The 461,373-nt window shown below is 73.9% G+C and carries 356 protein-coding genes, 1 tRNA gene, 16 pseudogenes and 1 riboswitch (2 of these 374 cut by a window edge); of the genes and pseudogenes, 149 read left to right on the top strand and 224 right to left on the bottom strand.

The window, feature by feature from the left end; translation table 11 throughout:
- The 10 genes from DMB38_RS35275 to ribD all read right to left on the bottom strand — a co-directional run.
- Positions 1-1,024, bottom strand: the 5' portion of a protein-coding gene (locus DMB38_RS35275) for a hemolysin family protein (RefSeq protein WP_125938602.1). The gene continues 92 nt to the left of window position 1, outside the view; 1,024 of the gene's 1,116 nt are visible here — the first part of the coding sequence; it begins with the start codon at positions 1,022-1,024; its stop codon lies beyond the left edge, outside the window.
- Positions 1,021-2,391 (bottom strand): hemolysin family protein, encoded by a 1,371-nt coding sequence (locus DMB38_RS35270; RefSeq protein WP_125938601.1) that lies wholly within the window; start codon positions 2,389-2,391, stop codon positions 1,021-1,023. The genes DMB38_RS35275 and DMB38_RS35270 overlap by 4 nt, the downstream gene beginning before the upstream one ends.
- A gap of 169 nt (positions 2,392-2,560) precedes the next feature.
- Entirely contained in the window at positions 2,561-3,001 is a 441-nt protein-coding gene (locus tag DMB38_RS35265; RefSeq protein WP_125938600.1) for a PH domain-containing protein, read from the bottom strand.
- Complete coding sequence (hisG, locus tag DMB38_RS35260) at positions 2,998-3,846, bottom strand: ATP phosphoribosyltransferase (RefSeq protein ID WP_125938599.1); 849 nt, start codon at positions 3,844-3,846, stop codon at positions 2,998-3,000. The genes DMB38_RS35265 and hisG overlap by 4 nt, the downstream gene beginning before the upstream one ends.
- Before the next feature lie 51 nt (positions 3,847-3,897).
- A complete protein-coding gene (locus DMB38_RS35255; protein ID WP_101420011.1) occupies positions 3,898-4,170 on the bottom strand; it encodes a phosphoribosyl-ATP diphosphatase in 273 nt (90 codons plus the stop codon).
- 34 nt (positions 4,171-4,204) lie between these two features.
- The gene (gene ribH / locus DMB38_RS35250) at positions 4,205-4,690 is read right to left on the bottom strand and encodes a 6,7-dimethyl-8-ribityllumazine synthase (protein WP_047019529.1); all 486 of its coding nucleotides are present in this window, start codon (positions 4,688-4,690) and stop codon (positions 4,205-4,207) included.
- Between the two features lie 89 nt (positions 4,691-4,779).
- Positions 4,780-6,165 carry a 3,4-dihydroxy-2-butanone-4-phosphate synthase gene (gene ribB, locus DMB38_RS35245; RefSeq protein WP_125938598.1) on the bottom strand — a complete coding sequence of 462 codons (1,386 nt, stop codon included), beginning with the start codon at positions 6,163-6,165 and terminating at the stop codon, positions 4,780-4,782.
- Positions 6,162-6,827, bottom strand: coding sequence for a nicotinamide mononucleotide transporter family protein (locus DMB38_RS35240; RefSeq protein WP_125938597.1), 666 nt, complete (start codon positions 6,825-6,827; stop codon positions 6,162-6,164). Before DMB38_RS35240 ends, ribB begins: the two co-directional genes overlap by 4 nt.
- Positions 6,824-7,441 carry a riboflavin synthase gene (locus DMB38_RS35235; RefSeq protein ID WP_125938596.1) on the bottom strand — a complete coding sequence of 206 codons (618 nt, stop codon included), beginning with the start codon at positions 7,439-7,441 and terminating at the stop codon, positions 6,824-6,826. Before DMB38_RS35235 ends, DMB38_RS35240 begins: the two co-directional genes overlap by 4 nt.
- A 2-nt stretch (positions 7,442-7,443) precedes the next feature.
- Positions 7,444-8,586, bottom strand: coding sequence for a bifunctional diaminohydroxyphosphoribosylaminopyrimidine deaminase/5-amino-6-(5-phosphoribosylamino)uracil reductase RibD (gene ribD / locus DMB38_RS35230; RefSeq protein WP_125939478.1), 1,143 nt, complete (start codon positions 8,584-8,586; stop codon positions 7,444-7,446).
- Positions 8,587-8,759: 173 nt separating this feature from the next.
- Positions 8,760-8,890: riboswitch (FMN riboswitch) on the bottom strand.
- 192 nt (positions 8,891-9,082) lie between these two features.
- Here ribD and DMB38_RS35225 point away from each other — a divergent pair.
- Entirely contained in the window at positions 9,083-9,787 is a 705-nt protein-coding gene (locus DMB38_RS35225) for a DUF5995 family protein (RefSeq protein ID WP_125938595.1), read from the top strand.
- 25 nt (positions 9,788-9,812) lie between these two features.
- On the opposite strand, the gene DMB38_RS35220 is transcribed toward DMB38_RS35225, so the two are convergent.
- From DMB38_RS35220 to DMB38_RS35205, 4 genes are all read right to left on the bottom strand, one after another.
- Entirely contained in the window at positions 9,813-11,531 is a 1,719-nt protein-coding gene (locus tag DMB38_RS35220; protein ID WP_125938594.1) for an NAD(P)/FAD-dependent oxidoreductase, read from the bottom strand.
- 114 nt (positions 11,532-11,645) lie between these two features.
- Positions 11,646-12,434 (bottom strand): carbon-nitrogen hydrolase family protein, encoded by a 789-nt coding sequence (locus tag DMB38_RS35215; RefSeq protein ID WP_125938593.1) that lies wholly within the window; start codon positions 12,432-12,434, stop codon positions 11,646-11,648.
- Positions 12,435-12,587: 153 nt separating this feature from the next.
- A complete protein-coding gene (locus DMB38_RS35210; RefSeq protein ID WP_047019522.1) occupies positions 12,588-13,043 on the bottom strand; it encodes an Lrp/AsnC family transcriptional regulator in 456 nt (151 codons plus the stop codon).
- A gap of 71 nt (positions 13,044-13,114) precedes the next feature.
- A complete protein-coding gene (locus DMB38_RS35205; RefSeq protein WP_125938592.1) occupies positions 13,115-14,554 on the bottom strand; it encodes a GuaB1 family IMP dehydrogenase-related protein in 1,440 nt (479 codons plus the stop codon).
- Between the two features lie 143 nt (positions 14,555-14,697).
- Between DMB38_RS35205 and DMB38_RS35200 the strand changes: the two genes are divergently transcribed.
- Positions 14,698-15,027: a DUF6479 family protein gene (locus DMB38_RS35200; RefSeq protein ID WP_240662643.1), complete on the top strand. Its 330-nt coding sequence runs from the start codon at positions 14,698-14,700 to the stop codon at positions 15,025-15,027.
- 498 nt (positions 15,028-15,525) lie between these two features.
- A complete protein-coding gene (locus DMB38_RS35195; RefSeq protein WP_240662642.1) occupies positions 15,526-15,903 on the top strand; it encodes a hypothetical protein in 378 nt (125 codons plus the stop codon).
- A 20-nt stretch (positions 15,904-15,923) separates the two neighbouring features.
- On the opposite strand, the gene DMB38_RS35190 is transcribed toward DMB38_RS35195, so the two are convergent.
- Positions 15,924-16,628 carry a DUF2993 domain-containing protein gene (locus DMB38_RS35190; protein WP_125938590.1) on the bottom strand — a complete coding sequence of 235 codons (705 nt, stop codon included), beginning with the start codon at positions 16,626-16,628 and terminating at the stop codon, positions 15,924-15,926.
- A 193-nt stretch (positions 16,629-16,821) separates the two neighbouring features.
- On the opposite strand from DMB38_RS35190, the gene DMB38_RS35185 reads away from it, so the two are divergent.
- Positions 16,822-19,047, top strand: coding sequence for an NADP-dependent isocitrate dehydrogenase (locus DMB38_RS35185; RefSeq protein ID WP_125938589.1), 2,226 nt, complete (start codon positions 16,822-16,824; stop codon positions 19,045-19,047).
- Between the two features lie 86 nt (positions 19,048-19,133).
- Here the strand turns inward: DMB38_RS35185 and DMB38_RS35180 are convergent, their stop codons facing one another.
- The 11 genes from DMB38_RS35180 to DMB38_RS35130 form a co-directional block, all read right to left on the bottom strand.
- The gene (locus tag DMB38_RS35180; protein WP_240662641.1) at positions 19,134-20,162 is read right to left on the bottom strand and encodes an aldolase/citrate lyase family protein; all 1,029 of its coding nucleotides are present in this window, start codon (positions 20,160-20,162) and stop codon (positions 19,134-19,136) included.
- The gene (locus tag DMB38_RS35175) at positions 20,159-21,412 is read right to left on the bottom strand and encodes a CoA transferase (protein ID WP_125938588.1); all 1,254 of its coding nucleotides are present in this window, start codon (positions 21,410-21,412) and stop codon (positions 20,159-20,161) included. Before DMB38_RS35175 ends, DMB38_RS35180 begins: the two co-directional genes overlap by 4 nt.
- An 88-nt stretch (positions 21,413-21,500) precedes the next feature.
- Positions 21,501-22,415, bottom strand: a complete 915-nt coding sequence (locus DMB38_RS35170; RefSeq protein WP_125938587.1) for a ribokinase — start codon at positions 22,413-22,415, stop codon at positions 21,501-21,503.
- Positions 22,412-23,917: an ADP-ribosylglycohydrolase family protein gene (locus tag DMB38_RS35165; RefSeq protein WP_240662640.1), complete on the bottom strand. Its 1,506-nt coding sequence runs from the start codon at positions 23,915-23,917 to the stop codon at positions 22,412-22,414. Before DMB38_RS35165 ends, DMB38_RS35170 begins: the two co-directional genes overlap by 4 nt.
- Complete coding sequence (locus DMB38_RS35160; protein ID WP_125938586.1) at positions 23,914-25,101, bottom strand: ADP-ribosylglycohydrolase family protein; 1,188 nt, start codon at positions 25,099-25,101, stop codon at positions 23,914-23,916. Before DMB38_RS35160 ends, DMB38_RS35165 begins: the two co-directional genes overlap by 4 nt.
- Positions 25,098-26,495: an ADP-ribosylglycohydrolase family protein gene (locus DMB38_RS35155; RefSeq protein ID WP_125938585.1), complete on the bottom strand. Its 1,398-nt coding sequence runs from the start codon at positions 26,493-26,495 to the stop codon at positions 25,098-25,100. Before DMB38_RS35155 ends, DMB38_RS35160 begins: the two co-directional genes overlap by 4 nt.
- A complete protein-coding gene (locus tag DMB38_RS35150; RefSeq protein WP_125938584.1) occupies positions 26,492-27,586 on the bottom strand; it encodes an ADP-ribosylglycohydrolase family protein in 1,095 nt (364 codons plus the stop codon). Before DMB38_RS35150 ends, DMB38_RS35155 begins: the two co-directional genes overlap by 4 nt.
- A gap of 94 nt (positions 27,587-27,680) precedes the next feature.
- Positions 27,681-29,024, bottom strand: a complete 1,344-nt coding sequence (locus DMB38_RS35145) for a sugar ABC transporter substrate-binding protein (RefSeq protein ID WP_125938583.1) — start codon at positions 29,022-29,024, stop codon at positions 27,681-27,683.
- Positions 29,021-29,875 (bottom strand): carbohydrate ABC transporter permease, encoded by an 855-nt coding sequence (locus DMB38_RS35140; protein ID WP_125938582.1) that lies wholly within the window; start codon positions 29,873-29,875, stop codon positions 29,021-29,023. Before DMB38_RS35140 ends, DMB38_RS35145 begins: the two co-directional genes overlap by 4 nt.
- A complete protein-coding gene (locus tag DMB38_RS35135; protein WP_125938581.1) occupies positions 29,875-30,831 on the bottom strand; it encodes a sugar ABC transporter permease in 957 nt (318 codons plus the stop codon). Before DMB38_RS35135 ends, DMB38_RS35140 begins: the two co-directional genes overlap by 1 nt.
- Complete coding sequence (locus tag DMB38_RS35130) at positions 30,828-31,892, bottom strand: LacI family DNA-binding transcriptional regulator (RefSeq protein ID WP_047019507.1); 1,065 nt, start codon at positions 31,890-31,892, stop codon at positions 30,828-30,830. The genes DMB38_RS35135 and DMB38_RS35130 overlap by 4 nt, the downstream gene beginning before the upstream one ends.
- A gap of 361 nt (positions 31,893-32,253) precedes the next feature.
- Between DMB38_RS35130 and DMB38_RS35125 the strand changes: the two genes are divergently transcribed.
- The 5 genes from DMB38_RS35125 (at position 32,254) to DMB38_RS35105 (ending at position 39,240) form a co-directional block, all read left to right on the top strand.
- Positions 32,254-33,819: an aminotransferase class V-fold PLP-dependent enzyme gene (locus DMB38_RS35125; protein ID WP_125938580.1), complete on the top strand. Its 1,566-nt coding sequence runs from the start codon at positions 32,254-32,256 to the stop codon at positions 33,817-33,819.
- Between the two features lie 91 nt (positions 33,820-33,910).
- Positions 33,911-34,411, top strand: coding sequence for a RidA family protein (locus tag DMB38_RS35120; RefSeq protein ID WP_125938579.1), 501 nt, complete (start codon positions 33,911-33,913; stop codon positions 34,409-34,411).
- A 57-nt stretch (positions 34,412-34,468) separates the two neighbouring features.
- Complete coding sequence (locus tag DMB38_RS35115) at positions 34,469-35,806, top strand: amidohydrolase/deacetylase family metallohydrolase (protein WP_125938578.1); 1,338 nt, start codon at positions 34,469-34,471, stop codon at positions 35,804-35,806.
- A gap of 237 nt (positions 35,807-36,043) precedes the next feature.
- Positions 36,044-37,567 (top strand): alkaline phosphatase D family protein, encoded by a 1,524-nt coding sequence (locus tag DMB38_RS35110; RefSeq protein WP_125938577.1) that lies wholly within the window; start codon positions 36,044-36,046, stop codon positions 37,565-37,567.
- A 2-nt stretch (positions 37,568-37,569) separates the two neighbouring features.
- Positions 37,570-39,240, top strand: coding sequence for a discoidin domain-containing protein (locus tag DMB38_RS35105; protein WP_125938576.1), 1,671 nt, complete (start codon positions 37,570-37,572; stop codon positions 39,238-39,240).
- A 9-nt stretch (positions 39,241-39,249) separates the two neighbouring features.
- Here DMB38_RS35105 and DMB38_RS35100 read toward each other — a convergent pair whose 3' ends face one another.
- The 3 genes from DMB38_RS35100 to DMB38_RS35090 all read right to left on the bottom strand — a co-directional run bounded on the left by DMB38_RS35100 (position 39,250) and on the right by DMB38_RS35090 (position 43,532).
- Positions 39,250-40,605, bottom strand: a complete 1,356-nt coding sequence (locus DMB38_RS35100; RefSeq protein ID WP_125939475.1) for a PQQ-binding-like beta-propeller repeat protein — start codon at positions 40,603-40,605, stop codon at positions 39,250-39,252.
- A 469-nt stretch (positions 40,606-41,074) separates the two neighbouring features.
- A complete protein-coding gene (locus tag DMB38_RS35095) occupies positions 41,075-42,421 on the bottom strand; it encodes an alpha-lytic protease prodomain-containing protein (RefSeq protein WP_125938575.1) in 1,347 nt (448 codons plus the stop codon).
- 136 nt (positions 42,422-42,557) lie between these two features.
- Positions 42,558-43,532 carry a LysR family transcriptional regulator gene (locus DMB38_RS35090; RefSeq protein ID WP_125938574.1) on the bottom strand — a complete coding sequence of 325 codons (975 nt, stop codon included), beginning with the start codon at positions 43,530-43,532 and terminating at the stop codon, positions 42,558-42,560.
- A gap of 96 nt (positions 43,533-43,628) precedes the next feature.
- Here DMB38_RS35090 and DMB38_RS35085 point away from each other — a divergent pair.
- From DMB38_RS35085 to DMB38_RS35070, 4 genes and pseudogenes are all read left to right on the top strand, one after another.
- Positions 43,629-44,539 (top strand): annotated as a pseudogene (locus DMB38_RS35085) (AraC family transcriptional regulator).
- Between the two features lie 92 nt (positions 44,540-44,631).
- Positions 44,632-45,474, top strand: a complete 843-nt coding sequence (locus tag DMB38_RS35080; RefSeq protein ID WP_125938573.1) for a carbohydrate-binding protein — start codon at positions 44,632-44,634, stop codon at positions 45,472-45,474.
- Positions 45,475-45,700: 226 nt separating this feature from the next.
- Positions 45,701-47,764, top strand: coding sequence for a discoidin domain-containing protein (locus DMB38_RS35075; RefSeq protein WP_125938572.1), 2,064 nt, complete (start codon positions 45,701-45,703; stop codon positions 47,762-47,764).
- A gap of 22 nt (positions 47,765-47,786) precedes the next feature.
- Complete coding sequence (locus tag DMB38_RS35070) at positions 47,787-48,326, top strand: NUDIX hydrolase family protein (protein WP_240662639.1); 540 nt, start codon at positions 47,787-47,789, stop codon at positions 48,324-48,326.
- Positions 48,327-48,359: 33 nt separating this feature from the next.
- Here DMB38_RS35070 and DMB38_RS35065 read toward each other — a convergent pair whose 3' ends face one another.
- Positions 48,360-51,080 (bottom strand): LuxR family transcriptional regulator, encoded by a 2,721-nt coding sequence (locus DMB38_RS35065; protein ID WP_125938571.1) that lies wholly within the window; start codon positions 51,078-51,080, stop codon positions 48,360-48,362.
- A 183-nt stretch (positions 51,081-51,263) separates the two neighbouring features.
- Between DMB38_RS35065 and DMB38_RS35060 the strand changes: the two genes are divergently transcribed.
- Positions 51,264-52,733: an MFS transporter gene (locus DMB38_RS35060; RefSeq protein WP_125938570.1), complete on the top strand. Its 1,470-nt coding sequence runs from the start codon at positions 51,264-51,266 to the stop codon at positions 52,731-52,733.
- A 36-nt stretch (positions 52,734-52,769) separates the two neighbouring features.
- Here DMB38_RS35060 and DMB38_RS35055 read toward each other — a convergent pair whose 3' ends face one another.
- The 3 genes from DMB38_RS35055 to DMB38_RS35045 all read right to left on the bottom strand — a co-directional run bounded on the left by DMB38_RS35055 (position 52,770) and on the right by DMB38_RS35045 (position 57,757).
- The gene (locus DMB38_RS35055; RefSeq protein WP_125938569.1) at positions 52,770-55,700 is read right to left on the bottom strand and encodes a hypothetical protein; all 2,931 of its coding nucleotides are present in this window, start codon (positions 55,698-55,700) and stop codon (positions 52,770-52,772) included.
- A gap of 99 nt (positions 55,701-55,799) precedes the next feature.
- Positions 55,800-56,834: a glutathione S-transferase C-terminal domain-containing protein gene (locus tag DMB38_RS35050; RefSeq protein ID WP_125938568.1), complete on the bottom strand. Its 1,035-nt coding sequence runs from the start codon at positions 56,832-56,834 to the stop codon at positions 55,800-55,802.
- Positions 56,835-56,944: 110 nt separating this feature from the next.
- Positions 56,945-57,757 carry a GNAT family N-acetyltransferase gene (locus DMB38_RS35045; protein ID WP_125938567.1) on the bottom strand — a complete coding sequence of 271 codons (813 nt, stop codon included), beginning with the start codon at positions 57,755-57,757 and terminating at the stop codon, positions 56,945-56,947.
- Positions 57,758-57,835: 78 nt separating this feature from the next.
- On the opposite strand from DMB38_RS35045, the gene DMB38_RS35040 reads away from it, so the two are divergent.
- On the top strand, positions 57,836-58,909 hold the full coding sequence (locus DMB38_RS35040) for a DUF4037 domain-containing protein (protein ID WP_125938566.1): 1,074 nt from the start codon (positions 57,836-57,838) through the stop codon (positions 58,907-58,909).
- Here the strand turns inward: DMB38_RS35040 and DMB38_RS35035 are convergent.
- Entirely contained in the window at positions 58,876-59,172 is a 297-nt protein-coding gene (locus DMB38_RS35035; protein WP_125938565.1) for a hypothetical protein, read from the bottom strand. The genes DMB38_RS35040 and DMB38_RS35035 overlap by 34 nt on opposite strands.
- Positions 59,173-59,175: 3 nt before the next feature.
- Entirely contained in the window at positions 59,176-59,652 is a 477-nt protein-coding gene (locus tag DMB38_RS35030) for a DUF2269 family protein (RefSeq protein WP_125938564.1), read from the bottom strand.
- A 74-nt stretch (positions 59,653-59,726) separates the two neighbouring features.
- Here DMB38_RS35030 and DMB38_RS35025 point away from each other — a divergent pair, with 74 nt between their 5' ends.
- Positions 59,727-60,068 (top strand): helix-turn-helix transcriptional regulator, encoded by a 342-nt coding sequence (locus tag DMB38_RS35025; RefSeq protein ID WP_027742643.1) that lies wholly within the window; start codon positions 59,727-59,729, stop codon positions 60,066-60,068.
- Positions 60,065-60,775 (top strand): permease prefix domain 1-containing protein, encoded by a 711-nt coding sequence (locus DMB38_RS35020; RefSeq protein ID WP_125938563.1) that lies wholly within the window; start codon positions 60,065-60,067, stop codon positions 60,773-60,775. Before DMB38_RS35025 ends, DMB38_RS35020 begins: the two co-directional genes overlap by 4 nt.
- A gap of 152 nt (positions 60,776-60,927) precedes the next feature.
- Here the strand turns inward: DMB38_RS35020 and DMB38_RS35015 are convergent, their stop codons facing one another.
- From DMB38_RS35015 to DMB38_RS35005, 3 genes are all read right to left on the bottom strand, one after another.
- Entirely contained in the window at positions 60,928-63,243 is a 2,316-nt protein-coding gene (locus DMB38_RS35015; RefSeq protein ID WP_125938562.1) for a glycosyl hydrolase family 18 protein, read from the bottom strand.
- 283 nt (positions 63,244-63,526) lie between these two features.
- Positions 63,527-64,129, bottom strand: a complete 603-nt coding sequence (locus tag DMB38_RS35010; protein ID WP_125938561.1) for a response regulator transcription factor — start codon at positions 64,127-64,129, stop codon at positions 63,527-63,529.
- On the bottom strand, positions 64,126-65,346 hold the full coding sequence (locus DMB38_RS35005) for a histidine kinase (protein ID WP_125938560.1): 1,221 nt from the start codon (positions 65,344-65,346) through the stop codon (positions 64,126-64,128). Before DMB38_RS35005 ends, DMB38_RS35010 begins: the two co-directional genes overlap by 4 nt.
- Before the next feature lie 191 nt (positions 65,347-65,537).
- Between DMB38_RS35005 and DMB38_RS35000 the strand changes: the two genes are divergently transcribed.
- From DMB38_RS35000 to DMB38_RS34990, 3 genes are all read left to right on the top strand, one after another.
- Positions 65,538-65,969: a hypothetical protein gene (locus tag DMB38_RS35000; protein ID WP_125938559.1), complete on the top strand. Its 432-nt coding sequence runs from the start codon at positions 65,538-65,540 to the stop codon at positions 65,967-65,969.
- Positions 65,970-66,004: 35 nt separating this feature from the next.
- A complete protein-coding gene (locus DMB38_RS34995) occupies positions 66,005-66,622 on the top strand; it encodes a hypothetical protein (protein WP_125938558.1) in 618 nt (205 codons plus the stop codon).
- 356 nt (positions 66,623-66,978) lie between these two features.
- Complete coding sequence (locus tag DMB38_RS34990; RefSeq protein WP_125938557.1) at positions 66,979-68,013, top strand: P1 family peptidase; 1,035 nt, start codon at positions 66,979-66,981, stop codon at positions 68,011-68,013.
- Positions 68,014-68,037: 24 nt separating this feature from the next.
- On the opposite strand, the gene DMB38_RS34985 is transcribed toward DMB38_RS34990, so the two are convergent.
- Positions 68,038-69,315 (bottom strand): MFS transporter, encoded by a 1,278-nt coding sequence (locus tag DMB38_RS34985; RefSeq protein ID WP_240662638.1) that lies wholly within the window; start codon positions 69,313-69,315, stop codon positions 68,038-68,040.
- A 203-nt stretch (positions 69,316-69,518) separates the two neighbouring features.
- A complete protein-coding gene (locus DMB38_RS34980) occupies positions 69,519-70,301 on the bottom strand; it encodes a TSUP family transporter (protein WP_125938556.1) in 783 nt (260 codons plus the stop codon).
- 289 nt (positions 70,302-70,590) lie between these two features.
- Here DMB38_RS34980 and DMB38_RS34975 point away from each other — a divergent pair, with 289 nt between their 5' ends.
- The 4 genes from DMB38_RS34975 to DMB38_RS34960 are packed head-to-tail and all read left to right on the top strand — an operon-like array spanning position 70,591 to position 76,599.
- Positions 70,591-71,772, top strand: coding sequence for an ATP-grasp domain-containing protein (locus DMB38_RS34975; RefSeq protein ID WP_125938555.1), 1,182 nt, complete (start codon positions 70,591-70,593; stop codon positions 71,770-71,772).
- Positions 71,769-73,637: an IucA/IucC family siderophore biosynthesis protein gene (locus DMB38_RS34970; protein WP_125938554.1), complete on the top strand. Its 1,869-nt coding sequence runs from the start codon at positions 71,769-71,771 to the stop codon at positions 73,635-73,637. The genes DMB38_RS34975 and DMB38_RS34970 overlap by 4 nt, the downstream gene beginning before the upstream one ends.
- On the top strand, positions 73,637-75,382 hold the full coding sequence (locus DMB38_RS34965; protein ID WP_125938553.1) for an IucA/IucC family protein: 1,746 nt from the start codon (positions 73,637-73,639) through the stop codon (positions 75,380-75,382). The genes DMB38_RS34970 and DMB38_RS34965 overlap by 1 nt, the downstream gene beginning before the upstream one ends.
- Positions 75,379-76,599: a type III PLP-dependent enzyme gene (locus tag DMB38_RS34960; RefSeq protein WP_125938552.1), complete on the top strand. Its 1,221-nt coding sequence runs from the start codon at positions 75,379-75,381 to the stop codon at positions 76,597-76,599. Before DMB38_RS34965 ends, DMB38_RS34960 begins: the two co-directional genes overlap by 4 nt.
- A gap of 14 nt (positions 76,600-76,613) precedes the next feature.
- On the opposite strand, the gene DMB38_RS34955 is transcribed toward DMB38_RS34960, so the two are convergent.
- On the bottom strand, positions 76,614-77,597 hold the full coding sequence (locus DMB38_RS34955; protein WP_125938551.1) for a winged helix-turn-helix domain-containing protein: 984 nt from the start codon (positions 77,595-77,597) through the stop codon (positions 76,614-76,616).
- Positions 77,598-77,775: 178 nt separating this feature from the next.
- Here DMB38_RS34955 and DMB38_RS34950 point away from each other — a divergent pair, with 178 nt between their 5' ends.
- Together DMB38_RS34950 and DMB38_RS34945 are read left to right on the top strand one after the other, a co-directional pair.
- Positions 77,776-78,768 (top strand): esterase family protein, encoded by a 993-nt coding sequence (locus DMB38_RS34950; RefSeq protein ID WP_047019475.1) that lies wholly within the window; start codon positions 77,776-77,778, stop codon positions 78,766-78,768.
- An 84-nt stretch (positions 78,769-78,852) separates the two neighbouring features.
- The gene (locus tag DMB38_RS34945) at positions 78,853-79,602 is read left to right on the top strand and encodes a C39 family peptidase (protein ID WP_125938550.1); all 750 of its coding nucleotides are present in this window, start codon (positions 78,853-78,855) and stop codon (positions 79,600-79,602) included.
- Positions 79,603-79,656: 54 nt separating this feature from the next.
- On the opposite strand, the gene DMB38_RS34940 is transcribed toward DMB38_RS34945, so the two are convergent.
- Complete coding sequence (locus DMB38_RS34940; protein ID WP_125938549.1) at positions 79,657-81,120, bottom strand: glycoside hydrolase family 47 protein; 1,464 nt, start codon at positions 81,118-81,120, stop codon at positions 79,657-79,659.
- Between the two features lie 253 nt (positions 81,121-81,373).
- Here DMB38_RS34940 and DMB38_RS34935 point away from each other — a divergent pair, with 253 nt between their 5' ends.
- Complete coding sequence (locus DMB38_RS34935; RefSeq protein WP_125938548.1) at positions 81,374-82,660, top strand: low temperature requirement protein A; 1,287 nt, start codon at positions 81,374-81,376, stop codon at positions 82,658-82,660.
- Here DMB38_RS34935 and DMB38_RS34930 read toward each other — a convergent pair.
- Positions 82,635-82,853: a hypothetical protein gene (locus DMB38_RS34930; RefSeq protein ID WP_047019472.1), complete on the bottom strand. Its 219-nt coding sequence runs from the start codon at positions 82,851-82,853 to the stop codon at positions 82,635-82,637. The genes DMB38_RS34935 and DMB38_RS34930 overlap by 26 nt on opposite strands.
- Positions 82,854-82,985: 132 nt before the next feature.
- On the bottom strand, positions 82,986-84,293 hold the full coding sequence (gene murA, locus DMB38_RS34925; RefSeq protein WP_047019471.1) for a UDP-N-acetylglucosamine 1-carboxyvinyltransferase: 1,308 nt from the start codon (positions 84,291-84,293) through the stop codon (positions 82,986-82,988).
- A 186-nt stretch (positions 84,294-84,479) separates the two neighbouring features.
- On the opposite strand from murA, the gene DMB38_RS34920 reads away from it, so the two are divergent.
- From DMB38_RS34920 to DMB38_RS34910, 3 genes are all read left to right on the top strand, one after another.
- Positions 84,480-86,777, top strand: coding sequence for a LuxR C-terminal-related transcriptional regulator (locus tag DMB38_RS34920; RefSeq protein ID WP_125938547.1), 2,298 nt, complete (start codon positions 84,480-84,482; stop codon positions 86,775-86,777).
- A gap of 44 nt (positions 86,778-86,821) precedes the next feature.
- The gene (locus DMB38_RS34915) at positions 86,822-87,223 is read left to right on the top strand and encodes a GNAT family N-acetyltransferase (RefSeq protein ID WP_125938546.1); all 402 of its coding nucleotides are present in this window, start codon (positions 86,822-86,824) and stop codon (positions 87,221-87,223) included.
- A gap of 190 nt (positions 87,224-87,413) precedes the next feature.
- The gene (locus DMB38_RS34910; protein ID WP_125938545.1) at positions 87,414-88,193 is read left to right on the top strand and encodes an NPP1 family protein; all 780 of its coding nucleotides are present in this window, start codon (positions 87,414-87,416) and stop codon (positions 88,191-88,193) included.
- Between the two features lie 22 nt (positions 88,194-88,215).
- On the opposite strand, the gene DMB38_RS34905 is transcribed toward DMB38_RS34910, so the two are convergent.
- The 3 genes from DMB38_RS34905 to DMB38_RS34895 form a co-directional block, all read right to left on the bottom strand.
- On the bottom strand, positions 88,216-89,004 hold the full coding sequence (locus DMB38_RS34905) for a hypothetical protein (protein ID WP_125938544.1): 789 nt from the start codon (positions 89,002-89,004) through the stop codon (positions 88,216-88,218).
- Between the two features lie 91 nt (positions 89,005-89,095).
- Complete coding sequence (locus DMB38_RS37615; protein WP_164716171.1) at positions 89,096-90,463, bottom strand: serine/threonine-protein kinase; 1,368 nt, start codon at positions 90,461-90,463, stop codon at positions 89,096-89,098.
- A complete protein-coding gene (locus DMB38_RS34895) occupies positions 90,450-92,630 on the bottom strand; it encodes a serine/threonine-protein kinase (protein ID WP_125938542.1) in 2,181 nt (726 codons plus the stop codon). Before DMB38_RS34895 ends, DMB38_RS37615 begins: the two co-directional genes overlap by 14 nt.
- A gap of 188 nt (positions 92,631-92,818) precedes the next feature.
- Between DMB38_RS34895 and DMB38_RS34890 the strand changes: the two genes are divergently transcribed.
- Both DMB38_RS34890 and DMB38_RS34885 read left to right on the top strand, forming a co-directional pair.
- Positions 92,819-93,307: a glutathione peroxidase gene (locus DMB38_RS34890; protein ID WP_125938541.1), complete on the top strand. Its 489-nt coding sequence runs from the start codon at positions 92,819-92,821 to the stop codon at positions 93,305-93,307.
- A 98-nt stretch (positions 93,308-93,405) separates the two neighbouring features.
- The gene (locus tag DMB38_RS34885; protein ID WP_125938540.1) at positions 93,406-94,866 is read left to right on the top strand and encodes a hypothetical protein; all 1,461 of its coding nucleotides are present in this window, start codon (positions 93,406-93,408) and stop codon (positions 94,864-94,866) included.
- Positions 94,867-94,878: 12 nt separating this feature from the next.
- On the opposite strand, the gene DMB38_RS34880 is transcribed toward DMB38_RS34885, so the two are convergent.
- Both DMB38_RS34880 and DMB38_RS34875 read right to left on the bottom strand, forming a co-directional pair.
- A complete protein-coding gene (locus DMB38_RS34880; RefSeq protein ID WP_125938539.1) occupies positions 94,879-96,096 on the bottom strand; it encodes an MFS transporter in 1,218 nt (405 codons plus the stop codon).
- Positions 96,093-97,352 carry an ATP-grasp domain-containing protein gene (locus DMB38_RS34875; RefSeq protein ID WP_125938538.1) on the bottom strand — a complete coding sequence of 420 codons (1,260 nt, stop codon included), beginning with the start codon at positions 97,350-97,352 and terminating at the stop codon, positions 96,093-96,095. The genes DMB38_RS34880 and DMB38_RS34875 overlap by 4 nt, the downstream gene beginning before the upstream one ends.
- A gap of 99 nt (positions 97,353-97,451) precedes the next feature.
- Here DMB38_RS34875 and DMB38_RS34870 point away from each other — a divergent pair, with 99 nt between their 5' ends.
- Positions 97,452-98,396 carry a WYL domain-containing protein gene (locus DMB38_RS34870; protein ID WP_125938537.1) on the top strand — a complete coding sequence of 315 codons (945 nt, stop codon included), beginning with the start codon at positions 97,452-97,454 and terminating at the stop codon, positions 98,394-98,396.
- Between the two features lie 6 nt (positions 98,397-98,402).
- On the opposite strand, the gene DMB38_RS34865 is transcribed toward DMB38_RS34870, so the two are convergent.
- On the bottom strand, positions 98,403-98,615 hold the full coding sequence (locus DMB38_RS34865; protein ID WP_125938536.1) for a hypothetical protein: 213 nt from the start codon (positions 98,613-98,615) through the stop codon (positions 98,403-98,405).
- A 122-nt stretch (positions 98,616-98,737) separates the two neighbouring features.
- Here DMB38_RS34865 and DMB38_RS34860 point away from each other — a divergent pair, with 122 nt between their 5' ends.
- Complete coding sequence (locus DMB38_RS34860) at positions 98,738-101,485, top strand: NACHT domain-containing protein (RefSeq protein ID WP_125938535.1); 2,748 nt, start codon at positions 98,738-98,740, stop codon at positions 101,483-101,485.
- On the opposite strand, the gene DMB38_RS34855 is transcribed toward DMB38_RS34860, so the two are convergent.
- The 5 genes from DMB38_RS34855 to DMB38_RS34835 all read right to left on the bottom strand — a co-directional run bounded on the left by DMB38_RS34855 (position 101,478) and on the right by DMB38_RS34835 (position 105,357).
- Positions 101,478-102,521, bottom strand: a complete 1,044-nt coding sequence (locus tag DMB38_RS34855; RefSeq protein WP_125938534.1) for a serine hydrolase domain-containing protein — start codon at positions 102,519-102,521, stop codon at positions 101,478-101,480. The genes DMB38_RS34860 and DMB38_RS34855 overlap by 8 nt on opposite strands.
- 14 nt (positions 102,522-102,535) lie before the next feature.
- Positions 102,536-103,456 carry a hypothetical protein gene (locus tag DMB38_RS34850; RefSeq protein ID WP_125938533.1) on the bottom strand — a complete coding sequence of 307 codons (921 nt, stop codon included), beginning with the start codon at positions 103,454-103,456 and terminating at the stop codon, positions 102,536-102,538.
- Positions 103,453-104,214 (bottom strand): hypothetical protein, encoded by a 762-nt coding sequence (locus DMB38_RS34845; RefSeq protein ID WP_240662637.1) that lies wholly within the window; start codon positions 104,212-104,214, stop codon positions 103,453-103,455. Before DMB38_RS34845 ends, DMB38_RS34850 begins: the two co-directional genes overlap by 4 nt.
- A 62-nt stretch (positions 104,215-104,276) precedes the next feature.
- A complete protein-coding gene (locus DMB38_RS34840) occupies positions 104,277-104,471 on the bottom strand; it encodes a hypothetical protein (protein WP_125938532.1) in 195 nt (64 codons plus the stop codon).
- 232 nt (positions 104,472-104,703) lie between these two features.
- Positions 104,704-105,357, bottom strand: coding sequence for a class I SAM-dependent methyltransferase (locus DMB38_RS34835; protein ID WP_125938531.1), 654 nt, complete (start codon positions 105,355-105,357; stop codon positions 104,704-104,706).
- Between the two features lie 414 nt (positions 105,358-105,771).
- On the opposite strand from DMB38_RS34835, the gene DMB38_RS34830 reads away from it, so the two are divergent.
- On the top strand, positions 105,772-106,371 hold the full coding sequence (locus DMB38_RS34830; RefSeq protein WP_125938530.1) for a VOC family protein: 600 nt from the start codon (positions 105,772-105,774) through the stop codon (positions 106,369-106,371).
- A 115-nt stretch (positions 106,372-106,486) separates the two neighbouring features.
- Here the strand turns inward: DMB38_RS34830 and DMB38_RS34825 are convergent, their stop codons facing one another.
- The 6 genes from DMB38_RS34825 to DMB38_RS34800 all read right to left on the bottom strand — a co-directional run bounded on the left by DMB38_RS34825 (position 106,487) and on the right by DMB38_RS34800 (position 114,272).
- A complete protein-coding gene (locus tag DMB38_RS34825) occupies positions 106,487-107,575 on the bottom strand; it encodes an acyl-CoA dehydrogenase family protein (protein ID WP_125938529.1) in 1,089 nt (362 codons plus the stop codon).
- Positions 107,575-108,510, bottom strand: coding sequence for a VOC family protein (locus DMB38_RS34820; protein WP_125938528.1), 936 nt, complete (start codon positions 108,508-108,510; stop codon positions 107,575-107,577). The genes DMB38_RS34825 and DMB38_RS34820 overlap by 1 nt, the downstream gene beginning before the upstream one ends.
- Before the next feature lie 41 nt (positions 108,511-108,551).
- A complete protein-coding gene (locus DMB38_RS34815) occupies positions 108,552-109,295 on the bottom strand; it encodes an enoyl-CoA hydratase/isomerase family protein (protein ID WP_125938527.1) in 744 nt (247 codons plus the stop codon).
- A 22-nt stretch (positions 109,296-109,317) separates the two neighbouring features.
- Positions 109,318-110,571, bottom strand: coding sequence for an acyl-CoA dehydrogenase family protein (locus DMB38_RS34810; protein WP_125938526.1), 1,254 nt, complete (start codon positions 110,569-110,571; stop codon positions 109,318-109,320).
- Positions 110,568-112,157 carry an AMP-binding protein gene (locus tag DMB38_RS34805; RefSeq protein ID WP_125938525.1) on the bottom strand — a complete coding sequence of 530 codons (1,590 nt, stop codon included), beginning with the start codon at positions 112,155-112,157 and terminating at the stop codon, positions 110,568-110,570. The genes DMB38_RS34810 and DMB38_RS34805 overlap by 4 nt, the downstream gene beginning before the upstream one ends.
- Positions 112,158-112,439: 282 nt before the next feature.
- Positions 112,440-114,272 carry a serine/threonine-protein kinase gene (locus DMB38_RS34800; RefSeq protein ID WP_125939472.1) on the bottom strand — a complete coding sequence of 611 codons (1,833 nt, stop codon included), beginning with the start codon at positions 114,270-114,272 and terminating at the stop codon, positions 112,440-112,442.
- Positions 114,273-114,505: 233 nt separating this feature from the next.
- Here DMB38_RS34800 and DMB38_RS34795 point away from each other — a divergent pair, with 233 nt between their 5' ends.
- Positions 114,506-114,943, top strand: coding sequence for a hypothetical protein (locus DMB38_RS34795; RefSeq protein WP_125938524.1), 438 nt, complete (start codon positions 114,506-114,508; stop codon positions 114,941-114,943).
- 127 nt (positions 114,944-115,070) lie between these two features.
- Here the strand turns inward: DMB38_RS34795 and DMB38_RS34790 are convergent, their stop codons facing one another.
- From DMB38_RS34790 to DMB38_RS34780, 3 genes are all read right to left on the bottom strand, one after another.
- Complete coding sequence (locus DMB38_RS34790; protein ID WP_125938523.1) at positions 115,071-116,096, bottom strand: helix-turn-helix domain-containing protein; 1,026 nt, start codon at positions 116,094-116,096, stop codon at positions 115,071-115,073.
- Between the two features lie 373 nt (positions 116,097-116,469).
- On the bottom strand, positions 116,470-118,362 hold the full coding sequence (locus DMB38_RS34785; protein WP_125938522.1) for a PhoX family phosphatase: 1,893 nt from the start codon (positions 118,360-118,362) through the stop codon (positions 116,470-116,472).
- Positions 118,362-120,452 (bottom strand): peptidoglycan-binding protein, encoded by a 2,091-nt coding sequence (locus tag DMB38_RS34780; protein WP_240662636.1) that lies wholly within the window; start codon positions 120,450-120,452, stop codon positions 118,362-118,364. Before DMB38_RS34780 ends, DMB38_RS34785 begins: the two co-directional genes overlap by 1 nt.
- 351 nt (positions 120,453-120,803) lie before the next feature.
- On the opposite strand from DMB38_RS34780, the gene DMB38_RS34775 reads away from it, so the two are divergent.
- Both DMB38_RS34775 and DMB38_RS34770 read left to right on the top strand, forming a co-directional pair.
- Positions 120,804-121,703 carry a ThuA domain-containing protein gene (locus DMB38_RS34775; protein ID WP_240662635.1) on the top strand — a complete coding sequence of 300 codons (900 nt, stop codon included), beginning with the start codon at positions 120,804-120,806 and terminating at the stop codon, positions 121,701-121,703.
- 389 nt (positions 121,704-122,092) lie between these two features.
- Positions 122,093-123,295 carry a PP2C family protein-serine/threonine phosphatase gene (locus DMB38_RS34770; RefSeq protein ID WP_125938521.1) on the top strand — a complete coding sequence of 401 codons (1,203 nt, stop codon included), beginning with the start codon at positions 122,093-122,095 and terminating at the stop codon, positions 123,293-123,295.
- A 57-nt stretch (positions 123,296-123,352) separates the two neighbouring features.
- On the opposite strand, the gene DMB38_RS34765 is transcribed toward DMB38_RS34770, so the two are convergent.
- Together DMB38_RS34765 and DMB38_RS34760 are read right to left on the bottom strand one after the other, a co-directional pair.
- A complete protein-coding gene (locus tag DMB38_RS34765; protein ID WP_125938520.1) occupies positions 123,353-123,685 on the bottom strand; it encodes a hypothetical protein in 333 nt (110 codons plus the stop codon).
- Positions 123,648-124,049 (bottom strand): ANTAR domain-containing protein, encoded by a 402-nt coding sequence (locus tag DMB38_RS34760; RefSeq protein WP_240662634.1) that lies wholly within the window; start codon positions 124,047-124,049, stop codon positions 123,648-123,650. Before DMB38_RS34760 ends, DMB38_RS34765 begins: the two co-directional genes overlap by 38 nt.
- A 143-nt stretch (positions 124,050-124,192) precedes the next feature.
- Between DMB38_RS34760 and DMB38_RS34755 the strand changes: the two genes are divergently transcribed.
- From DMB38_RS34755 to DMB38_RS34740, 4 genes are all read left to right on the top strand, one after another.
- A complete protein-coding gene (locus DMB38_RS34755; RefSeq protein WP_125938518.1) occupies positions 124,193-124,567 on the top strand; it encodes a helix-turn-helix domain-containing protein in 375 nt (124 codons plus the stop codon).
- A 189-nt stretch (positions 124,568-124,756) separates the two neighbouring features.
- Positions 124,757-125,416 carry a DNA polymerase ligase N-terminal domain-containing protein gene (locus DMB38_RS34750; protein WP_125938517.1) on the top strand — a complete coding sequence of 220 codons (660 nt, stop codon included), beginning with the start codon at positions 124,757-124,759 and terminating at the stop codon, positions 125,414-125,416.
- 362 nt (positions 125,417-125,778) lie between these two features.
- On the top strand, positions 125,779-126,582 hold the full coding sequence (locus tag DMB38_RS34745; RefSeq protein ID WP_125938516.1) for a SigB/SigF/SigG family RNA polymerase sigma factor: 804 nt from the start codon (positions 125,779-125,781) through the stop codon (positions 126,580-126,582).
- Positions 126,583-126,701: 119 nt separating this feature from the next.
- Complete coding sequence (locus tag DMB38_RS34740; RefSeq protein WP_125938515.1) at positions 126,702-127,259, top strand: hemerythrin domain-containing protein; 558 nt, start codon at positions 126,702-126,704, stop codon at positions 127,257-127,259.
- A gap of 48 nt (positions 127,260-127,307) precedes the next feature.
- Here DMB38_RS34740 and DMB38_RS34735 read toward each other — a convergent pair whose 3' ends face one another.
- A complete protein-coding gene (locus tag DMB38_RS34735; protein ID WP_125938514.1) occupies positions 127,308-128,279 on the bottom strand; it encodes an LLM class F420-dependent oxidoreductase in 972 nt (323 codons plus the stop codon).
- Positions 128,280-128,393: 114 nt separating this feature from the next.
- On the opposite strand from DMB38_RS34735, the gene DMB38_RS34730 reads away from it, so the two are divergent.
- The 4 genes from DMB38_RS34730 (at position 128,394) to DMB38_RS34715 (ending at position 132,743) form a co-directional block, all read left to right on the top strand.
- Positions 128,394-128,717 carry a hypothetical protein gene (locus DMB38_RS34730; protein WP_047019441.1) on the top strand — a complete coding sequence of 108 codons (324 nt, stop codon included), beginning with the start codon at positions 128,394-128,396 and terminating at the stop codon, positions 128,715-128,717.
- 92 nt (positions 128,718-128,809) lie between these two features.
- Positions 128,810-130,612 (top strand): thiamine pyrophosphate-requiring protein, encoded by a 1,803-nt coding sequence (locus DMB38_RS34725; RefSeq protein ID WP_125938513.1) that lies wholly within the window; start codon positions 128,810-128,812, stop codon positions 130,610-130,612.
- A 116-nt stretch (positions 130,613-130,728) separates the two neighbouring features.
- Positions 130,729-132,213, top strand: a complete 1,485-nt coding sequence (locus tag DMB38_RS34720) for an ornithine decarboxylase (RefSeq protein WP_125938512.1) — start codon at positions 130,729-130,731, stop codon at positions 132,211-132,213.
- A gap of 104 nt (positions 132,214-132,317) precedes the next feature.
- Positions 132,318-132,743, top strand: coding sequence for a CBS domain-containing protein (locus tag DMB38_RS34715; protein ID WP_125938511.1), 426 nt, complete (start codon positions 132,318-132,320; stop codon positions 132,741-132,743).
- Positions 132,744-132,794: 51 nt separating this feature from the next.
- Here DMB38_RS34715 and DMB38_RS34710 read toward each other — a convergent pair whose 3' ends face one another.
- The 13 genes and pseudogenes from DMB38_RS34710 to DMB38_RS34650 all read right to left on the bottom strand — a co-directional run bounded on the left by DMB38_RS34710 (position 132,795) and on the right by DMB38_RS34650 (position 139,385).
- Positions 132,795-133,172, bottom strand: coding sequence for a hypothetical protein (locus DMB38_RS34710; protein ID WP_125938510.1), 378 nt, complete (start codon positions 133,170-133,172; stop codon positions 132,795-132,797).
- Between the two features lie 134 nt (positions 133,173-133,306).
- The gene (locus DMB38_RS34705; protein WP_125938509.1) at positions 133,307-133,615 is read right to left on the bottom strand and encodes a gas vesicle protein K; all 309 of its coding nucleotides are present in this window, start codon (positions 133,613-133,615) and stop codon (positions 133,307-133,309) included.
- Positions 133,612-133,851, bottom strand: a complete 240-nt coding sequence (locus DMB38_RS34700; RefSeq protein WP_047019436.1) for a gas vesicle protein — start codon at positions 133,849-133,851, stop codon at positions 133,612-133,614. The genes DMB38_RS34705 and DMB38_RS34700 overlap by 4 nt, the downstream gene beginning before the upstream one ends.
- A 3-nt stretch (positions 133,852-133,854) precedes the next feature.
- On the bottom strand, positions 133,855-134,691 hold the full coding sequence (locus DMB38_RS34695) for a GvpL/GvpF family gas vesicle protein (protein ID WP_164716170.1): 837 nt from the start codon (positions 134,689-134,691) through the stop codon (positions 133,855-133,857).
- Positions 134,691-135,038 (bottom strand): gas vesicle protein, encoded by a 348-nt coding sequence (locus DMB38_RS34690; protein WP_240662805.1) that lies wholly within the window; start codon positions 135,036-135,038, stop codon positions 134,691-134,693. The genes DMB38_RS34695 and DMB38_RS34690 overlap by 1 nt, the downstream gene beginning before the upstream one ends.
- Positions 135,039-135,070: 32 nt before the next feature.
- Complete coding sequence (locus DMB38_RS34685) at positions 135,071-136,045, bottom strand: SRPBCC family protein (protein WP_125938507.1); 975 nt, start codon at positions 136,043-136,045, stop codon at positions 135,071-135,073.
- Complete coding sequence (locus DMB38_RS34680; protein ID WP_240662633.1) at positions 136,042-136,593, bottom strand: hypothetical protein; 552 nt, start codon at positions 136,591-136,593, stop codon at positions 136,042-136,044. The genes DMB38_RS34685 and DMB38_RS34680 overlap by 4 nt, the downstream gene beginning before the upstream one ends.
- The gene (locus DMB38_RS34675) at positions 136,590-136,913 is read right to left on the bottom strand and encodes a gas vesicle protein GvpG (protein ID WP_164716169.1); all 324 of its coding nucleotides are present in this window, start codon (positions 136,911-136,913) and stop codon (positions 136,590-136,592) included. The genes DMB38_RS34680 and DMB38_RS34675 overlap by 4 nt, the downstream gene beginning before the upstream one ends.
- A 1-nt stretch (position 136,914) precedes the next feature.
- Positions 136,915-137,688 (bottom strand): GvpL/GvpF family gas vesicle protein, encoded by a 774-nt coding sequence (locus DMB38_RS34670; protein ID WP_125938506.1) that lies wholly within the window; start codon positions 137,686-137,688, stop codon positions 136,915-136,917.
- A 3-nt stretch (positions 137,689-137,691) separates the two neighbouring features.
- Positions 137,692-138,219, bottom strand: coding sequence for a gas vesicle protein GvpJ (gvpJ, locus tag DMB38_RS34665; protein ID WP_125938505.1), 528 nt, complete (start codon positions 138,217-138,219; stop codon positions 137,692-137,694).
- 39 nt (positions 138,220-138,258) lie between these two features.
- Entirely contained in the window at positions 138,259-138,597 is a 339-nt protein-coding gene (gene gvpO / locus DMB38_RS34660) for a gas vesicle protein GvpO (RefSeq protein ID WP_125938504.1), read from the bottom strand.
- Between the two features lie 140 nt (positions 138,598-138,737).
- Positions 138,738-139,000, bottom strand: a pseudogene (locus DMB38_RS36350) (VOC family protein); the annotation flags it as partial.
- Positions 139,001-139,112: 112 nt separating this feature from the next.
- The gene (locus tag DMB38_RS34650; RefSeq protein WP_240662804.1) at positions 139,113-139,385 is read right to left on the bottom strand and encodes a DUF5132 domain-containing protein; all 273 of its coding nucleotides are present in this window, start codon (positions 139,383-139,385) and stop codon (positions 139,113-139,115) included.
- 168 nt (positions 139,386-139,553) lie between these two features.
- Between DMB38_RS34650 and DMB38_RS34645 the strand changes: the two genes are divergently transcribed.
- Positions 139,554-139,739: a hypothetical protein gene (locus tag DMB38_RS34645; RefSeq protein ID WP_125938503.1), complete on the top strand. Its 186-nt coding sequence runs from the start codon at positions 139,554-139,556 to the stop codon at positions 139,737-139,739.
- A 7-nt stretch (positions 139,740-139,746) separates the two neighbouring features.
- Here DMB38_RS34645 and DMB38_RS34640 read toward each other — a convergent pair whose 3' ends face one another.
- From DMB38_RS34640 to DMB38_RS34625, 4 genes are all read right to left on the bottom strand, one after another.
- Positions 139,747-141,156, bottom strand: a complete 1,410-nt coding sequence (locus tag DMB38_RS34640) for an acyl-CoA dehydrogenase (protein ID WP_125938502.1) — start codon at positions 141,154-141,156, stop codon at positions 139,747-139,749.
- Positions 141,153-141,377 carry an MbtH family protein gene (locus DMB38_RS34635; RefSeq protein WP_125938501.1) on the bottom strand — a complete coding sequence of 75 codons (225 nt, stop codon included), beginning with the start codon at positions 141,375-141,377 and terminating at the stop codon, positions 141,153-141,155. The genes DMB38_RS34640 and DMB38_RS34635 overlap by 4 nt, the downstream gene beginning before the upstream one ends.
- Positions 141,378-141,474: 97 nt before the next feature.
- On the bottom strand, positions 141,475-143,877 hold the full coding sequence (locus tag DMB38_RS34630; RefSeq protein WP_125938500.1) for an ABC transporter ATP-binding protein/permease: 2,403 nt from the start codon (positions 143,875-143,877) through the stop codon (positions 141,475-141,477).
- Between the two features lie 77 nt (positions 143,878-143,954).
- On the bottom strand, positions 143,955-151,604 hold the full coding sequence (locus DMB38_RS34625; protein ID WP_125938499.1) for a non-ribosomal peptide synthetase: 7,650 nt from the start codon (positions 151,602-151,604) through the stop codon (positions 143,955-143,957).
- A 420-nt stretch (positions 151,605-152,024) separates the two neighbouring features.
- Between DMB38_RS34625 and uppS the strand changes: the two genes are divergently transcribed.
- From uppS to DMB38_RS34605, 4 genes are all read left to right on the top strand, one after another.
- A complete protein-coding gene (gene uppS / locus DMB38_RS34620; RefSeq protein WP_125939467.1) occupies positions 152,025-152,744 on the top strand; it encodes a polyprenyl diphosphate synthase in 720 nt (239 codons plus the stop codon).
- Positions 152,741-154,204, top strand: coding sequence for an oxygenase MpaB family protein (locus DMB38_RS34615; RefSeq protein ID WP_125938498.1), 1,464 nt, complete (start codon positions 152,741-152,743; stop codon positions 154,202-154,204). The genes uppS and DMB38_RS34615 overlap by 4 nt, the downstream gene beginning before the upstream one ends.
- Positions 154,205-154,294: 90 nt before the next feature.
- Positions 154,295-154,816, top strand: a complete 522-nt coding sequence (locus tag DMB38_RS34610; RefSeq protein WP_125938497.1) for a MarR family transcriptional regulator — start codon at positions 154,295-154,297, stop codon at positions 154,814-154,816.
- Positions 154,813-155,196 (top strand): hypothetical protein, encoded by a 384-nt coding sequence (locus DMB38_RS34605; RefSeq protein ID WP_125938496.1) that lies wholly within the window; start codon positions 154,813-154,815, stop codon positions 155,194-155,196. The genes DMB38_RS34610 and DMB38_RS34605 overlap by 4 nt, the downstream gene beginning before the upstream one ends.
- Positions 155,197-155,316: 120 nt before the next feature.
- Here the strand turns inward: DMB38_RS34605 and DMB38_RS34600 are convergent, their stop codons facing one another.
- From DMB38_RS34600 to DMB38_RS34575, 6 genes are all read right to left on the bottom strand, one after another.
- Positions 155,317-157,428: a xanthine dehydrogenase family protein molybdopterin-binding subunit gene (locus DMB38_RS34600; RefSeq protein ID WP_125938495.1), complete on the bottom strand. Its 2,112-nt coding sequence runs from the start codon at positions 157,426-157,428 to the stop codon at positions 155,317-155,319.
- Complete coding sequence (locus DMB38_RS34595) at positions 157,425-158,420, bottom strand: xanthine dehydrogenase family protein subunit M (protein WP_125938494.1); 996 nt, start codon at positions 158,418-158,420, stop codon at positions 157,425-157,427. Before DMB38_RS34595 ends, DMB38_RS34600 begins: the two co-directional genes overlap by 4 nt.
- Positions 158,417-158,965 carry a 2Fe-2S iron-sulfur cluster-binding protein gene (locus DMB38_RS34590; protein WP_125938493.1) on the bottom strand — a complete coding sequence of 183 codons (549 nt, stop codon included), beginning with the start codon at positions 158,963-158,965 and terminating at the stop codon, positions 158,417-158,419. Before DMB38_RS34590 ends, DMB38_RS34595 begins: the two co-directional genes overlap by 4 nt.
- A gap of 291 nt (positions 158,966-159,256) precedes the next feature.
- On the bottom strand, positions 159,257-160,573 hold the full coding sequence (locus DMB38_RS34585; RefSeq protein WP_240662632.1) for an NAD(P)/FAD-dependent oxidoreductase: 1,317 nt from the start codon (positions 160,571-160,573) through the stop codon (positions 159,257-159,259).
- Positions 160,574-160,698: 125 nt separating this feature from the next.
- On the bottom strand, positions 160,699-161,643 hold the full coding sequence (locus DMB38_RS34580) for an ROK family protein (protein ID WP_125938492.1): 945 nt from the start codon (positions 161,641-161,643) through the stop codon (positions 160,699-160,701).
- A gap of 85 nt (positions 161,644-161,728) precedes the next feature.
- On the bottom strand, positions 161,729-162,472 hold the full coding sequence (locus DMB38_RS34575) for a GntR family transcriptional regulator (protein WP_125938491.1): 744 nt from the start codon (positions 162,470-162,472) through the stop codon (positions 161,729-161,731).
- A gap of 180 nt (positions 162,473-162,652) precedes the next feature.
- Here DMB38_RS34575 and DMB38_RS34570 point away from each other — a divergent pair, with 180 nt between their 5' ends.
- The 6 genes from DMB38_RS34570 (at position 162,653) to DMB38_RS34545 (ending at position 168,941) form a co-directional block, all read left to right on the top strand.
- Complete coding sequence (locus tag DMB38_RS34570; protein ID WP_125938490.1) at positions 162,653-163,819, top strand: Gfo/Idh/MocA family oxidoreductase; 1,167 nt, start codon at positions 162,653-162,655, stop codon at positions 163,817-163,819.
- Positions 163,816-164,772, top strand: a complete 957-nt coding sequence (locus tag DMB38_RS34565) for a TIM barrel protein (protein WP_125938489.1) — start codon at positions 163,816-163,818, stop codon at positions 164,770-164,772. Before DMB38_RS34570 ends, DMB38_RS34565 begins: the two co-directional genes overlap by 4 nt.
- A 127-nt stretch (positions 164,773-164,899) precedes the next feature.
- Positions 164,900-166,291 carry an extracellular solute-binding protein gene (locus DMB38_RS34560; RefSeq protein ID WP_125938488.1) on the top strand — a complete coding sequence of 464 codons (1,392 nt, stop codon included), beginning with the start codon at positions 164,900-164,902 and terminating at the stop codon, positions 166,289-166,291.
- A complete protein-coding gene (locus DMB38_RS34555) occupies positions 166,288-167,268 on the top strand; it encodes a sugar ABC transporter permease (RefSeq protein WP_125938487.1) in 981 nt (326 codons plus the stop codon). The genes DMB38_RS34560 and DMB38_RS34555 overlap by 4 nt, the downstream gene beginning before the upstream one ends.
- Positions 167,269-167,272: 4 nt before the next feature.
- Entirely contained in the window at positions 167,273-168,103 is an 831-nt protein-coding gene (locus DMB38_RS34550; protein WP_125938486.1) for a carbohydrate ABC transporter permease, read from the top strand.
- 4 nt (positions 168,104-168,107) lie between these two features.
- On the top strand, positions 168,108-168,941 hold the full coding sequence (locus tag DMB38_RS34545) for a 6-phosphogluconolactonase (protein WP_125938485.1): 834 nt from the start codon (positions 168,108-168,110) through the stop codon (positions 168,939-168,941).
- Positions 168,942-169,061: 120 nt separating this feature from the next.
- Here the strand turns inward: DMB38_RS34545 and DMB38_RS34540 are convergent, their stop codons facing one another.
- A complete protein-coding gene (locus tag DMB38_RS34540) occupies positions 169,062-170,255 on the bottom strand; it encodes a M14 family zinc carboxypeptidase (RefSeq protein WP_125938484.1) in 1,194 nt (397 codons plus the stop codon).
- Positions 170,256-170,639: 384 nt separating this feature from the next.
- Between DMB38_RS34540 and DMB38_RS34535 the strand changes: the two genes are divergently transcribed.
- Positions 170,640-171,455, top strand: coding sequence for an endonuclease (locus tag DMB38_RS34535; protein WP_125938483.1), 816 nt, complete (start codon positions 170,640-170,642; stop codon positions 171,453-171,455).
- A 133-nt stretch (positions 171,456-171,588) separates the two neighbouring features.
- Here DMB38_RS34535 and DMB38_RS34530 read toward each other — a convergent pair whose 3' ends face one another.
- Together DMB38_RS34530 and DMB38_RS34525 are read right to left on the bottom strand one after the other, a co-directional pair.
- The gene (locus tag DMB38_RS34530) at positions 171,589-172,770 is read right to left on the bottom strand and encodes a hypothetical protein (RefSeq protein ID WP_125938482.1); all 1,182 of its coding nucleotides are present in this window, start codon (positions 172,768-172,770) and stop codon (positions 171,589-171,591) included.
- The gene (locus tag DMB38_RS34525) at positions 172,767-173,312 is read right to left on the bottom strand and encodes a SigE family RNA polymerase sigma factor (protein ID WP_125938481.1); all 546 of its coding nucleotides are present in this window, start codon (positions 173,310-173,312) and stop codon (positions 172,767-172,769) included. Before DMB38_RS34525 ends, DMB38_RS34530 begins: the two co-directional genes overlap by 4 nt.
- Before the next feature lie 216 nt (positions 173,313-173,528).
- Here DMB38_RS34525 and DMB38_RS37740 point away from each other — a divergent pair, with 216 nt between their 5' ends.
- The 3 genes from DMB38_RS37740 to DMB38_RS34510 all read left to right on the top strand — a co-directional run bounded on the left by DMB38_RS37740 (position 173,529) and on the right by DMB38_RS34510 (position 175,952).
- Positions 173,529-174,179: an antibiotic biosynthesis monooxygenase gene (locus tag DMB38_RS37740; RefSeq protein WP_125938480.1), complete on the top strand. Its 651-nt coding sequence runs from the start codon at positions 173,529-173,531 to the stop codon at positions 174,177-174,179.
- Positions 174,180-174,181: 2 nt separating this feature from the next.
- Positions 174,182-174,511 carry a TcmI family type II polyketide cyclase gene (locus DMB38_RS34515; RefSeq protein ID WP_125938479.1) on the top strand — a complete coding sequence of 110 codons (330 nt, stop codon included), beginning with the start codon at positions 174,182-174,184 and terminating at the stop codon, positions 174,509-174,511.
- A gap of 157 nt (positions 174,512-174,668) precedes the next feature.
- Complete coding sequence (locus DMB38_RS34510; protein ID WP_125938478.1) at positions 174,669-175,952, top strand: beta-ketoacyl-[acyl-carrier-protein] synthase family protein; 1,284 nt, start codon at positions 174,669-174,671, stop codon at positions 175,950-175,952.
- A 100-nt stretch (positions 175,953-176,052) separates the two neighbouring features.
- On the opposite strand, the pseudogene DMB38_RS34505 reads toward DMB38_RS34510, so the two are convergent.
- Positions 176,053-176,289: pseudogene (locus DMB38_RS34505) on the bottom strand (transposase); the annotation flags it as partial.
- Between the two features lie 96 nt (positions 176,290-176,385).
- On the opposite strand from DMB38_RS34505, the pseudogene DMB38_RS34500 reads away from it, so the two are divergent.
- The 4 genes and pseudogenes from DMB38_RS34500 to DMB38_RS37385 form a co-directional block, all read left to right on the top strand.
- A pseudogene (locus DMB38_RS34500) lies at positions 176,386-176,520 on the top strand (type II toxin-antitoxin system PemK/MazF family toxin); the annotation flags it as partial.
- A gap of 137 nt (positions 176,521-176,657) precedes the next feature.
- The gene (locus DMB38_RS34495; protein WP_125938477.1) at positions 176,658-177,113 is read left to right on the top strand and encodes a VOC family protein; all 456 of its coding nucleotides are present in this window, start codon (positions 176,658-176,660) and stop codon (positions 177,111-177,113) included.
- An 86-nt stretch (positions 177,114-177,199) separates the two neighbouring features.
- Positions 177,200-177,292, top strand: a pseudogene (locus tag DMB38_RS37390) (IS5/IS1182 family transposase); the annotation flags it as partial.
- 38 nt (positions 177,293-177,330) lie between these two features.
- Positions 177,331-177,564: pseudogene (locus DMB38_RS37385) on the top strand (glycosyltransferase); the annotation flags it as partial.
- Between the two features lie 418 nt (positions 177,565-177,982).
- Here DMB38_RS37385 and DMB38_RS34485 read toward each other — a convergent pair.
- Positions 177,983-179,326 (bottom strand): SGNH/GDSL hydrolase family protein, encoded by a 1,344-nt coding sequence (locus DMB38_RS34485; RefSeq protein WP_125938476.1) that lies wholly within the window; start codon positions 179,324-179,326, stop codon positions 177,983-177,985.
- Between the two features lie 640 nt (positions 179,327-179,966).
- Between DMB38_RS34485 and DMB38_RS34480 the strand changes: the two genes are divergently transcribed.
- Together DMB38_RS34480 and DMB38_RS34475 are read left to right on the top strand one after the other, a co-directional pair.
- The gene (locus DMB38_RS34480; RefSeq protein ID WP_125938475.1) at positions 179,967-180,236 is read left to right on the top strand and encodes a hypothetical protein; all 270 of its coding nucleotides are present in this window, start codon (positions 179,967-179,969) and stop codon (positions 180,234-180,236) included.
- A gap of 706 nt (positions 180,237-180,942) precedes the next feature.
- The gene (locus tag DMB38_RS34475; RefSeq protein ID WP_125938474.1) at positions 180,943-181,674 is read left to right on the top strand and encodes a hypothetical protein; all 732 of its coding nucleotides are present in this window, start codon (positions 180,943-180,945) and stop codon (positions 181,672-181,674) included.
- A gap of 61 nt (positions 181,675-181,735) precedes the next feature.
- Here the strand turns inward: DMB38_RS34475 and DMB38_RS34470 are convergent.
- A pseudogene (locus DMB38_RS34470) lies at positions 181,736-181,949 on the bottom strand (short-chain dehydrogenase); the annotation flags it as partial.
- 418 nt (positions 181,950-182,367) lie between these two features.
- Between DMB38_RS34470 and DMB38_RS34460 the strand changes: the two are divergent.
- A pseudogene (locus tag DMB38_RS34460) lies at positions 182,368-182,566 on the top strand (transposase); the annotation flags it as partial.
- A gap of 313 nt (positions 182,567-182,879) precedes the next feature.
- Positions 182,880-183,659: an aminotransferase class IV gene (locus DMB38_RS34455; RefSeq protein ID WP_125938473.1), complete on the top strand. Its 780-nt coding sequence runs from the start codon at positions 182,880-182,882 to the stop codon at positions 183,657-183,659.
- Positions 183,660-183,704: 45 nt separating this feature from the next.
- Here the strand turns inward: DMB38_RS34455 and DMB38_RS34450 are convergent, their stop codons facing one another.
- The 3 genes from DMB38_RS34450 to pabB all read right to left on the bottom strand — a co-directional run bounded on the left by DMB38_RS34450 (position 183,705) and on the right by pabB (position 188,218).
- The gene (locus DMB38_RS34450) at positions 183,705-184,673 is read right to left on the bottom strand and encodes a UbiA family prenyltransferase (RefSeq protein ID WP_125938472.1); all 969 of its coding nucleotides are present in this window, start codon (positions 184,671-184,673) and stop codon (positions 183,705-183,707) included.
- Positions 184,658-185,884, bottom strand: a complete 1,227-nt coding sequence (locus tag DMB38_RS34445) for a 4-hydroxybenzoate 3-monooxygenase (RefSeq protein ID WP_125938471.1) — start codon at positions 185,882-185,884, stop codon at positions 184,658-184,660. The genes DMB38_RS34450 and DMB38_RS34445 overlap by 16 nt, the downstream gene beginning before the upstream one ends.
- A gap of 204 nt (positions 185,885-186,088) precedes the next feature.
- A complete protein-coding gene (pabB, locus tag DMB38_RS34440) occupies positions 186,089-188,218 on the bottom strand; it encodes an aminodeoxychorismate synthase component I (protein ID WP_125938470.1) in 2,130 nt (709 codons plus the stop codon).
- A gap of 260 nt (positions 188,219-188,478) precedes the next feature.
- On the opposite strand from pabB, the gene DMB38_RS36335 reads away from it, so the two are divergent.
- The 5 genes from DMB38_RS36335 to DMB38_RS34415 all read left to right on the top strand — a co-directional run bounded on the left by DMB38_RS36335 (position 188,479) and on the right by DMB38_RS34415 (position 196,038).
- On the top strand, positions 188,479-188,814 hold the full coding sequence (locus DMB38_RS36335; protein ID WP_164716166.1) for a hypothetical protein: 336 nt from the start codon (positions 188,479-188,481) through the stop codon (positions 188,812-188,814).
- Between the two features lie 827 nt (positions 188,815-189,641).
- Positions 189,642-191,207: a class I adenylate-forming enzyme family protein gene (locus DMB38_RS34430; protein ID WP_125938469.1), complete on the top strand. Its 1,566-nt coding sequence runs from the start codon at positions 189,642-189,644 to the stop codon at positions 191,205-191,207.
- 91 nt (positions 191,208-191,298) lie between these two features.
- Positions 191,299-191,997: an ABC transporter ATP-binding protein gene (locus DMB38_RS34425; protein ID WP_164716165.1), complete on the top strand. Its 699-nt coding sequence runs from the start codon at positions 191,299-191,301 to the stop codon at positions 191,995-191,997.
- Positions 191,997-194,513 (top strand): FtsX-like permease family protein, encoded by a 2,517-nt coding sequence (locus DMB38_RS34420; protein WP_125938467.1) that lies wholly within the window; start codon positions 191,997-191,999, stop codon positions 194,511-194,513. The genes DMB38_RS34425 and DMB38_RS34420 overlap by 1 nt, the downstream gene beginning before the upstream one ends.
- Positions 194,514-194,967: 454 nt before the next feature.
- Positions 194,968-196,038, top strand: coding sequence for a PP2C family protein-serine/threonine phosphatase (locus DMB38_RS34415; RefSeq protein ID WP_164716164.1), 1,071 nt, complete (start codon positions 194,968-194,970; stop codon positions 196,036-196,038).
- A gap of 704 nt (positions 196,039-196,742) precedes the next feature.
- Here the strand turns inward: DMB38_RS34415 and DMB38_RS34405 are convergent.
- On the bottom strand, positions 196,743-197,273 hold the full coding sequence (locus tag DMB38_RS34405; RefSeq protein ID WP_206337787.1) for a MarR family transcriptional regulator: 531 nt from the start codon (positions 197,271-197,273) through the stop codon (positions 196,743-196,745).
- Between the two features lie 39 nt (positions 197,274-197,312).
- Between DMB38_RS34405 and DMB38_RS34400 the strand changes: the two genes are divergently transcribed.
- The 3 genes from DMB38_RS34400 to DMB38_RS34390 all read left to right on the top strand — a co-directional run bounded on the left by DMB38_RS34400 (position 197,313) and on the right by DMB38_RS34390 (position 200,679).
- Complete coding sequence (locus tag DMB38_RS34400) at positions 197,313-198,239, top strand: EamA family transporter (protein WP_240662630.1); 927 nt, start codon at positions 197,313-197,315, stop codon at positions 198,237-198,239.
- 399 nt (positions 198,240-198,638) lie between these two features.
- Positions 198,639-200,108 (top strand): MFS transporter, encoded by a 1,470-nt coding sequence (locus tag DMB38_RS34395; protein WP_125938464.1) that lies wholly within the window; start codon positions 198,639-198,641, stop codon positions 200,106-200,108.
- Positions 200,109-200,112: 4 nt separating this feature from the next.
- Positions 200,113-200,679 carry a TetR family transcriptional regulator gene (locus DMB38_RS34390; RefSeq protein WP_125938463.1) on the top strand — a complete coding sequence of 189 codons (567 nt, stop codon included), beginning with the start codon at positions 200,113-200,115 and terminating at the stop codon, positions 200,677-200,679.
- A gap of 287 nt (positions 200,680-200,966) precedes the next feature.
- Here the strand turns inward: DMB38_RS34390 and DMB38_RS34385 are convergent.
- The 3 genes and pseudogenes from DMB38_RS34385 to DMB38_RS37380 form a co-directional block, all read right to left on the bottom strand.
- A pseudogene (locus tag DMB38_RS34385) lies at positions 200,967-201,130 on the bottom strand (IS5/IS1182 family transposase); the annotation flags it as partial.
- Between the two features lie 59 nt (positions 201,131-201,189).
- On the bottom strand, positions 201,190-201,912 hold the full coding sequence (locus tag DMB38_RS34380; protein WP_125938462.1) for an N-acetylmuramoyl-L-alanine amidase: 723 nt from the start codon (positions 201,910-201,912) through the stop codon (positions 201,190-201,192).
- Positions 201,913-202,784: 872 nt separating this feature from the next.
- Positions 202,785-202,907: pseudogene (locus DMB38_RS37380) on the bottom strand (IS5/IS1182 family transposase); the annotation flags it as partial.
- Positions 202,908-203,216: 309 nt separating this feature from the next.
- Between DMB38_RS37380 and DMB38_RS34370 the strand changes: the two are divergent.
- A complete protein-coding gene (locus tag DMB38_RS34370; protein WP_125938460.1) occupies positions 203,217-204,209 on the top strand; it encodes a DUF3710 domain-containing protein in 993 nt (330 codons plus the stop codon).
- A 363-nt stretch (positions 204,210-204,572) separates the two neighbouring features.
- Here the strand turns inward: DMB38_RS34370 and DMB38_RS34360 are convergent.
- The 5 genes and pseudogenes from DMB38_RS34360 to DMB38_RS34345 all read right to left on the bottom strand — a co-directional run bounded on the left by DMB38_RS34360 (position 204,573) and on the right by DMB38_RS34345 (position 207,375).
- Positions 204,573-204,646: transfer RNA gene (locus tag DMB38_RS34360), tRNA-Pro, on the bottom strand.
- 105 nt (positions 204,647-204,751) lie between these two features.
- Positions 204,752-204,901, bottom strand: a pseudogene (locus DMB38_RS37375) (CPBP family glutamic-type intramembrane protease); the annotation flags it as partial.
- Positions 204,874-205,533, bottom strand: coding sequence for a CPBP family intramembrane metalloprotease (locus tag DMB38_RS34355; protein WP_240662629.1), 660 nt, complete (start codon positions 205,531-205,533; stop codon positions 204,874-204,876). The pseudogene DMB38_RS37375 and the gene DMB38_RS34355, both read right to left, overlap by 28 nt.
- 103 nt (positions 205,534-205,636) lie before the next feature.
- A complete protein-coding gene (locus DMB38_RS34350; RefSeq protein WP_125938459.1) occupies positions 205,637-206,746 on the bottom strand; it encodes an oxidoreductase in 1,110 nt (369 codons plus the stop codon).
- 122 nt (positions 206,747-206,868) lie between these two features.
- Positions 206,869-207,375 carry a MarR family winged helix-turn-helix transcriptional regulator gene (locus tag DMB38_RS34345; protein ID WP_125938458.1) on the bottom strand — a complete coding sequence of 169 codons (507 nt, stop codon included), beginning with the start codon at positions 207,373-207,375 and terminating at the stop codon, positions 206,869-206,871.
- A gap of 97 nt (positions 207,376-207,472) precedes the next feature.
- On the opposite strand from DMB38_RS34345, the gene DMB38_RS36330 reads away from it, so the two are divergent.
- The 3 genes from DMB38_RS36330 to DMB38_RS34335 all read left to right on the top strand — a co-directional run bounded on the left by DMB38_RS36330 (position 207,473) and on the right by DMB38_RS34335 (position 210,616).
- Positions 207,473-208,333, top strand: coding sequence for an LLM class flavin-dependent oxidoreductase (locus tag DMB38_RS36330; RefSeq protein ID WP_164716163.1), 861 nt, complete (start codon positions 207,473-207,475; stop codon positions 208,331-208,333).
- Between the two features lie 103 nt (positions 208,334-208,436).
- Entirely contained in the window at positions 208,437-208,979 is a 543-nt protein-coding gene (locus tag DMB38_RS36325; RefSeq protein WP_206337786.1) for a hemerythrin domain-containing protein, read from the top strand.
- A 101-nt stretch (positions 208,980-209,080) separates the two neighbouring features.
- Complete coding sequence (locus tag DMB38_RS34335) at positions 209,081-210,616, top strand: ATP-dependent DNA ligase (protein ID WP_125938457.1); 1,536 nt, start codon at positions 209,081-209,083, stop codon at positions 210,614-210,616.
- Positions 210,617-210,827: 211 nt separating this feature from the next.
- On the opposite strand, the gene DMB38_RS34330 is transcribed toward DMB38_RS34335, so the two are convergent.
- Positions 210,828-211,919, bottom strand: coding sequence for a hypothetical protein (locus tag DMB38_RS34330; RefSeq protein WP_125938456.1), 1,092 nt, complete (start codon positions 211,917-211,919; stop codon positions 210,828-210,830).
- 299 nt (positions 211,920-212,218) lie between these two features.
- Here DMB38_RS34330 and DMB38_RS34325 point away from each other — a divergent pair, with 299 nt between their 5' ends.
- Positions 212,219-214,024 carry a serine/threonine-protein kinase gene (locus DMB38_RS34325; RefSeq protein ID WP_125938455.1) on the top strand — a complete coding sequence of 602 codons (1,806 nt, stop codon included), beginning with the start codon at positions 212,219-212,221 and terminating at the stop codon, positions 214,022-214,024.
- A gap of 12 nt (positions 214,025-214,036) precedes the next feature.
- Positions 214,037-215,083: an acyltransferase domain-containing protein gene (locus DMB38_RS34320; protein ID WP_125938454.1), complete on the top strand. Its 1,047-nt coding sequence runs from the start codon at positions 214,037-214,039 to the stop codon at positions 215,081-215,083.
- A gap of 13 nt (positions 215,084-215,096) precedes the next feature.
- On the opposite strand, the gene DMB38_RS34315 is transcribed toward DMB38_RS34320, so the two are convergent.
- The 5 genes from DMB38_RS34315 to DMB38_RS34295 form a co-directional block, all read right to left on the bottom strand.
- Positions 215,097-215,858, bottom strand: a complete 762-nt coding sequence (locus DMB38_RS34315; RefSeq protein WP_125938453.1) for a crotonase/enoyl-CoA hydratase family protein — start codon at positions 215,856-215,858, stop codon at positions 215,097-215,099.
- 75 nt (positions 215,859-215,933) lie between these two features.
- Positions 215,934-216,998: an NUDIX hydrolase gene (locus DMB38_RS34310; RefSeq protein ID WP_125938452.1), complete on the bottom strand. Its 1,065-nt coding sequence runs from the start codon at positions 216,996-216,998 to the stop codon at positions 215,934-215,936.
- 43 nt (positions 216,999-217,041) lie between these two features.
- The gene (locus DMB38_RS34305) at positions 217,042-218,244 is read right to left on the bottom strand and encodes an alginate lyase family protein (protein WP_125938451.1); all 1,203 of its coding nucleotides are present in this window, start codon (positions 218,242-218,244) and stop codon (positions 217,042-217,044) included.
- 110 nt (positions 218,245-218,354) lie between these two features.
- Positions 218,355-218,978: a PAS domain-containing protein gene (locus DMB38_RS34300; protein ID WP_125938450.1), complete on the bottom strand. Its 624-nt coding sequence runs from the start codon at positions 218,976-218,978 to the stop codon at positions 218,355-218,357.
- The gene (locus tag DMB38_RS34295; protein ID WP_164716161.1) at positions 218,975-220,105 is read right to left on the bottom strand and encodes a pyridoxal-phosphate dependent enzyme; all 1,131 of its coding nucleotides are present in this window, start codon (positions 220,103-220,105) and stop codon (positions 218,975-218,977) included. The genes DMB38_RS34300 and DMB38_RS34295 overlap by 4 nt, the downstream gene beginning before the upstream one ends.
- 136 nt (positions 220,106-220,241) lie before the next feature.
- Here DMB38_RS34295 and ggt point away from each other — a divergent pair, with 136 nt between their 5' ends.
- Positions 220,242-222,050 (top strand): gamma-glutamyltransferase, encoded by a 1,809-nt coding sequence (ggt, locus tag DMB38_RS34290; protein ID WP_125938449.1) that lies wholly within the window; start codon positions 220,242-220,244, stop codon positions 222,048-222,050.
- 174 nt (positions 222,051-222,224) lie between these two features.
- Positions 222,225-223,451: an alginate lyase family protein gene (locus DMB38_RS34285; protein WP_125939463.1), complete on the top strand. Its 1,227-nt coding sequence runs from the start codon at positions 222,225-222,227 to the stop codon at positions 223,449-223,451.
- A 167-nt stretch (positions 223,452-223,618) separates the two neighbouring features.
- Here the strand turns inward: DMB38_RS34285 and DMB38_RS34280 are convergent, their stop codons facing one another.
- Entirely contained in the window at positions 223,619-224,083 is a 465-nt protein-coding gene (locus DMB38_RS34280; protein ID WP_047019364.1) for a DNA starvation/stationary phase protection protein, read from the bottom strand.
- A gap of 282 nt (positions 224,084-224,365) precedes the next feature.
- Here DMB38_RS34280 and DMB38_RS34275 point away from each other — a divergent pair, with 282 nt between their 5' ends.
- From DMB38_RS34275 to DMB38_RS34235, 9 genes are all read left to right on the top strand, one after another.
- Complete coding sequence (locus DMB38_RS34275; RefSeq protein WP_125939462.1) at positions 224,366-225,433, top strand: M23 family metallopeptidase; 1,068 nt, start codon at positions 224,366-224,368, stop codon at positions 225,431-225,433.
- A 102-nt stretch (positions 225,434-225,535) separates the two neighbouring features.
- Positions 225,536-226,543, top strand: a complete 1,008-nt coding sequence (locus DMB38_RS34270; RefSeq protein ID WP_240662628.1) for a LacI family DNA-binding transcriptional regulator — start codon at positions 225,536-225,538, stop codon at positions 226,541-226,543.
- A 59-nt stretch (positions 226,544-226,602) separates the two neighbouring features.
- Positions 226,603-227,904, top strand: coding sequence for a sugar ABC transporter substrate-binding protein (locus DMB38_RS34265; protein WP_240662627.1), 1,302 nt, complete (start codon positions 226,603-226,605; stop codon positions 227,902-227,904).
- A gap of 6 nt (positions 227,905-227,910) precedes the next feature.
- Entirely contained in the window at positions 227,911-228,849 is a 939-nt protein-coding gene (locus DMB38_RS34260; protein ID WP_125938448.1) for a sugar ABC transporter permease, read from the top strand.
- Entirely contained in the window at positions 228,849-229,667 is an 819-nt protein-coding gene (locus DMB38_RS34255; RefSeq protein WP_047019362.1) for a carbohydrate ABC transporter permease, read from the top strand. The genes DMB38_RS34260 and DMB38_RS34255 overlap by 1 nt, the downstream gene beginning before the upstream one ends.
- A 31-nt stretch (positions 229,668-229,698) precedes the next feature.
- On the top strand, positions 229,699-231,096 hold the full coding sequence (locus DMB38_RS34250) for a sulfatase-like hydrolase/transferase (protein WP_125938447.1): 1,398 nt from the start codon (positions 229,699-229,701) through the stop codon (positions 231,094-231,096).
- A gap of 206 nt (positions 231,097-231,302) precedes the next feature.
- Positions 231,303-231,923 carry a class I SAM-dependent methyltransferase gene (locus tag DMB38_RS34245; protein WP_125938446.1) on the top strand — a complete coding sequence of 207 codons (621 nt, stop codon included), beginning with the start codon at positions 231,303-231,305 and terminating at the stop codon, positions 231,921-231,923.
- 79 nt (positions 231,924-232,002) lie between these two features.
- The gene (locus tag DMB38_RS34240) at positions 232,003-232,716 is read left to right on the top strand and encodes a transketolase (RefSeq protein ID WP_125938445.1); all 714 of its coding nucleotides are present in this window, start codon (positions 232,003-232,005) and stop codon (positions 232,714-232,716) included.
- Positions 232,717-232,767: 51 nt separating this feature from the next.
- Entirely contained in the window at positions 232,768-233,691 is a 924-nt protein-coding gene (locus DMB38_RS34235; RefSeq protein ID WP_125938444.1) for a transketolase, read from the top strand.
- Positions 233,692-233,710: 19 nt separating this feature from the next.
- Here DMB38_RS34235 and DMB38_RS34230 read toward each other — a convergent pair whose 3' ends face one another.
- From DMB38_RS34230 to DMB38_RS34215, 4 genes are all read right to left on the bottom strand, one after another.
- Positions 233,711-234,067, bottom strand: a complete 357-nt coding sequence (locus DMB38_RS34230; RefSeq protein WP_027745099.1) for an MmcQ/YjbR family DNA-binding protein — start codon at positions 234,065-234,067, stop codon at positions 233,711-233,713.
- Positions 234,068-234,084: 17 nt separating this feature from the next.
- The gene (locus DMB38_RS34225; protein ID WP_125938443.1) at positions 234,085-235,014 is read right to left on the bottom strand and encodes an alpha/beta hydrolase; all 930 of its coding nucleotides are present in this window, start codon (positions 235,012-235,014) and stop codon (positions 234,085-234,087) included.
- 85 nt (positions 235,015-235,099) lie between these two features.
- Positions 235,100-235,948 carry a GNAT family N-acetyltransferase gene (locus DMB38_RS34220; RefSeq protein ID WP_125938442.1) on the bottom strand — a complete coding sequence of 283 codons (849 nt, stop codon included), beginning with the start codon at positions 235,946-235,948 and terminating at the stop codon, positions 235,100-235,102.
- 104 nt (positions 235,949-236,052) lie between these two features.
- The gene (locus DMB38_RS34215; protein ID WP_125938441.1) at positions 236,053-237,657 is read right to left on the bottom strand and encodes an alkaline phosphatase D family protein; all 1,605 of its coding nucleotides are present in this window, start codon (positions 237,655-237,657) and stop codon (positions 236,053-236,055) included.
- A gap of 302 nt (positions 237,658-237,959) precedes the next feature.
- On the opposite strand from DMB38_RS34215, the gene DMB38_RS34210 reads away from it, so the two are divergent.
- Positions 237,960-238,976 carry a hypothetical protein gene (locus tag DMB38_RS34210; protein WP_125938440.1) on the top strand — a complete coding sequence of 339 codons (1,017 nt, stop codon included), beginning with the start codon at positions 237,960-237,962 and terminating at the stop codon, positions 238,974-238,976.
- A gap of 7 nt (positions 238,977-238,983) precedes the next feature.
- Here DMB38_RS34210 and DMB38_RS34205 read toward each other — a convergent pair whose 3' ends face one another.
- The 7 genes from DMB38_RS34205 to DMB38_RS34175 form a co-directional block, all read right to left on the bottom strand.
- Complete coding sequence (locus tag DMB38_RS34205; RefSeq protein WP_240662803.1) at positions 238,984-240,432, bottom strand: cytochrome P450; 1,449 nt, start codon at positions 240,430-240,432, stop codon at positions 238,984-238,986.
- A gap of 116 nt (positions 240,433-240,548) precedes the next feature.
- Entirely contained in the window at positions 240,549-241,169 is a 621-nt protein-coding gene (locus DMB38_RS34200) for an ATP/GTP-binding protein (RefSeq protein WP_125938439.1), read from the bottom strand.
- Positions 241,150-241,503 (bottom strand): DUF742 domain-containing protein, encoded by a 354-nt coding sequence (locus DMB38_RS34195; protein ID WP_047019353.1) that lies wholly within the window; start codon positions 241,501-241,503, stop codon positions 241,150-241,152. Before DMB38_RS34195 ends, DMB38_RS34200 begins: the two co-directional genes overlap by 20 nt.
- On the bottom strand, positions 241,500-241,886 hold the full coding sequence (locus tag DMB38_RS34190) for a roadblock/LC7 domain-containing protein (protein ID WP_047020624.1): 387 nt from the start codon (positions 241,884-241,886) through the stop codon (positions 241,500-241,502). Before DMB38_RS34190 ends, DMB38_RS34195 begins: the two co-directional genes overlap by 4 nt.
- A 19-nt stretch (positions 241,887-241,905) precedes the next feature.
- Entirely contained in the window at positions 241,906-243,594 is a 1,689-nt protein-coding gene (locus DMB38_RS34185; protein WP_125938438.1) for an ATP-binding protein, read from the bottom strand.
- Positions 243,595-243,760: 166 nt separating this feature from the next.
- A complete protein-coding gene (locus DMB38_RS34180) occupies positions 243,761-244,405 on the bottom strand; it encodes a phosphoribosyltransferase family protein (protein ID WP_125938437.1) in 645 nt (214 codons plus the stop codon).
- Positions 244,406-244,508: 103 nt separating this feature from the next.
- Complete coding sequence (locus DMB38_RS34175; RefSeq protein WP_125938436.1) at positions 244,509-246,626, bottom strand: alpha-galactosidase; 2,118 nt, start codon at positions 246,624-246,626, stop codon at positions 244,509-244,511.
- 115 nt (positions 246,627-246,741) lie between these two features.
- On the opposite strand from DMB38_RS34175, the gene DMB38_RS34170 reads away from it, so the two are divergent.
- Positions 246,742-247,533 carry a tyrosine-protein phosphatase gene (locus DMB38_RS34170; RefSeq protein ID WP_125938435.1) on the top strand — a complete coding sequence of 264 codons (792 nt, stop codon included), beginning with the start codon at positions 246,742-246,744 and terminating at the stop codon, positions 247,531-247,533.
- Positions 247,534-247,590: 57 nt separating this feature from the next.
- Here DMB38_RS34170 and DMB38_RS34165 read toward each other — a convergent pair whose 3' ends face one another.
- From DMB38_RS34165 to DMB38_RS34115, 11 genes are all read right to left on the bottom strand, one after another.
- Positions 247,591-248,796 (bottom strand): serpin family protein, encoded by a 1,206-nt coding sequence (locus DMB38_RS34165; protein WP_125938434.1) that lies wholly within the window; start codon positions 248,794-248,796, stop codon positions 247,591-247,593.
- Between the two features lie 30 nt (positions 248,797-248,826).
- Positions 248,827-250,206 (bottom strand): aspartate aminotransferase family protein, encoded by a 1,380-nt coding sequence (locus DMB38_RS34160; RefSeq protein ID WP_125938433.1) that lies wholly within the window; start codon positions 250,204-250,206, stop codon positions 248,827-248,829.
- Positions 250,203-252,116, bottom strand: a complete 1,914-nt coding sequence (dxs, locus tag DMB38_RS34155; RefSeq protein WP_125938432.1) for a 1-deoxy-D-xylulose-5-phosphate synthase — start codon at positions 252,114-252,116, stop codon at positions 250,203-250,205. Before dxs ends, DMB38_RS34160 begins: the two co-directional genes overlap by 4 nt.
- Position 252,117: 1 nt before the next feature.
- A complete protein-coding gene (hpnH, locus tag DMB38_RS34150; RefSeq protein WP_125938431.1) occupies positions 252,118-253,170 on the bottom strand; it encodes an adenosyl-hopene transferase HpnH in 1,053 nt (350 codons plus the stop codon).
- The gene (locus tag DMB38_RS34145; RefSeq protein WP_125938430.1) at positions 253,170-253,832 is read right to left on the bottom strand and encodes a 1-hydroxy-2-methyl-2-butenyl 4-diphosphate reductase; all 663 of its coding nucleotides are present in this window, start codon (positions 253,830-253,832) and stop codon (positions 253,170-253,172) included. The genes hpnH and DMB38_RS34145 overlap by 1 nt, the downstream gene beginning before the upstream one ends.
- Complete coding sequence (gene shc / locus DMB38_RS34140; protein ID WP_125938429.1) at positions 253,832-255,865, bottom strand: squalene--hopene cyclase; 2,034 nt, start codon at positions 255,863-255,865, stop codon at positions 253,832-253,834. The genes DMB38_RS34145 and shc overlap by 1 nt, the downstream gene beginning before the upstream one ends.
- 49 nt (positions 255,866-255,914) lie before the next feature.
- Positions 255,915-257,009, bottom strand: coding sequence for a polyprenyl synthetase family protein (locus DMB38_RS34135; protein WP_125938428.1), 1,095 nt, complete (start codon positions 257,007-257,009; stop codon positions 255,915-255,917).
- Between the two features lie 23 nt (positions 257,010-257,032).
- Positions 257,033-258,478, bottom strand: coding sequence for a hydroxysqualene dehydroxylase HpnE (gene hpnE, locus DMB38_RS34130; protein WP_125938427.1), 1,446 nt, complete (start codon positions 258,476-258,478; stop codon positions 257,033-257,035).
- Positions 258,479-258,694: 216 nt separating this feature from the next.
- The gene (gene hpnD, locus DMB38_RS34125; protein ID WP_125938426.1) at positions 258,695-259,630 is read right to left on the bottom strand and encodes a presqualene diphosphate synthase HpnD; all 936 of its coding nucleotides are present in this window, start codon (positions 259,628-259,630) and stop codon (positions 258,695-258,697) included.
- A gap of 7 nt (positions 259,631-259,637) precedes the next feature.
- Complete coding sequence (gene hpnC / locus DMB38_RS34120; protein ID WP_125938425.1) at positions 259,638-260,534, bottom strand: squalene synthase HpnC; 897 nt, start codon at positions 260,532-260,534, stop codon at positions 259,638-259,640.
- Positions 260,535-260,855: 321 nt separating this feature from the next.
- The gene (locus DMB38_RS34115; protein WP_125938424.1) at positions 260,856-261,515 is read right to left on the bottom strand and encodes a TetR/AcrR family transcriptional regulator; all 660 of its coding nucleotides are present in this window, start codon (positions 261,513-261,515) and stop codon (positions 260,856-260,858) included.
- Positions 261,516-261,599: 84 nt separating this feature from the next.
- Here DMB38_RS34115 and DMB38_RS34110 point away from each other — a divergent pair, with 84 nt between their 5' ends.
- Positions 261,600-263,816, top strand: a complete 2,217-nt coding sequence (locus DMB38_RS34110) for an MMPL family transporter (protein WP_125938423.1) — start codon at positions 261,600-261,602, stop codon at positions 263,814-263,816.
- 67 nt (positions 263,817-263,883) lie between these two features.
- On the opposite strand, the gene DMB38_RS34105 is transcribed toward DMB38_RS34110, so the two are convergent.
- From DMB38_RS34105 to DMB38_RS34075, 7 genes are read right to left on the bottom strand one after another with little or no spacing between them, the layout of a single operon-like run.
- Positions 263,884-264,696, bottom strand: coding sequence for an ABC transporter ATP-binding protein (locus tag DMB38_RS34105; protein ID WP_125938422.1), 813 nt, complete (start codon positions 264,694-264,696; stop codon positions 263,884-263,886).
- Positions 264,683-265,594, bottom strand: a complete 912-nt coding sequence (locus DMB38_RS34100) for an ABC transporter permease (RefSeq protein ID WP_125939459.1) — start codon at positions 265,592-265,594, stop codon at positions 264,683-264,685. Before DMB38_RS34100 ends, DMB38_RS34105 begins: the two co-directional genes overlap by 14 nt.
- 58 nt (positions 265,595-265,652) lie before the next feature.
- The gene (locus DMB38_RS34095) at positions 265,653-266,576 is read right to left on the bottom strand and encodes a glycosyltransferase (protein ID WP_125938421.1); all 924 of its coding nucleotides are present in this window, start codon (positions 266,574-266,576) and stop codon (positions 265,653-265,655) included.
- A 5-nt stretch (positions 266,577-266,581) separates the two neighbouring features.
- Positions 266,582-267,361 carry a CDP-alcohol phosphatidyltransferase family protein gene (locus DMB38_RS34090; protein WP_047019335.1) on the bottom strand — a complete coding sequence of 260 codons (780 nt, stop codon included), beginning with the start codon at positions 267,359-267,361 and terminating at the stop codon, positions 266,582-266,584.
- On the bottom strand, positions 267,339-268,403 hold the full coding sequence (locus DMB38_RS34085; protein ID WP_047019334.1) for an iron-containing alcohol dehydrogenase family protein: 1,065 nt from the start codon (positions 268,401-268,403) through the stop codon (positions 267,339-267,341). Before DMB38_RS34085 ends, DMB38_RS34090 begins: the two co-directional genes overlap by 23 nt.
- Complete coding sequence (locus tag DMB38_RS34080; protein WP_047019333.1) at positions 268,391-269,125, bottom strand: phosphocholine cytidylyltransferase family protein; 735 nt, start codon at positions 269,123-269,125, stop codon at positions 268,391-268,393. The genes DMB38_RS34085 and DMB38_RS34080 overlap by 13 nt, the downstream gene beginning before the upstream one ends.
- The gene (locus DMB38_RS34075; protein WP_164716233.1) at positions 269,122-270,927 is read right to left on the bottom strand and encodes a DUF5941 domain-containing protein; all 1,806 of its coding nucleotides are present in this window, start codon (positions 270,925-270,927) and stop codon (positions 269,122-269,124) included. Before DMB38_RS34075 ends, DMB38_RS34080 begins: the two co-directional genes overlap by 4 nt.
- 188 nt (positions 270,928-271,115) lie before the next feature.
- On the opposite strand from DMB38_RS34075, the gene galE reads away from it, so the two are divergent.
- The 3 genes from galE to idi all read left to right on the top strand — a co-directional run bounded on the left by galE (position 271,116) and on the right by idi (position 273,859).
- A complete protein-coding gene (gene galE / locus DMB38_RS34070) occupies positions 271,116-272,102 on the top strand; it encodes a UDP-glucose 4-epimerase GalE (protein WP_125938419.1) in 987 nt (328 codons plus the stop codon).
- 158 nt (positions 272,103-272,260) lie between these two features.
- Positions 272,261-273,190, top strand: coding sequence for a cation diffusion facilitator family transporter (locus DMB38_RS34065; RefSeq protein ID WP_125938418.1), 930 nt, complete (start codon positions 272,261-272,263; stop codon positions 273,188-273,190).
- A 108-nt stretch (positions 273,191-273,298) separates the two neighbouring features.
- Positions 273,299-273,859 (top strand): isopentenyl-diphosphate Delta-isomerase, encoded by a 561-nt coding sequence (gene idi, locus DMB38_RS34060; protein WP_125938417.1) that lies wholly within the window; start codon positions 273,299-273,301, stop codon positions 273,857-273,859.
- On the opposite strand, the gene DMB38_RS34055 is transcribed toward idi, so the two are convergent.
- The gene (locus DMB38_RS34055; RefSeq protein ID WP_125938416.1) at positions 273,792-274,322 is read right to left on the bottom strand and encodes an ATP-binding protein; all 531 of its coding nucleotides are present in this window, start codon (positions 274,320-274,322) and stop codon (positions 273,792-273,794) included. The two genes, idi and DMB38_RS34055, sit on opposite strands and share 68 nt — an antisense overlap.
- Before the next feature lie 404 nt (positions 274,323-274,726).
- Here DMB38_RS34055 and DMB38_RS34050 point away from each other — a divergent pair, with 404 nt between their 5' ends.
- The 5 genes from DMB38_RS34050 to DMB38_RS34035 all read left to right on the top strand — a co-directional run bounded on the left by DMB38_RS34050 (position 274,727) and on the right by DMB38_RS34035 (position 281,003).
- A complete protein-coding gene (locus tag DMB38_RS34050; protein ID WP_125938415.1) occupies positions 274,727-276,352 on the top strand; it encodes an ABC-F family ATP-binding cassette domain-containing protein in 1,626 nt (541 codons plus the stop codon).
- 68 nt (positions 276,353-276,420) lie between these two features.
- Positions 276,421-277,212 carry an enoyl-CoA hydratase/isomerase family protein gene (locus tag DMB38_RS34045; protein ID WP_125938414.1) on the top strand — a complete coding sequence of 264 codons (792 nt, stop codon included), beginning with the start codon at positions 276,421-276,423 and terminating at the stop codon, positions 277,210-277,212.
- 77 nt (positions 277,213-277,289) lie between these two features.
- Positions 277,290-278,153, top strand: coding sequence for a hypothetical protein (locus DMB38_RS34040; protein WP_125938413.1), 864 nt, complete (start codon positions 277,290-277,292; stop codon positions 278,151-278,153).
- Positions 278,154-278,249: 96 nt separating this feature from the next.
- A complete protein-coding gene (locus DMB38_RS36320) occupies positions 278,250-278,387 on the top strand; it encodes an LPFR motif small protein (RefSeq protein ID WP_164716160.1) in 138 nt (45 codons plus the stop codon).
- 144 nt (positions 278,388-278,531) lie between these two features.
- Positions 278,532-281,003 carry a Tex family protein gene (locus DMB38_RS34035; RefSeq protein ID WP_125938412.1) on the top strand — a complete coding sequence of 824 codons (2,472 nt, stop codon included), beginning with the start codon at positions 278,532-278,534 and terminating at the stop codon, positions 281,001-281,003.
- A 100-nt stretch (positions 281,004-281,103) separates the two neighbouring features.
- Here DMB38_RS34035 and DMB38_RS34030 read toward each other — a convergent pair whose 3' ends face one another.
- Together DMB38_RS34030 and DMB38_RS34025 are read right to left on the bottom strand one after the other, a co-directional pair.
- Complete coding sequence (locus DMB38_RS34030) at positions 281,104-281,805, bottom strand: sulfite exporter TauE/SafE family protein (protein ID WP_125939458.1); 702 nt, start codon at positions 281,803-281,805, stop codon at positions 281,104-281,106.
- Positions 281,806-281,822: 17 nt separating this feature from the next.
- Entirely contained in the window at positions 281,823-282,377 is a 555-nt protein-coding gene (locus DMB38_RS34025) for a TrmH family RNA methyltransferase (protein ID WP_125938411.1), read from the bottom strand.
- Positions 282,378-282,505: 128 nt separating this feature from the next.
- On the opposite strand from DMB38_RS34025, the gene DMB38_RS34020 reads away from it, so the two are divergent.
- Positions 282,506-283,459, top strand: a complete 954-nt coding sequence (locus DMB38_RS34020) for an FAD-dependent oxidoreductase (RefSeq protein WP_125938410.1) — start codon at positions 282,506-282,508, stop codon at positions 283,457-283,459.
- A 176-nt stretch (positions 283,460-283,635) separates the two neighbouring features.
- Here DMB38_RS34020 and DMB38_RS34015 read toward each other — a convergent pair whose 3' ends face one another.
- Entirely contained in the window at positions 283,636-284,964 is a 1,329-nt protein-coding gene (locus tag DMB38_RS34015) for a M14 family metallocarboxypeptidase (RefSeq protein WP_125938409.1), read from the bottom strand.
- A 160-nt stretch (positions 284,965-285,124) separates the two neighbouring features.
- Between DMB38_RS34015 and DMB38_RS34010 the strand changes: the two genes are divergently transcribed.
- Together DMB38_RS34010 and DMB38_RS34005 are read left to right on the top strand one after the other, a co-directional pair.
- The gene (locus DMB38_RS34010; RefSeq protein ID WP_125938408.1) at positions 285,125-285,937 is read left to right on the top strand and encodes a MerR family transcriptional regulator; all 813 of its coding nucleotides are present in this window, start codon (positions 285,125-285,127) and stop codon (positions 285,935-285,937) included.
- A 196-nt stretch (positions 285,938-286,133) separates the two neighbouring features.
- Positions 286,134-287,171 (top strand): N-acetylmuramoyl-L-alanine amidase, encoded by a 1,038-nt coding sequence (locus tag DMB38_RS34005; protein ID WP_125938407.1) that lies wholly within the window; start codon positions 286,134-286,136, stop codon positions 287,169-287,171.
- A 67-nt stretch (positions 287,172-287,238) separates the two neighbouring features.
- Here the strand turns inward: DMB38_RS34005 and DMB38_RS34000 are convergent, their stop codons facing one another.
- Genes DMB38_RS34000 through DMB38_RS33985 form a run of 4 tightly spaced genes read right to left on the bottom strand, consistent with a single transcriptional unit; the run spans position 287,239 to position 293,000 of the window.
- On the bottom strand, positions 287,239-289,416 hold the full coding sequence (locus DMB38_RS34000; RefSeq protein ID WP_125938406.1) for a 3-hydroxyacyl-CoA dehydrogenase NAD-binding domain-containing protein: 2,178 nt from the start codon (positions 289,414-289,416) through the stop codon (positions 287,239-287,241).
- 40 nt (positions 289,417-289,456) lie between these two features.
- A complete protein-coding gene (locus DMB38_RS33995; RefSeq protein ID WP_047019316.1) occupies positions 289,457-290,692 on the bottom strand; it encodes an acetyl-CoA C-acetyltransferase in 1,236 nt (411 codons plus the stop codon).
- 14 nt (positions 290,693-290,706) lie between these two features.
- Positions 290,707-291,849 carry an acyl-CoA dehydrogenase family protein gene (locus tag DMB38_RS33990; RefSeq protein WP_125938405.1) on the bottom strand — a complete coding sequence of 381 codons (1,143 nt, stop codon included), beginning with the start codon at positions 291,847-291,849 and terminating at the stop codon, positions 290,707-290,709.
- Complete coding sequence (locus tag DMB38_RS33985) at positions 291,846-293,000, bottom strand: CaiB/BaiF CoA-transferase family protein (RefSeq protein WP_125938404.1); 1,155 nt, start codon at positions 292,998-293,000, stop codon at positions 291,846-291,848. The genes DMB38_RS33990 and DMB38_RS33985 overlap by 4 nt, the downstream gene beginning before the upstream one ends.
- A gap of 177 nt (positions 293,001-293,177) precedes the next feature.
- On the opposite strand from DMB38_RS33985, the gene DMB38_RS33980 reads away from it, so the two are divergent.
- A complete protein-coding gene (locus tag DMB38_RS33980; RefSeq protein ID WP_125938403.1) occupies positions 293,178-294,362 on the top strand; it encodes a saccharopine dehydrogenase NADP-binding domain-containing protein in 1,185 nt (394 codons plus the stop codon).
- A 75-nt stretch (positions 294,363-294,437) separates the two neighbouring features.
- Here the strand turns inward: DMB38_RS33980 and DMB38_RS37610 are convergent, their stop codons facing one another.
- The 3 genes and pseudogenes from DMB38_RS37610 to DMB38_RS33965 all read right to left on the bottom strand — a co-directional run bounded on the left by DMB38_RS37610 (position 294,438) and on the right by DMB38_RS33965 (position 299,347).
- On the bottom strand, positions 294,438-297,818 hold the full coding sequence (locus DMB38_RS37610) for a hypothetical protein (RefSeq protein ID WP_125938402.1): 3,381 nt from the start codon (positions 297,816-297,818) through the stop codon (positions 294,438-294,440).
- A gap of 81 nt (positions 297,819-297,899) precedes the next feature.
- Positions 297,900-298,049, bottom strand: a pseudogene (locus DMB38_RS33970) (disulfide bond formation protein DsbA); the annotation flags it as partial.
- Positions 298,050-298,057: 8 nt separating this feature from the next.
- Positions 298,058-299,347, bottom strand: coding sequence for a DUF4185 domain-containing protein (locus tag DMB38_RS33965; RefSeq protein ID WP_125938401.1), 1,290 nt, complete (start codon positions 299,345-299,347; stop codon positions 298,058-298,060).
- 102 nt (positions 299,348-299,449) lie between these two features.
- Between DMB38_RS33965 and DMB38_RS33960 the strand changes: the two are divergent.
- The 3 genes and pseudogenes from DMB38_RS33960 to DMB38_RS33950 all read left to right on the top strand — a co-directional run bounded on the left by DMB38_RS33960 (position 299,450) and on the right by DMB38_RS33950 (position 301,556).
- Positions 299,450-299,912: pseudogene (locus DMB38_RS33960) on the top strand (hypothetical protein).
- A gap of 107 nt (positions 299,913-300,019) precedes the next feature.
- Positions 300,020-300,478, top strand: a complete 459-nt coding sequence (locus DMB38_RS33955) for a hypothetical protein (RefSeq protein WP_125938400.1) — start codon at positions 300,020-300,022, stop codon at positions 300,476-300,478.
- A gap of 65 nt (positions 300,479-300,543) precedes the next feature.
- A pseudogene (locus DMB38_RS33950) lies at positions 300,544-301,556 on the top strand (DUF3048 domain-containing protein).
- Between the two features lie 33 nt (positions 301,557-301,589).
- Here the strand turns inward: DMB38_RS33950 and DMB38_RS33945 are convergent.
- A complete protein-coding gene (locus DMB38_RS33945) occupies positions 301,590-302,579 on the bottom strand; it encodes a zinc-binding alcohol dehydrogenase family protein (protein WP_206337864.1) in 990 nt (329 codons plus the stop codon).
- A 241-nt stretch (positions 302,580-302,820) separates the two neighbouring features.
- On the opposite strand from DMB38_RS33945, the gene DMB38_RS33940 reads away from it, so the two are divergent.
- On the top strand, positions 302,821-303,366 hold the full coding sequence (locus DMB38_RS33940; protein ID WP_125938398.1) for a type 1 glutamine amidotransferase domain-containing protein: 546 nt from the start codon (positions 302,821-302,823) through the stop codon (positions 303,364-303,366).
- Between the two features lie 20 nt (positions 303,367-303,386).
- On the opposite strand, the gene DMB38_RS33935 is transcribed toward DMB38_RS33940, so the two are convergent.
- Positions 303,387-303,872, bottom strand: coding sequence for a hypothetical protein (locus DMB38_RS33935; RefSeq protein WP_125938397.1), 486 nt, complete (start codon positions 303,870-303,872; stop codon positions 303,387-303,389).
- Between the two features lie 95 nt (positions 303,873-303,967).
- Positions 303,968-305,053: an ATP-dependent DNA ligase gene (locus DMB38_RS33930; protein ID WP_125938396.1), complete on the bottom strand. Its 1,086-nt coding sequence runs from the start codon at positions 305,051-305,053 to the stop codon at positions 303,968-303,970.
- A gap of 49 nt (positions 305,054-305,102) precedes the next feature.
- Here DMB38_RS33930 and ligD point away from each other — a divergent pair, with 49 nt between their 5' ends.
- Positions 305,103-306,113 (top strand): non-homologous end-joining DNA ligase, encoded by a 1,011-nt coding sequence (gene ligD / locus DMB38_RS33925; RefSeq protein WP_125938395.1) that lies wholly within the window; start codon positions 305,103-305,105, stop codon positions 306,111-306,113.
- A gap of 95 nt (positions 306,114-306,208) precedes the next feature.
- Positions 306,209-307,114 carry a Gfo/Idh/MocA family oxidoreductase gene (locus tag DMB38_RS33920; protein ID WP_125938394.1) on the top strand — a complete coding sequence of 302 codons (906 nt, stop codon included), beginning with the start codon at positions 306,209-306,211 and terminating at the stop codon, positions 307,112-307,114.
- Between the two features lie 87 nt (positions 307,115-307,201).
- Here DMB38_RS33920 and DMB38_RS33915 read toward each other — a convergent pair whose 3' ends face one another.
- Positions 307,202-308,059: a phytanoyl-CoA dioxygenase family protein gene (locus DMB38_RS33915; protein WP_125938393.1), complete on the bottom strand. Its 858-nt coding sequence runs from the start codon at positions 308,057-308,059 to the stop codon at positions 307,202-307,204.
- A gap of 240 nt (positions 308,060-308,299) precedes the next feature.
- On the opposite strand from DMB38_RS33915, the gene DMB38_RS33910 reads away from it, so the two are divergent.
- Positions 308,300-309,334 (top strand): hypothetical protein, encoded by a 1,035-nt coding sequence (locus DMB38_RS33910; RefSeq protein WP_125938392.1) that lies wholly within the window; start codon positions 308,300-308,302, stop codon positions 309,332-309,334.
- Between the two features lie 34 nt (positions 309,335-309,368).
- Here DMB38_RS33910 and DMB38_RS33905 read toward each other — a convergent pair whose 3' ends face one another.
- The 24 genes and pseudogenes from DMB38_RS33905 to DMB38_RS33790 form a co-directional block, all read right to left on the bottom strand.
- A complete protein-coding gene (locus DMB38_RS33905) occupies positions 309,369-310,538 on the bottom strand; it encodes an ATP-binding protein (protein WP_125938391.1) in 1,170 nt (389 codons plus the stop codon).
- On the bottom strand, positions 310,519-311,172 hold the full coding sequence (locus DMB38_RS33900) for a response regulator transcription factor (RefSeq protein WP_125938390.1): 654 nt from the start codon (positions 311,170-311,172) through the stop codon (positions 310,519-310,521). The genes DMB38_RS33905 and DMB38_RS33900 overlap by 20 nt, the downstream gene beginning before the upstream one ends.
- 177 nt (positions 311,173-311,349) lie before the next feature.
- Positions 311,350-312,606, bottom strand: a complete 1,257-nt coding sequence (locus DMB38_RS33895) for an ABC transporter permease (protein ID WP_125938389.1) — start codon at positions 312,604-312,606, stop codon at positions 311,350-311,352.
- Positions 312,603-313,331 (bottom strand): ABC transporter ATP-binding protein, encoded by a 729-nt coding sequence (locus DMB38_RS33890; protein WP_125938388.1) that lies wholly within the window; start codon positions 313,329-313,331, stop codon positions 312,603-312,605. Before DMB38_RS33890 ends, DMB38_RS33895 begins: the two co-directional genes overlap by 4 nt.
- The gene (locus tag DMB38_RS33885; RefSeq protein ID WP_125938387.1) at positions 313,328-314,710 is read right to left on the bottom strand and encodes a peptidoglycan-binding domain-containing protein; all 1,383 of its coding nucleotides are present in this window, start codon (positions 314,708-314,710) and stop codon (positions 313,328-313,330) included. Before DMB38_RS33885 ends, DMB38_RS33890 begins: the two co-directional genes overlap by 4 nt.
- A complete protein-coding gene (locus DMB38_RS33880) occupies positions 314,707-315,249 on the bottom strand; it encodes a hypothetical protein (RefSeq protein WP_047019294.1) in 543 nt (180 codons plus the stop codon). Before DMB38_RS33880 ends, DMB38_RS33885 begins: the two co-directional genes overlap by 4 nt.
- A gap of 154 nt (positions 315,250-315,403) precedes the next feature.
- Positions 315,404-315,685, bottom strand: coding sequence for a ferredoxin (locus DMB38_RS33875; RefSeq protein ID WP_240662624.1), 282 nt, complete (start codon positions 315,683-315,685; stop codon positions 315,404-315,406).
- 24 nt (positions 315,686-315,709) lie between these two features.
- Positions 315,710-316,924 (bottom strand): cytochrome P450, encoded by a 1,215-nt coding sequence (locus DMB38_RS33870; protein ID WP_125938386.1) that lies wholly within the window; start codon positions 316,922-316,924, stop codon positions 315,710-315,712.
- 8 nt (positions 316,925-316,932) lie between these two features.
- Entirely contained in the window at positions 316,933-318,096 is a 1,164-nt protein-coding gene (locus tag DMB38_RS33865; RefSeq protein ID WP_125938385.1) for a cytochrome P450, read from the bottom strand.
- Positions 318,097-318,226: 130 nt separating this feature from the next.
- The gene (locus DMB38_RS33860; RefSeq protein ID WP_240662623.1) at positions 318,227-324,772 is read right to left on the bottom strand and encodes a non-ribosomal peptide synthetase; all 6,546 of its coding nucleotides are present in this window, start codon (positions 324,770-324,772) and stop codon (positions 318,227-318,229) included.
- A 13-nt stretch (positions 324,773-324,785) separates the two neighbouring features.
- Positions 324,786-338,594, bottom strand: coding sequence for a non-ribosomal peptide synthetase (locus DMB38_RS33855; protein WP_125938384.1), 13,809 nt, complete (start codon positions 338,592-338,594; stop codon positions 324,786-324,788).
- Between the two features lie 87 nt (positions 338,595-338,681).
- On the bottom strand, positions 338,682-343,265 hold the full coding sequence (locus tag DMB38_RS33850; RefSeq protein ID WP_240662622.1) for a non-ribosomal peptide synthetase: 4,584 nt from the start codon (positions 343,263-343,265) through the stop codon (positions 338,682-338,684).
- Positions 343,262-347,896, bottom strand: coding sequence for a non-ribosomal peptide synthetase (locus DMB38_RS33845; RefSeq protein WP_125938383.1), 4,635 nt, complete (start codon positions 347,894-347,896; stop codon positions 343,262-343,264). Before DMB38_RS33845 ends, DMB38_RS33850 begins: the two co-directional genes overlap by 4 nt.
- Positions 347,893-357,615 carry a non-ribosomal peptide synthetase gene (locus DMB38_RS33840; protein ID WP_240662621.1) on the bottom strand — a complete coding sequence of 3,241 codons (9,723 nt, stop codon included), beginning with the start codon at positions 357,613-357,615 and terminating at the stop codon, positions 347,893-347,895. The genes DMB38_RS33845 and DMB38_RS33840 overlap by 4 nt, the downstream gene beginning before the upstream one ends.
- Positions 357,616-358,111: 496 nt before the next feature.
- Positions 358,112-360,244 (bottom strand): ABC transporter ATP-binding protein, encoded by a 2,133-nt coding sequence (locus tag DMB38_RS33835; RefSeq protein ID WP_125939454.1) that lies wholly within the window; start codon positions 360,242-360,244, stop codon positions 358,112-358,114.
- A 43-nt stretch (positions 360,245-360,287) separates the two neighbouring features.
- Positions 360,288-360,518, bottom strand: a complete 231-nt coding sequence (locus DMB38_RS33830) for an MbtH family protein (protein WP_047019284.1) — start codon at positions 360,516-360,518, stop codon at positions 360,288-360,290.
- A gap of 149 nt (positions 360,519-360,667) precedes the next feature.
- Positions 360,668-361,969: an ATP-binding protein gene (locus DMB38_RS37605; protein WP_125938382.1), complete on the bottom strand. Its 1,302-nt coding sequence runs from the start codon at positions 361,967-361,969 to the stop codon at positions 360,668-360,670.
- Positions 361,970-361,978: 9 nt separating this feature from the next.
- A pseudogene (locus DMB38_RS33820) lies at positions 361,979-362,631 on the bottom strand (response regulator transcription factor).
- A gap of 245 nt (positions 362,632-362,876) precedes the next feature.
- A complete protein-coding gene (locus tag DMB38_RS33815) occupies positions 362,877-363,680 on the bottom strand; it encodes an alpha/beta hydrolase (RefSeq protein ID WP_125938381.1) in 804 nt (267 codons plus the stop codon).
- A gap of 109 nt (positions 363,681-363,789) precedes the next feature.
- A complete protein-coding gene (gene dpgC, locus DMB38_RS33810; RefSeq protein ID WP_125938380.1) occupies positions 363,790-365,094 on the bottom strand; it encodes a (3,5-dihydroxyphenyl)acetyl-CoA 1,2-dioxygenase DpgC in 1,305 nt (434 codons plus the stop codon).
- A complete protein-coding gene (gene dpgB, locus DMB38_RS33805; protein ID WP_125938379.1) occupies positions 365,091-365,753 on the bottom strand; it encodes an enoyl-CoA-hydratase DpgB in 663 nt (220 codons plus the stop codon). Before dpgB ends, dpgC begins: the two co-directional genes overlap by 4 nt.
- A gap of 14 nt (positions 365,754-365,767) precedes the next feature.
- Positions 365,768-366,898, bottom strand: coding sequence for a 3,5-dihydroxyphenylacetyl-CoA synthase DpgA (gene dpgA, locus DMB38_RS33800; RefSeq protein ID WP_125939453.1), 1,131 nt, complete (start codon positions 366,896-366,898; stop codon positions 365,768-365,770).
- A 129-nt stretch (positions 366,899-367,027) separates the two neighbouring features.
- The gene (locus tag DMB38_RS33795; RefSeq protein WP_125938378.1) at positions 367,028-368,422 is read right to left on the bottom strand and encodes a PLP-dependent aminotransferase family protein; all 1,395 of its coding nucleotides are present in this window, start codon (positions 368,420-368,422) and stop codon (positions 367,028-367,030) included.
- Positions 368,423-368,604: 182 nt separating this feature from the next.
- Complete coding sequence (locus DMB38_RS33790; RefSeq protein ID WP_206337784.1) at positions 368,605-369,726, bottom strand: prephenate dehydrogenase; 1,122 nt, start codon at positions 369,724-369,726, stop codon at positions 368,605-368,607.
- 218 nt (positions 369,727-369,944) lie between these two features.
- On the opposite strand from DMB38_RS33790, the gene hppD reads away from it, so the two are divergent.
- A complete protein-coding gene (gene hppD, locus DMB38_RS33785) occupies positions 369,945-371,051 on the top strand; it encodes a 4-hydroxyphenylpyruvate dioxygenase (protein WP_125938377.1) in 1,107 nt (368 codons plus the stop codon).
- A complete protein-coding gene (locus tag DMB38_RS33780; RefSeq protein WP_125938376.1) occupies positions 371,032-372,165 on the top strand; it encodes an alpha-hydroxy acid oxidase in 1,134 nt (377 codons plus the stop codon). The genes hppD and DMB38_RS33780 overlap by 20 nt, the downstream gene beginning before the upstream one ends.
- A 268-nt stretch (positions 372,166-372,433) precedes the next feature.
- Here DMB38_RS33780 and DMB38_RS33775 read toward each other — a convergent pair whose 3' ends face one another.
- Both DMB38_RS33775 and DMB38_RS33770 read right to left on the bottom strand, forming a co-directional pair.
- A complete protein-coding gene (locus DMB38_RS33775; protein ID WP_078898749.1) occupies positions 372,434-373,414 on the bottom strand; it encodes a ParB N-terminal domain-containing protein in 981 nt (326 codons plus the stop codon).
- 651 nt (positions 373,415-374,065) lie between these two features.
- Entirely contained in the window at positions 374,066-374,623 is a 558-nt protein-coding gene (locus tag DMB38_RS33770; RefSeq protein ID WP_125938375.1) for an LmbU family transcriptional regulator, read from the bottom strand.
- 460 nt (positions 374,624-375,083) lie between these two features.
- On the opposite strand from DMB38_RS33770, the gene DMB38_RS37600 reads away from it, so the two are divergent.
- Positions 375,084-375,425 (top strand): hypothetical protein, encoded by a 342-nt coding sequence (locus DMB38_RS37600; RefSeq protein WP_125938374.1) that lies wholly within the window; start codon positions 375,084-375,086, stop codon positions 375,423-375,425.
- Positions 375,426-375,449: 24 nt separating this feature from the next.
- On the opposite strand, the gene DMB38_RS33760 is transcribed toward DMB38_RS37600, so the two are convergent.
- Positions 375,450-376,457: a sigma factor-like helix-turn-helix DNA-binding protein gene (locus tag DMB38_RS33760; protein ID WP_125938373.1), complete on the bottom strand. Its 1,008-nt coding sequence runs from the start codon at positions 376,455-376,457 to the stop codon at positions 375,450-375,452.
- A 132-nt stretch (positions 376,458-376,589) separates the two neighbouring features.
- Here DMB38_RS33760 and DMB38_RS33755 point away from each other — a divergent pair, with 132 nt between their 5' ends.
- From DMB38_RS33755 to DMB38_RS33715, 9 genes are all read left to right on the top strand, one after another.
- Positions 376,590-377,813, top strand: coding sequence for an FAD-dependent oxidoreductase (locus tag DMB38_RS33755; RefSeq protein WP_125938372.1), 1,224 nt, complete (start codon positions 376,590-376,592; stop codon positions 377,811-377,813).
- Positions 377,814-377,951: 138 nt separating this feature from the next.
- Positions 377,952-379,718: an ABC transporter ATP-binding protein gene (locus DMB38_RS33750; RefSeq protein ID WP_125938371.1), complete on the top strand. Its 1,767-nt coding sequence runs from the start codon at positions 377,952-377,954 to the stop codon at positions 379,716-379,718.
- A gap of 29 nt (positions 379,719-379,747) precedes the next feature.
- Complete coding sequence (locus DMB38_RS33745) at positions 379,748-380,977, top strand: DUF4032 domain-containing protein (protein WP_240662620.1); 1,230 nt, start codon at positions 379,748-379,750, stop codon at positions 380,975-380,977.
- A gap of 154 nt (positions 380,978-381,131) precedes the next feature.
- Complete coding sequence (locus DMB38_RS33740; RefSeq protein WP_125939451.1) at positions 381,132-382,373, top strand: histidine kinase; 1,242 nt, start codon at positions 381,132-381,134, stop codon at positions 382,371-382,373.
- A 47-nt stretch (positions 382,374-382,420) separates the two neighbouring features.
- Positions 382,421-383,206, top strand: coding sequence for a LytTR family DNA-binding domain-containing protein (locus DMB38_RS33735; protein WP_125938369.1), 786 nt, complete (start codon positions 382,421-382,423; stop codon positions 383,204-383,206).
- Between the two features lies 1 nt (position 383,207).
- Positions 383,208-383,825 carry a hypothetical protein gene (locus DMB38_RS33730; protein ID WP_125938368.1) on the top strand — a complete coding sequence of 206 codons (618 nt, stop codon included), beginning with the start codon at positions 383,208-383,210 and terminating at the stop codon, positions 383,823-383,825.
- 13 nt (positions 383,826-383,838) lie between these two features.
- Entirely contained in the window at positions 383,839-385,632 is a 1,794-nt protein-coding gene (locus tag DMB38_RS33725) for a cation acetate symporter (protein ID WP_125938367.1), read from the top strand.
- A 284-nt stretch (positions 385,633-385,916) separates the two neighbouring features.
- Positions 385,917-386,291 (top strand): DUF485 domain-containing protein, encoded by a 375-nt coding sequence (locus DMB38_RS33720; protein ID WP_125938366.1) that lies wholly within the window; start codon positions 385,917-385,919, stop codon positions 386,289-386,291.
- The gene (locus DMB38_RS33715) at positions 386,288-387,928 is read left to right on the top strand and encodes a cation acetate symporter (RefSeq protein ID WP_125938365.1); all 1,641 of its coding nucleotides are present in this window, start codon (positions 386,288-386,290) and stop codon (positions 387,926-387,928) included. The genes DMB38_RS33720 and DMB38_RS33715 overlap by 4 nt, the downstream gene beginning before the upstream one ends.
- 243 nt (positions 387,929-388,171) lie before the next feature.
- Here DMB38_RS33715 and DMB38_RS33710 read toward each other — a convergent pair whose 3' ends face one another.
- Positions 388,172-389,083 carry a LysR family transcriptional regulator gene (locus DMB38_RS33710; RefSeq protein ID WP_125938364.1) on the bottom strand — a complete coding sequence of 304 codons (912 nt, stop codon included), beginning with the start codon at positions 389,081-389,083 and terminating at the stop codon, positions 388,172-388,174.
- 162 nt (positions 389,084-389,245) lie between these two features.
- Positions 389,246-389,395 (bottom strand): hypothetical protein, encoded by a 150-nt coding sequence (locus tag DMB38_RS37735; protein ID WP_173534904.1) that lies wholly within the window; start codon positions 389,393-389,395, stop codon positions 389,246-389,248.
- An 86-nt stretch (positions 389,396-389,481) separates the two neighbouring features.
- Between DMB38_RS37735 and DMB38_RS33700 the strand changes: the two genes are divergently transcribed.
- Complete coding sequence (locus tag DMB38_RS33700) at positions 389,482-390,351, top strand: class I SAM-dependent methyltransferase (protein WP_125938362.1); 870 nt, start codon at positions 389,482-389,484, stop codon at positions 390,349-390,351.
- A gap of 91 nt (positions 390,352-390,442) precedes the next feature.
- The gene (locus DMB38_RS33695; protein ID WP_125938361.1) at positions 390,443-391,963 is read left to right on the top strand and encodes a sulfatase-like hydrolase/transferase; all 1,521 of its coding nucleotides are present in this window, start codon (positions 390,443-390,445) and stop codon (positions 391,961-391,963) included.
- 31 nt (positions 391,964-391,994) lie between these two features.
- Here the strand turns inward: DMB38_RS33695 and DMB38_RS33690 are convergent, their stop codons facing one another.
- Both DMB38_RS33690 and DMB38_RS33685 read right to left on the bottom strand, forming a co-directional pair.
- Positions 391,995-394,232: an excinuclease ABC subunit UvrA gene (locus DMB38_RS33690; protein WP_125939450.1), complete on the bottom strand. Its 2,238-nt coding sequence runs from the start codon at positions 394,230-394,232 to the stop codon at positions 391,995-391,997.
- Between the two features lie 98 nt (positions 394,233-394,330).
- The gene (locus DMB38_RS33685; RefSeq protein ID WP_125938360.1) at positions 394,331-394,765 is read right to left on the bottom strand and encodes an STAS domain-containing protein; all 435 of its coding nucleotides are present in this window, start codon (positions 394,763-394,765) and stop codon (positions 394,331-394,333) included.
- 326 nt (positions 394,766-395,091) lie between these two features.
- Here DMB38_RS33685 and DMB38_RS33680 point away from each other — a divergent pair, with 326 nt between their 5' ends.
- The 3 genes from DMB38_RS33680 to DMB38_RS33670 all read left to right on the top strand — a co-directional run bounded on the left by DMB38_RS33680 (position 395,092) and on the right by DMB38_RS33670 (position 400,623).
- Positions 395,092-397,176, top strand: a complete 2,085-nt coding sequence (locus tag DMB38_RS33680; RefSeq protein ID WP_125938359.1) for a family 20 glycosylhydrolase — start codon at positions 395,092-395,094, stop codon at positions 397,174-397,176.
- Between the two features lie 150 nt (positions 397,177-397,326).
- On the top strand, positions 397,327-398,445 hold the full coding sequence (locus DMB38_RS33675) for a hypothetical protein (RefSeq protein ID WP_125938358.1): 1,119 nt from the start codon (positions 397,327-397,329) through the stop codon (positions 398,443-398,445).
- A 153-nt stretch (positions 398,446-398,598) separates the two neighbouring features.
- A complete protein-coding gene (locus tag DMB38_RS33670) occupies positions 398,599-400,623 on the top strand; it encodes a TetM/TetW/TetO/TetS family tetracycline resistance ribosomal protection protein (protein WP_125938357.1) in 2,025 nt (674 codons plus the stop codon).
- A gap of 72 nt (positions 400,624-400,695) precedes the next feature.
- Here DMB38_RS33670 and DMB38_RS33665 read toward each other — a convergent pair whose 3' ends face one another.
- From DMB38_RS33665 to DMB38_RS33655, 3 genes are read right to left on the bottom strand one after another with little or no spacing between them, the layout of a single operon-like run.
- Complete coding sequence (locus DMB38_RS33665; protein ID WP_125938356.1) at positions 400,696-402,948, bottom strand: alpha-N-acetylglucosaminidase; 2,253 nt, start codon at positions 402,946-402,948, stop codon at positions 400,696-400,698.
- Positions 402,949-402,981: 33 nt separating this feature from the next.
- Positions 402,982-404,199, bottom strand: a complete 1,218-nt coding sequence (locus tag DMB38_RS33660; RefSeq protein WP_078898559.1) for a Gfo/Idh/MocA family oxidoreductase — start codon at positions 404,197-404,199, stop codon at positions 402,982-402,984.
- Entirely contained in the window at positions 404,196-404,999 is an 804-nt protein-coding gene (locus tag DMB38_RS33655; protein ID WP_125938355.1) for a DeoR/GlpR family DNA-binding transcription regulator, read from the bottom strand. Before DMB38_RS33655 ends, DMB38_RS33660 begins: the two co-directional genes overlap by 4 nt.
- Positions 405,000-405,096: 97 nt before the next feature.
- Between DMB38_RS33655 and DMB38_RS33650 the strand changes: the two genes are divergently transcribed.
- Positions 405,097-405,984 carry a sugar isomerase gene (locus DMB38_RS33650; protein WP_125939449.1) on the top strand — a complete coding sequence of 296 codons (888 nt, stop codon included), beginning with the start codon at positions 405,097-405,099 and terminating at the stop codon, positions 405,982-405,984.
- Between the two features lie 21 nt (positions 405,985-406,005).
- Here DMB38_RS33650 and DMB38_RS33645 read toward each other — a convergent pair whose 3' ends face one another.
- Positions 406,006-407,667, bottom strand: a complete 1,662-nt coding sequence (locus DMB38_RS33645; protein WP_206337782.1) for an acetolactate synthase large subunit — start codon at positions 407,665-407,667, stop codon at positions 406,006-406,008.
- Positions 407,668-407,865: 198 nt separating this feature from the next.
- Here DMB38_RS33645 and DMB38_RS33640 point away from each other — a divergent pair, with 198 nt between their 5' ends.
- Positions 407,866-410,115, top strand: a complete 2,250-nt coding sequence (locus DMB38_RS33640) for an ATP-binding domain-containing protein (RefSeq protein ID WP_125939447.1) — start codon at positions 407,866-407,868, stop codon at positions 410,113-410,115.
- 87 nt (positions 410,116-410,202) lie between these two features.
- Here DMB38_RS33640 and DMB38_RS33635 read toward each other — a convergent pair whose 3' ends face one another.
- Genes DMB38_RS33635 through DMB38_RS33620 form a run of 4 tightly spaced genes read right to left on the bottom strand, consistent with a single transcriptional unit; the run spans position 410,203 to position 415,709 of the window.
- Positions 410,203-412,641, bottom strand: coding sequence for a glycoside hydrolase family 3 N-terminal domain-containing protein (locus DMB38_RS33635; RefSeq protein WP_125938354.1), 2,439 nt, complete (start codon positions 412,639-412,641; stop codon positions 410,203-410,205).
- Complete coding sequence (locus DMB38_RS33630; protein WP_125938353.1) at positions 412,638-413,456, bottom strand: carbohydrate ABC transporter permease; 819 nt, start codon at positions 413,454-413,456, stop codon at positions 412,638-412,640. Before DMB38_RS33630 ends, DMB38_RS33635 begins: the two co-directional genes overlap by 4 nt.
- Positions 413,456-414,403: a sugar ABC transporter permease gene (locus DMB38_RS33625; RefSeq protein WP_125938352.1), complete on the bottom strand. Its 948-nt coding sequence runs from the start codon at positions 414,401-414,403 to the stop codon at positions 413,456-413,458. Before DMB38_RS33625 ends, DMB38_RS33630 begins: the two co-directional genes overlap by 1 nt.
- 4 nt (positions 414,404-414,407) lie before the next feature.
- Positions 414,408-415,709, bottom strand: a complete 1,302-nt coding sequence (locus DMB38_RS33620; protein ID WP_125938351.1) for an extracellular solute-binding protein — start codon at positions 415,707-415,709, stop codon at positions 414,408-414,410.
- A gap of 141 nt (positions 415,710-415,850) precedes the next feature.
- Between DMB38_RS33620 and DMB38_RS33615 the strand changes: the two genes are divergently transcribed.
- From DMB38_RS33615 to DMB38_RS33575, 9 genes are all read left to right on the top strand, one after another.
- A complete protein-coding gene (locus DMB38_RS33615; RefSeq protein WP_125938350.1) occupies positions 415,851-416,885 on the top strand; it encodes a LacI family DNA-binding transcriptional regulator in 1,035 nt (344 codons plus the stop codon).
- Positions 416,886-417,070: 185 nt separating this feature from the next.
- Positions 417,071-418,036 carry a pectate lyase gene (locus tag DMB38_RS33610; RefSeq protein ID WP_125938349.1) on the top strand — a complete coding sequence of 322 codons (966 nt, stop codon included), beginning with the start codon at positions 417,071-417,073 and terminating at the stop codon, positions 418,034-418,036.
- A gap of 292 nt (positions 418,037-418,328) precedes the next feature.
- A complete protein-coding gene (locus DMB38_RS33605) occupies positions 418,329-419,462 on the top strand; it encodes a PQQ-dependent sugar dehydrogenase (protein WP_125938348.1) in 1,134 nt (377 codons plus the stop codon).
- Between the two features lie 97 nt (positions 419,463-419,559).
- On the top strand, positions 419,560-420,489 hold the full coding sequence (locus DMB38_RS33600) for an SDR family oxidoreductase (RefSeq protein ID WP_240662619.1): 930 nt from the start codon (positions 419,560-419,562) through the stop codon (positions 420,487-420,489).
- Positions 420,486-421,025 carry a carboxymuconolactone decarboxylase family protein gene (locus tag DMB38_RS33595; RefSeq protein ID WP_125938347.1) on the top strand — a complete coding sequence of 180 codons (540 nt, stop codon included), beginning with the start codon at positions 420,486-420,488 and terminating at the stop codon, positions 421,023-421,025. The genes DMB38_RS33600 and DMB38_RS33595 overlap by 4 nt, the downstream gene beginning before the upstream one ends.
- A gap of 313 nt (positions 421,026-421,338) precedes the next feature.
- Complete coding sequence (locus DMB38_RS33590; RefSeq protein WP_125938346.1) at positions 421,339-422,745, top strand: sulfatase-like hydrolase/transferase; 1,407 nt, start codon at positions 421,339-421,341, stop codon at positions 422,743-422,745.
- A gap of 39 nt (positions 422,746-422,784) precedes the next feature.
- A complete protein-coding gene (locus tag DMB38_RS33585; RefSeq protein WP_125938345.1) occupies positions 422,785-423,318 on the top strand; it encodes a winged helix-turn-helix domain-containing protein in 534 nt (177 codons plus the stop codon).
- 57 nt (positions 423,319-423,375) lie between these two features.
- On the top strand, positions 423,376-424,299 hold the full coding sequence (locus tag DMB38_RS33580) for an LLM class flavin-dependent oxidoreductase (RefSeq protein WP_125938344.1): 924 nt from the start codon (positions 423,376-423,378) through the stop codon (positions 424,297-424,299).
- Between the two features lie 506 nt (positions 424,300-424,805).
- On the top strand, positions 424,806-427,499 hold the full coding sequence (locus DMB38_RS33575; RefSeq protein WP_125939445.1) for an FAD/NAD(P)-binding protein: 2,694 nt from the start codon (positions 424,806-424,808) through the stop codon (positions 427,497-427,499).
- 63 nt (positions 427,500-427,562) lie between these two features.
- Here the strand turns inward: DMB38_RS33575 and DMB38_RS33570 are convergent, their stop codons facing one another.
- From DMB38_RS33570 to DMB38_RS33510, 13 genes are all read right to left on the bottom strand, one after another.
- Positions 427,563-428,375 (bottom strand): hypothetical protein, encoded by an 813-nt coding sequence (locus tag DMB38_RS33570; RefSeq protein WP_240662618.1) that lies wholly within the window; start codon positions 428,373-428,375, stop codon positions 427,563-427,565.
- 195 nt (positions 428,376-428,570) lie between these two features.
- Positions 428,571-431,609: a family 16 glycoside hydrolase gene (locus DMB38_RS33565; RefSeq protein WP_125938343.1), complete on the bottom strand. Its 3,039-nt coding sequence runs from the start codon at positions 431,607-431,609 to the stop codon at positions 428,571-428,573.
- A gap of 103 nt (positions 431,610-431,712) precedes the next feature.
- Positions 431,713-432,642, bottom strand: a complete 930-nt coding sequence (locus tag DMB38_RS33560; protein ID WP_125938342.1) for a dihydrodipicolinate synthase family protein — start codon at positions 432,640-432,642, stop codon at positions 431,713-431,715.
- 48 nt (positions 432,643-432,690) lie between these two features.
- Positions 432,691-433,284, bottom strand: a complete 594-nt coding sequence (locus DMB38_RS33555; protein ID WP_125938341.1) for a 3'-5' exonuclease — start codon at positions 433,282-433,284, stop codon at positions 432,691-432,693.
- A 56-nt stretch (positions 433,285-433,340) separates the two neighbouring features.
- On the bottom strand, positions 433,341-434,594 hold the full coding sequence (locus DMB38_RS33550) for an ROK family transcriptional regulator (RefSeq protein WP_240662617.1): 1,254 nt from the start codon (positions 434,592-434,594) through the stop codon (positions 433,341-433,343).
- Between the two features lie 138 nt (positions 434,595-434,732).
- Positions 434,733-435,449 (bottom strand): SRPBCC family protein, encoded by a 717-nt coding sequence (locus DMB38_RS33545; protein WP_125938340.1) that lies wholly within the window; start codon positions 435,447-435,449, stop codon positions 434,733-434,735.
- A gap of 28 nt (positions 435,450-435,477) precedes the next feature.
- Complete coding sequence (locus tag DMB38_RS33540) at positions 435,478-436,749, bottom strand: VWA domain-containing protein (RefSeq protein WP_125938339.1); 1,272 nt, start codon at positions 436,747-436,749, stop codon at positions 435,478-435,480.
- A 5-nt stretch (positions 436,750-436,754) separates the two neighbouring features.
- Positions 436,755-437,765 carry a MoxR family ATPase gene (locus DMB38_RS33535; RefSeq protein WP_125938338.1) on the bottom strand — a complete coding sequence of 337 codons (1,011 nt, stop codon included), beginning with the start codon at positions 437,763-437,765 and terminating at the stop codon, positions 436,755-436,757.
- 45 nt (positions 437,766-437,810) lie between these two features.
- Complete coding sequence (locus DMB38_RS33530) at positions 437,811-438,677, bottom strand: xanthine dehydrogenase family protein subunit M (RefSeq protein ID WP_125938337.1); 867 nt, start codon at positions 438,675-438,677, stop codon at positions 437,811-437,813.
- Entirely contained in the window at positions 438,674-441,052 is a 2,379-nt protein-coding gene (locus tag DMB38_RS33525) for a xanthine dehydrogenase family protein molybdopterin-binding subunit (protein ID WP_125938336.1), read from the bottom strand. The genes DMB38_RS33530 and DMB38_RS33525 overlap by 4 nt, the downstream gene beginning before the upstream one ends.
- Positions 441,049-441,561: a (2Fe-2S)-binding protein gene (locus tag DMB38_RS33520; protein WP_125938335.1), complete on the bottom strand. Its 513-nt coding sequence runs from the start codon at positions 441,559-441,561 to the stop codon at positions 441,049-441,051. Before DMB38_RS33520 ends, DMB38_RS33525 begins: the two co-directional genes overlap by 4 nt.
- A 75-nt stretch (positions 441,562-441,636) precedes the next feature.
- Positions 441,637-442,854 carry a cysteine desulfurase-like protein gene (locus DMB38_RS33515; protein ID WP_125938334.1) on the bottom strand — a complete coding sequence of 406 codons (1,218 nt, stop codon included), beginning with the start codon at positions 442,852-442,854 and terminating at the stop codon, positions 441,637-441,639.
- A 77-nt stretch (positions 442,855-442,931) separates the two neighbouring features.
- Positions 442,932-444,215, bottom strand: a complete 1,284-nt coding sequence (locus DMB38_RS33510) for a sulfite oxidase (RefSeq protein WP_125938333.1) — start codon at positions 444,213-444,215, stop codon at positions 442,932-442,934.
- A gap of 477 nt (positions 444,216-444,692) precedes the next feature.
- On the opposite strand from DMB38_RS33510, the gene DMB38_RS33505 reads away from it, so the two are divergent.
- The 3 genes and pseudogenes from DMB38_RS33505 to DMB38_RS33495 form a co-directional block, all read left to right on the top strand.
- Positions 444,693-445,115 (top strand): hypothetical protein, encoded by a 423-nt coding sequence (locus tag DMB38_RS33505; protein ID WP_125938332.1) that lies wholly within the window; start codon positions 444,693-444,695, stop codon positions 445,113-445,115.
- Between the two features lie 31 nt (positions 445,116-445,146).
- A complete protein-coding gene (locus DMB38_RS33500) occupies positions 445,147-445,911 on the top strand; it encodes a DUF4239 domain-containing protein (protein WP_125938331.1) in 765 nt (254 codons plus the stop codon).
- A 2-nt stretch (positions 445,912-445,913) separates the two neighbouring features.
- Positions 445,914-446,219: pseudogene (locus DMB38_RS33495) on the top strand (aldo/keto reductase); the annotation flags it as partial.
- Between the two features lie 3 nt (positions 446,220-446,222).
- On the opposite strand, the gene DMB38_RS33490 reads toward DMB38_RS33495, so the two are convergent.
- A complete protein-coding gene (locus DMB38_RS33490; RefSeq protein WP_125938330.1) occupies positions 446,223-447,173 on the bottom strand; it encodes a beta-ketoacyl-ACP synthase III in 951 nt (316 codons plus the stop codon).
- Between the two features lie 151 nt (positions 447,174-447,324).
- Positions 447,325-448,176 carry a glycerophosphodiester phosphodiesterase family protein gene (locus DMB38_RS33485; RefSeq protein WP_125938329.1) on the bottom strand — a complete coding sequence of 284 codons (852 nt, stop codon included), beginning with the start codon at positions 448,174-448,176 and terminating at the stop codon, positions 447,325-447,327.
- A 190-nt stretch (positions 448,177-448,366) separates the two neighbouring features.
- Between DMB38_RS33485 and DMB38_RS33480 the strand changes: the two genes are divergently transcribed.
- A complete protein-coding gene (locus tag DMB38_RS33480; protein ID WP_240662616.1) occupies positions 448,367-449,548 on the top strand; it encodes an endonuclease/exonuclease/phosphatase family protein in 1,182 nt (393 codons plus the stop codon).
- A gap of 21 nt (positions 449,549-449,569) precedes the next feature.
- On the opposite strand, the gene DMB38_RS33475 is transcribed toward DMB38_RS33480, so the two are convergent.
- The 8 genes from DMB38_RS33475 to DMB38_RS33440 form a co-directional block, all read right to left on the bottom strand.
- Entirely contained in the window at positions 449,570-451,099 is a 1,530-nt protein-coding gene (locus DMB38_RS33475) for an FGGY family carbohydrate kinase (protein WP_240662615.1), read from the bottom strand.
- Positions 451,100-451,121: 22 nt separating this feature from the next.
- Positions 451,122-451,724 carry an ATP/GTP-binding protein gene (locus DMB38_RS33470; protein ID WP_125938328.1) on the bottom strand — a complete coding sequence of 201 codons (603 nt, stop codon included), beginning with the start codon at positions 451,722-451,724 and terminating at the stop codon, positions 451,122-451,124.
- Positions 451,711-452,067, bottom strand: a complete 357-nt coding sequence (locus DMB38_RS33465; RefSeq protein ID WP_047019231.1) for a DUF742 domain-containing protein — start codon at positions 452,065-452,067, stop codon at positions 451,711-451,713. The genes DMB38_RS33470 and DMB38_RS33465 overlap by 14 nt, the downstream gene beginning before the upstream one ends.
- Positions 452,067-452,507, bottom strand: a complete 441-nt coding sequence (locus tag DMB38_RS33460) for a roadblock/LC7 domain-containing protein (protein WP_125938327.1) — start codon at positions 452,505-452,507, stop codon at positions 452,067-452,069. Before DMB38_RS33460 ends, DMB38_RS33465 begins: the two co-directional genes overlap by 1 nt.
- On the bottom strand, positions 452,504-455,101 hold the full coding sequence (locus DMB38_RS33455) for a nitrate- and nitrite sensing domain-containing protein (RefSeq protein ID WP_240662614.1): 2,598 nt from the start codon (positions 455,099-455,101) through the stop codon (positions 452,504-452,506). The genes DMB38_RS33460 and DMB38_RS33455 overlap by 4 nt, the downstream gene beginning before the upstream one ends.
- 83 nt (positions 455,102-455,184) lie before the next feature.
- Entirely contained in the window at positions 455,185-456,708 is a 1,524-nt protein-coding gene (locus DMB38_RS33450) for an amino acid permease (RefSeq protein WP_125938326.1), read from the bottom strand.
- Between the two features lie 58 nt (positions 456,709-456,766).
- Entirely contained in the window at positions 456,767-457,768 is a 1,002-nt protein-coding gene (locus DMB38_RS33445; RefSeq protein ID WP_125938325.1) for a hypothetical protein, read from the bottom strand.
- Between the two features lie 356 nt (positions 457,769-458,124).
- Positions 458,125-458,640 (bottom strand): GNAT family N-acetyltransferase, encoded by a 516-nt coding sequence (locus DMB38_RS33440; protein WP_125938324.1) that lies wholly within the window; start codon positions 458,638-458,640, stop codon positions 458,125-458,127.
- Between the two features lie 101 nt (positions 458,641-458,741).
- Here DMB38_RS33440 and DMB38_RS33435 point away from each other — a divergent pair, with 101 nt between their 5' ends.
- Positions 458,742-459,353 (top strand): YdeI/OmpD-associated family protein, encoded by a 612-nt coding sequence (locus DMB38_RS33435; RefSeq protein WP_125938323.1) that lies wholly within the window; start codon positions 458,742-458,744, stop codon positions 459,351-459,353.
- A gap of 81 nt (positions 459,354-459,434) precedes the next feature.
- Here the strand turns inward: DMB38_RS33435 and DMB38_RS33430 are convergent, their stop codons facing one another.
- The 3 genes from DMB38_RS33430 to DMB38_RS33420 form a co-directional block, all read right to left on the bottom strand.
- A complete protein-coding gene (locus DMB38_RS33430; RefSeq protein ID WP_125938322.1) occupies positions 459,435-460,244 on the bottom strand; it encodes an SAM-dependent methyltransferase in 810 nt (269 codons plus the stop codon).
- A gap of 200 nt (positions 460,245-460,444) precedes the next feature.
- On the bottom strand, positions 460,445-460,693 hold the full coding sequence (locus DMB38_RS33425; protein ID WP_125938321.1) for a DUF397 domain-containing protein: 249 nt from the start codon (positions 460,691-460,693) through the stop codon (positions 460,445-460,447).
- Positions 460,694-460,695: 2 nt separating this feature from the next.
- Positions 460,696-461,373 carry the 3' portion of a helix-turn-helix transcriptional regulator gene (locus tag DMB38_RS33420; RefSeq protein ID WP_125939441.1) on the bottom strand. The gene runs 144 nt beyond the window's last position, so only the last 678 of its 822 coding nucleotides appear in the window; its start codon lies beyond the right edge, outside the window; the stop codon is at positions 460,696-460,698.

Raw genomic sequence — 461,373 nt, 5'->3', positions numbered from 1 at the left:
CGACCAGCAGCTCCAGCACGTCCTCCAGCGTCACCAGCCCCAGCACCCGCCCCGGCGCCGCCGGGTCGGCCACCGCCGCCAGGTGGGAGGCGCCGCGCCGCATCGCGGCCAGCGCGTCGTCCAGCGGCAGCTCCGGGCGCAGCACGGTCATCGGCCGGAACAGGTGTGCGGGCACGGCCCGTTCGCGCTCGTCCAGGTCGAGGACGTCCTTCACGTGCAGATAGCCGAGATAGGTGGGTCCTGCCGCGCCGCTGCCGCCGGCGTCGCACACCGGGAAGCGCGAGAAGCCGGTGCGCACCGTCAGCTCCTCGACCTGCCGCGGGGTGGCGGAGGCGGTGACCGCGACGATCGAGCCGGGGTCGAGCAGCACGTCGGTCACCGGCCGCGAGCCGAGGCCGAGCGCGTCGTTGAGCCGCCGCTGCTCGCCGTCGCCGAGCAGCCCGGCGTCGCGGGAGTCGGCGACCAGGTCGGTCAGTTGCTCGGTGGTGTAGACGCTGGTGAGCGCCGAGCGCGGCTCCACCCGCACCAGCCGCAGCATGTGCCGGGCCAGGGCCCCGAGCAGCGCCGTGACGGGGCGGCAGAGCCGGGCGAACGCGACCAGCCCGGGCGCGAGCCAGAGCGCCGCCGCGGCGGGCGCGGCCAGCGCGAGGTTCTTGGGCACCATCTCGCCGATCACGAGGTGGAGGCAGACGACGACGGCCAGCGAGACGGCGTAGCCGAGCGGGTGGATGAGCCCGTGCGGCACGTGGGCGGCGTGGAAGGCGGGTTCCAGCAGCGAGGCGATGGCGGGTTCGGCGAGCGCGCCGAGGGTGAGCGAGCAGACGGTGATGCCGAACTGCGCGGCGGCCATCATCTGCGGCAGGTGCTCCAGACCGTGGAGCACCCGGCGGGCGCGGGCGGAGCCGGCGGCGGCGTGCGGCTCGATCTGGCTGCGGCGTACGGAGACGAGGGCGAACTCGGCGCCGACGAAGAACCCGTTGGCCAGCACCAGCAGCGCGGCGAAGGCCAGGTGCAGCGCGCTCACGCGGCCCTCCCCTCCGCCCCGCCCCGGCCCGCCGAGGCGGGCACCGGGGGCGCGCCGTCGGCGGTACGCACCAGCCGCACCAGCGCCGCCCGGTGGTGATCGACGTGCCGTACGGCGAGCCGCCAGCCCGGCAGCGCCGCCGTGTCCCCGGCCGCCGGAATCCGGCCCAGCAGCGCGGCGACGAGCCCCGCCACCGTCTCGTACGGGCCCTCCGGCGCCGTCAGCCCGATCCGGCGCAGCGCGTCGAGCCGGCAGCCGCCGTCGGCGTCCCATGCGGGGCGGCCGTCGGCGGCGGGCGCGGCCCGCAGGTCGGGGACGCCGTCGACCTCCCGGTCGTGCTCGTCGCGGACCTCCCCGACCAGCTCCTCGACGATGTCCTCCAGCGTCACGACGCCCGCCGTGCCGCCGTACTCGTCGACGACGACGGCTATCGGCTGCCCGCCGCGCAGCTTCTCCAGCAGCGGCTGCGCCGGCAGCGTCCCCGGCACCAGCAGCGGCGGCACCGCGATCCGCGCGACGGGGGTGCGCGCCCGGCGGGCGGCGGGCACGGCGAGCGCGTCCTTGAGGTGGACCATGCCGGTGACCTCGTCCAGCCGGCCGGCGTAGACGGGGAAGCGGGACAGTCCGGTGGCGCGGGTGAGGTTGAGGACGTCCGCGGCGGTGGCGGAGGACTGCAGCGCGACCACCCGTACCCGCGGGGTCATCACGTGCTGCGCGGTCAGCTCGCCGAGCGAGAGGGTGCGTACGAACAGGTCGGCGGCGTCCGGCTCGATCATCCCGGCCTGCGCGGAACTGCGCGCCAGGGACCCCAGCTCGGTGGGCGTACGGGCCGACGCCAGCTCCTCGGCCGGCTCGACGCCCAGGAACCGCACCAACCGGTTGGCGGCGGTGTTGAGCAGCGCGATGAGCGGGCGGAAGAAGCGCGAGAACGCGGTCTGCGGCCCGGCGACGAACCGGGCGACGGCCAGCGGCCGGGACACCGCCCAGTTCTTCGGCACCAGCTCGCCGAGGACCATCTGCGCCGCCGAGGCGAGCAGCACCCCGGCGGCCAGCGCGGTGCCGGGCACCGCGCCCGCGGGCAGCCCCGCGGCGGTGAGCGGGCCGCGCAGCAGCCGGCCGAGGGCGGGCTCGGCGAGCATGCCGACGACCAGCGAGGTGAGGGTGATGCCGAGCTGGGTGCCGGAGAGCTGGAACGACAACTGCCGCAGCGCAGCCACGACGCGGGCGGCGCGCCGGTCGCCCGCCGCGGCGGCCCGCTCCGCCTGCGGGCGCTCCACCGCGACCAGCCCGAACTCGGCCGCCACGAAGAAGCCGTTGGCCAGGATCAGCAGGAACGCGAGGCCCAGCAGGGCCAGTGAGGTGATCACCGCGCCGCCTCCGTGCGGGAGGCGGCGCCGGTACTACAGGAGGATCCGTCCATCGCCCTGGGGGGCTCACTCCTCGGGTCGCCGGGTGACCCGGTGCGCGCGGCTCCGGGAGGGCCCCTCGGGGGCCCTGGGCACCAGAGTAAACACGACTCGGGGGTACGGGGCAGAGTCAGGCGCCGGACGCGGCCGTGCCGCGCTCCGCGGCCATCCCGGCGAGCGCCCGCGCGTCCCGCTCGGCCTGCTGCCTGGCGATGCCCGGCTGGATGCCCATCACCGGCAGGCTCGTGCCGTCGGCGAGGTCCAGGGAGACCCAGGGGTCGCCGGGACCCAGGTTGACGCGGAGGATCTCGGCCCAGGCCAGATGCCGGCGGTGGGTGAGGTTGGTGACGGTGACGCCGTCGTCGTCCGCGACCACCTTGGGCCGGCCGAGCAGCAGCAGGCCGCCGAGGAAGAGCAGCCCGACGACGATGAAGCTGATCCGCTCCCCCACGTTCAGGCTCAGCGCCAGCCCGATCGCGGTGAGCGTGGCGAAGATGACCAGCCCGGCGCCGACGAGCACCACCCGGGTGCGGTGAGGCCGGAACGTGACCGGCAGCTCGGCGGCGCTCACAGGCGGCAGGCGTGGATCGTGGTGGTGAGGATGGCCCGCGCCCCCAGGTCGTACAGCTCGTCCATGATCCGCTGGGCGTCCGCGGTGGGCACCATCGAGCGGACGGCGACCCATCCCTCGTGGTGCAGCGGCGAGACGGTGGGCGACTCCAGCCCGGGGGTGAGGGCCACCGCCTTCTCCAGGTGCTCGGCGCGGATGTCGTAGTCCATCATCACGTACCGGCGGGCGACGAGGACGCCCTGCATCCGGCGGAGGAACTGCCGCACCTTCGGCTCCTCCAGGGGCGAGCCGGTGCCGCGGATGACGATCGCCTCGGAGGTGAGGATCGGCTCGCCGATGATCTCCAGACCGGCCTGCCGCAGCGTGGTGCCGGTCTCGACGACGTCGGCGATGATCTCGGCGACGCCGAGCTTGATCGCGGTCTCCACGGCGCCGTCGAGGTGGACGACGTCGGCGTCCACGCCGTTGTCCGCGAGGTGCTTGGCGACCAGCCCGGAGAAGGACGTGGCGACCGTCTTGCCGCCGAAGTCGGCGACGCCCGCGGCGGTGCCGGGGCGGGTGGCGTAGCGGAAGGTGGAGGCGCCGAAGCCGAGCTGCATGATCTCCTCGGCGCTTGCGCCGGAGTCGAGGAGCAGGTCGCGGCCGGTGATGCCGATGTCCAGGCGGCCGGAGCCGACGTAGACGGCGATGTCGCGGGGGCGCAGGAAGAAGAACTCGACGTCGTTGTCTGCGTCGGTGAGCACCAGTTCGTGGCGGTCCGTGCGCTGACGGTAGCCGGCCTCATGGAGCATCGCCGACGCAGGCTCGGCGAGGGAACCCTTGTTGGGGACGGCGATGCGCAGCATGGTCGTGGCTCTTCCTGTTCTGCCGGGTCGGCTGACGGGTGCGTACGGGCGTCAGAGGTGGGCGTAGACGTCGTCCAGGGAGATCCCCCGGGCGACCATCATCACCTGCAGGTGGTAGAGGAGTTGGGAGATCTCCTCCGCGGTGCGCTCCTCGCCCTCGTGCTCGGCGGCCATCCAGACCTCCGCCGCCTCTTCGACGACCTTCTTGCCGATGGCGTGCACGCCCTGCTCGACGAGCTGGGCGGTGCGGGAGGTGGCGGGGTCGCCGGTGGCGGCCTTCTGGCGGAGCTCGGCGAAGAGCTCCTCGAATGTCTTGCTGGCCATGGTGGGCCCAAGTCTACGGGGTCCGCGGGGGCACTCAGCGCCAGGGTTCCGCGACGTTCCGCAGCGCCGTGGCGGTGGCCACGGCGGCGGTGGCCGCCTCGTGGCCCTTGTCCTCCACCGAGTCCGCGAGCCCGGCGCGGGCGAGCGCCTGCTCCTCGGTGTCGCAGGTGAGCACGCCGAAGCCGACGGGCACGCCGGTCTCCACGCCGACGCTGGTCAGACCCTGGGTGACGCCCTGGCACACGTAGTCGAAGTGGGGGGTGCCGCCGCGGATGACGACACCGAGGGCGACGACGGCGTCGTAGCCGCGGCCGGCCATCGCCTTGGCGACCACGGGCAGCTCGAAGCTGCCGGGCACGCGCAGCAGGGTGGGCTCGGCGATGCCCAGCTCGCCGAGGGCGCGCAGGGCGCCGTCGACGAGCCCGTCCATCACCTGCTCGTGCCAGAGCGCCGCGACGACGGCGACCCGCAGGTCCTCGCAGTTCTTCACGGTCAGTTCGGGTGCGCCCTTGCCGCTCACGGCTCTCCTCGTTCGCTGTGCTCTACGGATGTGCGGGGTGTTGGGGTACGGGTGTGTCGGGGTGTTGGGGAAACGGTGTCGCTAGGGCGTCACTGGTTGCTGCACACCGCGACGGGCGCGCCGTCCAGCCACGGCAGGTGGTGGCCCATGCGGTCGCGCTTGGTGCGCAGGTAGCGCAGATTGTGCTCGCCGGCCTCGACGGGGGTGGGCTCGCGGCCGGTGACGGCCAGGCCGTGGCGGAGCAGGGCGTCGACCTTCTCCGGGTTGTTGGTCATGAGACGCACGGAGGTGACGCCGAGGTCGGCGAGCATCCGGGCGCCGGCGGCGTAGTCGCGGGCGTCGGCGGGCAGGCCCAGCTCCAGGTTGGCGTCGAGGGTGTCGCGGCCGCGCTCCTGGAGCTCGTACGCGCGCAGCTTGGACAGCAGGCCGATGCCGCGGCCCTCGTGGCCGCGCAGGTAGATCACGACGCCGCGGCCCTCGGCGGCCACGCGGCGCAGCGAGGCGTGGAGCTGCGGGCCGCAGTCGCAGCGCTGGGAGCCGAAGACGTCGCCGGTCAGGCACTCGGAGTGGAGGCGTACGAGCACCCCCTGGCCGAGGTCGTCGTCCCCGCCGACGTCGCCCATGACCAGGGCGATGTGCTCGACGCCGTCGGCCGCCGAGCGGTACCCGTACGCGGTGAAGTCGCCGTACGCGGTGGGCAGCCGGGTCTCGGCCTCGCGGCGTACGGCGGGGGCGTCCGCGGGAGCGTCCGCAGGCACGGCAGCGGGCCCGGCGGCGGCCGGTGCCGCGGGGGGCTCCGGGTCGGCCGGGGCGCGCTCGGTGGTCCTGCGGTACTCGATGAGGTCGGCGATGGAGATGATCGCGAAGCCGTGCCTGCGGGCGAACGGCACGAGCTGCGGCAGCCGCAGCATCTCGCCGTCCTCGCCGGCGATCTCCACGATCGCGGCGGCCGGGCGCAGCCCGGCGAGCCGGGCCAGGTCCACGCTCGCCTCGGTGTGCCCGTCGCGGACGAGCACGCCGCCCTCGCGGGCACGCAGCGGGAAGATGTGCCCGGGACGGACGAAGTCCGCGGCGACGGCGGCGGGGTCGGCGAGCAGCCGGATCGTGGCCGCCCGGTCCGAGGCGGAGATGCCGGTGGTGACGCCGTGGGCGGCGGAGGCGTCCACGGTGACGGTGAAGGCGGTGCGCAGGGACTCGGTGTTGCGCTGGACCATCTGCGGGATGCCGAGCCGGTCCAGCTCCGCGCCGGTCATCGGCATGCAGATCATGCCGCTGCACTCGCGCATCATGAACGCCACGGTGGCGGGCGTGATCAGCTCGGCGGCGACGACGAGGTCGCCCTCGTTCTCGCGGTCCTCGTCGTCCACGACGACCACGGGCCGGCCGGCGGCGATCTCCTCTATCGCGCGCTCGACCGGGTCGAGGCGGAGATCCTCCGCCTCCCCGGCGGGCGGCCAGGTCGTAAGAGCGGTCATGCGGCGGCTCCTTCCAGTGCCTCCGGCCGCCCGGCGGCGGGCGGGGCGGTGCGGCGGCTCGCGGTCCACCAGGCGCGCAGGCCGAGGAGGACGACGACGCCGTAGACGACGTACACGAGGGCGGAGAACTTCAGGTCGCTGGAGTACGCGAGGGGGACGCCGACCGCGTCGACGGCGAGCCAGGCGAACCAGAACTCGACCCAGCCGCGGGCCATGGCGACCATGGCGGCGACGGAGCCGGTGAACAGGTAGGCATCCGGCCAGGGGTTCCAGGACAGCGACGGGACGGCGAGGAAGAGCAGGGCCACGGCGGTGGTGCCGGCCGCGGTGGCGGCGACGAGCCAGGCGCGCTCGGTCCAGGTGGCGAAGCGCACCCGTATCGCCCCGCTCTCGCGCCGGCCGCGCGTCCACTGCGCCCAGCCCCACACCGAGACGCCGACGACGAGCAGTTGCTTGCCGACGCCGCCGGTGAGACCGGCGGAGGCGTACGCGACGACGAGCACCGCGCCGGAGAGCAACTGGGCCGGCCACACCGCCACCGAGCGGCGCCAGCCGAGGGCGAGGGCTGTCAGCCCCAGCACGTTGCCGGTCATGTCGGCCCACTTGATGTCCTCGCCGAACACCGAGAAGGCGACGCCGTTGAGGGAGTCCAGGGCGCTCACTCCCGGGCTCCGTCCGCGCGGGCCGCGTGCGGGGCGACGAGCCGCTCGACGTACTTGGCGACGATGTCGACCTCCAGGTTGACCCTGTCCCCCGGCTTCTTGAAGCCGAGGGTGGTGAGCGCGAGCGTCGTGGGGATGAGGCTGATCGTGAAGAAGTCGGGGCCCGCCTCCACGACGGTGAGGCTGACGCCGTCGACGGTGACGGAGCCCTTCTCCACGACGTAGCGGGAGAGGCCGGCCGGCAGCGAGACGGTGACGACCTCCCAGTTGTCGGAGGTCTTGCGCGCCGTGATCTCGCCGGTGCCGTCCACGTGGCCCTGCACCAGGTGCCCGCCGAGGCGCCCGCCGACGGCGGTGGGGCGCTCCAGATTGACCCGGTCGCCGGGGCCGAGGCCGCCGAGGCTGGAGCGGTCCAGCGTCTCGGCCATCACGTCGGCGGTGAACTCGGCGCCCTCGTGGTCGACGACGGTCAGGCACACGCCGTTGACGGCGATGGAGTCGCCGTGCCGGGCGCCCTCGGTGACGACGGGGCCGCGGAGCCGGAAGCGGGCGGCGTCGGGCAGTTCCTCGACGGCGACGACCTCGCCGAGCTCTTCAACGATTCCGGTGAACAACGTCAGCTCTCCTTGGTGGCGGGCGGCTCGGGCGCGGGCCCCGGCACGGCGGTCAGCCGCAGGTCGGGGCCGAGGTGATCGACGGCGGTCACATCGAGGCGCAACGCCTCGCCGATCGTCCCGATTCCGGCGTCGGCGAGCGCGGCGGGCCCGGCGCCCAGCAGGACGGGGGCGAGGTAGCAGACGACCCGGTCCACGACGCCGGCGGCGAGGAACGCCCCGGCCAGGGCCGGGCCGCCCTCCAGCAGGACGGAGCGCACGTCCCGCCCGTACAGCGCGGCGAGCAGCGCGGCGACGTCGAGGCCGCGGCCGCCTGCGGCGCGGGGCAGCCGCACCACGTCGGCGCGGCGGCCGGCGCGGGCCGCGGCGGCGTCGAGGACGGCGTCGAGGTGGCCGACGGCGGAGTCCGCGGCGTCCGCGGCCACGGCGACGAGGGTGGGGGCGGCGCCGTCGAGGATCCGGGCACCGGGGGTGAGCGCGGTGCCCCCGGTGTCGGCGACGACGCGCAGCGGCTGGGTGACGCCGGCCTCGGCGCGCGGTCCGCGGACGGCGAGCTGCGGGTCGTCGGCGCGCAGGGTGCCGGAGCCGACGACGACGGCGTCGGCCTCGGCGCGCAGCCGGTGCACGTCGGCGCGGGCGGCCGGTGAGGTGATCCAGCGGCTGGTGCCGTCGGCGGCGGCGCTGCGGCCGTCGAGGGTGGCGGCGTACTTCCAGAGCACGTAGGGGCGGCCGCGGAGCACGGAGGTCAGCCACGGCTCGTTCCCGGCGGCGGCCTCGTCGGCGAGCAGGCCGCCCTCGACCTCGATGCCCGCGGCGGCGAGCGCGGCGGCCCCGCCGCCGGCCGCGGGGGTGGGGTCGGCGACGGCGTAGACGACGCGGACGACGCCGGCGTCGGCGAGGGCGCGGACGCAGGGGCCCGTGCGGCCGGTGTGGCTGCAGGGTTCGAGGGTGACGACGGCGGTGCCGCCGCGGGCCCGCTCCCCCGCGTCGGCCAGCGCGGCGACCTCGGCGTGCGGACCGCCTGCGCGGGCGTGGTGGCCCTCGCCCGCCGGGTGCCCGGCGGCGTCGAGGATCACGCAGCCGACGACGGGGTTGGGGCTGGTGTCGCCGAGCGCCCGGGAGGCGAGCGCGATGGCGCGGCGCATCGCCTGCGCTTCGGCTGGGGTGGCCACCGGGTCCTCCTGCCTCGTCGGGCACGGACTCCGGGGCCTGTCTTCACGACAGTCACGGAACGCGATCACCGGAGCGCCGGCCGGGAGACGGGTGGACCGCCCGGAAAGGGACGGGCCGCCGCCGGCGGCGCACCTGTGGCATCCCGCCGCGCACTGCCTCCCATCCGGACTTTCACCGTCGGTCCAGGAATTTCACCTGGTCAACCGGCCGCTGGCAGCGGCCGGGTCGCGGACTTTAACCGCCGGTTCGGATTTTCACCGACCCCGGAGTGCGCGTACGTCACTGGTACGCCTCCAGTCTGCCACGCCCCGGCGGCGGTCAATCCGCCGGATCCTGTGGGCTGGATCACCTCCGCGCGGGCCGGGCCGGTCCCGGCGGGACGGCGGGCACCACTCGTACGAGGGGTGCTCCGGGCCCCGCCCGGCCGGGTGATGGCCGCGCGGTCCCCCGGCTGCCAGGGTGGCCGCCATGACGTCTGCGCAGGACACGGCGGCCCCGGGCACCCTCGACGCCGCCGCGGAACGGATGCGCGCGCTGGCGTGCGAGCTGCCCCGGCGCGACGGGGTCGCGGTCTTCACCTCGGTCTATCTCGCGGTGACCGACGAGGTACGGCTGCACCTGGCGGCCGGCCGCTTCGCCGACCGGACCGCGGCCGCGAGGCTCGCCGCGGACTTCGCCGGCCGGTTCCTGGCCGCGGTGGACGACGCCGCGGCCGGCCGCCGCCCGCCGGCCTGCTGGCGGCCGCTCTTCGAGGCCCGCCGCCATCGCGGGGTGCACACCCTGCAGTTCGCGCTCGCCGGCATCAACGCCCATATCGGCTACGACCTCCCGCTCGCCGTCGTCGCCACCTGCCGGGCGCTGGGGCGCGAACCCGAGGACGTCGAGGGCGACTACGAGCGGGTGGGCGAGCTGCTCGTACGGCTGGAGGAGCGGATCCGCGAGCAGCTCATGCCGGGGCCCGACCTGCTGGACGTGGCGGATCCGCTCACCCACCTCGCGGGCGCCTGGAGCCTGGAGCGCGCGCGGGACGCCGCGTGGGCGGCGGCCCGGGTGCTGTGGCGGCTGCGCGGACTGCCGGAGGTGGGCGAGGAGTTCACCGAGCGGCTGGATCAGTCGGTGGGGCTGGTCTCGCGCTGCCTGCTGGTCCCGCTGGGCGGCCGGCCGGACGGCTGAACCGGGCGCCCGGCCGCCGCCGTCGTCAGTCCTCCGGCAGCTCCACCGGGGCGATGGCGTCGAAGACGTCGCCGGGCCCGGGGTTGGCCGGGTCGGTGGCGCCGCCGAAGTGCCGCATCACGCCCCACACCGCGTTCAGCGCGGTCTGCACCGCGCCCTCGGCCCAGCCCGCCGTCCAGGAGATGTCGTCGCCGGCCAGGAACAGCCCGCGCTTGCCCGCGGGCAGCGCCTCCTGCATGAAGTGGGTGAACAGCCGCCGCTGGTAGCGGTAGTGGCCGGGCAGGTTGGCCTTGAACGCGCCCATGAAGTACGGCTCGTCCTCCCAGGAGACCGTCACGGGCGGCCCGATGACGTGCTTCCTGATGTCGACGCCCGGGTAGATCTCGCCGAGCGACTTCAGCATGACCTCCATCCGCTCCCCGGCCGTCAGCGGCAGCCACTTCAGGCTGTCGTCGCACCAGGTGTACGAGAGGCAGATCGCCGCCGGGCGGTCCGGGCCCTCGTCGAGGAGGTAGGTGCCGCGGGTCATGCGGTCGGTGAGCGTCATGGACATCACGTCGCGCCCGGTCGGCCGCCCGTCGCCGTCGACGGCCGGGTCCAGCCAGAACGGCCGGTCCACGGGCACGAAGAGCTTGGACGAGGCCATGTAGTGGGTGCGTTCGACGGCGGTCCAGTGGTCGATGGGCAGCAGCTCGTCGGCGCAGTCGATCTTCGACAGCAGCATCCACGACTGGGCGGTGAAGACCGCGGCCCGGTAGGTGCGTACGTCACCCGCGGAGTCGGTGACGGTGATGCGCTCGCCGGCGGCGCGGGCGAGCCGGGTGACCGCCGGGCGGGGGGTGCCGCCGGCGTGCAGGGCGGCCAGCGAGGTCCCCTGCGGCCAGTGCACGAGCTTGCCGGGCGCGCGGTCCCAGAGCCGCAGGGGCAACTGCCGGCTGCCGCCGACGATGCCGTGGTGGTCGTCGTCGGCCTCGGTGTAGACGACGCGCAGGATCTCCAGGATGGAGTTGGGGAAGTCGGTGTCCCAGCCGCCGGTGCCGAAGCCGACCTGGCCGAAGATCTCCCGGTGCCGGAAGGAGCGGAAGGCCGCCGAGTCGCAGAGGAAGCCGTAGAACGTCTGGTTGTCGAGCCGTTCGACCAGCCCCGCCCACAGCTCGCGGATCCGCGGCACGTCGCGCTCGCGGATGGCGCGGTTCATGGCGCTGAAGTCCGCGCCCTCCTCCAGGCAGTCGGCCCAGGCGGCGGCGACGTCGCGGTAGACCTGCGGCAGGTCGTCGATGGTGCGGGCGTAGTGCGACTCGCCCTTGAGGTCGACGACGGTCGAAGGGGTGCCGGGGGCCAGCGGGTTGGGGAACGGGCGGGTCGCGAGGCCCGCGAGGTCGATGTAGTGCCGCAGCGCCGTGGACGACGGCGGGAAGCGCATCGCGCCCATCTCGGCGGTGAGCGCGGGGTCGCAGCCGGGGAACGTCTCGGTGCGCAGCCGGCCGCCGATCCGGTCGGCCTCGTAGACCACCGGCTTCAGGCCCATCTTCATCAGCTCGTACGCGGTGACGAGGCCGGAGAGCCCGCCGCCGATCACGGCGACCTCGGTGCCGTGCTCCGTCGCCGGTATCTGGCCCAGCCCGGCGGGGTGGGCGAGGTAGTCGTCGTAGGCGAAGGGGAAGTCGGGGCCGAACATCGTGATCGGCCGCCGGCCGGTCTCCTCCCCCGCGGGGTGGACGGCGGTGGGCACGGTGGACGTCATCGGGCGGTGCTCCTCGGGCGTGCGGGCAGGGGCGGCGGGCGGCCGCCGCCGGGGCGTGCGCGGGTACGGGTCCGGTGGCTACGGGCTACGGGTGCGGGACTTCGGCGCGGGGCGTCAGGCGTACAACTCGGGCCTGAGGTCCGCGAGATAGGTGTTGTCGCGGCGCGCGGCGCCGATCCGGGCCGGGTCGGCGTCGGCGAGCAGCAGGTCCTCGCCGTCGTGCCCGGCGCGGGCGCGCACCGTGCCGTCGGGTGCGGCCAGGCAGCTCAGCCCGGCGAAGTGGTGCTCGCCCTCGGCGCCGACCCGGTTGACGTACGCGACGTAGAGCTGGCTTTCGTAGGCACGCACCGGGACGAGGGCGCGGGGCACGAACTCGTACGGGCGCATCAGCGCGGTGGGCACGAGCAGCAGCTCCGTGCCGGCCAGGGCGTGCGCCCGCACCGGCTCGGGGAACTCCACGTCGTAGCAGATCAGGATGCCGACGCGGATGCCGTCGACGTCGGCCTGGACCACGGGGGTGTCGCCGGGGGTGAAGAACTTGCGCTCGAAGTCGCCGAAGAGGTGGGTCTTGCGGTAGTTGGCCAGCGGATAGCCGTACGGGGAGACGAGCTGGACGGCGTTGTACACGTCGGAGCCGTCCCGCTCCGGGTAGCCGTAGGCGATGGACAGGCCGTGGTCGGCGGCGATGCCCGCGACGGCGCGGGCGCCGGGGCCGTCGGCCGGCTCGGCGCGGCCCGCGGGATCGGTGGCGTAGCCGCTGAGGAACAGCTCGGAGGCGACGAGCAGCCGCGCGCCCCCGGCGGCGGCGGTCCGGGCGGCGGCCTCCAGCGCGGCGAGGGCCTCCCGTCTGCTCGGGGGCACCCCGGCCGGCCCCTGGAGTAGGGCGGTGCGCAGCGGCGCCATGGGCAACCTCGCAGGCGGGTGGTGGGTGCGTTTCCCCCGACGGTACGTCCTGCGCGCGGCCCGGAACAAGGCCGGTCGATTGCGTCCGACCAGGCGATTCGTTGCGTCTTGGCAGTCCTTCGCGGTGATCCGTTGCGTACCGGGCCGTGCGGCTCAGAGCGGCGGGTCGGGGGCGTAGCGGCGGACGAGCGGGGAGAGGACGAGGACCGATCTGGTGCGCTCGACGAACGGCTCGCCCGCGATCCGTTCCAGCACCTCCTCGAAGTGGCGCATGTCGGTGGCGAAGATCTGCACGATGGCGTCGGCGTCGCCGGTGACGGTGGAGGCGGCGGCCACCTCGGCGTAGCGCGACAGTGCGCGGCGGATGTCGCCGGGGCCGGTGTTGGAGCGGCAGTACAGCTCGACGTAGCCCTCGGTGGCCCAGCCGAGCGCGGTGGGGTCGACCCGTACGGTGAAGCCGGTGATGGCGCCCGCGGCGCGCAGCCTGTCCACGCGCCGCTTGACCGCGGGCGCGGACAGGCCGACCTCGGCGCCGATGTCGGCGTAGGTGCGGCGGGCGTCCTCGGCGAGGGCGCGCACGATCCGCTCGTCCAGCTCGTCGAGTCGCATGTCCGCAGTACACCACGGCCGGCCGGGCGGCTTCCGGCGCGGCCTGCCCGGTGCGCCTGCCCGTACCGCGGCTACTGCCAGCTCGCGTGGAGCGGCTTGCCCTCGGCGTACCCCGCGGCGCTCTGCACGCCGACCACGGCGCGCTCGTGGAACTCCTCCAGCGTCGCCGCCCCGGCGTAGGTGCACGCGCTGCGCACGCCCGCGACGACGGCGTCGATGACGTCCTCGACACCGGGCCGCGCCGGGTCGAGGAACATCCGCGAGGTGGAGATGCCCTCCTCGAAGAGCCCCTTGCGGGCGCGGTCGTACGCGGACTCCTCGACCGTGCGGCCGCGGACGGCGCGCGCCGAGGCCATGCCGAAGCTCTCCTTGTACAGCCGCCCGTCCGCGGTCTGCTGGAGGTCGCCCGGGGACTCGTAGGTGCCGGCGAACCAGGAGCCGATCATGACGTTGGAGGCGCCGGCGGCCAGCGCCATCGCGACGTCGCGGGGATGCCGCACGCCGCCGTCGGCCCACACGTGCTTGCCGAGCCGGCGCGCCTCGGCGGCGCACTCCAGCACGGCGGAGAACTGCGGGCGGCCCACGCCGGTCATCATGCGGGTGGTGCACATCGCACCGGGTCCGACGCCGACCTTGACGATGTCGGCGCCCGCCTCCACGAGGTCGCGTACGCCCTCGGCGGCGACGATGTTGCCCGCCACCACCGGCACCTCGGGACCGAGGGCGCGGACGGCGCGCAGCGCGAGGATCATCTGCTCCTGGTGGCCGTGCGCGGTGTCCACCACGAGGGTGTCGATGCCCGCGTCGAGGAGCTGCTTGGCGTGGCCCGCGACGTCGCCGTTGATGCCCACGGCGGCGGCGATGCGCAGCCGGCCGCGGGCGTCGGTGGCGGGGGTGTAGAGGGTGGCCCGCAGGGCGCCCTTGCGGGTGAGGAGACCGACGAGCCGCCCGTCGGGGCCGACGGCGGGGGCGAGCCTGCGGTGGGCGGCGTCCAGCCGGTTGAACGCCTCGCGCGGGTCGATGTCCGCGTCCAGGGTCAGCAGGTCGCGGGACATGACCTCGGAGAGCTGGGTGAAGCGGTCCACGCCGTTCAGGTCGGCCTCGGTGACGACGCCCACGGGGCGGCCGTCCTCGACGACGACGGCGGCGCCGTGCGCCCGCTTGGGCAGCAGCGCCAGCGCGTCGGCGACGGTGGAGTGGGGGCCGAGCACGATGGGCGTGTCCAGCACCAGGTCGCGCTCCTTGACCCAGGAGACGACCTCGGTGACCACGTCGATGGGAATGTCCTGCGGGATGACGACCAGCCCGCCGCGGCGGGCCACGGTCTCCGCCATCCGGCGGCCGGCGATGGCCGTCATGTTGGCGACGACGAGCGGGATGGTGGTGCCGGTGCCGTCGGCGGACGACAGGTCCACGGCCTGGCGGGAGCCCACGCCGGAGCGGCGGGGGACCATGAACACGTCGTCGTAGGTCAGGTCGTACGGGGCGGGAGAGTCATTCAGGAAACGCACGTACTTGAGTGTCCCACGTGGCGGCGGTATCGCCCCCGGACGGATCGCCCGGGCCGGTGGCGGGGGCCGGTGCGCGCACACGAACGTGGCGGTGCGGTCCGAAGACGCAGGTGCGGAAGAGCCGTCGGCGGGTACCCGGACCCATGCGTACCGACCCGCACACACGCGCTTCCGGCACCGCCGCCGAATCCGCGGTCGCCGCCGGCCTGCTCCCCTTCCTCCTCGGCCTCGTCGTGGTCGCCGTGCTCATCGGCGCGGTGTGGCTCGGCATCCGGATACGGTCCCGCGAACCCGCCCCGCCGCGGCCCGAGGAGCAGCCGCGGCCGCCGGCGTCCGGCCCGGTCGGCCGGGTCACGGAGGAGCGCGAACCCGCGGAGCTGCCCCGGGACGGGCGCCGGCTGACCGCGCACCGGCTCCGGGGCCACGGCAACGCCGGCACCCGGCCCGCCGGGCACCGGCGGCACCGCCGCTGAGGCCGGGGCACTCCGCCCGCCGGCACCGCGCGGGTCCCGGACGACGGCAATCGGGCGGATCTTCCCGCGCCGGGGCGTGAAGCGGGGCACGGCGGGGCACCCGCCCCCTTGACCGCTACGGACACACGAGCACGCCCCGTCACGGGAGGACGACATGTCGACGCAGCCGACCCGGGTGCCGGCAGCGACCACCGGGACCCGCCGGGCCCCGGCGGCGGACCGGGAGCCCGACCCCGTACCGCCGCCGATGCCGCCGCCGACGCCCCCCGCACCGCCCGGCCCCGGCCCGGATCCGCGCCCCGGGCCGGGGCCGGGCCCAGGTCCAGGCCCGGGGCCGGGGCCGGGACCGGGGCCCGTACCGCAGCCGCCGCAGCCGCCCGAGCCGGACCCGATCCCCCGGCCGCCCGGTCCCGACCCGGTGCCGGAGCCGGATCCGCAGCCGGGCCCCGTGGGCTGAGAGCAGAGGGGCGGCAGGTCACGGTGAAGGAGGCGATCCAGGTGGCCGTTTCGGCCGACGAGCTCGATCGTGAAGCCCTCGTCCGCTACATCGAGGACGGCTTCGTCTGTGCGCAGGCGTGCGCGGAGTGCGCGACGGCGTGCCTGCAGCCCGCCGGCGCGGCCGAGCCGGGCGCGGTGCAGCGGCTGGACCTGCGGTGCGCGGACGTGTGCGAGCAGACCGCCCGGATACTCTCGCAGCACGGCCGGCACGACGCCCCTGGGCTGCGGGCCCAGGTCGAGCTGTGTGCGGCGACGTGCGCGGCGTGTGCCGAGGACTACGAGCGGCTGGCCGCGGAGGCGCCGGGGGCGGCCGAGCGGGCGGCGGCGTGCCGCCGCTGCGAGCAGGCGTGCCACGACTTCCTGGTGAACCTCGCCTGAGCTCCGGGCGGTGCCCGCGGTCAGCCCGCGACCCGGATCCCCTCGCCCTCCACGTCGACCACGATGCCGTCGCCGGTCGCGGTGACCATGTCGAGCCGCACGCCGTCCGGCAGCCCGCCGACCCGCCGGTCGAGGTCCACGGCACCGCGGATCGCGTCCTCGGCACCCGGGGCCCCGGAGGCCGGGACCTCGTCCGCCTCCAGCCGGATGGTGTCGCCGCCCTCGGTGGTGACGGTGGAGAGCACCTCGGCCGGCTCCGGCGCGTTCAGCGCCTCCGCGCTCGCGGTGACCTTCACCTTGCCCTCGCCGCCGTAGGCGAAGCTGACGCCCTTCTGCCCGGCCACGACCGACAGCGCCTCGTACGCGATGACGGCGGAGCCCTCGGCGGTCTCCGCGGTCGCGCCGCCGTAGTCGCCGTCCAGCTCGACGCCGCTCAGGTCCACGCTGAACTCGGAGATCATCAGCCGCTCGCCGGTGCCGGCGGCGGCCGGGTCCGCGCGGATGCCGGTCATGGTGACGTCGACGTCGTCGAGGTGCTTGCCGTAGATCTGGGTGAGGAACGGGAAGCCGTTGATGGAGACCTCGGTGCTGCCCTCCAGGCCCTGCCTGGCCTGGATCTTCTCCGCGACCTTCCCTTCCGCGACGTAGACGGTCAGCCGGTCGGCGGCGATGAAGAGCACTCCCAGCACGAGACACACCACGAGCACGATTCGCAGTCCACGCATGAGACGGGTCCCCCCCGGGAGTGTCGGTTCCGGGAGCCTATCCGGTCGCCCGCGGGCGCCTGCCGCGCCCCCGGCCTGGTGTGACGCATCTCCACCCGCCCCGCGGCGCAGGCCGCTGTCCGGTGCCCGGCACGCAGGGGATATCTTGATATCAAGCAATCCGGCAGAGCAGCGACGCGGACTGGAGCACCCGGTGACCGAATCAGCATCGACGATCATCTACACCCACACCGACGAGGCCCCGGCGCTGGCCACGTACTCGTTCCTGCCGGTGGTCCAGGCGTACGCCGCGACCGCCGGGGTCGAGGTGGAGACCCGCGACATCTCCCTGTCCGGGCGGATCCTCGCCCACTTCCCCGAGCGGCTGCCGGCCGAGCGGCAGGTGCCCGACGCGCTCGCCGAGCTGGGCGCGCTGGCGCAGACGCCGCAGGCGAACATCATCAAGCTGCCGAACATCTCGGCGTCCATCCCGCAGCTCAAGGCCGCCATCGCCGAGCTGCGCGCGCACGGCTACGACCTGCCGGACTACCCGGACGAGCCCAAGACCGACGAGGAGCGCGACATCCGCGCCCGCTACGACAAGGTCAAGGGCAGCGCCGTCAACCCCGTGCTGCGCGAGGGCAACTCCGACCGCCGCGCCCCCGCCTCGGTGAAGAACTACGCCCGCAACCACCCGCACCGCATGGGCGCGTGGACCCCGGAGTCGAAGACGAACGTCGCGCACATGATCGCCGACGACTTCCGCTCCACCGAGAAGTCCGCGGTCGTCGAGCGCAACGGCAGCCTGCGCATCGAGCTGGCCCGCACCGACGGCACCACCGAGGTGCTGCGCGAGGCGGTGCCGGTCCTCGCCGGCGAGGTGGTCGACGCCTCCGTGATGCACGTCGAGGCGCTGCGCGCGTTCCTCGGCGAGCAGGTCGCCCGCGCGAAGACCGACGACGTGCTCTTCTCGCTGCACCTGAAGGCCACGATGATGAAGGTCTCCGACCCGATCGTCTTCGGCCACGCGGTGCGGGCCTTCTTCCCCCGGACGTTCGCCCGCTACGGCGCGACGCTGGCCGCCGCGGGCCTCACCCCGAACGACGGGCTCGGCGGCATCCTCGCCGGCCTCGACGCGCTGCCCGAGGGCGCCGAGATCAAGGCGTCGTTCGACGACGAGCTGGCCGAGGGCCCGGCGCTGGCGATGGTCGACTCCGACCGCGGCATCACCAACCTGCACGTCCCCAGCGACGTCATCGTGGACGCCTCGATGCCCGCGATGATCCGCACCTCCGGCCACATGTGGGGCCCCGACGGCGCCGAGGCCGACACCCTCGCCGTCATCCCGGACAGCAGCTACGCGGGCATCTACCAGGTCGTCATCGACGACTGCCGCGCCCACGGCGCCTTCGACCCGTCGACGATGGGCTCGGTGCCCAACGTCGGCCTGATGGCGCAGAAGGCGGAGGAGTACGGCAGCCACGACAAGACCTTCGAGGCCGCCGCGCCCGGCACCGTACGCGTCGTGGACGCGGCCGGCGCCGTCCTGCTGGAGCAGCCGGTCGCCGAGGGCGACATCTTCCGCATGTGCCAGACCAAGGACGCGCCGATCCGCGACTGGGTGAAGCTCGCCGTCACCCGCGCCCGCGCCACCGGCGACCCGGCCGTCTTCTGGCTGGACCAGGACCGGGCGCACGACGCCCGGCTGATCGCCAAGGTGCGCCAGTACCTGCCGGAGCACGACACCGAGGGCCTGGACATCCGCATCCTCGCCCCGGCCGACGCGATGGCGCTGTCGCTGGAGCGGATCCGCCGCGGCGAGAACACCATCTCCGTTACCGGCAACGTGCTGCGCGACTACCTCACCGATCTCTTCCCCATCCTGGAGCTGGGCACCAGCGCCAAGATGCTCTCCGTCGTCCCGCTGATGAACGGCGGCGGCCTCTTCGAGACCGGCGCCGGCGGCTCGGCGCCCAAGCACGTACAGCAGCTCGTCAGGGAGGACTACCTGCGCTGGGACAGCCTCGGCGAGTTCCTGGCGCTGGCCGTCTCCTTCGAGCACCTGGCGCAGACGACGGACAACGCCCGCGCCCAGGTCCTCGCCGACACCCTGGACCGGGCGACGGCGACGTTCCTCAACGAGAACAAGTCGCCCACCCGCCGCGTCGGCGGCATCGACAACCGCGGCAGCCACTTCTACCTGGCGCTGTACTGGGCGCAGGAGCTGGCGGGCCAGACCGCCGACGCGAAGCTCGCGGAGGCGTTCGCGCCGCTGGCGGCGACGCTGGCGGAGCGGGAGGAGAAGATCGTCGAGGAACTGCTGGCGGTGCAGGGCAAGCCGGCCGACATCGGCGGCTACTACCAGCCGGACCCGGAGAAGGCCGCGGCGGTCATGCGCCCGTCGCGGACGTTCAACGAGGCGCTGTCGGCGCTGAGCTGAGCGCTCGCGCGCGCCTGCGCCCGGGGGCGCCGGGCCCGTACCGACGCCACCGCCCCGGCCGGAACCCCGGCCGGGGCGGTGGCGTGTCAGGCGGGGCGGCGGCGGGCCAGCCGGAGGGTACGGCGGGCCTCGGCGACCACCGCGGCGTCGACGAAGCGGCCGTCCGGCAGCGCCAGGGCGCCGGCGTCCGCGCTCGCGGCCGCCACGATCTCCTCGGCCCGTTCGACCTCCCGCGCAGTAGGCAGGAACGCGCGCTCGATCACGGGCAGTTGGCGGGGGTGTATCGCCGTACGGCCCAGAAAGCCCAGGGCCCGTCCCGCGGCGCAGGAGCGGGCGAGTCCTTCGAGGTCGGCGACGTCCGGGTAGACCGACTGGGCCGGCGGGGCGAGCCCCGCGGCGCGGGCGGCGACGACGGCGCGGCTGCGCGGCCAGGCCAGCCCGGCGTCGTCGGCGACGCCCAGCTCCGCCCGCAGGTCGGCCTCGCCGAGGGCGATGCCGCGCACGGCGGGGTGCGCGGCGGCGATCTCGTAGGCGCGCTCGATGCCGAGGGCGGATTCGAGGAGCGGGTAGAGGGGCGGGACGCCGCCGGTGGCGGGGTGGCCGAGGGGCGGCGCGGGGGCGGGATACGGGCCCGCACCCCCGGTCGCGTCGTCCGGCACGGCGGCGGCTGTGCCGTCCCCGGGCGCCGGTACGGGCGCGGGGGCACCGGCCCGGGCCGCCAGGGCGGCCGTTGCCACGCGCAGGACCTCCTCCCGGCCGCCGGTCTTCGGCAGCCGGAGTCCTGCCAGACCCGGGAGCGGGGCCAGCGTGCGCAGTTCGCCGTCCGCCAGCGGGCCGGCGAGCGCGTTGACGCGGACGTGCACCGGCACCGGCCCCGGGCGCGCTTCGCCCAGCAGCTCCGCGGTGGCCGCCAGCGCGTACGCCTTGCGCTCGGGCGCCACCGCGTCCTCCAGGTCGACCAGCACCACGTCCGCCCCGCTGCGCAGCGCCTTGGCCACCACCGCGGGCCGGTCCCCCGGCACGTACAGCCAGGTGAGATACGTGTCCCCGGGGTCCCCCGGCCCGCCGGCGCCCGCCGGATCCGCGGCGACCGCGGACGGGCGCGGCGCGCTCACACGACCCCCTCGTCGCGCAGCCCGGCTATCTCCGCGCCGGTGAGCCCCAGACCGGCCAGGACAGCGTCGGTGTCCGCGCCGTGCGGCCGGCCGGCCCAGCGGATCGCGCCCGGGGTCTCGGAGAGCCGGAAGAGCACGTTCTGCATCTTCACCGTGCCCAGTTCCTCGTCCTCGACCTCGGTGATCGAACCCAGCGCCCGGTACTGCTCGTCGGCCATTACGTCGCGTATGTCGTACACCGGCGCCACCGCCGCCTGCGCCTTCTCGAAGGCCGCGACGACCGTCGCCGCGTCGTGCCGCGCGATCCACCCGCCGACCGCCTCGTCCAGCTCCCCGGCGTGCGCCGCCCGCCCCGCGCCGGTGCCGAACCACGGCTCGTCGATCAGCTCGGGCCGCCCGACGAGCCGCATCACCCGCTCCGCGATCGACTGCGCGGAGGTGGAGACGGCGAGCCAGCGGCCGTCGGCGGTGCGGTAGGTGTTGCGCGGCGCGTTGTTGGTGGAGCGGTTGCCGGTACGCGGCTGGACGTAGCCGAGCTGGTCGTACCAGAGGGGCTGCGGGCCGAGCACCGTCAGCATCGGCTCGATGATGGCCATGTCGACCACCTGCCCGCGCCCGGTGCGCTCCCGCCCGGCGAGCGCGGTCATCACGGCGTACGCGGTGGAGAGCGCGGCGACGGAGTCCGCGAGGCCGAACGGCGGCAGCGTCGGCGGCCCGTCCGGCTCGCCGGTGACCGCGGCGAAGCCGCTCATCGCCTCGGCGAGGGTGCCGAACCCGGGGCGGCGGGCGTACGGGCCGAACTGGCCGAAGCCGGTGACCCGGGCGAGCACCAGCCGGGGGTTGGCCGCCGACAGCTCCGCCCAGCCGAGGCCCCACTTCTCCAGCGTGCCGGGGCGGAAGTTCTCGACGATCACGTCGGATCCGGCGGCCAGCCGCAGCAGCACGTCGCGTCCGCCGGGCGTGGACAGATCGAGGGTGAGGTTCTTCTTGTTGCGGCCGAGCAGCTTCCACCACAGGCCGACGCCGTCCTTGGCGGGGCCGTGGCCGCGGGAGGGGTCGGGTTTGGCGGGGTGCTCGACCTTGACGACCTCGGCGCCGAAGTCGCCGAGCATGGTCGCGGCCAGCGGCCCGGCGAAGAGCGTCGCGAGGTCCAGGACGCGCAGCCCGGCGAGCGGGGCCTGCGGCGCCGGGGAGGCGGGGGCGTCGGTGGCGGCGGCGTCGGAAGCGGCGGAGGCGGGGGTGTCGGTCATGGTGTCGCGCCTTCCTCGGTGGTGCGTTGCGGTGCCCTGCGCGGGCCGTACGCCCGTGGCCCCGCGGGGTGGTGCGGCGGTACGCGGGTCACGGGCCCTCGGCCGCCAGCCGGTCGATCTCCGCGCGCTCCGGCATGGACGACGACGCGCCCGGCCGCTGGACGGCGAGCGCGGCGGCGGCCGCCGCCCACGCCAGCGCCGCCGGCATCGGCCGGCCCTCGGCGTACGCCACGCACAGCGCGCCGACGAAGGTGTCGCCCGCGGCCGTGGTGTCGACGGCCCGGACCGCGAGCGCGGGCACCACGACGGGCTCCCGGCCGCGCGCCGCGTACAGGCTGCCCGCGCCGCCGAGGGTGACGACGACCTCCGGCACCTGCTCCAGCAGCGCCGCGGCGGCCTGGTGCGGGTCGGATCTGCCGGTGAGCGCGGCGGCCTCGTGCTCGTTGGGGACGAGCAGGTCGGTGGCGGCGAGCAGCCGGCCGGGCAGCGGCCGGGCGGGCGCGGGGGTGAGCACGGTGCGGACGCCGTGCCCGCGGGCCGCCTCGGCGGCGGCCACGACGCCGTCCATCGGCAGCTCCAGTTGGAGCAGGAGCGTGCCGGCGGCGGCGATGCGCTCGTCGTCGCCGGGGGCGAGTCCGGTGACGGTGCCGTTGGCGCCGGGGACGACGACGATGGAGTTGCCGCCGTCGTCGTCGACGACGATGTGCGCGGTGCCACTGGCGCCCGGGGCGGTGCGCAGCCCCGCGGTGTCCACGCCCGCGCCGTCGAGGGCGGCGCGCAGTTCGCCGCCGAAGGCGTCGGCGCCGACCGCCCCGATCATCGTCACCGTCCCGCCCGCGCGGGCGGCGGCGACGGCCTGGTTGGCGCCCTTGCCGCCGGGCACGGTGCGGAACTCCCGTCCGGAGACGGTCTCGCCGCGCAGCGGGGCGGTGGCGGCGTAGGCCACGAGGTCCATGTTGACGCTGCCGAAGACGGCGAGCGTCGCTGGGTTGGTGGTCGTCATGGGGAGGGCCTCCGGGGTTCGTGCGGTGGTACGGGCCCGGTGCCGGCGGCCGCGGGGGCGCCGTCCGGAGCGGGTGGGGGGAGGGCGTGGGCGGCGGTGCGGGCGGCGAGTTCGTCGAAGCCGATGCCGTCCATGCCGCCGACGGTGGTCGCCAGCCGGTTGCGCAGCGGCGCCGTCCACCGCTCCGGCAGCGCCGCCGGCGAACCGGCGAGCAGCCCGGCGACGGACCCGGCGGTGGCGCCGTTGGAGTCGGTGTCCCAGCCACCGGAGACGACGCGGCAGACGGCGCCGGTGAAGTCGCCGCCGGAGTGGGTGAGCGCGGCGGCGAGCAGCGCCGCGTTGGGGACGACGTGCACCCAGTGCCGTCCCTCGTGCGCGGCGTGCAGGTCGTCGACGACGGCCTCGAAGCCCTCCGGGGTCCCGGTGGGCTCGCTGCGGGCCAGCTCGATGCCGTGCCGTACGGCGCGGGCCAGCCGGGAGCGCGGCGGCACGACGGCGAGGCCGGTGCGCAGCACCTCGTCCACGTCGGTGCCGCCGCCCGCCGCGGCGGCGAGGGCGGCGGCGACGAACATGGCGCCGTAGACGCCGTTCGCGGTGTGCGTGAGCACGGCGTCGCGGTGCGCGGCGGCGGCGGCGCCCGCCGGGTCGCCGGGGTGGGTCCAGCCGTGCACGTCGGCGCGGATCTGGGCGCCGATCCACTCCCGGAACGGGTTGCGGTACGCGCCGGTGTGCGGGGGCTCCACCCCGTCGAGCAGGTTGCGGTACGCGACCCGCTCGGCGGTGAACGTACGGCCCGCGGGCAGCTCGTCGAGCCAGAGCTGCCCGACGTCCGCGGTGGTGAAGGCGTGGCCGTGGCGGTCGAGGAGGAGCAGGGCGAGCAGCGGGTAGTTGAGGTCGTCGTCCTCGGGTGCGCCGTCGAGGTTCTCGGCCAGGGAGGTCGCGGCGCTGCGGCGGTTCCAGGGGTGCGCCGCGGCGACGGCGGGGTCGAGCCCTTCGGCCGTGAACCAGGTGTGCACGGGCCAGTTGCCGGTGGAGCGGGCGATGGCCCGGATGCCCTCCAGGGTCACCTTCTCCACGGGCTTGCCCAGGACGCACCCGGCGGCGCGGCCGAGCCACGCGGCGTGCAGCCGGGTGCACAGCCGGTCCCCGTACGCGCCGTCCGTGTCCGGCCCGGGCGCGGGTACGCGTGCGGGCCAGCGCGGGCAGGCGGCCCTGATCTCGTCCAGGTCGGTCGGCTCGACCGCCGCCAGCGGTGTCTCCAGCGCGGCGAGTTCGTCCAGCAGCTCCAGCGCGAGGGCCCGCAGCCGCGGCTTCGGCGGGCCCGGCGAGGCGCCCGCGCGCTCCGGCGCCTGCTGGCCGCCGGCGCCGAGCCAGCGGCGGAGCAGCGGCCCGGCGGCGCGGCCGTCCTCGGCCGCCTGCCGCAGCTCGTGGCCGACGAGGTCTTCGGGCTGCACCCAGGTGAGCCGGAGCGGCGCCCCGTGCACGTCCGCCGGGGCCGTCACGACGCCTCCGCCAGCGCGCCGAACACGGCCTCGTGGGCACGGCGGCGCGCCACGTCCCGTACGAACACCTCGCGGGCGACCTCCGTGAGCGTGGCGGCGGGGGCGAGCAGGTCCAGCCGGCTGGCCCGCGCGACCTCCTCCGCCCACTCCCCCGGCACCGCCGCGGCGCCGCCGAGCGCGCCGGCGATGGCGCCGCCCATGGTGGCGATCGAGTCGCAGTCGCGGCCGTAGTTGACCGCGCCGAGGACCGTGTGCCGGTAATCGCCGCGGCCCACGAGCAGCATGCCCAGCGCCACCGGCAGCTCCTCTATCGCGTGCAGCCGCGAGGGCCGCCGGGCGCCGAGCGAGGGGTTGCGGTACTCGGGGCCGACGGTGTCGTACGGCTCGACCGCGGCGCGGAGCGGCGCCAGCGCCTCTTCGAAGTCCGTGCGGCCGGTGGCCGCTTCGCAGACCGCCTCGATGGCGGCGCGGGTGCCGTCCTTGGCCAGCGCGAGCGCCGCCTCGACCACGGAGTCGGGCGTGGCGCCCGGCGCGAAGGCCGCCGCGACGCAGGCGGCGAAGACCCCGGCGGCCTCGCGCCCGTACGACGACTGGTGCGCGCCGGCGACGTCCAGCGCCTCGGCGTAGGCCGCCGCGGGGTTGCCGGCGTTGACGGCGCCGACGGGCGCCATGTACATCGCGGCACCGCAGTTGACGATGTTGCCGACGCCCGCCTCGCGCGGGTCGACGTGGCCGTAGTGCAGCCGCGCGACGATCCACTTCTCGGCGAGGAAGATCCGCTGCAGCGGCAGCGCCTCGGCCTCCAGCTCGGGGATCCAGCGCGGCGTGCCCATGAGGTCGGGCACGAGGTGGTCGGCGACGGCGTAGGCGTCGAGGTGGTCGCGGACCTTGTCATAGACCCGGATGAGAGCGTGGGTCATGAGGGTGTCGTCGGTGACGTGCCCATCGCCCTTGTGGTACGGGGCGATGGGCCGGGCGGTGCGCCACGCGTCGCGGTGGAACGGCTCGACGATGCCGCGCACCCGGCCGCCGTAGCGCTCGGCGATGGCCTCGGGGGTCCAGCCCTCGACGGGCCCGCCGAGGGCGTCGCCGACGGCGGCGCCCACGAGGCAGCCCGCGGTGCGGTCGGCGAGGCCCAGGGCTGCGGGGTCGCCGGGCGTGGCGGAAGCGGTCGTGGGGGTCATGAGGCGAGGGGTCCTTCCGCGGGAGTGCTGAACTGCTTGTCGGCCAGTTGCCGGGCGACGTCGACGAGGTCGGCGCCGGCGAGCTGGGGCAGGGCGCAGCCGGAGAGGATCCGGCAGGCGTCCCGCCAGGTGGCGGGGAGTCCGGCGGCGCCGCCGAGCGCCCCGGTGAGCGCGCCGGCCAGGGCCGGCGCGGAGTCGGCGACGCGCGAGAGGCACGCGGCGGCGGGTACGGCCTCGGAGATGGCGCCGGCCGCGGCGGTGGCGACGGCCAGCGCGACGGGCACGGTCTCGGCGGCGGCGATGCCGTAGCTGTAGACGTGGTCGACGATCTCGTGCTCCAGGACGGGCACGAGGGCGAAGGCGTTGCCGGGCAGCCCGGGGCGGGTGGCGACGGCGGTGCGGCCGAGCTGCACCGCGCGTTCGGCGTTGCGCAGGATCTCGGTGCCCCGCGGGAGCTGGGCGAGGGCGGCGTCCACGCAGGCGTCGACGGGCCGGCCGCCGAGCGCCGCCGCGATCGCGGCGGCGGTGGCGCGGGCGCCGTGCACGCCGTCGCCGTCCTGGGTGTAGCGGGCGTCGAACTCGGCGAGGTCGGCGGCCCGTTCCGGGTCGCCGGGGTGGACGGCGGCGAGCACGGCGGCCCGTACGCAGGCGGCGTCGTCGAAGTAGTGCGGGTTGTCGTGGCCGGTGGCGGGCGGGCGCAGGCCGGCGGCGAGGTTGCCGAGCCCGGCCCGTACGGAGATACGGGCGCGCAGCGGGATCTCCGCCGACTCGATCTCGTCCGCGCGTTCGGCGGCGACCGCGACCTCGTCGGCCAGCGCGCTCCAGGCGAGGGTGAGCGCGGAGCGGACGCGCCGGTCCGAGGTGAGGTCGGTGTGCAGCCCGCTGCCGGCGGAGAGCACGGCGTACGCGGTGAACGCGGCCCACTCCGCGTCGTCCGACGGGCCCAGCCGCAGCGGCTCGGGCGGCTGGTTGAGCGCGATGGGCACCGGCAGGGTGGTCGTCGCGTTCTGCTCGGCGAAGGTGTCCAGCTCGCGGGTGAGCCGGCGGGTCCACTCGGGCATCCGGGCCGCGCGGTGCCGGCCGGCGGGCCAGCCCGCGGCGTCGCCGGCGGCGATGCCCAGCAGCAGCCCCTCCACGCGCCGCAGGTCGCCGCCCGCCTCGGCGAAGCCGGCGGCGGGGCGTCCCGCGGCGGGCGCACCCGGTTCCGCGGCGGGCCGATCCGCGCGCCGCGCGGCGACGGCGGGACGCTCCGCGCCCTCGGCGGGGCTCGCGGGGGCACCCGCGGCCGCGGCCGTACGCGCCGCGCCCCCGGCGGCGCCGTCCGGCGCGCCCGACGCGTCGCGCGCCGACCCGGACTCCGGGGTGCGGCGGGGCCTGGGCAGCGGTGCGCTCATGAGGCGACCTCCTCGTCCGCGGGGGCGAGCCGGTCCGCGATGTCGAGCACGTGGTGTCCTGCCATGGACGGCAGGCACGTGCCTCGTACCGGCTTGATGGCCGCGGCCCAGGCGCCGGGAATGGCGGACTCGCCGCGCAGCGCGCCCGCCAGCGCGCCGGCGACGGCGGCGGTGGTGTCGGCGTCGCGGCCCATGTTGACGGCGGTGAGGACGGAGCCGGCGAAGTCGCCGCGGGCGGCGGTGAAGGCGCCGAGCGCGAGCCCGACGGCCTCCGGCGCCAGGTCCGACCAGGGGTAGCCGCCGATGACGACGGAGGAGCGGACGGCGCGTTCGACGCTCAGCGGCGTGGCGCCGGGGTCGTGGCGCGCGCGGCGGCCCGCGGAGACCGCGCGCTGAAGGGAGCGCGAGGTCCAGGAGTCCTCGGGGATGACGGAGAGGGCGGCCTGCACGACGACGTCCGGGGAATCGCCGGCCATGGCGGCGGCCACCCCGGCGGCGACGGCCTGGCCGCCGTAGATGCCCTCGCCCTCGTGGCTGACGGTGCCGTCGATGGCGACGAGCCGCGCCGCCTCCACCGGGCGGCCCGCGGCGAAGACGCCGAACGGCGCGGCGCGCATGGCGAGTCCGTCGCTCCAGGCGTGCCGGTGCTGTGCGGTGATCGGGGCGGCCAGCCCGCGGCGCAGGTTCTCCAGCGTGCCGCGCTCGCTGAACCCGGCGCCGCGGAACGGGCCTTCGTCGAGGTCGGCGATGCGCTCGTGCCAGGCGGACTCCACGTGCGCGAGGCTGAGGCGCGCGCCGTGCTCGGCGAGGAGCAGCCCGGAGAAGATGGCGTACTCGGTGTCGTCCGTGCCCGCCGGGGCGGCGGCCACGAAGTCCTCGATGCGGCCCCAGCGCTCGCGGATCTGCGAGGGCTTCATGTTCTCGACGGGCGCGCCGAGGGCGTCGCCGACCGCGAGGCCGAGCATGGCGCCGCGGGCCCGGTCGCGGGCGGTCGGGGCGGCCTGCCCGGCGCCGCGGGCGACGGGACGCAGGCGGACGGGAACGGAGGGGGCGGGACGGACGGGCGGTTCGGGGCCGGCTGCTGCGCTCATCGTGCGATGCTCATGGTGCTGTTCGTGCTCTTTCCTCGTGCGCCTGCTCGGGTGCTTCTCATGCCTGCTCGTACGTTCCGGCCGGCCGCCCGCGTCATCTCTGGTACCGGTCGAGGACCAGGTTGCCGTCCTCGACCAGCGACTCGCGCAGCTCGTCCAGGTCGGTGTCGCCGTTGAAGTACCGCTGGAAGGCCGGGGTGGCGATCTTGTCCGACCACTCGCGGTACCCGCGGACGCCGAGCACCGGGGCGGGCCGCAGCGAGCGGGCCACCTCCACGCCCGTACGCCACCCGTACTTCTCGGTGTTCAGGGCGGGATCCTTGAGCGCCTCGGCTCCGGTGGGCAGCATCCAGTCGCCCGCGGCGAGCTCCGCCATGTGCTCCGGCCGGGTCATGAAGGCGATGAAGTCGGCCGCCGCCTGCCGGTGGCCGCTGTCCTCGGCCACCGACAGCGTCTGCGGGCTGACGCCCTGGGCGAGCCCGCCCGCGGGTCCGTCGCCCGCGGGCATCGGCAGCACCGACCACGCGAAGTCGTCGGGCGCCTGCTGGGTGACGAGCTGGCGGTACGAGAAGTTCAGCGGCACCATCGCGTACCGCCCGGCGAAGAAGCCGGGCAGGGTGTCGGAGCCGGACATGCCCAGGCTGCTGCGGGGGGCGGTGCGGTCCTCGCTCACCTGGCGGTCGATGGTCTCGGCGACGGCGGAGTCCTCGGGCCCGTAGGCGACGCGGTTCTTCGGGCCGTCGTCGGTCTGCTCCCGGGAGAAGAGCCCGCCGCCGGTGGACAGGGAGAGGTTCACCGACTGGCTGACGGGTTCCTTCATGCCCCACGCGACGCCGTACTGATCGGTCTTGCCGTCGCCGTCGGTGTCGGCGGTCAGCTCCTTGGCCGCGTCCTCGAACTCCTGCCAGCTCCACGGGTCGGCCGCGGTCGGCACCCGCACTCCCGACTCCTCCAGCAGCGCGGTGTTGGCGAACATCATCCGCGGCTCCTGGAGGAAGGGGACGCCGTAGATGCCGCCGTTCATCGTGGTGGTCCGCCACGACTGCTCCGGGATGTCGGCGCGCAGCGACCCGGGCAGCAGGTCGGTGAGGTCGGCGAGATAGCCGCCGTAGGCGAAGTCGGTGAGGTCGTCGGCGGCATTGTGGATGATGTCCGGCGCCTCGCCGCCCTCGAAGGAGGTGAGCAACTGGTCGTGCACGGTGTCCCAGATGCCCTGCACGTAGCGGACCTGAACATCGGGGTGCTCCTCGTTCCACTCGGCGACGAGCCGCTTGTTGACCGCGACGGACTCCTCCTGCCAGGCGAGGCTGAGGTAGTCGAGGGTGACCGTGCCGTCGTCGGAGCCGCCGTCGCCGCTGCAGCCCGCGAGCAGCGCCAGGCTCAGGGCGGCGGCGCCGGCCGCGGTGGCGGTGTGCCGGATGCGCGCGGCGGGCCTCATCCCTTCACCGCCCCGGCGAGCATCCCGTTCACCAGCCGGCGCTGGAGGAGCGCGAAGAACAGCAGGCTGGGGATGGTGGCGAGGGTCGCGGCCGCGGCGAGCGGACCGAGGTCCACGACGCCCTCGGCCCCCAGGAACTGGGTGAGGATGACCGACATCGTCTGATTCTCCGGGGACTTGAGCAGCACGAGGGCGAAGAAGAACTCGTTCCATGCGGTGACGAAGGAGAACATCAGCGTCGCCACCAGACCGGGGGTGAGCAGCGGGAGCACGACGCTGACGATGGTGCGCAGCCGGCCCGCGCCGTCCACGGCGGCGGCCTCCTCCAGGGAGACGGGCACCGCCTTGACGTAGCCCTGGAGCATCCAGAGCGAGAAGGGCAGGTTCCACACGACGTAGACGAGGATCAGCCCCGGCAGCGAGTCGATCATCCGCGCTTCCTTGAGGAGCATGAAGAGCGGGATGATGATGAGCACGAACGGGAACATCTGGCTGACCAGGATCCAGCCGGTGGCGGCCGTGGTGACCTTCGAGCGGTGCCGGACCATCGCGTACGCGGCGGGCACGGCGATGGCCACCGCGATGAGGGCGGCGCTGCCGGCGACGAGGAGGCTGTTGGCGGCGGACCGCAGCAGCGGCTGGGCGTCGAAGGCGGCGCGGAAGTTCTCCAGAGTGGGTTCCCGGGGGATCCAGGTGGGGTCGATCTTCCCCAGCTCCTGCGGCGACTTGAAGGCCGTGGAGATGAGCCACACCAGCGGGAAGGCGAGGAAGACCAGGTAGGCCAGGAGGGCGAGGTACTGCCCGGTGCGGCCGGCGGCGCGCTTGGTGCGCAGACCCGTGAGGCTGCTCATCAGCTTGCCTCCTCCTTCAGTCGCTTGCGGAGGAACAGGGTGAGGAACACCGCGATGACCGCGATCATCGCCAGCCCCATGGCGGCGGCGTAGCCGTACTGGCCGTAGGCGAAGGCCTCTTCGTACGCGAAGAGCATCGGCAGCCGGGTCTCGCCGCCCGGGCCGCCCTGGGTGAGCACGAAGACCAGGCTGAAGGAGTTGAAGTTCCAGATGAAGTTGAGCGCGGTGATGGCGATGACCACCGGCTTGATCGCGGGCCAGGTGACGGCCGTGAAGCGGCGCCAGGCGCCGGCGCCGTCGAGGGCCGCGGCCTCCTTCAGCTCGTACGGCACGTTCTGCAGCCCGGCGAGGAGGACGACGGTGGTCTGCGGCATGCCGGCCCAGACGCCGACGGCGATGACGGCGGGCAGGGCCAGGGAGAGGCTGGTGAGCCAGTCGACGTTCTCGTCGATGAGGTGGAGCCGGCTCAGCGTCTCGTTGAGGATGCCGGCGTCCTGGTGGTAGACCAGCCGCCACATGATGCCGACGACGACCTCGGGCATCGCCCAGGGGACGAGCGCCAGGGTGCGGGCGAACCAGCGGAAGCGAAGGTTCTGGTTGAGCAGCAGGGCCAGGCCGAGCGCGAGCACGAGCTGCAGGGTGGTGACACAGACCGCCCAGATGAGCCCGATGCGGAACGAGTCCCAGAAGAGGGTGTCGTGCCGCAGGTCGGCGAGGTTGGTGAGGCCGATGAACTCGGTGGGCTCGGTGCGGCCGGCCTGCGCGTCGGTGAACGCGAGCGAGGCGCCGTAGAGAAGGGGGCCGACGCTCAGCACCAGGATGGGTATGAGCGCGGGCAGCAGCAGGAACCAGGTGCCGCCGTCGAGGCCGAGGGCGGCCTTGCGGGCGCGTGGCGTGCGCGGTGGCGGGGTGCCGCGGCCCGCGGCCTTCGGTGGAGGTGGTGCGGCAACGCTCATGCGGACTTCGCGCCTTCCTGCTCGTCGGAGCCCGCGGGCGAGGCGCCCGGGGAGGTGGAGCCGCGCACGACGAGCCGCGGCGCGGCGGTCGTGCGGCGTGCGGGGACGGGCTCGCCGTCCTGCGGACCGAGCCGTTCGAGAAGCATCCGGGCGGCGCGCCGGCCGCGTTCGCCGGCGCCGAGGTCGACGCTGGTCAGCGGCGGCCAGGCGGCGACGGCCAGCTCGCTGTCGTCCATGCCGGCGACGGCGGTGTCCTCGGGTATGCGCCGGCCGCGGGCGTGCAGCGCCCGGGCGGCGCCGATGGCGAGCTGGTCGTTGGCGCAGAACACGGCGTCCAGGCCGGGGCGGGCGTCGAGCAGCCGGGCGGTGGCGCGGGCGCCGGCGCCGACGCCGAACTCGGTGGCCGCGACCAGACCGGGGTCGTAGGGGATGCCGCAGGCGGCGAGCGCGGCGCGGTAGCCGCGGCCGCGGTTGCCGCCGGGGACGGTGTCGACGGGGCCGTTGACGAAGGCGATCCGGCGGCGGCCGGTCTCGACCAGGTGGCGTACGGCCAGTTCGGCGCCGGTGACGGAGTCGGCCTGGACGGCGTCGACGGGCACGCCGTCGGGCAGCGAACCGATGACGACGACCGGGCCGGGGGCGGCGGTCAGCGCCTCGACGTGCTCGGGGGTGATGCGGATGGGCACGAGGACGAGGCCGTCGCTGGTGCGGTCGGCGAGGCTGCGTACGACGCCCAGTTCCTCGGCGACGTCGGCGTCGGTGGAGTGCAGCAGCAGGCGGTAGCCGGCGGCCTTCGCGACGGCCTGGATCTCGCGGACCATGGCGACGTAGACGGGGTTGCCGATGTCCGGGACGGCGAAGGTCAACTGGCGGGTGTGACCGTCCTTCAGCGAGCGGGCCACGGCGTTGGGCACGTAGCCCAGCTCGGCGGCGGCGCGGCGGACCCGGTCCTCGGTCTCGGGGCGGGCGCCCAGCCCGTTGAGGACGCGGGAGACGGAGGCGATGGACACCCCGGCGCGTTCGGCGATCGACACGATCGTGGGTGGCCCCCCGGAGGACATCGCACTCGCCCCTTCGCGTCGTATACGCGGCCGGCCTCAACCAGGCGCTTCTGTAAAGGTTTACAGTCACTGGAAACGTTTACGTATGTTGCTCTCGCGTAACCCGGCCGTCAATGGCCGGACACATGTGATCTGCGTCTCGCCGGGCCGGAACACGGCAGGCGGCGTGCGGTGCGCCCCGCGGGCGGTGATGGCGGAGAAGCGCGAGCCGCGGGCTGACTGGGCAGGATCCGGGTTCCGAATAGCGGCATCGGAAAGAGGGCCTTAACGCCGCCTCACGATCTTTCTAACGTCTACGGCACCACAACTTACGAGGTGACAGGGGGCCGGAATGCCTGCTGAGGCACTTTCTCGTCGCACCATGCTCGGAAGAGGCGCGGCGGCCGGGGGAGCACTCGCGCTTGGTCCGCTGCTTGCGGGTGAGGCGTTCGCGGCCACGTCCGGGGCGCCGTCCGCGGCGAACCCGGGCCAGGGCCGTCCCAAGGACATCTACGGCCGCATCGGGGTCCGTCCGCTGATCAACGCGCGGGGAACGTACACCGTGCTCAGCGGCTCGCTGATGCTGCCCGAGGTACGCGACGCGATCGATGCGGCGGCGCGGCAGTACGTACAGCTCGACGAGCTGGCCGACGCCGTCGGCCGCCGCCTCGGCGAGCTCACCAAGACGGAGTTCGGGCTGGTCAGCGCCGGCTGTTCGGCGGGGCTCACGCACGCGGCGGCGGCGTGTACCGCCGGCGGCAACCCGGACCTGCACGTCAACATCCCGGACCTGACCGGGTTCCAGAAGACCGAGGCGATCATTCCGCGGCACTCGCGGAACGTGTACGAGGCCGCGATCAGCGCGGTGGGCCTCAAGGTCGTCCAGGTCGAGACGGAAGAAGAGCTGAAGGCCGCCATCGGCCCGCAGACCGCGCTGGTCTACATCATGGCCGGGCCGCGGGTGGACGACAGCGAGCTGGACACCGAGACGATCGCGTCGGTGACCAAGCCCGCCGGGGTCCCGCTGCTGGTCGACGCGGCCGCGGAGATCCTCACCATCCCCAACGTGCACATCGAGCGCGGCGCCGACCTCGTCGGCTACAGCGGCGGCAAGTGCATGCGGGGCCCGCAGTCGGCCGGTCTGATCCTGGGCCGCGAGGACCTTGTACGGGCCGCGTGGGTGCACAGCGCCCCGCACCACGGCTACGCGCGCGGCTTCAAGGTCGGCAAGGAAGAGGCCATGGGCATGCTCGCGGCCGTCGAGATGTGGGTCCAGCGCGACCACGACGCCGAGTACGCCGAGTGGACGAGCTGGCTCAAGCAGATCTCCCGCCGGGTGTCGTCGGAGAGCGGCGTGACCACCGAGATCACCCAGCCCGTGGGGCTGTCGAACCGGACGCCTTCGCTGCGCATCCTGTGGAGCGCCAAGCGCAAGGAGGTCACCGGCACCACCATCATGAACGCGATGTGGAACGGCGAGCCGCGCATCGCGCTCAACGCCGCGAGCGGCTCCGACCCGGACCAGACCGGCGTCTCCATCACCCCGTACATGATGGAGCCCCAGGACTGGCGGACCATCTCCGACGAACTCGTCCGGCTGCTCCGCGACCCGCCGCCCGCGCCGGAGTCGCCCAAGCCGCCGACCGTGGACGTGGCCGGCACCTGGTCGGTGGAGATCACGTACGCCGCGGGCACGTCGAGCGCGCACAAGCTCGAACTCACCCAGGACGGCGCGAAGGTCAGCGGCCGGCACGCCGGCGAGTTCGTCACCCGCCCGGCCTCCGGCAGCGTCAGCGCCGACAAGGTCACGGTGCGCAGCAACTACGGCGAGGAGCACGGCGACTCGCTGAGCTACACCTTCACCGGCACCGTCGACGGCGACACGATCAGCGGCGAACTCGACATGGGCGAGTACCTGAAGGGCTCCTGGACCGCGACCCGGTCCTGACGGCCGGCGCGCGCCGGCCGGCCAGCCGCGGCCGGCGCGCCGCCCCGTAGCCCCACGTGTCATGCACCGAACATTCACAAGGAGTAAACGCATGTCCTCCAACCGCAGGGACTTCATCCGCAAGGCGGCCCCGGTGGCCGCGGTGGCCGCCGTGCCGGTGGTCGCGGGCGGCCAGGCGATGGCCGACGACAAGGACCAGAGCAGCGCCAAGGGCCACGGCAGGCCGCCGCGCAAGGAGGTCCACTACCCCGGTGGCGGCGAGCCGCCGGAGAACCCGCTGTTCAGCCCGATCGTGACCTACGGCAACATGGTCTTCATCTCGGGTATCGGCGCGCACTTCGAGGGCGACATCCGCTCCCACACCGACCACGTGCTCAACGAGATCGAGCGCTACCTGGAGTCGGTCGGCTCCTCCATGGAGAAGGTCCTCAAGGTCAACGTCTACCTCAACACCCTGGACGACTACGCCGGGATGAACGAGGTCTTCCTCGGCCGCTGGGGCAAGGAGCCGGGCGTCCGCACCACCATCGCCGCCGCCGCGGGCATCCCCGGCGACTCCCTGGTCGAGATCGACTGCATCGCCGTCATCTGACGATCCGTAGCGCACGCGCCACCACCACCTGACAGAGAGATGGGGAATCGAGCCGGCATGCACGTGAGATCGCGAGTTTCCTGGACGGTACTTCCCGCGGCGCTCACCCTCGTACTGGGTGCCTCCACCGTCGGCGCCACGGCGCCCGCGGACGCCCAGGCCGAGGGGAACGACGACAAGGGCGCCGCGTACGACCTCGTCATCAGGCGGGGCCACGTCATCGACCCGAAGAACGACATCGACGGCGTGCGTGACGTCGCCGTCAAGGACGGCAAGATCGCCAAGGTGGCGCGGAGCATCGACGCCTCCGGCGCGGAGAAGACGGTCGACGCCCGCGGCAACTACGTCACCCCCGGCCTGATCGACATGCACGCGCACATGTTCCCGGGCCCGAAGCAGGACTACGCCAACGGCTGGAACGGCGTGGCCCCCGACGGCTTCACCCTCCGGGCCGGCGTCACCACGGCCGTGGACACCGGCTCGGCGGGCGCGAGCAACTTCGACCAGTTCAAGACGGAGGTCATCGACAAGTCGAAGACCCGGGTGCTGTCCTTCCTGAACATCGTGGGCAAGGGCATGGCGGGCCACCCGTACGAGCAGGACCTGGCGGACATGAAGCCCGGGCCCGCGGCCGAGGTGGCCAAGGCGAACCCGGAGACCATCGTCGGCATCAAGACGGCGCACTACAACGGTCCCGAGTGGGACCCGGTGGAGAACTCCGTCGCGGCGGGCGAGGAAGCCGGCATCCCGGTCATGGTCGACTTCGGCGCGAACACGCCGGAGCGCCCGCTGTCGCAACTGCTCAACGAGAAGCTGCGGCCCGGCGACGTCTACTCGCACATGTTCTCCGGGCTCCGCGGCGAGCTGGGCAAGGACGGCAAGCTCAACCCGGCCATGCAGCAGGGCCGCGACCGCGGCGTCGTCTTCGAGGTCGGCCACGGCGGCGGCAGCTTCTCCTGGGACGTGGCGGTGCCCGGGATGAAGGAGGGCTTCACGCCCGACGTCATCTCCACCGACCTGCACATCTCCAGCATGAACAGCGGCATGAAGGACATGTCCAACGTCATGTCGAAGTTCCTGACGCTCGGCATGCCGCTGGAGGACGTCGTCGAGGCGTCCACCTGGACCCCGGCCCAGACCATCCAGCGGCCCGACCTCGGCAACCTGTCGGTCGGGGCGCCCGCGGACATCGCGGTCTTCGCGCTGGAGAAGGGCACGTTCGGCTACGTCGACAGCTTCGGCTGGCGGATCGACGGCAAGGAGAAGCTGGTCGCCGAGACCACCTTCCGCGCCGGCCAGGCCGTCTGGGACCTCAACGGCAAGGCGGCGAACGAGTGGTACCCGGGGGCGAACCCCCCGAAGGCCAGCGCGGCCGAGGACCACGAGCACCAGTAAGGAACCATCCCTCCCCGCCCCGGAGCGCGTCCCGGCCGGCCCAAGCCGGGACGCCCTCCGGGGCTCCGCGCTGCCGGGACGGCGGCCACCGCGGGTTCAACGCCCGTTCGCCGGGCGGGTCTTGACCTTGATCCGGGGCGCGCCAACACTGCACGGATGTCTTCCACCTCTCCCCTGCACCCCCGTCACGGGCGCCCGGGCAGACCCGTGCGGCCCACCCGCCCCAGCAGACGCCGGGTGCTCCGGCTCACCGGCGCGCTCGCCGGGATGGCCGCGGCCGCCCAGTTCACCCCGGCGCCCGCCGCGGCCGCGCCCCGGTACCACGACAACCCCTTCACCCTCGGCGTCGCCTCCGGCGAACCGCTGCCGCACGGCGTCGTGCTGTGGACCCGGCTGGCGCCGGTACCGCTGGCCGAGGACGGCCTCGGCGGGATGCCGCCGCAGGACGTGGCGGTGCGCTGGGAGGTCGCGGAGGACCCCGGCATGCGCCGGGTGGTACGCCGCGGTACGGCCGCCGCCAGGCGGGACTTCGCCCACTCCGTCCACGTCGAGGTGACGGGGCTGCGGCCCGGCCGCGAGTACTGGTACCGGTTCCGTACGGGCGGCGAGCTGAGCCCGGTGGGCCGGACGAAGACCGCGCCCGCGGCCGGCTCGCTCACCCCGATGACGCTGGCCTTCGCCACCTGCCAGAGCTGGTCGGACGGCTTCTACACCGCGTACCGCCACCTCGCCTCGCAGGACGTCGACCTGGTCGCGCACCTCGGCGACTACATCTACGAGTACCCGGTGGGCCGCACCAGCGGCCCCCGCGGCACCGACCTGTCCGCCGCGCACAACGCCGAGACCCTGACGCTCGACCAGTACCGGCTGCGCTACGCGCTCTACCGCACCGACCCCGACCTCCAGGCCGCGCACGCCGCCGCCCCGTGGATCGTCACCGTCGACGACCACGACGTGGAGGACAACTGGTCCGACGAGACGTCCTTCAGCGGCGCCTCCCCCGAGGACCTGCTGCGCCGCCGCGCCGCCGCCTTCCGCGCGTACTACGAGCACCTCCCGCTGCGCGCCTCCTCGCTGCCGCAGGGCCCGGACATGCGGCTGCACCGCACCCTCGACTACGGCGGGCTGGCCCGCTTCCACGTCCTGGACGCCCGGCAGTTCCGCGACCCCATCGACATCACCCGCCGCGACGACCCGGCCCGCTCCATGCTCGGTGCCGCGCAGGAGCGCTGGCTGCTCGACGGCCTCGCGGACTCCGGCGCCGTCTGGAACGTCCTCACCCAGCAGGTGCTGATGATGCAGCTCGACCGGCTCACCGACCCCGGGCTCCAGCAGCTCAACGGCGACGCCTGGGACGGCTACACGGCAAACCGCAACCGCCTCCTCGACGGCATCGCCGAGCGGCGCGTGGCCAACCCGGTCGTCCTCACCGGCGACATGCACGTCAACATGGCCGGCACCGTCAAGCGGGACTTCACCGACCCCTCCTCCCCCGCCGTGGCACCCGAGTTCGTCACCACCTCGATCACCTCAGGCGGCAACGGGGCCGACAGCGGCCCGCAGGCCGAGGAGTGGCTGGCGGCCAACCCGCACCTGGCCTTCTACAACGGCCAGCGCGGCTACGTCCGCTGCACCGTCTCCCCCGGCGAGTGGCGCGCCGAATACCTCGTCGTGGACAAGGTCTCCGTGCCGGACGGCACGGTGAGCACCCGCCGTTCGTTCGTCGTGGAAGCCGGCCGGCCCGAGCTGCAGGAGGCGTGAGCATGCACCCGATACGCAGCAGGGCCGGCGCCGCCGTCGCCGCGCTGGTCGCGTTCGCCGCCCTGTCGCCGCTCACCGCACCCGCCGCCCCGGCGGGCGCCGCGGTACGGGAGCCGGCGGCGGCCGGGGAACTGCTGGTCGTCCAGGCCAACCTCCAGGAGGCGATACGTCCCGCCGACGCGGCCGAGACGGCCGACCTCGACACCTTCGTCGACCGCCTCACCGCCGCCGCCCCCGCCCCGCCGGACGCGCTGCTGCTCACCGAGGTGCTGGGCCCCGGCGCCCGGCACGTCGCCGCGCGGCTCAGTGACGCCACCGGAGAGCGCTACCAGGTCGCCGTCGCCCCCGGCGACAGCCCGTACCTCCCGGACGGCGCCGTGCGGGAGTCGGCGATCGTCGTCAACGCCGGCACGGTACGGACCGTCGGCACCCCCGGTTTCCACCGGGTGCAGAGCGAGGACCAGGCGTACGCCGTCGTGGAGACCCGCGCCCGCCCGGTCCTGCGGGCGCCGCTGGTCAGTGCGCACGTCGCCGGCAGCCCGGCGCCGGCCGCCGAGGCACTCGCCGGCTTCCTCGCCGAGCGCCACCCGGCGCGGGCCGGCACGCCCCAGGTCGACGTGCTCGGCGGGGACTTCCGCGCCGGCCGCTGCGCGGAGCCGGTGGCGTACCTGGCGATCGGCTGCGCGCCCGCCCCGTTCTGGGACGCCCTGACCGCGCAGCGGGCGTACCGCGACACGGCGTACGAACGCGGGGCCGAGCCCTGGTCGGCGTACCGCACCTACCTCTTCGCCCGCGGCGACGTGCGCGACGGCTACGTCGACGCCGCCTACCGGCGGGAGCTGCCCGACGCACGGGCGTGCAAGGAGGCGTTCGACCGCGGCGAGGGCGCGAGCGCGCCGCCGGAGTGCCGCGGCACGTACTACGCCGACCAGCCCTTCTCCTTCGCGCGGCTCGCCGCCCCGCCGCCGACCGCGACCGCCGTGGTCCCCGGCCGGGCCGAGATGTCGCGCTGCGAGCTGGGCGAGCGCGTCGGCGACGCGGTGGCCCGGGTCGCCAACTACACGGCGGAGCCCGTCACCCGCGAGGTCACGGCGGCGGCCGACGCGCCGCTGGCCGCCTCCCCCGCCGCCGCGACGCTCCAGATGCCCGCGGGGCAGGCGCGGGCCGCGCGGATCTCCCTCACCGCCGCCGCGGACACCCCGCCGGGCGAGTACCCGGTGCGCGTCCGGGTCGGGGACGAGGCGTTCACGGTGCCGGTCACCGTCACCCCGGAGTGCACGGAGCCGCGGGTGTACGCCACGAGCTGGCACTCCGGCTCGGAACCCGAGCGCGCGGTGGACGGCGACCCGAACACCTTCTGGCACTCGGAGTACGTCCCCGTCACGCCGCTGCCGCAGTCGCTGACGCTGAACCTGGGCGCCGTCCGGCAGGTGGACCGGCTGACCTACCAGCCGCGGGTCGACGGCAACCTCAACGGCACGATCCTGCAGTACAAGGTGTACGTCTCCGCCGACGGCCGGGAGTTCACCGAGGTCGCGGCCGGCACCTGGGACCGGGACGCGCGGCTGAAGACGGCCTCCTTCGCGGCGGCCGACGCCCGGTACGTACGCCTGGAGGCGCACACGGCCAGCGGCGGAAGCTACGCCTCCGCCGCCGAGGTCACCGCCGGGTGAGAAGGAGGGTCAGGCGGTGCCGCGGAACGCGCGCAGCACCGCCTGGCCCTTGGCGTTGTCCGCGACCACGTAGACCGTGCTGCCGTCCCAGGCGTACGTGGCCGTGGACGGCGAGCCCATCGACTGGCCCTTGACCGCCAGCGCGCCGATGACCTTTGGCTTGCCGCTGCGCACGTCGTACTCCGTGAGCTCCAGGTGGAAGCCCTCCTCGGGCTTCGCGCTGGCGATGAGCCGGCCGTCGGTGGCGTCGTAGCCGATCATCTGGAGCCATGCCTTCTTCGGCGTCTTCCACAGCAGTTCGCCGGACTTCAGGTCCACGGCGGCGAAGTGGACGTTGTCCCCGTACTCGGCGACGAGCACCCCGTCCTCGGTGACGAAGGTGGTGTGCTCCTCGAACTGCAGCTCGGCGAGGTCGCCGGTGAGCGGCACCGGCTTCCCCTGCTTGCCGTCGTCGGTGAAGGACTGCACGAACCTGTTCTCGTCGTCGTCCTGGAGGAGCACGGTGAGCGGGTTCTCGCCCAGGACGCGCTGGACGTCGAGGTCCACGCCGGGGAACCGCCAGGGATCCTCCCCGCCGCGGGTGTCGAGGACGGTGAGCTGGTGGCGCGGGGAGACGTCGGTGCACTCGCTGCTGCCGACGGCGTGCTCGTCGCCGAGGACGAGGGAGGAGTCGCACTCCCGGCCGCGGGAGGTGAAGTCCAGACCGGGACCGCCGCCCTTGGCGTTCCAGTTGTTGACGTAGGTGCCGATGTTGGTGCTGATCGTGGAGTCGTTGACGGTGAGCACGGGGTTGGTCGTGCCGTACTCGTCGGCGAGGTTCTCCGACCACAGCAGGGTGCCGGTGTCGACCTCGACGGCCGCGAGGTACGCGCAGTCGTCGCCGCCGGCGTCGAAGGCGACGGCGCCGATGCCGCCGGGGCTGATGCCGCGGGACATGGCGCACAGCTCACCCGCGCGCTTCGGCGGCTTCACCCGCCACTTCTCCTTGCCGGAGCGTACGTCGTACGCCCGCATGCCGCCGTCCTCGTCGCCGTAGACGACGTGGTCGCCCGCCGGCCACATGCCCGGCAGGCTGCTGGAGTCGCCGCCGGCGACGTGGCTGCCCTCCAGCGGTGCGGACCACAGTTGTTCCAGCGCGTTCGCGGGCAGTTCGTCCTGCGCGCTGCTTCCGCCGCCGCCGCCGTCGTCGTCGGAGAGGAAGACGACCGCGGCGCCGCCGCCGAGCACCGCGAGGACGAGGAGCACCGACAGCACGATGCCGACGGCCTTCTTGCCACCGCCGGAGCCGGGCGGGGGCGGCGCGGGGTATGCGTACGGGGGCGGGGCGGCCGGCCCGGGCTGCGCCGGCATGCCGGGAGCGGCCATGGGCTGGGCGTGCTGCGGCGGTCCGTACGGTCCGCCGGCCGGCTGCTGCGGTACGGGAGGCGGTCCCGCCGGCGGGGGACCCGCGGGGGGCGGTCCGGGCGGCGGTGCCGGCGTGCCGGGCGGCACACCGGGGCCGTTCGGCGGCGGTGGCCCGAAGCCGCCCGCTTGCCCGTTCTGCCCGTACTCGTCAGCCACCCTGCATCCCCCCGGCCGTGTTCCGCCGGCGTCCTCCGCCGATCGGCGCCCCATCGTAGGGGCCCGCCCGGCGGCGTACACGCCGGGACCCCAGAAAGCCCGGCTCGGCTCAACCGCCGTGCCGGGCATGGGAGTTCATACCGGCGGGGGGCCGGTGCGCGGCACGGCCGGAGGGCACACCCCCAGGGTCCCTCCGGCCGCCTGCCGCCGCGGCGTCTTCATCCCCTTCTCTGCCGGTCCGCGCGGTGCCGCGGTGGTGCCGTCCTGCCCTCTGTCAGACGGCCTGCCACAGCGCCGGCACGTTCGGCGGCTCCCATCCCGGCATGGCCTGATGGCCCTGGAGGCACCGGTAGGTGGTGGTGCCGTACGTGACGGTGTCACCGGCCTGGTAGACGGTGCCCGCCGCCCAGGTGCCGCCGGGCGGGTCGGTGGGCGGGTCGGTCGGCCCGCCGTCCTCGGTGGTCAGGGTGAGCCCGTAGACCTGGAGCGCGGCGTTGACGGGCTGGAAGTACGTGGTGCCGCCGCTGCTGCAGTTGCCGGAGCCCCCGGAGGTCATGCCCTGGGCCTGGGTGCCGGAGATGAACGAGCCGCCGGAGTCGCCGGGTTCGGCACACACGTTGGTCCGCGTCACCGGGCTGACGGTGCCCTGCGGGTAGGTGACGCTGGAGTTGCGCTGCTGGATCGTGCCGCAGTGCCAGCCGGTGGTGGAGCCGGAGCGGCACACGGAGGCGCGTTCGACGGCCTCGGTGGAGCCCTGGACCTGCTTGGTGCCGGTGCCGTAGCCGTTCACCGTCGGGGTCGGGGCCCACTGGCTGTTGGCGCCGACCCAGGCGTAGTCGCGGCCCGGGAAGGTCGAGCCCTGGAAGCTGCCCTGGGCCTGCCGGTTGACGCCGGTGGTGGTGGCGCCCGCGGTGCCGCAGTGGCCGGCGGTGACGAAGCCGCTCTGGGCGCCGCGGTTGACGGAGAAGCCGACGGAACAGCGGCTGCCGCTGCCGATGTAGTAGGCGTCGCCGCCGACGATGTCCGCGTAGGTACGGGGCTTCTCGTCGGACCGCCGGACCTTCAGCAGGCTCGCGTCGACGCCGGCCGCGGCGGCGAAGCGCTCGGCCGCGGCGGGCCTGGAGGTGTGCAGGACGACGCGGTTGGCGGTGGTGTCCACGTACCAGACGGGCACGTGAGCGGGCGAGGAGCGCTCGGCGGCCCGGTCGAGGCCGGCCTTGGCCGCGTCGAGTTCGGCGAGGCTGTGGTCGACGACCTTCGCCCGGGCACCCTCGTCGGCGATCTTCCGCGCTTCGGTGGCGTCGGTCGTCGCCACCACGACCTCGGCGGAGGTCTTGCCCGACACCCACGCTCCCCCGTAGCTGCGGCCCAGCGACAGCCGCAGCGTGCCGGCGACGGCGCCGGCCTCGCTCTCGTTGGCCAGCCGTCTCTCGGCCTGATCGGCGGTGAGGCCGAGATCCCGCTGCATCGCCTTGAGCAGGCCCGGGGAGTACTGCCCCGAGGCCGAGTCGGGCGTGCCAGGCGAGTCGGACCCGAAGGCCGCTCCCTGGAGCCCGGCGAGGACGAGCGCGCCGATGGCGACGGTGGCGCCGGCCGCGCCCATGACCCGTTTGTGGAGCATGGAGGTCTCCTTGGTTTCGTGATTACCGCGAAACCGTAGCCATGGGCACGTCAGGTCGGCAGATATCAGTCCGCCCCCGCCATCGCGTTATGGAACCCGCGCGCGGGGGCGCGGGAGGCGCGGTACCGGCCCCCCGTCAGACGGCGACCGGGGCGGGCGCCGTGCCGAAGTCCGGGTGCGCCTCCAGCCATTCGCGGTAGCTGCGGCTGCGCCGCGCGGCCTCGGCGTGCGCGGCGCGGGCGTAGCCGGTGACGGCCGCGGCGGTGCCGGCGGCGGGCGACTGGGGATGCCAGCCGATGAGGTGCCGCCAGCTCAGCGGGTGCCCCACCAGCGGCCGGGTGGCCAGCCCCGGGGTCGGCGGGAACGTCGCCCGGCACAGCCCCACCGCCCGCCCCACCTGGGCCAGATGGACGCAGGAGGCGCTGTCGGTCTCGTACACGGAGGCGGGGGTGAACCCGGCGCGGATGCAGGCCGCGGCGAAGCAGTCGCCGAAGCAGCCGTCGCCGGGCACGTCGGTCCAGTTCTCCCCGGCCAGGTCGCGCAGTTCGATCTGGCGGCGCCCGGCGAGCGGGTGCTCCGCGGTGAGCATGACGAAGACGGGATCGGTGCCGACGTTCTGCCACACCAGCCGGTCGGTGAGCGGCGGGCGGCTGTCGCCGCAGACGCCGATCAGCGCGAAGTCCAGCCGCCCTTCGGCGACCATGCCCGCCAGCTCCCGCACCGACCAGCGGGTGTACGTCGTCACCGGGGTCGCCGGGTGCGCGGTGGCGACCCGGTCGATGAGGCCGCCGAGCAGCGGGCCGTGGGTGCCGCCGAGCCGGAACCGCGGCATGCCGCCCCACGCGCGCGCGAACCGCACCGCGTCCTGCTGCAGTTCGAGCACGCCGGGCAGCAGCACCCGGGCGCGGTCGAGGACGAGCTCGCCGAGCGCCGTGGGGCGCACGCCGTGCCTGCCCCGGTCGAAGAGCGGGCCGCCGAGTGCGCGCTCGATGCGCTTCAGCTGTGCGCTCAGCGCGGGCTGGGCGAGCCCGAGCGCGGTGGCGGCCCGGGTGAGGCTGCCCTCCTCGGCGATGGCCCGAATGGTCTTCAGGTGCCGCAACTCCAGGTCCATGCGGTCAGCTTGCGGTCCTGCGGCGGCCCCGGCAACCTTTTGGTCCGGACCAATGTCGAGGAGGGTGAACACGAGGTGTCCGCAGACCCCGTCCCCATGCACCGGCTGGAGGTCCCCGCCCCGGAGGTCCTCCCCTTCGCCCTCGGGTCGTTCGACTCGATCGGCCCGCTGTCCCGCGCCGGCTTCCCGCACCGGCACACGTTCCACGAGATCGTCTACGTCCGCGCCGGCCGCGGGCACCACGTGGTCGACCAGCGCAGATGGCCGATCACCCCGCCCCACCTGGGCATCGTCACCCCGGGGCAGGTGCACCACTGGGAGGAGGCGGCCGGCCTCGACGGCTGGGTGATGATCTTCACGGAGGACTTCCTGCTGCCCACCCCGGGGACCGGGACCGGCTGCGCGAGCTCTCCCGGGTCTCGTGGCTGAGCCCGGACCCGCGCTCTGCCGGGATCCTCGCGGCGCTCTTCGCCGAGATGGCCCGGGAGTACGCCGGCCGGGCGCCCGGCTTCATCAGCGTGCTCCAGTCGTATCTGCACGTGCTGCTCATCCGGGCGGACCGGCTGTCCCGGACGGCCCGTACCGCACCGGAGGGCGGCGGCGACGCCGGGCCCGCGGCGGGCCGGGCGGCGGAGATCGCCCGGCGGTTCGACCGGCTGCTCACCGAACCGGGCGCCGCGGTGGCCGAGCTGTCCGTACGCGGCTGCGCGGCGAGCGTGGGCGTCTCCGTGGGGTACCTCAATGAGGCGGTCAAGCGGGTCACCGGGCTCACCCCGGGCCATCTGATCAGGCAGGCGCAGGCCCGCGAGGCCAAACGGCTGCTCGCCGCGACCGATCTGACCGTACGTCAGGTGGCCCGGCTGGCCGGGTTCTCCGACCCCGCGTACTTCAGCCGGTTCTTCCGCAGGGAGACCGGCAGCAGCCCCGGCGACTACCGCCGCGGCACCCGTGCGGATCACCACGATCGCCGGATTCTGTCCATCGACTGCCCCGGCGGGGCCGAATAGCGTCACTGGCGCCCCGCCGGATGCGGCGCCACCGCGCCGGTCCGGACGCGGGGTTCACGACCCCACTCCCCCGACCGAGGAGCCGTGATGCCGTGACAGACCAGGACAAGTCCGCACCGGACGAGGGCGCACAGCCGCAGGAGAAGTCCGGGATCCGCCGCAAGGACCTGCTCAAGGCCGCGCTCGTCGCCGCGCCGCTGCCGCTGCTGGTCGGCGGCGCCGCCGCCCCCGTCCTCGCCCGCGACCAGGCGGAGGCCGGCGGCGAGCTGACCCCGACGCCGGAGGCGTGCGACCCCGGTGACCCGCCGACCATGCAGCAGACCGAGGGCCCGTACTTCAAGCCCAACTCCCCGCAGCGCACCTCGCTGGTGGACCCGGGCACCCCGGGCACCCGGCTGACCGTGAGCGGGTACGTCTTCGGGCTCACCTGCCAGCCGATCCCCCACGCGCTGCTGGACTTCTGGCAGGCGGACGTGAACGGTGCGTACGACAACACCGGATACCGCTTCCGCGGCCACCAGTACAGCGACGCGCAGGGCCGCTTCAGCCTGCAGACGATCGTGCCGGGCCTGTATCCGGGCCGTACCCGCCACATCCACGTCAAGGTGCAGGCGCCCAACCAGCCGATCCTGACGACGCAGCTCTACTTCCCGAACGAGCCGCGGAACAACACCGACACGATCTTCCACCCGTCGCTGCTCATGACGGTGCGGGACGTGGGCGGGGGCCGGGAGGGCACGTTCGACTTCGTGCTCAACGTCCGGCAGAACCCGGACCCGCCGGACCCGCCCGGCGGCACCTGGGCGGCCGGCACCTCGTACCGGTCCGGTGACACCGTCACGTACGGCGGCGTGACCTACCGCTGCCTCCAGGCGCATACGGCCTCCCCCGGCTGGGAGCCGCCGAACGTGCCCGCCCTCTGGCAGCCCGCCTGAGAGCCGCGGCCCGTCCGCGATCCGGCCGGGCCGCACCCAGACCCGCGCCGCCGCGGCGCCCGGGGCCCACCTCCCCGGCCCGCGGCGGCGCGGCTCCACGCGTTTCCGGCCGGTGCGGGAAAGCGCTCCCCCGCGTCTTGACGGGGTGTCAATCCGCCGCGATCCTCTGGTTACTCAGTCGTAGAAAAGATCCTCACCTTTTCGCGCCACCGGAGGCGGGACCCCCATGACCCGACAGCCGTACCTGCGCAAGGCCGGCCTGATCACCCTCGTCACGGTCCTCTTCGCCGCCCTGACGGCGCTCGGCACCGGGCCGGGCACCGCCGCCGCGGCGAACGACTGGTGGGACCCCGTCGCCCGGCCCGCCCCGGACTCCGGGGTGAACGTCACCGGCGAGCCGTTCCGCGGCGCCGACGCCCAAGGCGACGTGCGCGGCTTCGTCGACGCGCACAACCACGTGATGTCCAACGAGGGCTTCGGCGGCCGGATCATCTGCGGCAAGCCGTTCGACCGGCGGGGCGTCACCGAGGCCCTGAAGGACTGCCCCGAGCACTACCCGGACGGCGCACTCGCCCTCTTCGAGAACGTCACCGGCGGCGCCGACGGCCACCACGACCCGGTCGGCTGGCCGACGTTCGAGCACTGGCCGGCCCACGACTCGCTCAGCCACCAGCAGAACTACTACGCCTGGCTGGAGCGCGCCTGGCGCGGCGGACAGCGGGTCATGGTGCAGGACCTGGTCACCAACGGCCTGCTCTGCTCGGTCTATCCGGCCAAGGACCGCGGCTGCGACGAGATGGACTCGATCAGGCTGCAGGCCGAGAAGACCTACGAGATGCAGGACTACGTCGACGCCATGTACGGCGGCGCGGGCCGCGGCTGGTTCCGTATCGTCACCGACGCCGAGCAGGCCCGCGCGGTGGTCGAACAGGGCAAGCTCGCGGTCGTGCTGGGCGTGGAGACCTCCGAGCCGTTCGGCTGCAAGCAGGTGCTGGGCGTCGCGCAGTGCGACAAGGGCGACATCGACCGCGGCCTGGACGAGCTGTACGGCATGGGCGTGCGCAGCATGTTCCTCTGCCACAAGTTCGACAACGCGCTGTGCGGCGTGCGCTTCGACTCCGGCACGATCGGCGCGGCGGTCAACATCGGGCAGTTCCTCTCCACCGGCACGTTCTGGACCACGGAGAAGTGCACCGGCCGGCAGCAGGACAACCCCATCGGCCTGGCGGACCCGCCCGCGGAGGCGGCGAAGCTGCTGCCCGCCGGGGTGTCGGTCCCGTCGTACGACCAGGAGGCCCGGTGCAACACCCGCGGGCTGAGCGAGCTCGGCGAGTACGCGGTGCGCGGGATGATGGAACGCAACATGATGCTGGAGCTGGACCACATGAGCGTCAAGGCGGCCGGCCGGGCGCTGGACATCCTGGAGTCGGAGTCGTATCCGGGCGTGCTGTCCAGCCACAGCTGGATGGACCTGGACTGGACCGAGCGGCTCTACCGCCTCGGCGGCTTCTCCGCCCAGTACATGAACGCGGCCGAGGACTTCGTCGAGCAGGGCCGGCGCGGCGCGGAGCTGCGCGACAAGTACGGCGCCGGATACGGCTACGGCACCGACATGAACGGCGTCGGCGGCTGGCCCGCGCCCCGCGGCGCGGACGCCCCGGACAAGGTCGCGTACCCCTTCAGGAGCGCCGACGGCGGCTCGGTCCTGGACCGGCAGGTCACCGGCGAGCGCACCTGGGACTTCAACACCGACGGCGGCGCGCACGCGGGCCTCGTACCCGACTGGATCGAGCAGATGCGGCTGCACGGCGGCGGCGACGTGGTCGAGGACCTGATGGCGGGCGCCGAGTCGTACCTGACGACCTGGGGCGCCACCCAGAGCCACGAGCGGCCGGCCAACCTCGCCGCGGGCGCCGCCGCGACGGCCAGCTCCACCGAGTTCAGCCTGCTGACGAGCTACGCGCCGGGACGCGCCGTCGACGGCGACCGCGGCACCCGCTGGGCCAGCCACTGGAACGACGACCAGTGGCTGCGGCTCGACCTCGGCGAGAGCCGCCGGATCGGCCGGGTCACGCTCGACTGGGAGCGGGCCTACGCCAGGGCGTACCGCATCGAGGTCTCCGCGGACGGGAACGCCTGGCGCACGGTGTGGGCCACGGAGAGCGGCGACGGCGGACTCGACACCGCGGTCTTCGACCCCACCGACGCCCGCTATGTCCGAGTCGTCGGCGTGCAGCGGGGCACCGGGCACGGCTATTCGCTCTACGAGGTCGGCGTCCACGCCCGCTGAGGGTTCGGCGTAAGATCGGCCAATGGCTGACTTGACCGAAACCACACCCGGCTGGCTGGCTCCCGAGGAGCTGGAGTCGGCGCGCGCACGGATGCCGGTCCTCTACGTCGACGCGGTGCCCGTCCGCGTCGACGACAGGGGCGAGGTCACCCACGTCGGCCTGCTGCTGCGGATAGGCCCGGACGGCGCGGTGAGCCGGGCCCTGGTCTCCGGCCGGGTGCTGCACCACGAGCGGGTCAGGGACGCGCTGCTGCGGCATCTGGAGAAGGACCTCGGCCCGGTGGCGCTGCCGCGGGTGCCGTCGTCGCCGCAGCCGTTCACGATCGCCGAGTACTTCCCGACGCAGGGCATCACGCCGTACCACGACCCGCGCCAGCACGCGGTGTCGCTGGCGTACATCGTGCCGGTGGCGGGCGACTGCCGGCCGCGCCAGGACGCGCTGGACTTCGTCTGGTTCACGCCCCAGGAGGCGGCCTCTCCCGTCGTCCAGCAGGAGATGCCCGGCGGCCAGGGCCACCTGCTCAAGCAGGCGCTCGCCCACGTCGGATACGTCTCTTCCTGAGCGCCGCTCCTCCTGGGCCCCGGGGCCGCCGCCTCAGCCGTCCCCCGGCCCGGCCAGCTCCACCCGGGCCAGCTCGGCCCGGGACGCCACGCCCAGCTTGGGGTACGCCTTGTACAGGTGGTGCTCGACGGTGCGCGGGCTCAGGAAGAGCCGCGCGCCGATCTGCCGGCTGCTCAGCCCCTGCGCCGCCAGCCGGGCCACCTGCAGCTCCTGCGGGGTGAGCCGGTCGGCGGGCCGGGCGCGGGCGGCGGGCGGGCCGGCGCTCACCGCGGTGCCGGTGGCGCGCAGTTCGGCGCGGGCGCGGGCGGCCCACGGGGCGGCGTCCAACCGCTCGAAGCACTCCAGCGCGGCGCGCAGCGGCTCCCGGGCCTCGCTGCGGCGCCGCTCGCGGCGCAGCCACTCGCCGTAGAGCAGTTCCGTACGGGCTCGTTCGAAGGGCCGCCCGCCCCGCTCGTGCAGCCGCAGGGCCCGCAGGTACGCCTCCTCGCCGCCGCCCAGCAGGGCGGCGCAGCGGGCCGCGACCGCCAGCGCCCACGGCCGGCCGCCGGCGTCCGCCCAGCGCCGGAACCGGTCGAGCGGTGCGTGCGCCCGCTCCGGGCGGCCCAGCCGTACGGCGGCCTCGACCAGGTCGCCGGTGGCGGCCAGGAGCACCGTCGCGTGCCGGCCGGGGCCGCGCCAGGCGGTCTCCAGCCGGTCGAGGGCGGCGGCGTGGCGGCCGCGGCTCAGGTCGAGCATGCTCAGCGCGCAGTCGGCGGCCACCCGGCCGGTGTCGGACGCCCGGCCGGCCAGTTCGGTGCAGCGCGCCTCGTCGCCCTCGGCCGCGGCCAGCCAGGCGCGTACGACGTCCAGTTCTTCGGTCCTGCGGTGGAGCCCGGTGTCCCGGGCGATCGCGGCGGCCTCGGCGACCGACGCCGCGGCGGCGCGGTGCCGCCCGGCGGTCCGCTCGGCCATGGCCTGCGCCTGGAGCACCTTGGGCAGCCGGCCGATCAGCCCCTCGGCGCGGCAGCGTTCGACCTCGTCGGCGGCCAGGTCGAGGGCGGCCTCGTCGTCGCCGAGGATGATGCTGCCGTAGAGAGCCTGCATGCGCTCGTCGCCGCCGACCCGCCGGACGCCCTCCGCGGTGCCGGCCGGGGTGTCCGCCGGAGTGCCGTACGCGGACTCCCGCGAGGCCCGGCGCACCCGCGCGACGTACCCCGCGAGCAGCGGCAGCCCGCGCGCGTAGTCCTCGTGGAGGAGGTACGCCGTGGCCTCCGCCGCCTCGTCGGGGCGGCCCAGCTCGCGCAGCCGGCGCGCGGCGACGCCGACCGGCTCCGGACTGCCGGCGAACCACCCGAAGCCGGCGGCCGTGCGCAGCATCGCCGCCGCGTCGTCCGGCGCCGCGTGGGACGCGCCCCGTACCAGCAGGCCCGCGGCCCGCCCCGGCGCGCCCAGCTCGAACTCCACCACCGAGCGCACCTGCGCCAGCTCCGCCCGCAGCGCGCCGACCCCGGCCCGCGGCTCCGCCTCCTCCGCCAGCTCCGCGGCCCACTCCAGCCGGCCTGCCGACGCCGCGGCGCTCACCGCGGCGACGAGCCACGCCGCCTGGTCGCCGCGGTCCGGGGCGAGCTGCGCCGCGCGCCGGAACCGGCCGGCCGCGGCGGCGTACGCGGTACGGCGCCGGGCGCGCTCGGCCGCCGCCGCGATCTCGGCGGCGGCACCCGCGTCCGGGGCCGTGGTGGCGGCCGCGAGGTGGTGGGCGCGGCAGTCGGGGTCGTCGGCGGCCTCAGCCAGCGCGCGGTGGGCGGCGCTCCGGGCCGCCAGCGGCGCGCCCCGGTAGGCGGCGGTGGCGATCAGCGGGTGCCGGAAGGCGACCGCGGTGCCGGTGGTGTGCAGCAGCCGGGAGCCTTCGAGTTCGTCGAGTCCGGTGCCGAGCGCGGCCGCGGCGCGCAGCAGCAGCGGCAGGTCGCCACGGGCCTCGGCGGCGGCGAGCACGGCCATCAGCCGGGCCCGCTCGGGCAGGCCGTCGAGCTGTGCCCGGAACCCGGCGAGCACCCGGTCGGCGACCGGCAGCGGCTCCCGCTCCCCGGGGGCGGCGCCCGGCCAGGACCCGGCGGCGGCGGCGAACTCCAGCAGCGCCAGCGGGTTCCCCGCCGATTCGGCGACGATCCGGTCGCGCAGTTCCGCCGTGAACCCGCGGTCCGCGAGCAGGTCCGCGGCGTCCCGGGCGCCGAGCCGCGGCAGCGGCAGCTCCGTCAGGCCGTGGCCGTCGAGCCCTTCGTCCCGTACGGCGAACACCATCGCGACGCCCTCGGCGGCCAGCCGCCGCGCGGCGAACAGCAGCGCCTCCGCGGACGACCTGTCGACCCACTGGGCGTCGTCGACGAGGCAGAGCAGCGGGCCGCGCTCGGCGAGACCGGCCAGCAGCGTGAGCACGGCGAGCCCGGTGAGGAACCGGTCGGGGCCGCGGTCCTGGCCGGCGTCCAGCACCGCGCGCAGCGCCGCCCGCTGCGGCTCCGGCAGCGCGCCGATGCGGTCCCGCACCGGCCACAGCAACTGCACCAGCCCCGCGAAGCCCAGCTCCGCCTCCCGCTCGGCGCCGGTCACGCGGAGCACCGGCAGCCCGAGCCCGGCGGCCTCCCCGGCGGTCCAGTCGAGCAGCGCGGACTTGCCGATCCCGGCCTCGCCGCGGAGCACGAGCGCGCCGCTGCGGCCACCCCCGGCGTCCGCGAGCAGCTCCTTCAGCGCCGCCTGCGCGGCGGATCTCCCCAGCAGCACGCCCTGTCCTCCCCGGTCCTCAGCAGCACAACGCGCGACTCCCACGGGCACATTCCGAAGACTTGCTGATGCGGATACGTAGACCCCCCGGCCTAGCGTCACGGGCACCGCGCCGGCGACCGCGCAGCCCGCCGCGCGGCAAGCCGCCGGCTGCGCAGCACCGCACCACCACGGAGCACACCGATGCCGTACCCACCCTCCCCCGCCCGCCTCCGGCGGCCGGGCCTGAGCCTGGCGCTGCTCGCGCTCGGGCACCTCGTCATCAGCCTGGACCTGACCATCGTCTTCGTGGCGCTGCCGCACATCGCCGCCGACGTCGGCTTCACCGCGCACACCCAGCAGTGGGTCGTCAGCGTCTACGCGGTCCTCTACGGCGGCTTCCTGCTGCTCGGCGGGCGGCTCTCCGACCTCCTCGGGCGGCGCCGGATGTTCGTCGCGGGCATGGGGGTGTACGGCGCGGCGTCCGTGCTGGGCGGCCTGGCCACCGCGCCGGAGGTGCTGCTCGCGGCCCGCGGGCTGCAGGGGCTCGGCGGCGCGGTGCTGTTCCCCGCGGTGCTGGCGCTGGTCAACACGGCGTTCGCCCAGGGCAGGGAGCGTACCCGGGCGCTGACCGTCTGGGCGATGGCCGGCGCGGGCGGTCTCACGGCCGGGTCGCTCGCCGGCGGGGTGCTGACCCAGGCGTTCGGCTGGGAGGCCGTCTTCTTCGTCAACGTCCCGATCACGGTGCTGGGCGCGGCGGCGGCGTTCGCCCTGCTGCCGGCCGACGGCCCCGCCGGCCGGGGCGGCATCGACGTGCCGGGTGCGCTCACCGGCACCGCGGGAGCGACCCTGCTGATCTTCGCGGTCGCGCACGGCTCCGAGGCGGGCTGGACGGCGGCCGAGGTGCTCGCCGCGGCGGCGCTCGCGCCGCTGCTGCTCGGCGCGTTCCTGCGCATCCAGGCGCGCGGGCGCAACCCGCTCATGCCGCTGCGGGTGTTCCGCAACCGGGCGCTGAGCGCGGCGACCGTCGTGATCCTGCTCTTCGGCTTCACCACGCAGGCCGTGCCGTACTTCCTGACGATCCACTTCCAGAGCGTGCTGGGCTTCAGCGCGCTGGAGACCGGGCTCGCCTTCCTCGGCCCCACGCTGGCCATCACGGCGGGCAACTTCCTCAGCGAGAAGCTGGTCCACCGCTTCGGCAACCGCGCCTCGCTCACGGGCGGCATCCTGCTCAACGCCGCGGGCGCGGCGCTGCTGGCGCCCGGCTTCCGGGCGGACGGGTCGTTCCTCACCGTGCTCGCCGGGATCGTGGTCGTCGGCCTGGGCATGGGCGTCACCTACGAGTGCATGTGGATCGCGGCGGGCACCGGGGTGGCGGAGGAGGAGCAGGGCCTGGCGTCCGGGGTGGCGTCCACGGCGCTGCAGATCGGCACGGCCACGGGGATCGCCGTGCTCGTCGCGGTCGCGAACCGGGGTGTCGGCGGGCGGGCCGGGCAGGCGCTGCGGGAGGCGACGGCCGCCGGGATGCGGGACGCGACGTTCGTGCTGGCGCTCGCCCTGCTGCCGGCCGTCCTGGCGGCGCTCGCCCTGCCGCGCGGGAAATCCCGCGTGGTCGCGGCGGGCACGCCGGAGTCCCGGGAGGAGGCGGCCCGCGGGGCGGGGCAGGTGCCGTGAGCGGGCGGCCGCGGTGCTACGGGCCCGGCGGCGGGGTCAGCGGTGGGCGCGGGCCCAGAGGGCGGGCCAGCCGGCGGCGGCGAGCCAGGAGGCGGGGGCCCGCAGGCCGCCGGCCGCGACGCCGTCCCAGAACGCGGCGGTGTCCGCGCCCAGTTCGCGGGCCGCGGGGAAGGCGCGCTGCCAGGGGCCTTCCGGGTCGTCGAGGGTGGTCGCCGGGAAGCCCGGCACGGTGACGGCGCGCGGCTCCGCGACGGCGGCCAGGGGTATCGCGGGCACGCGGCAGGTGACGGCGACGGCAGCCGCGCACAGGAGCGGGGCCGGCGGGCGCCGGGAGACCGCGCGGGCGAGGGCGGCGTCGTCCTCGTACAGCAACTGCCCGAGCGCCTCCCGGACCCGCAGGCCCATGAGCCCGATCGCGTACGCGGGCGCCACCGCGGGGCGCCGGACCAGGGCGCGCAGCGCCTTGGGCAACGGCCCGGCGCCGTCGAGGAGGTCGAGCTGCTCGAAGCGGTCGCGCAGCGCCGGGTCCAGCTCCGCCACGGCGGCGGCCAGCGGGCGCACGCCGGTGGCGGCCCACAGGTCCGCCGGGCGCACCGTCCCGTCGTCCAGGGCGCGGCGGCAGGCGTGGGCGAGTGACGCTGGGCCGAGGCGGCGCAGCCGGGTCAGGGCGGCCGCGGCTCCGGCGGGGGCGCCCGCCGCGGTGCCGGTACGGGTGCCGCGTACGGCACCGGCGGGGGCGGCGGGCACGGTGGCGGCCAGCGCGGCGTAGACCGCGGCCGTCTCGTCCGTGACCTGCTCCGCCCACGCCGCCTCCGCGAGCCGGGCCAGCTCAGGACCGGCGCGCGCCACCAGCCGCGGCGCCGCCCACCCGCGGCGCGCGGGCGCGGCCGGCGTCTCGTCGCCGGGCGCGGGTGCCTGCTCCGGCGGCTCGGTGCCGGGCAGGGTGGCGACCCAGCTCCGGAAGCGGTCCTCCAGCGCCTGATCGGCGGCGTCGTTGAAGCGGCCGGCGAGTTCGCCGACGAGCCAGCCGCGTTCCGCGGGGCGGGCCGGGCGCAGCTCGGCGTTGACGAGGATGCGGCCCTTGTCGTCGTGGAGCGCGGCCAGCGCGCTGCGGCCCTTCAGCGCGGCGTCGACGTAGTACGGGGTGGCGATGCAGTTGCCCATGTAGTCCGCCCACTCGGCGAGGGTGCGGGCGCTGCGGGCGAGCCGGAAGCGGGCGCGGGTACCGGGCACGAGGGTGGCGTCGACCGCGGCCAGCGGCGGCGGCACGGGGAACTCGCCGCTCAGCGCCTCCGCCACGTCTACGTCGGCGCGCAGGCTGCCGACCAGCCCCGCCCAGGTCTTCACGCCCTTGCCCGGCATGCCGCCGAGGGCGACGAGCTGCGCGGCGCCGGAGACCGCGAGGCCCACCGAGTCCAGCCGGGGCACCAGCGGTTCCGCGGCCGGCGGCGGATCGTGGTCCAGACCGAGCGGCCCGCCGTACGGGGTGACGGCCGCGGCCTCGTGGCCGTGCAACTGCGCGAGCGCGTCGGCGAGTTCCGCGTACCACAGCAGGTCGCCCAGTACCTCGGCGTCCCGGGGCGCCGCCGGCTCGCCCCGCGCGCGCCGGGAGGCCAGCCGGGCGGCGAGGGTGTCGCGGGTGCCGAAGCGGCCGAGCACCCACGGCGGGCTCTCGGCCCACTCCTCGGGCGGGCGGACGGGGCTGTAGCCGGTCGCGCGCCGCCAGCCGCTCAGGTCCACCGCCGCCCAGTCGTGCAGCACCTTCTCGGGCACCGGCAGCTCACCGCGGAGCAGCCGGTCGACCTCCTCGACGGCGACCAGCGCGTAGTCGCGGGCGCGCGCCAGGCGCGGCCGCACCTGTGTCTCGTACGGCACCTTCGCCGGGCCGTGCTTGAGCACCTGCCGGTGCAGCTCGCGGGCGTGGCTCGCGGGCCGGGCGGGCAGGCCGGTCAGCCCCGGGACGCGGCGGGCGGCGCGGGCCGCGGCGTCGTCGCCGGTGGCCGCGACGGCGGCGGCCAACTGCGCCTCCATGTGCGCGAGTCCGACGGCCGGGCCGTGGTCGGTGACGGCGACGGCGGTGCGCAGCAGCACGGTGGCGGCCTGGGCGTCCTGCACGATCCGGTGCAGCAGGGCGTGCCAGTAGGCGTCACCGGGCGTCCACCAGGCCGCGGCGAGCAGCGGTGTCCCGCCGGCCGTCCCGTCGTGCGGCGCCCACCGCAACACCAGTTCTTCCTCGAACTTCGCCCTCCGGGTGCGCAGTTCCGCCACCCGGCCCCGGCGGCCCTGGGTGGCGAGCAGCCGCTCGCGGCGGGCCTGCCGGGCGCGGCCGTCGAGCACCCGGTCCCACAGGTCGGTCAGCACCGCCGGGCGGCGAGGGCCGGGCAGCGGCCCGAGCACGCGGCCCAGATGCTCCGCGAGTACGGAGGGGGCGCCGCCGTCGACGGGGTCGACGCCCGCGGGTGCGTCGAGGGCGAGGATCTCCTCGACCTGTTCGGGGCCCAGCACGTCGCTGGCGGCGGCCGCGAGCCGGACGGCGCCCCAGCGCTCCTCCGCCGCGGCCCGCGCGGCGGCGGCGCCGACACGCTTGGTCGCGGCGGGGCCGAAGAGCGCCACCGTGGTCGCGGCCCGGTCGCCGAGCCGCCCGGCGTCCGCGGGGCCGAGCGCGCGCAGCGCGGCCAGGACGGCGTCGCGCTTGTCGCCGCGGGCGCCCGCGAGCCGCGCGGAGCGGAAGCCGCCGCCGAGGTCGACGCCCGCGCCGGCCGCGACCGCGCCGCCGGCCGCGACCAGCCGCTCCAGCGCGGCGACGGCGGCCGCGGCGGGCTCCTCCCCCGCCTCCGGCGGGCCGAGCGCGACGGGTGCGCCCGCGGGGGCGTCGGTCTGCCCGGCCAGCCGTACGGGCAGGCCGGAGCGGGCGGCCCAGGCCGCCTGTCCCGTAGTCACCACGCCGTCCGCCAGCCGGAATCTCATCCGACACAGGATGGCGGAGGCGGGCCCGCGCCGCCAACGTCATTTCCCCGGCGTGCGGATGGCGCGCATGCGCGGGCGGGGCCTGGGCGGCCGCCGGGGTCAGGGGCGGCCGGCGGCGGGGACGCGCTCCGCCTCGGGCGGCGGGGCCGGCGGGGTGCCGTCGCCGAAGGGGTACCCGCCCAACTGCTCGCGGTGGTGCGGGGTCAGCCAGCCGGAGAGGTCGGGCCCGGCGGGGACGACGCCGGTGGGGTTGATGCCCGTGTGGACCTCGTAGTAGTGGCGCTTGATGTGGTCGAAGTCGACCGTGTCGCCGAAGCCCGGTGTCTGGTAGAGGTCGCGGGCGTACGCCCACAGCACCTTGTCCTCCGCGAGTTTGTTGCGGTTGCACTTGAAGTGGCCCTGGTAGACGGGGTCGAAGCGGACCAGGGTGGTGAACAGCCGGATGTCGGCTTCCGTGATGGTGTCGCCGACAAGGTAGCGGCGGCCGGAGAGCCGCGCGGACAGCTCGTCCAGTTGCCGGAACACGTCGTGGTACGCGACCTCGTACTCGTCCTGGGTGGTGGCGAAGCCGGCCCGGTAGACGCCGTTGTTGACGTTCCGGTAGACGCCGTCCATCACCTCGTCGATCTCGTCGCGCAGCGCCTCGGGGTAGAGGTCGGGCGCGCCCTCCCGGTGCAGGGCGGTCCACTCGGTGGCGAAGTCCAGGGTGATCTGCTGGAAGTCGTTGGTGACGAGCTTGCCGCTGGGCACGTCGACGATCGCGGGGACGCTCACGCCGCCCGGGTAGCCGGTCTCGCGCGCGTCGTACGCCTCGCTGAGGAAGCGGATGCCCAGCACCGGGTCGCGGTCGCCGGGATCGAGGGTGAAGCGCCAGCTCCGGTCGTCCTGGATCGGGTCGGTGACGCCGATGGAGATCGCGGGCTCCAGGCCGAGCAGCCGCCGGGAGATGAGCGTGCGGTTGGCCCAGGGGCAGGCGCGGTTGACGACGAGCCGGTAGCGCCCGGCCTCGACGGGCCAGCCGTCCTCGCCGGCCGCGGTGATCCGGTCGGCGAAGTGGCTGCGGGAGCGCTTGAAGCGCTTCCTGCCGTACTCCGTGTTCCCCTGACCCGCCACGTCGCTCGGGCTGCTGCTCATCGCCGGCTCCTTCGTCGACCTGCCTGACACCACCGGCCCCATTGTCCAGTGCGGCCCCGCCCGCTGTCAGGCGATGCGGTGCCCGCCGGGCGCGTCGCCACACGGCCGGATCAGGGCTTTGCTCCGGCGGTGCGGTAGTGGTACATGCACAGCTCGCGGAACCCGGCGCGTGCGTAGAGCCGCAGGGCCGCCGCGTTGTCGCGCTCCACCTGGAGGTACAGGCCCGTCGCGCCGTGCGCCCCGGCCCACTCCGCCAGCGCGCCGAGCACCCGCCCGCCGGCGCCCCTCCCCCGCGCGGCGGGCAGGGTGGCCATGGCGAAGACGCCGGCCCAGCCGGAGTCGGCGACCGCGCGGCCCACGGCCACCGTCTCGTCGGCGTCCAAGACGCGGGCGTACGCGGACGGTCCCGCGACCCGGTCGAGCAGCCCCCACGCCGCGGCCCCCGCGCCCCCGCCGCGGACGGCGTGCCAGACGCCGAACCACGCGTCGCCCGGGCGGTCTTCGATACGCACCCGGAGCGGGCCCCCGGCCGGCTGCCCCGGAATCTCGGCGACCGCGGCGGCCTGGAGGGACACCGGGTGCGAGCGGTCGTAGCCGCGGCCGGCGAGCAGGGCGTCGAGCCCGGCGGGGCAGGCGTCCGGGGTGATCTGGAACCGCGCCGTGCCCCCGTGCCGGGCGTAGAACTCCTCGGCGCGCGCCACCCGGCGCGCCAGCTCCGCCGTCGCGGCGGACGTGCCGGGACCGCCGGGACCGTGCGGCAGCACCGAGGCCACCCACCACGAGCTGCCCGAGTCGTGCCGCAGCCACCAGCCGTCCGCGTGCTCGACCACTTCCGCGGGCAGCGCCCGCGCCGCCCGCTCCTGCAGCCCGCGCACGGTCTCGGCCAGGGCGAGGCCCGCGCCCGGGGACTCCGAAGGGATCATCCGGGCACTCTAGGACCGCCGGAGCGGCCGAAGAAACACGGTGGCAGCGGGCCGCCTCGGTCTGCCAGGGTGACGGCGATGAACGCCGCATTCCGCCCCGGTCTCGCGCTGGCCGGGGACTTCCACGCCGAGGCCGTCGCCCCTCTCCTGGACCGGGTGCTCGCCGGGACCCCGTACGCGGCCGCGCTGCTGGGCTGGGGCTCGGAGGTGCAGGGCTTCGACACACCGCGCTCGACGGACCACGCCTGGGGCCCGCGGCTGCAGGTGTTCCTCGCCCCGGCCGCCCACCGGGCGCATGCCGCGGAGCTGACCGCGCTGCTCGACCGGGAGCTGCCCGAGCGCTTCGGCGGCTACCCGGTGCGCTTCGCGTTCCCCGGCGGCACGGCGCCGCGGCACTGGGTCGACGTGCTCGACACCGGGGCGCACTTCGCGGAGCAGCTCGGCGAGGTGCCGGACGGCGGGCTGTCGGTGGGCGGTTGGCTGGCGGCGCCGTGGCAGGTGCTGCGGGAGCTGACGGGCGGCGCGGTGTTCCACGACGGCACCGGGATGCTCACCGCGTACCGGGAGCACCTCCGCTGGTACCCGGACCCGGTGTGGCGCTACGTGCTGGCGTGCCAGTGGCAGCGGCTGCACCAGGAGGAGCCGTTCGTCGGGCGCTGCGGAGAGGTCGGGGACGACCTCGGGTCCGCGGTGACCGCCGCCCGGCAGGCGCGCGAGCTGATGCGGCTGTGCCTGCTGATGCACCGGGTCTACCCGCCGTACGGCAAGTGGCTCGGCTCCGCCTTCGCCGCGCTCCCGGAGGCGGCAGAGCTGGCGCCGCTGCTCTCCGGTGCGCTGGCGGCGCGCGGCTGGCGGGAGCGCGAGCGGCAGTTGTCGCCCGCGTACGAGCGGGTGGCGCGGCTCCACAACGAGCTGGGGCTGACGGAGCCGCTGGCGCCGGAGGTACGCCCGTTCCACGAGCGGCCGTTCCTCGTCCTGGGCGCCGAGCGCTTCTGCGCCGCGCTGCTGGCGACGGTCCGCGATCCGGAACTGGCGGCGCTGCCGCCGGTGGGGTCCGTGGACCAGTACGCCGACAGCACCGACCTCACGGCGCACGGTTTCGCCGGCCGCCGTCGCCGCTACCTCGCCCGGCCCGGCGGACCCGTCGGCTGACGGGCGGGGCCGGCGGTCGTCCCGCGCAGCCGGCGCAGCACCAGCAGGCCGCCGATGCCCGGGACGACCGCCCGCGGCCGGGTGCCCGGCGCGGTGTGCGCCGGGGCCGTCGCCCAGGTGAGGGCGATGACCACGAGGTAGGCGGTGCCGTGCACCGGGCCGCCGAGGGCGGTGACGGCGCCGGTGTGCACGGTGGCCAGGTTGAGCAGCAGGGCCGCGAGCGTGACCAGTTCGACGGCGGCGGCGATCCGCAGCGCGCGCACGGCTCAGGCCCCCGTGGTGGAGCCGGGGCGGACGATCATCAGCACGACGACGACCGCCCACAGCAGGTTGAAGACCCCGGTGAGCATGGCCAGCCGGCCCGCGGCGGGCCGCAGCCCGTCGCCCTCCACGGCGGGGGCGTCGCCGCTCACCCGGGTGAGCATGCGCTGCTGTCCCGGCAGGATCGCGAGCGCGAGCAGGGCCGCGGCGCCGGCCGTCAGCACGATCGAGGCGAGCAGCCAGGCATCGGTCAGCACCCCGAGCTGCGCCCCCGTGGCCACGCCGAAGGCGGGGACGGCCAGGCCGACGACGGCGTAGGCGCGGCAGACGCGGTGCAGGAACGCGGGTGTCCGGTCGCGGTGCGCGGGGTCGGCGGCGGCCGACTCGCGGGCGATCCGGGGGAACACCGACGCCGCCACGGCGATCGGCCCGATGGCCAGGATCGCCGCGAGCACATGTACGGACAGCAGGACCTTCGTCACCGCACCCTCCCGGTGGTTTATATGTTGGCTACCAATACATAGCACACCAACAACAGGAGGTAGGGTGGGTGCCCATGAGAGGCGATCCGGTACGCGGACACTTGGACGGACTACTGCTCGCCGCGCTCGAAGGCGGCCCGCTGCACGGCTACGCGATCATCACCGCGGTGCAGCAGCGCAGCGCGGGCGCGCTGGAGCTGCGTACGGGCACGGTCTATCCGGCGCTGAACCGGCTGGAGCGCACGGGACTGCTGCGCAGCACCTGGGAGTCGGTGGGCGAGCGGCGGCGCCGCTGCTACGAGCTGACCGACGCGGGCCGCCGCGCGCTGGCCGACGAGCGCACCGCCTGGCGGGAGTTCACCAGCGCGATCGGCTCGGTCCTGGACCCGGGCCGCGCGCCGAGGCCGGCGACGTGACGGCCGCGGAACCCGGTGGCGCGGGCACCGGTGGCGCCGCTTCGGGCGCCCCCGGACGCGGCGCCGTCGAGGACCACCTCGCCGCCCTGGACGCCGCGCTGCACGGGCCCGCCCGCGTCAAGTCCCGGATGCTGGCGGAGGTACGCGACGGGCTCACCGACGCCGCCGACGCGCACGCCGAGGCGGGCGCGCCCTCCCAGGCCGCCGCGGCGGCCCGTGCGGTGCGCGACTTCGGCACCGTGGCGGAGGTCGGCCCCGCCTTCCAGCGCGAACTGACCGTCGCGCAGGCCCGGCAGACCGCCCGGATCGTCGCGCTCGTCGTCCCGTTCCTGATGGCCTGCTGGTATCTGGTCGGGGCCACGTCGGCGGACGCCGGCGGGCGGCTGCCCGCGGCCGTGCACGTGCTCACGGCCAACGTCGGCGGCCTCGCGGCGCTGGCCGCGCTGCTCGCCGCCGGCGCACTGGCCGCCACCGGCGCCGTCGCCCGCCGGGCGGCCACCCCGCGGCGGCTGCCCCTCGTGGTGGCCTGGACCGGCACCACCGCGGCGGTGGCGCTGGCGGTGAGCGCGCTCACCCTCACCGCCGGGGCCGTGGTGGCGCGGGACTGGCCGGCGGGCGCGCTGGCCGGCGCGGTCACCCTCGTCGCGCACACCCGGCTCGCGGCCTCCGCCCGCGCCTGCCGGCACTGCGCGCTGCTCGCGCGCTGACCGTACGCGTCCGCGTTCGCCCGCCGCCCGGGGCGCGCCCGCGCCCGCGGCGCCCGGACGGCGCGCCGCGGGCGGGACGGCGGGTCCGGCCGCGGGGCTGCGGCCGGACCCGGTCCGTACGGCGGTGGCGTACCGTACGGGCCCTCCCCGCTCTACGGGAGTCCGCGGTCCAGCGCGTTGAAGAGAGTGCCGTTCGGCAGGTCTCCGGACATCTCCCAGACCATCCCGCCGAGTAGCCCCTTCTGTCTGATGTATGCGGTCTTCTGGTCGATCGCCCAGGTGTCGTCGAAGGACCACCACTGGCCGTTCGGCCCGGTGTACCCGTACGTGGCCACGGACTGGGTGTCGTGGTGCACGGTCATGTTGGGCACCATGGCGACCAGGTTGTCGTAGCCGCGGTTGCCGGCCTCCTCCTGGAACTGGCCGGGCGCGGCACCGTTGGCGCTCTGCCACTCGCCGTTGGCGCCGCCGTCGGCCACCTGCTGCCAGCCGCGCCCGTAGAACGGGAAGCCGATGGTCAGCTTCCGCGGCTTGACACCCGCGTTGAGGTAGTGCTGCACGGCGCCGTCGATGCTGAAGTCGTTCGGGTACGGCGACTGCGCGTCCGGGTACAGGTTGGCCTGGTGGCCGGTGCGGTGGGGCTCCCACGAGTTGTCGCTGCCGGAGCCGTGGAAGTCGTAGCCCTGGACGTTGGCGAAGTCCATGTACCTGAAGATCTCCTTCAGGTCCCAGCCGGCGTCGATCTTCTTGGGGTCGGCGGGGGTGAAGGCGGTCAGCAGCTTGTGGTCGCCGCCCAGCGCGTCGAGCTGCCGCCGGAACTCGGCGATCAGCGCGGTGTTGTTGGCCTTGTCGTCGGGCGACCAGTGGTTGCCCGGGTGGCCGTCGGGTGAGCCGGGCCACTCCCAGTCCAGGTCGATGCCGTCGAAGATGCCGGCGGCCACGCCGGGGCCGCCGGCGCCGTTGTACGCGGGCAGGTCGCCCTTGATGTACATGTCGATGCAGGACTTGACGAACTTCTCCCGGGAGGCGGGCGTCTTGGCGACGTCGGAGAAGTACTTGGAGTAGGTCCAGCCGCCCAGCGAGATGAGGATCTTCAGGTGCGGGTGCTTGGCTTTGAGCTTCTTGAGCTGGTTGAAGTTGCCGCGCAGCTTGCCCCAGCCGTCGTCGGCGACGCCGTCGACCGACTGGCCGGCGGGGAAGGCCCGGCCGTAGTCGGCCTCGGCGTCGCCGGCGCCGTCGCCCTGGTTGGGGTCCTGCGGGTTCGGGGTGGTGCCCTTGGTGACGCCGTTGAGGCAGGTGAGGTTCTTCGGGTCGATGTTGGCGAAGGCGTAGTTGATGACGTCCATCTTGGCGGCTGCGCCGGAGGTGTCGAGGTCCTTCACGAAGTACTGGCGGCCGTAGATGCCCCACTGCACGAAGTAGCCGACCTTGGCGTAGCCGCCCTGGCCGACGGCCTCGTCGGTGGTGACCGTGAGGGTGTTGCCGGCGGGCGAGGCGTTGTCGGCGGCGTCCCGGGCCTTCACCGTGAAGGCGTACTGCGTCGCGGGCGTCAGCCCGGTCAGCGTGGTCGTCAGGGTGTCCGCGGGCACGCTGGCGACCAGCGCGGAGCCGCGGTAGACGTCGTAGGCGGCGACGCGCTTGTCGTCGGTCGCCGCGTCCCACCTGAGGCCCACGGTGCTGGACGTCACGGACGTGGACCGCAGGTTGGGCGGCGCCGTGGGCGGCACGGTGTCGGTCGCCGGGTCCACGGTCGTCGCGGTCACGGGGGCGCTGGGCGGGCCCTCGTTGCCGCGGGAGTCCTTGGCCCGGACGGTGAACTGGTAGGAGGTGGCGGGGGTGAGGTCGCGGACGGTGGCCTGGGTGGTGGCGCTGGCCGCCACGACGGCGCCGCCGCGCAGGACCTCGTACGAGGTCACCGGGAAGTCGCCCTGCGCCGCCGCGTTCCACTTCAGCGTCACGGTACGGGCGGTGGTGTCGGCGACGGCGACGCCGCCCGGTGCCTGCGGGGGCACGGCCGGGCTGCCGTCGCACTTGTCGCCGTTGATCAGGCAGCCGGTGGGCGCGGTCATCGGGCCGCTGCCGGTGAAGGTGTAGCTGTACGGCTCGGTATTGCGGCCGGCCGGGACGCGGGCGTTGTAGTACGCGGGCGTGACGGTGACGTGGCGGCCGTCGACCTTCGCGGTGCCGTGGGTGTGGTTGCTGATCGACACCCCGGCCGGGAGGTCGAACTCCAGCGACCAGTTCTCCACCGCGGCGGTGCCGGCGTTGGCCACCACGAACTTGCCCGTCCACGACGAGCCGCTGCCGGAGCTGCTGAACGTCGCGGTCAGCCCGGCCTGGGCGCTGGCCGGCGGGGCGAGCGTGGTGAGCCCGGTGAGCGCCAGCGCCAGCACGGCGAGGACGGCGAGCAGGCGCCGGGACACGGGGAACGATCTGAGGCGTAAGGGTGCGGCTCTCTGCACGGACACGGCTCTCCTTGTGGGGAAGACGGCGTCCACCCGCGCGGCGGGGAGTTCGCGTGCTCGGGCGGTCGGACGCGAATCGTGCGGTATAGACCTCTAAGACAGCCCCGGGTCGCGGACATGTCAATGCGGGCGACGGGTGCGCGGGACCGTACCAATCCGGACGGCCGGAGGACTCCGCCACGCTCCGATGCACCGGAAAGGACTGGACCAATCCCCTTAAATTTTACCGTCCCTTGACCCGCCCGGGGCTCGATCCACCCCCGGACAGGCGCCGTCGGCGCACCGCTCAGATCCAGCCCTGCTGCCAGGCCCGGTGCGCGGCGGCGTGCCGCGAGTTCGCGCCGAGCTTGGCCATCGCGGCGGAGAGGTAGTTGCGTACGGTCCCGGGCGCGAGGTGCACCTCGGCGGCGATCTCCGCGACCGAGGCGCCGGTACGGGCCGCGCGCAGCACCTCCAGCTCCCGGTCGCTGAGCGGGCAGTCGTCCTCGGTGAGCGCGGCGGCGGCGATGTCCGGATCGACGTAGCGGCGGCCCGCGGCGACGTCCCGGACGATCTCCGCGAGCCGCGACGCGGGGGTCGTCTTGGGCACGAAGCCGCGGACCCCCGCCGCCAGCGCGCGGCGCAGCACGGCGGGCCGGGCGTGCCGGGTGACGATGACGACCTGGGTGGGCAGTTCCGCGCGGATCTCCTCGGCGGCGGCGAGCCCGTCGGTGGGCGGCATCTCCAGGTCGAGCACGGCGATGTCGGGGCGGTGCTCGCGGGCGCGCAGCACCGCGTCGGTGGCGGTGGCCGCCTCGGCGACCACGTCGAGGTCGTCCTCCAGCGTAAGCAGCGCGGCCAGCGCGCTTCTGAGCAGGTCCTCGTCGTCGGCGAGGAGCAGCCGGATCACCGGGCGGCGCCGTTCGCCAGGCCCGGCAGCGAGGCGACGACCTCGAAGCGGTCGCCGTCGCGGGCCCAGGTCAGCTCGCCGCCGGCGGCGCGCAGCCGCTCGGCGAGCCCGGGCAGTCCGGACCCGCCGGCCGGCCGGGCGGCGGCGGCCGGTTCCGGCGCGCCGGCGCCGTCGTTGCTGAACCGCAGCCGCGCGAGACCGCCGGCCAGCCGGTAGTCGACCTCGGCGCGCCGGGCGCTGCTGTGCCGGAGCACGTTGGTGGTGGCCTCCCGTACGACCAGGCCCAGCAGGTGGCGCGCGGGCGCGGCGCGGCCGGCGGCGACCGCCGCGGGGTCGAGCGTCATCCGGGCGTCGATGTCGGCGGCGGCGAGCACCCGGGTCGCGTTGGCGATCTCGTCGTCGAGCGTCGTGCTGCGGTAGCCGTGCACCACGGCCCGGGTGTCGCGCAGCGCGTCGGCGGCCAATTGCCGTACGTCGCGCATCTCGGCGACGGCGCGCGCCGGGTCGCGCTCGGCGAGCCGGGCGGCCAGCTCGCTCTTGAGCGCGATGACCTGGAGGTGGTGGCCCTGGACGTCGTGCAGGTCGGCGGCGAACCGCAGCCGCTCGTCCTTCACCGCGACCTCCGCCTCCAGCCGCCGCGCCCGGTCCAGCCGCCCCGCGACGTCCCAGGCCCACAGCGGCCCGAGCAGCATCCACACGCTGAACGCGACCAGCCCGGCGGGGAAGAGCGCGGCGTACAGGAACTCGCCGTCCCCGGTGGCGAGGGCGACGCTGCCCCCCGGCAGCGTCGCCGACCCGACGGCGCCGCCGACGAACGCCAGCCGGCGGCGGCCGGTCAGATACGTGGCGCCGATCGCCACCGCGATCGCCGGGGCGAGGCCCCACAGCCCGTAGTTCTGCCGCAGCAGCGGCAGGACGGCGAGCACCGCGGTGGCGGCGAGGTCGGCGAGGAGCCAGCCGCGCGGCGGGCGTACGGGACCCGCGCCGTCCGGGTCCGAAGGTGCCAGCCGCGCGCTGAGCAGCACCGCGCCGGCCACCGCCGCGACGGCGAGCGCCGCCACGGCCGGGACGCGGGCCCACGCCGGTACGTCGCCGTCCAGCAGCCAGCCGCCGTACAGGGGCAGCAGGCACAGCACCGCGGTGCCGGGCACCGCCCACCACGTGTACCTGCGGAAGCCGGTCAGCCCGGTCCCGCCTTCGCTCACCCCGTCGCGCACGCCGACATTGTGGCAGCAGCCGCACGCCCGCGGCCCGTGCCGTACGGCCCGTAGCCGCATGACAGATGTCACGCGCGCACGTGACGGCGGCACGCCCGGACGTGCGGCTTCGGCACTACTGGCGCTCCCGCCGCGGCGCCAGTCTGGAACGGCGCCGGGATACCCCGGCCCCGTACCCGAAGGAGAGCGCAGTGCAGGCACCCGTCGAGACCGCGGCCCGGCCCGCGGCGCAGCAGGGCCACGGCTGGTGGCACTTCGCGCGCCACTACGTGGAGATGGTGGTGGCGATGGCCGCCGGGATGCTCGTCTTCGGCGCGCTGGTGCGCGGCGGTCTGGAGCTCGCCGGCCTGGGGCTGTCCGCGGAGCGCCACCCCGAACTGGCGAGCCTGGAGATGGCGTTCAGCATGTCGGCGGGCATGGCGCTGTGGATGCGCCACCGCGGCCACGGCGCGCGGAGCACGGCCGGGATGTGCGGCGCGATGTTCCTGCCCGCGGCGGTGCTCTTCCCGCTGCTGTGGCTGGGCGCGGTCTCCCCGGACTCGCTGACGGTGCTGGAGCACCTGGCGATGCTGCCGCTGATGCTGCTGGTCATGTTCCGCCACCGCGCCGAGTACGGCGCCTGACCCGCCCGATCCCCCGTGCGTACCGAGGAGTTCCCATGTCCGTGACGACGTACCCGAAGACCCCCGCGGGCGGGAGCGCCCCCGCCGGGAACGGCCCCGCACGGGCGCTGCTGCGCCGCTGGCCGACGGCGCTGGCGCTCGCGCTGACCGTGCCCGGCCTCTTCTCCGGCGGCGACGGCGACCCGGACGGCGCGGTCGACGCCTTCGGCGAGGCGCTGCCCCTGCTGCCGCTCCTCTACCTGATCGTCGCCCAGGCGGGCCGGCCGCGCTGGACCTGGCCGGTCCTCGGCGCGGGCGTCGCGGTGATGGTCGTGCTGCGGACGACGGGGCTCGTGGCGCCGTCGACCGTGCTGGTGGCGGTCGCGGCGGGCCTGCTGCTGTGGGGCGCCGTCCGCGGCACGCCGCACGGCGGGGCGGTCTTCGGGCTGCAGAGCGCGGGCGCGGTGCTCTTCTGCGGGCTCGCGGTGGCGGGGCTCGCGGTCGACCCGGACCTGGGGCGGTACCTGGTGGCGGCGGGCTGGTTCTTCCACGGCGTGTGGGACTTCGTCCACCTGCGGATGCGTGGGCTCGACGGGATCGTGTCCCGGACGTTCGCCGAGTGGTGCGGGGTGGTGGACGTGGTGATCGCCGCCGAACTGCTCTTCGCCCACTGACGGTACGGGCCCGGTGGCGCGGCGCCCCCGCCGCCGGGTCTGCCTCTCCGCCTGCGGTCACGGGAGGGTCCCCGGACCCGCGTGTGAGCCTGGGGCGCCGGCGACGGACCCGCGGTGGTCCGTCGCGGCCTTCGGTGATCCGGCGGCGCCCGCGGAGGGGAGTACGGCGTGGCAGGGTGGCGGGAGCGGGTGTTGTCGAGGCCGGGTGCCCCTGCGCGGCAGCGCGGCGGGATCCAGTCGCCGGCGATGACGCCGGACGGGCGCCACGTGATCACCGGAGGCGGCGATGGCCCGCCGCGCATCCGGCGGCCGGCGCCGCCGCCGGCGCCGGCGAAGGGGGCGTAGCCTGCGTCTTCATGGACGAACTCGCCGCGCCCGCCGGGCGCCGCGCCCGGGACCTGGGGCTGGTGGCGGGCCGGTTCCCGGCCGGTCCGTACGGAGCGATCACCGATGTGCCGGGCGTGCGCGTGGGGCACGTGACGCTGCGCGAACCCCCGCTGCTGCACAGCGGCGTCACGGCGATCGTGCCCGGCGACGTGCATCCGGCCGCGCCGCTGCCCGCCGGGGTGTTCACCGGGAACGGGTACGGCAAGCTGATCGGCAGCACGCAGCTCGCCGAACTGGGCGCGCTGGAGACGCCGGTGCTGCTCACCTCGACGCTGTCGGCGTTCCGGGCGGCCGACGCGCTCGTCGGCTGGATGCTGGAGCGGCCCGCGTGCGCGGACGTGACCAGCCTCAACCCGGTCGTCGGCGAGTGCAACGACGGCGTGCTGTCGGACATCCGCGCCCGGCCGGTACGGGAGGAGCACGTCCGCGCCGCGCTCGACGCGGCGGCCGGCGGCCCGGTCGCCGAGGGGTGCACGGGCGCGGGCACGGGAGTGGCGGCGCTGGGCTTCAAGGCCGGCGTGGGCACGGCGTCGCGGCTGGTGGAGGCCCGGGGGCACAGCGCGTGCGTCGGCGTCCTCGTCCAGGCGAACTTCGGCGGCACGCTGCGCGTCCTGGGCCGCACCGTCACCCCCGCGGACCTCGGCGTCCCCGGCCCCGGGGCCGCGCCCGAGGCCGGCTCGTGCATGGTCGTCGCGGCCACCGACGCGCCGCTGGACGCCCGGCAGTTGACCCGGGTGGCGCGGCGGGCGGTCTTCGCGCTGGCGAGGACGGGCGCGGCGTACGGGCACGGGAGCGGCGACTACGCGATCGCCTTCGGCGTGCGGCCCGGCGGCCCGCCGCCGGCGGACGCCGCTCTCGACCCGCTCTTCGAGGCGGTCATGGACGCCGTCGAGGAGGCGGTGCTCAACTCGCTGCTGGCCGCCACCACGACGACGGGCCCGGCGGGCCGCACCCGGTACGCCCTGCCCGCCGGCCGGCTGCTCCGGCTGCTCGGCCCGCGCTGAACGCTTCTCCCGGGCGCCGGAGTCTCAGCGGTCGCGGTCCGCGCACGCGGCGTCGTCCACCGGTTCCTTCTCGCGCCGCGGGGCGGCCCCGGGGGCGTTCTTGACGTCCGCCACCGCGGGGCGGCGCTCGCCGACCGCGGGGGCGAGGAAGATCGCCGTGGCGACCAGCGCGAGGACGGCGATCATCGCGGAGCGCAGCCCGTAGTGGTCGCCCAGGAAGCCGAGTCCCGGCGGGCCGACCAGGAAGGCCGCGTACGCGATCATCGCCACCATGCTCACCCGGGCCGTCGGGTTCGGGCCGGAGTCGCCGGCGGCCGAGATGGCGACCGGGAAGCCGAGTGAGGCGCCGAGCCCCCAGAAGAGCACGGCGGCGCCGGCGGCCACCGGATGGTCGACGAAGATCACCACGACGAGCCCGAGGGCCGCCGAGATCGCGCTGGTCCGGATCACGAGATAGCGCCCGAAGCGGTCGATGAAGAAGCCGCCGCAGAAGCGGCCGACGGTCATGGCGGTGGCGAAGCCCACGTACACCAGCGAACCCAGCGCGGCGTCGAGGTCGTGGCCGTCGACCATCAGCAGCGGCAGCCAGTCGGTGGCCGCGCCCTCGGCGAGCGCCATGGCCAGCACGACCGCGCCGATCAGCAGCAGCCGGGTGTCCTGCCACAGCGGGCGGCCGCCGGCCGCGCCCTCGCTCGCCTCGGCGGCGTCCGCCTCCGCGGCGGCGGTCGGCTTGCCGACGCCGCCGGGTATGTCGCCGAAGGAGGCGAGGAAGACGGCGAGCGCGACGCCGGACATGATGATCAGATGCCACTGCACGGGGAAGCCGGCGGCCGTGGCCAGCATGCCGAGGCTCGCGCCGAGCACGGTGCCGAGGCTGAAGAACCCGTGCAGCGCCGTCATCACGGACCTGCCGAGCAGCCGCTCGACCTCCGCCCCCTCCACGTTCAGCGCGACCTCGCCGGAGCCGCCGCCGAGGCCGAACACGAAGAGCCCGGTGGTCACGAGGGCCGCCGACGAGGCGAGCGCCCCCGTCCCCACTCCCGCGACCCCGAGCGCGATCAGCACCGTGCCGCCGCCGATCACCGGCCGGGTGCCCATCCGGGCCACCAGCGCCCCCGAGCTGGCGATGCCGATGGTGGAGCCCACGGACAGACCGAAGAGGATCAGGCCCATCTCCGCGGTGGACGCCCCCAGCTCGTCGCGGACGTCCGGGGTGCGCGTCACCCAGGACGAGAGCGACAGCCCCGGTATGAGGAACATCAGGGACAGCGACAGGCGCCGGCGGCGCGAGACGGTGGCCATCGGGGGCTCTCTTTCGAAACGGTGACTCGTCAGCGCCGGGGCGACGGCCGTGCGGGCATAGCAGGGGAACCGTGTCGCGGCACGGCTCCTCCCGCAGTGTCGTTCCGACCCCGCCGCGGGCTCAAACCCATTTCGGTACGTGGACTCGTTTCACGGGTTTCGGCGGCTCCCCCGTGCGGCAGGGGGCCGGGATCGCTGAGTGGTCAGCCCAGTACCTGCACCACGTAGAGCACGCCGACGCCGGTCGCCATTGCGGCGAGGAGGAGGCGCAGGGCGGTTTCGGGCAGGTGGGGTTGGAGGCGTGCGCCGAGGTATCCACCGAGGAGTCCGCCGGCCCCGCAGGACAGGCCCAGCAGCCAGTCGGGGGCGGCGTCGGCCGTGGTGGTGAGGGCGAGCAGTGCGTAGGTGGTCGCGCCGACGATGGAGGTCACGAAGGTGGCGGCCAGAGCCGCGGGCGCGACCGTGGCGACCGGTGTTCCGCGGCCGACGAGAATCGGGCCGAGCAGGGAGCCGCCTCCGATTCCGTAGATGCCGCCGACCACGCCGACGACCAGTGCCAGCGTTCTCGTGGCGGGTGGCGAGAGCGGACGCGGGTCACGGGCCCGCGCCGGACGTACGGTCCGCAGCCACAACCACAGCCCGAGCGGCAGGAGAAGCGCCGCGACGAGCAGGCGAAAGACGCGCGGGCCGGGGACGGCGAAGACACGGATCACGGCACCGAGGACGACACCGGGCAGGGTGCCGGCGATGAGCAGGCGGGTCAGCGGCCCGCCGCGACGGCCGGCCCGCCGGTAGCGGAAGAGGGCGCCGGGACCGGCGACGACGTTGTAGAGCAGGTTCGTCGGTGTCACCGCCGGGCTGGGCACGCCCAGCACGCTGACCTGGACGGGCAGCAGAATGACCCCGCCGGAGACACCCACCGGCGCCGTGACCACGGAGATCGACAGCCCGGCGGCGAACCCGAGGAGTCCCGTCGACCAGTCCACGACACCCCCTTCGTCAGGCGGCCTGCACCCGGTGCCCGGTGAAGGCTCCGGTTCAGGTGCCTCCCGTTCTCGCGGACATCGGCCTCACCCCTGATCCAACCGTCTCCCGGGGAGGTCGACAACCGCTGTCCGGACCCGGGGACGACGCCGGTCGCGCGGCTCCGGGGCGGCGCGGACCCCCGGCGGGTTTTCCGGCCCCGTGCACCGGCGGGTGATCGACGGAGTAAGGTAAGCCTTACCTCTGCCGCCGGTGGCGGGTGCTTCCAGAAAGGTGTCAGGTCAGGATTCCGTGCGGTTATATCTGCTGGCGCGCAACCCCACCGACTCGGTCACGGACGGCTTCCTCCCCGCCGCACGCCGCCTCGGCCTCGACGTCACCGTGCTCACCGACCAGCCCGCCGCCCACCGGCTGCGCGCCCCGGAGCCGGAGACCCTCGGCTGCGACGTACGCGACTTCCGCGCCGTGATCGGCCGCATCTCCGCCCACCACCGGCCGGACGCGGTCTTCACCAACAGCGACCACCTGCAGACGCAGGCCGCGCTCGCGGCGGGCTACTTCGGGCTGCCCGCCAAGGACTGGCGGGCCGCCCACGCCACCAAGGACAAGGCCGAGATGCGCCGCCGGCTCGCCGCCGCGGGCGCGGAGCCGGTATGGGCTGCGGAGCTGCCGGCCGGCGCGGACCCGGCGGCGCTGGACGTGCCGTACCCGTGCGTGGTCAAGCCGCGCGAGGGCGTCGCCAGCGAGGACGTGGTGCTGGCGTCCGACGCGGCGGAGCTGGTGCGGCGGTGCGCGGAGATCCGGGCGCGGCGGCCGGGCGAGGCGCTGGTGGTGGAGGAGTTCCTGGCCGGCGAGCTGTACACGCTGGAGACGCTGGGCGACGGCCGCGTACGCCACCTCCTCGGCGGCTTCCACACCGAGCTGTCGCCGCCGCCGCACTTCGTCGAGGAGCACATGTCCTACGTGCCCGCGCACCCCGGCCCGGTCACGGCCCAGGTGCTCGGGCAGCTCGACGCGCTGGGCGTCGGGTTCGGCGCCTGCCACACCGAGTTCGTGGTGAGCGGGGGCCGGGCCCGGCTCGTGGAGGTCAACTACCGCGCCATCGGCGACCAGTGCGATCTGCTGCTCGCCCGGCTGCTCGGCATCCCGCTCTTCGCGCACATCCTCCGTACGCACCTGGGCGAGCCGCTGCCCGCGGACCTCGGGGCGCGGACCGACGGGCGGGCCCGGCTGTCCTACCCGTGCGCCCGTACCGCCGGGACGCTGACGGCCGCGCCGGGCCCCGCGGACCTGGTGGTGGACGGGGTGGAGCTGACGTACCGGCCGCTGCGCGCGGTGGGCGAGCGGCACGAACTGCACCGCACCAACCGCGACTTCCTCGGCGTGGCCCGCGGCATCGGCACCGACCAGCGACGGGTGGACCGGGCGGTGGCGGACTTCCTGGCCGCGCAGCGCTGGGAGATCACGCCGTGACCGGGGCCGCGCCGGACTCCGGGGCCGGCGTGGACGCCGAGGAGGCGGAGCTGACGCTGCGGGTGCTGAGCGCGCTGCTCCGCGAGGACGCCGCCGGGCTGCGCACCCGTACGACGGCGCACGACCGGGCAGACGGGCGCTGGCTGCGGCTCGCGGATCCCGCGGGGCCCGGCGCGCTGCTGCTGCCCGTGGCGCCGGACGGCTTCCAGGGCGCGTACGGCGCCCGCCTGCCGCTGCTGCTCCGCGAGTGCGGCGCCGCGACCACCGAGATCACCGGGCTCGACGCCGTCCTCGCCGCCCTGGCGGGCCGCGCGGAGCCCGAAGACCGCGGCGGCTTCGCCGACTTCGCCGCGGAGTGCCGGCAGGCGCTGGCCGCGGCGCGGCTGCACGCCGCCACGCGGGACGGGACAGCGGCGGCGCTCACCGCGCGGTACGGGGCGGAACCGGCGCGCTGGACCGGGCACGCCGGCACCCTCGCGTACGACACGCTCGCCGCCCGCCTCGACCACCCCGTCTACCCCGCCTCACGAGCGCGCGCCGGCCTCACCGAGGCGGAACTGCGCGCCTACGCCCCCGAGTTCCACCCCCGCTTCGCCCTGCGCTGGCTCGCCCTGCCGTACGACGCGCTCACCCTGCGCGGCGCCCTCGACCCGGCCGCCGCGCCGGACCCGCCCGCCGCCTGGCCGGCCCCCTCCGCCCTCGGCCTGCCGGCCGCGCTCGACCGCACCCATCTCGCCCTGCCCGTCCACCCGCTGACCCTGGGCGGCCCGCTGGACGGGGCGCTGCGCGCCACCGGTCTGGCCGCACGGGCGGCGCTCGCCCCCGTTCCGTACCTGGACGTGGTGCCGACCCTCTCCATGCGCACCGTCGCCTCGGCCGCCGACCCCCGGCTGCACCTCAAGCTGCCGCTGGCCACCGCCACCCTCGGACGGCGCAACCGGCGCACCGTCAAGCCCGCCACCCTCGCCGACGGGGCGACCGTCCAGCGGCTGCTGGAGGCCGTCGTCCGGCGCGAGCCGCGCTTCCGCGAGACCGTGCTGCACGCCGACGAGACCGCCTACGCCCACGCGGGACACGATCTCCTCGCCGCGCTCCGCCGCCGCCAGCCCGCCGGGCTCGACGGCGCCCTCGTCGTCCCGCTGGCCACCCTGCTGGCCCCCGCCCCCGGCGGCGGGCTCGTCGCCGACCACCTCGCGGACCGCTGGTACGGCGGCGACCCCCTCGCCCTCCTCGACGGCCTCCTCACCCCGCTCTTCGACTTCCAGACCACGCTCTTCGGCTACGGCATCGCGCTGGAGTCGCACCAGCAGAACGTCTCGCTCGTCCTCGACCAGCCCGGCCGCACCGCCGGCGGACGCCCGCGCGTACGGCTCCTCTTCAAGGACGACGACGGCCCGCGCATCCACCACGCCCGGCTGCGCGCCGCCCTCGGGCCCGACGCTCCGGGCCCCGGCGACTTCGCCGACCCCCGCACGCTCTGCGACGGCGACGCTCCCGTGGCCGACGTCTTCGCCACGATCACCGTCCATCTATGCGCCGGTGCCTACGCGTTCGGCCTCGCCCGGCACGGCCGCGCCCCGCTCGCGGCACTGCTCGCCCTCGTACGCGACCGCCTCGCCGGGGCCGTGGCCCGGCTCGGCACCGGACCCGGCGAGCCGGGCGCCGTGCTGCGCGCGCACGTGCTGACCGCCGGGCACCTGCCGGTGAAGGCGATGGTCACCGCCGGGACGCTTCTGTCCAAGGAGCGCTCGGGCGCGGCCGACATCAACAAGCACTACACCACAGGACCGAACTACCTCCGCGCCGCCGCCCCCGGGCCGCGGCCCGGCACCGTCCCGTACCCGTCCACCGGCTGGAACCGTTGATGCCCCTTACCGCCTCACCCGCCACATTGCCCGCGTCGGCCTCCCCCGCCGGCCTGCCGACCGCCGACGAGGCCGTGGCGCACACCCTGCTCAACTGCCTGCTGCGCGAGGTCTGCGGACCGGGGCGGCAGGCCACCGTCGACGGCGGCCGGCTGCTGCTGCGGCTGCCCCGCCGGGGCGTGCTGCTGCGGGTGGCGGTGCGCCGCACCTCGCTGCTGGGCGCGCACCGCTTCCGCGGTCCGGCATCCGAGTGGCGCGACGGCGAGTGGGCGGAGGCCGGCTGGCGGCGGCTGGCGGAGCTGGTACAGGACGAGCTGTCGGCGCGTACGGGCGTGCGCAACGACGAGTTCCCGGAGCAGGTCGCCGCCAGCCACCGCGGCACGGCCGACGCGCTGGCGGCCGTACGCGAACGGCGGGCGCCCGCGGCCGGCGCCGGGCCGCTCGCCGCGTATCTGGACTCCGAGCAGTCGCTTCCGCTCGGCCACCGCTTCCACCCCACGCCCAAGGCCCGCGACGGCGGCACCGCCGCCTGGTCCGCGTACGCCCCCGAGGCGGGCGCCGCCTTCCCGCTGCGCCACCTCGCGGTACGGGCCCACCTGACCGCCGAGGAGACCGCGCGGCCGGGTGCCGCCGCCCCGCTCGACCGGCTCCGCCCGGTCCCCGACGGCTACCGGCTGCTGCCCGTCCACCCCTGGCAGCACGAACTCCTGGCCGGCCACCCGGCGCTGCGCGCCGCCCTCGACCGCGGCGACGTGCTGGACCTCGGCACCGGCGGCCCCCCGTGCACGCCGACCGCCTCCGTGCGCACGCTCCACACCGGCGACGGCTTCCTGAAGTTCAGCCTCAACGTGCGCATCACCAACTGCGTGCGCAAGAACTCCCGTTACGAGCTGTCCGGCGCGGTCGCCCTGACCCGGCTGCTGCACCCCGTGCTCGACGCCCTCGCCGCCCGCCACCCCGCCGCCGCCCTGCTCCGCGAGCCGGCCTACCGCGGCCTGGCGCTGCCGGGACCCGGCGGCGCGCCGGACCCGGCGCTGCTCGAAGGCTTCGGGGTGATCGTGCGCGACGGGCTGTCGGGCGTGCTGCGCCCCGGCGTCACCCCGCTGCTCGCCGCAGCCGTCGCCGACGAGTACCCGACGGGCAACGCGCACCTCTCCCGGCTGCCGCCCACCGCCGCCCCGCAGACCGCCCTCGACTGGTGGTCCGCGTACCTGGAACTGCTCGTCCCGCCCGTCCTCGCCGCCTACTTCGACCACGGCGTGGTGCTGGAGCCGCATCTGCAGAACGTGCTGCTGTGCGTCGACGGCGAGGGGATGCCGGCGCAGGTGGTCTTCCGCGACCTGGAGGGCACCAAGCTGCTGCCCGGCCGGCACGCCGGCGCGCTCGCCGCGCTGCCCGCGGAGGTGGCGGGGCCGATGACGTACGACGCGAGCCGCGGCTGGCACCGGGTGGTGTACTGCCTGCTGGTCAACCACGTCGCCGACATGCTCGCCGCGCTCGCCGACCTGCACCCGCGGGCCGAGGCCGCGCTGTGGGCGCGGGTCCGCGCCGTGCTGCTGGACTGCGCCCGCGACCTCGGCGACCCGCCCCGGCTGCGCGCCCTGCTCGGCGGTGCGCCGCTGCCCGCCAAGGCCAACCTGCTGACCCGCTGGGGCCGCCGCGCGGACCGCGAGGCGGGCTACGTCCACCTGCCGAACCCGCTCGCCGCCCCCTCCCCCGACTCGCCCCGCCGGAGCCCCCGTTGACCGCCCCGACCCCCGCCGTGCTGGCCCGCCTCGGCGCCCTGGCGCCCGGGGAGCTGCCCGCGTACGTCTACGACCTGGCGGCCCTGCGCACCCACGCGGCCGCCGTACGCGCCGCCCTCCCGGCGCCCGTCGAGCTGTACTACGCCGCCAAGGCCAACCCGGAACCGGCGGTCCTGGCCGCCCTGGCGCCGTACGTCGACGGCTACGAGGTCTCCTCCGGCGGCGAACTCGCCCACGTCGCCGCCGCCGTGCCCGGCCGCCGCCTCGCCTTCGGCGCGCCCGGCAAGACGCCCGGCGAGCTGGCCGCGGCCCGTGCGGCGGGGGTGCACCGCGTGCACGTCGAGAGCCTGCACGAGCTGCGTGTGCTGGGCGCGCTCACCGCGGACGCCGCGCCGGACGCGGGCACGGACGTCCTGCTGCGCGTCAACCTGCCCGTCGCCGACGGCTCGCTGGCGGGCAGCGCGCTGGCCATGGGCGGCCGGCCCTCCCCCTTCGGCCTGGATCCCGCCGACGCCGAGGAGGCGGCGCGGCTGCTCGCCGGGGGCGCGTACCCGGGGCTGCGGCTGCGCGGCGTGCACGCGCACCTGGCCAGCGGGCTGGACGCGCCGCGGCTGCTCGGCGTGGCGCGCTCGGTGGTGGCCGGGGCGCTGCGGCTCGCCGGGCGGGCCGGGCTCGGCGCGCAGGGGCTGGAGGTGAACGTGGGCGGCGGCATGGCCGTCGACTACGCCGATCCCGGCGGCCGGTTCGACTGGCGCGCGTACGGCGACGGCCTCGCGGAGCTGGCCGCGGCGCACCCCGGGCTGACGCTGCGTATCGAGCCGGGGCGGGCGCTCACCGCGTACTGCGGCTGGTACGCGACCGAGGTGCTGGACGTCAAGCGCAGCCACGGCGAGGAGTTCGCCGTGGTCCGCGGCGGCACCCACCATCTGCGCACCCCCGCGGCGAAGGGCCACGACCAGCCCTGCACCGTCCACCCCTCGCCCCGCCCGTGGCCGCACCCCTGGCCGCGGCCGGCGGCGCGCGGGGCGGAGGTCACGGTCGCCGGGCAGTTGTGCACGCCGAAGGACGTGCTGGCGCGGGGCGTCCCGGCGGCGGGGCTGCGCGCCGGGGACCTGGTGGTGTTCTCGCTGGCGGGCGCGTACGCCTGGAACATTTCGCACCACGGCTTCCTCATGCACCCGCACCCCGGCTTCCACTTCCTCGACGGACCCGGGTAACCCGGCTGAAGGAGTCAGCGGCCGAGGAGGTGCCGGCCGCGGCCCGTCAGCCGGTGCACGACGTGCGCGCCCGCGCGCTCGCTGCGCACCAGCCCGGCGCCGCGCAGCACCGTCAGATGGCCGCTGACGGTCGACGCCGGCATGCCGAGGCGGGCGGCGACCGACCCGGTGGTGGCGGTGGCGGCCAGCGCGTCGAGCACCCGGGCGCGGGCCGTGCCGAGCAGCGCGGCGAGCGCGGGCGGCGGCCGCCCGGGTACCGGTCCCGCCGGGTGGCGGCGTACCGGATAGACCACCACCGGCGGCAGGCTGGGGTCGGCGATCGCGATCGGCGCGGTGTGGCAGAAGAAGGAGGGGATGAGCCGGACGCCCCGGCCGCGCAGCCGCAGGTCGTAGTCGACCGGGTACGGCGCGGTCAGCACCCCGCCGCGCCACCGGAACGGCCGCAGCGTGCCCAGCACCGCGGGCATCCCGCCGTCGAGCGCGGCCATCCGCCACTCGCGGTCCGCGGCGATGGTGGCCTCCACCTCGCTCCACTCCGGCACGATGAGCCGCGCGTGGAACCGCCGTACGGCGTCCGCGACCCGGCCGAGCTGCGCCCGGTCCCCCGCCGCGAGCCGCCGGGTCCACGCGGGCAGCGGCCGGTGCCTGGCGGCTTCGCGCAGCTCGCGGGCGAGCCGCCGGCCGGGCGTGGCGAGCAGCGTCTCCAGCGCCGCGGACAGGCCCTCCTCGGACTCGACCGGGGTGAGGAAGTCGGGGAAGTACGGGGCGTCGGCGGGTGCCAGGTCGCGCAGCAGCCGGCAGGCGGCGCGCAGTTCGCCGCCGTGCAGCCGCGCCGCCGCGCGCCGCCGCCACGGCCGCAGCCGGGCGGGCAGCCGGGCCGGGGGCGTGCTGAGCACGTGCAGCCCGAGGATCGCCTCCCACATGGGGTCGGCGGTCCCGGTCAACTGCACGTGCCGGAAGTCCCGGTCGCCGAAGTGGATGCGGAGCGTGCCGGCCATACCGTCACGCTAGGGCCCCGGACGCCCGGCGCGCCGTGGGCTTTTCGACCGAGCCGGAAATGCCCCGCCCGCCACGACCCGGGCCGCCGCCTACGATCCCTGGCCTGACACGGGAGCGCACGGGCCGGGACCGGCGGACCCCGGCCCGGCGCCACGAACCGACACGGCCCAGGAGGTCATGGTGAGCGAAACCCGTCCCACCCGCCGGCGCGTGCTCAGGGCCGCGGGCGGCCTCACGGCGGCGGTGGCCGCCGGCGGCGCCGGCGTCCTCGGCGCGGCGGCGCCCGCCGGCGCCGCGAACGACGGCTTCGGCCTGCGGATCACCGACCGCAACGAGTCCGACCCGCGCATGTGGTACTACCGCTTCGCGACCGACGCGATCGGCTGGGACCCGGGCGTCAACGTCCTGCTCCCCGACGGCTACCACGACAGCGGGCTCCGCTACCCGGTGCTCTACCTGCTGCACGGCGGCGGCACCGACGCGGACTTCATCCAGTTCGACCGGCTCGGCATCCGGGCACTCACCGCCGGCAGGCGCGTCATCGTCGTGATGCCGGACGGCGGCCACGCCGGCTGGTACTCCAACCCCGTCTCGTCCAACGCCGGGCCGCGGAACTGGGAGACGTTCCACATCGCCCAGTTGCTGCCGTGGATCGACGCCAACTTCCGTACGTACGCGGAGTACGACGGGCGCGCGGTCGGCGGGTTCTCGATGGGCGGCTTCGGCGCCCTGAAGTACGCGGCCAAGTACTACGGGCACTTCGCCTCGGTCAGCTCCCACTCGGGTCCCGCGAGCCTGCGCCGGGACGCCGGGCTCGTGGTGCACTGGGCGAACGTGTCGTCGGCCGCCGTGGAACTCGCGGGCGGCACGGTCTACGGCGCGCCGCTGTGGAACGAGGCGCGGGTGAGCGCCGACAATCCGATGGAGCGCCTCGGCAGCTATCGCAACAAGCGGGTGTTCCTGGTCGCGGGCACCAGCCCCGACCCGGTGAACTGGTTCGACACCGCCAACGAGACGCAGGTCCTGGCCGGCCAGCGGGAGTTCCGCGGCGCCCTCGCCGGCGCCGGCATCCCGCACGAGTGGCGCGAGGAGCCCGGCGGGCACGTCTTCCGCCCGGAGATCTTCCGCCAGGACCTCGACGGCATCATCGCCCGGCTGCGCAAGGCGTAGCGGCCGGATCCGGTACGGGCACGTCCGCGCCCGTACGCCCCCATGCCCCCGACACCCCCACGACCCCCCACTCCAGGAGACCCGATGCGTCAGCACCGCACTCCGCACGCTCCGCGCTCCCGCCTCGTCCCGACCGCCATCGCCACCGCGCTCGCGGCCACCGCCGCCTGCGCCGTCCTCGCCGCCCCGGCCACCGCCGCACCGGGCCCCGGCCCCACCGTGGCGTCCGTGCTGGAGCACGGCACCGCCTCCGGCACCGCCGTCGTCAGCGGGCAGAACCGCCCCGGCACCCGGCTGCACGTCGACGGCGAAAGGACCGCGGCCGCCCGTACGCTGGACGTCGACTACCAGGTCCAGGAGACCGGTTACTGGTGCGGCCCGGCCGCCACCCGCATCGCGCTGTCGGCGCGCATGGCCCCGCCCAGCCAGGGCGCGCTGGCGGCCCAGCTCGGCACTACCGAGGCCGGGACCGACCATATCGGCCAGGTCACCGGCGTGCTCAACGCCAACCTCGGCACCGGCTGGTACGAGACCAAGGAGATGCCGAACGACCCGCCCACGCAGGCCCAGCGCGACCTGCTGTGGCGGGACGTCGTGCTCGACGTCGACAACGGCTACCCCGTCGTCGCGAACATCGTCGCCCCGCCCGGCAACCAGCCGCCCGGCTACCCGCCGGACCAGACGATTTACCACTACTTCACGGTGATCGGCTACGACGACGCCCAGCGCACCGTCCTCATCGCCGACCCGGCGTCCTTCGGCGGCAACCAGATCTACTGGCTCTCCTTCGACCAGCTCGCCACGCTCATCCCGCCGAAGGGCTACGCCGCCTGACGCCCCGCCGGGTGCGCCGGGGCCCGTCCGCGGGAGGGCGGGCCCCGGCGGCTCTCAGAGGCGGCGGGGCAGGCCGCGAAGGATCTTGCCCTCGGTCGACAGCACGTAGTCGCTGCCGTCGAAGCGGCGGGTGCGCGCGAACATCAGGTACAGGTACTTGAAGTTCTCCGCGAAGGCGTAGGCGGGAAAGAGGTCGCCCTGGCGCATCGGGGAGGTCGTCACGTCCTCCAGGATCGTGTACCCGCCGGGGACCCGGGCGTGGGCCTTCATGCCCTCGAAGTACTGCCACGCGGTGCGGCGGTAGAAGTCGTCCTTCGTCAGCCAGTACAGGTCGAAGGCGCCGTTGACGTACTCGGGCCGGAACTGGTTGCCGCGCGAGGTCGGGGTCATGGTGCCGTAGTCGATCTCCTCGGGCAGTACGGGCCAGCGCTGCAGGACCGACTCCCACGAGCGGTGGTAGCGCTCGCCCAGGCGCCGGTCGCCGCCCTTGGCGACCAGGCCGCCCCAGAACGACGCCAGCTCGGACTGGCGGCGCCCGGTGGTCTCGCCGGTGGCGAAGTCGACCTGGCGGTACCAGACATGGCCGTCCCACTCCTCCACCAGGTGCTCGGTCATGGCGCCGTTGAGCAGCCGCCACCAGCGCAGGCAGTCCCGGTCCCCGAAGAGCTCCCAGGCGCCCCAGAGATACTCGTAGAAGGAGTCGACGGGCGGGTTGGGGCCCTGGTCGGTCGGGTCGGTCCAGCGGCCGGTCTCGACGTCGAGCCGGGTGCCGAGGAGGTCGAGCGAGGAGCGCCGGTCCAGCACCGCGCGGTAGGCGCGCTTGGCCGCCTCGTAGTACTTGCCGTCGCCCGTGAGCTTCGAGAGCATCCCGAACTCCAGGATGTTCGTGCCGATCTCGGCGAGCGGCGGGGTGGTGCCGTGCACCTCACCGGTGCGCAGGTTGGCGCGGGTGTACGGCATGCCGGTGGGCGACTTGGTGAACGCCGGCAGCAGCCGGTCGGTGAAGTCGACGCAGAGGTCGAGCAGCGACCGCCGGCCGGTGACGAGATGGCCGGCGAGCAGCCCGCCGACGACGCGGATGATGGCCTCGAAGACGTGGAAGTCGGCGTCGATGTCGAAGTCGAGGTTCTGCTCCAGCCAGTCGGCGGCCTCCGTCAGGTCGTCGTCCAGCTCCATCACGTACAGGGTGTCCAGCGCCTCGATCACGGAGAGGCCCACGGGGTGGCCCGCGGCGAAGAACTCGTTCCAGGTGCCGGAGACGGGCCGTACCTCGTCGTGGCCCCAGGCGGCGGCGCGGTAGCCGTTCCAGGCGTGCAGGAACTCGGCGCGGATCTCGCCCGCGGCCTGCGGCCCCGCGGGTACGCGCACGGCGGCCGCGGGGTGCGCGGCGGATCCCGGCAGGGCCCACGCGGGCGCGGCCTGCGCCAGGGCGCCGGCGCCTGCGGCGGACGCCGCGGCGGCGGCTGCCAGCAGCCGGCGGCGGGAGAGAGGGGTGCGGTGGTGTGCGGCGGTGCCCATCGATGCTGCCCCTTCGCGGTGTGGACGCGCCCCCCGACGCGCCTGACATCGTTGTCACGTGCGGTCGTGAATCGAGGCTAGCGGGGCTCGGGGCGGTGTCAATGGTGCCCGCGGAGTGTCGCGTTGCCCGCGGGACGGGTTCGCCGCGGGCGCCGGGTGCGCCGCGCGGTCCGTACGGCAGCGGGCGTACGCGCCCACGGCAGCCCGCGCGAGTCCCCGCGGCGGGCCCCTTCCCATGGGGCATCATCGCGCCATGACCGACTCCGCAGCCGCCGCGGGCGGCGGGCGGGTGGCGCACGGCCGGGTGCCGATGACGGGCCGCGACCCCGGGGAGCGCGACCGGGCCGTCACCCCGCTGGAGCTGCTCTTCGACCTGACGTTCGTGGTCGCCGTCGGCACCGCCGCGTCGTTCCTCGCCGAGATGGCCGCCGGCGACCACGCCTGGCGGGCGGTGGTCGCGTTCACCCTGGCGATGTTCGCCATCAGCATCGCGTGGATCAGCTTCAGTTGGTTCGCGTCCGCGTTCGGCACCGACGACTGGCTCTTCCGGTCGCTGACGATGCTCCAGATGATCGGCGTCGTCATCTTCGCCCTCGGTCTCCCGGCGATGTTCCACTCCGTCGACAAGGGCCACCACCTGGAGATCCGCGCGATCGTCATCGGCTACGTCGTGATGCGGATCGCCATGGTCGCGCAGTGGTGGCGGGCCGCGCGGGAGTCGCCCGAGTACCACGACGTGTGCATGGCCAACATCCGCTGGACCGTGATCGCCCAGGCCGGCTGGCTCGTGGTGGGGTTCACCAGGCTGTCGTTCGCGCTGGTGATCGTCGCCTACGCGGTGTTCACCGCGCTGGAGCTGCTGCTGCCGGTGTTCACCCAGGGCGGCGCGGGCGGAACCCCCTGGCACCCGCACCACGTCGCCGAGCGCTACAGCCTCTTCGCCATCATCACCCTAGGCGAGGGCGTCGTCGGCACCGTCGCCTCCTCCGGCGGCCTCCTCGGCGGCCCGGACGGCACCGAGTGGACCGCGAACGCCGTGGCCGTCGTCGTCGCCGGCGTCGGGCTCACCTTCGGCATGTGGTGGGTGTACTTCACCACGCCCTTCGGCGACATCCTGGTGCACCGGCGCGCCCGCGGGTACCTCTTCGGGTACGGGCACATCCCCGTCTTCGCCGGCATCGCGGGCGCCGGCGCAGGGCTGCACGTGGCCGGGCTGTACCTGGAGCACCACGCCGCGATCGGCAAGACGGCCGTGGTGCTCTCCCTCGCGCTGCCCGTCGGCCTCTTCCTGCTCGTCGTCTACGCGCTGCACACCCTGCTGCTGTCCGCCAGGGACCGCTTCCACGCGCTGCTGATCTCGCTCACGCTCGCCGTGCTGGGCGCGGCCGTGCTGCTCTCCCTCGCCGGGACGCCGGTCGCGGTGTGCCTGCTCGTCGTGATACTCGCCCCGTTCGTCACCGTCGTCGGCTACGAGACGGTCGGCCACCGGCACCAGCAGCGGATGCTGGCGGCGCTCAGAGCCCGCCGTTCCCCGTCGTGAGGAGGAACTTGCCCACCGCCACCAGCAGCCCGAAGAACACCGCGACGCCGATCAGCACCACGGATAGGCCGCGCGCCGCACGCTGCGAGCGCCCCGACAGCCGCCGCGGCGAGTCGGCGGCCTGCCGGAAGCCCGCGGCCACCACCCCGGCCCCGCCCAGCAGCACGGCGGCCGCCACCCACCACCACTCCACGTCAGTCCCCTCCCGGATCCCGTCCCCGAACACGCTCCCGCCCCGGCCCCGCGAGCCGCGGGTTTCCGTACGCCGGGAGCGGGCATCCCCCGGTGCGCCGCCTCCCGCGGCCGCCCCTGCTCCTCGCCGCCGCTACACCTCGACGCTGCGCAGTTCCAGGCCGAGCGCGCGGAACTGCTCGACGGGCCGGTGGTAGCCGCGCTCGATGTGGTGCACCCCGCGCAGCGTCGAGCCGCCCGTGGCGACCGCCGCGGCCAGCACGGCGGAGAACCCGGCGCGGATGTCGGGCATCGTGACGTCACCGCCGCGCAGGCCGCTGACGCCGCGCACGACGGCGGAGTGCAGCGCGCCCGTGTCGTGGTAGCGGCAGGCGGGGCCGCCCAGGCAGGTGTCGTACACCTCGATCTCGGCGCCCATGCCCTGCAGCGCGGAGACGTACGCCAGCCGGTTCTCGTACACCGTCTCGTGCAGCACCGACATCCCCTCGGCCTGCGTGAAGAGCACCATCAGCGGCGTCTGCCAGTCGGTGGCGAAGCCCGGGTGGGTGTCGGTCTGCACGGCCGCGGCGCGCAGCGTCCGCGGGGCCGAGGCCGTGATCCACTCGTCGGTGATCTCGAACCGGGCGCCCATCCGCGCCAGCGTGGTGATCGGCGTCACCAGCCGGTCCTGCGGGCAGCCGTGCACCCGCACCTCTCCCCCGGTGACGAGCCCGGCGACCAGGTAGGAGAACGCCTCGATCCGGTCGCCGCCGAGCCGGGTGGTGGCGCCGCCGAGCGCGTCGACGCCCTCGACGACGATGCGGCGGTCCGGGTAGAGGGAGATCCGCGCGCCCATGCGCTGCAGGAAGAGCGCCAGCTCGACGATCTCCGGCTCGGTCGCGGCATTGCGGATGACGGTGCGGCCCTCGGCCCGTACGGCGGTCAGCAGCACCGTCTCGGTGGCGCCGACGCTGGGGTACGGCAGGTCGATGCGGGTGCCCCGCAGCCGGGCGGCGCGGGCGTGGATACCGTCCTCGGCCAGTTCCACCTCGGCGCCGAAGCGGCGCAGCGCGTCGAGGTGGAAGTCGACCGGGCGGCGGCCGATGGGATCGCCGCCGACCATCGGCACGAACGCCTCGCCGGTCAGGTGCAGCAGCGGCCCGAGCAGCAGGATCGGGATCCGGTTGAGGCCGGTGAACGCCTTGTCGACGCTCGGGTCCGCCACCGGCGCCGGCACGACGGTGACCTCGCCGTCGGTGCGCTCGACCTTCATGCCCACGTGCTCCAGCATCCGGGCGGTGATGCCGACCTCGCCGACGTCGGGCGCGTTGCGTATGGTGCTCGGCCCGGAGCCGAGCATCGCGGCCACCATGTGCTTGCTCACCGCGTTCTTCGCCCCGCGCACGGTGACGTCACCGCGGAGTGGTCCGGACGGCTCGATCTGCCACAGCTTCCCATTCACCCGTGCAGCCTAGACCCCGCGCTCCCCGCCCCCCTCCCCCGGCCCCGCACCGGCTCCTTACCAGCTTCCGGCAGCACCTTCATCCCGAACGGGTGAGGGCGGCCGTACGGCCTGCACGCTCTGCAGTGATCTGCGTACGCTGTGGTGGGATCGCGACCGACGTGGACGGACTGCCCCGGGGGTGCCATGGGATTCGGCTTCGGCCAGCGGCGCGGCGGCGAACTCCCGGTGGAGCTCACCGGCTTCGTCGGCAGGACGGAGGAGATCGCCCTGATCCGTGCCGAGTTGGCGCGGTCGCGGCTCGTCACGCTGGCCGGCCCCGGCGGGGTCGGCAAGAGCCGGACGGCGATGCGCGCCGCCGCCGGGCTCACCGCCCGCTTCCCCGACGGCGTGTGGCTGGCGGAGCTGTCGGGGCTGCGCGATCCCGAGCTGCTGCTCACCTCGCTCGCCGCGGTGCTGGAGCTGCCGGAGCAGCCGGGCATGGGCACGCTGGACGCGATGGTGGCGCATCTGCGCGAGCGGCGGCTGCTGATCGTCCTCGACACCTGCGAGCACCTGCTGGACGCCTGCGCGATGCTCTCCGACGTGCTGCTGCGCGAGGCCCCCGGCGTCAGCGTGCTGGCCACCAGCCGGCAGCCGCTCGACGTGCCGGGCGAGCGCTGCCTGACGATAGCGCCGCTGGGCCCCGCCGACTCGCTGGAGCTGTTCGTGCAGCGCGCGGCGTCCGTGGTGCCGGGCTTCGCGGTCACCGACGCCAACCGCGAGCAGTTGCTCGCGCTCGTCGGCCGGCTCGACGGCATGCCGCTGGCGCTGGAGCTGGCCGCGGTGCGGCTGCGGGCGGTGCCGCTCGCGGAGCTGGCCGGCCGGCTCGACCGCCGCTTCGAGGTGCTGACCGGCGGCCGGCGCACCGCCCACAACCGGCACCAGACGCTCCGTACCGCCATCGGCTGGTCCCACGAGCTGTGCACCCCGCACGAGCGGCTGCTGTGGGCCCGGCTGTCGGTCTTCGCCGGCTCCTTCGACGTCTCGGCCGCCGAGCGGGTGTGCGCGGGCGGCAAGCTGGCGCGCGAGGACGTGCTGCCGGCGCTGATCGGGCTCGTCGACAAGTCCGTGGTGCAGCGCACCGGTGAGGACGGCGACCGCTACCGGCTGCTGGACTCCATCCGCGAGTACGGCGCCGACTGGCTGGCCCGCGCCGGTGACGTCGAGGCGGTGCGCGAGCGGCACCTGGCATCCATGCGGGAGCTGGGGCAGCGCTTCTGGGACGAGCTGCTGACCCCCGCGCAGCTCGGGCTGCACGCGGCCGTACGGGACCGGATCGCGGACATCCGGCTGGCCATGGCCTACGCGTACGACACCCCCGAGCGGGCCCGCGACGGCCTGTGGCTGGCGGCGCAGCTCGCGCCGTACTGGCGCGCCGCGGGCACCCTGTCCGAGGGCCGGCACTGGATCGACAAGGGGCTCGACCTGGCCCCCGCGGTCTGCGAGGAGCGGGCCTGGGGCCTGCTGATGACCGGGATCTTCGGGATCTGGACGGCCGACCTGCCGACGGCGGCGGAGCGCTTCCCGCTGGCGCGGGACGCCGCGCGGCAGGCGGGGACGGAGCGCGTCGGCCGGTTCGCCGACGCGTATCTGGGGGCGCTGACGGCCCTGGAGGGAGAGGTCGACGAGGGCCTGGCGGCGCTGGCCGCGGCGCGGCGGCGGATCGTGGCGGCCCAGGACGGCCTGGGGATGGGGGTCGTGCACTACGAGGAGGCGCTGCTGCGTGCCGTGCTGGGCGACACCGGCGAGGCGCTGCGGCTCTGCGAGGCGGGCCTCGGGTATCTGGAGGGCACCGGCGACCGCCAGTTGTTCGCCTCCACGCTGGTGGTCCAGGGCGCCATCCAGTGGCTCGCCGGGGAGCGCGAGACGAGTCTGGAGCCGCTGCACCGGGGGCTGGAGGCGGCAGGCGAGATCGGCGAGGCGCTGATCGTGGCGCTGGCGTGCCTGGCGCTGTCCTGGCACGCCGCCCGCGAGGAGCGGTACGTCAGGGCCGCCTGGCTGCTGGGCTACGCGGAGAACACCCGGCGGCTCAGCGGCGACCCGGTGAGCATGCTGCCGTCGCTGCTGGAGGAGCAGAAGTCGGTGGAGAAGGCGGCGGCGGAGGCGCTGGGCGCCGAGGAGTTCGGCAGGTGGCGCGGGCACGGGGCGCGGATGCCGGGGGCGGCGGTCCTCGCGGCGGTGCGGGCGGACGCGGACGAGCCGCCCGGCGGCGGCGCGGCCCCCGCGGCGACGGCGCTTCCGGAGGCGGACGGCAGGAGCGCGGCGCCCGCCCTCACGCGGCGGGAGCGCGAGGTGGCCGCGCTGGTCGCGCAGGGACTGTCCAACCGGGAGGTCGCGGAGGAACTGGTGATCTCCAAGCGGACCGCGGACGCGCACGTGGAGCACATCTTCGCCAAGCTGGGGATCACCTCGCGCCGCGAGATCCCCGCCGTCCTGGAGTAGTTGCCGCTCCCCCGGCTTCGCCCCCGCGCCCGTACGCTCGGCCCATGACGATCACGTACGAGTGGCGCGGCGAGTTCGGCAACGCCGACGTCAACGTCCTGCACGCCGAGGGCTTCCACCACCGGGTCCTGGACATCGACTGGCGCGCGCAACTGGAGCGGCACAGCCTCGGCTGGGTGTGCGCCCGCGACGGCGGCGCGCTCGTCGGCTTCGTCAACGTCGCCTGGGACGGCGGCGTGCACGCCTTCGTCCTGGACACCGTCGTGCCCGCGGCGCGGCGGCGCGAGGGCATCGGCGTCGCCCTGGTCGCGGCGGCGGTGGCCGGTGCCCGCGCGGCCGGGTGCGAGTGGCTGCACGTCGACTTCGACGACGAGTTGCGCCCGTTCTACGTCGACGGGTGCGGCTTCGAGCCGACGCCGGCGGGCCTCATCCCGCTGACCGGCTGACCCGGCCGACCGGCCGGCCGGCCCGCGCGCACCGCGGCGACGGCGCGGCGCCACCGCGCGGCCACCGGCTCTTCGCCCGATCGCCGCGTCACATGTCGCCCATGGGCGGCTTTGCGCCGTTGCCCGGCCGGTGACCGGGGTCGGAGGATGACGGTCGTCGGGGCTCCACGAAGCCGCCTGGGGAGGCCGCATGAGGTCGAGCAGCCGGATCCGCCGCGTATCCGCCGTCCTGGGCGGCGCGTTCGCGCTCGTCGTCGCCTTACCGCACGCCGCCTCCGCGGCGTCCGCCGCCCCGCCGCAGGCGCTGCCGGCCAACGCGGACGGCCTGGAGCAGACCTTCCAGCCCGCGTACGACTACGACACCGACGGCTGCTATCCCACCCCGGCCATCGGCCCCGACGGCACGGTCAACCCGGGGCTGGAGCCGGGCGGCGCGCTCGACGGCGGCTGCCGCGACGCCGCGGACCTGGACAACACCAACGGCTACTCGCGCGCGAAGTGCAACAACGGCTGGTGCGCCGTGGTCTACGGCCTGTACTTCGAGAAGGACCAGGCCCTGCCGGGCACCGGTCTCTTCGGGCACCGGCACGACTGGGAGCACGTGGTGGTGTGGATCCGGGACGACCAGGCGCAGTACGTCTCGACCTCCGCGCACGGCGACTTCGACACCTACCCGCGCGACCAGATCCGGTGGGACGGCACCCACCCGAAGGTTGTCTACCACAAGGACGGCGTCGGCACCCACGCCTTCCGCCCCGCCACCGGCAACGACGAGCCGCCGGAGAACCACCACGGCGGCTGGCAGTTCCCCGACCTGGTGGGCTGGAACGGCTATCCCGCGGGGCTGCGCGAGAAGCTCTCCACGACGGACTTCGGCAGCGCCAACTTCGGCCTCAAGGACTCCTCCTTCGTCTCCCACCTGGAGAAGGCCCTGCCCGCGGGCATCCCCTTCGACCCCGGAGCCCCCTGACCCGCCCGCCGGACGCGCGGGTTCACGACCCCAGCAGCGACAGGTCCTCCTTCTTGATCGTCGCGGTCTCCAGCAGGTCGGTGATGAGGTTGTGGTTGAGCGCGTTGCCCACCGGCGGCGGCACCTCCTTCGCCAGCAGCCCCTGCACCCCCTTGCGGCTGAGCTTCCGCCGCACGCCCGAGACGATGTGCGCGGTCGTCTTCTCCGTCCAGTTGCGGTGCGGTTCGCGCCGCTTCAGCTCGTCCGCGACCTGGGCCCAGGTCAGCGGCTGCGGCTGCGGGTCGCCCTGCAGATAGCGCTGGGCGAGGCAGACGATCACGAGCCGCTCGTCGTCCTCGAGTTCGCGCTCGTCGCTCAGGGTCGACTCCTCCTGCACGGTCGTTCCCCCGGCCCCACCGCCGGGCCTGGCCGCGGAGATCCGTACCTCCAGCAGGTGGTCCTGGCGGGGCGAGACGACGAACAGCGGGGTGTAGCCGGCGGGCAGGAACGCCTGGTCACCGCGGTGCACCAGCCGGGAGTCGGGCAAACGGATGGGCCGCTTCCCGGTGTTGGTGAGGACCCAGCGCGCGTACTGGCGGGTCAGGATCCCCTGCCGGCGGCTGACGTGCTGGTCCCCGCCGCCGACGCAGACGTGCACCTCAGGCTCGTTGCGCCCGAACACCACCGTGAAGTCCGCGTCGGGCGCCACGCTCATCCCGCCGTTCGCACCGAGCACGAAGAGCGTCTCCGGCTGCGGCGGCACGTCGGCGGGCGGCAGCCCGCGGCTGAGGCTGCCGACTTCCTTCGGCAGCAGAATGATCTTGCTCGCCATGACGGGTACCCCCTTCTCCGGGTGACTGCGCCTCACGGTAACCATGCCCGCCCCGGAGGGGTCCCGAGCCCGGGAGACTAGTGCACGGGCTCTAGGCGTTCGAGTCGGCGGGCGGGGCGCTCCAGGCGGTTTCGCCGCCGGCCTGGAGGCTGTACGGGCCGGGGCCGCGCATGGCGGCGGGGAGGCCGGGGTCCGGCGAGCGCTGGGACATCCTCCTCACGCCGTCGACGTGGATCTCGTAGGCGACCTCGCCGTAGTGGGACAGGTCGATGCTCCAGGCGGCCTTGCCCTTCTCCCGGGGGACCTCGACGGTCTTCCGCCAGGGCAGCTTGACGTCCTTGAGCGTGACGGGCTCGCGGTTGACGGCGTACGTCATCTCCTCGACGGGCCCGTCGCCGGTGAGGGCGATCTCGACCGGCACCGGCTCGGGCGGCGGCGGCGCGGGTTCGGGTTTCCGTGCGGGCGGGGCGGAGTTCTCCGCCGCCGGGCGGGCGTTGTCCCGCGCCCCCGGCTCCGGGTCGTCCTCGCGGAGGCTGAGCAGGGCGACGGCCCCGGCACCGGCAGCGAGGGCCGCTGCGCCGCCGAGGAGCAGGCGGCGGCGCGGGGAACCGGTCGGTGCCAGCGGCGGGTTGGCGGCCTCGCCGGCGTGCGCGTCGATCGCCGCGAGGACCGGCGCGGGCAGCCAGGCGGCGCCGGGCGGCGGGGCGCCGGGGTCCGCGGCCGCGGCGAGGCGGTCACCGAGCGCGGCGGGCGTGGGGCGTTCCGCCGGGTCCAGGCGGCGGCAGTCGGCGATCAGTTCGCGCAGGGCGGCGTCGTCCCCGGGGCCGGGCGGGCCGGCGGTGTCGGTGTCGCCGCGGGCGTAGGCGTAGGCGAGGGTGGAGCCGAGCGAGTACACGTCGGTGGCCGGTCCGGCCACGGCCCCCGCGACCTGCTCGGGCGACATGAAGCCGGGGGTGCCGGCGAGCTCCGCGGGCTGCGCCGCGGCGGCGATGCCGAAGTCGACGAGCTTGGGCCCGTCGGCGGTGAGCAGCACGTTGGCGGGCTTGACGTCGCGGTGGACGACTCCGGCGCGGTGCACCGCGGCCAGCGCCTCCGCGAGCCCGGCGGCCAGCCGGCGTACCGAGTGGGCGGGCAGCGGCCCGAACCGCTCCACCGCCTCGTGCAGCGATACGGACGGCACGAACTCCGTCGCCATCCACGGCAACCGGCCGCCGGGGTCGGCGGCGACGACCGGCGGGCTGTGCACGCCGCCCGCGGCGGTGGTGGCCGCGACCTCCCGGACGAAGTGGTCCCGCGCCTCGGGACGTCCGGCCCGTTCGGCGTGCACGACCTTCACGGCGACCAGCCGCCCGCCGCGGGAGCGGCCGAGATAGACGACGGCGGTGGCGCCGGTGCCCAGCCGCGCCAGGATGCGGTGCCCTCCCAGGGAGCGGGGGTCGTCGGGCTCAAGGGGCTCCACTCGTGCCTCCGTTCGGCCGGCGTGCGGTGGGGGGTCTGAGTGCCTGTACGTACCCGTCGGGGAGACCGGCGAAGACCAGCCCGGCCGGGCCGGCGGCCACGGCGTGGACGTACTCGGCGCCGCCGTACGTCCACAGGACGTCTCCGCCGGCCGGGTCCAGAGCGTACAGCCGCGGACGGCCGCCCGTGGTGGCGTCTTCCGCAACGGTCCCCCAGACGTGCACGGCACCGCCGGCGAGGCCGGCGAACTCCACCCCCGGCAGCGACCAGCCGGACTCTCCGGAGTCCGCGTGGCACGCGTGGAAGCGGCGGTCCTCGGTGAGGTAGAGCATGCCGTCGCCGGCGGCGTGGACGGTGCTGGGGTACACGAGTTCCTTCTCCCAGACGACGGCTCCGTCCGCCGCTGCGAGGGCGACGAGGCGGAGGTAGGCGTCGCAGACGAAGACGAGGCCGTCCGCGGCGAGCACGGCGGTGGAGTTCTCGGCCGGGTGGCTCCAGCGCTTCCCGCCGCCGGCGGCGTCGAGCGCGTGGACCTCCTCGCCGTCGTCGGCGACCACGAACCCGGAGCCGGTGGCGAAGGAGAAGGCGGTGGTCCCGCCGGACCAGCGCTCGTCGCCGCTGCGGCTGTCCAGCGCGACGATGCCCCCGGTGGCGACGTAGGTGAGGCCGTCGGCGGCGGCCACGGCGTGGAAGATGCCGAACTCCGCGGCGTACGTCCAGCGTTCGCCGCCCGAGGCGGGGTCGAGGGCCAGGACGCGCTGGGTCCCGGCCCCCTGCGGACCGACGAGGTAGGCGGCGCCGTCGCCGGTGGTGAACTCGCCGTCGCCGCCGGAGCCCCAGCGGCGGTGCCACGCCTCGTCGCCGGTACGGGGATCGAGGGCCTGCACGCCGCCCTTCTCGCCGCCGTGGGCGAACACCACGCCGCCGGCGGCGTGGAGCCCGGTGAGGCTCTCACCGCGGTAGCGGGCCCGTACCCGCCAGACCTCCGCCGCCTCGGCGGGCGGCGCGGCCCGGGCACCGGAGTCCGTGCGCGGGCGGCGGCGGCCTCCCGCAGGCGGGGAGTCGTCGAACGCGTCCAGCAGCGGGCGGGCGAGGGCCCCCGCTCCGGCGACGCCCGCGGCGGTCAGCGCGACGAGCAGCGCGCGGCGGCGGGGCCGCGGCGCGCCGCGGGCTTCGCCCTCCTCCCCCGACTCCCCCGCTTCCCCCGTGCCGGTCGCGGCCGTCTCGGCGAACGGGTCCGCGGTCGCCTCCCCGGGCCGTACCGACCCGGCCTCGCCTCCTCCCGGCCACGGCGCGCGGGCGCTGCGGGCGTCGATCTCCTCGGCGAGCGCGGCGGGCAGCCAGCGCGTGCCGTGCACGCTCTCCGCGGGCTCCCCCAGCAGGTCGAGCAGCGCCGCCGCGGCCGGTCTGCGGCGCGGCTCCGCGCGCAGGCAGGCCGCGACGACGCTCCGCAGCCTGCGGTCCTGAACGCCCGCGAGGTCGGCCTGCCCGCGCTGGATGCGCTGCAGCGTGTCGATCCGGTTGCCCGCGTCGAACGGCGCCCTGCCCGCCGTCGCGTACGCGAGCACCGAGCCGAGGGCGAACACGTCGGCGGGCGGCCCGGCCCGGCCGCCGGCGGCCTGCTCCGGCGACATGTACCCGGGCGTGCCGATCAGCGCGCCGTCCTGTGTGAGGGTCGCGGAGTCCTCGGGGCGGGCGATGCCGAAGTCGATGACGCGCGGGCCGGCGGGCGTGAGCATGATGTTGCCGGGCTTGAAGTCGCGGTGCACGAGCCCGGCGCCGTGGATCCCGGCCAGCGCCTCCGCGAGCGCCGCGGCGAGCAGCCGCACCACGGCGGCGGGCAGCGCGCCGAAGGTCCCGACGGCCTCGTCCAGCGAGAGCCCCGGCAGGTAGGCGGTCGCCAGCCACGGCGGGTCCGCGTCCGGGTCGGCGTCGACGAGCGGCGCGGTGTAGGCGCCCGTGACCCTGCGGGCGGCGGCGACCTCGCGGCGGAAGCGGGCGCGGTAGCGGCCGTCGACGACCAGCCGGGGGCGTACGACCTTCACCGCGACGAGCGTCCCGGCGGGCGAGCGGCCGAGATAGACGACGCCCATCCCGCCGGCGCCGAGCCGCTTCAGCACGCGGTACCCGCCGATCTCCCGCGGGTCCCCGTGCTCCAGCTCCGCCAACGCGCCCCTCCCTTCCGCGCCATAACCGCCGTGACCAGTGCCGTACGCCGTGTGCGTGCCGTGCCGACCAGCCGAAGCGTAGGCCCACCGGGTCCCCTTCCGTTCATCCGCAGATGGCAGACTTGCGGCGGGTGCGGGTGAGTCCGTACCCGAGGCGATGACCGCACGCGGAGAGGACCTGCTTGCCCATGAGCGTCTACGACGTCGAGCTGCGCACCCTGGCCGGCGAACCCGCCTCGCTGGGGCGATTCCGGGGCACCGCGGTGCTCGCCGTCAACGTGGCGTCGAAGTGCGGTCTCACGCCCCAGTACGCGGGCCTGGAGAAGCTGCACGCGCAGTACGCGGCCCGCGGGTTCGCGGTCGCCGGGTTCCCGTGCAACCAGTTCGGCGGTCAGGAGCCGGGCACGGCCGAGGAGATCGCGACGTTCTGCTCGGCGACGTACGGCGTGACCTTCCCGATGTTCGAGAAGATCGAGGTGAACGGCCCGGACCGGCACCCCCTCTACCGGGAGCTGGTGCAGACGCCGGACGCGGACGGCACGGCGGGCGACATCCAGTGGAACTTCGAGAAGTTCCTGCTCGACCCGGAGGGCAGGCCGGTCGCCCGGTTCCGCCCGCAGACCACGCCGGACGACGCCGCGCTGATCGCGGCCGTCGAGGCCGTCCTGCCGCGCTGACGGAGCCTCCCGTACGCGGGCGGCGGATGCCAACGAACGTGCAACGATCGCCCGTTCGGCGGGCCGGCCGCCGTTCGCGCGCTGCGACAGTGGCGCACATGATCCGTCGCGCCACGCTCCCCGCGCTCGTCCTGTGCCCCCTGCTCGTCCTCACCGCCTGCGGTGAGGACGGCGCGGGCGGCGGGCCGTCCCCCACGGCGGACGGCGCGCCGGAGCCCGGCGTGCCCGCGCCCCCGGCCGCGAGCCGGGCCCCGGTGCCCGGCGACGGCTCGCAGGACCCCGACGACCTCAACGGCGACGGGCACCGCGACCTCCTCGTACCGGTCTTCCTCGGCGACGACCGGCAGACCGCAGAGGAGCGCGTCGCCGTCGTCTACGGCTCGGCGGACGGCCTGGACCCGGCGACCCGTACGGTCTACGGACGCCGCGACCTCGGCCTGCCCGCCCTGCCCGCCGGCTTCCCCAGGCCGGACGGCCTCCGCGCGGCCGACGTGACCACCGCCGACCTGGACGACGACGGCTTCCCCGACTTCGTGACGACGCCCTCCACCGAGACCGCCGAGCGGCAGGACCCGAGGGGGAATCCGCAGGCGCCGTACGTGAGCTTCGGTGGCCCGGAACAGCCCGCCGCGAAGCCCGAGGCGGTCCCGCTGCGGCTGCCGGGCGTGGCCGGCGTGGAGCCGGGCTCGCTGGTGCGCGGGGACTTCGACGCCGACGGCCACCACGATCTGGCGGTGCCGGAGCGGGCCACCCCGGGCGCCGCGAGACTGGTGGTGATGTACGGGCCGTTCAGCCGGGCGGGCGAGCCCGCACGCATCGACACGAGCCTGCCGTACGAGGAGGGCACCCTCTCCGCCGACGAGATCGACGCCACCGGCGAGCCGCGCGCGACCGCGCTGCTGCGCCAGGGGCTCGGCGACGGCGGGCAGGACCCGAACACGCTCTACCCGGCGCGCCCCGGCACCGGGCTCACCGGCGAGGTCCGCGAGCTGACCGCCGGCAGCGGCCACGCCTTCGGGGACTTCGACGGCGACGGAGAGCGCGACGTCGCCGTGGGCGACGACGGCGGCCGCAACAACGAGCCCGGCTACGAGACGGAGGCGCCGGAGGTCGACGGCAAGGCCACCCTCTACCCCGGCAGCGGCGACGAGCCCGCCGTCCTCGACCTGCCCGAGCCGCCGGCCGGCGAGGACTCGTACTACGGCCCCGGCGGCTTCGCCGCCGCCGACCCGGACGGCGACGGCCGCGACGCGCTGCTCGTCGCGACGTACGACGGCGCGGTGCTCCTCGACGGCGACGCGCGCACGCCCGTGCTGCGCGAGGGTCCGGCCCGGACCGCGGACGGCGAGCGGACGAAGGCGGAGGACCGCAACGCCCGGCCGGTGGGCGCCGCGGACTTCGACGGGGACGGCCGGGACGAGCTGATCCTCAACTGGGCGCCCGACCCCCTCTTCGCGCTGTACGGGGAGAAGCCCGCGTACTGGTGGATCACCGAGGGCGCGACGGACCACGACGCGGTGACGTTCGCCACGACGGAGTTCGCACCCCGCCGCTCCTGAAACCTGGGGGCGTCAGCCGGCCGGAGCGCGGCGGGGCGGCAGGCAGAGGTACGCGGACAGCACCCCGGCGGCGGCGACCAGGCTCCACAGCGTCCAGGGCCCGACGGCGTACGCGGCGCCGCCGAGGAGCGGCCCGGCACCGGTGCCCACGGTGTACGCGGCGCCGTGCAGGCCCTGGTAGCGGCCGGTCAGGTGCGGCGGGGTCAGGCTGCCGAGGTAGGCGTACGAGACCGAGCTGGTGATCATCTCCCCGCACGTCCACACCACGACCGTCGCCGCCAGCAGGGTCATGTCCGTCATCAGCCCGGTGAGCGCGAGCCCGGCGCCGACGAGGAGGTTCCCGGCGGCGAGGACGTGCTCCGGCCGGTAGCGGGCGACCGCGCCCGTCGCGGGCAGTTCCAGGGCGAGCACCAGCAGGCCGTTGAGCCCGATGAGGAGGCCGAAGTCGCGGGCGTCGAGCCCCGCGTCGGTGACGTGCAGGGGCAGGCCGACGGTGGACTGGATGTAGACGAACTCGGCGACCGCGGTCATCAGCAGGAAGCGCAGCAGGAGGCGGTCGGCGAGCGCCCGGCGGTATCCGGCGGCCCGTTCGGCCTGCTCTTCTTCCGCCGCCCGCGGGCGGGGCGCGTCGCGCAGCAGCACCGCCACGAGCACGCCGAAGAGCAGGGAGGCGGCGGCGTTGGCGAGGAAGAGCTGCGTGTACGAGACGCCGGCCAGCACGCCGCCGGCGACCCCGCCGAGCGCGGCGCCGGTGTTCATCGCGGCCCGGAACACGCCGAAGGCGGCGAGGCGCTGCCGGTCGGTCGTCACCGAGTCGAGCAGCGCCGCGGCGGCGGCCGGACGGTAGACGTGCGACGTGACGCCGATGAGACCGACGACGGCGACGATGGCGGACAGCGGCCCGAGGTACGGTACGGCGGCCGTCAGCCCCGCGGTGGTGACGCCGGAGAGCGCGATGGTCCAGCGGCGGCCGAGGGTGTCGGCCAGGTAGCCGCCGAGGGTGTTGCCGAGCACGTTGCCGAGGCCGGAGACGCCGAGCACGAGGCCCGCGGCGCCGGCGGAGTGACCGCGCCCGGTGAGGTAGAGCACGATGAACACGGGCAGGAAGTTGCCGACCCGGTTGACCAGGATGCCGAGGCTCACGATCCACACCCGTCCTGGCAGACCGCGCAGGGCGTCGCGGAACCGCTGCTCGGCGGCGTCCGGAAGGCCCGGCCGGGCGGCGGTCACGGGGCGGGCTCGGTGCGTATCCGGACCGCGGCGGCCAGGCGGCGGGCGTGGGCGGCGGCCTCGGCGGCGGTGGCGCCGCGGGCGAGGACGTGGCCGGCCTTGTCCTCGTTCCAGGTGAGCGGGGACACCACGGCTCCGGGCCGCACGCCGAGCCGGAGTTCGACGCAGGCGGGGTCGGCACGTACCTCGTCGGCGCCCGTCACCGCCACGACGCGGCCGGGTTCCGGCGTGAGGAACCGTACGGCCGCACCGCCCCGCGGCTCGGGCGCCGCGGTCAGCGGCGGCAGGACGCCGAGCCCGGCGGCCAGGGCGTGGCTCTCCATGTCGACGCCGTAGGCGATCTCGGTCAGCTCGTTGATGCGGTCCCCGCCGACGCGGTTGTGGGACTCGACGATCCGCGGGCCGCGGGAGGTGAGCTTGACCTCGGTGTGCCCGGGGCCGTTGCGCAGCCCGACGGCGTCGAGGAAGTCCGCGACCAGCCGCGTGACGTCGCGCAGCGTGCCGGGCGCGACCGCGCTGGGCTGCGCGTGGCCGATCTCCACGAAGCCGGCGCCGCCCGTCTCCTTGTCGGTCACCGCGACCACCACGTGCCGGCCGTCGAAGCTCAGGGTCTCCACGCTGATCTCCGGTCCGTCCAGGTACTCCTCCATGAGGAACTCCTCGAAGGAGCCGGCGTCGGAGAGGTCCCGCGCGGTCCACGCGCCGTCGAGCGCCCGGAAGCGGTCGGCGACGGTGTCCGCCGCGGCCCGGTCCCGTACGTGGAACACGCCCAGGCTGCCGGACTCGCGGACCGGCTTGACGATGACCGGCAGCCCGTGGGCCGCGGTGAACTCCCGGACGTCCGCCGCCGACCGGCCGACCGCCGCGGCCACCGGGCTGACGCCGTGCTCGGCCAGGCGCCGGCGCATCCGCCCCTTGTCGAGCAGCAGTTCCACGGTCTCGACAGACTCGCCGCCCAGCCCGAGCGCCTCGTTGATCCGGGCCGCGGGCAGCAGCCCCAGCTCGAAGAGCGACACCGCCGCCCGTACCGGATACGCCGCGTGCAGCGCCCGCACGAGCGGCAGGAGCCGGCCGGTGTCGGCGTAGTCGAGCAGCAGCGCCTGGTCGACGTACGGCCAGTGGCCGCTGCCGTACGCGTCGGGGTACTGGACGTGCACGACGTCCAGGCCGAGCGCCCGGGCCTTGCGCACCTGCGCGAGCCTGCCGCCGACGACGAGCACGCGCGGGCGTGCGGCGGCGGACCGGGAGATGTCCATGATCGTTTCCCTGCTTCCTGGGGTGGGACGCCCGACACGCTACGACCGGTTCCGGACAATCCACTTCCGGAATATCCCACGGCCGCCTAACCTGCCCGGATGCCGACCGACCTCAGCCCCACCGCGCGGGCCCTGCGCACGATGGAGCTCCTCCGGGCCCGCCCCGGCGTGACCGCGGACGAACTCGCCGCCGAGCTGGGCGTCACCGAGCGGGCGGCGCGCCGGTACGTCGGGATCCTCCGGGAGGCGGGCGTCCCGGTGGAGTCGGCCCGCGGCCCGTACGGCGGCTACCGGCTGGGGCGCGGCGCGCGGCTGCCGCCGGTGGTCTTCACCGAGGCCCAGGCCCTGGCGCTGGTCATGGCGGCGCTGGACGACGCGGACGAGCTGGTGGGCAAGGCACTGGACAAGGTGATCCGGGTGCTGCCGGAGAGCGTCGGCCGGCAGGCGGCGACGCTGCGGGACCACGCCGCTGCCGCCCCCGACCCGAACTCGGCCCGCCCCGACCCGGCGACGACCGGCGCGCTGGTCGCGGCGTGCGCGGAGCGGACGAGCGTGCGGGTGACGTACCGCAGCGAGTCGGGGCGGGAGTCGGAGGGGCTGGTCGACCCGTGGGCGGTGGTCGTACGCCACGGGCGCTGGTACCTGCTGTGCCGCTCCCACCGCGCGGACGCCATCCGCACGTATCGCGTCGACCGCATCGGCGAGGTCCGCCGGACGACCCGCGCGTTCGCCCCGCCCGACGGCCTCGATGCGGTCGCGGTACTGGAGGAGAACCTCGGCGCGGGCTGGGAGTACCCGACCCGGGTGGCGTTCGACGCCCCGGCGGCGGAGGTCGCGCGCTGGGTACGGCCGCCGATGGGCCGCCTGAAGGCGGCCGGCGACGGCTGCGTGCTGGTCGGCAGCACGAGCGCGCCGACGATGTACGCGCGGGACTGGCTGGCCCGGATGCCGTTCGCGTTCCGCGTCGAGGGCGGCCCGGAGCTGCGCGCGGCGGTCGCGGCGCTGGCGGCGCGGCTGACGGCGGCGGTGGAACCGGAGGCGTAGCGGGAGTCACGTCAGCGCGCCGGCGACGAGGGCGAGCAGCGCGGTCGCCACGGTGAGGGTCGCGCCGAAGGCGGCACCGGCGCGCAGCAGGGCGGCGGGAGCGGAGGCGCCGTCCCAGCGGGCGAGCACCCCGGTGGCGACGCCGGCCAGGAGGGCGAGCAGGCCGGCGACGAGCAGGGCGAGCGCGAGGATCGTGAGCGTGGTCGGCGATGCGGGCATGTGTCTGTCCCCTTCCGGCGAGACCGTGCGGCCGGGAACGAAAATGGCCGGAGCGGCGTACGCGGGCGTGCGGAGCGTACGAAGATGAACACCGGTGTACGGGCCGCGGGGAGGGACCGGGAGTGCGGGCGGACGGCGGGGACGAGCGGGAGGTGCAGGCGGAACTGGCAAGGCGCTTACGGCTGTTGCGAGCCGAGCGGCGGCTGACGATGGGCGGTCTGGAGCGGCGTGCGGGGCTGGGGCACACGACGGTCAGCCGCGCGCTGAACGGCTCGGCGCTGCCGAGCGAGACCACGCTGGTGGAGCTGGCACGGGCGCTCGGCGCGGACGCGGGCGAACTGCTGGAGCTCCGCGCCGGAGCGCTGCCGCCCAGGGCGAGGGCGGCTCCCCCGGGCGGCGCGGCGGCGTTCTTCGAGGAGCGCTACCGCCGCTACGTCGCCGGACGCCACGGCACGCTCTCGGTGATCGGCCTGGACCTGTCGCGCCCCGACCGGGCCCGCTGGCCCCTGGACGCCGCCTACCTCAGCCTCGAACTCGCCACCCCCCTGCACGCCGCCTTCACCGACGGCGGCGCCATGGCCGCGGGCCCCGGCCACCGCACCGAGGTCCGGGTGGAGCGCGCCGAGCAGGCGCTGGCGGGGCTGCGGCGGGTACTGGTCCGGGGCCTGGCCGGCTGCGGCAAGACGGCGCTGCTGCAGTGGCTGGCGGTGTCGACCGCGGGCGGCGCGCTGCCGGCGGGTCTCGGCCAGCTCAGCGAGGGCGTGCCGTTCTGGCTGCCGCTGCGCACGCTCGTACGCCGCGGCGAACTTCCGGCTCCGGAGGAGTACTTGGCCGCGGTCCGCTGCCCGCTGGCGGCGGCGCAGCCGCCCGGCTGGGCGGACGGACTGCTGACGGCGGGGCGCGCGGTGCTGCTGATCGACGGCCTGGACGAGGTCCCGCAGGCGCAGCGGCAGGGGGCCCGCCAGTGGCTGTACGAGCTGCTGGCCGCGTACCCCCGCGCGACGTACGTGGTCACCACCCGGCCGTCCGCGGTGCCGGAAGGCTGGCTGGCCGACAGCGACTTCACCGACCTGACGATCCGGCCGATGAGCAACCGGGACGTGGCGGTCTTCATCGACCGCTGGCACCACGCGGTCACCGCCACCGCGGGCAGCGACGCGGAACGCGCCGACATCGCCGGCCTGCGCGAGAACCTCAAGGACACCGTACGCGCCCAGCGGGACCTGGCCCGTCTGGTGACCACCCCGCTGCTGTGCGCGCTGGTGTGCGCCCTGCACCGCGACCGCCGCGGGCACCTGCCGCACGGCCGGATGGAGCTGTACCAGGCCGCGCTGTCGATGCTGCTGCACCGCCGCGACGACGAACGCGACATCACGGCGCCGGAGGAGGTGGTGCTGAGCGAGCAGCAGAGCATCCAGTTGCTCCAGCGGCTCGCGTACTGGCTGATCCGCAACGGCCAGACGGAACTCGACCGCGACCTGGCCACCGAGCTGATCGCCGACGCCCTCCCCACGATGCCCGCCGTCGCGGAACAGGCGGACGCCGGGAAGGTCCTGGCCCACCTGCTGGCCCGCTGCGGCCTGCTGCGCACCCCGGCCGCGGACACCGTCGACTTCGTCCACCGCACGTTCCAGGACTACCTGGGCGCGAAGGCGGCGATCGAGGCCCGCGACATCCCCCTCCTGGTCCGCCACGCGCACGACGACCAGTGGGAAGACGTCCTCCGCATGGCCACGGCCCACGCCCGCCCGGACGAACGCGCCCGCCTCCTCAAGCGCCTGGTCACCCGCGGCGACCGGACACCGACGTACCGCACGCGCCTGCACCTGCTGGCGACGGCCTGCCTGGAGAACGCGACGGAACTGGCCCCGGAGATACGCGAGGAGGTCGAGAGCCGCACCCGGGCACTGCTGCCGCCACGGGATACGGAGGAGGCGGAGATCCTGGCCGCCGCGGGCCCGATGGTGCTGGACCTGCTGGATGGCCCCGAGGGTCTGGAGGACGACGAGGCCGAGGCCGTGGTGAACACGGCAGCACGTATCGGCGGTGACGCCGCGCTGGCGGTCTTGAAGCGGTTCCGCACCTGCACCCGCGGAGGAGTGTCCGGTGCACTGCAGAACGCCTGGGATCATTTCGATGTCGAGGACTACGCACGCGACGTCCTCGCCCACGTTCCTGAACTCTCCAACGTCTACGTGCAGTCACCCGAGAAGCTCGCCGCCCTGAGCGCACTGCGCACATGCGAGAATCTCACCGACCTCACCCCGCTGGCGGACAGCCAAGTCACCGATCTGGATCTCTCCGCCTGCCATCCCGATGTCTTCGCCGGACTACCCTCCCTGCACCGGCTGACGGCTCTCAGGCTTGACGCGCAGGTGCCTTACCCGGACCTGGGCGCACTTCCCGTCGAGGCCGACCTCTCTTCCCTCCTCCTCGGTCCGACAGCGGCCCCTCACCTCCGGCTGGACGGCATCGAGCGCTGGCCGCGCCTCTCCCACCTCAACCTCTGCTGCCCCGTCGAGGGCGTCGCCCGGGTGGCCGAGCTGCCTCTGCTCGAGAGCCTTGGGCTCCAACTCGACGCCGACCTGAGGATGCTGGCGCTCCTGCCGCCGTCTCCACAGGTCCGCCAGCTCCACGTCTACTCGCAGCCCGGCGACATCGATCTGTCCCGGGTGCCCGTGGCACTTCCCGGACTCACGACCCTCATCGTCTCGTGCCAGCGCAATCACCGGGAAGTCGATCTCACGCCCATGCGGAACATGGCCGACCTGACCAAGATCGTGATCCAGAAGGCCACCACCGTCCGGGGCGTCGAGCACTTCCCCGAAGGCACCGTCACCCGCTATCCCCGCCCCCGCGGCCTCACTTAGCCTCACCCAGCGCCAGCGCCCGCAGCAGCAGGTACGACGACTGGACAAACCTACTTCTCAGCGTGACCCCCGAGTTGGTCAAGGCCACCACGCACACCTCCCGTTCCGGGCTCAGGCCCGTGAACGCCGTGCAGCCGCGGGTCGCGCCGCTGTGGAAGTACAGCGTCGCCCCCGACAGGGTGCGGACGCTCCACGCCAGGCCCGACTTCTCCTCGTCTCCCGCCGGCAGTTCACGGATCCGTACCGCCTCCGCCAGCGGAATCCGCAGCGGCTGGGGCGTGTCCGAGTCCTCCGGGTGGAGGTGTGCCCGGAGGAAGCGGATCAGGTCGTGGGCGCTGGAGCGCACCGCCCCCGCGCCGGGGAGGGCGGGGATGACCCAGGGCGGGCGGCGGCGGCCGTGCCAGTAGCCGACGGCGTACGCGGGGTCCGGGGCGGCCGGGGCCGCGGTGCCGGTGTCGGTGAGGTCCAGCGGGTCGAGGACGCGCTCGCGGAGCATCGATCCGTAGTCCGTCCCCGCCCCGTCGGCCAGCAGCCTGCCGAGCAGGCCGACGCCGAGGTTGGAGTAGCGCATGAGGGTCCCGGGCGGGTGATGCACGACGGCGCGGCCGAGCGCGGGCAGCAGCATCTCGGGGGTGAACGACCGGTACGGGTTGGCGAACCAGGACGGCAGCCCGTTGAGCAGCAGCCCGGGCGGGAGCCGGGGCAGGCCGGAGGTGTGGGTCGCCAGGTGCTCGTAGGTGATGGCCCGGCCGTGGCCGCGCGGGAGGGCGGCGTACGGGAGCCGTTCCGCGATCCGGCCCGTGAGGCTGACCTCGCCGCGCGCCGCGGTGTCGGCGAGCAGCAGCCCGGTGAAGGTCTTGGTCACCGAGCCGACTTCGAAGCGCGTGCGGTCGGTGACCGAGGCGGTGCCCTTGCGGTCGACGCCGCCGCGGCACAGCGCGCGGTACGTGCCGCCCGCGAAGACCGCGACGACGACCGCCGCCCGCGGTTCGGCGGCGGCGGCCACCGCTTTGAGGGGCTGGTCGCGGAGGTTCACGTCGCCGCCGCCGGCTAGGCGCCCAGGCGCGAGAGCACGAGAGATCCGGCGACCGCGGCGACCGCGGCGGTGTGGTAGTGGTCCTCGAACCTCCGGTCCTCGTCGTCCGTGCCGGTCCTGCCGTCGCGCGGGAGCAGCCCGTCGTCGTGCTGCACGGCGGCCAGCCGCCGCCAGGCGGCCGGTTCGAAGGACGGCTCGGGCATGCAGGCGTCGACGATGAGGAGTTCGGCGACGAGGTCCCACTCCTCGATCTCCAGCCACACGTCCGTCCACACCGGCAGCCAGGTCGCCAGATAGTCGCGCAGGCGGGGCGGCAGGGCCTGCGGTTGCGCGCCCCAGTCGGTGAGATGGAAGACGGTGTGGGTCACGTGGTACGCCGTCATCCAGTCCATGGTCCACGGCTCGGGTGTCGCCCCGAGCCAGGTGGCCGCGGTGCGCGCGGGCCAGTCGGTGCGGTCGGCGACCCCGATGATCCGGGTCGCGTTGGCCACCGCCATGCGGCGGTTGGGCACGTGCTCGTACTCGCGGAAGGACGTGAGGGAGGTCAGGTGGGCGAGCAGTTCCTGGAGCGGCTCGTGCCGGTAGCCGGCGCGGTGGAAGTGGACGTACGTCTCCAGCGGGTCGGTCATGGCGGGGAACCGCAACTGCCGCTCGTAGAGCAGGTCGCCGCCGCGGAGCTGGTCCCAGGCGAAGTCGAGCAGTTCCGCGGCCGCGTCGCGCCCGTCGGCGGGGAGTGCGTCGTCCCGTACGACCAGGGATCCGGCCAGTGCCAGCTCGGCCAGGGGCTTGTAGACGCTGTCGGGCTCGGCCAGTTCGGCCGTCGCGCCGTCGGCGAACGTGCCCCGTGCACGGTTGCGGTGCAGCCAGCCCAGGGCACCGGTGCCCAGGCGCAGCGCCGCGGTACGTACCGGATCCACCGGTACGGGGGCGGTCATCGCGGGCCCCCTTCGGCCGCGGCCAGGAGTCTTCCGGCGATAGCGAGGTCGAGCGCCGTACGGGCGTTGGGGGCGCCCCACAGGCGCAGGTGTTCCAGCGCCGTCGGGACGTCGAGGGCCGGCGAGGCGCCGCGGCTGCGGGCCAGGGCGAGCCAGCGTACGAGCCGGGCCGCGGTGGGGTGGTCGCGGCGCATCAGGGAGCGGACGGCGCCCTGGCTGAGCGCCCGGACGTGCAGACAGGCCCGCTGCTGGTAGGGCCCGTCCACCTCCGGAAGCGCCAGCGGGGCGAGCCGCGCCATGCGCTGCGACCGCTCCTGCCACGTCAGCTCGGTGTCCTCGGCGTCCTCGACGACTCCGGCGATCTCCACCACCTCGGCGATCGCGGCGCGCTCGGTGTCCTCCTCCGCGTACGGAACCGCCGCCCGGGTCCCGGCCGCGCCGCGGGCGAGCAGCGCGGCCGTGGTGCGGTCGCGCCAGCGCGCCTCGGTGCTGTCCCCGGGGCGGGGCGGGAAGACCCGCAGGGCGGAGCCCAGGATCTCCCGGTCGGGCTGCGGCAGCGGCTGGCGGCAGAAGAGTGCCGGCGCGAACAGGTCGGGTCCCAGGACGCGCACGGCGGCAAGCGCGGTGGTGTCTGCCGGCCGGTCCGCGTCGGACACGGCCGGCAGCGGAACCTGGGTGCCCCGGAGGGCACCCAGGACGCGCCCAGCCAACTGCTCCACCGCTTGGGCGTACTCGGCCCCCAGTGCGGCATTCGACATCGGGCGCTCACCTTCTGCTGTCGGTCACGGACGTGGTCGTTCGAGTTCGGGTCCGCGGACCGTTACGAGGGGCGCGACTCCTTCGGGGCCCTCGGGGACAGGAGCGCGAGGAGCAGCAGGACGCCGGTGCCCTGCGGGGTGTACACGGGCGCGTCGCTGAACGGGGCCTCCGGCTCGTCGACCAGCGCCGTGAGCGCGGCCCGCTCGGCCACGCCGGCCCGGACGGGGGAGAGAGCCGGGGTCGTCTGTACGGACATCTTGCCTCCAAGAGTCGTCCCCTCGCGGATTGCGACGGGAGGGAGTGACTGCGCCGCGCCAGTGACGAGCGCGACGGGTGCGGCCGGTGGTCACCCATCCGGCTCACTGCACCAACGTCGATGTCCCCTCCCCGCCCGCCACTTAGATCCCAGGAGGATGGAGACCACACGATGGGTGCTCTCGGAAGCACTGAGGTTTAGCAGGCCGAACGGGCCGCCTCCGGCGGCCCGTTCACACCCTGCCTATCAGGACGTAACGCTCGTCGGCGACCGGCCCGCCCCACAACTGCTCGTCGGCGCCGAGGTCTTCGACCCGGACGTCGGCCACCAGCGGCCGCACCGCCCCGGCCAGCGCTTCCGCCCCGACGCCGCCGCTCCAGGGCAGCGCTCCCGTACCCGGCCCGTACGGCTCGGCGGCCGGCTCCGCGCCGCCCCAGCGCCCCTCGACCAGCACGAGCACCCCGCCGGGGCGGAGCCGCGCCACCCACTCCCGCAGCGCGGCCCCGGGCTCCGGCAGGGTCCACACCAGATGCCGGGAGAGCACGGCGTCGAACCTCTCGTCCCCGGTCGGCGGAACCGAGGCGTCCGCCACGAGGAGCCGGGCCCGCAGCCCCGCCGCCGCCACCTTGGCCCGCGCCTGGCCGACCATCCGCGGCGCCAGGTCCACACCGGTGACCCGGTGCCCGGCGGCGGCCAGCAGACAGGTCAGCGAGCCGGTCCCGCAGCCGACGTCGAGCACGTCGGCCGCCGGGCGCGGCATCCACGCGTCCAGCCGGGCCGCCCAGGCGGCCCGCGTGGACTCGTCCCGCAGCCCGTGATCGGCCTCGTCGTCGAAAGTGCCTGCCTGACCGTCCCAGTAGGCGCCGATGGCGCCGGAGTGCGTCATACCCGGATCGTCGCACCCGCCACTGACATCGCCGCCGGGCTGCGCGCACCGGCGCACGACAGGCTCACCCAACGGCGCACCCGCACCCCGGACCGGCCCCGCCCCCCGTCTCCCGGTCGCCCGCGGGCGGGGGCCCCAGGGGGTGGCGCGCCCTCCTCCGCCGTTCCCCCAAGATCGCCGAAGGACGGGGCGTGCTCGCCGGACACTCCTTCCGCGGCTCCGTCACAGGCCAAGCCGCCACCGGAAAACCCCAGGTCAGGGCAGTGATGTGCGGGCGGCGTGCGCCGCGGACAGCGACGGGAGCGGGACGTCGCGTCGCAGCGGGCTCCGCGGCCTGGAAGAACATCCCCTTCTGGGCCGTTATAGCCACTCAGGACCACGGTGTCCGAGGCCGTCGGGAAGGAAGCGCAGATCATGGACATGAGACTCGAAGTCGTCGTCATACCCGTCGCCGACGTCGACCGGGCCAAGGACTTCTACCTCGCGCTGGGGTGGCGCCTCGACGCCGACGTCACCACGGACGGGCACTTCCGGGTCGTGCAGGTGACCCCGCCGGGTTCGTCCGCTTCCGTCGTCTTCGGCACCTCCGTGACGTCCCTGGCGCCGGGCTCGGCGCAGGGCCTGCACCTGGTCGTCGACGACATCGACGCCGCGTACGTGGAGCTCACGCGTCTCGGTGCGGCGCCGAGCGAGGTCTTCCACCACACCGCCACCGACGCCGGGGCCCCCGGGCCGGATCCGGGGCGCCGCGGCTACGGCTCGTTCCTCTCGTTCAGCGACCCGGACGGCAACGGCTGGGTCGTCATGGAGATCACCACGGGCCTCCCCGGACGCGAGGGCTCCGCGGCCGGCGACGCGGATAAGGAGCGGAGATCCGAGCGCTACGGGCACCTCCCCCCGCGTATCGCGCTGGACGACACGATCGCCACCCAGCCGGCCACGCCGAGGCACGACCCCGACAGCGGGCGCGACCGTGACCGCGACTTCCTCCTGCACTACGCCGCCGGAGACTGACCCCGACCCGCCGGGCCGCCGCGGCCGCGCCATCGCGCACCGGCGCTGCGTCCCTCAGGGCGAAAGCCGCACACCCCGTCGCCCGCACCGGGCGGGCGACGGGCGCCGGTACGGCTCAGGCGGGCCAGCCCAGGTGGTCCGCCACCCGGTCCCAGTGGTGGTCGGCATCGCCGAAGGCCAGCGCCCACGCCGCCATCTGGCCGGAGAAGAAGTGCAGGTCGTGCTCGTGCGTGAAGCCGATCGCGCCGTGCACCTGGTGGCCCGTGTCGCAGACCCGCCGGCACGCCTCGCTCACCCACGCCTTGGCCATCGACACCTCCGCCGCGGCATCCAGCCCCTCCGAGAGCCGCCAGATCGCCTCGTACGCCATGAAGCGCGAACTCAGCACGTCGATGGCCATGTTCGCGCAGTGGTGCTGGACCGCCTGGAAGGAGCCGATGGGCCGGCCGAACTGCTCCCGCTCCGCGGCGTAGGCGACCGTCAGGTCGAGGACCCGCTGGGCCGCGCCGACCATCGCGGCGCAGGTGGCGGCGGCGCCGTACGCGTCGATCGCCTCGGCGACCTCGCGGCCGGCGGGCAGGGCACGGTCCCGGGGCACCCTCACCCCGTCGAAGCGGACCCGGCACGGCCGGTCGGCGCCGACGGCGTCGAGCGGCTCGCGGACGACGCCGGGCGCCGAGGCGTCCACCAGCAGCGCGGGCCCGTCGCCGGGCACGACGAGCAGGTCCTCCGCGGCGTACGCGTACGGCACGAACTGCGCCGTGCCGTCGAGCACGAAGCCGTCGTCCGACCCGACCGCGGTGATCTCGCCGCCCGTGCCGTCCCAGCGGCCCGGCACGGCGCTCATGATCCGGCCGCGGGCGATCTCCCCGAGCCACCGCGCCTGCTGCGCCTCCGTGCCGAACCGGGCGAGGGGCAGCCCGCAGCACGCCGCCGTGGCCAGGAACGGGCTCGGCACCAGGGCGTGCCCCATCTCCTCCACGACCAGGCACAGCTCCAGGAACCCGGTGCCGACTCCGCCGTGGGCCTCCGGCAGCGCCAGCCCCGTCCAGCCGAGCCCGACCATCTCCTTCCACAGCGCGGCGGAGTAGCCGGCGGGCTCGCCGGCCACCGCCCGCGCCCCGGCGCTCGCGCTCCGCGACTCCAGCAGCCCGCGGGCGGTGTCCTTGATCAGCTCCTGGTCCTCGGTGAGCGTCAGGTCCATCAGTCCACCGGCGGGATCTTGTCGGACCGCACCCACACGCCGGGCCGCTCCTCCCAGAAGAGCTGCACGAGCACGCCGCCGGTGTGCTTCGGGTGGATGAACGTGTCGCGCCAGGCGGCGCCGTCGGTGCTGCCCTCGTTCTCGCCGAACGTCGGCACGCCGTGGTGCGCGCAGGCCGCCGCCGCCCGGTCCCAGTCGGCGACCTCGAACGTCACGTGGTGCGCGGCGGCGCCGTTGCGGTCCCAGAACCGCTCGATGAACGAGTCCTCGCCGCGCGGCATGATGACCTCCCAGCAGATCGTCGATCCGGGGATGTTCAGCACGAGGTCCGCCATGTCCGGGTGCTCGTCCTCGGGCGTCCGCCAGACCTGTACGAAGCCGGCGAGCCGCTCGTACCAGCGGGCCAGCTCGTCGCGGTCGGGGAACGCCTGGCACACGTGGTCGAGGGCGACGATGCCGAGGGAGGGCGCGTCCGCGGGCTCGGCGGTCACCGGTACGGCGGGACCGTCGCCGCACAGGGTGCGGCCGCCGGGGCCGCGCAGCCGGAAGAGCACGCCGGGGCCGCGCTCGGGCGGCGACAGCGACGCCTCCAGCCAGCCGCCGTCCCCGCCTGCCACCGGCTTGACTCCGAGCGCCTCCAGCTCGGCGCGTACCGCGGCGAGGTCGGGGACCTCCGCGGCGACGTGGTGGAGTCCCGGGCGGCCGCCCTGGCCGTCGAGGAACTCCTGGACCGCGGACCGCTCGCCGGCCGGCGCCAGCACCTCCCAGGTGTGCCCCGGGTTCCCGGGCAGCTCCAGCCGTACGCCGCGGCAGCCCTCTTCGGAGTTCTCCCAGCTCCGCGTGGAGCGGAACCCGAACAGGCCCTCCAGGAGCGCCACCTGCGGCTCCAGCTCCGGTGCGACCTGGCCGATGTGGTCGATCCGGTAAATCCGCACAGATCCTCCTCGCTCGTTTCCACTCCCGGGCCCGGCACCGCTCAGCTCGGGTGCGGTTCGATCCAGTCGTACTCGTTGGTGACCAGTTCCTTCACGAGCCGCAGGTTGTACCGGTTCATCGCCGCGATCCGCTCGGCCAGTTCACCGACCCGCTTGTCGAACTCGTCCGCCGGATACACGTCGTTGACCAGGCCGATCCGCTGCGCCCGCGCGGCGTCGAGCCGGACGCCGGTGAAGAGCAGTTCCTTGGCCATGGCCTTGCCGACCCGGCGCGGGAGCCGCTTGACGCCGCCCCAGCCGGGCGCGGACCCGCCGAACTCCGGCTGGTCGGGGTCGCCGTCCTCGGTCATCTTCGGCCGGTACGGCGGGCGGGCGGAGAGCGTGATCTCGACCAGGCCCATCTTCGCGTCGTCGGAGGCGACGATGAAGTCGGCGGCCAGCGCCAGCTCCAGCCCGCCGCCGACGGCGTAGCCGTGCACGGCCGCGACGACCGGCACGGACAGCCGCTCCATCATCGCGAACGTCTTCTCGCCGAGCCGCCCCTGCTCCACCCGCTCCTGCTTGGTGAGCTGCTCGGACCAGCCGAGGTCCATGCCCGCGCAGAACGCCCGCTCGCCGGCCCCCCGCAGCACCACCACGCAGACGTCCTCGTCATCGTCCACCTCGGTGAAGAACCGGCGGAGTTCGCGCATCGTCGTCGGGGTGAGCGCGTTGAGCTTCTCGGGCCGGTTCAGGGTCAGCCAGGCGACCCGCTCCTCGATCTTCAGGTCGAGGGTCTCGTACATGGAGAGGACTCCTCCTTGGTCGTTATCGGCTGCGAGGCAGGTTCAGGCCCCGGGTGGCGATGACGTCGCGCTGGATCTCCGACGCGCCGCCGAGGAAGGTGGACGCGACGGAGTCGCGCGACATGTGGGTGAAGACGCCGCCGAGCGGGGCGTCGCGGCGCTGCCAGAGCTGGGCGGACCGGCCGAAGGCCGCGGCGCCGGTACGGGCCAGGCGCTGGTGCAGCTCCGCGCCGAAGAGCTGGTTGACCGACGCCTCGTAGCCGGGCACCCCGCCGGCCGCCTGCTTGGACACGGTGTAGCGGGCGAGGTTGTACTGCACCCGGATCTCGGTGTGGCGGCGGGCGATCTCCCGGCGCAGCGCGGCCCCGGCGTCGGCCCTGAGGAACGCGCGGCCCTCGTCGGAGCCGACGTAGCCGACGAGCTCCGACAGCGCCTGCTCGTACTTGATAGTGGCGCCGATGCCGGCCCGTTCGAAGCTCAGCGCGGTCATCGCGACGTACCAGCCGCGGTTCTCCTCGCCGACCCGGTCGGCCGCCGGCACCCGGACGTCCTCGAAGAAGATCTCGCAGAACGGCGTCGCCCCGCGGATGTCGGTGATCGGGCGGATGGTCACCCCGGGAGCGGCCGCGTCGATCAGCAGGAACGTGATGCCGCGGTGCGGCTTCGCCGCCTCCGGATCGGTGCGTACGAGCACGAACAGCCAGTCCGCGTACTGCCCGAGCGAAGTCCACACCTTCTGCCCGTTCACCGTGTACGTGCCGGTGGCCTCGTCGCCCTCGCGGACCGCGCGGGTGCGCAGCGAGGCGAGGTCGGAGCCGGAGCCCGGCTCCGAGAAGCCCTGCGCCCAGGTCACCTCGCCGCGGGCGATCGGCGGCAGGTGCGCGGCGCGCTGCGCGGCGGTGCCGTGCTCCAGGAGCGTCGGTCCGAGCAGGAAGGCGCCGATCCCGTTCACGGTGGGGACGCGGGCGCGCATCATCTCCTCCTGGAGGACGAACTCCTCCAGCGCCGGCAGGCCCGCCCCGCCGTACTCGGCCGGCCAGTGCGGCGCTATCCAGCCGCGCTCGGCGAGGGCCGCCGCCCACGCGCGGGCCCCGTCGCGCCGCGCCGGGTCGTCGGAGAGCCGGTCGACCGGCCAGTTGTAGCCCCAGACGTCCTCGGGTTCGAGGCTCTGCTCGGCCTCGGGGTCCGGCACGTAGTCCGGCGGGAAGCGGTCGCGTACGAAGGCGCGCACCTCTTCCCGGAAGGCCGCCTGCTCCGGGGTGTCCGCCCAGTTCACGGCGTTTCCTCCCGGTCCCAGGTGCCGGGGGTGAGGCCGTGGTCGCCCTCGGCCCGCAGCCGGTACTTGGCGACCTTGTCGGTGGGCGTACGCGGCAGCGCGTCGATGAACTCGATGTAGCGCGGGACCATCGAGCGCGGCAGCCGCTCCGCGCAGAACGCCACCAGTTCCGCGGGCTCCAGCGCCGCTCCCGGCTGCAGCACGACCGCCAGCTTGACGTCCTCGTCGCCCAGCTCGGAGGGCACGCCGATGGCGGCCGACTCCAGGATCGACGGGTGCAGGTTGACCTCGCACTCCAGGTCGAAGGCCGAGATGTTCTCGCCGCGGCGCCGGATGGCGTCCTTCATCCGGTCGAGGAAGTAGAAGTAGCCGTCGGCGTCGCGCCACACGCGGTCCCCGGTGTGGAACCACATGTTGCGGAAGCAGTCGGCGGTGGCCTCGGGGGCGCCGTAGTACCCGGTGGTGATGACGAACGGCTGCCTGGGCCGCACGACCAGCTCGCCGGGCTCGTCCGCCCCGACCTCGCGGTCCCACTCGTCGACCACCGCCACCTCGAACCGCTCCTCGTGGGCCTGCCCGCACGAGCCGAGCCGCCACTCGCCGTACGGGCTGGCGGTGGCGATCCCGACCTCCGTGCTGGTGTACGTCTCCACCGAGCGGACGCCGAAACGTTCCCACAGCGGCTCGTCGAGGCTCGACTTGCCCATGTAGAAGGTCTGAAGCGGGTGTTCCTTGTCGCGCTCGGTGCGCGGCTGGTTGAGCAGGATCGGGATCATCGAGAAGACACTCATGGCGACCTGTGCGTCGAACATGCGCACGTCGTCCCAGAAGCGCGAGGCGCTGAAGCGCTCGACGATGGCGATGGCCCCGCCGGCGAGGAGCGCCGACATCACGCCGTCCCAGAGCCCGGCGGCGTGGAACAGGGGCAGCGGGCAGTACGTCGTCTTGCCCCAGCGGTCGAGGAAGTCGAGCGAGTCCAGCGCGCAGGTCAGCGCCAGGGCGTGCGGGACCATGGCGCCCTTGGAGGGACCCGTGGTGCCCGAGGTGTACATGATCGCCTGGAGGTCGCCGAAGCCGACGTCGACGCGCGGTGCCTCCACGCCGTTGGTCAGCAGGCTGGACAGCGTCGCGGCGGGCTTGCCGAGCGCGCCGAGCCGGACGTCGGACGCGCCTTCCGTCCGTACGATGAGGCGGCCCAGGTCGGGCAGGTGCCGGGCCACCTCCGGGAGTCTGTCGGCGTACGGCGCGTCGATGATCAGCGCCGAGGCGTCGGAGGAGTGCAGGACGTGCCGGAGCAGTTCGCCGCGGTAGCCGACGTTGATCGGCACGGCGACGGCGCCCAGCCGGGCCAGCGCGAAGATCACGTGGATGAAGTCGGCGCAGTTGGGGAGCATCACGCCGACGTGGTCGCCCCGGTCGATGCCCGCGGTGGCCAGTCCCTGGGCCACGCGGTCGGCCATCGAGTCGACCTCGCCGTAAGTGACCTCGCCCTCGCGGAATTTGAGGAAGGTCTCTGTCCGATGGGTTTCGGCCCGCTCTCGGAGTACGTCACCGAGGACGAGGCTCGCCAGCGCTTCGTTCCGCATTCGAACCTCTTGCTTCGCTTTTGGGCGGCACTGATTCGCTTGCGACGGTGGAACCGATATTGACTATCAAGGTCGTTGGTATCGGACCACGAAAGAATGCGCCTCGCAAGGGTGCTTGACGCCGCCCCGCGGGCGCCCGGACCGGCCCGGCAGCCAACTCGGCCTGTATCGCGGCGTGTTGGGGCAAGGCGTGGATGCGTCGGCTCTTTGCGGCAGACAGCGGCGCCCGGCGCGGAGTACGCGCCGGGCGCCGCTGTCTACGGACTCCGTGCCGGAAGGTGCCTAGTCCTCCGTGGTGGGTTCCTCCGCGTTGCGCCAGATCGTCAGGTCGAAGGTGACGTACGACGCGTCACCCGACTCCCGCTTGCCGCGGTACGTCGCCACCGCGATATGGCCCGCGTCGCTGAGCACGCAGAACTGCGAGCCGTCGCCGACCTGGTCGAGGGTGATCTTCTCCGTGAAGCGGGTCTCCGCGCGGCAGGTCTCCAGGGAGCCCTTCTCCGAGTTGTTCAGCAGGATGAACTTCCCGTTGTCGGTGCCGATCCAGGAGTCCGAGAAGAGGGTGTCGACGTAGTAGTACAAGTCCTTGCCGCTGTAGGCCACGTCGCCTTCCTCCGGCCGCGGAGGGTTGTCGGCGAGGTTGAGGGCGTAGTTCTGCGTCACGTCGACGCCCTCGTACGTGACCGGCTCCGGGTCGACCGGCTTCTTCTCCGCGTCCGAGGCCGCCCCCTCACCCGAACCGTGCGAGCCGCCGCCGGTGCTGCTGCTCGCGGGCGGCTTGCTCTCGTTCTCCTTGCCGGAGTCGTCCGGCAGGAACGAGCCGATGATCCCGAGGACCACGAGCACCCCCACCACCGAGGCGGCGACGATCAGCCCGGTCCGCTTCTTCTTGGGCGGCGGCGGGGCCGCGTAGGGCGGACGGGCACCCGGCGGCGGGGTGCGGTAGCCGGGAGGGGGCGTGCGGTAGCCGGGCGGGGGCTGCATCGGGTGCCCGGGCGGCGGCGGCGCTCCGGGGACACCCGGTGCGCTCTGCGTCGGCGCGGCGGCGGTCGGGGAGAACGCGGCCTGCGGGTGCGGGGTCATCTGGCCCGGCGCCGGTGCCGGATGCTGCGGTGCGAACTCGGTCGGCGGGTGCTGCGGCGCGGCCTGTGTGGGGGTCGGCGCGGCGGTCGGCTGGGGCGGCGGGGTCTTCGCCGGTTCCGGCAGCCGCAGCCGCTCGGTGATCGAGCCGACGACCGCCTGGGGCAGCCAGTCCTCGCCCTGCCGCAGCGGTTCCGGCGAGATCTCGTGGCACTGCTCGATGATCTCCGTCAGGCTGGGCCTGTCGTCGGGGTCGCGGGTCAGACAGCGCGTCACCAGGGGCAGCAACTCCGCGGGCACCCGGCTGAGATCGGGGTCCTCATGCACGATCCGGTAGAGCACCGCGTGCGAGGGCCCTTCGCCGTACGCGGGTGAGCCGATCGCCGCGTAGGCCGCGATCTGGCCGAGGGCGAAGATGTCCGTCGCCTTGCTGACCGTCCCCGCCGCCGCCTGCTCCGGCGCCATGAACGACGGGGTGCCCACGCTCACTCCGGTGCCGGTCAGCGCGGTGGTCTCGGCGGCGCGCGCGATGCCGAAGTCGATCACGCGCGGACCGTCCGAGGCAAGCAGCACGTTGGCGGGCTTGAGGTCGCGGTGGACGATGCCCGCGCCGTGGATGACGTGCAGCGCCTCGGCGACGCCGACGGACAGCAGCAGCACGCTGCGCAGCGGCAGCGCGCCGTGCTGCGCCACGGCGTGCGCGAGGGAGGGGCCCGGTACGTACGCCGTGGCCAGCCAGGGCTGGGCGCCCTCGGTGTCGGAGTCGATGACCGGCGCGGTGTACAAGCCCTGTACCCGCTGGGCGGACTGGACCTCCCGCTGGAAGCGCCGCCGGAACTCGGGGTCCTCACTGAACTCGGGGCGGATCACCTTGATCGCGATGGGCCGGCCGCCGGGTGTGTAGGAGAGGTACACCTTGCCCATCCCGCCCGTGCCGAGCACGGCGGCGAGCCGGTAACCGCCGACGACGGCCGGGTCGCTCTGCTCGAGCGGCCGGAAAAGGTTCGCCGAAGGTCCACTGGTCATGGTGATCATCCCCTGTTCACGGCAGTCGAACTCCTGCCGATACCCCGAAGTCACGGGGAGCGTACCGACTTTCCTTCGGCGTCCTCACCACGTAGGGCAACAACCCTGCAACAACAGGTTTTTTCCCGACCCGCGAAGTCCCCCAAGGAGGACATCGCGGCGCTCCCGCTCCCGGCCCGGCCCCCGCCGGCATGAGTACGCGTACTCATGCCCGTATCCCGCGCGCGGCGGACCATGGCTCCATGAGACAGCTCTCCGCCGTCGCGGCCGTGGGTCTCGTGCTGGCCTGCCCGGTCTGGGTGTGGTGGGTCATCGGTCCGCTGGACGCGGACTTCGACGACCTGGACTACTACATCCGGCCGCCGGAGCTGCCCCCGGGTCTGGAGCCCGCGCTCGGCATCACCGGGATCGCCGTCGCGGTCGTCTGCGGGCTGGTACTCGTGGTCGCCACCTGCCTGGAGTGGTTCGACTGGCGGTGGTGGCAGGTGATCGGGCCGCTGGTCCTCGCCGGGATGGGCACCGGGTACGGCTGGCGGATCCTCACCGCCGGCGGCATCGGCGCCAACATCGGCGCCGGGTTCGTGATGTTCTTCGGGGTGCCGGCGCTGGTCGCGACGCTCGTCTGGGCGCTGGTGCGGAGCGTTCTGCTCGTACGGCAGACGCACCGGCACCGGAGCTGACCCGGCGACGGCCGCGGCGAGTCCGGTCCAGTGTCACGGCCGGGTTCTGTGGATGCCCGGGCCGGCGTCATGCCCGGCACGGCCGACGCGATGCCGCGGGCACGGCCCCGGCGCCGGGGCCGCCGGTTCAGACGGCTGTGCCCGTGACGTCGTCCTCGGCCCGGCGCATGGCGGCGCGCAGCACGGATGCGCCCGTGGGTGTGAGGGTGTGCAGCACGGCCGGGCCGTGCCGCACGGTGGTGATGAGGCCGGCGTCGCGCAGCGCGGTGGCGTGCCTGCTGGCGGCGGAGGCCGAAACGCCGGCAGCGCGGGCGATCTCGCCGGTCGTGGCACCCGCGGACGCGGCGCGCAGGGCGACCGCCCGGGCGCGCCCGAGCAGGTTGATGAGGGACTGCTCCGGGGCACCGTCGGTCACGGAGCGGGCCTCGGGCTCGTGGAGCAGGGAGTACCAGACCACGGGCGGCAGTCCCGGGTCGGCGAAGGCGACCGGCTCGCCCCAGTTGAAGTACGAAGGGACGAGGGTGAGTCCGCGGCCGTTCAGATACAGGTCCCGGTCCTCGGCCTGCCTGGGGTAGGCGACCTCCAGGACGGGCGGGCACCAGCGCAGCATGGGTCTGAGTCCCGCGAGCATGCCCTCCACTCCGCCGTCGAGGAGCCCGCGGCAGCGTGCCGCCCGCTCGGCCTCGATCCGCGCCTGCACCTGCTCCGCGTGGGGGGCGACGACGCCGTCGAAGTACGCGCGCAGGATGCCCGCGAACTCCTTGCGCTCCTCCCGTCCGGCCAGTCGCCCGGCCCACGCGGGTGCTCCGACGGTGCGGTCGAGGATCGTCATCTCCTCGACGACCCGTTGCGCAGGCGTGGCCAGGATCGACTCCAGTCCGGCGTCCAGGCCGTTCACCGCATCCGCCGGAGTGAGGAAGTCCGGGAAGTACGCGGCCCTGGGGTACAGGGGCAGCAGGACACTCCGCAGCACCCGCTCCAGCCCCGCCTCCCGCAGCCGTTGCCGTGCCGAGCGGTACCAGCCGGCGTAGGCCCACCGGCCCCCGCGGGACTGCAGCCGGTGCAGACTCGCGGCGATCTCGAACATGGGGTCCGGCGCGGGGGCGAGCCGGGTCCTCGCCAGGTCCACATCGGTGAAGTGAATGCGGAGCACGTCGTTCCCCCAGCCTGAGTTCGGTTCCTGCCCGAGCGCGCGCCTCGTCCGCCCGGCGCGGGATCGGGCCGGACGAGCGTAGGAAGCTGTGATCAGGAAACGATAAACGGCCGTTCAACGAGCGTGAACCGCATGCTTGCCGGCGCCTGCGCGTGGCAGACGCCGGATCCGGGCACGGGCCGGGGTGCACCGGCGGAGGGAGGTGACGGCGTGTCGGGCGCGGCGGGGCCGCCGGTCACGTACGCCGCCAGGGGCGGTTACCGGTCGAAGGCGTGCGGACAGCGCCAGGTGTCGGGACCGATGATGCCGTCGGCCGAGGCCCCGAGCGCGAGGAGCAGGACGGCGGCGGCTGACAGCGCGGCCGGCTCGGCCTTCATGACGATTCCCTTCGACGCGGGTCGCGGACCGGGTGGACGGCGACGGTGGCGGAGCGGGGGCGGTCTCCCGGCCTGCCGGACGGCCAGGTGCTCACCGCACCCGGGTCGGCGCTGTCCGGGGCGCCCCACCGGGCGGTGCGCTCGCCGGGGTGCTGGATGTTCACGAAGAGCGTTCGTCCGTCGGGGGTGGCGGTGACTCCGGTGACCTCGGCGCCGCGCGGAGCGGTCAGGAAGCGGCGGACCTTCCCGGTCGTGGGATCGGCGGCCAGCAGGGCGTTGTTCCCCGCCGCCCGGTAGACCGCCGCGGTGCCGTTGAGGTCGTGGCCGGAGATGCCGGTGGAGATCCAGAGGGTTCCGTCCGCGCCGAACCAGAGCCCCTTGGGGGCGGCGAACGCGCCGTCGGAGGAGAGGTCCGGGTCACCGGCGACGAGGAACTCCTCCCAGCGGAAGGAGGGCGGCGTACCGTCGTCCGCCGCCTCGCGCCACCGGATGACGCGCCCGTAGCGATCGGCGCCGCGCACGCAGACCCCTGCCGCCGCGCCTTGTTCCGGCCCGCCCGAACACGGTGCGCCACCCGCGCTGTTGGCGAGGGCCAGATACACCTCGCCGTCGCGCGGGCTCACCGCGACTCCCTCGGGGCGGGCGAGGGGGGTGGCGCCGAGGGCGTCGGCCGCCATCCTGGCCCGTACGAGGACGTCGGCCTGGTCCCGCCAGCCGTTGTCGCGCGTCAGCGGGCCGTGCCCGTGCCGGAGCGGCAGCCAGCCTCCTGCGCCGTCCGGGGAGATCCGCGCCGCGTAGAGGGTGCCGTGGTCGAGCGGGCTCCTGCCCTGGTCCCGCATCCGGCGCCAGCCGTCCGCGCTGACGTACTTGTAGAGGTACTCGCCGTCCTCGGAGTCGGTGCTGTAGACGACGAGGCGGCCGGCGGCCTCGGTCACGGTGGCGGAGCCGTGCATGAAGCGTCCGAGCGCGGTCCGCTTGACCGGGACGGCGGAGGGATCACGCGGGTCGAGTTCCACGATCCAGCCGAACCCGTCGGGTCCCGCCTCGTGAGCGCCGAGATCGAACCGCGGGTCGGCGCGGTGCCAGGGGTGGCCGAAACCGTCGGCGGACAGGCCGTACCTGACGTGCTTCTCGCCGCGCCGCCAGCCGGGGTCGTCGGTGCCGAAGACGGCGTTGAAGTTCTCCTCCGCCGCCAGGTAAGTGCCCCAGGGGGTGGTGCCCTGGCCGCTGCAGGCCAGCACGCCCCGTGACCCGCCGCCGGCCCGCACGGGACCGGAGAACCGGACGGGCGAGTCGGCCGTGATCCTCCGGTTGTACGCCGAATCCACGGCCCTCCACACGCCGCCGGACTCGCGTACCGCCACCACGGTGAGGCCCTGCGCGGCGGCCGCCTTGGCGGCCCCGCCGCCGAGCAGTTCGGCGTCGGTCGCTTCGTGGCCGATCACGAGCAGGCCGTGGCGGTCCCCCGCGGCGCCGTCGCCCAGGGGGAAGTACCGGACGCCGTGATGATGGCTGCCGACCTGCCGCGCCTGCTCGGCCGCCGTACCGCTCCCGTCCGCCCGCCACCGCGGCCCGGCCGCGCGTACGGGCTGTCCCCAGGGGGCGAGCACGTCGGCCGTATAACCGGCGGGGACCGCGGTGGCGTCCGCCTCGCCGGCCGCCACCGCGGTGAAGGACGACAGTCCCCGGGGCGCCGCGGCCGACCGCCCGGCCGGGGGCGACGGCCGGGCCGCGGCCCCCGGGGTTCCCAGGCTCAGGAAACCGGCGGTGGCCAGGACTCCGCCGGCGACGACTCTCCTCCGGGAGAGCCCTGCCGCCCCTTCGCCCGTGGTGACCGCCGTTCCGGCGGCGCCCGCCGCTCGCGTCGGGCCTGTCTTGTCGTCCCGCATCAGAACCTCCCCTGGTTGAGCGCGGTCTGCAGGGCCTTGGTGGTGCCCGGGCCCCAGTCGCCGTCCACGGTCAGCTCCGCGCCGGTCATTCTGTTGAGGTGGCCCTGCAGGGCCTTCACCGTGGCCGCACCGACATCGCCGTCCACGATCAGGTCCGCACCGGCCCACGTGTTGAGGTGCTGCTGAAGGGCGCGCCGGGATTCCGGTCCCCAGATTCCGTCGGCGGCGGTGCCGGTCGCGTACTGCAGCGCGGTGATGGTGGCCGGGCCGAAGGAGCCGTCCACGGTCAGTCCCGCGCTGCCCTCGTAGCGGACGTAGGCGGCTTCGGTGGCGGGTCCCCAGAGACCGTCGGCGTCGGTGCCGACCCTGGCCTGCAGCCACTTCACCCCGGCTTCGGTCCTGGGCCCGAAGAGGCCGTCGACCTCCAGCTCCGGTGTGTACCCCAGGCTGTTGACGGCGTGCTGCTGCGACCTGACCGGCCGGATGGTGGTCAGCCCGCCGTCCGCGTTGCCGTGTCCCCCGGTGTACGCCACGTAGGCGGCTTCGGTGGCGGCGCCCCACAGGCCGTCGGCGTCGGTGCCGACCCTGGCCTGCAGCCACTTCACCCCGGCTTCGGTCCTGGGCCCGAAGACGCCGTCGACCTCCAGCTCCGGTGTGTATCCGAGTCCGTTGACCGCACGCTGCTGCGCGGCGGCGGTACGGATGGTGGTCAGGCCGCCGTCGGATCCGCCGCCACCGTTGTACGCCACGTAGGCCGCCTCGGTCAGCGGTCCCCAGAGTCCGTCCGCGGCGACGCCGACCTTGGCCTGGAGCCACTTGACCCCGGAGTTGGTGAGCGGGCCGAAGATGCCGTCGACGTCCAACTGCGGCGTGTACCCGAGCCCGTTGACGGCACGCTGCTGCGCGGCGATGGAACGGACGCTGGTCAGGCCGCCGGCCGAGCCGTCGCCCGGGGGCGTATCGCCGTTGTACACGGGGGAACCACCGACGATGGGATAGGTCGTGCCCGGCATGCCGTTCCGCACCCAGGTCCGCAGATCGTTGCCGGGGCAGGCCGTGGAGCCGATCGCACTGTGGTACGTCCTGGCGAGTGACCTGCCCACGTACTTGTTCGCGGCGTAGTAGAGGCTGCGGATGGAATTCTTGGCGGTCTGGGTCGCGTCGCCGTCCCGCCCGATGAAGCACACGCCGAAATGACTGGTGTTGTAGCCCGTCGCATGCGCACCGACCGTCATCCAGCCGCGGCCCTCGAATATCCGTCCCGACCGGTCCACCAGGAAGTTGTAACCGATGTCCCACCACCCGTTGCCGTCCATGTGGTAGTTCTGGATCGCCCGGGGAGTCTGCGAGGTCGGACCGGCCGAGTAGTGCACGGCAAATCCGGTGCGCTGCGACAGCGTCGCGAAGTCCTCGTCACGGGGCGGGCGGGCGCCCCACTGGCTGCGCGAGATGATCTGCAGCCCGTTGGGCTCCTTCCCGGCCACGGGTACGCCGGGATCCATCGAAGAGCCCGACTCCGCGTACGGGGTGAGTTTTCCCGGGCACTCCGTGTCGTAGCCCAGCGAGTGCGGCAGCAGCAGGTCCCCGGCGAGCAGGGTCGGTGAGACATCGTCCCGCAGATGCCAGATGAGGTCCTTGATGGCATTCCGCATGTCCTGGGTCGGGGTGTCTTCCGAACGCAGGAGGCCGCAGATCGAATAGAACCCGGTATTGCGCCCCACACCGTTCACATAGCCGGCGGCGTTTCCCTCCGCTCGCCGGAAGCCACGGCCCTCGTAGATCTCCCCGTGCGGGCACACCAGGAAGTTGTAGTGAATGTCACCGACATCGAGATGACCGGACGCCCACGCCTTCGCTATTTCCCTCTGGCAGTCGCGCTCCGCGTCGGGCTTGAACGTCCCCTCCCCGCGGTGGTGGATGAAGACGCCTCCCGTCCAGGGCTCCCATGCCCTGTCATTCGGCGGGGGATTCTCGGCGCGCGCCACCATCATGTCGACGGGAAGGCCGAGCGCCGCCGCGAGCGCCTTGATGCGTGGGTCTTCGACGACATACGGCGCCCAGTGGGTTCTCGGGCGAATGTAGACGGACATGCTGGCTTTCCTTCCAGAAGACGCGGCGGGGCCCGCACCGGAGCGACCGCGGCCCGCCAGTGGGGCGACCGATAGTTCATGACTGCTCGGGCGGCCTTGCCCCTGCGCCTGGGAATCGACCCTCCTGCGTCCGGGTGCGTTTCGGGTCGTTCGGGACCTCTCGGGTGATTGCGTTGCCGGAGAGCCTCGCACACCGGCGCCGGCCCGGACAGGCACGTGCAGCACAGCTCAAAAGCCCAGGTCGGGGGCGCCTCGCGGCGGCGCGGCGAGATATCCGCCGGCATGGTCGTCTTGACATGTCCCCGAAATGAGGCCGTAGTTGATGACGACACCAGAGGTGAGGGGAGTGCCATGCGTTACGCACGACAAGGCGTGCACCGTGCGTTGTTGGCGGTGGCGGCGATCGGGCTCGTCGCGACATCGGCCGTACCTGCCGAGGCCAAGTCCGAGTCGAAGGTCCTGATCTACACCGGGACGACCGGGTACCGCCACGCCGGCTCGATCGACGGCGGCATCGGCCCGATCCAGAAAGCGCTGGATCAGGCCGGGATCTCATCGGTACGAGAGGACTGCGACGGCCTCGGCGGGGCCGTCGGCAACTGCGACCACCCGGACGCGAACCCCCGCGTCTTCACCCCGGAGAACCTGGCCCAGTACGACGCGATCTTCCTCTTCAACTCCTCGTCGCAGTGGCTCGGCGGAGGCCGTCCGGGCCCGCTGTGGGACGAGGAGCAGCGCGCGGCGATCCGGGGGTTCGTCAACGCCGGCGGCGGAATCGCCGCCAACCACAACGCGGTCGACATGGGCGCCGGCGTCACCACCTGGGACTGGTGGGACGGCGCGGCCGACAGCGCGGTCGGCACGCTCATGACCGGCCACGCCGCCAGCGATCTGAACAACGTCGCCACGGTGCGCGTCGAGGACCGGCGCCACCCGTCGACGCGCAACCTCCCGAAGGAGTTCGGCTTCGGAGACGAGCACTACAACTTCGCCCGCAGCGTACGCGGCGACGCGCACGTGCTGGCAACGCTCGACGAGGAGACGTACGAGCCGGGCCCCAACGCGATGGGCGAGGACCACCCGATCTCCTGGTGCAAGCAGTACGACGGCGGCCGCATCTGGGTCACGGGCATGGGCCACTTCGCCGAGTCCTACACGGAGAACGGCGGGAACAACAACCTCGTCAAGCACCTCACCGGAGGCATCGGCTGGGCCGCCGGCATAGGCGGCGGAAGCAAGTGCACGCCGTGACCGCCTGATCGGAACGAGCCGCACCCGACAGCGGACCCACTCCCCACGGGCGTCCCCCACGGCCAGGCCGGTCGTCACGATCCCCCGACGACCGGCCGGCGACGCTCACGCCGGGGGTCGCCGTCGACGCGCACATCGCCGAACCCCGTTCACGACCGGGCAGGGCGTCAGGCCGCCGAACGGGGCAACACTCGGCAAAACCTGAAAACCGCCTTTCAGGGACATGTGGTCCGTACTCTGGCGGTTGGTAACAGTCGCTCGGTCCCTTGTTTTCGCCTGTCCCGACACCGGGGAGCGGTCTCTCGTGCAGTCGGCGAGACCGCAGGCGGGCGAACGCGGGGTGTCCCTGTTCTCCGGGGTTTCTTCTGATTTCCCAGCCCACCGCGCGGATGCAGCGCGCGCTTCTGCGTGCCGGTCATCTGGCCACCTTCGAACAGATGCCCCTCCTGGTCGCCCAGCACGCGAAGACCGCGGGACTGTACCAGGCGAGGATCTTCGTGGCCGACCTCCAGGGGGAAGTGCTGCGGGAGGTGACCGGGCGCGGTTCCGACGCCGGGCGGGGCGGCCAGGAGTTCCGGATCCTCACCACCGTGCCCGGGACCGCCTATACCGAGACCCGGCTGATCACGGTCCGGGCCGAGGAGCACGGCCGGTTCCGGCAGTGGATCCCCCTGCTGAACGGCGCCGAACGCCTGGGGGTGCTGAGCGTCGACACCGACCACAGCAACGACGCGGACCTGGAGGCGATCCAGGACCTGACCTCCCTGGTGTCCCTGCTGCTGGCGAGCAAGCGAACCAACAGCGACGCCTACGCCCGGCTTATCCGGACCACGAGCATGACGGTTTCCGCCGAGATGCAGTGGCCCCTCATGCCGCCCCGGAGCTTCTCCAACGACCGGGTCACACTCGCCGCGGCCATGGAACCCGCCTACACCGCCGCCGGAGACGCCTTCGACTACGGCATCGCCGGCGAGACCACCTACCTGGCGATCCTGGACGCCATGGGCCACGACACCGCCGCCGGGCTCACCGCGAACCTGGCCATGGCCACCTTCCGCAACCAACGCCGTCAGGGCGTCAGCCTGCCCGATACGTGCGCGGCCATCGAGGACGTGCTCATCGCCCACTACACCCACACCCGCTACGCGACCGGAATCCTGGCCGAACTCGACATGGTCACCGGGGTACTGACCTGGGTCAACTGCGGTCACCACTCCCCGGTTCTGGTCCGGGGCGGACGCTGGACGTCGGAATTGTCGTGTCCGCCGTCACACCCCCTGGGCACCGACCTCGGCCTCCCGGTCCACGCGTGCGAGGTGCAACTGGAGCCGGGAGACCGGGTCTTGCTGTACACCGACGGCATCACCGAGGCACGCGACGCCGACGGCCGGGAGTTCGGGCGCGAACGCTTCGTCGATTTCGTCATCCGCCACCAGAGCGACGCCCTGCCCGTACCCGAGACGCTGCGCCGCCTCATCCACGCCGTCCTCGACTACCACGACGGGAAGCTCGACGACGACGCGACCGTCCTGCTCTGCCAGTGGCACGGCAACATCGACCGGCTGCCCGCCGCCACCTACCCACCGACCTGACGGGCCGCGGCAGCCGTTCCCGCGGCCACGAGTTCCCTGCGGCCGCCCCACGGGCTCTCAGTCGCCTGCCGGCTCCGTTCGTACGGGCTCTCTCACGTGGACGTCGTCGCTGTCGTGGTCGACGTGGACGGCATGGCCTGCCTCGGTGAGGGTCGCCAGCAGTGCGTAACGCAGGGCCGCCCGGATGCCGTCCTGCTCGTTGTGGCCACGTCCGGCGGGATCGAGCGCGGCGCCAGGCTCCCACCGCACCACCACGGCGTCGACGCTGCGCCGCACGTGCAGGCCCGCCGCCCCTTCTCCGCCGCCGGCGGTGACGTCGAAGCCGGCGGCGGTGAGAAGGCGGCAGACCTCGTCAAGAAGCAGATGCGGTGCGTCTGCTGCCTTCACCATCTCGCCGCCTCCACACCCGCTCGATCGCCTGACGCATCGGAACCCGCAGGTCATCGCACATCGGTGTGCCCCCGGTGGAGGAAACCACCCACGAGGCCACGTCGCGCAGAGGGACGTTCGCGTGCTGAGAGGTCTGGCGGAGCACCTGCCAGGCGTCGTCGGCATCGCCATCGAGGACGGCCATCAGAACCCCGCGGGCCTGATCGACCACCGGCCTGGTCCGGATGGCCTGTTTGAGCTGGGCGTTCTCCTCGCTCAACTCGGCCAGCCGGTGCCGGACCCACGACGGCAGCGCGCCGAGGGCCGCGCCGGACTCTCCCGCCGGCTGCGGTGACGGCTGAGCGGTGGTGTCGTTGTCGGCCACAGGCCGTGTGTGGGGCATCCCGGGGTCCCTATGCGGAGAGGGCATGACGGTCTCCTGCTCGCCTCACTCGATGACGCACGACGATTCACGACATGGATTTCGCGTCTTACGGTACGCGAACGAAGCATCGTACGATACCGGCAATGGCTACCGCACCCGAATCCCACACCGGCTGGACCTTCCTCACCAACCACGCCCGCATCCTGGCCGTGATCGCCGACAACCCCTCGGTGCGGATCCGTGACATAGCGGCACATTGCCGGCTCACCGAGCGCGCCTGCCAGCGGATCATCGCCGACCTGGAGCAGGCCGGCTATCTCTCCCGCACCCGGCACGGCCGCACCAACACCTACCGCATCCAAGAGGACGTTCCTCTGCGCCACCCGGCCGAGTCCGGCCTGACCGTGGCCACCCTCCTCACCCTCCTGGCACGGCATGAAGCGCCCGGAATCCGGCCGGACCTCGCGCCCCCGGCCCTCCCCCACCCACCACCGGACGATCCCGGTGGGCAGCCGTAGCCGAGGACGATCGGGACCTCTTCGCCGGCACGTTCGCCGACGCGCTCGTGCCGCACCCGGTCGGAGGAGTAACACGCCCGCACCACCAGGGCCCCGGCGGATGATGAAGGCCCGGACCCCCACGTGCCGCGAAGGAGCGGCGGGAGCACCGGCCGAGGCGGAACGAGCGAGGCGACGCGAGGGGCTGTCGTGGGCAAGAGGGACGAGCTGCGGACCTACCGCGAGAAGCGGCACTTCGACAGGACGAGCGAGCCGGGCGGCGAGCCCGCCGCGCGCGGCGAAGCCGCGCCGGGTGAATCGGACGGGCCGGCGTTCGTGGTGCAGATCCACGACGCGAGCACCGTGCACTTCGACTTCCGCCTGGAGGTCGGCGGCGTCCTGAAGTCCTGGGCGGTCCCCAAGGGGCCATCCACCGACCCCCATGACAAGAGGCTCGCCATCCCCACCGAGGACCACCCCCTGGACTACCTGGAGTTCGAAGGCGTGATCCCCGAGGGGGAGTACGGCGGCGGCACCGTCATCGTCTGGGACACCGGCACCTATCGCCCGCTCAGCCACGGCAGGCGCGGGCAGCCGGTGCCGTTCGGGCAGGCCATCGACGACGGCCACGCCGTCTTCGAGCTGCACGGCAGGAAGCTGCACGGCCGGTACGCGCTCACCCGGTTCCGCGGCGGCGCCCCGGGCGGCGGCTCCGGTGAGAAGCCGATGTGGCTGCTCGTACGGACCGGATCCGGGCGCGGCACCGGCGGCACGCCGGACCCGCGGCGTGCCCGCTCCGCCCGCAGCGGCCTTACGCTGCGCCAGGTCGCCGAGTCGCCCGACGCACCCCGGTGGCAGCCGGACGGCTGACGGCGGCCGGCGCGGGTGAGCGCCGTCGCGGCCGGGGCGGGGCACCCCCGAGGGCGGGCGGGGGCACGGGCCCTGTGTGCGGCACAGCCTTCACAAAGGACCGCTCAGATCCGGTCATCCGGCCGGCGGCGTGGCCGTAGGCCGGGCGATTCGCGTTTACGGCGCCCGGCCTCGGGCAGGTGGAATCACGTGCTTCGGACCAGAGGCACGCCGCGGGAGCGGACGGCTTGTCAGCCGTCGGTGCTCCGGCCGCGTACGGTCCGGACTGTCGTTCGCGGCCCGCCCACCGGTACTCCGGTATCAGGCCGCAGCCTTCCTCCCGCGAGAACCGAACGTTCGCAACTCGCCCGAGGGAGGCCCCCGTGGCGCATGTCCGGGCAAGGAGCGGGAAACACCCGCACGACGACGCACCCGACACCTCCGCACAGTTCCGCCGGCTCTCCGGCATGCCGGAAGGGCCCGAGAAGAAGGCACTGCGGCAGGAGGTCGTACGCGCGTGGATGCCGATGGCGGCGCGGCTCGCCCGCCGCTTCAGAAACCGCGGCGAGGCGCTGGAGGACCTGGAACAGGTCGCGCACCTCGGCCTGGTGAAGGCCGTCGGGCGCTACGACCCCGAGCGCGGCCACGCCTTCGAGAGCTTCGCCGTGCCGACGATCGTCGGCGAGCTGAAGCGCCACTTCCGCGACCACATGTGGGGCGTCCACGTGCCCCGCCGGGTCCAGGACCTGCGCAACCGCGTCCGCAGCGCGAGCATGGCGCTGGCCACCAGCGCCGACGACCGCTTCCCGCCGACCGCGGACATCGCCGAGGAGGCCGGCCTCACCGAGGAGGAGGTACGCACGGGACTGGCGGCCCTGGAGAGCTACGCCACCCTCTCCCTGGACGCCAACCTGACCGACACCGAGGACGGCTACTCGCTCGCCGACACCGTCGGCAACGCTGAACCCGGCTTCGACCGGGCCGTGGACCGCGAGGCCGTGCGACCGCACCTGAGCCGACTGCCGGAACGCGAACGCGAGATCCTCTACCTGCGCTTCTTCCGCGACATGACCCAACGGAGCATCGCCGACCACCTGGGCATCTCGCAGATGCACGTCTCCCGCCTGATCAGCCGTACCTGCGAGCGGGTGTACGAGCGCGTGGAAATGGACCGGACCGCCGCGTAGATCATGCTGCCCGTCACCCCCGCCGGCCGCATCGGCTCCGGGAATCGGGGTACCCGCCGCGTCCCGTACCCGCGAACGTCCCCGCGGGAGTTCGCGGATCACAGTGGAAGGAGACCATGATGGGACACGGCGGAGACGTCATCGACGAGCTGACCACCGACCATCGCGAGGTGGCGGACTACTTCGGGCAGTTCCACCGGGCCCCGCCCGGCAGCCATGACCGCAAGCGGCTGCTGGACCGGTTGACCGTCGAGTTGGTGCGGCACTCGGTCGCGGAGGAACAGCACCTCTACCCCGCGGTGCGCGAGCATCTGCCGAACGGCGGGAAGATCGCCGACAAGGAACTCGCCGATCACGCCCAGGTCGAGCAGATGCTCAAGGAACTGGAGGGCATGGAGCCCCGCGACCCGGCCTTCGACCCCACGGTCCGCGCGCTCCAGCGCGAAGTGATCGCCCACATCCACGACGAGGAGAGCACGCTCTTCGTGCGGATGCGCCGGGACTGCGGCGAGGACACGCTGTGGGACCTGGGCGAGAAGGTCCGTACGGCGAAGAAGACCTCCCCCACCCGCCCGCACCCCGGGACTCCGTCGACCCCTCCCGCCAACAGGCTCGTCGACCCCGGCATCGGGATGGTCGACCGGGCCCGCGACCTCCTCACCGGCCGGGGCCGGTAGCCGGCCCGGGGAGGCCCGCCGTGGCCCGCCGGGCGCGGCCGCGGGCGTTCAGCCGAACTCCGCGCGGAGCGCCGGCAGGAGCGTCTTCGACGCCCAGCGCAGGAAGGCCGGTTGGGTCTCGCCGCCGATCTGGACGAGCGCCACCTCCGTGAAGCCGGCGTCCGCGTAGGACCGGACGGCCTCGACGAACGCGGCCGGATCGGCGCCGCACGGGATGGAACCTGCGACGTCGCCGGGCGTGACGAACCGGGTGGCGCCGGCGAAGGAGTCGGGGTGCGGGAGTTCCGCGTTGACCTTCCAGCCGCTGCCGAACCAGCGGAACTGGTCGTGCGCGCGCCCGACCGCCGCCTCGCGGTCCGGGTCGTAGCTGACGGGCAACTGCCCCACCCGCGCTTTGCCCGCACCGCCGTGCCGGTCGAAGGACTCCAGCAGCCCGGCCTCGGGCTCCGTGGCGATGACCAGGTCGGCGAGCCGTCCGGCCAGCGCGCAGGACTGCTCGCCCGAGACCGCGATGCCGATCGGCGGGGGCCGGTCCGGCAGGTCCCACAGCCGCGCCGAGTCGACGGAGAAGTGCTTGCCGTGCCGGGTGACGTGACCGCCGCCGAAGAGGTCCCGGATGATGCCAACGGCCTCCTCCAGCATCTCGTGCCGGACGTCGACTCCGGGCCAGCCGCGGCCGACGACATGCTCGTTGAGGTTCTCACCCGCTCCCAGCCCGAGCCGGAAGCGGCCCTGGGCGAGCAGTTGCAGCGTCGCGGCCTTCTGCGCCACGACCGCGGGGTGGTAGCGCATGAGCGGACAGGTCACGTACGTCATGAGGGGAATGCGCGACGTCGCGTAGGCGGCGGCACCGAGGACGCTCCAGGCGTACGGGCTGTGCCCTTGCGAGCGCAGCCACGGGAAGTAGTGGTCGGAGGTGACCGAGAAGTCGAAGCCCGCTTCCTCGGCCGCGACGACGTGTTCGACCAGTTCCGTCGGCCCCGCCTGCTCGGTCATCATCGTGTATCCGATTTGCACCATAAGGGCAAGTCTCCCTGGTCACGGCGAGCAGGGCACCTCTTGTCCGTTTGATGTCGTCTCGGGGGTGGCACACGATGGTGTGATCCGACCGAACGAAGCCGACAGGAGGCACACATGCCGAGCGGATCCAGCCAGAAACGGGAGCGTCAGTACGAGCACATCAAGGAGGGTGCGCAACGGCGCGGCACCGGCACCCGGCGGGCGAAGGAGATCGCCGCCCGCACGGTGAACAAGGAACGCGCCCGCACCGGCGAGGCCCGCACCGCCAGCCGTACCTCCACCAGGGACATCTCCTCCGGCCGCAGGGGCGGTCTCCGCTCCCACTCGGGCCCCGGCGGGCCGACGTACGACCAGCTCTACGCGGAGGCCCGGCGCCGCAACATCCGCGGTCGCTCGTCCATGAACAAGGCCCAGCTCAAGCGCAAGCTCGGGCGCTGAGAGCCGCGGCCGGGACCCGGTCGCCACCCGTACGGCCGAGTGCGGGCGTCCGGGTCCCCGCACCCGCAACCGCGTCATCGAAAGGCCACAGCATGCCGACCAAAGTCTCGGACTACGTCCTCGAACGGCTGCGCGCGTGGAAGGTCGAGCACGTCTTCGCCTATCCCGGCGACGGCATCAACGGACTCCTCGCCGCCTGGGGCCGGGCGGAGAACATTCCCCGGTTCGTCCAGGCCAGGCACGAGGAGATGTCCGCCTTCCAGGCCGTCGGCTACGCCAAGTTCTCCGGCCGGGTCGGCGTGTGCGCCGCCACGTCCGGGCCCGGCGCCATCCACCTCCTCAACGGCCTGTACGACGCCAAGCTCGACCACGTCCCCGTGGTCGCGATCGTCGGGCAGACCAACCGCAGCGCCATGGGCGGCTCCTACCAGCAGGAGGTCGACCTCCTCAGCCTCTACAAGGACGTCGCCTCCGACTTCTGCGAGATGGTCACCGTCCCGGAGCAGCTGCCCAACGTCCTCGACCGCGCCATGCGCACCGCCATCGCCCGCCGGACGGTGACCGCCCTCATCATCCCGGCGGACGTGCAGGACCTCGACTACTCCGCGCCCGAGCACGCGTTCAAGATGGTGCCCTCCAGCCTCGACATGTCGAACTACGCCCCCGTCCCGGCGGAGCCCGACATCGAACGCGCCGCGGAGTTGCTGAACGCGGGCGAGAAGGTCGCCATCCTCGTCGGCCAGGGCGCGCGCGGCGCCCGGCGGGAAGTCATGGAGGTCGCCGACCGGCTGGGCGCCGGTGTGGCCAAGGCGCTTCTCGGCAAGGACGTGCTCGACGACGAACTCCCCTACGTCACCGGCGCGGTCGGCCTGCTGGGCACCCGGCCCTCGTACGAGCTGATGCGGGACTGCGACACGCTGCTGGTCATCGGCTCCAGCTTCCCCTACTCCCAGTTCCTCCCCGAGTACGGCCAGGCGCGCGCCGTGCAGATCGACGTCGACGCGCACATGGTCGGTCTGCGCTACCCGTTCGAGGTCAACCTCGTCGGCGACGCCCGCGCGACGCTGCGGCGGCTCCTGCCGCAACTGCGGCAGGCCGGGGACGGCGGCTGGCGCAAGGGGATCGAGCAGAAGAACGCGCGCTGGTGGCAGGTCATGGAGCGGCGCGCCGCGGTCGAAGCCGACCCGGTCAACCCCGAGTACGTGGTGCACTGCCTCAACGGCCTGCTGCCGGAGAACGTCGTCCTCACCGCCGACTCCGGCTCCGCCGCCAACTGGTACGCCCGCCACCTGCGGCTGCGCGACGGCATGCGCGGATCGCTCTCCGGCACGCTGGCCACCATGGGCCCCGGCGTCCCCTACGCGATCGGGGCGAAGTTCGCCCACGGCGAGCGGCCCGCGATCGCCCTGGTCGGCGACGGAGCGATGCAGATGAACGGCCTCGCGGAGCTGATCACGATCCAGAAGTACTGGCAGGACTGGGAAGACCCCCGGCTCATCGTGGCGGTCTTCAACAACCACGACCTCAACCAGGTCACCTGGGAGATGCGGGCCATGAACGGCGCACCCCAGTTCCTGCCCTCGCAGTCCCTGCCCGAGGTGGCGTACGCGGACTTCGCGCGCTCCCTCGGCCTGGGCGGCATCCGCGTGGACAAGCCGGACCAGGTGCAGCACGCCTGGGAGACGGCCCTGGCCGCGGACGAGCCCTGCGTCCTCGACTTCCACACCGACCCGGCCGTACCCCCCATTCCCCCGCACGCGACCCTCGACCAGATCGAGGCCGCCGCGGCCTCCGTCCTCAAGGGCGACAGCGACCGCGCCGCCATGCTCCGCCAGGGCGTCAAGGCCAAAGCCCAGGAGATGCTGCCGGGCAGCGACCGCCGCGAGGAACGGTGACGCCCGCCCGGACCGTGCGGAGACCGGCGACAGCCGTCGGCACCGTACGGGCCGAAGCGCCGGGACAGGCGGCAGCCGGCGGCGGTCACCGCCGTACCACGGGATAGGGCGGCGGCATGGATCACTCGCGCGCCCCGGTGCTGGAGGCACTCGGCCATTACCGGCGGGACGGCCTGCTCCCCTTCACCCCGCCCGGGCACAAGCAGGCCCGGGGCGCGGATCCCGAGGTGCGCGAGGTGCTGGGGGACGCCGTGTTCGCCTCCGACGTGCTGGCGATCAGCGGTCTGGACGACCGGCGGGCCTCGGGCGGCGTGCTGCGGGACGCCGAGTTGCTGATGGCGGACGCCGTACGGGCCGAGCACACCTTCTTCTCCACCTGCGGCAGCTCCCTGTCGGTCAAGGCGGCGATGCTGGCGGTGGCGGGACCGTACGAGAAGCTCCTGGTGGGCCGGGACGCGCACAAGTCCGTGGTCTCCGGGCTCATCCTGTCGGGACTGCGCCCGGTGTGGGTCGAGCCGTCCTTCGACGACGAGCGGCACCTGGCGCATCCGCCGTCCCCGGCGGCGTACGAGCGCGCCTTCGCCGAGCACCCCGACGCCCGCGGCGCGCTGGTGACCAGCCCGACGCCGTACGGCTCGTGCGCGGACCTGGCGGCGCTGGCCGACATCTGCCACCGGCGCGGATGTCCGCTGCTGGTGGACGAGGCGTGGGGCGCCCATCTCCCGTTCTCCGACCGGCTGCCGACCTGGGCGATGGACGCCGGCGCGGACGTGTGCGTGACGAGCATCCACAAGATGGGCAGCGGTCTGGAGCAGGGCTCCGTGTTCCACCTGCAGGGCGACCGCATCGATCCCGCGGTGCTCCGATCCCGCGCCGACCTGCTGGGCACCACCAGCCCGTCGGTCCTCATCTACGCCGGCCTGGACGGCTGGCGCCGGCAGATGGCCCTGCACGGCCCCCGGCTGCTCGACCGCGCGCTGGACCTGGCCGCACAGGTACGGGCGCGGATCGAGGAGATCCCCGGACTCCACGTGGACGGCCACGCCGAGTACGCCGGCACCGGGCTCGCCGCCGCCTTCGACCCGCTGCCCGTCGTCATCGACCTGGCCGGGCTGGACCTCTCGGGCTACGCCGCGGCCGACTGGCTGCTCCGGCACCACCGGCTCACCACCCATCTGGCCGACCATCGCCGCATCAGCACCCAGCTCACCCACGCCGACGACGAGTCGACCGCCGGCGCGCTGCTGGAGGCGCTACGGGACCTCGCCGCGCACGCCGCGGAGCTCCCCCGGCCGGCGCCCGTCGCCGTGCCGTCCGCGGCCGAACTGCGCCTGGAGCAGACCTGCCTGCCGCGCGACGCCTACTTCGGCGCCGTGGCGGACGTACCGCTCGGCGAGGCCGCGGGCCGGGTGGCGGCCGAGATGCTCACGCCCTACCCGCCGGGGATCCCCGTCGCCCTGCCCGGGGAGCGGCTGAACGGGCCGGTGCTGGACTACCTGGCCACCGGGATCCGCGCGGGCATGTACGTCCCGGACGCCGCGGACCCCCGGCTGCGCACGGTCCGGGTGCTCGCCGGCGAGGGGTCCGCACCGGGCGCCTGACACCGGGCCGGAAGCGGGGGTGTCTGAACGTCCGGCTGACGGGTACCGGGGAAGTCCGGCGCGACGGCACCGGGCCGTCGTACCCCCAGGCGAAGGAGACAGCCATGGCCGATCAGCAGGTCCACGAGATCATGACCGCGGCCCCGGTAGCGGTGGGCACGCTGACCGCGGTGCCGGAAGTGGCGCGCAGGATGCGCGACGACGACATCGGCGCCGTCCTGGTCACCGACGACAACGAGCTGCGCGGGCTGGTCACCGACCGCGACCTCGTGCTCCGCGTCCTGGCCGCGGGACGGGACCCCGGCAGCACCACCGTCGCCGACGCCTGCAGCCAGGAGGTGGTCAGCGTCGGGCCGCGCGAACGGGTGGACCACGCCGTGGAGTTGATGCGCAAGCACGCGCTGCGCCGGCTCCCCGTCGTCGACGAGGGCGGCGGCGTCCTCGGGGTCGTCTCCCTCGGCGACGTGGCGGTGGAACGGGACCCGGCGTCCGCCCTGAGCGACATCAGCATGGCGATGCCCAACAACTGACCCGCCCCCGCACCGGGCGCCACCGCCTCCGCGCCGCCGGGACCGGACCCGTCACCGCCGGGTCCGGTCCCGTTCCGGCGCCTCGTCCGGGACGCCGAGTTCGTCTTCGAGTTGCCGGATGCGCGCGTGTACGTGCCGGGCGTCCAGGCGGCGCTCGTACCGGCTGCGCCTGGGATGTGCGGTGACGGCGGTGACCACGATCCGCCCGGCGGCGTACACCGGGACCGTCAGCGGCCAGAGCAGCCCGGCGGCCACCGCGGCGGCCGTCACCCCGGGACGGTCGTGGGTATCGAAGTACCCGACCGGGTCCGTGCGCTCGCGGCCGTCGAGAAAGATGATCTGCCGCCGCAGGAGCCCGTAGAACAACCGGGCGGCAAGCGGTATGCCGGCCACGTAGCCGACCGTCCCCAGGACGGGGAACCACGACATCACGACGACGCTCCAGAGAACTCGACCGGCCGCGCGAACCCGCGGCCGCCTGAGCCGGGTACCGCGAAACCACCGCGGGCATGCGTCACAGCCGGGGCAGCCGGCCCTGCGGCGCCCGGCCGGGGCGGAACGGCTCAGCGCGCGAGCAGGGTGCCGAGCGGCCCGAGGTCCAGGTTCAGGTCGTCGCGGGACAGCCCGTGCTCCGCGCAAAGTTCGTCCATGCGCTGGTCGAGCAGCATCAGCGTGGTGCCGATCCGCTCCACCTGCTCGTCGGTGAGGTCGTCCTGGTCGCAGCGGCGAAGCGCCTGCCGCTCCATGAGCTGGCGGAGCAGCTCGACGACGGTCAGAACGAGGGAGACCAGGTCGCGGCCGACCCGGTCGGGGTCGAGGTCCAGCCGGCCGGCCGCCGGATCGCGGGCCGTCCGGTGCGAGGTCAGCGTCACAGCGGACCACCGTCTCCCCACGGGGCGGCCACGCGCTCGTTGATGGACGACAGCAGTGCGTGCAGGGAAACGCGCACGAGCGGCACCTCCGCGATCGCCAGTACGAGGTCGCCGCTCACCACGACGCCCGTGTTGAGCACGCGGTCGAGCAGGTCCACCAGCGGCACCCCGATGGGGGCGCCGCGGTCCGGTTCCTCCCAGGCGACGACCTCGCCCACGTGTTCACCCACCGGCACCGGTCACACACCCGCTTCCGCGAACGAGTACGGCACCCACGGGCCGGTCAGTTCGATCTCGACGTCCCGGCACTCCGGGCTCTGCCGCAGGCGGCGTACCGCGTCGGCGACCTCGGCGGCGCGCGCCTCGTCGACCAGGTAGGCGCCGTTCAGGAGATGCGCGCCGCGCCCCGGGGTGAGGCCGGTGTCATGCGGGCGCAGCCGCCGTCCGGCGACGGCGAGATCGGCGAAGACCCGGTCCACCTCCTCGACGGCCTGGAAACCGGCCTCCTGCCGCCGTTCCCGCTCATGCCGCGCGCCGCGCAGCCGGTCCAGATACGCGTGCCCCGGGCGGGCTGCCGCGCGCCGGTCGTCCCTGCGTTCCGGCGTGTGTGCGGCAGGCGCGGTGCGGCTCTCGGCCAACCGCGCGTAGACCTTCACGCCCCACTCCGCCCGGCCGGCGATCCGCCGCAGGGCCGCGGTGAAGCGGTCCCGGTCGGCGCCGAGCACGGCCGCGGCCCGCGCGTCGCCGTGATAGATCGTCGCCAGCGGGAGGGGCAGGACCGGTGCCGCGGTGGCCGCGGCGGCGACGACGGCGTGGTGGGCACGGGCGCAGCGTTCCAGCTCCGTGCGGTCCGTCAGCCGCTCGCGCAGGGCGTCCTCGCCGAACTCCGCGGCCGGTACGTCCTGCACCACGGCGGCGAGATCGCCGAAGCGGAGCAGCCGCACTTGGGCGCCCGGCGCCTGCCCCGGCAGCCCGGCCAGGGCGGACTCGTCACCGCCGCGGCAGACCGCGTAGACGTACGTGGCCGTGGTTGCGGGCGCGTCCGGCGGCGCCGCCCCGCGTACCGTCCCGGTCATCAGTGGCGCCCCTTCCGTACGGACTCCCAGCCGTCCGCCCCGGCACGCTCGGGACGGTGGCCCTCCACGCTCGCCTCAAGCTCCGCGACGCGCTCGCGCAGCCGCGCGTTCTCCTCGTCGACGGCGTCGCGGTGCGCACGGGTGGAGAGCGCCGGATCGGTCTCCCACCAGTCGATGCCCGCCTTCTTGGCCGTCTCGACGGAGGCGACGAACAGGCGGAGGCGGATGGTCAGCAGCTCGATGTCGAGCAGGTCGATCTTGATGTCTCCGGCGATGACGATGCCCTTGTCGAGGACCCGTTCGAGGATGTCGGCGAGGTTGGCCGGTCCCGAGGGGGTGGAGGGCAGGTGGGTGAGGGGCCGGTCGAGGACGTGATCCGTCACCTTCTCCGGCCCCCTCGCCGCCGCCCGTCGTCCTCTTCTTCCTCGTCCTCTTCTTCCTCGTCCTCCTCCTCGCCGCCTTCGTCTTCCTCGTCCTCCTCGTCCTCCTCGTCCTCGTACTGCTCGTCCTCCTCGCCTTCCTCTTCCTCCATGGCCTCCTCGTGGCTGCGCACGACCTCGCCGTCGCGGATCTCACCGCGCCAGCCCTCCGCGTCCTCCGTCTGGAGCGTGACGTAGCGCTGGAAGTGCTTGAGGTCGAGCCGGAGCCGGCGGCCCTGGGCGCGCCAGATGTTGCCGGTCTTCTCGAAGAACCCGGACGGGTAGTACTCGACGACCACCGTCACGCGCGTCAGCTCGTCGTCCAGGACGTGGAAGCTCACGGCGCCGCTCGTCGTCCCCTTCGACCCTTCGGACGACCAGACAATCCGCTGGTCCGGGACCTGCTCCGAGACGGTCGCGTCGTAGCTGCGGCTGGAGGGCCAGACGCGTACCTTCCAGGTGGTCTTCGTCTCGTCCTCGGGGTCCCGGGTGACGTTGCTGACGCCGTTCATGAAGCCGCCGAACTCCTCGAACTGCGTGAAGTGGTCGTAGACCACACGCAGCGGACGGCCGATGTCGACGTGCTCGATGATGTTGATGGCTTTGAGGTCGCCCGGCTTGCTCCCGCCGCCGTCCGCGCCGACGGCCTCCTTCGCGGTGCCCACGACCTTGTCCTTGGCGTCCTTCGCCTTCTCGGCCGCCAGCGCCTTCACGGGGTTCTCACCCTTGACGGCGCGGGCGGCGGTCTCGGCGAGGGCGCCGCCGCCGTCGTGCGCGAGTTTGCCCTCGGCGATGTCGGTGAGCTTGTCGGTGGCCTTGCTCACCGCGTGCTTGCCGACCGCGCCCAGGTACTCCAGGAGTTCGTCGCGCAAGCGCGCCAGCGGCGCGGCGTCCGCGGTCTCGTCGGTGTCCGTACTTCCGCGCTGCGGTGTCATGGCCGCTGCCTCCTAGAGGGCCGATCGGCCGTCGTCCGCGCGCTCTTCGCCGTGCCGCGGCTGCCGCGCTCGGCACCCGCGGCCGCCTTCTGCCGCGGCCCGGAGGTGGTGGGCCGGGCGGTGCGCGTCGTCTTCCTACGGGCCGGGGGCCTCCGCGTCGACGCGGCGGTGCGCCGGTCGCGGCTCTCGTCGTCCTCATCCCGCCCGGCACCTGCGTCACGGGCCTCGCGCTCCTCCCTCAGGCCGCCGAGGCGGTCCGTGCGCTCCCGCAGGGAGTCGGAGAGGGACGCGACCCGGCGGTCGACGAGCGAGCCGAGCGCCGCCCGCGCGGCCGTCACCATCTGGTCCGTGCCCTGGCCGGACGCCGCCGCGAGCTGCGGCGAGTCCGCGATCCGCCGCGCGCCCGCGCCCAGCAGGTCCTGCGGGGCGAGCCGCCTGCCCGCGACGAGGGCGGCGACGGTGAGGGCGAGCTTGGCCTTCCTCGTCCTGCCGAGGAGATAGCCCCCGGCGACTCCGGCAAGCATGGTCGTCTTGTAACTGTCCGTCATGACCCACTTCCTGGGCTCAGAGGGTGGTCGGGGTGGTGGGGGCCGCCGGCGTGGCCGGGGCCACCGGGGTCGGACGGCACCGCCGCGAGGGCGGTGCCGGGCTGCTCCAGCAGGTCGAGGATGCGCTCCTCCTCGCGCTCGAACTCCTCCTCGCCGATTTCCCCCGCCTCGTACGCCCGGTTCAGTTCGCCGAGCTGGACCCGCAGCGTGCCCGGGTCGTAGAGCTCCTGCTCCGCGGCGTCGAGCAGCCGGCCGGCGACCCACTCGACGCCTCGCACCGGCACCAGCGGCAGCAGCATCAGCCCGCTGAGCAGACCCATGTCAGCTCCTCACCGCTACGGGCCGCGGGGCGGTACCGGCGGCGGCACGGCCGCCCTCCCGGGGAACGAAGCTGTAGCAGGGCAGCGGGCCCGTCAGCCGCAGCTCCACCAGGTCCCGCAGCTCGGCCGCCCTGCGGTCGACCAGCTCTCTGCAGCGTTCCGCGTGCGCATGCGGCATGAGATAGGAGGTGTTGAGCACGCACCCGGGCACCTCGGCGCCGTGGACGCACTCGTCGGCGAGCACCGCCAGTTCCTGCGCGACGCCGTCGGCGGCTCGGGCGGCCCGCCGGGCGAGGCCCTCGGCGATCGCCGAGCCGAGCCGGACGTTGCCCTCGTAGGTCGGCCGCCGGCGGACGTCCGCCGCCAGCCGCCGTACGGCCGGGTCGTCCCGTACGAGTGCTTCCACGCCGTCCTGTGCGGGCATGGCCTTGAGGTTCATCTCGGTGCGGCGGTCGAGCCGTCGCAGGGTGTCGAGGTGCGTCGCGGCCGCGGCGTCGAGGGCGCTCCGTACCGTCTCCTCGTCGTCGGCGACCATCCCGAACCGCATCGGCAGGACGGGGGCCACCGCGCAGAGGGCCAGCAGCAGGTCCTGGTGGCCGGTGAGATCGCGCCTGCGTGCGCGCAGATCGGGCGGGACGTCGCTGACGACCGCGGCCAGCTCGCCCGCGGGCAGCAGCCTGACCGGGGCCGGCGGCCTGCCCACGCCCCGGAGGCCGAGCGGCAGTGCCAGGTCGGCGTGGACGACCGCGTACACGTAGAGCGGAGAGGGGGCCACCGCTCACGCCGCCCTGGAGTGCCGGCCCGAACGGCCGGAGGTCTTCGAGGCGGTCTTCTTGGCGGTCTTCTTGGCGGTTTTGGAGCGGGTTCCCGCAGCGCGTTTGCGGGGCGGTGCCTTCTCCGTCTCCTCCTCGTCCCGCTCGTCGTACTCGTCCTCCCGGTCGTCGTCCTCGTCGATCCCGATCGCCTCCTTCACATGAGTGCCGAGGGACTTCGCGGCTCTCTTGGCCCCGGTGGTGGCGATGGTGCTGCGGGACATGCCGGCGAAGAGGTCGGGGACCGTCCTGGCGGAGGCGTCCTCGTTGAGGTCGAGGCGGTTGCAGATCTCGGCGAAGCGGAGGTAGGTGTCGACGCTGGCGACCACGATGCGGGCGTCGATCTTGAGGATCTCGATACCGACGAGCGACACCCGGACGAAGATGTCGATGACCATGCCGCGGTCGAGGATGAGTTCAAGGACGTCGTAGAGGGTTCCGGCGCGCGGGACACAGACTGCGGCCTCGTTGTACGTGGTGGTGGTCGTCGACATAGGGCTCTTCCTCTTCCAGGGGGAACGGCGTCGCCGCCGTCAGTCGTCCCGCGCGCCGCGCCGGTAGCGCCTGATCCGCTCGTACTCGACGAGGCGCCCCCCGCTGTCGAGTTCCACCGCGTAGGTCGCCAGCAGGCTGGTCGTGTCCGGGATCCGCGGCACCTCGAGCACGTCCACGTGCACCCGCCAGCCCTCCTCGGCCCGGCGCACGGCGGACACGCCTTCGGTCTCGTGGGTGATGAGGCGGGCCAGGCTGCGGCACGCACGGCGGGCGGCCTCCTCGGGCCCGTCGACCGCGTGGTCGGCCTTGCTCCGGGAGGCGCGCTTCGTGGTGGACTTCGTGGCGGGCCGGGCCCGCCCTTCGCGTTGCTCGGACACAGGGCCAGTCTGTGGCGGGTCCGACGTCCCCGCACGTGGCGGTGGTCCATACGGGGAGCGGGGCGGGCAACCGGCTGCGCGGTGGGTGCCCGCGTGCCCCGCGCGTACTCCCGGGCGGCACGTGCCCGGGGGTGCCGGCGTCAGATGCGGCAGAGGCAGAAGGGGTGTCCGGCCGGGCCGGCGTACACGCGGAAGTTCCGCTCGCCGCCGTCGTCGTCAAGGTCCAGCGGCCGCGCCCCGAGGGCGCGCGGCCGCGCTGCTTCCATGTCCGAGACGGTGAGATCGAGGTGGAGCTGCTGTGCGTTGTCGTGCGGGGGGGCCAGGACCGCGGCCGGAGCCCGGGCGCACGCCGGCAGCCGATCCGGGTGCCGGCGGGCGTGCGGAGGTCGTACCAGATGTCGTTCACCCTGCGGGCCGTCGACGGTCTGGCGTACGGGCCCGCGCGACCCAGCGGGCAACGCGGCTCGGAGCCATCCGGCTCCGGCATCGCGAGGCCGCCGGGCCCGCCGCCCGGGTCAGTCGGTCGCCACCGCCTTGCCCGCGCGCGGCTTCTTGGCGCCCTGGCGCGGCACGTCCGCATCGCCCCGGACGTCCGCGGCGAAGGCTTCGGCGCTCGCCTCGGCGGCGATGTCGCTGATGTCCTCGTTGATCTCGTGCGCCGCCCGTTTCACATCGACCGCGAGTTTCACGGAGGTCTTGATCGTGCCGCGGACGACCGGCCTGATCGCTTTCTTGATAAGAGGCGCGGAAACCGCCCCGACCAAAAACACTGGAAGCACTGGGAGCATCGTCGGCACCCGCCCCTTCACATTTATTTTCACGTTCCCGGACTGCCAATTCAGAGACTAGCGGACGAAGCGGACTTCCCACCACCCTGACCTGCGAATCTTCACTCTTTCGAGTGCCGCGGGATTGAGTCGATCTTCCCTGCCGTGACGTGACCTATCGTTTCCCATGTGAATGAACGAGAAAACCGGGACGACGACCTTCTCTATTCTGCGGAACTGCGGCATGCGGACGGCGAATACCTGCTCACCATCAATGACCACAGGTGCGGTGAAATCGAGGTCTTTCCGGTGTCACGCAAGGCCGTGAAGAGGATCCCCTTCTATCTCTCCGCGCTGCGCGGCAAGCTCCCCTGACCTCCGCTCAGATCCGCCGCTGCCGCACCACCCGCACACCCGCCCGGGGACCTTCGAGCAGCGCGTGCGCCAGCACGCTGTAGAGGACGTCGTTCGGGCCGTCGGCGATACGGAGCCCGCGGATGTCGCGGAGGCGCTTCTCCATCGGGGTGTGGCACGTGTACCCGTCGCTGCCGTGGAGTTGGAGACCGAGATCGACCGCGCGGTACGAGGCGTCCGTGGCCAGGGCCTTCGCCGCGGAGCACGCCGCCACGTCGGCCCCGTCCGCGTCCCGGTCGAGGCCCTCCAGCAGCGAGAAGCACCAGGCGGTGGCCGCCTGCACCTCCGCCGCCGCGGTACCGAGCCGGGACGCCACCGAGGGGATGCTCGCCAAGGACGTCCTGCCGACGCTGTGCCGGCGGGTGCGCGCCATGGCCTCGTCGATCGCGGCGCCCGCCGCGCCCAGGCAGACCAGCGCCATCATCAGCCGCCAGCCGGCGAAGTGCGCGTCGAAGATCCGGCGGCCGTCGCCCGGGGCGCCGAGCAGCAGGTCGCGCCCGACCCGTACGCCGTCGAAGTGCAGATGGCCCAGGCTCCAGCCGCGCAGGCCCAGCGGGGCGGCGGTCTGGGTGCGCACGCCGGGGGCGTCCATCGGCAGCCAGAGGGCCGACAGCGGCACCTCCCGCAGGGCCGCGCGGTCACCGGCGTCGGCGCCCTCGGCACTCAGGGCGGCGGCCTGCTCGGGCGCGACCACCTTGCAGAAGACCACGAAGCCGACGGCCTCCTCCACCCGGCTCACCAGCCCCTTGGTGCCCGACACCAGCAGGTGGTCGCCGTGGTCCACCGCCACGGTGCGCAGGCCGCGCAGATCGGAGCCGGAGTGCGGCTCGCTGGAGGCGACGCCCGCCAACTCGCCGCGCTCGACCACCCGGTCGCGTACCGCGTGGGCGACGGCGGGCGGGCCGTAGCGCAGGGCCATCGCGCCGTGGCCGGAGCTGAAGACCTCGCGCGCGTCGCAGTCGCGCCGTCCGGCCAAGTACATCGCGAGCCCCTGCGCCACCCGTTCGAGCCCCGGGGGCACGGCCGCGCCCCGGCCCCCGCCCGGCGCGTGGCCGGCGCCGTCGGCCGCGTCCCCGCCGCCGCCCCGCGCCGCCACGTCGAAGCCCGTGAGCCCGGCCCGGGCCGCGTGCCCGCGCAGTTCGAGCCAGGGCGGCCGGGGCGCCTCCTCCGTGACGGGCTCGGGCAGATGCCGGTCGAGGAAGTCCGTGACGCGGGCGGCGAAGTCCGCGAGCGCGGGGTGGCGGGCGAGGACGGCGCGGAGTTCCGGCGAGGGCACGTACGGGCCGCCGGGGGGCGGGAGTTCGCGGGCGGGGCGGGCCGGTGCGCCACCCGGCGGTGCCGAGCCGGCCGGCGCGGAGGCGGCCCGTGGCGGTGTCATCGGCCACCGTCCCCGGGCTCGGCGAGGCTGCGCGGCCGCATGTCGGTCCACGTCCTCTCGACGTACTCCAGGCACGCCTGCCGGGTGTCCTCGGAGAGGGCGACGCGCCAGCCCCGCGGTACCTCGGCGAAGGCCGGCCAGAGCGAATGCTCGCCCTCGTCGTTGACGAGCACCAGGAAACGGGCTTCGTCGTCCTCGAACGGATTGGTCGCGTGCGTCATTCCACGCTCCTGGTTCTCAACGGACGTTCATTGTCTCGGTTCAGCGGCATTTCTTGAGGCTCCGCGTGTCGTTACCACCCGAAGGAATGACCACCTGCTACATGAGCGCCGGCCTGCCCGACTGGAGCTTCCACAGCGAGCTGTAGACGCCGCCGAGCGCGACCAGTTCGTCGTGCGTCCCGCGCTCCGCGACCGTGCCCCCGGAGCCCATGACGTAGATGCGGTCCGCGCACTGGACGGTGGAGAGCCGGTGGGCGATGACGAGCATCGTGCGGTCGGCGCCGAAGACCTGGAGGGCCCGCTGGATGGTGGCCTCGGTCTCGTTGTCCACGGCGGACGTGGCCTCGTCGAGGATGACGACCGGCGGGTCGCGCAGGACGGTACGGGCCAGCGCGATCCGCTGGCGCTGGCCGCCGGAGAGCGCCGCGCCCCGCTCGCCGACGCGGGTGTCGTAGCCGTCGGGGAGGCCGTCGATGAACGCGTGCGCTCCCGCCGTGCGGGCGGCGGCGACGAGTTGGGCCTCGGTCGCCTCGAAGGTGCCGTAGCGGATGTTCTCCGCGATGGTCGCGTCGAAGAGGAACGGCTCCTGTGTGACGTACCCGATCGCCCGGCGCAGGTCGGGCAGGGCAAGGGTGCGCACGTCGGTGCCGTCGAGCAGGACCTTTCCCCGCTCGGGGTGGCGGAAGCGCATGAGGAGCTTGGCGATGGTGGTCTTGCCCGCGCCGGTGGTGCCGACGAGAGCGGTGGTCCGGCCCGGCGGGATGATCAGCGAGGTGTCGCGCAGCACGGGTGCGCGGCCGGGATAGGCGAAGGTCACCTTCCGCAGCTCGATGCGCCCCCGCAGACTGCGCAGGGGCAGTTCCCGGCCCGCGGCGGCCGGGTCGCCGGTCCCGGCGGGTCCCTGCGGTTCCACGGGCAGCTCGTGCAGCCGCTCGATCCGCTCCAGGGCGGCGAGTGTGCGCTGGTAGTGGTCGGAGGCGCTGCCGACGCGGGACGGCTTCAGCATGGCGATGCCCGGGAGTTCGATCAGCGGGCCGAACGCCGCCGTCGCCAGCTCGCCCCGCAGCACGGCCCGTCCGCCGAGCAGCACCGTGCCCACCAGCGCGGAGCCGCCGGCCAGCCGCAGGATCTGCGGCGGCAGCGCGGCGCTGCGTCCGGCGGACCTGTTGGCCTCGCTGCACCGGCCGTTCAGCTCGCCGATACGGGCGATCTCGTGCGCCTCCGTCGTGGCGGACTTGATGGTGGTGTGGGCGTGCAGGTTCTCGGTCACCCTGCTGTTGAGCTGCGCCCGGCGTTCGCCGCAGGCGGCGGTGTCGGCCACCGCGCGTTCGTGGAAGCGGAACGAGAGCCAGGCCACGAGCGGGATCGGCGCGAAGGCGATCCACGCGAGCTGCGGCGCGAGCAGCAGGAACATCGGGACGAGGAGCGCCAGTCCGGCGCCCATCTGCACCACGTCGTGCATGTTCGTGCCGACGAAGGTGCCGAGCTGGCCGATGTCCTCGGACAGCACGGCGTTCACGCGGCTGACGCGCTCGTTCTCCAGGTCGGCCGGCGCCACGCTCTGGACGTGGGCGTAGGTGCGGGTGCGCCAGTCGTCCTCGACGTCCTGGGCCACCCCGCGCCAGGCGACGCCGGCGGCGTACCCGGTGCCCGCCATGACGGCGCAGGCGAGCGCCCCGGCGGCGGCGAGGGTGCCCAGTTGGGCGGAGATGCCGGCGATGCCGTACCGGGTGAGGGTGGCGCTGCCGCCGCGCGCGACGAGCAGCACGATCGAGGGGGTGAGCGCGAAGAGCGCCATCTCCGCCAGCGTGGAGAGGCCGGAAAGCAGCGCCGCCACGCCGAACTTGCGCCGGTGCCGCCCGACGATGCGCCGCACCGCGTGCCGCCGTGGTCCCGGCCCGTCCGGCCCCTCCCGGGCCCGGTCGGTTCTGCGCCAGGCGCGCCGGACGACGACGGCCGTGGCGACGGCGGCGGCGCCGAGGGTGAGCAGGGGGCGTCTGAGGAACCGCAGCAGCAGCGGCCCGCCGGTGACGGCCGCCGCTGCCGCGCAGCCGAGGCCCAGGATCCGGGGCAGCCTGCGGGCGGTGCCTGCCGCACCGCGCGGGGGGCGGGCCTCGGGGAGGTACGCGGGCGGGGCGGCGGGGCCGTCGCCCAGGGCGTTCGCCGCGGGCGTGTGCAGGGCGGTGAGCACGCGGTCGACCGCGACGTACAGCAACCGGGCGGCGTCGCGCGGGGCGAGGGTGTGGTCGTGCCGCAGCAGCACCCGGCCGGTGACCGGGTTGACGCGTACGTCCTCGATGCCGGGAGCCTGCCGCAGCGACGCCTCCGCGACCCGGGCAAGCCCCGGTCTGCCGCGGAAGAGGTCGACTTCCCAGCGCTGCCGGCCGGGCAGGATCGAGCGCGGCCGGGGCACGGCGCGGCCGCCGTGCCCGCTGCGGGCGCGCGGTGCCGCCACGGCCACGCCGTTGGCGCGGGGGCCTGCGGCCAGGGTCGAGGTCATCGGAAGCAACCACCGGTTCTCTCATACGGTGCGCCGCGGCGGCGGCGCGGACGGTCGGTCTCGTACGCGGGCGTGCGTCAGCGCTTCATGAAGGTCCAGTACGCGTCGACCGCGGCCTCGTCGACGTCGGGGATCCCGACCCCGTACCGCCGCAGCAACCCGACCGTCCGGCCGTTGTCGAACACCGGTTGCGCTCTCGTGCCGGCCGTCCCGGCCAGGTCCTCCAGGTATTCGCGGTACGGGGCGATCGGCAGCTCCCGGCCGCGTGCGTCCGCGGCGCGCAGGCGCCCCAGCCAGGAGGCGAGCGGGACCGCCGCGGAGCGCGTCCCGTGCAACCGGCCGTGCCCCGCCATGAAGGCGCCGGGCCCGGTACGGCGCGGGTGGTGCAGGTGGTGGACGGATCCCGGGCCGCCGTCGTCGCGCAGCACCAGCGTGACGACGGCGCGGGCGAGGACGTCGACGGGGAGCAGGGCCTCGTCGAGCGCGGGATCCACCGGGTGGCAGCCGAGTTCCGCGCAGCTCACCAGGAGCCGGGAGAACATGTCGTCGCGGTTGACGGCGCCGGTCGCGGAGTGCGCCCAGATGCGGCCCAGCCGGTGGATGCCGCCGCTCGCGCCGCGCGCGAACGCCCGCTCCACCAGCCGGTCGGCGACCCACTTGCTCGCGGAGTAGCCCTTGCCGTACGGGTGCTGCTCGCCGCCGGTCGGTGACTCCTCGGTGACGGGCGGGGCGCCGGCGCCGTACGCCCGGAACACCCCGAGGGTCGACAGGTGGTGGAACGCCTTCGGCCGCCCCTCCGCCGCCAGGCCCAGCAGGGTCCGGGTGCCCTCGACGTTGGCCGGTTTCAGCAGGGCGTACGGCGAGACGTGGTGGACGCGCGCGCCCGCGTGCACGATCGTGTCGACGCCGTCGCGCAGCCGGGCCCAGCGCTCGGGGCCCGCGCCGAGGTCGACGGCGCCGAGGTCGCCGGGGACGGCGACGGTCCGCGGGTCGCCCGCCGCGGCGCCGAGGCCGTACGTCCGCAGCGCCGCGGCCAGCCGCTCGTGCGCCTCGGCGGCGGTGGCCGCCCGGACGAGGCAGTGCACCCGGGCCGTCGTGGCCCGCAGCAACTCCGCGAGCAGGAAGGCCCCGACGAAGCCCGTGGCGCCGGTGAGCAGCACCTCGCGGGGACCGCCGGCCGGCGGCAGGGCGGCGGAGAACCGCAGCGCAGGGCTGAGCTTCGCCTCGGAGTCCGGCACCCAGGAGGGCGCGGCCCGGGGTCCTTCCGCGCCGAGCTGCCGGGCGAGTCCGGCCGGGGTGGGGGCCTCCAGGAGCGCGGAGAGGCCGAAGGGGACGGCGAGCCGTTCGCCGATGCGGGCGGCGAGCCGGGTGGCGAGCAGCGAGTGGCCGCCGAGCGCGAAGAAGTCGTCGTCGACGCCGACGGCGGGCAGGTCCAGCGCTTCGGCGAAGAGCTCGCAGAGGGCCTTCTCGTACGGGGTGCGCGGCGCGCGGCCGGCGCCGGGGGACGCGGCGGCGGCCGGGGCCGGCAGGGCACGGCGGTCGAGTTTGCCGCTGGGCGTCAGCGGCAGCGCGGGCAGCGCCACGATCGCCGCCGGTACGGCGTGGGCGGGCAGCCGGGTGCGGAGGAAGGCGCGCAGCGCCGCCGTTTCCGGCTCACCGGCGGTGGGCACCGCGTAGCCGACGAGCCGGGTGTCGCCGCGCTGGTCGGCGCGGGCGACCACCGCGGCGCGGGCGACCGCGGGATGGGCGGCGAGGGCGGCTTCGACCTCGCCGGGTTCGACGCGGTGGCCGCGGATCTTGACCTGGTCGTCGGCGCGTCCCGCGAAGTCGAGCCGGCCGTCGCGGCGGGGGCGGGCGAGGTCCCCGGTGCGGTACATCCGCGCGCCCGGCGGGCCGTACGGGTCGGCCACGAACCGCAGGGCCGTCTCGCCGGGGCGGCGCAGATAGCCGCGCGCCAGGCCGGTCCCGGCGACGTACAGCTCGCCGGTCACGCCGGGCGGCACCGGGCGCAGCGCCGCGTCCAGGACGTACGCGCGGGCGCCGGGGACGGGCCGGCCGAGCACGGGCGTGCGGGTGGCGTCGAGCCGCGCCTGCACGCAGTCGACGGTGCACTCGGTGGGCCCGTACATGTTGTGGGCGGTCAGCCCGGGGACCGCGCGCAGCTCCCGCCACAGTCCTTCCGGCAGCGCCTCGCCGCCGAGGACGGCGAGGGCGGGCCGCGGGCGCCCGTCCGCGAACAGGCCGCGGTCGCAGAGGACCTGCATGTGCGAGGGCGTGACGTCGACGCTGTCGATGCGCCGTTCGCCGAGCCATGCCACGAACCGGTCCGCGTCCGTCCACGTACGGTCGTCCGGCACGTGCAGCTCGTGGCCCGCGGTGAGGGCCGCGAGCTGCCCCCAGGAGGCGTCGAAGGACACCGAGGCGGTGAGCGCGATCCGCAGCGGCCGGCCGCCTGCGCGCCGGGCCACCGGGCCGAAGACCTGCTTCCCGTACCGCTCCGCGACGGCGGCGACGCTCGCGTGCCGCGCGACGACGCCCTTGGGCGCGCCGGTCGAGCCGGAGGTGTAGATGACGTACGCCGGGTGGCCGGGCCGCGGTCCCGGCGCGGGTGCCGTGCCGGGCAGGTCCGCCGGTTCGGCGGCCTGCGCCGGGTCGTCGAGCAGCAGCCGCGGGATGCCGGCGCCGAGGGTGCCGGAGGCGGCGGTGGCGGTGTCCGTGAGCAGCAGCACGGGGCGGGCGTCGGCGACCATGGCGGCGAGGCGCGAGGCCGGGTAGCCGGGGTCGAGGGGCAGGTAGGCGGCGCCGGCCTTGAGGACCGCGAGCAGGGCCACGACGAGGTCGGCGGAGCGGGGCAGGGCGACGGCCACGATGTCCTCGGGGCCGGCGCCGCGAGCGGCGAGGGCGTGCGCGAGCCGGTTGGCGCGGGCGTCGAGTGCCGCGTACGTCAGCTCCGTACCGGCCGCCGCGACGGCGACCGCGCCGGGGGTGGCGCGTACCCGCGCGGCGAACAGCTCGGTGAGCGTGCGCGCGGGCGCCGCCTCGCGGTCGCCGTCCACGTCCGTGCCGGCGTCGGCGTCCGCGTGGGCGACGCCGTCCGCGTCTGCGTCTGCGTCGGTGCCGGCGTCTCCGTCCGCGCTGCCGACGAGGAGCCGGCGCTCGGCGCCGGTCAGCACGTCGATGCGGCTGATCGGCAGCCCGGGTTCGGCCACGGCAGCGCGCAGCAGGCGCACCCAGCGGTCGGCGAAGTCCTGCACCGTGGTGTGGTCGAAGAGGTCGGTGGCGTAGTCGAGGGTGCCGGTCAGGCCGAGGCGTTCGCCCGCCGCGGAGCGCCGCTCGCCGATGCCGATGTCCAGGTCGAACTTGGCCGTCCGCGTGGGCACCCGGATCCGGGAGGTGCGCAGCCCGGGAAGCCTGAACTCCGCGGTCTCGTCGGCGTCGACGGAGAGCGCGATCTGGAACAGCGGGTGGCGGCCCGGGGACCGGGGCGGGTTGAGCGCTTCGACGAGCCGCTCGAAGGGCACGTCCTGGTGGGCGTACGCGGCCAGCGCGGTGTCCCGTACCCGCTCCACCAGCTCCGCGAAGGCGGGGTCGCCGGAGGTGTCGGTGCGCAGCACCAGCGTGTTGACGAAGAAGCCCACCAGGTCGTCCAGCGCCTCGTCGGTACGGCCGGCGATGACGCTGCCGACCGGCAGGTCGGTGCCCGCGCCGAGCCTCGTGAGCAGCGCCGCGAGGCTCGCGTGCAGCACCATGAACAGGCTGGCGCCCGAGCGGCTGCCCACCTCCGCGAGCGCCGCGTGCAGTTCCGCGTCGATGCGCAGCAGGACCCGGCCGCCCGCGTACGAGGCGACGGCGGGCCGGGGCCGGTCGCGGGGCAGCGCGATCTCGTCGGGCAGGCCGGCGAGCGCCGCCGTCCAGTGGGCGAGCTGGCGGTGCAGCAGGCCGTCGGGGTCTCCGGGGGCGCCCAGGAGGCGGCGCTGCCAGAGGGTGTAGTCGGTGTAACGGACCGGCAGCGGCGCCCAGTCGGGCTCCTCTCCGCGCAGGCGGGCGGCGTACGCGGTCGCCAGGTCGCGGGTGAGCGGGGCCATGGACCAGCCGTCGGCGGCGATGTGATGGATGACCAGGCACAGGACGGCGTCGGCGGGGCCGAGCACGAACAGCTCGGCGCGCAGCGGCGGTTCGACGGCCAGGTCGAAGGCGTAGCGCACGGCCTCCGCCAACTTCCGCCGCAGCTCCGCCGCGCCGGCCACCTCGGTGACGGGAAGCGCGGGCCGGGCCGCGGCGGCGCCGAGGATCCGCTGCCGCGGCCCGGTGCCGTCGCCGCCGGTGTCGGGGAAGACGGTGCGCAGGCTCTCGTGCCGGGCCACGACGTCGCCCAGGGCCCGCTCCAGCGCGTCCCGGTCGAGTTCGCCGGTGAACCGCTGCGCGAGGGGGATGTTGTACGTGGCGGCCGGGCCCTCGGCGCGGTGCAGGAACCACAGTCGCTGCTGCGCGTACGACAGCGGTGCCGCCTCGGCCGCGGGCCCCGTCGCCGCGGTGAGCGCCGGCCGGGCCGGGCCCGCGCCGTCGAGCCGGGCAGCCAGCCGGGCGGGGGTCGGCGCTTCGAAGAGCGCGCTGAGCGCGAGGTCGGCGCCGAGGGCGGTGCGGATCCTGGCGACCAGGCGGATGGCCTGGAGCGAGTGGCCGCCGACGGCGAAGAAGTCGGTGTCGGCGCCGACCCGCGGCACGCCGAGCACGTCGGCGAAGAGCTCGCACAGCAGCCGCTCGCGCGGGGTGCGCGGCGGCGCGCCCGCGGCCTCGTCCGGGTCCGGCTCGGGGGCGGGCAGGGCGTCGCGGTCGATCTTCCCGTTGGCGTTCAGCGGCAGGTCGCCGAGCATGACGAACTCCGCGGGCACCATGAAGCCGGGCAGCCGGGCGCACAGCCGCGCGCGCAGCAGGGGCGCGCTGAGGCCGTCCTCGGCGGCCACGACGTACGCGACGAGCCGCAGGTCGCCGCCCGGCGGGTCGCGGCGGGCGAGGACCGCGGCCCGGGCGACGCCGGGGCAGGCGAGCAGCGCCGCCTCGACCTCCTCCTGCTCGATGCGGAAGCCGCGGATCTTGACCTGGCGGTCGGCGCGGCCGACGTAGTCCACCTGGCCGTCCGCGCGCCAGCGCACCACGTCCCCGGTCCGGTACATCCGGGTGCCGGGCGGGCCGTACGGGTCGGCCACGAACCGCAGGGCGGTCAGCCCCGGCCGGCGCAGATAGCCGCGGGCCAGGGAGACCCCCGCGATGTACAACTCGCCGGATGCGCCCACGGGTACGGGGCGCAGCGCGCCGTCGAGGACGTAGAGGCGGGTGCCGGAGTGCGGCCTGCCGATGGGCGGGGCGGTGCCGTCGGGGGTGAGCGGGAGGCTGGTGGTCACCATCGCGGTGGTCTCGGTCGGCCCGTAGACGTTCATCAGCCGCCGGCCGGGGGCCCAGCGCGCGACCAGTCCCGGCGGCACCGGCTCGCCGCCGACCGCGAGCGTCGTGACTGGGCTGTCCTGCTCCGCGACCGCGGCGAGCGCGGAAGGCGGCACGAAGGCGTGGGTGATGCCGAAGCCGGGTTCCGTGAGGACGGACAGCGGGTCGTCCCCGGGGGCGAGGACGAGGGTGGCGCCGGTGAGGAGGGCGACGCACATCTCCCAGGTGCAGGCGTCGAAGCTGGGCGAGGCCAACTGCGGGAAGCGGCTGCCGGGGGTGATCCGCAGCCGCTCGGTGTGGAACGCGACGAGGGACGCGACGCCCGTGTGCGGCACCATGACGCCCTTGGGGCGGCCGGTGGAGCCGGAGGTGTAGATCACGTACGCCGGGCGCCGGGGGTCGACGGCGATGCCCGGGTCGGTGGCGGGCTGCCCGGCGGCCAGCTCGGCGAGGGTGCGCGGGTCGTCCAGGACCAGCGCGGGGCGGGCGTCGGTGAGCATGAACTTCCGCCGCGCGGGCGGGTATCCGGGGTCGACCGGCAGATAGGCGGCGCCGGCCTTCAGCACGGCGAGTTCGGCGACGACGAGGTCCACCGAACGCGGCAGCACGAGCGCGACGACGTCCTCCGCCCCGATCCCCCGGGCCGCCAGGGCGTGCGCGAGCCGGTTGGCGCGGGCGTTCAGCTCCGCGTACGACACGGCGGTGCCGGCGGACTCCAGGGCGGGCGCCCCGGGCGTCCGGCGCACCTGCGCCTCGAAGAGCGCCGCGACCGGAGCGGGCGGTGCGGCGGCCGCGGTGGCGTCGCCGAGCGCGAGCAACTGCCGCCGCTCGGCGCCGGGCAGCGCGTCGAGCCGCCCGACGGGGAGGTCCGGATCGGCGTCGGCCAGATGTGCGACCGAGTCCAGCAGCCGCCGCTGGGTGTCCGCCAGTTCCGCCGTGCCGTACGCGCCGGGCGGGGCATGCAGCCGCATGTGCGGGCCGGTGCCGTCCCGGCGGTCCCACACCATGATCATGAGGTCGGCGGCCAGCGGGAACGACAGGTTGTGGGCGGTGCAGCGGTGGCCGGCGAAGGAGATGTCGTAGTCGAAGCCGATGAGGTTGACCATCGGCGTGTACGCCGTGCCGGGGCCGCGGGAGAGGCCGAGGTCGCGGTGCAGGTCCTCGGCGCGGTAGCGCTGGTGCTCGACCGCTTCCCGCATGCGGTCGTCGACCTGGGCGAGGAGGTCCCGCAGCGGCATCCCGGGCCGCACGGTCAGGCGTACGGGCACGCTGTTGGCCAGCATCCCCGGGGTGGTGCGGGAGGCCGGTCCCGTCCGGCCCGCGACGGTGAGGCCGACGACGACGTCGCGGGCGCCGGTGCGGCGGTGCTCGTACAGCGCGACGGCGGCGAACACCAGGCGGAAGCGGGAGATCCCGGCGCGCCGCGCGGCGGCGCGCAGCGCCTCGGGGCGCAGCAGCGGCAGCAGCGGGGTGCGCGGCACGGCCGGCTGCGCGGGGTCCGCGGCGACGGGCCGCTCCGCCCCGGGTCCCCCGGACGCCGGGCGCTGCTGCGGCAGCCGCGCGGCGGCGTCGTGCACGGCGCTCGCGTCGGCGGTGGCGGCGCGGGTCCAGCCGGCCAACTGCCGCTTCCAGTACGCCCGGTCCGCGGTCCGGTCCGCCGAGTCCTGGTACTTCCGGTCGGCTTGGACCAGCGCCGCCAGCGGGCCGAAGGGCGAGGGCCCGGCCTCCCGGCCCTGTACGAGGGCCGTGTAGACCTCGGCGACCCGGCGGGCCACCAGCGCGTAGCCGAAGGCGTCGACCGCAGCGTGGTGGTACGTGTGATACCACCAGAACCGGTCGGGACCGAGCTTGAGGAGCGCGAAGCTGAAGAGCGGCCCCGCGGCCAGGTCCATGGGCCGGGCCACGTCGGCGTCGACCCACGCCCGCCCGGCCGCCTCGGGATCGGGTGCGCCGCTGAGGTCGGCGAAGGCGAGCCGCCACGGCGGTTCGCGCTCCAGCACCTGTACGGGACCGTCCGCGCCCGGCACCAGCCGTACGCGCAACGCATCGGCCTCGCCGACGACATGGCGCAGCGCCGCCTCGAACAGGTCCCGCTCCACGGGCCCGTCGATCGCCAGGTACTCGCCGAGCCGCAGGGCGGACCGGTGGTGCGGGGAGTGCTGCTCGGCGAGCCACACTTCCCGCTGCCCCGCCGTCACCGGCAGGGTGTCCGGTGCATCGGCCGGCCGGTCGCGGAGCGGCGCGCCGGCGCCGCCGTGCGCTGCGGAGACCTGGCTACGGGACAACGGCGTACCTCCTGCTGGTGCGGCAAACTCTGCTGGAGAACGGTGGCTTGGGGCGCTTCGGCCCGCGGAGGAAGATGTGGATCATCGTGCCAGCGGGTGCTGGATATTCCGGCACTCGGCCCCACATAGCACTCGAAGGAATGATCTGCGGTCCGATAGACCGATATCTGTCCCTCTCCGGATGACAGGCGCGCGTCGCCCCCGATGAAGGGACGGCGGCGCGAGTTCGCCGCTCCGGAACCCGGGGAAATTCGAACGTACGAGTCGAGGGTGACGGCCACTCGTTCGGCGGTGAAGGGCCCGTTCGCGCTGCCAGACTTCAGGAGGGAACGCGCCGGTGGGGCGTGGGCGAGGCGGGAGCGGCACAGGGTGGGCGTGACCGAACGCGGTGCGGGCGGCCGTGCCGCTCCGGACGGGGCGGTGCGTGCGGGACCGCGGCACGTGGCGTGCGTGATGGACGGCAACGGCCGGTGGGCGCAGCAGCGTTCACTTCCCCGTACGGCGGGTCACCGGGCCGCGGAGGCCGCGGTCATCGACGTCATCGAGGCGGCCAGGACCGCGGGCGTGGAGTGGCTCAGCCTGTACGCCTTCTCCACCGAGAACTGGATCCGCCCCGGCACCGAGGTCGAGTTCCTGATGCGGCTGGTGCGCAGGGTCGTACGCAAGCATGCGCCGCTGCTGCTCGCGCGCGGCATCCGCTGCCGTTTCCTCGGGGTCGCCGACCCGCGTATCCCCCGTGCACTGGCCCGGGACTTCTACGACCTGGCGGAGCTCACCGCCGGCAACCGGGGGATGACGCTCACCGTCGCCTTCGACCACGGCGGGCGCCGGGACATCGTCGAGGCCGCCAGGTCGCTGATCCGCAGCGGGACGCCCGCCGACGAGGTGACCGAGCGGCTCTTCGCGGACCACCTGCCCTTCCCCGACACCCCCGACGTGGATCTGGTCATCCGCACCTCGGGTGAGCAGCGCATCTCCAACTTCATGCTCTGGCAGGTCGCCTACGCCGAGTGGGTCTTCCCCGAGGTGCTCTGGCCGGACTTCCGGGCTCCCGACTTCCTCGCCCACCTGCACGCCTACCGGCGCCGCGACCGCCGCTTCGGCGGCGTACCCGCCCGGACGAACGGAGACCCCTCATGACCACCGAAACCGCGGGAACGGCCGGCGGGGCGCCCCTGTTCGGCCCGGAATCGAAGTTCAGCGGCTTCTTCGACGACCCGCGCTGGGCCCTGGCCATCATCCGCGCCACGGTGCTGGAGGCGGCTCACCCGCAGATCGGCGCCGCCCTCGTCGACAACTCGGTCTTCGTCGCCCACCCCTGGCGCCGGCTGCGCAACACCTTCCTCAGCATGCGGCGCATGTTCGGCGCCGACCCCGCGGTACGCGAACGGGAGGCCGCCCGGCTCAACCGGCTGCACGCCCGCATGAGCGGCTCCGACTCCCGCGGCCGCGCCTACGACGCGATGGACCGCGCGACCCGCGCCTGGGTGGTCGCCACCCTCTTCGAGAGCGCCGTCACCATGTGCCGGCTGAGCGGCCAGCCGCTCGGCCAGGACACGATGGAGCGGATGTACGCCGAGTACCGCGCGTTCCTCGCCGCGCTCGACGGCGACGCCGCGGAACTCCCCGAGGAGCTGAACGACTTCTGGCCGTACTTCGACCGGGTCGTCGAGAACGAGCTGGAGAACACCGAGGCGGCCCGCGTCATCCTCTACCGGCTCTTCGACCACCTGCCCGCGCCCGCGCTGCTCGACGGCGCGCCGGCACTGTGGGCGGCCGGCCGCGCCGTCGCCGGTCCGCTCATCGGCGCGATCACCGTGGCCTCGCTCCCCGAGCCCTACCGGCGCCGGGCGGGCCTGCCCGAGATGCCGGGCGCCCCCGCCCTCATGCAGGGCGCCTACCTCGCCGCGGGGCTCGCCCGCTTCCTGCCCGAGGGCTGGATCAACGCGGAGAGCATCATCGAAACCCTCTCGCTCCCGCCCGGCGGCGACGACCCCCGCGCCCGTACCGCAACCGCCCTGCGCGCCCGGATGAAGCGGGCTTCGGCCCTGCTCCGGCTCCTCACCCCCCTGGGCGGCGACACCGGCCCCGGCCCGGCGCCTTCGGCGGCGACGGCAGAGAACCGGCGCTCGGCGGAGGAGTTCTTCCTCCGGGTGCTGGACCAGACCGGCGACGGCCACGTCGACTGGCCCGACCTCGCCGCCATGGCACGCGAACTCTCCACCCGCCTCGACCTGGACGAACCCGAGGAGGCCCGGCTCTACGACGCCTTCGCCGCCTGGTGGCGCGAGCTCCAGGCCGCCCTCGACACGGACGGCGACGGGCGCGTCAGCGCCGAGGAGTACGCCATCGCCGTCCCCTCCCTCGCCGGACCCGCGCTCATCCGGGTCGCCGAGGTCCTCTTCGACGCCACCGACAAGGACGGCAGCGGGAGCATCGACGCGGAGGAATACCGAACCCTCTTCCGCACCGCCTTTCACCGCGACCTCACCACCGCCGACGACACCTACGGCCGCAGCGCCTTCGTGGGCGACTTCCTCTCCTTCATGGCGGGCCGCCGCACCGGCACCCCGTACGACCCCCTCCTCGCCGACGCCTGACGAGCAAAGGGAAGCCCGCGGCGCGGACGGGGCGAGCGTGCGCGGACAGATACTAAACTTGCTTACAGTAAACATGTATATAATCTCTCCATGCCTGCACCGACCGACCGGCCATCGCCCTCGACGGGCTTCCTGGTCTGGCACCTGAATCTCCGCTGGCGGACGGCGATCGACCGGGCCCTCGCACCGCTGGGACTCACGTCGTCGCAGTACGGCGTCCTGGCCTCGCTCGCCGCGTTCTCGGCCGGCGGAGCCCGTCCGCGGCAGCGGGAACTGGCCGACTTCATCGGGCTGGAGCCGATGCACGTCTCCAAGCTGACGCGGGCGCTGGAGCGGGCGGGGCTGGTGGAACGCACCGGCCATCCAGGCGACACCCGGGCGGTGCAGCTCACCGTGACCGAACGCGGCGCCGAGGTGGTCACCGCCGCCCGGGCAGAGGTCCTCAGGCTCGAGGAAGAGCGGTTGGCTCCCCTGGGTGGGCGCCACAGCGAGCAGAGCGCGGCTCTCACCGACATGCTGCTGACGCTGCTGCGCCACGCCGAGACCCTCACCGGCGAACCGGAACAGCCCATCTCGCACACACAGGCAGCACAGGACGAGGAGATCTCATGAGCCTGCGAGACAGACACACCGCCGGCCGCAACCTGACGGTCGCCGCCCTTCTGGTCGCCGCCGCCGGCTTCGCGGTCCAGATGGCGGCCGGGGTGACGGACACCCCGACGATCCCGCCCGGCCTCGTCGCCATCCTGGCGGCAGCGGCGCTGGTCGCGTTCCTGCCCGGCCGCGGCGCGCCGGTCGCCGCCCCGGTCGCGGGGGTCTTCAACCTGGTCGCCCTCGTCGTGGTCAGCGCGGCGGACAGGCTCTACGAGCCGAGCCCGGCAAGCGCCTTCGTCGGCGCCTGGTTCATGGTCGTGGCGCTGATCGTCGCCACCGTCGCCGGCTCGGTCGCCACCGTGCGGAACTACCGGCCGCGGCCGGCGGCGGGCCGCTGAACGCCCCTCCGGGTGCTCCTCCCCCGCGCTGCCGCAGCTCCGCGCCGCCCCGCGCACCCTGGTGTCCCGCAGCGACTGCCACGGCGCGTCGATGAACGCGATCCCGATGCCCGGGAGACGTCATGCGCGCAGTGCGTCCAGGCCCGCCAGCAGTTTGTCCGGGGTCGCCGGCAGGTCCCGTACGCGCACGCCCGTCGCGTTGTACACCGCGTTGATCACGGCCGCGGGCGAGCCCACGATCCCGATCTCGCCGATGCCGCGTGTGCCCATCGGGTTGCTGTGCGGGTCCTCCTCGTCCAGCCAGACCGCGTCCATGTCGCGGACGTCCGCGTGCGAGGCGATGTGGTAGTCGGCGAGGTCGTTGTTCACCACGTGCCCGGTGCGCGGGTCCAGCACGGTGTGCTCGTGCAGCGCCATCGACAGGCCCATGGTCATCCCGCCGAGGAACTGGGAGCGGGCGGTGCGCGGGTTGACGATGCGGCCCGCGGAGAAGACCCCGAGCATCCGCGGCACGCGGATCTCGCCGGTATCGGCGTCGACCCGTACCTCGGCGAAGTGCGCGCCGAAGGAGTGCAGCGCGTATTTCTTCTGGTCCGGGTTCTCCGGCGTGCCGGCGCGGGCCTCGGCGCCCGGCGCCGGGTCGTCGCCGTGCCGCTCGCGGAAGGTGCGGACGGCCGCGACCACCGTCGAGCCCCAGGACGCGAGGCCGGAGGAGCCGCCCGCCACCGTCGCCGGGGGCAGTGCGGTGTCGCCGATCTGCAGCATCACGTCGTCCGGCGTCGCGTCCAGCGCGTCGGCGGCGATCTGGGTGAGGGTCGTCCAGGTCCCGGTGCCGATGTCGGCCGCGCCGATCCGCACCGTCCAGCGGCCCTGGCCCTCGTGGCGGACCAGCGCCTCCGAGCCCGGGCTCGCGTAGTACGGGTACGTGGAGGACGCCACGCCGAGGCCCACCAGTTCACGTCCCTCGCGCCGGGCGCCGGGAGCGGCGGCGCGCCGGTCCCAGCCGAAGCGGCGGGCGCCCTCGCGCAGGCACTCCACCAGCTTCCGCCCGGACCACGGACGTCCGGTCTCCGGGTCCTCCGGCGGGTCGTTGCGTACCCGCAGCTCGACCGGGTCCAGGCCGCAGGCGGCGGCCAGTTCGTCCATCGCGCACTCCAGCGCGAAGAAGCCCGGGCACTCGCCCGGCGCCCGCATCCAGGAAGGCACGGGTACGTCCAGCGCCGCCAGCCGGTGCGACGTGCGGCGGTGGGCCGCAGAGTACATCATCCGGGTGCCGACGGCGGTCTGCTCGGCGAACTCCTTGATACGGGCCGTGTGTTCGACCACGTCGTGGCCGATCGCGGTGATTCGGCCGTCCGTCTCGCAGCCCAGCCGCAGGTGCTGGATCGTGGGGGTGCGGTGCCCGGCGAGCGTGAACATCTGCTGGCGGGTGAGCGCCAGCTTCACCGGCCGGCCCGGCACCGCCCTGGCGCACAGCGCGGCGAGCACGTCGTGCGCGTGCGGCATGCCCTTCGAGCCGAACCCGCCGCCGACGTGCGGAGAGATCACCCGCACCTGGTCGGCCTCCAGCCCGAAGAGCGGGGCGAGGGCGGTGCGTACGGTGTGCACGCCCTGCGTGGAGGCGTAGAGCAGCAGCCGCACCGCGGAGTCCGGCTGCCACACGGCGACCGTGGTGTGCGGCTCCATCGGGTTGTTGTGCTCCATCGGCGTCGTGTAGGTGACGTCGACGGCGACCGGGGCCCGGTCCATCGCCGCGTCGACGTCGCCGTCCTCGGTGTCGGTGGCGAAGAAGGGGTTGACGGTCTCCGGGGCGTACAGGTCGTCGCGGTCGGTGCGCAGCTCGACGTCGGGTCGCTCGTCCTCGTAGGCGATCCGCACCAGGGACGCCGCGTGCCGGGCGGTCTCCGGGTCCTCGGCGACCACCGCACCCACGAGCTGGCCGCGGAAGGCGATCATGCCGGACTGCAGCACCGCCAGTTCCTCGTCGCCGGTGTCCTCCAGCCGGGGCACCTCGCGGGGGGTGAGCACGGCCGCGACGCCGGGACAGGCCGCGGCCGCCTCGGTGTCCACGCCGGTGATCCGGCCGCGGGCGACGGTGGCCTGCACGGGGTGGACGTACAGCGGCTCTTCGAGGGGATGCTCGAACGCGTAGCGGGCGGTCCCGGTCACCTTGGCCGGGCCCTCCAGGCGCCGCAGCGGGGTGCCGACGGCGCGGGGGCGGAGTGTGGTCATCGCCTTGCCTCCGTGAGGTCGCGCAGGACCGCGACCATGGTGTTGCGCGCCAGCGGCACCTTGTACGCGTTGCCGTCCCGTACCTCGGCGGCGGCCAGCTCGGCGTCGGCGGCCAGGCGGAAGGACTCCTCCGCCGCGGGAGCGCCGCGCAGCACGTCCTCCGCCCGCGCGGCGCGCCACGGCTTGTGGGCGACGCCGCCGAGCGCGATCCGCACGTCCCGTACGACACCGTCGTCGTCCACGTCCAGCGCGGCGGCGACCGACACCAGCGCGAACGCGTAGCTGGCGCGCTCCCGGACCTTGCGGTACGCCGACCGCCGGGTCATGTCGCTCGCCGGCGGCAGCTCGACGGCGGTGATCAGCTCGCCGTGCGCCAGCACCGTGTCCCGCTCCGGGGCGTCTCCCGGCAGCCGGTGCAGGTCGGCGAGCGGCAGCGTACGGGCGCCGTCCGGGCCGAGCACATGCACCGTCGCGTCCAGGGCGACGAGGCCCACCGCCATGTCGGAGGGGTGCACGGCGATGCAGAGTTCGGAGGCCCCGAGCACCGCGTGGTGCCGGTCCCAGCCGCCGATCGCGGCGCAGCCGGAGCCGGGTTCGCGTTTGTTGCACGGTGTGGTGACGTCCTGGAAGTAGCGGCAGCGGGTGCGCTGCAGCAGGTTCCCGCCGGTGGTGGCAGCGTTGCGCAGTTGCCCGGAGGCGCCTGAGAGGAGCGCCCGGGCCAGCGCCGGGTACCGCTGCCGTACCAGGGGGTGGGCGGCCAGGTCGCTGTTGCGCACCGTCGCGCCGATGCGCAGCCCGCCGCCGGGAGTCTCCTCCACCTCCGTGAGGGGCAGCCGCGACACGTCGACGAGCATGTCCGGCGTGGCGACGCCCAGCTTCATGTGGTCGACCAGGTTGGTGCCGCCGCCGAGGAACACGGCGTCGGGGCGGGCGGCGACGGTGGCCACCGCCTCCCGGGCGTCGGCGGCCCGGCGGTACTCGAAGGGGATCACGACGCCCCCCGCGATGCCGTCGCGGTCTGGCGCACCGCGGCGACGATGTTGACGTACGCCCCGCACCGGCACAGATTGCCGCTCATCCGCTCACGGATCTCCTCGTCGTCGAGCGGTACGGACGAGTCCGGCGCGCCGTGCGGGGTCAGGTCCCGGGTGACGTGGCTGGGGTGGCCGGCCTCCGCCTCGTCGAGCATGCCGACGGCGGAGCAGACCTGGCCCGGTGTGCAGTAGCCGCACTGGAAGCCGTCCTGCTCGATGAACGCCCGCTGCACCGGGTGCAGTCCGCCGTCGCCACGCACCTCGCCGAGACCCTGCGCGGTGACCACCCGGTCACCGTCGTGCGCGACGGCGAGGGCGAGGCAGGCGAGTTGTCTACGGCCCTCCAGCAGCACCGTGCAGGCGCCGCACTGGCCGTGGTCGCAGCCCTTCTTCGGTGAGGTCACCCCCAGACGCTCACGCAGCGCGTCGAGCAGCGTGGTGCGCGAGTCGACCGTCACGGACCTCTCGGTGCCGTCCACCCGAAGGGTGATCCGGTGTTCCATATGCCGCCTCCCGGGGCGCGCTCCGGTGTCGGTCCCAGCGCTGGGGTACCACGCTGCGCCGGGCGAAACCCGTGACCGCACCATGCGTACCGACGCGTACAACTGGACATTACCGATAAAAAGCCCGGATCCGGGATCTACGGACCGGGGCGCGTGTCGCCGCGCCCGACGGCTCCGGCGCCGGGCCCCCCGCGACGACGGCGGAGGGCCGCCGCAGGCGGCCATGAGCGCGACGGCCGCCGTCCGGCCGCTACCGCGGAGGTGGGCGGCACGAGGTCCGGCCCGGCGTGTTCACTCCCGGCCGTCGGGGATGCGTGGCGTCTCCGGGGAGGCGGTGTCCAGGGGGACCGACCAGGGGCCCACGAGCCCGAGTTGCACCGCCTGCCGTGGCAGGAGGGCGTCCATGGTCCAGTCGACCGCGACCCGGGCGCGCCCGGAGGGCATGGCCAGCAGGTGGTAGCCGCGGGTGAGGGCGGCCGCGAGCGGGCCCGCGACCTGGACGCCGAACGGGTCGGCGGCCGCGCTGACGCCACCTAGGTCGACGGCGAAGCCGCGCGGACGGTGCCGGTAGGGCTGCTGCCGCCCGCCGGTGAGGGAGGCGGCGACGTTGCGGCCGGCGAGCCGGCCCTGGGGCACCGCGTGCTGCGCGGTCATCGTCGTGTACTCGCCGGGCCTGTTCGGGTCCGGCACGGCGGCGGCGTCGCCGCAGGCGTACACCTCGGGGTGCCCGGGGACGTTCAGGAACTCGTCGACGACCAGCCGGCCCTTCTCCAGCGGCAGGCCCACGGACTCCACCAGCGGGTCCGGCCGCACGCCCACGCACCAGATCAGCGAGCGGGTGCCGACGAACTCGCCGTCGTCCAGCAGCACACCGTCGCTCGTCGCCTCCTTCACCGACCTGCCGGTGCGCACGTCGACGCCGCGCCGGCGCAGCACGTCGGTGGCGGAGCGGGACATCCGCTCGTCCATCTCCGGCATGATGCGCGGGGCGATGTCGAGCAGCATCCAGCGCGGGCGCGGGCCGTCGCGCCGGGCGTCGTAGCGGCGGTCCAGCGCCCTGGTGAACAGCGCGCCGTGCGCCGCCACCTCGGTGCCCGTGTAGCCGGCGCCGACGACGACGAAGGTGCGGCGCGCCGCACGCTCCTCCTCGTCCCCGGTGCTTGCGGCCAGCTCGATCTGCCGGGTGACGTGATCGCGCAGGTACAGCGCCTCGGGGATGCCGCGGAAGCCGTGCGCGTGCTCGGCGACGCCCGGGACGGGCAGCAGCTTGCTGACGCTGCCGACGGTGACCACCAGCCGGTCGAACGGGGTCTCTCCGCGGTCGCCCTCGGGACCGGTCCACAGCACCCGTCCACCGTCGAGGTCGACGGTGTCCACCTCGCCGAGCACCAGCCGCACGCGCGGCCGGAGCCGGGCCAGCGGGACGCAGATGTGACGCGCTTCGAGCACGCCGGTGGCGACGTACGGCAGCATGGGAACGTACAGGAAGTAGTCGTTCGGGTTGATGAGCACGATCTCGGCGCCGTCCGGCGCCCGCCGGGCCAGCGTGCGAGCAGCCTGGTAGCCGGCGAAACCGGCGCCCACGACCACGATCCGTTCGCGCGGCACGCGATCCGTCACCTCCGCGGGAAGACGACCACTCCTGCACCCGGGTCTCCCTGCAGCATGCGATCAAACGTCCGGGGGCGCCACCCGGGCCCGTACCCAGGTACCGCCACGGTCGCGCGGGCGGCTCAGCGGCCCGGTCTCCCCGGCCTCACGACGGGGAGCGACACCAGGCAGGCGGCGCCGATGAGCGCGGCGTCCGGGCCCAGTGCCGCGGTGAGCAGGGGCGGAGGGCCGGGGCGGGCGGCGGTCCTGCGGTGGTACGCGTGGTCCAGCGCGGTGCGCAGCCGCCCCGGTGCGCTGCCGAGGCCGCCGCCGAGGACGACCGCGGGCGGGTCGAGGAGCCGGACCGCCATGGCGAGTACGGTGCCGAGCGCGGCGCCGGCGCCGTCGAGGACGCGGCCGGCCGCGGTGTCGCCGGCGGTCGCGAGGCGCGCCACCTCCCGGGCCCCGGGGGTGGCCGGGCCGCCGAGCGCGGTGTACCGGTCTCCGATGCCGCGCCCGGAGCAGTAGGACTCCAGGGTGCCCTGCCAGCCGGGGTCGACCGAGGCGGGGACCTCGAACTCGCCGAGTGCGATGGCCTCGCCGCGGTGTCCGGGCACCGGGACGCCGTCGAGCACCAGGGTGGAGGACAGGCCGGTGCCGAGGGAGACGTACAGGAACCCGTCGTAGTCGCGGCCGGCGCCGTACCGGGCCTCGCCGAGTGCGCCGCAGCGCACGTCGGAACCGGTGGCGCAGGGCAGCCCCGGCGCCTCGGCGGCGAGGACGTCGCGGGGCTGGCGGTCCCAGGCCAGGACCTCATGGCTCGTCAGCAGGCCGTCGGGGGCTACGTATTCGGGGAAGCCGGCGCCGATCGCGGTGACGTCGAGGTCCAGCTCCGCGGCTCGCTTCAGCAGGGCACGCAGCCCTGCCGCGGTGCCGGACAGGCCCGGGTCGCGCAGCCGGACCCCGGGGGCGACGGCGGTCGGCGTCTGGTGCCGGTGCAGAAGTCTTCCGTCCGCGGCCACCAGGCCGGCGGCGATCTTCGTGCCGCCGACGTCCAGTGCGGCGGTGACGCCGGTGGTGGTGCTCATGCTTGTCGCCTTCCCGCCCCGGAGGGCGTGCGCGTCCCGGCTGCCCGCCGGGCTTGGGTGCCGTGCTCCGGCGGCCTGCGGAGCGTCAGTCCGGTGAGCGGTGCAGCGTTGCCTCGAAGCGGTAGGCGTCTCCCCGGTAGACCGAGCGGCACAGCAGGACGGGCGTGTCCTCCTGGTCGGAGGTGATCTCCTCGCCGACCAGGACGGGGGAGCCCACCGGGATGCCGAGCAGCCGGGCCGCCTCGGCGTCCGCGGCGTCGGCGTGCGCCGAGTAGGCACTGCGCAGCACGCGGACGCCCGCGACCTCCTCCAGCGTCGCGAAGAGGGAGCGGTCGGTGAGATCGACGCTCTCCAGCCCCGCCGCCCTGGCCCGTACCAGCACGGTGGTCTCGAAGCACACCGGCACCGTGTCGAGGCCGCGCACGCGCGCTATCTCCAGCACCTCGGCGGCGGGCGCTATGCGCAGCCGCCGCGACTCCTCGTACGCCGCCGGGCGCACCCGCCGGTGCAGGACGCGGCCGGTGGGGACCAGCCCGCGCTCGCGGGCGTTGTCGGTGAAGCTCTTCAGGATGCTCGGCGGCTCGCTGACCACGCTCGTCGTGACGTACCACCCGCGCTGCGCGGAGGCGTGCACCCGGCCCTCGGACTCCAGCATGGCAAGCGCCTGGCGCAGGCTGCTGCGGCTGACGCCGAGCTGTCCGGCCAGAGCGCGTTCGCCGGGCAGCCGGCTGCCCGGCGCCCAGACCCTTTTGTCGAGGAGGATCCCCAGCTCGCGGAGGGCGAGTTGGACGGCGGGGCCGGCGCTTGCGGGCTCGTCGAGTTCGGTCACAGGCAGGAAAATACCAGAGCAACCAATCGCCAGACCAGATCGCAATATGGTCTGATCACTGGACTATCTGGTCTGAGGTGGTGCATCATCCGGGGCATGGCGGATCCGGGCCCGATACGGGTCAGGACTCCGCCGCCACCGATCCGCCACGCCTCGCGTCCCAGCACAAGGAAGTCCTCGATGCCGGTACCCGCACCGGTCCGCCTCGCCGTCGTCGGCGCGGGGACCATCTCCCAGTCGGTGCACCTGCCCGCCGTCCGCCGGCTCGGCGCGCACGTCGAGCTTGTCGTCGTCTGCGACCTGTCGCCCTCGCGGGCGGCCGAGGTCGCCGCCCGGGCCGGCACGGGGGTGCGCGCCACCCACGACTACGCGCAGGTGCTGGCCGACCCCGACGTCGACGCGGTGCTGCTCGCCACCCCCGGCACCCACGCACGGGACGCCCGCGCCGCTCTGGAGGCCGGCAAGCACGTCCTGGCCGAGAAGCCGCTCTGCCTGACCGCGGCGGAAGCGGCGGTCCTGGGCGAACTCGCCGCGTCCCGCGGCCTGGTGCTCCAGGTCGGCTACATGAAGATGTACGACCCGCTGACCGAGGTCGCCGCCGCGGAGCTCGCCCGCCTGGACACCCCGCGCACCGTCCGCGTCACCGTGCTGCACCCGGCCGACGAGCCGCAGGTCGATCACCTCCGGCTCGCGCCGGCCGCGCGCGACGCCGACCCCGCCGCACTCCGGGAGGCGCAGACCTACGAGGCCGTGCGCACCGCCGAGGCGCTCGGCGACGTCCCCGAGGAACTGGGCCGCTACTACCGCGACGTGCTCAACGGCTCGGTGATCCACGAGCTGTCCGTGCTGCGCGCGCTCGGGCTCACCCTCCCCGACCGCTTCGACCACGCCGAGCTGTGGCCCCGGCCGATATCCGGCGGCGAACCACCGTGCCTGCTCGCCACCGCCCCGCTGGGCCAGGATGCCCGGCTGGTGGTGAACTGGAACTGGCTGCCCGACCACCCGGAGTACGGCGAGGAGATCGCCGTACTCGCCCGCGACGGGCGCCTCGCCCTGCACCTGGCCCCTCCCTACCTGGTCGACGTCCGCTCCTCGCTGCGCGTGGAGCGCGCCGAGGACGGTGTACGCCAGGACGCCGTCCTGCGGCACGGGTACGACACCGGATTCGTCCGGCAACTGGAGGAGTTCGCCGCCTCGGTACGCACCGGGGCCCCCGTCCGCTCGGACGCCGCCGGCGCCGCCGCCGACGTGCGCTGCCTCCAGGCGCTGCTCGCCGCGATCGCCGCCGCCGAGGGCGTGCGCGTCGGCGGCGAGGCCGCGGCCGCCGGGAAGGGGCGGGCCGCATGACGCGCCACGACCTCCCCGCGGGCGTACGCCTCGGCAACGCGCCCGTCAGCTACGGCGTCTACGGCGAGGGCGCCGGCGGCGCCGGCGCCTCCCCCGAGGCGCTGCTGACCTCCATGGCCGAGGCCGGCTACGAGGGCACCGAACTGGGTCCGCCCGGGTTCTTCGGGACTCCGCGGCAGACCGCGGCGGCCCTCGCCGGCCACGGGCTGGCCGCCGTGGGCGCGTACATCCCCGTGCACTACGCCCTCGGCGACGACGTCGTCGCGTACGACATGGAGCGCATGGAGCGCACCTGCCGCGAGCTGGCGGCCTGCGCCGAGCAGTCGGGTGAGCAGCCGCTGGCGATCCTCGCCGACGAGGGCAGCCAGGTGCTGCTGGAGAACCCCGCCCGCGCCTGGGACGACCGTAGGCTCGCCCTGGACGAGGCGGGCTGGGACCGGCTGGCGCGGCTCTCCGAGCGCGCGGTCGCGCTGGCCCGCTCGTACGGGCTGCGCCCCTCCTTCCACCCGCACATCTCCACCTACATCGAATCCCCCTGGGAGGTCGACCGGCTGCTGGAGCTCACCGAGGTCGGGCTCACCCTGGACACCGGGCACGTCCGGCTCGCCGGCGGGGACCCCGTCGGCTGCCTGCGGCGCTGGCGCGAGCGGGTCGACCACGTGCACATCAAGGACGTGCGCGTGGCGGTGCTGCAGCGGGCCAAGGACGAGGGCCGCAAGGACTTCGACGAGTGGTGGGCCGACGTGTGCGTGCCCTTCGGCTCCGGTGACGTGGACGTCGACGCCTTCCTCACCGAACTGCTGGCCGGCGGCTACCGCGACTGGCTGCTCGTCGAGCAGGACCGGGCCCCGACCTCCGCGGCGGACTACCCGCAGGTGGCCGCGGAGCAGGCAGCCAACAGGGCCTGGCTGGCGCGGCGGGCCGCGGCAGCCCCCGCCGGGCCGCCCGGCTGAGCCGTCCACTCCCCCTCGGTGCCTGACTCCGGCCCCGATCCCCGTCCCGGCACACGACCGACAACCCCCGGTGGTTCCGCCACTTCCACAGCCCGCGACGCCGCGGGCCCGTCACGTCGGAGCACTCATGAGAAAACCGCGTATCACCGCAGCGGCAGGCATCGCCCTGACGGCGCTGCTGGCGGGCGCCTGCGGCGTCCCGGGGGCGGGCGGCGGGGCCGCCTCCTCCGGGTTCGAAGGCCCGCGGATCACCGAGCGCGTCACCCCCGAGGACGTCGCGAAGATGGGCGACACCACCCTGCGCGTCCTCGCCGACGCCGGCGAGGAGCAGACGCTGAAGGCACTGGTGCCGCGCTACGAGAAGGCGTACCCGAACGTGGAGGTCGAGGTCGTCACCAAGGGCTTCGACGACCTGCTCAAGACCGTCCCCAACTCCCTCTCCGGCTCCGACGCGCCGGACCTCGCCCAGGGCAACCAGGGCTACGGCACCGACGGCCCGCTGGTCAGGGCCGGCCTGCTCCGCCCGCTCGACGACGTGATGCGCACCTACGGCTGGGAGAACACCTACACCGACGGCGCGCTCAAGCAGTACCGCTGGACTCCGGACGGCGCGCTCTTCGGCTCCGGCAGCCTCTACGGCATCAGCCCGGTGACCGAGTACGTCGGCGTCTTCTACAACGGCGAGATCCTCGACCGCCTCGGCATCGAGCCGCCCGGGACGTACGAGGAGTTCACCGCCGCCCTGGACGAGGTGAAGGCCGCCGGCCAGCAGCCCCTCATGCTCGGCAACGCCGAGAAGTACCCGGCCAGCCAGGTCATCGGCCTGGTCCAGGGCCAGAACGTGTCCAGCAGGGATGTCCGGTCGTGGGTCAGCGGCGTGCCCGGGGCGACGGTGGCGGACAAGGGCACGCAGGACGCCGCCCGTACGGTCCAGGAGTGGGCCGAGGACGGCTACTTCGGCCGCGGCTACGACGGGATCTCCTCCGACGACGCGGTCGCGAAGTTCGCCGCCGGCAAGGGCGCCTTCCTCGTGGCCGGCTCCTGGAACGCGCCCGCGCTCCAGGAGACGATGAAGGACGAGGTCGGCTTCACCCTCCCGACCCGCCCCGACGGCACCCGCGCCACCGTCGGCTCGCTGGGCATGGGCTGGCACATCTCCGCCAAGACGAAGAAGCTCCCCGCCGCCGTCGCCTTCCTCGACATGCTGATGAGCGAGGACTTCGCCCAGACCATCGCCGACGTCGGCCGTACCCCGGTCACCGGCTCCGCGGAGGCCACCAGCCCGGTGGCCGACGCGGTCAACGACACCGGACTGAAGCTGCTCGCCGACGACGGCCAGAACTTCTATCTCGACTGGGCGTCGACGACGATGTACGACACCGTCGGCGCCACCACCCAGGACCTGCTGTCCGGCCGTACCAGCCCCGCGGGGTTCACCGAGGCGCTCCAGAAGGACTGGCAGGACTTCGCCGCGGAGCAGCGTGAGGCGGCCGAGGCCGGCGCCGAGGACGCCTCATGAGCACGCTCAGCACGCCGCGTTCCGGCACCGCCGGCACCGGCACGGGGGCAGGAGAGGCGGGGGCCGCCCCGGCGCGGCGGACCGGCGCGTCCGGGCGGGTGCGCGCCTGGGCCTCCCGCCAGTACTGGCCCTCCTTCCTCTACCTGCTGCCCGCCGCCGTCTGCTACGGCCTGTTCGTCCTGCGCCCCCTCGGCCAGACGGCCTGGATCTCGCTCTTCGAGTGGGACGGCCTCACCGTCGGCCGCTGGACCGGCCTGGACAACTACGGCGATCTGCTCGGCGACAGCCGCATCCTCGCCGCCCTCGGCCACTCGCTGGTCTTCGTCGTCTTCTACGCGGTCCTGCCCGTCGCCATCGGTCTGGCGCTGGCCGGGCTGATGTCGCGGATGCGGGTGCGCGGGCTGTCGTTCTTCCGCGCCGTGCTGTTCGTGCCGCAGATCCTGGCCACCGTCGTGGTCGCGGTCTCCTGGCGCTGGGTGTACGACATCGACGGCCCGCTGAACGCCGCGCTGCGCGCCGTCGGCCTCGGCTCGCTCACCCGCGCCTGGCTCGGCGACTACGCCACCGCGCTGCCCGCCGTCGGCCTGGTCGGCACCTGGGTGATGTTCGGCCTGTGCATGGTGCTGTTCCTGGCCGGCGTGCAGAAGATCCCCACCGAGCTGTACGAGTCCGCGCGGCTCGACGGCTGCGGGCCCGTCCGGGAGTTCTTCACCGTCACGCTCCCCGCGCTGCGCGGGGAGATCGCCATCGCGCTGGTCCTCACCGTCACGTACGCGCTGCGCAACTTCGACCTGGTGTGGAACACCACCGCCGGCGGCCCCGGCGCGTCCACGTCGGTGCCCAGCGTCTTCATCTACCAGGGCGCGTTCCTCACCCGCGAGGTGGGCACCGCCTCCGCCCTGTCCGTCTGTCTGACGGTGCTCGTACTCGCGGTCACCGCCGTGATCATGCGCCTGGTGCGCGGGAAGGAGGGCTGACACCATGCGCGTCAGCAGACGCCAGAGCGCCATCGGCCACGCCATCCTCATCGGCGCCGCCTGCGTCGCCCTGTATCCGTTCCTCTCCGTGCTGCTGCTCGCCCTCGGCGAACCAGGCTCCCGTACCAGCGGATTCTCGCTGCCCACCAGCATCAGCTTCGCCAACTTCACCGAAGCCTGGGACCGCGGCCTCGACGCGCAGCCGCTGCTGTCGTCGCTGCTGGTCGCCACCGCGGTGGTGATCGGCACCCTGGTGATGGCGGTACTCGCGGGCTACGCCTTCGCGGTCTTCCCCTTCCCGCTCAAGGGCGTGTTCCTGGTACTGCTGCTGGCCGGCCTGGTCATGCCGTACGAGGCCACCGTCATCCCGCTGTACTACCAGCTCAAGGACTGGGGCCTGGTCAACACCTACGCCGGCCTGATCCTGCCGCAGATCGGCCTCTCGCTGCCGTTCGCGATCTTCTGGATGCGCACCTTCTTCGTCTCCACCCCCGCCGCGCTGCGCGAGGCGGCCTCCGTGGACGGTGCTTCGCGGCTGCGGACCCTGCGCTCGGTCCTGCTGCCGATGGCCCTGCCCGCCATCGGCACCCTGGCCACCCTGCTGTTCCTCTTCGCCTGGAACGAGTTCCTGCTGGCACTGGTGCTCGTACCCGACGACGCGAGCGTGCAGACGGCGCCGCTGGCGCTGTCGTTCTTCTCGGGCAACCGACGCAACAGCGACCCGGGGGTCACCGCCGCCGCGGCCGTCCTGGTCGCCCTGCCCGTACTCATCGCCTACCTCGCCCTGCAGCGCCGCATGATCAGCGGCATGCTCGCGGGCGCCGTCAAGGAGTGACTTCGTGCCTGCCCCCCTCGCCCCCCGCGTCTTCGCCACCCCCGACGGCCTCGGCGCGGCACTCGCCGCCGAGATCGCCGACGGCATCGCCGCCGCCGGGCAGGCCGGCCGCCGGTACGTGCTGGGGTGCCCGGGCGGCCGTAGCCCCCGCCCGGTGTACCGGGCGCTGGCCCGGCTGACCGCGGCCCGCGACCTCGACCTGCGCCACGTCGTGATCGCGATGATGGACGAGTACGTGCTGCCCGCGCCGGGCGGCGGCTTCCGGGACATCGACCACGCCGCGCACTTCAGTTGCCACCGCTTCGCCGCCGAGGAGATCGCCGGGCCGCTCAACGCGGCGGCCGGCCCGGGCCGTTCGATGCCCGCCGACGCGGTGTGGTTCCCGTCCCCGCAGGAGCCGGCCGCGTACGACGCGAGGCTGGCGGAGGCCGGCGGGGTGGACCTGTTCCTGCTGGCCTCGGGCGCGTCCGACGGGCACGTCGCGTTCAACCCGCCGGGCACGGCGGCGGACGCGGGCAGCCGGATCACGGTGCTCGCCGAGACCACCCGCGCCGACAACATGGGCACCTTCCCGGGCTTCTCCGACCTGGCGGAGGTGCCACGGCACGGCGTGACCGTGGGCGTACGCACCATCGTCGCGCACAGCCGCCGCGCGGTGATGGCCGTACACGGCCCGCACAAGCGGGAGGCGGTACGCCGGCTGGCCGCGAGCACCGAGTACGACCCGCAGTGGCCGGCGACCCTCGTCGTCGACTGCCGGAACCCGGCGCTGTACGTCGACGCCGCCGCCTTCGGCGCGGGGGCCACGCCGTACGCGAGGAGCGGGGTGAGCGACTGAGCAGAACGCGGTGCGGCATCTCCCGGCGGGGCGATGGTTCCCCTGGCTCCGGACCGAAGTGCCGGTGCGGAGCCAGGGGGGAACGGGGCCACCGGGAGATGCCGCGGGCCGTTCGCTCCGTCAGCCGCGGGGGCCGTCGGAAGGCAGCGTGACGCGGTTCGGGATGGCGTCGTAGACGCCCGTGTCGAGGGAGTTCACCGACCCGTCCGCGACGGCGTCGACCAGGCCGCCGAGCCCGGTCTCGACGATCTTGGCGAGCATGCCGTTGCGCTTCATGCCGTCGTACTGGGTCTGCGAGGACGTCTCGAAGAGAACCACCGCGGAGCCGCGGAGCTGGTACGAACCGAGCGCGGTGCCCGGCAGGTTGGTGGACTGGGGGTAGAGGGTCAGCTTGCCGTAGGAAGACTGGCCCCGCTCCTGGAGCGCCTCGTAGACGGCGACGTTGGCCCGCTTGGAGGCGTCCAGGTCGAACTTGGGCCAGTTGCCGAACTCGCCCGGGTTGTCGATGAACTTGGCCGAGATGGACAGCGGCGACATGCTCTCCATGTCCTCGGTGGCGTAGCAGGACCACTGGTTGTGCAGGTCGACGAAGTAATCGACCGTGCCGAACTCCTGCTCCAGCGAACGGTAGACGTCGCGGGAGGTCTGCGCCTCGGGGGTGATGTACCAGCCGGTGTCGGCGCTGTTGCCCGGGAAGTCCCCGGCGGAGGGAACGTAGTCCAGGTTCGGGTTGAAGTCACGGTTGACGTCGAAGCCGCCGACCCGGGAGTTGTAGTTCCACGCCGGGGACGCACCCGCGAGCTGCGGGAAGTCGGCGACGACCTCGTCCCAGGTCATGTCGTTCTGCCGCCGGTCGAGCTCGCCTCCGTCGACGTTCAGCCGGGGGACGACCACCACGGTGACCTCCTCGCGCAGCTTCTTGGCCTCTGGGCTGTTGGAGCCCCACTGCTTGAGCAGTTCCAGGGCCGCCTCGGTGCCGTGCATCTCGTTGCCGTGGATCTGCGTCTGCACGTACACGACCTTGTCGCCCTCGCCGACACGCGCGGTGTGGATGGCGCGGCCCTTGTTGGAGTACCCGGCCACCTCCACGTCGACGATGCCGCCGGTGCTGGTCTCCAGTTGCTGGAGAGCGGCGGTCAGTTGCCGGTAGTTGACGAAGCCGTTGTTGCCGGAACCGGATGCCTCGGTGCCGCAGTGGGACACCGGCGGGATCGCGCCGGCGGCGGGACTGTCGGCGGCGCTGGCGGCGACGGTCGAGAGGCCGGCGATCAGGGCGGTGCTCGCCAGGGTGGCGACCCAATTTCGTGCAGACATTCACTGCTCCTCAGGCGTCATGAAGGCACTACTGAGGGGGGCGTGCGTCACTCTAGACGCTCAAGAGACATCTGTGAACGGGACGACACTCCTGTCGCATACGTACCTGGCCTGGTGGCGGCCGTCCTGCGTGCTGTGGGCCGCGGTCGCCGTCGAGGGGTGCGCAAGGTGGCTGCCGAGCTCCGCCGAACGCGAAAGCACCGCCCGCGCCGGACACCGCGGCAGCACGGGAAATCAGGTCTACGCGCGGCCACCTGCGGGTACGTACTTGAAGCCAACTGCGCGTGCTGTCACGCTCGTTGGGGGTCCGGCACCCGGCCGGCCCACGCGCCACCCCCCACATCCGGCACCGGCAGGTGCCGACTCCCGGAGAGAGGTTCTTCCGTGGACACGTCCCGAATACCGCGCACCGCGCTGATCTCCGCCGTGGCTCTGGCCGCGGCGGCCACCGGTACGCTGCCCTCCGTCGCGGCGACGCCCGCCGGACCCGCAACGTCCTCCGTCGTCGCGTACGACGACACGTACTACAAGGACGCGCTCGGCAAGGAGGGCGACGAGCTCAAGAGTGCCCTGCACACGATCATCAGCGACCAGACCAAGATCTCATACAGCCAGGTCTGGGAAGCACTCATGAAGACCGACGAGGACCCGCAAAACCCGGACAACGTCATCCTCCTCTACAGCGGTGTCTCGCAGAGCAAGGACTCCAACGGCGGCAACGCCGACGACTGGAACCGCGAGCACGTCTGGGCCAAGAGCCACGGCGACTTCGGTACCTCGACCGGCCCGGGCACCGATGTGCACCACCTGCGCCCCACAGACGTGACGGTCAACAGCACCCGCGGCAACAAGGACTTCGACTACGGCGGCAGCCCGGTCGACCAGGCTCCGGGGAGCTTCACCGACGACGACTCCTTCGAGCCCCGCGACGACGTCAAGGGCGACGTCGCCCGCATGATCCTCTACATGGCCGTGCGCTACGAAGGCAACGACGGCTTCGCCGACTTGGAGCCCAACGACCAGGTCAACAACGGCTCGTCGCCCGCCATCGGCAAGCTCTCGGTCCTCAAGGAGTGGAACGACCAGGACCCGCCGAGCGATTTCGAGAAGAACCGCAACCAGGTGATCTTCGACCAGATCCAGCACAACCGGAATCCGTTCATCGACCACCCGGAGTGGGTCGACTCGATCTGGCCGTAACGATTCCCCAAGGCGTGACCGTGCGGTAGCGAAGTGGCCGGATGACGCCGAACGGCTCATCGAGCAGCAGGCCTCTCGCTCTTCTCGCACCCGAATGGCGCCCGTCCGCACAGCGCGGGCGGGCGCCGCCGGGTCAGCGTTGGGTGATCAGCGGTTCCCAGTCCTGGGGGGTGTTCTCGTAACGGGAGCCCGTGAGCGGGATCTTGTCACGCCCCGCGGGGTCGGTCAGGACCAGCCGCTCGCCCATGCCCTGCACGCAGTTCGGATCCGGCGAGCATTCCCAGCGCACCAGGCGCCCGCTGTCGGCCCACGCGAGGGTCATGCTCCCGCTCGACCCGGGGACCGTCCGGCCGGTCCGTGTCTCCTTCACCGTGGCCCTCCATCCGTCGCCCACCGTGTAGTAGCGGCCGTCCGGGGACAGGCCGGCGCGCGCCTGGTCCAGGCCCTCGTACGGGGGCGCTTTCTTCTTCGCCCGGCCTTCCAGGTCGTACCAGGTCACGATGGCATCGCCGCCCGGCGCTCCCAGCACCCGCAGCGATGTGCCGTCCCGGCTCCACCGCACGTCCATACGGCCGATCCCGACGGACCTGCCGTCCATGCCGACGCCCATCGGACGGTATTCCTTCCGCCCCGAGTCGACGTCGACCAGGTAATAGCCGGTCCTCGCATGGGACGACGTATACCGGTCCAGGTCATCGGTCTCGATATCCGGGTATCCGTGGTACGCGGTCACCACCAGCCGCTTCCCGTCCGGCGACCAGTGCACCCCACCTGCCTCGTGCTCGACCGGGATCCACTTCGTCACCTTTCCGGTGTCCAGATCGAGGATCCCGACCCGGGACGCAGGCAGTGTCTTCTCCAGCACCGCCGCCTGTCGCATCCCGGGGGCGACGTCCAGCCAGCCCCAGCGCGTCTTCTCGTACTCCTGCGTCCCGGGGTCGTACAGATACCAGGTGTACGTCGTCCGCTCGACACCGTCCCGTTCCTCGGTGCTCCGGTCCGCCTGGTATGCGGACACCGCGACGTTCCCGGCGGCGACCAGACGGCGCGGCGGGGATTCGCGTGGGTGTGCGGACACGTCGTCGTTGATCATTCGCCCCGGCTCCGGGCGGCCCGGCCGGTCGGTCTCCGCGAGCACAGGCACCGCCACGCCGCCCGCCAGCAGCGCGAAGGCGGCGGCCGTCACCGTCACCGCGGTCGCCCGGCGCCGGCGGCGCCGTAGCAAGGCCCTGTCCGCCAGGTCCGGGCCGGGCGGGGGCGTTGTCTCCTCGGCCCATTCGTGCAGGGTGTCCCGCAACAGCCGGTCAGCCTTCATTTCCGCACCTCCGAGGGTGAGTTGCCGAGTTCGGGGCTGCGGGAGGCGGCGCCGGGGTCCAGTTCCGGCACCAGCTTGCGAAGTTTGGCCAGGGCCCGGTGCGTCGTGCTGCGGACCGTGCCCACCGAGCAGCCGAGCAGCTCGGCCACCTCCCTTTCGGGGGCGTCCTCGAAGTAGCGCAGCACCAGCATGGCGCGCTGGTGCGGCGTGAGCCGGGCCAGCGCCCGGCGTATCTGGATCCGTAGCTCGGCGGCCTCGGCAGGGTCCTCGCGCACGGCTTCGGGAAGTTCGGCCACCGTGGTCTCGCGGCGCGTGCGTAAGAGCCGCCACAGGCTCACCTGCTGCCGGTAGAGCACCTGCCGCAGATACGCCTCGGGACTCTCCAACCTGCCCCAGCGCGCCGCCGCCTTCGCCAGCGCGGTCTGCAGCAGGTCCTCGGCGGCGTGGACGTCGCCGCCGGTCAAGAGGGTCGCCGTGCGCATCAGCGCGGGCGAGCGCGCCGCGACGAACTCGCGGAAGCGGCGCTCTTCCTCATCATTCATGGTTCCCCGTGTTCGGTTGTCCTCGGCTCGTGGTCGCCTGTCACCCTCTTGGACGCGTACGGGACCGCCCCGCTATGCCGGGCCCGTCGAGAAAACTCGAACAGCTCCGCCGCCGCCCGTCCGCCGCAGGTAGTCGGCCTTCTTTCTGACTGCTGGCGGCGCCCTTCGGGTCACGGGCACCGGGGGCGCCGAAAACCCGCATACCGGGCGTATCCGATGAGGATGCCGATGCCCGGGACCCGTGGACCAACCGGTGCGGGCCAGGGGGGTGGCACGCGAGGCAGCCTCCCTGGCGCCGATCAGACTGATCACAAAATTACACCCACTTGGGTGGCCCGGTGGGTGTCCTCGTTTTCGACCGGACTCTGTGGAGAAATCACAAGCGAGGCGGACTATCTGTTCATCGCCGATACCGCTGGGCAGGGTTCAGCTTCTCACGTTGCTCGCGCCGGTTCCGCTCTGCCCGGCGTGTTCTTTCCCGGGCTCCGTCCCGGAATTGCTCCCCGCCGATACGAAGGCCGGTGCCCGATGGCGTCCATCTCCGCAGCCAGTCCTCTCTTCACTCTCGTCAACGTCTTCCCCGTGCATCGCCATGAGCAGAAGCAGCTCTGCGATCGCATGGCTCAGGTGACGGAGGAGCTGATCCGCCACCTGCCCGGGTTCGTCTCGGCCAGCTTCCACCTGAGCCACGATGGCGAGCACGTCGTCAACTACGCCCAGTGGCAGTCGGAAGCGGATTTCCGGTCCATGCACGACGACCCGCGGCTGGCGGAGTACTTCGCGTACTGCCGGTCGGTATCCCGGCCTGTCCAACTCTCCTGCGACGTCGTCCACTCGTACGACGCGGGCCGACCCGACGGAGGGTGACCATGGCGTATCGCGCTCTCATGGTGCTGAGGATGAACCCGGCGGACGCCCCGCACGTGGCGGCCGCCTTCGCCGAGCACGACGAGACCGTGCTGCCGCGCGAAATCGGCGTGCGACGGCGCGTGCTCTTCCGGTTCCACGATCTCTACATGCACTTGATCGAGGCCGACGACGACATCATGGACCGCCTCTACCGGGCCCGGAGCAGTGCGCTGTTCCAGCAGGTCAACGAACGCGTCGGCCGGTTTCTCACACCGTACGACGCCGCCTGGAAGGAGCTGAAGGACTCCCGGGCCGACATCTTCTACACCTGGGAAGCCGACACCCCCTGACCGGTCGTGAGGATCTCGACACCGCGGAAAGTGAAAGGACCAGTCATGGCTGAGACAAAGGGCGCCAGCACCGCCGTACCCCGGACCGAGCTCAGGTATGTGGACACGGAGCCTGTTCCGCACCCCGGGCACGCGGCTTTACGCGTAGGTGGCTGATATGGACGGGCACGCGGAGAAACGCGCGGTGATCACCGGCATCGGCGTACGGGCCCCGGGCGGGGTGGGAACCGACGCGTTCTGGAAACTGCTGGTCGCCGGGCGCACCGCGACGCGCACGATGACGCTGATCGACCCCTCGCCGTTCCGGTCCCGCGTCGCCGCGGAGGTCGACTTCGACCCGGCGGCGGAGGGTCTGTCGCCCGCGGAAGCGGAGACCTACGACAGGGCGACACAGCTCGCGCTGGCCGCCACCCGGGAAGCGGTGCGCGACAGCGGACTGGACACCCCCGCAACGGACCCCGGCCGGATCGGCGTCAGCATCGGCACCGCCGTCGGCTGCACCACCAGCCTCGACCGGGAGTACGAGCGGGCCAGCCACGGCGGTTCCCGCTGGCTGGTCGACCACACGGTTGCTGTGGAGCAGCTCTTCGACTATTTCATTCCGTCGTCCATCGGGCGTGACGTGGCCTGGGAGACGGGGGCGGAGGGCCCGGTGACCGTGATCTCCACGGGCTGCACCTCGGGCCTGGACGCCGTGGGCTACGGAGCCGACCTCATCCGCACCGGCCGGGCGGACGTCGTCGTCTGCGGCGCCACCGACGCCCCCATCTCCCCCATCACCGTGGCCTGCTTCGACGCGATCAAGGCGACCTCCGCGAACAACGACGACCCCGAACACGCCTCCCGCCCCTTCGACCGCCAACGCGACGGCTTCGTCCTCGGCGAGGGAGCCGCCGTCTTCGTCATGGAGGAACTCACCGCCGCCCACCACCGCGGAGCCCACCTGTACGCCGAAGTCCGCGGCTTCGCCACCCGCTCCAACGCCTACCACATGACGGGCCTGACCCGCGACGGCCGCGAGATGGCCGAAGCCATCCGCGCCGCCATGCGCCAGGCCCGCCGCACCGGCGACGACCTCGGCTACATCAACGCCCACGGCTCCGGCACCCGGCAAAACGACCGCCACGAAACCGCCGCATTCAAACGCAGCCTCGGCACCCGCGCCTACGAAGTGCCCGTCAGCTCCATCAAATCGATGATCGGCCACTCCCTCGGCGCCATCGGCTCCCTGGAACTGGCCGCCTGCGCCCTGGCCATCGAATACGGCGTGATCCCGCCCACCGCGAACTACGCCAACCCCGACCCCGAATGCGACCTGGACTACGTCCCCAACGTCGCACGCGAACAGCGCGTGGACACCGTCCTCAGCGTCGGCAGCGGCTTCGGCGGCTTCCAGAGCGCAGCCGTCCTCACCCGCCCACCCACGAAGACGGCGTCATGAGCGGGATCCGGTCGTCCGGGGCGGGGTAGCGGGCGTGTTCGTCAGCGCGAACGACAGCGGGGAAGGCGTGAGCAAGCGTGGCCGGGGTGACCCAGCGAGACCACGAGGTGAAGCGGCGGACCTGGTGTTCGTTCCTCCCGGCGGTGCCGGTGTACTGGCGCTGGACACCGACGGTGCGCGTTCCCTTCTTCACGTCCCCGGTCTCGTCGGCCACCAGCACCGCATCCCTTACCCGGCGCCGGGGCTCAACCCGCGCGAACCGGCCCGCTATCCGGCCCATCAGTACCTCGAACGCCTCCTGCCGGCGGGCAGGTTCTACGCTGTGACCTGCGGCCAGCGCATGATCTTCAGTCTTCACACACTGATGATCACCGGTGGCCGCACCCGTCTTCACCGCGCCTCGGTCACGACGTGTGAAGCCGGGGCCGGCGAAGAGGTCGTCCCTCCAGCGGGCGTCGACATCGGCGGCCTCGGCGTTGAAGTGGCCATAGGCCCCTTGGAAAGAGTGCCCTTCGAAGGCGTGGTCCGGTTCGCGCTCCCGCGTCCAGCCTTTACTCCTTGCACATGGCCTCTGCTGCCCAGCTCGATCTCGTCGATGACCGACGGCGGCCCCCTCTCCACCTCCCATTCCGGCAACAAGATCACGATCTACGCCTGGAGCATTAACTGCTGGGCCTCTGGGGTGACGTACTCGATCATGGATGAATGACTGCCTTTTACCATGTGTGCTTCGTGGTCCCGGACATCGAGCGGGCGATGCAGGACCTTCAGCGTGCGGCCAGGGTCAAGTGGAGTGACCCTCTGTCCGACCGCCTCGGTGAGTGGGACTACCGCATCGTCTTCACCGCAGGCGGGCCGCCCTTCATCGAGCTCATCGAAGGGCCGTCAGACAGTCCCTGGGACGCGTCCAAGGGAGCCAGGTTCGATCACATCGGCTTCTGGACCAGCGATGTGCGGCACGGTTCCCAGCGTCTGGAAGAAGAGGGCATGCCCGTGGACTTCTCCGGCTGTCCCTATGGCCGACCGTTCGCCTATCACCAGATGGACAGCATCGGTGCCCGGATCGAACTCGTTGATGTCGGCAGACAGGCCGGCTTTCTCAATGGCTGGCATCCGGACGGGAAGCCGATGCCCGCCATCGACGAGACGTCCAGAAGCTGAGCGCTCGTCACACGATGCGGCCTCGAACGGTGCCCCGACTCGGCCCCGACGCCGAGGTCCCCGCCGCCCATGTCCAGCAGCACTGCGATGCTGTCGGTGCGGTCGACTGGTCGGTGGTGTGCGTGGACTCCCCCACGGTGCGAGCTCACCAGCACGCAGCCGGGACACGAAAAGGGGGCGGGACTGGCCGGGTGAGGCGATCGACCGGTCCCGCGGCGGGCTGACCACGATCCTCGCCCGCACCGAGCTGGTCCGCGCACGCGGCGCCCATGGGCGGCCTGGTGCAGGGCGAGGATTACTGCGCGCTGGCGTTGACGTGCCTTGCCGACGGCATCTTGCTGCCCGTCCGTACGGCTACCGCAAGCACGCCGGCCAGACGACCGCGCAGAATTCGTATCCCCAGCTAGAGACGACCGCGCGGCAGTTCGCACACCGGTTCGGTGCCAGCTTGAGCATGGCCGTCAACAGCCGAAGGACAGTGCCCGCCGCTCCGCCATCGACCGCGACGCGGACAAGGCACTCGACCTCGCCAGCGACCGCTACGGCCGAATCATCCACCCCGACGCGGCTGCCGCCCTCGCCCGTCGCGACCGAGCTGTCGCCGCGGCGTACGCCGAGGATCTGGTCCCGTACGCAGATGTTCTCTGCCGCGGCCCGCCGTGGTCCCGACGAGTTACCACCGGCACGGCACCTTGCCGACTGGCGAAGGCTACCGGTAGTCCTCGACACGTCCGCGGCGACGATCCGCCACGCCCTGGCTCACCCGCCGAACCCGAGGTCACGAACTTATTCAACCTGACGTCACGTCAGTCGAACAGGCCCGGAAAGGCCCCTCTGACCAGCAGCGATAGCAATCTGTGACTGCAGTGCTAGCCGCCGACCGGTTCACCGTTGACGTCGAGGCAGACCCGCTTCACTCCCAGCGACCCCCAGCCCTGCCCGGCCTTGCGCGCCCGCGCGCAGGTGTAGACGCGCAGGTCTTCGGTGTCGACGAGCTGGGAGACCTCCACCTGGACGCGCTGCCGGTCGGCTTCGCCCTCGCCGCAGTTGGGCTCGCAGTCCGTGCTGGCGGTCCGGCCGCGGGCGCGGGCGGTGGGCTTGCCCCAGTCCTGCCACTGGAGGTCCTGAAGGGTGAGGTTGGAGCCGACGTACATGGTGCGCGGCTGGGCGTACGGGCCGAGGCCCATGCCGGCGCCTTCGTCGCTGCCGGTGAGGATGCCGGTGTGCACGCAGACCCGCTCGTGGGACGCCTCACGGCAGATCTCGTTGGGCCCGCCGGCGCCCCCGCCGGGCGGCGGCGAGGGAGTGGCCGTGGGAGCGGTGCCGAACTCCGACCAGTCGAACCTCGTCGTCACCGCGTCCACCAGCAGGTCAGCCTCGTAGGCGTGGCCGAAGCGGTTCGGGTGCATGGCCACCTCGAACCGGATCTCGCCCTTGGGCTCATACTGCCAGATGTTCTGATCAGTATCGTAGAACCAGTATGCGGGTATCGCCGCCAAGCTGTTGAGCCACGGATCCTTCCCGCAGAGGTTGTGCCCTTTGTCGAACCCGCGGGCGACATCGATGAACTCGACGCCGGGGGTGGTGGTCTTCTCGACCGCCTTGCGGATGGTGTCGTTCAAGTAGTCCGAGACACGGCGGAACCTCTCAGCGTCGGCTGCGAAGACGCCGTTGCAGACCCCGAAGAAGCCTCTGCGGCCTGTCCACTTGTCGGGGTCTTCGAAGAGCTGCGGGTATCCCAGCACGGCGAGGTGGCCGCCGCTCGCGAGCGCCTCACGGCCGATCTGGTCGTAGATGCCGGGCAGGCGCCTGCCGAGCCTGTCGACCCTCTCCTTCAGCTCGCCCTCGGAGACCTGACAGCCGGGACGCTTCCAGCTCAAGCGGTGCATGATGCACTCTTCGATGACGGGGCTGAAGCCGAGGTCGTTGCCGCCGATGGTGATGGCGATCAGGCCGTACGGCATCCGGCCCGCGCGCACGGTGGCGAGTTGCGCAGGCAGGTCCTCGGGGTCCGGCTCCTCCGGATCGTCGAACCGGTAGCTCCGCGCACCGGTACAGGCGTGGACATCGATCGCCCCGCGCTGCACGAGGTACCCGTCGAGCTCCGGCGAGTCGGCGGCAACAGGCCCATAGGCGTGGGCGGACCGCGCGCAGGGACCCTTGAGGTCGAATAAGCCCTCGCCCGACGAGAATGAGTCTCCCAGCACCAGCATCCGTCGAGCGAAGCGGTCCAAGACGCCCTACGGCGGGGCGAGCTGGAACTGACCGAGTCCTGGTATCCCTCCGACGGTCGGCCGATCACCCGCGCCCGCCTCACCGAGAGCCACCACCTGCCGGTGGTCGCGCTACGGGGCGAGCCGGATCTTACGCAAGCCTGGCAGGTCGCCGGCCGCTACGCAGACAAGTACGCGGCCGTGCAGGAGCTGCCTGCTCCGGTCCCGGCCGGAGTCCTCCACCCCGACGTCTACCGGTCCAACCGCCCGGTGCCGGCCCCCGAGGTGCCGCTGCAACGGCTCATCCGAGACGTCATCGAGGCCCAGGACGCGCAAGGCGCGGCCAACTCCGTGCTCGGCGCCACCAGCAGCGGCTACGACGCAGGACCCATGGTGTGCCTGCAGGAACTCCTGGAGACCGCACGCCGGTTCGCCGCGGCGCTGGAAACGGTGCAGGGCCAGCAGATCGCCGCCCGCCTCGCCGCAACCGTCGCGGTACTCCCGCCGCCCGCACCCCCAAGCCACACACCGGCCCGCGGCCGGCCGTGCAGACCACCACCCCGGCCGCACCGTCACACTCCTGGCGGTCCTTCCACTGACCAGCTCGTACGGAGGGCCAACCGCCGCCACGGCGGTCGTCGTGGCCGTTACGGACGACCGGATCGTGGGCGTACGGGGCCGGGCCGGGGACCGGATCAACCACGGCCGGCTCGGCCCCAAGGGGCTGTACGGCTGGCAGGCGAACCACGCCCGTGACCGGCTGATCGACCCCCTCGTCCGCGGCGGCGACGGCGCGGTGGAGCAGCTCCTTCACAGAACACACGCCGCCCACGGGCATGTGGGCGGCGTCTCCGTGATCGTGCGTGGTCGCGGGGGTGCCAGGCCATACACGGCTATGAAGTACCCGTGAAATCCCCCGCCCGGGCGACGCGTTTGGCGCTAGCCGCGTGACGAACCGTCAGCCACGCACCGCCGGGATCGCGCGTACGCCGCCAGCCGTGCACAACGCAGGGACCGTCACGGCCGCTGTCACGGTCGCGGCCCGGGCGAAGGCTGGGAGTCCGCGGGCGCGAGCTTCCGCGGTGGGCCGGGGCAAGGATCAGGCGCGTGCATCGAAGGGCCCTCGCGTTAACCGCGGCCACCACAATGAGCACTGTGCATCGTGAAGTTGCAGGCCATGGGCCTGGTGTGCGTCGTGTTCGGTGTCCTCACGCTGGTGGCGGGCGGCAGTCTGGGGCGTAGATCGTCCGGCAGGTGCGGGTTTGCGGTTTCTCGTCCGCTGTCTCGCCACCCGCGCCATCGGCGAGGCGCTGGGCCCGGCGCCCCCCTTGGGGTGCCGGGCCTGACGGCGCTTCGCATCCGGGTCCCGAGCGAGCCCGGTCTCCTCTCCCTACGGCGCGTTCTGCGGGGCGCCGGGCAGCTGCGCCCCCTCGGGCCCTTCACCGACTGTGGCCTTCAACGGGAAGTGAAACCAACGGATTTGACGGCCCGACGGTGAACGGGGGACACCACGGGTCCGTAGTGATAGGTGGTCAATGCCGATCAGCGCCTGTGGCGATGTCGACATGCACGTCGACCATCGCCACCGGCGAGTCGTACCGAAATGTAGGAGTCGCATGAAGCTAAGGACGCGCATCACGCGCGGATTGGGCGCAGTGCTGCTGCTGGGTGGCGCACTGCTCAGCGCAGTCCCTAGCGCCGCCGCTGCCGAGGCCACACCGGCGGCTGCGGCCGAGGCGGAGCTCATCCCGCCGACACTGGAGGAGGCCTTCTACTCCGACCCCTGGGTCAAGCTGCACTGGGAACCGTCGGCAACGGCGGCTGACACCGAGTTCATCAACATCCTGGCGGACGGCAAGCAGGTCCAGCGGCTGGACGCGAAGTCGGACGCGGGGGCCGCCGGCAGGTTGCCCGTCTATGGCGGCTCCGTCAACGTGGACACGACGGGTGCCGATCCCACGGCGACGTACACCATCGTGGCCGAGGACGCGGCGGGCAACAAGTCGGCGCCGAGCAACGGCCTTGTGCCGATCGACCAGAGTGTTCCGCTTCCCGCACCCACGGTGACCAGTGCCGTCATCAAGGGCGACGACCTCACGGTGACCTGGACGCCGACGGTCTCCGAGGCGGATTTCGTCAACTACGGCATCGTCGTGAACGGGCGTGACACGTTCGCCATCGTCGGGGACACGACGTCCGTCACAGGGTCGCGCACCTTCGTGGTCTTTGAGAACGCCGATGAGCGCACGGTCGTGGTCAACGAAGGCGACCTCATCACTGTCGGTGCTTTGGACAGTAACGGGTTGAGGTCTCCGAGGAGCGAGCCCGTCCAGGTCACCCTGGGTTAGTGCGCTTCGCCGTCGGGCCTGTGGACGGAGCACACCGGCGTCCACAGGCCCGCCTGGCGGCCTACCACGGCCCGTACCTGCGGCCCGTGCGGGACGAGAGGGTGCCCACCAGGGGTGCGGGGCGTCAACTTCGTGAGCCCCATCAGGGCCTTGTACCGCGCGTCGGGGATCGACAGGGTCCTGCCGCGCGACAGGCCGGCCGGCGCCGCGGCGACCAGTTTGCCGGCGTCGAGCCACATCCAGTTGGGGATGCTGTCGGTCCGCATGCCGGCCCGCGGCCTGTGGGCGGACGGTGAACTTCCCGTCGGGCCGCTTGAGCAGCCAGCCGCGCTCGGCCAGCTTGGTCAACTTCCCGCACAGCGGCTCTAGCTTGCCCCGCACCTGGGTGTCCGGGCCCAGCACCTCGCCGATGGCACGGGTGGCGACCGGGCCGCCGGACTGCCGCACCGCAGCCAGGATGCGCTGGTATTCCGCTGGCAACGCGGACTCGGCCACCCCGGGCGACCGGTCCGGAACCAGCCGCACCGCCCGGCCCGCCACCCGCACCTGCCGGACGATCTACGCCCCAGACTGCCGCCCGCCACCAGTGTGAGGACACCGAACACGACGCACACCAGGCCCATGACCTGCAACTTCACCATGCACAGTGGTCAATGAGGTGGATCCGTCCTGGTCGCCGCGTCCAAGGCGGCTGTGGGGACACCGCCATGGGTCGTGTCGGACGAGCTGCGGGATCGTGTTGAGCCGTTGCTGCCGCAGCGTGAGCGCAGGTTCAAGTATCCGGGCCGCAGGCCGTTCCCAGACCGGGGGGTGCTCGTGCGGGATCCCGTACGTGTTGAACACCGGGATCCAGTGGATGTACCTGCCGAAGGACCTCGGTTTCGGCTCGGGCATGAACAAGGCAGGCGTGTGGCAGAAGAGTCAACCCGCCGGGCTCCCACAGCGTTACGGTGACGGTGCATCCGCCGCGATCGTCCGCAAGCGGGTGTGCAGGGGAAAGATCACCCGTTGCGGGACACCCGGCCGTGGGGATTCGACATCGAGGAGTTCGTGGCGATGGCCGAGCGACGGCAGAGCTAGTCAGGCAGCAGCGCCGGCCAGGCGCAAGCGCTGGTCAGGTCGGTTCGCACGCCCGGGGGTCCTTCCGGTCGACGCCCACGCCGACCGTCCGGAAGGCGACCCCGGCCAGCAGATTGGTCACTTCCATGGAAACGAGTAGGGCCTCGGAAACCGAGGCACGCCAGCTCACGACGCTGGCGATGACCAACTACGGTCACTTCACCACCATGCGCGTGGAGAGCGGACGGGTGCGCGGGCTCTCCCTCCACCTGGAGCGCCTGCGGCGTGATTGCCGCGCCGTCTTCGGCACGGGGCTGGACGCGGACCGTGTACGGGCCGCCGTCCGGGACGCCCTCGTCGACGCCCCGGACCCGGTCACCGTGCGGGTGACTGTGCTCGACCCCGGGCTGCGGCTGGAGCGACCGGGAGCCGAGGCACACCCGCAGTTCCTGGTGACATGCCGGCCGGCTGCCGTGGAGCCGCCGCCCCTGCGCGTGTGTACCAGGCCGCACTGCCGGGAGGTGCCGACGGTCAAACACACCGGCCTGTTCGGCGCCCTGCACGAGCGGCGGCTCTCTCAGTGCGCCGGATTCGACGACGCCCTGTTCCTCGACGGCCGGTCCGCCGTGTCGGAGGGCCCGACGTGGAACGTCGGCTTCTTCGACGGCGCCGGCCTCGTGTGGCCGACCGCGGACGTCCTCCCCGGCGTCACCATGGCCCTACTCCGGCGGCACCACACCGGCGCGCAGCGCGCGGAGCTGATCGACACCGCACGCCTCGGCCGGATGGAGGCGGCCTTCGCCACCAACGCCGCGGTCGGCGTCCGCCCCATCGCCTCGATCGACGGGGTCACGTACGACCCGGAACACCCCGTCCTGCACACGCTGCGCAAGGAGTACGAGTCCATCAGCCCTGAGCCCCTGTGACGCCGCCCCGAAGGAGGACCTTTCCCCGGGGACGACGAGCGGCCGCTAGAGGACGACGAGCAGCGTGGGGACGAGCAGTCCGACGAAGCCGAGGTCGAAGGCGTACAGCCCGAGCCTGCGTGCGGTCAGCCACTCCTCCCTCAGCGGGCCTTCGCGCAGTTGCCTCCCATGGAGCCCGAGCGCCGGCAACAGCGTCAGCAGGGTCCACCACGGCCAGCGCTCCGTCGCGGCGAGGAGGCAGGTGCTCCCCGCTGAGAGGACGAAGAAGGCGACCATCGCCGACTTGTAGACCTTTTTCGGGGCGGTGGCCGCCAAAGTCCGGCGGTTGACGGACCGGTCCCCCTCCACGTCGTTGACGTTGGAGTAGCTGCTCACCATGACGAGCCACAGCCCGAGCAGGGCCGCCACCAGCACGGCGTCGGCGGACCACGCGTGCTGCGCGGCGGTGAAGGGCGCGAGGAGCCCGGACATCGTGCCCAGGAAGAGGGCCGCCTCTCCCCCGCCCGGGTAATAGCTCAGCCGCACCCCACCGGAGTACTGGATGCAGCAGAGCATGACCCCGTACAGGACGTACGACTCCACCGGCGCCTGCCAGTCGAGCGCCCAGAACGCGCCCAGCCCCGCCAGGATCGCGACCGTGGCCGCCGCGCTGACGAAGCCCACGGCCTCGCGCTCCGTCACCCGCCCGCTCAGCAGCGGTTTCATGGAGAAGTTGCGCTTCGTCTCGCCGCTGTGGTAGTTCCTGGCGTCGCTGCCGTTGCGGAAGCCCACCAGGTCGTCGAGCGAGCACGTGCAGGTGACGACACCCATGGTGCCGACCAGGAACAGCAGCATCGCCAGCGTGGTTCCGGGACGGTCGCGGGCCTCGGGCGTCAGCAGCAGCCACGCCATGCCCCATCCGTAGTAGTGCTGGTAGACGAAGAGCTTCGACAGCCGGAAGAGGCCGCGCAGCAGCTCCCCCGTGGAGCGTGGCGGTGCGTCGGTGGTGCGCTGCGGGGCTATGCCTGGTTCCACGACCACGCCCCTCCCTCGCGTCCCGAGGTCTGTCGTGACAGGCCCACATACCGCTCCGCGAGCTGCCGTGCCGCCGTGTGGGAGTTGACGACCGCGTCCAGCCGTGCCTGTTGCAGTCGCGCCGCGTACGGGTCGTCGTCCGGCGGCCGGTGCAGCAGGTCCGCCATCCAGTCGGAGAACTCCTCGGCCTCCCAGATGGCCGGCAGGCGCGTGGCGGAGTAGCCGTCCAGCGCGGCGCGGTCGCCGGTGGCGTACCAGGAGCGGAAAGCCTCGTTCAGCACGTGGACGTCCTCGACCGCGAGGTTCAGTCCCTTGGCGGCCGTGGGCGGGACGATGTGCGCGGCGTCCCCGGCGAGGAACAGCGGCCCGTGCTGCATCGGCTCGGCGACGTAACTGCGCAGCTCCACCAGGGACCGTTCCAGCACCCGTCCCTCGGTGAGGGACGTCTCGCCGTCGACGGCGAGGCGGGCCTGCAGTTCCTTCCAGATCCGCTCGTCGGGCCAGTCGTTCAGGGACTCCCCGGGGCCCACCTGGAGGTAGAGCCGGCTGATCTCGGGCGTGCGCATGCTGGCTAACGCGAAGCCCCGCTCGTGCACGGCGTAGACCAGTTCGCCGGATGTGGGTGGCGTGGCGGCGAGGATGCCCAGCCAGGCGCTGGGGTAGCGGCGCTCGTGCGCCGTCAGCAGCGCGGGCGGAAGGCACTGGCGCGAGACCCCGTGGAACCCGTCACAACCGGCGACGAAGTCGCAGGTGATCTCGGTCGACCGGCCGTCCATCGAGCACCGCACCGTGGACGGGCCCTCGTCCTCGGCGAGGTCCAGGGCGACGTCCCCGACGCTGAAGCGGAGCTGACCGTCCGCCTCCTCCCGGGCCCTGATCATGTCTTTGACCAGTTCCTGCTGGCCGTAGACGTAGGTGCTGTGGCCGGTCAGTGCGGCGGTGTCGAGCCGGTGCCGGTGGCCGGCGACGCGCAGTTCGAACCCGCCGTGCCGCATCCCCTCCCGGTCGAGCCGGTCTGCCAGCCCGCACTGCCTCAGCAGGTCGACCGTGGTGTGCTCCAGCAGCCCGGCGCGTACTCGCCTCTCCACGTACTCCCTGGTCCGGCGCTCCAGAACGACGGACTCCACGCCCTGACGGTGCAGCAGGTGCGACAGCAGCAGTCCGGCGGGACCCGCGCCGACGATGGCCACCTGTGTCTTGAGCTGTTTCACGGCCTACTCCCTGATCCTCTTTCGCCGGCGTTCGCGGCCGGTGGGCGCGTTCGCTGTGGCATCAGCGGGCGTCCTTCCTTTCCTGTCCTGGGAGGTTTCTGGCCCCGGGGAGCGGGATCCGGCCGGGCGGCTCCACCAGCCCGGTGTCTCTGCCCCCCGTGCGTGTCCCCCGGTGCCCTCTTCCCGGTGTCGCGGTCCCGGTGCTCAGCGCCCCGTCCTGATGAGGTCCACCGGCAGCCGCCCGGGGAACTCCGCCCGCAGCAGCCGCAGCAGCGGCGTCGCCTTCACCGCGATCTCCTCGAACTCCTCGTCCGGCTCGGACAGCGCGACGATCGCACCGCCCACCCCGTACTTCACCCGGGACGGGGTGACGACCAGGGTGCGGATGACGATGCTCAGGTCGCATGCGCCAGACAGTGAGAAGTAGCCGATGGCTCCGGAGTACACACCGCGCGGACCGGCCTCCAGCGAGTCGATGATCTTCATCGTGCGGATCTTCGGTGCCCCGGTCATGGACCCGCCCGGGAAGGCCGCACGCACGCACTCCACCGCCGAAACCGACGGCCTGAGCTGGGAGGTGACCGTGCTGACCAACTGGTGCGTGGTCGGGTGGGTCTCCACGTCGTAGATCCTGGGCACGCGGACGGACCCGACCTCGGCGGTGCGGCCCAGGTCGTTGCGCACCAGGTCGACGATCATCAGGTTCTCGGAGCGGTCCTTCTCGCTGGCCGCCAGGTCCTTGCGCAGCAGAATGTCCTCGCTCTCCGAGTCGCCGCGCGGCCGGGTGCCCTTGATCGGCTTGGACTCGGCCGTGCCGTCCGCCGAGATGCGCAGGAAGCGCTCAGGGGACGTGCTCAACACCGATATCTCCCCGAAGCGCAGCAGCGAGGCGAACGGCGCCGGCGTCAGGCGCCGCAGGAACTGGTAGCTCTGCCACGGCGGCACCGCGACGTCGGCCTGAAGCAGGTTGGTGAGGCAGACCTCGTACGTCTCGCCCGCCGCGATCTGCTCCTGGCAGTGCGCGATGAGCTCGAGGTACCGGTCCCGGTCGTGACGCAGCCGCAGCGTCGCTTCCTTCGCAGGCGGCGGAACGTAGTGCGGCTCCTGCCCGGCTATCTCCCCCAGCCGCTCCGCGGTGTCGGCGAGCCACGCCCGGCCCGGGCCCTCGTCGCCGTCCTCGGCGAGCGCGAGGAGGTGGGTGGTGGACGTCCCGTGGTCGAACACCAGAGCCCGGTCCGCGAAGATCATCGCGGCGTCCGGCTCGTCCGACCGATAGCTGGCGGCACCGCCGCACTCCGCTTTCAGCTCGTAGCCGAGATAGCCGACCCAGCCGAGCGCGAAGTCGCAGGGCAGCTCGGGGAGTTCCACGCTGAGGGAGCGCAGGTCCTCCTCCAGCCAGGTGAATAACTCACCCCGCACGGTCTCGACGCCGGTGGACTGCTCCACCGTGACGCTCCCGTCCCAGGTGTCCGCCCGGGCGACCCGGGCCAGCGGACCCGAGGCGTCACCCATGATCGAGAAGCGGCCGTGTTCGCTGGCCGCCGCGCTGCTGTCCAGCCAGAACGCGTGCTCGTGCGCCCCGAAGAGACGGTCGAAGGCGACCTCGTCGGACCAGCGGGTGGGCAGAGCGGTCGTCAACACGCGCAGACGCCGCGGACTCCGAGAGCGGGGAGCCACGGACCGGGAGGGCGCCCTGGACGTCCCGCCGGCCGCCGGCGTCGGCGCAGCCACGACGGCCGTGCCCCTACCCGCACCGCCGAACTCCTCGGCCAGATCCCGGAAGTTGCGCAGCAGTCGGTGGCCGTGGGCGGTCGAGATCGACTCGGGGTGGAACTGCACCCCCCACAGCGGGCGGTCCCGGTGCTCGATCCCCATCAGCACGCCGTCGTCGGTCCACGCCGTGGGCCGCAGCTCCCAGGGCAGGTCGGTCACTGCGAGGGAGTGGTAGCGCACCACGTCGAACGGCTCGGGAAGCCCGGCGAACAGCCGATTGCCCTCGTGGAACACCGGCGAGACCCGACCGTGCCGGGGTTCGGGCGCCCGCGTTACCCGGGCGCCGAACGCATGGGCGATGCCCTGGTGGCCGAGGCACACGCCCAGGATCGGCAGCGAGCCATTATCGATGATCTCCTGGCATATGCCGAAGTCCTCCGGGCGCTCCGGCCTCCCCGGGCCAGGGGAGATGAGGACGCTGTCGAACTCCGCCAGCATCCCGGGGTCCCAACCCGCGTCGTCGTTACGGAGCACCACAGGCTCCCGGCCGTTTACTTCGGCCAGATAGTGAAACAGGTTGTAGGTGAATGAGTCGTAGTTGTCTACTAATAACGTGCGCATTGCAACCTCGAAATCCTTCTGGGTCGGCCGCCTGAAAGCCGGATTTTCTCCGTTCCATCTGTGAACGGTTATGCGAGCACGTACCGGGGTCTGTTCACCCTGCCGTGGAAGACGAACGGTGGAGGCGTGAAAAGGTGTGAGAGCGGCACCCTTTCGTCACCATTCGACGAGGGTGAGCCCCACCGACATGCCGCCGCCCAAACCTGCGACGAGGACGAGTTCGCCCCAGTGTGCCCGCTCCGGCGGCGGTGTCGAGGAGGATGACGGGCATCGAGACGGTTCCGGTGTTGCCGTACTCGGTGAGGGTGAGGTGCAGGGAGGGCGTCGGGCAGGCCGAATCCCGCCATCACCTCGTTGAGCATGACGCCGTTCGCCTGGTGAGGAACCACGTGGCTGACGCCGACGGGCACGACATCGGACTCGTGGAGGAACCGCTCGACGAGTTGCGGCCGGTTCCCCTGGACGAAGCGGCGCACTTCGCCGCCGCCCGGGATGGAGTGGTACAGGCCGCGCTCGTGTGTCCGACGGATCACGGGGAGGCGGCTGCAGCCCGCCGGGACGGAGTTGAGGTCGGCGAGCTTCCCGGAGGTGTGTGACGCGAGGTGGCGAAGACGATGGCCGAGAGGTCACCGGAGGTGAGGTCGGCCGAGTCGAGGGCGTGACGGGCCGCCGCGGTGGCCAGGTCCGGAGTCGCTTCCTCTGGAGCGGCCCGGCGACGCCCGTGGACGGCGGCCCTACGGGCGATCCAGGCATCGCCGACGCCCTCGGGGGCGCCCACCTCGTCGTTGGTGACGACTTGGCCGGGAAGGCAGGGGAGCCGGTGCCGCGTATCGCGACGTCGGGCATGCGACTGTCCCAATCTCTAGAGCGGACGTGGGCGAGGGACCTCGTGGCCGGGGGCGCCGGCGTGAGCGCCGGAGGGCGGACGCTACCCGCGGAACCCGCGCCCGGGCCAGACGGCGGGCACACCGATTCGAGGCTGAACAGGCCATACCCCGACCGCGGCAGTTATTTGCCATAGGAGACGTGCCCTCGGCGTGACACCCGAGCGCCGCCCAATGGCAAGCCCGTCAGCCGCGATCGAGGACATCCGGAGTCATCTGTCCGACGTGTTCTGGTTTTTGACGGCATGACGCACAGTGAAAGGCGGAACGAACCAACGGAACCTGACCACAATCCCACTTGCATACGGGAGTGCGGTCTGCAACCATGTTGCGCTGCATGAGTCAATTGATCATAAATCCGGGCTTGCCGGGTGCTGATGAGCAAGAGGTGTTCTTCACGCGTTCCGACATGCGAACTCCTTTCAGTTGAACCGGTCGACAGCATGAATTCCTGGATCCCATCGAATCCCACCTCCCGCCCCCCTCTGCATTGGGCTTCCCAGACTCTCCTCAGGGCTATCGGAAGAAAGTAGTACGCCATGCGTTTACCGCAGTCAGCCGACCTGCTCTACAGTCAGCTCGTCGCTCTGTCCGGCAAGGCGAAGCGCACCTGGGCAGCGGACCACACCTCGGCGGCGGTGGCCGTCCGGGACGGCGAGGTCGACGTCGGCGAACTCGCCGAGGCGACACAGCGCTTCGCCCGCGGGGTGCAGGCCGCGGGCATCGCGGCGGAGGACTGGTGCGTCGTGCGCCTGGAGAAGCCGCTCGACGTCCTGGTCGCGGTCTGCGGCCTGACCGCCGTCGGCGCCGTGCCCGTGCTCCTCAGTCCGGGGCTGGAGGCCGATGCCGCCCACACGGCGTTGAAGACCGTGCCGCACTCCATGCACCTGCTGGTCGCCCGGGCACGCGCGGAGGAGTTCCCCGACGCCCTGGCCGTGGATGCCGCCCGGCTGGTCTGGGAGGACGTCTGGGAGCAGGACGGCGAGGCCGACGCGGCCACGGACACGGACGCCCTCCCGCAGCATGGCGTGGAGCGCTCCCCCGACAGCCCGTACCTGGTGACGCACACCTCGGGCACCACGGGTGTGCCGAAGCTCGCCGTCCACACGCGTGCCAGCTTCTACCAGCAGTCGGTCATCCAGACGCGCATGCTGCGCCTGCTGCGGCTGCGCGGCTACGCGGCGTTCGCGACCTCGCCCGTCCACATCCGCACCCTCTCCGCCCTCCTCACCGGGATCACAGCGGGGGTGTCCCTGCTGATATTGGGCTCGGAGCAGCCCGACAGCGTGCGTGAGCAACTTGAGCGCTGGCGGCCCGAGTACCTGGAGACCCACCCCAACACGTTCGTCACCTGGGAGGACCTGGCCGACGCGGGCGCGATGTCCTCGGTGCGGGTCTTCCTCGCGACGTTCGACGCCACGCACCCGCGCACGGTCGACCGCCTGCTCGCGGGCTCCCGCCGCCGGTTGGCGGTGTTCATGGAGGTGTACGCCCAGTCCGAGGTCGGCCCCATAGCCTTCCACGTGCGCACCCGCCGCCGGCGGCGCGGCGGCGTGGAGACTGAGCTGGCCGGCCACCGCGTAGGCCACGCCATCCCCGGGTACGCCGCCATCCGCGTCGTCGACGAGAACGGGACCGCGGTGCCGCGCGGTCAGGCCGGCAGGATCCAGGTGCGCGCGAAGGGCCGGTTCGCCGGATACCTCAACTTCCCCGAGAAGTTCACGCAGAACCTGTTCGAGGAGCGCTGGTGGGACACCGGTGACTGGGGTTCCCTGGGGCGCGGCGGCACGCTGCGGCTGCTGGACCGTCAGGTGGAGCGCCTGGAGGGCGCGCCCAGCGGGATCGCCCTGGAGGACGTGCTGCTCTCCCGGATCCCGGACCTCGCCGAGGTGGTGGTGCTGGAGACGGAGGAAGGACTGCTGCCCGTCATCGCCGGCCGGCCCGGTGCCGAGCCCGTCGGACCCGAGGAATGGTCCGCCGCGACCGGGGACATGCCCGCGCTGGCCGCGCCCCTCAGCGTCGCCTGGGAGGAGATTCCCAGAACGGCCACCGGCAAGGTGCGGCGCGAGGTGCTGCGAGGACGCCTGGCCGACATGGAGAGGTGACCACGGTGAGTCGCCACGGATCGCTCACAGTAGGATTTCCACGCCAACACACCGTAGCCATACACGAGAATCCACAGGGACGGTCCGTCGAGTGACAGCGAACGACATAGTTTTGCGCGGCGAGCTGCTGCGCAAGGAATTCCTCAGCGGTGACACCACCGTGGCGGCACTCAAGGACTGCACCATAGAGGTCCTGGCGAGCGAGTTCGTTGCCATCGTCGGCAAGAGTGGTAGCGGTAAGTCCACGTTGGCGAACGTACTCTCCGGCCTCGACCGGCCCACCTCGGGCACGGTCACCCTGCTCGGCAGGGACATCTCCTCGCTGAGCGAGGCCGAGATGGCCTCGTTACGAGCACGCAAGATCGGGTTCGTGCTCCAGAAGGACAACCTCATCCCCTCACTCACCCTTGCGGAGAACGTGGCCGCCCCCCTCGTCATGAGCGGTGTGAAGCTCTCGCAGGCTCTCAGGAGCGCCCGCGACATGCTGGGCGAGGTCGGCCTCGACCACCGCGCCGCGCAGTGGCCGAGCCAGGTCTCCGGTGGCGAGGCGCAGCGCGCCGCGATCGCCCGTGCCTGCGTCGTGGAGCCCGCGGTCGTGTTCGCCGACGAGCCGACGGGCGCGCTCGACGAGGAGAACGGCAGTCGGGTCCAGGAGTTGCTGCACAAGCTCGTGAGCACGCTCGGCGCCGCCGGGTTGATCATCACTCACGACATGGACCTCGCGACCGGCGCCGATGTCGTCGTCACCATGGCCGACGGTGCGATCGTCAACACGAAGCGGAAGGCGTAATGGCCGGCCTCGACTCCGCGCGCCTCGTCGCGCGTGCCCTCGGGAGGAGTTGGCGGCAACGGCCGGCCCGGATGGCCTCGGCGATAGCCGCCGGCATCGGCGGCGTGCTGCTGACCACCGCGATGCTGCTGGTCTCCGTCTCCGTGCTCGATGCCATCAAGGGCGCGTCCATCAGCGGGATCCGGCCCGACGTCGTCGCCGTCGAGGCCCGTGCCCCCGGCGGCATGGACAGCAGCCTGATGGACCGCGTGGAGCAGCAGACGGGCGCGGAGGGCTCCCGCTCGGTGGTCCTCAGCACCACCGCGCAGACGTCCGCCGGCTCCGACAACGAGCCGGTCGTCCTCTTCGGTGTCGACGAGTCCCTCGCCGGCTTCGTCGACGACCAGCTCGCCGAGGAGGTCGGGGGCACCCCGCTCGGCGCCGACGAGGTCTTCCTCTCCGAGACGTGGGCCGGCGACCACGGCGTCCGCGAGGGCGACACGGTCCGCATCAGCTCGCCGCAGGGCGTCCAGACGTGGCGGGTGGCGGGCCTGCTCAGCGGGGACGTCGCCAACCGCGGCTCGGTCGTCATCGCCCCCCTGCCCACCGTCGCAGCCGCGTTCGACCGCGGTGACACGGCCGACGTGCTGCTCCTCGACCCCGGGAACGGCGACCGGGACGCGGTCGCCGCCGAGGCCGAGGCGGCGGTCGACGGCGCCGCTGACGTCAAGCACCCCGAGGACCTGCTTTCCGGCTACAGCAAGACCTTCCAGACATCGGTCACCATCCTTGCGCTGTTCGCGGTGATCGCCGTGCTGACCGCCGCCGTGGTGCTCTTCCTCACCTGGCGGCTCGCCCTCGACGACGCCCGCTCCACGCTCGCCCGGATGCGCCTGTTCGGCGTCCGCACCCGTGACCTCATGCTGGGCTCGGCCGCCGTCATGGTGCCGCTGCTGCTCGGCACGTACGTCGTCGGTGCGGCCCTCGGCGTCTGGGTGGGCACACTGCTCAGCTCGTTCACCGAGCAGATCACCAACCTGACGGGGCAGGCCGTGACCCCGGGCGTGCCCTGGCAGGTGCCGGTAGCGGGGGCGTTCGCCGCCGCCGTGGTGATGTTCGCCGTCGCCTGGCTGTCGGGTGTACGCCGTTTCACGGCGATCACCGCGATCGAGGCGGTCACCGGTCGCGACCGGATCGCGCTGATACCGGGCGGCACACGCCGGCCGCTCGTGGCCGGCCTGGTCACGATCGCCATCGGGGTGCTGCTGGTCGCGTTCGGCGGCGAGATGGTCAGGTCCGCCAGCCTGCTGTTCCTGCTCGGCGGTGCGGCCTTGCTCTGTGTCGTGCTGCCCGTGGTCGTGGGCGCGTTGCTGCGGCGGGGCGAGCCGGGGCCTATGCGTCTCGGTGCCGGCAGGCAGCTCCAACTGAGCTGGCGGCGGAACGCGGTGCTCAGCATCACGTTCACCATCGCCGTGGTGACCTCCATCGCCATGGCAGGGGCGTCCAGCAGCATCAAGGACGACGTGGGCGCGTCGGTGGACCGCTGGACCCAGAGCGAGCTGGTGGTCCAGGCCGCCGGGGTCGGGGAGAACCTCCAGAACGAGAAGTTCCCGCTGTCCCTCGGCCAAGAGCTGGGCGCCGTGGACGGCGTCGACGGCGTGACCCCGTTCACGTACGCCTACGTCACCCTGGACGGCAAGAAGACGCAGGTCTGGAACTGGCCCTCCGACCACGAGCTGTCCACGGACCTGGAGGTGGCCGAGGGCGAGGAGGACTTCCTCACCGCTCTCGGACCCGACGAGATCGCCATCTCCTCCAACTTCGCCCGCACCCAGGACATGGAGGTCGGCGACACCCTCGACATGCCGCTGCCCAGTGGCCAACGAGCCTTGCGGGTGAGGACGATCGTCGAGGACTCCGCCTCCGACGGCGGCATGCTGATCGCGAGCACCGCGCTCTACCGGGAACTCGCCGCCACGGACGGGGTGTACGAGTACTTCGTCGGCGTGCGCGAGGGCGCGGACGTCTCCGAGGTCGCGGCAACCCTGGAGAACACGGTCGCCGAGCGCTACCCGCGTGCCAAGGTGCGCACCCAGGAGGATGTGCGGGCCGCCTTCGGCGGCATCACCGCCCGCCTGGTGAGTGCCTTCGAGGCGTTCGCCTGGGTGATGTTCCTCCTCGCGGTCATGGTCGGCGGCGCCACGCTGGCGTCCGGGCTGGTCGAGCGGCAGCGTGGCCTTGCACTGACCCGGCTCGTGGGCGCGACGCGCAAGAGCGTCAGCCGCCAGCTCACCGCCGAGACGCTGCTGATCGCGGTGAGTTCATGGATCGTGGCGCTGCCGGTCGGCCTCCTCGCCATCCCGGCGATGCTCGACGCGCAGGCGGGGCAGAGCGGACTGTTGCCGCCGGTGACCGTGCCCCTGCTGCTCACCGTGGCCAGCCTGCCGCTGGTGGCGCTGTGCATGCTGCTGGCGCTGTGGGTCGCCGGTCCCCGCCGGGCGAACCCGCCGCTGCGGGAGCTACTCGCTCAGGAGTGACCTCCTCGCGCCTTGGTGACCCCGCCGGGGGGCCCGTTGTGGTGACGGCGCCGGGGCGATCGCAGGATCGCCCCGGCGGCCTCCGCCCACTTCGCGGGGCCGCTCCCGGCGCGGGGCGCCGCCGCGTTCGACGTCCTGCCGCCCCTTGGTGCGCGGCATCCTCTGCACGGGGTGGTGGGGACCCCGCCGGCAGTTCGGAAAGCCCCCGGTGTACCACCCCGTGGCCCACGCGTGGCCCCGGGACAAGCGCACGACCCTCGGGCTGACCACCGGCGTAGCGTGCTGGCCGGTGGGTGGTCAGGAGAAATCACTCGGGTGAAGATCGTCGCTTTCGTGCCCCGGTGCTTCCCTGGCAACTGTGTGCCTCGATCAGATGGGAGCCGTGTCCATCCCGCTGCCGGCTCATTCCCGCTTCCGAGACCTCCCTGGCGCGTGGTCGGCTCCGCGCTGGTACGTGCGCCTCTTCCCGGCCGTCCTCCTGTGCATCGCGGTCCTCCTCAACCTCGTGACCCCTGTCCACCTGACCTTCATCGGTCTGTTCGTTGCCGCGCCGCTGATCGCCGCGGCGATCGACACCCCGCGGATCACCCTCGCCACCGCGGTGGCCACCATCGCGATCACCACGCCCTTCCTCACCGTGGTCAACGAACCTCCCAACCTCTCGGTGACGGAACGATGGGTGCTGGTGAGCACCGTCGTGGTGGTCTCGGGGCTCGCGCTGGCCGTCAACGCCGTCGTGACCGCAGCGCAGAGGCGCATGGCGTCGGCGCTGGGTATCGCGGAGATCGTGCAGCGAGCCGTGGTACCGCCACCGCCGTCGCGCACCGGCCCGCTGCGAATCGCCGCACGCTACCGCTCGGCGCAGCGGGGCACACTGGTCGGCGGTGACCTGTACGCGACGCAGGAGACGTCCTTCGGCACCCGGTTGATCGTCGGTGACGTCTCCGGCAAGGGCTTGGGCGCCGCCGCGACGGTAGCCGTGGTGCTGGGCGCCTTCCGCGAGTGGTCCACCCACGAACCAGACCTGGCCCGCCTGGCCTGGCGACTGGAAGAGGCGCTGCTGCGCGAGAACCGCCGAATGCACCTCCTCGACCCCGAGGAGGGATTCGTCACCGCCGTCCTCGCCGAGATCCCTCACAGCGCACCGGACCGACTGCACGCCGTCTGCTGCGGCCACCCGCCACCGCTGCTGCTGCCGCCCGGCCGGCCACCGCGCTACCTGCCCGTGCCGGAAAGCGCCCCGCCGCTCGGACTGGGGAGGGAACCGGAAGTGCTGAAGGGCGACGTACAACGCACGGACTTCCTGCCCGGCACCTTCCTGCTGCTGTACACCGACGGCGTCACCGAGGCCCGCAACGCACTCGGAGAGTTCTACGACCCGGCCACCGCACTCGAAGGCCGTGCCTTCCACGACCCCGACGACCTGGCCGACGCACTGACAGCGGACATCATCGCCCACACCGGCGGCGCGCTGCGCGACGACGCCGCCATCCTCGCCGTCCACCACACCCCCAACCCGCCGTAACGCCTGCCCACCCCATTCCAACTCGTCGCCGGCGCCCGCCGCGCCCTCGCCGCCGTCCACACCCGCTGGCAGCACCCCGTCTCCCGCACGGCCGCCGCGCCGTCGTCCAGCAGCCGGGCCAGCGTGGCGGGCTGTTCGGTCATCTCGGCGGTCATCAGTCTCCCAGGGTGCCGGCCCTGGGGAACTCGCCGGTCGCGAAGATCGCCCGGTAGTTGTCCAGTGTCCAGTGGCGGGGGATCAGGTGGTCTGTCCCGCTCGTGGTCCCCATGGTGACTGCCAATACCGCCGACTTCTCTTGTAGAGGCTTTGTCGGTAGGCGACAACGCTGGTGCATCGCAGTCGGTAACGAGCTACTTGAACTCACGACGCAGATTCGCATCCGGCCCAGCTCGGCCTAAGGGCTGGGGACTGCTGCATGATCGGGTGACAGCAGGGTTTATGCAGCCAGAGCTGCGGGCGGGCTCATGATGCTCTCGTACTCGACCGAGAAGGCAACCCGAGAGGCAACCTCGATCAGCGCCACTGCCGAGCGACTGCGCGCCGCCACAAGAAATCCGGCCTCAACCGAGGTCCACGTCGATCCGGCCGATGTCGGTGACCGTGACCTCCAGCCCCGCCGCACGACGGCCGTGATCCTGGAAGTGGACGTGGCCAGCCCGGCGCCGGGGAGGGTGCGCAGCTCCGCCTCGGCTGCCCCGCGGTGGTCAAGTCCCGTCCACCTGCTCCAGGCGGGCTAGCCACGTGGTCAGGAGGGTCCGCAGCTGGGCTGCCTCCTCGGGGGAGAGTGCGTCGAGGAGGCCGCGCTCGTTGCGCATGTGGTCCGTGAAGGCCCGGTCGATCAGCTTGCGACCGGCCGATGTGAGGGCAACCACGCGGCCGCGGCCATCGCTCGCCGAGCGGCGCCGGGTCACCAGCCCGTTGCGTTCCAGACGGTCGATCCGCTTGGTCATCGCGCCCGTTGTCACCATGGTGTGCGCAGCCAGTTCGCCGGGCGCCCGCTCGTACGGGTCGCCCGCCCGCCGCAAGGCCGCCAGCACGTCGAACTCGCCCTCGCTCAGCCCGTACTGGTCGTAGACGAGGCACAGTCGCCGGGTCAGCAGGGCACCCAGCCGGTGCAGCCGGCCGATCACCGCCTGCGGGGTGACGTCCAGGTCCGGGCGCTCCCGAGCCCACTCGGCCTGGATCCGGGCGACATGGTCCAGGGGTGCCGCGCTGTTCTCCTCCACAAGGGCCATACTAGCGCACTAGCTTCCAGGGAAGGTATATTTACTTCCATGGAAGCTACCTTGCGCTGGTCGGTCATCACCGCGATCGCACCGGTGGCGTGGGGCACGACGTACTACGTCACCGGGGAGTTCTTGCCGCCCGAACGACCGCTGTACGGCGCGGCGATACGGGCCCTGCCGGCCGGGCTGCTGCTGCTCGCCGTGCGCCGGGCGCTGCCGCGCGGCTCCTGGTGGTGGCGGTCCCTGGTGCTCGGTGTGCTGAACATGGGCGGGTTCTTCGCCCTCGTCTACGTGGCGGCGCAGCGCCTGCCGACCAGCGTGGCCTCGACCGTCATGGCCACCGCCCCGCTGGTGATGACGGTGCTGGCCTGGCCCCTGGTCCGCGAGCCGCCGCGGGCACGCCATCTGGCAGCGGCGGTGGCGGGCGCGGCCGGCGTGTGCGTCATGCTGCTGACCGCGAGCGCGTCGATCGATCCCGTCGGCGTCCTCGCGTCGGCGAGCGCCATGGCCATGTCCTCGTGCGGCTACCTCCTCGCCAAACGCTGGAGCGACGGCACCGACACCCTGGCCACGACGGCATGGCAGCTCGTGGCCGGCGGCCTGATCCTGCTCCCGGCGGCCGCGGCCGTCGAGGGCCGGCCACCGGCGCTCGATGCTCCGGCACTGCTCGGTTTCGGCTACGTCGCCCTCGTCGCCACAGCGCTGGCCTTCGTCGCCTGGTTCGCCGGCCTGCGCCGGCTGCCGGCGGCGACCGTTGGCCTGGTCGGCCTCCTCAACCCGGTCACCGGCGTGCTGCTGGGCACCGCCGTCGCGGGCGAGACGCTGACCGGACGCCAACTAGCAGGACTGGCACTGACCTTGGCGAGTGTGGCCCTCGCCCGTCCCGCCACACGCCGGGCCGAGCGAGAGCGGACAGCCGACGCACCGCGGGCCACCTCTGCATGCCCTCCAGGATCAAGGACGGCAGGCGGTTGATGTGGTCGATGACCAGCCGCACCACCGGCCGGCACTTCGAGATCGCCTCATGGACAGGCCCGCGTGTCGGGACGGTCTGCTCCTCGAACACTCGAGGACCGCAGAGCACATCTGACCATGGACCTACCCCGGCAATCGGTGCGCTGACCGTCGGTACCGGTCCTCGCAGCCGCCGCTCCCCCGCGGGAGACGCACACCGGCGGCCCCAACGCCTCCGTTGAGTACGGCTCCCGGCTCCGCGTGGACCTCGGCCGGCAGGTCGGCGGCCTCGTAGGTGCGGGAGCACGACTTGGGGTTACCGGCGAACTGGATGCTTTTGTTCCGCATAGGTGAATTCCCATTCACCTGATACGGTGAATGGAAATTCACCACATCGTGTCGAGTCGCCGGAGCGCGTACATGACGGAACCCGCCCCGATACCCGGCCTGCGGGGTCGGTTCGCCATCCCGTCACTGGCCTTCGGCGGGATCCTGATGGCGGTCATGCAGACCGTCGTCGTACCGCTCCTGCCGGACCTGCCGAGGCTTACTGGCGCCTCGGCAGGAACGGTGTCCTGGACGGTGACCGCGACACTGCTCGCCGGCGCCGTACTCACTCCGGTGCTCGGCCGGGCCGGCGACATGTACGGCAAGAAGCGGGTGCTCATCTCGGCGCTGACGCTGATGACGGCCGGATCGGTGATGTGCGCGCTCTCCTCCGATATCACCGTGATCATCACGGCCCGTGCGCTACAGGGTGCGGCGGCCGCCGTGGTACCCCTGTCGATCAGCATCCTGCGCGACGAACTGCCGCCGGAGCGCCGCGGATCGGCCGTCGCGATGATGAGCTCCACCGTCGGGATCGGTGCCGCCCTCGGCCTGCCGCTGGCTGCCCTGGTGATCCAGTACGCCGACTGGCATGTGATGTTCTGGCTGACCAGCGCCCTGGGCGCGCTGGGGGTCGCGGCCGTCGCCTGGGCGGTACGTGAGTCGCCGGTCCGCGAGCCGGGCCGCTTCGACGTCGTCGGCACCCTGGGGCTCGCCGCCGGTCTGGTGTGCCTGCTGCTGGGCGTGTCCCAGGGCGGGCAGTGGGGCTGGACAAGCGGCCGCATCCTCGTCCTCTTCCCCGCCGCCGTGGTGGTCCTGGCGCTGTGGTCGTGGCATCAACTGCGCGCGAAGGCGCCACTGGTGGATCTGCGACTCGCAGCACGGCCGCGGGTCGGCCTGCCGCATGTGACCGCCCTGCTCACCGGCTTCGCGTTCTACGCCAACACCCTGGTGACGGCCCAGTTGGTGCAGGCGCCGGAGGCCACCGGCTACGGGCTCGAACTGTCCATCGTCGCCACCGGCCTGTGCCTGCTGCCCGGCGGTATCACCATGCTCCTGTTCTCGCCTGTCTCCGCCCGGATCTCCGAGGCCCGCGGGCCACGCGTCACCCTGGCGCTGGGCGCCGCCGTCATCGCCTGCGGCTATGCGGTGCGCATCGCCGACAGCCGCGATCTGTGGATGATCATCGCGGGTGCGACGGTGGTCTCGACCGGCACCACCCTGGCCTACTCGGCGCTTCCCACCCTGATCCTGCGCGCCGTCCCGGCGGAGCAGACGGCTTCCGCCAATGGCGTCAACGTTCTGATGCGCACGATCGGCCAGGCCACGTCCAGCGCCGCCGTCGCAGCCATCCTGGTACACCACACCAGTGAAGTCGGCGGTACCCAAGTCGCCACGCTGCACGGTTACCTGCTGACGTTCACCATGGCCGGCGTAATCGCCCTCGTGGCATGCGCCGCAGCCCTGGTCATCCCGCGCGACGCGGCGGCGGCCAAACCGCCGCGCCAGGCACGCCGCAGGGTCCCCGCCGTCGCCCCGGAGAGGACCGAGAAGGGAGCGTAAGAGCATGAGCACCCCCGCACCCGCCCCCCGGCGGGACGCCGAGACGAGCAAGCTCGCCATACTCCGCGCGGCCCGGTACCTGCTGGCCCGGCGCCCGCACGCCGACATCACCCTGAAGGACGTTGCCGAACGCGCCGGGGTGAGCCCACCGCTGATCGTGAAGTACTTCGGCAATAAGAACGCTCTGTTCGCCGGAGTCATGTCCTTCGAAACCGACGCCAGTGCTCTGCTGGATGCCCCCCTCGGCGAGCTGGGTGCCCACATGGTCCGGCACATCCTCGAAGGCCAGCGCGAACGGGGTGTCGACCCGCTCCTGCGGATCGCTTTCGCTCCGCTGCACGGCCAGGACGGCGATGTCCTGCGGGTGAACTTCCGTACCCAGGTGGTGGATCATCTCGCCCTCCGCCTGACCGGCCCCGACGCCGGGTTGCGTGCCGAGCTGGCCGTGGCCCAGCTGGTGGGCCTGGGCGTGATGTACGGGATCGCGCGCGGCCCCGAGCTGCGCGCGGGGGCGATCGAGGACGTGGTACGGCGCTTCGCCCCGACGGTGCAAATGCTGCTGACACCATGACGCCCTCAGGCGGGCAGCGTTCCAGCCGGACCCGCACAGCCTTGCCTCGCGCCCGTCGCCGGTCCTCCCCGGATCGCACGCGAGACCGGGTCTCTCCGCCAGCAGCGGGCGCGTCCGGTCCTCGTCGGCCGCGTTGTCGAGCATGGCGAGTACACGCCGATGAGCCGGCAGATCCCGGTACCTCGTGGCCGATCGCGTCTGGTCGAGTCCAGCGAGCCCGGGCGCCGGCCGACAAGACCGCCGGAGATCCCGCACCGAGCTCGTCGAGGACGACCCGGTGGAGCCCGGCCCGACGTCGCCACGAAGATGATCGCGGCCAGCGTCTCTCGGTCTCCGGACCGGCGCCGACCACCGCCTTGCGGACGGACGCTTGACCCTCCGTCGGCGGAACCACCCGCCGGAACAGCACCCACAACTCGTGCGGCACAAGCCGCTCAGCCAGATCCGCCATGTACCGCTCAACGATCAACAGCACCAAAGGGAAAGGGTGTCTTAGTTCGTCGCGACTGGTCAGCGTTGGCGCTCGACTGATGTCGGCTCGGTATCCGGCCGGAAGGTGGGGTGTGCAACCTGGAAGTGGTCGTACGCCACCTGTACCGCGGCCAGGACCTCGTCGTAGATCTGGTCCATGAACGGGCCGGCGCAGAGGGTCGTACGCCAGTGGTGGTGGTAGAAGAGGTTACTCCTGCTGGGGCGTTCACCGATCACCTTGGCGAAGAGCCAGCCGGCAAGACGCGCGGCGTTCTTCCAGGTGGCCTCGCCGACCGTCCAGTTGGGCGCGAGCGTTGCGTTCGCCATTTCGATGCTGATCGAGCTCTGGTTGCCGGCCGTGTTGCCGAGGGCCCAGGCGTACTCGGTCACCTTGACGTACTGAGCGACGGCGCCGACGGCGTCCACGTCGAAATGAGCCGAAGCCGGACGTACCTTCCAGACGTCGAGTACACCCTGGTGCGAAAGCCGGCCAGCGTTGTGGTGCAGCGTGACCGACGTCTTCCGGTACGACTTATGGGTGACGTGGCCCGTCGCGCTGAGTTCGTCGATGAAGTCTGCGACTGGACGGTCGTAGGGGATGGTGGCGGTCGCTTGAGAGCCGGCCTCCGCGTCGTCCGCGGCGAAGCCGATGAAGTCGCTCTCCGGAAGGTCGTCAAGGTTGTCGGTGCTGGGTCCATCGCAGGTGTCGCGCCTCTCGATGGCCGCCTTCACGTCCTCACCGTAGACGTTCTTCTGGGGCATGACGCCGTCCTTTCAGGTGCGCAACTTCGCGTGACCGATGGTCCGGGGCCGGACTGGGAAGAGATGCGGCACGATGGCCGAGCTTGTTCAGGCACAGCCCATCAGGAGTGCTCCGGGGATGGCCGCCTGGTGCTTGATCCGGGACAGCGTCGTGCCTCGGTGACCCGCGACGACTGCCGGCGCTCCGCGTTGTTGAGCGAGTAATGAGTGTCGATCCGGTCAGTGACAGTCTCACCGGCGGGCATATCGACGCTTGACGACCCGTCGTCGTTGGTGTGGGCGTGGTCGATGAACGTGAACGCAAGTCTGATTGCGAAACGACTTCTGAGAGGCCGTTCAGCGCGTCTGATTCCAGGTTCGCCCCGTATGCAAAACCTGTCAATTCGATCGGGACGTGAGTCCGCGCTGCGCAGCGCCTCGGCCGCACACCACCCACTTCAGCGGTTCCGATAGCGACCGCCCTGGCCATCCGGACGAGGCGCTGGCCCCCTGTGACTGGAGCCTGCCCCAATAGCGGGGCCGCTGCCTCGTGGTCGCCGTAGGAGATCTCGGGGCCGCGGCGCTGGCGCGTGCCGCTCGGTGTTGTGGGCACCGTGTGCTCCCAGTCACCGCTGGCGTTGCCCACGAGCAGCATCCGTCCCATCTGGGCCGGCACGCTCCGAAGCCGTTGCCTTCTGCTGGCCGTGCTGGAGGCCAGCAGCGGCGGCCAGGGGCTGCGGACGACGAAGCCACGGGTGTTGCCGCTGCGTTTGACCGATCTCCAGGGTGAGGCGGAGTCTGTTCCTGGCCCAGTCAACGAGGCGGCCTGCGTAGCCGCCATCGGCCCACACGAGCCGGACATTGTGGTGACGGGCCAGCAGGCGGGGCCGCTGCCGCTTGCGGCCGTTGATGTTCTTGGCCCCGTCGAAACCCCGTGACCGTGCCGGGACGGACGCGGCTGCCTTCACCGACTGCGAGTCGACGATCACGGCTGTCGGTTCCGGCTCCCGGCCCTCGCTTTCGCGAACCCGGCCGCGCAGCCGGTCGTGGAATTCGTGATCAGGCGATGGTCGCGCCAGCGGTGGAAGAACGCGTCAACGCGGTCACAGGCGGGAAAGTCCGCGGGCATTGCCCCCCACTTGATCCCGTTGTCCACGAGATACCGATGACGACTTCGTCGACCGACTCCATCCGGGCAGCAGGTGGGTGGCGTTGTAAATGACGGCGGGTCATGGACGGATCCTGTCGGAGCTTTCGTCGTCGGGGCTATAGCACTCTATGATGTGGTCAGAAAAATCTGACGCGGCAGTCGTGAGGTGTTCCCCATGCCAGAACCCGTAGCACAGGTCAAGGAGATACTGCGGCGCCTTGAAGCTGAAGGCGATCTGCGGCAGATGTCCATGCACGGTATGACTCCGGTGGCATGGGATCGCATCACACCTGGGTTACTCGCACTCATCGCCATTCATTTGGCCGTCGCGGATGAGCTAGGAAGTCTTCCCGAAGACGGCAGCGTGAGAAGACTGCTGAACGAGGTAGTCACCCACACGCAGGGATTGGAGAACCTTGAAGGCGCCGACCTCGAAGGGTTCCTGCTTGCTGATGTGGTGCGATCGAGCCGCCTGGAAGGCCCAGGAGGGATGACATGGGCTGAAGCCTTCCGCCTCCTTGGGGGAATAATCCGCGTCCGAAGAATATCTTCCACCGAACTTGATGTCCTGCTGGAGAGGGCAGAAGCCATGTGTCATGAAGTTCTGACAAGCGGGCTCCTGTTCGAGCCCCGAATCCGCAGCAGCGAATATGGACCATGGGATATCTCGGAATCTTGGAGACCGGATGTCGAACGTCTCGACCTCGGATCATTGCTGGTGCCCTGCATGTCCGGGACTGACTTCCTGCCGTACCGGGTCGATGGCAAGATTGTAGGCGCAATTGCAAAGATGGTCGGAATGAGATTCATTATGCAGGCGTTCCGGGTCGGCTCATCTGGCAGGACATGGACTTCTTCCCGGAAGGGCATCGCCGAGAGCGCCAAAGCCAAGGGCGGAGAAGCAGAAGAGGCGCGCCGCGCTCTAGGCCCTGAGGTTACGGCAACTCTTCCGCGCCTCGAAGGTCAAGAGCCACAGGTATTGAGGTTCGTCGGCTGCGATGGTCCTGGATGGATTCTTAGAGGAATTGAGTCAGGGGTCGGAGTTTCGTCGGATGTCATCGACGGGAGGATTCATTTCCTCTTCACCAATACCGTGGTCAACCTGAAGGATGCGGATTGCGTTACGGGTGGAGCACTCGTCCTGCGCTGGCCGACCGACGTGACTTGACCTTTCCCGAAGTGGATGGCCGACGCCGGAGTCCCCCGGCACGTGCTGCGGATCATCGCCGGGCACGGCTCACTGCTGACCACCCAGCGGTGTCTGCATCCCGATCTCCAGGCTCTGACGCGGGCGGGGCAGTCACTCAGTGTCCACCCGTCGGGTGCGCCGCGCGCCTCGAAGGCGCTCGCGGCCACACTCCGGGCCTTGCAGGAACCACACAAAACGCTCTGATCAGGGGTTTTTCCCGATCCGTGGTCCCCAAGCGGTCCCCCAAGGGCTGACGAAGCGTCAGACTGACGACGGGTCAGCGAATCGCGAAAGGCCCCCTGACCTGGGATTTCTCCCGCTCAAAGGGCCTCTTCAGCACCGTCGGGACGGCGGGATTTGAACCCACGACCCCTTGACCCCCAGTCAAGTGCGCTACCAAACTGCGCCACGTCCCGGTGCCCGGACGACCTGGGGTTTCGCCCCGGCCGATCGCGCACGAGAACCATACCCCATCCACCCCCGGGTCCCGCAAAGCCGATTGTCCCGGCGGCTTCCGGGGGTCAGAAGAGCCAGAGGGCCGTGATCGCGGTGTTGTGGACGGTGTGGGCGACGATGCAGGGGGCCAGCGAGCGGCGCCACAGGAGCAGGGCCGTGGTGACCGCCGCCAGGAAGGCGGCGAAGATCAGGTTGACCGGGCCGCCGAGTTCGTGGCCCGCGGTGAAGACGAGGGCGGAGAGGGCCGCGGCGGCGGTGAAGGTGGTGCGGCGGAGGCGGGGGTCGGGATCGCCTCACGGGCTCCCGGGGTGGCGAGGAAGGTGAGGAGGAGCAGGAGGGGAGCGCGGAAGAGGAGTTCTTCGTGGACGGGGGCCGAGAGGGCGCCGTCGAGCAGGTGGACGGTGGTGGAGGTGCCGGCCACGGCGGCGTTGCGGGGGTCCTCCGACGCGGGGGTGGCGGACAGCGCCGGGATGCGGACGAGGAGTTCGGCTGCCGCCAGGCACAGGGCGCCCGCCCCGAGGCCGGCGGCCAGGCTCACCGTCGCCGTGCGGCGGGTGCCGGGGAGCAGGCCCAGGGCCGTGACGAGGCGGGCGGCGGCTGCTTTCAGGGACGTACGGGAGCCGGCGAGGAGTGCCGCGGCGAGGGTGAAGCCGGCGGCGAGGCCGAGCGCCGGGGCGATGTCGCGGGTGGTGAACTTCCACGCCTCGTAGCCAGGCAGCAGCGTGAGGCTGATCGGGATCAGCAGTGCGGTGCACGTCAGCGCTACCCACAGGAACGTCACCGACAGCAGCCGCAGCACCCCGGGGTCGAGGTCGAGGCGGCGTATCAGGGCTGTGCGGGTGGTCACGCGGGCGGGCTCCAGCGGGTCTGCACCGTGCGGGGGACGGCTTCAACCGTAGGGACGGGGCCCGCTCGACGACCACGGTCTTAGGTCCCGAAGTGCCCCGCCGCTACTGCAGGCGCGCCACCCTGCCCTGCTCCCCCGCCGCCCAGCAGCCCAGGCCGGCGGAGCAGTCCACGGTGTCGTACGAACCGGAGTCGAAGCCGTGCCACGTGCGCCCGGCGTCGAAGGTGACGTCCGAGCCCGTCGGGCCCACGGCCAGGGCGGCGCCGCGGCTGTGCGGCAGCCAGGTCACGCCCGAGCGGTACTCCGGCGGCGGCTTGCGGGCGTCCGTCCAGCTCGCGCCGCCGTCGCCGCTACGGGCCGCCGCGTCGGGCGACGGGTTGCCGGGCTGGAAGTCGCCGCCGACCGCGAGGCCGTGGCGGGCGTCGCGGAAGGCGAGGGCGAAGACGCCGCGCGCCGGGTCGCCGGCCGGGATGCCGGACTCGGCCTCCGTCCACGTACGGCCGCGGTCGGCGGAGTGCAGGACGCGCGCGGTCGCGCCGCCGCCGGTGGCGAACCAGGCGTCCGAACGGCCCGCGCTCACCAGGCACTGCCCGCTGGCCGCGAACGCCGCGTCGCCCGGCTGCGCAGGCGGCATGCCGTCGTCGGGGAGCACCTTCCATGACCTGCCGCCGTCGGACGTCGACAGGATGCGGAACCGGCCGTCCACCGGGTCGCTGAGCGCGAGCCCTTCGCGGCCGCCGGCGAAGAACGTGACGCAGTCGTAGAAGGCGCCGGGGTGGTCGTTGCGGAACGTCTCGGTCCAGGTCGCGCCGGCATCGTCGGTGCGGTAGATGCGGGAGTCCTCGCCGGGCCCGATGGACAGGGCGACCGCGCTGCGCCGGCCCAGTGCCTCGATGTCGCGGAACTCCAGCGCCTCGGTGCCCGGCGGCGACACGTCCCGCCAACTCCGCCCGCCGTCCGTGGTGCGCAGCACCGTGCCGCCCGAGCCGGACGCCCACGCGGTGTCGCGGCTGACCGCCGACAACCCGCGCAGCCGCGCCTTGCTGCCGGTCTCCTTCAGCTCCCAGCCGGGCAGGTGCCGGGCGACCGGTTCGCGGTCCGTGCCGGTGTCCGCGCCGGCGGCGGTATCGGTGGCGTAGACCGGTCCGGCGGCGAGCACGGCCACGCCCAGGCAGGTGGCGGCCCTGTGCCTCAGAGTTCCCCGCAGCGTCATGGCGGAGGAACGTAGCAGCCGCCGCACCGCTTGACGAGGGTGCCGCCAGTGGCCCCGGGACGCGGCGGCCGGGCGCTCGCCCATCCCGTACGGCGCCCTTGCGGGGTCCGTACGGGCCCGGCTCACGCCTGCTCCGGCCACGCCTCCGGTGACGGGGACTGGCACGGGGCGGCGTCGAGGAGCTGGGTGACCGCCTCCGTCAGCGCGGCGCGCTCGCCCGCGGCCATCCCCGCGGCCATGGCCGCGATCCGGGCCGTCACCCCGGCGTGCGCGCGGCCCGCCAGTTCCTCCCCCGCCGCGGTCAGCGCGATCCGGCAGGCCCGGCCGTCGTCGGCGTCCGGGATACGGGCCACCAGGCCCCGCCGCTCGACGCGGTCCACCAGGCCGGTCAGCCCCGACTTGCCCAGGCGCAGCCAGCGGCTCAGCTCGCTCATCCCCACCGGGCCGCTGCTGAGCGCGCAGAGCAACTGGACCTGCTGCGGCGTGAGGCCGTGGCCGCGCCCGGCCTCGGCGAGGACGTGCTGCAGCGTGTGCGTCAGCCGTACCAGCGCGCTCGCCAGCGCGGCCGCGCCGGCGTCGACGGCCGGCGCCGCCGGCACCGCCGTCCGTCCCGTCCGTTCGCTCGTCATGGCACCTCCCGGGGACACGCCCAGTTTGACACTAGTTCGTGGTGCGAAATAATCTGGTTCGCAGCACGAACCAAATTCCCTCCGCTGAGGAAGCGCCATGCCCGACTACGGCCACGATCTCCGCTTCGGCATCAACCTCATCCCCTCCAGCCAGGCCCCGGAGGCGACCGTCGCGCTCGCGCAGCTCTCCGAGCGCGCGGGGGCCGACCTGATCACCTTCCAGGACCACCCGTACCAGCCGGCGTTCCTCGACACCTGGACGCTGCTCTCGTACGTCGCCGCCCGTACGGACTCGGTCACCCTGTCCGGCAACGTGCACCCGCTCCCCCTGCGTCCGCCGGCCCTGCTGGCGCGCAGCGCGGCGAGCCTGGACCTGCTCAGCGGCGGCCGGTTCGAGCTGGCGCTGGGCGCCGGCGGGTTCTGGGACGCCATCACGGCGCTCGGCGGGCCGCGGCGCTCGCCGGGCGAGGCCGTCGAGGCGCTGGACGAGGGGATCCGGATCATCCGCGACACCTGGGACACCGAGACCCGCGGCGGGATCCGCTTCGAGGGGCAGCACTACCAGGTACGGGGCGCCAAGCGCGGGCCGCGGCCCGCGCACGACATGCAGATCTGGCTCGGCGCGTACAAGGCACGGATGCTGCGCCTCGTGGGCCGCGCGGCGGACGGGTGGCTGCCGTCACTGCCGTACCTCGACTCGCCCGCCGTGCTCGCCGACGGCAACGCCGTGATCGACGAGGCGGCGGTGGCGGCGGGGCGGGCGCCGGGGGACGTGCGGCGGCTGCTCAACCTCGGGGAGGAGCACCCGGCCGACCAGCTCGCGGAGTTCGCGCTGACGTACGGCACGGGCACGTTCCTCATCATGACCAGTGAGCCGCGGGAGATCGAGCGCTTCCTCGGCGAGGTCGCCCCGGCGGTGCGCGAACTGGTGGCCGAGTCCCGTGGCAGCGGGGCCTGAGCCCGTGTCCGACGAGCGGGCGACGGCCCGCGTGCCGGCGCCGCGGGATGGCGGCGGCCCGTACCGTACGGGGGAACGAGAGCACCGGTCCGCTGCGAGAGCGGTGCTCTGGAACGAGAGCACCCGTCCCACCGTGCCCGAGGCGCGCACACACCGCCCCGGCGAGGACGTCTCCGCGGGACACCACCTCGTCGAGGTCCATGACCACCTGCGCGAGGAGCTGGCGCGGCTGCGCGAGCTGGTCGTCCAGGTGGCCGACGGCGCCCTCACCGCCTCCGCCGCCCGCTCGCACATCGCGACGATGACCCTGCGCCAAAACAACTGGTCCCTCGGCGCCCACTGCGCCGCCTACTGCCGGTTCGTCACCCTCCACCACACCACCGAGGACCGGCAGTTGTTCCCGGAGCTGCGCCGGTTCGACCCGCGGCTCGCGCCTGTGCTCGACCGGCTGTCGGAGGAGCACCTCGTCATCCACGACGTCCTGGAGCGCGTCGACCGCGCGCTCGTCGCCTTCGTCGCGGGCCCGGAGGGGACGGCGGAGCTGCGCGGCGCGGTCGACCTGCTCGCGGAGGCGCTGCTGTCGCACCTGTCGTACGAGGAGGACGAGCTGGTGGCGCCGCTGGGCCGGTTCATGGCCGGCGGCTGACCCGGGCCCGGCCCCCCTCACCGGCTCACGGCCCGCACCGCTGTCCGCCCCCCGGCGTCCGTCGCGGGGCGGATGTCAGCGGGGTGGGTGACGATGGGGACATGCTCTTCGCCGACCTCGCCCGTACCTCGCGGGAGATCGCCGCCACCCGGGCCCGCTCGGAGAAGACCGCGCTGCTCGCCGCGCTCTTCCGCGAGGCCGACCCCGCCGACGCGCCCCTCGTGGTCACCTATCTGGCGGGCCGGCTGCCGCAGCGCAGGACCGGTGTGGGCTGGAGGGCGCTGAAGGACGCGCCCGCCGCCGCCCGGCAGCCACGGCTGACCGTGCGCGAGGTGCACGACGCGTTCGACGCCATCGCCGCCGTCTCCGGCAAGGGCGCCCAGGCCGAGCGGCGCCGGCTGGTGCACGAGCTGCTGGGCGCCGCCACGACGGAGGAGCAGCGCTTCCTCGCCGGGCTGATCGGCGGCGAGCTGCGGCAGGGCGCGCTGGACGCGCTCGCGGTCGAGGGCCTGGCGGCAGCGGTGGACGCCGACCCGGCGCGGGTGCGGCGCGCGGTGATGCTCGCCGGTTCCGTGGGCACGGTCGCCGAGGCGCTGCTCGCCCGCGGCCCGGAGGCGCTGGCGGACTTCAAGCTGTCGGTCGGCAGTCCCGTGCAGCCGATGCTCGCGCAGTCCGCGAAGGACGTGGACGAGGCGATCGGCCGGCTCGGGCCGTGCGCCGTGGAGGAGAAGCTCGACGGCATCCGGGTGCAGGTGCACCGGGACGGCGACGACGTACGGATCTACACCCGCACGCTCGACGAGATCACCGCACGGCTCCCCGAGGTCGTCGCCGCCGCCCGCGAGCTGACCGCGGCGGACGCCGTGCTCGACGGCGAGGTGATCGCCCTCGGGGAGGGCGGGGACCCGCGGCCGTTCCAGGAGGTGGCCGGCCGGGTCGGCTCCCGGGTGGACGTGGCGGGGGCGCAGCAGACGCTGCCGGTGTATCCGGTCTTCTTCGACCTCCTCGCCGTCGACGGCCGCGACCTGCTGACCGCGCCGATGCGCGAGCGCCAGGCCGAGCTGGCCCGGATCACGCCGGAGCCGCGCCGGGTGCGCCGGGTCGAGGTGGCCGACCCCGAGGACGCGGCGCAGCGGGCGGCGGCGCGGGAGTTCGCCGCGGCGACGCTGGCGCGGGGTCACGAGGGCGTCGTCGTCAAGGCGCTGGACTCGGAGTACAGCGCGGGCCGCCGCGGCGCGGCCTGGCTGAAGGTGAAGCCGGTGCACACGCTGGACCTCGTGGTGCTGGGGGCGGAGTGGGGCCACGGGCGGCGTACGGGCACGCTGTCGAACCTGCACCTCGGTGCCCGCCGCGAGGACGGCTCGTTCGCGATGCTCGGCAAGACGTTCAAGGGGATGACGGACGCGCTGCTGGCGTGGCAGACGGAGCGGCTCCAGGAGCTGGCGGTGGCGCAGAAGGACTGGGGGGTGGTGGTGCTGCCGGAGCTGGTGGTGGAGGTCGCGTTCGACGGGGTGCAGCGCTCGCCGCGCTACCCGGAGGGGGTGACGCTGCGGTTCGCGCGGGTGGTGCGGTACCGGGACGACAAGACGGCGGCGGAGGCGGACACGGTCGCCTCGGTCCTGGCGATGCTGCGCTGAGAACGGCGCCCGCCCCGCGCCGGGCCGGGAGGTGGCGCGGGGCGGGTCCTTCCGGAACCGGCCGGCCGGCGGGGCCAGGGCCGGCGGTCCGCGCGACCGCCGGCCCCGCCCCCGTACCGGACCCGGGAGATCCCGGCTCCGGCGAGCCCCGGCCACACGCGCCGGCCCGCAGCAGCGCCGGCGCGCGTCCCCTGTCCGGGGCGGTTCGCGGTCAGTAGTGGATGCGTGCCCCTACTGCCCGGTGGTCGGAGTAGTCCATGTCCTGGTCGTCGCTGCCGGTCAGCTCCAGGTCGGCCGCGTCGCCCTCGTCGAAGGTCGGCACGACCGGGTGGCTCGTGCGCGGCGGGGCGCCGCTCGGGTTGCGGGCGAGGAGGAAGTCGATGCGGCGCGGCGTCGTCGTGTGCAGCGTCCACTTGTCGGCCAGGCAGTCGGGGATGGAGCCGCCCGCGTCGGCGCAGCCGGCGTAGACGGCGTCGCGGAAGCGGTGGGCGCCGCCGAGGTCGCCGTTGGTGGCCCGGTACCAGGTGGTCCAGTTGTCCTGGCCGTTGGTGGTGCTGGCGGAGTGGTTGGCGTCGCCGCCGGCGACGAAGAGGTCGGCGGCGCCGTAGCCGTCCTCGGTCAGCTCGTTGCTCAGCTCCGCGGCGTTGGAGACGTTGCAGTGGGTCCCGCCGTACGACTGCTGCGGCCAGTGGAACGAGGCGGCGGTGACGGTCTTGCCGGAGCGCTTGTCGAGGAGCAGGGCCTTGACGCCCTTGGTCCGCGGCTGGTCGTTGTTCTCGCAGTTCGTCGAGCCTAGAGGGGTCTCGCGCTGCGCCTGCCACCGGTTGCCCGGAGAGGCGGACGTCTTCAGCGAGAGCCGGTCGGTGCGCCAGATGACGCCGTTGGTCTGCTGCTTCTTCCCGGCGCAGCCGTTGTCGAGCGACTTGGGGGCGTTCTCCGCGAGGACGCCGGCGTAGCTCTCCCCGAAGTGCTCCTCCATCCGCGTCAGCAGCAGGTCGAGCTGCTCGCGGTTGCTGATCTGCTGGACGAGGTAGATGTCCGGCCGGTACTCCTGGAGCCGCATGTAGTACATGAGGTCGTGCCAGTCGCCGGGGCAGGACTCCGTCGTGGTCGGCAGGTTCTCCACGTTGGCGTCGTAGACCTGGAGGAACGACGGGTCGTCGTTCGGCACCGCCTCGGCGGCCGCCACCGTGCCCGGCTCCGCGGCGTCCGCGGGCCCCGAGGCGGGCGCCGGCGAGGCCAGGACGAAGGGCGCCGCCAGCGCTGCGGCGCCCAGAAGCGTGCGGTACTGCCACGAGTTCATCTGGTGTCCCCCTGTGTTCCGGTCGGTCACCGCAGGATCGCCCGGCCCGGCGGGCACGGGCCGGGGATTGCACCAGAACGCAAACAAGCGGGACGTCCCGGCACGCGCCGGGCTGCCGGCGGCCGCCCTCACGCCCCCGCCCCGTCGCCGCTGCCGACCGCTCCCCCGCTCCGCTCCCCGCGACCCCCCGGTCACCGCGATCACGCCGAAGTCTTCATGTACTACTGACCAGTCACACGTCCCTCCCGCCCCACGCGACGTAAGCTGCCACTTCCTGGACACGTGATACGGGGCAGAACATGCAACTGGGGGACAACGGGGCGGAAGGGCCTGGGCGGATACTCGCCGGGCGCTACCGGGTGGTGACGCAGCTCGGACGCGGGGGCATGGGCACCGTGTGGCGGGCCGTCGACGAGCGGCTGGGGCGCGAGGTCGCGGTGAAGGAGCTGCGCGCGTTCAGCGATTCGGACGCGCGCGACCTCGCCGAGATGAGGCTGCGTACGGAGCGGGAGGCGCGCGCCGCCGCACGGGTGCGGCATCCGGGCGTCGTCGCCGTGCACGACGTGACGGAGCACGACGGCCGGCCGGTCATCGTGATGGAGCTGGTCGACGGCCCGTCGCTGGACGACGTGCTGCGCGAGCGCGGCGGCGTCACGCCGGCCGAGGCGGCGCAGATCGGGCTGAAGGTGGTCGACGCGCTCGGCGCCGCGCACCGCGCGGGGGTGCTGCACCGGGACGTGAAGCCGGGCAACATCCTGCTGGAGCGCGGCGGCCGGGTCGTGCTCAGCGACTTCGGCATCGCCGCCATGGAGGAGCCGGCCGACGGCAACAGCACGCATCTGACGCGCAGCGGTGAGCTCGTCGGCTCGCTCGACTACCTGGCGCCGGAGCGGGCCCGCGGCGAGCAGCCGGGGCCGCCCTCCGACCTGTGGTCGCTGGGCGCCACGCTGTACGCGGCGGTGGAGGGCATCTCGCCGTTCCGCCGTACGTCGACGTGGTCGACGATCACCGCGATCATCGTGGACCCGCTGCCGGAGCCGCGCCGGGCGGGGCCGCTCGCGCCCGTGCTGCAGGCGCTGATGGCGAAGGACCCGGGCGAGCGCGCCGACGTCGACCGGGCGCGCGCCCTGCTGGAGCCGATCGCCGGAACGGCGGGGCCGCCGGCGGCGCAGGGGCCGGACACGGTGCGGCTGGGCCGGGTGCCTGCCGCGCCGCCGCCCGGCGCGTACGGGCCGCCGGCCGGGCTCGCGGCTCCCGGAGCCGCGGCCCCGCAGGGGCAGTTCGGCCCGCCGCAGCTCGGGCCGCCGGGGACGGAGTCCCGTACCGCCGAGCAGACCGCGCCGCAGCGGCGCCGCGGCGGACGCCGGTGGGTGCCGGTCGCCGCGGCCGCGGCGGCTGTCCTGCTCGCGGGCGGGGGCGTGACGTACGCGCTCGCCGGGGGCGACGAGGGCGAGCCGGCCGCGCGCGAGGAGACGGAGGAGCCGGCCGCCGAGGTCGTCTCGCCGTCGCCCGGGAAGGGCGACGAGGGTAAGGAGCGGGACGGCAAGGGGGAGAAGGAAGAGAAGGACGGCAAGGACGACACGGGCGGGGAGGAGAACGGGCCGGCCGTGGACGGCGATGGCTCCCCCGCCGAGGAGGAGGGTGCCGCGGGCGGCGGCACCGGCGGTACGGACGGCGGTGGCGACGGCGGCGCGGACGACGGCTCCGGCGGCTCCGGCTCGGGCGGTGGCAGCACCGGGGACGGCAGCGGTGGCGGGAGCGGTGGCGGCGACGCCGGCGGGAGCACGTCGGGCGGCGGCACCGGCGGCGGCTCGGCCCCCGACCCGTCGTGCACGCCCATCGGCGGCGGGAAGTACAACTGCGAGGTGTGGCGGACCGCCTCGTCGTACGACGCGGCGCACAACCCGGTCGGCACGCTCTACGCCGGCACCAACTACTTCTTCTGCCAGGAGAAGAAGTCCTACCGCGAGACGTCCGGCGAGTGGACCAACGTGTGGTGGGGCAAGACGGACGACGACTCGGGCAACGCAGGGGTCTGGGTGAGCGTCGTCTACATCAAGGGCGGTGCCAACGACGCCCCCGTCCCGGGGCTGCCGGTGTGCTGAGATGATCCTGGCGTGACCGACCTGAACGCCGCCGCCGTACGGGACCAGCTCGGCCTCGACGGCACGTACGCCCCGTGGACCGATGCCCTGGCCGCCGCCCACCCCGCGCCACCGCCCGCCGATGTGCCGCGGGGCGCGGAGCTGACCGCGCTGCTGCGCGCCGTCGGCGTCCCGGAGCGCGAGGACGCCGAGCTGACCGCCGCGCTGGCGGAGCTGACCGCCGCGGGATCACCGTACGCGTGGCTGCTGGACCGCGCCGTCGCCGCGCTGGCCGCCGCGATGGGGTCGGTCGGCGACGACCGGGGCGGTCCCGGCAGCGGTCCCGCGCTGCCCGCGGCGCTGGGCGCGGCGGGGCGCTGGTTCCACGCCGCGGTCTTCCTCGCCGCCGTGCCGGAGGTGCGGGCCTACCACGCGCGCCACGACGTGCCGGACGACGTGTCCTGGGCGACGCTCGCCGACCTGGGCAACAAGGTGGGCGTCCACCGCCGGCTGCACGGCGAGGGCGGGATGGGCAACCAGCGGTGGATGACGCTCCCGTACGGCGGCATCCTCTACCGGCTCGGCCGGCTGCAGTTCAACCTCGACCGCGATCCGGACGCCGGCCACGGGCTCGAGGTGCACATCCCCGAGGGCGGCCCGCTGGACCCGCGGGCGTGCGAGGAGTCGTACGCGCGGGCCGCGGAGTTCTTCCCGCGCCGCTTCGGCACGTTCCTGAAGAGCGCGCCGGGCGGTGAGCTGCGGCTGAACTGCGCGTCGTGGCTGCTGGATCCGCAGCTCGGGGACTATTTGCCGGCCGACAGCAACATCATGCGCTTCCAGCGCAGGTTCACCCTCGATCCGCGGGAGCGGGCGCGCGTGCCCGAGCCGGACGAGCACGGGCTGGCGGTGCCCGACCGCGGGATCGTCGAGTTCGTGTTCCGGCGGGTGGTGCGTACGCCCGCGGACGTCGCGGCGCTCCCAGCGCGTACGACGCTGGAGCGCGCCGTCGTGGCGCATATCGCGGGCGGGGGCCACTGGGGCGCGCCGCGCGGGTCGTTCATGCTCCCGGTCCCCGGCTGAGCGAGGCCGCGGCTCAGAACGCCCCGTGCCGCCCCTCCCCCGCGGCGAAGCGCCCGGCCCCGGCCGCCGCCTCGCCGAGCGCGGCGCTGCCGTGGCGCAGCTCCGCCGCCATCGCCTCCGCCTCCGGCAGGCCGTGCTGCTCCAGCACGGAGGCACGGTCGGCGCGCAGGCAGGTCTGCGGGAACCGGGCGATCTCCGCGGCCAGTTCCTCGGCCGCGGAGCGCGCCTGACCGGGCGGCACGAGCCGGTTGGCGAGCCCCATCTCGTACGCCTCGGGGGCCGGGACGGGGCGGCCGGTGAGGATGAGGTCGAGGGCGCGGCCGGTGCCGATGAGGCGCGGCAGGCGTACGGTGCCGCCGTCGATCAGCGGCACGCCCCAGCGGCGGCAGAAGACGCCGAACACCGCGTCCTCCTCCGCCACCCGCAGGTCGCACCAGAGCGCCAGCTCCAGCCCGCCGGCGACCGCGTACCCGCTCACGGCGGCGATGACGGGCTTGGTGAGGCGCATCCGGGTGGGGCCCATGGGCCCGTCGCCGTCGGGCGCGACGCGGTTGCCCGCGGGGGTGCCGACGGCCTTGAGGTCGGCGCCCGCGCAGAACGTGCCGCCCTCGCCCCAGAGCACGGCGGCGCGGGCGCCGGGATCGGCGTCGAAGTCCCGGAAGGCGGCGGCGAGTTCGGCGGCGGTGGGGCCGTCGACGGCGTTGCGGACGCCGGGGCGGGCGAGGACGACGGTGGTGACGTGGCCGGTGCGCTCGATGCGTACGTGTCCGCTCATGACCGGACGTTACCAGCGCGTAGGGCGGGGGGAGTACGGGCCGGCGGTCCGTACCGTACGGGCCGGCCCCTGCGCTCAGGCCGGCCGGCCCGCGACGAGGTCCAGCGGCCCGCCGCCGTCCTCCAGCGCGCCCAGGCCGGCCCGCGCGATGGCGGCGCCGCGCGGCGGCAGCAGGTCGTCGAACTCGTCGGGCGCCGCCAGCCGCCAGTCCACGATCTCGGTGCCGTCGACCCGCACGCCTGCCAGGTCGGCGGCGTCCAGCACCCCGCCGTCGTACACGTACACGACGAGTGCGGGCGCGGGCCTGCGCGAGGCGAAGTCGACGGCGAGCAGCCGGCCCAGCGGCCGGTCGAGTCCGGTCTCCTCGCGCAGCTCACGCCGCGCCGCGGGGCGGGGGGTCTCGCCGAGGTCGCTGTCCACGCCGCCGCCCGGCAGTTGCCAGCGGCCGTCGTCGCGGTAGCCGGCGCGGACCAGCAGCAGCCGGCCCGCGCTGTCGCGCACCAGTGCGCCGGCGCCGACGAGCACGCGCGGGCGCACGGCGAGGTACGAGGACGGGTCCAGTGCGGCGGCGTGCTCCAGCTCCGCGCGGCGGCGTGCGGAGACGGCGGCGCACGAGCCGGGCTGCGGTTCGCCGCCGACGAGGTGGGCGACGGCGCCGGTGTCCCAGGCGTCGAGCGCGGCGCGCAGCCGGCGGGCGTCGAGGGCGGGCAGGGCCGCCAGGGCGGCGTCGCGGTCCAGCCAGCTCGTCGTGAGCCCGTCCGGGTCCCCGTCACCGGCCGCGCCGGGCGCGGCGGTCGCGGTGGCGGGCGGCGGGGCGGCGGCGTAGAGGTGGACGAGCCCGGCGCGGCCGCCGGCCGCGGGGACGGAGTCCACGGCGAGGAGCCGCCCGGCGGGCAGGTCGGCGCCGAGCGCGTCGCGCAGCGCGCGGGTCAGCGCCTCCTCCGGCGTCTGCCTGCCGGAGACGGCGACGCCCGGCAGCACGGGCTCGGCGTCGGCGGCCGGCTCGGCGGGCAGCAGCACGAGGACGCGTCCCGCGCGGTCCTGCACCACCGCGGTCGCGGTCACCGCGGGCCCGTGGGCGGCCTCGGCGTGCGGGGGCGGGCTGTCCGGCTGGGCGGCGGTGCCGGCGGTCGTGAGCATGTGACGGCTCCTCGGTTCGTGATGGGCGGCGGGTGGCCGGGCGTCAGCCGGGGCCGGTCGCGTGCGTCAGGGTCTCCCAGGCGACGAAAAGGTCGTCCGTGCCCGCGGGCCGCTGCCGGGCGAGCAGCTTCGCGGTCTGCGGCAGGTCGACGCCGAGCCGGTCGTGGTAGTGGTGGTACGCCACCTCCAGGTCGGGGCCCATGGTGCGCTCCACCCGGCCGCCGCAGAGCGACGCGGGCGGGCGCTCGCCGAGCTGGTAGCGGGCGTGCAGCTCCAGCGCGGCGGTGATCCGCGGCTGCACCTCCGCGTACAGGTCCGTGCCCTGGTGCCAGGCGGTCTCGGCGATGTGCGCGGTGGCGGCGAGGGCGTAGCCGACGTGCATCAGGTTGCGGCACGCCTCCTGGGCCAGGCCCTCGGGGTAGGTGCGCTGGCCGAACCAGTAGGTGGTGATCTCCTCGGCGGTGTCGATCTGCCCGCCGGGCGGGGGCGTGGGCCGGGGCCCGTCGGCGTGGACGTAGAAGTACGCGGGCACGCGGGCGCGGAAGCGGCGCAGCGCCGCGTCGTAGGCGGGGCGGTCGTCGAGGAAGACGGCGATGCCGGTGGCGGCGTCGGTCATCGCCAGGTCCCAGTTGCCGTTGTAGTCGGGGACCGCGCCGGTGACCTCGGGGAGGTAGACCTCGCGCAGCAGCCGCTCGAAGCGGCGTACGTCCGCGCGCGGCCAGCCGTCGTAGGTGGCGCGGACCAGTTCGGCGGCCCGCGCCCAGGAGGAGCCGGCCCAGGCGGCCTGGAGCGGGGCGTTGCCCTCGGTGTGGTCGGTGAGCCTGCCGGACCAGGCGTCCATGATCTGCACGGCCTTCTCGGCGTGCGCGCGGTCGCGGGTGACGGACCAGATCAGCGCGTGGGTGTACGCGGCGATGGCGTCCTCGCGCTCGTCGGTGCAGCCGACGCCGGGGTTGGTGTCGGGCGGGCACACGACGACCGGCGCCGGGTGCGGGACGTAGGAGAGCCTGCCGTAGCGGCTGCGGCGCATCGCGCGGAACGCGCGGAAGGGTCTGTCGCCGTCCCTCACCCGGGAGCGTATGGCGCGCAGTTGGGGGCCGCTGACCAGCACGCCGGGGTGACGGAACGGGGCCGTCTCGCGGTGCTGCCCGCGGGGCAGCGTCTCGGCGGGGCCGCCGGCCGCCACGACGGTGAGCAGCGCGAGGAGCAGGACCGCGAGGCGGCGGGGGAATCGACTGGGTGCCATGGCACACCTCCACCGTTCAGACTCGAACGCCCGCTGTCCGTACGCATCCAGAGTGGGGCCGAACGGGGGCGGCCGGGGGACCCCGTTCGGCGGCACGGTCCCGTCCGGCGTCAGCGCAGGTAGTTGTAGACCGTCGCCCGCGACACCCCGAGCAGCCCGGTGACCAGCCGGACCGCGCTCCTCACCTCCAGCAGCCCGCGGTCGCGCAGGTCGCGGACGAGCTCGCGGCGGTCTGCGGAGCCGAGCGCCCGGGGTGTCTGGCCGCGGGCGGCGGCGAACTCCTCCACCGCGGCGCGCAGTTCGTCCGCCGTACGCGCCCGCAGGGTCTCGGTGAGCGGCAGCCCGGGGTCCTCCACGGCGGTGAGCGCCTGGAGCGTACGGGCCGTGCGGTCGAGGACGGAGACGTCGAGGTTGAGGCAGAGGGCCGCAACGTAGGCGCCGGAGGAGTTCCGGATGCCGATCGACGTGCTCTTCGCGGGCCGGCCGTCGGGGAAGCGGTTGGGGTAGTTCTGGATGACCTCGGGGTAGTCCGGGTCCTCGATCCGGGCGAGGCCCAGCTCGGTGGCGGGGTCGCCGGGACCGCGGCCGGAGAGCGGGTTCTCGATGGTACGGACCGCGTGCCGCGGGTCGCGCAGGTCGTGCAGGACGACCTCGCAGACGCCGGGGAACATCCGGCCCAGAGCGGTGACGATCTTCTCGGCCTCGCGCAGCAGCAGTTCGTCCTCGGTGCTCATGCGCCGCCCCCGAACACCCCGGCGAGCACCGGCGCCGCCTTCAGCCCGGTGCCGGTGAGGAGCACGGCCGTCGTCTCGCCCGGCCGGATGGCGCCGCGGGCGCGGAAGACGTCGACGGCCGCGGCGGCGGTGGCGCTGGTCGGCTCGGCGTAGAGGCCGAGGGCGGCGAGGCGGACGACGGCGGCGCGGATGCCGTCCTCGCCGATCGCCGCCATGTCCCCTCCGGAGCGGCGCACGGCGCGCAGCACCTCCGGCAGCCGGACGGGCTCGCGGATGGCGGTGCCCTCGGCGATCGTCGGGGCGAAGCCGGTGGGTACGGGCCCGTCGGCGCCGGCGGCGAAGCTCGCGTGGATCGGGGCGCAGTTGGCGGGCTGGGCGGCGAGGATGCGGGGGCGGCGCTCGATGTGGCCGGCGGCGAGGAGTTCGCCGAAGCCGGCGTCGAGGCCGAGGACGGTGCTGCCGGCGCCGGCGACGGTGACGACGCAGTCGGGGGCGGCGAAGCCGAGGTCCTCCCAGAGTTCGTAGGCGAGGGTCTTGGTGCCCTGGAGGAAGAGGGGGTGCCAGTTGTGCCCGGCGTAGGGGACGGTGGCGGCCCTGCGTACGGCCTCGGCGGCGGTGGCGTCCCGGCCGCCGGGCACCAGCTCGACCTCGGCGCCGTACGCGCGGGCCTGCAGCACCTTCGCCGGGGAGGTGCCCTCGGGGGCGAGGATGCGGGCGCGGATGCCGGCGGCGGCGCAGTAGGCGGCGACGGAGGCGCCGCCGTTGCCGGAGCTGTCCTCGATGACCTCGGCGACGCCGAGCCGGGCGAGCGCGGAGATCATCACGGTGCTGCCGCGGTCCTTGAAGCTGCCGGTGGGGCCGAACCACTCCGGTTTGAAGAACACCTCGCTCCCGCCCCAGCGGCGGGCGAGCAGCGGGGTGCGGCCCTCGCCGAGGGAGACGGGCGCCTCGATGCCGAAGGGCAGGGCGGCTCGGTAGCGCCACAGGGAGCGCTCGGCGGTGTCGATGTCGTCCCTGCCGATCCCGGGCACGCCGCCGACCTGGAGGGGGGTGCCGTCGTCGGCGCGCCAGCGGAGGGCGTCGAAGGGGTACGTACGGCCGGATCGCTCGTCCACCAGATGAGTCATAGTGTCCAACTCTAGACGATCCGTCCAAGTCATCGGGGACGCCGTTCCCGAACCGCCCCCTATGCCCCGGTGACGGCGGACGCCGCGGTCACCACAATGGGCCGGGTCCGTGACGCCCACCCGGCCGGGAGGCCCCATGCGGTTGCGCCGCCCCACCGTTCCCCTCGCCCTCGCCGCGATCCTCGCCACCGCCGCGGCCGCCGCGCCTCCGACGGCCGCCGGGACGGACGCGGCCGCGCCGCCGAAGTCCGCGGTGGCGACGGGCTACGGCGGCGCCGTGGCCAGCGTCGACCCCGACGCCACCGCGGCCGGCATCGAGATCCTGCGCGACGGCGGCAACGCGGTCGACGCCGCCGTCGCCACCGCCGCCGCGCTCGGGGTCACCGAGCCGTACTCGGGCGGCATCGGGGGCGGCGGCTACTTCGTCCACTACGACGCGAAGAGCGGCCGGGTCGCCACCCTCGACGGCCGCGAGAAGGCCCCCCTCACCGCCGACGAGGAACTCTTCACCGAGGACGGCGCGGCGATCCCGTTCGACCAGGCGGTGACCAGCGGCCTGTCCGTCGGCGTGCCCGGCACGCCCGCAACGTGGGAGCAGGCGCTGCGGCAGTGGGGCACGACCTCGCTCGGCGAGGCGCTGGCGCCGGCGACGCGGCTGGCGGCGGAGGGCTTCACCGTCGACGAGACGTTCCGAGCGCAGACCGCGGCCAACGAGGCGCGCTTCCGCGACTTCCCCGCCACCCGGGAGCTGTTCCTGCCCGGCGGCGCCCTGCCGACGGTGGGCAGCACGCTGCGCAATCCCGACCTGGCCGCCACCTACGGGCAGTTGGCCGACGAGGGCGCGCGGGCGATGTACCACGGCGACCTGGGCGCGGACGTGTCGGACACGGTGCGCCGCCCGCCGGTCGACCCGGGCGCCGACCGGGTGGTACGCGCCGGCGACCTGCGCCCGGCCGACCTGCGCGCGTACCGGGTGGCGCGGCAGCAGCCGACGCACGTCGGCTACCGCGGGCTCGACGTCTACGGCATGGCGCCCTCGTCGTCCGGCGGCACCACCGTCGGCGAGGCGCTGAACATCCTGGCGGGCACCGACCTCGGCGAGCTGTCCGAGGCCCAGTACCTGCACCGCTTCCTGGAGGCGTCCCGCGTCTCCTTCGCCGACCGCGGCCGGTGGGTGGGCGACCCGCGCTTCTCCCGGGTGCCGACGCGGGAGTTGCTCTCCCAGTCGTACGCGGACTCCCGCGCCTGCCTCATCTCCCCCGACGCGGTGCTCACCAGCCCGCTCGCCCCGGGGGACCCGCGCCGCCCGGACGCCTCCTGCGCGGCGAAGGGCGCACCGGAGGGCACGTCGTACGAGGGTCCCAGCACCACCCACCTGACGACCGCCGACAAGTGGGGCAACGTCGTCGCGTACACGATGACGATCGAGCAGACCGGCGGCAGCGGGATCACGGTGCCCGGCCGGGGCTTCCTCCTCAACAACGAGCTGACGGACTTCTCCTTCACGCCGTCCGTGCCGGGCGTGCCCGACCCGAACCTGCCGGGCCCGGGCAAGCGGCCCCGCTCCTCGATGGCGCCGACGATCGTCCTCGATGACGGTGAGCCGCTGCTCGCGACCGGCTCGCCGGGCGGTTCGACGATCATCACCACCGTGCTCCAGGTGCTGACGGGCCGGCTCGACCGCGGGCTGACGCTGCCGGAGGCCATCGCGGCGCCGCGCGCCAGCCAGCGCAACACCGCCTCGACGTCGGCGGAGCCGGGATTCCTCGGACTGCCGGCGCGCGGTGAACTGGCGGAGCTGGGGCACCGGTTCACCGACGGCGGCGAGATCGGTGCGGCGACCGGCGTCGAGCGGCTGCCCGACGGGCGCTGGGTCGCGGCGGCGGAGCCGGAGCGGCGCGGCGGGGGCGCGGCGGCGGTGGTGCGGCCCGCCGGGCGGGACTGAGCCGGGGCGGCGGTCACGACCGGGGCGGGGCGCGCGGCGCCCCGCCCCGGTCGTCGTGTGTGCGGGTCATGTCCCGGCCCTTGACGGGCAGTTGGTACGTACCTAAGGTCACGGGCTGTCACGGTGTTCATGTGAACACTCAACGTTCATATACGCGAACGGATGGACCCCACCATGCAGGGCACCCCCACACCCGCACGCCATCGCCGCAGACCGCGTGCCGCACTGTTCGCCACCCTCGTCGCGGCCGTCACCGCCCTGGTCGCCTCGCTCCTCGGCGGGCCCGGCACCGAGCGCGCCGGCGCCGCGCCCGCGGCCTTCACCCACCCGGGAGTCACCGTCTCCCGGGGCCAGTTGGACTTCACCCGGGAGAAGGTCAACGCCGGCGCCCAGCCCTGGAAGGGCGCCTACGATCAGATGATGGGCAGCAGGTACGCGAGCCTCAGCCGTACGCCCAAGCCCCGCGCGGTCGTCGAGTGCGGCTCGTACTCCAACCCCAACTACGGCTGCACGGACGAGCGCGAGGACGCGATCGCCGCGTACACCACCGCGCTGGCCTGGTACCTCACCCGCGACGAGCGCTACGCGCGCAAGTCCATCGAGCTGATGGACGCCTGGTCCGCGACGATCAGGGACCACACCAACAGCAACGCGCCGCTGCAGACCGGCTGGGCCGGATCCTCCTGGCCGAAGGCCGCCGAGATCATCAAGTACACGTACGACGGCGGCTGGGCGAACGAGGGACGCTTCCGGACCATGCTGCGCGACGTCTACCTGCCGGAGATCATCGGGGGCTCCAACTCCAACGGCAACTGGGAGCTGACGATGATGGAGGCGGCCGTCGGCATCGCCGTCTTCCTGGAGGACAAGGGCGCCTACGACCGGGCGATGCAGACCTTCCGCACCCGCGTGCCCGCGTTCGTCTACCTGGAGTCCGACGGCGAGCTGCCCCGGACGGTGCCGAAGCAGAACCTCGACACCCGGCAGAAGATCATCAACTACTGGCAGGGGCAGTCCACCTTCGTCACCGGGCTGACCCAGGAGACCTGCCGCGACTTCACCCACACCGGATACGGCCTGGCGTCGATCTCGCACGTCGCCGAGACCGCCCGGATCCAGGGCGAGGACCTGTACCGGACCGACGTCGGCGAGCGGCTGCGGCACGCGCTCGGCTTCCAGTCCCGCTACGAGCTGGGCGAGGCGCCGCCGGCCTGGCTCTGCGGCGGCAGCGTCGACCGCGGCCTCGGCCCGGTCACCGAGATCGGCTACAACGCCCTGCACCACCGGATGGGCATCGCCATGACCAACACCGGCCGCTACACCGAGCAGAGCCGGCCCGCCGGGTCGAACAACCTCTTCGTGGCCTGGCAGACCCTCACCCACGCCGAGAACCCGGCCTGACACACCACCGGCCCGCACGCGGGGGGCACGTGCGGGCCGGGGCGGGGGGACGGCCGCGGCGGGCGGCGGCAGTGACGGTGCCGCCGCGGGCCGCGGCCGGGAGGACCGCGGACCCGACGGGGGGACGGATCCGCGGCCGGCTCAGGAGCGGCGTCGGCCGATCCGCGTCAGCTGATGCGGTGCGAGCGGAAGAACCACGCCTGCTGCTCCAGGTCCTGCGTCGCGGTGATGAGCAGGTCCTGCGTGATGAGGTCGGTGTCGTCGGTGTCCGCCACCCGCTGCCGCATGCGCGCGGACGCCTTCTCCAGCATGTCGGTGACGTCGTCGATGACCTTCTGGTCGGAGATCTTCCCGGGCCCGATGTCGGGCAGCGGGCTGTTGGCGGCGATGGTCTTCGCCCGGCCGTCCGGGCTCACGCCGAGGGCCGCGGCCCGCTCGGCGAGGGTGTCGGCGTGCCCGCGGGCCAGCTTCACCATCTTGTCGAGCTGGAGGTGCAGCTCGCGGAAGAGGGGGCCGGTCAGGTTCCAGTGCGCCTGCTTGCCCTGGAGGGAGAGATCCAGCAGATCGACCAGCGCGCCCTGCAGCGCCTCGCCGGTGACGTCCAGGGCCTTCTTGTCGAGGATCGTGGTCATGTGTGGGCGCCTCCTTGCTCGTGCTTGTGGATCCCATCCTACATTAGACTTTGTCTAACCTCTTGTCAGGCTACGCCATTCGGGGACCAGGCGCCAAAGGCGGGGGCGGGGAGCGGCCGGGGCGGCTGTCGCGTACGAGGTCACGGAGGCGGCGGCGTACGCCCTCTTGTCCAACCGCATGGGCACTTCTATCGTTCGCTCAGGTCTCGGCGCACGGAAAGTGACTCAGTCATGTCAGAGCGCACAGGGCGCGGCAGGCACCGCCGCTACCGCCCCGGCCCGGTGTCGCGGGCCTCCCTCACCGTCACCGCGAGCGGCGCGGGGCTCGCGCTGCCGCTGGTCGCCGGCGCCGCCGCGCCGGCCGCGGGCACACCCGCGGACGCGCTGCACAGCCCGGCGAAGGACCGGGCGCAGGAGGGCCTGAAGCCGCCGTCCGACGGCGCGTTATCCGACCGCGCCGATACGGAGACGGCGGCGGACGGCAGCGCCGCCGCACCGCAGGGCGGGCGGGCCGGCACGGTCGGCAAGAAGCCCGGTCACCACGAGGTCGCCGCCGGGGAGACCCTGTCCGGCATCGCCGACCAGCACCGCGTACGCGGCGGGTGGCCCGCGCTCTACGAGCGCAACCGCGGCGTCGTCGGCGCCGATCCCGACCTCATCCTCCCCGGCCAGCGCCTCACCCTCCGCGGCGGTGCCGCGGCCCCGCCGAAACCGCGCGCCGACTCCCCCGCGGCCGGGACCAAGTCCCGCCAGTCGCAGGAGAAGGCGAAGTCCGGCGGCAAGGCGAAGCCCGAGAAAGCGAAGCCCGAGAAAGCCAGGCCCAAGGCCAAGCCGGCGAAGAGCAAGCCGGACCGGACCAAGCCGGACGCGAAGAAGCGGGCCCCCGCGTCCCAGGCCGAGGCCAAGGCCAAGCCGAAGCCGAAGCCCGAGGCCAAGCCCGCCGCCGACTACACCTCCCCGCTCGCCGGCGCCTCCATCGGCACCCCTTACGGCGCGAGCGGCAGCAGTTGGTCCAGCGGCTACCACACCGGGGTCGACTTCCCGGTCCCGGTCGGCACCGGGGTGCGTTCCGTCGCCGACGGCGAGGTCGTCAGCGCCGGCTGGGCGGGTGCGTACGGCTACGAGGTGGTCATCCGGCACCGCGACGGCCGCTACAGCCAGTACGCGCACCTCTCCGCGGTCACCGTGAGCGCCGGCCGGCCGGTCAACGCCGGGCAGCGCATCGGCCGCTCCGGATCGACGGGGAACTCCACGGGACCGCATCTGCACTTCGAGGTCCGCACCGGACCCGGCTACGGGTCCGATGTCGACCCGTTGCGCTATCTGCGCGGGCACGGAGTGCGCATCTAGCCCACACGTGCACCGCGCTGACCTGGGGCTTGACGATTCGTCACGAGACTTCACGTACGAAGGCTTGACCCTGCCGCGCTCCGGGTGCTTAAACGTATCATCATGAAGAAGACGCGTCCCACGGTCCGCGACGTCGCCGCCCTCGCCGGGGTGTCCGTCGCGACGGTGAGCTACGTGGTCAACGGGCGGGACAACCGGATCGGCGCCGACACCCGCGAACGGGTGCTCGCGGCCGTACGGGATCTCGGCTACGTGCCGAACAGCTCCGCGCGCGGGCTCCGCAAGCGTCGCACCGAGCGGGTCTGCCTGGTGATCGGCTCGCTGGGCAGCCCCGTACAGGAGCAACTGGTACGCGATCTGCACGCGGCCGCGGAGGCCGACGGCTACGGCGTCCTCACCCTCATCGTCGACTCCCCCGCGCACGCCGCGCACGCGGCCCGGCTGCTCCGCCAGGGCCTGGCGGACGGCGCCGTCTTCTTCGACTCGGCGCGCCACTTCGGCGACTTCGGCGAGCTGGCCCGGGGCCGGCTGGCGATGGTCGTGGTCGACAACTCCGTGGCGCCGGACGGCTTCGACGTCGTGCGCACCCCGGAGTACGAGGCGTGCGGCGAGGCGCTGGACCACCTGCTCGCCGCCGGCCGCCGGCGGGTCGCCTTCCTCGGCCACCGGCACGACCTGGAGCTGGGCGACCGCTCCGCGCGGCTGACCGCGTACCGGGACGCGCTGCGGCGGCACGGCCTGCGGCCGGACGGCCGGCTCGTCGGCGCCGGCGCCGACAGCCGCGTCGAGGGCTACCGCGCCACCGCCGCGCTCATGGCCCTGCCCGAGCCGCCGGACGCGCTGTTCGTGGCCTCCGACCGGGCGGCGATCAGCGCGATCTGGGCGGTCCGCGACACCGGCCGCACGGTGCCCGCGGACGTGGCGGTCCTCGGCGTCGGGAACCTGGAGGAGGGCTCGGTGATCCGCCCCGCGCTGAGCACCGTGGGGCAGCGGCAGATCGACTTCAGCCGCGTCGCCGGGCTGCTGTTCGAACGGCTGGCGGCGGCGGAACCGCCGGCGGCCCGCGAGATCGTCCTGCCCTGGTCCTTCATACCCAGGGAGTCGACGTGAACGAGCGCGCGTCCGACGGACGCATGACCAACCGAATGCACGGCGAGAGGAGCACCCGCATGTCAGCAAGGCCAGCCACCAACGGTCAGTGGATGACCCGGCGCAGGATGCTGGGCGTCGCCGGCGGCGCCGCCGCGGCACTCCCCCTGGCCGCCTGCGGCTCGGGCGCGCCCGAGGCCGAGTCGGGCGGCGGCGGGGGCGGCGGCACGTTCCTCGCCTACTGGAACAACGCGCACGAGTACGAGGCGTACAAGGACGTCGTCGCGCAGTTCGAGAAGGACCACGGGGTCACCGTGGAGCTGCAGAAGTTCCAGTGGGAGGACCTGCGCACCAAGCTCGTCTCGGACTTCCAGTCCGGCAACGTGCCGGACGTGGTGGAGGAGCCGGGAAGCTGGGTGCAGGAGTTCGCGCTCAGCAAGGACGCGCTGTCGCTGCAGAAGTACCTCGACAAGGACGGCGCGAAGATCGGGTTCCCGGACGACTGGCTGGACGTCGCCGTCTCCGACAACACCCACGAGGGCCAGGTGTACGGCATCCAGATGCACTACACCTGCACGCTGCTGTTCTACAACCGCAAGATGCTCGACGACGCGGGCATCGAACCGCCCGCCACCTGGGACGACTTCCTCTCCGCCGCGCGCGAGCTGACCTCCGGCGACGTCAACGGCACGGTGCTCAACGACGGGCTCAGCTACTCCTACCCGTGGATGCTCCAGAACGGCGTGCACGAGTACGACGCGGACAGCGGCGAGCTGCTGCAGCCGCGCGCCGCCGCGATGGAGGCGATGCAGTTCCAGCGGGACCTCGTACACAAGCACAAGGTCTCCCCCAAGCCGACGACGTCCCTGGACGTGACGCGCGCCGCGAAGTTCTTCGCCGCCGAGCGCACCGCCATGATCCTCACCGGCCCCTGGGACATCCCGATCATCAAGCAGTCCAATCCGGACCTGGAGTACGGGATCGCGCCGGCGCTGACGGGCAAACGGCAGTCGACGATCGCGGGCGGCACCACGCTGTTCATCCCCGCGCAGGCCAAACGCCCCGACCTCTCCTGGGACTTCATCAAGCGGATCACCGCGCTGAAGACCGAGACCGCGGCGACCGAGGAGTCCAGCATGCTGATGCCGCGCAAGTCGTGGGCGAAGGAGCCGGCGGTCCAGGAGAACCCGGACGTCAAGCCGTTCACGGAGGGGCTGACGTACGCCGAGGAGTTCCGCACCGGCGTCTACACCACCGGCAAGGCGGGCGAGCTGGAGGACATCTACAAGACGCTCTACGAGAGCATGCTGATCGAGGGAGCCGGGGCGGAAGAGGCGTTCGCCGCCTACGACGACGCGGCCAAGAACATCCTCAAGGGCTAAGTGCACATGGCAACGCCGGCCGAACTCCCCCAGCTTCCGGAGCCCGTGGAGCTCCCGAAGCGCACGAAGCGCACCAAGCGCTCCCCGATCGCCCGGCGCCAGGCACGTACCGCGTACGTGTTCCTGGCGCCGGCGCTGATCTTCTTCGCGATCTTCTTCTACTACCCGATCGCCGACATCCTCAACACCAGCATGCTGACGGGCCAGCGGACCGACGAGTTCGCCGGGTTCGACAACTACACCAACGCCTTCGAGGACCCCCAGGCGCGCAACGCCTTCAAGGTCACGCTCCAGTTCGCCGTCGCCACCACCGTCGGCGCGATCGTGCTGGGCATGGGCCTCGCGGTGCTCATCAACCAGAAGCTGCGCGGCAGCCTGGCGTTCAAGCTCGCGCTGCTGGTGCCCTACCTGACGTCGATCGCCGTGGTCGGCCTCATGTGGCGCAACATCCTCGACCCCGAACTCGGCATCCTCAACCGGATACTGTCCGACCTCGGCCTGCCCACCCAGGAGTGGCTGAACACCCACCCGGTGGCCACCATCGTCGCCGTGACGCTGTGGATGACCACCGGCTACACGATGATCCTCTTCCTGGCCGGGCTCCAGGGCATCCCGGACGTGTACTACGAGGCCGCCAAGGTCGACGGCGCCAACGGCTGGCAGCGCTTCCGGCGGATCACGGTGCCGCTGCTCACCCCGACCACGCTCTTCGTCTCCGTGATGGCCGTGATCACCGGACTGCAGGCGTTCGGGCAGGCGTACATCATCACCCGCGGCGGTCCGGGAGAAGCCTCCGACCTCTTCGTCTTCCACATCTTCGAGCTGGCGTTCCGCGGCCGCAACTTCGGCTACGCGTCGGCGCTCTCGGTGCTCCTGCTGCTCGTCATCGTGGCCTTCACGCTGGTGCAGTTGCGCATCGGCCGGGACCGGGAGGTGCAGCACTGATGACCGCCAGGACGTACAAGACGATCGCCTACGTGCTGCTCACCGTCGCCAGCCTGATCACCGTCGTGCCGCTGCTCTACACGGTCTCGCTGTCCCTGCAGACCGAGAAGGAGATGCTGTCCGCGGAGTCGGTGCTCTGGCCGGAGTCGCCGCAGTGGGGCAACTACTCCACGCTCTTCGAGGAGGCGCCGTTCGGCAGCTTCATCCTCAACAGCCTGGTGGTCGCGGGCGCGATCGCGCTCTCCCACCTGATCTTCGACCCGCTGGTCGGCTACGTGTTCGCGAAGTTCGACTTCCCGTTCAAGAACACGCTGTTCGTCGCGATCCTCGCCACGCTGATGATCCCGCTCTTCGTCCGCATGATCCCGCTGTACGTGATGATGTCGGACCTCGGCTGGCTGGACAGCTACCAGGGGCTCATCGTGCCGTTCCTCATGGACGGCTTCGGCATCTTCCTCATGCGGCAGTTCATCCAGCCCATCCCCGACGACCTCATCCACGCGGCCCGGGTGGACGGGGCGAACGAGTTCACCATCTACTGGCGGATCATCCTGCCGCAGTGCAAGCCGGCGCTGGCCGTGCTGGGCCTGTTCACCTTCGTCTTCCAGTGGAACGAGTTCCTCTGGCCGCTGGTCGTGACGACCTCGGAGCGGATGCGGACGATCCCGGTGGGGCTGACCCAGTTCAGCCAGGAGCAGTTCCAGCTCTGGCATCTCACCGCCGCGGGGTCGGTCATCATGTTCGTACCGACGGCGCTGCTGCTCATCTTCAGCCAGCGCTACTTCGTCCGCGGAATCGCCCTGACCGGCCTGAAGTGACCCCCCACCCGACCGTGCGGAAAGGACCCCGATGCCCGACCGGCGTCCCCATGTCATCGTCGTCTTCACCGACCAGCAGCGCTGGGACACGACGGGCGCGGGCGGCAACCCGCTCGACCTGACGCCCGCGTTCGACCGGATGGCCCGCGCAGGCACGTACGCGTCGGCGGCGATCACCCCGCAGCCCGTCTGCGCGCCCGCCCGGGCGGCGCTGCAGACGGGCCGGTGGCCCACCGACACCGGCTGCTACCGCAACGGGATCCCGCTGCCGCGCGACGCCCGTACGCTCGCGCACCACTTCGGCGACGCCGGCTACACCACCGGGTACATCGGCAAGTGGCACCTGGCCGGCGAGGACCCGGTGCCGCCGGAGGAGCGCGGCGGGTACCAGCACTGGCTGGCCTCCAACGTGCTGGAGTTCACCTCGGACGCGTACCGCACGGTGATGTACGACGAGGACGGGGACCCGGTGCGGCTGCCCGGCTACCGCTCGGACGCGCTCTTCGACGCGGCGATCCGGTTCGCCGCCGACCACCACGAGGAGCCGTTCTTCCTCTTCCTCTCCCTCATCGAGCCGCACCACCAGAACGAGGTCGACGACTACCCCGCCCCCGACGGCTACGAGGAGCGCTACACGGGCCGCTGGCTGCCGCCGGACCTGGCCGCGCTCTCCGCGGAAGGCGGCACCGCGCACCGGCACATCGCCGGCTACTGCGGCCAGATCCGGCGCGTCGACGAGGGCCTGGGCCGGCTGCTGGACGCCCTGCGCAGCATGGACCTGCTCGACGACACGATCGTGGCGTTCACCTCCGATCACGGCAGCCACTTCCGTACCCGCAACTTCGAGTACAAGCGCTCCTGCCACGACGGTTCGATCCGGGTGCCGCTGGCCCTGCGCGGCCCCGGCTTCGCCGGCGGCCGGGTGCTCGACGCTCCGGTCAGCACCCTGGACCTGCCGCCGACCCTCCTGGACGCCGCGGGGCTCGACGTCCCGGAGGAGATGCACGGGCGCTCCTTCCTGCCGCTGGTCCGCGACCCGGATGCCGACTGGCCGGAGGACGTCTTCGTCCAGGTCAGCGAGTCCGAGTGCGGACGGGCGCTGCGCACCTCACGGTGGAAGTACTACGTCGTCGACCCGGCGGCCGACGGCTGGCGTACCCGCTCCGGCAGCAGGTACGTCGAGACGGCGCTGTACGACCTGGCCCACGACCCGTACGAGCTCGACAACCTTGTCGGGCTCGTCTCGCACCGCGCGCTCGCCGACGGGCTGCGCGCGCGGCTGCTGGCGCGGATCACCGCGGCGGGCGAGCCGGAGCCGGTGATCGAGGCGGCTCCGGAGCGGCGCGCGATGCAGCGCCGGGTCGATCCCACCGTGCACGGATTCAAGCTCGACGGCGTGCGCTTCGGACACCAGCGCAAGCACCCCTGAACCCCGGTGGGGCGAGCCCATGGCGGCCGCTCAGGCGGCCGCCATGGGCGGGCAGATGCAGCGGACGCGACCGCAGCGCGGGCACACCGGCACGAGCGCGGTGGCATGCTGCTGCTGGGGTTGGTGACAGGTCATCTCGGATCCTCCGCCCGGCTGTGAGAACGTGATCTCCTACTCGTTAGACGCACCGGGGAGCGATCAGGTTTATGGACAGCGGTGCCTGGGACGAACGCTATGCCGCGAAAGACCTCGTTTGGGGTGGTGAACCGAACCGCTGGGTGGCCCGCGAGGTGGCGGAGATCACGCCCGCGCGCGCCCTTGACCTGGCCGCCGGCGAGGGGCGCAACGCGCTGTGGCTCGCGGCCCGCGGCTGGCGGGTGACGGCGGTCGACTTCTCGCAGGTCGCGCTGGAGCGGGGCCGCCTGCGGGCGGCGGAGCTGCCGCAGGAGGCCGCGGAGCGGATCCGGTGGGTACGGGCCGACCTGCTGGAGTACGCGCCGGAGGAGGGCTCGTACGAGCTGGTGGTCGTGGCGTACCTGCACCTGCCGGGCGCGCAGCGGCGCCGGGTGCTGCGGCGGGCCGCCGCCGCGCTCGCCGGCGGCGGCGACCTGCTGGTCGTCGGGCACGACTCGGCGAACCTCACGGAGGGCACCGGCGGGCCGCAGGATCCCGCGGTGCTCTTCACGGCCGAGGACGTGCTGGCGGACCTGGCGGACGACCCGCTTCGGACCGTACGCGCCGAGCGGGTGCGCCGCCCCGTGGCGCAGGAGGCGGGGCCGCCGAAGGAGGCGATCGACGCCCTGGCCCGGCTGCGCCGGGCGCCCTGAGGCCGCCCCCGGACCCCCGGCCCCCGTGTGACCAGCCGTTGTTGACTTGAACCAATCTTCAAGTTGCACGGTGGGACACATGACGACTTCCACCGCCGTACGACAACGAACGCCCGCCGGCTACGACGATCTGCCGCGCCTCATGGGCCTGATGACCGGCGACGAGAAGCACGGCCCCGCCGCCACCTCCACCCTCGACGCCCTGTGGGTCCTCTACGACCGCGTCCTGCGGGTCACCCCCGGGACCGCCGAGGCGCCGGACCGCGACCGGTTCCTGCTCTCCAAGGGCCACGGCCCGATGGCGTACTACGCCGTGCTCGCCGCCAAGGGCTTCCTGCCCGCCGACTGGCTGCCGGGATTCGGCGCGTACGACTCGCCCCTCGGCCACCACCCGGACCGCACCCTGCTGCCCGGCGTCGAGATCGGCAGCGGCTCCCTCGGCCACGGCCTGCCGCTGGCCGTCGGCACCGCGCTCGGGCTGCGCGCCCAGGGCCTGTCCGAGCCGCGGGTGTGGGTGCTCGTCGGCGACGCCGAGCTGGACGAGGGCAGCAACCACGAAGCACTCGCCTACGCCGGCGCCACCGGCCTGGACTCCCTGCACACCCTCGTCATCGACAACGCCTCCGCCAGCCACGCGCTGCCCGGCGGCATCGCGGCCCGCTTCGAGGCCGCCGGCTGGTCCACCGCCACCGTCGACGGCCGCGACCACGAGGCGCTGTACGCCGCGTTCACCGCCCCGCACCCCGGGCGGGCGCGCGCCGTCGTCGCCCGCGTCGAACCCGCGTACGCCTGACCGTCCCGCACGCTCCCCGCGCCACCTCCCGCCTGGAAAGGACACCCGACCATGGACACGATGCGCGAGCGCTTCGCCTCCGTCACCTCCCGGCTGCTGGACGAGGACCCCCGGCTGGCCGTCGTGCTCGCCGAGATCGGCACCGACGGCTTCGCGGAAGCGGCCCGGCGGCACCCGGACCGCGTCATCAACGTCGGCATCCGCGAGCAACTGCTCGTCGGCGTCGGCGGCGGGCTCGCCCTGGCCGGGATGCGCCCGGTGCTGCACACCTTCGCCAGCTTCCTCGTGGAGCGCCCCTTCGAGCAGGTCAAGCTGGACCTCGGCCACCAGGACGCGGGCGCGGTGCTGGTCAGCGCCTACGGCTCGTACGACTGGCCGGCCGGCGGCTACACCCACATGGCGCCCGGCGACATCGCGCTGCTGGACACCCTCGACGGCTGGACGGTGCATGTGCCGGGCCATCCGGACGAGGCCGCGACGCTGCTGCGGCACGCGGTCGCCGCGGGCGACGACAAGGTGTACGTGCGGCTGTCGCAGCAGGCGAACGCGGCGGGCCGGCCGGTCGACGGCGCGGGGTTCCTGACCGTGCGCGAGGGCCGCGCGGGCGTGGTCGTGGCGGTCGGCCCGCTGCTGGACGACGTGCTGGCCGCGACCGAGGGCCTGGACGTGACGGTGCTGTACGCCACCACCGTGCGCCCCTTCGACGCCGCCGCGCTGCGCGCCGCGGTGGGCCCCGGCCCCGCGGACGTCGTCCTGGTCGAGCCGTACCTCGCCGGCACCTCCACCGCGTACGCGAACGACGCCCTGGCCGACGTGCCGCACCGGGTGCTGGGTCTCGGCACCGCCCGGGGCGAGCTGCGGCGCTACGGCACGGTCCCCGAACACCTGCGGGCGCACGGGCTCGACCCCGCGTCCCTGCGCGAGCGGATCGCGGCGTTCACGGGCCCCCGGGACGGGGCCAGGGCCGCGGCCTGACCGACGGGGGCCGGGCCGGTCAGGACTCGCCGGCCAGCTCCGGGTGCTCCGCGAGCAGCCGGGGCGGGGCGGCCTGGCGCCAGGAGTCGGCGACGATGATCTGCAGCTCGTCGCGGTCCTCCAGGGCGGCGATCCGCACCCGTACCCACGCGAACGGCGCCTCGTGGTCGGCGACCCAGAACTTCTCCGGCTCCGCGAGCGCGAGTTCGTCCCGCTCCACCTTGGGGCAGCGCACCGCGAACGACGTCTCGTCCTCCGGCAGGGTGAGGAACATCTTGCCCTTCACCCGGAAGGTGGGCATGCCCCACGCCAGCTTCTCCGCGGTCTGCGGCAGCGCGAGGGCGGTCTTGCGTACGTCCTCGGCGGTGAGGGTCATCGGTGCTCCCCCGTCGGTCACACGTGCTTGTCGAGCCAGTCGAGCAGGTCCGCCTGGACCTCGGCGCGGTTCGTCTCGTTGAGGATCTCATGGCGGGCCCCGGGGTACGCGCGCCAGGTCGGCTCCCGCAGCCCCGCGTAGCGGAAGTCCTCCAGCAGCTCGGCGACGTGGGTGAGTCCCTGGTTGCACGGATCCCGGTCGCCGACGGCGATGTGCACGGGCAGGTCGACGGGGATCCGGGCCACGTTGTACGGGTCGTTGATCTTCCGGGTACCGAGCACCCAGCCCAGCGACAGCGCGACGTCGAAGGGGAAGCCGCAGCGCTCGTCGGCGACGTAGGCGTCGACCTCGGCGGTGTCGCGGGAGAGCCACTCGAAGCCGGTGCGGTGCTCGTACGGGTCGTTGAACGACGCGAAGATCTCCGGCACGAAGTCCGAGAGCGCGCCGCGCCCGCGCTCGGCCGCCTCCCCCGCCAGCCGGCGCACCGCGGTCTCCGTCTCCACGCCCGGCAGGCTGCGCAGGATGCCGGTGAGCACGAGCCCCGCCAGGCCCTCCCCGTGCTCCTGGGCGTAGTCGCGGGCGAGCATCGAGCCCATGCTGTGGCCGAGGAGGACGAAGGGCAGCCCGGGGTGGCCGGCGCGGAACCGGTCGCCGACGGCGGTGAGGTCGTCGACGACGGCGCGCCAGGGGTCCGCGTCGCCGGTGCCGGTGACGCCGTAGCCGCCGGTGGCGGCGGCGGTGGCGGTGGCGCCGTGGCCGCGGTGGTCGGAGGCGGCGACGGCGTAGCCGTGGGCGGCGAGGAAGCGGGCGAACCGGTCGTAGCGCAGGCCGTGCTCCGCGGCGCCGTGCACGATCTGCACCAGCGCCCGCGGCCGGCCGTCCTCGGGCAGCCAGGTGTACGAGGCCACGGGCGTGCCGTCCGCGGCCTGGAGGTGGTCGGAGTGCATGCGGCTCGCCTTCCTCGCGATCGGTCGGGTCCGGAGCGGGACTTCCGGGGGTCCAGCCTCTCTCGCCGGGGCGCCGGACACCAGATCAGTCGTCGAAGGAGATCACGACGTGGTCCTCGACGGGCTCGTACCCGAGGCGCTGGTACAGCGCGTTGCTGGTGGGGTTGGCGAGGTCGGTGAAGAGGAGCACGTCGAGGGCGCCGGCGGCCGGCGCCGCGCGGCTGACGGCCGCGGTGACGGCGGCCGCGTAGCCGCGGCGGCGCAGCGGGGGCGGGGTGTAGACGGGCGCGACACGCACCATGCCGGCGACGGTCCGGGTGAGGCCGGCGTACGAGACGGGCCGGCCGCCGTCCTCCCAGAGCGTCGCGCCGCCGTAGGCGAGCCGGTCGGCGACGGCGCGGGCCGGGTCGCCCGCGCCGCCGCCGGACTCGGCGGCGAACTCCCGGGTCCACGCGACCAGCAGGTCCCGGTCGGCCTCGGTGGCGGGTCTGGCCCGTCCGGGCGGCGCCGGGTCCGGGGGCACCAGCTCTCCCAGCCGGTAGAGCCGGTGCCGCTCCTCCACGGTGCCGGCCGCGCCGGTACGCGCGGTCCAGGCGCCGGCGAACGCCTCGGCCGCCGCCCGCCCGGCGTGCACGCCCGAAACGGGCGGCCCCCCGGCGGCCCGCAGCTCCGCCAGCTCCACGGCGGCGGCCGCCGGCATCCGGGACAGCACGAGCGGATAGGGCGGGGTGGCCAGATACGCCCCGGCCACCCGTCCGTCCGGGGCCCGCCACCATCCGAACTCGGGCGTGCCGCCGCCGTACCGGTCGAGGCCGGCGGCGTCGAGCGAGGCGGTCACCGTCAGCAGGACGGTGTGCGGGGCGGGCTCCGCCCTCAGGAAGGGGCCCGCGGCGGCGGTGAAGGCGTCGAGGTCGTGCGTCGTGGTCCAGCTCATGCCCCACCCTGCACCGCCGCCGCGTACGAAAGCACCCGTATTTCCGTGTTCCGCCCCCGCGTTGGGGGCCCGGCGCCGCCGCCTCGCGCTCCGCCGGAGCCGGCTCAGGGCTGCGGGGCGGCCGGTTGCTCCACCTCCTGGATGCCGGGGCGGCCCGCCGTCACGTGGACCCGGGCGCGGGTGGTGACGGGGGCGCCGGGGGTGGAGACGTACGGGACGACGCGGTAGTCGGTGCGCCAGCTCTCCCGGGTCACCTCGCAGACGCCGTAGCCGCGCTGGACGTTGTGGAACTTCATGTGCGGGTTCTCCTGCAGCCAGACGCGGCCCCACTCGTCCTGGTCGGAGCCGTTGCCGCCGGAGGAGACGGAGGTGCCGAGGAACTCGACGCCGACAGTGGCGGAGGCGGGGTCGTCGAAGTCGTGCTTGAGGTCGGCGGCGACGCTGCGGTGGGCGTCGCCGGTGACGACCACGAAGTTGCCGATGCCGCGCTTCTCCACGCCGTCGAAGAGGCGCTGCCGCGCGGCGGCGTAGCCGTCCCAGGTGTCCATGCCGAACGCCTGCTCGATGCCCTCGGCCGAGTCGCCCTGCATGGTCATGATCTGGTTGGCCATCACGTCCCAGGTGGTGCGGGACCGGGTGAGCCCGTCGAGCAGCCACGCCTCCTGCTCGGCTCCGAGCATGGTGCGCGCGGGGTCCAGCCGGTCGTCGCAGTCGAACTGCCGCCCGTCGCCGCACGCCTGGTTGTCGCGGAACTGGCGGGTGTCGACGACGTGGAACTGGGCGAGGGTGCCGTAGGACAGCCGGCGGTAGAGCTGCATGTACGGTCCCGCGGGCAGCGAGGAGCGGCGCAGCGGCAGGTTCTCGTAGTACGCCTGGAAGGCGGCGGCGCGCCGGGCCGCGAACTCGGCGCCGCCGACGTCGCCGCCGTCGAGGCCGTCGGCCCAGTTGTTGTCCACCTCGTGGTCGTCGAGGACCACGATCCAGGGGTGGGCGGCGTGCTCCGCCTGGAGGTCGGGGTCCAGCTTGTACTGGCCGTAGCGCACCCGGTAGTCGGCGAGCGAGTGGATCTCGCGGGCGGGCAGGTGGCCGCGGCCGGCGGTGCCCTGGCCGCCGCCCTCGTAGATGTAGTCGCCGAGGTGGACGACGACGTCGACGTCCTCGCCGGCGAGGTGGCGGAAGGCGGTGAAGTGGCCGTCGGCGTAGTTCTGGCAACTGACGAAGGCGAAGGCCATCGAGGCGATGCCGGCGTCCGCGGCCGGGGCGGTCCTGGTGCGCCCGGCGGCGCTGACGTGCCGGCCGGTGCGGAAGCGGTACCAGTACTCCCGGTCCGGCTCCAGCCCCCGGACCTCGGCATGGACGGAGTGACCCAGCTCGGGTACGGCCCACTCCACCCCGGCGCTCCGCACCCGCCGGAACCCCGGGTCCTCGGCGATCTGCCAGGTCACCGGCACCTTGTACCCGGCCATCCCGCCGCGTCCGTCCGCCGCCAGCGGGTCGGGCGCGAGCCGGGTCCAGAGCACGGCGCCGTCGGGCTCCGGGTCGCCGGAGGCGACGCCGAGGGCGAACGGGTCGCCGCTGAAGCGGGGTTCGGCCCGGGCGGGCGCGGCGGACAGGCCGGCGACGGGCAGCGCGGCGGCCAGGGAGAACCCTGACCCGAGCGCGAGGAAACGGCGGCGGCTGAAACCCGGGGTGCTGGTGAAACGAGACACGGGGCCTCCCAGTGAGCGGTACCTGAGTCCTGAGCGACGCGTGGGGGGCCGACCCAACATAGGGGCGCGCGGGCGCGGTCGGGCACCTGTTGCGGCTATCTCGGCGGAATCGCGGGCCCGTTCGGGTACGCGCTGTCCGATATTGCTCGGCGCTTTCCGTCGTAGGTATAGCCAAAGAAGATGCGAACAGGTTGCCGGAGGCAGGCGCACGGGCAGGTTCGGCAGGTCACTGTCGAATCCCGGTCCCGAGGAGACAGAACATGACGCTCAAGAGGAACAGGAGTGGCGTAACTTCCCACAAAATGACTCCAGTAGAGGTCACTTTTCCGCCGATCTGGTGTCCGCTTCCGGCACGGCTGCACCCCGAGGCGGCCGGTCTGGACGACCACATCATCGCCTGGGCGCGCCACGCCGACCTCATCCGCGACGGGTCCGCCGTCGCCCACTTCCACCGCGCCGGCTTCGGCCGGTTCGCCGCCGCCGTCTACCCCCGCGCCGGCCGTCTCGAACTGGTCGCCGAGTGGCAGGTCTACAACTGGATCGTCGACGACCAGCTCGACGAGGGCCACATGGCCCGCACCCCCGCGCAGCGGCTGCGCACGGCCACCGAGCTGGGCGCCCAGCTCGACCCCGACCTCGACGCGCCGGCGCCCGCCGGGCCCCTCGCCGCCGCGCTCGCCGAGCTGTGGGAGCGTACGGCCAAGCCCCTCTCCCGCGCCTGGCGCGAGCGGTTCGCCGCGCACTACCGCGACTTCCTGTGGTACACGATCCTGCCGCACGCGGAACCCGCCCGGATCGCCGGCCAGACGCTCGCGGACTTCGCGCGGCGCCGGCGGCTCAATTCCGGCTGCGAGATGAGCTTCGACCTGATCGAGCCCGCGAACTCCACCGAGATCCCGGCCGCCGTCGCCGCCAGCGACGCCTACCGGGCGGTCCGGGACGCCGCCAACGACGTCATCTCCTGGACCAACGACATCTACTCGGTGCACAAGGAGACCGCCCGCGGCGACCACGACCACCTCGCCGCCGTGCTGTGGCGCCTCGAAGGCGGCACCTGGCAGGCGGCGCTCGACCGGGCGGCGGCCATGGTCGGGCAGCGCACCGAGGACTTCAGGTCCGCCTGCCAGGACGTACGCGGCATGAAGCCGCTCTTCGGCCTCGACCCCCACGGGTGGGCGGCGGTCGAGGACTCGCTCACCGACCTCGGCTCATGGATCGCGGGCAGCCTCGAATGGCACGGCTGGTCGCCGCGCTACCGGGAAGTGGCCACCACGAGGGCCGGCAGCGCACCCGCGTACATAGAGCCGCACCTGGGTTAGCCGCGGCTCAGCTCCCGCGCCACCACGCGACCAGCGTCCGCCACAGCGACGGCCGCCGCCGGCGGCCCGGCCCCGTACCCGCACCCGCACCCGCCGGAAGGCCGTCGGGCTGCGCCTCGGGCCCGGGGGTGGTGGCCTGGTCGGCCGGTGCGGGCGCGCTCGCCACCCCCGCGGGTACGGGCTCCTGCGCGGCCGGCGCCGGCGCCCCGCCGGCGGGCCCGGAAGGGCCCGGCACGGAAGCGGCGGGCACCTGCTCCCGCCGGACCGCGCCCGTGGCGGGGCCCGGCGGGGTGAAGGTCACCGGCAGCTCGACCAGTTCGCGGGAGAGCAGCGACGTGCGGTGCTTCAGCTCCTTCTCGTCGACCGCCAGGCTCAGGTCCGGCAGCCGCGACAGCAGGGTGTCGATCCCGGTGTCGGCGATGGCCCGTCCGATGTCCTGGCCCGGGCACTCGTGCGGCCCGCCGCTGAACGCCAGGTGCGAACGGTTCCCGTGCACCGGCACGTCGAGGTCGGGGCGGATCTCCGGGTCGAGGTTGCCCGCGGCCAGGCTGAGGATGAGCAGGTCCCCCGCCTTGATCTGCTGCCCGGCCAGCTCCGTGTCGCCGGTGGCGTACCGCCCGTAGACGGCGGTGAACGGCGGCTCGTCCCACAGCACCTGCTCCAGCGCGTCCGGCAGCGTCATGTGGCCGCCGGCCAGGTTGCCGCGGAAGCGGCTGTCGGTGAGCACCATGCGCAGGGTGTTCGCGATCAGGTTCGCGGTGGTGGAGTACGCGGCGATCAGCACCAGCCGCAGGTGCTCGACCAGTTCGTCGTCGCGAAGGCCCGACTCGTGCGCCACCAGCCAGGAGGCGAAGTCGTGCCCGGGCGCCGCCTGCTTGCGCTTCACCAGGTCGCGCAGCGTCTGCACGATGTAGTCGTTGCTCGCGATCGCCGTCTCGGAGCCCTTGACCATGTCCCGGGCGGCCTCGACCAGTTGCGGGCCGTACGACTCGGCCATGCCGAGCGCCTTCGTCATCACCAGCATCGGCAGGTGCTCCGCGAACTGGCCCACCAGGTCCGCCCGGCCGGTGGCCGCGAACTCGTCGATGAGCTGCCCGGAGAAGCGGGTGACGTGGCGCCGGATGCCGTGCCGGTCGAAGCGTTTCATGCTGTCGGTGACCGCGGAGCGCAGCCGCCGGTGCTCGGAGCCGTCGACGAAGGAGCACATCGGCACCCAGGTCACCAGCGGCAGCAGCGGGTTGTCCGGGCCGACCTGGCCGTCCCGCAGGAAGCGCCAGTTGCGCGAGTCGCGGGAGAAGCGGGTCGGATTGCGGGTGACGTCCAGCAGCTCGCGGTAGCCGAGGACCAGCCAGGCGGGCAGGTCGCCGTGGACGAGGACGGGCGCGACGGCGCCGTGCTCGGCGCGCAGCTTCTCGTACAGCCCGTACGGGTTCGTCGCCGCCTCGTGGCCGTCCATCCGGGCCGGGCCGCCGGTGCCGCCGGCGTGCGCGGGGCAGCCGGGCGGTGGCGCCGCGGCCTGGCCGGCGCTCTGCTCCTGCGGGTCTGCTGCCGGTACGGGATCGGATTCCGTCGTCACGACGCCTCCGTGGTCAGGGCTATGGAGTGCAGGAAGCGCACCAGGGACTTCAGGACGCTGCGGGAGGACTCCTGATCGCGGGCGTCGCAGGTGACGAGCGGTACGTGCGCGGGCAGGTCGAGCGCGGCCCGTATCTCGTCGAGAGAGTGGGACGGGGCGTCCGGGAAGCGGTTGACCGCGACGAGGAACGGCACGGCGCCCTCCTCCAGCCGGCCCAGCACGTCGAAGCAGGCTTCGAGCCGGCGGGTGTCGACCAGGACCACGGCCCCGAGCGCGCCCTCGAAGAGGCCCTGCCAAAGAAACCAGAAGCGCTGCTGGCCGGGCGCGCCGAAGAGGTAGAGCACCAGCCGCTCGTTGAGGCTGATCCGGCCGAAGTCCATGGCGACGGTCGTCTCGCTCTTGTCCGGCACGCCGGCGAGGTGGTCCACGCCCTCGCCGGCCCGGGTCATCGTCTCCTCGGTCGTCATCGGGTCGATCTCGCTGACCGCGCCGACCATGGTCGTCTTCCCGACGCCGAACCCGCCCACCACCACGACCTTGACCGACGTCGTCGCCGAGGCGGGCAGGAGGTCCTCGCTGCGCGGACCCACGACGGCGTCAAAGCTGTTCGAGTCCATCCATTACTTCCTCGAGGAGTCGCAGGTCTGCCACGGGCGGGACGGTGGAGCGGGTCTCGACCGCGCCCTCCGCCATCAGGTCCGCGACGAGCACCGCCACCGCGCTGAAGGGCAGGCGCAGATAGGCGGTCAGCTCGGCGACGGACAGGGGCGCGCGGCACAGCCGGACGATGGCCGCGCGCTCGGGCTGCATCCCGGGCGCCGGCTGCGTCCGGGAGATGACGAGCGTGACCAGGTCGAGTGCGCCCTGGGCGGCGGTGCCGCTGCGCCCGCCGGTGATGACGTAAAGCCGTTCGGGACCGTCGTCGTGCCACTCGTGGTCCGCTTCCTTCATATGGCCTGTCCGTCGCTCCGCGGTGGGCTTGTCAGATGGGCCCCGATGCGAGCGACGAGATCACGCATGCGCTGGCCCATGAGGCCCGCGTCGACTCCTTCGTCGGCCGCGACCGCCAGATAGGCTCCGGCGCCCGCGGCCATGAGATAGAAGAATCCGCCGCTCACCTCGATGACCAGCATCCGCATCTTCCCGTTGCTGTTCGGGAAGACGCCGGCGATCGACTTCGCCAGGCTCTGCAGCCCGGCGCAGGCGGCCGCGAGCCGGTCGGCCGTGTCCGGCTCGGTGCCGTGCTGGGCCATCCGCAGCCCGTCGGAGGACAGGACCACGACGTGCCGGGTCTCGGGGACGCTCTCGGCCAGATCCCGGAGCATCCAGTCCATGTCCGCTCGCTGCGCCACGTCAGTCCTCCTCGCCCGATGATGGATTCGACGATTCCGGTGCTCCGTCGCCGTGCCGGAGGCGGGCGGAGCGTTCCGGGCGTATCGACCCGGCCGCCTCGTCCTCGCCGCGGGCGGTACCGCCCGGCTCCTGCGGCTCCGCGGCCGCGGCCGCGTCCCCGCCCTGCGGCTCGCCCTCCAGGCCGCGGGTGAAGTCGCCGAGCCACAGGCCCGGTTCGACGCCGCGGCCCTCCGCCGCGCCGTTCTCGGTCCCGGCCGGGGACGCGGTTGCCGTACGCCGTCCGGAGGGCTGCCCGCCGGCCGCCGGGGCGGCGGGCGGCGCGACCGGGGCACGGCGGCGGCGCTGCGGCAGGCTGCCGGCCACCGGCTCGGGGTGCGCGGGCGGCGAGGGCTGCGGGCCCGCCTGCCGCGCCGGCGGCACCCGGTCCCGGCTGCGCTTGAGGCCCGCGCGCGCGTCGGCGCTGCCCTCGACGCCGGCCGGCGGCGGGGTGGGGTTGCGCAGCGGCCGCGGTCCCGAGGTGGCGCCGATGCCGTGGGCGGTGCCGGTGGCGGGCGTGGTGGTAAGCAGGACCTGCGGCACGACGAGCACCGCGCGCACGCCGCCGTACGCGGACGGGCGCAGCGAGACGCGGAAGTCGTACGTCTGCGCCAGCCGGCCGACGACCGCGAGCCCGAGCCGCGGGGTCTCGCCGAGGTCGTTGAGGTCGATGCCGGCCTGGGCTTCGGCGAGCATGTGCTCGGCGCGCTCGCGCGCCTCTTCGCTGAGGCCGACGCCGCCGTCCTCGATCTCGATGGCGACGCCCGACTGCACCTCGGTGGCGGAGAGATGGACCTTGGCGTGCGGCGGCGAGTAGCGGGTGGCGTTGTCGAGGAGTTCGGCGACGGCGTGGATCAGCGGCTCGACGGCGGAGCCGACGACGGCGACCTCGGCCACGGGGTGCAGTTCGACGCGCTGGTAGTCGATGATCCGGGACATGCCGCCGCGCAGCACGCTGTAGAGCGCGATGGCCTTGCCCCATTGGCGGCCGGGGCGGTCGCCGCCGAGCACGGCGATGCTGTCGGCGAGCCGGCCGACCAGCGCGGTGCCGTGGTCGAGCTTGAGCAGGTCGGCGAAGAACTCGTGCCGCCGGCCGTGCCGGTCCTCCATCTCCCGCAGGCTGCGCGCCTGCTGGTGGATGATGGCCTGCACCCGGCGGGCGATGTTGACGAAGCCGCGTTCGGCGGAGACGCGCAGGTCCTCGGCGTTCTGCACCGCCTCGACGACGGAGCGCAACGCGGCCGCGTGGGCGGCGCGCACCTGCGGGGTCAGAGACTTCTCCGCCTCTATGTCGGCGAGCACGTCCTCGGCGTACTCACCCCGCTGCAGCCGCGCGACGGCCTGCGGCAGCAGGCCCGCGAGCCGGATCATCTCGGCTTCCTGGGCGGCGAGCCGGCGCTCCCACGCGGCCTCGTGGTCCGCTTGCTCCGCGGACGGCGCGCCTGCGGCCCGCCCGCGGCGCTCGGCCTCGGCGGCGGCGAACGCGACCACGAGGGTGGCGATCGCGCCGCACACGGCGACGGGCGTACGCGCGTCGGCGGAGACGAGCGGCAGGGCGATGGCCGTGCTCACGACCACGACGGCGGTGGGTATCAGCCACCAGCGGACGAATCCCGTCCGCCGGCCGCCGGTGGCGGGTCCCGCTGGATCCATGAGCATCCTCAGGGTCGAACGACTGTGTGACGCCAAGCGGTCACGCTGAGCATCGCAAGCAGCTTAGTGCGCTCCGCTTGCCGCTGGCATAGGTTCTCCGCATGTCCAACCAACGCCTACCTCACGTTAGTTGACGATCACTCAGCGAACGGGTCGCGACCGTTTGTCAGCCAGTACCGAGCAGTTCGAGCACATCGGCATCCGTTAGCTGCTCGAACTCGTCGTACCAGAGCCCGACCGCGCCGAAGTCCGGCGGCGCGTACAGGCACGTCACGTCGTCCGCCTCGCCGCGTACGGCCCTGAGCCCGCCGGGCGACGCCACGGGCACCGCCAGGGTGAGCCGTGCGGGCCCCGCCGCGCGGGCCGCGCGCAGCGCCGCGCGGGCGGTCGCGCCGGTGGCGAGCCCGTCGTCGACGACGACGGCCCAGCGGCCGGCGAGCGCGGGTGCGGGCCGGCCGCCGCGGTAGAGCGACTCGCGGCGGCGCAGCTCCGTGACTTCCCAGCGGGCGGTCGCCGCGAGGTCACGCTCGGTGAGCCCGGCGCCGGCGAGCGCGTCGGGGTCGTAGAGCGGCGGGGCGTCGCCGGCCACCGCGCCGAGGCCGTACTCGGGGTGGTGCGGGTGGCCGATCTTGCGGACGAGGAGCACGTCGAGCGGGGCGCCGAGGGCGCGGGCGACCTCGTACCCGACGGGCACGCCGCCGCGCGGCAGCGCGAGCACCACGGCGTCCCGCGGGGCGCCGGCCCCGGGCCGGCCGTCCCGCAGCCGCCGGGCGAGCGCGCGGCCCGCCTCGCTACGGTCGTGGAAGCGCATGATCCCGCTCCGTCGGGGTCCCCCGGGTCACGTCACATTGTGCGACGGCCCGGGGCGTCACGCACCTCGCGCGCACGGTCCGGGGGTACGGGACCCGCCGCCGTCAGCGGCGGCGCAGGTGCACCACCGTGGCGTCGAGGTCCCCGTGCAGCCCGGTGTGCAGCCCCCGGTGCGCGAGCACCCCGCCCCGCAGCACCTCCCCCGGCTCGCCGCCGGCCAGCACCTCGTACTCCGCGGCCGGGTCCACCGCGGCGAGGCGCAGCGGCGGCAGCGACTCGTTGTAGCGCTGCGACTGCAGCCAGGCCAGGACGACGACCTCGTCGGCACGGTCCGGGTCGTCGCCGAGGACGTACTGCACGGCGCTCAGGCCCTCCTGCGGCTCCCGCAGCCGGTAGAGCCGGCCGAGCTGGACGGCGGGGCGGATCCGCTTGTAGAGCTCCACCCAGCGCCCGGCCTCGGCCAGCTCCTCGCCGCTCCACCGGGCGAGGTCGCCGCCGACGCCGAGCACGCCGGCCATGGCGCTGACGAAGCGGTAGCGCAGGCTGCTGACGCGGTCCTGCATCTGCTCGTTGGGGCTGTCGGTGACCCAGGCGGCGGTGACCCGGGCGGGGTGGATCTGGCCGATGCCGTGCTGGATGGGCAGCCGGTCGAGCGGGTCGGTGTTGTCGGAGGTCCACACCTGGTCCGTACGGGAGAGGATGCCGAGGTCGATCCGGCCGCCGCCGCCGGAGCAGGACTCGAAGGCGACGTGCGGGTGCGCGGCGCGCAGCCGGTCGAGGAGGTCGTACAGCCCCCGCACGTGCGGCACCGAGGGGTCGGTGTGCGCGCCCGGCTCGGTGAGGGAGCGGTTGAAGTCCCACTTGACGTAGTCGATGGGCGCGGAGCGCAGCAGTTCGTCGAGCTGCTCCCACAGATACGTCCTGACCTCGGGGCGGCCGAGGTCCAGCACGAGCTGGTGGCGGAACTCGGTGCGCCGGCGGCCCGGCCGGTGGTGCACCCAGTCGGGGTGGGCGCGGTAGAGGTCGCTGTCGGGGTTGACCATCTCCGGCTCGACCCAGATGCCGAAGTGCATGCCGAGGCCGTGGACCTCGTCGGCGAGCGGCTTCAGCCCGTCGGGGAAACGGTCGGGGTTGGGCGTCCAGTCGCCGAGGCCGGCCTTCGCGTGCGTACGGGAGCCGAACCAGCCGTCGTCGACGACGAAGAGCTCCACGCCCATCGCCGCGGCCCGCCGCGCCAGCTCGCGCTGGTGCTCCAGCTCGACGTCGAACTTGGTGGCCTCCCAGGAGTTGTAGAGGACGGGCCGGGGGATGTGCGCGTCCGGTACGACGTGCGCGAGCTGCCAGGCGTGCCAGGCGCGGGAGGCGGCGCCGAAGCCGCCGTCGGTGTAGAGGCCGGCGAAGACGGGCGCGGTGTACGACTCGCCGGGGGCGAGCAGGACCAGTCCGGAGTCGTCGTGCCCGGCGCCGCCGACGGCCTGCACGACGCCGTCGTCGAGCTGCTGGACGGCGATGCGCCAGGATCCCGACCAGGCCAGCGCGCAGCCGTAGACCTCGCCGTGCTCCTCGCCCGCGGTGCCGTCGTCCAGGGCGATCCAGGGCAGGTGGCGGTGGGAGGTGTGGCCGCGGCGGCTGCCGATGACGGTCTCGCCCGGGGTCAGCTCGGCGCGGGCGAGCAGGCTCTCGGCGGCCCAGCGGCCGTGCAGGTGGGAGAGGCGGCGGCGGTCGGCGCGCGGCAGGGTCCAGGCCGCGGAGTCGAGCCGCAGCAGCTCCAGCGCGGGGTCGCCGGGTCCGCCCTCGTGGACGGCGGTGGCCCAGCGCTCCAGCACGTCGGCCCCGGCACGCATGCGGTAGTGCAGGGTGACGGCGAGGCGGTGCACGGGGTCGTGGAAGGTGAGCCGCAGCACGCCGCCCTCGGTCTCGGCGCCGCGGAACTCCCACTCGCTGCCGCGCCCGCCGGCGCCGTCCGCGGCGCGTACGGCGAGCGCGGGCCGCACGAAGCGGGGGCCGCCTTCTACGGGGTACTCCTCGCGGCCGTCGAGGCGCGATTCGAAGGAGCGGAAGCGCGGCGCCGGTTCCGCGGCCAGCGCCTCGGCGTCGGCGAGGGTGAGCCGCGGTCCCCAGTGGAGGTGCAGCAACTCGTCGCGCCGGTTCAGCCGCAGGGCGTAGCTGCTGTGCGGGCCCGACAGCAGCCAGAGCCGACCGTTCCCACCGACCTCGACCATCTCATCTCCCATAACTCAACAGAGATACACAACATCGCAGCCGGGGGGATCCTTGTCCAGCGTGCCTTTGTCGTACTGTCGAAGTGCCCCGTCCTCCCGACGCTACGGAGCCCCGATGACGCAGACGACCGAGCCGGAGCTGACCGGTGTCCGCAACTTCCGCGACGTCGGCGGGCTGCCCACCACCGGCGGCGGCCGGACCAGGACCGGCCGGCTCTACCGCAGCGGCCACCTGGCCCACGCCACCGCCGAGGACACCGCCTTCCTCGGCTCGCTCGGTCTGCGCACGGTCTACGACTTCCGCAACGCCGCCGACATCCGCCTCGACGGCCCCGACGTCGACCTGCCGGGCGTACGGAACGTCAACGTGCCGCTCAACGACCCCGCGGAGGGCAAGGAGTTCTGGAAGCTGGTCCGCGACGGCGACATACCGACGCTGCGCTCGCTGCTCGGCGACGGCCAGGCGGCGGCGCGCATGGAGGACTCGTACCGGGACATGATCCTCAACCGCAACGCCGAGCACTCCCGGGTCCTGCACTCGCTGGCCGACGACGGCGCCCCCGCGCTGCTGCACTGCGCCGCGGGCAAGGACCGGGCCGGGCTGACCATCGCGCTCGCGCTGCTGGCCGTGGGCGTCGAGCAGGAGGCGATCGAGGCGGACTACCTGGAGTCCAACGCGCAGCACCGCCGCTACCGGGTCCAGCGCGGCGAGGGCGCGCAGGGCGGCACCTCGCCGGAGGTGATGGAGCTGCTCAGCCCGCTGTTCGACGCCCGGGCGAGCTACCTGGGCGCGGCCTTCGCCACCATCGCCGAGCGCTGGGGCACCGTCGACCGCTACTTCCACGAGGCCCTTCGCCTCAGCCACACCACCCGCGACCGCCTGCGCGCCAGCCTGCTGACCGGCTGAGCGCCGCGCCCGTCCGAGCGGGCGGGCGGGCGGAGGCGCTTCCCTGCGGCGGCGCCGCTACGCGATGTCCGCCGCCGCCTCCGCCGGCTCGGCGACCCAGCCCGCCGCGAGCACGAGCCCCGAGGCGCGGTGCACGGCGACGAACGCGAAGGGCCGGTCGTAGCGAACCAGCACGAGCTTCGCCTCCCGGTTCGGCAGCCCGGCCGCCGCGACGCCCAGCGCGGTCACCGCCGCGGCCCTGAACCCGACCGCCGTGAAGGTGGCGGTCGCGGCCTGCTGCGCGGACGTGACCGCGAGCGGCTCGCTGCCGGTGACGCCGGGGAAGTGGCCGCGGCTGTCGTCGGAGGCGGACTCCAGGCCGAACAGCCGGGGCATGGCCAGCAGATCGTGGTCGCCGGCCACGGTGAACGGCACGGTGCGCACGACCAGCCGGGGCTCCGGGTCCATCGACGCGTGGTACGCGACCTGCACCCCCGGCGCCCGCGTGCCCTCGGGCAACTCGCCGCCCGGCGTCAGGCCGTACGCGCCGGCGACCGCCTCGACGGCAGCGCCCGCGACCTCGCCGCCCGGCGCGCCCTCGGGGCCGAGGGCCAGGTGGACGTCGATGCTGTGCGCGCCCTCGACTTCGTAGAGCGTCAGCGGGCCGAGCGGGGTATCGGCGACGCGCAGCCGGTCGGTCCGGCCGTGGGCGTGCAGCAGCTCGTTCACCTCGCGCCCCGCCCAGGGCCCGTGGCGCAGTGGCGCCGCCCACTCCTGGTCGAACGGAAGGATCCAGTCGGTCCGTACGAGCAGCGCGGAGGCCAGCACCAGCCGGGTCCGCTCCGAAAGCTCCACGGGCATCGCGGGGATGAGCCCGTCGGTGCGCTCGGCCGCCCAGGCGTCCAGCGCAGTCCGGTCCGCCGCGGCGTCGCCGGTGAGCAGTCCGTGTACGCCGGGCGGCAGTTGCCCGGCCCACTCGGGTCGCAGCTCGATCCGGTCACCGCGGAACCAGAGCCCGAGCGCGGCGTCCACGCCCGTCATCCCGTCGAGGGCGGCGAGGAGTTCGCGCCCGGCGGCGGCCGCGTCCTGCGCGGGTACGCCGAGGGCGCCCTCCAGCTCCGCGCGGGCGGGCCCGTCCGCCGCCCCGGCGAGCAGCGCGGCCGGCGGCCACAGGCCCGCGGCGGTGAACACCGTGCCGTGGCCGTCTCGTACCGCGGCCCGTGCCCAGCGCGCCGTCATGGTTCCCACCGCGAGGACCGTCGACCGCGGGATCTCCTCACCCATGCGGGCAGCGTAACAACGACGCTCGGACGCTCAGCGGCCGGAGACCGCCTGCTTGGCCAGGGTGCGGCCGAACTCCCAGATGAGCCCGCCGCCCGCGTGCGCCTCGTCCATCACCGACGTGAACGCGTCCAGGAACCGCTGCACCTCCGCCTCCCCGATCACCAGCGGCGGCAGCAGCTTGATGACCTCCTGCCGGTCGCCCGAGACCTGGGTGAGGATGCGGTGGCGCTGCAGCAGCGGCACGACGATCAACTGCGCGAACAGCCCCTTGCGGGCGGCCTGGAGGAGCGTCCAGCGCCCGCGCAGCTTCAGCGACGCCGGCTTGCCGAACTCGATGCCCACCATCAGCCCGCGCCCGCGCACGTCGTGCAGCAGCTCGTACCGGTCGATCAGCCCGGCGAGCTTCGTGCGCAGCAGGTCGCCGGTGTGCCGGGCGTTCTCGACGAGCCGCTCGTCCTCCAGCACGTGCAGGGTGGCGAGCCCCGCGGCCATCGCGGGCGCGTTGGTGCCGAAGCTCGCCGAGTGCACCAGCACGCGGTCCATGGACGAGTAGACCTTCTTGAAGATCCACTCCCGGCCCAGGGTGGCGCCCACGGGCACGTACCCGCCGGAGAGCGCCTTCGCCACGCAGACGAGGTCCGGCTCGACGCCCTCCTCGTGGTCGTACGCGAAGAACTCCCCGGTACGCCCCATGCCCGTCTGCACCTCGTCCGCGACGAGCAGCCCGCCGTGCTTGTGCAGCAACTCCCGCGCCGCGCGCAGATACCCGGGCGGCGGGGCGTGCACGCCCTTGCCCTGGATCGGCTCGACCACGAGCGCCGCGACATCCCCGGCGCGCAGCTCCCGCGCCAGCGCGTCCAGGTCGCCCAGCGGGACCGAGGTGTCCGGCAGCAGCGGTGCGAAGCCGTCGCGGAACGCCTCGACGCCGTTGACGGAAAGCGAGCCGGTGGTCAGCCCGTGGAACGCCTGGTCGCAGTAGAGGACGCGCGGCTTGCCGGTCGCGTAGCGGGCGAACTTCAGCGCGGTCTCGACGGCTTCCGTGCCGCTGTTGGAGAAGAACACCCGGTCCAGGTGCGGCGCGTGGCCCAGCAGCTTCTCCGCCAGCAGCCCGGGCAGCGGCTGGCAGTCGAAGCGGGTGAGGTCGGCGAGGTCCAGGTCGAGCACGTCGTGCAGGGCCTTGCGGACCACCGGGTGGTTGCGGCCCAGGCCCATGACGCCGAAGCCGGCGAGGAGGTCGAGGTAGTCCCGGCCCTCCTCGTCGTAGAAGTACGCGCCCTGACCGCGCACGTACGTCTTGTCGAAGCCCAGCGTGTGCAGCATCCGCGGCAGTTGGTGGTTGAGGTACCGGGCGTGCAGGTCGTAGCGCTCTCCCCCGCGCTCGGCCAGCAGCGCCCCGATGTCGAAGCTCATCGGGTGCTTTCTTCCCTCTCCCTGGTACGGGCCGGCTCCCCGGCCCGGGCGGCGGGCACCCCGCCGACGGCGGCGGCGATCCGGGCCGGGGTCAGCCCGGCCGCGGCCAGGACCTCGGCCCGCGTGCCGTGCGGCAGGAACTCCTCCGGCAGGCCGAACGTGCGCAAGGGTACGTCGGATTCGGCGTCGCGCAGCGCCCGCCCGACGGCGGCGCCCACGCCCGAGGCGACGCAGTTGTCCTCCACCACGGCGACGGTGCGGAACCGGCCGGCCAGCGGCGGCAGGTGCCCGTCGACGGGCTTGACCCAGCGCGGGTCCACGACCGTGCAGCCCAGCCCCCGGGCGGCGAGCAGGTCCGCGGCCTCCAGGCAGACGGACGCCATGGCGCCGACGCCGACGAGGAGCACGTCCTCGCGCTCGTCGCGGCGCAGCACGTCCATGCCGCCGACACGCGCGAGGGCGGGTATCGGCTCGGACACCGTGCCCCGCGGGAACCGCACGACGGTGGGCGCGTCGTCCACGGCGACGGCCTCGCCCAACTGGGCGCGCAACTGGTCCGCGTCGCGTGGCGCGGCGATCCGCAGCCCCGGCACGACCTGGAGGATCGACATGTCCCACATGCCGTGGTGCGAGGCGCCGTCGGGTCCGGTCACACCGGCCCGGTCGAGCACGAACGTCACCCCGCAGCGGTGCAGCGCGACGTCCATCAGCACTTGGTCGAACGCCCGGTTGAGGAAGGTGGCGTAGACGGCGACGACGGGGTGCAGACCGCCGGTCGCCAGGCCCGCGGCGGAGACCGCGGCGTGCTGCTCGGCGATGCCGACGTCCCACACCCGCTCCGGGTAAGCGGCGGCGAACGCGGCCAGCCCGGTGGGGTGGAGCATGGCGGCGGTGATCGCCACCACGTCCTCGCGCTCGGCGCCGATGCGTACCAGCTCGTCGGAGAAGACCGAGGTCCACGACGGCGCGCTGGGCGGGGCGACCGGCTCGCAGGTGAACGGGTCCATGACGCCGACGGTGTGGAAGTGGTCGGCCTCGTCGTCCAGCGCGGGCTGGTAGCCGCGGCCCTTCTCGGTCAGGCAGTGCACGAGGACCGGCCCGTGGAACTTCTTGGCACGGCGCAGCGCGGACTCGACGGCGGCGATGTCGTGCCCGTCGACGGGGCCGACGTACTTCAGCCCCAGGTCCTCGAACATGCCCTGCGGCGCGAAGGCGTCCTTGAAGCCCTTCTTCGCCCCGTGCAGCGAGTCGTACAGCGGCTTGCCCACCACCGGGGTGCGGTCGAGCAGTTCCTTGCCCCAGGACAGGAAGCGCTCGTAGCCGTCGGTGGTGCGCAGGGTCGCCAGGTGGTCGGCGAGGCCGCCGATGGTCGGCGAGTAGGAGCGCTCGTTGTCGTTGACGACGATGACCAGCGGCCGGTCCCGGGCGGCGGCGATGTTGTTCAGCGCCTCCCAGGCCATGCCGCCGGTGAGCGCGCCGTCGCCGATGACGGCCACGACGTGGTCGCCGGCGCCCCGCACCTCGTTCGCCTTGGCCAGGCCGTCGGCCCAGCCGAGAACGGTGGAGGCGTGGCTGTTCTCGATCACGTCGTGGCCGGACTCGGCCCGCGACGGATAGCCGGACAGGCCGCCCTTGCCGCGCAGCCGGGCGAAGTCCCGGCGGCCGGTGAGCAGTTTGTGCACGTACGACTGGTGGCCGGTGTCCCACAGGATGCGGTCGGCCGGCGAGTCGAAGACCCGGTGCAGCGCGAGGGTCAGCTCGACGACGCCGAGGTTCGGCCCGAGGTGGCCGCCGGTACGGGCGACGGCGTGGACGAGGAACTCGCGGATCTCCCCCGCCAGTTCGTCCAGCCGCTCGGGCGGCAGCGCCTTCAGGTCGCGGGGGCCGCCGATGCTCTCCAGGAGCGGCATCTCACTTCCCTCCCGCTCGCGCTCCCCCTCGGGTGCGGTTGCCGCCGACGGTCTCCCGCGCGGCGCGCAGCGACTCCTTCAGCGACGAGGTGGTGGCGAGGATGGAGGTGGGCTCGTAGCCGCAGTGGGCCATGCAGTTGGCGCACCGGTCGTCCCGGCCGCGGCCGTACTTGTCCCAGTCGGTGTCCTCGACCAGCTCCCGGTACGTCGGCACGTACCCGTCGCTCATCAGGTAGCAGGGGCGCTGCCAGCCGAAGAGCGAGTAGTTGGGGATGGCCCAGGCCGTGCACGGGAAGTCGACCTTGCCCTCGAGGAAGTCGAGGAACAGCGGGCTGTGGTTGAGCCGCCAGCGCTTGCGGTTGCCGCCGGCGAACGCCTTCTTGAACAGCTCGCGGGTCTGCTCGACGCCGAGGAAGTGCTCCTGGTCGGGCGCCTTCTCGTAGGCGTACGCGGGCGAGATCATCATCTCGTCCACCTGGAGGTCGTCGTTGAGGAAGTCGAGGACCTCGACGACGGTCTGCGGGGTGTCGGTGTTGAAGAACGTGGAGTTCGTCGTCACCCGGAACCCGCGCCGCTTGGCCTCCTTCATCGCCGCCACGGCCTCGTCGAAGACGCCTTCTTTCGCGACCGACTCGTCGTGGCGCTCGCGCAGCCCGTCGATGTGCACGGCGAACGCGAAGTAGGGTGAGGGCTCGAACTTGTCGAGCTTCTTGCGCAGCAGCATGGCGTTGGTGCAGAGGAAGACGAACTTCTTGCGGGCCACGAGCTGCCGCACGATCTCGTCGATCTGCGGGTGCATCAGCGGCTCGCCACCCGCGATCGAGACCATCGGCGCGCCCGACTCCAGCACGGCGCCGACCGCCTGGGCCACCGGCATGCGCTGCTTGAGCACGCCCGCGGGATGCTGGATCTTCCCGCAGCCTTCACACTTGAGGTTGCAGGCGAAGAGTGGTTCCAGCTCCACGATCAGCGGGAACTTCTCCCGTCGCTTGATCGTCCGCTGCGAGAAGAGATAACCGGCAACCTTGAGCGATTGGCGCAGTGGCATGGCCATCAGGTTCGCCTCCTGGGGATCGTCACATGACGGTGCCATTCGAAAAATGCAGGAAGAACTGAGCTGAGCACGCGGTACGCGGTGATGCCACCGCGCAGCGTTCCGAAACGGACGAGTTCATGCTCGGGCGCGTCCACGACCACCCGTACGGCGGCCACCGGCCGGGTCCCGGAGGTCGCCGCGGCCGTGCGCAGCGTGGCGGCCGACTCCATGTCCGCGGCGACCGCGCCGCGCTCGCGCAGCGCCGCGCGGCCGGCCGCGCCGCGTACGACGTGGTCGGTGCCGAGCAGCAGCCCGGTGTGCACCCGGGCGTCGAGGAGCGCGAGGGCGTCGAACAGCGGCCCGTTGTCCGGGCAGCCGGTGGTCTCGGTGCCCTCGCCGTCCCGTACGGAGTCGGCGACGACGACGTCGCCGGGGCGCATGTCGGGCAGCAGCCCGGCGCAGAAGCCGGCGGCGATCACCGGCGCCTCCCGGTACGGCTCCTCCGCGAGCCGGCGGGCCACGGCCCGCACGGCCCGCTCGGGACCCATGCCGGTGCGCAGCACGTGGACAGGACCCGCACCACCGGCCGCGCCCTCGGGGCGGCCGGTGCCCGACGCCAGCGCCCGGCGCTCGATGCCGAGGGCGCAGACGGCGAGCAGCGGCGCGGGGGCGTCGGGCATCAGACCTCCCGGCCGTCACCGGCGGCCGGCGTCAGGCCGGCGGTCGCGGAGAGATAGCGGCCGAGCGCGGTGAGCGGGAAGACCATCCGGTACAGGTGGTAGTTGATGGAGAAGTCCCACGGGAAGCCGGTGCCGGTGAACTGCGGCTCGTCCCAGGACCCGTCGGGCAGTTGGGTGCGGACCAGCCAGGCGACGCCGCGCTCCACGGCCGCGCTGTCGTGCTCGCCCGCGGCCAGCAGCGCGAGCAGCGCCCACCCGGTCTGCGAGGCGGTGGAGTCGCCGCGGGCGATCCACTGCGGGTCCGGGTACGAGCGCAGATCCTCGCCCCAGCCGCCATCCTCGTTCTGCACGCTCTCCAGCCACGAGACGGCCCGCCGGATCGCCGGGTGCGACGTGGGCAGCCCGGCGGCGACCAGCGCGGGCACCGCGGAGCCCGTGCCGTACACGTAGTTGACGCCCCAGCGGCCGAACCAGCCGCCGGCCGCCTCCTGCTCGGCGAGCAGCCAGGCCACGCCGCGGCGGGCGTGCGGGTCGTCGCCGAGCTTCTCGCCGGCGAGCATCTCCACGACGTGCGCCGTGACGTCCGCCGACGGCGGGTCGATGACCTCGCCGAAGTCGCAGAACGGCAGCTTGTTGGGGAGCGCCGAGGTGTTGTCCGCGTCGAACGCGCCCCAGGCGCCGTTCTTCGACTGCATGCCCGCAAGCCAGCGCACGGCGCGCTCCACGGCGGCGTCGACGCGCGCCTGTTCGGGGTGGGCGACGCGGCGCAGGGCCAGGACGACCTCCGCGGTGTCGTCGGTGTCGGGGTAGTTGTCGTTGTGGAACTCGAACGCCCAGCCGCCGGGGGCGAGTCCGGGGCGGCGCACCGACCAGTCGCCGGTGGCCAGCACCTGTTCCGCCAGCATCCAGTCGGCGGCCTTGACGAGCTGGGGGTGGTCGGCGGGCACGCCGGCGTCGACGAGCGCGATGGTCGCCAGACAGGTGTCCCAGACCGGGGACTGGCACGCCTCGATCATCCGGACCGGGCCGTCGTCGCGCGTGTCTCCCGTGTCACTCGCGGCGCCGGTGCCGGCCGCGGGCTTCTCCGCGGCGTCGGTCCAGACCGCGAAGCGGTCCAGGGACTCGAGCCCGGCCTTCAGCACCGGGTGGTCCAGGTCGTAGCCGAGCAGGTTGAGCGCGATCACCGAGTAGACGGCGGGCGGCTGGATGCCGCCCCAGCAGCCGTCGCTCTCCTGGCGCTCGATGATCCAGCGGGCGCAACTGCGCAGCGCCGCCTTGCGCAGCGGGCGCACGGCGACCTTGCGGTACACGTGCAGCGCCCGGTCCAGCCGCTGGAAGAGGCCGTCCCAGCTCGTCGCCGGCGCCCGCGGCCGGGGTGGGTTGGGCACGGCGGGGTCGGTGTGCAGCTCGTCGAGGGCGAACGGGGCGGAATGCACCGGGCGCTTGGCGGAGACGACGGTCAGCGGCACGATCGTCTGCCGCGCCCAGCAGCCGAAGTCGTAGATGTTCAGCGGGAACCAGGACGGCAGGTAGATCAGCTCGGGCGGCAGCTCGGGCAGGTCCTCCCAGCGCCACCAGCCGAACAGCGCCAGCCAGATACGGGTGAAGACGCGGGTGGCGGCGATGCCGCCGTGCGCGCGCACCCAGGCGGCGGCCCGCGCCATGTGCTCCTCGTCGGGCGCGTCGCCGGCGAGCCGCAGCGCGACGTACGCCTCGACGGTGGCGGAGATGTCCCCGGGGCCGCCGTGGAACGTCGCCCAGGCGCCCTCCGCGCCCTGCCGGCCGCGGATGAAGCGGGCGGCGGCGCGGGTGGTGTGCTCGTCCCGTACGCCCAGGAACTCGCGGAGGAGCAGATCCTCGGCGTCCATGGTGACGTTGGTCTCCAGGTCGCCCTTCCACCAGCCTTCGACGTCCTGCCGGCCGAGCAGGTTGGCGCTGGCCCGCTCGACGGCCTGCCTCGCGGCCAGTAAGGAAGCCGCCGCCCCCGCGGGGGCGGTGTCGGTTGCGTTGCCGCCATCGGCAGTGGCTTTCATGCACACCCCTTTCGAAGGGACGTCCGGGCCCGGGGCCCGGGCGTCGGTGTCAGTGCCGGCGTACGACGACGAAGTCGGCGAGTGCGACGAACCGTTCGCGGATGTCGTCTGGCATCTTCACCCCGTCGAGCGAGGCGAGAGCGCTCTCGTGCTGCCTCTGTGCCTCCTCCTGAGTCCACCGGCGTCCCCCGGCTTCTTCGATCAACGCGGCCCGGGCAGCGAATTCTTCCTCGTCGAAGTCACTTTTTGCATCGGTATTCCGGCCGTCGGCGCGTTGGGCGTCGGCGGCGAGGGTCTTCGCCAGCTCGGCGGAGGCGGGGCCGCCCGCGGCCAGCGCGGCGCACACCGGCAGGGACTTCTTGCGCTGGCGCAGATCGCTCCAGGTCTGTTTGCCGGTGACGGCGGGCTCGCCCCAGATGCCGAGCACGTCGTCGACGGCCTGGAAGGCCAGGCCCAGATGGAGGCCGAAGCGCTCCAGACCGTCGGCCGCCTCGTCGCCGGCGCCGGCGAGCACGGCGCCGATGGAGCAGGCGCAGGCGAGCAGCGCGCCGGTCTTGTTGCCCTCCATCTCCAGGCACTCGGCGACGCTGACGCTCTCGCGGTGCTCGTACGAGATGTCCTGTGCCTGGCCGTCGATGAGCCTGCGGGTGGCGGTGTTCAGCCGGCGGGCGGCGCGTGCCGCCTCGGGCGTGTCGAGTTCCAGCAGCACTTCGCAGGCGAGCGCGAAGAGGGCGTCGCCGACGACGATGGCCTGCGCGGGACCGTACGCCTTCCACACCGTGTCGCGGTGGCGCCGCTGCTCGTCGCCGTCCATCAGGTCGTCGTGGAGGAGGGAGAAGTTGTGCACCAGCTCCACGGCGACGGCGCCGGGGACGCCCGTCTCCGGGGAGGCGCCGGCGGCCTCGGCGGCGAGCAGCGAGAGGAGGGGGCGTACGGCCTTGCCGCTGTCTCCGTCAGCGGGGTTGCCCTGCGCGTCGATCCAGCCGAAGTGGTAGGCGGCGACGGTGTCCATGGGGGGTACGAGCCGGTCGACGACGGTACGCAGCACGGGGTTGGTCAGCTCCCGGGCATGGTCCAGCAGGGCCAGGACTTCGGCGGCGCCGGGGGTGGCCGCGGTGTCGGTGTCCGGTTCTGGACGGGGCACGTTCTCTCCTCCGATGACGGATCTCAAACTGCTTCCAGCAGGTTCCGCGGCACTTCTCGACCCAGGCCGCCGAGGGTCTCGCGGACCGCGGCGAGGCCGCTGAGAACGGCGCTCTCCATGGTCGCGGGCCAGCCGGTGGCGGTCCACGCGCCCGCGAGTGCGAGGCCGGGCGCGTGGGTCCGGGGACCCGGGCGCAGCCGGCCGACGCCCGGTGCCGGGGCGAAGGTCGCGGTGCGCTCGCGGGTGACGAAGAAGTCGCGTACCTCGGCGCCGCGGGCGTCGGGCAGCAGCTTCGCCAGTTCGGGGAGGTAACGCTCGCGCAGCTCGGCGACGGGCCGCTCGATGTCGTCCTGCGCGGCGGACTGGGAGACCGCCACGTACTGGCAGCCCCGGCCCCCGGGGGTGTCGGCGAGGCCGGAGGTGTCCGTGCGGTCGAAGATCCACTGCACGGGGGTGTTGATCGCGGCGACGAACGGGGAGTGCAGCACCCGCCGGTCGTACACGACATGGAGGTTGAGGATGGGCGCGGTGCCGATCTCCAGCAGCCGGTCCTTGTGGTCGAGCGCACCGGCCGGCAGGAGCCCGTGCGCCTCGCGCTGGGGTACGGCGAGGACCACCGTGTCGGCGTCGAGCGTCGCGGGCGTGCCGCCCGCGCGTTCGGGGCCGGTGGCGACGTCGACCTGCCAGCCGCCGGCGGGGCCGCGGCGCAGCTCGGTGGCGCGGGTGCGCATCATGATGCGGGTGCCGGAGCGCTCCAGCCGGCGGCGGGCCAGCGTGTCGTGCAGTTCGCCGAGCGGTACCCGGGCCCAGCCGATGTCGGCGGCGCCGCGCTCGGTGAGCAGCCCGGTCCTGAAGACCATCGCGGCCAGCCCCAGGGAGACCTGCGGGGCGAAGGCGTTGAGGGTGGCGACGCCGACCATGTCCCACAGCGCCGAGACGGCGCGCGGCGACTGGCCGTGCTTGTGCAGCCAACTGGCGAAGTCCACGCCGTCCAGGGCGGGGTCCGCGGGGTCGAGCCGGCGCATCGCCAGCGCGGCGCGGCCCACGCTCGCGCGCTCCGCGAGCGACAGGTGGGGGTAGCGCGCGAGGCCGGCGGCGAGGTGCAGCGGGACCGGCAGGTCGGTGCGGCCGAGCGTGCCGGTGCGCGGGCCGGGGCCCTTGCGGGCCGTGGTGGCGGCGTCCAGCACGCGCACGTCCAGGCGCTCCTGGAGCGGCGCGAGTCCGGTGCCGCCGACCTGGTCGAGGAACCAGCGGTACGCGGTGCAGCAACGCAGGTAGACGTGCTGGCCGTTGTCGACGGACAACTCGCCGCGGCGGAAGGAGAAGGCGAGCCCGCCCAGGCGCGGCCGGCCTTCGAGGAGCGTGACGTCGACGCCGGAGTCGGCGAGTCCCATCGCGGCGGTCATCCCGGCGAGCCCGCCGCCGACGACCACGGCCCGCGGCCGTCTGTCCGGGCCGGGATCAGCCATCACCGGCCACCTCCCACCCGTATCGACACCCACTATGTCTGGCCCGCCACGCCGCGCCGCACACCTTGGCGGGCCGCGGCGCACCACCCTGCGCCCCGTGCGCCGCAGCGCACGCCCAGGGCGCCTCCGGGCGCTCCCGATCCGTCTCGCGCGCCGTGTTTACGGGGCCTTCCCCGCGTCCGTCCGGCGGGGCCGCGGGGGCACCGGACGCGGGGCTCACCGGGACCTCCGGCTCGCCTGCCGGGCGTCGACCCCGGCCAGGCCGCGGACCGCGACGTACGCCTTCTCCCGGCCCGGCAGCGACACCCGCCCGCGCAGCACGGCCCCGGGGTCGGCGGCGATCCGCTCCAGCAGCCGGTGGTAGATCCCGGCCATCGCGGCGACGCAGGCGCCGCTGCGCCGGTCGAGCATGGGCAGCAGCCGGTAGCCGTCGGCGAAGAGCGCGCGGGCGCGGCGCACCTCGAACTGCACAAGCCCGGGGAAGTCCGAGCCGGCCGGCGCGGTGTCGCCGTGGAAGCCCGCGGAGCAGCCGAACTTGGCGAGGTCGACCGCCGGCAGGTAGCTGCGGCCCTCGGCGGCGTCCTCGCGCAGGTCCCGCAGGATGTTCGTCAGTTGCAGCGCGAGCCCGAGCGTGTCGGCGTGGCCCGGGGCGCGCTCGGAGTGCCGGGTGCCGGGCACGGTGCCGAACACGCCGAGGGAGAGCCGCCCGATGGCGCCGGCCACGCAACGGCAGTAGTCCTTCAGGTCCTCCCAGGTCTCGTACTCCTGGCCGCGGACGTCCGCGAGGACGCCGTCGATCAGCTCGTCGAGCCCGCCGAGGGGGATCGGGAACCGGCGTGCGGCGTGGGCGAGCGCCACGGCGACGGGGTCGGTGTCGTCCTCGGCGACCTGGCCGGCCCGGATGCGGTCGAGCTGGCCGCGGGTCTCCTCCAGCCGGGCGCGCTTGGCCTCGGGTGGCAGCTCGCCGTCGCCGATGTCGTCCACGCGGCGCGAGAACGCGTACAGCGCGGACATCGCCAGCCGCTTGTCGTACGGCAGGAGCCTGATGCCGTACGCGAAGTTCCGGGCCTGCCGGCCGGTGACGGCCTCGCAGTACCGGTACGCGGTGAGCACCTGTGCGGATGCGTAGGCCGCGCGCGACGATGTCGTCACGGTGCGGTCACCCCTCTCGTCGCAGGGTCGACCCCACCTCGCGCAGCAGCCTGCGCCGGGTGGGCTTCGGGGGTCCGGGGAGCACGTCGTGACCGGCGGCGGCGACGGCGGCGAGGGCCGCGCGCCCGCCGGCCACGAAGCCGGCGAGCAGCAGCCGCAGCCGGCCGCGCACGCTGGCGACGAGGGGCGCGCCCTCGTCGAGGAGCCGCGCGGCGCGGTCGGCTTCGTACCGGATCAGGGCGCGCACCGGCTCGCCGGCGCTGGTCCTGGCGAGGTCCGCCTCGGTGACGCCGAAGCGGCGCATGTCCTCCGCCGGGAGGTAGATGCGGTCCCGGCCGAGGTCCTCTGCCACGTCCTGGATGTGCTCGACGATCTGCAGAGCGGTGCAGATCGCGTCCGAGCGCCGGATGCGCTCGGGACTCTCGGTACCGGTCACGGCGAGGACGAGCCGGCCGACCGGGTTGGCGGACAGCTCGCAGTAGCCCTCCAGCTCGGCGTAGGTCTCGTAGCGCCGGACCTTCTGGTCCTGCCGGTTGGCCTGGAGCAGGCCGTGGAACGGCTGCGGGGACAGCCGGTGGCGGCGGACCGTGGGCCGCAGCCGGCGCAGCAGGGGGTGGCCGGGCGTGGCCCCGGGGGTGAAGACCCGCTCCAGGTCGGCCTCCAGCGCGTCGAGGAGCGCGAGCGTGTCGTCGGCCTCGTCCGGGCCGAGGCCGAGGGCGGCGGCGTCGGCGCCGCCGGGGGCGAGGTCGCCGTCCCCGATGTCGTCGACGAGCCGGGCGTAGCCGTAGAGCGCCATGAGGTCCGCGCGCCAGGCGCGGGGCAGGAAGAACGGGGCCACGGGGAAGTTCTCGTCGGCGGCCTGGCCGAGTACGGCACGCGACGGAGCGTCGTCCGCCGGGGTCACCGGCGACTGCCCTGGGCTGCCGCCCCCGGGGAGCAGACGGCGGGCGCGCCTTGGAGCTGGGGTTTCGTCTTCGCCATAGCCGTCACGCCTCCCGTTCTACACCGCGGACCCAGATGTGCCCATTCCGGACACGCCGCCGCCGGCGTCGTGACCCCGAGCAGGTCCGGGCGACCCCCAAGCTCCCTTATCGCCCACATGCCGCCAAACAGCACCGGTCCAGCGTACGCCGTACAGGACGAAGACGCGGCATGCGGTGGTCACCTCAATCCGCGCGCGCCGGAAGAAGCGCGAAACGCCGTCGTGCGCAAGGCGTTTGCCGGTTCACACGGTGAGACCGTCCAAGATCATGGTGAGCGTGCGGGTGACGATCGCGTCCCGCTGCGGGGGCGGCAGGTCGCTCAGCGGCCCGTCGAGGAGGAGCATCGCCAGCCCGTGCACGGAGGACCAGGCGGCGAACTCGGCGCCGGTCCGTACGCCCGGTCGCATCACGCCGGCGGCGTCGAGGGCGTCCATGGCGCCGATGAGCAGCCGGAAGGAGCGGACGTCTCCCGGGTGGAGGTCCCCGACGCCCTCGCCTTGGTTCCACGGCTGCCGGTCCTGCTCGACGCGGCAGAAGGCCGCGCGGTACATGCCGGGCTCGGTGACGGCGAAGCGCACGTAGCCGAGACCGAGCGCCATGAGCCGGCCCTTGGCGGCCTCGGCGGGGTCCCCGCCCGGGGGGCCCTCGGTCTCGGCGATCACCTTCTCCATGGAGTCCGCCAGCCGCCGCTGCCCCTCGTCCTTGACCGCCTGCAGCAGATCGGCCTGGTTGGCGAAGTGGCGGTACGCCGCCGTCGGCGACACGCCGACGCGCCGGGCCGCCTCGCGCAGCACGACGGCCTCGGGCCCGCCGCCGCGGGCCAGCTCGGAAGCCGCGTCGACCAGCGCGTTCCGCAGGTCGCCGTGGTGGTAACCGGCCTTCCCGCTCCTGACCTCGCTCATAGTCGCATCATGCCTCATGTTGACAGCATTAACATCACCTGCAAGGGTCAATGTTAACGTCATAAACATGGGAAGGAGAGCACCGTGCTGACACGCATTGCGGAGCTCGTACTGCGCAGGACCCGGCTCGTACTCGCGCTCGCCGTGGTCGCGGTCGTCGCCATGGCGGCGCTCGGCTTCGGGGCCTTCGGCAAGCTCAGCGCCGGCGGCTTCAGCGATCCGGGATCGCCGTCGAGCAAGGCGCAGGAGGTGATCGACGACAGATTCGGGGGCGATACCAACCTGGTCCTGCTCGTCTCCGCCGAGTCCGGGGGGCTCGGCGGGGACGCGGCCCGCGAACGCGGTCGCGAGGTGACCGAGGGACTCCGGGCGGAGTCCACCGTCACCAGCGTCATGTCGTACTGGGACCGCGGCGGCGAGGGCCTGACGTCGCAGGACGGGAGCCAGGCGCTCGTCCTGGCGCATGTCGCCGGCGGCGACGAGAAGGAAGCCGACCACGCCAGGACGCTCACCGACGAATACGCCGGCACCCGCGACGGCGTCACCGTCAGGGCGGGCGGCGGGGCGGCGGTGAGCAACGACGTGTCCACGCAGGTCGCCGCCGACCTGGCGCTGGCCGAGGCGATCGCCGTACCCCTCACCCTCGTGCTGCTGGTCCTCGCCTTCGGCAGCGTCATCGCGGCGCTGCTGCCGCTGGCGATCGGGCTGGTCGCCATCTTCGGCACCTTCGCCGAGCTGTGGGTGCTGGGCAGCCTCACCGACGTCTCGGTCTTCTCCGTCAACCTCACCATCGCCCTGGGGCTCGGCCTCGGCATCGACTACGGACTGCTGCTGGTCAGCCGGTTCCGCGAGCAGTTGGCCGCGGGCGACGAGGTGCCCGCGGCCATCCGGCGTACGGTGGCGACCGCGGGCCGTACGATCGCGTTCTCCTCCGCGACGATCGTCGCCGCGCTCGCCGCGCTGCTGGTCTTCCCGCAGTACTTCCTGCGGTCCTTCGCCTACGCCGGCATCGGCGTCGTGGCCATCTCCGCGATCAGCGCGCTGGTGATCATCCCCGCGCTGCTCGCCGTCCTCGGGCACCGCGTCAACCGCGGCCGGATCCCGGGCGCGCGGGCCATGCGGCGGACCGACGCGCCGCTGTGGGGGCGGATCGCCGGCGCCGTCATGCGCCGCCCCGCGCTCACCGCGCTACCGGTCCTCGGCGTGCTGCTGCTGGCCGCCTCCCCGCTGCTGGGCGTCAGCTACGGCACCCCGGACGAGCGGGTGCTGCCGGAGAGCGCGCAGAGCCGGCAGGTGGCCACCTCGCTGCGCGAGGACTTCGCCGTCGACGACAGCACCGCCATCGACGTGGTGACCACCGGCGCCGTCGGCGGGCCCGACCTCACCGCGTACGCCACCGAGCTGTCCCGGCTGGACGGCGTCGCCCGGGTCGCCGCGAGCAACGGCACGTACGCCGACGGCGCGGCAGGACCGGCGGGCCCGGCCGCGGAAGCGCTCGGCCGCCCCGACGCGCAGCGGCTGACCGTCTCCGTGGAGCCCGCCCCCAAGTCGGGCGCGGCGCAGCGCCTGGTCGAGGACGTCCGCGCGGTGCCCGCGCCCGGCGGGGTGGAAACCCTGGTCGGCGGCACCGACGCGGAGCTGGTCGACGCCAAGGACAGCATCGGCAGCCGGCTGCCGCTGGCCGTGGGGATGGTCCTGATCACGACGTTCGTGCTGCTCTTCCTCTTCACCGGCAGCGTCGTCCAGCCGCTGCGGGCGGTCGTCCTCAACGCCGTCAGCCTGGGCGCGGCCATGGGCGTGATGGTGTGGATCTTCCAGGACGGCCATCTCAGCGGGCTGCTCGGCTTCACACCGCAGCCGATGGACACGGCGATGACCGTCCTGATGTTCTGCATCGCCTTCGGTCTGTCCATGGACTACGAGGTCTTCCTCACCAGCCGGATCAAGGAGCTGCACGACGCGGGCGCGGACCCGGCCACGGCGGTGACGAGCGGGCTCGCCCGCACCGGCCGGATCGTGACCATGGCCGCCGGGCTGCTGGCCGTCAGCTTCTTCGCCTTCGGCACCGGCCAGGTCAGCTTCATCCAGATGTTCGGCCTGGGCAGCGGGCTCGCCATCCTCATCGACGCGATCGCGGTCCGCGGCGTGCTGGTGCCGGCCGCGATGCGGCTGCTGGGCAGGCACGCCTGGTACGCGCCGCGCTGGCTGCGCCGGGTGCACGGCCGGGTGGGGCTGAACGAGGCCGGGCCGGGGCCCGCCGCGCCCGAGCGGGAGTCGGAGCGCGCCCCGGCCGGGGTGTGAGCGCCGAGGACGCACGGCAAGGGCCCCGCCGCGACACGCGGCGGGGCCCTTCTGCGCGTACGCGCGGCTACCGCTTGGAGAACTCCTGGTACTCCTTCAGCACGTCGTCCGTCGGCCCGTCCATCACCAACTCGCCCTTCTCCAGCCACAGCACCCGGTCGCAGGTGTCGCGGATGGACTTGTTGGTGTGGCTCACCAGGAACACCGTGCCGGCCTCCTTGCGCAGCTCGCGCAGCCGGGCCTCGGAGCGCTTGCGGAACCTCAAGTCGCCGGTGGCCAGCGCCTCGTCGATCATCAGCACCTCGTGGTCCTTGGCCGCGGCGATGGAGAACCGCAGCCGCGCCGCCATGCCGGAGGAGTACGTCCGCATGGGCAGGGTGATGAAGTCGCCCTTCTCGTTTATGCCGGAGAAGTCGACGATGCTCTGGTACCGCTCGCGGATCTGCTCGCGGGTCATGCCCATCGCCAGCCCGCCGAGCATCACGTTCCGCTCGCCGGTGAGGTCGTTCATCAGGGCCGCGTTGACGCCGAGGAGCGAGGGCTGGCCGTTGGTGTACACCTTGCCGCTGTGCGTGGGCAGCACGCCGGCGATGGCCTTCAGCAGCGTCGACTTGCCGGAGCCGTTGGAGCCGATCAGGCCGATGGCCTGGCCGCGGTACGCCGTGAAGCTCACCCCGCGCACCGCGTGCACCTCGCGCACCCTGGAGCCCTTGTCCCGGCGCAGGATGCGGTTGAGCGCGGCGGCGCCGCTGCCCTTGCCGCGGGAACCGCCCTGCACCCGGTACACGATGTGCACGTCATCCGCGATGACCGTCGGCACCCGCCCGTCGGCGGGCGTGTCGGTCTCGGCGCGGCTCGTCGGATGTTCAGCCACGGCCATATCGCTCCTCAGCCTTCCAGAAGAACACGAAACCGAACGCGCCGACCACCACGGCCCAGCCCGCCGCCAGCAGCCAGACGTTCGGCGGCAGGTACGCCTTCGGGAAGTCCCCCATGAGGGCGTAGCGCATGAGGTCCATGTATACAGCGGCCGGGTTCATCGCGACGAGGTCGGCGGCCCACTGCGGCGCGTCCGCCCGCACCGTCATCATGTACTGCAGCGGGAACATCACGCCCGAGCCGTACATCCAGGCGCGCAGGATAAACGGCATGAGCTGCGCGAGGTCCGGCGTGTCGCTGCCCAGCCGGGCCACGACCATCGCCAGGCCGGTGTTGAAGACGTACTGGAGCGCCAGGACCGGCACGATCAGCAGCCACGTCCACGTCGGGTACCAGCCGAAGGCGACCAGGATGACGGCCAGCACCGTCATGGAGTAGAGCAACTGCTGCAGTTGCTGCAGCGAGAACGAGATCGGCAGCGCGGCCCGCGGGAAGTGCAGCGCCCGCACCAGGCCCAGGTTCCCCGAGATCGACCGGACTCCCGACATCACGGACTGCTGGGTGAACGTCCAGACGAACACGCCCGTGACCAGGAACGGGATGTAGACGTCGTTGCTCATCCCGGCGCGGCCGCCGAGCAGCACCCCGAAGATGAAGAAGAAGACCGTCGCGTTCAGCAGCGGGGTCAGCACCTGCCAGACCTGGCCCAGCTTCGCCTTGCTGTACTGCGCGGTGAGCTTGGCGCGCGAGAAGGTCAGGATGAAGTGGCGGCGCGCCCAGAGCTGCCGCACGTACTCGGGCAGTCCGGGTCGCGCGCCGCTCACCGTGAGGCCGTACTTGGCGGCCAGCTCGGCCGGGGTCAGCCCGTCATCGGGATGGCGCTTGGGCGGAGCGCCCACTGCCGTTTCGCTCACAGTCGGTAACTTTCGTCCTCAGACACTCAACGGTACGAGCTTGTCAGATCACGGGCGGTCGTCCCAGCCGGGTCAGCCGCCACACCGTACGCCACTTCATGGGTCTGCGCGGCCCGCACGGCGCGCGCCAGCCCTCTCGGAAGCCTACGAGCCATGATTTCAGCACAGCCGGGGAGGGGCTGCGTGCCACTGTGAGCAGGAACCAGACACCGAGATAGACCGGGACGAGCGGCGCGGGCAGGTTCCGGCGGGCCAGCCAGACCCGGTTGCGGGCCACGTTGTGGTGGTACGTGGCATGCCTGCTGGGCGGCATCGTCGGGTGGTGCAGCACCATGTCGGCGCGGTAGTCGATGTGCCAGCCCGCGTCCAGCGCCCGCCAGGCCAGGTCGGTCTCCTCGTGGGCGTAGAAGAAGTCGTCCGGCAGCCCGCCGACCTCCTGGAACACCTCCGTGCGCACCGCGTTGGCGCCGCCGAGGAAGGTGGTGACGCGCGAGGAGCGCATCGGGTCGGAGGCGCGCAACCGGGGCACGTGCCGACGCTGCGTGACCCCGGTCTCGGGGTCGGCGATGCGGAAGCTGACGATGCCCAGGCGGGGGTCGGCGGCGAACGCCTCGCGCACCAGCCGGGCCGTGTCCTGTTGTGGCAGAAGACCGTCGTCGTCGAGAAAGAGCAATACGTCGACATCGCGGCCGCCCTCGCCGAACGCCTCGATGCCGACGTTGCGCCCGCCGGGGATCCCCAGGTTCTCGGGCAGTTCCACGACCCGTACGCCCTGCGGGATGTTCGGCACGGTCACGCCCTGGGCGACGACGACCACCTCGACCGGCGCGCCGTCCTGCTTGGCGACCGACTCCAGCAGCGCCCGCAGCTCCTCGGGGCGCTGCCCCATCGTGATCACGACGGCGCCGACCCTGACGTCCTCCGGACGCTGGGCCTCCGGCTGCCGGGGCTGGTGTTCATATGTCATTCGGCTCACCGCAACCTGCTGGAGGCCAGAATGCTGACCAGGTGGAGGAGGGTCTGCAGCATCGCTATCGCGGCGAGTACGGCGACACCGAGCCGGGAGAAGTAAAGGTCCCCCTTGATCAGGTCGAGGATCGCCAGCAGGAGGATGAGGAGTGACGCCTCGATCCCCAGGATCAGCCGGTGGAACTTCAGCGCCGACGCCGCCTTGCGGGCCACGGCGACTCCCGACGAGCGCGGCTCGGCCGCGGACTCCTTGACCGGCGGCAGGCCCTGCTGGTGGCGGGCGACGCCGACGAGGTCGGTCTCCGCCTTGATCAGCACGGCGCCCAGCGCGGCGAGGGTGCCGAGGAAGGCCCAGAGCCAGTCGACGGAGCCCTCGCCCCACGGGTCGGCGGCGCGCAGGCCGAAGCCCACCAGCACCGCGGCATCGCAGAGGTACGCGCCGACCCGGTCGAGGTACACGCCGCCGATGGAGAACTGCTGCTTCCAGCGGGCGACCTCCCCGTCGACGCAGTCGAGCAGCAGGTACAACTGGACCATCAGCACGCCCAGCAGGGCCCCGGCGATCCCGGGGACCAGCAGCGCCGGGGCGGCGAGGACGCCGGCGAGGGTCATGACGTACGTCAGTTGGTTGGGCGTGACCCGGGTGTTCACCAGGTGCCGGTCGACGCGCAGCGAGATCTCGCGCATGTACAGGCGGCCGGCCCAGTGCTCCCCGCTGCGCCGGTCCTTCACCCCCGGGGGGTGGACCACGGGCCGTAGCTCAGCTACCGATGGCTTTGGCATAGTCGGCGTAGGCGTCTCTGATCTCGTCGGTGGACAGGTCGAGGTGTTCGAGGATCGTGTACCGGCCGGGCCGGGTCTGCGGCGCGAACTCGATGGCCTTCACGAACTCGTCGTCCGCAAAGCCGATGTCGTCGGCCAGCACCGGCAGCCCGTGCCTGCGCAGCACCTGGGCCATCAGCAGTGCCGTCTCCCGGTCGCCGCGGAGGAACGTGGCGAAGGTCCCGCCGATGCCGCACTGCTCGCCGTGGAGCGCGCAGCGCTTCGGGTAGAGCAGGTCGAAGGCGTGGCTGATCTCGTGGCACGCGCCGGAGGCCGGCCGGCTGTCGCCGGCCACCGACATCGCGATGCCGCAGAGCACCAGCGCCTCGGCGAGGATGACGAGGAAGTCGTCGTCGCCGATCCCGCCGGGGTGGCGCAGCACCGAGTCGCCGGCGCTGCGGGCCATCGCGGCGGCCAGCCCGTCGATGGGCTCGCCGGTCTCGCGGTGGGACAGCTCCCAGTCGGCGACGGCGGACAGCTTGCACGTCACGTCGCCGATGCCGGCCCGGACGAAGCGCGCCGGCGCCTCGCGGATGACGTCGAGGTCGATGACGATCGCGATGGGGTTCGGCACGCCGTACGAGCCGCGGCCGGCGTCGTTGTCGAGCGTGGAGACCGGCGAGCAGAGGCCGTCGTTGGCGAGGTTGGTGGCCACGGCGACCATCGGCAGGCCGACGCGCGCGGCGGCGTACTTCGCCGAGTCGATGACCTTGCCGCCGCCGAGGCCGACGACGGCGTCGTAGCGGCCGGTGCGCTTGATGGAATCGGCGAGCCGTACGGCACCGTCGATGGTGCCGTCGGCGTCGGCGAACCAGTCGGCGCCGGGCAGCGCCGGCGCGAAGCGGTCGCGCAGCGCCTGCCCGGAACGCGGGCTGATGGCGAAGGCGAGCCGGCCCGACGGCGCGACACGCTGGTCGGAGAGGAGGTCGGCGAGGTCGTCCAGCGCCCCGGCCCGGATGTCGACCGTCAGCGGCGACGGGATCAGGCGGGTCAGTACCGGCACGCGATCTCCCTGCCCTTGGCGAGGTCGTCGTGGTTGTCGATCTCGACCCAGGCGACGTCGCCGATGGGCTCGACGTCGATCCTGAAGCCGCGGTCGACCAGTTCCTGGTAGCCGTCCTCGTAGTAGAGGTCGGGGTCGCGCTCGAAGGTGGTCTTCAGCGCGTCGGCCAGTTCGTCGGCCGCGCCGCCCTCGATGAGCGTGACGCCGATGTACTCACCGGTGGCCTCGGCCGGGTCCATCAGCTTGGTGATCTTCCGGACCCCCTTCTCGTCGGCGACGACCTTCATCTCCTCGTCGGCGAGCTGCTTGACCGTGTCGAGGGCGAGGATGATCTTTTTGCCGCCGCCGCGGGCGGCGAGCAGCGTCTTCTCGACGGAGACGGGGTGGACGGTGTCGCCGTTGGCGAGGATCACGTCGTGCCGGACCGAATCCCGGCCGCACCAGAGGGAGTAGGCGTTGTTCCACTCCTCTGCCTTGTCGTTGTCGATCAGGGTGAGCTTCAGACCGTACGTGCGCTCCAGGGCCTCCTTGCGCTCGTACACGGCCTCCTTGCGGTAGCCGACGATGATCGCCGCCTCGGTGAGCCCGATCTCGGCGAAGTTGCCGAGGGTGAGGTCGAGGACGGTGGTCTCACCGTCGACGGGCACCAGGGCCTTCGGCAGGGTGTCGGTGTAAGGGCGCAGACGCCTTCCGGCGCCGGCCGCCAGCACGAGGCCGATCATGCGGGTTCTCCTGTTTCGTCGTGTACAGCGGGGGCTCCGGAGGAGACCCAGAAGCGGATGCTCTCGGTGAGCACCACCAGCGCCACGGCCGCGGCGATGGCCGCGAGCGCGAACGTGAAGCGCGTGCCGGTCAGCAGGGCTGCCGCCAGCGTGACCGCCAGCACCCGTCCCTCGTGCCCGCCGATCGCCCGCACCAGCAGGCGCGGGGGCGCACCCGTGCCGCCGCGGATGCGGTACACGGTGTCGTAGTGATGGTAGGCGACCGCGGCCACCAGTCCGAATGCCGCGGGAAGCGCTCCGTTCACCTCGGAACGGGCCGCGAGCGCGAGGACGAGGCCGTACTCGGCGGCCCGGAAGACCGGCGGCACGAGCCAGTCCAGCGGGCCCGCGAGCGGCCGGGCGACGGCGAGTGCCGAGGTCAGGACGTAGCCGGCGGCGCCTATCAGGGGCCACCAGGTGCCGTACGGGGTGACGAGCGCCAGCGCCACGAGGAGCACGCCCCCGGCGGCGGCGAGGGCGGGCGCGGCGTACGGCGGCAGGGAGCGCACGGGGGCGCGCAGGGAGCGGGCGGCGGCTTCGGCGAGCGGGCCGGTATCGGTGAGCTCGTCCAGCGCCTTGAGGGCCTGCTCGGTGCGCGGGACGCGGCGCTTGAGCGAGCGCAGCACCCGGCCCGCGGTGGTGTAGGAGGCGGCGAGCCCCATGCCGATCAGCAGGACGACGAAGACGACGCGCGGGGTGGTGACGGCGGTGAGCACGGCGATCAGGGCCCAGCGCTCGCCGATCGGCAGCACCACCATGCGGCGCAGCCACACCGTCCAGCCGAGGCGGTCGAGCCGTTCGGAGAGGGCCGCGGTCGGGCTGGTGTTGGCCGCCGCGGCGGCGGTGCCGGCGATGGACTCGTTGAAGGCGAAGTCCACGACGTGCCGGCAGGTCTGCAGCACCATGGCGCCCAGCGCGAGGGCCCACACGTCGTCGCCGTCGGCGTTGGCGGCGCCGATGGCGAGGCCGGCGAAGTAGGCGTACTCCTTGGCGCGGTCGAAGGTGGCGTCGAGCCAGGCGCCCATCGTGGAGTACTGCAGCGAGTAGCGGGCGAGCTGGCCGTCGGTGCAGTCCAGCACGAAGGAGAGCATGAGCAGCACGCCGGCGGCGACGAAGCCGCCGCGGGTGCCGGTGGCCGCGCAGCCGGCCGCGAGCACGGCGGTGGCCAGGGAGGCGGTGGTGACCTGGTTCGGGGTGAGGCCGCGGTTGGCGCACCAGCGGGCGAGGTAGCGCGAGTAGGGGCTGATGAAGAAGGTGGTGAAGAACCCGTCGCGGCTCTTGACCGCGGCGCGCAGCCGGGCCTTCTCCTCGTCCACGGCGGCGACCGCGTCCGTGGCCTTCGCCCGCGCGAGGGCGTCCTCGGGTACGGCCGCCACCAGGACGCCCAGCTCAGGCCGGGCCAGCCGCTCGTCCGCCTCCGCGAGCTGCGCGGCGGTCTGCTCGGCGACGCCGTCCAGGGTGTGGCTGCGCATCACCGCGCGGGAGAGCGCGCTGCGGGCCGCGGGCGTCCGCGCCGCGACCACGCCGGGCACGGCCGCGGCGGGGAAGCGGGGGTCGGCGAGGGTGAGGCGCAGGCTGTGCCGGTGCCCGACGAAGCGGCTGTCGACGAGCGCGACCCGGCCGTCCTCGGGCAGCAGCGCGAGGACGGTGGCGGCGTCGGCCACGTCCGCGGCGGTACGCACGTCGTCGTAGCCCAGCGACCTCAGGTCGCTCTCCAGGGGGGACCCGTGGACGGGCGGGCCGATCAGGATTGCGGTCCGCAGACGAACTCACTCCTTGGCAAGCGGGGCGGCAGGCGGGACCGCCCCTCCCCCGTCCGGCCGGGCGGCTGTCGGCAGAGGTTAGCGGATCCCTGGAACCACGGGTTCACCGCCCGTTCGCCTCGACCGGGTGGCGATCATCATTTCGCAGCTCGCACCCGTGCTCCAAACCGGGGCGGTAGTGTTCCGGCATGACGTGGTTGATCACCGGCGGGGCCGGTTACATCGGCGCGCATGTCGTGCGGACCATGGCGGGTGCCGGGGAGCGGGTCGTCGTGCTGGACGACGTGTCCACCGGCAATCCGGCCCGGCTGCCGGCGGACGTACCGCTGGTGCGCGGTACGTTCCTGGACCGGCTGCTGCTCGACCGCACGATCGCCGAGTACGACGTCACCGGCGTGCTGCACCTGGCGGCGAAGAAGCAGGTCGGCGAGTCGGTGGAGCAGCCGCTCTCGTACTACCGGGAGAACGTGCACGGCCTGGGCGTGCTGCTGGAGGCCGTGGTGGCCGCGGGGGTCCGCCGCTTCGTCCTCTCCTCCTCGGCCGCCGTCTACGGCATGCCCGACGTCGACCTCGTCACCGAGGACACCCCCTGCCTGCCGATCAACCCGTACGGCGAGACCAAGCTCGCCGGCGAGTGGCTGCTGCGGGCCACCGGGCGCGCGCACGGGCTGGCGACCGCCTGCCTGCGCTACTTCAACGTCGCCGGGGCGGCGGCCCCCGGGCTGGCGGACACCGGGGTGTTCAACGTGGTCCCGATGTTCTTCGAGCGGCTGACCGCGCACCAGCCGATGCGGATCTTCGGCGACGACTACCCCACCCCGGACGGCACCTGCGTCCGTGACTACGTGCACGTCGTCGACCTCGCCGACGCCCACCTGGCGGCGGCCCGCCGCGTCGCCGCCCCGGCGGTCTCCGGCGACCTGACGGTGAACCTCGGCAGCGGCACCGGCGTGTCGGTGCGGGAGCTGGCCGACATCGTGGCCGAGGTCACGGGGCGGCGCGAGCACACCCCCGAGGTCCTCCCCCGCCGCCCCGGGGACCCGGCCCGCGTGGTCGCGTCGTACGACCTGGCGGCCAAGGAGCTGGGCTGGCTGCCGCGGCTGGACGTGCGCGCCATGGTCGAGTCCGCCTGGGAGGGCTGGCTGCACAGCCATCCGGAGGCGCGGCGCGGCTGACCAGCCGAGACGCCCGCATGAGCGTTTCCGCAGGTCAGACGATGAAAACCGACTTCATGTCAAGGTTTGGCGAATACCCCCTGCCCGTAGTTCACTGAGATCGTCGGGCAGGCACGAGGGCCTGTCCGCGACCGCCTGGGAACCGGAGGGCACGCGGCATGGGTGCAGGGCACGACCACTCCCACGGATCGTCCGGCGGCACGGCCTCCGCCGCCCACCGCGGCCGGCTGCGCATCGCCCTGCTCCTCACCCTGTCGGTGCTGGGGCTGCAGGTGGTCGGTGGGGTGATCACCGGCTCGCTGGCGCTCGTCGCGGACGCCGGGCACATGGCGACCGACGTGGTCGGGCTCTCCATGGCGCTGCTGGCGATCCACTTCGCGAACCGGCCGACGAGCGAGCGGCGCACCTTCGGCTTCGCGCGGGCCGAGATCCTGGCGGCGCTGGCCAACTGTCTGCTGCTCTTCGGCGTCGGCGGCTACATCCTCTACCAGGCGGTCATGCGCTTCATGGACCCGCCCGAGATCGAGGGCGGGCTGACCTTCGCCTTCGGTGCCGCGGGCCTGGTGGTCAACCTGATCTCGCTGGCCCTGCTCATGCGCGGCCGGCGGGAGAGCCTGAACGTGCGCGGCGCCTTCCTGGAGGTGCTGGCGGACGCGCTGGGCTCGGTCGCGGTGATCATCTCGGCGCTGGTCATCGTCACCACCGGCTGGCAGTACGCGGACCCGGTCGCCTCGCTCGCCATCGGCTCGATGATCATCCCGCGGACGTTCCGGCTGCTGCGCGAGGCGCTGGACGTGCTGCTGGAGGCGGCGCCGAAGGACGTGGACGTCTCCGAGGTACGGACGCACATCCTGGCGCTGCCGGGAGTGGTGGAGCTGCACGATCTGCACGTGTGGACGATCACCTCGGGGATGCCGGTGATATCGGCGCACGTGGTGGTGAAGGAGGGCGTGCTGCAGGCGGTGGGTCAGGAGAGGTTGCTCCACGATCTGCAGGGGTGCCTCGGCGATCACTTCGATGTCGCCCACTGCACGTTCCAGATCGAGCCGGTCGGACACGCGGAGCATGAGGCACATCTCTGTCATTGAGCCGTCACCGGTAAGGCAGACTGAATCAGGTGTCCCGCCGTCTCCGCCCGCCGCGGAGGCCGGGACGCCCGTGCCCCGGACGCCGTAGATCGGACGCAAAGGATGGTCATGCCGGCCGCTACCACCGAAGAGATCATGCTGGAGCTCGTCGACGAGAACGGCACCACGATCGGCACCGCCGAGAAGCTCTCCGCGCACCAGGCGCCGGGCCGGCTGCACCGGGCGTTCTCCGTGTTCCTCTTCGACACCGCGGGCCGGATGCTGATCCAGCAGCGGGCGCTCGGCAAGTACCACTCCCCCGGCGTGTGGTCCAACACCTGCTGCGGCCACCCCTACCCCGGCGAGTCGCCGCTCGCCGCCGCGGCCCGCCGCACCTTCGAGGAGCTGGGCGTCTCGCCCGCGCTGCTCGCCGAGGCCGGGACGGTCACGTACCACCACCCGGATCCCGCCTCGGGGCTGGTGGAGCACGAGTACAACCACCTCTTCGCCGGGCTGCTGCGGGCCGAGCCGCGGCCGGACGCGGACGAGGTCGGCGCGGTCGCCTTCGTCACGCCGGACGAGCTGGCCAAGCGGCACGCCGAGAACCCGTTCTCGGCGTGGTTCATGACGGTGCTCGACGCGGCCAGGCCGGCCATCCGGGAGCTGACGGGGCCGTCCTCGGGCTGGTGACGCCGGCGAGCGGGAGGGAGGCCCAGATCACCTTCCCGCCGTCGACGGTGTGCTGCACGTCGCAGGCGCCGCCGGCCTCGCTCGTGATCGCCTTGACCAGCAGCAGTCCCCGGCCGCCCGTCTCCTCGTCGTCCGCCTGGAGGGCCCTCGGGCGGTACGGGTGCTGGTCCCGGACGGCGACGCGGACCCAGCCGGCGCCGACCGACAGCTCGACGCCGATCTCCGGGGAGAGCACGCCGGCGTGCCGGACCGCGTTCGTCACCAGCTCCGAGACGATCAGCAGCACGCCCTGCAAGAGGTCGTCGCCGATGGGGACGCGCCGCCGGACGAGGAGGTCGCGTACGGCGTGCCGGGACTGGGGCACGGAGGAGTCGAGCGCCGGGGCGTCGAACTTCCAGGTGCCCTCGTACGCCGCCGGGACCACCTGGCCGGGCTCGGGTCTCAGACTGCCGCCGTCGCTCACCGCCGGCACCTGCTTTCGCCACCACTCACCCTCCGAGTGTTGGCAATCACCGGAGCCCAGCCCCCCATCGCGCAGAACTTGACTGGCTTTCGTCACCTTCCGACCGGCCGCGCAATGACCGGCCTGCGTTGAGATCGAAATAATCGGTTGCCGATTTCCGTTGAAGCGTCGTACCTTCGCAGTGCCCTGCAGTCGACGATTGGAGAAGGTGTTGCTCGTCTGAGGTCCCTACGGCACCGTGCCCGCGGCATTCCCCGTGTGCGGCACGTGCGACCTCACGGCTCGAGCCACCTTCCTCTCCTGCAGGGCACCCGGCCCCGCTCCCGTTCCACCCGGCTCTCCCAGGTCGCCGTCCGGTGCCGACGCCGCCCCGTCGCACCCCTTCGAGCCCACCGGGAGACGCCATGTCATTTCCCTCCACGCCGCGCGCCGCGGCCTCCGTCATCTGTGCCGGGCTGGCCTTCACCTGGCCCGACGGCACCACCGTCTTCGAGGACTTCGACCTCGCCGTCGGCCCGGGCCGCACCGGGCTGATCGGCCGCAACGGCACGGGCAAGTCCACGCTGCTGCGCCTGATGGCCGGGGAGCTGGCCCCCGCCGCCGGCACGGTCAAGGCCGCCGGCACGGTCGGCTACCTGCCGCAGAACCTCGTCCTGGACACCGCCGCGCGGGTCGACGAGGTGCTGGGCATCGACGGGGTGCGGCGTGCCCTGCACGCCATCGAGTCCGGTGACGTCGCCGAGGAGCACTTCACGGCCGTCGGCGACGACTGGGACGTCGAGGAGCGCGCCCGCGCCACCCTCGACCAGCTCGGCCTGGCGCACGTCGGCCTCGACCGCACCATCGGCGAGGTCTCCGGCGGCGAGTCGGTGCTGCTGCGGCTGGCCGCGCTGCTGATGCTGCGGCCTGACGTGCTGCTGCTGGACGAGCCGACGAACAACCTCGACCTGAAGGCCCGCCGCCGGCTGTACGCGGCCGTGGAGTCGTGGCCGGGCGTGATGGTGATCGTCAGCCACGACCGCGAACTGCTCGACCGCGTCGACCAGGTCGCCGACCTGCGGGACGGCGAGGTCGCCTGGTACGGCGGCAACTTCACCGCGTACGAGGAGGCGCTGGCCGTCGAACAGGAGGCCGCCGAGCGCACGGTGCGCTCCGCGGAGGCGGACCTGCGGCGGCAGAAGCGCGAGCTGGCCGAGGCGCACGAGAAGCTGAGCAAGCGCAAGCGGTACGCCGACAAGCAGTTCGCGAACAAGCGCGAGCCGAAGATCGTCATGAACCTGCGCAAGCGGGAGGCCCAGGTCTCCGCGGGCAAGCACCGCATCATGCACGAGGAGCGGCTGAGGGGCGCCAAGGAGCGGCTCGACGAGGCGGAGGCGGCGGTACGGGACGACGACGAGATCCGCGTCGACCTGTCGTACACCGCCGTGCCCGCGGGCCGGGACGTGCTCATGCTGCGCGAGCTGGAGCTGCGCTACGGCGCGCGGGTCCCGGCGCTGCAGGTGCGCGGTCCGGAGCGGATCGCGCTGACCGGGCGCAACGGCGCGGGCAAGTCCACGCTGCTGCGCACGATCGCCGGTCAGCTCGCGCCGGTGGCGGGCTCGGCCTCGGTGCACGTGCCGCTGCGCTACCTGCCGCAGCGGCTCGACGTGCTGGACGACGCGCTGAGCATCGTCGAGAACGTGGCCCTGCTGGCGCCCGCGGCGACCAACCAGGAGATCCGCTCGCGGCTGGCCCGCTTCCTCTTCCGGCAGGGCCGGGCGGACCAGATCGTCGGCACGCTGTCCGGCGGGGAGCGGTTCCGCGCCACGCTGGCGGCGCTGATGCTGGCGGACCCCGCGCCGCAGTTGCTGATGCTGGACGAGCCGACGAACAACCTGGACATGGCGAGCGTGCGGCAGTTGGTGAAGGCGCTGGAGTCGTACGAGGGCGCGCTCGTGGTCGCCAGCCACGACGTGCGGTTCCTGCGCGACATCGGGATCACGCGCTGGCTGGTGCTCGACGAGGAGCTGAGCGACATCGAGCCGCTGTAGGCAGGCGCACCCGGGACGCGCCCGCGGCGGGTCCCGGGTGCGCAGCCGGCCGTGAGAGGCTGCCGGTCATGAGCGAAGGCGAGCTGCGGTGCGACGTCGACGGCGGCGTGGCGACGGTGGTCATCAGCAACCCGGCCAAGCGCAACGCGATGACGCCGGACATGTGGCGCGCGCTGCCCGGGCTGCTGGCGGGGCTCGCCACCGACCGGGCGGTGCGTGCGGTGGTGCTCACCGGCGCCGGCGGCACGTTCTGCGCGGGCGCCGACATCGGCTCGCTGCGGACCGGCAGCGAGGGCACGCAGGGCCTCGCCGAGGCCGCGGAAGAGGCGCTCGCCGCCTTCCCCAAGCCGACGCTCGCTGCCGTACGCGGGCACTGCGTGGGCGGCGGCTGCCAGCTCGCGGCGGCCTGCGACCTGCGGTTCGCCGCCGACGACGCGCTCTTCGGGGTCACCCCGGCGAAGCTGGGCATCGTCTATCCGGCCGGTGCGACGCGCCGGCTGGTGCGTCTGGTGGGTCCTGCGACGGCGAAGTACCTGCTGTTCTCCGCCGAGTTGATCGGCGCCGCGCGGGCGCTGCGCACGGGCCTCGCGGACGAGGTGCTGCCCGCGGCGGAACTCGGCGCGCGGGTGGCGGAGTTCACCGCGGTGCTCGCGGCCCGCTCACAGCTCACCCAGGCGGCGGCGAAGGACTTCGCCGACACGGCCGGGGCGTACGGGGACGGGGGCGCGGCCGGCGACGCCGGGGCGGACGCGGCGCGTATCGCGCACTGGGCCAGGCAGGCGCGCGCGGCGGGCGACGCCGCGGAGGGCGTCGCCGCCTTCCTGGAGCGCCGCGAGCCGCGCTTCACCTGGTCCGTCTGACGGCCGCGGCCCCCGGGCGTACGAACGGGAGGCCGCGCCCCTTCTCGGGCTAAGCGTCCGCTCAGTAGCCTGGCGGCATGACGTCACTCCCGCCGCGCGCCGGCCGCCGCTGCCAACAGGTCCTCAACCCGCTGCACTCGGCGATCTACTTCGCGCCTGAGTTCACCGAGGAGTTCGCCGGGATCGGCATCGACGGCTGGCACGCGGCGTACTTCACCGCCCGGTCCGCCGCCATGGGCCCCGTCGGACCCGGCGTGGTCGCCGCCGTCTTCTACAACTACAGCCACAAGCTGGCCGCCCGGCACCTGCCCGCCGCCTGGACGGCCGCGGACCCGGCCACCGTGCTGGCGACCCGGCTGCGGGTCGCCGACGCCGTGCTGCGGCGGCTGCTGGGCGAGGAGACGATCGCCTCGCCCGAGCTGGCCGAGGCGGCGGAGCTGGCCCAGCGCGCGGCGGCGGGCGGCGGGCGCGCCGGGCGGCCGCTCTACGCGGCCGAGGCGGACCTGCCGGTGCCGGACGCCCCGCACCTGGCCCTCTGGCACGCCGCCACCCAACTGCGCGAGCACCGCGGTGACAGCCACGACGCGGTCCTGGCCCACGCCGGGCTCGACGGGCTGGAGTCCCAGGTGACACACACCGCCTCCGGGTTCGGCTTCACCCCGGAGTTCGCCCGGTACTCGCGCGGCTGGGAGCCCGAAGAGTGGGCCGCGGCGCAGGACCGGCTGCGGGCCCGCGGGCTGCTGGCGGCGGACGGCGAGCTGACCGAGGCGGGCACGGCGCTGCGCAAGGAGCTGGAGGACGAGACCGACCGGGTGGACCTCGGCCCGTACGCGCGACTGGGCGCCGCGGGCGTGGCACGGCTGACCGAGCTGGCCACCGGCTATACCACCGCCGCGCTGGCAGCGGGCGCGATGCCGAAGGACATCTTCGGCAAAGGCTGAGGTGCGGCCGGGCCGCGGAGCGGCGGGTGGCCGGTGTTTACGCAACGCTGCACCGGCTACCCGCAGTTCTCGACCCGAGTTGCGAGGTGAACAGCCATGCGAGCCATCGCCGACGTCTTGCGCATGATCGGCGGCGCCGTCGCCGCGATCGTGACGCTCCCCTTCCGACTGGCCGCCCGCCTCTTCGGCGCCGCCTCCCGGGGCGGCCGCAGGGCCCGCCGCCGCACCGTCTGACCACACCTCGGCCGGGGGCCCGCGCCGCGTCTTCGCCGCGGTCCGGCGCCCATCCGGCCCTGTTCCGACCCGCCGGGCGACCGGGGCAGGTCCCGCCGGGCGCCCGGCTGTCAGTCGGACCTGCCACAATGCACTCCGCCACAGATGACAGAAAGCGGGGCGGACGTGACGGCGTCGGTATCGATTGAGGCCAGGATCGCCGAGGAGCTCGGCGTACGCGAGCGGCAGATCACGGCGGCGGTGCGGCTGCTCGACGACGGCGCCACCGTGCCGTTCATCGCCCGCTACCGCAAAGAGGCGACGGAGATGCTCGACGACGCGCAGTTGCGCACCGCCGAGGAGCGGCTGCGGTATCTGCGGGAGCTGGAGGAGCGGCGGGCGGCGATCCTGGAGTCCGTGCGCGGGCAGGGCAAGCTGACCGAGGAGCTGGAGGCGCAGATCCGCGCGGCCGACTCCAAGGCGCGGCTGGAGGACGTCTACCTGCCGTACAAGCCGAAGCGGCGGACCAAGGCGCAGATCGCCCGCGAGGCCGGTCTGGAGCCGCTGGCCGACGGGCTGCTGGCCGACCCCTCGGTGGCGCCGCTCGCGGCGGCCACCGCGTTCGTGGACGCGGACAAGGGCGTGGCCGACCCGGCAGCGGCCCTGGAGGGGGCGCGGGCCATCCTCACCGAGCGGTTCGGCGAGGACGCCGACCTCATCGGCGAGCTGCGCGAGCGGATGTGGACGCACGGCCGCGCGGTCGCCAAGGTGCGCGAGGGCAAGGAGGAGGCGGGCGCGAAGTTCTCGGACTACTTCGACTTCGCCGAGCCGCTGACCGACCTGCCGTCGCACCGCATCCTCGCCCTCTTCCGCGGCGAGAAGGAGGAGGTCCTCGACCTCGCCCTGGAGCCCGACGCGCCCGGCGAGGCGGAGCAGGAGGGCCCGTCGGCGTACGAGCGCGCGATCGCGGCCCGGTTCGGCGTGGAGAACCGGGGCAGGCCCGCCGACCCCTGGCTCGCCGAGACGGTCCGCTGGGCGTGGCGCACGCGCATCCTGGTGCACCTCGGCATCGACCTGCGGCTGCGGCTCCGCACGGCCGCGGAGGACCAGGCGGTGGACGTCTTCGCCGCGAACCTGCGGGACCTGCTGCTGGCCGCCCCGGCGGGGACGCGCCCCACGCTGGGCCTGGACCCCGGGCTGCGTACGGGCGTGAAGGCCGCCGTCGTCGACGCCACCGGCAAGGTCGCCGCCACCGCGACGGTCTACCCGCACGCGCCGGCCCGCAAGTGGGACGAGGCCCTTGCCGTCCTGGCCGAACTGGCGCGCGTGCACGCGGTGGAGCTGGTCGCGATCGGCAACGGCACGGCCTCCCGGGAGACCGACAAGCTGGCCGCCGACCTGATCGCCGCGGAACCCGAGCTGAAGCTGACGAAGGTGATGGTCTCGGAGGCCGGGGCGTCGGTCTACTCGGCGTCGGCGTTCGCCTCGCAGGAGCTGCCCGAGCTGGACGTGTCGCTGCGCGGCGCGGTGTCCATCGCGCGGCGGCTGCAGGACCCGCTGGCCGAGCTGGTGAAGATCGACCCGAAGTCGATCGGCGTCGGCCAGTACCAGCACGATCTGTCGGAGGCGAAGCTGTCGCGCTCCCTGGACGCGGTCGTGGAGGACTGCGTCAACGGCGTGGGCGTCGACCTCAACACCGCCTCGGCGCCGCTGCTGGCCCGGGTCTCCGGCATCGGCGCGGGGCTCGCGGAGAACATCGTGGCGCACCGCGACTCCCACGGTCCTTTCCGCAGCCGCGCGGCGCTCAAGGACGTGCCGCGGCTGGGGCCGAAGGCGTTCGAGCAGTGCGCGGGCTTCCTGCGCATCCGCGACGGCGAGGACCCGCTGGACGCCTCCGGCGTGCACCCGGAGGCGTACCCGGTGGTGCGGCGGATGGTGAAGGCGGGCGGCGCGGAGGTGGCGGCGCTGATCGGCGACACGCGGACGCTGCGGTCACTGAATCCGCAGGACTTCACCGACGAGCGGTTCGGGCTGCCGACGGTGACGGACATCCTCAAGGAGCTGGAGAAGCCGGGGCGCGACCCGCGGCCGGCGTTCCGGACGGCGGTGTTCAAGGAGGGCGTGGAGAAGATCGGCGACCTGCAGCAGGGGATGGTGCTGGAGGGCGTGGTGACGAACGTCGCCGCGTTCGGGGCGTTCGTGGACGTGGGCGTCCATCAGGACGGGCTGGTGCACGTGTCGGCGATGTCGAAGACGTTCGTGAAGGACCCGCGCGAGGTCGCCAAGCCCGGCGACATCGTGAAGGTGAAGGTGCTGGACGTGGACGTGCCGCGGAAGCGGATCTCGCTGACCCTGCGGCTGGACGACGAGCCGGGCAAGCCGGCGGGCGGCGGCGGCCGGGGCGGTGGGCGCGAGCGCGACCGGCAGGGCCCGCCGCGGCAGCGCGGCGGTGGCCAGGGCGGTGGCGGCCAGGGCGCGGGCGGCAGCCGGCAGCGCGGTGGCGGCGGCGGTGGCCGGCGCCGTGAGACGCAGCCGGAGAACAGCGAGATGGCGGACGCGCTGCGCCGCGCCGGGCTGCTCGGCGGCGGTGGCCGGAGCGGCGGCGGTGGCGGCAACGGCCGCCGCGGCAAGCGCTGATCGCCGCGCGGGCAGGACAGCAGGAGCACCTCCCGGGCCCCGTACGCCGCGCTGCGGTGTACGGGGCCCGGTCCGCGCCGGATCCCCGCCCGGTGCCCGGTCAGAGCCCCAGCAGACCCTTCGTCAGGGTCGCCGCGCCGCCGGCCAGCCCGAGGATCAGCACCAGCCGGCGCGCGGGTGCCTCGGGCACCCGGTCGCCCAGGGCGCGGCCGATGAGCGCGCCGGCGGCGACGGCCGCCGCGCACAGCGCCCACGCCGCGGCCGACAGGTCGGGCGGGCCCTTCGCGGTGACCGAGAAGATGTTGATGACGACGCCGTAGAAGAGCGCGTTCGGCACGAACTCCCGCACCGTCCAGCCTGCGTTCACGGCGTATAGCGAGACGGCGGGGCCGCCGATGCCCGCGGAGGAGTTCATGAAGCCGCTCACCGCGCCGGCCGTGACCGCCCCGCCGGTGCCGCGCAGGGACTCGGCGCGGGCCCCGGCCATGACGAGCCCCACGGCACCGCAGACCATCGCGCCCATGCCGGTGAGCAGGACGGGCGCGGGCAGCCGGGACGCGGTGACGGCGCCGATCGGCACCGTGCAGACGGCGGCGGCCAGCAGCGGCACCATGGCGCGTGGCCTGACCTGCCGCCAGACGGTGGCCAGGCCGAACGCGCTGATGGCACCCGCGGCGCAGTTGGAGAGCCGGACGCCCTCCGCCGGGCCGAGGACCAGCGCGAGCGCCGGCCCCGCGACCAGCGCGAGGCCGATGCCCGCGAGCCGCTGCACGGACGCCCCGAGCAGCAGGACTCCGGCCATGAGCAGGACTTCACCGGTCACAGCAGCCCGGCCAGCCGGTAGAGGACGAGGGAGCCGGCCACGGCGACGTTGAGGCTGGCGCCGGTGCCGACCATGGGTATCTCGACGGCCTCGTCGAGCAGGTCGAGCGCGTCCGGCGGGATGCCGTGCTGCTCGTGGCCGAGCACCATCACCGTGGCGCGGCGGGCGGCCGGCAGATCGGCCAGGCGCACGGCCTCGTCGGCGAGTTCGACGCCGAGGACGCGCTTGCCCGCGGCGCGCTGCCGCTCCAGCCAGCGCAGCGGGTCGCCGGTCCAGTGCACGCAGACGGGGCGGCGCAGCGTGTTGCCGCGGGCCAGCGCCTCGGGGACCCAGGGGAAGCGGGGCACGACGAGGCAGGCGCCGACGGCGTCACAGGTGCGCAGGAGCGTACCGAGGTTGGCGCCGTGGAGCGGCCAGAGCGGGGCGGCGTAGAGGTGGTCCCAGCAGGAGTGGGCGCGGGGGCGGCGGCTGCGCTTCACCTCACGGGGGGTGCGGGTGCGGATGGCCGGCGCGTCCCTGCCGGACCGGGCGGCCCCCGGGCGGGCGCTCATCGGCGCGGGGCGCGCGCCCCCCGATCGCTTGTAGTACTCACGCAATTCGACATGCGAACAGAGTAGCGATCATCCTCGGCTGTCCACCACCCCGCGCAGGCTCCCGACCGGTGCGGCAGACTGCCGTGATGGATTCCGAAGTCATCGTGCTCGGCAGCGGCATCATCGGCCTGACCACCGCGGTCGTCCTGGCGGAAGGCGGGCGGCGGGTCACGGTGTGGGCGCGGGAGCCGGCGGAGGAGACGACGTCTGCGGTCGCGGGCGGGCTGTGGTGGCCGTACCGGATCGAGCCGGAACACCGGGTCGCGGACTGGTCGGTGCGGTCGTTCGACGTGTACGCGCAGCAGGCGGAGCATGCGGCGGTGACGGGCGTGCGGATGCGGACGGGGCTGCAGCTCGGCGCCGAACTCGCCGGCCTCGGGCCGTGGCGGCGCGCCCTGCGCGACGTGCGGGCGGCCGACTCCGCCGAGCTGCGCGGGGAGTACGCCACGGGCGTGCGCGCGACGGTGCCGATCGTGGACACCGGCACGCACCTGGCCCACCTGCGCGACCGGCTGACCGCGGCCGGCGGCCGGGTCGAGCGGCGCGCCGCCGGTTCGCTCGACGAGGCCGGGCGCGCGGCCCCGTACGTCGTCAACTGCACCGGCCTCGGCGCCCGCGAGCTGGTGCCGGACCCCGAGGTGCGCCCGGTGCAGGGGCAGCTCGTGGTCGTGGAGAACCCGGGCGTCGAGGAGTGGCTGGTGTCGGCGTACAAGGACGCGACGGCCACGCTGTACGCGCTACCGCAGCCGTACGGGCTGGTGCTCGGCGGCACGGCCGTGGAGGACGCCTGGGGCATCGAGCCGGACCCCGCGGTGGCCGCGGGCATCGTGGCGCGCTGCGCGGCCATCGTCCCCGAGATCGCCAGGGCCCGGGTCCTCGGCCACCGCGTCGGGCTGCGCCCGGCCAGGCCCGCCGTGCGGCTGGAGGCGGAGCGGCTGCCGGGCGGGGCGCTGTGCGTGCACAACTACGGGCACGGGGGCGCCGGGGTGACGGTGGCGTGGGGCTGCGCCGAGGAGGCCGCCGCACTCCTGGAGGCATAGGACCCGCACGAGACCGCGTCTTCCCACAGACCCGGTACCTCCCCGCACACCCGCCCAAGGGTAGGCGGGCCCACCGACAGCCGAGTCGCCCTGCGTACAGCCTGGCCGCCGCCCCGGGTACAGCCCTCGTGCCCGCCTACGCGCCGAATGAGCGGCGTACGGCCGCACCGCCCCGCTCAGCGGCAGCGTTCGAGCGGCCTGCCGTCCGCCAGCTCGTAGACCGCCCGCTGGTCCAGCAGCAGCGGCACCAGCGCGCGCAGCGGCTGCCGCAGCTTCACCAGCGCGCCGCCGTCCGGCCGTTCGCGGACCTCGATGCCGTGCAGCGCCAGCTCGTCGCCGACCGCGCCGTACTGCGCGGCGTCGAGTTCGTAGCCGCACGCCGGGTCGTCGATGATCTGGCCCGGCGCGGGCGGCTCGTTGTCGGCGCCGCCGAGGTAGACGGGACCGGTGTCGGCGAGGCCGCGGGCACGGGCCGCCGCGGTCGCCGTGGCCAGCCGGCCGCGGTGGTCCGCGGCGTAGGCGAACGTGGCGTCGAGCGCGGTGAGCTGGGAGGTGACCCGGCGGCGGTGGTTGGCGGCGGGGTCGCCGCGCTCCTCGTCGGTGAGCGCCGTGATACGGGTCTCGACCAGCAGCCCGGCCGCGTGCTTGAGGCCCGCGGTGTTGCGCAGTATGCGCTCCTGCCCGTCGCCGGCGACCTGGCGGATCGGCTCGCCGGTCTGCGGGTCGGTCCAGATGCCGTAGACGCCGCTGCTGTAACCGGCCTCCTCGACGCCCGCGCGGACGTGGTCCTCGGTCAGGTGCCGGGCCTCGCGGTGGACGGCGTCGTGGGTGTTGAGGTTGCGCGGCCAGAGCGCGAGCACGTCCTTGACGTAGTACGGCTCGGTGGCGTCGAACTCGTGCAGGTCGTGGACGACGTCGGGGCGGTAGTCGCGGATGACGGCGGCCATGGCGCGGCCTTCCGCGGTCTCCAGGGCGACGTGGTCGCGGTTGACGTCGACGCCGTCGGCGTTGCCGCGGGTGTCGGCGGCGCGGCCGTCCGGGTTGGCGCTGGGGACGACGAGGACGGAGTTGCGGGCCAGGAAGCGGCGGGTCCCGGCGTCCTTGGCGTAGGCGAGGTCGCGGAGGCTGGTCAGGCACGCCTCGCGGCCGGCCGGTTCGTCGCCGTGCTGACTGCAGATGAGGAGCACGACGCTGCCGCGGGCGGCCTCGGCCGGGGTGGGCGGTCGGGAGGCGCCGATGCGGACGAGGTTCAGGGGGCGGCCCTGCTCGGTGGTGCCGATGCGGTCGACGGCGACGCGCCTGCTGTCCTCGGCGACGGTGGCCAGGAACTCCGCTTCTTCCTGCTCGCTGGTCCAGCGGGCGCCGCCGCTCTCCTCGAAGCCGGTACGCGGCGGGTTGGCGGCCTCGGCGGGCGGGCCGGAGGGCGGCGCCAGCACGACGGCCGCGACGCAGGCCGCGAGGGTGGCCGTGCGGAGCACGGTGAGACGGGGGGCGCGTAGGCGCATGAGCGGTCTCCCGGAGGCGGAGCGCGACGAGGGTGGCCAGAAGATAGCCGAGGGTGACCCGCCGCAGAAGCCTCCGCGCACGAACTCTCCGCGGCCGCCCGGCATCCGGAGGGCGCCGCGGTCTTTCACAGGACCGGTGAGACAGCAATATTGTTGGACCATGACCCAGGAGACGGAGGCGGCCGGGCTGACCGTGGACGAGCTGGCCGCACGCGCGGGCGTCACCGTGCGCACGGTCCGCTTCTACTCCACCCGCGGGCTGCTGCCCCCGCCGGTCATCGGCCCACGGCGGGTGGGGCGCTACGGCCCCGAGCATCTCTCCCGGCTCGCCCTCATCGAGGAGTTGCAGCACCAGGGGCTGACGCTGGCGGCGATCGAGCGGTACGTGCAGCAGTTGCCGCCCGGGCTGAGCGCAGAGGACCACGCGCTGCACCGCGCGCTGGTGGCCACCTGGGTGCCGGACGCGGAGACCGAGGTGAGCCGGGCGGAGCTGGAGCGGCGCGCGGGGCGGTCGCTGACGGACGACGACGTGGCGCGGCTGGCGGCGATGGGGGTGCTGGAGCGTACGCCGCCGGGGCCCGGTGTCTACGACGCGGGCTCGGGTACGCACGACGACGCGGCCGCCGCGTACGACACGGCATCCGGCGCGGACGGCGGCGGTGACACCTTCCGCGTCGACCCGGTGGTCCTCCACCTCGGCGTACGGCTCCTCGACGTGCCCATCCGGCTGGAGACCGTCCTCGCCGCCCGGGACGTGGTGCAGGAGCACTCCCGCGCGGTGGCCCGGGAGCTGACCCGGCTCTTCCACGACGAGGTGTGGGAGCCGTTCGGCGAGGCGGACCCCGACCCGGAGCAGGTCGAGACGATGAAGTCGCTCTCCGCGCACATGCAGCCGATGGTGGTGCAGGCGCTCGTGACGGCCTTCCAGCGGTCGATGAAGGCGGAGCTGCGGGCCTCCTTCCCGCCGGGCTGATCCCCTCCCCCTTCCCCGCGTCCCTCCAGGCGGAGTGACCTTGCGCGGGTACGCCCGTGACGGCTGAGGTCCGACCGGCGTTCTTTGCACAACGACATGTGCGAACCCCGCGGCCGCTCTTGCCCGGGCCCGTCGGTGTTGTCATGCTCATTCGCGTCGCAGTCGCAAACCGCCGTCCGCGCCGAGGAGTTGGAGCATGAGCGCACACCCCCGACGGGGACGCCGCTGGGCCCTCCCCGTACTCGCCGTCCTGCTCACCGCCGCGGGGCTCACCGTCCCCGGCGCCCTCGCCAGCCCGGAAGCGGAGCCGGACGGCGACCGCTTCAGCCTCGTCGGCGTCTCCTGGCCGGCCGGCGGCGGTGCGCTCGACGGTACGCCGCAGATACGCACCCGGGACGCCGGCACCGGCCGGTGGACGGCGTGGCGGTCGCTGGAATCCCAGCCCCGGCTGGCCGACCCCGGCGCGGACGCGCCGTCACGGGCCGCCACCGCGCCGCTGTGGGTGGGCGACTCCGACGCCGCCCAGGGCCGGCTGCTCCGCGGCGACGGCGGGACGGCGCCGCTGCCCGGGCGCGCCCGGCTGGAGCTCGTCGACCCCGCGGAAGGTCCCGGGGTGCCCGCGGAGCCCGCGTACACCACGACCGCCACGCGGCCGGCGATCATCTCGCGCAAGCAGTGGGGCGCCAACGAGTCCTGGCGCGACGGCCCGCCCGAGTACGGCACCAACACCCGGGCGTTCATCGTCCACCACACGGTGGACAGCAACGGCTACTCCTGCTCGGAGGCCCCGTCGATCATCCGCGCGATCTACCGCTACCACACCCGCACCAACGGCTGGAACGACATCGGCTACAACTTCCTCGTGGACAAGTGCGGCCGCATCTACGAGGGCCGCCGCGGCGGCGTCACCAAGCCGGTGACCGGCGCGCACACCCTCGGCTTCAACAAGAACACCAGCGGCGCCGCGGTCATCGGCTCCTACGGCTCGGCGTCCGTCCCCTCGAAGGTCACCGGCGCCCTGGCCCGGCTCTCCAAGTGGCGCCTCGACGTCGCCGGGCACACCCGCACCGGCAAGGTGAGGCTGACCGCGGGGAAGTCCAACGGCAAGTACGACAAGGGCGACTCGACCACCGTCTACCGCGTCACGTCCCACCGCAGGCTCTACCCGACCGCCTGCCCCGGCGCGAAGCTCTACGCCAAGATCGGCACGATCCGCACCATGCGCGTCGGCTGACGACAGCCCCGGCCGCACGCCGCGGCTCCCGCCCCGCCGGGACCGGCGCGGCGGGAGCCCGGCTCGCTCAGACGGCGTCCATGAACGGCTCGCCCCGCTCGGCCTTCGCCAGCAGCAGCGCGGGCGGCTCGAAGCGCTCGCCGTACGCCTCCGCCAGTTCCCGCGCCCGCGCCACGAAGCCGGACAGCCCGCCCTCGTAGCCGTTGATGTACTGCAGCACGCCGCCGGTCCAGGCGGGGAAGCCGATGCCGAAGACCGAGCCGATGTTCGCGTCCGCGACGGAGGTCAGCACGCCCTCCTCGACCAGCCGCACGGTGTCCAGCGCCTCCGCGAACAGCATCCGCTCCTGGAGGTCGCGCAGCGGCGGCGGCTCCCGGTCCGCCTTGGTGAAGTGCTCCCGCAGCCCCGGCCACAGCCGGGTCCGCTTCCCGTCCTCGTAGTCGTAGAAGCCCGCTCCCCCGGCCCGCCCGGTGCGGCCGAACTCGTCGACCATGCGGTCGATGACCGCCTCCGCCGGGTGCACGGGGTAGCTGCCGCCGGCGGCCTCGACGGCCGCGCGCGTCTCGTTGCGGATCTTCCGGGGAAGCGTGAGGGTCAGCTCGTCGAGCAGGGACAGCACCTTGGCCGGGTAGCCGGCCTGGGCGGCGGCCTGCTCGACGGTCGCAGGCTCGATCCCCTCGCCGACCATGGCGACGCCCTCGTTGATGAAGTGGCCGATCACGCGGGAGGTGAAGAAGCCGCGCGAGTCGTTCACCACGATCGGGGTCTTGGCGAGCTGCCGTACGAGGTCGAAGGCGCGCGCCAGCGCCTCGTCGCCGGTGCGCTCCCCCTTGATGATCTCGACCAGCGGCATCTTGTCGACAGGCGAGAAGAAGTGCAGACCGACGAAGTCCTGCGGGCGGGCGACGCCTTCGGCGAGCAGCGTGATGGGCAGGGTGGAGGTGTTGGAGCAGAGCAGCGCGTCGGACGCGACGACGTCCTGGATCTCCTGGAACACCTTGTGCTTGAGCGCGGGGTCCTCGAAGACCGCCTCGATCACGGCGTCGCAGCCGGCCAGCTCCGCCGGGTCCGCGGCCGGCGTGATGCGGGCCAGCAGTGCGTCCCGCTTCTCCTGCGTCGTACGGCCCTTGGCGAGCTGCTTGTCGAGCAGCCCGGCGGAGTACGCCTTGCCCTTCTCGGCCGCCTCGAGCGACACGTCCTTCAGCACGACCTCGATGCCGGCGCGCGCGCAGGCGTAGGCGATGCCCGCGCCCATCATCCCGGCGCCCAGCACGGCGACCTTCGCCACCCGCCGCTCGGGGACGCCGGACGGGCGGGAGCGGCCGGCGTTGACGGCCTGGAGGTCGAAGAAGAACGCCTGGATCATGTTCTTGGCGGTCTGCCCGACCGCCAGGTCGACGAAGTAGCGGGCCTCGATGACCTGCGCGGTCTCGAAGTCGACCTGGGAGCCCTCGACCGCCGCCGCCATGATGTTGCGCGGAGCGGGGAACGGGGCGCCGCCGAGCTGCTTCTTCAGGTTGGCGGGGAACGCGGGGAGGTTGGCCGCGAACTTCGGGTTCTGCGGCGTGCCGCCGGGGATCCGGTAGCCGGGCTCGTCCCAGGGCTGCCGGGACTCCGGGTGGGCGTCGACGAACGCGCGGGCGGCGGCGCGCAGTTCCTCCTCGGTATCGACGACCTCGTGCACGAGCCCGTTCTCCAGCGCCCGCCGCGGCCGGTACTGGGTGCCCTGGAGCAGCACCTTCAGCAGCGCGTCGGTGATGCCCATCAGCCGTACGGTACGGGTGACGCCGCCGCCCGCGGGCAGCAGGCCGAGGGTGACCTCGGGCAGCCCGATCTTCGAGCCGGGCGCGTCCAGGGCGACGCGGTGGTGGCAGGCGAGCGCGATCTCGTAGCCGCCGCCCAGCGCCGCGCCGTTGAGGGCCGCGACGACGGGCTTGCCGAGCGTCTCGATCCGGCGCAGCGCGTGCTTGACGGCCATGCCGGCGTCGAACGCCTCGCGCGCGTGCTCCCGGTCGATGCGGATGAGGTCGTGCAAATCGCCGCCGGCGAAGAAGGTCTTCTTCGCAGAGGCGAAGACGACGCCGCGCACGCCGTCCCGCTCGGCCTCCAGCCGGTCGGCGACGGCGGTGAGCGACCGGATGAAGTCCGCGTTCATGGTGTTGGCGGACTGGTTCGGGTCGTCCAGGACGAGGGTGACGACGCCGGTGTCGTCCTGCTCCCAGCGGATCGTGTTCGTGTGGCTCATGGCGATGAGGAGGTCTCCGTGTGGCGGGGGCGGGACGGGGTCAGACACGCTCGACGACGGTGGCGATGCCCATGCCGCCGCCGACGCAGAGGGTGGCGAGGCCGTAGCGCAGGTCGCGGCGCTCCAGCTCGTCGACGAGGGTGCCGAGGATCATGGCGCCGGTGGCGCCGAGGGGGTGGCCCATGGCGATGGCGCCGCCGTTGACGTTCACCTTGTCCGGGCTGACGCCCATGTCCTCGATGAAGCGCAGCACGACGGCGGCGAACGCCTCGTTGATCTCGATCAGGTCGATGTCCTCGATGCCGAGACCGGCCCTGGCGAGCGCCTTGCGGGTCGCGGGTGCGGGCCCGGTGAGCATGATCGTGGGCTCGGAGCCGGTGACGGCGGCGGAGACGATACGGGCCCGGGGGGTGAGCCCGTACCGCCGGCCGACCTCGGCGGAGCCGACGGCGACGAGGGCGGCGCCGTCGACGATGCCGGAGGAGTTGCCCGCGTGGTGGACGTGGTCGATCCGCTCCACCCAGTGGTACTTCTGCAGCGCCACGGCGTCGAAACCGCCCAGCTCGCCGATGTCGGCGAACGCCGGCTTCAGCTTGGCCAGGCTGTCGGCGGTGGTGCCGGGCCTGATGTGCTCGTCCCGGTCCAGGACGGTGAGCCCGGCGCGGTCCACGACCGGCACCACGGAGCGGTCGAACCGGCCTTCCTTCCACGCCTCGACGGCCCGCTCCTGCGACAGCGCGGCGAACTCGTCCACGTCCCGGCGGCTGTAGCCCCCGATCGTGGCGATGAGGTCGGCGCCGATGCCCTGCGGTACGAAGCCGACCTCCATGTTGGTCATCGGGTCGTTGAACCAGGCGCCGCCGTCCGAGCCGATCGGCACCCGCGACATCGACTCGACGCCGCCGGCGAGGATCAGGTCCTCCCAGCCGGAGCGGATCTTGGCCGCGGCGATGTTGACGGCCTCCAGCCCCGAGGCACAGAAGCGGTTCTCCTGCACCCCTGCGACGCTGTCGGGCAGCCCGGCGGCGATGGCCGCGATCTTGGCGATGTCGGAGCCCTGGTCGCCGTGCGGGCTGACGACGCCGAGCACGACGTCGTCGACGGCGGCCGGGTCGAGGCCGGGGAGGCGGCGGCGCAGCTCGTGGACGAGGCCGACGACGAGGTCGATCGGCTTGGTCCCGTGCAGGGCGCCGTTCGCCTTGCCGCGGCCGCGGGGGGTGCGGATCGCGTCGTAGACGTAGGCGTCGGTGACGGACGGCCTGGCGGTTGTGGTCACGGTTGGTGCGCCTCTCAGGAGAGCAGGGAGCGGCCGATGATCTCTTTCATGATCTCGGTGGTGCCGCCGTAGATGGTCTGGACACGCCCGTCGGTGAAGGCGCGGGCCACGGGGAACTCGCTCATGTAGCCGTAGCCGCCGTGCAGTTGCAGACAGCGGTCCGCGGTGCGTTTCTGCAGCTCGGTGGCCCACCACTTGGCCATCGAGGCGTGCACCGCGTCCAGCTCGCCGGCCGCCAGGTCCTCGATGCAGCGGTCGACGAACGTCCGGGTCACGGCGCACTCGGTGGCCATCTCGGCGATCTCGAAGCGGATGTGCTGGAACCGGCCGAGCGGCCTGCCGAACGCCTCGCGCTCCCTGACGTACGCCGTGGTGGCCTCGACCAGGTGCTCGGCGGCGGCGACCGCGGCGACGGCGATGGCCATCCGCTCCTGCGGCAGGTTGGTCATGAGGTGGCCGAACGCGCCGTCGCGCTCCCCCAGCAGGTTGTCCTTCGGCACCCGTACGTCGGTGAAGAACAACTCGGCGGTGTCCTGGGCTTTCTGGCCGATCTTGTCGAGGTTCCGGCCGCGCTCGAAGCCGGCCGCGCCGCGCTCGACGACCAGCAGGCTGAGCCCGTGCGCGCCGCCCTCGGGGGTGGTCCTGGCGACCACGACGACGAGGTCGGCGAGGATGCCGTTGGAGATGAACGTCTTCGCGCCGTTGAGCAGCCAGTGGTCCCCGCGGTCCTCGGCGGTGGTGCGGATGCCCTGGAGATCGGAGCCGGCGCCGGGCTCCGTCATGGCGATGGCGGTGATCAGCTCGCCGGTGCAGAAGCCGGGCAGCCAGCGGCGCTTCTGCTCGTCGGTGGCCAGGGAGGTCAGATACGGGCCGATGACGTCGTTGTGCAGGCCCACGGCGAGTCCCGCGGCGCCGGCGCGGGCGAACTCCTCGGCCAGCACGGCCGCGAAGCGGTAGTCGTCGTGGCCGCCGCCGCCGTACTCCTCGGGGACGGCGAGACCGAGCAGGCCCTGCCGCCCGGCGGCGCGCCAGGCGTCGCGGGAGACGATGCCGTCGGCCTCCCATCTCGCGTAGTGCGGGGTGACCTCCTTGGCGAGGAAGGTCCGCACGGTCTCGCGGAAGGCCAGGTGCTCGGGCCCGTACAGCCGGCGCTTCAACGCTCCTCCTGGGTCGGGGCGGGGGTGGGGGTGGGGTCGGAGAGGCCGGGGACGTCCCAGTCGCGGGCGACAGCCTCGGTGTCGGCGCCCGGGACGGCGGGCGGACGGCGTACGGCGCCGGGGGTGGCGGAGAACCGGGGCGCGGGGGCGGGCTGGACGGTGCCGTACTCCTCGGTGAAGGTGCCGCGGGCGGCGAGGTGCGGGTGGTCGCGGGCCTCGCGCAGGGACAGCACGGGGGCGACGCAGGCGTCGGAGCCGGCGAAGACCTCGGTCCACTCCGCGCGCGTACGCTCCCGGAACCGCGCGGCAAGCCGCTCGCGCAGCTCCGCCCAGGCGGCGGGATCGCCGCGGTCGGGCAGGGTGCCGGGGGCGCCGAGGAGGCGGACGAACTCCTCGTAGAACACGGGTTCCAGCGCGCCGACTGCCATGTACTGCCCGTCCGCGGTCTCGTAGACGCCGTAGAACGGCGCGCCGCCGTCGAGGAGGTTGGCGGCGCGGCGGTCGGTCCAGGCGCCGGCGGCGACCATGGCGTGGATCATCGCGGTGAGGTGCGCGGTGCCGTCCACGATGGCCGCGTCGACGACCTGCCCCTCCCCGGTGGTACGGGCGTGCTGCAGTGCGGACAGCACGCCGACGACGAGGTAGAGCGAACCGCCGGCGTAGTCACCGAGGAGGTTGGCGGGGACGGCGGGCGGGCCGCCGGCGGGACCGATCATGCCGAGCGCGCCGGTGACGGCGACGTAGCCGATGTCGTGCCCCGCGGTCTCCGCCAGCGGCCCCTCCTGGCCCCAGCCGGTCATCCGCCCGTACACCAGCCGGGGGTTGCGCGCCAGGCAGTCGCCGGGGCCGACGCCGAGGCGCTCGGCGACGCCCGGACGGAAGCCCTCGACGAGGATGTCGGCCCGCTCGGCGAGGGCCAGCGCGGCGGCGGCGCCGGAGGCGGACTTGAGGTCGAGGACGACGGAGCGCTTGTTGCGGTTGGTGAGGTCGTGCGCGGGGTCGATGCCGAGTCCCGGGCCGCCGGGCCGGTCGACCCGTACGACGTCGGCGCCGAGGTCGGCCAGGAGCATGGCGGCGAACGGCCCGGGGCCGATGCCGGCCAGCTCGACCACGCGTACGCCGTGCAGCGGGCCGTGCCCCGTGCTCCCCATCAAGCCCCCAGCGGTGTGACACCAACTGTGTAACACCAGAGATGATAAGAACACGTTTCAGTGGGCACAAGTGCGGGGACGCCCCGCGCGGGTCGGACACCGCCGCGGGGGCACGGAACGGGAATCCACCGTCAGGCGCGTATACGTGACGGCGCCTCATGAACCACCCTGGGTGCCATGGCAGACGAGCACCGGCCGCACGACCTCATCCTCTTCGGCGCCACCGGCTTCACCGGCGGACTCACCGCCGAGTACCTGGCGCGGCACGCGCCGGCCGGCTGCCGCTGGGCGCTCGCCGGGCGCGACACCGGCAGGCTGGCGGAGGTACGCGACCGGGTGGCCGCGATCCGGCCGGAGTGGGGCGACCTGCCGCTGCTCACCGCGGACGCGGCGGACCCCGCGGCGCTGCGCGGGCTGGCCGAGCGGACCCGGGTGGTGGCCACGGCGGTCGGCCCGTTCCTGCGCCACGGCGAGCCGCTGGCCGCCGCCTGCGCCGCGGCCGGGACGGACTACGCCGACCTGACCGGCGAGCCGGAATTCGTCGACCGGGTGTACGTACGCCACCACGAGCGGGCCCGGGAGACCGGAGCCCGGCTGGTGCACGCCTGCGGGTTCGAGTGCACGCCGTTCGACCTCGGCGTGCGCTTCACCGTCGAGCAACTGCCGGAGGACGTGCCGCTGCGCATCGACGGCTTCCTGCGCGCCGCGGGCGGGCTCTCCGGAGGCACGCTGGCGTCCGCGCTCGGGGTCGTCTCCCGGCCGCTGCCGGGCGCGCGCGCGGCGCGGGCCCGCCGCCGGATGGAACCGCGGGTGACGGAACGCCGGGTGCGGGCGCCGCTGGGCGCGCCGACGCGCAGCGGCGCGGTGCGTGCCTGGGGGCTGCCGCTGCCCACGCTGGAGTCGCGGGTGGTGGCGCGGTCGGCGGCGGCGCTGCCGCGGTACGGGCCCGACTTCCGCTACCGCCACTACGCCGCCGTCAGGCGGCTGCCGGTCGCCGCGGGCAGCGTGCTGGGCGCGGGTGCGTTCGCAGCGGCGGCCCAACTGCCGCCGCTGCGGAAGCTGATGGCGTCGCGGCTGGCGCCGGGCACGGGCCCGGTGGAGGAGCGCCGGGCGCGCAGTTGGTTCTCCGCCCGCTTCGTGGGCACGGGCGGCGGCCGGCGGGTGGTGACGGAGGTCAGCGGCGGCGACCCGGGGTACGACGAGTCGGCGAAGATGCTGGCGGAGGCGGCGATGTGCCTGGCGTACGACCCGCTGCCGGAGACGTCGGGGCAGGTCACGACGGCGCAGGCGATGGGCGAGGCGCTGACGGCACGGCTGGTGACCGCGGGGATGGGCTTCCGGGTCTGGGTCGCGTCGCCGTAGCGGGGCCGGGCGGGCCCGCGGTGAACGGGCCCGCGGCCCGCGCCCGTACGAGCCGGCGCCCCCGGTCCGTACGGCCTACTCGGGCGCCGTCTGTACTTCGAGGGCCGCGTCCCGCACCTCCCGCTCCGGGTGTGCGCGCAGGGTGCGCAGCGTGGCCCGCCAGGGCTCCGGCCAGCCCGCGCGCGTACCGCCGGACTTGGTGAGCGCGACCGCGAAGAGGCCCTCCGCTTGCCCGCCCGCCGCCGCCAGCGCGCGGGCCGCCTCCGCCCGGGCGTCCGACGCGCCCGGCCGGCCGTCCCCGTCCAGCCGGCGGCCCAGCGTGCCCGCCGTCGTCTCGGCGAGCACGGGGCGCCCCTCGTGCAGCGCCGCGAGGTCCAGCAGCGCCGCCGTCAGCTCCGCGGTTTCGGCCTCCAGGTCCAGGGCCTCCGTGCGCAGCACCGCCGCCTGCGGCACGAAGTCGTCGTCCGCCGCGAGTACGTCGGCGCACGCGTGCACCGTGGGCCGCAGCAGGGGGCGCAGGGTCCGTGTCCGCGTGGTCAGCCGCCACACCAGGGAGGCGAGGCGCCGGCGTGCGGGCAGGTCGCGGTCCTTCTCGGCGTCGGGCTGGCCGAGGGCGCGGACGCGGAGTTCACGCGCGGCGCGTACGACGGGCTCGCGCGCCGGGTCGTCCGCGGGGGCGTTGATCGCCAGGGTGACGAGGGCGTCGGCCGCGGGCTCCCACGTACCGCGGTTGCCGAGATCGGTGACCGCGCGGCACAGCACGTCCGCCGCGGTCGGCGACCACGGCGCCCAGCCGGCGAGGCTGGTGTACGCGGCCCAGGCGAGCCGCGGATCCTCGGTGCGGCTCGCGGCCTCCACCAGGCCCGCGTACCGCGGCCGGTACTCCTCGCGCAGGTCGCGCGGCTGCGGCCGGAGCAGCGGGAGCCGTACCTCCGGGTCGTCGGCCGCGGCCGCCTCCAGCATCCGCCACACCTCCGGCCTGCCGAGCAGGCCGCCGGCGAACGCCACGCACGCGGCGCGGACGTCGCGGTGCTGCTCGGGCAGTTCGTACGCACCCGCCACGAGCGCCGCCGCGCGCTCGGCCGGCAGCCGGGCGGCGGCGAGGCGGACGGCCTCCTTGCGGCTCGTCACCTTCGCGACGGACCCGTCGGGGCCGGGCAGCAGCAGCGGGCGCAGGGCCGCCTCGACGCGCGAGGGCGCCGCGTGCCGGGTGGCGCGGGTGGCGGCGTACACGGCGACGCGGGCGCGGTCGCCGCCGGCGTGCGCGAGCAGCAGCGGCAGCGCCTCCGCTGGCCGGTCGGTCCAGACCAGGGCGGCGAGCGCGGCCTCGGCGAGCACGAGGTCGTCCGCCCCGGTGTAGCGGAAGACGACGTCGAAGCCGTGGCCGGGTATGCGGGCGACCTCCGCGAGGGCCCGGGTGCGGTCGTGCAGCGGCAGCCCGGCGTCGGCCGCCGCGCGGGCCAGCAGCCGGGCGGCGGCGGCCTGCTGGGCGGGCGTCCAGCGCTCGGGCGTGATGACGGGCGGCGTCCAGGAAGCCCGCCGCGTCAGGAACCTGCCCCACGGCGGGGTGTCGCCGAGGACGCCGTCCAGCAGGTCCGTACGGCTGCGGGCGAGCACCGCGTACACGGGCGGCAGGACCGCCGCGGACGGCTCCAGCGCCAGCAGCCGGCCGACGCGCTCGCCGCGGCCCGCCCGCGGCTCCAGCCACAGCGACACGGCGGTGCTCACGGTCGCGTCGTTGCCGAACTGCACCGCCTGCCACAGGTATTCCTGCAGTTTGGGCATCCCCCAGGCGCGCCGCCCGAGCGCCCGCGCGAGCGCGAACGTCAGCCCGTGGTCGACCTTGTCCGCGCCCGCCTCCAGCCACGGTTCGAGGGCGTCGAAAACCTCGTGCTCCTGCCCGCGGCGCAGCGAGGTGTCCAGCCGGCCGAGGTCGGCGCCGCCGGTGTGGCCGGTGAGCCGGGTGATCGTACGGAGCGAGAAGCTCACCAGCTCGGGCCGCCCGCCCGCCGCGTGCTCGCGGAGCAGCGCGACCGCCAGCGTGCGCAGCGCCCCGCGGGTGAGCGACGAGGAGTCGCGGGCGGCGATCGCGTCGGCGGCGATGAGGTGGAGGTGGTCGGCCGCGTCGGCGGTGAAGAGCGCGGGATGGGTCCCGGCGAGCTGCCGCAGCGCGACGGAGCGCACCGGGTCCTGGTCGTTGCGCAGCCGCTCGGCCAGCAGCCGGACGGCGCTGGTGACGTCCTCGGGGTGGCCGGAGCGGGCGGCGTTGGCGACAAGGAGCCGGTACGCCTCGGCGCGCTCGTCGGCGTCCGAGCGGCGCAGGGCGGCGAGCAGTTCGCCGCGGGCCTCGGCGACGGGCAGGCAGGCCACCGCGCGCAGCACGACCGACGGATGCGCGTCGCGCTCCCGGGCCTGCGCCGCCATGCGGCGCGCCTCGGCCGCGCGGCGCCGGTGGGGCAGGGCGTCGAGGAGGCCGGGCGGGAAGTCGTCGCGGGTGGTGTCCCGTCCGGCCATGGCGGCGTCGAAGAGCGCCTCGCGGCGGGACGGCGGGGTGCGGCGCAGCAGGTCGGTGAGCGAGGAGGTGTTCTCCTGCCAGAGCCGGGCGAGTTCGGTCAGCTCGGGCGGCGCGGCGGCGACGAGCCGGTCGAGCACGGTGCGCGGGAGCCGGGTCGCGGCGGTCCCCCGGCGGCGCTCCGGGGCGAGCAGCAGGCGCAGGGTGCGGCCGGGGTCGGCGGCCACGAGCCGGTTCAGCCGCTCGTGCACGAGCGGCTGGAGCCCGCCGTGGCAGAAGCGCTCCAGCAGGTCCAGCACGCGCTCCGGGGCGGCGTCGGCGAGCGGGGCGACGACGCGGGAGTTCGCGGTCCACCACGCCGCCCGGCCGCCGCGCGCCAGCGGGGCCAACTGCCGCTCCGCCTCGTCCAGTACGGCCCCGGGGTGGCGGCCGGCGAGGGCGGCGGGGCCGCTGAGCGCGGGCCAGAGCGCGGGCAGCAGGCGGCGTACGGTCTCCTCCGTGCACGCGGGCAGCAGCCGCGCGGCCTCGGCGTCGCCCCACCGCTCGCCGACCGGCCCGATCAGCGCCTCCGCCACGGCGGTGCGGCGGCCGCGGACCACGGCGCGGACGAGTTGCCCGCGCACCACGGCGGGCGCGTCCTCGAACGCGGCGACGACGGCGTCGTCGGGCAGCAGGCCGCGCCGTACGGCCTTCATCCCCTGGGCGCGCACCGCGCGGTCGGGGTGGGCGAGCCGGGCGGCGAGGAAGCCGGTGTCGCGCCCGACGAGGGCGGCGAACGCCGCGAGCCGGCGGCCGTACCCGCCGTGACCCTCCAGCCCGTCGAGGAGCGCGGCCAGGTCACCGCGGCCGGCGGCCCGGCGGGCGGCGAGGGCCAGTTCGCCGAGGCGCCGCGGGTACGGCAGGGGTTCGAGGGCGCGGATGAGGTCGTCGGCGTGAGGCTGCATGGGACGGCATTGTTCCGTGCCGGCCGCCGCTCCGGCGCCGAATTCTTGTACGAGCCGGACCGCCGCCCGGCCGGGCGGCGGTCAGTCGAACGACGGCATCGCGCGGGTACGGGTGCGCTTGATCTCGTACAGGCCGGGCACGCCGCCCAGCGTCAGCAGCCCGTCCCACAGCCGCAGCGCGTCGGCGCCGCGCGGCGCGGGCGAGACGAGGGGGCCGAAGAAGGCGAAGCGGGCCCTCATCACTCCACCGTATCGAGGTGCAGGCGGACGAACCGCGGGCGGTACAGGGCGACGTTGCGGTGCACGTTGGCGGAGACGTCGTCGGCCGAGGCGGCCAGCCAGTTGACGTCGTAGCCGAGGAGCAGCCCGTCGCCGGAGCCGACGCCGGGATGTGCCTGCGGGTTGTACGCGGTGGCGCCGGAGCCGCCGGCCGCGTCCTCGGGCAGCGGCGCCGTGAACGCCTTGTCCGGCCCGTGCCACGGGCCCTCCGGGCGGCACGCCCAGTACGACGCGACGGTCGTCAGCCCGCTGCCGGCCGGCCCGCCGGCGTCCATCGTGAAGAGCACCCAGGTGTCCCCCTGCCGCACGACGCTGAACGCGCTGCCGACGCCCTTGCGTCCGCCGTCCCCCAGCACCGGCCGGGAGCTGGCCGCCTCCCGGCTCCACCGCTCGCCGTCCCAGTACCGCCACGCCGACCGGTCCCCGAGCCGGCCCACCGGCACCCGCGCGAGGTGCGCGCGGGAACTGCGCTCGGCCTGCTCGGGGGTGCGGCCGTCGGTGCCGCCCCATACGTACGTGAAGTCCCCTCGCCGCACCGCCGCCGCGCCGTAGACGAGGCGGTCGGCGGGGTCGGCGACCCGCGACTGGTCGTCGACCTGGGTGATGCCCTCCAACCGCAGGTCGGGCAGCGAGAGCGTGGCGACCTCGGTGGCCAGCGGCACGCCGTAGATCCACGGCTGCTGCGCCTCCTGCCGGTGCCAGAGCAGCACCCGCAGCACCTGCTCGGCGGAGCCGGGCGCCCGCGGCTCCACCACGGCGTGCACCGGCCAGCGCCACTGCCGCACCGGGGCGCCGGGTTCGGGGAAGAGGGAGGCGGGCGCGCCGGGGGCGCCGCCGAGGAGGGTGCGTTCGAGCCGGCCGTCCGGGGACATGACGAGGGCGGCGTTGCGGGTCCACGCGGGAGTGCCGAGGGAGGTGTCGCGCCAGGCGTGCGGCTGGCCCTGCTTGTTGGGCGGCGGCTGGACCCGGCCGAGGTACGGGTCGGAGACCAGCCACAGGGTGCGGCCGTCGGGCAGCCGGACGGAGTGGTTGCCGTCGCCGCCGGTCCAGTCGTCCGTGCGGGTGGCGTCGTCGCCGTAGCGCGCGAACTCGTCCGTCGTCGCGGCGTCGGCGCTCCAGCCGGAGACGGCCAGGCCCGTGCAGGCCCCGGCGTCATCGCCGGAGTCGTCGTCGGTGAGCACGACGAGGAGACCCACGACGAGCAGCAGGGCGAGGGCTATCCCGGCGCCGGCGGTCTGGCGTCGCTCCATCGGGGCACGGTAACGGGCGGGGCCGGTGATCCGTAAGGCACCCCGTGGGGCGCGGCCCGCGGGCGCCCGTAGGCTGGCGGCGTGGCGAAGCGAGACCTTGCGGTGTTCGACCTGGACGGCACCCTCACCGACACCCGGCACCGGCTGCACCACCTCGCGTCCTCCCCCAAGGACTGGGACGGCTTCTTCCGCGCGGCGCCTCTCGATCCGCCGCTGCCCGAGGGCGTGGCGCTGGCCCTCCAATGGGCCGGGACCTGCGAGGTCTGCTACGTCACGGGCCGCCCGGAGCGCACCCGCGGGTCCACCGTGGCCTGGCTCGCCGCGCACGGCCTGCCCGAGGGCCCGCTGTGGATGCGCCGCGCGGGCGACCGGCGGCCGGCCCGGGTGGCGAAGCCCGAACTGCTGCGCCGGGTGGCACGCGGGCGGACCGTCGCGGTGGTCGTGGACGACGACGAACTCGTCTGCCAGGCGTACGAGAAGGCCGGCTTCCCGGTCGTACGGGCCCGACTGGATGCCGCCCGCCGAGCCGCTGCGCGCGGCGCAGGAGGACGAGGGCCGCACGTAGCGTCCGCTCCCGCGGGCACCCGCGGGCGCGGTAACGCCCCCTCAATCCCTGGCCGGATCGCGGCCCGCCCCTCCCGCGCCGCGGCCGGGCGACTACGCTCGGCGCACATGACCTCCCGCGACGACACGGACATCGACGACACGGGCCTCGATGAGCCCGAAAAGACCGGAAACGCCGGAAAGACCGGCATAGCCGCGGCCGGCACCGACACGGGCGACCCCCACACGCCCGGCGCCGGTGACTCCGGTGGGACGGCGGGACTGCCCGGCCCGCTCGACGGCGAGGAGGGCGAGGACGGCGAAGAGCCGCCGCCGCCCCGGCTCACGCCGCGGCAGGCGCGCCGCGTCCGGGCCCTGACCTCCGCCGGCGTGATGGTGGCCGTCGGCGTGGCGATGGTGGTGCGGTTCCGGACGGAGGCGTCGCTGCTGACGTTCGCGCTCTACGGCGGCGCGCTCATCCTCTCCGGCACCGCGATCATGCTCAGCCGCGCGGGCCGCACCCGGGTCGCGATGGCGGTGCTGGCCGCCGGCTTCGCGTTCGTCGTCGCCGACCAGTTGCTGCGCTAGTGCCACCGCGGTAGAGGGCGGCCGGGGCGGGTAGGTCATCGGTAGTACGCCGAGTGGGGGGTTCGTTGAAGAAGAAGCACGCGGCCGCAGCGGCGGCGCTCCTGGTGCCCGCGGTCGCCGTCGCCGCGGTGCTGTTCGCCCGGTCGCACGGCGGCACCGAGGAACGGGCGCACCGCCCCCAGGCCCGCTCCTCCCCCGTCTCCCCGACCGCTTCCCCCTCGCCCACGCCCGCACCCGCCGACGAGCCGCCCGCGCCCGAGGGCCCGGTGCTCGGCGTGAAGCTGGACAACGCCGCGGCCGCCCGGCCGCACACCGGTCTGGAAGAGGCCGACGTCGTGCACGTGGAGCGCGTCGAGGCCGGCATCAGCCGGTTCCTCGCCGTCTACGCCTCCGGGCTCTCCCCGATGTCGTCGGGCCGGTGCGCAGCGCCCGCGAGACGGACCTGGAGCTGCTCGCGCAGTACGACGACCCCGTCCTCGCGTACTCCGGCGCGCAGTCCAAGCTCAAGCCGTACATCAACAGCGCCCCGCTGCGCCCCGTGCCGCCCGAGCAACTGCCCGGCGCCTACTTCCGCGGCACCGACCGCCCCATACCCCACAACCTGTACCTGCGCCCCGAGCGCGTCACCGACGCCGCCCCCGAACTCGCCGGCATGGACGCCGCGTCACTCTACGAGACCGGCGAGGCCCCGGCCGGCGGCCGTAGGACCGGCGCGCGCACGGTGGAGATGCCGGCCGCGAGCTTCACCTTCGACTGGTCGGCCGAGCGCCGCGGCTGGGAGGTCTCCATGGACGGCACGCCCGCCACCAGCGGCACCACGCGGCTCGCGCCGCCGACGGTGGTGCTCCAGGAGACGACCATCCGCAAGGGCGGGTTCGGCGACCGGTGGGGCAACAACTCGCCGTTCACCGAGACCGTCGGCTCCGGCGACGCGACGGTGCTGCGCGACGGCCGCGCGTACGCCGCCGAGTGGGACCGGCCGACGGAGGCGGACCGCACGGTGTTCACGACGCCGGACGGCGAGCCGATGCCGGTGGCGGAGGGCCAGGTGTGGGTCGTGTACGTGCCCCGCGGCTGACCGCGCCGGGCGCCGCTCCCGTCGTACGCGACCTCAGCCCGCGTCCATCCGCAGCACCGCCGCGCCCCTGACCCGGTCCGCCGCCAGGTCGTCGAGCGCCTCGTCCGCCCGGTCGAAGGGGTAGGGGGTGACGGTCGCACGCACCCCGTGCGCGGCCGCGGCGGCGAGGAACTCCCGTCCGTCGGCGCGGGTGTTGGCGGTGACGCTGCGCAGTACCCGCTCACGGAAGAGGTGCCGCTCGTAGTCCAGCTCCGGGATGGTGGTGAGGTGGATGCCCGCCACGCTGAGCGTCCCGCCGGCGTCCAGCGCCTCCAGCGCGACCGGCACCAGCTCGCCGGCGGGCGCGAAGAGCACCGCCGAGTCGAACGGCTCCAGCGCCGGCTCGTCGGCCCCCGCCGCGGTCGCGGCGCCCAGTTCCAGCGCGAGCCGCTGCGCCGCCCGGGAGCGGGTGCGCACGTGCACCTCGGCGCCCTCGGCGAGGGCGAGCTGGGCGGTCAGGTGCGCGGAGCCGCCGAAGCCGTAGAGGCCGAGCCGGCCGCCGGGCGGCAGGTGCGCAAGGCGCAGCGCGCGGTAGCCGATGATCCCGGCGCACAGCAGCGGCGCCAGGTCCTCGGCGGCGGGCTCCTTGGGCAGCGCGTACGCGTACGGGGCGGGCACCACGGCGTATTCGGCGTAACCGCCGTCCGCGTCCCAGCCGGTGTAGCGCGAGGGGGGGCACAGGTTCTCCTGGCCCCGCTCGCACCAGCGGCACTGTCCGCAGGTATGGCGCAGCCAGGGGATGCCGACGCGGGATCCGATGCGCCGTTCGGCGGCGGCGCCGGCCGCGACGACCTCACCGACCGCCTCGTGACCGGGCACGACCGGCGTCTTGTGCGGCGGGAGGTCGTGGTCGCGGACGTGCAGGTCCGTACGGCAGACGCCGCACGCCTCGACCCGGACCAGCAGTTCGTCGGGCCCCGGCTCGGGCACCGGCAGCTCCACCGGCTCCAGCCGGCCCTTCGCGGTGACGACCCAGGCCCGCATGGACGTCGGCGGCGTGGCTCCCATGCCCCCATCCTCGCGGGCGCCGGTTCCCTCCGTCCACGACGCGCCGGGCGGTGCACTCCCATGCGACCTCGGATGCCCCCGGCTGTCGGCGCGGGCGTGTGCCATCGCGCCACGCCGGGTACCCGCGGGTCGCACGCCCGCGCGGAGATCGGAGGTGATCATCGGCAGCATGCGCCGTGACCGGTGACCACCATGATCGTCGAAAGGACGTGCCCGTATGCGTATCGCATTCCTCGTCGCCCCCGAGGGGGTCGAGCAGGTCGAGCTCACCGAGCCCTGGCAGGCCGTCACGGAGGCCGGCCACACGCCCCGGCTGGTCTCCACCCGTCCCGGCCGGGCCCAGGGATTCCACCATCTGGACAAGGCGGACACCTTCGAGGTCGACCAGGTCGTCGCCGACGCCGGGGCCGACGAGTACGACGCGCTGGTGCTTCCGGGCGGCGTCGCCAACCCCGACTTCCTGCGGATGGACGCGGACGCCGTCTCCTTCGCCCGGGAGTTCTTCCGTACGGGCAAGCCGGTGGCGGCGATCTGCCACGCCCTGTGGCTGCTGGTCGAGGCGGACGTCGTCCGCGGGCGCACGCTCACCTCCTGGCCGAGCCTGCAGACGGACATCCGCAACGCGGGCGGCACCTGGGTCGACGTACCGGTCCAGATCTGCTCCGACGGACCGAACACGCTGGTCACCAGCCGCAAGCCGGGCGACCTGAAGGCGTTCGGCGAGGCGTTCCTGGCGGAGTTCGCCAAGGCCGCGCAGAGCTGAACCGGCGGGGGTCACCCGGATCAGCCCCCGGGGCGGATCCTCGCGGTCCGGGTGACGCGGCGGACGCTCCACTCGAAGCCGCCGCGGCACACCACCGCGTGCCGCTCGTCGGTCACCACGCCGTGGGTGCTGATGCGGGCCCGGTCCGCGGTGCCGGCGAGCACGGGGCGCAGCACCTGGACGGCGGACGAGCTGAGCTTGCAGGAGGCGATGAGCCGGCCGCGCGCGGGCGCCAGATACTCGAACGAGGCGGACGCGCCGAGCGGCAGCACGCCGTCCAGTTCGCCGGGCGCGTCGCCGGCGGAGAGGATCGCGGCCAGCGCGGCCGCGTCGACGAGGGTGGCGAGGCCGCTGGAGTGCAGCGAGCCGATGACGTTCCCGAGCACACCGGGGGCCTCGACGGCGACCTCGGCGGCACCGTCGATGGCGCGCAGCACCGTGAGTCCGGCGGTGCGGTGGGCGGGCACGGGCTCTAACAGCGAGCGCGCCAGGGCGGTGGCATCCATGGAGACATGGTGCCGGGGGCCGGCGAAGGCGGCGGGTCCGCCAGGCCAACTCCGGCTGACCGGCAGGTGCCGTACGGCCGTCGGGAGCCGGCCGCTCACTCCTCCTTGCGGGTGGCCAGGACCTCGTTCAGGTCGTACCTGACCGGCTCCTCCAACTGCTCGTAGGTGCAGCTCTCCGGCGTGCGGTCGGGGCGCCAGCGGCGGAACTGCGCGGTGTGCCGGAAGCGGGCCCCGTTCTCCATGTGGTCGTACGCAACCTCCAGCACCCGCTCCGGCCGCAGCGGCACCCACGACAGGTCCTTCTGCCCGCTCCACCGGCTCGGCGCCCCCGGCAGCCGCGCCGACTCGTGCGCCTCCTCCTTCGCCCAGTCGGCCCACGGGTGCGCCGCCTGCTCCTCGGGCGTCTCCATCCGCAGCGGCGCCAGCTCCTCGACCAGCTCGGCCCGCCGCTTCATCGGGAACGCCGCGCACACCCCCACGTGCTGCAGCACGCCTTTGTCGTCGTTGATGCCGAGCAGCAGGGAGCCGACCACCGGCCCGGACTTGTGCCAGCGGAAGCCGGCGAGCACCACGTCCGCCGTGCGCTCGTGCTTGACCTTGACGAGCACCCGCTCGTTCTGCCGGTACGGCAGGTCGGCCGGCTTGGCGATTATCCCGTCGAGCCCGGCGCCCTCGTACTGCTCGAACCACTCCCCCGCGACCGCCAGGTCCGTCGTCGCCGGCGCGATGTGGACGGGCGCCCGGGCGCCGGCCAGCGCGCGCAGCAGCGCCGCGCGCCGCTCGGACTGCGCGGTGTCCAGCAGCGAGTCGTCACCGAGGGCCAGCAGGTCGAACGCGACGAAGCTCGCCGGGGTCTGCTCGGCGAGCATCCGCACCCGCGAGTGCGCGGGGTGGATGCGCTCGGTGAGGGCGTCGAAGTCGAGCCGGTCGCCGCGCACGATGACGATCTCGCCGTCCAGGACGCACCGCTCGGGCAGGTTGGCCTGGAGCGCCTCGACCAGCTCGGGGAAGTAGCGGGTGAGCGGCTTGCCGGTGCGGCTGCCGATCTCGACCTCGGCCCCGTCGCGGAAGACGATGGCGCGGAAGCCGTCCCACTTCGCCTCGTAGAGCATCCCGGGCGGGAGCTTCTTCTGCGGCTTGGCGAGCATCGGCTTCACGGGGGGCATCACCGGCAGATCCATGTGCGCAACGGTAAGGCGGGATTCGGACATCCGCCTTACCGTTACGCACATGGGTGCAGCGATTCAGCTCCAGGCGGGCGACAGAACAGTGCGGCTGTCCAGCCCCGACCGGGTCTTCTTCCCGGCGAAGGGCTATACGAAGCTCGACCTCGCGAAGTACTACGTCGCCGTCGGCGACGGCATCGTACGGGCGCTGCGGGACCGGCCGACGACCCTCGAGCGCTATCCCGAGGGGATAAGCGGTGAGTCGTTCTTCCAGAAGCGCGCGCCGAAGAACACACCCGACTGGATTCCCACCGCCCGCATCACCTTCCCCAGCGGCCGGTACGCGGACGAGATGTGCCCCACCGAGCCGGCGGCGGTCGTCTGGGCGGCCCAGTACGGCACGCTGACGTTCCACCCGTGGCCGGTGCGGCGCGGCGACACCGAGCACCCGGACGAGCTGCGCATCGACCTCGACCCGCAGCCCGGCACGGACTACGCCGACGCCGTGCGCGCCGCGCACGAGATGCGCGCCGTCCTCGGCGAACACGGGCTCACCGGCTGGCCGAAGACCTCCGGCGGCCGCGGGATGCACCTGTTCGTGCCGATCGCGCCGCGCTGGACCTTCGTGCAGGTGCGCCGCGCGGTGATCGCCGCCGGGCGGGAGCTGGAGCGGCGGATGCCGGAGCAGGTCACCACGGCGTGGTGGAAGGAGGAGCGCGGCGAGAAGGTCTTCGTCGACTACAACCAGATGGCCCGCGACCGCACCATCGCGTCCGCCTACTCCGTGCGGCCGCACCCGCATGCGCCCGTCTCCGCGCCGCTGCGCTGGGAGGAGGTGGACGACGCCGAGCCGGACGACTTCGACCTGGTGACCATGGTGAAACGCTTCGCCGAGGTCGGCGACGTGCACGCGGACATGGACGAGCACGCCTTCGACATCACCTCGCTGCTGGAGCTGTCCGCGCGGCAGGAGCGGGACCACGGCCACGGCGACATGCCCTACCCGCCGGACCATCCGAAGATGGCGGGCGAACCGAAGCGCGTACAGCCCAGCAGGGCGCGGCCTCAGGAGTGACCGGGGGCGCGGGAGTGCACCGCCGGCGCCGGGCGGGGCGGCCCGGGCACGGGCCGCCCGGCCTGCGGCGTATGGCGTGATCGTAGACTCGGCGCATGCGATTCGGACTCCTCGGCACCGGCCCCTGGGCGGAGCGGGCGCACGGCCCAGGACTGCAAGCACACCCGCGGGCGGAGATCGCCGGCGTGTGGGGCCGGCGTCCTGAGGCGGCCCGTGCGCTCGCCGACCGCCTCTCCACGCGCGCGTACGAGGACGTGGACGCCCTCCTCGCCGACTGCGACGCGGTGGCCGTCGCGCTGCCGCCCGACGTGCAGGCGCCCCTCGCGGAGCGGGCCGCCGCGGCGGGCTGCCATCTGCTGCTGGACAAGCCCGTCGCCACCGAAGTGGCCGCCGCCAGGCGGGTGGTGACCGCGGTCGAGCGCGCCGGGGTGGCGTCCGTGGTCTTCTTCACGCTGCGCTTCCGCGACGAGACCGCGGGCTGGCTGGCCGAGCGGGCAGGCGAGGAGGGCTGGCTCGTGGGCCGCGCCGACTGGCTCTCGCCGGTCTTCGCGGGCGCCGACAGCCCGTACGCGGCCTCGCCCTGGCGCGGCGAGAAGGGCGCGCTCTGGGACGTCGGGCCGCACGCGCTGTCGATGCTGCTGCCGGTCCTCGGCGACGTGGACCCGGCGGTGCCCGGCGCCGTCACCTCCGCGCGCGGCCCGGGCGACACCGTGCACCTCACGCTGCGGCACGCCTCGGGCGCGTCGAGCACCTGCACCCTCAGCCACACCATTCCGCCGCAGGCGTCCGGCGTCACCGTGGAACTGCACGGCACTCCGGGCGTCCAGACGGCGCCGGACCGGGACGACGACGGACCCGTGCCCGCGTTCGTACGGGCCGTGGACGCCCTGCTGGAGGCGGCCGAAAGCGGCCGCCCCGACCCCCGCGACGTCCGCCTCGGGCTGCGCGTGACCGAAATCCTCGCGGCGGCCGAGGAAGGGCTGCCGGCCGCGGGCGAGTGATCCCGCGGTAGCCGCCGGGCCCGCGCCCCGGAAGGGCCGTGGCCCCGCCTCTGCGGCGGGGGCCACGGCTGTCACTTCCGGCCGCCGTCAGGACCCCGCCGGGGCCCGCGCGGCGGTACGGGCCGGGGGCACGACGCCGAGCAGGCGCAGCCGGTCGAGCGCCGTCTGCCGCGAGGCGATCCCCGCGGCCCCGGCCGCCCATTCGTCCCACTCCGGCCAGCGCGCGCGGTCGAACCCGGCGTCCTCGTACTCGTCCTCGGCGAGCAACTCCCCCACCGTGCGCATGCCCTCGGCGTCACCGAGCCCGGGCCACCCGAGGTACTCGGTCCGCCACGCCAGCCGGTTCCCGCCGCCCACGGAGCGGTGCAGCAGGTGGGCGTCGAACGCCAGCACGTCGCCCGGCTCCGTCGGCAGCACGGTCTCGGGCACCGGCCAGCCGGGGAAGCCCTGGTTGGCGGGGTCGAGATCGTGGTACGCGGCCAGCCGGCGGGCGTACGCCGGGTCGTGCGACCCGGGCACCACCCGCAGCGCGCCGGTCCGCGCGGTCCGCGGCTCCAGGTGGGCCAGGAACGTCACCCCGGGCACGTCCGGGCCGACGTCCGTGTGCCAGCCGGAGTTGCCGGTGAAGCACACCGCGCTGGGCACCGCGGGCACGGTCATCCGCCCGCACAGTTCCGCGGAGCCCTGGAAGAGCCGCGGGTCGTCGGCGATCAGCGACTGGCTGAAGGGCGTCCGGTCGGCGGCGAGCGGCACGTAGTCGCCGCGGATGCCGCCTTCGCCGTACGGGTCGGTGTCGGTGCCGAGGCCCCCGTAGGCGTCGGTGAGGGCGGTGGTCACCTCGGCGGTGAGCCGGTCGGTCTCCTCGTACGTGAGCAGGCCGCGCAGCACCACGTAGCCGAAGGCGCGGAAGTGCTCGATCTGCTGGTGGCTGAAGAACGACGTCATGACGGTGTCTCCTCTCGTCTCGATGGCAGGTCGTCTCGCGCATCGGACGGGAGGAGGGCCACGGGCCCGTCAGCGTCAAACGAATCCGGATCGCATGGCGCCCACCGTAGCCACGCGGGCCCGGTGTCCGCCACGGGGTTTACCCGTCAGCGGCGTTCGGGGGTAGGCGCGTACGCCACCGGACCAGTGCTTAGACTCGCCCCGACCACTGATCTTGACCGCATCGGGGGGTTAACGCCCATGGGCACGAAGAAGACCGCCGTCTCCACCGCCGCCGCAGGACTGACCGCGCTGCTGCTGGCCACGGGGTGCAGCGGCGGTTCGGACGACGACGGGGACGGCGCCGGCGACGAGAAGGCGCAACCCCGCCCGGTGATCAGCGAGGGCCAGGCCCGCAAGGTGCTGGAACGCTACGTCGAGACCAACAACGCGGCCAACGCCGCCCTGAACCGCAAGGCGCTCGGCGAGGTCGAGGGCGGCGCGCTGTACCAGCAGAGCCAGGCGCAGTACCGGCAGTTCCCCACGTACGAGAAGAAGTACCAGGCGCTCTACAAGAAGCCGTTCCGCTACCGCGCCGACGAGGCCCACTACTACATACCGGCCCGCGGCGACTGGTACATGGTCGACGCCCCGGTGGAGGGCCCCGGTTACGACGAGGGCGACCGCAGCCTGCTGGTCTTCGAGCGCGCCGGCGGCGGCACATGGAAGAACGTCGCGTCCGTCGGCATCCAGGGCCGGATCCCCGAGGTCGCCCGCGGCGACGGCGGCCTGCCCACCGTGCTGCCCGCCGGCACCGAGGTGGGCACGACCGCGCTCGACGGCCTGGACGACGCGGTCAACGACCTCTATGTGTCGGGCGGCAAGAAGGACGGCAAGCTCCTCGCGGACAGCGAGGTCCGCAAGAACATGGTGAAGGACCACGCCACCCGCCGGGACTGGATAAGGCCCGAGCACGACGGCTACTTCGAGACCGAGTTCGAGTCCGAGAACCGCAAGTGGGACGACGCGTACAAGCCCGCCTTCCCCGACGTCTACGCGCTCCGCACGGCGGACGGCGGTGCGCTGGCCGTCTTCAACTCCTACGACGCGCGCGTGGACTTCGCCACCCGGCCGGGCTTCCACATCATCCCGGGGGATGCCACCAGCCTGTACGTGAAGGAGAAGGAGCCGCTGGGCGTACGGGAGTACTACGCCGTGCAGAACGCGGCCCACGTACCCGACGAGGGCAAGGTCGAACAGCTCGGCGGCGAGGTGGAGATGATCGGCGCGAGCTGACCCGCCGCCCCCCGGTCCTCCTCCCCCGTTCCGCTCACCAGTCCGCCGGGTCCGGCGGCGGGAACTCCACCGTGACCGCCAGCCCGCCCTCGGGACCGGGCACCGTGGTCACCTCCGCGCGGTGCGCGGCGGCGACGGCGCCGACGATGGACAGCCCCAGCCCGTAGCCGCCGCCGGCCGCCCGCGGCTGCAGCCGCTGGAACGGCTCGTACAGGTCGGGGATGCGCTCCGCGGGAATCACCGGGCCGCTGTTGACCACCCGCAGCATCGGATAGCCCGTCTCCTTGACGTCCGTGGCGACCCGCACCCAGCCGCCGGGCGGCGTGTAACGCAGCGCGTTCTCCACCAGGTTGCCGGCGAGGCGGGCGATGAGCCGTCCGTCGCCCGAGGCGACCGCGGGGCGCAGCGAGGAGTGCAGGTCCAGCTTGCCGGGCGCGGCCCGGGTGCGGTCGTGCAGCACCTCCCGTACCACCCGGGCGAGGTCGACGGGCTCGGCGGCGACCAGCCCGCTCTGGCTGCCTGCCAGCGTCAGCAGGGCTTCGATCAGCCGCTCCTGCTCCTCCCCCGCGGCGACGACCCGCTCGCACACCGCCCGCAGCGACGCCGCGTCCGCGCCCGGGCGGGAGAGCGCCACCTCGACCATCGCGCGCTGGAGCGTCAGCGGCGTGCGCAGTTCGTGGGAGGCGTTGGCGACGAACCGGCGCTGGGCCTCGAACGCGGCGTCCAGCCGGGACAGCAGCCCGTCGAAGGTGTCGCCGAGGTCCTTCAGCTCGTCGTCGGGGCCCGCTATGGCCAGCCGCGCGTGCAGGTTGTGCTCGGAGATGCGCCGGGCCCGGCCCGCCATGATCCGTACCGGCCGCAGCACCCGGCCGGCCATCACCCAGCCCAGGGCGACGGAGACGGCGGTCATCAGGGCGAGCGCGATGCCGGACTGGGCGAGCAGTGCCTGCAGCGCGGCCTCGTGGCGCTCGGTGGCCACGTGCTGGATGTCCGGGTCGCTCCCGCCGCCGGTCTGGGTGGAGTCGAATCTGACGAGGACGCCCTTGGTGGCGTTGCCGCGGGCGACGAGCGCGTACGTGATGGCGAGCAGTGCGACGCCGGAGACGAGGAACAGCGCGCCGTACAGCAGCGTCAGCCGGAGCCGGACGGTCCAGCGGAGCCGGCGGCCGGCGCGGCGGGCGGGCTCAGATGCGGTATCCGGCATGGGGGACGGTCTCGATCACCGGCGGGTCGCCCAGCTTGCGGCGCAGCCTGCTGACGGTGACCTTCACGGCGTTGGTGAATGGATCCGCGCCGCCGTCCCAGGCCCGTTCGAGAAGCTCCTCGGCGGAGACCACGGCGCCCTGCGCGGACAGCAGCAGCTCCAGCACCGCGAGTTCCTTACGGGACAGGTCGAGCCGGCGTCCGCCGCGGCTGGCGAGGTGCTGCGCGGGGACGAGGGTCAGGTCGCCGCGGGTGAGGACCGGCGGCACCGCGTTCGACGGGCGCCGGCCGAGGGCGCGGATGCGGGCGATCAGCTCGGCGAAGGCGAAGGGTTTGGTGAGGTAGTCGTCGGCGCCGAGGCCGAGGCCGTCGACGCGGTCGGCGACGGTGATGGAGGCGGTGAGCATCAGCACCCGGGTGCGGCTGCCGTGCCGGGTCAGCACGCGGCATACCTCGTCGCCGTGGAGCCGGGGCAGGTCGCGGTCGAGCACGATCACGTCGTACTCGCTGCTCGTGGCACGGTCGATGGCCTCCTGGCCGTCGTACGCGAGGTCCGTGTCCATGCCGTCCTCGCGCAGTCCGGTGGCGACGGTCTCGGCCAGCTCCCGGTGATCCTCCACGATCAGCACGCGCATGCCGTCAGCGTGCCGGAGACCGCGTAAGCCCCCGGTAACAGCCGAGGTCACAGGGCTGGGCGGCCCGAAGGCGGAGCCCCCGCTGCTCGGGGGGACAGCAGGGGCACCGCGGTCTGCGTGGACGGATCCGCGTATCGGTGCACCGTGGCGCCTTCCCCCGGCCGGTGCACCGGTACGTCAGGTGGTGGCCAGCGCCTCGGTGGGAGGCAGCCGGGCGGCGCGCACCGCCGGGTAGAACCCCGCGAGGCCGCCGATGAGGAGCGTGGCCCCGATGCCGCCGGCCATCGCCCATATCGGCACCACCGTCGCCCAGTCCTGGGACGTGGCGTAGCCGACGGTCACGCCGATGCCCAGGACGACGCCGCCGAGGCCGCCGAGCGCGGACAGCAGCAGCGCCTCGCAGAGGAACTGGCTGCGGATCTGGCCGCGGGTGGCGCCCAGCGAGCGGCGCAGGCCGATCTCGGAGCGGCGTTCGAGGACGGAGATGACCATGGTGTTGGCCACGCCCACGCCGCCGACGATCAGCGCCACCCCGCCGAGTCCCAGCAGCAGGCCGCTGAGGGTCTCGTCGGTGGCCTCCTTGGCCGCCAGGGCGTCGGAGGGGCGGGAGACGGTGGCCTCGTTGGGGTTCTCCGGGTTGGCGGTGGCGCCGAGGACCGACTGCACGTCCGCGACGGCGGATTCGTCGGTCCGGGTGTAGATCGTCGTGGGGGTGCCGGCGAAGCCCAGCTCGTCCTCGGCGACGTCCCAGCCGACCAGCGCGGCCGAGTCCAGCTCGGGCACCAGCTCGTTGTACGCCGTGAGGCCCACGACCGTGAACCACCTGCCGCCCAGCCACACCTGCGCGTCGGGCCCCGCCTCGTAGATCCCGAGCTGCTCGGCGGCCTTGGGGCCGAGGACCACCGCGGGGTAGCGGCTGTTCGCGTCGTTCAGCCAGCGTCCTTCGGTGATCTGCAGCCCGACGGACTCGGGCAGGTCGACGCGGGCCGCGCTGACGCTGAGGCCGCCGGTCTGCTCCTCCGGGATCCGGTCGTTGCGGAAGACGTTGGCGTCGACCCGTCCGACGGCGGAGACGTTCTCGACCTCCGGGATGGCCCCGATCATGCCCACGGACTCCGCCGGGAGGCTGGCCTCGGAGCCCGAGAACGACTGCCCGGGGGTGACGGTGAGCAGGTTGGTGCCCAGCGCGTTCAGCCGGCGGTCCAGATCCTCCGTGGAGGAGGTGGAGATGCCGACGACGCCGATCATCGCGGCGATGCCGATGGCGATCCCGAGCGCGGAGAGGAAGACCCGCATGGGGCGCGAGCGCAGCCCCGAGCCCCCGACCCGCAGCATGTCCGCCGGGGTCATCCGGGCGGGCTTCGGCGGGGTGGGCGGCGGCGGTACGGGCGGCTGCGCGCGGTCCAGCTCCGCCGTCGCGTGCGGCGCGGTCATCGGACGGCCTCCTGGGAGAGCCTGGCGGCCGGGAGGGCCGCGACGGGGGCGGAGTCGTGCTCGATGCCGCCGTCCTTGAGGCGGACTTCGCGGGGCAGGGAGGCGGCGATGTCGCGGTCGTGGGTGATGACGACGACGGTGGTGCCGGCCTCGTGGAGCTGGTGCAGCAGCTCCATCACGACCGCCCCGGAGCGGGAGTCGAGCGCGCCGGTGGGCTCGTCGGCGAGGAGCAGGGGCGGGTCGCCGAGGACCGCGCGGGCGATGGCGACGCGCTGCTTCTCGCCGCCGGAGAGCTGGTGCGGCTCGTGGTAGAGGCGGTGGCCCAGGCCCACGCGGCGCATGGCACGCTCGGCGAGGCGGCGCCGCTCGGCGCGGGTCCGGCCGCTGTAGAGCAGCCCGTCGGCGACGTTGTCGAGCGCCGGGACGCCGGGGGCGAGGTGGAACTGCTGGAAGACGAAGCCGATCGTGCCCGCCCGCAGGGCCGACAGCTCCCGGTCGCTGAGCCGGTCGATGTCGTGGCCGTCGATGCGGACGGTGCCCGCGGAGGGGCGGTCGAGCGTCCCCATGATGTTGAGCATGGTGGACTTGCCCGAGCCGGACGGGCCGACGACGGCCAGCAACTCGCCGCGCCGGATGACGACGTCGGCGGAGCGGAGGGCGGCGACGTCCCCGTAGGTCTTGGTGACCCCGGTCAGCTCGACCACCGGATGGTCCGTGACGGTCACTTCGGAACCCCCACGGACATACCTTCCTCGACGCCGTCGCCGGTGATCTCGACGAGCCCGTTGGCGAACATGCCCAACTCGACCGGCACGGACTCCGTGCTCCCGCCGGCGGTGACCTTCTGCACCGCGTAGCCCCCGCCCTGCCGGGCGACCAGTGCGTTCACGGGCACCGCGAGCACGTCCTCGCGGGTGTCCGCCTTGAGCACCACGTCGACGGGCGCGGCCTGATAGCGGCCGAGCTTGTCCTGCTCGCCGACGGTCAACTGCAGGGGCAGCGTGGACTCCTGGTCCTCCTCCCCCTGGCCGCCGGCGTCACCGGAGCTGGAGCCCGAGGCGGCGGGCGGGGTGCCGATGTCCGTCACCTTGCCGTCCACCGTGGTGCCGTTGGGCAGTTCGACCTCGGCCTTGGTGCCGACCCGTACGAGATCCTCGAACTGCGCGTCCAGCTCCACGGAGACGACCCGCTCGGTGCCGGTCCAGTCGAGCACCGCGCCCTCGGCCTTGGCGCCGGGCCAGGTCTGCAGCGCGGCGACGCGCCGGGCGCTCTCCGCGGTCACGGCGTCGCCGGCCTCGACGACGCCGGTCTGCTCCCGGCCCATGTCCTCCTGCCAGGCGGAGACCGCGTCGGCGGTGTCCGGGCTGTACGTCTCGTCGACGGTGAACCCGGTGTAGCCGAGCTTGTCGAGGTTGCGTTCCAGCAGCTCGACGTCGCCGCCCTCGCTGCCGTCCGACAGAGTGCGGTACAGCGGGGTGTCGCCGTAGAACAGCGGGACCTTCTCGCCGTCGACGCTGTAGACGGTGTCGCCGCGCTTGATCGTGGAGCCCTCGTTGGGCGTCCACGTGACGATCCCGGCGCCCGTGTCCGCGGCGTCGCCGCCGGAGCCGGCCGCGGTTCCGCCGCCGCCTGCCGGCCGGCCGGTGCCGGTGTCCGCGCCGGGGTCGGCGCCGCCGGCCGCCGGGGCGATGGCCTCGACGGTGGACACGTCGCCGTAGCCCAGGGTGCCGTCCACGGTCTCGCTGCTGGTGAGCGTCGTCCGTTTCACCTCGGCCGTCGCGGCCGGTCCGGACGGGCCGGCGGCGGGCTCTTCCGAGTCCTCGCCGCCGAGCGCGCCGGTGGCGGCGAGCCCCGCCGCGGCGGCGACGCCGATCGCGATCACCACGATCAGCGCCATCCGCAGCTTGCGGCTCTTGCGCGCCGGCTCGGGGCCGCTCGGCGCGCCGTCGCCTTCGGCGGGCGGGGCCGCGGTGGCGAGTTCGCCGCCGGGACCGCCCCCCTCGGGGTCGCCGCCCGCGGTGAGCGGCCCGGGCGGGCGGACCTCCAGCGCGCCCGGGGGCCGTTCCCGCAGGTTCAGCTCCTCCGTCTCCTCCCTGCTGGTCACTGCGGGCCCCCGCCGATCCGCATCCCGCCGCCGGGGTACTTGTCCTGGCATGCCTGCCTGGCGGGCTCGAACGTCGTCGGGTCGGCGGCACCGATGTCGACGACCATGCTGTTGCCCTCGATCTCCGGGTCGGGGAAATCGGGCACGCCGTTCTGGCGGATGCACTCGGCCCACTCCGCGACCTTCTCGGAGTCCAGCGGCTCACCGCCGTTGGGGCCGCCCTGGCGCTGCGGCTGCTTGTCGCGGCAGGCTTCCTCCGCGGCCTTGAACTCGGCGGACTCCGGGTCGAAGCCACCCTGGTTGAACATGACGCCGCCGGTGTCCTGCACCGGGTCCTTGAACTCCGGCACCCCGTTGTCACGCATGCACTGCGCGTACTCGACCGCCTGGTCGAACGGGCTGCCCGGAGAGGCGGACGTGCCGCCGTCGGAGGAGGCGGCCTCGGAATCGTCGGAGCACCCCGCCAGCACGACGCTGACGACGAGTGCGGACGAGGCGAGCAGGGTCTGCGCGAATGCGCGTTTGCGTGTGGTGAACATGGGCCCAAGTTCTACGCGAGCGCCGGTCACAGGGCGGATACAGAACGCCGCCGACGAAGAGCGTCGGCGGCGGCCTTGATGAGAATTCCATGAATGCCGTTCTGTCGGCGGTGCTCAGCGCGCCGCGGGGACGCGCCTTTTCCTCAGAAGAACTTCAGGCAGGACTGCCCGAACCGGTAGTCGTGCCGGCCCTTTCGGTGCCGGCGGCGCCGTCGGCACCGTCGGAGCCCTCGCTCCCGGCCCCGTCGTGCAGCGAGATGGCCCGCCCGGGGCACCGGCCGGCGGCGGCCCGTACGGACCTGGCGAGCGCGGGCCCGGGGTGCGCGGTGGCGAGCAGCACCTTGCCGTCGTCCTCGGACTGGTCGAAGACCGCGGGCACATGCATCATGCAGAGCCCGGACCCCACGCACCTGGCGCGGTCGACCCGTATCTCCATCGTCGTCTCCTCCCCGGCCGCCGGTCACCAGGCGACCGGCAGCCGTTCCAGGCCGTAGGCGGTCGTGTGCAGCCGGAACGGCACCTCCGCGGCCGGCGCGGCGAGGCGCAGGTGCGGGAAGCGGCGCAGCAGCGCCGTGTAGCCGATGCCGAGTTCCATGCGGGCGAGCGCGGCGCCCAGGCAGTGGTGGATGCCGTGGCCGAAGGCGAGGTGGGCGGCGGGCTCGCGGGCGGGGTCGAAGCGGTCGGGGTCCGCGGTCAGGGCCGGGTCGCGGTTGGCGGTGGGCAGGGAGACGACGACGTGTTCGCCCGCCCTGACGAGCTGTCCGCCGACGGTGACGTCTTCCAGGGCGGTGCGGGGCGTGGGCGCATGCGGCACGGTCAGGTAGCGCAGCAGTTCGTCGACGGTACGGTCCACGGCCCCCGGGTCCGCCCGGATCTCCGCGAGCCTGCCGGGGTGTTCGAGCAGCACCAGGGTGCCGAGGCTCAGCATCCCGGAGACGTTGTCGAGGCCGGCGAGCATCAGGAGGACGCAGACGCCGCGGAGTTCCTTGTCGGTGACGTCGGTTCCGTGGTCCCGTACGAGCATGCCGAGGAACCCGTCGTCCGGGTCCCGGCGCTGCCCGGCGATGAGGGCGGCGAGGTAGCGCGAGAAGGCGGCGCCGGCGGCGGCCCGCGCCTGCCGGCCGCGGCCCTGGTCTAGGTGGTGACGGGCGCGGCGCAGGAACGCGTCGCGATCGTCGCGGGGGACGCCGATCAGCTCGCAGAGCACCGCGCCGGAGACGGGGGTGGCGAACTGCTCCACGAGATCGGCGGGTGGTCCCGCGCGCTCCACGGCGTCGAGGCGGCCGGCGACGATCTCCTCGATCCGCGGGCGGAGGCGGCGGATCCGGCGGACGGTGAACTCCGGGGTGAGCATCTTCCTCAGCCGGGTGTGCTCGGGCGGGTCGTAGTCCATGAGCTGCCCGATCATGTCGTCCGGGCGGTGGTCGTCGGGGTACGTCCCGTCGGCGCGCGCCGCGCGGCCGAAGCGGCGGCGGGTGGAGAACCGGACGTGGTCGCCGAGGACCTGGCGTACCTCGTCGTATCCGGTGACCAGCCAGACGTACTCCTCGCTGTCGCCGGGACCGACGTCGATCCTGGTGACGGGCCGTTCCGCGGCGATCGCGCGCAGCTCGGCGGCGGGGTCGAAGCGCGTTCTGCGGGTGTACGCGGGCGCGGGCCCGGGGCGGCGTGGCATCGGCTCCCCTACCAGGTGACCGGCAGCGCTTCGACGCCGTAGTTGGGCGCGAGCGTCCGGTAGCGCAGCTCTTCCGGCGGTACGGCCAGGCGCAGCCCGGGGAAGCGGTGCAGCAGCCGCGGGAGCGCGATCCTGAGCTGCACGCGGGTCAGCGGGGCGCCGAGGCAGTAGTGGATGCCGTGGCCGAAGGCCATGTGGGAGGTGACCTCGCGGGTGATGTCGAAGCCGTCGTGTCCTGCGCCGTCCCTGGCGGCGCGGTTGACGGCGAGCAGGGAGCAGACCACGACGTCGCCCTTCCTGATCACCGCGTCGCCTACGGGCACGTCGGCGAGGGCGGTGCGCGGCGAGGAGGTGGCGATCACGGAGACGTACCGCAGCAGTTCCTCCACCGCGCGGTCGGTCAGCTCCGGCTTCTCCAGCAGCAGCGCGAGCTGGTCGGGGTGGCCGAGCAGCAGCATGGTGCCGAGGCCGAGGGTGCCGGCGACGTTCTCGTATCCCGCGGCCATCAGCGAGGTGCCGATGCCGGTCAGCTCGGTGTCGCTGACGTCGTCGCCGTGCTCGCGGATCAGCATGCCGAGCAGGTCGTCGCCGGGGTCGCGGCGCTTGCGCGCGACGAGCTGGCTCATGTACCCGACGTACGCCTTTCCCGCGGTCATCTGCTGTCTGCGGCTGCGGTTGCCGGCCCGGCTGATGTCGAGGTTGCGGGCCAGCTCCGCCTGGTCGTCACGGGGCACGCCGAGCAGCGCGCAACTGACGAGCCCGGGGATGGGCCAGGCGAAGTGGCGCATGAAGTCGGCGGGCCGTCCCGCGCGTTCGAGGGCGTCGAGGCGTTCGGCGACGATCTCCTCGATGAAGGGCTCCAGTCTGCGCATCCGCCGGTTGGTGAACTCGGGGGTGAGCATCTGGCGCAGCCGGGTGTGGTCCGGCGGGTCGTACTGCAGGAGGTTGCCCTCCTGGATCTGGCGCCGCCGGTCCTCCTCGGTGTCGGCGGGCGGCATGGTGCTGAAGCGGTCGGCGTCGCCGAGGATCTGGCGCACCTCGGCCTGGCCGGTGGCGACCCAGTCGCGCGGGGTTTCGAGCAGCGGCGTCTCCCGGCTCATCCGGCGCAGCTCGGGCAGGGGTTCGAGACCGTCCCTGCGGTTGTGTACGGGAATCTCCGGTGACTTGGCCATGGGCGCGCTCCTTCTCCCTGAATTCGTGCGTCATTTCTGCACGCCGCCGGGGCTGAGGGCGCGCTTTTCCGGGTCGCACCGCGGGATACGGAATACGGGTTGCCGGATTCCGTATCCCGCAATGCCACGCTCATTTCTCCGTGGTCTCGCCGGGAATGCCCAGCCGCTCGGCGAGAATGCGGCCGATGTGCGCCGCGGGGGCGGATTTCAGCATTCCGAAGTGGTCGGCCTCGATCTCGTGCGGCTCGACGTTTCCGGCGACGTACGGCTTCCAGCTCTCGACGGCGTCGGCGACGGGGAGCCCCGCCGGGCGGTCCTCGGTGGCGACGAAGAGCAGCAGGTCGCCCGTCGTGCGGCGCGGGGTGTGCTCGGGGGCGAACCCGGCCGAGTTGCGCATGACCTGGTCCATCCGCGAGCGCAGCCGGCCGCTGACCCCGGGCACCGCGGCTTCGTCGCCGCCGGGGCCGAGGAGCCGGCCCCGCGGGGCGGAGGTGGCGGCGGAGCGGCCGGCGGCGTCCTCGTTGGAGAAGAGCGAGGTGCCGGCCCCGCCGTCGGGGTACGCGTCCAGCAGCGCGAGCAGTTCCACGCGCTCGCCCTGCTCCTCCAGCCGGGCCGCGACCGCCTGCGCGAGCATGCCGCCGAAGGACCAGCCGAGCAGGTGGTACGGGCCCTCGGGCTGCACGGTCCGCATCTCGTCGGCGTAGTCGGCGGCCATCTCGGCGACGCTCTTCGGCATCGGCTCGGGCCCGGCGAGGCCGCGCGCCTGGATGCCGTACACCGGCCGGTCCCGCGGGAGGTGCGGCACGAGGACCGCGTAGCTCCAGGCGAGGCCGGTGGCGGAGTGCACGCAGAACAGCGGCGCGCCGCTGCCCTGCTGTCGCAACGGGAGCAGCACGCCGAGGTCGCCGCCGCCCTCGGGGCGGCGGGCCTGCGCGAGCGCCGCGTCGTGCTCCTCGGCCTGCCTGTCGCGTACGGTCAGCAGCCCCGCGGTGCTCCACCTGGCGCGCTCGCCGGTACGCAGCATCCGCTCCCCAGCAGGGCCGTACGGGCAGGCAACGAAGTGCTCGCCGGTGAGCCGGGTGCTGCCGTGGTAGCCACGGGCGAGGGTGGCGCCGGCGACGTACAGGTCGCCGACGGCGCCGGGCGGGACGGGGCGGAGCCGGTCGTCGAGGACGTAGGCGCGGGTGTGGGGTCCCAGGCTGCCGGTGGGCACCTCGGCGGGCAGGGGCGCGCCGGGGGCGGTGCGGTGGTGCAGCCAGGGTCCCGCGGTGCCGGCCGGGCCGTAGCCGGTGACCAGCGCGGCGTCCGGGTGCCGGGCGCGCCATTCGCGGGCGTCGACGTCGGAGGCGGCGGCGCCGTCCTCGATGACGGTGACCTCCGCGAACGACGGGTCGCCTGCGGGCAGTTCCGCCAGGGTCCAGAGCAGGTCGCGGGTGGTGAGCGCACGGCGGGCGGCGCGGGGGTCGGGCTTGCCGAGCAGGACGCTCTCGCCGGCGCAGAGCGCGCGGAGCAGCGGGGTGACCACGGCCTCGACGGGGGCCCGTTCGTCCAGGGTCAGGTGCCGCGGGCCCTCGTCCGCCGCGCGGTCCGGGACCTCGTCGGCTCCGTCCGCGAGGTGGCCGACCAGCGAGCGGTGCTCGACCACGACGCCCGCGGGCACGCCGTGCGGCGTCGTGGAGTCCAGCAGCAGCGCGGCGTGGCCGGGGCGCGGCACCGCGGTGCCCGTCTCGCCGTCGGGCCCCGGTCCCGCGTACGTGCCGCGGGCGGCGGCCAGGACGGGATTGCCGAGCGGGACGACCGTCATCGCGTGGTCGGCGGGCAGCAGTCCTGCGGTGGTCGCGGTGCAGATCAGCGCGGCGGGCCGGTGGCCGCGCAGCGGCGCGAGCGCCTGCATCGGCCGGTCGGGTCCGGTGAACAGGCAGGCGGCGCCGGCCTTCAGCACCCCGAGGAGCGCGACGGCAAGCCGGGCGCCCAGCGGCAGCGCCACAGCGACGGTGTCCTCCGCGCCGACGCCGCGGGCGGCCAGCCGGCGGGCGAGCATCCCGGAGGCGGTGTCCAGCGCCCCGTACGTCAGCGCGCCGTCCTGGTCGGTGACGGCGACGGCGTCGGGGGTGCGGGCCGCCCGGCCGGCGAGGAGCCCGACGACGGTGGTGTCCGGCAGCGGGGCCGCGGTGTCGTTCCACTCCCGTACGAGCCGGTGGTGCTCTGCCGGGTCCAGCAGCACGTCGACGTCGCCGAGGCGTACGTCCGGGTCGTCCGCGACCTGCCGCAGTACGCGCACGAGGCGGCGGGCGAGCGCGGCGGCGGTGTCCGCGTCGAACAGCTCGGCGGCGTAGCGCAGATGGCCGTCGAGGCCGTCCCCCGAGCCGTCCGCGCGATACCACTCGCTGAGGCTCACCGACAGGTCCAGCTCGGACGCGGCGGGGCCGAGGTCGAGGCGGCCGGTGCTCAGCCCGGGCAGCTCGGAGGTGTCCTCCTCGCCGGTGGTGCCGTCGCGCACGTCGAGCATGACCTGCACGACGGGGTGCCGCGCCGCGGACGGCGGCAGCTCCAGCACGTCGACCAGGCGCTCGAATGGCAGGTCCTGGTGGCGGCGCGCTTCGAGGTTCGCCTCCCGTACGCGGCCGAGGAGTTCGCGGAAGGTGGGGTCGCCCGAGGTGTCGGTGCGCAGCGCGATCGGGCCGGCGAAGGGTCCCACCACGCCCTCCAGCGCGCCCTCCTCGTCCCGCCGCGGCAGCAGCGCGCCCACGGTGATGTCGGCGCCCGCGCCCAGCCGGGTGAGCAGCAGCGCGAGCGCCGCCTGCACGACGGTGAACGCGCCTTCGCCGGCCTCGTCCAGCTCCGTCAGCCGCTCGTGCACGTCGGCCTCGACGCGCAGCGGCACCTGCCCGGTGCGGTGCGTCGCGAGCTGGGGCCGCGGCCGGTCGGCGGGCAGCCGCAGCTCCGGGGCGAGCCCGGCGAGGGTGTCCTTCCAGTACACCAGTTGGTCGCTGATCAGACTCTCCGGGTCGTCCTCGCCGGCGAGGAGTTCGCGTTCCCAGAGCGCGTAGTCGGCGAACTGCAGCGGCAGCGGCGCGCGTTCGGGCGTACGCCCCTCGCGGCGCGCCCCGTACGCCGCCGACAGGTCGCGCAGCATGACGTCGAGCGACTCGTCGTCGGCGGCGATGCGGTGCACGACGAGGAGCAGGACGTGCTCCGTCTCCGACAGCGTGAACAGGGTCTGCGTCCACGGCGGTTCGACGGTGAGGTCGAAGACGTGCGCGGCGCGGGCCGCCAGCAGCTCCGGCAGCTCCGCCTCGGTGGCGGGGACCACCTCCGGCGCGGGCCGCGCGGCGGCCGGGCCGAGGACGCGCTGCCGCAGGCCGGCGCCGCCTTCGGCGGCGAAGATGGTGCGCAGCGCATCGTGGCGGGCCGCGATGTCGCCGAGTGCCGCGCGGAGCGCGTCGCGGTCCAGTTCGCCGGTGAGGCGCAGCGCGACGGACGTGCGGTACGCGGCGGAGTCCTCGGCGAGCCGGTCCATCAGCCACGTGCGCACCTGGCCGGCGGACGCCGGTACTTCGTCCGGGTGCTCGACGGCGCGCAGGGCGGGGCGGGTCTTGGACGCCAGCATCCGCGTCACGCCCACGGGGGTGGGGGCGCCGAAGAACTGCCGCATGTTCAGCTCGGCGCCGAAGTCCTCCCGGATCCGGCCGGCGAGGCGCATCGCGAGGCCGGAGTCGCCGCCGAGGTCGAAGAAGCTGTCGTCGGCGCCGACCCGTTCGACGCCGAGGACGTCGGCGAAGAGCGCGCACAGCGCCTCCTCGGTCTCACCCTCGGGTGCACGGCCGGTGGCGCGCTCGGCGAAGTCGGGGGCGGGCAGGGCGGCGCGGTCGAGCTTGCCGCTGGGCGTCAGCGGCAGGCTCTCCAGGGCGAGCACGGCGGCGGGCAGCATGTGCGCGGGCAGCCGGGCGGCGGCGTGGGCGCGCACGGCGTCGATGTCCGCATCCGGGCCGCCGGGGACGACGTAGGCGACGAGCCTCTTGTCGCCAGGGCGGTCCTCGCGTACGACCACGGCGGCGCGGGACACGTCGGGGTGGGCGGCGAGGACGGCTTCGATCTCGCCGGGTTCGACGCGGAAGCCGCGGATCTTGACCTGCTCGTCGGCGCGGCCGCGGAAGGCCAGTTGCCCGTCGGGCTTCCAGGCGGCGAGGTCGCCGGAGCGGTACATGCGTGCGCCGGGCTCGAAGGGGCAGGCGACGAAGCGTTCTGCGGTGAGCCCGCCCCGGCCGATGTAGCCGCGGGCCAGGCCCGGTCCCGCGATGTACACCTCACCGGTGACGCCCTGCGGCACGGGCCGGAGGAAGTCGTCGAGGACGTAGGTGCGGGTGTTGCCGATGGGGCGGCCGATGGGGGGCGGCGGGTCGGCGGGATTGAGGTCCGCGTCGAGGGGGGTGGCGGTGGTGATGACGGTGGCCTCGGTCGGGCCGTACGTGTTCCACACCCGCGCCTGGCCGGTCCAGCGGGACGCCAGGTCGGCGGTGAGCAGTTCGGCGCCCAGCACCCAGTTCCGTACGCCCGTGACCGCGGCCGGGTCGAGGACGCTCAGGAGGGACGGCACCACACTCGCCACGGACACCCCGGCGCTACGGACCATCCCGGCCAGCGCCGCGGGCTCCACCCGCTCCTCGTCCGACGCGATCGCCAGCGTGCCTCCCGCCGCCAGGGTGACGGCGACGTCCAGTACCGCGGCGTCGAAGCTGAACGACGCGAACTGCAACGCCGTCACGTCCTCCGCCATCCCCAGGACCGGACGCATCGCCTCGGCCAGGTTCGCCGGGCCGCGGTGGGGCACCGCGACGCCCTTGGGGCGGCCCGTGGATCCGGAGGTGTAGATCACGTACGCGAGCTGCCCCGGCTCCAGCACCGTGCCCAGCGGCTCCACCGACTCCGCCGCGATCTCCCCCGCGGCCTCGTCCAGCCGCACCGCGCCCTTGGGCGCAAGGTCTCCGGTACTCAGCACGACCTGCGCCCGGCTGTCGGCCACCATGAACGCCAGCCGCTCGGCCGGATAGGCGGGGTCGAGCGGCACATACGCGCCCCCGGCCTTCCACGCCGCGAGCATCCCCGCGACCATCTCGACCCCCCGCGGCAGACACAACCCCACCCGCGACTCCCGGCCCACCCCGAGCCGCCGCAGATACCGCGCCAGCCGATTCGCCCGCGCGTCCAGCTCCCCGTACGACAACTCCTCCGCCCCGCACCGCACGGCCACCGCCTCCGGCGCCCGCCGCGCCCGCGCCTCGAACCGGTCCAGCACCGAACCCGACGGCACCGCCAACTCCGTCGCGTTCCAGCCCGACACCACCGGCGTCCGCTCCCCGTCCGCCAGTACGTCCACGTCTCCCACCCGCACCGACGGGTCCGCCACCACCTGCTCCAGCACCCGCACCACCCGCCGGAAGATCGCCGTGGCGGCGGCGGGGTCGAACAGATCGGGCCGGTAGTCGAGTTTGCAGCGCAGCCGGTCCCCGGCCGGGGTCACGACCAGCGTCAGCGGGTAGTGCGCCGCGTCCCGGGACATACCCGAGGGGCGGATGGTGAGCGCGCCCGGACCGCCAGCCCCGGCGGGCGGCGGGGGGAAGCTCTCGTAGAGCACCAGGGTGTCGAAGACCGCGCCGGGGCCCGCGAGGCGCTGCACCTCCGGCAGCCCGAGGTGCTGGTGCGCCATCAGCTCCGACTGGCGCCGCTGGAGGTCGGCCAGCAGCTCCGTCACGGGCTGCCCGCCGTCGAGCCGTACGCGCACCGGCAGGGTGTTGAGCAGCAGGCCCACCATCGACTCGACGCCCGCCAGCTCCGCGGGCCGCCCGGCGGCGGTGGCGCCGAAGACGACGTCCGTGCGGCGCGCCAGCCGGGCCAGGACCAGCGACCAGGCGCCCTGCACCACGGTGTTGAGGGTGAGGCCCTCCGCGCGGGCCAGGTCCCGCAGGCCCTTCGTGACGTCCTCGGGGACGTCGCCGAAGACGTGCTCGGGGAAGACGGCCGCGCGCGCCGGGTCGGCGGGGACGACGAGCGTCGGTTCGTCGGCTCCCGCCAGCTCCGCCCGCCAGGCGGCGCGCGCCGCGTCCTTGTCCTGGCGGCCCAGCCACGCCAGGTACTGGCCGTACGACGGCACTCTCTTCAGCTTCGAGGCGTCGCCCCCGGCGGCGTAGACGGCGGACAGCTCGGTGAGCAGGACGGGCATCGACCAGCCGTCCATGAGGATGTGGTGGAACGTCATCACCAGCCGGTGCCGGTCCGCCCCGAGACGGACGAGGAGGAAGCGCATCAGCGGCGCGCTCGCCAGGTCGATCCGCTCGGCGAGCCGGCGCGCCGTGAGCCGGTCCAGCTCGGCCCTCGCGTCGTCCTCGGTGAGCCCGGACAGGTCCTCCTCCCGCCACGGCAGCTCCACGTCACGCGCGATGACCTGCACCATCTTCGCGCCGCTGACCTGCCGGAAGCAGGCGCGCAGCGCGGCGTGCCGGGCGAGGAGCGCCTGCCACGACGCGCGCAGCCGGGCGGGGTCCAGGGGACCTTCGATGTCCAGGGCGGACTGCACGGTGTAGACGTCGGGTCCGGTACCGGCGAGCGCCGCGTGGAAGAGCATGCCTTCCTGCAGCGGCGACAGCGGCCACACGTCCTCGACCAGGGATCGGCTCATCGCACTCTCCTCATCAACGGCTTCGCGCCGGTCGGCCCGGCTGGGACTGCTCGTCGGCGAACGCCGCTTCGAGCTCTTCGATCTGGTTCTGGGCGAGGTCGAGCAGGGGGAAGTCGGAGGGCGTATGCCCGCCGGCGTCCGGGTCCTCGGTGTGCGCGGCGAGCCCGGCCAGCAGCTCCAGCCAGGCGGCGCCGAGGCGTTCGGCGTCCGCGTCGGCAAGCAGCCCGCCGGCCCACGACAGGGTCACCGTCAGCGCCGGGCCCGCCGGCCCGTCCTGCACGACGGCGCCCGCCTCCAGCGCGTGCGCCACGGGCATGCCGGCGGCGGCGGAGCCGCCGACCGCGGTCTCGCCGGCCGGCTGCCAGGCGCGTACGGGACCCGCGGGGCCGGCGGCGGGGAAGCGGCCGAGGTAGTTGAAGCCGATCTGCGGCTGCGGCAGCGCCGCCATCGCCTCCGCCGTCTCGGGGTTGAGGTGGCGCAGCAGCTCGTGGCCGAGGCCGTCGCCGGGGATCTCCTGCGCCTGTTCCTTGACGGACTTCAGCAGCTCGCCGGCCGCGGCGCCCCCGGCCCGTACGCCGTCGAGGTCGATGCCCGAGATCCGCAGCCGCAGCGGGTGCACGCCGGTGAACCAGCCCACCGTCCGCGTGAGATCGAGGCCGCCGACCGGCTCGCGGCCGTGCCCCTCGATGTCCACGAGCACGCCGTCGTACGCGCCCGGCCGCCACCCCGCGACCGCCCCGGCGAGCGTGGCGAGCAGCACCTCGTGGACGCCGCAGTGGAACACCCCCGGCGTACGGCCGGCGAGCGTGGCGGCCTGGTCCGCGGGCACGGTCCAGGAGCGGTTGCGCAGCGTGGGGGCGGTGTCGACCGCCGGGTCGAGCGGCCGGTGGCCCAGCGGCGGCTCGGGCTCCCCGAGCAGCGCCGTCCACTGCGCCAGCTCCGCCCGCCGCCGCTCGCTCGCGGCCTCGGCCACGAGGGTGCGGGCCCAGCGGCGGAACGACACCGGGACCGGGTCGAGCACGGGCTCCTCCCCCGCGGCGGCGGCCTCGCACGCGGCCCGGAGGTCGGGCAGCAGGATCCGCCAGGACACCCCGTCGACCACCAGGTGGTGCACGGCGAGTACCACCCGCCCGACCCGGCCGGGGCCGGCGTCCAGCCAGACCGCCTGCACCATCACGCCCGCCGCCGGGTCCAGCCGCGCGACCGCCTCGCGGGCCACGCCGCTCGCCGCCTCGTCGAGACCGTCGTCGGGCACGCCCGCGGCGTCGATACGGGTCACCCGTCCCGCCGCGTCGTACGTACCGCGCTCGGCGACGACGAGCCGGGGAGCCGCCGCGTCGGACAGGTCGGTGCGGGCCCGGAGCATGTCGTGCGTGTCGAGCAGCGCCCCGAGCCCTGTGGCCAGCACGTCCGCCGTGAGGTCCGCGGGGGAGCCGACGACGGTCCACTGCGCGAACCGCCCGCCCGCGACGCCCTCACCGAGCCGCCGCATGACCGGGGTCCACGGCACCTCCCCGGTGCCCACGTCCGCCACCGCCGCCGCACCGTCCGCCGCCTGCACGACCAGCGCCAGCCGCTCGGGAGTCTTCTCCTCGAAGACCTGCCGCGGCGTCAGCACGTACCCCGCGCGCCGGGCGCGGGAGGCGAGCTGCATCGACGTGATGGAGTCGCCGCCCAGCGCGAAGAAGCTGTCGTCGGGCCCGACCCGCTCCAGCGCCAGCACCTCGGCGAACAGCGCGCACAGCGCCGCCTCCGCCGCCGTACTCGGCTCGCGGTCGGAGACCAGCCCGGCGAAGTCGGGGGCGGGCAGCGCCCCGCGGTCCACCTTGCCGTGCGTGGTGAGCGGCATCCGCTCCAGCGGCACGACGGCGGCCGGCACCATGTACTCCGGCAGCCGCTCCCGCACGTACTCGCGCAGCACGGACGGCAGTTCACCGTCGTCGTACGGTCCCGAGGGGACGACGTACGCGACGAGCCTGCTCTCGCCGGGACGGTCCTGCCGGGCGGCGACCACGGCCTGGGCGACGTCCGGGTGCGCGCCGAGCGCGGCTTCGATCTCGCCCGGCTCGATGCGGTGGCCGCGCACCTTGACCTGCTCGTCGGCGCGGCCGGCGAAGACCAGTTCGCCCCCGCCCGTCCAGCGCGCCAGGTCGCCGGTGCGGTACATCCGCTCGCCGGGCGTGAACGGGCAGGCCACGAACCGCTCCGCGGTCGGCCCGGGACGGCCGCGGTAGCCGCGGGCCAGGCCGGGCCCGGCGACGTACAGCTCGCCGGTGACACCGGGCGCGACCGGCTGCAGGAAGGCGTCGAGGACGTACGCGCGGACGTTCGCCATCGGGGCGCCGATGGGCACGGGGTCGGTGCCGGGCGTCAGCGGTGCGCTCATCGTGGCGCAGACGGTGACCTCGGTGGGGCCGTACGCGTTGACCATCCGCCGCCCCGCAGACCAGCGGTCGACCAGCCCGGGCGGGCACGCCTCACCGGCGACGACGAGGGTTTCGAGGGTGTCCGGCAGCTCGTCGGCGACGGCGGGCACGCTCGGCGGGACCGTCACGTGGGTGGCACCGGCGGCGCGGAGGGCGTCGCCGAGGGAGACGTGCGGCGGCAGTCCACCGGCCGCGGGGACGACGAGCGCCGCACCCGACAGCAGCGCCATGCACAGCTCGGAGACGGCGGCGTCGAAGCTCACCGACGCGAACTGCAGGACCCGGGACCGCGGGCCGACCGCGAAGCGGTCGATCTGTGCGCGGGCCAGATTGCCCAGGCCGCGGTGGGAGGCGACGACACCCTTGGGGGTGCCGGTGGAGCCGGAGGTGTAGATGACGTACGCGGCATGATCGGCCGTCAGCGGACCCCGCCGCTCCTCCGCCCGCAGCACCCCACCCGGATACGCGGCCACCTCGGCCGCCACCGCCGGATCATCCAGCACCACCGGCCGCACGTTCTCCGGCAGCACGTCCCGCGTCGCCGCCGTGCACAAGACCACCACCGGACCGGCATCCCCCAGCACGAACGCCAGCCGCTCGGCCGGATAGCCGGGATCCACCGGCACGAACACACCCCCGGCCAACGACACCGCAAGCAACGCCTCGACCAGCACCACCGACCGCTCCACCACCACCGCCACCCGAACCTCAGGCCCCACGCCGGCCGCCGCGAGATACCGGCCCAGCCTCCCCGCACGATCCCCCAGCTCCCCGTACGACAGCGACTCCCCGCCGGCCACCAGCGCCACCGCCTCCGGCGACCGCCCCACCTGAGCGGAGAACAGCTCGGGCAGTGGTGCGGCCGGGAGCGGGGCCGCGGTGCGGTTCCACTCACCGGTCACCAGCGCGCGGCTCGCCTCCGTCACGGCGGCCACGCGCCCTACGGGAGCGGCGGGGTCGGCCACCAGTTGCGCCAGCACGTGCTCGAAGGAGGCGAGGATGTCCTCCGCGCGGTCGCGGTCGAAGACGTCGGGGCGGTAGATGAAGTCGCCCTGGATGCGCTCGCCGGGGACGGCGATCAGCGTCAGCGGGTAGTGGCCGGTGTCCTCGGTGACGCCTGCGGGGCGGATGGTCAGCGCCTCGGGGTCGGGCGGACCGGCGGGCGGTGCCGGGTAGTTCTCGAAGACCACGAGCGTGTCGAACGTACCGCCCGGGCCCGCCGCCTTCTGCACCTCCTGGAGCCCGATGTGCTGGTGCGCCATGAGCGCCACCTGCCGCTCCTGAAGCCCGGCCAGCATGTCGGCCACCGGCTGCGCGCCGTCGAGCCGGACGCGCACCGGCAGGGTGTTGAGAAACAGCCCGATGATCGACTCCACGCCCGGCAGCTCGGGCGGACGGCCCGCGGCGGTGGCGCCGAACACCACGTCGTCCCGGCCCGCGAGCCGCGCCAGCACCAGCGCCCACGCGCCCTGCACCACGGTGTTCACGGTCACCCCGTGCGCCCGGGCCAGCTCCGCCACGCCCGCCGACAGCTCCGCGCCGAACTCGTAGCGCACCCGCTCCGGCAGCACCGGCGCCCGCACCGACTCCGCCGGCACGACGAGCGTCGGTTCGTCGGCCCCGGCCAGCTCCGCGCGCCACGCCTCCCGCGCCGCGTCCTCGTCCTGGCGGGCGAGCCACCCGAGGTAGTCGGCGTACGAGGCGACGGCCGGCAACCGGCTCCCGTCGCCCGCCGCGGCGTACGCGGCGGAGACCTCGCCGATCAGCAGGGGCAGCGACCAGCCGTCCATGACGATGTGGTGGTTGCCGACCAGGAGCTGGTGCCGGTCCTCGCCGAGACGCACCAGCAGGAACCGCAGCGGCGGCGCGGTGGTGAGGTCGAACCGCTCGGCCCGGTCCTCCTCCGTCAGCCGCCGCAGCTCGCGCGCCGCGTCGGCCTCGTCGAGTCCGGAGAGATCGGCTTCGCGCCAGGGCAGCGGCACGTCGCGGGCGATGACCTGCACCGCTTCGCCCGACGCGAGCCGGTGGAAGCTCGCGCGGAGGATGGGGTGCCGGTCGAGGACCGTCGTCCAGGCGGCGCGGAGCCGGTCGGCGTCCAGCGGGCCGTCGAGCGCGAGGGCGCGGCGGCCCTCGTAGACGTCAGGTCCCGCATCGTCGAAGTCGGCGTGGAACAGCAGCCCTTGCTGGAGCGGCGACAGCGGCCACACGTCCGCCAGCGCGGGCACGGCCGTCTCCAGTTCCGCCACGGCGTCCTGCGTGAGGGCGAGGAGCGGGAAGTCGGAGGGGGTGTGCCCGCCCGCGGCCGGGTGCGCGGCGTGGGTGGCGAGACCGGCGATCATGCGCAGCCAGGTGGCGCCCAGGCGGTCGGCGTCCGCGTCGTCCAGCAGCCCGCTCGCCCAGGAGAGCGTCAGTGTCAACTCCGGTCCGTCGGGCCCGTCCTGGACGACGGCCCCGGCCTCCAGCGCGTGCGCCACCGGCATGTCGGGGGCGACGGAGCCGCCGAGGGCGGTGTCGCCGGCGGGCTGCCAGGCGCGTACGGACGAAGCCGGCGCGGGGGCGGGGAAGCGGCCGAGGTAGTTGAAGCCGATCTGCGGGCGCGGCAGGGTGGCCATGGCATCGGCGGTCTCGGGGTTGAGATGCCGCAGCAGGTCGTGCCCGAGGCCGTCGCCGGGGATCGCCCGGACCTGCTCCTTCACGGACTTCAGCAGGCTGCCGGCGGTGGCGCCTCCGGCAAGGGCGTCGTCGAGGCGTACGCCGGAGGCGTCGACGCGCACCGGGTGGGAGCTGGTGAACCAGCCCACCGTGCGCGACAGATCCACGTCCCCTTCCGACTCCCGGCCGTGCCCTTCGATGTCGACGAGCACGCCGTGGTCCGTCGTGTCGGGGCGCCAGTGGACGACGGCCCCGGCGAGGGTCGCCAGCAGCACTTCGTGCACCCCGGTGTGGAACGCGGCCGGGACCCGCCCGGCGACGAGGGCGGCCTGGGCGGCGGGCACGGTCCACTCCCGGCGGCGCTGAGTCGCGGCGGTGTCGGTGGCGGGGTCGAGGGGGCGGTGGCCGAGGGGTGGTTCGGGGGTGGCGAGGAGGTCGGTCCAGGGCTGGAGTTCGTCGGTGCGGTGCCTGCTCGCGGCCTGGGTGACGAGTGCGTGTGCCCAGTGCCGGAAGGGGGTGGGGACGGGGTCGAGGGCGGGCTGCCGGTTGTCGGCTAGCGCGGTGCATGCGGATTGAAGGTCGGGGAGGAGAATGCGCCAGGACATGCCGTCCACCACGAGGTGATGAAAAACCAGGACCAGCCGTCCGACCCGCGACGGACCGGCATCCAGCCAGACGACGTGCACCATCGCCCCGTCGGCGGGGGCGAGTCGCGCGACGGCGGCACGGGCTTCGCGGGCGGCGAGCGCGTCGAGGTCGGTGGTGCCGGCGGCGTCGATACGGGTGACGAGCCGGACCGGGTCGACAGTGCCGCGTTCCGGGACGACCAGGCGGGGGTTCGCCGGATCCGAGACATCGGCGCGGGCCCGGAGCATGGCGTGCGTGTCGAGCAGGGCAGCGAGGCCGCCGGTCAGCACGGGGCGGGTGAGAGACGCGGGTGCGCCGACGACCATCCACTGAGCGAAGTCGGCGTCCGCCGCCCGTACGCCCTGCGCCCGCATCGCCGGCGTCCACGGCACCTCGCCGGTGTCCCGGGCGCGGGCGGGTGCGGGGAGAGCGGTCCGGGGGGCACCGGCGACGGCGGCGAGCCGTTCGGGGGTCCGCTGCTCGAAGACCTGCCGCGGGGTGAGCACGAGCCCTTCACTGCGGGCGCGGGAGGCGAGTTGCATGGAGGTGATGGAGTCACCGCCGAGAGCGAAGAAGTCGTCGTCCGCGCCGACCCGCTGGAGCGACAGGACGTCGGCGAAGAGGGCGCACAGCGTCTCCTCGGTCGCACCTACAGGCGCGCGACCGCTCGCCCGCTCCGCGAGGTCGGGCGCGGGGAGCGCGGCGCGGTCGGTCTTGCCGTTGGGGGTGAGGGGCAGCGCGTCGAGCACGACGACGGCCGCGGGGATCATGTGTTCGGGCAGCCGGGTGGCGGTGAACTCCCTTACGGCGTCGGTGTCGACACCGCCGACCACGTAGGCCACGAGGCGCTTGTCGCCGGGGCGGTCTTCGCGTACGACAACCGCGGAGTGCGACACGTCGGGATGAGCGGTGAGAACAGCTTCGATCTCACCGGGCTCGATACGGAACCCTCGGATCTTGACCTGCTCATCGGCGCGACCCGCGAAGTGCAGCAGCCCGTCGTCGGACCACCGGGCCAGGTCACCTGAACGGTACATGCGCGCACCGGGCTCGAAGGGGCAGGCGACGAAGCGTTCGGCGGTCAGCCCGCCGCGGCCGATATAGCCGCGAGCCAAGCCGGGACCCGCGATGTACAACTCGCCCACGACACCTGGGGGTACGGGCCGGAGGAAGTCGTCCAGCACGTAGGTGCGGGCGTTGCCGATCGGGCGCCCGATGGGCGGAGGCGCGTCGTGCGGCTCGATGTCCGCGTCCAGTGGGGTGGCGGTGGTGATGACGGTGGCCTCAGTCGGGCCATACGTGTTCCACACCCGCGCCTGGCCGGTCCAGCGGGACGCCAGGTCGGCGGTGAGCAGTTCGGCGCCCAGCACCCAGTTCCGCACGCCCGTGACCGCGGCCGGGTCGAGGACGCTCATGAGGGACGGCACCACACTCGCCACCGACACATCTCCGCTACGGATCATCTCCGCCAATGCCGCTGGCTCTTCGCGCTCCTCGCTCGACGCGATCGCCAGCGTGCCGCCCGCCGCCAGGGTGACCGCGACATCCAAGACGGCGGCGTCGAAGCTGAACGACGCGAACTGCAGCGCCGTCACGTCCTCCGCCATCCCCAGGACCGGACGCATCGCCTCGGCGAGATTCGCCGGGCCCTCATGCGGAACCGCCACGCCCTTCGGGCGACCCGTCGATCCGGAGGTATAGATCACGTATGCGAGCTGTCCTGGCCGCAGCGTCGTGCCCAACGGCTCTGCCGACTCGGCCTCAACCTCCCCCGCGGCCTCATCCAGCCGCACCGCACCCTCGGGCGCCAGCTCTCCCGTGCTCAGCACCACCTGCGCCCCGCTGTCGGAGGCCATGAACGCCAGCCGCTCCGCCGGATAGGCGGGGTCGAGCGGCACGTACGCGCCCCCGGCCTTCCACACCGCGAGCACCCCGGCGACCATCCCGACCCCGCGCGGCAGACACAGCCCCACCCGCGACTCCCGGCCCACCCCGAGCCGCCGCAAATACCGCGCCAGCCGATTCGCCCACGCATCCAACTCCCCGTACGACAACTCCTCCGCCCCGCACCGCACAGCAACCGTCTCCGGGACCCGCCGCGCCCGCGCCTCGAACCGGTCCAGCACCGAACCCGACGGCACCGCCAACTCCGTGGCGTTCCACCCCGACACCACCGCCGCGCGCTCGCGAGCGTCCAGTACGTCCACGTCCCCGACCCGCACCTCCGGGTCCGCCACCACCCGCTCCAGCACCCGCACCAACCGCCGCGCCAGCCCCTCCGCCTCGTCCGCCCCGAACAGATCCGGGCGATACGTCACCCGCACGTGCAGCCGGTCCGCCGGTACCACACCGATGGCCAGCGGGTAGTGTGTGCCCGCCATGCTGCGTACCTGGGTGATGCGGATGGTGTCGTCCGCGGGTCCGGTACCGGGAAGCTCCAGGTCGTTCCGCGGGTAGTTCTCGAACATCAGCATCGTGTCGAAGGTGGCGCCGGGCCCCGTAAGTTCCTGGATCTCCTGGAGGCCGAGGTGCTGGTGGCCCATCAGGGCCGACTGCCGCCGCTGCACGTCCGCCAGCAGATCCACCACCCGCTGCCCGCCGTCCAACCGCACCCGCACCGGCAACGTGTTGATGAAGAGACCCACCATCGCCTCGACACCCGGCAACTCCGCCGGACGACCCGCCACCGTCGCGCCGAACACCACGTCCGAACGGCGCGCCAGCCGCGCCAGCACCAAGGCCCACGCCCCCTGCACCACCGTGTTGACCGTCAGCCCCCGCTCACGCGCCCACGCGCCCAGGGCAGCCGTCGTCTCGTCCGTGAGCCCGACAAGGCACTCCTCCGGCACGACGGGTTCGCGTCCCGGGTCGGTGGGCACGACCAGCGTCGGCTCGTCCACTCCCGCCAGCTCCGCCCGCCACGCCTCCCGCGCCGCCTCCTTGTCCTGCCGGCCCAGCCAGGCCAGGTAGTCGCCGTACGAGGCGGCGGGTGTGCGACCTGGGTCGGTGCCCCCGGCCGCGTACACCTCGGAGACCTCGTTGAAGACGACCGGCATCGACCAGCCGTCGGCCAGGATGTGGTGGCTGGTGATGACCATGCGGTGCGCGCGGTCGCCGAGGCGGATCAGCAGGAACCGCAGCAGCGGCGCCCGCCCCAGGTCCATCGGCTGTCGCAGTTCCTCCGCCGCCAGCCGTGCCACCTCTTCCGACACCACGCCGGTGTCGGTCCCCGACAGGTCCACACTTCGCCAGGGCAGCGGCACGTCGCGCTCGACGACCTGCACCGCCTCCCCCGACGCGGCGAGCCGGTGGAAGCTCGCGCGCAGCGCGGTGTGGCGGGCGAGGACGGTCTCCCAGGCGGCGCGCAGCCGCCGGGTGTCCAGGGGCCCGTCGAGGGCCAGGACGCGCTGGCTCTTGTAGACGTCGGGACTGTCGTCGTCGTAGGTGGCGTGGAAGAGCATGCCTTCCTGGAGGGGTGACAGCGGCCAGATGTCCGCGGGCGCGGGCACGGCCGCTTCGAGTTCCTCGACGGCCTCCTGGGTGAGGGTGAGGAGCGGGAAGTCGGAGGGGGTGTGCCCGCCGGCCGCCGGGTCCTCGGTGTGCGCGGCGAGGCCGGCGAGCAGCTCCAGCCAGGCGGCGCCCAGGCGTTCGGCGTCCGCGTCGGCCAGCAGCCCGCCCGCCCACGAGAGGGTGATGGTCAGTTCGGGCCCGGCCGCCGTGTCGCGGACCGTGGCACTCGCCTCCAGGGCGTGGGCCAGGGGCAGGCCGGGGTCGGCGGAGCCGCCGACTGCGGTGTCGCCGGCGAGTTGCCAGGCGCCGACCGGTCCCGAGGGACCCCCTGCCGCGAAGCGGCCGAGGTAGTTGAAGCCGATCTGCGGCTGCGGCAGCGCCGCCATCGCCTCTGCCGTCCCGGAGTTGAGGTAGCGCAGCAGTTCGTAGCCCAGGCCGTCCCCGGGGACGGCGCGCGCCTGCTCCTTCACGGCCTTCAGCAGCGCGCCCGCCGCCGCGCCGCCGGCCCGTACGCCGTCGAGATCGATGCCCGAGACCGAAGCCCGCACGGGCCGGGCGCTGGTGAACCAGCCCACCGTACGCGCCAGATCGGCGTCCCCGACCGGTTCGCGCCCGTGCCCCTCGATGTCCACGAGCACTTCGCCGTACGCGCCCGGCCGCCACCCCGCGACCGCCCCCGCCAGCGTGGCGAGCAGCACCTCGTGGACGCCGGTGTGGAAGGCGACCGGCGTGTGGCCCGTCAGCGTCTGGGCCTGTCCGGCGGGCACGGTCCAGGTGCGTGAGCGCAGGGTCGCCGCGGTGTCGCGCGCCGGGTCGAGCGCGCGTGTGCCGAGCGGCGGCTCGGGCGCGCCGAGCAGCGCGGCCCAAGCGGCGGCCTCCGCCGTCCGCTCCGGCTGCCCGGCCTGCGCCGTCAGCTCCCGCGACCAGCGCCGGAACGACGTCCCCACCGGCTCCAGCTCCGGCTTCCGCCCCTCCCCCGCCGCCTCGCACGCGGCCCGCAGATCCGGCAGCAGAATCCGCCACGACACCCCATCGACGACCAGGTGATGGATCACGAGCACGATCCGCCCGATCCGGGCGGGCCCCGCATCCAGCCAGACAACCTGGACCATGATCCCGGCCGCCGGATCGAGCCGCCCGGCCGCGGCGCGGGCTTCGCGCTCCACGAGCGCGTCGAGACCGCCGCCTTCGGTGTCGTCGAGGTCGTCCGCGTCCGACGCGTCGATACGGGTCACGAGGGCGGCCGGGTCGACCGAGCCGCGCTTGCCGACCGTCAGCCGCGGGTGCGCCGCGTCGGCCAGGTCGGTACGGGCCCTGAGCATGTCGTGCGCGTCGAGCACCGCGCCCAGCCCGCCGGTCAGCGCCGCGAGCCCCAGGCCCGCCGGTGCACCCGCGACCGTCCACTGCGCGAACCCGGGCGCGGCGGCCCGTACGCCGAGCCGCCGCATGACCGGCGTCCACGGCACGTCGCCCACGCCGTCGTCCCGTATGGCGGACCGGCGCCGTGCAGATCCTGCGACCAGGGCGAGGCGCTCGGGGGTCTTCTCCTCGAAGACCTGCCGCGGCGTCAGCACGCACCCCGCGCGCCGGGCGCGGGAGGCGAGCTGCATCGAGGTGATGGAGTCACCGCCCAGCGCGAAGAAGTCGTCGTCCGCGCCGACCCGCTCCAGCCCCAGCACCTCGGCGAACAGCGCGCACAGCGCCTCCTCCGCCGCGCCCGCGGGCGCCCGGCCGGTCGCGCGCCCGGCGAAGCCGGGGGCGGGCAGCGCCGCCCAGTCGACCTTGCCGTTGACCGTCAGCGGCAGCTCGTCCAGGACCACCACCGCGGCCGGGACCATGTACTCCGGCAGTACGGCGGCGACGTGCCCGCGCAGTTGCTCCGCCTCGACGGGCCGGCCGTCCGGTACGACGTAGCCGATGAGCCGCTTCTCACCAGGACGGTCCTCGCGCGCGACGACCACCGCCTGCGCGACGTCCTCGTGGACGGCGAGGACGGACTCGACCTCGCCCAGCTCCACCCGGTAGCCGCGGATCTTCACCTGCTCGTCGGCGCGGCCCGCGAAGTGCAGCAGTCCTTCGTCCGTCCAGCGCGCGAGGTCCCCGGTGCGGTACATCCGCCCGCCCGGGTCGAACGGGCAGGGCACGAACCGCTCGGCGGTCAGGGCCGCGCGCCCCAGGTAGCCGCGGGCGAGGCCGGGCCCGGCGACGTACAGCTCGCCGACGACGCCCGGGGGCACCGGCTGCAGGAACGCGTCCAGCACGTACACCCGCCTGTTGGCCATCGGCCGGCCGATGGGCAGCACGGCGCCCGCCGTGTCGCCGGGGCGCAGGGCGTGCCACGTCGCGCAGAGCGTGATCTCCGTGGGCCCGTACAGATGCCGTACGGAGAGGCCGGGGCACGCCTCGCGGACGCGCGCGACCGCCGCGGCCGACACCACGTCGCCGCCGGTGAGCACTTCGCGCAGGCCGGTGAAGCACTCCGGGGACTCCTCGGCGAGCACCCGGAACAGCCCGGCGGTGACGTGCAGTCTGCTCACGCCCGCACCGGCCACGGCCCGGCGCACCCGTTCCGCGTCCACCACGCCCGGCTCGGCGATCACGACCCGGCCGCCCGCGGCGAGGGGCACCCACACTTCGTACAGCGAGATGTCGAACGCGTGCGGCGCGTGCATCAGCACCGCCTCGCCCGGACCCGCCTCCCAGCCGCTCTCGCCGGCCAGCACCGCGACGGCGCAGTGCGGCACGGCCACACCCTTGGGCGTCCCCGTCGAGCCGGAGGTGTACATCACGTATGCCACGTCGGCGGCGCCCACGGGCACGGGGGCGGCGGAGGGGCGGTCGGCGAGGGCGGCCGCCGTCGGCGGGTCGTCGAGGACGACGAGCACCGCGGCGGCGTCACCGGGCACCGCCGCCCGCGTCTCCCGGGTGCACACCACGGCCGCGGGGGCGGAGTCTGCCAGCAGGAACGCGACCCGCTCCGCGGGATAGCCGGGGTCCACCGGCACATAGGCGGCGCCTGCCTTCCACACGCCGAGCAGCACCACCGGCAGGTCCGCCGACCGCTCCATGACGACCGCGACCCGGTCCCCACGGCGCACCCCGGCGGCCGTCAGATGCGCCGCCAACCGCGCGGAGGCGGCGTCCAGTTCCCCGTACGACAAGGTCCGCGGACCGTCGGTCACGGCGGGCGCGTCCGGCGACCGTACGGCGTGGGCGGCGAACAGCTCCGGCACGGAGGCCGCGGGCAGCGGCGCCCCCGTGGCGTTCCACTCCCCCACCACGCGCGCCCGGTCCGCGGCGGCGATCATGTCGATCCGGCCCACGGGCGCCGCCGGATCCGCGGCGATCTGCTCCAGCACCCGCACCAGCCGCTCGAAGACGGTCCGTGCCGCAGCGCGGTCGAACAGGTCCGGGCGGTAGTCGAGCTTGAAGCTCATCTGCTCGCCGGGGGCGGCGACGAGCGTCAGCGGGTAGTGCGCCGCCTCCTGGCCGCCGGCCATGCGCAGGGCGAACATGCCGGGGTCGGGGGCCCCGTCAGGCGGCAGGGGGTAGTTCTCGTAGACGACGATCGTGTCGAAGACACCGCCGGATCCGGAAATCCGCTGCACCTCGGGCAGGCCCAGATGCTGGTGTGCGACGAGCGCGGACTGCCGGTCCTGGAGGGCGGCGAGCATGTCGGCCACCGGCTGCGCGCCGTCGAGACGGACGCGCACCGGCAGGGTGTTGATGAACAGGCCGACCATCGACTCGACGCCCGGCAGCTCCGGCGGCCGGCCGGATGCGGTGGCGCCGAACACCACATCCGTACGCCCCGCGAGCCGCGCCAGCACCATCGCCCACGCGCCCTGCACGACGGTGTTGAGCGTCAGCCCGCGGGTGCGCGCCAGCGCGACCAGGCCCACGTACAGCTCCTGCGGGATCTCGGCGATGAGGCTCTCCGGAGCCACGGGCAGCCGGCCGGGGTCGGCGGGTGCGACGAGGGTCGGCTCGTCGGCCCCCGCCAGCTCCGTGCGCCAGGCGGCCCGCGCGGCGTCCTTGTCCTGCCGCCGCAGCCACGCCAGGTACTCGCGGTACGACGTGACCGGAGGCAGCCCGCGCGCGTCACCGCCCGCCGCGTACACCGCGGACAGCTCGCCGAGCAGCACCGGCATCGACCAGCCGTCCATGAGCACGTGGTGGCTGGTGACGACCAGCCGGTGGCGCTCGGCGCCGAGCCGGACGAGAAGCAGCCGCAGCAGCGGCGCGGCGGCCGGGTCGAACCGCTCCGCCCGCGCGCGGGCCGCCAGCCGCCCGGCCTCGGCGAGCGCGTCCGCCTCCGGCCGGTCGGAGACGTCGGCCACCTCCCAGGGCAGCGTCACGTCCCGCGCGATCACCTGCACCGCCTCGCCCGACTTACGCCGCCGGAAGCTCGCGCGCAGCGCGGCGTGCCGCTGAAGCAGCGCCTCCCACGACGCCCGCAGCCGCTCCGGGTCCACGGGGCCTACCAGCTCCAGCAGCCGCTGGCCCTGGTAGACGTCGGGGCCCTCCTCATCGAAGGCGGCGTGGAACAGCAGGCCCTCCTGCAGCGGCGACAGCGGCCACACGTCCTCGACGGCGGATCGGGTCATCGCTCTGTCTCTCCTCACGGCGGATCGCTGACTGCGGCTTGGGTCTGGGGTGTGGGGTCTGGGGCTTGCGGGTTCACGGGGACGGGGTCACAGAAGGCCGTCTTCTGCCAGGTCGGCCTCGAACTCGTCCACCTCGTCCTGACCGAGGTCGAGCAGGGCGAAGTCGGACGGGGTGTGCCCGCCGGCCGCCGGATCCTCTGTGTGCGCGGCGAGCCCGGCCAGCAGGTCCAGCCAGGTGGCGCCCAGCCGTTCGGTCTCCTCGGCGCCGAGCAGACCGGCGGGCCGGCTCAGGGTCAGCGTCAGCTCGGGGCCGTCGGGCGTGTCGCGGACCACCGCGTTCGCCTCCAGCGCGTGCGCCACCGGCAGGTCCGGCGCGGCGGAGCCGCCGACCGCGGTCTCCCCGGCTGCCTGCCACGGCTCGGGGTCACCGACCGGGGATGCGGCGGGGAAGCGGCCGAGGTAGTTGAAGGCAATCTGGGGGCGCGACAGGGCAGCCACGGCATCGGCGGTCTTGGGGTTGAGGTAGCGCAGCAGCCCGTGGCCGAGGCCGTCACCGGGCACGGCCTGCACCTGCTCCTTGACCGCCTTCAGCAGCGCACCGGCCGCCGGTCCGCCGGCGCGCGCGTCGGAAAGATCGACGGCGGAGGCATCGAGGCGCAGCGGGTGGACGGCGGCGAACCAGCCGACCGTACGGGACAGGTCCATGTCCCCGAGCGGCTGACGGCCGTGGCCTTCGATGTCGACCAGCACGCCGTGGTGCGTCGTGTCGGGATGCCAGTGGACGACGGCCCCGGCGAGGGTCGCCAGCAGCACCTCGTGCACGCCGGTGTGGAAGACGGCGGGCGTACGGGCGGTAAGCGTCGCCGCCTGCTCGGCGGGCACGGTCCAGGTGTGCGAACGCATGGTCGCGGCGGTGTCGGTGGCGGGGTCGAGGGGGCGGTGGCCGAGGGGTGGTTCCGGGGTGGCGAGGAGGTCGGTCCAGGGCTGGAGTTCGTCGGTGCGGTGACTGCTGGCGGCCTGGGTGACGAGTGCGTGTGCCCAGTGCCGGAAGGGGGTGGGGACGGGGTCGAGGGTGGGCTGGCGGTTGTCGGCCAGCGCGGTGCATGCGGATTGGAGGTCGGGAAGGAGGATGCGCCAGGACATGCCGTCCACCACGAGGTGATGGGCGACCAGGACCAGCCGTCCGACCCGCGACGGACCGACATCCAGCCAGACGACGCGGACCATCGAACCGTCCTCGGGGCGCAACTGCGCCGCGGCAGTGCGGGCTTCGCGGGCGGCAAGCGCGTCGAGGTCGGTGGTGCCGGCGGCGTCGATGCGGGTGACGAGCCGGGCCGGGTCGACGGTGCCGCGTTCGGGGATGACCAGGAGAGGGTTCGCCGGATCCGAGACGTCGGCGCGGGCCCGGAGCACGTCGTGCACGTCGAGAAGGGCAGCCACACCGGCGGTGAGCACGTCGAGGCCCAGGACGGGAGGTGCGCCGACGACCGTCCACTGGACGAAGCCGGGAGCCGCCGCCCGTAGGCCGTGCGCCCGCATCACGGGCGTCCAGGGCGCGTCACCGACACCCGTGTCCGCGACGGCCGGCGCCGGCTCGGGCTCGGTGACCACGGCCAGCCGCGCGGGGGTCTTGGCCTCGAAGACCTGTCGGGGGGTGAGCACGAGCCCTTCACGGCGGGCGCGGGAGGCGAGTTGCATGGAGGTGATGGAGTCACCGCCGAGAGCGAAGAAGTCGTCATCCGCACCCACTCGTTCCACGCCCAGCACCTCGGCGAAGAGCGCGCACAGCGCGGCCTCGGTGGGATTCGCGGGAGCACGTCCGGAGACGCGCTCGGCGAGGTCGGGAGTCGGCAGGGCGGCACGGTCGATCTTGCCGTTGGGGGTGAGCGGCAGTGCGTCGAGCACGACGACGGCCGCGGGGATCATGTGCTCGGGCAGCCGGGTGGCGGTGAACTCGCGTACGGCGTCGGTGTCGACACCGCCGACCACGTAGGCCACGAGGCGCTTGTCGCCGGGGCGGTCTTCGCGTACGACAACCGCGGAGTGCGACACGTCGGGGTGGGCGGTGAGGACGGCTTCGATCTCACCGGGCTCGATACGGAACCCTCGGATCTTGACCTGCTCATCGGCGCGACCCGCGAAGTGCAGCAGCCCGTCGTCGGACCACCGGGCCAAGTCGCCGGAGCGGTACATGCGCGCACCGGGCTCGAAGGGGCAGGCGACGAAGCGTTCGGCGGTCAGCCCGCCGCGGCCGATATAGCCGCGAGCCAGGCCGGGACCCGCGATGTACAACTCGCCCACGACACCCGGGGGCACGGGCCGGAGGAAGCCGTCCAGCACGTAGGTGCGGGCGTTGCCGATCGGGCGGCCGATGGACGGAGGCGGATCGTGCGGCTCGATGTCCGCGTCCAGTGGGGTGGCGGTGGTGATGACGGTGGCCTCAGTCGGGCCATACGTGTTCCACACCCGCGCCTGGCCGGTCCAACGCGACGCCAGGTCCGCCGTCAGCAACTCGGCGCCCAGCACCCAGTTCCGCACGCCCGTGACCGCGGCCGGATCGAGAACGCTCAGGAGGGACGGCACCACACTCGCCACCGACACATCTGCGCTACGGATCATCTCCGCCAGCGCCGCCGGCTCCTCACGCTCCTCGCTCGACGCGATCGCCAACGTGCCACCCGCCGCCAGCGTGACCACGACATCCAGCACGGCGGCGTCGAAGCTGAACGACGCGAACTGCAACGCCGTCACACCCTCCGCTATACCGAGGACCGGACGCATCGCCTCGGCCAAATTCGCCGGGCCCTCATGCGGAACCGCCACGCCCTTCGGGCGACCCGTCGACCCCGACGTATAGATCACATACGCGAGCTGTCCTGGCTGGAGCGTCGTGCCCAACGGCTCTGCCGACTCGGCCTCAACCTCCCCCGCGGCCTCATCCAGCCGCACCGCACCCTCGGGCGCCAGCTCTCCCGTGCTCAGCACCACCTGCGCCCCGCTGTCGGAGGCCATGAACGCCAGCCGCTCCGCCGGATAGGCGGGGTCGAGCGGCACGTACGCGCCCCCGGCCTTCCACACCGCGAGCATCCCCGCGACCATCTCCACGCCCCGCGGCAGGCAGAGCCCCACCCGCGACTCCCGGCCCACCCCGAGCCTCTGGAGATACCGCGCCAGCCGATTCGCCCGCGCATCCAACTCCCCGTACGACAGCGCCACCGCCCCGCACCGCACGGCAACGGCATCCGGCGCCCGCCGGACCCGCTCCTCGAACCGGTCCAGCACCGAACCCGGCGGCACCACCAGCTCCGTGGCGTTCCACCCCGACACCACCGCCGCGCGCTCGCGAACGTCCAGTACATCCACGTCCCCGACCCGCACCTCCGGTTCCGCCACCACCCGCTCCAGCACCCGCACCAACCGCCGCGCCAGCGCCTCCGCCTCGTCCGCCCCGAACAGATCCGGCCGGTAGGTCAGCCGGACTTCGAGCTGGTCGGTGACGTCGACGCCGAGCGTCAGCGGGTAGTTGGTCGCTTCGCGGGAGTCCAGGACGTCGATGGACAGGGCGTCGCGGCCCGCGGTGTCCTCCGGCGGCCTCGGGTAGTTCTCGTAGACGACGAGGGTGTCGAAGGTCGCGCCCGCACCGCCCAGCTTCTGGACCTCCTGGAGTCCCAGGTGCTGGTGACCCATCAGGGCCGACTGCCGCCGCTGCACGTCCGCGAGGAGATCCGCCACCCGCTGCCCGCCGTCCAACCGCACCCGCACCGGCAACGTGTTGATGAAGAGACCGACCATCGCCTCGACACCCGGTAACTCCGGAGGGCGCCCCGCCACCGTCGCGCCAAATACGACATCCGAACGACGCGCCAACCGCGCCAGCACCAACGCCCACGCCCCCTGCACCACCGTGTTGACCGTCAGCCCTCGCCCACGCGCCCACGCCCCCAGAGCAGCAGTCGCTTCGCGCCCCAGCCGCGCCTCGGTCTGCTCCGGCAGCACCGCCGACCGCCCGGGATCCGCGGGCACGACCTGCGTCGGCTCGTCCACTCCCGCCAGCTCCGCCCGCCACGCCTCCCGCGCCGCCTCCTTGTCCTGCCGGCCCAGCCAGGCCAGGTAATCCCGGTACGAGGCGGCGCGCTTGAGCGCGGAGGCGTCGCCTCCCGCCTCGTACACCGCGGACAGCTCGCCGAGCAGCACCGGCATCGACCAGCCGTCCATCAGGATGTGGTGGGTCGTCATCACCAGCCGGTGGCGCCGGTCGCCGAGCCGGACGAGGAGCAGCCGCAGTAGGGGTGGCGTCGCGGGGTTCAGCCGCTGCGCGCGCTCCTCGGCGGCCAGCTTTTCGAGCCGGGCGGCGGCGTCCGGTCCTCTGGCACCGGACAGGTCGGCCTCGCGCCAGGGCAGCCGGACCTCGCGGGCGATGAGCTGGACGGCTTCGCCGGAGGCGCGCCGGTGGAAGCTGGCGCGCAGGGCGCCGTGCCGGGCGAGCAGCGTCTCCCAGGAGGCGCGCAGGCGCGCGGCGTCCAGGGGGCCGTCGAGGCCGAGGACGAACTGCACGGTGTAGAGGTCGGGGCCGGTGTCGTCGTAGCCGGCGTGGAACAGCAGGCCCTCCTGCAGCGGCGACAGCGGCCACACTTCCAGGGCCGGACGGGTGGCGGCGGTGTGGGTCTTCACCGGGACAGTCCTCCTTCGATCGTGCCGGCGATCTCTTCGAGCCGTTCGACGTCGTCCTGGCCGAGGTCGAGGAGGGGGAAGTCGGAGGGGGTGTGCCCGCCGGCGGCGGGGTCCTCGGTGTGCGCGGCGAGGCCGGCGAGCATCTCCAGCCAGGTGTCTCCGAGGCGTTCGGCGTCGGCCCGGTCCAGCAGGTCGGGCGGCCAGCCGAGGGTGAACGACAGCTCGGGGCCGGCGGCGCTGTCGCGGATGACGGCGTTCGTGCCCAGGGCGTGCAGTATCGGCATGTCGGGCGGGGCCGTGCCGCCGACGGCGCTCTCGCCCGCGGGCTGCCAGGCCGCCACGGGTCCCGCGCCACGGGCGGGGAACCTGCCGAGGTAGTTGAAACCCAGTTCCGGCTGCGGCAGCGCCGCCACCGCCGCGGCCGTGTCCGCGTTGAGGTAGCGCAGGAGCCCGTGGCCGAGGCCGTCGCCTGGTACCGCCTGGGCCTGTTCCTTGACGGCCTTGAGGAGCCGTCCGGCGGCCGGCCCGCCGGCGCGAACATCGTCGAGGTCGATGCCGTGCAGGTCGAGGCGGAGCGGGTGGACGCTGGTGAACCAGCCCACGGTGCGCGACAGGTCGAGGTTTCCGGCCGGCTCACGGCCGTGGCCCTCGACGTCCACCAGGACGGTTCCGCGTGCTCCCGGGCGCCAGTGGGCCACCGCCGCGGCGAGGGTGGCGAGCAGCACTTCGTGGACACCGCAATGGAAGGCGGCGGGCGTCCGGCCGGTGAGCGTCACCGCTTGGTCCGCCGGGAGGGTCCAGGACGCGTTCTGCAGCGATACGACGGTGTCGGTCGCCGGGTCCGGCGGACGACGGGTCAGCGCAGGTGCGCCGGCGCCCAGTTGTGCACTCCAGCGTTGAAGTTCGGCCTGCCGGTCCTTGCTCACCGCCTGCGCCGCAAGCTCCCGCGACCAGCGGCGGAACGACGTCGCCACCGGCTCCAGCTCCGGCTTCCGCCCCTCGCCCACCGCCTCGCACGCGGCCCGCAGGTCGGGCAGCAGGATCCGCCACGACACCCCGTCGACCACGAGATGGTGGACGAGGAGCGCGATGCGCCCCACCCGGGCGGGCCCGGCGTCGAGCCATACGGCGTGGACCATGACGCCGCTCGCCGGGTCCAGCCGGTTGACGGCCGCGCGCGCGGCCTGCTCGGCGAGCCCGTCCAGGTCGTCGACGTCCGCGGCGTCGATACGGGTCACACGGGCGGCCGGGTCCACCGTGCCGCGCCGCGCGACGAGGAGGCGGGGGGCCTCCTCGTCGGACAGGTCCGCTCTGGCCCGTAGCACGTCGTGGGTGTCCAGCAGTGCGCCAATGCCGCCGGCGAGCGCCTCGGGGCCGAGGCCCGCCGGGGCACCGACGACCATCCACTGCGCGAACTCCCGGCCCGCGGTCCGCGGACCGAGCCGGCGCATCACCGGCGTCCACGGCACCTCGCCGACGCCGCTGTCGGCGCCGTGCTCCGCCGCGGGCGCCGCCGCCAGGGTGGCGGGCACGGCCAGGCGCTCAGGGGTCCGCTCGTCGAAGACCTGCCGGGGCGTGAGCACAAGTCCGGCGCGGCGGGCACGGGAGGCGAGCTGCATGGAGGTGATGGAGTCACCGCCGAGAGCGAAGAAGTCGTCATCCGCGCCGACCCGTTCCAGTCCCAGCACCTCGGCGAAGAGCGCGCACAGCGCGGTCTCCGTCTCGCCCTCGGGCGGGCGGCCGGTGGCGTGCTCGGCGAAGTTCGGTGCGGGCAGGGCGGTCCTGTCGACCTTTCCGCTGGTGGTACGCGGCAGCCCGGGCAGCACGAGCACGGCTGCCGGCACCATGTAGTCCGGCAGCGCCGCGGCCGCCTCCTCGCGCACCCGCCGCGGGTCGACGTCCGGCCCTTCCGCGACGACGTAGCCGACGAGCCGCTTGTCGCCGGGGCCGTCAGCGCGCGCGACCACCACGGCCTCGGCGACCCCGGCGGCCTCCCGCAGCGCGGCCTCGATCTCGCCCAGTTCGATACGGTGCCCGCGGACCTTGACCTGTTCGTCGGCGCGGCCGACGAAGACCAGCTCGCCGTCGTCGGTCCAGCGCACGAGGTCGCCGGTGCGGTACATCCGCTCGCCGGGCGTGAACGGGCAGGCCACGAACCGCTCCGCGGTCAGCCCCTGCCGCCCCAGATAGCCGCGGGCGACTCCGGCCCCGGCGAGATACAGCTCGCCCGCCACCCCCGGCGGCACGGGCTGGAGGAACGCGTCCAGCGCGTACACCCGGGAGTTGGTGACGGGGCCGCCGATCGGCGGGGTGCCGCGGGGGTCGCGGATCCGGCCGAGCGTGGAGGCGACGGTCGCTTCGGTGACGCCGTATTCGTTGAAGAGCTCGCGGCCGGTGAGCCAGCGGCGGCGCAGCTCGGGCGACCCGGGTTCGCCGCCGAGGACGACGCTGCGCAGCTCCGGCAGGTCGGCGGGCGGTACTTCGGCGAGCAGCGTCGGAGTGGTGGCGACGTAGGTGACAGACTCGTCGCGCATCAGGCGGGCCAGCTCGTCGCCGGAGAGGTCGAGCCGGGCGGGTCCGAGCACGAGCCGGCCGCCGGCGCAGAGCACCGGCCAGATGTCGCTCATCGAGACGTCGAAGCTCGGCGACACCAGTTGCAGGACGCGGCTGCCGGGGCCGAATCCGTACTGCGCGAGGCGGTCGGCGACGAGGTTGCGCAGGCCGCGGTGGGAGGCGACGACACCCTTGGGGGTGCCGGTGGAGCCGGAGGTGTAGATGACGTACGCGGCATGATCGGCCGTCAGCGGACCCCGCCGCTCCTCCGCCCGCAGCACCCCGCCCGGATACGCGGCCACCTCGGCCGCCACCGCCGAATCGTCCAGCACCACCGGCCGCACGTTCTCCGGCAGCACGTCCCGCGTCGCCGCCGTGCACAAGACCACCGCCGGATCGGCATCCCCCAGCACGAACGCCAGCCGCTCGGCCGGATACTCGGGATCCACAGGCACGAACACACCCCCGGCCAGCGACACCGCAAGCAACGCCTCGACCAGCACAGCCGACCGCTCCACCACCACCGCCACCCGAACCTCAGGCCCCACCCCCGCCGCCACCAGATACCGGCCCAACCGCCCCGCACGAACCCCCAGCTCCCCGTACGACAGCGACTCCCCGCCGGCCACCAGCGCCACCGCCTCCGGCGACCGCCCCACCTGAGCGGAGAACGATTCGGGGGCCAGCGGCTCGGGCACGGGCGCCGCGGTGTCGTTCCAGCGGGTCGTGACCAGCGCGCGCCGCCGCGCGTCGATGGCGTGGAGGCGCCCGACGGGCGCGGCCGGATCGGCGACGAGCTGCTCCAGCACCCGCACGAAGGACGCGGTGACGATCTCGGCCCGGCTAGGCTCGAACACGTCGCGCCGGTAGAAGAGCTCGGCCCGCAGTTGCTCGCCGGGCCAGGCGATGAGCGTCAGCGGGTAGTGGCCGGCGTCCTGGGGCTCACCGGCGAAGCGGATGGACAGTGCCTCGGGGTCGTCGGACTCGGCGGAGGTGAGGGGGTAGTTCTCGTAGACGACGAGGGTGTCGAACGTGGCGCCGGGGCCGGCGAGCTTCTGCACGTCGGGCAGCCCGATGTGCTGGTGCGCCATCAGGCCGACCTGGCGCCGCTGGAGGTCGGCGAGGAGTTCCACCGCGGGACGGGCGGGGTCGAGCCGGACGCGGACGGGCAGCGTGTTGATGAAGAGGCCGACCATGGCCTCGACGCCGGGCAGTTCGGGCGGGCGGCCCGCGGCGGTGGCGCCGAAGACGACGTCGTCGCGGCCGGTGAGCCGGGCCAGGACCAGCGCCCAGGCGCCCTGCACCACCGTGTTGACCGTCAGGCCCTGCGCACGCGCCAGCTCCGCCACTCCCGCCGACAGCTCCGCGCCGAGCGTGAAGCGCACCCGCCCGGGCACCACCGGCCCTTCGAGCGCGTCCGGCGGTACGACGAGCGTCGGCTCGTCGGCCCCGGCCAGCTCGGCGCGCCAGGCGGCCTGCGCCCGGCCCTTGTCCTGGCGGCGCAGCCATGCCAGGTACTGCCCGTAGGAGGGGGCGGGCTTGAGCATCGACAGGTCGCCGCCCGCCTCGTACACCGCGGCCAGTTCGCGCAGCAGGATCGGCATCGACCAGCCGTCGATGAGGATGTGATGGGTCGTCACCACCAGCCGGTGCCGCTCCTCGCCGAGCCGGACGAGGAGCAGGCGCAGCAGCGGGGCCGCGGCGAGGTCGATGGGCCGGGCGCGTTCCGCGTCGGCCAGTGCCTGGGTCTCGGCGAGCGCGTCGGCCCGGGGCAGCGCGGACAGGTCCGCGTCCCGCCACGGCAGTTCCACCTCGCGGGTGATGAGCTGGACGGCCTCGCCGGAGGGGCGCCGGTGGAAGCTGGCGCGCAGCGCCGGGTGCCGGGCGAGGAGCCCGGCCCAGGCGGCGCGGAAGCGCCGGTGGTCCAGCGGCCCGTCCACGTCGAGCATGAACTGCACGGCGTAGACGCCGGGGTTGTCGGTGTCGAAACCGGCGTGGAACAGGAGACCTTCCTGCAGCGGCGACAGGGGCCACATCTCTGCCAGGGCGGAGCCTTTGGCGACGGCTGAAGGGTTCACCGGGTCAGTCCTCCTTGGAGCTTCGCCGCGATCGCTTCGAACTGGTCGATCTCGTCCTGGCCGAGGTCGAGGAGGGGGAAGTCGGAGGGGGTGTGCCCGCCGGCCGCCGGGTCGTCGGTGTGGGCGGCGAGCCCGGCGAGCATGTCCAGCCAGACGCGGCCGAGTCGGTCCGCGTCCGCGTCGGTCAGGATCCCGCCGGCCCAGGCGAGCGCGAGAGTGAGCTCGGGGCCCGCGGAGGTGTCGCGGACGACCGGATTGGCCTCCAGCGCGTGGGTGATCGCCATGCCGGGCGCGGCCGAGCCGCCGACGGCGGTCTCCCCGGCCGGCTGCCACGCCTCGACGCGGCCCGCGCGGGGGCCGGCGGTGAAGCGGCCCAGGTAGTTGAAGCCGACCTGCGGTGCGGGCAGGGCGGCCAGCACCTCGGCAGTCTCCGGGTTGAGGTGCCGCAGCAGGCCGTGGCCGAGACCGTCGCCGGGCACGGCCTGCGCCTGCTCCTTGACGGACTTCAGCAGCTCACCCGCGGCCGGGCCGCCGCCGCGGACCTCGTCCAGGTCGATGCCGCCGAGATCGAGCCGCAGCGGGTGGACCGCGGTGAACCAGCCCACGGTCTGCGACGGGTCGAGGTCGCCGAGTTCCTCCCGACCGTGGCCCTCCATGTCCACCAGCAGCCCCGTGTGCCCGCCGGGGCGCCAGCGCGCGACGGCGGCGGCGAAGGTGGCGAGCAGCACTTCGTGCACGCCGCAGTGGTACGCCGTGGGCGTACGGGTCAGGAGGGTGGCCGCCTGCTCCGCGGGCACGGTCCAGGACGCGCGGCGCTGGGTGCGCGCGGTGTCGGCGGCCGGGTCGAGCGCCCGCCTGCCGACCAGCGGTTCGGGCTCGACCAGCAGCTTCGTCCACTGCTCCAGCTCCGCCTGGCGCGCCTCGCCCGCGGCCTGGGCGACGAGTGCGCGCGCCCAGCGGCGGAACGACGTCGGCACGGGGTGGAGGCGGGGCGGCAGGCCCGCGGCCAGCGCCTCGCAGGCGTTCCGCAGGTCGGGCAGGAGGACGCGCCAGGACACGCCGTCGACCGCGAGGTGGTGGACGACGAGCGCGAGGCGGCCGGTGCGGTACGGGCCCGCGTCCAGCCACACCACCCGCAGCATCCCGGCGCCGGCCGCGGGGTCGAGCCCGGCCGCCGCCTCGGCCGCCGCCCTGCCGGCGGTCTCGTCCAGCTTCCCGTCGGGCACGTCGGCGGCGTCGACGCGGGTGATCAGCGCGGCGGCGTCGAGAGAGCCGGGCTCCGGGACGAGGATGCGGGGGTGCGGATCGGCCGGAGCGGTGCGGGCGCGCAGCATGTCGTGCGCGTCGAGCACGGCGGCCACGCCGCCTGCCAGCACCCCGTGCGCCAGCCCGGCGGGGGCGCCCACCACCGTCCACTGCGTGAACCCGGCGCCGGCGACACCCGCGCCGATCCACCGCATCACCGGCGTCCACGGCACCTCGCCCACGCCCGAGCCGCCGTCGGCATCCCCGCTGCCCGCGGGCGCCTCCCCGCCGGGCCCGGCGGTCTCCAGGGCCACGGCCAGCCGCTCGGGGGTGCGCTCCTCGAAGATCTGGCGCGGCGTCAGCACAAACCCGGCCTTGCGGGCGCGGGACGCCAGTTGCATGGACGTGATGGAGTCCCCGCCCAGCTCCAGGAAACTGTCGTCGGCACCGACCCGGGCCAGCCCGAGCACGTCGGCGAAGAGCGCGCACAGCGCCGTCTCCGCGGCGCCCCTCGGCGCCCGGCCGGTCGCCCGGCCGGCGAAGTCCGGGGCGGGCAGCGCCTTGCGGTCCACCTTCCCGTTCGCCGTCACCGGCATCGCGTCGAGCACCAGCACCGCGGCCGGCACCATGTACTCCGGCAGCAGCTCCGAGGCGTACGCGCGCAGCGCGTCCTCGGTGACGTACCGCCCGCCGTCCGCGACGACGTACCCCACCAGCCGCTTGTCGCCCGGCCGGTCCTCGCGGGCCACGACCACGGCCTGCCCGACCGCCTCGTGACCGGCGAGCACGGCCTCGATCTCGCCCAGCTCCACGCGGAAGCCGCGCACCTTCACCTGCGCATCCGCCCGCCCGGCGAACTCCAGCACACCGCCGCCGGTCCAGCGCACCAGGTCACCCGAGCGGTACATCCGCTCCCCCGGCGCGAACGGGCAGGCCACGAACCGCTCCGCCGTCAGCTCCGGCCGGTCCGCGTAGCCGCGGGCCAGGCCGGCCCCGGCGATGTACAGCTCGCCGGTCACCCCGGCGGGCACCGGGCGCAGGAAGCTGTCCAGCACGTACAGCCGCATGTTGTCGAGGGGCCCGCCGATCGGCACGGACGCCGGGACGGGCGCGCCGGGCTCGATGCGGTACGAGGTCGCGAACGTGGTGGTCTCCGTCGGCCCGTACCCGTCCACGACCACCAGCTCCGGGCACGCCGCACGCACCCGGCGCACCGCCTCCGCCTGCACCGCGTCGCCGCCGGTCCACACCTCGCGCAGCCCGCGCAGGCACTCTGGGTCGTCCTGCGCGAACAGGTGGAAGAGCGCGGCCGTCAGCCACATCGCGGAGATCCCGTGCCGCCGGATCAGCTCCCGCAGCCGCGCGGGCGTCACCACGCCGGACGGCGCGACGACGACCCGGCCGCCGGTCAGCAGCGGCGCCCACAGCTCGTACGTGGCGGCGTCGAACGTCTGCGGAGAGTGGAAGAGGACCCGCTCGTGGCCGCGGGCGAAACGGCCGTCGCGCGCGAGGTCCGCCACGTCGCCGTGCGTGACCTCGACGCCCTTCGGCAGCCCGGTCGACCCGGACGTGTACATCACGTACGCCACGTCGTCCGGACCGAGGGACACCGGGTCCGCGGCGGCAGAGGCGAGCAGTTCGGCGGCCGGGACGACCTGTGCCGCCGAGGTGCCCGGCTGCCCGTCCGCCACGGTCAGTACGGTCCGGCCGAGCGCCAGTTCGGTGCGCGCTGCCGGCCAGTCCGCGGCCACCGGGACGTACCCGGCGCCGGCCTTGGCGATGCCGAGGAGCACGATCACCAGCTCCGCGGACCGCTCCATCACCACGCCCACGAGATCCCCGCGCCGCACTCCGCGCGCGGCGAGCCCGCCGGCGACCCGGTCTGCGGCCTCGTTCAGCTCGGCGTACGTCCACTCCCGCTCGCCGTCGACCAGCGCGACTGCATCGGCGCACCGGGCCGCCCGCTCGCCGAACAGCTCAGGCAGCGCACCCTTTGCGCGGGGGCGGTCGGTGTCGTTGAAGTCCCGCAGCACCCGGGTCCGCTCCGGGCCGCCGAGGACGTCGATCCGGCCGACAGGCACCCCGGGGTCGGCCGCCATCCGCTCCAGGACGTGCACGAGCCGGTCGAGGACGGCGCCGGCCGCGGTGGCGTCGAAGGAGTCGAGCCGGTGGCTCAGCTTCAGCCGCAGCCCACCTGCGGGATCGGCGACCAGCGTGAGCGGGTAGTTCGTCTCGCCCCAGACCGCCGCCTCGGTGAAGCGCAGCCCCGCCGGAGCCGGACCGTGGGCGGCGTGCGGGTCGGCGGAGGCGTCGATGGCGTCGGAAGCGGAGGGGAAGTTCTCGAAGGCCATCACGGTGTCGAACGTCGCGCCCGGCCCGGCGAGCCGCTGGATGTCCGCGAGACCGAGGTGCTGGTGGTCCATCAGCGCCGCCCGCTGCGCCTGTACGTCCGCCAAGAGGTCCGCGACGCGCTGCGCCGGTTCGAGCCGTACACGCACCGGGACCGTGTTGATGAACAGCCCCAGCATGTGCTCCATGCCCGGCAGCTCCGCCGGGCGCCCGGCGACCGCGGCGCCCAGCACCACGTCACTACGGCCCGCGAGCTGGCCCACGACCATCGCCCAGGCCGTCTCGATCACGGTGTTGAGCGTCACCCCGTGCGCACGGACCAGCCCGGCCAGCGCCTCTTCCAGGGCGGCGCCGGCGCTGCGCACGAGATCCCGTGAGGGGGCGTCGGCGGCGCCGTCACTCCCGGGGGCGACGAGTGTCGGCTCGTCCACGTCGGCGAGCGCCCGCCGCCACGCCTCCGCGGCGGTCTCCTTGTCCTGCCGGGCCAGCCAGGCGAGGTAGTCGCGGTACGGCGTCACGGGTGGCAGCCCGGCTGCGCTGCCCCCGGCCGCGTAGCACGCCCACAACTCGCGCCGCAGAATCGGCACCGACCAGCCGTCGAGCGCCAGATGATGGAGGGTGAGCACCATCCGGTACCGCTCGGCGCCCGTCCGCAGCAGCGCCACCCGCAGCAGCGGCGGGCGCTCCAGGTCGAACCGCCGGGCGCGCTCGGCTGCGGCGATCCGCTCCGACTCCGCCCACGCCTCGGCGGGGCCCAGCGCGGTCAGGTCTTCCTCGCGCCACGGCAGTTCGGCGTCCTCGACCACCACCTGCACCGGCCGGGCCACGCCGGGCAGATTCCGGAACCCGGCGCGCAGGCTGGCGTGGCGGGCGAGCAGCGCCTGCCACGACGCCCGCAGAACAGCGGTGTCGAGCGGGCCTTCCACGCCGAGCACGAGCTGTCCGACGTAAACGTCGGCGGCCTGCTCGTCGTAGACCGCGTGGAACAACAGCCCTTCCTGCAACGGCGATACCGGCAGCACCTCCACCAGCCCGGGGACGGCGGCCGACAGCTCGTCCCGTACCTCCGGCGCCAGGTCGACGAGCGGTGGCGCATCGAAAGCTCCGGCGGCGTCGGTCACGGTGGCCGCGACGGCGGCAAGCCGGGCGGGGGTACGGAGCTGGAACACCTGGCGCGACGTGAACGCCAACCCCGTCCGCTGAGCAGCCGACACGAGCAGCATCGAACGGATCGAGTCACCGCCGAGAGCGAAGAAGGAGTCATCGGCGCCGACGCGCTCCACGCCGAGAACGTCGGCGTACAGCTCACAGAGCAGCACCTCACGCGGCGTCGCGGGAGCACGTCCCGCACTCCCTTTCGCCTCCGGAGCGGGCAGGGCCTTGCGGTCGAGCTTGCCGTTGGGCGTGAGGGGCAGAGCATCGAGGACGACGACGGCCGCGGGGATCATGTGCTCGGGCAGCCGGGTGGCGGTGAACTCCCTTACGGCGTTGGTGTCGACACCGCCGACCACGTAGGCGATGAGGCGCTTGTCGCCGGGGCGGTCTTCGCGTACGACAACCGCGGCGTGCGACACGTCGGGATGAGCCGCGAGGACGGCTTCGATCTCACCGGGCTCCATGCGGAAGCCGCGGATCTTGACCTGCTCATCGGCGCGACCCGCGAAGTGCAGCAGCCCGTCGTCGGACCACCGGGCCAAGTCGCCGGAGCGGTACATGCGCGCACCGGGCTCGAAGGGGCAGGCGACGAAGCGTTCGGCGGTCAGCCCGCCGCGGCCGATATAGCCGCGAGCCAAGCCCGGTCCTGCGATATACAACTCGCCCACGACACCCGGGGGTACGGGCCGGAGGAAGCCGTTCAGCACGTAGACGCGCATGTTGCCGATCGGGCGGCCGATGGGCGGAGGCGCGTCGTGCGGCTCGATGTCCGTGCCCAACGGGGTGGCGGTGGTGATGACGGTGGCCTCAGTCGGGCCGTACGTGTTCCACACCCGCGCCTGGCCGGTCCAACGCGACGCCAGGTCCGCCGTCAGCAACTCGGCGCCCAGCACCCAGTTCCGCACGCCCGTGACCGCGGCCGGATCGAGAATGCTCAGCAGCGAAGGCACCACGCTGGCGACCGACACCCCGGCCTTACGGATCATCTCGGCCAGCGCCGCCCGGTCTTCGCGCTCTTCGTCCGACGCGATCGCCAACGTGCCGCCCGCCGCCAGGGTGACGGCGACATCCAGGACGGCGGCGTCGAAGCTGAACGACGCGAACTGCAGCGCCGTCACACCCTCCGCGATACCGAGGACCGGTCGCATCGCCTCGGCCAAGTTCGCCGGCCCCTCGTGCGGAACCGCCACGCCCTTCGGGCGACCCGTCGATCCGGAGGTGTAGATGACGTACGCCAGCTCATCGAGCCCGACCCACCGCTCCACCGCCGCACAGGACTGCGCCGCGATCTCCGCTGATGCCTCGTCCAGCAGCACGACCCGAGCCGCACCCGTGGGCACCTCCGCCAACGACCCGGCCGCGCCGACGACCACCGCGGCTCCGCTGTCAGCGATCATGAAGCCCAACCGGTCCGCCGGATAGCCGGGATCGAGCGGCACATACGCGCCCCCGGCCTTCCACACCGCGAGCATCCCCGCAACCATCCCGACCCCGCGCGGCAGACACAGCCCCACCCGCGACTCCCGGCCCACACCAAGCCGCCGCAGATACCGCGCCAGCCGATTCGCCCACGCATCCAGCTCCCCGTACGACAGCGCCACCGCGCCACACCGGACAGCCACCGCCTCCGGCCCTCGCCGCGCCCGCTCCTCGAACCGGTCCAGCACCGAACCCGACGGCACCGCCAACTCCGTCGCATTCCACCCCGACAGCACGGCCGCACGCTCGGTCTCGGCCAGTGCGTCGATGCCGCCGATCCGCCCGCCGGGGTCGGCGGCCATCTGCGCGAGCACGCGGACGAACCGGTCCGCCACTGCCTGCGCGGACCGCTCGTCGAATGCGTCCAGCCGGTAGTCGAGCCAGAGCTTCATGCCCTCGCCGGGCTCCACGCCCAGGGCCAGGGCGTACGTCGTCGACTCGCGCAGCCGGGACTCCGTGACCCGCAGGGGCTCCGGCGGCGCGCTCGCATCGGCGCCGTAGGTCCGGAGCGTCATCAGCGTGTCGAACATGGCGCCGGGCCCGGCGAGGCGCTGGATGTCCGCGAGACCGAGGTGCTGGTGCTCCAGGAGCGCGGTCTGCTGGGCCCGGACCACGTCGAGCAGTTCGGCGATCGTCTGCGCCGGGTCCAGCCGGACCCGCACGGGGACCGTGTTGAGGAACAGCCCGACCATGTCGGCCACGCCCGGCAGTTCCGCCGGCCGGCCCGCGACCACGCTGCCGAAGACGACGTCGCTGCGGCCCGCGAGCTGCCCCACGACCATCGCCCACGCGGTCTCCAGCAGCGTGTTCAGCGTGAGGCCGCGGCGGCGGGCCAGGTCCGCCAGCGCCGTGGTCAGCCCGGTGCCCGGTTCCGCGACCACCTTGCCGGTCCGTGCCGGTTCACCGTCGTGCCGTGTCGGTGCCAAAAGCGTCGGCTCGTCCACGTCGGCGAGCGCCCGCCGCCACGCCTCCGCGGCGGTCTCCTTGTCCTGCCGGGCCAGCCACGCCAGGTGGTCGCGGTGCGGCGTCGCGGGAGGCAGGACGGAAAGGTCGGCGCCCGCCGCGTAGAGGGTCCACAGCTCGCGCAGGACGATCGGCAGCGACCAGCCGTCCAGGGCGATGTGGTGGAGGGTGAGCACCATCCGGTACCGCTCGGCACCGACCCACAGCAGCGCCACGCGCAGCAGCGGCGGCCGCGCCGGATCGAACCGCCGCCCCCGCTCGGCGTCCGCGATCCGCTCCGACTCCGCCCGCGCCTCCGTGACGCCGAGCCCGGACAGGTCCTCCTCGCGCCAGGGCAGCCCGACGTCCCCGACGATCACCTGCACCGGCTGCGTCATGCCTGACGGCTGCCGGAAACCGGCGCGCAGACCGGCGTGACGGTCCAGCAGCGCCTGCCACGCCAGCCGCAGCCGGCGCGGGTCCAGCGGGCCGTCGATGTCCAGGATCAGTTGGCCGACATACGCGTCCGGCTCCTGGTCGTCGTACAGCGCGTGGAACAGCAGGCCCTCCTGCAGCGGGGAGAGCGGCAGCACGTCCACGAGCCCGAGCACGGACGCGGCCAGTTCCGCGCGCTGCTCGGCGTCGAGGTGCAGCAGCGGCGCGTCGGCGACCGCTTCGGCCGGGGCCGCGCCGTGGCCCGACGCGGCAAAGGCCGCCAGTCCCGCCGGTGTCCCGGCCTCGAACACCTGCCGGGTGGTCAGCGCCAAGCCCGCCTCGCGGGCGGCGGACACCAGCAGCATCGAGCGAATCGAATCGCCGCCGAGGGCGAAGAAGTTGTCGTCGGAACCGACATGCTCGACGCGCAGCACGTCAGCGAACAGCTCGCAGATCCGCTGCTCCAGCGGCGTCGCGGGGGCGCGCCCGCGTACGGGCCCGCCGGGCCCGGGTGGGGGCAGAGCCGAGCGGTCGACCTTGCCGTTGGGGGTCAGCGGCAGCGCGTCGAGGACCACGAGGGCGGCGGGCACCATGTGCTCGGGCAGCCGCCCGGCGGAGAACTCCCGGAGGTCATCCGCGTCCACGCCGCCCTGCGCCGCCACGACATAGCCGACGAGCCGCTTGCCGCCCGGCCGGTCCTCCCGCACGACGACCGCCGCCTGCGACACCCCCGGATGGGCGGCGAGCACCGACTGCACCTCGCCGGGCTCGATGCGGAAACCGCGGATCTTCACCTGCTCGTCGGCGCGGCCCACGAACACCAGATCGCCGTCCGCCGTCCAACGGGCCAGGTCCCCCGAGCGGTACATCCGCTCACCGGCCGCGAAGGGGCAGGCGACGAACCGCTCCGCCGTCAGCGCGCCCCGGCCGATGTAGCCGCGGGCCAGGCCGGCACCGGCGATATACAACTCCCCGGTCACGCCCGGCGGCACGGGCCGCAGCCGGGCGTCCAGCACGTGGACGCGGGTGTTGCCGAGAGGGCGGCCGATCGGGGGCGGCGGGTCGTCCGGGGCGATGTCGGCGGCGAGGGGGGTGGCGGTGGTGATGACGGTGGCCTCGGTCGGGCCGTACGTGTTCCACACCCGCGCCTGCCCGGTCCAGCGCGACGCCAGGTCCGCGGTGAGCAACTCCGCGCCCAGCACCCAGTTCCGCACACCCCTGACCGCAGCCGGATCAAGGACGCTCAGCAGCGAAGGCACCACGCTCGCCACGGACACACCCGAGTCACGGATCATCTCCGCCAGCGCCGCCGGCTCCACCCGCTCCTCGTCCGACGCGATCGCCAGGGTGCCGCCGGCCGCCAGCGTGACCGCGACGTCCAGCACCGCCGCGTCGAAGCTGAACGACGCGAACTGCAGCGCCGTCACACCCTCGGCGGCACCGAGGACCGGACGCATCGCCTCAGCCAGGTTCGCCGCGCCACCGTGCGGAACCGCGACGCCCTTCGGCCGACCCGTCGATCCGGAGGTGTAGATCACGTACGCCAACTGCCCCCGTGCCGACGGTCTGCCCAGCGGCTCCGCCGATGCCGCGGCGATCTCCTCCGCCGCGTCGTCCAGCGACACCACGCGCCCCGCCGACTCCGATACCACCCCCGCCGTGGCACCGGTCGTCAGCACGACCGTGGCTGCGCTGTCGGCGACCATGAACGCCAACCGCTCCGCCGGATACGCCGGATCCAGGGGCACATACGCGCCGCCGGCCTTCCATACCGCGAGGATCCCCGCGACCATCTCCACGCCCCGCGGCAGGCAGAGGCCCACCCGCGACTCCCGAGCCACACCCAGCCCCCGCAGATACCGCGCCAGCCGGTTCGCCCGCTCGTCCAGCTCCCCGTACGACACCGTGTCGGCGCCGCACCGCACGGCGCACACGCTCGGTGTGCACCGCGCCCGCTCCTCGAACCGGTCCAGGACCGTCCCGGACGGCACCGCGAAGGGCGTCTCGTTCCACCCCGACACCACCAGCCCCCGCTCCCCCGTACCCAGCAGATCCACGTCGCCCACCCGGACATCCGGGTCGGCGCGCACGCGCTCCGCGAATCTCACGAACATCCGTCTCAGTGCGGCCCCCGTCTCCGGTATGGACTCGGGAACCGTGCAAGCGGGCACCGCACATGGCGCCGCGCCCCCGGATATCGATCCGCCGTCCGCCCTGCCCGCCTTCCCCGAAGCGGCGAGCAATTCCACGGCCCGCCACTGGAGTTCGTCCAGCGTGCTCTCCGGAGCGATCTCCATGCGCAAGGCACCGAACATCTCCCCCTCGATGACCACGGCGACTTCCCGGTCGCCCATCAGCCGGTGAAAGAATCCCGCCGCCACGGCCGCCGCCTTTGTCGCGGACGCTTCGATGTGCACCGCGAGATCGAGGCCATCCGTGAATCGGAGATCCCATGTGCTGCCGGCGGTGCACGGTGTCACGTGCACCACGGGCAGGGCAGGGCTGCGCGAATCAGACATTCCTGAGGTCTCCACTAGCTCAATCAGGCAACGATGTTCATGGCGATTGCGGACTGCGCGTCCTGTGCCTGCGGTTGACGAACTCGTGGGGCTAGCGCGGCCCTGGGCCGTGCAGGACGGGACCGGGCCCGCCCATTCCGGGGCCGGGACCCATTCCCGGCCCGGGGCCGATGAGTATTCCCTGCGGCGGGCCGTCCATCATCGGGCCGTTCGGGGGCACCGGAGCCATCTCCGGGGGCGGGGCGTCGTTCTTCGGCCGGCGGGAGAACTGCGTGCGGTACAGCTCGGCGTAGAGGCCGTCGAGTTCGAGCAGTTCGTCGTGGGTGCCGTGCTCCTGGACCTGGCCCTGGTCGATGACCAGGATCTGGTCCGCGTCCCGGATGGTGGAGAGCCGGTGGGCGATCACCAGCGACGTCCTGCCCGTGAGCGCCGTCTTGAGGGCTCGCTGCAGTGCCGCCTCGGACTCGGAGTCCAGATGGGCGGTCGCCTCGTCGAGGACCACGATCGGCGGGGCCTTGAGCAGGAGCCGGGCCATGGCGATGCGCTGCTTCTCACCGCCGGACATCCGGTACCCGCGGTCCCCGACGAGGGTGTCGAGGCCGTCGGGCAGTGCCTCGATCAGGCTCCAGATCTGGGCCGCCCGGCAGGCTTCGATCATGTCCTTCTCGGTGGCGTCCGGGCGGGCGTACTGGAGGTTCTGCCGGATGGTGGTGTGGAACAGGTGGGCGTCCTGGGTGACCATGCCGACGGTGTCGCGGAGCGACGCCAGCGTCAGGTCGCGCAGGTCGTGGCCGCCGATCCTGACGGTGCCCTCGCCCGGGTCGTAGAGGCGCGGCACCAGGTGGGTGATGGTCGTCTTGCCGGCGCCGGAGGGGCCGACGAGGGCGGTGAGCTTGCCTCCGGGGGCGGTGAAGTTCAGACCGCGCAGGGTCCAGGAATTGTCGCCGCGCTGAGGGGTGGGGCCCGCGAGGGACTCCAGGGAGGCGAGGGAGACGTCCGCCGCGGACGGGTAACGGAAGGAGACTCCCGAGAACTCGATCTCCGGTGCGCTCGGCCGTGCACCGGCCGCGCTCGCGGCGGTCCGGTTCGCGCCGGCTCCGTTCGCCCCGGCCCCGTTCGCGGTGGCTCCGCTTTCTGTGGCCCGGTTCACGGCGACCGTGGGCAGGGCGTGGGCGTCCGCCTTCTCCTGGATGAGCGGCTTGAGATCGAGGATCTCGAAGAGCCGGTCGAAGCTCACCAGGGCCATCAGGATGTCCCGCTGGGCGCCGGAGAGCTGGTTGATCGGCGCGAGCAGCCGGGTGAGCAGGGTGGCGAGCGCCACCAGCGTGCCGATCTGGAAGACGCCCTCGATGACGAGGCCGCCGCCGAGCCCGTAGACCAGCGCGGTGGACAGGGAGCCGACGAGCATCATCGACAGGAAGAGCAGCTTCGAGTAGACCGAGGCGCGGACCCCGAGGTCGCGGCCCTTGCCCGCGAGGTCGGCGAACATGCCGTTCTCGGTCTCCGGGCGGCCGTAGAGCTTGGCGAGCAGCGCCCCGGTGACGTTGAAACGCTCACTCATGAAAGCGCCGATCTCACCGTTGACCTGCATGTGCTCGCGCATCACGCGCTGCAGCCGATGGCCGACGACTTTGCCGGGGAGGATGAAGAGCGGAAGCATCACCAGGCTGATCAGCGTGATCGCCCAGGAGAGGTAGAACATCGCGCCCAGGACGAGCAGCGCGGTCAGGCCCGCGGAGACGACGGTGGACAGCAGGGAGGTCAGCGCCTGCTGGGCGCCGACGACATCGGTGTTGAGCCGGCTGACCAGGGATCCGGTCTGGGCGCGGGTGAAGAAGCCGAGCGGCTGGCGCTGCACGTGGTCGAAGACCTCCGTGCGGAGGTCGTAGATGAGCCCTTCGCTGACCTTTCCGGAGAGCCACGCCTCGGCGAAGCCGACGACGGTCTGCAGGAGTGAGAGGAGCGCGACGGCGACGGAGATCCAGACGACGACCGAGGTGTCCCGCGGCATGATGCCGTTGTCGATGAGGTATTTGAAGAGGATGGGAACGGCCACCACGATTCCCGCATTGAGCGCGGTGACCACGAAAAGCACCGCAATTCTGAGTCGGTGCGGACGGGTGTAGGGAAGGATGCGCTTGGCCGTACCCTTCTTCACCTTCTGCCTGGTGACCGAATCCGGCCCGCCGGCGCGCATGATGACCGGCCCGGAGCCGCCAATCATGGCCACGAATTACCTCCAGTGTTCGTCGTCGGGCCGGGGCGTCCTAGCGGGCGGCGGCCTGCTCCTGCCTGTCCATCTCGTCGATCAGGCTCTTCGGCCGCATGTCGGTCCAGTTCTCCTCGATGTAGTCCATGCACGCCTTGCGGCTCTCCTCGCCGAACACGGACTTCCAGCCGGCGGGGACTTCAGCGAAGGCGGGCCAGAGGGAATGCTGGTTCTCATCGTTGACCAGGACCAGGAAAGTGCCGTTCTCGTTGTCGAACGGATTCGCCATGACCGCTCCCGTCGGTGGGGTTTCCTCAAGTCGGAATACACACTAACCAGGCGGGCAGAAGGCGACAAGGTTGGACAACCGGAAGGTGTCCAACTGTGAATTGTCAGCAGTTGGACGGGAGTTATTCGGGGGAAACGGAAAGGGCCGTCTCAGAAATGGGCCGGCGCGGTGCCGGGCTCCGCGAGCTTGGCCACCCGGACGTCCTCGCCCGGCCCGTCGTCGCTCAGTGGGAAGGCGACGGTCACGGCCAGCCCGCCCCCGGCTCTGGCCTCGGCGGTGAGCGTGGCGCCGTGGGCGGTGGCGATGGAGCGGACGATCGACAGGCCCAGTCCGTGGTGGCCGTCACCGGCGGTGCGGCGGAGCCGCTGGAAGGGGTGGAAAAGGCGCTCGACCTGGTCCGGCGGCACCGCGGCGCCGGTGTTGCGGACGGAGAGGTAGGCGCCCCCGTCCCGTATTCCCGTGGCGATCTCGACGCTGCCGCCGGGAACGTTGTAGTCGATCGCGTTGTCGAGGAGGTTGGCCACCAGGCGGTGGATGAGGGCCGAGTCGCCGGAGATACCGGCCGGTTCGATGGCCGAGCGGACGGCCAGCTCGCGCCGGCCGATCTCCGGCCGGAACGCGGGCAGGACCTCGTGGGTGAGCGCGGCGAGGTCGAGCGGTTCCTGGCTCTCCAGGCCCCGGTCGCTGCTGGAGAGGGTGAGGAGCGACTCCAGGAGCGTGGCCTGCTGTTTGCTGATCGTCAGCAGCCGCTCGAAGTTGGCGCGGAAGGACTCGAGGGTGGCGCCCCGGTCGATGAGGGTTTCCTCCAGCAGCGCGTGTTCGAGGGTGAGGGGTGTGCGCAGCTCGTGGGCCGCGTTGGCGACGAACCTCTTCTGCGATTCGAGTGCCGTCTCCAGCCTGCCGAGCAGCCCGTTGACGGTGTCGGCGAGGTCCTTCAGCTCGTCGGGCGGGCCGCCGGTGGCCAGACGCTCGTGCAGGTTGCGCGCGGAGATGTGGCGGATGGTGCTCGTCATGGTCCGCAGGGGACGCAGGACGCGGCCGGCGACCACCCAGCCGAGGCCGATGGCGATGACCGACATGATGGCGAGGGCGAGCCCGGACTGCATGAGCAGCCGGTCGAGCATCGCCTCCCGCTGGTGCCACGCCTGCTGGCGCATCCCCTCGACGATGCCGCTCTCCTGGCTGCCGAGATCCTCGTCGAGCCGGTAGGTGCGGGTGTCCGCCTGCGCGGAGGACTGGTCGGAGCCGTACTGCACGTCCTTGAACGTCACCAGCCCGCCGGAGGGGCGGGCGACGAGGAGGTACGTGATCGCCAGCAGCACGGCACCGGAGAGGACGAACAGCGAGCCGTACAGGAGGGTGAGGCGTACCCGGACCCGCCGGGGTGTGAGCTGTGCGGACAGCGCGCCGACGCGCTTCAGGACGGCCAGGTGCGGTCGCGACAGCCCCATGGGCGTACCTCAAATCCGGTAGCCGCTCCGCGGCACCGTCTCGATCACCGGGGGCAGACCGAGCTTGGAGCGCAGGCGGTTGATCGTGGTCTTCACCGTGGTGGTGAACGGGTCGGCCGCCTCGTCCCAGACGCGTTCGAGGAGTTCCTCCGCCGAGACCACGCGGCCCTGGGCGGAGAGCAGGCACTCCAGGACGGCGAGCTCCTTCGGGGTGAGCGTCAGGCGTTCGCCGCCGCGGGTGGCGAAGCGCTGGGCGGGGTCGAGCCGGAGGTCGCCGTGCTCCAGCACCGGGGGACGGCGGGCTGGGCGCGGCGGGCGAGGGCCCGCAGCCGGGCGACCAGCTCGGCGTAGGCGAAGGGCTTGGGCAGGTAGTCGTCGGCGCCGAGGTTCAGTCCCTCGACGCGGTCGATGATCGTCCCGGAGGCGGTGAGCATCAGCACCCGCGCGTGGTGGGGCTGGGAGACCAGTTCCTTGCACACCTCGTCGCCGTGGACGCCGGGGAGGTCGCGGTCGAGGACGACGACGTCGTAGTCGACGGTCATCGTGCGCTCCAGCGCGTCGGATCCGTCGTACACGACATCGACGGCCATACCCTCCCGGCGCAGCACCCGTGCCACCGAGTCGGCCAGCTCGGCGTGGTCTTCGACTACCAGAACCCTCATCAGCGGCACCTGCCGGAGGTCTCGCGGGCGCATGGCGAGGATGCGGCGGACGGGCGTTCGAGAACGGCCGTCACGGCTGACGATCCCCCACCTTGCGTCACACTGCGGTCACAGCGCTTCACTTCGTCGTGTCCCGTGCTCGGTTGGAACCGCATTCAGATTAGCGCGGCCGGGTGTAGGGCCGGGGTTTCAGCGGACGGGTTCCGGCCGTGCCTTCCTGCTGGTGGCGGGCGCGGGAGGCGGGTTCAGGCGGCGGCGAAGAAGTCGAGGACCGCCGCGTTGACGGCATCCGGCCGCTCCAGGTAGCCGTAGTGGCCGCAGCCGGGAATCTCGACGTAGGCGGCGTCAGGAATGGCGGCGGCGACCTCGCGTGACAGGTGCGGGCGGATGACGAGGTCGTCGCCGAAGCCGATGACCAGGCACGGGCGGGATATGCGCGGGTACGCACCGAGTCGGTCGACCGTCGTCTGCAGCTCCAGTTGCCCGCGGAAAGCCGACATGTCGACGGCTGTCATCTCGAAGACGTCGAGCCAGTCCCGGAGGGTCGCCTCGTCGTTCAGCGTCTGCGGGGAGAGGTTCTGGAGGGCGTTGACGTAGGCGGCGTAGCGCGGGGGGAGCTTCACCCCGCTGTCGCAGAGGTCGAGTTCGGCGGCGGTCATGGCCGAGACCAGGCCGTCGGCGCGCCCGGTGGGCGCCATGAGGACGGCCTGCCGGACCAGTTCGGGGCGGGCGAGGAGGAGTTCCTGGACGATGCTCGCGCCGAGAGAGAAGCCGACGACGCGGCACGGCGCGAGGTCCAGGTGCTCGATGAGCCCGGCGGTGTCGGCGGCCATGTCGGCGAGGGTGAAGCCTTCGGGGCAGGGGTCGCTCGGGGGCAAGCCGCGGTTGTCGACGGTGATCACCCGGTGGCCGGCGGCGGTGAGGGCGGGCACCTGGTGGGTACGCCAGATCCGTCCAGGGGCGCCGGTGCCGGTGACCATGACGACCGGTTCCCCCACGCCGTGGTCGTCGAAGCCGAGGGTGATCCCGTTGATCCTGGCGGTGGTCATCGGGCTCGTTCCTTTCCTGCGGGCGGTCTGAGGGTCCTGCGGCGGCCGGTGGCGCTGCGGCGGCGGATGCGTCCGCGGCAGCCGGGCGTCCGGCTGCCGCGGACGGCCGTCATGCCGACCGCTGCGTGAACCTGCCGACCTTGCCGACGACGTCCGCGCCGTGGATCCGCAGGGCCTGCTGGAGCGCGAACTCGGCCATGTAGCGCCGGAACTCGTCCGGCGGCTCCTCGGCGACGTTGAGCATGTGCCGGTTGGGTACGACGGCGGGGCCGCCGAGCCGGTCGACGGCGGCGGCGATCGCGTCGTCCATCGCGGCCGGTTCCACCACCTCGTCCAGGACCAGCCGTGCGTCGGGGTCGGTCACGGGCAGCCGGCGGTCCTGGAGGATGACCTGGCGGGAGATCCGCGGACCGGTGTGCCGGCCGAGCCGGAAGTTCCCGGCGCCCGGCACGATGCCCTCGCGGGCGGCGGGCAGGGACACGTACGCGTCCGAGGCGGCGAGCACGTGGTCACAGACGAGGAGCAGTTGCATGCCGCCGCCGATGGCGAAGGTGTCGACCGCCGCGATCCAGGGTTTCTCCACGGTGCGCGAGTGCCAGGGTGCGCCGCCGACGCCGCGCACCCCGCGGACGATCTTGTGGATGTAGCCCAGCTCGCGGCGGAGCAGGAAGCCCACCAGAGAGATCTCGCCCGCGTGCAGACTCTTGAGGTTGATGCCGGCGCTGAAGACGCGCTTGCCGCAGTAGCGCGGATGGGTCATCTCGCCGCCGCGCAGCACCGCGACCCGGACGCCGGGGTCGAGGAGCGCGAGGTCGACGGCGGTCTCCATGTCGTCGACCTGCTGCTCGTCCTCGGCGTTGAGGCAGTCGTCGCGGTGCATCGTCAGATGCGCCGCGCCGTCGCGCCGTTCGAGCCGGACGGAGCGGGTCTCGACCAGGCCGGTCTCGGTGAACCGCGGGAGCAGTTCCAGCGCGCGGGGCGTGGGGCGCAGCATGGCGTCGAGCAGGTGGGCGCCGGCGACAGGGGAGGCGAGCACGGCCCGCAGGAAGATGCCCTGGTCGATCTCGTGGCCTTCCTTGCCGGCCTGGACCCTTGTGCGCTCGGCGGCCAGTTGCCCGGCGGTGGGTACGAGGCCGGGGTACGCGACGGCGGCGGCGGAGACCAGGTCGGCGAGCCGCAGGGGTGTGGTGCGGCCGTCGGTGAGCCGGTCGTAGACGGCGTCCACGTGGGTGTCGAGGAAGGCGGTGCGCAGTGCACGGGCCTCGTCTTGTACACCGGCGGCGCGGGTCCGCTGGGCGGCCGTGCGGGCGTCGGGCGGCGGCAGGGCCGCGATCGTCTCCCCGGCGCGGGCGAGCGCCGCGCCGACGCCGGCCCAGCCGTCGCGGGCGGTGGCCGCCCGTACGTCCGCGATCACGAGTCCACCCGGGCGGCGTCCGCGCGCAGCGACCGGTCGCAGGCGGCGAGGTGCCGGCCGAGTGCGTCTTCGAAGCTGGTCGTGGTGGCGTCGAAGAGCAACTGCCGGCGGATGGCGACTTCCTTGCCGGACAGCCCGCCGGCCAGCCCGGCGGCCGCGGCGACGCCGCTCGCGGGGTCCGCGGCCAGGTCGTCGACGAGGCCCAGCGCCTGTGCCTCGGTGGCGTCGATGGGCAGGCCGAAGAGCACGGCCCGGCGGATGCCGGCGGCGCCGGCCAGTTGGACGAGCCGGTAGCTCGCCATTCCGGGCCAGGTGGCCTCCCCGTCCCGGGTGACGAGCAGCCGGGTGCCGGGGGTGGCGACACGGATGTCGGCGGCGAGGAAGGCGTCGAGCGCGGTGCCGCCGCAGTCGCCGCGGGCGACCGCGACCGTGGCCGCCGGCAGCCGTTCGAGCCGGCGCAGCGCCCGCTCCCACTTGCTGACCAGTTGGACGTCGAGCCCCCGGGTCCAGCCCGGCCCGGGCGTCCCGGTGACGTACACCGTGACCACGCCGGTGCCCTCGCCGTCCTCCGCCTCGTCGCAGACGGCGGCCAACGCCTTGACGGCCGCGGCCGTCAGCGGCTCGGCCCCGTCGATTCTCAACGTGAGCGTGTCGCTCATCGCATCCTCCGCTCTCACCATCGGACCAGGGCCGTTTCGATCGTGGAGCCCGGGCCCATGGTCATGAGCACGCCGTGGTCTCCGGGGTGGGTGACGTCCTCGTCGAGCAGCCGCTCGTACGAGAACAGGAAGGAGCCGCTCGACACGTTGCCGTAGTCGCGCAGCACGCCGACCGTGTGGCGGACGTCGTGGCGGGTGAGCCCGAGGTTGACGACGACGGCGTCGATCACCTTCTTGCCGCCGGAGTGCACCAGCCAGTGCCGGATGTCGCTGCGGCGCAGGCCGGTGTCCTCCAGCAGCCGGTCGACGACGAGTTCGGCGTGGGCGCCGACGACGTACGGGATCAGGGGGTCGAGGAAGAAACTGAACCGGTCCTGGCCGCGGTCCCAGTCGTAGCGCATCGCCTCCAGCGCCTCGGGGATGAGGCAACTGGCGAACTTCAGTACGTCCGGGCCCCGGGCACCGTCGGGGCCCACGAGGGCCGCGCCGGACATGAGCGCGACGGCGGCTGCGCCGTCGCCGAAGAGGCTGTTGACGACGGCGGTGCGCATGGTCTCGTCGAACGCGTACGCCGCGGAGCAGGCTTCGGCACAGAGGACGACGGCGAGTTCGCCCGGGTGCGCGGCGGACCAGCCGCTGACGACGTTCAGCGCGTTCAGCCCCGCGTTGCACCCCATGCCGACGATGTCGGAGCGGCTGCAGTGCCGGTCGATGCCCAACTCGCGGATCAGCAGCGCGCTGAGCCCGGGGGTGAGGAAGCCGGTCGACGTCACGCAGCACAGGTGGCGCAGGTCCGACAGCTCGTGGCCGGCGCTCTTCAGGCAGGCGCGGAGGGCTTCCGCGCCCATCTCGATTGCGGTGGCCTTATGTTTGTCGAGCAGATCGCCCTGCGGCTCGGAGTGCCGTACTCCGTGCTCGTCGGGGGCGGGCAGCGTCAGATGGCGCCGCTCTATCGCGCTGTTGAGGAAGACGGAGCTGATTCTGGGGTCGGTGATGCCGAAGGCGTCGAGCACCTCCTGCTGGGTGTACGTCGTGGGGGTGGCGGCGGTGCCCACCCCGAGGATGCGGGGCCGGTACGGACCCGGCACCTGTGCTGTCGCGGACCGCGGATCCAGGAGCTCCGCACTCTCCACGCCGGTGATCATCGGAAGGTCCACCCCCACATGCGCTTCTTGCTACGCGGTCGTTGTGCTCCGCTGATGCCGTTCACGTGCGGTCCTTTCCCACTGGATGCGGACGGTCGGGGAAGGGAGATCGGGAAGGACCCCGTGGTGTCACGCGGCCCTCGCCCCGGCTTCGATGAAGCGGGCGAGGCGTGCGGTGCCCTCGTCGATCTCCTCGGTGGTCAGATAGCTGGTGGAGAGCCGGAGGGCGCGGTGGCCGCCGCCGGCGCCGGGGTAGAAGTGGCTCATCGGCGTCCAGATCACGCCGAAGTCCTGGGCGGAGCGGATGAGCGCCGCGTTGTCGGCGGGGAACGGCACCTGCACGGTGAGGAAGAAGCCGCCCTCGGGCCGGTTCCACCGCACCCCCAGCGCGTGCCTGCGGTCGGCGGGCAGCCGCTCGTCCAGGGCTCGGAGCATGGTCCGCATGGCGTCTCCGTAGTACGCCGCCGCACGGGAGTTCAGCTCGGAGACGAGTCCCTGCGCGGCCAGCAGCGCGCCGGCGACCGCCGCCTGGCTCAGGGACGGGGTGTTGACCGTCACCATGCTCTTGATCTTGGCGAGTTCGTCGGCGAGCAGGCCGGTGGCCCCGGAGTCGTCGGCGACGGTCTGGTCGGCGACGGCGAAGCCGACGCGGGCGCCGGGGAAGACGGTCTTGGAGTAGGACCCGAGGTGGACGACGCACCGGGTGCGGTCGAGCGACTTCAGGGTGGGCGGCGGCGGTCCTGGGCTCACCAGCCGGTACGGGCTGTCCTCCAGGATGAGCAGGTCGTGGCGGGCGGCCAGGTCCAGCAGGTCCGTGCGGCCCCGCGGCGTGAGCGTGGCGCCGGACGGGTTGGAGTGGTCGGGGACCAGGTAGAAGGCGCGGGGGCGGCGGCCCCGCGCCTTCTCCGCCAGCACCGCCGCCTCGAGGTCCTCGGCGTGGAAGCCGTCTTCGCGCTCCTCCACGGGGTGCACGGCGACGTCGAGCAGCCGGGCCGCCCCGGTGATGCCGACGTAGCACGGGCTGGCGACCATCAGGACGTCGTCGGGGCCGCTGATGAGCGCGCGCAGCACCAGCAGCATGGCCTCCTGGGCGCCGACGGTCACGACGACGGACTCGGCCGGCACGTCGATGCCCTCGTCGGCGCGGAGCGATTCGGCGATGATCTCGCGGATCTGACCGGCGGTCGGGCCGTACTGGTAGAGGGCGGTGCGGATGTCCTCCGGGGTGCCGCCGCGGGCGGCCAGGTGGTCGAGGTAGGTCCGCATGTGCGTGAAGACCTGCTCCGTGTCGAAGAACCCGTCGTACGGCCGGCCGGGGGCGAAGGAGATCGCCTCGGGGTAGCGGAGCGTGATCTCGTTGAGGAAGTTCATCGTGTCCAGCAGGGGGTCGGACACGCTGCCGTGCAGCTCGGCCTTGCGCAGCGGGCGCGCGGCCGGGGCGGGCGTCGAGGGCGCGGCGGCGCCCGGCACCGGGAGGTTCGGCACGGCACCGGCGACGAGCGCTTCGGGACCCGGAGCAGCCATGGAATTCCCCTACGTGAAGGCAATTGACGACGTCTTCTTCCGGCGCTTAGAAAAGCACGCCCCCGCGTATTTCGACAACGCCGTCCAAGAGAGCAATCTGCACACTTGGACGCGCCCGAGCACACTTGGACAATTTCCGCGGTTGGACGTCCGTGTACGCGGACGTGGAAAAGCGGCCTGGGTCATCGGGGAGCGGGTGCGAGTTCGGCGTCTCCGCCGTCGGTCTCCGCGTCCCACCCGTCGGCCCTGAGTTTCGCCGCGATTCGGCAGACGTCGGACGGGTGCACGCGGCACCGTACCGTGAATCCGCCGCCCGCGGCGGCGTCCACCGACGCGCTCTCGGCATCCACGCCGAGGCCGGCGACCGCCCCGAGGAACCGCCCCAACTCCCCCGGGCGGCCCGGGACGGCCACGCGCAGCGCCGGGGTGTTCCCGGGGGGCTCCGGGCGGGCGCCGGGGATCGCGCCGAGGCCGGCGATGCCGCGGTCGAGCAGGTCGACGACCGTCCGCAGGCCCTCCTCACGGTCCCCGGTGCCCCGCCCGGCGAGCGCGTCGAGCGCCGGCACCAGCCGGGTCAGGTCGGCGTGCACGTTCCGCACGACCCCGGCGAGAGCCGCCGCGTTGGTCTCGATGATGTCCGCCCACAGCCGGGAGTCCCCGCCCGCGATCCGCGTGACGTCGCGCAGTCCCTGGCCGGCCAGCCGGGAGACTCCGGCTGGGTCGTCCCGCAGCCGGGCGGCCATCAGGCTGGCCAGCAGGTGGGGGACGTGGGAGGTGAGGGCGACGGCGTCGTCGTGGGCGCGGCTGGCCATCACCAGCGGGACGGCGCCGCACAGCTCGGCCAGCCGGCGACCGCGCTCCAGGGTCGCGGGGGAGGTGAGCCGCGACGGGGTGAGCACCCAGGGGCGGCCCTCGAAGAGGGTGCCGCGGGCCGCCAGCGGCCCGGAGCGCTCGCGGCCGGCCAGGGGGTGACCGCCGACGTAACGCGCGGGATGCGGCGCGGCGTTCAGCGCGGCCTGTTCCGGCACGGTCTTCACGCTGCCCACGTCGGTGTACGCGCGGGCGAGACCGCTCCGCTGCACGTCGACCAGCACCGCACCCACCTTGCTCGGCGGGACCGCGATCACGGCCAGGTCGACCGGCCCCGGCGGCTCCTCGGCGACCCCGGCGCCCAGGGCCGCGGCGGTGCGGGCGGCCGTGGCGTCGGCGTCGGAGAGGTACACGGCCACCCCCTGGCGGCAGGCGGCCAGCGCCACGGAGGTGCCGATCAGGCCGGTGCCCACGACGGCTATGGAGCGAATCACCAGACATCCCCTGCCCGAAAGAACCTGATCGAAGGATTGCGCTCGGAAGATCCCGCCCGAAAGCCGTGGAACGAATAGCGGAAACGGCGCAACAGCTTATGCACCGGGGGCCGCCGACCAACAGCAGTGGAGTCCAGAAAAAGACGTTCGTAGCCAGATTCACGGCCGGTCGCCTACAGTCCGGGAAACGCATGCCACTTCGTGACCAGGGGACAGTCATGCATGATTTCAGCGAGGCCGGAGTTCCGTTCGGCGACGTGGCCATCGACTACGTGGAGATGTACGTCGGAAGCCTGGAGGCCGCAGCTTTCGACTGGGTCGACAAGTACGCCTTCTCGGTCGTCGGCACCGGCGGCTCGCCGGAGCACCGCAGTATCGCGCTGCGCCACGGCCGCATCACCCTCGTACTCACCCAAGCCACGTCCGACCAGCACCCGGCGTCGGCCTACGTCCAGGAGCACGGCGACGGGGTGGCCGACATCGCGCTGCGCACCGCGGACGTACGGGCCGCGTTCGCCGCGGCTGCGGACGGCGGCGCCAGAGTGGTGCGCGAGCCCACCGCGCACGACGGCGACGGGCCGGCGGTGACGGCCGCGATAGGCGGGTTCGGGGACGTGGTGCACACGCTCGTGCAGCGCGCTCCCCGGGCGGGAGCGGGGCTGCCGGTGGGGTTCGCACCGGCGCTGCGGGAGGACGACGGCCGCGCGGACGCGGTGGGGCTGGACGAGATCGACCATGTCGCGGTCTGCCTGGACACCGGCAGCCTCGACCCCACGGTCGACTTCTACCGGCAGTCGCTGGGCTTCGACTTCGTCTTCGAGGAGCGCATCGTCGTCGGCTCGCAGGCGATGGAGTCGAAGGTCGTGCAGAGCCGGTCGGGCGCGGTGACGCTCACGCTGATCCAGCCGGACCCGACCGCGGACCCGGGCCAGATCGACGAGTTCCTCAAGGGCCATCAGGGCTCCGGCGTCCAGCACCTCGCCTTCTCCTCGGCGGACGCGGTGCGTTCGGTGCGCACCCTGGCGCGGCGCGGGGTCGCGTTCCTCACCACCCCGGGCTCGTACTACGACATGCTCGGCTCGCGGATCCCGTCGCTGAGCCAGGCGCGGCTGGCGGACCTGCGGGCGACGAACGTGCTGGCCGACGAGGACCACGACGGGCAGATGTTCCAGATCTTCACCGCCTCCACCCACCCGCGGCACACCCTGTTCTTCGAGGTGATCGAGCGCCAGGGCGCGCAGACCTTCGGCAGCGCGAACATCAAGGCGCTGTACGAGGCCGTGGAACTGGAGAGGACCGGCCAGCGTGGGCCGTCCCGGCGCTGACTCCCCGGGCCGCGCGGTCCACACGCTCGCGGACGTCGAGCGGGCCGCCGCCGCTGTCCTGCCGCCCGGGGTACGGGACTTCGTGGCGGGGGGCAGCGGCGCGGAGACGACGCTGGCCGCCAACAGGGCGGCGCTGGACCGGGTGTGCGTCGTGCCGCGGACGCTGCGCGACGTCTCCGGGTGCTCGACGGAGTCGACGCTGCTGGGGCGCACGGTGGCCATGCCGGTGGCGGTGGCGCCGGTGGCGTACCACGGGCTGGTGTGCGCCGAGGGCGAGACGGCCGCGGCGCGGGCGGCGAAGGCGGCGAGGGTGCCCTTCACGGCGAGCACGCTGAGCAGCGTGCCGATCGAGGAGATCACGGGCGTCGGCGGCACGGTCTGGTTCCAGCTCTACTGGCTGCGGGACACGGCTCGGACCCTCGATCTGGTGCGCAGGTCGGAGGACGCCGGCTGTACGGCGGTCATGCTCACGGTCGACGTCCCGTGGATGGGCCGCCGGCTGCGGGATGTGCGCAACGGGTTCGCCCTTCCCGGGGACGTGCGCGCGGTCCACCTGGCCGCCGCTGACTCCACGGCGCACCGGCGCCGCGGCGGCGCCTCGGCGGTCGCGGCGCACACGGCCGAGGCGTTCTCGCCGGCGGTCACGTGGGAGTCGGTGGCGGCGCTGCGGGCGCACACCCGGCTGCCGTTGATCCTCAAGGGCGTGCTCGACGCCCGGGACGCGCGCCGCGCGGTGGATTCGGGGGTGGACGCGATCGTGGTCTCCAACCACGGCGGGCGGCAGCTCGACGGCGCGGTGCCCAGCATCGACGCGCTCCCGGAGGTCGCCGCGGCGGTGGGGAGCGGCTGCGAGGTGCTGATGGACAGCGGTGTCCGCGGCGGGACCGATGTTTTACGGGCGCTCGCGCTCGGCGCCTCCGCGGTGCTGGTGGGGCGGCCGGTGATCTGGGGGCTGGCTGAAGCCGGTGAGACGGGTGCGCGGCGTGTGCTGGAACTGCTGGGCGACGAACTGCGGGACGCGCTCGGGCTCTCCGGCTGCACGGGCGTCACGGATGCCCGCGAACTGCGCACCGTAGGCGGTGCGATGAGCGGGTGGTGCGGGCGCGCGCCCTAGGCGTACGGCGCGCGCAAGGCTGCGGCCCGGGTCCGCCGGCAATGCGGTGGGCCCGGGCCGTCCAACAGCTTGTTTCGCATGGTTGGACACGCGTGGAATTTCGCCGACGGGACAGCGAAACGTGCGTGTCTTCATCCCAGCACCAGACGAAGACACGCACGCCGCGCAGGGACCACCCCCGTTTTCCGGCGGGGTCACCTGCCTTCCCTGCTGTCTCACCCGTCCCGCTTGGCCACGGCGGCTCCACGGCGTTCGGAATACGCCGCGATCACAGCGGGCGGGCGCTCTCGCGTTCCATCCGCATCGCGATGTCCTTCCAGATGCCGGCGCATTCACGCGCCAGTTGGGCGACGACGCCACGGCAGTGCGCGGGCACGTTGCCGATGATCTCCTCCCACTCGTCACCGCTGAGTGTGTGAATGTTGAGCAGCCGAAGGAGCGTTCGGCCGGTTTCACTCAGCCGCAGCGCCGGGTCGGCCTTCAGCCGGTTGACCGCCGAGCCGCGGTCGTCGACCGTTATCCGGACCGCCGCGGCCGTCGTCGCCACGCCCGCGGATACCGCCACCACCTTCGGCCTGCTCTCGATACGCGCCGTACTGCGCTGCCGCGGCACCGGCAGCGGGCCCTCCCCCCTGCGCATGCGGTTTCTGACGTCCCTGACCGTTTCCGGGGAGATCCCCGCGGCCCGGGCCACCTGCCGCAGCGACAGGCTCGGATTCTCGCTGATCATCCGGCTCGCGATCCTGCGCCCCTCGCTGCCGTTGAGGGGCCGTACGCGGCCGTCCTGGCCGACCCGGTGGCCGGTGGCGGCGGTGTCCGCCGACTCACGCCGGCGGATGGCCGCGACGGTCGCCGGGGCGATGCCCGTCACCGACGCGATCATCCGGTCCGACCACTGCGGATGCGACAGAATGATCCTGCTCGTGGCCCGCTTCCGGTCCGCCATGGTGAGCGGCAGCCCGTGGGCGATGTTCGACTCCACGGCGAGGACGAAGGCGTCCGCCTCGGTCCCGTCGAAGAAGCGGACGGCGATGGTGTCCTGACCGCGGAGCTCGGCGGCCCGCAGTCGATGAAGCCCGTCGATGACCCGCATGGTCGCGCGGTGTACGACGATGGGCGGTAGTTCGGCCTGTGCCTGCGCCAGTACTCTCACATGCTCGCGATCTTCTCCCGAAGTCCGAGGCGAGCCCGCTCTCCGTAAACTGCGGACGTCGACCTCGACCGGCGTCTGATCGAGATGCCCCTGCACGGACGTCAACTTCAATTCCTCCCCGATCCAACTTCCGGTGGGACGGGCCGTGGCCCGAACCCATTCGTGCGATTACCGGAACTCGAACAATCCCTTGACGCAGCCGTACTGATGTGGTCGCCGGCAGAACCGGCGACCGAGAGGTCAGACCTCTCGATACAGGGGATGTGGGGGTGATCGGAATGGTGTCAGACCGACGCGGACACCGGCTCCGCTGTCGACGCCATTCGATTCTCCCCCGCTACTCGCTTCGCTCCCGGACGAAGCGAGTGAATGTTCCCCCGTTCGGACATCGACTCTAACAGCGCCGTCACCGATCAGACACCCCACGCCTCACCGAACACAGTTCACCCCACCAGGCATTTGACATGTGCCGCCCATGGCCGTTCTTCAAAATCACAGCTCGCCCGGGGTGGAAGGCGAGAATCCGGATAAATGCCACCCCGGCGAGAGCCTGCGCCACGAATTCACAGAAAGGCTTTGCGGTGTCACACGTCGCATGAATCAAGACGCCTTGTCCCGCCGGCGGGACAAGGCGCGGGAGCGCGTCGGGCAATTACCGGAACGAAACATTCCGCAGAATGGGCGTCGGCGCGCACGGGTCGGCCACACCAACACCGCGCGGGTTCACGGGAGTTGCCCGCCCGCCGGTTATCCGGAGGCGTCCGCGGGCTCTTCCGCCGCCTCGTCCAGCATCAGGACCATCCATTCCATCAGCCCCAGACCGACGGCCTCGGCGGCCTTCTGCCACCGCACCCGGCGCTCCGCCACGACGCTCATCTGGACGAGCGACGCGCCAGCGCCCTCCGCGGTGACGCGGCGGCTGGCCCGGATCTGCTTGCGCAGCTCACTGCGGGTCCACCGGCCCCGCTCCGCGCGGGTCAGCCACTCGTCCTGTGCGCCGGCCGGCATCCCCGCGACCTCCGCGTGATGCTGGAAGCTGAGCTTGTCCCGCCGTCTCGAAGGATGGAATTTCCCCGCCACCCAGGCGTAGTTCCGAAGAGTCTGATAATCGAAAGAAGTCTCCGCCAGGGCGCGTTTGTAGCGGTCCGGGTAGTGGCTCCTGCCGTAGATGAGCCAGTCGCCGAGCCACCACGCCGAGGAATCCGCGATAACGAAGATCTGCCGCCCCAGATGGCTCCATTCGGCCAGCGGCAGGCCGGGCGGAAGGGACAGCGCCGTACGCCGCGTGGTGGAACGGCCGTTCACCGACAAGCGGTTGGGGGGACGCGACGGGGCCGGGGACGTCGGCGCCGGGGCCTGGCTCGCGGACGGGTGACCCGAAGCGCGGACCGCCGGGTTCGTCACGGGGCCGGCTCCGCGCGAATCTCCCATGGACATGCTGCGCACCTCACCTGCCGATCTGGGACGCGCTTCCTCGTCAACCCGACCGGACAACCGCCGGCCTGCTCCGCAGGGCCGCGGTCCGCCGACCGGGCCGCACGCGATCAACCGTGCTGGGCCCATCATCCGTGGCGGCAGGTTGCAGCGCGGTGACAGCGCTCCTCTCCTGTGCCTGCCTTCACCTCAACCACCGCTGCGGGTGGACCGTGGGTTGCACCGCGGTTACGGCAGGCGTTCCGGCGCAGTAACCCTCCCCCCGATCTACTTGTCACCAAACCCCGAGCCGACGGCGCCGGCCCCCTGCCGCGCCGGACGAGGAGGATCCATGGCCACCCAGACCCGGTACTGCGCCGAGTGCCGTGCGGCGTTCACCTGGACGAGCAGGAGCCCCAACAGGAGGTTCTGCGGGCCGCGGTGCAAGGCGCGGTGGTGGCGCGGCCAGAATCGGCAGGTCGCCGCGGGGGCCAACGGCGCGGCGCCGGGGGCCGAGCCGCAGGTGCGGCAGGTGCCGCGGGTGCCGGAGCAGCCGGCTCTCGGCACGGCGCACGCGTGTCCCCACTGCGGACTGCAGCTCACGGTGGTGAACGTGGTGGTCCCGGTCGGGGACGCCCCGGCGGTGGCCGGGGAGGACAGGCGCGCGAGGGTGCTCGCGGCGGATCACGGCTGAACGGCGGGCCGGGACAAGGGGGGTTCAGCCGTCGAGGGGGTGCAACCGCAGGCGGCCGAGGTGGTCCGGGTCGGCGATCACGTCGATGCCGACGATCGTGCCGTTGGCGACGGCGAGGGCGAACGCGATCCGCGGCCGCCCCTGCTGCATCCACACCAGCCCCGGCGAACCGTCCACCAGCGCCGGGCGGGCGGCCCTGAGCCGCCCCGTGAAGACGTCGGCCACCGCCACCGCGCCGCGTACCTCCTCCGCCGCACCCGCGGCCACGGCGGCGGCGTCGGCGCGGAGCACCACGTCGGGGTCGAGGAGCGCGACGAGCGCATGGAAGTCCTCCCCGCGCGAAGCGGCGAGGAACGCGCCGGCGATTGCACTCCAGCGCGCGGTGACGCCCCAGTCCGCCGGCACGCCCTTCTCCTCATCGGCGCTTGCGGCGTACGAACCGGCAGAGCGTGCGCCCGGCGCGTCCCCGGCGTGGTGCAGGCCGACCGCGCGGGCGGCCTCGGGGCCCTGCACGCGCCGCCGGGCCCGGAGCGCCAGTTGCCGGGTCGCGGCGGGCGAACGCCGGACGATCGGCGCGATCTCGTCGTACGGGACCGCGAACAGGTCGTGCATCACGAATGCCAGCCGCTCGGCGGGCGCCATCGAGTCGAGCACCGCGAGCAGGGCGAGCCCGACGGAGTCGCCGCGGAACCCTTTCCGGTGTTCTTCCGGCGCGTCCGCTCCCTCGGGTTCAGGCTCGCCGATTGCTGCTTTTTCTCCATTTAAGGGCTTTTCGTCTTCGACGGGATCCAGCGGACCCCTCCCCCTCGCCGCCCGGGCCCGGAGGATGTCCAGGGAGACCTCGCCCACGACCGTGCGCAGCCAGCCGTCGAGGCTCTCCACCCCGCCCGGTCCCGCATGGCTCACCCGCAACCACGCCTCCCGCACGGCTTCCTCGGCCAACTCGGCCGAGCCCAGAACCCTGTGGGCGACCGCGTGCAGATGCGCGCGATGCTCCTCGAACCGCAGGGTCAGGAACTCGTGCTCGTCCATCGGGTCCTTCCTCCGTTCCACCTGTCACCACCGTGACCAGCGAAGCGCGGCCGATGTGACAAGGGGCGGCCATGGTGCTCAGGTCGTGAGACGGCGTTGCCGTCCGCGCGGGGCCCGTGGTCCGATCGCCGCATGACTCGCCGCATCGTGATCGTCGGGGCCGGCATCGTCGGCTCGTCGCTGGCCCGGGAGCTGGCGGGGCGGGACGGATGTCATGTCACCGTCCTCGACCGCTCCCCCGCGGGCAGGCTGTACGGGTCCACGGGCCACGCGCCCGGCTACGTCGGCGTGCTCGGCGAGGCCCCGGTCCTCACCGAGCTGGCCCGCGCCACCGTGCGGATCTACCGGGGGCTCACGGACGACTACGACGCGACCGGCGGCGGCCGTGGGCGGGGCGGCGCCGGCTTCGAGGAGACCGGCTGCCTGGAGGTCGCCACCACACCCGCGGCGTACGAGACGCTGCGCGGGCGGGCCGCCGCCGCGGAGACCGCCGGGCTGGCCGCCCGGTTGGTGGGGCCCGAGGAGGCCGCTGCGCTGGCGCCGCGGCTCGTCGACCCGGACACGGCCGTGGCCGGGCTGCACTTCCCCGGCGACGGCACCGCCCGCGCCGGGCTGCTGACCGCGGTGCAGCGGCGACGGGCGGAGGCGCGGGGTGCGGAGTTCGCCGACGGCGCGGAGGCGACGGGCCTGGAGATACGCGCCGGGCGGGTGCACGGCGTGTGGCTCGCCGACGGCACGCTCGTGCCGGCCGACGACACGGTGCTCGCCTCCGGGATCTGGGGCCCGCTGCTCGCCACCCGGGCGGGCGTGGACCTGCCGCTGACGCCGGTGTCACACCCGTACGTCTACGGCGGACCGCGCCCGGCGCGGCATCCGCGCGGGCCGTTCGTGCGCTGGCCCGAGCACCATGCCTACGCCCGCGACCACGGCGACCGGGACGGGATCGGCACGTACGACCACGACCTGCGGCCGGTGGCACCCGCGGACCTCGGGGTGCGCGCGGAGGAGCCCTGGCCGGGCGAGCCGTTCGACGGGGCCGTGGCCGCGGCGCTCGCGCTGCTGCCGCCCGCGCACCGCTTCACGCCCGCCGTCCGCCTCAACGGGGTCTTCTCCGTCACCCCGGACAACCTGCCGCTGCTCGGCCCGTTCACGGGGCTGCCCGGGCTGTGGTCGGCGACGGCGATCTGGGTCACGCACGCGGCGGGCGCGGCGGCAGCGCTCGCGGAGGCGATGGACGGCGGCGAGCCGGGCGCGGGACTCGCGGCGCTCGCGCCCGACCGCTTCGCGGGCGAGCCTGCCGGGGAGCTGCGCCGCCGGGCGCTGCGCCACTACCGGGACATCTACGCCGCGGGGTGAGGCACCGACGGCCCGGCGGCCACGCGGAGTCGGCTCGGCGGCTCCGGAAGCGCGGGGCCGCTCCTGGGGCCTGTGGATAACTTCCGGCGCTGTCGGGCCGTCGCCGTAGGATCCCCGTGAGATCGCCGGAGGTGCGCAATGGCCGTGGACGAAGCCCCCGAAGCAGGCACGCCGCCGTGGCGGATGCTGCTCGCGTACGCGCGGCCGCACCGCTGGGCGCTGCTCGCCGGAGCGCTGCTGTCACTGGCGACGGGGGCCACCGGCCTCGCGCTGCCTCTGGTGGCGCGGTCGCTGATCGACGACCTGTCCCACGACCGCTCCATCGCCGGTGCGCTGATCGTGATGTCGGTGCTGGTGGTCGCCAACGCCGGAGTGGGGGCGCTGGGTTCGTACGTGCTGCGGCGCACCGCCGAGTCGGTGGTGCTGACGGCGCGGCGCCGGCTCAGCTCGTATCTGCTGCGGCTGCGGATAGCGGCCGTGGACCGCACGGAGCCCGGGGACCTGATGGCCCGGGTGACTTCCGACTCCACGCTGCTGCGCGAGGTCACCACCGACACCCTCGTCGGGCTCGGCACCGGCGGTCTGACCGCCGTGGCGACGCTGGTGCTGATGGGCGTCGTCGATCCCGTGCTGCTCGCGGTGACCGCCGGCGTGATCTTCGCGGCCGGGACCGTCATCGGCGTCATCGTGCCGCGCATCAACCGGGCCGCCAAGCGGGCCGCGGAGTCCGTGGGCCTCATGGGTGCGGCGCTGGAGCGGGTGCTCGGCGCGCTGCGCACGATCAAGGCGTCGGGCGCCGAGCACCGCGAGGAGCGGGCGGTGCACGAGGCGGCGGAGGAGTCGTGGCGGCAGAGCGTGCGGGCCGCCAAGTGGTCGGCGCTGGCCGGGAACACGGCCGGCCTGTCGATGCAGGTCGCGTTCATCACCGTGCTGGCGGTGGGCGGCGCCCGGGTGGCGACCGGGGCGATCGACGTCGGCACGCTGGTCGCCTTCCTGCTCTACGTCTTCTATCTGATGTCGCCGATCCAGCAGGTGGTGAGCGCGGTCGCGCAGTACCAGACGGGGGCCGCCGCGCTGGAGCGGATCCGCGAGGCGCAGCTCCTGCCGGCCGAGCCCGCCGCGGAGCCCGCGCCGCTGCCGGAGCCGGGCGCCGAGCCCGCGGCGCTGGCCTTCGAGGACGTCCGCTTCCGGTACGCGGACGACCTGCCGTTTGTGCACCACGGCGTCAGCTTCGCGATACCGCCGCGCGGCATGACGGCGTTCGTCGGCCCGTCGGGGGCGGGCAAGACCACCGTCTTCTCCCTCATCGAGCGGTTCTACGAGCCGACCGCCGGCCGGATACTCCTCGACGGCCACGATGTGACCCGCTGGGAGATACCCGCGCTGCGCGCCGCCATCGGGTACGTGGAGCAGGACGCCCCCGTGCTCTCCGGCTCGCTCGGGGACAACCTGCTGCTGGGCAACGCCGCGGCCGGCGAGGACGACGTGCGGGAGGTGCTGAAGACCACCCGGCTCGAGGAGCTGGTGGCGCGGCTGCCGCAGGGCCTGGACACCCTCGTCGGCCACCGGGGCACCAAGCTGTCCGGCGGCGAGCGCCAGCGCGTCGCGATCGCCCGCGCGCTGCTGCGCCGGCCCCGGCTGCTCCTCCTCGACGAGGCCACGTCGCAGCTGGACGCGGTGAACGAGGCGGCGCTGCGCGACACCGTCGCGGAGGTCTCGCGGGACACCACGGTGCTCGTCGTCGCCCACCGGCTGTCGACCGTCACCAGCGCCGACCGGATCGTGGTGATGGACCGCGGCGAGGTGCGGGCCGTCGGCACGCACGCCGAGCTGGTCGCCGGCGACCCGCTCTACGCGGAGCTGGCCACCACCCAGTTCCTCGCCGCGGCGGCCGGCAGCGCATGATGGAGGACGAACGACCGAGGAGGACCGCCGTGCGCCCTGAGCTGCAGATCAGCGCCACCAACCCGGAGCATCCCGCCGCGCTGCTCGACCTGCCCTGGGAGCTGCCGCTCGACGTCTGGCCGGAGGACTGCCTGGTCGACCTGCCGCGTGGCATCTCGCGGCACGTGGTGCGCTTCGCCGAGGCCGGCGAGGAGGTCGTGGCGATCAAGGAGGTGCCGGAGCGCGCCGCCCGCCGGGAGTACGAGCTGCTGCGCGACCTCGACCGGCTCGGCATCCCCGCCGTGGACGCGCTCGCGGTCGTCACGGGACGCACCGGCGCCGACGGCGAGCCGCTGGAGCCGGCGCTGGTCACCCGGCACCTGGTGGGCTCGCGCCCGTACCGGGCGATGTTCGAGACGACGCTGCGCCCGGGCACCGTGAACCGGCTGATGGACGCGCTGGCCGTGCTCCTCGTCCGGCTGCACCTGGCGGGCTTCGCCTGGGGCGACTGTTCGCTGTCCAACACGCTCTTCCGCCGGGACGCCGGCGCGTACGCCGCGTACCTGGTGGACGCCGAGACCGGGCAGATCCAGCCCCGGCTGAGCAACGGCCAGCGGGAGTACGACATCGAGCTGGCCCGGATGAACATCTCGGGCGAGCTGATGGACCTGGAGGCCTCCGGGGCGCTGCACCCGTCGATCGACCCGATCCCGTTCGGCGCGGCCATCGCCGAGCGGTACGGAGACCTGTGGCACGAGCTGACCCGGCAGTCGGTCTACCCGGCCGACAAGCGGCACTACATCGAGCGCCGCATACGCCGCCTGCACGACCTCGGCTTCGACGTCGCCGAGATGCAGATCACCCACTCCCCGGGCGGCGACACCGTCTCGTTCGTGCCGAAGGTCGTCGACGCCGGCCACCACCAGCGCCAGTTGCTCCGGCTGACCGGCATGGACACCGAGGAGAACCAGGCCCGCCGGCTGCTGAACGACCTGGAGAGCTGGATGGCGACCCAGGACGACTACGCGCCCGGTGACCCGCTCGGCGCCCGGCCCGAGGTGCTGGCGCACCGCTGGGTGCGGGAGGTCTTCCGCCCCACCGTGGGCGCGGTGCCGCCGGCCCTGCGCGGCCAGCTCGACCCGGCGCAGGTCTACCACGAGGTACTGGAGCACCGCTGGCTGCTGGCCGAGCAGAAGCAGCAGGACGTGGGGCTGGAGGCCGCGGTCGCCGACTACGTCGAGAACGTGCTGCCGGGCTCCGTGGCCGGTACCTCCGGCTGAGAGCACCCACCCCCGGCCGGCGGCGCCTCCGCGACGGAGAGCGCGGCCCGCGCCCCGTCCTGCGGCCCGCTGACGGCACCGCCGGGGCTCCCTGCCTGACGACGCCCGCTGCCGCCGACCGCACCCGGCGCGGTAGCGTCCGTCCATGCCCGGGATGTCGGCCGCCACCGCCGCGCTGCTGCTCGGAGCCGTCGTGGTGCTCTGCGCCGCCGCGGTGCTCATCGGCGTGCGCGTCGCGCGCAACCAGCAGTACGGCACCGCGCAGGAGCGCGCCGCGTACGAGACGCTGCACACCGCCTCCCTCGCCGGCCCCCCGCTGCGCGCCGGTCTCACCGCGGACACCGCCCGCCGCGCCGCCCCGCACCTGCGCGACCTCCTCGGCGCGCCCGCGCTCGCGCTCGCCGACGGCAAGGGCGAGCTGCTGGCCTGGGACGGCCCCGAGGGCAAGCCGGGCCACGACCACTCCGAAGCCGTCCCCGGAGCCGCGGCCCAGGTGACGGAGAGCGGCCGCACGCAGGTCATCGGCCCCCGCGAGGTGGCCTGCACCTGGCCGGACTGCCCGCTGCGGCACGCCGTGGCGGTGCCGCTGGCGGTCGCCGGCCGCGTCGACGGCGTGCTCGCCGTCTTCACCTCGCAGGCGTCCGCGGGCCTGGTGCGCGCCGCCTCCGAAGTGGCCCGCTGGGTCTCCGCGCAACTGGAGCTGGCCGAGCTGGACAGCTCCCGGGCCGCTGCCAGCGAGGCGGAGCTGCGGGCGCTGCGGGCCCAGATCTCCCCGCACTTCATCTACAACTCCCTCTCCACCGTCGCCTCCTTCGTGCGCACCGACCCGGAGCGCGCCCGCGAGCTGATCGTGGAGTTCGCCGAGTTCACCCGCTACTCCTTCCGCCGCCACGGCGACTTCACGTCCCTCTCCGAGGAACTGCGCTGCATCGACCGCTACCTGCTGCTGGAGCGCGCCCGCTTCGGCGGCCGGCTGGAGGTCTCGCTGCGGGTGGCACCGGAGGTACTGAGCGTGGTGGTGCCGTTCCTGTGCCTGCAGCCGCTGGTCGAGAACGCCGTACGGCACGGGCTGGAGAAGAAGCCGGGGCCCGGCAGGCTCACGATCACCGCGGCCGACGGCGGCAGCGAGGCGCTGATCAGCGTCGAGGACGACGGCGCCGGCATGGCGGCGGAGACGCTGGCCCGCATCCTGGCCGGGGATCTGGCCGAGCTGGCGGGGGACGCGCCGCGGGCGCCGGGCATCGGGCTGCGGAACGTCGACGAGCGGCTGCGCCAGGTCTACGGGGACGCCTACGGGCTCGTCATCGAGACCGCTCCGGGCGCCGGGACGAAGGTGCACGTCCGGGTGCCGAAGTTCCATCCGGACGCGGTGCAGAGCGGCCCCGGCGGGATGTGAGCGATAGACGGGTTTCGCTGCCGCCGCGCCCCGCATAGGGTTCCCGCATGCTGCACACTCTCGCCGTCGACGACGAGGAGCCCGCCCTGGCGGAGCTGGCGTACCTGCTGCGCCGCGACCCGCGGGTGGCCGAGGTGCAGACGGCCGGCGACGGGCAGCAGGCGCTGCTGGCCCTCGACCGGGCGCTGGCCTCGGGCCGTTCCGTGGACGCCGTGTTCCTCGACATCGGCATGCCGGGCCTGGACGGGCTGGCGCTGGCCCGGCTCATATCCCGGTTCGCGCAGCCGCCGCGGGTGGTGTTCGTCACCGCGCACGAGGACCACGCGGTGGAGGCGTTCGCGCTGCACGCGGCGGACTACGTGCTCAAGCCCGTGGCGCCGGAGCGGCTCGCGGAGGCGGTGCGCAGGTGTGCCGAGTCGGCCGCGGAGCCGGTGCCGGAGGAGCAGGCGGAGCCGGCCGGTGCGGCGCCGGCGGAGCGTGCGGCCGTGCCGGACGAGGTCATCAGCGTGGAACTCGCCGGTGTCACGCGGTTCGTGCAGCGCAGCGAGGTGCTCTACGCCGAGGCGCAGGGCGACTACGCACGGTTGCACACCGGCGGCGGCAGCCACCTCGTCCGCATCCCGCTCGCGACGCTGGAGGAGCGGTGGGGAGCGGCCGGCTTCGTCCGCATCCACCGCAGCCACCTCGTCGCCCTGCACCACGTGCGCGAGCTGCGCATGGAGGCGGGGCGTACGTACGTGGTCCTCGGCGGGCACATGCTGCCGGTCAGCCGGCGGCACACCCGCCAGGTCCGCGAGATGCTGGTCCGACATCCCCCCACGGCGGCGGTGTGACGTGGCGGGCGATCGGGGGATCTCCGCGGCGAAGAGCGGCACGTGGAAGAGCGGTACGCCCGGCGGCCGCGCAGCGAAGGCGAGTTCCCGGAAGAGCAGGACGCAGAAGGGCGGGGCGGGGAAGAGCGGCGCGCAGCGGAACGGCGACGCCGACGCCACCCCGCAGACCGGAACGCCCGGCTCCCGCGTGCCCCGCAGCCGCACCCCGCAGAGCACCGCCCCGCCCGAACCCCCCGAGCCGCCGCCCCGCGTGACCGTCGCCCACCCCCGCACCCTCGCCGCCCGCAGCTCCCAGCCGCTGCCCGGCAGCCGCGCCCTCGTCGCCGACGACCTGGGCCGGCAGACCCCGCTGGGCGACGTCTACCTCCGCTCCCTCATGCGCACCCAGCTACGCCTCGCCGCCTTCGTCGTCGGCGCCCTCGGCGTCGTGCTCGGCGCGCTGCCGGTGCTGCTGGCGACGGTGCCCAGCGTCCGCGACAGCACGCTGGCCGGCGTGCCCGTGCCGTGGCTGGTGATCGGGGTGGCGGTGCACCCGGTGATCCTCGCGCTGGCGTGGGTGTACCAGCGCCAGGCGCGCAAGAACGAGGCCGAGTTCGCGGACCTGGTCGAGCGGTCGTGACAGGGCACAGCACGTGAACACCCTCCAGCCCGCCATCGCCGTGGCCGTCGTCTGCCTCGCCACCGCCCTCTTCGGCGTGTACGGGCTGCGCCCCGGCCGCGCCACCTCCGACTTCTACGTCGCCTCCCGCGCCGTGACGCCGCTGCAGAACGCCTCCGCGATCGGCGGCGAATACCTGTCGGCCGCGTCCTTCCTCGGCATCGCGGGGCTCGTGCTCGCCTACGGCGCCGACATGCTCTGGTACGGCGTCGGCTACACCGCCGGCTACCTGGTCCTCCTCGCCTTCGTCGCCGCGCCGATGCGCCGCTCCGGCGCGTACACCGTCCCGGACTTCGCCGAGGCCCGGCTGCAGTCCACGCGCGTACGGCAGCTCGCCTCGGTGCTCGTCGTCCTCATCGGCTGGCTCTATCTGCTGCCCCAGCTCCAGGGCGCCGGGCTCACCCTGCGCACCGTCACCGGCGCCCCGCTGTGGGTCGGCCCGGTGGCCGTCGCGGCGGTGGTGATGACGACCGTCGCCTCCGGGGGCATGCGCAGCGTCACGGCGGTGCAGGCGTTCCAGTACTGGCTGAAGCTGACGGCGCTCGCGGTGCCGGTGATCTTCCTGCTGCTTGCCTGGCGCGCGGACGGCGCGCCGTGGCCGGACGCCGACGCGCCGCCGCGGTTCCGGGACGCGACGACGGTGACCGTGCACCAGGCCGTCGACGTACGCGTCGAGGATCCGGTACGGGTCACGGTGCACGGCCGGCTCGACGGCGAGCGGCTGGACGGCGAGCGGGTGCGCATCGGCCCCGGCGTGCACGCGATCGGCGAGGAGACCCGGGTCAGGTTCCCCGCCGGCGCCGACGTGCCGCACCCGGTGGACGAGGAACCCGTCGACGGCCTCAACTGGACGCGCCCGCTGTCCGGTACGGAACATCCCGGCTACGGCACGTACTCGCTGCTCATCGCCACGCTGCTCGGCACCATGGGCCTGCCGCACGTCATCGTCCGGTTCTACACCAACCCCGACGGCCCCGCCGCCCGCCGCACCACCTGGACTGTCCTGTGGCTGCTGGCCGCCTTCTACCTGCTGCCGCCGCTCTACGGCGCCCTCGGCCGCCTCTACACCCCCGAACTCCTCATGACCGGCCGCACGGACGCCACGCTGCTCCTCCTCCCCGACCGGCTGCTCGGCGGCGGCCCGGCCGCGGCGGTACTCGGCACGCTGCTGACCGCGGGCGCGTTCGCGGCGTTCCTCTCCACCGCCTCCGGCCTGACGATGTCGGTGGCGGGTGTGCTGGGGCAGGAGCTGGAGCGCAGACGGGCCCGGCGGGCGACGGCCCCGCCGGGCAAGGCGGCCGACGCCCGCGCGGAGGTGCGGGCGACCGTGCTGCGGCTGCGGCTCGCCGGGGTGGCCGCGGCGGCGGTGCCGTGCGTGGCGTCGCTGGTGGTCGTGGAACGGCCCGTCGCGGACGTGGTGGGGCTGGCGTTCGCGGTCGCGGCCTCGTCGTTCTGCCCGCTGCTCCTGCTCGGCATCTGGTGGCGCGGGCTGACCCCGCAGGGCGCCGCCGCCGGGCTGCTCACCGGCGGCGGGGCCGCGCTGGCGACGGTGGCGGCGACGATGTTCGGCGTGCAACCCGGCGGCTGGCCGGGGGCGTTGCTGGCGCGTCCGGCGGCGTGGACGGTCCCGCTCGCGTTCGCGGTGATGGTGGGCGTCTCGTGGCTGACGAGGCGCAGCGTGCCCAGCGGTACGGCGCACGCGCTGCTGCGGCTGCATGCCCCCGAGACCCTGGACCTGCCGCGCCGCCCGGGGCGTTCGGCCGGCTGACCGAAGGCGTACGGGCCGCCGCCCCACCGCGCTCGGGCGGCCGGCCCACCACGTACGAGCGCCCGGCCCAGCGCCTGCGGCCGCCGCCGGCGCACCGCTCACCGCCCGCCGTCCGGCCCGAACCACCGCCCGGCCGACCGCTCGTCGTGCCGTCGCTACCGCTCGGCGCATCCGCGCCGCCGTTCACGGCACCACCGGCGCGCGGCGGCTCGCGCGGCGGCCCGCGCGCTTCTACGGTGGCCGCGCCCGGCCCGTCCGGACACCCCCGTCCCCCAACGCGCCCCATGGAGGCCGCGATGAGCAGCACACCCCCGACCGGCAGATCGCCGGACGTGTACGAAGAAGTACAGCAGAGCGAGGAGTTCGGGGAGCTGCGACGCGCACACCGTTCGTTCGCGTTTCCGCTGACCATCGGATTCATCGCCTGGTACCTGCTGTACGTGCTGCTGTCGAACTACGCGGGCGACTTCATGGGCACCGAGGTCGCCGGCAACATCAACGTGGCGTTCGTGCTGGGCATCGCGCAGTTCGTCACCACGTTCGCCATCGCATGGTGGTACGCGCGGCACGCCGCCGCGAAGCTCGACCCCAGGTCCGAGCAGCTCAAGGCTGAGGTCGAGGGCCGGGTGGTCGGCAGTGGCACGGAGGTCGGGAAATGACGGGCGCCACCACGAACGCGCTGCAGATGGTCGCCCAGTCGGATCCGGGTGAGCACCGCACGCTGATCGTCACGCTGTTCTCGGTCTTCGTGGCGCTCACACTGGCGGTGACGGTGTGGGCGGGACGCAAGACGAAGGACGCCACCGACTACTACGCGGGCGGCCGTTCCTTCACGGGCTTCCAGAACGGGCTGGCGATCTCCGGGGACTACATGTCCGCGGCCTCCTTCCTGGGCATCGCCGGCGCCATCGCGCTGGCGGGTTACGACGGGTTCCTGTACTCCATCGGCTTCCTGGTCGCCTGGCTGGTGGCGCTCCTGCTGGTCGCCGAACCGCTGCGCAACTCGGGCCGGTTCACCATGGGCGACGTGCTCGCGTACCGGATGCGCCAGCGTCCCGTACGCACCGCGGCCGGGGTGTCGACCATCGTGGTGTCGATCTTCTACCTGCTGGCGCAGATGGTCGGTGCCGGTGCCCTCGTCGCCCTGCTGCTGGGGATCACCGGGGACGCGGGCAAGAACCTCATCGTGGTCCTCGTCGGCCTGGTGATGATCCTGTACGTCACCATCGGCGGCATGAAGGGCACCACCTGGGTGCAGATCATCAAGGCCGTGCTGCTGATCCTGGGCACCCTGCTGATCACGATCCTGGTGCTGGCGAAGTTCGACTTCAACATCTCCCAACTGCTGGGCGCCGCCGCGGACAACTCCGGCAAAGGCGCGTCGTTCCTGGAGCCAGGGCTGAAGTACGGGGTGACGACCACCTCGAAGATCGACTTCATCTCGCTGGGCATCGCGCTGGTGCTGGGCACCGCGGGTCTGCCGCACATCCTGATCCGCTTCTACACGGTGCCCACCGCGCAGACCGCGCGTAAGTCCGTGCTCTGGGCGATCGGCATCATCGGCGGCTTCTACCTGATGACCATCGCGCTGGGCTTCGGCGCCGCCGCGCTGATCAAACAGGAAACGATCATCGAGTCCAACCCGGCGGGCAATACCGCGGCACCACTACTGGCGGAAGAAGTCGGCGGCGGAGCGGGATCCACCGGAGGCGCGATCCTGCTGGCGATGATCTCCGCGGTCGCGTTCGCCACGATCCTCGCGGTCGTCGCGGGACTGACGCTGGCCTCGTCGTCGTCGTTCGCCCACGACCTGTACGCGAACGTCATCCGCAAGGGCAAGGCCACCGAGAAGGAGGAGATCGCGGCAGCGCGGATCGCGGCCGTCGGGATCGGCGCGGTCGCCATCCTGCTGGGCGTCTTCGCGGGCAGTCTGAACGTCGCCGGCCTGGTGGCCCTGGCCTTCGCCGTGGCGGCGTCGGCGAACCTGCCGACGATCCTCTACAGCCTGTTCTGGAAGCGGTTCACCACCCAGGGCGCGCTGTGGTCCATCTACGGCGGCCTGTTCACCTCGGTGTTCCTGGTGCTGTTCTCCCCGGTGGTCTCCGGCAAGGAGACCAGCATGTGGCCGGGCGTGGACTTCCAGTGGTTCCCGCTGGAGAACCCGGGCCTGATCTCCATCCCGGCCGGCTTCCTCCTCGGCTGGCTCGGCTCGATCCTGTCCAAGGACGAGGACGCCACCGGCAAGAAGTACGCCGAACTCGAGGTCCGTTCCCTCACCGGCGCCGGCGCCCACTAGGCACCGCCGCCCGGCCGGCGCGGGTCGTACCTGCGACCCGCCCGGCCATGCCGGTTCCCCGCCGGCATCCGAACGGCGGCCGGCCGGCGGTGCCCGAGCGCCTGCCGTCCGGTCGTCACCCACCCCCCTCCCCGGGGGCGGGGCACCCTCCTCCGCCCCGCCCCCTCCCCCCACTCCCGCGGGCCCGCGGGCTCCGTGCACCGCGGGCCCGCGGGCCCTCCCGGTGCCCGGCCGTCCCCTTCGCTACGCGACCGTCTCCTTCGCCCGTACCTGGAGCGCGTCGAGCGCGGCGCGCACCGCGGGGCTGCCGGTCGCGCCGCGCCGGGTGACGGTGAGGAACGTACGCGACGGGACGGGCACCCCGGTGATCCGCAGCCGCCGGATCGACGGCACGCCGGAGAACTGCGCGAGCCGCGGCACGAGGGCGACGCCGAGCCCGTGGGAGACCATCACCGCCGTCACGGTCCAGTCGCACGCCTCGTGGGTCACGTTGGGCCCGAAGCCGGCCGCGCTGCACGCCGCGAGCACGTGCTGCCGCGACCAGACGCCCGGGGGGCCGATGATCCACCGCTCCCCCGCGGCCTCGGCGAGTTCGATCGCCGTCCGGCCGGCCAGCGGGTGGCCCTCCGGCACGACCAGGTCGAAGGGGTCCTCGATGAGCGTGTGCTGCTCGAAGCGCTGGTCGCCGCGGGCCGGCGCCTCGGCGGACGCCTCCACCACGGCCAGGTCCGTCTCGCAGTCGAAGAGCAGGTCGTAGCAGTCGGCGGGCTCCGCTTCGCGCAGCCGTACGTCGAGCCGCGGATGCGCCGCGCGCAGCGCGCCGGCCACCGGCGCCAGCAGCCGGCACATCGCGCTCGGAAACCCGGACATGCGCAGCTCGCCGGCCGGCTCCTCGCCGAGCGCGTGCAGTTCGGCCGCCGCCCGCTCCCACTGCGCCTCGATGACGTCGGCGTGCGCGAGCAGCCCGCGCGCCGCGGGCGTGAGCCGCACCCGGCGGCCCTGCGGCTCCAGCAGCCGGACGTCCAGCTCGCGGGCGAGCTGCCGGATCTGCTGGGAGGCGGCGGAGGGCGTGAGGTGGAGTGACTCGGCGGCGGCGGTCACGGTGCCGTAGTACGCGACCGCGCGGAGCACGCGCAGCCGGCGCAGGTCAATCATGTAGGCCCTCCTTCACGATGCGCTCCATAAATCCAACCTAGACCTGAACGAATGAAACTTCCATGCTGAAGGGGCAAGGAACGCGGGCCCCGCTGGGGGGCCGCGCCGGACGAGAACCGCCGGAGCGTTACGGCGGGGAGGGGACAACACGTTGTTCGAGGGTCACTGCCCCCACTGCGGCTGGGCGGACAGCACGCCGTTCCACACGGTCTCGCGGCACCGCACCGGCGGGGGGATGACGATCTGGACCCGGTGCCAGTGCGGCTCCCTGCAGATGCGCACGGTGGACGCGGCCGGCGGCCGCATCGTCACGCGCGGGCGCCCGGCCCCGGACGCGGCGGGCGGGCCGTACCCCGGAATGGCGCGGCAGCACTCCGCGGCGCGGGTAGAAAGGTGCCATGACGGCTGACGAACCGGCGCCCACGGTCGCCGAGATGCTCCGCGCCAACGAGGCCAACTGGGACGCCCGCGCCCCCGTGCACACGCGCAGCGACTTCTACGGCCTCGACGGCTCCCGGGCGCCGGGCGACTGGTTCGCCCCCTTCGAGTGGGACGACCTCGGCGACCTGCACGGCCGGGACGTCCTCCATCTGATGTGCCATCTCGGCACCGACACGCTCGCCTTCGCCGAGCGGGGCGCGGCCCGCACCGTCGGCCTCGACTTCTCCGCCGCGTCCGTCGCCGGGGCGCGGCGGATCGCGGCGGCGGCGGGCCGGGAGGTGGAGTTCGTACGGGCCGACGTGCACCGGGCGCCCGAGGCGCTGGCGGGCCGGCGCTTCGACGTCGTCTACACCGGCAAGGGCGCGCTGTGCTACCTGCCGGACCTCGCGGCCTGGGCCGGGGTGGTACGGGCCCTGCTGCGGCCCGGCGGCATGCTGTACCTGGCCGAATTCCACCCGCTGCTCAACTCCCTGGGCCCCGCGGGCGACCCCGGCGAGGTGCCGGAGCTGCTGCTGCGCCACGACTACCTCGCGGGCCGCGGCCCCGTGCGCAAGGACTCGCCGCACACGTACACCGACGGCCCGCCGCTCACCGGCTCCTTCACCAGCTACGAGTGGCGCCACGGCCTCGGCGACGTGGTCACGGCGCTGGCCGGTGCCGGGCTCGCCGTCGACCTGCTGCGTGAGACGGACCTGCTGCCGTGGCCGCGGTTCGCGGCGATGGAGCGGGACCCGGCGAGCGGCTGGTGGCGGCTGCCGGCCACCCGGCCCGCGGTCCCGCTGCTCTTCGCGCTCCGCGCCACCCCCGCGCCCGTACAGGGGGCTTGATCCGGGGGCCCGTTCCGGGTGACGCTCGCCTGACCGCCGCACGAGCCCGGCGTACGCCACCCGCCCCCGCCCCCGTCAGGAAGCGCACCGTATGACGCAGCCCGCCCGCCGTCCCCACATCCTCCTCATCACCAGCGACCAGCAGCACTGGAACACCCTCGGCCGCGGCAACCCCGAGATCCGCACCCCGCACCTCGACCGGCTGGCCGCCCAGGGCACCGCCTTCGAGCGCGCGTACTGCCCCAATCCGACCTGCACCCCGACCCGCGCCTCGATGATCACCGGCAAGTACCCCAGCCAGCACGGCGCGTGGACACTCGGCACCAAGCTGCCCGAGGACCAGCCGACGCTCGGGCAGCACCTGGGCGGCGCGGGGTACGCCACCTCGCTGGTCGGCAAGGCGCACTTCCAGCCGCTCGCGAGCACGGCGGAGCACCCCTCGATCGAGTCGTACCCGCTGCTGCAGGACCTGGACTTCTGGCGGGACTTCCACGGCCCGTACTACGGCTTCGACCACGTGGAGCTGGCCCGCAACCACACCGCGGAGGCGCACGCGGGCCAGCACTACGCGCTCTGGCTGGAGCAGCAGGGCTGCGCGGACTGGCGGCGGTACTTCCGGCCGCCGACCGGCACCCTGGACCCCGGCGTGCGACACACCTGGCCGATCCCCGAAGAACTGCACTACAACGCCTGGATCGCCGAGCGCACCGGCGCGCTGCTCGAGGGGTACGCGGAGCGGGACGAGTCGTTCTTCTGCTGGGCCAGCTTCTTCGACCCGCACCCGCCGTACCTCGTGCCCGAGCCCTGGGACCGGATGTACGACCCGGACGCGCTGACCGTGCCGGAGGCGGTCGCGGGCGAACACGACGGCAACCCGCCGCACTTCGGCCTCACCCAGCAGGACCGGCCGGACTTCTCGCCGTGGCAGGAGTCGGGGCAGTACGTCCACGGCTTCCACTCCCACCTGCTGCCGGCCGCCGAGCGGCGCCGGCTGGTGGCGACGTACTACGGGATGGTCAGCATGCTCGACGCGTACGTCGGCCGGATCCTGGACCGGCTCGACGCGCTGGGGCTGGCCGAGGACACCCTCGTGGTGTTCACCACCGACCACGGGCACTTCTTCGGCCAGCACGGGCTCCAGGCGAAGGGCGCGTTCCACTACGAGGACCTGCTGCGGGTGCCGTTCCTGGTCCGGCTGCCCGGCCGGGTGCCCGCCGGGCGCGCCTCCTCCGCACTGGTGTCGACCGTCGACCTGGCGCCGACGTTCCTGGAGCTGGCCGGGCTGCCGGTGCCGCGGGAGATGACCGGCGTCAGCCAGGCGGAGGTCTTCACCGGCGGCGCGCCGAGCGCGCGGGACCACGTCATCTGCGAGTTCCGGCACGAGCCGACGGCGGTCAGCCTGCGCACGTACGTCGACGACCGCTACAAGCTGACGGTCTATCAGGGACGGACGTACGGCGAGCTGTTCGACCTGCGCGCCGATCCGGGCGAGACGCGCAACCTGTGGGACGACCCGGGGAGCGCCGGGCTCAAGTCCGAGCTGCTGCTCAGGTACATCTGGGCGGAGCTGGGCAAGGAGCCGATGTGGATGCCGCGGGTGGCGGCGGCCTAGGGTACGGGCGCCGGCGCTCCCCGGGGGCGGGTCAGTCCCGGTCGACGTACTCGCGCAGGTGCTGCGCCGTGAGCGTGTCCGCCTCGGCGACCAGGGCGGCCGGGGTGCCGGTGAACACCACCCGGCCGCCGTCGTGGCCGCCGCCGGGACCGAGGTCGATCAGCCAGTCGGCGTGCGCCATGACCGCCTGGTGGTGCTCGATGACCACCACCGAGTTGCCGTCGTCGACCAGCCGGTCGAGCAGCGCCAGCAGCTTGTCGACGTCGGCCATGTGCAGCCCGGTGGTCGGCTCGTCGAGGATGTACGTCGCCGCCTTCTCCGCCATGTGGATGGCCAGCTTCAGCCGCTGCCGCTCGCCGCCGGAGAGGGTGTTGAGTGGCTGGCCGAGGCGCAGGTAGCCCAGCCCCACGTCGGCGAGCCGGCCGAGGATGGCGTGCGCCTGTCCCGCGGGGAAGAAGCCGTGCGCCTCGGCGACGGACATCTCCAGCACCTCGCTGATGTTCTTGCCGCGCAGCGTGTACGTCAGCACCTCGGGCGTGTAGCGCCTGCCCTCGCACTCCTCGCACACGGACGCGACGCCGGCCATCATCGCCAGGTCGGTGTAGATGAGCCCGATGCCCTTGCACTTGGGGCAGGCGCCCGCGGAGTTGGCCGAGAAGAGCGCGGCCTTGACGCCGTTGGCCTTCGCGAAGGCGGTACGCATCGGGCCGAGCAGCCCGGTGTACGTCGCGGGGTTGGACCGCCGCGAGCCGCGGATGGGCGACTGGTCGGCGACCACGACGCCGTCCCGTCCGGCGAGGTAGCCGTGTACGAGCGAGGACTTGCCGGAGCCGGCGACGCCGGTGACCACGGTGAGCACCCCGAGCGGCACCTCGACGTCGATGTCGCGGAGGTTGTGCAGGTCGGCGCCCTCGACGGCGATGTGCCCGCGCGGCTGCCTGGGCCGCTCCCGCAGCCGTACCCGGTGCTCCAGATACCGGCCGGTCAGCGTGGTGGAGGCGCGCAGCCCCGGCACGTCGCCGCTGAAGGTGACGTGCCCGCCGTCGCCGCCCGCGCCGGGGCCGAGGTCCACGACGTGGTCGGCGATGGCGATGACCTCCGGCTTGTGCTCCACGACGAGCACGGTGTTGCCCTTGTCGCGCAGCCGCAGCAGCAGGTCGTTCATGCGCCGGATGTCGTGCGGGTGCAGCCCGGCGGTGGGCTCGTCGAAGACGTACGTGACGTCGGTGAGGCTGGAGCCGAGGTGGCGGACCATCTTCACGCGCTGCGCCTCGCCGCCGGAGAGAGTGGCGGAGGGGCGGTCGAGGCTGAGGTAGCCGAGGCCGATCTCGACCAGCGAGTCCAGCAGCCCGCGCAGGTTGTCGAGCAGCGGCCCCACCGACTCGGCCTCGATGCCGCGGACGAACTTGGCGAGGTCGGTGATCTGCAGGGCGGCGCACTCGGCGATGTTCCGGCCCTGGATCTTCGAGGAGAGCGCGGCGGCGGAGAGCCGGGTGCCGCCGCAGTCGGGGCACTCGGCGAAGACGACGGCGCGGTCGACGAAGGCGCGGACGTGACCCTGCAGCGCGTCGCGCTCCTTCACCAGCCACATCCGCGTGATCTTGGGTATCAGCCCCTCGTACGTGATGTTGTGGTTGCCGACCTTGACCTTCACGGTCTCCTTGCGGAGGAGGTCGTGCCACTCCTGGTCGGTGAAGTCCGCGAGCTTCTTGTCCGGGTCGTAGAAGCCGGAGGAGACCAGGACCTCCCAGTACCAGTTGCCGACGGCGAAGTTCGGGATGGTGACGGCGCCCTCGTTGAGCGAGAGGCGGCGGTCCACGAGCTGGTCGACGTCGATCTGCGAGACCTCGCCCAGGCCCTCGCAGCGCGGGCACATGCCCTCGGGGACGTTGAAGCTGAACGCGCCGGAGGTGCCCACGTGCGGCTCGCCGAGCCGGCTGAACAGGATGCGCAGCATCGCGTACGCGTCGGTGGCCGTGCCCACCGTGGAGCGGGAGTTGGCGCCCATCCGCTCCTGGTCGATGACGATGGCGGCGGAGAGGTTGTGCAGCCCGTCGGCGTCGGGCCGGGGCAGGTTCGGCATGAAGGACTGGACGAAGGCGCTGTACGTCTCGTTGATCAGCCGCTGCGACTCCGCGGCGATGGTGCCGAAGACGAGCGAGGACTTGCCGGAGCCGGAGACGCCGGTGAAGACCGAGAGCCGCCGCTTGGGGATGTCGAGCGAGATGCCGGCCAGGTTGTTCGCCCGGGCGCCGCGCACCTTGATCACGTCGTGGGTGTCGGCGGGGCTCGCCGCGCCGGCCGCGGGCCCCGGGCCCGGCGGATCGTTCTCTGCTGCTTGCGCTGAACACATGGGCGCGATTCTAATCAAACTTGACTAGCGACCGCTTCCGGGTTTTCTCCGGGCAGGGCGTCGGCCAGCGTCGGCACCGGACCGAGCGCGTCGAGCAGGCCGCAGCACCGCAGGATCCGGTGCGCGAGGCCGCCCTCGGGGCAGACCAGCCGCAGTTCCCCGCCGCGGTCGGCGGTGCGCATGCGGGCGCGTACCAGCAGCCGCAGTCCCGAGCAGTCGAGGAACTCCGTCCGGCACAGGTCGATGACCACGCGCGGCGCGGGCGCGCCGGTGATCACGTCGAGGTACGGCTCGAGGTCGAGCTGGGCGGCGAGGTCGATCTCGCCGGTCAGCTCGAGGACCGTGAATCCGTGCAGCCGGTAGCTCCGCGCGAAGCGCGATTCCACCCGGTCGGCGTGGTCGTCGCCGCCGGTACGCCACGAAGCTCCGGTCACGTCGTCTGTGTACACCACGTGCTCCCCCCACGGGGCCCGTTCTGCCCAGCCTGGGGGCAGGCAGCCGAGGTCATAGTCACCGGGGTCCTGGGTGGACCGCCAACCGTAGTGCGGCATGTCGGGACAGGGGCAAGGTTGGCGCAAACGAGCCGGTCAAGTTTCCCCCGACCGGGCGATTAATCCACAAACAGCTTGACCGATCCTCACACGATATGGCAATGGGCGATACCACATGAGACACGTCGGCGCGTAAGTCCACGCCGCGCCGCGCTTCCGTCCATGGCCGCGGTCGCCGACCGGCTGGTACGCCTGGGCAGTCGACGTCGTCCGAGGGAGCCGCCATGCCGCAGGAGACCCCAGCGCCAGCACCGCGCAGCCCGTCCGTACGCACGACGCCGCACCCCGGGCCGTACGCCCGCCGCCGGAACCGGCGCCCCCGCAGCCGCGCGCCGTGGCTCGCCGCGGCCGCCGGGATGCTGCTGTCCCTCGCCCCCGGCGTGCCCGCGAGCCAGGCCGCCGCGCCCAACCCCGCGCCCGTCACGGTCCCTTCGGTCCGCTCGTGGGAGGGCGGTACGGGCACGTGGGAGCTGACCGGGCAGAGCCGGATCGTGCTGGACCGCGGCGACGCCGGGCGCCTGGCCCCGACCGCGGCGATGCTCGCCCGTGAACTGGACCTCCAGGAGGGGCTGCGCCCGCGGATCGCCACCGGCCGCCCCGGCCCCGGCGACATCGGCCTGGCCCTCGGCGGCGGCGCCCCCTCCCCCGAGGGTTACGAGCTGGACCTCGCCGACTCCGCCCGGATCACCGCCCCGGACCGCCGCGGCGTGCTCTACGGCACCCGCACCCTGCTCCAGGCCCTGCGCACCAGCGCCGCGGAGCACCAGGTCGCCCGCGGGACCGTGCGCGACCACCCCACCCACGGCGAGCGCGGCACGATGCTCGACGCGGGCCGCCGGTACTACTCGGTGGACTACCTCAAGCAGCAGATCCGCCAGCTCGCCTGGTACAAGCTCAACACCTTCCACCTGCACCTGACGGACTGGAACGGCTACCGCATCGAGAGCGACGTGTATCCGGAGATCGTCGCGGAACAGCACTACACCAAGCGCCAGTTGCGCGACCTGGAGGAGTACGCGGCGCGCTACGGGGTGACGCTCGTACCGGAGATCGACCTGCCCGGGCACGCCGTCTCCATCGGCGACGCCCGCCCCGACCTGGCGTTCGCCTGCGAGTCGATGTCCCGGCCCAGCAACGGCTGGGAAGGCTCGGACCGCGGCCACTGGACCCTCGACTACACCAAGCCGGAGACGCGGCGCTTCGCCCGCGAACTGGTCGCCGAGGTCGCGGACGTCTTCGACAGCCCCTACCTCCACATCGGCACCGACGAGATCCCGCTGCGCCCGGCGCAGGAGGCGTGCCCCGAACTCGTCGCGTACCAGAAGAAGCAGGGCTACCCCTACCCCGGCGACGTGCTGGTGGAGTTCATCGACGACCTGGCCGGGGCCGTCCGCGCCGAGGGCAAGTCGGCACAGGTCTGGCAGTGGTGGGACTTCCAGCAGCCGACGAGCATCGACCCGGACAAGCGCACCGGGGTCACCGAATGGCTCTCGCCCCCCGGCGGCCGGGCCGCCGAGGGCTATCCGACCGTGGGGATGGAGGAGAGCAAGCTGTACATGAGCGCCGGGTTCGGCGCCACGCCCGGCGACTACGCCTTCTTCGACGTGCGCGACGTGTACCGCGACTACCCGTTCGAGTCCGCGCCCAACATCCTCGGCTACCGGATGGCGCGCTGGTCCGACCGCACCTACGACTACTCCGTCGGCTGGGTCGACTACTTCGCCCGCCGCCCGCTCGCCGTCGTCGCCGACCGCACCTGGGCGACCCCGGCCGGCTCCCCGGTGCAGCCGTTCCTCGACGCGTACGACCGCGTCGGCGACGCGCTGCCGGTCACGGTCTCGGATCCGGCGGACCCCGAGTCGCAGATCGGCGCCAACCCCGGTCTGTACGGACAGGAGGGCTGGACGGCGGCGGCCACCAGCGAGGAGAGCACCGGCGAGCCGGGCGGCGCGGCGCGCGCCGTCGACAACGACCCGTACACCCACTGGCACAGCGACTACGGCGCCGCGCTGCCGCAGCAGTTGTCCGTCGACACGGGCGCCCAGCGGCGTCTCGCCGGGGTGCGCTACATGCCGCGGCAGGACGGTGGCATCAACGGCCGGGTCGAGGACTACGAGGTGCTGGTCTCCGCCGACGGCGAGCGCTGGCAGACGGTGGCGGCGGGCAGCTTCCCCGAGGACCGCACGGAGTTCACCGTGCCGTTCCGGGAGGTGAAGGCGAGGCACATCGCGCTGAAGGTGCTCAGTGAGCACGGCGCGTCGGACACGTTCGCCTCGGTGGCGGAACTGGACGCCGTACGCGCCCGGTGAGCACCGCGGGGCGCGCCCCGGTGAACGCCTGATGGCGCCGGGGCGCACCCCCGGTGACGTACCGACATAACTGAAATACCCGGACAACCCTCACCCCCGGCGGGCGGTCTGATTCCGTGTCAGACCGCACCGCTGGAAGGGAATTCACGGATGAGGACTCGGGTACGCACCGCCCTGGCGATCGCCGCGGCGCTCGCCGCCGGCGCCGCGCTCGGCGCCCCGGCGTCGGCCGCGGGCCGCGCGCACGAACCCCGCTGGGAGATATCGCTCGCCGGCAGCCTGCCGGACGGGGCCCGGCTGCACTCGGTGACGTCCGCGGGCGGCAGCGCCTGGGCCGTCGGCTCCGACGGCCTCTACGAGGGCATGCCGGACGGCGTCGTGCTGCACTGGGACGGCCGGCGCTGGCGGGAGGCGGAGGACCCCGCGCTGCCGCCGGTCTTCTACTGGAACAGCGTCGACTCCGCCTCGCCGCGCGACGTCTGGGCGTACGGGTGGAACTACGACGACGAGTACGTCGTCCGCTACGACGGCCGGAAGTGGCGGCGGGTGCCGCTGCCGGAGCTGCCCGGCGGCGCGCACCACGGCTCCGCGGAGATCGCCGCCGAGCGCGGCCGCGTGTGGGTGGCGGGCTGGGAGTGGCTGAGCACGTACGCGCACGGCTCCTGGGAGACGGAGAGGCTGCCGAACGGGCTGGACGTGACCGACGTCGACGCGCGCTCCTCCCGGAGCGCCTGGGCCGTCGGTGGCTTCGCCCACGTCGGCCGGGAGAGCCGCCCGGTGGCGCTGCGCTGGCGGAACGGCCGCTGGACGGAGACCGAGGCCCCCGCCGACCCGGATCTGCGGCTGACCGGCGTCCACGTGGAGTCCGACCGCAGCGTCTGGGCGACCGGCCGGGTCCCCGCGGCCGATGGCGGGGGATTCGCCGAACCCAGGGTCCTGCACTGGAACGGCCGCCGGTGGCGGGACGTCACCGGCCCGGTGAGCGGGCTCTTCGCCGAGGCCCTCACCGGCGACGGCCGCGGCGGCATCTGGGTGTCGGGAGACCCGTACGGGTCGGAGGGCCCGCCGGTGCTCTGGCACTACGACGGCCGCCGCTGGACCCGCCACGAGGGCGCCACGGTGGCGGCGGGCGAGACGCAGTCGTACGAGGTCACCGCCCTGGCCCCGGGCGGGCGGCACGGCGGTCCCTGGGCCGTGGGCAGCTACGAGCGGATCGAGGGCACCACCGCGTACCAGTCCGAGCTGATCGAGCGGTTCGGCCGCCGCTGAGGCGTTAAATCGGTTGCCGCGCCCGGCCGGCCGCTGCTCCACTGACCGGGCACGGCAGACCCCTGTCCCAGGACCGAGAGGAAACGCGCATGCGCGCAGCGTTCATGTCCACCCAGCAGGCCATCGCCACCTACGCAAGGGACATGACGCTCCGTGCACACGCTGAACCTGGGAATCCTGGCCCATGTCGACGCCGGTAAGACCAGCCTGACCGAGCGGCTGCTGTACGCGGCCGGGGTCGTCGAGGAGGTCGGGAGCGTCGACGACGGCAGCACCCGCACCGACTCGCTCGCGCTGGAGCGGCAGCGCGGTATCACCATCAAGTCCGCCGTCGTCTCCTTCGCGCTCGACGGCATCATCGTCAACCTCATCGACACGCCCGGCCACCCGGACTTCATCGCCGAGGTGGAGCGGGTGCTGCACGTGCTCGACGGCGCGGTGCTCGTGGTCTCCGCGGTGGAGGGCGTGCAGGCGCAGACGCGCGTGCTGATGCGCACGCTGCGGCGGCTTTCGATCCCCACGCTCGTCTTCGTCAACAAGACCGACCGGCGCGGGGCGCGCGACGAGGCGCTGGTGCGCGACATCGCCGCGAAGCTCACGCCCGGCGCCGTCGCCATGGGCTCCGTCCGCGGACTCGGCACCCGGGCCGCCGCGTTCACCCCGTACGGCCCGGACCATCCCGGCAACGCCGCCTTCGCCGGCCGGCTCGCCGACGTCCTCACCCGCCACGACGACGCGCTGCTCGCGGACTACGTCGCCGACGAGGCGGCGGTGACGTACCGCAGGCTGCGCAAGAGCCTCGCCGAGCAGACCGCGGGCGCACTCGTGCACCCGGTGTACTTCGGCTCGGCCGCCACCGGCGCGGGCGTCGCGGAGCTGACCGCGGGCATCAAGGAACTGCTGCCGGCGCCCGCAGGGGACCCGGAGGGCCCGCCCGCGGGCACGGTCTTCAAGGTCGAGCGCGGTCCCGGCGGCGAGAGGGCCGCGTACGTGCGGATGCTCGCCGGCACGCTGCGCACCCGCCAGGAGGTGGCGTACGGCGACGGCGACCGCGCCCCCGTGACGGAGAAGGTCACCGGCGTCGAGGTCTTCGAGCAGGGCGCGGCGGTGCCCGCGGCCGGGGCCGGGGCGGGCCGCATCGCCCGGGTGCGGGGCCTGGCCGGGGTGCGCATCGGCGACGCGGTCGGCTCAGCCGTGGGCCGGGCGGCGGAGGCGCGGCGGCACCACTTCGCGCCGCCGACGCTGGAGACGGTGGTGGTGCCGGACCGGGCCGCCGACCGGGGCGCGCTGCACGCGGCGCTCTTCCAGCTCGCCGAGCAGGACCCTCTGATCGCGTTCCGCCGGGGGGCCGGTCCCGGCGGTCTGCAGGAGCTGTACGTCTCGCTCTACGGTGAGGTGCAGAAGGAGGTCATCGGGGCCACGCTCGCCGGCGAGTACGGACTGCCGGTCTCCTTCCGCGAGTCGTCCGTCATCCACGTCGAGCGGCTGGCGGGCAGCGGCTCGGCGTACGAGAAGGGCGACACGGACACCAACCCCTTCCTGGCCACCGTCGGCCTGCGCGTCGACCCCGCGCCGCCCGGCACGGGCGTGGTCTTCGCGCTCGCGGTGGAGCTGGGCTCGATGCCGTACGCGTTCTTCAAGGCCGTCGAGGACACGGTCCGCGCGACCCTGCGCCAGGGCCTGTCCGGCTGGGAGATCCCCGACGTGCGGGTGACGATGACGCACTCCGGCTACTGGCCCCGGCAGAGCCACGCCCACCAGGGCTTCAGCAAGGCCATGTCGAGCACCGGCGCCGACTTCCGCGGCATCACGCCGCTGGTGCTGGCGGACGCGCTGAAGCGCGCGGGCACCCGGGTGCACGAGCCCGTGCAGTGCTTCCGGCTGGAGGCGCCCGAGGACGCGGTGCCCGCGCTGTGGCCGGTGTTCGCGGCACTGGCCGCGGTGGTCGACGGGCAGGAGGTGCGCGGCGGGGTCGCGGTGCTGGAGGGCGAGGTGCCCGCGGCGCGGGTGCACGGCCTCGAGCGGCGGCTGCCGGGGCTGACCCGGGGCGAGGGCGTGCTGGAGACCTCCTTCGGCCGCTACCGGGAGGTGCGCGGTCCGGCCCCGGCCCGGCCGCGCACGGACCACAATCCGCTGGACCGCAAGGAGTATCTGCTGCACGTCCAGCGGCGGGTGTGAGAGGCGGTACGGGTACGGGTGGTGGCCTCCCGTACCCGTACCGCGGCTGTGTGCCCCGCCGGGTCCGGCGCTTCAGCGCACGAGCGCGGCGAGGGGTTCGCGGGCCAGGACGCGCACCGCCTCCTCGGCGAGCCGGCGGATGTCGCCGCCCGGCTTCTCGGGGTAGCGGTCGCGGCGGCGCGCCCAGGCGTCCTCGTAGGCGAACCAGTCGACGGGGGCGGGCTCCTCGCCGGTCGCCAGCGCGGTGTCGAGCGTGGCGAAGTAGGTCTTCCAGCGGCTGTGGTAGAAGTCGCCGAGCAGGCCCTGCCATTCGCGGTTCGCGTAGTCGTGCAGCCCGGCCTCGCTGCCGGCGCGCGGGCCCCAGGTGGTGATCAGCGAGCGCGCGTCGTACTCCAGCCGGTCGCGCTCGGCGCGGTCGGCGCCCCAGGCGCGGGCCTCGGCGAGATGCCGGCCGAGCAGGTGCTGCGCGTCGGTGCCCACCACCCGGTCGAGCAGCCGGATCAGCTCCAGCCAGGCGGCGGTGAGCTCGCGCAGCCGATCGCGGTCGCCGGCCTCGTACGCCTCCTTGATCCGCGCCAGCAGCGGGCGGCCGCGGTTGGCGAGCGCCTGTCTGGTGACGTCCATGAGGTCGTAGCGGTACGCGGCGGAGCGGCGCAGCCCGGGGGCGACGGCGAGGAGTTCGGTGAGGGCGCGGTCGAAGGCGGCGATGTCGTAGCGGTCCTCCTGCGGGCTCCAGGCGGCGGCGCTGCGGACGGTGAGAGCGGGGCGGGCGCAGAAGAGGCTGTCGGCCCCCTCGCTCCAGGAGTCGGCGCGCGTGGTGCCGTACGCGGTCTCGCGCAGCACCTGCCAGGCGGCGGCCGCGTGCGGGTCCTCGGCGCCGTAGCGGGCGGTGGCGTACTCGCGGAACCAGGCGTCGAGGTCGATCCGGCCGGGCGTCCAGGCGAGTTCGGTGAAGAGGGACATCGCGGCGGGGTTGTTGTCGGCGCCCTCCGGCATCATGGCGATACCGGCCAGCGCGCTGCCCTGCTTGTCGCGCCAGGCGGGGTAGAGCGCGGCCCAGTCGGGGGTGTTGGCGCCGAGTGAGGTGTGGCCGCCGAAGTTCCAGATGGAGCCGAAGGCGTAGGGGGTGCCGAGCCAGTCGGCCTCGCGGTCGGTGACGGTGGGGAACCGGTCGGAGAGGCCGTCGAGGATGAGCATGCGGTCGCGGTCGACGGCGTCGAGGATCTCCCGGCGCGGGTTGTGCTGCCAGCCGAGTATCGCCCAAAGGGCGTCGGGGTGTTCGCGCCGGAGTGCGGCCTCCACGGCGCGGGCTGCGGCACCCACGGGGACGTCGCCGGGGTCGCCGCCCTCGTGCAGCAGGTCCATCTTGTACAGGCCCGCGGGGCCGAGCAGATCGCGCTGGTGGCCGTAGAAGGCGGCGGCGACCTCGGCGAAGCGCGGGTCGCGCGGGTCGAGCCAGCCGGGGCGGTCGAAGCCGACCCAGCCGCCCTGCGGGACGACGTGGGCGCCGGGGTTCTTCTCCGCGAAGCCGTCGGGGACGGTGCCGAAGTAGCCGGGGAGCACGGGCGTCATGCCCAGTTCGCGGATGCGTGCGGTGATGCGGGCGCCCAGTTCGGCGCGGAGGCGCAGGAGCCGGGCGGAGACGGGGCCGCCGAAGTACGCCATGTTCTGCAGCAGCCACCAGGGCTGGTGCGCGGGGGCGGGGATCCAGGCGCGCAGTTCCTCGTCGGAGTAGCCGAAGGCGCGGAAGGTCTCGTAGTAGACGGCGTCGGTGCCCACGCAGACCAGCACCTCGTTGACGCCGTGCAGCGCGAGCACGTCGAGGGCGCGCTCCCAGGCGGCGAAGTCGCGGTAGGCGCCGGTGTAGCCCTCGTTGGTGTCGTTGTACGCGAAGCGGTGCGGCACGTGCGCCTCGCCGGTGAGGGGCGCGCCGGGGGCGGGCAGGCGCGCGGGCAGGTCGAGTTGGTCGCCGTTCCAGGAGATGTGCCCGCGGGCGGTGCGCCTGAGGTACGCGCCGGCGCCGGTGAGCAGCGCGCCGGTGCCGGTGGCGGCCACCGCGATCCGGCCGGGGGAACCGGTGACGCGGTAGCGGTCGGGACCGTCGGCGGGGAGCAGGGAGAGCTCGAACTGCCGGTGGTGACCGGGCAGCAGCCGGGCCAGCGCCCGGCGGGCGCCCGCGGTGCCGTCGTCGCCGCCCCCGTCGCCGTACGCGCCGTCGCCGCCGCCGCGCGCCGCGGCGGGCGCCGCGAGGCCGAGGGCCGGCAGCAGCACGGCACCGCCGGCGATCGACGTCCCTGCCAGGAAGTGCCTGCGGTTCACGCTCATCGGTTCCCTCCGGGGAAGTCGGTGCTCAGGGCCTCAGTGCTGGTGCGCAGGGCGGCGCTGGCCGGCCGCGAAGTACTCGGCGAGCGCGGGGTCCGGCGGCGGTACGTCGTACGCCGTGCCGCCGGTGCGCAGCGACCGGGTCGCGAGGACGCCCGCGGCGACGCTCATCCGGGCGGCCAGCGGCGAGGTGTCGGTGGCGTCGCCGAGGCGGACGAAGCGGCAGAACTCGGCGATGACCCGGTCGTCGGCCCGGCCGTGCGCGCCCTCGCCCGCGGGCACGCGGTGGATGGCGTCCGCGCCGGGGCGGTAGCCGGAGGGGCCGGTGTGCCAGACGCGGACCTCGTCGCCGGGGCGGTCGCCGAAGTTCTCCAGCCGGCCCTCGGTGCCGATGACGGTGTAGCTGCGCCAGTAGTCGGGACTGAAGTGGCACTGCTGGTAGGCGGCGATGACGCCGTTGTCCAGGCGCATGTTCATCACGGAGACGTCCTCGACGTCCACCACCGGGTTCAGGTCGCGGCGCGCGGCGGGGGGCCAGGTGTCCTCGCGGTGCCGGCCGGCGGGGCGGGGGGTGCCGGGCGGACGGCGGGGCAGGTCGCCGTAGAGCATGAGGGCCCCGAGGGCGTGCACGCGGCTGGTGTAGCCGCCGGCGAGCCAGTGGACGACGTCGATGTCGTGGGCGGCCTTCTGCACCAGCAGCCCGGTGGTGCGGCGGCGGTCGGCGTGCCAGTCCTTGAAGTAGTAGTCGCCGCCGTACGCGACGAAGTGCCGCACCCACACGGTGCGCGGCACGCCGATGTCGCCGCGCGCGACGATGTCGCGCATCAGCCGGACGACGCCCGTGTGCCGCATGGTGTCCCCGACGTACAGGGGCGTGCCCGTCTCGTACGCGGTGCGCAGGATCGCGTCGCATTGCTCGACGGTGATGCCGAGGGGCTTTTCGACGAAGACCGGCTTGCCCGCTTCGAGCGCGGCGCGCGCGACGGTCGCGTGGGTGTCGTCGGGGGTGGTGACGACGATGGCGTCGACGCCGTCGGCGTCCGCGGCGTCGAGGAGCCGGCGGTGGTCGGCGTACGCGACGGCGCCGGGGAAGCGTGCACCGACGCCCGCGCGCACGACCGGGTCGGTGTCGGCGACGGCCGCCACGACGGAGCCCACCCCCGGCCGGTGGGCGGCGTCGGCGAGGTTGCCGCGCAGCCCGAGGCCGACGACCCCCAGCCGCAGGTCCGTCACGATGCTCCCGCGCCCGCTCATGCCCGCACCACGGACATCCCCTGCTCCTCGAACTCGCGCGCCCTGTCCGCCGCCCGGTCGTCCGTGACGAGCACGTCGATGTCCGCCGGGGGACAGATCCGGGCGAAGGTGCGCACCCCGAGCTTGGTGGAGTCGGCGACCACGACGAGCTTCGCGGCCTGCGCGGCGAGCAGCGCGTTGATGCTCGCCTCGTGCTCGTCGCGGGCGCTGGCGCCGTGCTCGGCGTCGACGGCGTCGGCGCCGACGAAGGCGATGTCGAGGCGGATCTCGCGCAGGATGTGCCCGGCGAGCGGGCCGACCAGCTCGTACGAGGACGGCATGGCGACGCCGCCGGAGACGACGACCTTCACGCTGCGCCGCACGGCCAGCTCGGCGGCGATGTTGAGCGCGTTGGTGACGACGGTGACGGCGGGCTGGCCGTCGCCGTGGGCGCCGTCGCCCTCATCGTCGCCCCAGTCGGCGCGGGCGGCGAGCGCGCGGGCCACCGCGGCGGTGGTGGTGCCGCCGTTGAGACCGACGACCATGCCGCGCTCGACCATGGCCGCCGCGGCCCGGCCGATGCGCTCCTTCTCGGCGGCGTCCCGCCCGGCACGGTGGCGCAGCGGCAGGTCGTACGCCACGTCGTTCGGCACCGCGCCGCCGCGGGTGCGGACGAGCAACTGCTGCTCGGCAAGCTGGTCCAGATCGCGCCTGATGGTCGCCGCCGACACGGCCACCTCGACGGCCACGGCCTCCACGTCGAGCCGGCCGCGCTCGGCCAGCAGCCGCAGCAGCGCACCGTGCCGTTCGTGCTGGTTCAACCCGAATCCTCCCAGCTAGAATGCTTGAAGATGCTTGGAATTCTGCCTTAGCATGCACGATTGAACAATGCTTCTCACACAGGGCGGGGCGATGAAGATGACGTACGTAGCCGCTGAGCTGGCCGATCAGCCCGCGTGCTGGCGCCGGGCGACGGAGCTGGCGGGGGTGCACGGGCCGCTGCTGCCGCAGCCCGGTGAGCGGGTCGCCGTCGTCGGCTGCGGCACCTCCTACTTCATGGCGCAGGCCTACGCCTCGCTCCGCGAGGAGGCGGGCCAGGGCGAGACGGACGCCTTCCCCGCCTCGGGCTTTCCGGCGGGCCGGCGGTACGACCGGGTGCTGGCGCTGACCCGCTCCGGCACCACCACGGAGGTGCTGCGGCTCCTGGGCACGCTGGGCGGCTCGGTGCGTACCACCGCGATCGTCGCCGACGGCGCCACGCCGGTGGCCGAGGCCGCGGACGACACGGTGGTGCTCGACTTCGCCGACGAGCGCTCGGTGGTGCAGACCCGCTTCGCCACCACCGCGCTGACCCTGCTCCGCGCCCACCTCGGGGTGCAGCCGGCCACGGCGGTGGAGGACGCGGAGCTGGCGCTCGTCGAGCCGCTGCCGCAGGGGCTGCTGGCCGCCCGGCAGTTCACCTTCCTCGGCACCGGCTGGACCGTGGGCCTGGCGAACGAGGCGGCGCTGAAGATGCGCGAGGCGGCGCTGGCGTGGACGGAGTCGTACCCGGCGATGGAGTACCGGCACGGCCCCATCAGCATCACCACCTCGGGCACCGCGACCTGGATGATCGGCGACGCCCCCGCGGGTCTGGAGGACGAGGTGCACGCCACCGGCGCGCTCTGGATCACCGGCGGGCTCGACCCGCTGGCCGAGCTGGTCCGGGCGCAGCGGCTGGCGGTGGCGCTGGCCGGCGCCCGCGGCCTGGACCCGGACGAGCCGCGCCACCTCACCCGTTCGGTGATCCTCAGCCCGGCGGGCTGAGGACCACCGGGGACGGGTGGTTCAGAAGGGGCCCTGGAGGGCGCCGAGCCGGTCGGTCAGCCGCAGGTTCTCGGTGTAGTCGACGGGGCAGGAGATGACGTCCACCCCGTCGTGGGCGAGGGCGTCGCGCAGCGTGGGCAGCAGTTCGTCCGCGGACTTCACCGCGTGCCCGCGGGCGCCGAAGCTCTCCGCGTACGTCACCAGGTCCGGGTTGGCGAAGCGGGTGTGGGAGTGGCGCCCCATCTCCAGCTCCATCTTCCAGGTGATCAGCCCGTACTCGTCGTCGACGAGGACGAGCACGGTCATCGGGATGCCCTCGCGGACGGCGGTCTCCAGTTCCTGGGAGTTCATGAGGAACGCGCCGTCGCCGGTCATCGCCAGCACCTGCGCGTCCGGCCGGGCGAGCTTGGCGCCGATGGCGCCGGGCACGGCGAAGCCCATGGTGGACAGGCCGTTGGAGATGAGGCAGGTGTTGGGCTCGTACGTGGGGAAGAGCCGGGCCATCCACATCTTCCCGGCGCCGGTGTCGACCAGCACCACGTCCTCGCGGCCCAGCGCCTCGCGGACGTCGGCGACGACGCGCTGCGGGGCGAGCGGGAAGGACGAGTTGCGGCGGCCGTGCGCCAGTTCCTCGGCGAGCAGGCCGCGGATGAGCCGGCCGTCGCCGTGGAAGGTGCGGCCGACGGCCTCCGCGAGGCCGTCGAGCGAGGACGACGGGTCGCCGAGCACGCCGACCGCGACCGGGTAGTGGGAGTCGACCTCGGCGGGGAACTGGTGCAGATGCAGGATCTGCTTGTCGCCCTGCGGATTGATCTTGACCGGGTCGAACTCCTGCAGCTCGTACCCGACGCAGATGAGCACGTCGGCGTTGTCGAAGCCGAAGTTGGTGTAGTCGTGGCGCATGAAACCGACGGCGCCCAGCGCGTTGGGGTGGTCGTCGGGGAAGACGCCCTTGCCGTTGAAGGTCGTCGCCACCGGGATGTCGAGCCGCTCGGAGAAGCGGATCAGGGCGTCCTTGGCGCCCGCCCGGGTGGCGCCGTGGCCGGCCAGGAGGATGGGGCGCGCGGCGCCCGCAAGCACCTCGGCGGCGCGCTCCAGTTGCGCCGGGGACGGGGCCTCGGGGCGCGGCCGGTTGATGGGCAGCGGGTTCAGCGGCGGGTCGGGCACGAGGCCCTCTATGTCCTCGGGCAGCGCGAGGAACACGGCACCGGGCCGCTCGCTCTGCGCGGTCTTGAACGCCTGGCGCACCATCTCCGGCACCGCGCCCGGGGCCCGTACCTGCTGGGACCAGTCGGTGACCGGGGCGAACATCGCGGGCAGGTCGATGACCTGGTGCGACTCCTTGTGCACCCGGTCGAGGCCGCCCTGCGCGGCGAGCGCGACCACCGGGGTGCTGTTGGTGTGCGCGTCGGCGACGCCGAGGAGCAGGTTGATGGCCCCGGGGCCGAGGGTCGCGGAGCACACCCCCGCGCGGCCGGTGATACGGCCGTACATCTCCGCCATGAACGACGCGCCCTGCTCGTGGCGTACCAGGACGTAGTCGATGGACGGCGAGGCGTTGACGGCGTCGACGAAGCGGATGTTCTCCTCGCCCGGCACGCCGAAGACGTGCGTCACGCCCTCCGCCTCCAGGCAGCGCACCAGAAGGTGCGCCACGTCTTCGGGGGTGTCTGCAGTGCTCATGCCCCGAGCGTAACCCGCGGGCGCACGCGAAAGGCTCCGCCGGAATTCGGTCGGAGCCTCGGAATGCTATGCTGGGGAATTCTCTGCGCACATTCATAAATCGTGAACTAGCGCCGGGAGAAAGTGCGATGCGGGCATTCTATCCGTGCGGGAGTTGAATTGTCAAACGAGGTGTCGGACGAGGTGCAGCACGAGGAAATGCGACGGGAGCAGGAATTCCTTGACCTGCTCCGGCAGCGCCTCACCGAGCTGCGCGACGGCGCGGCGGCGGGGGTACGGGCGGCCCTGGCCCGGGACGGGGGCAACACCCTCCAGGCCAGACTGGAACGCGACGTGCTGGTGGCCGAACAGTCCGGGCTGCTGGCCGCGTTCAACGCAGGCGAGCAGGGCCTGTGCTTCGGCCGGCTGAGCTTCCGCGACGGCCGCGACCACCACATCGGCCGCATCGGCATGCGCGCGGACGACGAGGAGCGCACGCCGCTCGTCGTCGACTGGCGGGCCGAGGTGGCCCGCCCCTTCTATCTCGCCACCGGCCACACCCCGATGGGGCTGCGCCGGCGACGGCACATCTCCACCGAGGGCGGCCCCGACGGCCCCCGGATCACGAGTCTGCACGACGAGATCCTCGACCTCACCGACACCGAGCGGACCGGTCTCGAGGGCGCCGACGCCGACGCGGTGCTCCTCGCCGCGCTCGACGCCGCCCGCACCGGCCGGATGCACGACATCGTGCAGACCATCCAGGCCGACCAGGACCGCATCATCCGCGCCCCGCACCGCTGCGTCCTCGTCGTCGAGGGCGGGCCAGGCACCGGCAAGACCGCCGTGGCCCTGCACCGCGCCGCCTATCTGCTCTACGCCCACCGCGAGCAGCTCGCCCGCCGCGCCGTGCTCATCGTCGGCCCGGGCCCCGCCTTCCTCGGCTACATCTCCGAGGTGCTGCCCGCCCTCGGCGAGACCGGCGTGCTCCTGGCCACCCCCGCCGAACTCTTCCCCGGCGTCCACGCCACCGGCACCGACACCCCGGCCGCGGCGGCGGTCAAGGGCGGCACGGCGATGGCCGGCGCGCTCGCCGCGTACCTCCAGGACCGCCAGCGGCTGCCGGAGTCGACCGTCGTCATCCCGCACGAGGACGGCGAACTGCACCTCGACTACTGGCTGGCCAACGCGGCCCGCCGGCGGGCCCGGGACACCGAGCTGCCGCACAACGCGGCCCAGCCGCACTTCGCGTTCAACGTCATCGACGGCCTCACCCGGCAGCTCACCGACCGCCTCGGCGAGGACCCGTTCGGCGACGAGAACCTGCTGGGCCCGGACGACATCGCCCAGCTCGGCAAGGCGGTCGCCGCCAACGAGAAGGTGCACGCGGCCATCGCGGAGCTGTGGCCGCTGCTGACGCCCCAGGAGCTGGTCGCGGACTTCCTCGCCGAGCCCGTGCACCTGCCGGAGGCGGACGGAGAGTTGATCCGGCGCGCCGGCGGGCCCTGGACGCCTGCGGACGTACCGCTGCTGGACGAGGCCGCCGAGCTGCTGGGGGACGACGGCCCGGCGCAGGCGGCGGCGCGGGCGCGCGCCGAGGCGGAGCGGCAGGAGCGGATCGCGTACGCGCAGGGCGTGCTGGAGATGTCGTACGGCTCGCGCACCCAGGAGTTCGAGGACCGCGACGACGACGAGGCGGAGGTGCTGGCCGCGCACGACCTCATCGACGCCGAGCGGCTGGCCGAGCGCCAGGAGGAGGCCGACCACCGCACCGCGGCCGAGCGGGCGGCGGCGGACCGGACCTGGGCCTTCGGCCACATCATCGTCGACGAGGCGCAGGAGCTGTCGCCGATGGCGTGGCGGCTGCTGATGCGGCGCTGCCCGACGCGGTCGATGACGCTGGTCGGCGACCCGGCGCAGACGGCGGAGCCGGGGGCGTGCGGGGCGTGGGAGGCGATCCTCGGCCCGTACGTGGACAAGCGCTTCGAGCACATCACGCTGGGCGTCAACTACCGCACACCGGCGGAGATCATGGAGGTCGCGGCCGAGGTCGCGCGGGCGGAGAACCCCGGGTACGTGCCGCCGCGTTCGGTGCGCGCCACGGGGGTACGCCCCTGGGCGGAGCGCGCCGGACAGGCGCCCGGCGCCGTGCCGGCGGCGGTCGCGGCGGCCGTGGCCCGCGAGTCGGGCAGTTCGGGGCGGCTGGCGGTGATCGCGCCGCGGGAACTGCTGCCGGCGCTGACGGCGGCGCTGCCCGACGCGGCCTCGGGCGCGGCGCCGGACCTGACGCGGCCGGTGGTGCTGCTCGGGCCGCGGCAGGCGAAGGGGCTGGAGTTCGACACGGTGATCGTGGCCGAGCCGGCGCTCTTCGGGGGGAGTGACCTGTACGTCGCCCTGACCCGGGCGACGCAGCGCCTCGGCGTCGTGTACGCGGACGCCCTGCCGGCGGCGCTCGGCCGGCTCGCGTAGGGCGGTGAGGTCGGCGCGCCGCACCGGACCGGGAGGAGCCCGGTGCGGCGCGCCCGCCCGGCCGGGGGCCGGGCTGTCAGGGGGCGCTCACCCGCCGTGCGGCTCGCCGTCCGGCACCGCGGCCGGCGTGTCCGGGTCGCGGTGCGGGTCGAACTCGGCGTGCATCCTGCGGGTGTGGTCCACGTACCGCGGCGGGCCGGTGAGCGTCACCTCGGCGGTGAGCCGCGGCGCCGCGCTCGACGCGGAGAGCCGCAGCTCCAGCGCGCCCGGCTCCACCACCCGGCGCCCGTCGCGGCCGGTGAACGACGCCACGTCGGCGGGGACGACCGCCCGTACCCGGCGCTCCTCCCCCGCGTGCAGCGAAACCCTGGCGTAGCCGACGAGGCGCTGCACGGGCTGCACGACGGAGGCCACGGGGTCGTGCAGATAGAGCTGGACGACCTCGGTGCCGTCCCGCTCGCCGGTGTTGCGGAGGGTGAACGACAGCGCGAACTCGCCGTCGGTGGCGCACTCGCAGGCCGCCACCTCCAGTCCCGACCAGGCGAACGTCGTGTACGACAGCCCGTGGCCGAACGCGAACGCCGCGGTCGGGTCGACGTTGGACACCTCGTTCGCCTGGCCCAGCCGGGGCGCGAGATACGTCGTCGGCTGCGCCCCCGGGCCGCGCGGCACGCTGACGGGCAGCCGGCCCGAGGGGTTCGTCCGCCCGGCGAGCACGCCGGCCACGGCCGTTGTGCCCTCCTCGCCGGGGAAGAAGGACTGCACGATCGCGGCCGCCTCGTCCGCCGCCCGTCCGAGCGCGTACGGCCGCCCGGCAAGCAGCACGGACACCACCGGGGTCCCGCTCTCCAGCAGGGCGTCGAGCAGGTCCTGCTGGACGCCGGGCAGCGCCAGCGACTCCGCGTCGCAGCCCTCGCCGCTGGTGCCGCGGCCGAAGAGCCCGGCGCGGTCGCCGAGCGCCGCGATCACGACGTCGGCCTCGCGCGCGGCCCGTACCGCCTCGGCGATGCCGTCCGTCTCCGGGCCGTCGACGGAGCAGCCGGCGGCGACGGTGACGGTGGCGTCGGGGAACTCCCGGCGCAGCGCCTCGTGGAGCGTGGGCAGCCCGATCCCGACCGGGGTCTCGGGGTGCTTGACGCCGACGTGGACGGGGAACGAGTAGCAGCCGAGGACGGCGTGCGGCTCCTCGGCGTTGGGGCCGACGAGGGCGATCCGGCGCGGGCCGCGCAGCGGCAGCGTGCCGTCGTTGGCGAGGAGCACCACGGCCTGCTCGGCGACCTCGCGGGCCAGTTCCCGGTTGCCGGCGGAGTCCAGATCCACGGTGCCGCGCACCGCGTCGGGTTCCGCCTCCGCGCCCGCGTCCGCCAGCGCTTCCGGCACCGGCGACCAGCCGGCGTCCAGCAGCCCCAGCCGGACCTTCTGCGTCAGCACCCGGCGCAGCGCGCGGTCGACGAGGCCCTCGTCGACCCGCCCGTCCGCGAGCGCCGCGAGCAGCGGCGGCCCGAAGGTCTTGACCGTCGGCAGTTCCACGTCCACCCCGGCGGCGAGCGCGGCTCCTGCCGCGCCGGCCCAGTCGCCGGCCACGCCGTGCAGCGTACGGAGGAAGGAGATGCCGAAGTAGTCGGCCACGACGGTGCCGTCGAAGCCCCAGGTGTCCCGCAGCAGCCCGGTCAGCAGCGACGCGTCGGCCGCGGAGGGCACGCCGTCGGTGTCGGTGTACGAGCTCATCACCGACCCCACGCCGCTCTCCCGCAGCGCCATCTCGAACGGCGGCAGGAGCACGTCGGCGCGCTCGCGCTCGCCCACGGCGACCGGCGCGAGGTTGCGCCCGGCGCGGGAGGCGGAGTAGCCGACGAAGTGCTTGAGGGTGGCGAGGACGCCGGCGGACTGCAGGCCCTGGATGTACGCGGTGGCCACCGTGCCGACGAGGTACGGGTCCTCGCCGATGGTCTCCTCCACCCGGCCCCAGCGCACGTCGCGTACGACGTCCAGGACCGGCGCGAGCCCCTGGTGGACGCCCACGGCCCGCATGTCCCGGCCGATGGCCGCGGCCATCCGCCGCACCAGCGCCGGGTCGAACGTCGCGCCCCACGACAGCGGCACCGGGTACGCGGTCGCGCCCCAGGTCGCGAAGCCGGCCAGGCACTCCTCGTGGGCGAGGGCCGGGATGCCGAAGCGCCCGGCTGCCACGACCCGTTCCTGGGTACGCTGCAGCGACAGCGCGCCGAGCGCGGGGTCGACGGGCGCGGTGCCGAACGGCCGCGTCAACTGGCCGAGCCCTGCGGGCAGCAGCGCGCCGAGGTCGACGGCCTCCTCCATCTCGTGCTGGTACGGCGCCACTTCGCCGCCCTCCGCGGAGGCGCCGACCCAGACCCCGAAGAGCTGGGCGACCTTCTCCTCCACGCTCATGGCGTCGATCAGCGCCGACACGCGGGTGCCGGTGTCGTGTGCGGGGTCGTTCCACACGGGGGTGGCCGTGTCCGGGGCGTCTGCCCGGGGTGTCTCTACTGCCACGTTCGCGGTCACTTTCCTCCGACGCCCATGAGGCCCTGGACCAGGGCACGCCGGGCGAACAGGTAGACGAGCAGGACGGGAATCATCGACATGACCACGGCGGCCAGCAGCCCGGGCGCGTCAGTCCCGCGCTCGGTCTGGAAGTTGTAGAGGCCGAGCGTGATCACCTTGGTGGATTCGGACTGGGTGAGGACGAGCGGGAAGAGGAAGCCGTTCCACGCCTGGAGGGCGGAGAAGACCACGATGGTCGCGAGCCCGCCCCGGGAGAGCGGGAGCACGAGCTGGAAGAACATCCGCCGGGGACTGGCGCCGTCCATGGCCATGGCCTCGAACAGCTCCCTGGAGATGTCCCGCATGGTGCCGCTGAGGATCAGCGCGGAGACGGGCAGGCAGAAGGCGGCCGTGGGCAGGATGACGCCGATGAGGTTGTCGTAGAGCCCGGCCTCGCTGATGAGGTAGAACATCGGGACGATCACGGCCTGCAGCGGGATGGCCAGACCCAGCAGGAAGAGCCGGAAGACGCCGGTGGTGACCGGGCCGCGGCTGCGCACGATGGCGTACGACAGCGGCGGCACGAGCAGAAGCACGATGCCGACGACGCAGACGGTGACGAGCAGGGTGTTGAGGAAGTACCTGCCGAAGCCGGTGTCGAAGGCGCCCGTGAAGTTGCCGAAGGTGAGGTCGTCGGGGAAGCCGAGCGGCCCGCCCTGGGCGAAGTCCTGCCGGGTCTGCAGCGTCGCCGTGATCATCACGTACAGCGGCAGGGCGATGAGGAAGAGCCAGACCAGCGAGCCGGCACCGGCGAGGTAGTTGGGGCGACGCCTCATCACAGGCCCTCCGTGGTGCTGCGCATCTTGTCGTAGCCGGACAGCCGGACCATGATCAGCGAGATGACCGTCGCCGCCGCGACCAGGACGACCGCGATGGCCGCGCCCGCGCCGTAGTCGAAGCTCTTGAAGGCCCGTTCGTACATGTAGTAGGCGCTGATCGTGGTGTCGGTGCCCGGGCCGCCCTGGGTGAGGATCAGGACGGTCTCGAAGGTGGTGAGCCCGCCGACGACCATGAGGATCGTCGACGTCACGATCGCGTTGCGCAGTTGCGGCAGCGTGACGTGGAAGAACTGGCGGTAGCGGCCGGCTCCGTCGATCTCCGCCGCCTGGTAGAGCACGGGCGGGACGGCCCGCGCCGCGCCCTGGTAGATCAGGGTGTGGAACGGGGTGAACTGCCAGGTGCTGACGAAGGCCAGGACGCCGATCGCGGTCGCCTGCTCACCGAAGAGGTTGCCGTCCCCGAAGAGCCAGGTGGCCTCGGCGGGCACGCCGAAGTTGGGGTCGAGCAGGGCGCGCCAGACGACGGAGACGGCGGTGGCGGAGAGCAGCAGCGGGACGAAGTAGATGGCCGAGAGCACCGCGCGGTTCTTCTGGTGGCCCGCCGCCCAGACGCCGAGCATGATGCTCAGCGGCGTCTGGATCGCCACGCCGAGCCCGGTGAGCAGCAGGCTCAGCCAGATGCTGTTGATCATGACGGGGTCGTCGAGGACCCGCCGCCAGTTGTCGAGCCCGGTGAACTCCGGGTCGCCGATGCCGTCCCAGGCCATGAAGGACAGCACCACGACCATGAGCAGCGGTATGACGGCGAAGGCGGCGAAGAACAGCGTGGCGGGAGCCGCCCAGAGAAAGCCCGGGCGGCCCACGTCGGCCACGTTCGTGGTCCGCGTCCGGCGCCGCTCCTTGGCAGGGGCGGCGGGACGGACGCGCGTCATCTGTGTGGTCATGGCGTCAGGAGGTCGGCAGGGCCTGCATGGCCGAGATGAAGCCGTCCTCGTCGAGCTGTCCGTTGAAGAACTGCTGGACGGCCTTGTGCATGTCAGTGGCGGCGGACTGCGGATACGCCTGGTCCCAGGAGAGCTGGAAGTGCGGTGCCTTCTCGACCAGGTCGTACTGGAACTTCGAGTACTCGGGGCTCGCCGCCTCGTCGAGGAAGTCGGCGGTGTTGGTCGTGGTCGGCAGGTTGCCGATGGACAACTGGTCCTTGACGAACTGGTCGGAGTACATGAGCTTCAGGAACTCCGCGATGGCCTCGGGGTGCTCGGCCTTCTTCATCACCGAGTAGTAGTTGTTGGTGTTGCCCGCGAGGTTCGCCGGGTCGCCCTTGCCGCCCTCGACGGACGGGAAGGCGCTGTAGCCGAGGTCCTCGGCGGCGAACGCCTCGTCCAGGCTCTGCTGGGTGGAGTAGTACCAGGAGCCCATCAGCTCGAAGCCCGCCTTGCCCGTCGAGACGAGCTGGGGGGAGCCGTCGTTGGTGAACTTCACCGAGTCGTACGTGTCGCCGAACGCGCCGGCGTCGACGAGTTCGCGGATCATGCCGAGCGCCCGCCGGCTGTCGTCGCTCGCCCACGCCTCCTTGTCGCCGTCGAGCGCCCGCTGGAACAACTCGGGTCCCGCGATGCGGTCGTAGAGGTACTGGAACCACATCTGGGTGGGCCACATGTCACCGCCGCCGAGCGCGATCGGGGTGACACCGGCGTCCTTCAGCTCCGCCACCGCGGCCAGCAGGTCGTCCCAGGTCTCGGGCGGCTCCACACCGGCGTCGGCCAGCACCTTCTTGTTGTGGAAGAGCATCACCGGCTGCGTGCCGCGCATCGGGACGCCGTACGCCTTGCCGTCCACCACCGAGGCGTCGAAGACCGACGGCAGGAAGTTGTCCTTCAGGCCCGGGTCCTTCTTGATGAAGTCGTCCAGCGGCAGCAGCAGGTCGGCGTCGACGAACGGCTTGATGCTGCCGCCGCCCCAGTGGAAGAAGACGTCGGGGGCCTGCGGGGTGCTGATGATCGTCTGCAGCTTCTGCTGGTAGTCGGCGCCCGGGATGGTGTCCAGACGGGCCTTGACCTCGGACGTCTTGTTGAACTCGTCGACGAGCTTCTTCTCCACCTTGTTGGTGGCGTCGCCGTAGACGAGGACGGTGAACTCGTTCTTGCCGGAGGCCGATCCGCCGTCGTCACCGCAGGCCGCCAGGGTCAGCGTGAGCCCCAGCGCCACGCCCCCGGCGAGTATGCGGGGCATCCGCCTTCGAGTCTTCATACGTACGCCTCTCGAAAATTTCGTCCAGATCACCGAAAGTCGATGTAGGGCTGGACAGTAGGCGAGCGACCGCAGACGGTCAACGGGCCTGCGGCCGCGCGACCAAACCGTTACCGCTGACCGTGCCTTATCCTTCGAACCATGCGTGAAGACGACGATGTGGACGGCCGTGTGACCCTGGCCGAGGTGGCGACTCAGGCCGGGGTCTCCCTCTCGACGGTTTCGAAAGTTCTCAACGGGCGGTCCGATGTCTCTCGGCCCACGCGCTCGAAAGTCGAGCAACTGCTGGAGACCCACGGCTACCGCCGCCGGGCCCAGGCCGCCCCGCAGGCGCCGCTCATCGAGCTGGTCTTCCACGAGCTGGAGAGCGTCTGGGCGATGGAGCTGATCCGCGGCGTGGAGAACGTCGCCAAGCAGAACCACGCGAGCGTCGTCCTCACCGAGAGCGGCACGCGGCACGCGCCGGACCCCGACTGGATCGAGGGCGTCCTGCGCCGCCGCCCGCTGGGCGTGGTGCTCGTCTTCTCCACGCTGCCCGACCGGGTGAAGAAGCAACTGCGCTCGCGCGCCATCCCGTTCGTCATCGTCGACCCGGCGGGCGACCCCGAGCCCGACGTGCCCTCCGTCGGCTCCGCCAACTGGGCCGGCGGCATGGCCGCCACCCGCCACCTCATCGAGCGCGGCCACCGGCGGATCGCCATCATCACCGGCCCCGAGGACATGATGTGCTCCCTCGCCCGGCTCGACGGCTACCGCTCGGCGATGGCCATGGCGGGACTCGACGTCGACCCGGCGCAGGTCCGCTTCGGCGACTTCCACGTCCAGGGCGGCTTCGACCACGCCATGGAGTTGCTCGACGGGCCCGACCGGCCCACCGCGGTGTTCGCCGGCAGCGACCTCCAGGCCCTCGGAGTGCTGGAGGCGGCCCGGCTGAAGGGGCTGAGCGTGCCGGACGAGCTGTCCGTCGTCGGCTACGACGACGTGCCCCTGGCCCAGTGGTCCAGCCCCGCGCTCACCACCGTCCACCAGCCGCTGCGGCAGATGGCGGAGGAGGCGGCGCAGATGCTGCTGCGCCCGCGCGAGTCCGGCAAGGGGGCACTGCGCATGGAGCTGGCCACCCGGCTGGTGGTACGGCAGAGCACCGCGGCGCCCGCGGAGCCGCCCCCCGGCCGGTAGGCACCGGCCCTCCGCTCCCCGGTCCCACCGGAGTCCCCGTTACGGCACCCGGGGCTCGCCTCCTCCGCTCCGGTACCGCGAGCGGCAACCTCCCGCCGTCCGGCGGCAACCCACGGCCGGAGCGTGCCGCCGCCACGCGGGCGCGCATCCCCCCACCCGCACACGTACCGGACGGAGAGCAGCACATGCGCACGCACAGGAGGAAGCCCCGCACCATGTCCGTCGTCGCCATCGCGACGGCCACCGCCGCCGCCACCGCCGCCCTGCTCGTCCCGGGCGCACTGGCCGACGAGCCCGCCGCGGCCGCGGCCGCCCCGATCGGCTTCGGCGCCGGCACCACCGGCGGGGCCGGCGGCCCGACCGTGAGGGTGTCGGACGCGGCCGCGTTCACCGCCGCGGTGCAGAGCGACGGACCGCGGATCGTCCAGGTCGACGGCACCATCCAGCTCGGCGGCATGACCAAGATCGCGTCCGACAAGACCGTCGTCGGCGTCGGCGGCAACGGCCGCATCACCGGCGGCGGCGGGCTGAACATCAGCGAGGTCAGCAACGTCATCGTGCAGAACCTGACGATCTCGGGCAGCGATGACGACAACGTCAACGTCCAGTACTCCACGGACGTCTGGCTGGACCACAACACGCTGACGGACGCGAGCGACGGCAACCTGGACATCAAGCGCGCGTCGGACGGCATCACGGTCTCGTGGAACCACTTCCACGGCCAGGACAAGAACGCGCTGCTCGGCCACAGCGACTCCAACGCCGGCGAGGACGCCGACGCCCTGCACGTCACGTACGCCTTCAACTGGTTCGACGGCACCAACCAGCGCAACCCGCGGGTCCGCTTCGGCAACCCGGTGCACGTGCTCAACAACTACTACGACGACATCGGCTCGTACGGCGTCGCCTCCACCGAGGACGCCGGCGTGCTGATCGAGGGCAACTACTTCGAGAACACCGAGGACCCCTTCCACCTCGGCGAGGCCAGCTCGGGACCCGGCACCATCGAGGCCCGCGGCAACCACTTCCAGAACTCCGGCACCGGCGAGGCCGGCGGCTCCGTCGCGGACATCCCGTACTCCTACTCCGTGCAGCCCGCGCAGGGCGTCAAGAGCACCGTGACCGGCGGCGCCGGCGCGGGGAAGCTCTGAGAGACGGCGCCGCGCGCCACGGCGGCCCGCGGGACACGTCCTGCCCCTCCCGCGGTACGAAGTCCCCCGCGGCGCGCGGCGCTTCACCTCCGTACGGCACCGCCGTCCGGCTCCCGGGCCCCGGCCCGGCGGGGCGGACGGCGGCCCGAACTCCCCTCCCCCGGGGCGAGGTTGCGGTATTCAACGGGAACGGCGCGCGGGTTATCCTCCTGCGGACCAGGGGCATCGCCCCGACCGTGCGAGCGCACGCACCGTTCCCCCACACCCTCAACCCCACCCCAGGAGGGTCATCATGAGAGTGCGTACCATCTCGGCGATCGCCGCCGGGTTCTGCCTCGCCGTCTCCGGCGTCGCCCTCTCCGCGGCCAGCGCGGACCCGCCCGCGAAGTCCGGGCAGGCGGCGGTCGAACTCACCACCGTGGCCGAGGCGGAGAACCCGAGCGCCGGTACCGCGGGCCCGGGCGACACGGTCTGGATCGCCGAACGCGCCGGCACCGTCCGCGTCCTCACCGACTCCGGCCTCGGAGAGCCCGTGCTGGACATCTCGGACGACACGACGACGGACGGCGAGCGCGGGCTGCTCGGCATCGCCTTCGACCCGGAGTTCGAGCACTTCTACGTCTCCTTCACGGACCGGGAGGGCACCAGCACCGTCGACGAGTTCGCCGTCGCCGACGGCGCCCTCGACCCCGGCTCGCGGCGCACCGTCCTCACCCAGGAGCAGCCGTACGCCAACCACAACGGCGGCCAGATCGCCTTCGGTCCCGACGGGATGCTGTACATCGCGCTCGGCGACGGCGGCGCGGGCGGCGACCCGCACGACTACGGCCAGAACCTGGACACGCTCCTCGGCAAGCTGCTGCGGATCGACCCGGGCGGCGGCGACCCGTACGCGATCCCCGAGGACAACCCCTTCGTGGACGACGCGGACGCACGGGACGAGATCTGGGCGTACGGGCTGCGCAACCCGTGGCGGTTCTCCTTCGACGCCGAGACCGGCGACCTGTGGATCGGCGACGTCGGGCAGAACCGGGTCGAGGAGATCGACTACGCCCCGGCCGACAGCCCCGGCGGCGAGAACTACGGCTGGGGCCGGATGGAGGGCTCGGAGGTCTTCGACGGCGAGGAGCCGGCGAACCACGTGCCCCCGGTGCACGAGTACGGCCGCGACGGGCTCGGCTGCTCGGTCACCGGCGGCTTCGTCTACCGCGGCGAGGCGATCCCGGACCTGGCGGGCCAATACCTCTTCAGCGACTACTGCGACGGCACCGTCCGCGCGCTCCAAGTCGAGAACGGCGAGGTCACCGGCGAGAGCGACCTCGGCGTCAGCGGCGGCGAGGTGATCTCCTTCGTCCAGGGCGGCGACGGCGAGCTGTACGTGCTGGACCTCGGCGGGCCGGTCCAGCGGCTGGACCCGGCCGCGTAGCACCGGCGACCCCGCGGGCCGCCGCAGCGCGGCCCGCGGGCACCGGTGACCGTACGGACCGTTCCGGTCGCGGGCGCGGGACGTTACCGTGCGGTAGATGAAGCGACCGGGGCTGAGTGACCTGACGGAACGGCGGATCTTCGTCACCGGCGCGGCGGGCGGCATCGGCCGCGCCACCGCCGCGCTGGCCGCGGACCGCGGCGCGGAGCTGTACCTCACCGACCTGGACGGGGACCGCCTCGACGCCACCGCCGCGCGGATACGCGCCCGGGGCGGGACCGTACGCTACGCGGGCGCCGCCGACATCGCCGACCTCGACGCCGTGCGGGCCGTGGCCGACGAGGTGCACGCCGCGGCGGACGGGCCGATGGACGTCGTGATGAACATCGCCGGGATCTCGGCGTGGGGCACGGTGGAGCATCTGGAGCACCGGCACTGGCGCGCCATGGTCGAGGTGAATCTGATGGGCCCCGTGCACGTCATCGAGGCGTTCGTGCCGCCGATGATCGCGGGTGGCCGCGGCGGGCATCTGGTCAACGTCTCCTCGGCGGCGGGCCTGCTCGGGCTGCCGTGGCACGCCGCGTACAGCGCGGGCAAGTTCGGGCTGCGCGGCGTCTCCGAGGTGCTCCGCTTCGACCTGCGCCGGCACGGCATCGGCGTCAGCCTGGTCTGCCCGGGCGCGGTGGACACGCCGCTCACCGAGACCGTGGAGATCGTCGGCGTGGACAAGGAGAGCAAGGCGTTCAAGCGGCTCCAGGCGGGCTTCCGCAAGCAGGCGGAGTCGCCGGAGGCGGTCGCCGGGATGATCCTCAAGGGCGTGGCACGCAACCGCTACCTGGTGCACACCTCCGGCCGGGTACGGGCCGCGCACGGGCTGCAGCGCGCGGCGCCGCCGCTCTACGCGCTGGCGATGCGGGCGATGAACTCCGCCACCCACCGGCTGCTGCGCCGCGCGGTCCTCGCCCCGCCCGGGCGGCCCGCCCCGGACGGCGACCCGGGCCCGCGGAAGGACGGGGGCGCGCGGTGAGCGCGCCGCGCATCGCCCCCGGCGGACGCCGCGACGTCGGCGCGGCCACCTGGCTGCTCAGCCGCGCGGCGGGCCGCGTCGCCGGCACCCGGCCGCCCGCGCTCTTCCTCGTCCTCGGCCGCCACCGCAGGCTGTTCCGCGGCTGGCTGCGGTTCGCCGGCCGGCTGATGCCCCGCGGCACGCTGCCGCGCCGGGAGACGGAGCTGGTCATCCTGCGGGTGGCTCATCTGTGCGGCTGCGCGTACGAGTTCGAGCACCACCGCAGGCTCGGCCGCCGGGCCGGGCTCACCCCCGCCGACGTCGCCCGGATCGAGGCGGGCCCCGGGGCGGACGGGTGGACGGAGCGGGAGGGCGCGCTGCTCGCCGCGGTCGACGCGCTGCACCACGACCGGGACCTCGACGACGCGCTCTGGCGGCGGCTGCGGACCCACCTGGACGAGCAGGGGGCCATCGAACTGCTGCTGCTCGCCGGGCACTACGAGATGCTCGCCACGACCATCGCCGCGCTGCGCCTGGCGCCGGACCCGGCCCGCTAGCGGGCCCGCCGCACCCCTCCCCTACCCCCGGCCAGGGGTAGGCATTCAGCCGTTCCACAGTTTTCCGACCAATTTTCTAGGAAAACCATTGACGCAGGCCAGCGCGGTACGCAGGATGGGGGGCATGTCCTCGACGCGGGCGCTCCTCTTCCGTCGCAGGCACGTCGACTTCTGTCACGTGGCCAGCGCCGTCTGCCGTCACGGCTAGTCGCCGGACGACTTCCTCCGTACCCCTGCCCCGCCCGCGCCGTGGCCGTCGACGTCCGCGCGCCGGTGGGCCGGCTCCCCCCTGCCCTCCGTTCCCGGGAGACCCATGTCCTCCTCGCCGTCCCGCCGCGCCTTCGGCGGACTGCTGGGCTCCGCGGCCACCGCGGCCGCCCTCGGCACAGCGGCCTCGCCCGCCGCCGCCCAGAACGCCGAAACCCCCTTCCGCGCCGCCGCCGACCGCACGGCGCGGCGTCCCAACATCCTCTTCGTCCTCGCCGACGACCTCGGCTGGGCCGATCTCTCCAGCTACGGCTCGCCGCACATCCGCACCCCGCACCTGGACCGGCTCGCCCGCCAGGGCGTGCGGTTCACGCAGGCGTACTCGGGCTCCGCGACCTGCTCCCCGACCCGCTTCTCGCTCTACACGGGCCGGCACCCGGGACGTACGGAAGGCGGGCTCGCCGAGCCGATCGCCGACAAGTCGGCGGGGCTGGAGCCCGGGCACCCGACGCTGGCGTCGCTGCTGCGCGACGCCGGGTACGCCACGGCGCTCATCGGCAAGTGGCACTGCGGCTACCTGCCCGACTACAGCCCCACGCGCTCCGGCTGGGACAGCTTCTTCGGCAACTTCGGCGGCGCCCTGGAGTACTACTCCAAGCTCGGCTCCGGCGGCGAGTACGACCTGTACGAGGGCGAGGTCGAGTACCGCGACCTGCGCTACTACACCAGGGTGCTCACCGAGCGCGCGGTCCGGCACCTGCACACCCGCGACCGGCAGCCGTGGCTGCTCAACCTCAACTTCACCACCCCGCACTGGCCGTGGATCGCCGACGGCGACGAGGCCGAGAGCGCCGAGATCGTCCGCCGCATCAAGGCCGGCGACCGCCGCGCCCTGTGGCACGCGGACGGCGGCTCGCTGGAGAAGTACCGCGAGATGGTCGAGGACCTCGACCGCTCCGTCGGCGAGGTGCTCGCCGCGCTGCGCGCGAGCGGCCAGGAGCGGGACACCCTGGTCGTCTTCGCCAGCGACAACGGCGGCGAGCGCTGGTCCCACCAGTGGCCGCTCTCCGGCGAGAAGGCGTCGTTGCAGGAGGGCGGGATACGCATACCGCAGATCGCCCGCTGGCCCGCGCGCCTCGACGGCGGCCAGGTCAGCCACGTGCCGCTGTACTCCCCCGACTGGACCGCCACGCTGCTGGAACTGGGCGGCGCCCGCCCGGCCGCCTCCCACCCGCTGGACGGCCGCAGCCTCGCCGGCTACCTGCTGCGCGGCGAGGACCCGCCCGAGCGGGACCTGTTCTGGCGGGTGCGCGGCGAGCGGGCGCTGCGCCGCGGCGACTGGAAGTACCACCGCGGCAAGGACGGCGCGGACCGCCTCTTCGACCTCGCCCACGACCCGCGCGAGCGGGCCGACAAGGCGTCCGTACGACCCGAGTTGCTGGCCCGGCTGCGCACCGCGTGGGAGGAGACCGACGCCGGTCTGCTGCCGTACCCCGCGCCGGCCGCCGGCTGACCGCCCGTCCCGCTCCGACCACCAGAAGGAGACCGACCGATGACCCACTCACTCCCCGCCCCGGCAGCCGGGGGCGAAGCCGCGGGCGCCGTACGCCATCTGCGCCTGGTGCGCGAGCCCGCGCGGCACGGCGAGCGCACCGCCGACGGCAAGCCGCTCCTCGGCTACGTCGTGCTGGTGCCGCCGGGCCTCGATCCCGCGGACCTGCTGGCCGAGGGCGCCGACGCCGCACCGCTGCAGCGGGCGCCGCAGAGCGCGGGACCGCCCGACGTGCCGCCCGGCGGCGGGCCCGTACGCATCGACGTGGAGCGGCGGGTGGCCGAGGTGGACGGGCAGCCGATGGACCTGACCTTCCTGGAGTTCGAGCTCCTCGCCCATCTCGTCGCCCACCCCCGCCGGGTGCACTCGCGTGAGTCGCTGGTGACCACCGTCTGGGGTTACAGCCACGTAGGCGACGGCCGCACGGTCGACGTCCACGTCGCGCGGCTGCGCCGCAAGCTCGGCGCGGCGCACCGGCACCGGATCGTGACCGTCCGGCGCATGGGCTACAAGTACGAGCCGATCGAGCCCTGACGCGCCCCTGTCCGCCCCCCCTCTCAGGTTCCCCCGATCCCGAAAGGCGAGCTCCCCATGGCCGCCCAGCTCCACCTCTCCGCAGCCCTCGACGACGCCACCTCCGACCACCGCCCCGCCGGTGCCGGCGGCGCGTGCCCCCCGCCGCCCTACGCACGCTGGACCCGGCTGGTGCACCTGGCCGAGCAGGGCGGCCTCGACTTCGTCACGCTCGACGGCGCGGGCGGGAGCGGGCGGCCCGACGTGCCGGCCGTGCTCGCCCGGGCGGCCGGCACCACCAGCCGCATCGGGCTCGTCTCCGCCGTCGCGGCGCTGCCCGCGGGGCGGCTCACGCCGCTGACGTCCGCGGCGGCGCGTTTCGCCGTCGACGGCAGGGCCGGCTGGCTGGTACGGACCGCGCTGCCCGGCACAGGCCCCTTCGGCGCGCAGCCGCACGGCCGCGGCGCGTACGCCGCCGGTCCCGGACGGCACCCCGCCGCCCGCCGGGCCCTGTCCGCCGCCCGGCTGCGCCGGCCGCACCGGCCGCCGGTGGCGGTGGTGCTCGACGTGCACGGTCCCGACCGGCGCTGGCTGCAGGCCGCCCGGCACGCGGACGTGGTGCTCCTGGACGCCGAGCACCCCGCCGCCGCCCAGGTCTGCCGCGCCGCGCTCAAGCACCAGGCGGCGGCCGCGGGCCGCGACCCGAATGCCCTGCGGGTGCTGCTGCGCCTCGGGGTGGACCTCGGCCGCGGCGGCGGGCGCGGGCTGCGGCCACGGGCGGAGACGCTGCACTTCGCCGGGCCGCCGGCCGAACTGGCCGGGCTGCTGGCGGAGTGGCACGCGGAGGGGGTGGCCGACGGGTTCCACCTGCTGCCGGCGCACGCGCCCACCGATCTGCTCGCGGTCGTGTACGGGCTGGTGCCGAAGCTGCGCGAGCGCGGGGTGTTCCGCTCCGGCTACCGCGGGCGGACGCTCCGCGAGCACCTGGCGCCGACCGCCTGACCGCCGGCCCCCGCGGGAGGACCGGGGCGCCGGCAACGCAGCGGCCCCGTACGGCTCAGCGAGCCGTGCGGGGCCGTTGCCGTGCATTCCCCGGGCTCCCCCGCCGGCGGTGCTGGCGCCGGCGGGGAGTCTCAGGGGGGCGTACGCCGGTCACGTACGCGCGCTTCCGTGACCCGGGCGGGCGCACGAGCGGCGGCCTCCGGGAGCCGGAAGCGGGGAGCAGGGCCCTTCGCACTCCTCCGGGTTAGCGAAGGGCCCTGCCCGTCTGTGTGGAGCCCGGTGCGGCCCGGCTTTCCGGCGGTCCGCTCACCGTCTCCCACCGATTCCTAGTATTCCCATCGGTGTGCTAGGAATTATGGAAGCAGTAGCCTCGTCGCGTCAACAGGTGCCCGGGGGTGGACCGGTCCCCGGGACGCGAGATCATGGACGAGTCCGTTCCCGGCTCAGCTGGAGGTACCGTGGCCGCGCCTTCGTCTTCCCCCGCCGCTGGTCCCGCCCGCCACGTCGTGGCCGTCGTCGGCGCGGGCGCCGCGGGGGCACTGACCGCGATGCAGCTCTGCGAGACCGCGGTCCGGCGCAGCACGCCGCTGGAGCTGGTGCTGATCGACCCGGCGCCCGAGGCGGGCCGCGGCGTCGCGTACGCCACCCCCGACCCGCGGCACCGGCTGAACGTCCCGGCCGGCGGCATGAGCTGCTACCCGGACGACCCCACGCACTTCGTGCGCTGGCTCCGCGCCCACGGCGAGCCGGCCGCCTCCGCCTGTGACTTCGTCTCCCGCCACCGCTACGGCGCCTATCTCGCCGACTCCCTCGGCCAGGCCGTCATCCGCGCCCACGGCACCGTCGCGGTGAGCAGGCTGCGGACGAAGGCGACGGGCTGTACGTGGACCGCCGGCGGGCGCGCCGCCCTGCGCCTCGCCGACGGTCGCACCCAGCGGGCCGACAGCGTCGTCATCGCCACCGGACCCGCGCCCGGCCCCCGTGGCTGGGCCCCCGCGGCCCTGCGCGCCAGCGACCGCTTCGTCCCCGACCCCTGGGCCCCCGGCGCCCTCGACGCGCTCACCGGGGACACCCACGCCGCCGACGACGTGCTGCTCGTCGGCACCGGCCTCACCGCCGTGGACATGGCGCTGAGCCTGGAGCGGTCCGGCCGCCGCGTACACGCCGTCTCCCGCGGCGGCGAACTGCCCCGCCCGCACGCCCTGACCGCGCTGCCGCCCCTCCAGGCGGACCCCGGCCTGCCCGGCCTGCCGCTGGCGGAGCTGCGCGCCGCCGTACGCCGCCACGTGGCCGCCGCCGTCCGCGCCCACGGCGACTGGCGCCCCGCCGTGGACGGGCTGCGCCCGCTGACGCAGGCGATGTGGGCCCGGCTCTCCGACGACGACCGGGCCGACTTCCTGGCCCGCGACGCCTCCCGCTGGAACGTCCACCGGCACCGCATGCCCCCGGCCACCGCGGAGTCCGTGCAGCGGGCGCTGGCGGCGCGACGGCTGCGGCTGCACACCGGGCAGGTGCGGGACGTCGCCGAGGGTCCCGGCGGCGGCCTGGCCGTCACCCTGAGCGGCGGCCGGACGCTGCAGGTCGGCTGGGTGGTCGACTGCACGGGGCCCGGGCTGCGCGTCGAGGAGTGCGCCGACCCGCTGTGGCGGGGGCTGCTCGCGGACGGCACGGCCACGCCGGGCCCGCTGGGCATCGGGGTGGCCACCGACGCAGGCCGGCTGCGCCCGGGCCGCGCCCCGGCGATACGGGCCGGCTCCCCCGGCGCCGCTCCCCCGCCGCTGTTCACCCTCGGCGCCGCCCGCCGCGGCGAGTTGTGGGAGACCACCGCCGTGCCGGAGATCCGCGTCCAGGCCGCCGAGGTCGCCGCCGCCGTGCTGGAGCCGCTGCGCGAGCCGGTACGGGGCCGGCGCCGGCCCACCGACGTCAACGGCCTGCCCGTCTCCACGCACGCCGCTGCCGCCGCCGCGTACCGCACGGGGCTCGAGCGGCTGCTGAAGGTCCGCGCCGGCGCCGAGACCGCGCTCGCCCGCGCCGTGGAGCTGGACCCCGGCTTCGCGCTCGGGCACGCCGCGCTCGCGCTCGTCGGGCACGAGTGCGGCGCCGACGTCGACGTGCCGCGGGCGCTGGCCGACGCGCAGCGCGCGGCGCGCGAGCGTGCGGACGAGCGCGAGCGGGCCTTCGTGGAGGTCGTCACCCGCCGGATCGCCGGCTCCGGCGGCGACGAGGCGCTGACCCGGCACCTGGCCGCGTACCCGGGGGACGCGCTGGCGCTGAGCGTCGCCGTGCCGACCATCGCGTTCTCCGGCGTCACCGACCTGGACGGCGCGATGGCCCGCCGGCTGGTGGAGCGCACCACGTCCGCGTACGAGGGGCACTGGTTCCACACCTCACTGCTGGCCTTCATGCGCCAGGACGACGGCCGCTTCGACGAGGCCGGGGAGCTGGCCCGCCGGGCGCTGGCCGTGGAGCCGGCCGCGGGGCACGCGGTGCACGCGCTCGCCCACGTGCACTACGAGACCGGGGCCCACGAGCGCGGGCGGGACTGGCTGGACGGCTGGATCGGCGACCAGGGCCGCGGCGCCACGCACCGGGCGCACTTCTCCTGGCACGTCGCGCTGCACGAACTGGCGCTCGACGACCCGGACGCGGTACGGCGGCGCTGGTTCGCCCAGCTGGCGCCGGGCCGGGTGAACGGGGTGCGGGCACTGGTGGACTCGGGGTCGCTGCTCTGGCGGGCCCGGATGTCGGGGTGCTGGACCGGCGAGCAGCCCGTGGAGGGCGTGCTGGCGGCGGTCGAGCGGGAGGTCGTGGAGCGGCCGGCGACGCCGTTCACCGCGATGCACAGCGCGGTGGCGCTGACCGCCGCGGGCGACCTGGCGGCGCTGCGCCGGCTCCGTACGCACGCGGCGGGCGCGGATCCGGTGCAGCGCGAGGTCGTGGCGCCGCTCTGCGAGGCGCTGGAGGCGGTGCTGGAGGAGCGGTGGCCGGACGCGGTGGCGCGGCTGGAGTCGATCCGCCCGGTGCTGCGCAAGGTCGGCGGCAGCGCGGCGCAGCGCGAAGTGGTGGAGGAGACGCTGCTCTTCGCGCTGGTGTCGGGCGGCCGGTGCGAGGCGGCCAGGCGGCTGCTGGAGACCCGGCTCGACCGCCGCGACTCCCCCGCCGACCACCGCCGCCTCGCGGCCCTGCCCGGTCTCGACTGACGTCCGTACGGCACGGCCGGCCCGTAGGGCACCGTCCCGCGGGCGGCGCCGTACGGGCCGTGCTCAGTCTTCCGCGTCCCCGGGCCGCAGCGGGCGCCAGTACTGGCGGGTGCCCTCCTCGCGCAGCACGTAGCCGAGGCGCTGCGCCTCCTCGCGCAGTTCCTCCGCGTCGGTGGCGTTCTTCTTCCCGAGCGCGTGCTCCCTGGCCTTCAGCACGGCGTTGGCCGCCGCGGACAGCTCCGCGGAGCCGCGGACCCAGCGGTGGTAGCAGCCCGCGTACGGGTCCTCGTGCAGCCACCGGTAGCCGTGCGCGGTGAAGCCGCGGGCGAGGTCGGCGGGCTCCAGGTCGGTGGGCCTGCGCAGCAGTTGGCGGGAGGCGGCGTCGAGGATCACCAGCCGGTCCTTGTCCAGGAAGGCGGCGGCGACCTCGGCGCGGGCCAGGATGCGGGACTCGCCGTCCTTGTCGATCCGTACGGTGTCGCCCTCGAAGGTCACGCGCATCGCCAGCACGTACACGAGGAGCCCGCCGGCCAGCCCCAGCACCAGCCCGACGACGGGACCCGCGACCGCGGTCCAGCCGTCGTCGAAGGAGGCCACCAGCTCGAACGGGCCGCGCATCGGCGCCCACTTCAGCCCGGCGACCTCGTCCGCGACACGCGGGACGAGCCAGCCGAGGAAGAGGCCGAGCGCCGGCAGCCCGGCGAGCAGCAGCAGGCGGTACAGCAGGCCCGGGCCCACCGTGGCGGCGGCGCGCTTGGCGAGGGGGGCGCCGGAGGGGCCGCCGCCGGGCTCACCGCCGGGTCCACCGCCTGGTTCGCCGCCTGGTTCGCCGCCGTCGCGGTCGTCACGGGACATCGCGGGTGCTCCGGAATCCATCGTCGGTCGTCCTTCCTGCCGGTCCCCGGCGACGCTACGGACGCGGGTCGCGGCGGCGGATCGGCCGAAGGTCTGCGGAGCGATGCGGCGGGTACGACTTTGGTCGCTTCCCCGGGCGAGGCCGTGAAGCCGCGGCGCGGAACAGAACCGGCCCCGGAGCCAGAGGGCTCCGGGGCCGGTGGACTCACCGCCTGATCACAGGGGCTGGACGGTGATGTTGCGGTAGCGGACCGCGTTGCCGTGGTCCTGGAGCCGGATGGCGCCGGCGACCGGCGTCTCCGGCTTCCCGGCCCCGGTGGGGCCGTCGACGGCGACGTCGTCCTGGACCTTGACGCCGTTCCACACCACCGAGATACGTGCGTCCTCGGTCTTCTTGCCGTCCGCGTCGAAGCGGGCGGCCCGGAAGGTGATGTCGTACGTCTGCCAGGTCCCCGGCGGCTTCGCCGCGTTCACGTCCGCCGCCTTCTTCTTGTAGATGGCGGCGGCGTCGTCGTTCGCCAGCGGGTCCTTGCCGTACGAGTCCAGGATCTGGACCTCGTACCGCTCCTGGAGGTACACGCCGCTGTTGGCGCGGTCCTGCCCGGTGACGTCCGGCGGCAGTTCGGGCAGCCAGAACTCCACGTGCAGCTTGAAGTCCTCGTACGCCTTCTTGGTGCGGATGTCGCCGCAGCAGACCTCCATGGCCTCGCCGTCGAGCAGCGGCCACTCCGGCGTCCTGCCGTCCACGTGCTGGAAGGCGGAGCGGTCCGCGCCGTCGAAGAGCGTGACGGGCTCGCCGCTGGGGTGGACGCTGATCATGTCGAGGTTGACGTGCCCGGTGTCGTCGCCCTCGTTGACGTAGCGGATGGTGTTCCCGCCCGCGCGCAGCGAGACCTTTTCGGTCTTGGTCGTCCACTCCTTCCAGGTGCCGGTGGACGCGAGCTGCGCCTGCTTCACCTTCGTGCCGTTGACGTACATGCTGACCGTCTTGGTGCCGGTGAAGGGGTTCGGGCCGTTGGAGTAGCGCAGTCCGACGTCGTAGGTGCCTCCCTTCTCGGTCGTGACGTCGAACGTGGTGGAGGCGCCCTTGGTGCCGTAGCCGGCGACGAAGCCGCGGCCGGAGTGGCCGGCGTGGTCGTCGGCCAGGTTCGCGCCGCCCTCGAGCCGGGCCTCCTCGGCCTCGTACGCGGTGGGCACGCGGTCCTCGTCACCGGGGATGCTGTTCAGCGTGTACCACGCCTCGGTGCTCCACAGCTCCTGGCCGCCCTCGGCGGTGAACGGGCGCGGGGAGCGCACGTGCACCACGTGGCCGGGCTTCAGGCCGGGGATCTCCAGGGTGACCTTCTTGCGGTCGTCCGACAGCTTCGCGGAGGTCACCGGCAGCGTCTCCTCGTCCACCTTGGGCCCGCCGTACTCGGGGGTGGGGACGTAGCGCCACTGGGTGACCGAGTAGCTCTCGGCGAGCGCGTCGGCGGTCGCCTGCGACAGCGGCTTGGTGTAGCTCATCTCGAAGCCGGTCTCGGTGGCGTCCATGGAGACGATGTCGAACGCCTCGTTCCCGCCGGGCGTCAGCTTCTGCAGGCCGTGCTGCAGCTTGCCCGGCTGGCCCCAGTTGCCGCCCGCGCCCAGGCCGCCGGCGTAGATCGCGCCGTCGGGGCCCATGCTGATGCGGTTGACGCCGGCCTCCAGGCCCTGGGTCATGCGGAAGACCGCGCCCTGGTACTCGCCGTCGACCTTCTGCAGGTCGGCCCGCTGGATGCCGCCGTAGGTGACGTCGCCGAAGAGGAGCTGGCCCGCGAAGGTGCCCTTGTCCATGTAGAGCGGCGTGCTGGGCGAGTTGGCTATCTCGTTCTGCGGCAGCCAGAGCACGGGCTGGGTGACGGGCTTGTCGTCGAACGGCCCGTCGGGGTTGGTGTAGTGATTGAAGAAGCGGTCCTGCTTGATGTGCAGGAGCTTCGACGAGGGCAGCCAGCCGCCCTGGTTGTCGAGGACGAACAGGTCGTCCTTCGGCCCCCAGCCGATGCCGTTGGGGGTGCGCAGGCCGCCGGCGACGTAACTGACCTTGCCCGTCTTGCGGTTGACCTTGATGGTCGTGCCGCGGTTCTCGGAGGGCTGCGGGTCGGTGGTGGCGCCGCCGTAGTTGATGGCGACGGACAGGTTCAGGTAGAAGAACCCGTCCTTGTAGAGCAGGCCGAAGGCGAACTCGTGGAAGTTGTCGCTGAACGGCCAGGTGGCGACGGTCTCGTACGCGTCGGTGACCTCGTCGCCGTCCTCGTCCTTCAGCCGCGTCAGCTCGTGCTTCTGCGAGACGTAGAGATCGCCCTCGACGTACTTGATGCCCTGCGGCTCCTTCAGGCCCTCGGCGACCTTCTTCACCGTCACCTTCTCCGGCGAGGTGTCGCCGGTGACGTTGTCGAGGAGGTAGACCTCGCCGGTGACGTTGTCGGTGCCGCCCCACGTGGTCACGGCGAGCCGGTCGTCCGGCAGCCAGTCCATCGCGGTGACCTGCGGCTCGAAGCCGTCCGGGCGCAGGTCGGTCAGCTTGAAGTCCGGGTGGACGCTGTTCAGCGGCAGGCCGTCGCCGGGCGAGTCGGTGTAGCCCTCGCACTCCTTGCGGCCCGGCGCGGTGACGCGGACGACGCCGGCGTCGGTGCTGAGCACCGAGTTCGGCACGGTGGCGAAGCCACTGGCTCCCGGGGGCTGCCAGGCCAGGGTGACCTGCTGGCCGCCGCCGCGCTCGAAGTGCTCGATGAAGAGCGAGTGGTAGCCGGCGGTCAGCTCGACGGTGCCGTCCTTGGGGGGATCGGTGCCGTGCAGCCCGTCGTGGTCGATGACGACCTGGTTGTCGATGAGCAGCCGCGCGCCGTCGTCGCTGGTGAGGCGGAAGGTGTACGTGCCGTCCTGGGGCACGTTGATGTTGGCGATGGTGTGTGAGACGAAGTTGTCCTCGAAGCCGAAGTCCCCGGCGGTCGAGAAGTCGATCTGCGGCATGAGCTTGTCGACGTTCGGGGTCTGCGCGGGCTTGAGCGTGCAGATCTCGTCGAGCGGGACCTGCACGTCGTACGTGCGCAGCGTCACGCCGGGCTCCTGCGGCGGGAGTTCGGCGAAGGGCTGGTTCTGCGGGCCCGGGGCCCGGTCGGGATCGGGTGCGGGATCGGCGCCGGCGGGTGCGGCCCAGACCCCGCCGACCAGGAAGGCCGCCGCGAGCACCGTGGTCATCCGTCTGCGGACACGGTGGTACAGCCGTGCGGACATTCGTTCCTCCAGACGCGGAAGGGGGCGGGAAGAACCTTCGGATTCCGGGCGGGTGCGGCGCTGAGCCTAAGGACTTCGTCCGGGCCTGTCCATAACTTTGTCATCAGAGAGAAAAAAGTTCCGGGACCAGCTCCCGGGCATCGCGGCGGGCGGGGAGCACGGCCTCCTCGGGCGCGGGCGTGGCCGGCCAGCGGGTGCGTACCCCCGTGTCGGCCCAACCGCCCACGGCGGCGAGGAACTTGTCGAGCGCCGGATTCGACAGGCCGCGGGCCTGGAGCGGCGCGATGTGCCGGCGGAACAGCTCGGCGAGCCGGCGCTCGACGTCCCGGGCGGCGGCCGGGTCGGTGTGCATCGACTCGTACCAGCGGACGGAGCCCGCCGGGGCGAGGGCGGCGACGTTGGAGTAACTGCCGTGCGCGCCACGGGCGATGCCGGTGGCGAGCAGGTGGCCGGGGACGAAGAGCGAGCAGCGCTCGGCGTACGGGCGTACGGCGGCGTACCAGTCGCCGTCGCCGCCCGCGGTCTTCAGCCCGACGAGGGCGGGCACCTCGTCCAGCAGCCGGCCGAGGAGCGTGGGTGACACCGGGGTCTTGGCGTGCGGCGGGTTGTAGAGCACCAGCGGCACCGGGTCCGCGGCCTCGGCGATCCGGGTGAGGAAGGCGACGGCCTCGTCGTCGGCGAGCGGCAGCCAGTCCGGGAGGATCACCTGCAGTGCGCCGGGGGCCAGTTCACGGGCGCGGCGCACCCGGGTGAGGGCGGTCTGCGCCACCGGGTGGGAGGCGCCGATCTGGAACGGCACGCCCGCCGCGGTGCACCGCTCGGCGAGCAGTTCGTTGATGCCGTCGAACTCGTCCTCGGTCAGGGTGTGGAACTCGCCGGCCGTGCCGTGCGCGTAGATCCCGTGCAGCCCCGCGTCCAGCAGCGCGTCCAGTTGCCCTGCCAGCCGGCCCCGGTCGATCGCGTCGTGCGCGTCCAGAGGCAGCAGCAGCGTTCCCCAGACCCCGGTGATGTCCTTCGCTCTGAGTGGTGTCATGCCTGGAGCGTACGAGCCCGGCGCGCGGCCGGAAGAGGCCGAGAAGCCCTAGAACCAGCCCGCGGGGAGCGTCGCGCCCCCGGCGCGGAGGTGGCGGAGGGCGGCGGCGATGGAGTGGCAGTCGAAGAGCGCCGAGTGCTCGGCGCCCGCGGCGGGCCGGGACAGGCCGAGGGCCTGCCAGAGCCGGCCGGAGTTGACCGAAGCGGTCTGCGGGGCGAGGGTGTTGAGCCAGGGGCGCACGTTGAGGAAGCCGTTGCCGAGGAAGCCGTGCGCGACCCGCTCGCCGCGGGCCCTCGCCCAGCCGACGTTCTCGCCGAGCACGACCATGTCGTTGCCGTAGGAGAGCACCGTGTGGCCCGCGCAGAAGCCGAGGAAGTCGCCGAGCGCCTCCGCCGGGGCGCGGCCCTCGCGGTCGACGGTCTCCTGGTCGATGCCGGTCAGCTCGCTGAAGTACGGGGAGAGCCGCGGGTTGACGACGGGGCGGACCAGGGTCTCGAACTCGTCCGTCACGGCGAAGTCCGCGTCCAGCCGCAGGGCGCCGATCTGCACGATCTCCCGCAGCTCGCCCGGCGCCGACCAGTCCCGCTCCGGCGCCCCCGGCCACGTGGTGAACTCCAGGTCGAAGACGATGATTGCCGGCACGTGGCCCTCCTCCGGTTGCGCGGCAGCCAGCGTACGGCCGCGGCCGCCCGGAACGGTCAACCGGGGTGGCCCGCCGCCGTGTCGCCCGCTCCGGGCCCGGGCGCGGCGGCGTCCGGGGCGGCGGCGTCCGCGGCGGCGAGGCGGGCGTCGGCGCGGTCCGGGGCGTACAGCTCGTCGACGACCATGGCGGCGGCGCCGACGAGGGCGGAGCGGTCGCCGAGCCGCGCGGTGACGACGTCGAGGTGCGCCGTGGTCCGCGGCATCGCGCGCCGGTACAGCAACTCGCGTACGCCGGTGAGGAACGGCACGGAGGAGAGCTCGCCGGCGATCATCAGCACCCCGGGGTTGAGGAGTGTGACCACCGTGACCAGCACCTCGCCCACCCGCTGCCCCGCCTCCCGGGCCAGCCGCACCGCCTGCGGGTGCCCGGCTGCCAGCAGGTCGCGCACGTCGGAGCCGGAGGCCGCGGGCACGCCGAGGCCGTCGAGCCGGGCGGCGAGCGCGTGCCCGCTGGCGACGGCGGCGAGGCAGCCGTACGAGCCGCACGTACACAGCGCCTCCCGGCTGTCGTGCAGTCGTATGTGCCCGATGTCGCCGGCCCCGCCGTCGATGCCGCGGTAGACGCCGCCGTCCACGACGACGCCCGCGCCTATGCCGGTGGACGCCTTGACGAGCAGGAAGGCCGCGCAGTCGGGGAAGCCGGCGCGCTGTTCGCCGTACGCCATGAGGTTGGCGTCGTTGTCGACGAAGACGGGGACGTCCGGGGCGCCGCCCAGCCGGGCGGCGAACGTACGCCGCAGGTGCCCGGTGAGGGGGTAGCCGTCCCAGCCCGGCATGATCGGCGGCTCCACCACCCGGCCGGCCGCGACGTCCACGGGCCCGGGCACGGAGAGGCCGATGCCGCAGACCCGCGCCGCGCTCTCGCCCGCCTCGGCCAGCAGCGGGCCGAACCAGCGGCACACCTCCGCCAGCACCGGCTCGGGTCCGTCGCCGATGACCAGCGGGCCGGTCTTCTCCGCGAGTAAGTTGCCCGCGAGGTCGAGGACGGCGGCGCGGCCGTGCCGGGTCTCCAGGTCGGCGGCGAGGACGACGGCGTGCCGGTCGTCGAACTCCAGCCGGGCGGAGGGCCGGCCGCCGGTGGAGGTGCCGGCCACCTCGCGGATCCAGCCGGCGCGGAAGAGCTGGTCGAGCCGGAGCCCGACGGTGGACCGGGAGAGCCCGGTGGCCCGCTGCAGCTCGGCGCGGGTGGGCGCCTCGCCGCTGCGGATGAGGCGCAGCAGGCGGCCCGCGCTCGCCGGGTTCGCCGCCATCGTCCCCGCTGCTCCCTTTCGTCGGCCGGTACGCGCCGCGCCGCCCCGGCGCGCCGCACTCCTCCCCCGGAGAACAGAAGTACCACGCGAGGCCGGTAACCGCCGAGCCGGGCGGTGTTGGCGGGAGGGGGCGGGGGCTCAGCGGCGGCGGCGTGCGCGGCGTACGGCCACGGCGACGGCGGCGAGCGCCGCCGCGACCGCGGCGCCGGCGGCTGCCCGCTTGGCGACGGGCACACCGGCGGTACGGACCAGGTCGAGCGGCTCGGTCCCGGGGGCGGAGGTCTCGACGGCGGGTGCGGCGGGCGCGAGTCCGGACGCGGGCTCGGCTCCGGCCCCGGGGTCGCGGACGGCACCGGCACCGGCGTCCGCCCCGTCCGCATCCGTGGCCGCGTCGGTGGCTGCCTCCGCGCCGCCGTCCGCCAGCTTCCCCGCCAGGCACTCCGCGAACCGCCCCACCAGCCGGTCGCCCACCTCCGCCAGCACCCCCCGGCCGAACTGCGCGGGCCGGCCCGTGACCGCCAGGTCCGTCACCACCGACACCCGCGTGCCGCCGCCGGTCTCGGTCAGCTCCCCCGTGACCGTTGCGCGCGCCGTGCCCGTGCCGCGCGCCTCCTTGCCGTTCGCGGACAGCACCATCCGCCGGCCCGCCTCGTCCTTCTCCTGGAAGGAGGCCGTGCCCCGGTACGTGAGCGTGATCGGGCCGACCTTCACCTTCACCGTGCCGCGCACCGTCTCGCCGTCGAAACTCTCGACCGCCGCCCCCGGCATGCAGGGCGCGATGCGCTCGATGTCGAGCAGCGCCCGCCACGCCTCGTCGGCCGGTACGGGAACGGTGAACTCGTGCCGCAGCTCCATGGCGGTCCCTTCGTTGCCGGGTTCGTCGTCATGCGTCGGCCGCTCCCCGCACCACCGCCGCCAGCCGTTCGAGCGCGGCCAGGCTGTGCCCGGAGACGAAGGCGTCGACGTGCGGCAGCACGGCGGCCATGCCGCCGGCGAGCGGCTCGTAACCGGGCCGCGCCTTGCGCGGGTTGGCCCACACCACGCGGTGCGCCAGCCGGTGCAGCCGGCGGGCCTGGGCGCCGAGCAGGGCGACGTCGCCGCGCTCCCAGCCGTCCGAGAGCACGACGGCCACGGCGCCGCGGGCCAGGCCGCGCTGCCCCCAGCGGTCGAGGAACGCCCGCAGGGTCTCGCCGAGCCGGGTGCCGCCGCTCCAGTCCGGCACGGCGGTGCCGACCGCGGCCAGCGCGGCGTCCGGGTCGCGGTGGGACAACTGCCGGGTGACGCGGGTCAGCCGGGTGCCGAGGGTGAAGACCTCGGTGGCGGGAGCGGCGCGGGCGGGGCGGCCGTGGCGGGCGGCGTGGGCGAAGCGCAGCAGGGCGTCGGCGTACGGGGACATGGAGCCGCTGACGTCGAGCAGCAGCACGACGCGGCGCGGCTTCCGCACGGGGGCGCGGCGGCGCAGGACCGCCGGTTCGCCGCCGCCGCGCAGCAGGTCCCGTACGGTACGCCGCGGGTCGACGGCGCCGCGGCGCGCCGGGCGGCGGCGGGCGGTGCGGCGCTGCTCGCCGCGGAGCGCGAACGCCGTGCGCAGCCGGTGCAGTTCGGCCCGCTCCGCGGGGGTGAGCCCGGCGATGTCGCGGTGGCGCAGCACCTCGGCGGAGCCGGCGCGGGCGGCGGCGGGCGCCGCGGGGCCGGTGCGGTCGCCGTCGTCGCCGGGCGCCTCGACGGCTGCGGGAGCGGTACGGCGGACGCGGGGCGGCGGTGGGGTACGGGGCGGGCGCGGGGGCGCCGCGCGGTCGCCGAAGTAGGCGGCGAACGCACGGTCGTAGGGCGTGAGGTCCTCCGCCCGGCCGCAGAGCGTGAGCCGGCCGGCCCAGTACACCTCGCGCCGCCCGGTGCCGAGCGCGTCCACGGCGCCGAGGAACGCCTGCACCCGCTCGCCGTCGGCCGGCACCCCCGCCTCCCGCAGCGCCCGCGCGAACCCGACGAGCACGGCGACGCCGTCGCCCCAGGCGCCGGCCGTGGCCGGGCCCGTGGCGGCGGCGGCCGGGTCCGGGACCGGGCGGCCGGAGCCGGGCACGCCCGCGTCCGGCCCGCCCCGGCCCGTACTCCGGCCCGTACTCCGGCCCTCGCCGCCTTCTCCCCGCTCCCCCACAGCGGTCAGCTCCCCCGGGCCGCCGCCAGCAGCCCCCGCAGGTCGAGCGCCACCGCCCGCTCCGTGTCCTCGCGGTACTTGAGCACCGAACCCAGCGTCGCCACCGCCAGGTCGGCGTCGAGCTCCGTCGCGCCGAGCGCCGCCAGCGCCTCCGCCCAGTCGATCGTCTCCGCCACCCCCGGCGGCTTGACCAGGTCCATGCCGCGCAACTGCTGCACCGCCGCGGTCACCTGCGCCGCGAGCCGCCGTGCCACCCGCGGGCGGCGGCTGCGGACGATCGCCAGCTCGCGGGCGTAGCCGGGGTGCGCGAACCAGTGGTACAGGCAGCGCCGTTTGAGCGCGTCGTGGACCTCGCGGGTGCGGTTGGAGGTGAGCACGACCACGGGCGGGGTCTCGGCCCGCAGTGTGCCCAGTTCGGGGATGGTCACCGCGTACTCCGACAGCAGTTCCAGCAGGAACGCCTCGAACTCGTCGTCCGCGCGGTCGATCTCGTCGATCAGCAGCACGCTCGGGCTCGTCCGCAGCGCGCGCAGCAGCGGGCGGGCGACGAGGAACCGCTCGCCGTACAGCTCGTCCTCCAGGCGCTCCGCGTCCGTGACGCCCGCCGCCTCCGCCGCCCGCAGGTGCAGCAACTGGCGTGGGAAGTCCCAGTCGTAGAGGGCCTGGGAGGCGTCGATGCCCTCGTAGCACTGGAGCCGGATCAGCGGCGCGCCCGTGACGCCGGCGAGAGCGGCGGCAAGCGCGGTCTTGCCCGCGCCCGCCTCGCCCTCGCAGAACAGCGGGCGGTGCAGGGTGAGGGCGAGGTGGCAGGCGGTGGCCAGGCCGTCGTCCGCGAGGTAGCCCGTGGCCTGAAGCCGGGCCCGCAGCTCCCCGACGGACGCGGGCCGCACGCCCGTTGCCGGTACGGGCCGTGCGGCCCCCGACGCGGGCCGCACGGCCTCCGGTGCCCGCGCGTCGCGGGCGCCGTCGTGCGGCCCGCGCCCCTCCGGCTCCCCCGCCGGCTCCTCACGCGCCACCGCGCTCGCCTCCTCGGGCACCGCCCGACCCGTCCCGGCCGCCCGTCACGCCGGCCCGGCCGCCGCGAGCACCGCCCTGCGGGTGAGCACCCGGGCGAGGTGCGCGCGGTATTCGGCGGAACCGGACAGGTCCGCCGCCGGACGCGTGCCCTCCGCCGCGGCCGCCGCCGCCTCCGCGACCGGCTCCTGTGTCGCCTCCGCCCCGGCGAGCGCCGCCTCGGCGGCCGCCGCCCGCACGGGCGTCGGGCCCATGCTCGTCAGCCCGATCCGGGCCTCGGCGATCCGCCCGCCCTCGTGCCGCACCGCGGCGGCCACGCCGACGAGGGCCCACGCCTGCGCCGCCCGGCTGAACTTCTCGTAGCGGAAGCCCCAGCCGTCGTACTTGGGCACCCGGATCGCGGCCAGCAACTCGTCCGGCGCCAGCGCCGTGGTCAGGTAGTCGGTGAAGAACTCCCGCGCCGGCACGGTCCGCGATCCGCCGGGTCCCACCGCGGTCAGCTCGGCGTCCAGCGCGAGCACCACCGCCGGCAGGTCGGCCGCGGGGTCGGCGTGGGCCAGCGAGCCGCCGAGGGTGCCGCGGTGCCGGACCGCCGGGTCGGCGACGGTGGCGGTGGCCGCGGCGAGCAGCCCGGCGTGGCGGCGTACCAGCGGGTCGGCGAGCACCTCGTGGTGGGTCGTCAGGGCGCCGATCACCAGCGCGTCGCCGTCGTCGCGCACGCCGCGCAGCTCCGGGATCCGGCCCGCGTCCACGACCAGGTCGGGGAAGGCGAGCCGCATCCGCAGCAGCGGCAGCAGGCTCTGCCCGCCGGCGAGCACCTTCGCCTCGCGCCCGGCGGCCCCGGCGTCGGCGAGGGCGCTCACGGCGGCGCCGACGGACTCGGGGCGTACGTAGTCGAATGCCGCGGGGATCATGCCGGGTCTCCCTTCCTGGCGTCCTGGATCGCCCGCCACACGCGCTCCGGCGAGCAGGGCATCCGCACGTCGGTGACGCCCAGCGGGCGCAGCGCGTCGACGATGGCGCCGACGACCGCGGGGGTGGAGGCGATCGTGCCGGCCTCGCCGACGCCCTTGACGCCCAGCGGGTTGGACGTGGCGGGGGTCTCGGTGCGGTCGGTGACGAAGTCGGGCAGGTCGGGGGCGGCGGGCACGTGGTAGTCGGCGAGGGTGCCGGAGACGAGGTTGCCGTCGTCGTCGTAGACGGCCTCCTCGTAGAGCGCCTGCGCGATGCCCTGCGCCAGACCGCCGTGCACCTGGCCCTCCACGATCAGCGGGTTGACGACCTTGCCGACGTCGTCCACGGCGACGTACGAGCGGATGCGGACCGCCCCGGTCTCCGTGTCCACCTCGACCGCGCAGAGGTGGGTGCCGTGCGGATACGAGAAGTTGTCCGGCTCCACGACGTGTCCCGCGTTGATCGTCGGCTCCATGCCGTCGGGCAGGTCGTGTCCTGTGAAGGTCGCGAAGGCGACCTCCTGGATCGTCTTCGTCGCCTCCGGCGAGCCGCGGACGGCGAACGTGCCCGCCGTGAACTCCAGGTCCTCCTCGCTCGCCTCCATCAGATGGGCCGCGACCCGGCGCGCCTTGCCGACGACCTTCACCGCCGCCTCGTGCACGGCGACGCCGCCGACGACGAGCGAGCGCGAGCCGTACGTGTCCATGCCCTGCGGCGCGATGCGCGTGTCGCCGTGGAGCACGTCGACGTCCTCGACGGGCACGCCGAGCACGTCGGCGGCGATCTGGCTCCAGGTGGTGGCGTGCCCCTGGCCGTGCGGGCTGGTGCCGGTGATCACCTCGACCTTGCCGGTGGGCAGCATGCGGATGCTCGCCGCCTCCCAGCCGCCGGCCGCGTACCGCAGGTCGCGCAGCACGCGGCTGGGCGCCAGGCCGCACATCTCGGTGTACGTGGAGACGCCGATGCCGAGCCGCACGGTGTCGCCGCGTTCGTGCCGCTCGCGCTGCTCGGCGCGGAGGGCCGCGTAGCCGAAGTGGGCGAGCGCCTTGTCGGTGGCGGCCTCGTAGTTGCCGCTGTCGTAGGTGAGGCCCGCGACCGACGTGTACGGGAACTCGCCGTGCCCGATCCAGTTGCGGCGGCGCAGCTCGACGGGGTCGAGGCCGAGTTCGGCGGCGAGTTCGTCCATGACGCGCTCGACGGCGTATGTGGCCTCGGGGCGGCCGGCGCCGCGGTAGGCGTCGGTGGGGGTCTTGGTGGTGAAGACGCCGGTGCAGTGGAAGGCGTAGGCGTCCATCTTGTAGATCCCCGGGTACATGAAGGCGCCGAGGATGGGGATGCCCGGGGTGACGAGCATGAGGTACGCGCCCATGTCGGCCAGCAGGTCGACCTTCATGCCCAGCAGCCGGCCGTCGCGGGTCGCGGCGACCTCGACGTCCTGGATCTGGTCGCGGCCGTGGTGGGTGGCGAGGTAGCCCTCGGAGCGGGACTCGGTCCACTTCACCGGGCGGCCGAGCCGCTTGGCGACGACGAGCGCCAGGGCCTCCTCCGCGTACACCTGGAGCTTGGAACCGAAGCCGCCGCCGACGTCCGGGGCGATGACGCGGATCTTCTGCTCGGGGATGCCGGTGACGACGGCGAGCATGACGCGCAGGATGTGCGGGATCTGGGTGGCGGAGTACAGGGTGTACTCGTCGGCGCCGGTGGCCGCGGGGGCGGCGACGACGGCGCGGGGCTCCATGGCGTTGGGGATGAGGCGCTGCTGCACGTAGCGGCGGGTGACGACGACGTCGGCGCGGGCCCTGGCGGCGGCGTAGTCCCCGCTCGCCAGGGGCCAGTCGAAGCAGCGGTTGGTTCCCTTGTCCGCGTGCACGAGCGGGGCGCCGTCGGCGAGCGCCGCCTCCATGTCGAGCACGGGCGGCAGCGGCGTGTAGTCGACCTCGACGGCCTCCAGCGCGTCCGCGGCGGCGTAGCGGTCGCGGGCGACGACGACGGCGACGGGGTCGCCGGCGTGGCGCACCTCGCCGACGGCCAGCGGCGGGTGGTCGGGGTGCACGATGTCCTCGGTGACCGGCCAGGCGCAGGGCAGGGAGCCCAGCTCGCCGTCGAGGTCGGCGGCGGAGAACGCGGCGACGACGCCGGGGCGTTCGCGCACCGCGGTGAGGTCGAGGCGGTCGATGCGGGCGTGCGCCATCGGGCTGCGCAGCACCGCCATGTGGAGCATGCCGGGCAGGGTGATGTTGTCGGTCCAGCTCGTCCGGCCGGTGACGAGCCGGGCGTCCTCCTTGCGCGGGTGGGAGCGGCCGATGGCGGGTGCCGCCTGCTCTGCGGTGGTCATATCGCGGCCTCCCCGCCGTCGCCGGCTCCGGCGTCCGTCCCCGTCCCCGCTCCGGCTTCGGCCGCGGCGAGGACCGCGCGCACGATGTTCTGGTAGCCGGTGCAGCGGCAGAGGTTGCCCTCCAGGCCGTGTCTGACCTCCTCGGCGGTCGGGTGCGGGTTGGCGCGCAGCAGGTCGCGGGCGGCGAGGATCATCCCGGGGGTGCAGTAGCCGCACTGCAGCCCGTGCTCCTCGTGGAAGGCGCGCTGGAGCGGGTGCCACCGGCCGTCCCCGGCCAGCCCCTGGATCGTCGTCACCTCCGTCCCGTCCGCCTGAACGGCCAGCATGGAGCAGGATTTGACGCTGGCGCCCGCCACGTCGACCGTGCAGGCACCGCAGTTGCCGGTGTCGCAGCCGACGGGTGTGCCGGTCAGGCCCAGGCGGTCGCGCAGGTAGTGCACGAGGAGCAGGCGCGGCTCCACGTCGTCCTCGTAGGTCGTGCCGTCGACTGTGACCGAGATGCGGCTCATGTGCCCTCCCCGGAACGGACGGGTCCGTGGCGCTGTGGTGTGCGCCACTGTAGGACCGCATCCGGGGCGGGGGAACTAGGCAGTCGTACGGAGGAATTCCCCGAGGCCCGCGACCAGCCGGTCGACGTCGTCGGCCGAACTGTACGGCGCGAGCCCCGCCCGCAGGCCGCCGCCGTCGCCGAGGCCGAGGCGGCGGGACGCCTCCAGGGCGTAGAAGGAGCCGGAGGGGGCGTTGACGCCGCGCTCGGCCAGAAAGCGGTACGCGTCCTCGGTGGTGCGGCCTTCGAGGGTGAGCAGCAGCGTCGGGGTGCGGTGGGGGGCGCGGGAGCGCAGGGTGACGCCGGGCACTCCGGCGAGGCCGTCCTCCGCGCGCAGCCGCAGCGCGTCCTCGTGGGCTTCGATCGCCGCGTACGCCCGGATCAGCCGCGCCCTGCGGTCGCCGCCCGCGGCGGGCTCGGGGTCGAGGCCGGCGAGGAAGTCGACGGCGGCGCGGGCCCCGGCCAGCAGCTCGTACGGCAGCGTGCCCTGCTCGAAGCGCTGCGGCACCGCGTCGGTGGCGGGCAGCAGCTTGTCGGGGGCGAGGCTGCGCAGCAGTTCGGGACGGGCGCCGAGCACGCCCAGGTGCGGGCCGAGGAACTTGTACGGGGAGCAGACCACGAAGTCCGCGCCGAGCGCCGCGGCGTCGACGGCTGCGTGCGCGGCGTAGTGCACCGCGTCGACGTGGACCAGGGCCCCCGCGTCGTGCGCCATCCCGGCCAGCTCCGGCACCGGCGGCCGGGTGCCGAGGAGGTTGGCGGCGGCGGTGACCGCGACCAGCCGGGTCCGCTCGGTGAGCACGGCGGCGAGGTGCCCCGGGGTCAGCTCGCCGGTGTCCGGGTCGAAGTCGCACCAGCGCACCGCCGCGCCCGCGCGCTCGGCGGCCTGCACCCAGGGGCGGATGTTCGCGTCGTGGTCGAGGCGGGTGACGACGACCTCGTCGCCCGGCCCCCACGCGCGGGCCAGCGTGCGGGCGACGTCGTAGGTGAGCTGCGTGGCGCTGCGCCCGAAGACGACGCCGCCGGCCGGCACCCCGAGCAGGTCGGCGAGGGCGGCCCGGGCGCCGGCCACGATCGCCTCGGCGTTGCGCTCGGCGGCGGTGACGTGGCCCTGGTTGGAGAGCGGGGCGGCCAGCGCCGCGGCCATCGCCTCGATGACGGGGGCCGGGGTCTGGGTGCCGCCGGGGCCGTCGAAGTAGGCGGTCCCGTCCTTCAGCGCCGGGATGCGGGCGCGTAGCGCGGCCAGGTCGTACGTCACGGGCGGCCTCCTGCCTGGTGCCGGGGGGATCACCAGTGTGCGCGCTCACCCCCGGCGCGCGGGAGACCGCCCGCGGCTCAGGCGACGGTGACCGGGTGCCGGACGACCGCGTCGAAGAGGTAGCCCTGGTCGTTGTGGACGGTCCGCTCGGGCTGGGTCCTGCCGCTCACGTCGGTGGCGCGGGCGCGTACGTCGGCGGGGCCCGGCTTCTCCGGGCGCCAGTCGGCCGACCAGCGCACCCAGCCGTCGGCGCGCGGTTCGTCGGCGAGCTTCGCGCGGCGCCAGGTGGTGCCGCCGTCGGTGCTGACCTCCACGGCCCGCACGCCGCCCGCGCCGGACCAGGAGCGGCCGGTCAGGCGGTGGGTCTCGCCGGCGGCGAGGGTGGCGTTCCAGGGCAGCTCGAAGGCGCTCTTGAGGGTCTGCCGGCTGAGCGGCTCGCTGCCCTCGGGCGGGTAGGAGGGGCCGAAGAGGCGGTAGAAGTCGGTGTTCCACGGGGAGTACAGCGGCTCGGCGGAGACCTGGAGGTCGCCGACCCACTTGATGGAGGAGATGCCGACCCACGACGGCACGAGCACGCGCACCGGGTGCCCGTGGTCGGCGGGCAGCGGCTCGCCGTTCATCTCGTACGCGAGGATCACGTCGTCCAGCGCCTTGGCCACCGGCAGCGGGCGGCGCACGTGGCCGAGGTTGACCCCGTCCGCCATATACTCGCCGTCCAGCCCGCTCGGCATCACGTCGACCGCGCGCCGGGTGATCCCGGCCAGCCGCAGCACGTCGCCGAGCCGGGCGCCGCGCCAGCGCGCGACGCCGACGGCGCCGAGGGTCCACGAGGTGCCGGAGACGGTGCCGCCCTGCTGACTGGCGAAGAAGCTGCGGCCGTTGCCCGCGCACTCCACGAACGCGGACCTGACCGCGGACGGCAGCGCCTTGAGGTCGTCGAGCCCGAACTCGGCCTCGCCGCCGCGGAGTCCGTCGCCCCAGACGCGCAGGCTCCAGCCGCCGGCGTCGAGCACGGGGGTGGCGGTGTGGTTGCGGACGAAGAAGCGGTCGGCGGGCGTGAGGTAGCCGGTGTCCTTCAGGGCGGGCCAGTTGGTCTCGGCGTTGGTGCCGCGGACGGTGAACAGCTCGGGCGGCAGCGGCTTGACGATGCCGGCGGCCCGGGGCGCGGCGGGCGCCGCCCCCGCGGGCGCGGCGCCGAGGGCGCCCAGCGCGCCGGCCCCGCCGGCGGCGGCGAAGAGCCGCAGCATGTCGCGCCGGGCGACGCCCGGGGTGCGGGCGTCGCCGTCGAGCCACTGGCGCAAGCGGCGGCGGTCGTACGAGGTCTCGTCGGACGGCTGCGATGTCGGCATGACGTCGATCATCCGGGCGGCCGTCCGCAGAAGGCCATGGCCCGTTTGTGAAGAACTCGTGAAACCACCCGTGGGGCGTACGGGCCGCGGACCGGGCGCGCACGGAAGCGAACCGGGGCGCGAGTGACGAGCGTTCGTGCGAGATACGGGCGCGACGGACCGCGCCTGCGGGTGGATTGCGGGCGCCGGGGGCGTAGCCGGGCGCGGCGCGGAGCAACTTCGGGCCGTGACCCGGGAGAACACACCGCGCGCGGCGCGGCCCGCCGTACGCGCCGCCGTGCTCCTGGCGGCGCTCGCCGCCGGCCCGGCCGCGGCCGCCGGCACCGTCCTCGCCGCCGGCCCCGCCGCCGCCGACGCCCCGCGGACCGCCGCCGTACGCGGGTGGGCACTGCCCGCCGACGGGTGCGCCCGCGTCGGCGCGGACCTGCCGCTGGAGGAGCTGGGGCGGATCGCGCGCAAGCGGGGCGTCGGGGAGGCGGTGCGCCAGGGGTGCGGCAAGAAGCCCTCGCCGACGCCCACCCCCACGCCGCCGTCCCCGACTCCCCCACCGTCGCCGACGCCCACGCCGAGGCCCACCCCGACGCCGCCCCCGCCGTCCCCCACGCCGTCGCCGGAGCCGCCCGCGCCCGCACCGCCGGAGCCGGCCGCGCCCGAGCCCGCCGCGCCGCCGCCCACCGCGCCCGTACCGGCCACGCCGACGCCCACCCCCACGCCCACGCCCAGCCGCCCGCCGAGCCCCGCCCCTCCCCCACCCCTTCGCCCTCGCTGCGGCCCCTCTACCACGAGCCGCCGCCCCGGGAAGCCGACGAGGGCACTTCGCCCGTGACCAGAACGCTGCTCTTCGTCGCCCCCGCGATCCTCGCCGCCGCCGCGCTCAGCGGCTCCGGCGCGGCGGCCCGCAACCGCTCCTGACCGCCCGCAGCCCGACCGCCGGAGGCAGCCCGTGTCCGAATGGCTCATGCTCACCCTCGCGATGGCCGCGGCCATCGCGGTCGTCGTGCTCATCACCGTCCTCCGGCACCGCCGCCCCGACGAGGAGTTCGACCCCACCGAGACCCCCGACGTCATCGAGTACATGACGATGATGATCGGCGTGGTGTACGCGATCGTGCTGGGCCTGGCGATCGCCGGCGTCTGGGAGGCGAAGGGCAGCGCGGAGGACTCGGTGCAGCGGGAGGCGTTCGCGCTGCACGAGACGAGCGAGCGGCTCGCCGAGTACCCGGCCCCGGTGCGCGAGGAGATCCGGGCGGACATCGCGGCGTACGTCGGCTACGCGGTGCACGAGGAGTGGCCGGCGATGCAGGACGGCGAGGGGCTGAGCGAGCGCGGTGACGCGCTGCTGGACGAGGTGCGGCGCGGGCTCTTCGCGTACGCGCCGGAGACCGACGCCGAGAACCGCGCCGCCTACGCGCTGGGCGACCAGATCGCCGCGGCCGAGGAGGCCCGCAACGAGCGGGCGCTGAACTCGGGTCCCACGATGCCGTCGCTGGTGTGGTTCGGGCTGATCGCCGGCGGTCTGGTGGCCATGGGCATGGTCTTCGCGCTGCAGATCCAGCGCTCGGCGCGCGAGTTGATCCTCGCGGGGCTGCACAGCGGGCTGCTCGCGTTCCTGCTCTTCCTGGTCTGGGAGTTCGACCAGCCCTACGTCCGTGACTCGGCGGGAATGCTGGAGCCGTTCACCACGCTCTTCCCGAAGGCCGCCGGCTGACGCTGCGTACGGAGCGGATCGACCTGTTCCAACTGCACCGCGTCGACGCGGACGTGCCGCTCGCCGACCAGGTCGGGACGTTGAAGGAGCTCCAGGACGAGGGCAAGGTGCGGCACATCGGGCTCTCCGAGGTCGACGTCCCCCAACTGCGCGCCGCGCGCGAGATCGCCACCATCGCCTCCGTGCAGAATCTCTACAACCTCGCGATGCGCCAGCACGAGGCCGTCGTCGACTACACCGCCGCCGAGGGCATCGCCTTCGTGCCCTACTTCCCGATGGCCGTCGGCACGCTGGCCGCGCCCGGCGGGCCGCTAGGGGCAGCGCACGATCTGGCCGGCGTACGACAGGTTGCCGCCGAAGGCGAAGAGAAGCACCGGCGCGCCGGACTCCACCTCGCCGCGCGCCACCAGCTTGGAGAAGGCAAGCGGCACGCTCGCGCCCGAGGTGTTGCCCGACTCGGTGACGTCGGTGGCGACGACCGCCTGCGGGGCGCCGAGGCTGCGCGCGAGCGGCTCGATGATCCGCAGGTTCGCCTGGTGCAGCACGATCGCGGCGAGGTCGGCCGGCGCCACGCCGCCGCGCTCGCAGACCCGGCGGACGATCGGCGGCAGCTCCTTGACCGCCCAGCGGTAGACCGCCTGGCCCTCCTGGGCGAAGACGGGCGGTGAGCCCTCGATACGTACCGCGGACCCCATGTCGGGCGCGGAGCCCCACACGACGGGGCCGATGGCGCCCGCCTCGCCGGGCCCCGCCGCGGGGGCGACCACGGCGGCGCCGGCGCCGTCGCCGGTGAGGACGGCGGTGGAGCGGTCGTTCCAGTCGGTGACGCCCGTCAGCTTCTCCGCGGCGATGACCAGCGCGCGGCTCGCGGCGCCGGCGCGGAGGGTGTGGTCGGCCTGGGCGAGGGCGTGGGTGAAGCCGGAGCAGGAGACGTTGACGTCGATGGCGGCGGGGGCGGGGATGCCGAGCCGTTCCGCGACCCGCGCGGCCATGCTCGGCACCCGGTGCTCGGCGGTGCAGGTGGCGACCATGACGAGGTCGACGTCCTCGGTCTTGGTGCCGGCCCCGGCGAGCGCCTTGGCGGCGGCGTGCGCGGCCATCATGTCCACGGTCTCGTCGGCGGCCGCGACATGCCGGGCGCGGATGCCGACCCGGCTGCGGATCCACTCGTCGTTCGTGTCGACGAACTTCGCCAGGTCGTCGTTGGTCAGCACCTTCCCGGGCTGGTAGTGGCCGAGGGCGAGGATCCGCGATCCGGTCATGGGCCGCCTCCGCTGGGGTGACTGGTCGTCCGCTGCCCTTCGAGTCTGCCCGGTGTGCCCCGGGTTGGGCAGTGGAGATCCATCAAAGCGGCGGCGCGGGTCTTTGGCGGGGTGTGCCATTGCCGCGCCGCCGCCTCGTCTCCCGTACGCCCTACGTGAGGGACTGCGGGTAGTCGGTGATGATGCCGTCGACGCCGAGACCGGCCATCCTGCGCATCGCGCCGGGCTCGTCGACGGTCCAGACGTTGATGTCCATGCCCAGCTCGTGGACGCGGTCGACCAGGGTCTGGTCGGTGACGGTGTACTGCGGGTTGACCTGGTCCGCCCACTCGCTCAGGGCGGCCAGCTCGGCCTCGGTGGGGCGGTCGGCGTCGAGGAAGCCGATGGGCACCTCGGGCATCAGGTCCTTGAAGCCCTGCGCGTCGTCCAGCTCGAAGGACTGGACGGCCAGTTGGCCGTTCGCCAGCGCGCGCTCCACGTAGGCCGGCCTGGCCTGGAGCAGCCCGGCCAGGTCGGCGGGGAGGCTCGCGTCGTAGTGCCCGCACGGGCTGATCTCGGCGAGCAGGCCGGACTTCCGGTCGATGAGGTCGATGACGCGGTCGACGGTGATGATCGGCTCGCCGGCGTACCTGGCCGAGAACCAGGAGCCGGCGTCCAGGCGGCTCAGTTCGGCCCAGGTGAAGTCGGAGACGCGGTAGCTCGGCCGGCCCGGGTAGACCTCCTCGATGTCGGTGGTCCGCTCCATGGTGCAGTCGTGGAAGTTGACGAGCTTGCCGTCCTTGGTGCGCTGCACGTCGATCTCGACGAAGTCGGCGTCCTGGCGGACCGCCAGCCGGGTCGCCGCCGCGGTGTTCTCGGGCGCCACGCCGGAGGAGCCGCGGTGGGCGATGACGTCGGGCCCGGCGGGCGCGGCCTGGGCGGCGGACGCGCCGGCGAGGATACCCGCGGCCGTCAGGGCCGCGACGACGGGCGCCGCCCGCAGCAGGGATCTCACGAGCTTCACAATTGACCTTCGCTCTCGTGGTGTTGGTGGTGCTGCCGAGGCTGAAGACGTGACGTTAAACAAGACGGACGATCACGTAAAGGGGCCGTGGTCGGGACATGACCATGCTTGCCCGGGGGTGCCGCGGATGCTGGGATGCGGTGTGCGCGTACGGTCCCGGCGGCCGGCGGTGCGCGGGAGAGGCGGAGCGATGCGGAGCGTACGGCGCGGTGGGAAGCCGGCCGGTCTGGTGGTGCTGGCGGTGCTGGTCATGGCGCTGGGAGCCGGGTGCGGTGCGCCCGGCCGGCAGGCGTCCGAGCCGGACGGCGGGCGGCGGGAGCACGAGGCGCCGGGGACGGAGCGGGCGCGGGAGGGCGGTCAGGCGCGCGGGAACGGCGACGGGCGCGGGGTGCGTGCCGTGGGCGTGGCGACGTACAACGTCTACCTCGGCGCCGACTTGAAGCCGCTGTTCGACGCCGGAAGCCGGGCGGAACTGGTCACGCGCGCCAGCGAGTTGTACGCGGCGATGGAGGCGACGGACTTCCGCGAGCGCGCGGCGGCCCTCGCGGACCTGCTGGCGGCGCGGGCGCCCGAGGTCGTGGGGCTCCAGGAGGTGGCCCGCTGGGAGAGGGGTCCCGCGGGCGGCGACCTGACGGTCCGCTACGACTTCCTGCGGCTGCTCCTCGACGAGCTGGCCGCCCGCGGCACCCCGTACCGTACCGTCGCCGCGAACGACAACTTCACCGGCCGGATGGCCGTCTCGGCCACCGAGGAGGCGCGCTTCACCGACCGGGACGTGATCGTCGTACGCGACGGGCCGCCCGCCTCCTCCCGGCCGCGTACGTCGCGCGCCACCTCCGCGGCGTACTCCGCGAAGGCCACCCTGCCCTCCCGGATCCCCGGCCTCTCCTTCGAGGTGCCGCGCGGCTGGTCGTCCGTGGACGTCACGGTGCGCGGCGCGACGTTCCGCTTCGCCACCACCCACCTGGAGGCGTTCGGCACCCCCGGGGTGCGCGCCGCCCAGGCCCGCGAGCTGGCCGCCGCGCTCGCCGGCTCGCCGCACCCCGTCGTCCTCACCGGCGACTTCAACTCCCGCCCCACCGACGCCTCCGGCGCCTACGGGATCCTCGCCGGGGCCGGCTACGCGGACGCCTGGACCGCGGCGGGCGGCGACCCGGACGGCGGCTGGACGGCGGGGCAGAGCGGGTCGCTGCTGGCCGGGGACGAACTCTCCCACCGCATCGACCACGTGCTGTACCGGCCGGACGGCGTGCGGGCGGTCACGGCGGAGGTGATCGGCGACCGGGAAGCGGACCGCTCGGCGCCTACGGGGTTCTGGCCGTCGGACCACGCGGGGGTGGTGGCCGGACTGCGGTTCGGCGGCGGGCGGTAGGCGCCGCCGGCGGCGGGCGGCTCAGCCGCGCCCTTCCTGCGGGGGCGCGCCGTCCCCCGGCCCCGCGTCCGTCGGTGCGGGGTCCGTCGGTGCGGGGTCCGGCGCGTCCTGCCGCGGCAGCGCCGCGCCCGCGGCCGTACGCCAGCGGTCGAGGAACTCCTCCGCGCGCGCCCGCGGCCAGCGCGGCTCGTACGTCCTGCCCGGCGTCCACCGCGGCACCGCGTCCGCGGCCGGCAGCTCCGGCTCCAGCGCCATCCGGGCCAGCGCCGCCGCGCCGAGCGCGGTGGCGTGCGGCGAGGGGTAGACGTCGACGGGCACCTGCGCGAGGTCGGCCTGCGCCTGCATCAGCGTGCGGCTGCGGGTGAGCCCGCCGTCCACCCGCAGCCGGGTGAGCGGGCCGCCGAGGTCCGCGGCGACCAGCCCGGTGACCTCCGCGACCTGGGCCGCGACGCCCTGGAGCACGGCGAGCACCAGGTGCTCCCGGCGGCTGGCCAGCGTCAGCCCGGCGAACGACGCGGTGGCCTCCGAGCGCCACCAGGGCGCGGCGAGCCCCGCGAACGACGGCACGCACACCACCCCCTCGGCGTCCTCGGCCGCGACCTCGTCCAGCTCCGCCGCCGAGCCGACCAGGCCCAGCTCGGTGAGCCAGCGCACCGCCGAGGCCGCCGTGTACACCTGGCCGTCCACGCAGTACGGGGTGGCGCCGCGGGCCCGCCAGGCGACCGAGGTGGTCAGCCCCGAGCCGGAGCGCACCGCGGCCCCGCCGGTGTTGGCGAGGAGGAACGCCCCGGTCCCGTACGTGCACTTGGCGGTGCCCGCGGTGAGACAGCCCTCGCCGAAGAGCGCCGCCTGCTGGTCCACCACGAGCCCGGCGACCGGCACCTCGGCGCCGAAGGCGGCGGTGGTGCCGGCCACCTCGTCGCAGGCCGTGATCCGCGGCAGCCCGGCGGGGTCGAGACCGAAGAGGGCGACCAGTTCGGGGTCCCAGTCGACCGTGTCGAGGTCGAGCAGCAGCGAGCGGCTGGCGGTGGCCGCGTCGGTGACGTACGCGCCGGTGAGGTGGTGCAGCAGCCAGGTGTCGGTGGTGGTGACGACGCCCCCGCGGACGCCGTTCTCCCGCAGCCAGGCCATCTTCGGTGCGGAGAAGTACGGGTTGAGCACCAGCCCGGTGCGCCGGGCGACCCACTCGGCGGCGTCCGCGCGCGCGTCGCACTGCCGCTGCGCCCTGGAGTCCTGCCAGCTCACCGCCGGCGACAGCGGCTTGCCCGTGGCGCGGTCCCAGGCCAGCACGGTCTCGCCCTGGTTGGCGAGCGCCACCGCGTCCACCGGCCGGCCCGCGGCCGCCACGGCCTGCCGCCCGGCGGCCAGCACCGAGGCCAGCAACTGCGCCGGGTCCTGCTCCACCCCGCCGCCCGGCAGGTAGTCGGGCGTCACCGGCACCTCGGCGACGGCGACCACGCCGCTGCCGCTGCCGCCGTCCGGCGCCTCCGGGTCGACGACGAGCGCCTTGGTGCCGGAGGTGCCCTGGTCGATGGCGAGCACGGTCGTCATGGCGGAGCGGGCCTCCTTGTGGTCACCGGGCGTGGGCGGGTTCCGCGGCCGCGATCAGATGGTCCATCAGCGCGAGCAGCACGCCGCGGACCGACTCGCGCTCGCGGGCGTCGAAGAGGACGATCGGGGTGGTGGGCTCCTTCAGGGTGAGCGCGTCGCGGATCTCCTCCGGATCGTAGTCCTGCTCGCCGTGGAAGCAGTTGGCGGCCACGACGAACGGCAGGTCGCGGCTCTCGAAGAAGTCCACGGCGGCGAACGAGCGGTCCAGCCGCCGGGTGTCGACGAGCACCACCGCGCCGAGCGCGCCGCGCAGCAGGTCGTCCCACATGAACCAGAACCGCTCCTGGCCCGGGGTGCCGAAGAGCATCAGCACCGCCACGTCCAGGGTGATCCGGCCGAAGTCCATGGCCACGGTGGTGGCCGACTTCTGCTCGATGCCGGACAGGTCGTCCACGCCCACCCCGGCCGCGCTCAGCCGCTCCTCCGTGCGCAGCGGCGTGATCTCGCTGACGGCGCCGACCGCCGTGGTCTTGCCCACCCCGAAGCCGCCGGCCACGAGGATCTTCACGGGCGGGAGGTAGGCGTCCCAGACGGCGTCCGGGGCCTCGGTGTCAGGCTCGCTCAAGGCCGCTCCTGATTCGTCGGAGGAAGTCGATGTTCATGGCGTCCGGATCGCTCATCGGCGGTCTGTGCTCGATGAGCCCCTGTTCCAGCAGTTGGGCCAGGAGGACGGCGGCGGGCGTCAGCCGCATCTCGATCCGGGCCGCCAGCTCGGCCACGGCGATGCCGGGCCCCGCGCACAGCCGCAGGATCGTCTGCCACTCCTCCGGGATGCTGCGCGCGTCGTCGGGCGGCACGGCGGCGCGGACCGTGGAGTGCATGGTGAACTGCTCACCGGGCGCCCGGTCGGTGCGCGATCCGGTGAGCGCGAACGTCCGTGTCCTGCGCGTTCCCCGTGGCGCGCTCATTACCGGATACGAGCCCTGCGGGACCCGACGCCGAGCTGGTGCTTGAACGCGCGGGCGACGCGGACGGTCTCGCGCATGGCGAGGCCGATGGACTCGGGACCCGAGGTGTAGACGACCAGGGTGCTGCCGTTGCCGCAGGCGGTGAGGATGAGGTGGCTGTGCTCCATGGTGATGTTCAGATGCAGGACGGACCCGCCGTCGACCGGCATCGACAGCCCGTCGGCGAGGCTGGCGAGGCCGGAACAGGCGGCGGCTATGGTCTGGACGTCCTCGCGGGTCCAGTCCAGGCCGTAGCCGCAGAGGGCGAGGCCGTCGTCGGCGAGCAGCACGAAGCCGGTGAGGTCCGGCACGAGTTGCAGGTTGTCGCGGAGGTTGTCGAAGACGGCCGCGTCCTCCGGGCTCGCGGGGATGACGTTCTTCACGTGCCTGAGGCTGCTCATCGGTCGCTGTCTTCCTCCGGGTCGGTCAGGGCTTCCTGAAGCTGGGTGAACGCCGACTCGATGCTGTCGAGCGGGCGCCGGTCCATGGCGGTGGCGGGCCGGCGCCTGCCGTCGCGCAGTTGGCCGGCCATGCTGGTGCCGGGCACGCGCTGGGGCAGCCCGCCGGCGCGGGCGGCGGGGCGCGCGGGCGCCGGTGCCGGCTCGGCCTCGCGGGTCGGCTCGGTGGCGATCTGGGGGGTGGCGGTGACAGGCAGCTCCTCGGTCGGATCGGGCAGGGATTGCGGTGCAGGCCGGGGGGCCGGCCCGGCGGCCGGTTCCGGGTGGGGCTTCTTGACGCGTACGGGCAGAGGTTCCTCGGGGCGTACGTGCTCGGGGGCGGCGGGCGCCGCCGGGGCGGCCGCGGTCGCGGGCTGTGGCTGGGGCTCGGCCGCGGGCCCGGCGGGTGCCGCCGGGGCCGGCGGGCGGCGCCGCTCCGGGTCCGGTACGCCGTCGTCCGCCGGACGGGCCGGTGCCAGCCCGGGCGCCGGGTCAATGGGGCGTACCGGACCGGTGGGCCCGCCGGCGCGCGCCGGCTCGCGGCGTACCAGACCGGCCGCCGTCGGCTCGCGCCGCTTCGCGGGCCGCGGCCCGGAGCGCCCCGGCAGCGGCTTGCGTACCGGGGTGCGGTCCGCCAACTGCTCGGGTGCGCCGGTCAGCAGCGCGGACGGCACCAGCACGACCGCCAGCACGCCGCCGAAGCGGCCCTGCTGGAGCGTGACCCGTACCCCGTGGCGCTGCGCCAGTTGCCCGACCACGAAGAGGCCGAGTTGGTCGGAGGACTTGGCGAGCACCGCGTACGGCGGCACGTCGAGCAGCCGCCCGTTGAGCGCCTCGAAGTACCAGTTCTCCGGCGCCCGCCCCTTGTCCTCGACCTCGATGGCGACGCCGGTGGCGGTGTGGGTGGCGCGGACGAAGACCTCGTAGCCGCTGGGCGAGTAGGTGGTGGCGTTCTCGATCAGCTCGGCGATCAGGTGGGTCAGCTCTCCGGCCACCTCCGGCACCACCCACGCCTCGGCCTGGAACTCCTTGGTGACCTGGGCGAAGCCGCGGGACTCGCCGGCGGCGTCGACGATCAGGTTGGCGATGTGCACGGGCTCGGTGTGCGGGTTGGTGACCGCGCCGCCGGAGAGCACCAGCAGGTTCTCCAACTGGCGGCGCACCCGCACGGTGAGGTGGTCGAGCTCGTACAGCTCGGAGAGCAGCGCGGGATCGGTGTCGGCGTAGCGGTGCTGCAGTTCGTCCAGCGTGCGCAGCACGGCGAAGATGAGGGTGACGGAGCGCATGGTGACGCCCTCGGCGAACTTCTCGAAGCCGTACCGCTCCTCGTGCACCACCCGCGCCGCCTCGACCACCTCCTCCGCCAGCCGGGCGACGACGTTGGAGATCTCGCCGAACTCGTCGGCGGCGGCGACCTGCGCGGGCAGCGCCGACAGGTCGACGTCCTCGCCGCGCTGCAGCCTGACGATCATCTGCGGCAACTGCCGCCGGGCCACGGCCAGGGCGCTGGAGCGCACCTCCTCGGCCCGGCGCACGATGGTGCGGCTGATCCACAGCACGGTGCCGAGCACGATCGCGACCAGCAGGACGCCGCCGGCGGCGATGGCGTACGCCGTCATGCGCAACTCGCCTGCCCGGTCCTCCGCGTCGTCGGCCAGCGCCTGGATCCGGGCGGTGGCCAGCCCGGTGAGGCCCGGGCCGAGGTGCTCGTACGTCTCCTGCCACCCGGCGGTCGCGGCGGGCAGCGTCACGGGGCTGCCGGATTCCCGGCTCACGCCGAGCACCGCGTCCTCGATCCGGGTCTTCTCCGCCCACTCCTTCGAGTCGGTGACGGCGTCGTAGCGGTCCTTCTCACCGTCGGGCAGCAGCGGGCCGGCCAGCGTCCCGTACGCGAACCGCTGGACGCCGACGGCCTGGACGAAGCGGGCGTGGTCCGCCGCGGTGAACCGGCCGTCCTTCGCACCCGCCAGCAGGGTGTCCTGGAGCGCCAGTGACTCGCCGGCCTGGAGCAGCGCGGTGAGCGGGCGGGAGCCCTGGGCGAGGCTGCCGTTGTGGGCGCGCACCCGGATGTGCACGGCGATGGTCTGCTCGATGGCGCGGGTGTACGCCTCCAGCGCCTCGTCCCGGTCCCCGGAGCGCTCGGCGGCGCGTTCGCGTACCCCGGCGAGGCCGGCGACGCCCCGCAGGGCGGCTTCGAGCGGCGGGCGGACGGCGCTGTCGGGGGCCTCGTCGGCCAGCTCGCGCAGCGCGAAGGCGGCCTCGTCGGTGAGGGCCTGCTGATTGCCGAGCTGGGCGGCGTTCACCGGGCCGCGGGCCCAGTGCAGCGCGGTCATCCGGCGCTCGGCCTGCAACTCGGTGACGAGCGCGAACGACGGCTGCTGGAGCCGTTCGAGGGTGTCGGCGTAGTCCTGCACGGCCCCGGCCCGGTTCAGCTCCCGGACGGCGCCGACCGCGGCGAGGGCCGCGAGAGCCGCCGTGACGACCGCGGCCAGGATGCGAAGGAGCGTACGCAGGCGCAGGGGGCGCCCGGCGGGGGCGGTGTGAGTGGTTGCGGACATCGGACCTCACGGAGCGCTGGTCGTTTGCGGTCGGGACGGTGCGCCGGGCCGCCGCCGGTCGCTCGCGGCGGCCCGGCGCGGCGTCACACCAGGTCCTTGCCGAGCTCTGCCATCTCGGGGTCGGCGGTGTAGACGGGTGTCTTGTACGAGCGCCGGCCGGCCGCCCACCACGAAACGGTGGCCAGCAGCAGGACGGCGGCCAGGGCCACCGAGGCGTAGTTGAACGTGTCCACGGTGACGGGCGACGCCTGCGGCAGACAGAAGATCACCGTGATCACGGCCACCCAGCACACCGCGATCCAGCCGATCAGCGAACTCCACTTGCCCAGGTTCCACGGCCCCGGCACGAAGCGGTTCTTCGCGCGCAGCCGCAGATAGATGGGGATGGCGTAGGCGGGGGTGATGCCGATGACGTTGATGGCGGTGACCGCGCCGTACGCGGTCGCCGAGTACAGCGACGGCAGCGCCAGGCAGAACGCGACGGCCACCGACAGCATGACCGCCCGGGTGGGCACGCCGGTGCGCGGTGAGACGCGGCGCCACATCTTCGAGCCGGGCAGCGCGCCGTCGCGGGAGAAGGCGAAGACCATCCGCGCAGTGGCGGCGGTCTCGGCGTTGCCGCAGAAGAGCTGGGCGCAGATGACGATGAGCAGCAGGGCTTTGGCGCCGCCTTCGCCGATGGCGTCGATGAAGATCTGCGCGGGTGGCACGCCGGTGCTCGACTCCTGGGTGCCGACGTAGTCCTGGATGGCGAAGGTGAGCCCGGCCAGCAGCACGAAGCCGGCGACCCAGGAGACCCAGATCGCCCTCACGATGCCCTTGGCGGAGCTGACCTGCGCCTGGGTGGTCTCCTCCGAGAGGTGTGCGGAGGCGTCGTAGCCGGAGAAGGTGTACTGGGCGAGCAGCAGGCCGATGGCGGTGACGTAGAACGGGTTGTTCCAGCCGGTGTCGTTGTTGAACTCGCCGAAGACGAAGCCGGCCGACTGGTGGTGGTCGGGGACGACGATCAGGACGCCGACGATGATGGCGACGCCGGCCAGGTGCCACCAGACGCTGATGGAGTTGAGGATGCTGACGACGCGCACCCGCAGCAGGTTCAGCGTCATGTGCAGCACCAGGATGACCGCGAAGATCAGCAGGGTCTTCTCGGCGGTGGGCTCGAAGCCCCACTGGAGGTTGAGGAAGGCGCCGATGAAGAGGGCGCAGCCGTAGTCGATGCCGGCGATGGCGCCGAGCAGGCCGAGCAGGTTGAGCCAGCCGGTGTACCAGCCCCAGCGGGGGCCGCCGAGCTGGTGGGCCATGTAGTAGAGCGCGCCGGAGGTGGGGTACGCGCTGGTCACCTCGGCCAGGCCCATGCCGACGCAGAGCACGAAGAGGCCGACGGCCACCCAGCCCCACATCATGACGGCCGGGCCACCGGTGTTGAGCCCGAAGCCGTACAGCGTCATACAGCCGGAGAGGATCGAGATGACCGAGAAGGAGATGGCGAAGTTGCCGAACGGGCCCATCCGCCGCGCGAGTTCCGGCTCGTAGCCGAGGTCGCGGAGATGGGCGTCGTCGTCCTTGCGCCGGGACGTGCCGGCGGTGCTGACCGGCGCTTGTGACATGGAGTGACCTCCGATGGGGAGTGGCAGGGGCATGACATGACAAAGGGGACGTGCCGGGTCACCCGCTGCCGAGGGCCGTCGAGCGGGCGCGTAAGAACTCGGCCTCCGCCAGGTCCTGCCGCTCGGGGTCCTCGGTCACGTACGCCCAGGGCAGGAGGGTGGCGTACGGGCCGAGGGCGGTGAAGACCCGGGCCGCCTCGGTGAACTCGCGGGCGGCGGTGAGCGCGTGGGCCAGGTGGTTGAGGTCCAGCACCGAGCGCACGTCGGCGTTGGTCACGTCGAACCAGCCGTCGAGGGCGCGCCGCGTGTCGCGCAGGATGTCCTCGCGGGACCACTGCCGGTGCACGAGCGCGTCACCGCGGCCGCGGCGGCGCTCGAAGTGGTAGTGCTCGGCGTGGGCGAAGAGCGGCAGCACGAGGAGGGGGGAGGCGAGCGGGGCCCAGGAGCCGACCCAGCGGGCGAAGTCCATCGCGTACGCCTGGGAGCCGCCGGCGGCCGAACAGATCTGCAGCACGCGGTGGTACGCCTCGCGGTTGTACCGGTCCCGCTTGACCACCTCGTCGAGCAGCCCCCACGGCCCGTACGGCAGCAGGTTCTCCGGCGGCTCCGCCCGGTGCTCGGGCCGCTGCTGCCGCACGTCGACCGTGGCCAGCGCCAGCAGGCACACCCACGGCACGGGATCCCCGGGATGCAGCAGCGCCGCCTCCCGGCACGCCTGCCGCGCGTCCTCCTCCAACTGCCCGGCGCTGGGATGCCGCTGCCGGTGCGCCTGCACGGCCCGCCCGACGGCGACCCGGGCCAGCATCATCCGCGCGTCGGCGCTCTCCGGCTCCTCGTCCAGCCAGATCTGCACCACCGCCGACTTGGCGGCCACCACGCCGAGCACCTGCGACCGCGCGGTCCGCGCCGCCCAGTCGGCACCGGTCCTGGCGAGCAGCGCGCGCATGGACATCCACCGGCCGACGCGCAGGTCGTCGACGACGGCCCGCAAGTCGTCGTCGAGCCCGGCGAGATGGTAGACGGGCCGGAACTCCCCGCCCCGCCCGGAACCGCGGGCCATCACCACCCCCCGCGCTGGACGCGGCGGGGCACGCTACGGCCGGGGCCGGGCGACAGGGAGCGGGGCGGACCGGCTAAGCGGACGCACCGCGGCGACTGCCATGCGATGTTCATCGAAACCTCGGGCACGCGCACGCGAGAGGTTGCGTGGTACTGGTGCGCGGCTTTCCTGCGTACGTTCGTGATGGGGTCGAAGGGATCGTAGCGACAGGAGGGCCGTCTATGTAATCAACCGACGAATGTTGCCGACTAGCAACGCAAGGTCCGGACCACCCACCACCGTCCGGCCCGCCCGCCGAATGCCGCGTTTCCCCACGAAGGACACCGGCGGCCCACGGCCCGTGTGCTCCGCGGACGTTACGCCGCGCCTGTGGCCCCGCTCGGCACCGGCTTCGCGTACCGGTGGCAGGGCACCGTCACCGGGCCGTCCTCGCCCTCCGCCTGGTAGGCGAACGGGCCCTCGTCCGTCCAGCCCTGCCGGGCGTAGAACCGGCGCGCCCGCGCGTTGCCCGTCACGACCGCGAGCCACACCCGGTCGTATCCCCGAGCGGCCACCCGCCGCTCCCCCTCGGCGAGCAGCAGCGCGGCGACGCCTGTGCCGCGGTGCTCCGCCGCGACGAAGAGCTGCTCCACCTCGTCCCCCGCGGCGGTGACGAACCCGGCGATCTCGCCGCCGACTTCCGCGACCGCCGTCTCCGGCACCCGCGCCGCCGCCCGGGCGGCGAACGACTCCGGCGTGCGCATCGCCACCAGCGCGTCCGACACATGCCCCAGGTGGGCGTCGCGCCACGCGCTCTCCCAGAGGCGCGCCACCGCCGCGGCGTCCCCCGGGCGGGCGGGCCGCAGCACCGGCTTCTCGTCGTGCGTCGTCATGCCCCCACGCTAACCGCGGCCTGTGACATCCGCCTCCGCGGCCCGCCCGGAGATCACCGGCGCGACGTACGGTGGCGCTACCGGCGAAAGGACGAAACGACATGGCATCCCCCGGCAGCGAGAGCCCCGCGTCCGGCGCGGACTCCCCCGACGGCGCCCCCGTCCGCGCCTTCGACGGCCCCGCCGGGCTGGAGTCCTGGCTCGACGAGCACCACGGTCTGCAGTCCGGGATGTGGCTGAAGGTCGCCAAGAAGGGGTCGGGAATCGCGTCCGTCACCATGGCCGAGGTCGACGATGTCGTGCTCTGCTACGGCTGGATCACCGGCCTGCGCCGACGGTACGACGACCATTATTTCCTGCAGAAGATCACGCCGCGCCGGCCCCGTAGCCAGTGGTCGCAGGTGAACGTGGACCGGGTCGGGGCCCTGACCGCGGCCGGGCGGATGCGCGAGCCGGGGCTCGCGGCGGTGCGGGCCGCGCAGGCGGACGGGCGGTGGGAGGCCGCGTACGAGTCGCAGAAGAACGCCGAGGTGCCGCCCGATCTCGCGGAGGCGCTGGCGGCCAGCCCGCGGGCGGCCGCGTTCTTCGACGGGCTCGGCAAGACGGACCGCTACCTGGTGATCGTGCGGCTGCTGCGGGCGCGGACGGAGGAGAACCGGGCGGCCCAACTGGCGCGGGCCGTCGAGATGCTGGCCGCCGGGCAGCGCCCGTAGCGCGGCGGCAGGCGACGCGACGGGCACGGCACGGCGGACGGCACTGCTGGGGCGGGCCCGGCGCGAAGGGCCGGGCCCGGGTCAGGGCTTGTGCGCGACGCCGCCGTAGACGTCGGTGGGCTCCGGGTCGGTGCCGGGCTCGGGGCGCCACAGCGGACAGGAGACTATCCCCGGCTCGATCAGCTCCAGGCCGTCGTAGTACGCGCTGATCTCGTCCGGGGTGCGCAGCACGTACGGGATGGCGCCGGTGTCGTCGTACCCCTGCTGGGCTTCCTGGAGCGCCTTGTCGGTCGCCGTGCTGTCGTAGTGCACGAAGTAGCTGCCGGAGGGCAGCGCGGCCTGCAGCCGGCGGACGATGGACTTGGCCTCTTCGTAGTCCTGGACGTGGCCGAGGATCCCCATGAGCATCAGGGCCATCGGCTGGGAGAAGTCGAGGGTCTTCCCCGCCTCTTCCAGTATCGCCTCGGGCTTGTGCAGGTCGGCGTCGACGTACGTGGTCACACCCTCGCGGGTGCTGGTCAGCAGGGCCTGGGCGTGCCGCAGCACCAACGGGTCGTTGTCGACGTAGACGATGCGCGACTCGGGCGCCAGCCGCTGGGCGACCTGGTGGGTGTTGTCGTAGGTCGGCAGGCCGGTGCCGATGTCGAGGAACTGGCGGATGCCTGCCTCGCCGGCCACATGGGTCACGGTACGGATCAGGTAGTCGCGCGACGCCCGGGCCATCGTCTCGATGTTCGGGGCGATCTGGCGGTACTCGTCGCCCGCCTGGCGGTCGACCGCGTAGTTGTCCTTGCCGCCCATCCAGTAGTTCCAGATCCGGGCCGAATGCGGCACGGTGGTGTCGATCTTGGCGAGCGCCCCCTCGGCGGGGGTGGACTGGCCTTCTGCCATCGGGTATCTCCTGCCTGCGGCGCGCGCATCGCTGCCGGCTGACGTACTGTCACTTCGCGGTCGTGCGGGGGGTGTTCTGCCGGTTTCCGCGGGGCGGATCGGGGCGGATCGGGACGGATCAGGCCGGTGGGACGGTGCCCACCGCGTCCGCCCGCGATCCGCGCCCGCGGCCGGCGAGTGGCCGGGTGACGGCCGGTCCTTCAGTCGACGAGGTAGTCGGCCTGGCCGTCCTTGGCGCCCTGGAGGAAGGCGACCATCTCTTCCCTGGTGTAGACGAGGGCCGGTCCCGTCGGGTCGGTGGACTGGCGGAGCGCGACGCTGCCGTCGGGCAGGCGCTTGGCCTCGACGCAGCTCCCGCCGTTGGTGCCGCTCCAGGGCTTCTGCCAGCCCTCGGTGCCGAGTTCGGTAGCCGGGATGCCGCTTGTGAAGGTGGGGGGGTCGGCTTGCATGGTCAGTACTCCTTACGCATCTCCACCAGGCGTGACCTGGTCCGGTCCACCGGATCGGCCTGGACGGCCATCCGGTCGAGTGTTTCCAGATACCCGACGACGTCCTCGGGCTGGTCGACGTAGACCGCGCCGGTCAGGTTCTCCGTGTAGACGATGTCGGGCAGTTCGGTGAAGCCGAAGCGGAAGTAGTGGAACGGGCCGAACGCGCCCGGGTGCGGCCCGGCCGAGAACGGCATGATCTGCATCTTCACGTTCGGCAGCTCGATGGCTTCGATCAGCCGGTCTATCTGGGCCCGCATCACCTCGGGACCGCCGACGGGCCGGCGCAGCACCGACTCCTCCAGCACGGCCCACATCGCGGGCGCCCTGGGGGCGGTCAGCAGGTCGGCGCGGGTCGTCCGCAGGGTCACCCGCCGTTCGACGTCCTCGTCCGGGGAGTTGGGAAAGCCGACGCGGAAGAGGGTCCTGGCGTAGTCCGCGGTCTGCAGCAGCCCGGGGACGTAGTGCGGCTCGTAGATGCGGATGACGGTGGCGTCGGTCTCCAGGCTCACGTACGCCCGGAACCAGTCGGGAAGGACGTTGCGGTACTTGTACCACCACCCTGGCTGGTTCGCCTCCTTGGCCATCCGGAGGAAGTCGTCGGTCTCGGCGCCGCTGACGCCGTAGAGGCGCAGCAGCTC

It is taken from the genome of Streptomyces sp. WAC 06738 (genome assembly GCF_003945505.1).
Classification (GTDB): Bacteria; Actinomycetota; Actinomycetes; order Streptomycetales; family Streptomycetaceae; genus Streptomyces.
Note: the sequence above shows the minus strand (reverse complement) of the source record. Positions and strands in the feature narration are given on the sequence as shown.

Coding starts and splice junctions, on each gene's coding strand:
- DMB38_RS33450 (WP_125938326.1), bottom strand. CDS start 456,708: ATGTCACAAGCGCCGGTCAGCACCGCCGGCACGTCCCGGCGCAAGGAC.
- DMB38_RS34710 (WP_125938510.1), bottom strand. CDS start 133,172: ATGTCGTGGTTCCCCGTCCTGGGGACGGTCGGCTACGTGGCCGGCATA.
- DMB38_RS34510 (WP_125938478.1), top strand. CDS start 174,669: ATGGACGGGCACGCGGAGAAACGCGCGGTGATCACCGGCATCGGCGTA.
- DMB38_RS34255 (WP_047019362.1), top strand. CDS start 228,849: ATGACCGCCAGGACGTACAAGACGATCGCCTACGTGCTGCTCACCGTC.
- DMB38_RS35060 (WP_125938570.1), top strand. CDS start 51,264: ATGCCGTACCCACCCTCCCCCGCCCGCCTCCGGCGGCCGGGCCTGAGC.
- DMB38_RS33930 (WP_125938396.1), bottom strand. CDS start 305,053: ATGGATCTGCCGGTGATGCCCCCCGTGAAGCCGATGCTCGCCAAGCCG.
- DMB38_RS33710 (WP_125938364.1), bottom strand. CDS start 389,083: ATGATTGACCTGCGCCGGCTGCGCGTGCTCCGCGCGGTCGCGTACTAC.
- DMB38_RS34335 (WP_125938457.1), top strand. CDS start 209,081: ATGCTCTTCGCCGACCTCGCCCGTACCTCGCGGGAGATCGCCGCCACC.
- DMB38_RS35070 (WP_240662639.1), top strand. CDS start 47,787: ATGGCTGACTTGACCGAAACCACACCCGGCTGGCTGGCTCCCGAGGAG.
- DMB38_RS34245 (WP_125938446.1), top strand. CDS start 231,303: ATGGACAGCGGTGCCTGGGACGAACGCTATGCCGCGAAAGACCTCGTT.
- DMB38_RS34180 (WP_125938437.1), bottom strand. CDS start 244,405: ATGCGCTTCCACGACCGTAGCGAGGCGGGCCGCGCGCTCGCCCGGCGG.
- DMB38_RS35100 (WP_125939475.1), bottom strand. CDS start 40,605: ATGGCCGCTCCCGGCATGCCGGCGCAGCCCGGGCCGGCCGCCCCGCCC.
- DMB38_RS33935 (WP_125938397.1), bottom strand. CDS start 303,872: ATGGATGCCACCGCCCTGGCGCGCTCGCTGTTAGAGCCCGTGCCCGCC.
- dxs (WP_125938432.1), bottom strand. CDS start 252,116: ATGCCGCTCCTGGAGAGCATCGGCGGCCCCCGCGACCTGAAGGCGCTG.
- DMB38_RS35130 (WP_047019507.1), bottom strand. CDS start 31,892: ATGTCCTCCGGGGGGCCACCCACGATCGTGTCGATCGCCGAACGCGCC.
- DMB38_RS34870 (WP_125938537.1), top strand. CDS start 97,452: ATGCCGACCGACCTCAGCCCCACCGCGCGGGCCCTGCGCACGATGGAG.
- DMB38_RS35025 (WP_027742643.1), top strand. CDS start 59,727: ATGAGAGGCGATCCGGTACGCGGACACTTGGACGGACTACTGCTCGCC.
- DMB38_RS34635 (WP_125938501.1), bottom strand. CDS start 141,377: ATGACGCACGCGACCAATCCGTTCGAGGACGACGAAGCCCGTTTCCTG.
- DMB38_RS33585 (WP_125938345.1), top strand. CDS start 422,785: ATGACCCACTCACTCCCCGCCCCGGCAGCCGGGGGCGAAGCCGCGGGC.
- ribB (WP_125938598.1), bottom strand. CDS start 6,165: ATGACCGCTCTTACGACCTGGCCGCCCGCCGGGGAGGCGGAGGATCTC.
- DMB38_RS33740 (WP_125939451.1), top strand. CDS start 381,132: ATGTCGGCCGCCACCGCCGCGCTGCTGCTCGGAGCCGTCGTGGTGCTC.
- DMB38_RS33915 (WP_125938393.1), bottom strand. CDS start 308,059: ATGACGTCGTTCTTCAGCCACCAGCAGATCGAGCACTTCCGCGCCTTC.
- DMB38_RS34845 (WP_240662637.1), bottom strand. CDS start 104,214: ATGTCGAATGCCGCACTGGGGGCCGAGTACGCCCAAGCGGTGGAGCAG.
- DMB38_RS33980 (WP_125938403.1), top strand. CDS start 293,178: ATGGCAGACGAGCACCGGCCGCACGACCTCATCCTCTTCGGCGCCACC.
- DMB38_RS33695 (WP_125938361.1), top strand. CDS start 390,443: ATGACGCAGCCCGCCCGCCGTCCCCACATCCTCCTCATCACCAGCGAC.
- DMB38_RS35215 (WP_125938593.1), bottom strand. CDS start 12,434: ATGGCGCCGCTGCGCACCGCCCTACTCCAGGGGCCGGCCGGGGTGCCC.
- DMB38_RS34830 (WP_125938530.1), top strand. CDS start 105,772: ATGGACATGAGACTCGAAGTCGTCGTCATACCCGTCGCCGACGTCGAC.
- DMB38_RS33815 (WP_125938381.1), bottom strand. CDS start 363,680: ATGACCACCGCCAGGATCAACGGGATCACCCTCGGCTTCGACGACCAC.
- DMB38_RS33920 (WP_125938394.1), top strand. CDS start 306,209: ATGCGATTCGGACTCCTCGGCACCGGCCCCTGGGCGGAGCGGGCGCAC.
- DMB38_RS34955 (WP_125938551.1), bottom strand. CDS start 77,597: ATGGCCGGCACGCTCCGCATCCACTTCGGCGACCGGGACTTCCGGCAC.
- DMB38_RS33905 (WP_125938391.1), bottom strand. CDS start 310,538: ATGCCGGATACCGCATCTGAGCCCGCCCGCCGCGCCGGCCGCCGGCTC.
- DMB38_RS33430 (WP_125938322.1), bottom strand. CDS start 460,244: ATGGCAGAAGGCCAGTCCACCCCCGCCGAGGGGGCGCTCGCCAAGATC.
- ligD (WP_125938395.1), top strand. CDS start 305,103: ATGGGTGCAGCGATTCAGCTCCAGGCGGGCGACAGAACAGTGCGGCTG.
- DMB38_RS34780 (WP_240662636.1), bottom strand. CDS start 120,452: ATGTCCGTCTACATTCGCCCGAGAACCCACTGGGCGCCGTATGTCGTC.
- DMB38_RS33570 (WP_240662618.1), bottom strand. CDS start 428,375: ATGGATTCCGGAGCACCCGCGATGTCCCGTGACGACCGCGACGGCGGC.
- DMB38_RS33615 (WP_125938350.1), top strand. CDS start 415,851: ATGCGTGAAGACGACGATGTGGACGGCCGTGTGACCCTGGCCGAGGTG.
- DMB38_RS33840 (WP_240662621.1), bottom strand. CDS start 357,615: ATGTTCGTGAGATTCGCGGAGCGCGTGCGCGCCGACCCGGATGTCCGG.
- DMB38_RS34805 (WP_125938525.1), bottom strand. CDS start 112,157: ATGCGGAACGAAGCGCTGGCGAGCCTCGTCCTCGGTGACGTACTCCGA.
- DMB38_RS35125 (WP_125938580.1), top strand. CDS start 32,254: ATGCTCGGAAGAGGCGCGGCGGCCGGGGGAGCACTCGCGCTTGGTCCG.
- DMB38_RS34840 (WP_125938532.1), bottom strand. CDS start 104,471: ATGTCCGTACAGACGACCCCGGCTCTCTCCCCCGTCCGGGCCGGCGTG.
- DMB38_RS34455 (WP_125938473.1), top strand. CDS start 182,880: ATGGAAACGAGTAGGGCCTCGGAAACCGAGGCACGCCAGCTCACGACG.
- DMB38_RS35150 (WP_125938584.1), bottom strand. CDS start 27,586: ATGAGCGCAGCAGCCGGCCCCGAACCGCCCGTCCGTCCCGCCCCCTCC.
- DMB38_RS33460 (WP_125938327.1), bottom strand. CDS start 452,507: ATGAGCAGCCTCAGGCACGTGAAGAACGTCATCCCCGCGAGCCCGGAG.
- DMB38_RS34325 (WP_125938455.1), top strand. CDS start 212,219: ATGCAACTGGGGGACAACGGGGCGGAAGGGCCTGGGCGGATACTCGCC.
- DMB38_RS34965 (WP_125938553.1), top strand. CDS start 73,637: ATGCCCCTTACCGCCTCACCCGCCACATTGCCCGCGTCGGCCTCCCCC.
- DMB38_RS33530 (WP_125938337.1), bottom strand. CDS start 438,677: ATGATCCCCGCGGCATTCGACTACGTACGCCCCGAGTCCGTCGGCGCC.
- DMB38_RS35095 (WP_125938575.1), bottom strand. CDS start 42,421: ATGCTCCACAAACGGGTCATGGGCGCGGCCGGCGCCACCGTCGCCATC.
- DMB38_RS34020 (WP_125938410.1), top strand. CDS start 282,506: ATGGATTCCGAAGTCATCGTGCTCGGCAGCGGCATCATCGGCCTGACC.
- DMB38_RS34610 (WP_125938497.1), top strand. CDS start 154,295: ATGCCTGCACCGACCGACCGGCCATCGCCCTCGACGGGCTTCCTGGTC.
- DMB38_RS34390 (WP_125938463.1), top strand. CDS start 200,113: ATGAGCACCCCCGCACCCGCCCCCCGGCGGGACGCCGAGACGAGCAAG.
- DMB38_RS34475 (WP_125938474.1), top strand. CDS start 180,943: ATGAAGCTAAGGACGCGCATCACGCGCGGATTGGGCGCAGTGCTGCTG.
- DMB38_RS34395 (WP_125938464.1), top strand. CDS start 198,639: ATGACGGAACCCGCCCCGATACCCGGCCTGCGGGGTCGGTTCGCCATC.
- DMB38_RS34910 (WP_125938545.1), top strand. CDS start 87,414: ATGAGGTCGAGCAGCCGGATCCGCCGCGTATCCGCCGTCCTGGGCGGC.
- DMB38_RS34715 (WP_125938511.1), top strand. CDS start 132,318: ATGGCCGATCAGCAGGTCCACGAGATCATGACCGCGGCCCCGGTAGCG.
- DMB38_RS34775 (WP_240662635.1), top strand. CDS start 120,804: ATGCGTTACGCACGACAAGGCGTGCACCGTGCGTTGTTGGCGGTGGCG.
- DMB38_RS34260 (WP_125938448.1), top strand. CDS start 227,911: ATGGCAACGCCGGCCGAACTCCCCCAGCTTCCGGAGCCCGTGGAGCTC.
- DMB38_RS33645 (WP_206337782.1), bottom strand. CDS start 407,667: ATGAGCACTGCAGACACCCCCGAAGACGTGGCGCACCTTCTGGTGCGC.
- DMB38_RS34995 (WP_125938558.1), top strand. CDS start 66,005: ATGTCCGTGACGACGTACCCGAAGACCCCCGCGGGCGGGAGCGCCCCC.
- DMB38_RS34675 (WP_164716169.1), bottom strand. CDS start 136,913: ATGGGTCTGCTCAGCGGGCTGATGCTGCTGCCGCTGGTGCCGGTGCGA.
- DMB38_RS36330 (WP_164716163.1), top strand. CDS start 207,473: ATGCCCGACTACGGCCACGATCTCCGCTTCGGCATCAACCTCATCCCC.
- DMB38_RS34295 (WP_164716161.1), bottom strand. CDS start 220,105: ATGACTCATCTGGTGGACGAGCGATCCGGCCGTACGTACCCCTTCGAC.
- DMB38_RS33680 (WP_125938359.1), top strand. CDS start 395,092: ATGCCGCAGGAGACCCCAGCGCCAGCACCGCGCAGCCCGTCCGTACGC.
- DMB38_RS36320 (WP_164716160.1), top strand. CDS start 278,250: ATGCGAGCCATCGCCGACGTCTTGCGCATGATCGGCGGCGCCGTCGCC.
- DMB38_RS34090 (WP_047019335.1), bottom strand. CDS start 267,361: ATGCCAAAGCCATCGGTAGCTGAGCTACGGCCCGTGGTCCACCCCCCG.
- DMB38_RS33580 (WP_125938344.1), top strand. CDS start 423,376: ATGGCCGCCCAGCTCCACCTCTCCGCAGCCCTCGACGACGCCACCTCC.
- DMB38_RS34420 (WP_125938467.1), top strand. CDS start 191,997: ATGGCCGGCCTCGACTCCGCGCGCCTCGTCGCGCGTGCCCTCGGGAGG.
- DMB38_RS34815 (WP_125938527.1), bottom strand. CDS start 109,295: ATGTACGAGACCCTCGACCTGAAGATCGAGGAGCGGGTCGCCTGGCTG.
- DMB38_RS34195 (WP_047019353.1), bottom strand. CDS start 241,503: ATGAAGGAAGCGGACCACGAGTGGCACGACGACGGTCCCGAACGGCTT.
- DMB38_RS35155 (WP_125938585.1), bottom strand. CDS start 26,495: ATGAGCGCACCGCTGCCCAGGCCCCGCCGCACCCCGGAGTCCGGGTCG.
- DMB38_RS33945 (WP_206337864.1), bottom strand. CDS start 302,579: ATGCGGGCCTGGGTCGTCACCGCGAAGGGCCGGCTGGAGCCGGTGGAG.
- DMB38_RS35225 (WP_125938595.1), top strand. CDS start 9,083: ATGACGTCTGCGCAGGACACGGCGGCCCCGGGCACCCTCGACGCCGCC.
- DMB38_RS35170 (WP_125938587.1), bottom strand. CDS start 22,415: ATGACGACCACCAACCCAGCGACGCTCGCCGTCTTCGGCAGCGTCAAC.
- DMB38_RS34875 (WP_125938538.1), bottom strand. CDS start 97,352: ATGGACATCTCCCGGTCCGCCGCCGCACGCCCGCGCGTGCTCGTCGTC.
- DMB38_RS34915 (WP_125938546.1), top strand. CDS start 86,822: ATGACGATCACGTACGAGTGGCGCGGCGAGTTCGGCAACGCCGACGTC.
- DMB38_RS33625 (WP_125938352.1), bottom strand. CDS start 414,403: ATGACCACACAGATGACGCGCGTCCGTCCCGCCGCCCCTGCCAAGGAG.
- galE (WP_125938419.1), top strand. CDS start 271,116: ATGACGTGGTTGATCACCGGCGGGGCCGGTTACATCGGCGCGCATGTC.
- DMB38_RS33490 (WP_125938330.1), bottom strand. CDS start 447,173: ATGACCGGATCGCGGATCCTCGCCCTCGGCCACTACCAGCCCGGGAAG.
- DMB38_RS33630 (WP_125938353.1), bottom strand. CDS start 413,456: ATGAGGCGTCGCCCCAACTACCTCGCCGGTGCCGGCTCGCTGGTCTGG.
- DMB38_RS34200 (WP_125938439.1), bottom strand. CDS start 241,169: ATGGACTCGAACAGCTTTGACGCCGTCGTGGGTCCGCGCAGCGAGGAC.
- hppD (WP_125938377.1), top strand. CDS start 369,945: ATGCATGATTTCAGCGAGGCCGGAGTTCCGTTCGGCGACGTGGCCATC.
- DMB38_RS34890 (WP_125938541.1), top strand. CDS start 92,819: ATGAGCGTCTACGACGTCGAGCTGCGCACCCTGGCCGGCGAACCCGCC.
- DMB38_RS34865 (WP_125938536.1), bottom strand. CDS start 98,615: ATGCCCGCATCGCCGACCACGCTCACGATCCTCGCGCTCGCCCTGCTC.
- DMB38_RS33830 (WP_047019284.1), bottom strand. CDS start 360,518: ATGGCGAATCCGTTCGACAACGAGAACGGCACTTTCCTGGTCCTGGTC.
- DMB38_RS34030 (WP_125939458.1), bottom strand. CDS start 281,805: ATGGCCGGAGTCCTGCTGCTCGGGGCGTCCGTGCAGCGGCTCGCGGGC.
- DMB38_RS34285 (WP_125939463.1), top strand. CDS start 222,225: ATGCAGGGCACCCCCACACCCGCACGCCATCGCCGCAGACCGCGTGCC.
- DMB38_RS34160 (WP_125938433.1), bottom strand. CDS start 250,206: ATGAGCTTCGACATCGGGGCGCTGCTGGCCGAGCGCGGGGGAGAGCGC.
- DMB38_RS34305 (WP_125938451.1), bottom strand. CDS start 218,244: ATGGCACCCAGTCGATTCCCCCGCCGCCTCGCGGTCCTGCTCCTCGCG.
- DMB38_RS35050 (WP_125938568.1), bottom strand. CDS start 56,834: ATGAGCAGCAGCCCGAGCGACGTGGCGGGTCAGGGGAACACGGAGTAC.
- DMB38_RS35145 (WP_125938583.1), bottom strand. CDS start 29,024: ATGAGGCCCGCCGCGCGCATCCGGCACACCGCCACCGCGGCCGGCGCC.
- DMB38_RS34025 (WP_125938411.1), bottom strand. CDS start 282,377: ATGAGCGCCCGCCCGGGGGCCGCCCGGTCCGGCAGGGACGCGCCGGCC.
- DMB38_RS34640 (WP_125938502.1), bottom strand. CDS start 141,156: ATGACACCGCCACGGGCCGCCTCCGCGCCGGCCGGCTCGGCACCGCCG.
- DMB38_RS35160 (WP_125938586.1), bottom strand. CDS start 25,101: ATGACCCCCACGACCGCTTCCGCCACGCCCGGCGACCCCGCAGCCCTG.
- DMB38_RS33700 (WP_125938362.1), top strand. CDS start 389,482: ATGACGGCTGACGAACCGGCGCCCACGGTCGCCGAGATGCTCCGCGCC.
- DMB38_RS33940 (WP_125938398.1), top strand. CDS start 302,821: ATGCGTATCGCATTCCTCGTCGCCCCCGAGGGGGTCGAGCAGGTCGAG.
- DMB38_RS34185 (WP_125938438.1), bottom strand. CDS start 243,594: ATGGATCCAGCGGGACCCGCCACCGGCGGCCGGCGGACGGGATTCGTC.
- DMB38_RS34050 (WP_125938415.1), top strand. CDS start 274,727: ATGTCATTTCCCTCCACGCCGCGCGCCGCGGCCTCCGTCATCTGTGCC.
- DMB38_RS34720 (WP_125938512.1), top strand. CDS start 130,729: ATGGATCACTCGCGCGCCCCGGTGCTGGAGGCACTCGGCCATTACCGG.
- DMB38_RS33465 (WP_047019231.1), bottom strand. CDS start 452,067: ATGAGCGCGCCACGGGGAACGCGCAGGACACGGACGTTCGCGCTCACC.
- DMB38_RS33445 (WP_125938325.1), bottom strand. CDS start 457,768: ATGGCCCGCGGTTCCGGGCGGGGCGGGGAGTTCCGGCCCGTCTACCAT.
- DMB38_RS34045 (WP_125938414.1), top strand. CDS start 276,421: ATGAGCGAAGGCGAGCTGCGGTGCGACGTCGACGGCGGCGTGGCGACG.
- DMB38_RS34835 (WP_125938531.1), bottom strand. CDS start 105,357: ATGACGCACTCCGGCGCCATCGGCGCCTACTGGGACGGTCAGGCAGGC.
- DMB38_RS34530 (WP_125938482.1), bottom strand. CDS start 172,770: ATGAAGGCTGACCGGCTGTTGCGGGACACCCTGCACGAATGGGCCGAG.
- idi (WP_125938417.1), top strand. CDS start 273,299: ATGCCGGCCGCTACCACCGAAGAGATCATGCTGGAGCTCGTCGACGAG.
- DMB38_RS33865 (WP_125938385.1), bottom strand. CDS start 318,096: ATGGCCAAGTCACCGGAGATTCCCGTACACAACCGCAGGGACGGTCTC.
- DMB38_RS34430 (WP_125938469.1), top strand. CDS start 189,642: ATGCGTTTACCGCAGTCAGCCGACCTGCTCTACAGTCAGCTCGTCGCT.
- DMB38_RS34080 (WP_047019333.1), bottom strand. CDS start 269,125: ATGATCGGCCTCGTGCTGGCGGCCGGCGCCGGAAGGCGTCTGCGCCCT.
- DMB38_RS37605 (WP_125938382.1), bottom strand. CDS start 361,969: ATGGGGCTGTCGCGACCGCACCTGGCCGTCCTGAAGCGCGTCGGCGCG.
- DMB38_RS33650 (WP_125939449.1), top strand. CDS start 405,097: ATGACGTACGTAGCCGCTGAGCTGGCCGATCAGCCCGCGTGCTGGCGC.
- DMB38_RS34755 (WP_125938518.1), top strand. CDS start 124,193: ATGGCTACCGCACCCGAATCCCACACCGGCTGGACCTTCCTCACCAAC.
- DMB38_RS34680 (WP_240662633.1), bottom strand. CDS start 136,593: ATGACGGACAGTTACAAGACGACCATGCTTGCCGGAGTCGCCGGGGGC.
- dpgA (WP_125939453.1), bottom strand. CDS start 366,898: ATGATCACCGGCGTGGAGAGTGCGGAGCTCCTGGATCCGCGGTCCGCG.
- DMB38_RS33545 (WP_125938340.1), bottom strand. CDS start 435,449: ATGGAGCTGCGGCACGAGTTCACCGTTCCCGTACCGGCCGACGAGGCG.
- DMB38_RS34600 (WP_125938495.1), bottom strand. CDS start 157,428: ATGACCACACTCCGCCCCCGCGCCGTCGGCACCCCGCTGCGGCGCCTG.
- DMB38_RS34165 (WP_125938434.1), bottom strand. CDS start 248,796: ATGGGTGAGGAGATCCCGCGGTCGACGGTCCTCGCGGTGGGAACCATG.
- ggt (WP_125938449.1), top strand. CDS start 220,242: ATGCGGTTGCGCCGCCCCACCGTTCCCCTCGCCCTCGCCGCGATCCTC.
- DMB38_RS34550 (WP_125938486.1), top strand. CDS start 167,273: ATGCGCGTCAGCAGACGCCAGAGCGCCATCGGCCACGCCATCCTCATC.
- DMB38_RS34945 (WP_125938550.1), top strand. CDS start 78,853: ATGCGTCAGCACCGCACTCCGCACGCTCCGCGCTCCCGCCTCGTCCCG.
- DMB38_RS34210 (WP_125938440.1), top strand. CDS start 237,960: ATGACTCCAGTAGAGGTCACTTTTCCGCCGATCTGGTGTCCGCTTCCG.
- DMB38_RS34000 (WP_125938406.1), bottom strand. CDS start 289,416: ATGAGCCACACGAACACGATCCGCTGGGAGCAGGACGACACCGGCGTC.
- DMB38_RS33870 (WP_125938386.1), bottom strand. CDS start 316,924: ATGCCACGCCGCCCCGGGCCCGCGCCCGCGTACACCCGCAGAACGCGC.
- DMB38_RS35140 (WP_125938582.1), bottom strand. CDS start 29,875: ATGAGCAGCCTCACGGGTCTGCGCACCAAGCGCGCCGCCGGCCGCACC.
- DMB38_RS33455 (WP_240662614.1), bottom strand. CDS start 455,101: ATGTCCGCAACCACTCACACCGCCCCCGCCGGGCGCCCCCTGCGCCTG.
- DMB38_RS34485 (WP_125938476.1), bottom strand. CDS start 179,326: ATGCTGGTGCTGGGAGACTCATTCTCGTCGGGCGAGGGCTTATTCGAC.
- DMB38_RS33620 (WP_125938351.1), bottom strand. CDS start 415,709: ATGAAGACTCGAAGGCGGATGCCCCGCATACTCGCCGGGGGCGTGGCG.
- DMB38_RS33480 (WP_240662616.1), top strand. CDS start 448,367: ATGCGGAGCGTACGGCGCGGTGGGAAGCCGGCCGGTCTGGTGGTGCTG.
- DMB38_RS34735 (WP_125938514.1), bottom strand. CDS start 128,279: ATGGTGCAAATCGGATACACGATGATGACCGAGCAGGCGGGGCCGACG.
- DMB38_RS34605 (WP_125938496.1), top strand. CDS start 154,813: ATGAGCCTGCGAGACAGACACACCGCCGGCCGCAACCTGACGGTCGCC.
- DMB38_RS34010 (WP_125938408.1), top strand. CDS start 285,125: ATGACCCAGGAGACGGAGGCGGCCGGGCTGACCGTGGACGAGCTGGCC.
- DMB38_RS35105 (WP_125938576.1), top strand. CDS start 37,570: ATGCACCCGATACGCAGCAGGGCCGGCGCCGCCGTCGCCGCGCTGGTC.
- DMB38_RS35040 (WP_125938566.1), top strand. CDS start 57,836: ATGAACGCCGCATTCCGCCCCGGTCTCGCGCTGGCCGGGGACTTCCAC.
- DMB38_RS37610 (WP_125938402.1), bottom strand. CDS start 297,818: ATGCAGCCTCACGCCGACGACCTCATCCGCGCCCTCGAACCCCTGCCG.
- DMB38_RS33610 (WP_125938349.1), top strand. CDS start 417,071: ATGCGCACGCACAGGAGGAAGCCCCGCACCATGTCCGTCGTCGCCATC.
- DMB38_RS34525 (WP_125938481.1), bottom strand. CDS start 173,312: ATGAATGATGAGGAAGAGCGCCGCTTCCGCGAGTTCGTCGCGGCGCGC.
- DMB38_RS34920 (WP_125938547.1), top strand. CDS start 84,480: ATGGGATTCGGCTTCGGCCAGCGGCGCGGCGGCGAACTCCCGGTGGAG.
- DMB38_RS35255 (WP_101420011.1), bottom strand. CDS start 4,170: ATGGCCAGCAAGACATTCGAGGAGCTCTTCGCCGAGCTCCGCCAGAAG.
- DMB38_RS33880 (WP_047019294.1), bottom strand. CDS start 315,249: ATGTTCACCACACGCAAACGCGCATTCGCGCAGACCCTGCTCGCCTCG.
- DMB38_RS34370 (WP_125938460.1), top strand. CDS start 203,217: ATGCCAGAACCCGTAGCACAGGTCAAGGAGATACTGCGGCGCCTTGAA.
- DMB38_RS33475 (WP_240662615.1), bottom strand. CDS start 451,099: ATGACGACCGTGCTCGCCATCGACCAGGGCACCTCCGGCACCAAGGCG.
- DMB38_RS34400 (WP_240662630.1), top strand. CDS start 197,313: ATGGAAGCTACCTTGCGCTGGTCGGTCATCACCGCGATCGCACCGGTG.
- DMB38_RS34115 (WP_125938424.1), bottom strand. CDS start 261,515: ATGAGCGAGGTCAGGAGCGGGAAGGCCGGTTACCACCACGGCGACCTG.
- DMB38_RS34770 (WP_125938521.1), top strand. CDS start 122,093: ATGCAGCGCGCGCTTCTGCGTGCCGGTCATCTGGCCACCTTCGAACAG.
- DMB38_RS34345 (WP_125938458.1), bottom strand. CDS start 207,375: ATGACGAGCGAACGGACGGGACGGACGGCGGTGCCGGCGGCGCCGGCC.
- DMB38_RS35135 (WP_125938581.1), bottom strand. CDS start 30,831: ATGAGCGTTGCCGCACCACCTCCACCGAAGGCCGCGGGCCGCGGCACC.
- DMB38_RS33660 (WP_078898559.1), bottom strand. CDS start 404,199: ATGAGCGGGCGCGGGAGCATCGTGACGGACCTGCGGCTGGGGGTCGTC.
- DMB38_RS34650 (WP_240662804.1), bottom strand. CDS start 139,385: ATGCTCCCAGTGCTTCCAGTGTTTTTGGTCGGGGCGGTTTCCGCGCCT.
- DMB38_RS34560 (WP_125938488.1), top strand. CDS start 164,900: ATGAGAAAACCGCGTATCACCGCAGCGGCAGGCATCGCCCTGACGGCG.
- DMB38_RS37600 (WP_125938374.1), top strand. CDS start 375,084: ATGGCCACCCAGACCCGGTACTGCGCCGAGTGCCGTGCGGCGTTCACC.
- DMB38_RS37740 (WP_125938480.1), top strand. CDS start 173,529: ATGAGGATGCCGATGCCCGGGACCCGTGGACCAACCGGTGCGGGCCAG.
- DMB38_RS33755 (WP_125938372.1), top strand. CDS start 376,590: ATGACTCGCCGCATCGTGATCGTCGGGGCCGGCATCGTCGGCTCGTCG.
- DMB38_RS34515 (WP_125938479.1), top strand. CDS start 174,182: ATGGCGTATCGCGCTCTCATGGTGCTGAGGATGAACCCGGCGGACGCC.
- pabB (WP_125938470.1), bottom strand. CDS start 188,218: ATGCGCACGTTATTAGTAGACAACTACGACTCATTCACCTACAACCTG.
- dpgB (WP_125938379.1), bottom strand. CDS start 365,753: ATGAGCGACACGCTCACGTTGAGAATCGACGGGGCCGAGCCGCTGACG.
- DMB38_RS33735 (WP_125938369.1), top strand. CDS start 382,421: ATGCTGCACACTCTCGCCGTCGACGACGAGGAGCCCGCCCTGGCGGAG.
- hpnE (WP_125938427.1), bottom strand. CDS start 258,478: ATGGCTGATCCCGGCCCGGACAGACGGCCGCGGGCCGTGGTCGTCGGC.
- DMB38_RS33605 (WP_125938348.1), top strand. CDS start 418,329: ATGAGAGTGCGTACCATCTCGGCGATCGCCGCCGGGTTCTGCCTCGCC.
- DMB38_RS33910 (WP_125938392.1), top strand. CDS start 308,300: ATGGGCACGAAGAAGACCGCCGTCTCCACCGCCGCCGCAGGACTGACC.
- DMB38_RS34310 (WP_125938452.1), bottom strand. CDS start 216,998: ATGCTCACGACCGCCGGCACCGCCGCCCAGCCGGACAGCCCGCCCCCG.
- DMB38_RS34935 (WP_125938548.1), top strand. CDS start 81,374: ATGACCGACTCCGCAGCCGCCGCGGGCGGCGGGCGGGTGGCGCACGGC.
- DMB38_RS34015 (WP_125938409.1), bottom strand. CDS start 284,964: ATGCGCCTACGCGCCCCCCGTCTCACCGTGCTCCGCACGGCCACCCTC.
- DMB38_RS33510 (WP_125938333.1), bottom strand. CDS start 444,215: ATGATCGACGTCATGCCGACATCGCAGCCGTCCGACGAGACCTCGTAC.
- DMB38_RS34220 (WP_125938442.1), bottom strand. CDS start 235,948: ATGAGCTGGACCACGACGCACGACCTCGACGCCTTCACCGCCGCCGCG.
- DMB38_RS34300 (WP_125938450.1), bottom strand. CDS start 218,978: ATGAGCACCGAGGACGAACTGCTGCTGCGCGAGGCCGAGAAGATCGTC.
- DMB38_RS34175 (WP_125938436.1), bottom strand. CDS start 246,626: ATGGTCGAGGTCGGTGGGAACGGTCGGCTCTGGCTGCTGTCGGGCCCG.
- DMB38_RS34005 (WP_125938407.1), top strand. CDS start 286,134: ATGAGCGCACACCCCCGACGGGGACGCCGCTGGGCCCTCCCCGTACTC.
- DMB38_RS34985 (WP_240662638.1), bottom strand. CDS start 69,315: ATGGCCACCGTCTCGCGCCGCCGGCGCCTGTCGCTGTCCCTGATGTTC.
- DMB38_RS33875 (WP_240662624.1), bottom strand. CDS start 315,685: ATGGAGATACGGGTCGACCGCGCCAGGTGCGTGGGGTCCGGGCTCTGC.
- DMB38_RS34380 (WP_125938462.1), bottom strand. CDS start 201,912: ATGCCCCAGAAGAACGTCTACGGTGAGGACGTGAAGGCGGCCATCGAG.
- DMB38_RS33665 (WP_125938356.1), bottom strand. CDS start 402,948: ATGAGCGTGAACCGCAGGCACTTCCTGGCAGGGACGTCGATCGCCGGC.
- DMB38_RS35175 (WP_125938588.1), bottom strand. CDS start 21,412: ATGACCGACACCCCCGCCTCCGCCGCTTCCGACGCCGCCGCCACCGAC.
- DMB38_RS35220 (WP_125938594.1), bottom strand. CDS start 11,531: ATGACGTCCACCGTGCCCACCGCCGTCCACCCCGCGGGGGAGGAGACC.
- DMB38_RS34850 (WP_125938533.1), bottom strand. CDS start 103,456: ATGACCGCCCCCGTACCGGTGGATCCGGTACGTACCGCGGCGCTGCGC.
- DMB38_RS34250 (WP_125938447.1), top strand. CDS start 229,699: ATGCCCGACCGGCGTCCCCATGTCATCGTCGTCTTCACCGACCAGCAG.
- DMB38_RS34565 (WP_125938489.1), top strand. CDS start 163,816: ATGACGCGCCACGACCTCCCCGCGGGCGTACGCCTCGGCAACGCGCCC.
- DMB38_RS34990 (WP_125938557.1), top strand. CDS start 66,979: ATGGACGAACTCGCCGCGCCCGCCGGGCGCCGCGCCCGGGACCTGGGG.
- DMB38_RS34145 (WP_125938430.1), bottom strand. CDS start 253,832: ATGCCCGACGCCCCCGCGCCGCTGCTCGCCGTCTGCGCCCTCGGCATC.
- DMB38_RS34905 (WP_125938544.1), bottom strand. CDS start 89,004: ATGGCGAGCAAGATCATTCTGCTGCCGAAGGAAGTCGGCAGCCTCAGC.
- DMB38_RS34315 (WP_125938453.1), bottom strand. CDS start 215,858: ATGAGCGGACACGTACGCATCGAGCGCACCGGCCACGTCACCACCGTC.
- DMB38_RS34940 (WP_125938549.1), bottom strand. CDS start 81,120: ATGGGCACCGCCGCACACCACCGCACCCCTCTCTCCCGCCGCCGGCTG.
- DMB38_RS35120 (WP_125938579.1), top strand. CDS start 33,911: ATGTCCTCCAACCGCAGGGACTTCATCCGCAAGGCGGCCCCGGTGGCC.
- DMB38_RS34685 (WP_125938507.1), bottom strand. CDS start 136,045: ATGACACCGCAGCGCGGAAGTACGGACACCGACGAGACCGCGGACGCC.
- DMB38_RS34350 (WP_125938459.1), bottom strand. CDS start 206,746: ATGACGCTGCGGGGAACTCTGAGGCACAGGGCCGCCACCTGCCTGGGC.
- DMB38_RS34570 (WP_125938490.1), top strand. CDS start 162,653: ATGCCGGTACCCGCACCGGTCCGCCTCGCCGTCGTCGGCGCGGGGACC.
- gvpJ (WP_125938505.1), bottom strand. CDS start 138,219: ATGTCGACGACCACCACCACGTACAACGAGGCCGCAGTCTGTGTCCCG.
- DMB38_RS33675 (WP_125938358.1), top strand. CDS start 397,327: ATGAGGACTCGGGTACGCACCGCCCTGGCGATCGCCGCGGCGCTCGCC.
- DMB38_RS35210 (WP_047019522.1), bottom strand. CDS start 13,043: ATGCGACTCGACGAGCTGGACGAGCGGATCGTGCGCGCCCTCGCCGAG.
- shc (WP_125938429.1), bottom strand. CDS start 255,865: ATGAAAGCCACTGCCGATGGCGGCAACGCAACCGACACCGCCCCCGCG.
- DMB38_RS34270 (WP_240662628.1), top strand. CDS start 225,536: ATGAAGAAGACGCGTCCCACGGTCCGCGACGTCGCCGCCCTCGCCGGG.
- DMB38_RS33440 (WP_125938324.1), bottom strand. CDS start 458,640: ATGACGACGCACGACGAGAAGCCGGTGCTGCGGCCCGCCCGCCCGGGG.
- DMB38_RS33525 (WP_125938336.1), bottom strand. CDS start 441,052: ATGACCACCGCAGAGCAGGCGGCACCCGCCATCGGCCGCTCCCACCCG.
- DMB38_RS33590 (WP_125938346.1), top strand. CDS start 421,339: ATGTCCTCCTCGCCGTCCCGCCGCGCCTTCGGCGGACTGCTGGGCTCC.
- DMB38_RS33860 (WP_240662623.1), bottom strand. CDS start 324,772: ATGAGCCGATCCCTGGTCGAGGACGTGTGGCCGCTGTCGCCGCTGCAG.
- DMB38_RS34590 (WP_125938493.1), bottom strand. CDS start 158,965: ATGGAACACCGGATCACCCTTCGGGTGGACGGCACCGAGAGGTCCGTG.
- DMB38_RS34695 (WP_164716170.1), bottom strand. CDS start 134,691: ATGACCGGGACGGTACGCGGGGCGGCGCCGCCGGACGCGCCCGCAACC.
- DMB38_RS33795 (WP_125938378.1), bottom strand. CDS start 368,422: ATGGCTGCTCCGGGTCCCGAAGCGCTCGTCGCCGGTGCCGTGCCGAAC.
- DMB38_RS34795 (WP_125938524.1), top strand. CDS start 114,506: ATGAGACAGCTCTCCGCCGTCGCGGCCGTGGGTCTCGTGCTGGCCTGC.
- ribD (WP_125939478.1), bottom strand. CDS start 8,586: ATGCGCCGCGCCATCGCGCTCGCCTCCCGGGCGCTCGGCGACACCAGC.
- DMB38_RS34405 (WP_206337787.1), bottom strand. CDS start 197,273: ATGGCCCTTGTGGAGGAGAACAGCGCGGCACCCCTGGACCATGTCGCC.
- DMB38_RS34225 (WP_125938443.1), bottom strand. CDS start 235,014: ATGCACTCCGACCACCTCCAGGCCGCGGACGGCACGCCCGTGGCCTCG.
- DMB38_RS33640 (WP_125939447.1), top strand. CDS start 407,866: ATGCGACGGGAGCAGGAATTCCTTGACCTGCTCCGGCAGCGCCTCACC.
- DMB38_RS33750 (WP_125938371.1), top strand. CDS start 377,952: ATGGCCGTGGACGAAGCCCCCGAAGCAGGCACGCCGCCGTGGCGGATG.
- hisG (WP_125938599.1), bottom strand. CDS start 3,846: ATGCTGCGCATCGCCGTCCCCAACAAGGGTTCCCTCGCCGAGCCTGCG.
- DMB38_RS33560 (WP_125938342.1), bottom strand. CDS start 432,642: ATGACACCACTCAGAGCGAAGGACATCACCGGGGTCTGGGGAACGCTG.
- DMB38_RS35075 (WP_125938572.1), top strand. CDS start 45,701: ATGACCCGACAGCCGTACCTGCGCAAGGCCGGCCTGATCACCCTCGTC.
- DMB38_RS34725 (WP_125938513.1), top strand. CDS start 128,810: ATGCCGACCAAAGTCTCGGACTACGTCCTCGAACGGCTGCGCGCGTGG.
- DMB38_RS34580 (WP_125938492.1), bottom strand. CDS start 161,643: ATGAGCACCACCACCGGCGTCACCGCCGCACTGGACGTCGGCGGCACG.
- DMB38_RS35190 (WP_125938590.1), bottom strand. CDS start 16,628: ATGCGTGGACTGCGAATCGTGCTCGTGGTGTGTCTCGTGCTGGGAGTG.
- DMB38_RS36335 (WP_164716166.1), top strand. CDS start 188,479: ATGACGGGCATCGAGACGGTTCCGGTGTTGCCGTACTCGGTGAGGGTG.
- DMB38_RS33715 (WP_125938365.1), top strand. CDS start 386,288: ATGACGGGCGCCACCACGAACGCGCTGCAGATGGTCGCCCAGTCGGAT.
- DMB38_RS35055 (WP_125938569.1), bottom strand. CDS start 55,700: ATGAGATTCCGGCTGGCGGACGGCGTGGTGACTACGGGACAGGCGGCC.
- DMB38_RS34730 (WP_047019441.1), top strand. CDS start 128,394: ATGCCGAGCGGATCCAGCCAGAAACGGGAGCGTCAGTACGAGCACATC.
- DMB38_RS33600 (WP_240662619.1), top strand. CDS start 419,560: ATGAAGCGACCGGGGCTGAGTGACCTGACGGAACGGCGGATCTTCGTC.
- DMB38_RS34265 (WP_240662627.1), top strand. CDS start 226,603: ATGTCAGCAAGGCCAGCCACCAACGGTCAGTGGATGACCCGGCGCAGG.
- DMB38_RS34740 (WP_125938515.1), top strand. CDS start 126,702: ATGGGACACGGCGGAGACGTCATCGACGAGCTGACCACCGACCATCGC.
- DMB38_RS33895 (WP_125938389.1), bottom strand. CDS start 312,606: ATGACCGCGCCGCACGCGACGGCGGAGCTGGACCGCGCGCAGCCGCCC.
- DMB38_RS33565 (WP_125938343.1), bottom strand. CDS start 431,609: ATGTCCGCACGGCTGTACCACCGTGTCCGCAGACGGATGACCACGGTG.
- hpnH (WP_125938431.1), bottom strand. CDS start 253,170: ATGGCCATGCCACTGCGCCAATCGCTCAAGGTTGCCGGTTATCTCTTC.
- DMB38_RS34540 (WP_125938484.1), bottom strand. CDS start 170,255: ATGTCTGCACGAAATTGGGTCGCCACCCTGGCGAGCACCGCCCTGATC.
- DMB38_RS34615 (WP_125938498.1), top strand. CDS start 152,741: ATGACCACCGAAACCGCGGGAACGGCCGGCGGGGCGCCCCTGTTCGGC.
- DMB38_RS33955 (WP_125938400.1), top strand. CDS start 300,020: ATGACCTCCCGCGACGACACGGACATCGACGACACGGGCCTCGATGAG.
- DMB38_RS33855 (WP_125938384.1), bottom strand. CDS start 338,594: ATGACCCGATCCGCCGTCGAGGACGTGTGGCCGCTGTCGCCGCTGCAG.
- DMB38_RS34630 (WP_125938500.1), bottom strand. CDS start 143,877: ATGACCTCGACCCTGGCCGCAGGCCCCCGCGCCAACGGCGTGGCCGTG.
- DMB38_RS33435 (WP_125938323.1), top strand. CDS start 458,742: ATGGCATCCCCCGGCAGCGAGAGCCCCGCGTCCGGCGCGGACTCCCCC.
- DMB38_RS35115 (WP_125938578.1), top strand. CDS start 34,469: ATGCACGTGAGATCGCGAGTTTCCTGGACGGTACTTCCCGCGGCGCTC.
- DMB38_RS34330 (WP_125938456.1), bottom strand. CDS start 211,919: ATGAACTCGTGGCAGTACCGCACGCTTCTGGGCGCCGCAGCGCTGGCG.
- DMB38_RS34885 (WP_125938540.1), top strand. CDS start 93,406: ATGATCCGTCGCGCCACGCTCCCCGCGCTCGTCCTGTGCCCCCTGCTC.
- DMB38_RS34800 (WP_125939472.1), bottom strand. CDS start 114,272: ATGATCACCATGACCAGTGGACCTTCGGCGAACCTTTTCCGGCCGCTC.
- DMB38_RS34065 (WP_125938418.1), top strand. CDS start 272,261: ATGGGTGCAGGGCACGACCACTCCCACGGATCGTCCGGCGGCACGGCC.
- DMB38_RS33760 (WP_125938373.1), bottom strand. CDS start 376,457: ATGGACGAGCACGAGTTCCTGACCCTGCGGTTCGAGGAGCATCGCGCG.
- DMB38_RS33835 (WP_125939454.1), bottom strand. CDS start 360,244: ATGATTGGCGGCTCCGGGCCGGTCATCATGCGCGCCGGCGGGCCGGAT.
- DMB38_RS34230 (WP_027745099.1), bottom strand. CDS start 234,067: ATGACCCTCACCGCCGAGGACGTACGCAAGACCGCCCTCGCGCTGCCG.
- DMB38_RS34035 (WP_125938412.1), top strand. CDS start 278,532: ATGACAGAAAGCGGGGCGGACGTGACGGCGTCGGTATCGATTGAGGCC.
- DMB38_RS34765 (WP_125938520.1), bottom strand. CDS start 123,685: ATGGTGAAGGCAGCAGACGCACCGCATCTGCTTCTTGACGAGGTCTGC.
- DMB38_RS34170 (WP_125938435.1), top strand. CDS start 246,742: ATGACGCAGACGACCGAGCCGGAGCTGACCGGTGTCCGCAACTTCCGC.
- DMB38_RS34950 (WP_047019475.1), top strand. CDS start 77,776: ATGGTGAGCGAAACCCGTCCCACCCGCCGGCGCGTGCTCAGGGCCGCG.
- DMB38_RS35045 (WP_125938567.1), bottom strand. CDS start 57,757: ATGATCCCTTCGGAGTCCCCGGGCGCGGGCCTCGCCCTGGCCGAGACC.
- DMB38_RS34280 (WP_047019364.1), bottom strand. CDS start 224,083: ATGACCACGATCCTCGACAAGAAGGCCCTGGACGTCACCGGCGAGGCG.
- DMB38_RS34205 (WP_240662803.1), bottom strand. CDS start 240,432: ATGGACGGCCACGAGGCGGCGACGAACCCGTACGGGCTGTACGAGAAG.
- DMB38_RS35200 (WP_240662643.1), top strand. CDS start 14,698: ATGCGTACCGACCCGCACACACGCGCTTCCGGCACCGCCGCCGAATCC.
- DMB38_RS34190 (WP_047020624.1), bottom strand. CDS start 241,886: ATGGACTGGATGCTCCGGGATCTGGCCGAGAGCGTCCCCGAGACCCGG.
- DMB38_RS33550 (WP_240662617.1), bottom strand. CDS start 434,594: ATGGCGGCGAACCCGGCGAGCGCGGGCCGCCTGCTGCGCCTCATCCGC.
- DMB38_RS34235 (WP_125938444.1), top strand. CDS start 232,768: ATGGACACGATGCGCGAGCGCTTCGCCTCCGTCACCTCCCGGCTGCTG.
- DMB38_RS33985 (WP_125938404.1), bottom strand. CDS start 293,000: ATGGGGAGCACGGGGCACGGCCCGCTGCACGGCGTACGCGTGGTCGAG.
- DMB38_RS34095 (WP_125938421.1), bottom strand. CDS start 266,576: ATGACATATGAACACCAGCCCCGGCAGCCGGAGGCCCAGCGTCCGGAG.
- DMB38_RS33900 (WP_125938390.1), bottom strand. CDS start 311,172: ATGCGCGTGCTGATCGTGGAGGATCACCGGGAGCTGGCCGAGACCGTC.
- DMB38_RS34825 (WP_125938529.1), bottom strand. CDS start 107,575: ATGGACCTGACGCTCACCGAGGACCAGGAGCTGATCAAGGACACCGCC.
- DMB38_RS34495 (WP_125938477.1), top strand. CDS start 176,658: ATGACTGCCTTTTACCATGTGTGCTTCGTGGTCCCGGACATCGAGCGG.
- DMB38_RS33965 (WP_125938401.1), bottom strand. CDS start 299,347: ATGGAGCGACGCCAGACCGCCGGCGCCGGGATAGCCCTCGCCCTGCTG.
- DMB38_RS35090 (WP_125938574.1), bottom strand. CDS start 43,532: ATGGACCTGGAGTTGCGGCACCTGAAGACCATTCGGGCCATCGCCGAG.
- DMB38_RS33520 (WP_125938335.1), bottom strand. CDS start 441,561: ATGAGCCGCATCTCGGTCACAGTCGACGGCACGACCTACGAGGACGAC.
- DMB38_RS34555 (WP_125938487.1), top strand. CDS start 166,288: ATGAGCACGCTCAGCACGCCGCGTTCCGGCACCGCCGGCACCGGCACG.
- DMB38_RS34240 (WP_125938445.1), top strand. CDS start 232,003: ATGACGACTTCCACCGCCGTACGACAACGAACGCCCGCCGGCTACGAC.
- DMB38_RS34040 (WP_125938413.1), top strand. CDS start 277,290: ATGACGTCACTCCCGCCGCGCGCCGGCCGCCGCTGCCAACAGGTCCTC.
- DMB38_RS33425 (WP_125938321.1), bottom strand. CDS start 460,693: ATGCAAGCCGACCCCCCCACCTTCACAAGCGGCATCCCGGCTACCGAA.
- DMB38_RS33720 (WP_125938366.1), top strand. CDS start 385,917: ATGGAGGCCGCGATGAGCAGCACACCCCCGACCGGCAGATCGCCGGAC.
- DMB38_RS34785 (WP_125938522.1), bottom strand. CDS start 118,362: ATGCGGGACGACAAGACAGGCCCGACGCGAGCGGCGGGCGCCGCCGGA.
- DMB38_RS34105 (WP_125938422.1), bottom strand. CDS start 264,696: ATGGCCGTGGCTGAACATCCGACGAGCCGCGCCGAGACCGACACGCCC.